The organism is Labedaea rhizosphaerae, from assembly GCF_004362825.1.
GTDB classification, from domain to species: domain Bacteria; phylum Actinomycetota; class Actinomycetes; order Mycobacteriales; family Pseudonocardiaceae; genus Labedaea; species Labedaea rhizosphaerae.
Map to the genome: position 1 here is coordinate 114,940 of NZ_SNXZ01000001.1, position 461,373 is coordinate 576,312.

At 70.6% G+C, this 461,373-nt stretch carries 379 protein-coding genes, 4 tRNA genes, 7 pseudogenes and 2 riboswitches (2 of these 392 cut by a window edge); of the genes and pseudogenes, 191 read left to right on the top strand and 199 right to left on the bottom strand.

The features are described from left to right. The 4 genes in view from EV186_RS00515 to EV186_RS00530 are tightly spaced (at most 49 nt apart) and all read right to left on the bottom strand, a layout consistent with a single transcriptional unit that may run on beyond the window. Window positions 1–517, bottom strand: partial view of a DUF2306 domain-containing protein gene (locus tag EV186_RS00515; RefSeq protein ID WP_133847121.1) — the 5' portion only. 209 nt of this gene lie to the left of the window's left edge; 517 of the gene's 726 nt are visible here — the first part of the coding sequence; its start codon is at window positions 515–517; the stop codon falls past the left edge of the window. Between the two features lie 49 nt (window positions 518–566). After that, complete coding sequence (locus EV186_RS00520; RefSeq protein WP_133847122.1) at window positions 567–1,595, bottom strand: ABC transporter ATP-binding protein; 1,029 nt, start codon at window positions 1,593–1,595, stop codon at window positions 567–569. Between the two features lie 13 nt (window positions 1,596–1,608). Then, window positions 1,609–3,213, bottom strand: coding sequence for an ABC transporter permease (locus EV186_RS00525; RefSeq protein WP_243753747.1), 1,605 nt, complete (start codon window positions 3,211–3,213; stop codon window positions 1,609–1,611). Further along, window positions 3,189–4,223, bottom strand: a complete 1,035-nt coding sequence (locus EV186_RS00530; protein WP_133847123.1) for a thiamine ABC transporter substrate-binding protein — start codon at window positions 4,221–4,223, stop codon at window positions 3,189–3,191. Before EV186_RS00530 ends, EV186_RS00525 begins: the two co-directional genes overlap by 25 nt. A gap of 19 nt (window positions 4,224–4,242) precedes the next feature. Next, a riboswitch (TPP riboswitch) is annotated at window positions 4,243–4,358 on the bottom strand. Between the two features lie 89 nt (window positions 4,359–4,447). Here EV186_RS00530 and EV186_RS00535 point away from each other — a divergent pair. Together EV186_RS00535 and EV186_RS40420 are read left to right on the top strand one after the other, a co-directional pair. Next, window positions 4,448–4,747, top strand: coding sequence for a 4a-hydroxytetrahydrobiopterin dehydratase (locus EV186_RS00535; protein ID WP_133847124.1), 300 nt, complete (start codon window positions 4,448–4,450; stop codon window positions 4,745–4,747). A 16-nt stretch (window positions 4,748–4,763) separates the two neighbouring features. Then, the gene (locus EV186_RS40420; protein WP_279538265.1) at window positions 4,764–4,886 is read left to right on the top strand and encodes a hypothetical protein; all 123 of its coding nucleotides are present in this window, start codon (window positions 4,764–4,766) and stop codon (window positions 4,884–4,886) included. Here the strand turns inward: EV186_RS40420 and EV186_RS00540 are convergent. Continuing rightward, on the bottom strand, window positions 4,883–5,485 hold the full coding sequence (locus EV186_RS00540; protein WP_133847125.1) for a TetR/AcrR family transcriptional regulator: 603 nt from the start codon (window positions 5,483–5,485) through the stop codon (window positions 4,883–4,885). The two genes, EV186_RS40420 and EV186_RS00540, sit on opposite strands and share 4 nt — an antisense overlap. Before the next feature lie 75 nt (window positions 5,486–5,560). On the opposite strand from EV186_RS00540, the gene EV186_RS00545 reads away from it, so the two are divergent. Continuing rightward, entirely contained in the window at window positions 5,561–5,965 is a 405-nt protein-coding gene (locus tag EV186_RS00545) for a DUF4345 domain-containing protein (protein WP_243753748.1), read from the top strand. A gap of 49 nt (window positions 5,966–6,014) precedes the next feature. Here EV186_RS00545 and EV186_RS00550 read toward each other — a convergent pair whose 3' ends face one another. From EV186_RS00550 to ychF, 4 genes are all read right to left on the bottom strand, one after another. Further along, a complete protein-coding gene (locus tag EV186_RS00550; protein WP_133847126.1) occupies window positions 6,015–6,374 on the bottom strand; it encodes a VOC family protein in 360 nt (119 codons plus the stop codon). 36 nt (window positions 6,375–6,410) lie between these two features. Beyond that, entirely contained in the window at window positions 6,411–7,028 is a 618-nt protein-coding gene (locus tag EV186_RS00555) for a TMEM175 family protein (protein WP_166658971.1), read from the bottom strand. Window positions 7,029–7,050: 22 nt separating this feature from the next. Further along, on the bottom strand, window positions 7,051–7,722 hold the full coding sequence (locus EV186_RS00560) for an NADPH-dependent F420 reductase (RefSeq protein ID WP_133847128.1): 672 nt from the start codon (window positions 7,720–7,722) through the stop codon (window positions 7,051–7,053). Window positions 7,723–7,813: 91 nt separating this feature from the next. Continuing rightward, window positions 7,814–8,887, bottom strand: coding sequence for a redox-regulated ATPase YchF (gene ychF, locus EV186_RS00565; RefSeq protein ID WP_133847129.1), 1,074 nt, complete (start codon window positions 8,885–8,887; stop codon window positions 7,814–7,816). 248 nt (window positions 8,888–9,135) lie between these two features. Here ychF and EV186_RS00570 point away from each other — a divergent pair, with 248 nt between their 5' ends. Continuing rightward, the gene (locus EV186_RS00570) at window positions 9,136–12,387 is read left to right on the top strand and encodes a S8 family serine peptidase (RefSeq protein ID WP_166658972.1); all 3,252 of its coding nucleotides are present in this window, start codon (window positions 9,136–9,138) and stop codon (window positions 12,385–12,387) included. Window positions 12,388–12,446: 59 nt separating this feature from the next. Here the strand turns inward: EV186_RS00570 and EV186_RS00575 are convergent, their stop codons facing one another. Both EV186_RS00575 and EV186_RS00580 read right to left on the bottom strand, forming a co-directional pair. Beyond that, entirely contained in the window at window positions 12,447–15,383 is a 2,937-nt protein-coding gene (locus EV186_RS00575; RefSeq protein ID WP_133847130.1) for an AAA family ATPase, read from the bottom strand. A 3-nt stretch (window positions 15,384–15,386) separates the two neighbouring features. Then, entirely contained in the window at window positions 15,387–16,532 is a 1,146-nt protein-coding gene (locus EV186_RS00580; RefSeq protein ID WP_133847131.1) for an exonuclease SbcCD subunit D, read from the bottom strand. 143 nt (window positions 16,533–16,675) lie between these two features. Between EV186_RS00580 and rmuC the strand changes: the two genes are divergently transcribed. Next, window positions 16,676–17,623, top strand: coding sequence for a DNA recombination protein RmuC (rmuC, locus tag EV186_RS00585; RefSeq protein WP_243753749.1), 948 nt, complete (start codon window positions 16,676–16,678; stop codon window positions 17,621–17,623). Between the two features lie 248 nt (window positions 17,624–17,871). Beyond that, window positions 17,872–18,840, top strand: a complete 969-nt coding sequence (locus EV186_RS00590; RefSeq protein ID WP_133847132.1) for a DUF6542 domain-containing protein — start codon at window positions 17,872–17,874, stop codon at window positions 18,838–18,840. Window positions 18,841–18,849: 9 nt separating this feature from the next. Here the strand turns inward: EV186_RS00590 and EV186_RS00595 are convergent, their stop codons facing one another. Next, the gene (locus EV186_RS00595; RefSeq protein WP_133847133.1) at window positions 18,850–19,812 is read right to left on the bottom strand and encodes a 4-hydroxy-3-methylbut-2-enyl diphosphate reductase; all 963 of its coding nucleotides are present in this window, start codon (window positions 19,810–19,812) and stop codon (window positions 18,850–18,852) included. An 86-nt stretch (window positions 19,813–19,898) separates the two neighbouring features. On the opposite strand from EV186_RS00595, the gene EV186_RS00600 reads away from it, so the two are divergent. The 4 genes from EV186_RS00600 to EV186_RS00615 all read left to right on the top strand — a co-directional run bounded on the left by EV186_RS00600 (window position 19,899) and on the right by EV186_RS00615 (window position 22,456). After that, a complete protein-coding gene (locus EV186_RS00600; RefSeq protein ID WP_133847134.1) occupies window positions 19,899–20,510 on the top strand; it encodes a lipid droplet-associated protein in 612 nt (203 codons plus the stop codon). A gap of 79 nt (window positions 20,511–20,589) precedes the next feature. Continuing rightward, window positions 20,590–21,804 carry an exodeoxyribonuclease VII large subunit gene (gene xseA / locus EV186_RS00605; protein ID WP_243753750.1) on the top strand — a complete coding sequence of 405 codons (1,215 nt, stop codon included), beginning with the start codon at window positions 20,590–20,592 and terminating at the stop codon, window positions 21,802–21,804. Next, window positions 21,801–22,232: a sugar ABC transporter substrate-binding protein gene (locus tag EV186_RS00610; protein ID WP_243753751.1), complete on the top strand. Its 432-nt coding sequence runs from the start codon at window positions 21,801–21,803 to the stop codon at window positions 22,230–22,232. The genes xseA and EV186_RS00610 overlap by 4 nt, the downstream gene beginning before the upstream one ends. Then, complete coding sequence (locus EV186_RS00615; RefSeq protein ID WP_133848653.1) at window positions 22,211–22,456, top strand: exodeoxyribonuclease VII small subunit; 246 nt, start codon at window positions 22,211–22,213, stop codon at window positions 22,454–22,456. Before EV186_RS00610 ends, EV186_RS00615 begins: the two co-directional genes overlap by 22 nt. A gap of 1 nt (window position 22,457) precedes the next feature. Here EV186_RS00615 and EV186_RS00620 read toward each other — a convergent pair whose 3' ends face one another. Further along, a complete protein-coding gene (locus EV186_RS00620) occupies window positions 22,458–23,069 on the bottom strand; it encodes a DUF4245 domain-containing protein (RefSeq protein ID WP_133847136.1) in 612 nt (203 codons plus the stop codon). Window positions 23,070–23,149: 80 nt separating this feature from the next. Here EV186_RS00620 and glpX point away from each other — a divergent pair, with 80 nt between their 5' ends. Continuing rightward, window positions 23,150–24,190: a class II fructose-bisphosphatase gene (gene glpX / locus EV186_RS00625; protein WP_133847137.1), complete on the top strand. Its 1,041-nt coding sequence runs from the start codon at window positions 23,150–23,152 to the stop codon at window positions 24,188–24,190. 146 nt (window positions 24,191–24,336) lie between these two features. Continuing rightward, window positions 24,337–24,981: a L,D-transpeptidase gene (locus EV186_RS00630; protein ID WP_133847138.1), complete on the top strand. Its 645-nt coding sequence runs from the start codon at window positions 24,337–24,339 to the stop codon at window positions 24,979–24,981. Here the strand turns inward: EV186_RS00630 and EV186_RS00635 are convergent, their stop codons facing one another. After that, window positions 24,982–25,971, bottom strand: coding sequence for an NAD(P)/FAD-dependent oxidoreductase (locus EV186_RS00635; RefSeq protein WP_133847139.1), 990 nt, complete (start codon window positions 25,969–25,971; stop codon window positions 24,982–24,984). Window positions 25,972–26,034: 63 nt separating this feature from the next. Here EV186_RS00635 and EV186_RS00640 point away from each other — a divergent pair, with 63 nt between their 5' ends. Next, complete coding sequence (locus tag EV186_RS00640; RefSeq protein WP_133847140.1) at window positions 26,035–27,447, top strand: class II fumarate hydratase; 1,413 nt, start codon at window positions 26,035–26,037, stop codon at window positions 27,445–27,447. Window positions 27,448–27,472: 25 nt separating this feature from the next. Here the strand turns inward: EV186_RS00640 and EV186_RS00645 are convergent, their stop codons facing one another. Further along, on the bottom strand, window positions 27,473–28,402 hold the full coding sequence (locus tag EV186_RS00645; RefSeq protein ID WP_133847141.1) for an EamA family transporter: 930 nt from the start codon (window positions 28,400–28,402) through the stop codon (window positions 27,473–27,475). A gap of 46 nt (window positions 28,403–28,448) precedes the next feature. Between EV186_RS00645 and pdxR the strand changes: the two genes are divergently transcribed. The 5 genes from pdxR to EV186_RS00670 all read left to right on the top strand — a co-directional run bounded on the left by pdxR (window position 28,449) and on the right by EV186_RS00670 (window position 35,061). Then, window positions 28,449–29,846, top strand: a complete 1,398-nt coding sequence (gene pdxR / locus EV186_RS00650) for a MocR-like pyridoxine biosynthesis transcription factor PdxR (protein WP_133847142.1) — start codon at window positions 28,449–28,451, stop codon at window positions 29,844–29,846. Window positions 29,847–30,105: 259 nt separating this feature from the next. Beyond that, window positions 30,106–31,656, top strand: coding sequence for an ATP-dependent DNA ligase (locus tag EV186_RS00655; protein ID WP_133847143.1), 1,551 nt, complete (start codon window positions 30,106–30,108; stop codon window positions 31,654–31,656). Between the two features lie 24 nt (window positions 31,657–31,680). Continuing rightward, window positions 31,681–33,120, top strand: a complete 1,440-nt coding sequence (locus EV186_RS00660) for a GuaB1 family IMP dehydrogenase-related protein (protein WP_133847144.1) — start codon at window positions 31,681–31,683, stop codon at window positions 33,118–33,120. 55 nt (window positions 33,121–33,175) lie between these two features. Further along, window positions 33,176–34,231: an ABC transporter ATP-binding protein gene (locus EV186_RS00665; protein ID WP_133847145.1), complete on the top strand. Its 1,056-nt coding sequence runs from the start codon at window positions 33,176–33,178 to the stop codon at window positions 34,229–34,231. Beyond that, the gene (locus EV186_RS00670) at window positions 34,231–35,061 is read left to right on the top strand and encodes an ABC transporter permease (RefSeq protein ID WP_341814111.1); all 831 of its coding nucleotides are present in this window, start codon (window positions 34,231–34,233) and stop codon (window positions 35,059–35,061) included. Before EV186_RS00665 ends, EV186_RS00670 begins: the two co-directional genes overlap by 1 nt. 43 nt (window positions 35,062–35,104) lie before the next feature. Here EV186_RS00670 and EV186_RS00675 read toward each other — a convergent pair whose 3' ends face one another. Next, on the bottom strand, window positions 35,105–36,394 hold the full coding sequence (locus tag EV186_RS00675) for an RNA 5'-3' helicase PhoH2 (protein WP_243753898.1): 1,290 nt from the start codon (window positions 36,392–36,394) through the stop codon (window positions 35,105–35,107). Window positions 36,395–37,057: 663 nt separating this feature from the next. Here EV186_RS00675 and EV186_RS00680 point away from each other — a divergent pair. Then, a complete protein-coding gene (locus EV186_RS00680; RefSeq protein ID WP_133847147.1) occupies window positions 37,058–37,318 on the top strand; it encodes a hypothetical protein in 261 nt (86 codons plus the stop codon). A 57-nt stretch (window positions 37,319–37,375) separates the two neighbouring features. Here EV186_RS00680 and EV186_RS00685 read toward each other — a convergent pair whose 3' ends face one another. Then, complete coding sequence (locus EV186_RS00685; RefSeq protein ID WP_166658973.1) at window positions 37,376–38,152, bottom strand: isoprenyl transferase; 777 nt, start codon at window positions 38,150–38,152, stop codon at window positions 37,376–37,378. Window positions 38,153–38,213: 61 nt separating this feature from the next. On the opposite strand from EV186_RS00685, the gene EV186_RS00690 reads away from it, so the two are divergent. Next, a complete protein-coding gene (locus EV186_RS00690) occupies window positions 38,214–38,648 on the top strand; it encodes a CoA-binding protein (RefSeq protein ID WP_133847148.1) in 435 nt (144 codons plus the stop codon). A 115-nt stretch (window positions 38,649–38,763) separates the two neighbouring features. Continuing rightward, a complete protein-coding gene (trhA, locus tag EV186_RS00695) occupies window positions 38,764–39,390 on the top strand; it encodes a PAQR family membrane homeostasis protein TrhA (RefSeq protein WP_133848657.1) in 627 nt (208 codons plus the stop codon). Window positions 39,391–39,432: 42 nt separating this feature from the next. On the opposite strand, the gene EV186_RS00700 is transcribed toward trhA, so the two are convergent. From EV186_RS00700 to EV186_RS00710, 3 genes are all read right to left on the bottom strand, one after another. Further along, the gene (locus tag EV186_RS00700) at window positions 39,433–39,990 is read right to left on the bottom strand and encodes a hypothetical protein (protein ID WP_133848658.1); all 558 of its coding nucleotides are present in this window, start codon (window positions 39,988–39,990) and stop codon (window positions 39,433–39,435) included. 110 nt (window positions 39,991–40,100) lie between these two features. Next, window positions 40,101–42,104: a thioredoxin domain-containing protein gene (locus EV186_RS00705; protein WP_133847149.1), complete on the bottom strand. Its 2,004-nt coding sequence runs from the start codon at window positions 42,102–42,104 to the stop codon at window positions 40,101–40,103. Between the two features lie 27 nt (window positions 42,105–42,131). Beyond that, window positions 42,132–43,301, bottom strand: coding sequence for an MFS transporter (locus EV186_RS00710; protein WP_166658974.1), 1,170 nt, complete (start codon window positions 43,299–43,301; stop codon window positions 42,132–42,134). A 107-nt stretch (window positions 43,302–43,408) separates the two neighbouring features. Here EV186_RS00710 and EV186_RS00715 point away from each other — a divergent pair, with 107 nt between their 5' ends. Both EV186_RS00715 and EV186_RS00720 read left to right on the top strand, forming a co-directional pair. After that, window positions 43,409–43,891, top strand: coding sequence for an Lrp/AsnC family transcriptional regulator (locus tag EV186_RS00715; RefSeq protein WP_133847151.1), 483 nt, complete (start codon window positions 43,409–43,411; stop codon window positions 43,889–43,891). Beyond that, window positions 43,888–44,418, top strand: a complete 531-nt coding sequence (locus EV186_RS00720; RefSeq protein ID WP_208115440.1) for a nitroreductase family protein — start codon at window positions 43,888–43,890, stop codon at window positions 44,416–44,418. The genes EV186_RS00715 and EV186_RS00720 overlap by 4 nt, the downstream gene beginning before the upstream one ends. 2 nt (window positions 44,419–44,420) lie before the next feature. Here the strand turns inward: EV186_RS00720 and EV186_RS00725 are convergent, their stop codons facing one another. Together EV186_RS00725 and mca are read right to left on the bottom strand one after the other, a co-directional pair. Continuing rightward, complete coding sequence (locus EV186_RS00725; RefSeq protein ID WP_243753899.1) at window positions 44,421–44,651, bottom strand: hypothetical protein; 231 nt, start codon at window positions 44,649–44,651, stop codon at window positions 44,421–44,423. Between the two features lie 41 nt (window positions 44,652–44,692). Next, window positions 44,693–45,574 (bottom strand): mycothiol conjugate amidase Mca, encoded by an 882-nt coding sequence (mca, locus tag EV186_RS00730; RefSeq protein ID WP_133847153.1) that lies wholly within the window; start codon window positions 45,572–45,574, stop codon window positions 44,693–44,695. A 138-nt stretch (window positions 45,575–45,712) separates the two neighbouring features. Here mca and EV186_RS00735 point away from each other — a divergent pair, with 138 nt between their 5' ends. Beyond that, window positions 45,713–46,168 carry a DUF4307 domain-containing protein gene (locus EV186_RS00735; protein ID WP_133847154.1) on the top strand — a complete coding sequence of 152 codons (456 nt, stop codon included), beginning with the start codon at window positions 45,713–45,715 and terminating at the stop codon, window positions 46,166–46,168. A gap of 185 nt (window positions 46,169–46,353) precedes the next feature. Beyond that, window positions 46,354–46,851: a transcription elongation factor GreA gene (gene greA, locus EV186_RS00740; protein ID WP_133847155.1), complete on the top strand. Its 498-nt coding sequence runs from the start codon at window positions 46,354–46,356 to the stop codon at window positions 46,849–46,851. Window positions 46,852–47,007: 156 nt separating this feature from the next. Here greA and EV186_RS00745 read toward each other — a convergent pair whose 3' ends face one another. Next, window positions 47,008–47,475, bottom strand: a complete 468-nt coding sequence (locus EV186_RS00745) for an Lrp/AsnC family transcriptional regulator (protein WP_133847156.1) — start codon at window positions 47,473–47,475, stop codon at window positions 47,008–47,010. A 147-nt stretch (window positions 47,476–47,622) separates the two neighbouring features. On the opposite strand from EV186_RS00745, the gene hppD reads away from it, so the two are divergent. Beyond that, the gene (gene hppD, locus EV186_RS00750; RefSeq protein ID WP_133847157.1) at window positions 47,623–48,807 is read left to right on the top strand and encodes a 4-hydroxyphenylpyruvate dioxygenase; all 1,185 of its coding nucleotides are present in this window, start codon (window positions 47,623–47,625) and stop codon (window positions 48,805–48,807) included. A gap of 330 nt (window positions 48,808–49,137) precedes the next feature. Then, entirely contained in the window at window positions 49,138–49,413 is a 276-nt protein-coding gene (locus tag EV186_RS00755; RefSeq protein ID WP_133847158.1) for a hypothetical protein, read from the top strand. A gap of 19 nt (window positions 49,414–49,432) precedes the next feature. Here EV186_RS00755 and EV186_RS00760 read toward each other — a convergent pair whose 3' ends face one another. From EV186_RS00760 to EV186_RS00780, 5 genes are all read right to left on the bottom strand, one after another. Beyond that, window positions 49,433–50,590, bottom strand: a complete 1,158-nt coding sequence (locus tag EV186_RS00760) for a cystathionine gamma-synthase (RefSeq protein WP_133847159.1) — start codon at window positions 50,588–50,590, stop codon at window positions 49,433–49,435. A 155-nt stretch (window positions 50,591–50,745) separates the two neighbouring features. Then, a complete protein-coding gene (locus tag EV186_RS39315; RefSeq protein WP_208115441.1) occupies window positions 50,746–51,375 on the bottom strand; it encodes a hypothetical protein in 630 nt (209 codons plus the stop codon). A 181-nt stretch (window positions 51,376–51,556) separates the two neighbouring features. Next, window positions 51,557–52,819, bottom strand: coding sequence for a hypothetical protein (locus tag EV186_RS00770; protein WP_133847160.1), 1,263 nt, complete (start codon window positions 52,817–52,819; stop codon window positions 51,557–51,559). 111 nt (window positions 52,820–52,930) lie between these two features. Beyond that, on the bottom strand, window positions 52,931–54,301 hold the full coding sequence (locus EV186_RS00775; protein WP_133847161.1) for a cystathionine beta-synthase: 1,371 nt from the start codon (window positions 54,299–54,301) through the stop codon (window positions 52,931–52,933). A 127-nt stretch (window positions 54,302–54,428) separates the two neighbouring features. Beyond that, window positions 54,429–55,109, bottom strand: coding sequence for a TIGR00266 family protein (locus EV186_RS00780; RefSeq protein ID WP_133847162.1), 681 nt, complete (start codon window positions 55,107–55,109; stop codon window positions 54,429–54,431). A gap of 205 nt (window positions 55,110–55,314) precedes the next feature. Between EV186_RS00780 and EV186_RS00785 the strand changes: the two genes are divergently transcribed. Both EV186_RS00785 and EV186_RS00790 read left to right on the top strand, forming a co-directional pair. Further along, complete coding sequence (locus EV186_RS00785) at window positions 55,315–56,112, top strand: SGNH/GDSL hydrolase family protein (protein ID WP_243753752.1); 798 nt, start codon at window positions 55,315–55,317, stop codon at window positions 56,110–56,112. Between the two features lie 77 nt (window positions 56,113–56,189). Next, window positions 56,190–57,410, top strand: a complete 1,221-nt coding sequence (locus tag EV186_RS00790) for an acetyl-CoA C-acetyltransferase (protein WP_133847163.1) — start codon at window positions 56,190–56,192, stop codon at window positions 57,408–57,410. A gap of 199 nt (window positions 57,411–57,609) precedes the next feature. Here EV186_RS00790 and EV186_RS00795 read toward each other — a convergent pair whose 3' ends face one another. Further along, complete coding sequence (locus EV186_RS00795; protein WP_133847164.1) at window positions 57,610–58,428, bottom strand: Bax inhibitor-1/YccA family protein; 819 nt, start codon at window positions 58,426–58,428, stop codon at window positions 57,610–57,612. Between the two features lie 387 nt (window positions 58,429–58,815). On the opposite strand from EV186_RS00795, the gene EV186_RS00800 reads away from it, so the two are divergent. The 9 genes from EV186_RS00800 (at window position 58,816) to EV186_RS00840 (ending at window position 67,501) form a co-directional block, all read left to right on the top strand. Beyond that, window positions 58,816–60,246: a SpaA isopeptide-forming pilin-related protein gene (locus tag EV186_RS00800; RefSeq protein ID WP_133847165.1), complete on the top strand. Its 1,431-nt coding sequence runs from the start codon at window positions 58,816–58,818 to the stop codon at window positions 60,244–60,246. Between the two features lies 1 nt (window position 60,247). After that, entirely contained in the window at window positions 60,248–60,979 is a 732-nt protein-coding gene (locus tag EV186_RS00805; protein ID WP_133847166.1) for a sortase domain-containing protein, read from the top strand. 79 nt (window positions 60,980–61,058) lie between these two features. Then, complete coding sequence (locus EV186_RS00810; protein ID WP_243753753.1) at window positions 61,059–62,234, top strand: polysaccharide deacetylase family protein; 1,176 nt, start codon at window positions 61,059–61,061, stop codon at window positions 62,232–62,234. Between the two features lie 69 nt (window positions 62,235–62,303). Then, the gene (locus EV186_RS00815; RefSeq protein ID WP_133847167.1) at window positions 62,304–63,263 is read left to right on the top strand and encodes an ATP-binding protein; all 960 of its coding nucleotides are present in this window, start codon (window positions 62,304–62,306) and stop codon (window positions 63,261–63,263) included. Between the two features lie 11 nt (window positions 63,264–63,274). Continuing rightward, a complete protein-coding gene (locus tag EV186_RS00820; protein ID WP_133848662.1) occupies window positions 63,275–63,664 on the top strand; it encodes an SCO5389 family protein in 390 nt (129 codons plus the stop codon). A 46-nt stretch (window positions 63,665–63,710) separates the two neighbouring features. Next, entirely contained in the window at window positions 63,711–65,705 is a 1,995-nt protein-coding gene (locus EV186_RS00825) for an SDR family oxidoreductase (protein WP_133847168.1), read from the top strand. An 82-nt stretch (window positions 65,706–65,787) separates the two neighbouring features. Continuing rightward, on the top strand, window positions 65,788–66,147 hold the full coding sequence (locus tag EV186_RS00830; protein WP_133847169.1) for a VOC family protein: 360 nt from the start codon (window positions 65,788–65,790) through the stop codon (window positions 66,145–66,147). Window positions 66,148–66,239: 92 nt separating this feature from the next. Then, complete coding sequence (locus EV186_RS00835) at window positions 66,240–67,130, top strand: coiled-coil domain-containing protein (RefSeq protein WP_133847170.1); 891 nt, start codon at window positions 66,240–66,242, stop codon at window positions 67,128–67,130. Then, the gene (locus EV186_RS00840; protein WP_133847171.1) at window positions 67,127–67,501 is read left to right on the top strand and encodes a hypothetical protein; all 375 of its coding nucleotides are present in this window, start codon (window positions 67,127–67,129) and stop codon (window positions 67,499–67,501) included. Before EV186_RS00835 ends, EV186_RS00840 begins: the two co-directional genes overlap by 4 nt. Window positions 67,502–67,662: 161 nt before the next feature. On the opposite strand, the gene EV186_RS00845 is transcribed toward EV186_RS00840, so the two are convergent. The 5 genes from EV186_RS00845 to EV186_RS00865 all read right to left on the bottom strand — a co-directional run bounded on the left by EV186_RS00845 (window position 67,663) and on the right by EV186_RS00865 (window position 73,112). Next, entirely contained in the window at window positions 67,663–68,472 is an 810-nt protein-coding gene (locus tag EV186_RS00845; protein WP_133847172.1) for an alpha/beta fold hydrolase, read from the bottom strand. Between the two features lie 11 nt (window positions 68,473–68,483). Further along, a complete protein-coding gene (locus tag EV186_RS00850; protein WP_133848663.1) occupies window positions 68,484–69,434 on the bottom strand; it encodes a PDR/VanB family oxidoreductase in 951 nt (316 codons plus the stop codon). A 256-nt stretch (window positions 69,435–69,690) separates the two neighbouring features. Then, window positions 69,691–70,548, bottom strand: a complete 858-nt coding sequence (locus EV186_RS00855) for a metal-dependent hydrolase (protein WP_133847173.1) — start codon at window positions 70,546–70,548, stop codon at window positions 69,691–69,693. A 5-nt stretch (window positions 70,549–70,553) separates the two neighbouring features. After that, window positions 70,554–72,296, bottom strand: coding sequence for an SDR family oxidoreductase (locus EV186_RS00860; protein ID WP_133847174.1), 1,743 nt, complete (start codon window positions 72,294–72,296; stop codon window positions 70,554–70,556). 63 nt (window positions 72,297–72,359) lie between these two features. Continuing rightward, on the bottom strand, window positions 72,360–73,112 hold the full coding sequence (locus tag EV186_RS00865) for a MerR family transcriptional regulator (protein ID WP_133847175.1): 753 nt from the start codon (window positions 73,110–73,112) through the stop codon (window positions 72,360–72,362). Between the two features lie 167 nt (window positions 73,113–73,279). Here EV186_RS00865 and EV186_RS00870 point away from each other — a divergent pair, with 167 nt between their 5' ends. Both EV186_RS00870 and EV186_RS00875 read left to right on the top strand, forming a co-directional pair. Further along, a complete protein-coding gene (locus tag EV186_RS00870; protein WP_133847176.1) occupies window positions 73,280–74,425 on the top strand; it encodes a sensor histidine kinase in 1,146 nt (381 codons plus the stop codon). Beyond that, window positions 74,389–75,033 carry a LuxR C-terminal-related transcriptional regulator gene (locus tag EV186_RS00875; RefSeq protein ID WP_133847177.1) on the top strand — a complete coding sequence of 215 codons (645 nt, stop codon included), beginning with the start codon at window positions 74,389–74,391 and terminating at the stop codon, window positions 75,031–75,033. The genes EV186_RS00870 and EV186_RS00875 overlap by 37 nt, the downstream gene beginning before the upstream one ends. A gap of 386 nt (window positions 75,034–75,419) precedes the next feature. On the opposite strand, the gene EV186_RS00880 is transcribed toward EV186_RS00875, so the two are convergent. From EV186_RS00880 to EV186_RS00930, 11 genes are all read right to left on the bottom strand, one after another. Next, window positions 75,420–76,823, bottom strand: a complete 1,404-nt coding sequence (locus EV186_RS00880) for an ABC transporter substrate-binding protein (RefSeq protein ID WP_243753900.1) — start codon at window positions 76,821–76,823, stop codon at window positions 75,420–75,422. Between the two features lie 23 nt (window positions 76,824–76,846). Further along, window positions 76,847–77,752: a carbohydrate ABC transporter permease gene (locus EV186_RS00885; protein ID WP_243753754.1), complete on the bottom strand. Its 906-nt coding sequence runs from the start codon at window positions 77,750–77,752 to the stop codon at window positions 76,847–76,849. Next, a complete protein-coding gene (locus EV186_RS00890; RefSeq protein WP_243753755.1) occupies window positions 77,749–78,702 on the bottom strand; it encodes a carbohydrate ABC transporter permease in 954 nt (317 codons plus the stop codon). The genes EV186_RS00885 and EV186_RS00890 overlap by 4 nt, the downstream gene beginning before the upstream one ends. A 420-nt stretch (window positions 78,703–79,122) precedes the next feature. Further along, window positions 79,123–79,196: transfer RNA gene (locus EV186_RS00895), tRNA-Leu, on the bottom strand. Window positions 79,197–79,267: 71 nt separating this feature from the next. Further along, a complete protein-coding gene (locus EV186_RS00900) occupies window positions 79,268–80,590 on the bottom strand; it encodes an NAD(P)/FAD-dependent oxidoreductase (protein WP_133847180.1) in 1,323 nt (440 codons plus the stop codon). A gap of 80 nt (window positions 80,591–80,670) precedes the next feature. Then, the gene (locus tag EV186_RS00905) at window positions 80,671–81,213 is read right to left on the bottom strand and encodes a hypothetical protein (RefSeq protein WP_133847181.1); all 543 of its coding nucleotides are present in this window, start codon (window positions 81,211–81,213) and stop codon (window positions 80,671–80,673) included. A gap of 550 nt (window positions 81,214–81,763) precedes the next feature. Next, entirely contained in the window at window positions 81,764–83,131 is a 1,368-nt protein-coding gene (locus tag EV186_RS00910; protein ID WP_133847182.1) for a DUF58 domain-containing protein, read from the bottom strand. Beyond that, window positions 83,128–84,123, bottom strand: a complete 996-nt coding sequence (locus EV186_RS00915) for an AAA family ATPase (RefSeq protein ID WP_243753756.1) — start codon at window positions 84,121–84,123, stop codon at window positions 83,128–83,130. The genes EV186_RS00910 and EV186_RS00915 overlap by 4 nt, the downstream gene beginning before the upstream one ends. Beyond that, window positions 84,120–84,602 (bottom strand): hypothetical protein, encoded by a 483-nt coding sequence (locus EV186_RS00920; RefSeq protein WP_133847183.1) that lies wholly within the window; start codon window positions 84,600–84,602, stop codon window positions 84,120–84,122. The genes EV186_RS00915 and EV186_RS00920 overlap by 4 nt, the downstream gene beginning before the upstream one ends. After that, window positions 84,599–85,282, bottom strand: a complete 684-nt coding sequence (locus EV186_RS00925) for a DUF4129 domain-containing protein (RefSeq protein WP_133847184.1) — start codon at window positions 85,280–85,282, stop codon at window positions 84,599–84,601. The genes EV186_RS00920 and EV186_RS00925 overlap by 4 nt, the downstream gene beginning before the upstream one ends. Before the next feature lie 54 nt (window positions 85,283–85,336). Then, a complete protein-coding gene (locus EV186_RS00930) occupies window positions 85,337–86,047 on the bottom strand; it encodes a uracil-DNA glycosylase (RefSeq protein ID WP_133847185.1) in 711 nt (236 codons plus the stop codon). A gap of 37 nt (window positions 86,048–86,084) precedes the next feature. On the opposite strand from EV186_RS00930, the gene EV186_RS00935 reads away from it, so the two are divergent. After that, entirely contained in the window at window positions 86,085–87,575 is a 1,491-nt protein-coding gene (locus tag EV186_RS00935; protein WP_133847186.1) for a S10 family peptidase, read from the top strand. A 6-nt stretch (window positions 87,576–87,581) separates the two neighbouring features. Here the strand turns inward: EV186_RS00935 and EV186_RS00940 are convergent, their stop codons facing one another. Then, a complete protein-coding gene (locus EV186_RS00940) occupies window positions 87,582–87,920 on the bottom strand; it encodes a hypothetical protein (protein WP_133847187.1) in 339 nt (112 codons plus the stop codon). On the opposite strand from EV186_RS00940, the gene EV186_RS00945 reads away from it, so the two are divergent. Further along, entirely contained in the window at window positions 87,919–88,614 is a 696-nt protein-coding gene (locus EV186_RS00945; protein WP_133847188.1) for a hypothetical protein, read from the top strand. The genes EV186_RS00940 and EV186_RS00945 overlap by 2 nt on opposite strands. A 243-nt stretch (window positions 88,615–88,857) precedes the next feature. Next, window positions 88,858–89,757, top strand: a complete 900-nt coding sequence (locus EV186_RS00950; protein WP_243753757.1) for an endonuclease domain-containing protein — start codon at window positions 88,858–88,860, stop codon at window positions 89,755–89,757. 211 nt (window positions 89,758–89,968) lie between these two features. On the opposite strand, the gene EV186_RS00955 is transcribed toward EV186_RS00950, so the two are convergent. From EV186_RS00955 to EV186_RS00965, 3 genes are all read right to left on the bottom strand, one after another. Further along, window positions 89,969–91,648 (bottom strand): S8 family peptidase, encoded by a 1,680-nt coding sequence (locus tag EV186_RS00955; RefSeq protein ID WP_243753758.1) that lies wholly within the window; start codon window positions 91,646–91,648, stop codon window positions 89,969–89,971. A gap of 187 nt (window positions 91,649–91,835) precedes the next feature. Continuing rightward, a complete protein-coding gene (locus EV186_RS00960) occupies window positions 91,836–92,789 on the bottom strand; it encodes a Ppx/GppA phosphatase family protein (protein ID WP_133847190.1) in 954 nt (317 codons plus the stop codon). 25 nt (window positions 92,790–92,814) lie between these two features. Further along, window positions 92,815–94,068 carry a lytic transglycosylase domain-containing protein gene (locus EV186_RS00965; protein ID WP_341814423.1) on the bottom strand — a complete coding sequence of 418 codons (1,254 nt, stop codon included), beginning with the start codon at window positions 94,066–94,068 and terminating at the stop codon, window positions 92,815–92,817. A gap of 252 nt (window positions 94,069–94,320) precedes the next feature. On the opposite strand from EV186_RS00965, the gene cax reads away from it, so the two are divergent. After that, window positions 94,321–95,397, top strand: a complete 1,077-nt coding sequence (cax, locus tag EV186_RS00970; RefSeq protein WP_208115442.1) for a calcium/proton exchanger — start codon at window positions 94,321–94,323, stop codon at window positions 95,395–95,397. A 9-nt stretch (window positions 95,398–95,406) separates the two neighbouring features. Here cax and EV186_RS00975 read toward each other — a convergent pair whose 3' ends face one another. The 3 genes from EV186_RS00975 to eno are packed head-to-tail and all read right to left on the bottom strand — an operon-like array spanning window position 95,407 to window position 97,719. Further along, window positions 95,407–95,880 carry a DUF501 domain-containing protein gene (locus tag EV186_RS00975; protein ID WP_133848669.1) on the bottom strand — a complete coding sequence of 158 codons (474 nt, stop codon included), beginning with the start codon at window positions 95,878–95,880 and terminating at the stop codon, window positions 95,407–95,409. Between the two features lie 10 nt (window positions 95,881–95,890). Then, window positions 95,891–96,436, bottom strand: coding sequence for an FtsB family cell division protein (locus EV186_RS00980; protein WP_166658977.1), 546 nt, complete (start codon window positions 96,434–96,436; stop codon window positions 95,891–95,893). Next, a complete protein-coding gene (eno, locus tag EV186_RS00985) occupies window positions 96,433–97,719 on the bottom strand; it encodes a phosphopyruvate hydratase (RefSeq protein WP_133847191.1) in 1,287 nt (428 codons plus the stop codon). The genes EV186_RS00980 and eno overlap by 4 nt, the downstream gene beginning before the upstream one ends. Window positions 97,720–97,877: 158 nt before the next feature. Between eno and EV186_RS00990 the strand changes: the two genes are divergently transcribed. Together EV186_RS00990 and EV186_RS00995 are read left to right on the top strand one after the other, a co-directional pair. Next, window positions 97,878–98,276 (top strand): tetratricopeptide repeat protein, encoded by a 399-nt coding sequence (locus EV186_RS00990; RefSeq protein WP_133847192.1) that lies wholly within the window; start codon window positions 97,878–97,880, stop codon window positions 98,274–98,276. 154 nt (window positions 98,277–98,430) lie between these two features. After that, entirely contained in the window at window positions 98,431–99,654 is a 1,224-nt protein-coding gene (locus EV186_RS00995; protein WP_243753759.1) for a Cmx/CmrA family chloramphenicol efflux MFS transporter, read from the top strand. Here EV186_RS00995 and EV186_RS01000 read toward each other — a convergent pair. Then, window positions 99,588–100,472, bottom strand: a complete 885-nt coding sequence (locus EV186_RS01000) for a lysozyme family protein (RefSeq protein ID WP_243753760.1) — start codon at window positions 100,470–100,472, stop codon at window positions 99,588–99,590. The genes EV186_RS00995 and EV186_RS01000 overlap by 67 nt on opposite strands. A 110-nt stretch (window positions 100,473–100,582) precedes the next feature. On the opposite strand from EV186_RS01000, the gene efeU reads away from it, so the two are divergent. The 4 genes from efeU to EV186_RS01020 all read left to right on the top strand — a co-directional run bounded on the left by efeU (window position 100,583) and on the right by EV186_RS01020 (window position 104,568). Continuing rightward, on the top strand, window positions 100,583–101,428 hold the full coding sequence (gene efeU, locus EV186_RS01005) for an iron uptake transporter permease EfeU (protein WP_133847193.1): 846 nt from the start codon (window positions 100,583–100,585) through the stop codon (window positions 101,426–101,428). Next, complete coding sequence (efeO, locus tag EV186_RS01010) at window positions 101,425–102,612, top strand: iron uptake system protein EfeO (protein WP_133847194.1); 1,188 nt, start codon at window positions 101,425–101,427, stop codon at window positions 102,610–102,612. Before efeU ends, efeO begins: the two co-directional genes overlap by 4 nt. Further along, window positions 102,609–103,877, top strand: a complete 1,269-nt coding sequence (gene efeB, locus EV186_RS01015; protein ID WP_133847195.1) for an iron uptake transporter deferrochelatase/peroxidase subunit — start codon at window positions 102,609–102,611, stop codon at window positions 103,875–103,877. The genes efeO and efeB overlap by 4 nt, the downstream gene beginning before the upstream one ends. A gap of 172 nt (window positions 103,878–104,049) precedes the next feature. Then, window positions 104,050–104,568: a hypothetical protein gene (locus EV186_RS01020; RefSeq protein WP_133847196.1), complete on the top strand. Its 519-nt coding sequence runs from the start codon at window positions 104,050–104,052 to the stop codon at window positions 104,566–104,568. Window positions 104,569–104,588: 20 nt separating this feature from the next. On the opposite strand, the gene EV186_RS01025 is transcribed toward EV186_RS01020, so the two are convergent. The 8 genes from EV186_RS01025 to mfd form a co-directional block, all read right to left on the bottom strand. After that, entirely contained in the window at window positions 104,589–105,413 is an 825-nt protein-coding gene (locus EV186_RS01025; RefSeq protein ID WP_133847197.1) for a class I SAM-dependent methyltransferase, read from the bottom strand. After that, window positions 105,413–108,664: a S41 family peptidase gene (locus tag EV186_RS01030; RefSeq protein ID WP_133847198.1), complete on the bottom strand. Its 3,252-nt coding sequence runs from the start codon at window positions 108,662–108,664 to the stop codon at window positions 105,413–105,415. Before EV186_RS01030 ends, EV186_RS01025 begins: the two co-directional genes overlap by 1 nt. Window positions 108,665–108,710: 46 nt before the next feature. After that, window positions 108,711–109,637: a nucleoside triphosphate pyrophosphohydrolase gene (locus EV186_RS01035; protein ID WP_133847199.1), complete on the bottom strand. Its 927-nt coding sequence runs from the start codon at window positions 109,635–109,637 to the stop codon at window positions 108,711–108,713. Between the two features lie 5 nt (window positions 109,638–109,642). Continuing rightward, window positions 109,643–110,614, bottom strand: coding sequence for a SurA N-terminal domain-containing protein (locus tag EV186_RS01040; protein WP_133847200.1), 972 nt, complete (start codon window positions 110,612–110,614; stop codon window positions 109,643–109,645). Window positions 110,615–110,657: 43 nt separating this feature from the next. Then, complete coding sequence (locus EV186_RS01045; protein ID WP_133847201.1) at window positions 110,658–111,497, bottom strand: ESX secretion-associated protein EspG; 840 nt, start codon at window positions 111,495–111,497, stop codon at window positions 110,658–110,660. Then, entirely contained in the window at window positions 111,498–112,910 is a 1,413-nt protein-coding gene (locus EV186_RS01050) for a PPE domain-containing protein (RefSeq protein WP_133847202.1), read from the bottom strand. It lies immediately after the preceding gene. 8 nt (window positions 112,911–112,918) lie between these two features. Next, on the bottom strand, window positions 112,919–113,338 hold the full coding sequence (locus EV186_RS01055) for a hypothetical protein (RefSeq protein ID WP_133847203.1): 420 nt from the start codon (window positions 113,336–113,338) through the stop codon (window positions 112,919–112,921). A gap of 83 nt (window positions 113,339–113,421) precedes the next feature. After that, on the bottom strand, window positions 113,422–117,021 hold the full coding sequence (gene mfd / locus EV186_RS01060) for a transcription-repair coupling factor (protein WP_133848672.1): 3,600 nt from the start codon (window positions 117,019–117,021) through the stop codon (window positions 113,422–113,424). A 92-nt stretch (window positions 117,022–117,113) separates the two neighbouring features. On the opposite strand from mfd, the gene EV186_RS01065 reads away from it, so the two are divergent. Next, entirely contained in the window at window positions 117,114–117,557 is a 444-nt protein-coding gene (locus EV186_RS01065; RefSeq protein ID WP_208115443.1) for a GNAT family N-acetyltransferase, read from the top strand. Between the two features lie 109 nt (window positions 117,558–117,666). Here EV186_RS01065 and EV186_RS01070 read toward each other — a convergent pair whose 3' ends face one another. Together EV186_RS01070 and EV186_RS01075 are read right to left on the bottom strand one after the other, a co-directional pair. Continuing rightward, window positions 117,667–118,434: an enoyl-CoA hydratase/isomerase family protein gene (locus tag EV186_RS01070; protein ID WP_133847205.1), complete on the bottom strand. Its 768-nt coding sequence runs from the start codon at window positions 118,432–118,434 to the stop codon at window positions 117,667–117,669. A 20-nt stretch (window positions 118,435–118,454) separates the two neighbouring features. Beyond that, window positions 118,455–119,984, bottom strand: coding sequence for a hypothetical protein (locus EV186_RS01075; RefSeq protein ID WP_133847206.1), 1,530 nt, complete (start codon window positions 119,982–119,984; stop codon window positions 118,455–118,457). 34 nt (window positions 119,985–120,018) lie between these two features. Here EV186_RS01075 and EV186_RS01080 point away from each other — a divergent pair, with 34 nt between their 5' ends. Next, the gene (locus EV186_RS01080) at window positions 120,019–121,224 is read left to right on the top strand and encodes a PQQ-dependent sugar dehydrogenase (RefSeq protein ID WP_133847207.1); all 1,206 of its coding nucleotides are present in this window, start codon (window positions 120,019–120,021) and stop codon (window positions 121,222–121,224) included. Here EV186_RS01080 and EV186_RS01085 read toward each other — a convergent pair whose 3' ends face one another. Next, window positions 121,225–121,437, bottom strand: a complete 213-nt coding sequence (locus tag EV186_RS01085; protein ID WP_133847208.1) for a hypothetical protein — start codon at window positions 121,435–121,437, stop codon at window positions 121,225–121,227. Between the two features lie 93 nt (window positions 121,438–121,530). Here EV186_RS01085 and EV186_RS01090 point away from each other — a divergent pair, with 93 nt between their 5' ends. Both EV186_RS01090 and EV186_RS01095 read left to right on the top strand, forming a co-directional pair. Further along, window positions 121,531–122,241, top strand: a complete 711-nt coding sequence (locus EV186_RS01090) for a hypothetical protein (RefSeq protein ID WP_133847209.1) — start codon at window positions 121,531–121,533, stop codon at window positions 122,239–122,241. Beyond that, the gene (locus tag EV186_RS01095) at window positions 122,238–122,600 is read left to right on the top strand and encodes a GntR family transcriptional regulator (RefSeq protein ID WP_133847210.1); all 363 of its coding nucleotides are present in this window, start codon (window positions 122,238–122,240) and stop codon (window positions 122,598–122,600) included. Before EV186_RS01090 ends, EV186_RS01095 begins: the two co-directional genes overlap by 4 nt. A gap of 3 nt (window positions 122,601–122,603) precedes the next feature. Here the strand turns inward: EV186_RS01095 and EV186_RS01100 are convergent, their stop codons facing one another. Both EV186_RS01100 and EV186_RS01105 read right to left on the bottom strand, forming a co-directional pair. Beyond that, on the bottom strand, window positions 122,604–123,206 hold the full coding sequence (locus tag EV186_RS01100) for a TetR/AcrR family transcriptional regulator (RefSeq protein WP_133848673.1): 603 nt from the start codon (window positions 123,204–123,206) through the stop codon (window positions 122,604–122,606). Window positions 123,207–123,310: 104 nt separating this feature from the next. Then, window positions 123,311–124,270, bottom strand: coding sequence for an acyl-CoA desaturase (locus EV186_RS01105; protein ID WP_133847211.1), 960 nt, complete (start codon window positions 124,268–124,270; stop codon window positions 123,311–123,313). Between the two features lie 266 nt (window positions 124,271–124,536). On the opposite strand from EV186_RS01105, the gene EV186_RS01110 reads away from it, so the two are divergent. The 7 genes from EV186_RS01110 to EV186_RS39320 all read left to right on the top strand — a co-directional run bounded on the left by EV186_RS01110 (window position 124,537) and on the right by EV186_RS39320 (window position 131,441). After that, window positions 124,537–124,607 (top strand) — tRNA-Gln (locus tag EV186_RS01110). 45 nt (window positions 124,608–124,652) lie between these two features. Next, entirely contained in the window at window positions 124,653–126,389 is a 1,737-nt protein-coding gene (locus tag EV186_RS01115) for a GGDEF domain-containing protein (RefSeq protein WP_243753761.1), read from the top strand. A gap of 68 nt (window positions 126,390–126,457) precedes the next feature. Beyond that, complete coding sequence (glmU, locus tag EV186_RS01120) at window positions 126,458–127,942, top strand: bifunctional UDP-N-acetylglucosamine diphosphorylase/glucosamine-1-phosphate N-acetyltransferase GlmU (protein ID WP_133847212.1); 1,485 nt, start codon at window positions 126,458–126,460, stop codon at window positions 127,940–127,942. Then, window positions 127,939–128,919: a ribose-phosphate diphosphokinase gene (locus EV186_RS01125; RefSeq protein ID WP_133847213.1), complete on the top strand. Its 981-nt coding sequence runs from the start codon at window positions 127,939–127,941 to the stop codon at window positions 128,917–128,919. The genes glmU and EV186_RS01125 overlap by 4 nt, the downstream gene beginning before the upstream one ends. A 300-nt stretch (window positions 128,920–129,219) precedes the next feature. Further along, entirely contained in the window at window positions 129,220–129,858 is a 639-nt protein-coding gene (locus EV186_RS01130; protein WP_133847214.1) for a 50S ribosomal protein L25/general stress protein Ctc, read from the top strand. A gap of 100 nt (window positions 129,859–129,958) precedes the next feature. Next, window positions 129,959–130,537, top strand: a complete 579-nt coding sequence (gene pth / locus EV186_RS01135) for an aminoacyl-tRNA hydrolase (RefSeq protein ID WP_133847215.1) — start codon at window positions 129,959–129,961, stop codon at window positions 130,535–130,537. A 49-nt stretch (window positions 130,538–130,586) separates the two neighbouring features. Beyond that, complete coding sequence (locus EV186_RS39320) at window positions 130,587–131,441, top strand: DivIVA domain-containing protein (protein WP_208115444.1); 855 nt, start codon at window positions 130,587–130,589, stop codon at window positions 131,439–131,441. Between the two features lie 55 nt (window positions 131,442–131,496). Here EV186_RS39320 and EV186_RS38670 read toward each other — a convergent pair whose 3' ends face one another. From EV186_RS38670 to EV186_RS01150, 3 genes are all read right to left on the bottom strand, one after another. Then, on the bottom strand, window positions 131,497–131,667 hold the full coding sequence (locus tag EV186_RS38670; protein ID WP_166658979.1) for a hypothetical protein: 171 nt from the start codon (window positions 131,665–131,667) through the stop codon (window positions 131,497–131,499). A 144-nt stretch (window positions 131,668–131,811) separates the two neighbouring features. Next, entirely contained in the window at window positions 131,812–133,479 is a 1,668-nt protein-coding gene (locus EV186_RS01145; RefSeq protein ID WP_133847216.1) for a fatty acyl-AMP ligase, read from the bottom strand. Window positions 133,480–133,661: 182 nt separating this feature from the next. Beyond that, window positions 133,662–135,425 (bottom strand): ABC-F family ATP-binding cassette domain-containing protein, encoded by a 1,764-nt coding sequence (locus EV186_RS01150; protein WP_133847217.1) that lies wholly within the window; start codon window positions 135,423–135,425, stop codon window positions 133,662–133,664. A 241-nt stretch (window positions 135,426–135,666) separates the two neighbouring features. On the opposite strand from EV186_RS01150, the gene EV186_RS01155 reads away from it, so the two are divergent. After that, on the top strand, window positions 135,667–136,137 hold the full coding sequence (locus EV186_RS01155) for a hypothetical protein (RefSeq protein WP_133847218.1): 471 nt from the start codon (window positions 135,667–135,669) through the stop codon (window positions 136,135–136,137). Window positions 136,138–136,446: 309 nt separating this feature from the next. Next, window positions 136,447–136,908 (top strand): Rv1352/Rv1906c domain-containing protein, encoded by a 462-nt coding sequence (locus EV186_RS01160; protein ID WP_133847219.1) that lies wholly within the window; start codon window positions 136,447–136,449, stop codon window positions 136,906–136,908. Here the strand turns inward: EV186_RS01160 and EV186_RS01165 are convergent. The 6 genes from EV186_RS01165 to metG all read right to left on the bottom strand — a co-directional run bounded on the left by EV186_RS01165 (window position 136,905) and on the right by metG (window position 145,300). Continuing rightward, window positions 136,905–137,867: a 4-(cytidine 5'-diphospho)-2-C-methyl-D-erythritol kinase gene (locus tag EV186_RS01165; protein ID WP_133847220.1), complete on the bottom strand. Its 963-nt coding sequence runs from the start codon at window positions 137,865–137,867 to the stop codon at window positions 136,905–136,907. The two genes, EV186_RS01160 and EV186_RS01165, sit on opposite strands and share 4 nt — an antisense overlap. 337 nt (window positions 137,868–138,204) lie before the next feature. Continuing rightward, window positions 138,205–139,230 (bottom strand): methionine ABC transporter ATP-binding protein, encoded by a 1,026-nt coding sequence (locus EV186_RS01170; RefSeq protein ID WP_133847221.1) that lies wholly within the window; start codon window positions 139,228–139,230, stop codon window positions 138,205–138,207. A gap of 174 nt (window positions 139,231–139,404) precedes the next feature. Then, a riboswitch (SAM riboswitch) is annotated at window positions 139,405–139,494 on the bottom strand. Between the two features lie 106 nt (window positions 139,495–139,600). Further along, window positions 139,601–140,440, bottom strand: coding sequence for a 16S rRNA (adenine(1518)-N(6)/adenine(1519)-N(6))-dimethyltransferase RsmA (gene rsmA, locus EV186_RS01175; protein ID WP_133848675.1), 840 nt, complete (start codon window positions 140,438–140,440; stop codon window positions 139,601–139,603). Between the two features lie 399 nt (window positions 140,441–140,839). Beyond that, window positions 140,840–142,291: a resuscitation-promoting factor gene (locus tag EV186_RS40425; protein WP_279538266.1), complete on the bottom strand. Its 1,452-nt coding sequence runs from the start codon at window positions 142,289–142,291 to the stop codon at window positions 140,840–140,842. A gap of 356 nt (window positions 142,292–142,647) precedes the next feature. Then, entirely contained in the window at window positions 142,648–143,508 is an 861-nt protein-coding gene (locus EV186_RS01185; protein ID WP_133847222.1) for a TatD family hydrolase, read from the bottom strand. Next, entirely contained in the window at window positions 143,501–145,300 is a 1,800-nt protein-coding gene (gene metG, locus EV186_RS01190; RefSeq protein ID WP_133847223.1) for a methionine--tRNA ligase, read from the bottom strand. Before metG ends, EV186_RS01185 begins: the two co-directional genes overlap by 8 nt. A 50-nt stretch (window positions 145,301–145,350) precedes the next feature. On the opposite strand from metG, the gene EV186_RS01195 reads away from it, so the two are divergent. The 3 genes from EV186_RS01195 to EV186_RS01205 all read left to right on the top strand — a co-directional run bounded on the left by EV186_RS01195 (window position 145,351) and on the right by EV186_RS01205 (window position 147,755). Then, window positions 145,351–145,908 (top strand): PadR family transcriptional regulator, encoded by a 558-nt coding sequence (locus tag EV186_RS01195; protein WP_133847224.1) that lies wholly within the window; start codon window positions 145,351–145,353, stop codon window positions 145,906–145,908. Window positions 145,909–145,993: 85 nt separating this feature from the next. Then, complete coding sequence (locus EV186_RS01200; RefSeq protein ID WP_133847225.1) at window positions 145,994–147,001, top strand: ATP-binding cassette domain-containing protein; 1,008 nt, start codon at window positions 145,994–145,996, stop codon at window positions 146,999–147,001. Further along, window positions 146,991–147,755, top strand: coding sequence for an ABC transporter permease (locus EV186_RS01205; RefSeq protein ID WP_133847226.1), 765 nt, complete (start codon window positions 146,991–146,993; stop codon window positions 147,753–147,755). Before EV186_RS01200 ends, EV186_RS01205 begins: the two co-directional genes overlap by 11 nt. Before the next feature lie 53 nt (window positions 147,756–147,808). Here EV186_RS01205 and EV186_RS01210 read toward each other — a convergent pair whose 3' ends face one another. Together EV186_RS01210 and EV186_RS01215 are read right to left on the bottom strand one after the other, a co-directional pair. Beyond that, a complete protein-coding gene (locus EV186_RS01210) occupies window positions 147,809–148,786 on the bottom strand; it encodes an aldo/keto reductase (RefSeq protein WP_133847227.1) in 978 nt (325 codons plus the stop codon). A gap of 55 nt (window positions 148,787–148,841) precedes the next feature. Continuing rightward, window positions 148,842–149,831, bottom strand: a complete 990-nt coding sequence (locus EV186_RS01215) for a DUF4185 domain-containing protein (protein WP_133847228.1) — start codon at window positions 149,829–149,831, stop codon at window positions 148,842–148,844. Between the two features lie 29 nt (window positions 149,832–149,860). Between EV186_RS01215 and EV186_RS01220 the strand changes: the two genes are divergently transcribed. Continuing rightward, window positions 149,861–150,571 carry a class I SAM-dependent methyltransferase gene (locus EV186_RS01220; protein ID WP_133847229.1) on the top strand — a complete coding sequence of 237 codons (711 nt, stop codon included), beginning with the start codon at window positions 149,861–149,863 and terminating at the stop codon, window positions 150,569–150,571. Here EV186_RS01220 and rsmI read toward each other — a convergent pair. Continuing rightward, the gene (rsmI, locus tag EV186_RS01225; RefSeq protein ID WP_243753762.1) at window positions 150,514–151,371 is read right to left on the bottom strand and encodes a 16S rRNA (cytidine(1402)-2'-O)-methyltransferase; all 858 of its coding nucleotides are present in this window, start codon (window positions 151,369–151,371) and stop codon (window positions 150,514–150,516) included. The genes EV186_RS01220 and rsmI overlap by 58 nt on opposite strands. Window positions 151,372–151,435: 64 nt before the next feature. On the opposite strand from rsmI, the gene EV186_RS39785 reads away from it, so the two are divergent. The 4 genes from EV186_RS39785 (at window position 151,436) to EV186_RS01245 (ending at window position 156,101) form a co-directional block, all read left to right on the top strand. Further along, complete coding sequence (locus tag EV186_RS39785) at window positions 151,436–151,966, top strand: YbaB/EbfC family nucleoid-associated protein (protein WP_243753763.1); 531 nt, start codon at window positions 151,436–151,438, stop codon at window positions 151,964–151,966. Beyond that, a complete protein-coding gene (locus EV186_RS01235) occupies window positions 151,963–153,435 on the top strand; it encodes a PPE domain-containing protein (protein WP_133847232.1) in 1,473 nt (490 codons plus the stop codon). Before EV186_RS39785 ends, EV186_RS01235 begins: the two co-directional genes overlap by 4 nt. A 60-nt stretch (window positions 153,436–153,495) precedes the next feature. Next, a complete protein-coding gene (locus tag EV186_RS01240) occupies window positions 153,496–155,052 on the top strand; it encodes a dolichyl-phosphate-mannose--protein mannosyltransferase (protein WP_424982353.1) in 1,557 nt (518 codons plus the stop codon). A 149-nt stretch (window positions 155,053–155,201) separates the two neighbouring features. After that, complete coding sequence (locus EV186_RS01245; RefSeq protein ID WP_243753764.1) at window positions 155,202–156,101, top strand: DUF559 domain-containing protein; 900 nt, start codon at window positions 155,202–155,204, stop codon at window positions 156,099–156,101. Window positions 156,102–156,199: 98 nt separating this feature from the next. On the opposite strand, the gene EV186_RS01250 is transcribed toward EV186_RS01245, so the two are convergent. Next, a complete protein-coding gene (locus EV186_RS01250) occupies window positions 156,200–158,074 on the bottom strand; it encodes a propionyl-CoA synthetase (RefSeq protein WP_133847233.1) in 1,875 nt (624 codons plus the stop codon). A gap of 181 nt (window positions 158,075–158,255) precedes the next feature. Between EV186_RS01250 and EV186_RS01255 the strand changes: the two genes are divergently transcribed. Both EV186_RS01255 and EV186_RS01260 read left to right on the top strand, forming a co-directional pair. Continuing rightward, entirely contained in the window at window positions 158,256–160,160 is a 1,905-nt protein-coding gene (locus EV186_RS01255) for a serine/threonine-protein kinase (RefSeq protein ID WP_133847234.1), read from the top strand. Window positions 160,161–160,681: 521 nt separating this feature from the next. Next, a complete protein-coding gene (locus tag EV186_RS01260) occupies window positions 160,682–162,211 on the top strand; it encodes a beta-N-acetylhexosaminidase (RefSeq protein WP_424981811.1) in 1,530 nt (509 codons plus the stop codon). Window positions 162,212–162,276: 65 nt separating this feature from the next. On the opposite strand, the gene trxA is transcribed toward EV186_RS01260, so the two are convergent. Next, window positions 162,277–162,663 carry a thioredoxin gene (gene trxA / locus EV186_RS01265; protein ID WP_133847236.1) on the bottom strand — a complete coding sequence of 129 codons (387 nt, stop codon included), beginning with the start codon at window positions 162,661–162,663 and terminating at the stop codon, window positions 162,277–162,279. Between the two features lie 163 nt (window positions 162,664–162,826). On the opposite strand from trxA, the gene EV186_RS01270 reads away from it, so the two are divergent. After that, window positions 162,827–164,467 carry a DUF885 domain-containing protein gene (locus tag EV186_RS01270; protein WP_133847237.1) on the top strand — a complete coding sequence of 547 codons (1,641 nt, stop codon included), beginning with the start codon at window positions 162,827–162,829 and terminating at the stop codon, window positions 164,465–164,467. 32 nt (window positions 164,468–164,499) lie between these two features. Then, window positions 164,500–166,101, top strand: a complete 1,602-nt coding sequence (locus EV186_RS01275) for a DUF885 domain-containing protein (protein ID WP_133848679.1) — start codon at window positions 164,500–164,502, stop codon at window positions 166,099–166,101. A 159-nt stretch (window positions 166,102–166,260) separates the two neighbouring features. Here the strand turns inward: EV186_RS01275 and EV186_RS01280 are convergent, their stop codons facing one another. After that, window positions 166,261–167,082 carry a putative RNA methyltransferase gene (locus tag EV186_RS01280; RefSeq protein WP_133847238.1) on the bottom strand — a complete coding sequence of 274 codons (822 nt, stop codon included), beginning with the start codon at window positions 167,080–167,082 and terminating at the stop codon, window positions 166,261–166,263. A 51-nt stretch (window positions 167,083–167,133) separates the two neighbouring features. Here EV186_RS01280 and EV186_RS01285 point away from each other — a divergent pair, with 51 nt between their 5' ends. From EV186_RS01285 to EV186_RS01300, 4 genes are all read left to right on the top strand, one after another. Next, window positions 167,134–167,910 carry a DUF1684 domain-containing protein gene (locus EV186_RS01285; protein WP_133847239.1) on the top strand — a complete coding sequence of 259 codons (777 nt, stop codon included), beginning with the start codon at window positions 167,134–167,136 and terminating at the stop codon, window positions 167,908–167,910. Window positions 167,911–168,729: 819 nt separating this feature from the next. Continuing rightward, complete coding sequence (locus tag EV186_RS01290; RefSeq protein WP_133847240.1) at window positions 168,730–168,936, top strand: DUF397 domain-containing protein; 207 nt, start codon at window positions 168,730–168,732, stop codon at window positions 168,934–168,936. Window positions 168,937–169,027: 91 nt separating this feature from the next. Beyond that, window positions 169,028–169,993 (top strand): helix-turn-helix domain-containing protein, encoded by a 966-nt coding sequence (locus tag EV186_RS01295; protein WP_133847241.1) that lies wholly within the window; start codon window positions 169,028–169,030, stop codon window positions 169,991–169,993. Next, window positions 169,990–170,850: an SAM-dependent methyltransferase gene (locus EV186_RS01300; protein WP_133847242.1), complete on the top strand. Its 861-nt coding sequence runs from the start codon at window positions 169,990–169,992 to the stop codon at window positions 170,848–170,850. The genes EV186_RS01295 and EV186_RS01300 overlap by 4 nt, the downstream gene beginning before the upstream one ends. Before the next feature lie 183 nt (window positions 170,851–171,033). On the opposite strand, the gene EV186_RS01305 is transcribed toward EV186_RS01300, so the two are convergent. The 3 genes from EV186_RS01305 to EV186_RS01315 all read right to left on the bottom strand — a co-directional run bounded on the left by EV186_RS01305 (window position 171,034) and on the right by EV186_RS01315 (window position 174,979). After that, on the bottom strand, window positions 171,034–172,848 hold the full coding sequence (locus EV186_RS01305) for a DEAD/DEAH box helicase (protein ID WP_243753765.1): 1,815 nt from the start codon (window positions 172,846–172,848) through the stop codon (window positions 171,034–171,036). Further along, window positions 172,845–174,173, bottom strand: a complete 1,329-nt coding sequence (locus EV186_RS01310) for a ParB N-terminal domain-containing protein (RefSeq protein WP_243753766.1) — start codon at window positions 174,171–174,173, stop codon at window positions 172,845–172,847. The genes EV186_RS01305 and EV186_RS01310 overlap by 4 nt, the downstream gene beginning before the upstream one ends. A gap of 101 nt (window positions 174,174–174,274) precedes the next feature. Next, entirely contained in the window at window positions 174,275–174,979 is a 705-nt protein-coding gene (locus EV186_RS01315; RefSeq protein WP_166658980.1) for a hypothetical protein, read from the bottom strand. Window positions 174,980–175,237: 258 nt separating this feature from the next. On the opposite strand from EV186_RS01315, the gene EV186_RS01320 reads away from it, so the two are divergent. Next, entirely contained in the window at window positions 175,238–176,029 is a 792-nt protein-coding gene (locus EV186_RS01320) for a hypothetical protein (RefSeq protein WP_133847244.1), read from the top strand. Here EV186_RS01320 and EV186_RS01325 read toward each other — a convergent pair. Continuing rightward, a complete protein-coding gene (locus EV186_RS01325) occupies window positions 176,026–177,402 on the bottom strand; it encodes a DNA cytosine methyltransferase (RefSeq protein ID WP_133847245.1) in 1,377 nt (458 codons plus the stop codon). The two genes, EV186_RS01320 and EV186_RS01325, sit on opposite strands and share 4 nt — an antisense overlap. Window positions 177,403–177,497: 95 nt before the next feature. On the opposite strand from EV186_RS01325, the gene EV186_RS01330 reads away from it, so the two are divergent. Next, on the top strand, window positions 177,498–177,983 hold the full coding sequence (locus EV186_RS01330) for a very short patch repair endonuclease (RefSeq protein ID WP_133847246.1): 486 nt from the start codon (window positions 177,498–177,500) through the stop codon (window positions 177,981–177,983). Between the two features lie 224 nt (window positions 177,984–178,207). On the opposite strand, the gene EV186_RS01335 is transcribed toward EV186_RS01330, so the two are convergent. The 5 genes from EV186_RS01335 to EV186_RS01355 form a co-directional block, all read right to left on the bottom strand. After that, window positions 178,208–178,280, bottom strand: a tRNA-Ala gene (locus tag EV186_RS01335). Window positions 178,281–178,336: 56 nt separating this feature from the next. After that, window positions 178,337–179,071: a divisome protein SepX/GlpR gene (gene sepX / locus EV186_RS01340; protein WP_133847247.1), complete on the bottom strand. Its 735-nt coding sequence runs from the start codon at window positions 179,069–179,071 to the stop codon at window positions 178,337–178,339. A 153-nt stretch (window positions 179,072–179,224) separates the two neighbouring features. Continuing rightward, the gene (locus EV186_RS01345) at window positions 179,225–179,893 is read right to left on the bottom strand and encodes a GNAT family N-acetyltransferase (RefSeq protein ID WP_208115520.1); all 669 of its coding nucleotides are present in this window, start codon (window positions 179,891–179,893) and stop codon (window positions 179,225–179,227) included. Window positions 179,894–179,897: 4 nt separating this feature from the next. Further along, window positions 179,898–181,121, bottom strand: coding sequence for a molybdotransferase-like divisome protein Glp (gene glp, locus EV186_RS01350; protein ID WP_133847248.1), 1,224 nt, complete (start codon window positions 181,119–181,121; stop codon window positions 179,898–179,900). A 22-nt stretch (window positions 181,122–181,143) separates the two neighbouring features. After that, window positions 181,144–182,034 (bottom strand): UTP--glucose-1-phosphate uridylyltransferase, encoded by an 891-nt coding sequence (locus EV186_RS01355; RefSeq protein WP_133847249.1) that lies wholly within the window; start codon window positions 182,032–182,034, stop codon window positions 181,144–181,146. Between the two features lie 24 nt (window positions 182,035–182,058). Here EV186_RS01355 and EV186_RS01360 point away from each other — a divergent pair, with 24 nt between their 5' ends. Together EV186_RS01360 and EV186_RS40660 are read left to right on the top strand one after the other, a co-directional pair. Then, window positions 182,059–182,655 carry a 5-formyltetrahydrofolate cyclo-ligase gene (locus EV186_RS01360; protein ID WP_133847250.1) on the top strand — a complete coding sequence of 199 codons (597 nt, stop codon included), beginning with the start codon at window positions 182,059–182,061 and terminating at the stop codon, window positions 182,653–182,655. Between the two features lie 60 nt (window positions 182,656–182,715). Further along, window positions 182,716–182,904, top strand: a pseudogene (locus EV186_RS40660) (FmdB family zinc ribbon protein); the annotation flags it as partial. 14 nt (window positions 182,905–182,918) lie between these two features. Here the strand turns inward: EV186_RS40660 and EV186_RS40665 are convergent. Continuing rightward, window positions 182,919–183,191: a hypothetical protein gene (locus EV186_RS40665; RefSeq protein WP_341814454.1), complete on the bottom strand. Its 273-nt coding sequence runs from the start codon at window positions 183,189–183,191 to the stop codon at window positions 182,919–182,921. Between EV186_RS40665 and EV186_RS01370 the strand changes: the two genes are divergently transcribed. After that, window positions 183,190–183,825, top strand: a complete 636-nt coding sequence (locus tag EV186_RS01370) for an SAF domain-containing protein (protein WP_133847252.1) — start codon at window positions 183,190–183,192, stop codon at window positions 183,823–183,825. The genes EV186_RS40665 and EV186_RS01370 overlap by 2 nt on opposite strands. A 34-nt stretch (window positions 183,826–183,859) precedes the next feature. Continuing rightward, window positions 183,860–184,261, top strand: a complete 402-nt coding sequence (mscL, locus tag EV186_RS01375) for a large-conductance mechanosensitive channel protein MscL (RefSeq protein ID WP_133847253.1) — start codon at window positions 183,860–183,862, stop codon at window positions 184,259–184,261. A gap of 90 nt (window positions 184,262–184,351) precedes the next feature. On the opposite strand, the gene EV186_RS01380 is transcribed toward mscL, so the two are convergent. After that, window positions 184,352–184,531, bottom strand: coding sequence for a hypothetical protein (locus tag EV186_RS01380; RefSeq protein ID WP_133847254.1), 180 nt, complete (start codon window positions 184,529–184,531; stop codon window positions 184,352–184,354). 140 nt (window positions 184,532–184,671) lie between these two features. Here EV186_RS01380 and EV186_RS01385 point away from each other — a divergent pair, with 140 nt between their 5' ends. Continuing rightward, the gene (locus tag EV186_RS01385; protein WP_133847255.1) at window positions 184,672–184,962 is read left to right on the top strand and encodes a hypothetical protein; all 291 of its coding nucleotides are present in this window, start codon (window positions 184,672–184,674) and stop codon (window positions 184,960–184,962) included. Window positions 184,963–184,986: 24 nt separating this feature from the next. On the opposite strand, the gene EV186_RS01390 is transcribed toward EV186_RS01385, so the two are convergent. Beyond that, complete coding sequence (locus tag EV186_RS01390; protein WP_133847256.1) at window positions 184,987–185,487, bottom strand: MogA/MoaB family molybdenum cofactor biosynthesis protein; 501 nt, start codon at window positions 185,485–185,487, stop codon at window positions 184,987–184,989. Between the two features lie 93 nt (window positions 185,488–185,580). On the opposite strand from EV186_RS01390, the gene EV186_RS01395 reads away from it, so the two are divergent. Continuing rightward, window positions 185,581–186,642 (top strand): NAD-dependent epimerase/dehydratase family protein, encoded by a 1,062-nt coding sequence (locus EV186_RS01395; protein ID WP_133847257.1) that lies wholly within the window; start codon window positions 185,581–185,583, stop codon window positions 186,640–186,642. A gap of 686 nt (window positions 186,643–187,328) precedes the next feature. On the opposite strand, the gene EV186_RS01400 is transcribed toward EV186_RS01395, so the two are convergent. From EV186_RS01400 to EV186_RS01410, 3 genes are read right to left on the bottom strand one after another with little or no spacing between them, the layout of a single operon-like run. Further along, window positions 187,329–188,375: a sensor histidine kinase gene (locus tag EV186_RS01400; protein WP_166658981.1), complete on the bottom strand. Its 1,047-nt coding sequence runs from the start codon at window positions 188,373–188,375 to the stop codon at window positions 187,329–187,331. Beyond that, the gene (locus tag EV186_RS01405; RefSeq protein WP_133847258.1) at window positions 188,372–189,091 is read right to left on the bottom strand and encodes a response regulator transcription factor; all 720 of its coding nucleotides are present in this window, start codon (window positions 189,089–189,091) and stop codon (window positions 188,372–188,374) included. The genes EV186_RS01400 and EV186_RS01405 overlap by 4 nt, the downstream gene beginning before the upstream one ends. A 7-nt stretch (window positions 189,092–189,098) precedes the next feature. Continuing rightward, window positions 189,099–190,658, bottom strand: a complete 1,560-nt coding sequence (locus EV186_RS01410; protein ID WP_133847259.1) for a hypothetical protein — start codon at window positions 190,656–190,658, stop codon at window positions 189,099–189,101. Window positions 190,659–190,814: 156 nt separating this feature from the next. On the opposite strand from EV186_RS01410, the gene EV186_RS01415 reads away from it, so the two are divergent. From EV186_RS01415 to EV186_RS01435, 5 genes are all read left to right on the top strand, one after another. Then, window positions 190,815–191,459: a glycosyltransferase family 2 protein gene (locus EV186_RS01415; RefSeq protein ID WP_133848684.1), complete on the top strand. Its 645-nt coding sequence runs from the start codon at window positions 190,815–190,817 to the stop codon at window positions 191,457–191,459. After that, window positions 191,456–192,115, top strand: coding sequence for a TIGR04282 family arsenosugar biosynthesis glycosyltransferase (locus EV186_RS01420; RefSeq protein ID WP_133847260.1), 660 nt, complete (start codon window positions 191,456–191,458; stop codon window positions 192,113–192,115). Before EV186_RS01415 ends, EV186_RS01420 begins: the two co-directional genes overlap by 4 nt. A 133-nt stretch (window positions 192,116–192,248) precedes the next feature. After that, window positions 192,249–192,866 (top strand): class I SAM-dependent methyltransferase, encoded by a 618-nt coding sequence (locus EV186_RS01425; protein ID WP_133847261.1) that lies wholly within the window; start codon window positions 192,249–192,251, stop codon window positions 192,864–192,866. After that, complete coding sequence (locus EV186_RS01430) at window positions 192,863–193,972, top strand: molybdopterin-dependent oxidoreductase (protein WP_133847262.1); 1,110 nt, start codon at window positions 192,863–192,865, stop codon at window positions 193,970–193,972. The genes EV186_RS01425 and EV186_RS01430 overlap by 4 nt, the downstream gene beginning before the upstream one ends. Next, window positions 193,969–194,370, top strand: a complete 402-nt coding sequence (locus tag EV186_RS01435; RefSeq protein ID WP_133847263.1) for a hypothetical protein — start codon at window positions 193,969–193,971, stop codon at window positions 194,368–194,370. The genes EV186_RS01430 and EV186_RS01435 overlap by 4 nt, the downstream gene beginning before the upstream one ends. 156 nt (window positions 194,371–194,526) lie before the next feature. On the opposite strand, the gene EV186_RS01440 is transcribed toward EV186_RS01435, so the two are convergent. From EV186_RS01440 to EV186_RS01470, 7 genes are all read right to left on the bottom strand, one after another. Continuing rightward, window positions 194,527–196,065 (bottom strand): S1C family serine protease, encoded by a 1,539-nt coding sequence (locus EV186_RS01440; RefSeq protein ID WP_133847264.1) that lies wholly within the window; start codon window positions 196,063–196,065, stop codon window positions 194,527–194,529. Window positions 196,066–196,110: 45 nt separating this feature from the next. Further along, window positions 196,111–197,205, bottom strand: coding sequence for a galactose-1-phosphate uridylyltransferase (gene galT, locus EV186_RS01445; protein ID WP_133847265.1), 1,095 nt, complete (start codon window positions 197,203–197,205; stop codon window positions 196,111–196,113). Then, a complete protein-coding gene (locus EV186_RS01450; protein WP_133847266.1) occupies window positions 197,202–197,993 on the bottom strand; it encodes a DeoR/GlpR family DNA-binding transcription regulator in 792 nt (263 codons plus the stop codon). The genes galT and EV186_RS01450 overlap by 4 nt, the downstream gene beginning before the upstream one ends. 74 nt (window positions 197,994–198,067) lie before the next feature. Beyond that, a complete protein-coding gene (locus tag EV186_RS01455; protein WP_133848685.1) occupies window positions 198,068–199,477 on the bottom strand; it encodes a HAMP domain-containing sensor histidine kinase in 1,410 nt (469 codons plus the stop codon). Continuing rightward, on the bottom strand, window positions 199,477–200,166 hold the full coding sequence (locus EV186_RS01460) for a response regulator transcription factor (protein ID WP_133847267.1): 690 nt from the start codon (window positions 200,164–200,166) through the stop codon (window positions 199,477–199,479). The genes EV186_RS01455 and EV186_RS01460 overlap by 1 nt, the downstream gene beginning before the upstream one ends. Window positions 200,167–200,234: 68 nt before the next feature. Beyond that, the gene (locus tag EV186_RS01465; protein WP_243753767.1) at window positions 200,235–201,434 is read right to left on the bottom strand and encodes a GNAT family N-acetyltransferase; all 1,200 of its coding nucleotides are present in this window, start codon (window positions 201,432–201,434) and stop codon (window positions 200,235–200,237) included. Then, window positions 201,431–202,297 carry a 3-hydroxyacyl-CoA dehydrogenase family protein gene (locus EV186_RS01470; RefSeq protein ID WP_133847268.1) on the bottom strand — a complete coding sequence of 289 codons (867 nt, stop codon included), beginning with the start codon at window positions 202,295–202,297 and terminating at the stop codon, window positions 201,431–201,433. Before EV186_RS01470 ends, EV186_RS01465 begins: the two co-directional genes overlap by 4 nt. Window positions 202,298–202,348: 51 nt before the next feature. Here EV186_RS01470 and EV186_RS01475 point away from each other — a divergent pair, with 51 nt between their 5' ends. Both EV186_RS01475 and EV186_RS01480 read left to right on the top strand, forming a co-directional pair. Beyond that, window positions 202,349–203,002, top strand: coding sequence for a histidine phosphatase family protein (locus EV186_RS01475; protein WP_133847269.1), 654 nt, complete (start codon window positions 202,349–202,351; stop codon window positions 203,000–203,002). A gap of 102 nt (window positions 203,003–203,104) precedes the next feature. Next, window positions 203,105–204,577 carry a GGDEF domain-containing protein gene (locus EV186_RS01480; RefSeq protein WP_133847270.1) on the top strand — a complete coding sequence of 491 codons (1,473 nt, stop codon included), beginning with the start codon at window positions 203,105–203,107 and terminating at the stop codon, window positions 204,575–204,577. 132 nt (window positions 204,578–204,709) lie between these two features. Here the strand turns inward: EV186_RS01480 and EV186_RS01485 are convergent, their stop codons facing one another. Next, window positions 204,710–205,357 (bottom strand): response regulator, encoded by a 648-nt coding sequence (locus EV186_RS01485; protein WP_133847271.1) that lies wholly within the window; start codon window positions 205,355–205,357, stop codon window positions 204,710–204,712. Between the two features lie 338 nt (window positions 205,358–205,695). Here EV186_RS01485 and EV186_RS01490 point away from each other — a divergent pair, with 338 nt between their 5' ends. The 10 genes from EV186_RS01490 (at window position 205,696) to EV186_RS01535 (ending at window position 215,361) form a co-directional block, all read left to right on the top strand. After that, a complete protein-coding gene (locus EV186_RS01490) occupies window positions 205,696–208,956 on the top strand; it encodes a penicillin acylase family protein (RefSeq protein ID WP_133847272.1) in 3,261 nt (1,086 codons plus the stop codon). A gap of 66 nt (window positions 208,957–209,022) precedes the next feature. Then, the gene (locus tag EV186_RS01495; RefSeq protein WP_243753768.1) at window positions 209,023–209,649 is read left to right on the top strand and encodes a class I SAM-dependent methyltransferase; all 627 of its coding nucleotides are present in this window, start codon (window positions 209,023–209,025) and stop codon (window positions 209,647–209,649) included. Between the two features lie 77 nt (window positions 209,650–209,726). Next, entirely contained in the window at window positions 209,727–210,509 is a 783-nt protein-coding gene (locus EV186_RS01500; RefSeq protein ID WP_133847274.1) for a polysaccharide deacetylase family protein, read from the top strand. A 55-nt stretch (window positions 210,510–210,564) separates the two neighbouring features. Then, window positions 210,565–210,903: an MmcQ/YjbR family DNA-binding protein gene (locus EV186_RS01505; protein ID WP_133847275.1), complete on the top strand. Its 339-nt coding sequence runs from the start codon at window positions 210,565–210,567 to the stop codon at window positions 210,901–210,903. 27 nt (window positions 210,904–210,930) lie between these two features. Continuing rightward, window positions 210,931–211,003, top strand: a tRNA-Arg gene (locus tag EV186_RS01510). Between the two features lie 488 nt (window positions 211,004–211,491). Continuing rightward, window positions 211,492–212,265, top strand: coding sequence for a GNAT family N-acetyltransferase (locus EV186_RS01515; protein WP_133847276.1), 774 nt, complete (start codon window positions 211,492–211,494; stop codon window positions 212,263–212,265). Window positions 212,266–212,374: 109 nt separating this feature from the next. Then, window positions 212,375–212,932: a methyltransferase family protein gene (locus EV186_RS01520; protein WP_208115446.1), complete on the top strand. Its 558-nt coding sequence runs from the start codon at window positions 212,375–212,377 to the stop codon at window positions 212,930–212,932. 253 nt (window positions 212,933–213,185) lie between these two features. Next, window positions 213,186–213,374, top strand: a complete 189-nt coding sequence (locus EV186_RS01525) for a DUF397 domain-containing protein (protein WP_133847278.1) — start codon at window positions 213,186–213,188, stop codon at window positions 213,372–213,374. Window positions 213,375–213,544: 170 nt separating this feature from the next. Next, window positions 213,545–214,357: a helix-turn-helix domain-containing protein gene (locus tag EV186_RS01530; protein ID WP_166658983.1), complete on the top strand. Its 813-nt coding sequence runs from the start codon at window positions 213,545–213,547 to the stop codon at window positions 214,355–214,357. 125 nt (window positions 214,358–214,482) lie between these two features. Then, window positions 214,483–215,361: an SAM-dependent methyltransferase gene (locus EV186_RS01535; RefSeq protein ID WP_208115521.1), complete on the top strand. Its 879-nt coding sequence runs from the start codon at window positions 214,483–214,485 to the stop codon at window positions 215,359–215,361. Window positions 215,362–215,370: 9 nt separating this feature from the next. Here EV186_RS01535 and EV186_RS01540 read toward each other — a convergent pair whose 3' ends face one another. The 4 genes from EV186_RS01540 to EV186_RS01555 form a co-directional block, all read right to left on the bottom strand. Continuing rightward, entirely contained in the window at window positions 215,371–215,949 is a 579-nt protein-coding gene (locus EV186_RS01540) for a hypothetical protein (protein WP_133847281.1), read from the bottom strand. An 11-nt stretch (window positions 215,950–215,960) separates the two neighbouring features. Next, the gene (locus EV186_RS01545) at window positions 215,961–217,175 is read right to left on the bottom strand and encodes an MFS transporter (RefSeq protein ID WP_133847282.1); all 1,215 of its coding nucleotides are present in this window, start codon (window positions 217,173–217,175) and stop codon (window positions 215,961–215,963) included. A 263-nt stretch (window positions 217,176–217,438) separates the two neighbouring features. Further along, entirely contained in the window at window positions 217,439–219,784 is a 2,346-nt protein-coding gene (locus EV186_RS01550; protein ID WP_243753769.1) for an ATP-binding cassette domain-containing protein, read from the bottom strand. A gap of 28 nt (window positions 219,785–219,812) precedes the next feature. Next, window positions 219,813–220,223, bottom strand: a complete 411-nt coding sequence (locus EV186_RS01555) for a VOC family protein (RefSeq protein WP_133847284.1) — start codon at window positions 220,221–220,223, stop codon at window positions 219,813–219,815. Window positions 220,224–220,417: 194 nt separating this feature from the next. Between EV186_RS01555 and EV186_RS01560 the strand changes: the two genes are divergently transcribed. The 4 genes from EV186_RS01560 to EV186_RS01575 are packed head-to-tail and all read left to right on the top strand — an operon-like array spanning window position 220,418 to window position 224,459. Continuing rightward, complete coding sequence (locus EV186_RS01560) at window positions 220,418–221,707, top strand: nucleotide sugar dehydrogenase (protein ID WP_133847285.1); 1,290 nt, start codon at window positions 220,418–220,420, stop codon at window positions 221,705–221,707. A gap of 5 nt (window positions 221,708–221,712) precedes the next feature. Then, window positions 221,713–222,786 carry a glycosyltransferase family 4 protein gene (locus tag EV186_RS01565; RefSeq protein ID WP_133847286.1) on the top strand — a complete coding sequence of 358 codons (1,074 nt, stop codon included), beginning with the start codon at window positions 221,713–221,715 and terminating at the stop codon, window positions 222,784–222,786. Between the two features lie 6 nt (window positions 222,787–222,792). Continuing rightward, window positions 222,793–223,866, top strand: coding sequence for a glycosyltransferase (locus tag EV186_RS01570; protein WP_133847287.1), 1,074 nt, complete (start codon window positions 222,793–222,795; stop codon window positions 223,864–223,866). Window positions 223,867–223,871: 5 nt separating this feature from the next. After that, complete coding sequence (locus EV186_RS01575) at window positions 223,872–224,459, top strand: acyltransferase (protein ID WP_133847288.1); 588 nt, start codon at window positions 223,872–223,874, stop codon at window positions 224,457–224,459. Window positions 224,460–224,514: 55 nt separating this feature from the next. Here EV186_RS01575 and EV186_RS01580 read toward each other — a convergent pair whose 3' ends face one another. Next, window positions 224,515–226,005, bottom strand: a complete 1,491-nt coding sequence (locus tag EV186_RS01580; protein ID WP_133847289.1) for a lipopolysaccharide biosynthesis protein — start codon at window positions 226,003–226,005, stop codon at window positions 224,515–224,517. Window positions 226,006–226,062: 57 nt separating this feature from the next. Continuing rightward, the gene (locus tag EV186_RS01585; RefSeq protein ID WP_133847290.1) at window positions 226,063–227,223 is read right to left on the bottom strand and encodes a glycosyltransferase family protein; all 1,161 of its coding nucleotides are present in this window, start codon (window positions 227,221–227,223) and stop codon (window positions 226,063–226,065) included. Window positions 227,224–227,447: 224 nt separating this feature from the next. Between EV186_RS01585 and EV186_RS01590 the strand changes: the two genes are divergently transcribed. From EV186_RS01590 to EV186_RS01605, 4 genes are read left to right on the top strand one after another with little or no spacing between them, the layout of a single operon-like run. After that, on the top strand, window positions 227,448–228,539 hold the full coding sequence (locus tag EV186_RS01590) for a DegT/DnrJ/EryC1/StrS family aminotransferase (RefSeq protein ID WP_133847291.1): 1,092 nt from the start codon (window positions 227,448–227,450) through the stop codon (window positions 228,537–228,539). A 1-nt stretch (window position 228,540) separates the two neighbouring features. Next, the gene (locus tag EV186_RS01595; RefSeq protein ID WP_133847292.1) at window positions 228,541–229,521 is read left to right on the top strand and encodes a Gfo/Idh/MocA family protein; all 981 of its coding nucleotides are present in this window, start codon (window positions 228,541–228,543) and stop codon (window positions 229,519–229,521) included. Between the two features lie 7 nt (window positions 229,522–229,528). Beyond that, entirely contained in the window at window positions 229,529–230,665 is a 1,137-nt protein-coding gene (locus EV186_RS01600; protein WP_133847293.1) for a glycosyltransferase family 4 protein, read from the top strand. 24 nt (window positions 230,666–230,689) lie between these two features. Next, window positions 230,690–231,877 carry a glycosyltransferase family 4 protein gene (locus tag EV186_RS01605; protein WP_133847294.1) on the top strand — a complete coding sequence of 396 codons (1,188 nt, stop codon included), beginning with the start codon at window positions 230,690–230,692 and terminating at the stop codon, window positions 231,875–231,877. 60 nt (window positions 231,878–231,937) lie between these two features. On the opposite strand, the gene wecB is transcribed toward EV186_RS01605, so the two are convergent. Beyond that, complete coding sequence (wecB, locus tag EV186_RS01610) at window positions 231,938–233,152, bottom strand: non-hydrolyzing UDP-N-acetylglucosamine 2-epimerase (protein ID WP_243753770.1); 1,215 nt, start codon at window positions 233,150–233,152, stop codon at window positions 231,938–231,940. An 83-nt stretch (window positions 233,153–233,235) separates the two neighbouring features. Here wecB and EV186_RS38675 point away from each other — a divergent pair, with 83 nt between their 5' ends. Continuing rightward, complete coding sequence (locus EV186_RS38675; RefSeq protein WP_166658984.1) at window positions 233,236–233,406, top strand: hypothetical protein; 171 nt, start codon at window positions 233,236–233,238, stop codon at window positions 233,404–233,406. Between the two features lie 28 nt (window positions 233,407–233,434). Here EV186_RS38675 and EV186_RS01615 read toward each other — a convergent pair whose 3' ends face one another. After that, the gene (locus EV186_RS01615; RefSeq protein ID WP_133847295.1) at window positions 233,435–234,181 is read right to left on the bottom strand and encodes a thioesterase II family protein; all 747 of its coding nucleotides are present in this window, start codon (window positions 234,179–234,181) and stop codon (window positions 233,435–233,437) included. Between the two features lie 180 nt (window positions 234,182–234,361). Here EV186_RS01615 and EV186_RS01620 point away from each other — a divergent pair, with 180 nt between their 5' ends. The 3 genes from EV186_RS01620 to EV186_RS01630 all read left to right on the top strand — a co-directional run bounded on the left by EV186_RS01620 (window position 234,362) and on the right by EV186_RS01630 (window position 238,946). Further along, window positions 234,362–236,014, top strand: a complete 1,653-nt coding sequence (locus EV186_RS01620; RefSeq protein WP_133847296.1) for an acyl-CoA carboxylase subunit beta — start codon at window positions 234,362–234,364, stop codon at window positions 236,012–236,014. Between the two features lie 9 nt (window positions 236,015–236,023). Next, window positions 236,024–236,209 (top strand): acyl-CoA carboxylase epsilon subunit, encoded by a 186-nt coding sequence (locus tag EV186_RS01625; protein WP_133847297.1) that lies wholly within the window; start codon window positions 236,024–236,026, stop codon window positions 236,207–236,209. Window positions 236,210–236,336: 127 nt separating this feature from the next. Then, entirely contained in the window at window positions 236,337–238,946 is a 2,610-nt protein-coding gene (locus EV186_RS01630; RefSeq protein WP_133847298.1) for an AAA family ATPase, read from the top strand. A 213-nt stretch (window positions 238,947–239,159) separates the two neighbouring features. On the opposite strand, the gene EV186_RS01635 is transcribed toward EV186_RS01630, so the two are convergent. The 5 genes and pseudogenes from EV186_RS01635 to EV186_RS39790 all read right to left on the bottom strand — a co-directional run. Continuing rightward, entirely contained in the window at window positions 239,160–240,056 is an 897-nt protein-coding gene (locus EV186_RS01635) for a proline iminopeptidase-family hydrolase (protein ID WP_133847299.1), read from the bottom strand. 1 nt (window position 240,057) lies between these two features. Then, a pseudogene (locus EV186_RS01640) lies at window positions 240,058–250,908 on the bottom strand (SDR family NAD(P)-dependent oxidoreductase); the annotation flags it as partial. 13 nt (window positions 250,909–250,921) lie between these two features. Further along, on the bottom strand, window positions 250,922–261,163 hold the full coding sequence (locus EV186_RS01645) for a type I polyketide synthase (protein ID WP_133847301.1): 10,242 nt from the start codon (window positions 261,161–261,163) through the stop codon (window positions 250,922–250,924). Window positions 261,164–261,193: 30 nt separating this feature from the next. Beyond that, window positions 261,194–265,882: pseudogene (locus tag EV186_RS01650) on the bottom strand (type I polyketide synthase); the annotation flags it as partial. A gap of 48 nt (window positions 265,883–265,930) precedes the next feature. After that, window positions 265,931–275,221: pseudogene (locus tag EV186_RS39790) on the bottom strand (SDR family NAD(P)-dependent oxidoreductase); the annotation flags it as partial. A gap of 292 nt (window positions 275,222–275,513) precedes the next feature. Between EV186_RS39790 and EV186_RS01660 the strand changes: the two are divergent. The 3 genes from EV186_RS01660 (at window position 275,514) to EV186_RS01670 (ending at window position 279,121) form a co-directional block, all read left to right on the top strand. Continuing rightward, a complete protein-coding gene (locus EV186_RS01660; protein ID WP_133847304.1) occupies window positions 275,514–275,750 on the top strand; it encodes an acyl carrier protein in 237 nt (78 codons plus the stop codon). Window positions 275,751–275,780: 30 nt separating this feature from the next. After that, window positions 275,781–277,271, top strand: coding sequence for an AMP-binding protein (locus EV186_RS01665; RefSeq protein ID WP_133847305.1), 1,491 nt, complete (start codon window positions 275,781–275,783; stop codon window positions 277,269–277,271). Window positions 277,272–277,489: 218 nt separating this feature from the next. Continuing rightward, window positions 277,490–279,121: an MFS transporter gene (locus EV186_RS01670; RefSeq protein ID WP_133847306.1), complete on the top strand. Its 1,632-nt coding sequence runs from the start codon at window positions 277,490–277,492 to the stop codon at window positions 279,119–279,121. A 59-nt stretch (window positions 279,122–279,180) separates the two neighbouring features. On the opposite strand, the gene EV186_RS01675 is transcribed toward EV186_RS01670, so the two are convergent. Both EV186_RS01675 and EV186_RS01680 read right to left on the bottom strand, forming a co-directional pair. After that, window positions 279,181–280,173 carry a methyltransferase gene (locus EV186_RS01675; protein ID WP_243753771.1) on the bottom strand — a complete coding sequence of 331 codons (993 nt, stop codon included), beginning with the start codon at window positions 280,171–280,173 and terminating at the stop codon, window positions 279,181–279,183. An 18-nt stretch (window positions 280,174–280,191) separates the two neighbouring features. After that, a complete protein-coding gene (locus EV186_RS01680) occupies window positions 280,192–280,941 on the bottom strand; it encodes a TetR/AcrR family transcriptional regulator (protein WP_208115448.1) in 750 nt (249 codons plus the stop codon). A 171-nt stretch (window positions 280,942–281,112) separates the two neighbouring features. On the opposite strand from EV186_RS01680, the gene EV186_RS01685 reads away from it, so the two are divergent. The 3 genes from EV186_RS01685 (at window position 281,113) to EV186_RS01695 (ending at window position 284,740) form a co-directional block, all read left to right on the top strand. Further along, on the top strand, window positions 281,113–281,505 hold the full coding sequence (locus EV186_RS01685) for a PqqD family peptide modification chaperone (protein ID WP_243753772.1): 393 nt from the start codon (window positions 281,113–281,115) through the stop codon (window positions 281,503–281,505). A gap of 252 nt (window positions 281,506–281,757) precedes the next feature. Next, the gene (locus EV186_RS01690; protein ID WP_133847307.1) at window positions 281,758–283,800 is read left to right on the top strand and encodes a GDSL-type esterase/lipase family protein; all 2,043 of its coding nucleotides are present in this window, start codon (window positions 281,758–281,760) and stop codon (window positions 283,798–283,800) included. Window positions 283,801–283,858: 58 nt separating this feature from the next. Further along, window positions 283,859–284,740, top strand: a complete 882-nt coding sequence (locus tag EV186_RS01695; RefSeq protein ID WP_133847308.1) for an oxidoreductase — start codon at window positions 283,859–283,861, stop codon at window positions 284,738–284,740. Window positions 284,741–284,787: 47 nt separating this feature from the next. Here the strand turns inward: EV186_RS01695 and EV186_RS01700 are convergent, their stop codons facing one another. The 3 genes and pseudogenes from EV186_RS01700 to EV186_RS01710 all read right to left on the bottom strand — a co-directional run. Beyond that, window positions 284,788–285,966, bottom strand: coding sequence for an NAD(P)/FAD-dependent oxidoreductase (locus tag EV186_RS01700; RefSeq protein WP_133847309.1), 1,179 nt, complete (start codon window positions 285,964–285,966; stop codon window positions 284,788–284,790). 17 nt (window positions 285,967–285,983) lie between these two features. Beyond that, a pseudogene (locus EV186_RS01705) lies at window positions 285,984–291,194 on the bottom strand (SDR family NAD(P)-dependent oxidoreductase); the annotation flags it as partial. Window positions 291,195–291,243: 49 nt separating this feature from the next. Then, window positions 291,244–307,038, bottom strand: a pseudogene (locus tag EV186_RS01710) (SDR family NAD(P)-dependent oxidoreductase); the annotation flags it as partial. A gap of 344 nt (window positions 307,039–307,382) precedes the next feature. Here EV186_RS01710 and EV186_RS01715 point away from each other — a divergent pair. Beyond that, a complete protein-coding gene (locus EV186_RS01715) occupies window positions 307,383–307,943 on the top strand; it encodes a DddA-like double-stranded DNA deaminase toxin (protein WP_133847312.1) in 561 nt (186 codons plus the stop codon). Further along, a complete protein-coding gene (locus tag EV186_RS01720; protein ID WP_133847313.1) occupies window positions 307,940–308,404 on the top strand; it encodes an Imm1 family immunity protein in 465 nt (154 codons plus the stop codon). Before EV186_RS01715 ends, EV186_RS01720 begins: the two co-directional genes overlap by 4 nt. A 52-nt stretch (window positions 308,405–308,456) precedes the next feature. On the opposite strand, the gene EV186_RS01725 is transcribed toward EV186_RS01720, so the two are convergent. From EV186_RS01725 to EV186_RS01765, 9 genes are all read right to left on the bottom strand, one after another. Continuing rightward, a complete protein-coding gene (locus EV186_RS01725) occupies window positions 308,457–309,770 on the bottom strand; it encodes a methylaspartate mutase (protein WP_341814118.1) in 1,314 nt (437 codons plus the stop codon). Next, window positions 309,767–310,291 carry a cobalamin B12-binding domain-containing protein gene (locus EV186_RS01730; protein WP_133847314.1) on the bottom strand — a complete coding sequence of 175 codons (525 nt, stop codon included), beginning with the start codon at window positions 310,289–310,291 and terminating at the stop codon, window positions 309,767–309,769. Before EV186_RS01730 ends, EV186_RS01725 begins: the two co-directional genes overlap by 4 nt. Before the next feature lie 16 nt (window positions 310,292–310,307). Continuing rightward, the gene (locus EV186_RS01735; protein WP_133847315.1) at window positions 310,308–311,552 is read right to left on the bottom strand and encodes a type III PLP-dependent enzyme domain-containing protein; all 1,245 of its coding nucleotides are present in this window, start codon (window positions 311,550–311,552) and stop codon (window positions 310,308–310,310) included. Then, complete coding sequence (locus EV186_RS01740) at window positions 311,549–313,033, bottom strand: AMP-binding protein (protein ID WP_133847316.1); 1,485 nt, start codon at window positions 313,031–313,033, stop codon at window positions 311,549–311,551. The genes EV186_RS01735 and EV186_RS01740 overlap by 4 nt, the downstream gene beginning before the upstream one ends. A gap of 92 nt (window positions 313,034–313,125) precedes the next feature. Further along, window positions 313,126–313,320 carry a ferredoxin gene (locus tag EV186_RS01745; protein ID WP_133847317.1) on the bottom strand — a complete coding sequence of 65 codons (195 nt, stop codon included), beginning with the start codon at window positions 313,318–313,320 and terminating at the stop codon, window positions 313,126–313,128. 202 nt (window positions 313,321–313,522) lie between these two features. After that, on the bottom strand, window positions 313,523–314,776 hold the full coding sequence (locus EV186_RS01750) for a cytochrome P450 (protein WP_133847318.1): 1,254 nt from the start codon (window positions 314,774–314,776) through the stop codon (window positions 313,523–313,525). A 114-nt stretch (window positions 314,777–314,890) separates the two neighbouring features. Beyond that, window positions 314,891–315,745 (bottom strand): sugar phosphate isomerase/epimerase family protein, encoded by an 855-nt coding sequence (locus EV186_RS01755; protein ID WP_133847319.1) that lies wholly within the window; start codon window positions 315,743–315,745, stop codon window positions 314,891–314,893. 35 nt (window positions 315,746–315,780) lie between these two features. Then, window positions 315,781–316,734, bottom strand: a complete 954-nt coding sequence (locus EV186_RS01760; RefSeq protein ID WP_208115450.1) for an ACP S-malonyltransferase — start codon at window positions 316,732–316,734, stop codon at window positions 315,781–315,783. A 212-nt stretch (window positions 316,735–316,946) separates the two neighbouring features. Then, complete coding sequence (locus EV186_RS01765; RefSeq protein ID WP_133847320.1) at window positions 316,947–317,561, bottom strand: C39 family peptidase; 615 nt, start codon at window positions 317,559–317,561, stop codon at window positions 316,947–316,949. Window positions 317,562–317,689: 128 nt separating this feature from the next. Here EV186_RS01765 and EV186_RS01770 point away from each other — a divergent pair, with 128 nt between their 5' ends. Next, window positions 317,690–320,119: an ATP-binding protein gene (locus EV186_RS01770; RefSeq protein WP_133847321.1), complete on the top strand. Its 2,430-nt coding sequence runs from the start codon at window positions 317,690–317,692 to the stop codon at window positions 320,117–320,119. 9 nt (window positions 320,120–320,128) lie between these two features. On the opposite strand, the gene EV186_RS01775 is transcribed toward EV186_RS01770, so the two are convergent. Continuing rightward, window positions 320,129–321,526, bottom strand: coding sequence for a tetratricopeptide repeat protein (locus EV186_RS01775; protein ID WP_133847322.1), 1,398 nt, complete (start codon window positions 321,524–321,526; stop codon window positions 320,129–320,131). A 383-nt stretch (window positions 321,527–321,909) separates the two neighbouring features. On the opposite strand from EV186_RS01775, the gene EV186_RS01780 reads away from it, so the two are divergent. Beyond that, window positions 321,910–322,566 carry a hypothetical protein gene (locus EV186_RS01780; RefSeq protein WP_133847323.1) on the top strand — a complete coding sequence of 219 codons (657 nt, stop codon included), beginning with the start codon at window positions 321,910–321,912 and terminating at the stop codon, window positions 322,564–322,566. Window positions 322,567–322,568: 2 nt separating this feature from the next. After that, entirely contained in the window at window positions 322,569–322,793 is a 225-nt protein-coding gene (locus EV186_RS01785) for a helix-turn-helix transcriptional regulator (RefSeq protein ID WP_243753907.1), read from the top strand. Window positions 322,794–322,834: 41 nt separating this feature from the next. Here EV186_RS01785 and EV186_RS01790 read toward each other — a convergent pair whose 3' ends face one another. Both EV186_RS01790 and EV186_RS01795 read right to left on the bottom strand, forming a co-directional pair. Continuing rightward, complete coding sequence (locus EV186_RS01790; protein WP_133847325.1) at window positions 322,835–323,734, bottom strand: SDR family oxidoreductase; 900 nt, start codon at window positions 323,732–323,734, stop codon at window positions 322,835–322,837. Then, window positions 323,731–324,504 (bottom strand): TetR/AcrR family transcriptional regulator, encoded by a 774-nt coding sequence (locus EV186_RS01795; RefSeq protein WP_133847326.1) that lies wholly within the window; start codon window positions 324,502–324,504, stop codon window positions 323,731–323,733. The genes EV186_RS01790 and EV186_RS01795 overlap by 4 nt, the downstream gene beginning before the upstream one ends. 64 nt (window positions 324,505–324,568) lie before the next feature. Here EV186_RS01795 and EV186_RS01800 point away from each other — a divergent pair, with 64 nt between their 5' ends. Further along, on the top strand, window positions 324,569–326,833 hold the full coding sequence (locus tag EV186_RS01800; RefSeq protein WP_133847327.1) for an excinuclease ABC subunit UvrA: 2,265 nt from the start codon (window positions 324,569–324,571) through the stop codon (window positions 326,831–326,833). Continuing rightward, a complete protein-coding gene (locus EV186_RS01805; protein ID WP_243753908.1) occupies window positions 326,833–327,603 on the top strand; it encodes a siderophore-interacting protein in 771 nt (256 codons plus the stop codon). Before EV186_RS01800 ends, EV186_RS01805 begins: the two co-directional genes overlap by 1 nt. Here the strand turns inward: EV186_RS01805 and EV186_RS39795 are convergent. The 8 genes and pseudogenes from EV186_RS39795 to EV186_RS01840 form a co-directional block, all read right to left on the bottom strand. Then, window positions 327,600–328,238 (bottom strand): hypothetical protein, encoded by a 639-nt coding sequence (locus EV186_RS39795; protein WP_243753773.1) that lies wholly within the window; start codon window positions 328,236–328,238, stop codon window positions 327,600–327,602. The genes EV186_RS01805 and EV186_RS39795 overlap by 4 nt on opposite strands. Before the next feature lie 1,317 nt (window positions 328,239–329,555). Further along, a pseudogene (locus tag EV186_RS40735) lies at window positions 329,556–330,206 on the bottom strand (protein kinase domain-containing protein); the annotation flags it as partial. A gap of 97 nt (window positions 330,207–330,303) precedes the next feature. Next, window positions 330,304–332,472: a transglutaminase TgpA family protein gene (locus tag EV186_RS01815; RefSeq protein WP_133847330.1), complete on the bottom strand. Its 2,169-nt coding sequence runs from the start codon at window positions 332,470–332,472 to the stop codon at window positions 330,304–330,306. Further along, the gene (locus EV186_RS01820; RefSeq protein WP_243753775.1) at window positions 332,469–333,701 is read right to left on the bottom strand and encodes a DUF58 domain-containing protein; all 1,233 of its coding nucleotides are present in this window, start codon (window positions 333,699–333,701) and stop codon (window positions 332,469–332,471) included. Before EV186_RS01820 ends, EV186_RS01815 begins: the two co-directional genes overlap by 4 nt. Further along, complete coding sequence (locus EV186_RS01825; RefSeq protein ID WP_133847331.1) at window positions 333,701–334,660, bottom strand: AAA family ATPase; 960 nt, start codon at window positions 334,658–334,660, stop codon at window positions 333,701–333,703. Before EV186_RS01825 ends, EV186_RS01820 begins: the two co-directional genes overlap by 1 nt. Window positions 334,661–334,662: 2 nt before the next feature. Then, window positions 334,663–336,825, bottom strand: coding sequence for a fibronectin type III domain-containing protein (locus tag EV186_RS01830; RefSeq protein WP_133847332.1), 2,163 nt, complete (start codon window positions 336,823–336,825; stop codon window positions 334,663–334,665). A 301-nt stretch (window positions 336,826–337,126) separates the two neighbouring features. After that, the gene (locus EV186_RS01835) at window positions 337,127–338,455 is read right to left on the bottom strand and encodes a sensor histidine kinase (protein WP_341814121.1); all 1,329 of its coding nucleotides are present in this window, start codon (window positions 338,453–338,455) and stop codon (window positions 337,127–337,129) included. Next, window positions 338,452–339,126, bottom strand: coding sequence for a response regulator transcription factor (locus EV186_RS01840; RefSeq protein ID WP_208115522.1), 675 nt, complete (start codon window positions 339,124–339,126; stop codon window positions 338,452–338,454). The genes EV186_RS01835 and EV186_RS01840 overlap by 4 nt, the downstream gene beginning before the upstream one ends. 78 nt (window positions 339,127–339,204) lie before the next feature. On the opposite strand from EV186_RS01840, the gene EV186_RS01845 reads away from it, so the two are divergent. The 3 genes from EV186_RS01845 to EV186_RS01855 are packed head-to-tail and all read left to right on the top strand — an operon-like array spanning window position 339,205 to window position 342,304. Beyond that, window positions 339,205–340,953: an AfsR/SARP family transcriptional regulator gene (locus EV186_RS01845; protein ID WP_166658986.1), complete on the top strand. Its 1,749-nt coding sequence runs from the start codon at window positions 339,205–339,207 to the stop codon at window positions 340,951–340,953. Next, window positions 340,950–341,618 (top strand): helix-turn-helix transcriptional regulator, encoded by a 669-nt coding sequence (locus EV186_RS01850; RefSeq protein WP_133847335.1) that lies wholly within the window; start codon window positions 340,950–340,952, stop codon window positions 341,616–341,618. Before EV186_RS01845 ends, EV186_RS01850 begins: the two co-directional genes overlap by 4 nt. A 29-nt stretch (window positions 341,619–341,647) precedes the next feature. Beyond that, on the top strand, window positions 341,648–342,304 hold the full coding sequence (locus EV186_RS01855; protein WP_133847336.1) for a response regulator transcription factor: 657 nt from the start codon (window positions 341,648–341,650) through the stop codon (window positions 342,302–342,304). On the opposite strand, the gene EV186_RS01860 is transcribed toward EV186_RS01855, so the two are convergent. Both EV186_RS01860 and EV186_RS01865 read right to left on the bottom strand, forming a co-directional pair. Continuing rightward, complete coding sequence (locus EV186_RS01860; protein WP_133847337.1) at window positions 342,301–343,239, bottom strand: aldo/keto reductase; 939 nt, start codon at window positions 343,237–343,239, stop codon at window positions 342,301–342,303. The two genes, EV186_RS01855 and EV186_RS01860, sit on opposite strands and share 4 nt — an antisense overlap. Next, entirely contained in the window at window positions 343,239–344,042 is an 804-nt protein-coding gene (locus tag EV186_RS01865) for an EamA family transporter (RefSeq protein ID WP_133847338.1), read from the bottom strand. The genes EV186_RS01860 and EV186_RS01865 overlap by 1 nt, the downstream gene beginning before the upstream one ends. A 69-nt stretch (window positions 344,043–344,111) precedes the next feature. Here EV186_RS01865 and EV186_RS01870 point away from each other — a divergent pair, with 69 nt between their 5' ends. Together EV186_RS01870 and EV186_RS01875 are read left to right on the top strand one after the other, a co-directional pair. Beyond that, on the top strand, window positions 344,112–344,585 hold the full coding sequence (locus tag EV186_RS01870; protein ID WP_243753909.1) for an Lrp/AsnC family transcriptional regulator: 474 nt from the start codon (window positions 344,112–344,114) through the stop codon (window positions 344,583–344,585). Further along, window positions 344,575–344,949, top strand: a complete 375-nt coding sequence (locus tag EV186_RS01875; RefSeq protein WP_133847339.1) for a nuclear transport factor 2 family protein — start codon at window positions 344,575–344,577, stop codon at window positions 344,947–344,949. Before EV186_RS01870 ends, EV186_RS01875 begins: the two co-directional genes overlap by 11 nt. Before the next feature lie 4 nt (window positions 344,950–344,953). Here EV186_RS01875 and EV186_RS01880 read toward each other — a convergent pair whose 3' ends face one another. Beyond that, entirely contained in the window at window positions 344,954–345,562 is a 609-nt protein-coding gene (locus EV186_RS01880; RefSeq protein ID WP_133847340.1) for a C39 family peptidase, read from the bottom strand. A gap of 277 nt (window positions 345,563–345,839) precedes the next feature. Between EV186_RS01880 and EV186_RS01885 the strand changes: the two genes are divergently transcribed. Then, window positions 345,840–346,379: a carboxymuconolactone decarboxylase family protein gene (locus tag EV186_RS01885; protein WP_133847341.1), complete on the top strand. Its 540-nt coding sequence runs from the start codon at window positions 345,840–345,842 to the stop codon at window positions 346,377–346,379. Between the two features lie 172 nt (window positions 346,380–346,551). Here EV186_RS01885 and EV186_RS01890 read toward each other — a convergent pair whose 3' ends face one another. Both EV186_RS01890 and EV186_RS01895 read right to left on the bottom strand, forming a co-directional pair. Further along, window positions 346,552–347,202 (bottom strand): response regulator, encoded by a 651-nt coding sequence (locus EV186_RS01890; protein ID WP_279538269.1) that lies wholly within the window; start codon window positions 347,200–347,202, stop codon window positions 346,552–346,554. Further along, entirely contained in the window at window positions 347,199–348,932 is a 1,734-nt protein-coding gene (locus EV186_RS01895; RefSeq protein WP_133847342.1) for a sensor histidine kinase, read from the bottom strand. The genes EV186_RS01890 and EV186_RS01895 overlap by 4 nt, the downstream gene beginning before the upstream one ends. Before the next feature lie 201 nt (window positions 348,933–349,133). Here EV186_RS01895 and EV186_RS38680 point away from each other — a divergent pair, with 201 nt between their 5' ends. The 4 genes from EV186_RS38680 (at window position 349,134) to EV186_RS01910 (ending at window position 350,954) form a co-directional block, all read left to right on the top strand. Then, a complete protein-coding gene (locus EV186_RS38680) occupies window positions 349,134–349,310 on the top strand; it encodes a hypothetical protein (RefSeq protein ID WP_166658987.1) in 177 nt (58 codons plus the stop codon). A 13-nt stretch (window positions 349,311–349,323) separates the two neighbouring features. Then, a complete protein-coding gene (locus EV186_RS01900) occupies window positions 349,324–349,644 on the top strand; it encodes a nucleotide pyrophosphohydrolase (RefSeq protein WP_133847343.1) in 321 nt (106 codons plus the stop codon). A gap of 160 nt (window positions 349,645–349,804) precedes the next feature. After that, window positions 349,805–350,404, top strand: a complete 600-nt coding sequence (locus EV186_RS01905; RefSeq protein WP_133847344.1) for an LPXTG cell wall anchor domain-containing protein — start codon at window positions 349,805–349,807, stop codon at window positions 350,402–350,404. A gap of 139 nt (window positions 350,405–350,543) precedes the next feature. After that, entirely contained in the window at window positions 350,544–350,954 is a 411-nt protein-coding gene (locus EV186_RS01910; protein ID WP_133847345.1) for an HIT family protein, read from the top strand. Between the two features lie 17 nt (window positions 350,955–350,971). On the opposite strand, the gene EV186_RS01915 is transcribed toward EV186_RS01910, so the two are convergent. Further along, complete coding sequence (locus EV186_RS01915) at window positions 350,972–352,093, bottom strand: hypothetical protein (RefSeq protein ID WP_133847346.1); 1,122 nt, start codon at window positions 352,091–352,093, stop codon at window positions 350,972–350,974. A gap of 144 nt (window positions 352,094–352,237) precedes the next feature. On the opposite strand from EV186_RS01915, the gene EV186_RS01920 reads away from it, so the two are divergent. From EV186_RS01920 to EV186_RS01935, 5 genes are all read left to right on the top strand, one after another. Then, a complete protein-coding gene (locus EV186_RS01920) occupies window positions 352,238–352,459 on the top strand; it encodes a hypothetical protein (protein ID WP_133847347.1) in 222 nt (73 codons plus the stop codon). Between the two features lie 215 nt (window positions 352,460–352,674). Next, entirely contained in the window at window positions 352,675–352,860 is a 186-nt protein-coding gene (locus tag EV186_RS39340; RefSeq protein WP_133848697.1) for an RGCVC family protein, read from the top strand. After that, window positions 352,857–353,006, top strand: coding sequence for a DUF6307 family protein (locus EV186_RS38685; RefSeq protein WP_166658988.1), 150 nt, complete (start codon window positions 352,857–352,859; stop codon window positions 353,004–353,006). Before EV186_RS39340 ends, EV186_RS38685 begins: the two co-directional genes overlap by 4 nt. Before the next feature lie 67 nt (window positions 353,007–353,073). Then, a complete protein-coding gene (locus EV186_RS01930; protein WP_133847348.1) occupies window positions 353,074–354,249 on the top strand; it encodes a saccharopine dehydrogenase family protein in 1,176 nt (391 codons plus the stop codon). A 25-nt stretch (window positions 354,250–354,274) separates the two neighbouring features. Next, window positions 354,275–354,619, top strand: a complete 345-nt coding sequence (locus EV186_RS01935; protein ID WP_133847349.1) for a hypothetical protein — start codon at window positions 354,275–354,277, stop codon at window positions 354,617–354,619. A gap of 73 nt (window positions 354,620–354,692) precedes the next feature. Here the strand turns inward: EV186_RS01935 and EV186_RS01940 are convergent, their stop codons facing one another. Continuing rightward, window positions 354,693–354,944, bottom strand: coding sequence for a hypothetical protein (locus tag EV186_RS01940; protein WP_133847350.1), 252 nt, complete (start codon window positions 354,942–354,944; stop codon window positions 354,693–354,695). Window positions 354,945–354,948: 4 nt separating this feature from the next. On the opposite strand from EV186_RS01940, the gene EV186_RS01945 reads away from it, so the two are divergent. Then, window positions 354,949–355,266 (top strand): hypothetical protein, encoded by a 318-nt coding sequence (locus tag EV186_RS01945; RefSeq protein WP_133847351.1) that lies wholly within the window; start codon window positions 354,949–354,951, stop codon window positions 355,264–355,266. A 1-nt stretch (window position 355,267) separates the two neighbouring features. On the opposite strand, the gene hrpA is transcribed toward EV186_RS01945, so the two are convergent. From hrpA to EV186_RS01970, 5 genes are all read right to left on the bottom strand, one after another. After that, window positions 355,268–359,182 carry an ATP-dependent RNA helicase HrpA gene (gene hrpA, locus EV186_RS01950; RefSeq protein ID WP_133847352.1) on the bottom strand — a complete coding sequence of 1,305 codons (3,915 nt, stop codon included), beginning with the start codon at window positions 359,180–359,182 and terminating at the stop codon, window positions 355,268–355,270. Window positions 359,183–359,436: 254 nt separating this feature from the next. Further along, window positions 359,437–360,057, bottom strand: coding sequence for a GOLPH3/VPS74 family protein (locus EV186_RS01955; RefSeq protein WP_166658989.1), 621 nt, complete (start codon window positions 360,055–360,057; stop codon window positions 359,437–359,439). Window positions 360,058–360,073: 16 nt separating this feature from the next. Next, window positions 360,074–360,733, bottom strand: coding sequence for a GOLPH3/VPS74 family protein (locus EV186_RS01960; RefSeq protein WP_133847354.1), 660 nt, complete (start codon window positions 360,731–360,733; stop codon window positions 360,074–360,076). Window positions 360,734–360,742: 9 nt separating this feature from the next. Beyond that, the gene (locus tag EV186_RS01965; RefSeq protein WP_133847355.1) at window positions 360,743–360,952 is read right to left on the bottom strand and encodes a type II toxin-antitoxin system antitoxin; all 210 of its coding nucleotides are present in this window, start codon (window positions 360,950–360,952) and stop codon (window positions 360,743–360,745) included. Window positions 360,953–360,960: 8 nt separating this feature from the next. Further along, entirely contained in the window at window positions 360,961–361,908 is a 948-nt protein-coding gene (locus EV186_RS01970; RefSeq protein WP_133847356.1) for an SPFH domain-containing protein, read from the bottom strand. A gap of 105 nt (window positions 361,909–362,013) precedes the next feature. Between EV186_RS01970 and EV186_RS01975 the strand changes: the two genes are divergently transcribed. Further along, on the top strand, window positions 362,014–362,937 hold the full coding sequence (locus EV186_RS01975; RefSeq protein WP_133847357.1) for an ABC transporter ATP-binding protein: 924 nt from the start codon (window positions 362,014–362,016) through the stop codon (window positions 362,935–362,937). Next, complete coding sequence (locus EV186_RS01980; protein ID WP_133847358.1) at window positions 362,934–364,145, top strand: ABC transporter permease; 1,212 nt, start codon at window positions 362,934–362,936, stop codon at window positions 364,143–364,145. Before EV186_RS01975 ends, EV186_RS01980 begins: the two co-directional genes overlap by 4 nt. 126 nt (window positions 364,146–364,271) lie before the next feature. On the opposite strand, the gene EV186_RS01985 is transcribed toward EV186_RS01980, so the two are convergent. From EV186_RS01985 to EV186_RS01995, 3 genes are all read right to left on the bottom strand, one after another. Continuing rightward, on the bottom strand, window positions 364,272–364,844 hold the full coding sequence (locus EV186_RS01985; protein WP_133847359.1) for a YdeI/OmpD-associated family protein: 573 nt from the start codon (window positions 364,842–364,844) through the stop codon (window positions 364,272–364,274). 54 nt (window positions 364,845–364,898) lie between these two features. Beyond that, window positions 364,899–365,375, bottom strand: coding sequence for an NUDIX hydrolase (locus EV186_RS01990; protein ID WP_341814124.1), 477 nt, complete (start codon window positions 365,373–365,375; stop codon window positions 364,899–364,901). A gap of 112 nt (window positions 365,376–365,487) precedes the next feature. Next, on the bottom strand, window positions 365,488–366,357 hold the full coding sequence (locus EV186_RS01995) for an NAD(P)H-binding protein (RefSeq protein ID WP_133847360.1): 870 nt from the start codon (window positions 366,355–366,357) through the stop codon (window positions 365,488–365,490). 61 nt (window positions 366,358–366,418) lie between these two features. On the opposite strand from EV186_RS01995, the gene EV186_RS02000 reads away from it, so the two are divergent. Beyond that, entirely contained in the window at window positions 366,419–367,123 is a 705-nt protein-coding gene (locus EV186_RS02000) for a helix-turn-helix transcriptional regulator (RefSeq protein ID WP_133847361.1), read from the top strand. Here the strand turns inward: EV186_RS02000 and EV186_RS02005 are convergent. Beyond that, the gene (locus tag EV186_RS02005) at window positions 367,120–367,992 is read right to left on the bottom strand and encodes an alpha/beta fold hydrolase (protein WP_133847362.1); all 873 of its coding nucleotides are present in this window, start codon (window positions 367,990–367,992) and stop codon (window positions 367,120–367,122) included. The two genes, EV186_RS02000 and EV186_RS02005, sit on opposite strands and share 4 nt — an antisense overlap. Before the next feature lie 50 nt (window positions 367,993–368,042). After that, a complete protein-coding gene (locus EV186_RS02010) occupies window positions 368,043–369,032 on the bottom strand; it encodes a winged helix DNA-binding domain-containing protein (protein ID WP_166658990.1) in 990 nt (329 codons plus the stop codon). A 34-nt stretch (window positions 369,033–369,066) separates the two neighbouring features. Here EV186_RS02010 and EV186_RS02015 point away from each other — a divergent pair, with 34 nt between their 5' ends. Together EV186_RS02015 and EV186_RS02020 are read left to right on the top strand one after the other, a co-directional pair. Next, on the top strand, window positions 369,067–369,624 hold the full coding sequence (locus tag EV186_RS02015) for an RNA polymerase sigma factor (RefSeq protein ID WP_133847364.1): 558 nt from the start codon (window positions 369,067–369,069) through the stop codon (window positions 369,622–369,624). Between the two features lie 52 nt (window positions 369,625–369,676). Then, window positions 369,677–370,447 (top strand): hypothetical protein, encoded by a 771-nt coding sequence (locus EV186_RS02020; RefSeq protein WP_133847365.1) that lies wholly within the window; start codon window positions 369,677–369,679, stop codon window positions 370,445–370,447. On the opposite strand, the gene pip is transcribed toward EV186_RS02020, so the two are convergent. Next, window positions 370,444–371,394 carry a prolyl aminopeptidase gene (gene pip / locus EV186_RS02025; RefSeq protein WP_208115452.1) on the bottom strand — a complete coding sequence of 317 codons (951 nt, stop codon included), beginning with the start codon at window positions 371,392–371,394 and terminating at the stop codon, window positions 370,444–370,446. The two genes, EV186_RS02020 and pip, sit on opposite strands and share 4 nt — an antisense overlap. A gap of 117 nt (window positions 371,395–371,511) precedes the next feature. Between pip and EV186_RS02030 the strand changes: the two genes are divergently transcribed. Next, the gene (locus EV186_RS02030; protein WP_133847366.1) at window positions 371,512–373,302 is read left to right on the top strand and encodes an AMP-dependent synthetase/ligase; all 1,791 of its coding nucleotides are present in this window, start codon (window positions 371,512–371,514) and stop codon (window positions 373,300–373,302) included. Between the two features lie 112 nt (window positions 373,303–373,414). Next, window positions 373,415–375,118, top strand: a complete 1,704-nt coding sequence (locus EV186_RS02035) for a substrate-binding and VWA domain-containing protein (RefSeq protein ID WP_133847367.1) — start codon at window positions 373,415–373,417, stop codon at window positions 375,116–375,118. Between the two features lie 194 nt (window positions 375,119–375,312). Here the strand turns inward: EV186_RS02035 and EV186_RS02040 are convergent, their stop codons facing one another. After that, window positions 375,313–376,023, bottom strand: coding sequence for a class I SAM-dependent methyltransferase (locus EV186_RS02040; RefSeq protein WP_243753777.1), 711 nt, complete (start codon window positions 376,021–376,023; stop codon window positions 375,313–375,315). A 59-nt stretch (window positions 376,024–376,082) separates the two neighbouring features. Between EV186_RS02040 and EV186_RS02045 the strand changes: the two genes are divergently transcribed. Further along, window positions 376,083–380,129 carry an alpha-(1->3)-arabinofuranosyltransferase gene (locus EV186_RS02045; protein ID WP_133847368.1) on the top strand — a complete coding sequence of 1,349 codons (4,047 nt, stop codon included), beginning with the start codon at window positions 376,083–376,085 and terminating at the stop codon, window positions 380,127–380,129. A gap of 174 nt (window positions 380,130–380,303) precedes the next feature. On the opposite strand, the gene EV186_RS02050 is transcribed toward EV186_RS02045, so the two are convergent. Beyond that, the gene (locus EV186_RS02050) at window positions 380,304–381,539 is read right to left on the bottom strand and encodes a lipopolysaccharide biosynthesis protein (RefSeq protein WP_133847369.1); all 1,236 of its coding nucleotides are present in this window, start codon (window positions 381,537–381,539) and stop codon (window positions 380,304–380,306) included. Between the two features lie 114 nt (window positions 381,540–381,653). Here EV186_RS02050 and EV186_RS02055 point away from each other — a divergent pair, with 114 nt between their 5' ends. The 3 genes from EV186_RS02055 to EV186_RS02065 are packed head-to-tail and all read left to right on the top strand — an operon-like array spanning window position 381,654 to window position 384,550. Beyond that, window positions 381,654–383,360, top strand: a complete 1,707-nt coding sequence (locus EV186_RS02055) for an MmpA family trehalose lipid delivery protein (RefSeq protein ID WP_243753778.1) — start codon at window positions 381,654–381,656, stop codon at window positions 383,358–383,360. A 2-nt stretch (window positions 383,361–383,362) separates the two neighbouring features. Continuing rightward, window positions 383,363–383,518 (top strand): DUF2613 family protein, encoded by a 156-nt coding sequence (locus tag EV186_RS02060; protein WP_166658991.1) that lies wholly within the window; start codon window positions 383,363–383,365, stop codon window positions 383,516–383,518. A 3-nt stretch (window positions 383,519–383,521) separates the two neighbouring features. Then, window positions 383,522–384,550, top strand: a complete 1,029-nt coding sequence (locus EV186_RS02065) for a hypothetical protein (protein WP_133847371.1) — start codon at window positions 383,522–383,524, stop codon at window positions 384,548–384,550. On the opposite strand, the gene EV186_RS02070 is transcribed toward EV186_RS02065, so the two are convergent. Further along, the gene (locus EV186_RS02070) at window positions 384,522–385,664 is read right to left on the bottom strand and encodes a glycosyltransferase family 4 protein (protein WP_243753779.1); all 1,143 of its coding nucleotides are present in this window, start codon (window positions 385,662–385,664) and stop codon (window positions 384,522–384,524) included. The genes EV186_RS02065 and EV186_RS02070 overlap by 29 nt on opposite strands. A gap of 131 nt (window positions 385,665–385,795) precedes the next feature. Between EV186_RS02070 and EV186_RS02075 the strand changes: the two genes are divergently transcribed. Further along, window positions 385,796–386,491 carry a class I SAM-dependent methyltransferase gene (locus tag EV186_RS02075; RefSeq protein WP_133847372.1) on the top strand — a complete coding sequence of 232 codons (696 nt, stop codon included), beginning with the start codon at window positions 385,796–385,798 and terminating at the stop codon, window positions 386,489–386,491. Here the strand turns inward: EV186_RS02075 and pgfA are convergent. Next, window positions 386,488–387,522 carry a cell envelope lipid trafficking protein PgfA gene (pgfA, locus tag EV186_RS02080; RefSeq protein ID WP_133847373.1) on the bottom strand — a complete coding sequence of 345 codons (1,035 nt, stop codon included), beginning with the start codon at window positions 387,520–387,522 and terminating at the stop codon, window positions 386,488–386,490. The two genes, EV186_RS02075 and pgfA, sit on opposite strands and share 4 nt — an antisense overlap. A 253-nt stretch (window positions 387,523–387,775) precedes the next feature. On the opposite strand from pgfA, the gene EV186_RS02085 reads away from it, so the two are divergent. Then, complete coding sequence (locus EV186_RS02085) at window positions 387,776–388,504, top strand: hypothetical protein (RefSeq protein ID WP_133847374.1); 729 nt, start codon at window positions 387,776–387,778, stop codon at window positions 388,502–388,504. 133 nt (window positions 388,505–388,637) lie between these two features. Here the strand turns inward: EV186_RS02085 and EV186_RS02090 are convergent, their stop codons facing one another. The 3 genes from EV186_RS02090 to EV186_RS02100 all read right to left on the bottom strand — a co-directional run bounded on the left by EV186_RS02090 (window position 388,638) and on the right by EV186_RS02100 (window position 390,894). Continuing rightward, a complete protein-coding gene (locus EV186_RS02090; protein ID WP_133847375.1) occupies window positions 388,638–389,831 on the bottom strand; it encodes a PucR family transcriptional regulator in 1,194 nt (397 codons plus the stop codon). Window positions 389,832–389,907: 76 nt separating this feature from the next. Beyond that, window positions 389,908–390,405, bottom strand: coding sequence for a hypothetical protein (locus EV186_RS02095; protein WP_133847376.1), 498 nt, complete (start codon window positions 390,403–390,405; stop codon window positions 389,908–389,910). 24 nt (window positions 390,406–390,429) lie between these two features. Next, window positions 390,430–390,894 (bottom strand): carboxymuconolactone decarboxylase family protein, encoded by a 465-nt coding sequence (locus EV186_RS02100; RefSeq protein WP_133847377.1) that lies wholly within the window; start codon window positions 390,892–390,894, stop codon window positions 390,430–390,432. Between the two features lie 46 nt (window positions 390,895–390,940). Between EV186_RS02100 and EV186_RS02105 the strand changes: the two genes are divergently transcribed. Continuing rightward, window positions 390,941–392,398: an aminotransferase-like domain-containing protein gene (locus EV186_RS02105; RefSeq protein WP_133847378.1), complete on the top strand. Its 1,458-nt coding sequence runs from the start codon at window positions 390,941–390,943 to the stop codon at window positions 392,396–392,398. Here EV186_RS02105 and EV186_RS02110 read toward each other — a convergent pair. After that, a complete protein-coding gene (locus tag EV186_RS02110; protein WP_243753780.1) occupies window positions 392,304–393,521 on the bottom strand; it encodes an isochorismate synthase in 1,218 nt (405 codons plus the stop codon). The two genes, EV186_RS02105 and EV186_RS02110, sit on opposite strands and share 95 nt — an antisense overlap. A 143-nt stretch (window positions 393,522–393,664) precedes the next feature. Then, window positions 393,665–393,976 (bottom strand): integration host factor, actinobacterial type, encoded by a 312-nt coding sequence (gene mihF, locus EV186_RS02115; RefSeq protein ID WP_166658992.1) that lies wholly within the window; start codon window positions 393,974–393,976, stop codon window positions 393,665–393,667. A 335-nt stretch (window positions 393,977–394,311) separates the two neighbouring features. Between mihF and EV186_RS02120 the strand changes: the two genes are divergently transcribed. The 4 genes from EV186_RS02120 to EV186_RS02135 are packed head-to-tail and all read left to right on the top strand — an operon-like array spanning window position 394,312 to window position 398,352. Beyond that, entirely contained in the window at window positions 394,312–395,943 is a 1,632-nt protein-coding gene (locus tag EV186_RS02120; RefSeq protein ID WP_133847380.1) for a long-chain fatty acid--CoA ligase, read from the top strand. 4 nt (window positions 395,944–395,947) lie between these two features. Next, window positions 395,948–396,349 carry a PaaI family thioesterase gene (locus tag EV186_RS02125; protein WP_166659076.1) on the top strand — a complete coding sequence of 134 codons (402 nt, stop codon included), beginning with the start codon at window positions 395,948–395,950 and terminating at the stop codon, window positions 396,347–396,349. A 22-nt stretch (window positions 396,350–396,371) separates the two neighbouring features. Beyond that, window positions 396,372–396,992 carry a PadR family transcriptional regulator gene (locus EV186_RS02130; protein WP_133847381.1) on the top strand — a complete coding sequence of 207 codons (621 nt, stop codon included), beginning with the start codon at window positions 396,372–396,374 and terminating at the stop codon, window positions 396,990–396,992. Between the two features lie 46 nt (window positions 396,993–397,038). Beyond that, complete coding sequence (locus tag EV186_RS02135; protein WP_133847382.1) at window positions 397,039–398,352, top strand: C39 family peptidase; 1,314 nt, start codon at window positions 397,039–397,041, stop codon at window positions 398,350–398,352. A gap of 7 nt (window positions 398,353–398,359) precedes the next feature. Here EV186_RS02135 and EV186_RS02140 read toward each other — a convergent pair whose 3' ends face one another. Then, window positions 398,360–399,211, bottom strand: a complete 852-nt coding sequence (locus EV186_RS02140) for an NmrA family NAD(P)-binding protein (RefSeq protein WP_133847383.1) — start codon at window positions 399,209–399,211, stop codon at window positions 398,360–398,362. A 99-nt stretch (window positions 399,212–399,310) separates the two neighbouring features. Here EV186_RS02140 and EV186_RS02145 point away from each other — a divergent pair, with 99 nt between their 5' ends. From EV186_RS02145 to EV186_RS02160, 4 genes are all read left to right on the top strand, one after another. Then, entirely contained in the window at window positions 399,311–399,700 is a 390-nt protein-coding gene (locus tag EV186_RS02145; protein ID WP_133847384.1) for a winged helix-turn-helix transcriptional regulator, read from the top strand. Beyond that, entirely contained in the window at window positions 399,700–400,374 is a 675-nt protein-coding gene (locus EV186_RS02150; RefSeq protein WP_133847385.1) for a gamma-glutamylcyclotransferase, read from the top strand. Before EV186_RS02145 ends, EV186_RS02150 begins: the two co-directional genes overlap by 1 nt. 73 nt (window positions 400,375–400,447) lie before the next feature. Then, on the top strand, window positions 400,448–401,143 hold the full coding sequence (locus EV186_RS02155; RefSeq protein WP_133847386.1) for a dienelactone hydrolase family protein: 696 nt from the start codon (window positions 400,448–400,450) through the stop codon (window positions 401,141–401,143). Between the two features lie 47 nt (window positions 401,144–401,190). Then, a complete protein-coding gene (locus EV186_RS02160) occupies window positions 401,191–401,595 on the top strand; it encodes a hypothetical protein (protein WP_133847387.1) in 405 nt (134 codons plus the stop codon). Here the strand turns inward: EV186_RS02160 and EV186_RS02165 are convergent. Continuing rightward, window positions 401,592–403,223, bottom strand: a complete 1,632-nt coding sequence (locus EV186_RS02165) for an FAD-binding oxidoreductase (protein WP_133847388.1) — start codon at window positions 403,221–403,223, stop codon at window positions 401,592–401,594. The two genes, EV186_RS02160 and EV186_RS02165, sit on opposite strands and share 4 nt — an antisense overlap. 16 nt (window positions 403,224–403,239) lie before the next feature. Between EV186_RS02165 and EV186_RS02170 the strand changes: the two genes are divergently transcribed. Together EV186_RS02170 and EV186_RS02175 are read left to right on the top strand one after the other, a co-directional pair. Beyond that, complete coding sequence (locus tag EV186_RS02170; protein WP_133847389.1) at window positions 403,240–403,848, top strand: TetR/AcrR family transcriptional regulator; 609 nt, start codon at window positions 403,240–403,242, stop codon at window positions 403,846–403,848. A gap of 8 nt (window positions 403,849–403,856) precedes the next feature. Then, complete coding sequence (locus EV186_RS02175) at window positions 403,857–405,386, top strand: glycerol-3-phosphate dehydrogenase/oxidase (protein ID WP_133848705.1); 1,530 nt, start codon at window positions 403,857–403,859, stop codon at window positions 405,384–405,386. A 246-nt stretch (window positions 405,387–405,632) separates the two neighbouring features. Here the strand turns inward: EV186_RS02175 and EV186_RS39345 are convergent, their stop codons facing one another. Genes EV186_RS39345 through EV186_RS02190 form a run of 3 tightly spaced genes read right to left on the bottom strand, consistent with a single transcriptional unit; the run spans window position 405,633 to window position 408,067 of the window. Beyond that, a complete protein-coding gene (locus EV186_RS39345; protein ID WP_208115453.1) occupies window positions 405,633–407,291 on the bottom strand; it encodes a lytic transglycosylase domain-containing protein in 1,659 nt (552 codons plus the stop codon). A gap of 3 nt (window positions 407,292–407,294) precedes the next feature. Continuing rightward, window positions 407,295–407,606, bottom strand: coding sequence for a type VII secretion target (locus EV186_RS02185; protein ID WP_133847390.1), 312 nt, complete (start codon window positions 407,604–407,606; stop codon window positions 407,295–407,297). A 23-nt stretch (window positions 407,607–407,629) separates the two neighbouring features. Continuing rightward, window positions 407,630–408,067, bottom strand: coding sequence for a YbaB/EbfC family nucleoid-associated protein (locus EV186_RS02190; protein WP_133847391.1), 438 nt, complete (start codon window positions 408,065–408,067; stop codon window positions 407,630–407,632). Window positions 408,068–408,267: 200 nt separating this feature from the next. Here EV186_RS02190 and EV186_RS02195 point away from each other — a divergent pair, with 200 nt between their 5' ends. After that, the gene (locus tag EV186_RS02195; protein ID WP_166658993.1) at window positions 408,268–409,161 is read left to right on the top strand and encodes an ABC transporter ATP-binding protein; all 894 of its coding nucleotides are present in this window, start codon (window positions 408,268–408,270) and stop codon (window positions 409,159–409,161) included. Continuing rightward, complete coding sequence (locus EV186_RS02200; protein ID WP_133847393.1) at window positions 409,158–410,366, top strand: ABC transporter permease; 1,209 nt, start codon at window positions 409,158–409,160, stop codon at window positions 410,364–410,366. Before EV186_RS02195 ends, EV186_RS02200 begins: the two co-directional genes overlap by 4 nt. Before the next feature lie 52 nt (window positions 410,367–410,418). Here EV186_RS02200 and EV186_RS02205 read toward each other — a convergent pair whose 3' ends face one another. Together EV186_RS02205 and EV186_RS02210 are read right to left on the bottom strand one after the other, a co-directional pair. Next, window positions 410,419–411,732, bottom strand: coding sequence for a citrate synthase (locus EV186_RS02205; protein WP_133847394.1), 1,314 nt, complete (start codon window positions 411,730–411,732; stop codon window positions 410,419–410,421). A gap of 478 nt (window positions 411,733–412,210) precedes the next feature. Continuing rightward, window positions 412,211–412,801 carry a TetR/AcrR family transcriptional regulator gene (locus EV186_RS02210; RefSeq protein ID WP_133847395.1) on the bottom strand — a complete coding sequence of 197 codons (591 nt, stop codon included), beginning with the start codon at window positions 412,799–412,801 and terminating at the stop codon, window positions 412,211–412,213. Window positions 412,802–412,883: 82 nt separating this feature from the next. On the opposite strand from EV186_RS02210, the gene EV186_RS02215 reads away from it, so the two are divergent. Beyond that, window positions 412,884–414,026 (top strand): acyl-CoA dehydrogenase family protein, encoded by a 1,143-nt coding sequence (locus tag EV186_RS02215; protein ID WP_133847396.1) that lies wholly within the window; start codon window positions 412,884–412,886, stop codon window positions 414,024–414,026. Between the two features lie 48 nt (window positions 414,027–414,074). Here EV186_RS02215 and EV186_RS02220 read toward each other — a convergent pair whose 3' ends face one another. The 3 genes from EV186_RS02220 to EV186_RS02230 are packed head-to-tail and all read right to left on the bottom strand — an operon-like array spanning window position 414,075 to window position 417,283. Further along, complete coding sequence (locus EV186_RS02220; protein ID WP_166658994.1) at window positions 414,075–415,289, bottom strand: amidohydrolase; 1,215 nt, start codon at window positions 415,287–415,289, stop codon at window positions 414,075–414,077. A 10-nt stretch (window positions 415,290–415,299) separates the two neighbouring features. Further along, complete coding sequence (locus tag EV186_RS02225; protein ID WP_133847397.1) at window positions 415,300–416,181, bottom strand: aldose 1-epimerase family protein; 882 nt, start codon at window positions 416,179–416,181, stop codon at window positions 415,300–415,302. 37 nt (window positions 416,182–416,218) lie between these two features. After that, window positions 416,219–417,283, bottom strand: coding sequence for a questin oxidase family protein (locus EV186_RS02230; protein ID WP_133847398.1), 1,065 nt, complete (start codon window positions 417,281–417,283; stop codon window positions 416,219–416,221). A 65-nt stretch (window positions 417,284–417,348) separates the two neighbouring features. Here EV186_RS02230 and EV186_RS02235 point away from each other — a divergent pair, with 65 nt between their 5' ends. Continuing rightward, a complete protein-coding gene (locus tag EV186_RS02235) occupies window positions 417,349–418,419 on the top strand; it encodes an ArsR/SmtB family transcription factor (RefSeq protein WP_208115454.1) in 1,071 nt (356 codons plus the stop codon). Here EV186_RS02235 and EV186_RS02240 read toward each other — a convergent pair. Both EV186_RS02240 and pdxH read right to left on the bottom strand, forming a co-directional pair. Then, window positions 418,335–419,678, bottom strand: coding sequence for an MFS transporter (locus EV186_RS02240; protein ID WP_243753781.1), 1,344 nt, complete (start codon window positions 419,676–419,678; stop codon window positions 418,335–418,337). The genes EV186_RS02235 and EV186_RS02240 overlap by 85 nt on opposite strands. Window positions 419,679–419,740: 62 nt before the next feature. After that, window positions 419,741–420,415, bottom strand: coding sequence for a pyridoxamine 5'-phosphate oxidase (pdxH, locus tag EV186_RS02245; RefSeq protein WP_133847400.1), 675 nt, complete (start codon window positions 420,413–420,415; stop codon window positions 419,741–419,743). Between the two features lie 536 nt (window positions 420,416–420,951). Here pdxH and EV186_RS02250 point away from each other — a divergent pair. From EV186_RS02250 to sepH, 7 genes are all read left to right on the top strand, one after another. After that, window positions 420,952–422,103, top strand: a complete 1,152-nt coding sequence (locus EV186_RS02250) for a citrate synthase 2 (RefSeq protein WP_133847401.1) — start codon at window positions 420,952–420,954, stop codon at window positions 422,101–422,103. 190 nt (window positions 422,104–422,293) lie between these two features. After that, window positions 422,294–423,643 (top strand): serine hydrolase domain-containing protein, encoded by a 1,350-nt coding sequence (locus EV186_RS02255; RefSeq protein ID WP_133847402.1) that lies wholly within the window; start codon window positions 422,294–422,296, stop codon window positions 423,641–423,643. Window positions 423,644–423,764: 121 nt separating this feature from the next. Then, window positions 423,765–424,901, top strand: coding sequence for a phosphoserine transaminase (serC, locus tag EV186_RS02260; RefSeq protein ID WP_424981867.1), 1,137 nt, complete (start codon window positions 423,765–423,767; stop codon window positions 424,899–424,901). Between the two features lie 97 nt (window positions 424,902–424,998). Beyond that, complete coding sequence (locus tag EV186_RS02265) at window positions 424,999–425,826, top strand: SGNH/GDSL hydrolase family protein (RefSeq protein WP_208115455.1); 828 nt, start codon at window positions 424,999–425,001, stop codon at window positions 425,824–425,826. A gap of 144 nt (window positions 425,827–425,970) precedes the next feature. Continuing rightward, on the top strand, window positions 425,971–426,888 hold the full coding sequence (locus EV186_RS02270; protein WP_133847403.1) for a hypothetical protein: 918 nt from the start codon (window positions 425,971–425,973) through the stop codon (window positions 426,886–426,888). A gap of 31 nt (window positions 426,889–426,919) precedes the next feature. Next, window positions 426,920–429,241, top strand: coding sequence for a hypothetical protein (locus EV186_RS02275; protein ID WP_133847404.1), 2,322 nt, complete (start codon window positions 426,920–426,922; stop codon window positions 429,239–429,241). A 276-nt stretch (window positions 429,242–429,517) separates the two neighbouring features. Next, window positions 429,518–431,209: a septation protein SepH gene (gene sepH, locus EV186_RS39805; protein ID WP_243753782.1), complete on the top strand. Its 1,692-nt coding sequence runs from the start codon at window positions 429,518–429,520 to the stop codon at window positions 431,207–431,209. Between the two features lie 238 nt (window positions 431,210–431,447). Here the strand turns inward: sepH and EV186_RS02290 are convergent, their stop codons facing one another. Then, on the bottom strand, window positions 431,448–431,690 hold the full coding sequence (locus EV186_RS02290; protein ID WP_243753783.1) for a hypothetical protein: 243 nt from the start codon (window positions 431,688–431,690) through the stop codon (window positions 431,448–431,450). 36 nt (window positions 431,691–431,726) lie between these two features. Between EV186_RS02290 and EV186_RS02295 the strand changes: the two genes are divergently transcribed. The 4 genes from EV186_RS02295 (at window position 431,727) to EV186_RS02310 (ending at window position 436,649) form a co-directional block, all read left to right on the top strand. Further along, the gene (locus EV186_RS02295; RefSeq protein WP_133847405.1) at window positions 431,727–432,164 is read left to right on the top strand and encodes a hypothetical protein; all 438 of its coding nucleotides are present in this window, start codon (window positions 431,727–431,729) and stop codon (window positions 432,162–432,164) included. 90 nt (window positions 432,165–432,254) lie between these two features. Beyond that, complete coding sequence (locus EV186_RS02300) at window positions 432,255–434,051, top strand: ABC transporter ATP-binding protein (RefSeq protein ID WP_133847406.1); 1,797 nt, start codon at window positions 432,255–432,257, stop codon at window positions 434,049–434,051. Then, the gene (locus EV186_RS02305) at window positions 434,048–435,895 is read left to right on the top strand and encodes an ABC transporter ATP-binding protein (RefSeq protein ID WP_133847407.1); all 1,848 of its coding nucleotides are present in this window, start codon (window positions 434,048–434,050) and stop codon (window positions 435,893–435,895) included. Before EV186_RS02300 ends, EV186_RS02305 begins: the two co-directional genes overlap by 4 nt. Window positions 435,896–436,010: 115 nt before the next feature. Then, window positions 436,011–436,649 carry a VC0807 family protein gene (locus EV186_RS02310; RefSeq protein WP_133847408.1) on the top strand — a complete coding sequence of 213 codons (639 nt, stop codon included), beginning with the start codon at window positions 436,011–436,013 and terminating at the stop codon, window positions 436,647–436,649. 82 nt (window positions 436,650–436,731) lie between these two features. On the opposite strand, the gene EV186_RS02315 is transcribed toward EV186_RS02310, so the two are convergent. Beyond that, the gene (locus EV186_RS02315; protein ID WP_133847409.1) at window positions 436,732–437,316 is read right to left on the bottom strand and encodes a DUF2537 domain-containing protein; all 585 of its coding nucleotides are present in this window, start codon (window positions 437,314–437,316) and stop codon (window positions 436,732–436,734) included. Between the two features lie 21 nt (window positions 437,317–437,337). After that, window positions 437,338–438,144 (bottom strand): TrmH family RNA methyltransferase, encoded by an 807-nt coding sequence (locus EV186_RS02320; RefSeq protein WP_133847410.1) that lies wholly within the window; start codon window positions 438,142–438,144, stop codon window positions 437,338–437,340. 180 nt (window positions 438,145–438,324) lie between these two features. On the opposite strand from EV186_RS02320, the gene EV186_RS02325 reads away from it, so the two are divergent. Continuing rightward, window positions 438,325–439,827: a glutamate-cysteine ligase family protein gene (locus EV186_RS02325; RefSeq protein ID WP_133847411.1), complete on the top strand. Its 1,503-nt coding sequence runs from the start codon at window positions 438,325–438,327 to the stop codon at window positions 439,825–439,827. Window positions 439,828–440,070: 243 nt separating this feature from the next. Here the strand turns inward: EV186_RS02325 and EV186_RS02330 are convergent, their stop codons facing one another. From EV186_RS02330 to EV186_RS02340, 3 genes are all read right to left on the bottom strand, one after another. Next, on the bottom strand, window positions 440,071–441,321 hold the full coding sequence (locus EV186_RS02330; RefSeq protein WP_133847412.1) for an MFS transporter: 1,251 nt from the start codon (window positions 441,319–441,321) through the stop codon (window positions 440,071–440,073). Between the two features lie 128 nt (window positions 441,322–441,449). Next, window positions 441,450–441,878 (bottom strand): MarR family winged helix-turn-helix transcriptional regulator, encoded by a 429-nt coding sequence (locus tag EV186_RS02335; RefSeq protein WP_243753784.1) that lies wholly within the window; start codon window positions 441,876–441,878, stop codon window positions 441,450–441,452. 59 nt (window positions 441,879–441,937) lie between these two features. Further along, window positions 441,938–443,425, bottom strand: a complete 1,488-nt coding sequence (locus EV186_RS02340; protein WP_133847414.1) for an NCS2 family permease — start codon at window positions 443,423–443,425, stop codon at window positions 441,938–441,940. A gap of 19 nt (window positions 443,426–443,444) precedes the next feature. On the opposite strand from EV186_RS02340, the gene EV186_RS02345 reads away from it, so the two are divergent. After that, window positions 443,445–443,708, top strand: coding sequence for a DUF2530 domain-containing protein (locus tag EV186_RS02345; protein WP_243753785.1), 264 nt, complete (start codon window positions 443,445–443,447; stop codon window positions 443,706–443,708). A gap of 3 nt (window positions 443,709–443,711) precedes the next feature. On the opposite strand, the gene EV186_RS02350 is transcribed toward EV186_RS02345, so the two are convergent. Then, window positions 443,712–446,567: a sacsin N-terminal ATP-binding-like domain-containing protein gene (locus EV186_RS02350; protein ID WP_133847416.1), complete on the bottom strand. Its 2,856-nt coding sequence runs from the start codon at window positions 446,565–446,567 to the stop codon at window positions 443,712–443,714. Continuing rightward, on the bottom strand, window positions 446,564–447,418 hold the full coding sequence (locus EV186_RS02355) for a DUF3027 domain-containing protein (protein WP_133848712.1): 855 nt from the start codon (window positions 447,416–447,418) through the stop codon (window positions 446,564–446,566). Before EV186_RS02355 ends, EV186_RS02350 begins: the two co-directional genes overlap by 4 nt. Window positions 447,419–447,456: 38 nt before the next feature. Between EV186_RS02355 and EV186_RS02360 the strand changes: the two genes are divergently transcribed. Both EV186_RS02360 and EV186_RS02365 read left to right on the top strand, forming a co-directional pair. After that, window positions 447,457–448,233, top strand: a complete 777-nt coding sequence (locus EV186_RS02360) for a glutaminyl-peptide cyclotransferase (protein WP_279538270.1) — start codon at window positions 447,457–447,459, stop codon at window positions 448,231–448,233. A 251-nt stretch (window positions 448,234–448,484) separates the two neighbouring features. Next, window positions 448,485–450,128: an MFS transporter gene (locus EV186_RS02365; RefSeq protein WP_424982358.1), complete on the top strand. Its 1,644-nt coding sequence runs from the start codon at window positions 448,485–448,487 to the stop codon at window positions 450,126–450,128. Here EV186_RS02365 and EV186_RS02370 read toward each other — a convergent pair. The 4 genes from EV186_RS02370 to EV186_RS02385 all read right to left on the bottom strand — a co-directional run bounded on the left by EV186_RS02370 (window position 450,125) and on the right by EV186_RS02385 (window position 452,034). After that, the gene (locus EV186_RS02370; RefSeq protein ID WP_133847417.1) at window positions 450,125–450,511 is read right to left on the bottom strand and encodes a cold-shock protein; all 387 of its coding nucleotides are present in this window, start codon (window positions 450,509–450,511) and stop codon (window positions 450,125–450,127) included. The genes EV186_RS02365 and EV186_RS02370 overlap by 4 nt on opposite strands. A gap of 121 nt (window positions 450,512–450,632) precedes the next feature. Further along, the gene (locus EV186_RS02375) at window positions 450,633–451,241 is read right to left on the bottom strand and encodes an HAD family hydrolase (RefSeq protein ID WP_133847418.1); all 609 of its coding nucleotides are present in this window, start codon (window positions 451,239–451,241) and stop codon (window positions 450,633–450,635) included. Window positions 451,242–451,250: 9 nt separating this feature from the next. After that, window positions 451,251–451,628 carry a VOC family protein gene (locus EV186_RS02380; RefSeq protein ID WP_133847419.1) on the bottom strand — a complete coding sequence of 126 codons (378 nt, stop codon included), beginning with the start codon at window positions 451,626–451,628 and terminating at the stop codon, window positions 451,251–451,253. Between the two features lie 40 nt (window positions 451,629–451,668). Next, on the bottom strand, window positions 451,669–452,034 hold the full coding sequence (locus EV186_RS02385) for an ArsR/SmtB family transcription factor (protein ID WP_133847420.1): 366 nt from the start codon (window positions 452,032–452,034) through the stop codon (window positions 451,669–451,671). A gap of 74 nt (window positions 452,035–452,108) precedes the next feature. On the opposite strand from EV186_RS02385, the gene EV186_RS02390 reads away from it, so the two are divergent. Beyond that, entirely contained in the window at window positions 452,109–453,050 is a 942-nt protein-coding gene (locus EV186_RS02390; RefSeq protein ID WP_133847421.1) for a cation diffusion facilitator family transporter, read from the top strand. Between the two features lie 282 nt (window positions 453,051–453,332). Here the strand turns inward: EV186_RS02390 and EV186_RS02395 are convergent, their stop codons facing one another. Continuing rightward, window positions 453,333–454,988, bottom strand: a complete 1,656-nt coding sequence (locus EV186_RS02395; RefSeq protein ID WP_133847422.1) for an AMP-binding protein — start codon at window positions 454,986–454,988, stop codon at window positions 453,333–453,335. A 653-nt stretch (window positions 454,989–455,641) separates the two neighbouring features. On the opposite strand from EV186_RS02395, the gene EV186_RS02400 reads away from it, so the two are divergent. Both EV186_RS02400 and EV186_RS02405 read left to right on the top strand, forming a co-directional pair. Beyond that, the gene (locus EV186_RS02400; RefSeq protein ID WP_133847423.1) at window positions 455,642–456,319 is read left to right on the top strand and encodes a hypothetical protein; all 678 of its coding nucleotides are present in this window, start codon (window positions 455,642–455,644) and stop codon (window positions 456,317–456,319) included. 98 nt (window positions 456,320–456,417) lie between these two features. Beyond that, window positions 456,418–457,071, top strand: a complete 654-nt coding sequence (locus EV186_RS02405; protein ID WP_133847424.1) for an HD domain-containing protein — start codon at window positions 456,418–456,420, stop codon at window positions 457,069–457,071. A 22-nt stretch (window positions 457,072–457,093) separates the two neighbouring features. On the opposite strand, the gene EV186_RS02410 is transcribed toward EV186_RS02405, so the two are convergent. The 5 genes in view from EV186_RS02410 to modA are tightly spaced (at most 47 nt apart) and all read right to left on the bottom strand, a layout consistent with a single transcriptional unit that may run on beyond the window. Then, window positions 457,094–457,906 carry a metallophosphoesterase gene (locus EV186_RS02410; RefSeq protein ID WP_133847425.1) on the bottom strand — a complete coding sequence of 271 codons (813 nt, stop codon included), beginning with the start codon at window positions 457,904–457,906 and terminating at the stop codon, window positions 457,094–457,096. 47 nt (window positions 457,907–457,953) lie between these two features. Continuing rightward, a complete protein-coding gene (locus EV186_RS02415; RefSeq protein WP_133847426.1) occupies window positions 457,954–458,742 on the bottom strand; it encodes an HAD-IIA family hydrolase in 789 nt (262 codons plus the stop codon). A 3-nt stretch (window positions 458,743–458,745) separates the two neighbouring features. Further along, window positions 458,746–459,843, bottom strand: a complete 1,098-nt coding sequence (locus EV186_RS02420; RefSeq protein ID WP_133847427.1) for a sulfate/molybdate ABC transporter ATP-binding protein — start codon at window positions 459,841–459,843, stop codon at window positions 458,746–458,748. Then, the gene (locus tag EV186_RS02425; RefSeq protein ID WP_133847428.1) at window positions 459,840–460,643 is read right to left on the bottom strand and encodes an ABC transporter permease; all 804 of its coding nucleotides are present in this window, start codon (window positions 460,641–460,643) and stop codon (window positions 459,840–459,842) included. The genes EV186_RS02420 and EV186_RS02425 overlap by 4 nt, the downstream gene beginning before the upstream one ends. Then, on the bottom strand, window positions 460,640–461,373 hold the 3' portion of the coding sequence (gene modA, locus EV186_RS02430) for a molybdate ABC transporter substrate-binding protein (protein ID WP_133847429.1). The gene runs 34 nt beyond the window's last position; 734 of the gene's 768 nt are visible here — the last part of the coding sequence; the start codon falls outside the window, past its right edge; the stop codon is at window positions 460,640–460,642. The genes EV186_RS02425 and modA overlap by 4 nt, the downstream gene beginning before the upstream one ends.

Genomic DNA, 461,373 nt, shown 5'->3' on the forward strand with positions numbered 1-461,373 from the left:
GCACGCCCCACAGCCGGTTGGCGATGATCGAGAACGTCAGGGCCACGCTGCGGATCATCCACTTGCGGTGCTCGCCGTAGCGGTGCGCCCGCGCGGCACGCAACCCGTTGACGGTGAAGGTCAGCCACAGCACCGCGCCCAGCACGTCCCCGGCCGCGGTCGCCGGCCCGAACGGGCTCACCGCACCGATCGACAAGGCCAGCAACCCGCCGGGTAGCACGCCCGCGAAGACGTAGAGCCGCCCGGACACACGGTGCACCTTCGGGTGGTTGCGCCGAAGCCACGGCCAGACCTGCATGACCGCGGTCAGCATGGCGATCGACCCGAAGGTCACGTGCCCGACGAGCAACGGGTAGTGCCACGGGTGATCCGGCGACTTGACCAGTGAGATGGCTCGGTCGAAGGACAGGTAGCGCGGCAGCGAGAACGCCACGAACGCCACCGCGATCACGGCGAGCGGCCCCACCCAGGGCCGGCGCCACCACGTCTGTGCACTTGCTTTCCCCAGCGTCGTCATGGGGTTGACGCTATGAGTGGATCTTCGTCGCGCCCATGGGCGCAGATCGTCAGTGTGCGGTGGGGTTTCCCCTACTGTGCAGGACCGCGATGCCGTCCGCGTCCAGGCCGAGCCGGACCTCGTCGCCCGGCTCCGGCGCGCCGAGCGTCGGCGCGACCGCGGCCACGACCCGGTCGCCGACCTCGATGGTAAGCCGCACGTGGTCGCGCCGGTGCACGCGTGCGGTGACCCTGCCGCGCACCGAACCGGCGCCGACCCGGACCGCGCTGGGGTGCAGGCCGAGCCTGGCCGGGCCGTCCGGCACCGCGAGCTCGACCGGGCCCAGGTCGGTCTTCACCACCCCGTCACTCGCCACGGCGTCGAGGATCGTGGTGACGCCGAGGAATTCGGCGGTCTGGTCGTCGGCCGGCCACCGGTACACCTCGTCCGGCGTGCCGACCTGCGTGATCCGCCCGGCCCGCAGGACCGCCACCCGGTCGGCCACGGTGAACGCCTCGTCCTGGTCGTGGGTGACCAGCAACGCGGTCGTGCCCGCCGTACGCAACACCTCGGCGAGATCCACCGCGAGCTGGTCGCGCAGCGCTCTGTCCAAAGCGGACAGTGGCTCGTCGAGCAGCAGCAGCTTCGGCTTCGGCGCGAGCGCGCGGGCCAGCGCGACCCGCTGCTGCTCGCCGCCGGACAGCTCGGTCACCTTGCGCCGCTGGTAACCCGCGAGCCCGACCATCCTCAGCAACTCGGCCACGCGGTCCGCGCGGCGCGCCGCGGGCACCCGCGCCATCCGCAGCCCGAACGCCACGTTGCCCGCCACATCGCGGTGCGGGAACAGCTGCCCGTCCTGGAACACCAGCCCGAAACCCCTGCGGTGCACCGCAATCCCGGCCAGATCCACACCATCCCACTCGACGACGCCGCCGGACAGCGGTTCGAGCCCGGCGACCGCACGCAGCAACGTCGACTTGCCGGAGCCGGACGGGCCAAGCAGCGCCAGCACCTCACCGTCGGCCACCTCGAGGTCGGCGTCGGCCACCGCGGTGAAGTCGCGGTACCGCACGGTCACGCCGGAAAGTCGCAGCACCATCAGAACTCCCCTGTCAGAATTCCCCGAGCGCGCCGGAACCGATCCACTCCACCAGCAGCACCACCGCGATCGTCACCAGCATCAACACCGTGCAGGCCGCGTAGGCCATCTGGTTGTTCAGCTCGCCGGGCCGCGACAGCAGCCGCGCGATCGCCACCGGCAGCGTCGGGATGTCCGGCCGGGCAAGGAAACTGGTCGCGCCGAACTCACCGAGCGCGACCACGTAACCGAACGCGGCCGCGGCCAGCACCGACCGCCCGGCCAGCGGCAGGTCGACCTCGCGCCACACCCGCAGCCGGCCCGCGCCCATGGTCGCCGCGGCTTGGCGCAACCGGACGTCCACCGACCGCAGCACCGGCAGGACCATCCGGATCACCAGCGGCGTCACGACGAGCGCCTGCGCGAGCGGCACCAGCAGCGGCGACGTGCGCAGGTCGCCGGGCAGCGCGCCGAGCGTGATCAGGTAGCCGAACCCGACGGTCACCGCGGACACGCCGAGCGGCAGCATCATCGCGGCGTCCACGAGTTCGACCACCGTGCCCCGGGTTCGCCCGCGCCGCAACGACACCAGCACCACCGACGCGACGATCCCCAGGCCCAGCGCGAGCAGTGTCGCGTCGGTCGCCGCGCGCAGCGAGTTCTCCGCCGCCGTCCACCCCGACACCACGAGGGTCCCGGACGTGCCGGTGCCGGCCAGCGCGCGATACCCGGCGAACCCGGAGGTCAGCGAACGGGCCACGAGGGAGCCGATCGGGACCAGGAGCAGGACCAGCACCGCGCAGGCCAGCCCGACCACGGCCCACTCGCCGCCACGCGGCCGGCGTGCGGTCTCCTTGGCCGACCGCAGGCGCAGCGCGGTTTCCCGGCGTCGCCGCGCCAGCGCCCCGGCGCTCAACGCGGCGATCACGGCCAGCAGTTGCAACAGCGACAACGCCGACGCGGTCGGCAGGTCCAGCATCTCCACCGTGCGCAGGTAGATCTCGGTCTCCAGCGTCCGGTAGTGGGCCCCGCCGAGGATCAGCACCACGCCGAAGCTGGTGGCGCAGAACAGGAACACGATCGCGGCCGCCGACCCGATGGCCGGCGCGAGCTGCGGCAACACCACCGACGTGAACGCCCGCGCCGGGGACGCGCCGAGCGCCTTCGCCGCGTCCTCGGCCCGCCGGTCGGTGTGCGCCCACAACCCGGCGACCGTGCGCGCCACGACCGCCACGTTGAAGAACGCGTTGGCCAGCACGATCGTCCACGCGCCGCCGCCGGGCAGCAGGACCTTGAACGCCAGGCCCACCACCACGGTCGGCAGCACGAACGGCACCAGCACGACGACCCGCACCAGCCATCGGCCGGGCAGCCGCACGCGCGCGAGCAGGAACGCCACCGGCAGCCCGGCGAGCACCGCGACCACCGTCGACCCGGCGGCCTGCGCGAGCGTGAACCCGACCAGTTTCCACGTGTCCGGATCGGCGAGCGTGGGCAGCACCGAGCCCGACCGCAGACCGAGCGAGACGATCGCGACCACCGGCCACGCGAAGAACACGGCCAGGAAACCCAGCGGTACCAGGGCCAGCGCGGCGAGGCCGGCCCCGGCGCGGGTCAGCCCTGGACCAGCGAACGCCACTGCCGGATCCACCCGTCGCGGCCCTGCTGGATCCGGTCACCGGGCATGGTGATCGGGTTGGCCGGCAGCGGGGCCGCCTGCTGCCACTCCTTCGGCAGGGCAACGCCCTGCAGCGACGGGTACACGTACATCTGACCCGGCACATCGGCCTGGAACCGCGGCGACAGCAGGAAGTCGAGCACCTTCTTGGCGTCCTCGGGGTTCTTCGCACCCTGCAGCACGCCCGCGTACTCGACCTGGCGGAAGCAGGTGTCGAGCATCGCGGCGGTGCGCGGCTTGCCGTCCTTGCCGAGCTCCGCCGACGGCGAGGACGCGTACGAGACCACGATCGCCTTCGGGCCCTTGCCGGACGAGCCGGAGAAGTCCTGGCTGTAGGCCTCTTCCCAGCCGCTGACCACCTTCATGCCGCCGGCCTTGAGCTTCGACCAGTAGGGCTGCCAGCCGTTCTCGCCGAAGTGCGCGATCGTGGCCAGCAGGAACGCCAGGCCCGGCGAGGACGTCTGCGGGTCCTCGACGACGAGCTGGCTCGCGTACTTCGGGTCGGTGAGGTCCTCGAAGGTCTTCGGCCCGTTCTCGAACCTCCGCACGTCGTAGTTCAGGCAGACGTCGCCGAGGTCGATCGCGGTCAGCCGGTGGCTGGCGTCGACGTCGTAGCGCTGCGGGCCCTTGCTCGCCTGCGGGCTGGTGTAGGGCGCGAACACGCCCTCGTTGAGCGCGCGCGTGGCGAAGGTGTTGTCGATGCCGAAGGCGAGGTCGCCGATCGGATTCGCCTTGGTGAGCACCAGCTGGTTGGTCAGCGCACCGGCGTCGCCGGCCGCGTGCACCTCGATGGTGATGCCCGTGTCCTTCTTGAACTGCTCGAACAGGGTCTTGGTGTAGGCGAACGAGTCGTGGGTGACCAGGACGACCTTGTGGTCGGACGGTGCCGCGCTGCCGCCGCTTTCCAGCGAGCAGCTGGCGAGCATGGGAATTGCCGCCAGTGCGATGGCGGTGGTGAGCATTCTGCGCATGGGTTCCTCCTCGCGGACGCACCAAAGGAACCGGCCCTCCCTGCGCCGGCATGACCCGGATCAGGTGTGGACGGTCGAGGGCTAGCGAGCCCTCCTCTCAGCCCGGCGCACTACCGGACTCCCGTGGCAGCACAGACTCTACCTTTCGCGGTGCGGCCGGATCCGCGAGCTGACCGCTCGCACCTCGCGCTGCACGGGCTTGCCCCGGGGTCCACCATGGGGGCATGGCTGAGGTGTTCGGTGACGAGGAGATCAACTCGGCGCTCGGCTCGCTGCCCGGCTGGGAGCGCGAGGGCGACGCCCTGGTCCGCACGGTCGAGCTGGCCGACTTCCCGCAGGCCATCCAGGTGGTGGCGCGGGTCGCCGAGATCGCGGAGAACGACAACCACCACCCGGACATCGACATCCGGTGGCGGACGTTGACCTTCCGCTGCAGCACCCATTCGGCGGGCGGGGTGACCGCGTCGGATGTCTCGCTGGCGCAGGAGATCAACGGAGTGATCGAGGCATTCCGGAGCGCGTGACGGTAAGTTCATGACCATGCCGGCGTGGCTTTGGATCATGATCGCTGTCGTGGCGTTGCTCGGTGTGCTCAACCTCGTCGTGCGTCCGCGCAGACGCCGTGAGGAAGACCTGGAAGTCCAGCCGGAAACCGACGGCTAGGCACTGTCCTGCGGCGGCGCCGGCACCTCGAACGGCGCCAGCGCTCCCCACAACGCACCCAGGCAGACCTCGCGCAGCTCGGCCTGGGAGTACGCCGCACCGCTCAGCCAGTCCACGCACAGCGTGCGCACGAACACCAGCCAGCCGGTCAGCACGGACGAGACCGCGTCCCGCTTCCGCCCGGCCAGCCCGGCGGCGTCGAGCAGGCGCAGGCGCAACGCGGCCAGCTCGTCGTCGATGATCGTCTGGATGACGACGTCACCGGCGAGCGAGCGGTTGGCGGCGAGCACCGTGTTGCGGTTGGCGGCGAAGTAGTCGATGTGCGCGTCGAGCGCCGCGGCCACCTGACCGGCGACAGGCACGCCGGGCTCGAACACCGACGCGGCCAGCAGCCGGTCCGCGGCCTGGCGGTAGATCGCCGCGAACAGGTCGCGCTTGGCCGGGAAGTAGCGGTAGAGCAGCGCCCTCGACACGCCCGCGCGCTCGGCGACCTCCTCCATCAGCACGTCCTCGTACGGCTTGGCCGCGAACAGGCGTGCGCCGGTCTCGAGCAGCTCGGCTCGACGTTCGGCAGGCGCCAGCCTGCGGCGTTTGTCCACGCGGACACCTTACTTGACACGTGTCTACTAAGGGTCCTACCGTGCCGTTAGTAGACACGCATCTACTAAGCGGGGGTGGCGTTCGTGCTCAAGTGGTTGCGGTGGCTCATGGTGGCCATGGGCGTCGCCTGCGTGGCGATCGGCGCGTTCCACGTCGTGCTCGGCATCGCGTCGGTGCCCGGCGAAGGCGCGACGGGCGCGACGGTCGACAGCCGCGAACGCTTCTACAACGCGATCTTCCTCGGCTACGGGGTCGCGTGGCTCTGGGCGGCGCGGCAGTCGCCGATCTCGGCCACGGTGGTGCGCTGGCTCGCCGGCATCTTCGCCCTCGGCGCCGTCGGACGCCTGCTGTCCCTGGCGGTCCACGGGGCGCCGCACTGGTTCCAGCTCCCCCTCATCGGCCTCGAGGTCGTGCTCCCTCCGGTGTACTTCTGGCTGGCGACGGCCGCGCAGCCGCGCCCATCGGCCGCTGCACGCTGACCGGGTCGTGCGGCCGGCAGCGACCGTGCTGAGCCGCTGCCGGACGCCGTCAGCTGACGCAGAGGCAGAACGGGTGGCCCGCCGGGTCGAGGAAGACGCGGAAGGTCTCGCCGGGCTGCGTGTCCGCTTTCGTCGCCCCGATCGCGAGGACCTCCTTCTCGCCCTCGTCGAGGTCCGGGACCATCACGTCGAGGTGCATCTGCTGCGGTGCGTCCTGGCCCGGCCACTCGGGCGCCTTGTAGTCGGCGACCTGCTGGAAGCAGATGCAGTTCGAGCCGTCCTCGGGCCGGATCTCCGCCCAGCCGTCGTCGGTCTTCACGCCCCAGCCGAGTAGCTCGCCGTAGAACTTCGCGAGCGCGGCCGCATCCGGGCAGTCGATGACGAAGCTTGGATAACGTGCGATAGCCATGCCGGCGACCGTACCGACGACCACCGACAAAGCCGGTCACACGCGCCAGGGCAGCCGAGGCGAGAACACGAAGAACAGCTGGACGACCGCGAGCGCCACGATGCTGGCGACCGGGTTGAGCAACGCGCCGAGCGCGGCGACCGCGTACAACGCCTGGGCCAGCACCAGCCGCCGCCGCACCAGCACCATGCCCGGCTGCCCCTCCTCGTCCACCAACCGGGCGCGGTTCACGTGCGCCACCACCCAGGCCAGGCAGACGCCGAGCATCGCGAGGTTGAACCAGTACAGACCCACCGCGAGCGCCAAGTGCATGTGGTCGGCGAGCACGGACGCGGTGAACGGCAGCGTCGTGACGAAGAACAAGAACGCCAGGCACGCCCACACCAGGTGCCGGTCGGAGCCGGAACACAAGCGCAGCAACGTGTGCAGTGCGAGCCAGAAGGTCGCGAGCATGGTGAAGCTGAGCGCGTAGGCGGCCAGCTGCGGCGCGAGCCCGGCGAGCTGGTCCCACAGGGCGTGGTTGCTTTCGGCGGACTCCGCCGGCAGCCGGAGGTCGAGCACGAGCAAGGTCATCGCGATGGCGAACACGCCGTCCACCAACGTGTTGACCCGCTCGATGCTGCGGCCGGATAACTGGTTGTACGCGGTCGTCATGTCGCGCATGGTGCCGTAAAACTCACCGCACGACGCGGTAGTTGAAGTCGGCGGTGCCCAGCGCGTTCATCAACGAGACCCAGGCGGGCAACATCATCTCCAGGGCGCGCGCCTCGACGATGCCACCGAGGTCGTGGATCGTCTCCCACCCGTATTCGCGCATCAACGCCTTGACCGCGTCCTTGGCCGCCGCGTCGTCCCCCGCGACGAACATGTCGTGCGCGCCGCCGCCCAATCCCGCCGGGTTCACCTGAACGCCGGCCGTGACCGTGCAGAACCCTTTGACCACAGCGGTTTCCGGGAGCGCGCGCTGCACCTGCTCGCCGAGCGAGTCGGTGTTGCACACGGTGAGCGTCAGCCGTCCGCTGGAGAAGTCGAGCGGGTTGCTGGCGTCCACCAATGTCCGGCCCGCGAGCGCGCTACGGAGCCCTTCGAGGACCTGCACGACGACGTCCCCGTTGAGCGCCGAGATCACCAGGTCCACATCGGATACGGCGTCGGCGAACGTGCGCAGCCCCGCGTCCGGGTGGGCGTCCTGCCACCGCGAGTAGGTCTCCCCGGTGAACCCTTCCTTGGTCGACGCGAGCGTGGCGTCGACGTCCTTGGTGCCGACCCGCACCTCGTGCCCGAGCTCCAGCAACCGAGCCGCGTGCGCGCGGCCCACCATCCCCGTCCCCAGAACGGCGACCTTCATGCCAACCTCGTAATCCTGAGCGGCCCGACGACCGGGCCGTGTGCGGGTCAGCGTAAAAGCTCAGCCTTACTGGAGGTCAACACCGGAAACCTCAGACGTTGAAGCGGAACTCGACCACGTCGCCATCGGCCATGACGTAGTCCTTGCCCTCCATGCGGACCTTGCCCGCCGCCTTGGCCGCCGCCATCGAGCCCGCTTCCATCAAGTCGTCGTAAGACACGATCTCCGCCTTGATGAAGCCGCGCTCGAAGTCGGTGTGGATCACGCCGGCCGCCTGCGGGGCGGTCGCGCCCTTCGGGATGGTCCACGCGCGCGACTCCTTGGGCCCCGCCGTCAGGTAGGTCTGCAGCCCCAGCGTGTGGAAACCGGCCCGCGCCAAGGCGTGCAGGCCCGGCTCGGGCTGGCCGATCGACTCCAGCAGCTCGATCGTCGACTCCTCGTCGAGCTCCAGCAGCTCGGCCTCGACCTTCGCGTCCAGGAACACGGCGTCGGCAGGGGCGACCAGCTCGGCCAGCTCGGCGCGGCGCGCCTCGTCGGTCAGCACGCCCTCGTCCGCGTTGAAGACGTAGAGGAACGGCTTCGTCGTCAGCAGGCTCAGCTCCCGCAACGGCTCGACGTCCAGGCCGGCCGCGAACAGGGTCCGGCCGGAGTCGAGCACCTGCCGCGCCTCGATCGCCGCGTCGAGGGCCGGCTTGCGGTCCTTGTGCGTGCGGGCCTCCTTCTCCAGCCGCGGGACCGCCTTCTCCAGCGTCTGCAGGTCGGCGAGGATCAGCTCGGTGTTGATCGTCTCGATGTCCGCCGACGGGTCGATCCGGCCGTCCACGTGCACCACGTCCGGGTCGTCGAAGACACGGATGACCTGGCAGATGGCGTTGGCCTCGCGGATGTTGGCGAGGAACTTGTTGCCGAGGCCCGCGCCCTCGGACGCACCCTTGACGATGCCCGCGATGTCTACGAACGACACCGTGGCGGGCACCGTGCGGGCGCTCTCGAAGAGCTTGGCGAGCGCGTCGAGCCGTGGATCGGGCAGCGGCACGACGCCGACGTTGGGCTCGATCGTGGCGAACGGGTAGTTCGCGGCGAGCACGTCGTTGTTGGTCAGCGCGTTGAACAAGGTGGACTTGCCCACGTTGGGCAGGCCGACGATGCCGAGGGTCAGGCTCACGACGATCGAGTCTAAGTGGGGCCTTTTGCGGTGTAACGCCGGGACTACGGCAACTGTGAATGCCGCAGATCGGACGCATTAGCCCAATTGGACGCTAGCCGACACTCCATCGATCAGTAACACTCCGTGAGCGCTGTTAGGGGTCGTTCACCCGTACCGGCGCCATCTTCGGCAGGGCCCCCAGTCGGGGGTTGCACAGGGTTCTGACGAAGGCCTGGTGTGTCACCTGCTGAGGAAGGAACCACGACGTGACAAGACGTCACTCGCGTGTCCGGGGCACGATCGCCCTCGGACTCGCACTCAGTACCGCCGTCACGGGTGCGGCGCTGATCGTCCTACCTACCGCCGCGGCCGCGGACCCGGCCCCCAACGCCGATGGCCCGAGCATCGGCAAGCACGACGAGCAGCTGGTCGACGCGGCCAAGCAAAAGGGCGAGAAGACCGTCACGGTGCTCGTCTCGACCAAGAAGGGCCAGGCCGAGAAGGCCGCCCAGGGCCTGGAAAACGCCGGGGCCAAGGTCGACGTCCAGAACAACGAGATGGGCTACATCCGGGCCGAGGTGCCCGTCGACCAGGCCAAGCAGCTGCGCAAGATCGCCGGCGTGAGCGCGGTGGACATCGACGACACCGTGAAGATCAACGACCCGGCCCCCGAGGGCCAGATCGTTCCGCTGCCGCAGACCCCGCCGAGCGCCAGCACGCCGCGGGTCAACCCCTACATGCCAACCGGTGACATCAAGTCAGCGCAGTTCGTCAACCAGCACCCGACCTGGGACGGCCGCGGCGTGACCGTCGGCATCGTCGACACCGGCATCGACCTCGGCCACCCGTCGCTGACCACCACCAGCACGGGCGAGCGCAAGGTCGTCGACTGGGTCACCTACACGGACCCGGCGTTCGCGGGCGACACCAACGCCGACAACGACCCGACCTGGCTGCGGATGACCACTCCCGTGTCCGGGCCGACGTTCACCGCGAACGGCGTCACCTACACCGCGCCCAGCGGCGCTCCTGCCGACCTGACGTTCGCCACGTTCAACGAGCGCGACTCGCGCCTGGGCGGCGAGCTCGGCAACGACGTCAACCGCGACGGCAACCCGGCCGGCAGCAGCGGCGTGTTCGGCGTCCTCTACAGCAAGTCGACGGCCAAGGTCTGGGTCGACTCCGACCAGAACAACACCTTCGCCGACAACGCCGCCATGACCGACTACAAGGTCAACTACGACGTCGGCCACTTCGGCACCGACAACCCGGCGACGGCGATCAGCGAGCAGATGCCGTTCGTCGTGCAGACCGACCCGGCCGACAACGAGGTCAACATCGGCATCGTGTCCGGCGAGCACGGTTCGCACGTGGCGGGCATCGTCGCGGGCAACAAGTTCTTCGGCGGCAACATGAGCGGTGCGGCGCCCGGCGCCAAGCTGGTCTCGATCCGCGCTTGCTTGTTCATCGCGGGCTGCACCAACCACGCGCTGCTGGAAGGCATGATCTACGCGGCGCGCGACGCGCACGTCGACGTGATCAACATGTCGATCGGTGGCCTGCCGGCCCTCAACGACGGCAACAACGCGCGCGCCGAGCTCTACACGTCGCTGATCGACACCTACGGCGTGCAGATGTTCATCTCCGCGGGCAACGACGGCGCGGGCGTGAACTCCATCGGTGACCCCGCGGTCGCCGACCATGTGGTGAGCGTCGGCTCGTACATCAGCAAGGACACCTGGAAGGCCAACTACGGCTCGATCGTCAACGAGCCGGAGAACATGCACCCGTTCTCCTCGCGTGGTCCGCGTGAGGACGGTGGCTTCCAGCCGCTGCTGATCGCCCCTGGTGCGGCGATCTCGTCGACCCCGACGTGGGAGGCGCCTGGACCGGTTGGCGGCACGTACGACCTGCCGCCGGGTTACTCGATGCTTCAGGGCACCTCGATGGCGTCGCCGCAGGCGGCCGGCGCGGGTGCATTGCTGGTGAGCGCGGCCAAGGCCCGCGGTGTGTCGCACAACCCGGCGCAGCTGCGCCTGGCCCTGACCACCACGACCAAGGCGATCGACCACTACCAGGCCTACGAGCAGGGCAACGGCCTGATCGACGTGAACCGGGCGTGGGGTCTGCTCTCCGAAGGCCTGAACCCGGTCACGATCACCTCGTCCGTGCCGGTGCACACGCTGCTGTCCGGGTTCCTGAAGACCCCGGGCATCGGTACCGGCATCTACGACCGTGAGGGCGTCAACGCGGGCGACGACTACACCCGCACGTACACCTTCACCCGGACCACGGGCCCGGACCGCAACGTCACCTACAAGGCGTTCTTCGAGCTGAACGACGGCACCTTCTCCGGACCGCCGTCGATCGTGCTCCCGTTGAACACCCCGGTGACGTACACGGTGCGGGTGCACCCGACCACCGCGGGCGTCCACTCCGCGTCGCTGTACCTGGACGACCTGTCCAACAGCGGCATCGAGTTCGCCACCCTGAACACGGTGATCGCGGCGGAGAACTTCACCGCGGCGAACAACTACACGGTGGTCCACTCCGGCGACATCGGCCGCAACCGGACGACGAGCTACTTCTTCCGGGTGCCCGCGAACACGCCGGCCTTCAAGGTCGACCTCGCGGGTGGCGGTGACACGCCGGGCGCCGGTCAGATCCGGTTCCTGCGTTACCACCCGTACGGCACGCACCTCGAGACGAACCAGAGCCCGAACTGCTACAACCCGCCTGCTCCTGGCGGGAGTTGCGACCTGGGCAGCCCGACCAGCCGCACGGTCAGCAACCCGCAGGCCGGTGTCTGGGAGGTCACGGTCGAGGCACGGCGCACGTCGGACACCCAGTTCGCGCCGTACACCCTGACCGCGTCCGTGCTGGGCGCCACGATCGCGCCGAACCCCGACGTGATCGCGTCCGGCACGCTCGGCCAGCCGATCAACCGGTCCTACACGCTGACCAACCAGTTCGGTGCCTTCAACGGCCGGGGCGCGGGCAGCGCACTGGGCAGCGCGAAGGTGGCCACGCCGACCATCGCCAACGGCGCTCAGCAGCCGTTCCAGGTGACCGTGCCGGCAGGCACCACCTCGCTGCGGGCGAAGATCGGCGGGACGTCGGACCACGGGGCGGACCTCGACCTGTTCGCGTACTACTGCGCCACCCCCAGCACCTGCGTGCTGCGGGCGCAGAGCGCGGGCAGCTCGGCCGAGGAACAGCTGACGGTCGCCAACCCGACCGTGGGCCAGTGGGTCATCCTGGTTGACGGGTTCGCCGTGCCGAACGGCTCGACGACCTACAACTACCTGGATGTGCTGTCCAGCTCGGCCTACGGCAGCATCGCGGTGGCGGACGCCAACGCACCGCGTGCCGCAGGCGCCCAGTGGACGGTCAACGCCACCGTCACACCGATGGCCGCACCCGGGGCCGGTCGTGTCCTCTACGGCAACGTCGAGGCACGCACCGACACCAACGTGCTCGTCGGAACGGCGGACGTGATCGTCCAGTCGGTCAGCTAGCACCGATCGCGTGGGCCCCGGTTCGGCAGACTCCTGCCGGGCCGGGGCTTTCGCTTTTCTCAGCCCATGCGCACCTCGACCGTCGAGCCGGTGCGGGACTTGTGAACGTGCAGCTGCGCGGGGATCCGGTGCCGCAGTTCGTCCACATGCGACACGATGCCGACCACCCGCCCGCCGGCCCGCAGCTCGTCGAGGGTGTTCATCACCTCGTCCAGCGTGTTCGCGTCGAGCGTCCCGAAGCCCTCGTCGACGAACAACGTGTCCAGCATCGCGCCCCCGCTCTCGGCGGCGACGACGTCGGCCAGCCCGAGCGCAAGGGCAAGGGAGGCAAGGAAGGTCTCGCCACCGGACAACGTCTTCGCCGACCGCACCCGCCCCGAGTAGTCGTCCAGGACGTCCAGCGACAGCCCACCCCGGGTGCCGTGGCGACCCGCGGCGGCCGAGTGCACGAACCGGTACCGCCCATGGCTCATCGTCGAGAGCCGGGCCGAGGCGGCGACCCCCAGCTCCGCCATCTTCGCCGCCAGCACGTAGGACCGCAGCGACATCCGCCGCGCGTTCTGCCCACGCCCGTTGACCACGTCGGTGAGCGCGGCCAGCTCCTGGTACTCGGCTTCGACCGGCGCCAGGTCCGCCCAAGCGGCCCGCAGCCGTGCGCTCAGCTCGCCGACCCGCTCCGCGGCGAGCGTCGCCGCCCGCAGCGCCGTGGCTGCTTCCTCCGCCGACACCCGCGCTTGCTCGGCGAACGCGTCCGCGGCCTCGACATCGACGTCCTCGTCGTCGATCCCGGCGAGATCAGGGTCGGCCAAGGTCCGCTCGGCCGCGGCTCGCGCGGCGTCCAGCTCCCCGAGGTCGCGGTCCAGCCGGGCCAGCTCGCCCGGCGGCCGCACCGCGGCCAGGGCCGCCGCCACGGTCGCGAACCCGGCCTCCTCGGCCGCCGCCGCCAGCGCGTCCTGCCGGGTCCGCACCAGCTGCGCGCAGCGGTCCCGTTCGGACCGGCCTGCGGCCAGTTCATCCAGCGCGGCAACGAGTTCGGTCAACGCCGAACGCCTGCTGAGCACGTCGGGATGCTCGCCCCGAGCGACGTCGAGGGTCACCGCCCGCCGCGCGATGGTGTCGGCGAGCCCGTCCGCTTCGGCGTGCACGGCGGCCAACGCCTTGTCGGCCGCCGACTTCTCCTGGGCCTTGGTGTCCGCGAGCGTTTCGAGCTCGGCCGCCTCGCGTTCTCGCCGGTCGCGGGCCCGTGCCAGCTCGGCCGCGGCCCGGCACCGTTCCTCGGCCGCGATCAGCTCCGGGGTCAGCTCGTCGAGACTCCGTCCACCCAGCCGCTCCACCAGCGCCCGCACCCGGAATCGCGCGCCGTGCACGGCCGCCTCGGCCTCGGTCCGCACCGACTGAGCAGCACGCTCGGCCGCGACCGCGCGGCGTTCGTCCGCCTCCCCCACGGTCTCGGCCCCGCCTGTCGCGGGAGCGGGGTGATCCCTCGACCCGCACACCGGGCACCCGGCACCGTCCGCCAATCCCGCGGCCAGCTCGGCGGCCATGCCGTCCAGCCGACGCTGCCGCAGCTCCAGCAGCGCCTCTCTCGCGTTCTGGTGCCGGTCGACCGCCTCGCGCAGGCCGTCCTCGGCGACGACCAGCTCGTCCTGGGCCTTCGGCACGGCCGCGGCGGCCTCGACCAGCTCGCTCAGCTCGTCGCGAGCCGCTCGCAGACCAGGCAGCGCGGCGCCGGCTTCCACGGCGTCGCGCAGCGCCACGCGCGCCCGCTCCAGCCGTGCGGGCAGGCCGGCGAGATCGGCATCGAGCTCCTCGACCAAGCCGGTCAGCCGGCGCCGCTCGCCCTCGAGCCGACGCAACCGGTCCACGTCCTGCCGGTGCTTGCGCTCCTGCTCGACGAGCTCGCCGAGAGCACCGATCTCGGTCCGAACGCGGTCCGCTTCCAGCCGGGCGTCACCCGGCAAGCCCACGCCCCGGTCGACGAGCACCTGCTCCGCCCGTTCGACGGCCACCGCGGCCAACGCCGACTCGCATTCGGCCTCGCGTAAGGCGTCCTGCGGCGACCGCACCGCCATGGCCGACCGTGCCGCGTCGCGTTCGTCGACCCACCGGGCTCGGTCCGCCTCGGCGGCCAGGCACTCGGCGAGCGAAGCGCGGGCCGCCCGCCACCGCCGGATCCGGTCCGCCTTGGCCCGCGCGGCATCGCGTGCGGCGGCGGCCCGTTCGCGCCGAGCGGCCGTGTCCGCGGCCCACTGCACCGCATCGTCGTGTGCCTCGACGACCTGCTTGACCAGCGAGCTGACCCACTCCTGATCGGCGTGCTCCGGCGGCTCCTCGCCCGCCGCCTGCGCCAGGCGAGCGACCAGCACGCGTGCTCGTTGCTTGCCCTCCTCGACCGCGCGGTGGTGCTCGGTGCGCCGCTCCCGGAACCACCGCTCCGCGTGGGCGAACCGCTCGGTGCCGAACAGCTTCTCGAGCAACCGTTCCCGCTCGTCGGTCTCGGCGCGCAGGAACCGGGCGAACTCGCCCTGCGGCAGCAGCACCACCTGGAAGAACTGCTCCTTGCTCATGCCGAGCAGGTGCTGCACCGTGCGGCCGACCTCGTCGATGCGCGTCAACGCGGCGGCCTGCGACCCGTCGAGCCAGCGCAGGGTCGCCTTGGCCGGTTGCGTGGTGAACCCGGTGCCACGCTTCTTCTTGCGCTCGTACTCGGGGCTGCGGGTCAAGCGCAACCGCCGGCCCTGCACGGACAGTTCCAGGGCGACGGCGGTCACCCGGTCGTCCGGCGCGTGGTCGCACCGCAAGCGCTTGGCGTGGTCGCGAACACCGGGCACGGCACCGAACAACGCGAACGCCACGGCGTCCAGCAGCGCCGTCTTGCCCGCTCCAGTGTCGCCGTGCAACAGGAACAACCCGTCGACCGCCAGCTCGTCGAAGTCGATCTCCTCCGTGCCCGGGTAGGGCCCGAAAGCGGTGAGCGTCAACTTGTGCAGCCGCATGGGTCAGTCCTCGTCCCACGCCGCGCCCGCGACCAGTGCCGCGCTCAACAGGTCGCGCTCGGAGTCGGTCGGCTCGTCACCGCGGCAGTCGGCGATGAACCGGTCGGCCAGCTGCCGGTCGTCCAGCCCGGCGCTCGCCCTGGGCCGCAACGGATCAGCGGTCCGGGCGTGGTCTGGCAACCACTGGACGTGCACGGCGTGCGGGAACCTGGTTTGCAGGCTGCGCAAGGCGTCCACCGGCCGCACGGGGTCGGTCAACTCCACCGAGAGGTAAGAGTCGGCAAGGGACTCGTGGGCCGGGTCGGCGAGGATCTCCTCGAGTTCGCCGCGCACGGTCGCGAGCGCCCGCGGCACCGGCAAGAGATGGCGGCGCACGCCGGCCAGCCCGGTCTCGTCGAGATCCACCAGCCAGACCGATTTGTGGTGGCGTGCCTCGGAAAACGAGTACGCCAGCGGACTGCCCGAATAGCGCAGGTGCTCGGCCAGCCGCTGCGGCCCGTGCAGGTGCCCGAGCGCGACGTAGTCCACCCCGTCGAACACCGAGGCGGGCACGTTGGCCACGCCACCGCTGACGATCGGCCGCTCGGAGGCCGACGCCTCGCCGCCGGTGACGAAGGCGTGCGCCAGCACGACGGATCGCGTGCCGTCACGACCCGCCAGGTCCGCACGCACCCGCCGCATGGCCTCGCCGAGCACCGCGGCATGGCCTTGCTGCTCCGGGATTCCCAGCGTGTGCCGTGCCGTTTCCGGCTCCAGGTAAGGGATCCCGTAGATGGCCACCGACCCGTGCTCGTCGCCGACGACCACGGGCCGGTCGAGGTCGTCGACGGCGGTACGCAGGTGCAACCCGCCCTCGGCGGCGAATTGCCCGAACACGCCGAGCCGGGCCGCCGAATCGTGGTTGCCCGCGCTGATCACGATCGTCGCGCCGGCGGCCTTGAGCTTGGCGAGAACGCGGTCGCAGACCTGCGCGGCCTCCGCGGCGGGCACCGCGCGGTCGTAGAGGTCGCCCGCCACCAGCACGACGTCGACCTCTTGCGCCACAACGACTTCCGCGAGCGCGCACAGCACCGACTCCTGCTCGGCGAGCAGGTCGCGGCCGTGGAACGTGCGCCCCACGTGCCAGTCGGAGGTGTGCAGCAGGCGCATGCGATCAAGGTAGAACTGATCACCGACAAAATGGGGGTGCCACGCCGGTTGTTCACTCGAACGTGTGTTCGAGTACGGTTTTTGTCGGACCCCTCCGCCATGATCCTCGGCGGGTATCCGGAAACGAACGGAGGAACCACACGGTGAACGCGGTGATCGCCATCGCGGTGGCGCTGCTCGTGCTGCTGCTCGCCGGCGCGGTGCTGCTGTTCCTCCGCCTGTACAACGACAGCGTGCGGCGGGCGGACGAGGCGCTGCGCATGCTCGCCGCCGAACGGTCCACAGTGGACCAGCACCGCCTCGCGCTGCGGCGTTACGAGGTGGCGTTCGCGTCCATCACCGGCCGCGGTGAGCTCGGCGAACAGATGCTCGTGGAGACGGCGCGCTCGCTCGGCCTGCGCGAGGGGATCCACTTCTCGCTGCAGACCGACCTGGCCGGTGGCGGTGCCGCGCGCCCGGACATGCTCCTCATGGTCGCCGACGGCCGGCGCGTGCCGGTGGACGCGAAGATGAGCATGGCGTGCTGGACCGAGGCGATCGAGACCGACGACGCCGAGGAGCGCCTCGAGGCGCTGCGGGTGCACGTGCGCAACATCCGCTCGCGCGCGGCGGACCTGGCGGCCAAGGGCTACCAACGCTGGGCGGACGCCATCTACGGCACGATCATGTTCGTCCCGTCGGACGCGGCCGTGGTCGCCGCGCTGGACACCGACCAGGACCTGCTGCGGTGGCTGCTGGACCGCCGCATCTTCCTGTGCGGTCCCACCGGCTTCGCGGTGGTGGCATCGGCGGCCCTGTTCGCCGCCACCGAACGCGCCCTGGCCGACGACGTGGAGACGGTCCGTTCGCAGGCCGCGGTGGCCCACCGGTCGGCGGGGGCGGCGGTGGACGCGGTGAACCTGTCGAGCACCCACCTCCAACGCTTCCTGTCCGCGCGCCGCCGGGAGCTGGACGCCCTGGAGAACTTCCGCGCGGCCGTCGCCCCGCTCACCGAGGCGTCGGCCAGCCCGACGCCGATCGCGGCGGTCCGCCGCGTGGAGGAGCTCACCGCGAACACCGGCACCAACGGCCAGGAGCCGCCCCTGGACTGATCCCCAACTTCATATGCCACGCGGCACGCACCGCCAGCCGCAGATACGGCGAATCCATGGGCATGGGCGAGCCAGAGCGGCTCGCACCCGATGGCGAGCGCTCGCCTGGCCCCTGGCGCGGCCTATGAGGCCCCGACCTCCCGATCGGTTGCCCTCACGTGTCCCAGGTCACACGAATAGGGCCAGTGGTGCACACCTGACCGGAACGGCGGCAGACGGTCTTGGCGGACCGTCTAACGTGTGCACCCGTGACCGCGACCCGCGATCGCCACAGCGATCTGGACAACCCTGACGACGAGCCCGCCTGGGACGAGCGTCCCATCGTCGGCGCCTCGCGCGGTCTGCCCTGGTGGGGCGCCGTCGTGGTGGCTCTCGGGCTGACCACGATCGCGGCGATCGTCGACATGCAAAGCTCGGACAACACGCTGGGCCGGCTCTACCAGATCGGCTACGTGGTCAGCTGCGTCGTCGCGATCGCGTGGGTGCGACGGCGCAGCGTCTTCACGGCCATGGTGCAGCCGCCACTGGTGTTCGCCGCGACGTTCGTCGGTGCGTACCTGTTCCTCGCGGACCGGCCGGCCGGGGACGGCATGAAGCAGTTCGCCCTCTCGGTCGGGCTGCCGCTGGCCAACAACTTCCCGACGATGGCCATCGGCACGGCGATCGCGCTGCTGATCGGCGGCGTCCGGCTGTTCACGCAACGCAACCCGAACAAGGGCGACGCCGACCGGGACGGCGCGGACGACCTCGCCGGTCCCCCGCCGCCGCTGCGCGAGGTGCGCGGCCGGCGCGCGCCCCGCGACGAGGTGGCGCCACCACCCGGCCGTGGCCGCTTCTCCCGGGGCGGGCGCCCCGACGACGCGTCAGCGGAGCGGGCAGCACGAGCCGACCGGGCCGAGCGCGCGGGCAACCCGGACCGGCGCAGGCAGGGCAACCGTGCCGAAGGCGTCGACCGGCCTGGTCGCGCGGCTCGCGGCGACCGCGGCGAGCGGGGTGCCACCCCGCCGCCCGAGCGGCGCAGGGGCGAGCGCGGCCGGCCGCGCACCGAGCCGGACGCCGAACGCGGGGACCGCCGTGGGCGCGCTGGACGTGACCCGCGTGCCGCCGGCGGGCGTCCGCAGCGGGACGACCGCGGCCGTGGCGCTGAGCCACGCCGTGGCGGCAGCGACGGCGGACGGCCGCAGCCGCCGCGCCGCCGCCCGCGTGACGAGCGCTGAACCCAGCCCTCAGGCCTTGGCTTCCTTGAGGTCGCGCCGCAGCTCGCGCGGCAGGGCGAACGCGATCTTCTCGTTCGCCGTCGTGACCTCCTGGACCTCGCCGTAGCCGCGCTCGGCCAGCCAGGCGATCAGGTCCATCACCAGCACCTCCGGCACGGACGCGCCACTGGTCACGCCGACGGTGTCGACGCCGTCCAGCCAGGCCTCGTCGACCTCGCGGGCGAAGTCGACCAGGTGCGCGTCGCGGGCGCCTGCCTGCAACGCCACCTCGACGAGGCGTTTCGAGTTGGACGAGTTCGTCGACCCGACCACGAGCACCAGGTCGCACTCCGGCGCCATCGCCTTGACGGCCACCTGGCGATTCTGGGTCGCGTAGCAGATGTCGTCGCTCGGCGGGTCCTGCAGCTCCGGGAACCGCTCGCGCAGCTGCCCGACGCGCTCCATCGTCTCGTCGACCGACAGCGTGGTCTGGGACAGCCAGATGACCTTGGACGGGTCGCGGACGGTCACCTTGTCCACGTCCTCGGGTCCGTCGACGAGCTGGATGTTGGCCGGCGCCTCGCCCGCGGTCCCCTCGACCTCCTCGTGGCCCTCGTGGCCGATCAGGAGGATGTCGTAGTCGTCCCGGGCAAACCGCTTCGCCTCGTTGTGCACCTTGGTCACCAGCGGGCAGGTCGCGTCGATGGTGCGCAGCCCACGCTCGGAGGCCTGCTCGTGCACGATCGGCGACACGCCGTGGGCCGAGAACACCACAAGGGCGCCCTCGGGCACTTCGTCGGCCTCGTCGACGAAGATCGCACCGCGCTCGCGCAGCGTCTCGACCACGTGCCGGTTGTGGACGATCTCCTTGCGCACGTACACCGGCGGACCGTAGGTCTCCAGCGCCTTCTCGACCGTCACCACGGCACGGTCGACGCCCGCGCAGTAGCCCCGTGGCTTGGCCAGCAGTACTCGCTTGGTCGTCGCGCTCATGCCATCCAGCCTACGGGCGCCGTCCGGGCGCCATGGACGCCCCAACCGTGGCCCCGGTCACCACCTCGGCCCCCTAGGCTGTGGGCATGAACCCACTGCCCTTGCCCTTGCGGGTCGCGGCGGGTCTCGCCGCCACCGCCGTGGAGCGCGCTCGCGAGCTGCCGACCAAGCTCGCCGGGCTGCCGGTGACGGTCGCGAGCCAGGCGTTGCAGCTGTCCATGCGCGTGCAGCAGCACGTCACCGAACTGGCGATCAAGGGCGACGAGACGCTGTCGGTGCTGCGGCCGGTCGAGCAGACGCCGGAATGGGCGACCTTCGACGAGGACAGCGACCAGGACGACCTGCCCGAGTCCTTCGGCAAGGCCAACGACAGCGCGTTCGACCGCGCCGGCGCCTTCGAAGGTTTCGGTGACGCGGACGACTCCGACCAGGACCAGGCCCTGGAAGTCGACCAGGGCGCCGAGGACGACCAGGGCGACCCCTGGAAGCAGGAAGAGCGGGCCATCGCCGAGGAGGTCCTGGCGCCACCCATCGAGGGCTACGACGACCTCTCCCTGCCCCAACTGCGTGCCCGGCTGCGCGCCTTCAGCCCGGAGCAGCTGTCGGACCTGCTCGCCTACGAGCGGGCCGGCGCGGCCCGGCCTGCCTTCATCGGCATGCTGACCCGCCGGATCGCGACGGTGCGCGACCAGACGTGAGCCGCTTGTGAGCACCCCCGCGCCGTCGAGTCCGGGGCCTACGAGTCCGGGGCCTACGAGTCCCGAAGAGCCGTGGCCGGTGCGCACCGTGGCCCGCAAGATCGCCGACTGGATCGGCAAGCTCGGCACGGTGTGGGTGGAAGGCCAGGTCACCCAGATCACCGCGCGGCAGGGCACCGGCACCGCGTTCCTGACGCTGCGCGACCCGGCGGCCGACGTGTCGATGACCGTCACCTGCCCGACGGCGATGGTGCGCGAACAGGAACCGCCGCTGACCGACGGCACCCGGATCGTCGTGCACGCGAAGCCGGCCTTCTTCTTCGGCCGCGGCCAGCTGAGCCTGCGTGCCGACGAGATCCGCGCGGTCGGCATCGGGCAGTTGCTCGCCCGCATCGAAAGACTGCGCAAACTCCTTGCCGCGGAAGGGCTTTTCGCGCCCCAGCGCAAGCGCCGCCTGCCGTTCCTGCCGAACACGGTTGGCCTCATCACCGGACGGGCGTCCGCCGCCGAGCACGACGTGCTGGTCAACGCGACGGCGCGCTGGCCGGCCGTGCGGTTCCGGGTCGAGAACGTCGCGGTGCAGGGCGCGCTCGCGGTGCCGCAACTCGTGGACGCCCTCGGCGCACTCGACCGCGATCCGGCGGTCGACGTCATCGTGATCGCCCGCGGCGGCGGCAGCGTCGAGGACCTGCTGCCGTTCTCCGACGAGGCGCTGTGCCGCGCCGTGTCCGCCTGCCGCACGCCGGTGGTCAGCGCGATCGGCCACGAGACCGACTCGCCGCTGCTCGACCACGTGGCCGACCTGCGCTGCTCGACGCCGACCGACGCGGGCAAACGCGTGGTTCCGGACGTCGCCGAGGAGACCGCCCGGGTGCGGCAGATGCGCGATCGAGCCCGCCGGGCGTTGCACGGATGGGTGGACCGCGAACGCCGGTTGCTCGAGCAGCTGCGATCGCGACCGGTTCTCGCCGATCCGCTCAGCCCGCTGGTAGCGCACGCGAATCAAGTCGACACCCTGCGTGAACGCGGGGTTTTCGCCGTCCGCAGGTTGCTCTCCGAACAACAATCGGCACTCGACGCGACCAAAGCCCGCTTGACGACCCTCGGGCCAGCCGCCACGCTAACTCGCGGATACGCGGTCGTTCAGCTCGTCGACGGCGACGGAACCGGAACGGTGTTGCGTTCGGTGCGGGAAGCACCGGCGGGCACGGTGCTCCGGATCCGGGTGGCCGACGGCGTGGTGCACGCGGTCGTGCGTGAAGAGACCGAGAGCAGTGGCGGAGGTAGCGGGTGAGCACATTGTCACGCGATCCCACGTTCCTGCCGTTGACCGTGTCCGCGGCGACCATGGCGATCAACAACGCGGCCCCGCAGCACCGCGCGGGCGCGACCATGGTCCGCCAGCGTGCGGCCGAGGTGGACCGGGCCGCCGCCGAGTGCTGGGCCGGCCTGCTGGCCGGCTGCGACACCATGACCGCCAAGGCGCTGCCCGGCCGGCTGCGCGCGTTGACCGAGGCCACCTCGCGCTACGCGGGCGCGGGCTGGTGGTTCTCCGACGGGTGCAAGCACCGCGAACGGGTCGACGCCGCCCGGACGCGGATCGAGGACGCGATCGACGAACGCGACGGCGCGGAGTTCGCCGAGGCGTTCATCGGCTACGACCTCGCGGTGGCCACCGCGGTGGCGAAGGTGCACGCACGATCGGAGACCCCGGCCCGGTGACGGATTCCCCACAGGACCTCGGCAAGCTCGACTACGAACACGCTCGCGACGAACTGGTGACCGTCGTCGGCAAGCTCGAAGCAGGCGGGTTGTCGCTCGAGGAGTCGCTCGCGCTCTGGGAGCGCGGCGAGGCGCTCGCGAAAATCTGCGACCGGCACCTCGCCGGCGCACGGGAACGCGTCGAGACCGCACTGGCGGCCGCCGAGTCCGCCGACGAGCGCTGACTCAGCCGCGTCCGGTCGGCAGCACCGCGCCCGACAGGGCCGCGGCTGCGATCGTGCGTTTCTCCGCCGCGGTTCCCGCGCCCGAGATCACGAAGACGACCTTCCCCTGCTTGGCGATCCAGGTCTGCTCGCCCGGCTGCCCCGGGTAGACCGTCCACGTCAGTCCGGCCGCCTGTTGCGTGCCGGTCTCGTTCGGCGGCGCGTCGGAGTCGAGGCCCGGCTCGCTGACCACCAGAACCGGAATGGGTGCGTTCGACTGGCTCAGCCGCAAGTAGTGCCCGGCGTTGGTGATCATGCCCACGCGCACCGCGACTGTCGCGGTCGAGCCGGTGCCGACCGGCGACACGGTCGCCGCGTTGGCCCGCCACCCCTGGGGCAGCGCGACCGCGCGCACCGGGAAGTCGACCCGCGTCGCCGCCGAACGCAGCTCGGCGGCCGCGTCGACGCTGGGCAGTGAGCCCTCGTCGACCGACGGACCGCCCGGGCTGAACGAACAACCGCGCATGAACCCGACGATCACCCCGATGACCACCAGCAGGGCGGCGAGCGACAGCACCATGTCGCGCAGGCCCTGCCCCGCCCGTCCTGACGGCTTGGTTGATGGCTCGGTCACTTCCCCATCGTTCCAAATCGGTTCGAGCGCCCAGGATCTGGGAGGATCTGACCCGGCAAGCGGGCAAAACAGGAGGCGCGATGACGAGCAGGCGCGAAGCACCGGACCGCAACCTCGCGCTGGAGTTGGTGCGGGTCACCGAAGCGGCCGCGATGGCGGCGGGCCGGTGGGTCGGGCGCGGCGAGAAGAACCGCGGCGACGGCGCCGCGGTCGACGCCATGCGCAAGATGATCGGCAGTGTCTCGATGGACGGCGTCGTGGTGATCGGGGAGGGCGAGAAGGACGAGGCCCCGATGCTCTACAACGGCGAAGAGGTCGGCAACGGCGACGGGCCGGCCTGCGACGTGGCGGTCGACCCGATCGACGGCACGACCCTGATGGCCAAGGGGATGCACAACGCGATCGCGGTGCTCGCGGTCGCCGAGCGCGGTGCGATGTTCGATCCGTCTGCCGTGTTCTACATGGAGAAGATCGCGGTGGGCCCCGAGGCCGCGGACGTGGTCGACCTGACCGCGCCCGTCGGCGAGAACATCCGCCGGGTGGCCAAGTCCAAGAACAGCGACGTCTCCGACGTGACCGTCTGCATCCTCGACCGCCCGCGGCACGAGAACCTGGTCCGCGACGTCCGCGCGGCCGGCGCCCGGATCATGTTCATCTCCGACGGCGACGTGGCGGGGGCGATCTCCGCCGCCCGCCCGGACACCGGCATCGACCTGCTCATCGGCATCGGCGGCACGCCAGAGGGCATCATCGCGGCCTGCGCGCTCAAGTGCATGGGGGGCGCGATCCAGGGCAGGCTCTGGCCCAAGGACGACGAGGAGCGGCAGAAGGCCATCGACGCCGGGCACGACCTCGACCGCGTGCTGAGCACGGACGACCTGGTCAGCGGCGACAACGTGTTCTTCTCGGCGACCGGCGTGACCGACGGCGATCTGCTGCGTGGCGTGCGCTACCGAGCGGGCGGGTGCACCACCCAGTCGATCGTGATGCGGTCCAAGTCCGGCACCGTGCGCATGATCGAAGGCTTCCACCGCCTGACCAAGTTGCGTGAGTACGCCTCGGTGGACTTCGACAGCGACCGGTCCGGCTCCGAAGAGGAACCACCGCCGCCGTTGCCGTAACCCGACAGGTGGATCACAAACGTGTGAAGCCAGCAACCCCCGTAACCCACCAAGCGTCTTTCTTGATCGAGAGCACCGTCCGGGTGACGGTGCCGTGATTCGTCCGAGTCCGGCCGTGCGGCCGGCGGGAACCATCAGGAGCGGCGATGCGGGGCAAGTGGGGGCTGGGCGGTTCGGCCGCGGCGGTTCTGATGGCAGTGGTCCTGTCGGCCTGTGGGACCGGGGACGCGGCCCCACAGGCCGGGCCGACGACCACGGCCACGACCACCACCACGAGCGACACGACGACCACGCCTACCACCACGACGACGACCGCGGCGCCGACCACCACGACCACGACCAAGAAGCCGACGACCACGAGGAAGACGACCACCACGCGTCCGACGACGACCCACCGCCGGACGACGACCACGCACAGCCCGACGCCGCAGCGGATCACCGGCGTGCCGTGCTCGGCGGCCGCTTCCGCGTGCGTCGACCTCTCGGCCAACCGAGCGTGGCTGCTCGGCAACGGCCACGTGATCCTCGGCCCGGTGTCGATCACGTCGGGCCGGGCCGGCTACCGGACGCCGACCGGCACGTTCCACGTGCAGTGGAAGGACATCGACCACCTGAGCAAGGAGTTCGACAACGCGCCGATGCCGTACTCGGTGTTCTTCAACAGCGGCATCGCGTTCCACACCGGAAGCCTCGCCGCCGAGTCGCACGGCTGCATCCACCTGTCGAACTCGTCGGCCAAGACGTTCTACTACAACCTGAGCGTCGGCGACGTGGTCCAGGTCGTGCCCTGATCACCCGTTGTTGCTGGAGTGGCCCGGGAACAGGTGGGCCTCGGGGTTGAGCGCGACCGCGATGTTGTTCACCGCGGTCGCGGCCTCACCGAAACCGGTCGCGATCAGCTTGACCTTGCCCGGGTAGGCGGCCACGTCACCGGCCGCGTAGATCCGGTCCCGCGCGGTGCGCATGGTGCTGTCGACGGCCACGGCACGGTGGTCGATCTCCAGTCCCCAGGACTCGATCGGCCCGAGGTCGGCGGTGAACCCGAGCGCGGCGACGACGGCCTGCGCGGGCAGCACCAGCTCCTCGTCGGCACCGCCGACCTTGATGGTCACCTCCTGCAGTCCGCTCCCGCCGTCGCGCAACTCGGTGACCTCGGCGTCGGTGATGATCCGCACGCCGAGCTCCTGGACCTGGCGGACGGTTGCGGGCATCGCGCGGAACTTGGCCCGGCGGTGCACGAGCGTGACGCTGTTGGCGACCGGGTGCAGCGCCAGCGCCCAGTCGAACGCCGAGTCACCGCCGCCGACGATGATCACGTCCTGATCGCGGTGCGCCTCCAGCGAGGGCACGAAGTGCACCATGCCGCGACCGAGCCAGCCGTCACCCGCGGGCAGCGGTCGCGGCGTGAACTCGCCGATGCCCGCCGTGATCAGCACGGAGCCGGCCTTCACGGTGATCCCGCCGTCCAGGGTCACGGCGAACTTGCCGTCCACTTCGGACAGCTCATGCGCGCGGCGGCCCAGCAGGTAGGTCGGTTTCCACTGGCTCGCCTGCTCGACGAGCGCGTCGACGAGGTCGCGTCCGCGGATCGCCGGGAACCCGGCCACGTCGAAGATCATCTTTTCCGGGTACATCGCGGTGACCTGGCCGCCCGGCTCGGGCAGTGAGTCCACCACCGCTACCGACAGTTCGCGGAACCCCGCGTAGTAGGCGGCGAACAGGCCCGTCGGCCCGGCACCGATGATCAGCAGATCCACGTCGGACGGCGCTTCGGCGGTCATGGCACAAGCCTATGTGGCAAAGCTGACCATGCCCAGCGCTGATGATCGGACGACACTGGGGTCATGGCCGACAATGCGGGCACGAGGCCCGGTTTTCGCATCGAGCACGACACCATGGGCGAGGTCGAGGTCCCCGCCGACGCGTTGTGGCGGGCGCAGACCCAGCGCGCCGTGCAGAACTTCCCGATCTCGGGCCGCGGCCTCGAGCGCTCGCAGATCCGTGCGCTCGGCCTGCTCAAGGCGGCCGCGGCGCGGGTGAACAAGCAGCTCGGCGTGCTGGACGCCGACGTGGCCGACGCGATCGACAAGGCCGCACAGGAAGTGGCCGACGGCGCGCACGACGACCAGTTCCCCATCGACGTCTTCCAGACCGGTTCGGGCACGTCGTCGAACATGAACGCCAACGAGGTCATCGCGACGCTGGCAACCCGGTCGCTGGGCCGCGACGTGCACCCGAACGACCACGTCAACGCGTCGCAGTCGTCCAACGACACCTTCCCGACGACCATCCACATCGCCGCGACCGAGGCCGTCGTGACCGAGGTGGTCCCCGCTCTGGAGCACCTCGCCGCGACCCTCGAGCGACGCGCCGACGACTGGGCCGAGGTGGTCAAGTCCGGCCGCACCCACCTCATGGACGCGGTCCCGGTGACCCTCGGCCAGGAAGCGGGCGCGTGGGCCGCGCAGGTCCGCTACGGCATCGAGCGTCTGACCGCGACCCTCCCCCGGCTCGGCGAACTGCCCATCGGTGGAACCGCCGTGGGCAGCGGCCTCAACGCGCCGGAGGGCTTCGGCGCCGCGATCGCGGGGGAACTGGCCGAGCTGACCGGTCTGCCGCTCGTGGAGGCGCGCAACCACTTCGAGGCGCAGGCGAGCCAGGACGGCGTGGTCGAGGCGTCCGGCCAACTGCGCACCGTCGCGGTGTCGCTGTTCAAGATCGCCAACGACCTGCGCTGGCTCGGCTCCGGCCCCCGCACGGGGCTGGGCGAACTGGCCCTGCCGGACCTGCAGCCGGGCTCGTCGATCATGCCGGGCAAGGTCAACCCGGTCATCTCCGAGGCGACGATGATGGTCGTGGCCCAGGTGATCGGCAACGACGCCGCGGTCGCCTTCGCCGGGACGCAAGGCAACTTCGAGCTGAACGTGATGTTGCCCGTGATCGCCCGCAACGTCCTCGAGTCGGCGCGACTGCTGGCCGCCGTGGCCCGCCTCCTGGCCGACAAGGTCGTCGACGGCGCGGAGGCGAACGTCGAGCGCGCACGCGAGCTCGCGGAGTCGTCACCGTCGATCGTGACGCCCCTGAACCGCTACCTCGGCTACGAAGAAGCAGCGTCGATCGCCAAGCAGTCGCTGAAGGAGCGCAAGACGATCCGCGAGGTCGTGCTGGAACGCGGCCACGTGGACAACGGCAAACTCACCACCGAGCAACTGGACGAGGCCCTGGACGTCCTGCGCATGGCCCGCGGCGGCCGCTGAGCCACAACGAGCGCGGCGACGGAAGTCAGGACGGGGCCCGGCGGCGTGCGACACCGATGGCGCAGCCCGCGCCCACGGCCACGGCACCGACCACGTCGACGACATCAAGTGGTTGTGCGCCAAGGGCTACCGACGCGATCAGGCCGGCCACCGGCATCAGTCCGATGAGGACGCCGGCGCGGTCGGCGCCCAACACGGACACGCAGTGGTACCAGAGTCCGAAGGCCACGGCGGTGACCAGGACGCCGAGCACGATGAGGGCCGTGGTCTCGCGTGCGTCGGGCAGGCGCCAGGCGGCGGCGCCGTCGACGATCGTGCCCGCGGCGGCGCCACCCACCGCCGCGATCAGGCAGGTCCAGGTCGCGACGGCGAGGGCGCCGAGGCGGGCTATGACGCCGACGGCCAGCAGCGTGAACGACGCCTCGCCGAGCATGGTCAGGACCGACAGCACCAGACCCGGCCCGTGCCACGAGCCGCCACCGGAGAGCAGGGCGACACCGGCCAGCACGGCGAGCGCGCCGAGCAACGCCCCCGGTGCCGGCCGGCGCCGCGCGGCCAACGGCGCCACGATCGCCAGCAGCAGTGGCGTGGCCCCGAGGACCGCCGCGACGAACCCCGGCTCCGCCCACCGCTGCGCGGCGATCATGAACGCGTTGAACCCCAGCATCCCGGTCGCCGCGAGCCCGACCAGCGCGGGCAGGTCACGCAGCGCGGGCATCGGGACCGGCCTGCGGCGCAGTGCCGCCCAACCGAGCAGCAGCAACCCACCGAGCAGGTAGCGCAAGGCCTGCCCGGTGAGCACCGGGTAGCCGGCGAGCATGCCCGTGACCGGCACCGAGCCACCGACGATCAGTGCCGCCAGGGCTCCGGCGGACGCGCTGAGCCCGCTCGCCCGGGCTGTGAACGGGCGAGTGGCTCGGGCGGCGCCGCCGGAGGGTGCCGTGGTCGTCGACATGGCATCAGCCTGACTCGGAAGTGGCGCATGCGTAAGCTCCACTTTCGTGCCTGGCACTTGGACCACTTTCCGCGAGCTGCTGCTCCCGGAGGTGGCCGCCGCCGACCGGAGGCGGCGCGGACGAGCCCTCGAGGACGCTCTTCGCACCGCCATCCGGCAGGGTCGACTGCCACAGCACACCCGGCTGCCGTCCAGTCGCGACCTGGCCGGCCAGCTGGGCCTCGCCCGCGGCACGGTCACCACGGTCTACGCCCAACTGGTCGCCGAGGGCTACCTGACGGCCCGGCACGGCTCGGGGACGGCGGTCGCGGCCGTCGCCGTGGCCGAGGACGTGGCGCCGGTGAGCGGCACAGCCACCACTCGATGGCGCTACGACCTGCGGCCCGGCTTGCCCGCGCTGAACGCGTTCCCCAGGGCCGAGTGGCTGCGCGCGGTTCGCGCCGGGCTCGGCGCGCTGACGGACGAACAGCTCGGCTATCCGGATCCGGCCGGACTGCCCGCACTGCGCTCGGCGCTCGCCGCGTACCTGGCACGGGTCCGCGCGGTCACCACGGACGCCGAGCGCATCGTCATCACCCATGGCGTCGCCCAGGCGGAGTCCCTGTTGGCGGACGTGCTGGTCGCACGTGGCCACCGGGAGATCGCCGTGGAGGACCCGCACCACCCGGGCACCGCGGAACTGCTTGCCGCGCACGGCCTTCGACCGGTCCCGATCCCGGTCGACGACGACGGCATCGTGGTCGACCGGCTTGCCGCGACCGGATGCCGTGCCGTGCTTGTGACGCCCGCGCACCAGTTCCCGCTCGGAGTCGTGCTCGCCCCGCACCGCAGACGCGCCCTGCTGGCGTGGGCCGCCGACCGTGACGCGGTGGTGATCGAGGACGACTACGACGCGGAACACCGCTACGACCGGCCCGCGGTCCGGACGGTGCAGACGCTCGATCCCGAGAGCGTCGCGTACGTGGGCAGCGTCAGCAAGGTGCTCAGCCCGGCTCTGCGCCTCGGCTGGCTGGTGGCACCGCACCACCTCCTTTCCTCCATTGTGGACCGCAAGCGACTCACCGATCTCGGCAATTCGCCCATGACACAGGCGGCTTTCGCCCACCTGCTCGACACCGGCGGCTACGACCGGCACCTACGGCGGACCAGGGTGCTGTACCGGCAGCGGCGCGACGCGCTGCTGGCCGCACTGGCCGCCGAACTGCCGCGCTGGCAACCGGTCGGGGTCGCCGCCGGCCTGCACGTGGTGGTGCGCCTGCCCGAGGGAACCGAGGACGCGGACGTGTCCGAACGCCTTGCCGCACAAGGAGTGCATGCCCTCCCGTTGTCCGGCTACGCGACCACGTCGGCGCCTTTTCCCGGGCTCGTGCTCGGTTATGCGGCGCTCACCCCGGCGCGCCTCGTCGAGGCGGTCCACGAGATGGCCAAGTATTCATCCATATAGGACCGTTCATCAGGTGCCGAGGCGGCACAGGACAGCCGTAATCCTTGCGTACCAAGGAAACACGGACCCCCAGTGACCCGTCCGGCACCGAGCGTGTCGATGCCATGGCTCCACTTTGCACGGCATCGGGCCCGCTGTCGAGGCCGTCGGCCAACCTGTGGACAACTCGGACCAACGAAAGGTTCCGTTCGCAAGTCGAGTTGTCCACAGATTCGATCGACGAGCGGCAATTGTCGGCCCCCGGGTGCACGATGTCCTTGTGTTGCTCAACGAGGTCGTCGAAACGTCCGCGGCGGTTGCCGGGACGCGCTCCCGGCTGGCCAAGGTCAAGTCGCTGTCCGCGCTGCTGCGGCGCGCGCAGGACGCGACCGAGGTCGAGACCGTGGTCGCGTTCCTGGCCGGAGCGCCGCGCCAGGGCCGCATCGGCGCGGGCTGGCGCACCATCGTCGGGCTGGACATCGCACCCGCCGACCAACCCACATTGCAGGTGGCAGACGTCGACACGACGCTCGGCCAGGTGGCGGTCGCCGCGGGCAAGGGGTCCGCGCAGCGGCGCGGAGAACTGCTGGGCGGCTTGTTCGGCCGGGCCACCAAACAAGAACAGGAGTTCCTGCGCCGCCTGCTGACCGGTGAGCTGCGGCAGGGCGCACTCGAGGGCATCATGCTCGACGCGATCATCGCGGCCGCCGAGGTTCCCGCCGAGGCGGCACGGCGCGCGCTGATGCTTTCCGGGCAGCTGTCCGCGACCGCGGCAGCCGCCCTCTCCGGCGGCGAGGCGAGGCTGAAGGAGTTCCGGCTGGAGCTGGCCAGGCCGGTGCGACCCATGCTCGCCTCGCCCGCGAGCTCGGTCGCGGACGCGGTGAGCGAGCTCAGCCCGTGCGTCGTGGAGTACAAGCTGGACGGCGCGCGCATCCAGGTGCACAAGGACGGCGACGAGGTCCACGTCTACACCCGCGCGCTCCGCGAGATCACGGCCTCGGTTCCGGAACTGGTCGAGTTGGTCCGCGGCCTGCCGTGCCGCAGCGTCGTGCTCGACGGTGAGAGCCTCGCGCTGGCGGACGACGGCAGCCCACGCTCCTTCCAGGAAACCCAGAGCAGGTTCGGCAGCACCCTCGAGGAACAGGTCCAGCGGTTGCTGCTGCACCCTTACTTCTTCGACTGTCTCCACCTCGACGGCGTCGACCTGCTCGACGCCCCGCTGCGTGAGCGCAACGAGGCACTACACCGAGCCGCACCCGACCACGTGATCCCGGGCGCGCTCGACCCGGACGTCGCCACCGCGGAGGCGGTGCTGGCCGATGCGCTGGCCGTCGGCCACGAGGGCGTGGTGATCAAGTCGCTCGACACCTCCTACGCGGCGGGCCGGCGGGGCAAGGCGTGGCAGAAGGTCAAACCGGTGCACACGCTCGACCTCGTCGTGCTCGGCGCGGAGTGGGGACACGGCAGGCGGACCGGCAAACTGTCGAACCTGCACCTCGGCGCCCGCGACCCGGACGGTGGACCGCCGATCATGGTGGGCAAGACGTTCAAGGGCCTCACCGACGAGCTGCTCGCCTGGCAGACCAGTGAGTTCCCCAAGTACGAGTCCACGAGGGACTCGTGGGCCGTCTACCTGCGACCGGCTCTCGTGGTCGAGATCGCCCTCGACGGCGCCCAGGTGAGCAGCAAGTACCCGGGCGGCGTGGCGTTGCGGTTCGCGCGGGTGGTCCGGTACCGGCCGGACAAGGAACCCGGCGATGCCGACACCATCGACGCGGTGCGCGCGCTGTTGCCCGGGGCCGGCCGCACCGCCGAGGGAGGTGGTCCATGACGTGAGGGGTTAGCCTGTGCGTCCGTGCGCTTCTTGGACGGGCAACGCCCCAACCACGACCTGACCTACGACGACGTCTTCCTGGTCCCGAACCGGTCGTCGGTGGAGTCACGCAACGACGTCGACCTGAGTGCCCCGGACGGTTCCGGTGCCACCATCCCGATCGTGGTGGCCAACATGACCGCGGTGGCCGGTCGGCGGATGGCGGAGACCATGGCGCGCCGCGGCGGGCTGGTGGTCCTGCCCCAGGACGTGGCCCCCGAGGCGGTCAAGGACATCATCACGTGGGTCAAGTCGCGGCACCCCGTGTGGGACACGCCGCTCGTGCTGACCCCGGGCGCGGCCGTGGCCGACGCGATGAACCTGATGCACAAGCGGGCTCATGGCGCGGTCATCGTGACCGACAAGGACGGCAAGCCGGTCGGCGTGGTCGACGAGGCCGCGTGCACCGGGGTCGACCGGTTCACGCGCGTCGGCGACATCATGGAACCGGACGTCGTCACGCTGCCGCTCGACACCAGCCCACGTGAGGTGTTCCACCAGTTGCACGGGCGCGCCGCGACGGTCGCGGTCGGCGTGGACGCGAACGGCCGGCTGGCCGGGGTGATGACCGAGAAGGGCGCGCTGCGCGCCGAGCTGTACACGCCCGCGCTGGACGCGGACGGCAAGCTTCGGATCGCCGCCGCGACGGGCGTGAACGGCGACGTCGCCGCCAAGACCGAGGCGTTGCTCGCTGCCGGCGTCGACGTGCTCGTCGTGGACACGGCGCACGGTCACCAGGAGAAGATGATCTCCGCGCTGAAGGCCGTGCGGTCGGCCGGGCCCCAGGTGCCGGTGGTCGCGGGCAACGTGGTCACCGCCGACGGGGTGCGCGACCTGGTCGACGCGGGCGCCGATGTGATCAAGGTCGGCGTCGGACCCGGCGCCATGTGCACGACTCGGATGATGACCGGTGTCGGCCGGCCGCAGTTCTCGGCAGTCGCCGAGTGCGCGGCCGCGGCCGCCGAACTGGGCAAGCACGTCTGGGCCGACGGCGGCGTCCGCCATCCCCGCGACGTGGCGCTGGCATTGGCGGCCGGCGCGTCGAGCGTGATGGTCGGGTCCTGGTTCGCGGGCACCTACGAGTCGCCTGGCGACTTGCGGCATGACGAGGCGGGCAGGCCGTACAAGGAGTCGTTCGGCATGGCGTCCAAGCGCGCCGTCAGCGCGCGTACGCGCACCGACAACGCGTTCGACCGGGCACGCAAGGGGCTGTTCGAGGAGGGCATTTCCACCTCGCGCATGCGCCTCGATCCCACACGCCCTGGCGTCGAGGACCTCCTGGACGCGATCTGCTCCGGCGTGCGGTCGTCCTGCACGTACGCGGGTGCACGCACGTTGGCCGAGTTCCACGACAAGGCAGTGGTGGGAGTGCAGTCGGCGGCCGGTTTCGCGGAGGGTCGGCCGCTGCCTGCGGGCTGGTAGTTCGCCGGCAGAAAAATCGGGTTGCCCTACTACTCGTCGTGGTTACGGTGAGGCCGTGACAGACGCCGTGACCGTGACCGACCTGGTCAAGGTCTACAAGAAGAACCCCAAACCGGCGGTCGACGAGCTGAACTTCTCGGTCCGGCGGGGTGAGGTCTTCGGCCTGCTCGGGCCCAACGGAGCGGGCAAGAGCACCACCATCGGCGTGCTCACCACGCGGATCATCCCGACGTCGGGCACCGGGGTGGTCGAGGGCGTCGACGTCATCGCGGAGCCGTCCAGGGCCCGGCAACTGCTCGCGGTCGTCCCTCAGCGCAACAACCTGGACCGGTCGCTGAACATCCGGCAGAACCTGCTGTTCCACGCCGCCTACCACGGCGTCGGGCGGGCCGAGCGCAACCGGCTGGCCGACGACATCCTCGACCGGATGGGGCTCGCCGAGCGGGCCGGTGCCAGGGTCGAGATGGTCTCCGGCGGGCAGGCGCAGCGGATCATGATCGCGCGGGCCCTCATGCACAAGCCGAAGGTGCTGTTCCTCGACGAGCCCTCGACGGGGCTCGACCCGCAGGCGCGGCTGTTCGTGCACGACCGCATCTCGGAGCTGCACGCCGAGGGCGTGACCGTCGTGCTCACCACGCACGACATGGACGAGGCCGCGAAGCTTTGCGACCGGGTGGGCATCGTCGACCACGGCAAGTTGCTGGCGCTCGACACGCCGGCGGCGCTCACCAAGAGCCTCCCGGGCAGCAGCACGGTGAGCGTCACCGTGAACTTGGCCGGCACCGACGCCGCGCGGGTCGACGGCGCGCTGTCCGGTGTGGACGGTGTGGAGCGGGTCGAGCGGATCACGCAAGGTGGCGCACCCGGCGGGATGCCGCCCGGCCTGCCACCGGGGATGGCGCCGCCCAGCGCAACGGCGGGTGGGGCGCCGCCGTCCGCGGACGGGGACTCCGGGAACTTCCGGCTGTACTGCTCCTACGAGCCCGCGGCGATCCTGCCGTCGGTGCTCAAGGTGCTCAGCGACATCAGCTGCGAGGTCACGGACCTGGCCATCGGCACGCCCAGCCTGGAGGACGTCTTCATCCACCTGACCGGACGGGAGCTGCGCTGATGGCCACCGATACAGGCGTGGCGTCGGCGACGCCCGCAACCGGCCAGGGCGGCATGTTCGGCACCGCCGTGCGCACCTTCGGCTCGGTGTTGTGGCGCGACGTGTTCGTCACGTGGCGCGAGCTGATCCCGTTCCTCGCGCAGGTGATCGTCCAGCCGTTCTTCACCTTGTTCATCTTCGGCAAGGTGCTGACCGGCATCGGCTACGTCGGCGGCAACTACACGGAGATCCTGCTGCCCGGCATCGTCGCGCTGAACGGGTTCCTCGGCGCGTTGCAGAACACCACGATGCCACTGATCCTCGACTTCTCGTGGACCCGGGAGATCGAGGACCGGCTGCTCGCGCCGATGCCGATCCCGTGGGTGGCGTTCGAGAAGATCCTTTTCGGCGCCCTCCGCGGCATCATGGCCGCACTGGTGATGGTACCGATCGGGTTCCTGATGCTGGACAACGTGTCGTGGCCGGCTTCGGCCTGGCTGCCAGTGCTCGCCGTCGTCGTGCTGGGCTCGCTGGTCGGCGGCTCGATCGGTATGACCATCGGCACCTCGGTGCCACCGCGGCGGATCAACATCATGTTCGCGGTCATCCTGATGCCGCTGATGTTCACCGGCGCGACCCAGTTCCCGTGGTTCCTGCTCGACAAGCTGCGCTGGTTCCAGGTCGTGTGCGCGGTCAACCCGCTGACCTACGTCAGCGAGGGGATGCGCTCGATCCTGGTCCCGGGGGTGCCGCACATCGCGCTGTGGATAGACCTGGTCGTGCTGGTCGTCGCCGGGCTGGTGTTCGGCGTGATCGGTGTCAAGGGCTTCATGCGCCGCGCGCTGGACTGACGCGGGAAGGGGGCGCGAGACCGCGCCCCTTCCCGCGTCTCGGTCAGCCGCCGTGATCCTCCAGCATCTCGGTGACCAGGGCCGCGATCGGCGACCGCTCCGAACGGGTCAGCGTGACGTGCGCGAACAGCGGGTGACCCTTGAGCTTCTCGATCACCGCCGCGATCCCGTCGTGTCTGCCGACCCGCAGGTTGTCGCGTTGCGCGACGTCATGGGTCAGCACCACGCGCGAGCCCGTGCCCAGTCGCGAGAGCACCGTCAGCAGCACGTTGCGCTCCAAGGACTGCGCCTCGTCCACGATCACGAACGAGTCGTGCAACGACCGGCCGCGGATGTGGGTCAGCGGCAGCACCTCGAGCATGCCGCGGTCGATGACCTCGTCGATCACCGTTTGGCTCACCAGCGCGCCGAGGGTGTCGAACACCGCCTGACCCCAGGGCGACATCTTCTCGCTCTCGGACCCCGGCAGGTAGCCGAGTTCCTGTCCGCCGACGGCGTACACGGGGCGGAAGACCACGACCTTGCGGTGCAGCCCACGCTCCATCACCGCCTCGAGTCCGGCGCACAGGGCCAGGGCCGACTTGCCGGTGCCGGCCCGGCCACCGAGCGAGACGATGCCGACCTCGGGGTCCATCAACAGGTCGAGGGCGACCCGCTGCTCGGCCGACCGGCCGTGCAGACCGAACACCTCGCGGTCGCCGCGGACCAGCTTGACCTGCTTGTCCTTGGTGATCCGGCCGAGCGCGCTCGCCGTGCCGCCGAGCAACCGCATGCCGGTGTTGACCGGCAACTCGCCGGCTGTCGTGATGCCGAAGTCGGCCAGGTCGATGACGCTCGACTTGTAGAGCTCGTCCAGGGCCTCGGGTGGCACCTCGGCGTCCACCATGCCGGTCCACCCCGACGGTGTGACGTCCTGCGCGCGGTACTCGTCGGCGTCCAAGCCGACCGCGGCCGCCTTGACCCGCAGCGGGATGTCCTTGGTGACCAGGGTGACCTTGCGTCCCTCGGCGGCCAGGTTGAGCGCGCACGCGAGGATGCGGGTGTCGTTGGCCTCCGTGCGGAATCCGGGCGGGAGCACGGACGGATCGGTGTGGTTCAGCTCGACGTGCAAGGTGCCGCCGTCGTTGCCCACCGGGATGGGCTCGTCCAGCCTGCCGTGCTTCAACCGCAGGTCGTCGAGCAGCCGGAGCGCCTCACGGGCGAACCAGCCCAGTTCGGGATGATGCCGTTTCCCCTCCAGTTCGCTGATCACCACGAGCGGCAACACGACTTCGTGCTCGGCGAAGCGGGTCACCGCCCAGGGGTCGGACAACAGCACGGACGTGTCCAGCACGTAACTGTGACACTCCGGCGAGCGGCCGGAGCTGCGGCTGGTGGAACGGGAAGAGCGCTGGGAACGGCTGGCGGTCCGCTTGGCCGCACGTGGTGCAGTCACGGCAACTCCCTGACGAGCGCGACACCGCGCCCGCTTCATCCGGTGGGCCGGGCACCTCCCTGGGTGGTGAAACCGCTGGTCGCCGGGTTACCGGCGATCAGCACGCCTCCCATCAGGGCCGGGTGCCGGCCCCCTCGTGGCTACCGTCACGACCAGGGCCTCCCGGGACGAGCCGCTTGCGTGCACGACCCGTCACTTCGGAAGTTACCCGGAGTCGGGCCCATCGTGCAGGCAGCCACACAGGTGATTTCCCAACTGGACACCTGCTGGACTCGTTCAACCGTCCGTGAGCGGCCACGATTACGAGGAGTAGTCCATCGGCGGCAGAAGACGATCACCGACGAGGGACCGGCCCCCGAACCATGCGCCTACCACCGACACGTTCCGCTGCCGATCCCATCATTTCGAGTGGATCACCGAATTTTCGGTAACACGATGGAGTTTCCAGGCTGCGCCGATCAGGCCCGGCAAGTTAGCGTTTCTCTCACAAGGCGGCGGTAATGCAGTTCCGCTGCTCCCTGCCGCCTTACATGAGTTGACTTTGAAGGGAAATGTGCACTCATGAAGAAGGCTCTCTTTGTCGCCGCTTCCGTCGCTGGTCTGTCGCTGATCGCCGCGCCGGCGTTCGCCTCCCCGGCGTCGACCAACTACGACAACACCCCCTGCTACGTCTCGCCGGTCGGCCCGACCGAGACCGAGGCCGGCAACTGCTGGAACGAGGGTGGCGCTGAGCTCGGTGGCGGTGCCGCCAAGCTGGTCAGCTCCGCCTGGTTCAGCGTGTGGGGCGGCCCGGCGTGGATCGCCGGGACTTTCACCCACTAAGCAAGCAACACCAGGAATGCGGCCCGGATGCAGCGTCCGGGTCGCATTTCTGTGCGTTCAGGAACCGAATCGGCGGTGCCGGATCGCGTAATCTCGCAAGGCACGCATGAAATCGGTGCGCCGGAAGTCCGGCCAATAAGCCTCGCAGAACCAGAACTCCGAATGTGCCGACTGCCAGAGCAGGAATCCGGACAGCCGCTGTTCGCCTGATGTCCGGATCACCAGGTCCGGGTCGGGCTGGCCGGACGTGTACAGGTGTTCGGCGATGTGGTCGACGGTCAGCACCTCGGCCAGTTCCTCGATCGTGGTGCCTGCCTCGGCGTGTTGCTGCAGCAGTTTGCGCACCGCGTCGGCGATCTCCCGCCGCCCGCCGTAACCGACGGCGATGTTGACTTCCATGCCGGTGCGGCCCTCGGTGCGCGCGGCGGCCGAGGAGAGCCGGGCCGCGAGGTCGTCCGGCAGGTCGTCGAGGGCGCCGATGATCCGCAGCCGCCACGGCCGGGAGGGTTCGGCGAGTTCGTCGATGACGTCGCCGATGATCTCCAGGAGCGGTTCGAGCTCCTTGGCGTCGCGGTTGAGGTTGTCCGTGGAGAGCAGCCACAGGGTGACCAGCTCGACGCCTTCCTCACCACACCAGCCGAGCAGTTGGGTGATGCGTTGAGCACCGACCCGGTGCCCGTCGTTGACGTCGGTGAAGCCCGCTTCCCGCGCCCACCTGCGGTTGCCGTCCAGCATCACCCCCACGTGACGTGGTCGAGCGCCACCCGCCTGTTGGGCGAGGCGCTTGTTGTAGATGCCGTAGACGAACCGGGACAACCGCGTACGCAGGGACACGTCCCCGCAGGGTACGCCGACCGACGGGCGCGCGGGCGGCCGCAGGTGCTTCACTGGGGACGTGCACAGGACCGAACTCGCCCGCTGGCAGGACCCGGCAGTGATCGAACGGCTGCTGCACGAGGCGCGGACCGTGGCCGTCGTCGGCCTGTCGGCCAACCCGATGCGGCCAAGCCACGGCGTGGCGCGCTACCTGCGCCGGGCCGGGCTCACGATCCTGCCGGTGAACCCGGCGTTGGACGGGTGGGAGGGCCTGTCGTCCTACGCCTCGCTCGCCGACATCGACGCCCCGGTCGACGTCGTCGACGTGTTCCGCGCGCCCGAGGCCGTGCTCGAGGTCGCCGAGCAGGCGGTCGCGATCGGAGCGGGCGCGTTGTGGCTGCAAATGGGCGTGATCAACGAGGCGGCCGCGGAACTGGCGGCGGCCGGTGGGCTCGACGTGGTCATGGACCGGTGCATGGCCGTCGAGCACCGGGAGATCGCCGGCTGGGGCTGAGCACCCGAGCGTGAGATCGGCCGCCGCGCCTTGACGAACCGAACCTACGCTTCCGTAACCTGAAGGGGTGACCGTGACCCTCGACGGCCGTCCAGCCAAAGCCCCCAAGCCGCGGATGCGCGGTGTCCTGCACTTCTACTCGTTCTTCATCTCGGTGGCGACCGGCGCCGTGCTGATCGCGGTCGCCGCGTCGACGGTGTCCGCCAAGGCCGCGCTGGCCACGTCGGTCTATGGCGCGACGGTGCTCGGCCTCTTCGGGGTGAGCGCGCTCTACCACCGACGGTGGTGGGTGCACGAGCGCACGCGGCTGTGGATGAAGCGCCTCGACCACTCGATGATCTTCCTGTTCATCGCGGGTACGTACACGCCGTTCACCCTGCTGGCGATGGACCGCGGACCGGGACTCGTCGTGCTCGGCATCGTGTGGGGCGGCGCCATCGCCGGGGTCGCGCTGAAGCTGCTGTGGCCGACCGCGCCGCGCTGGCTCGGTACCCCGATCTACATCGCCCTCGGCTGGGTCGCGATCTTCGTGCTGCCGCAGCTGCTCCACCACGCGGGCGTCGCCGCCCTGGTGCTGCTGCTGGTCGGCGGCCTGTTCTACACCGTCGGCGCGGTCTTCTACGCGACCCGCTGGCCGGACCCGTGGCCGAAGACCTTCGGCCACCACGAGTTCTTCCACGCGGCCACGATCCTGGCCGCGCTCTGCCACTACATCGCGATCTGGCTGGCCATGTACCCGTGAGGCCGGTGACGCGGCGCCTGCGTCACCGGCCGTCGCGAGCGCTCAGAGCTCGGGACCCTTGGCACGCAGGTCGTCCACCTTGGCCATGGCGTCGCGCAGTTCGCTCAGCCACTGGTCGGCGTGCTGGCCGACCAGGCGGACCGCCCACGCCAGGGCCTCGGACCGGGACCGCGCCACACCCGCGTCCACGAGGGTGTCGAGGATCAGCCGCTCCGGCTGGCGCAGCCGGGTCATCACCGGCACCGACAGCGTCGTGAACAACTCCTCGGACCCACCCAGCCGCGCGCCCCACGCGACCTTGCGGCCGTAGCGGTGCTCGGCCTGCCGCGCGATCTCGATCCGCTCGTCGCGGGTGTCCTCGCGGAACCGACTGATCCGGCCGTTCTCGGCGGCCGCGCGGGCCGCGTCGTCGTCGAACTGCTCGGTGAGCGCCGGCAGCTCACCGACCACGATGATCTCTTCCCGGTCCACGGTCACCGTGACCTCACCGGTGAACCAGCCGTCCGGCAACCGGCCGGAGAACCACGCCTTGGCGTCGTCGGCGTTCGGCAGGTCGGCCTGCTGCCAACCGCCGCGGCCACGCCAGCCGCCCCGCCCCATCTTGTGCCCGTGCATTGCTTCCTCCGTTACAGCGATTACATGATTACATCGCTTCTGAGGTTACGTCGCAACCAGGCAAGAGACTCCTCTGTTCGCTGCGGGTGGAAGCGTCAGCCGCGGGTGAGCAACGCCGCGAGGTCGACCACGCTGGTCACGGGTCGGTCGCACACGTAACCCCGGCACACGTACGCGGCCGCGACCCCGTCGACCAGCGGCCGGTCGGCGAGCAGGGGCACACCCGGCGCGTCCGGGTCGCCGGCCAGCACCACCGAGCCGCCGGGCGCGGTGGCCACGGCCGTGCGCCGCAACTCGTCGTTCGCGCCGACGATCGCCACCTGCAGCGGCCCGCGCACCATCGACTCGGCCACCGACAACCAATGCCCGGCGAACCTCGGTGCCTGCGCCACCAGCGCACCGGCCCGCTCGAGCGCCGCCTCGGCGGCCGTGCGGTAGCGGTTGGCGTGCTCGTGCCCGGCCAGCGCCGACGCCTGCACCAGCGCGCCGGTCAGTGCCGAAGCACCCGACGGGCTCGCGTTGTCCGACGGGTCCGCGGGGCGCAGCACCAACGCGTCCGCGTCGTCGGCGGTGTCGTGGAACGCGCCGGGCGTGTCGACGTCGGCGAAGCGTGCCAAAGCGGTGTCCAGCAGGGCGACGGCCTCGGTCAGCCACCGCGGCTCGGCGGTGACCTGGTGCAACGCCAGGAGCCCGTCGGCGAGGCAGGCGTAGTCCTCCAGCACCCCGGCGGACTCGCCGACCACGCCCAGCCGCGACGTCCGCCGCAGCCTGCCGTCCACGACGTGCCGCTCGACGATGGCCGCGGCCGCAGTCGAGGCCGCGGCGGCGAAGTCGGGCCGGTCGAACGCGGCGGAGGCCTCGGCCAGCGCCCGGATGGCCAGGCCGTTCCACGCCGCGACCACCTTGTCGTCGCGGCCCGGCTGCGGTCGCGACGCACGCGCGGCGAGCAACTCGGCCCGCACCCGGTCGAACCGAGCGAAGTCGTCGGGCTCGTCCACCAACCGGAGCGTGGACGTGCCGTGCTCGAACGTGCCCTCCTCGGTCACACCGAAGAGCGAGGCAGCCCAACGACCATCCTCCGGACCGAGGACCTCGGTCAGCTGGTCGGGGGTCCACACGTAGGTCAGGCCCTCGACACCTTCGGTGTCCGCGTCCAGCGACGCGGCGAACCCGCCGTGCTCGGTGCCGAGGTCACGGATGATGAACGCTGCCGTCTCCGTGGCCACCTGCGCACAGCGTGCCGAACCGGTGACCCGCCAGAGGTGGGTGTACACGCCGAGCAGCAAAGCGTTGTCGTACAACATCTTCTCGAAGTGCGGGACGATCCACTCGGCGTCCACGCTGTAGCGGGCGAACCCGCCGGCCAGCTGGTCGTAGAGCCCGCCGTCGGCCATCGCCGCCGCGGTGGCGTCCACGATGGACAGTGCTTCGGCCGATCCGGTCCGCTCGTGGTGGCGCAGCAGGAACTCCAGCACCATCGACGGCGGGAACTTCGGCGCACCACCGAACCCGGCGTGCTTGCGGTCGAAGTCGCCGAGCAACGACGTCGCCGCGCCGGACAGCACCGACTCATCCACAGTGGACGATGGCAGCGCACCGGTCTGCTTGCGCAGCACCGAGACGACTTCCCCGGCCGCCTCACGCACCTCGTCCGGCCGCTCGACCCACGCGTCCCGCACGGCCTCGAGCACCTGCCGGAACGACGGCATGCCCATCCGCGGGGTCGGCGGGAAGTAGGTGCCACAGTGGAAAGGTTCGCCTTGCGGGGTCAGGAAACACGTCATCGGCCAGCCGCCGTGCCCGGTCATGGCCTGGGTCGCCGTCATGTACACGGCGTCCACGTCGGGGCGTTCTTCCCGGTCCACCTTGATGTTCACGAAGTGCTCGTTCATGAACGCCGCCGTCGCCGGGTCCTCGAACGACTCGTGCGCCATCACGTGGCACCAGTGGCATGCCGCGTAGCCGACCGACAACAGCACGGGCACCGACCGTTCACGCGCCTGCTCGAAGGCCTCCGGCGTCCACGGCCACCAGTCCACCGGGTTGTCCGCGTGCTGCAGCAGGTAAGGCGAGGTCGCTCGTGCCAGTCGGTTGCCCATGACCCGAGTCTCCCCCGCGATGCGCACTCACCGCACACCCACCCGCACGACCAGCGCCGCGACCCCGACGACCGCCGTGGCGGCGATGGCCAACGTCACCGGGCCACCCAGGGACAACACCACCGTCGAGGACAACGCGGCGGCCGCGGCCATCGTCCACACGGCGGCCTCGACCTTCGCCTCCACCTTGAGCTTGCCCTCGGCCGGCAGCCCCGCCGCGAGCACGCCGCTGCCCGCGATGAAGCAGAGGTTCCAGCCGAGGCCGAGCAGGAACAACGCGACCGCCTGGCTCCCACCCGCCGTGACGGTCGTGCCGGCGCAGGCAAGCACCAGCACGGCGAACCCGAGCCACACGACCTTGATGGGCCCCAACCGGTCCACCAGGTACCCGGTCACCGGCGACGGCGCGAACATGCCGAACGTGTGCGCCGACAACACCGCGCCGATCATGGTCGTGGTCGACCCGTGCACGTGCATGGTCATCGGGGTCGCGGTCATCACGCCGACCATGACGACCTGCGCGGCGGCCATCGCGGCGAACGCGCGGCGGGCGGTGCTCGTGGCGAACAAGCGGCCCGGCGTGGCACGCACCGGCGCGGGCCGCGCGGCCCGTGGCACCGCGGCGACCACGACCGCGGCCAGTCCGGCGCAGCAGGCCGCGAGCACGAACGCGCCCTCGGCCGCACCGGCCAACGTCGTCGCCGGGCCGAGCAGCAGCGGTCCGCCGACCGCGCCGATGGTCGTGATCCACACGACCAACGCGATCGCCGATCCTTGCCGCCCGGGCGTGTGCCGTTCGGCCGCGACGTAGCGGGACAGCTGCGCGGCCGCGTTTCCGGTGCCCAGCAACACCATTCCCAGTCCGACGAACAGCGCGGAAGCGACCGGGCCCGCGCCGCCGAGCGTGACCAATGCGGCCAACGCGATGCCGGCCGCGCCGAGCAGGTATCCGCCGCCGAGGCCTGATCGCGGCCCGAACACGGACACGAGCCGGGCGACGGCCATCGACCCGGCGGCCGTGCCGACGATCCCGAGCATCGCCGGCACGCCGGCCCACGCCAAACCCAGGCGGTCACCGAAGACGAGGGTCGCGGCCGCGCTCGCGGTGCCCATCGCGGCGCTCATGGCGGCGGCCGCCACACCGAGCGCCGCGGCCGACCTCGTGGCGCTGACCTGCGGGATCACAGTGGCTGTCATGGGATTCGAGCGTAGAAGGCGATCAACGCCCACCGAAGGGCCGACGACACCCGATCCAGCGAAAACACCTTGGGAACGCCAAGCGATCCCCGCCATAGACTTTGCGGATGGATCAGACCGACTGGCGCATCCTCGCCGAGCTCCAGCAGGACGGCCGGCTGTCGTTCAACGAGCTCGCCCGGCGGGTCACCTTGTCGGCGCCCGCCGTCGCCGAGCGCGTGCGGCGCCTGGAACGCGACGGCGTGATCGACGGCTACCGGGCGACGGTGAACCCGGGCAAGGCCGGACTGCCGTTCACCGCGTTCGTGCAGATGCGGTGCATGCTCGGGCGCTGCCTGCTCAAGACCACGGCCGCGGACGAGTTCCCGGAGATCGTCGAGATCCACCGGCTGTCCGGGCGGGCGTGCACGATGCTGAAGGTCCGGGCGGCGTCCATGGCGCACTTCGAGGGCCTGGTCGAGCGCCTCGGCGAACACGCCGAACTGGACACGCACGTCGTGCTGTCCACCCCGTTCGAGGGCCGCCCGGTCAGCGCCGACGCCATCCGCGCCCGCCCGGTGACGCCCTCGGAGGGGTGGACCACGTCGTGAACGAGCTGCACCCCGTGCTCGCCACGCGGTTCAGCCCGTTGCGGTTCGCCGCCGCCGGTCCGCTGGCCGACGAGCAGGTGGACCTGTTGCTGGAGGCGGCGCGCTGGGCGCCGTCGGCGGGCAATTCGCAGCCGTGGGCGTTCTTCACCGCGCGACCGGGCGAGCCGGACCACGCGCGGCTGCTCAAGCACCTGGCCCCCAGCGCGGCCGCGTGGGCGCCGGACGCGGGCCTGCTCGTGGTCACCGTGGCGCACCGGTTCGTCGAGGACACCGATTGGGCGTACTCGGAGTTCGCCGACTACGACCTCGGTCAGGCGGTGGCCCACCTGACCATCCAGGCGCAGGCGATGGGGTTGGCGTGCCGGCAGTTCCGCGCGTTCGACCTGGACGCGCTGACCGCTGACCTCGCGCCCTCGGCGGGCTGGCAGGTCGTGTCGATGATCGCCGTCGGCCGGCCGGCGGATTCGGGCGCCGCCCGGCGCGAACGGCGCACCATCGCCGACCTGCTCGCCGCGCCTTGGGTCTAGCGCTAGTCCTCGGTCTTCTTCTCGTCCTCGGCGGGCTTCGTCTCGCTGGGCGCATCGGGCTCGTCGAAGCTCGCGGGCACGCGCTTGAGGTGCTTGGTCATCGACCGCGCGAGGAAGACCACGGCGATCAGGAACACGATCAGGACGAGGAAGCCCAGCGGCGAGGACTTGCCGAAGTCCTCGCCCTGACCACCCTTGTCGTCGGATGGAGGCGGCGGCGGTTGCGCCACCATCGCCACCAGCTCCGCCTGCGGAATCGCGGCGGGAAAGACCATTACGCAGTCACCTTCTCACTGATACCGGAGAACAGATCATCCTCCGGCAGCGTGGTGTCCACCAGCGAGCGGGCCAGTTCGTACTCCTCGAACGGCCACACCTCGCGCTGCACGTCCAGCGGCACGGCGAACCAGCGGCTGTTCGGGTCGATCTGCGTGGCGTGCGCGAGCAGGGCCGCGTCGCGGGTCTCGAAGAAATCCGCGCACTCGATGCGGGTGGTGACCCGGTCGGCGTTGTCGGGCCGGTCGTCGTCCCACTTCTCCAGCCACTCGGTATAGGGCGACTCGATGTCCCGGGCGAGCAGCGCCTCGTGCATGGCGAGGATCCGCTTCTTGGAGAAACCGTGGCTGTAGTACAGCTTGAGCGGCGTCCACGGCTCCCCGGCGTCGGGGTAGCGGTCGGGGTCGCCCGCCGCGTCGAAAGCCGCGACCGACACCTCGTGGGTGCGGATGTGGTCGGGGTGCGGGTACCCGCCGTTCTCGTCGTAGGTGATGATCACGTGCGGGCGGAACTCGCGGACCACCTCGACGAGCTTGGCCGCGGACTCCTCGAGCGGGACCAGCGCGAAGCAGCCCTCCGGCAACGGCGGCTTGGGGTCGCCCTCGGGCAGCCCGGAGTCGACGAACCCGAGCCAGCGGTGCTGAACCCCGAGGATCTCCGCCGCCTTGGCCATCTCGGCCTTGCGGATCTCGCTCATGTTCTCCTTGACGTCCGGCCGCTCCATGGCCGGGTTCAGGATGTCGCCGCGCTCGCCCCCGGTGCAGGTGACGACCATGACCTCGTGGCCCGCGGCCACGTACTTGGCCATGGTGGCCGCGCCCTTGCTCGACTCGTCGTCGGGGTGCGCGTGCACCGCCATCAATCGCAGCTTGTCCGCCATGTTCTCCCTGGCTCCCTCTTCTCGGCTCACCGCGTTCAACGCACCCGGGCGCCGGGATCATCCGGGCGGCGCGAGATACTGGTCCCCTACCGCGGATCATTGTCCCGATGACACCGACAGTTCCCGTCAGGAGGGCCATTGAGCAGGGAGGCGACCTCGCTGAGCAGCGAGCTCGACACCGAGCGCTACGGCCGCAGGCGGCCGCGGCTGTCCAAGCGGTGGCGTGGCGTGCTGATCATCGCGGGCGCCCTCGCGCTGGGCGGCGTCGCGACGTGGCTCGCCTACGAGAACTTCGGAACTGCCCCGATCGACACCGAGCGTGTCGGTTTCACCGACCTCCCCGCCAACGCGATGCGATTGACGTTCACCGTCACCCGTGATCACCCGGACCGGCCGGCGGTGTGCATTGTGCGTGCGCAGGACGTGGCGGGCAATGAGAGCGGGCGCCGGGAAGTCCTGATCCCACCGGGCGGGGCGCAGACCTCGATCAGCACGGTCATCCAGAACGCCCGACCACCGGTCACGGCGGACGTTTTCGGCTGCTCATACCAGGTGCCGGCGTACCTGTCCACCGGCAGGCGGCCAACGGGGTGAACCCGCGTTTCGTGGTTCCCAGAATCGGGTAGAACGGATAAAACCGGCCCGCCTAATGGCCGCCACGTGGTATCATCACGTATCGGCACGGCCCCATGGCGGGCCGTGTTTTTCACATTCCGGGCGCCTGGATGGGCCGGAATCTGCCAGTTCCTGCCACACCATGGCGGGATAACGACGAGGAGTTGGTGACCGTGAGCGACACCCAGGTGACCTGGCTGACCCAGGAAGCCTACAACCGGCTCAAGGCCGAGCTCGACGAGCTCGTCGAGAACCGCCCGGTCATCGCCGCGAAGATCAACGACAGCCGCGAAGAGGGCGACCTCAAGGAGAACGGCGGCTACCACGCGGCACGCGAGGAGCAAGGACAGCAAGAGGCGCGGATCCGGCACCTGCAGGAGTTGCTGCGCAACGCCAAGGTCGGCGAGGCGCCGGCCAACGACGGCCTTGCCGAGCCAGGCAAGGTCCTCACGGTGAAGTACGAGGGCGACGACGAGACCGAGAAGTTCCTGCTCGCCACCCGCGAAGAGGGCGCCGAGGGTGAGCTGGAGGTGTACTCGCCGGAGTCGCCGATCGGCAAGGCGCTGCTGGGCGCCAAGGAGGGCGAGACCCGCTCCTACGAGCTGCCCAACGGCAACACGCAGAAGGTCACCCTGATCAAGGCAGTGCCCTACACAGGCTGACGCACGCACACTCTTCCCGCCCCCGATCGGCTCGCCGGTCGGGGGCGGAAGTGTTTCCGGGCAAGGGAATGCGGAACTCACCCGGCCCGAATGTGGGACACACCCCGCGCGAATGTGGGACACACCCGGTCTGAGTGTGGGACACGCCCCTGTGGGTCAGGTGGAGACGGCGCGTTCCAGGAGGGGGCGGACGCGGGGCGGCACGGGGGTGGAGAGCGCGATGGACGTGGACGTGCGCTGAACCCATTCCACGTCGACGACTTCGTCGATCACCCGCTGCAGGTCCGCATTGGACCGGGCGACCATCCGCACCAGCAGGTCCCCCTGCCCGGTGGTCGCGTGCACCTCGCACACCTCGTCGATGGCCGCCAGGCGCCTGGCCACCTCCCCGCGCCGCCCCTGCGCGATCTCCAGCACCGCGAACGCCGTCAACCCGTACCCGATGGCTCCGAGATCCACCGCCGGCGGGAACCCGGTCAACACGCCACGGCGGGAAAGCCGGTCCATCCGAGCCTGGATGGTCCCGCGAGCCACCCCCAGCCGCCGCGAGCACTCCAGCACGCCCAACCGCGGCTCGTCGGTGAGCAACAACAACAGCCGTGCGTCGAGGGGGTCCAGGTCCACGGGAAACCTCCTACACAGATTGCTCAGTCTGCCGACACGCAACCGTTTGGCACTGATCAGACTGTCCAGTGAATTCACTGAGTGTTGCTCAGACTGTACTGCCGGCCGCACCATCGGGGTACCGCATCGACACCAAGGGAGGGCCGGATGACCGACACCCAGCCGCTTGACGACGTGAGCTACGACCAGCTCCGCCAGTTGGTCGGCCTCGTCGACTACGACGACGCCAAGGACCCGTTCCCGGTGCGCGCGATGGACGCGGTCGTCTTCGTCGCGGGCAACGCGACCCAGACCGCGTGGTTCTACCAGGCCGCGTTCGGCATGGACCTCGTCGCGTACTCGGGTCCCGAGACCGGCAACCGCGACCACAAGGCGTTCGTGCTGAAGTCGGGCTCGGCGCGGTTCGTGATCAAGGGCGGCGTGGACCCCGCGAGCCCGCTGCTCGACCACCACCGCCGCCACGGCGACGGCGTCATCGACCTGGCGCTCGAGGTGGACGACGTCGACCGCTGCGTCGAGCACGCCCGCGCGCAGGGCGCCACCATCGCCGAGGAGCCGCACGACGTCAGCGACGAGCACGGCACCGTCCGCCGCGCCGCCATCCAGGCCTACGGCGAGACGCTGCACTCGCTGGTCGACCGCTCCCGCTACGCCGGCCCGTACCTGCCGGGTTACGAGGCCCGCACGCCGAAGCCGAAGCCCGAAGGCGCGCCCAAGCGCCTGTTCCAGGCCGTCGACCACTGCGTCGGCAACGTCGAGCTCGGCAAGATGGACTACTGGGTCGACTGGTACAACCGCGTGATGGGCTTCGTGAACATGGCGGAGTTCGTCGGCGACGACATCGCGACCGACTACTCGGCGCTGATGAGCAAGGTCGTCTCCAACGGCAACCACCGGGTTAAGTTCCCGCTCAACGAGCCCGCGGTCTCCAAGCGCAAGTCGCAGATCGACGAGTACCTGGAGTTCTACGCGGGCGCCGGCTGCCAGCACATCGCGTTGGCCACCAACGACATCCTCGCCACCATCGAGGGCATGAAGGCGGCGGGCGTGGAGTTCCTGGACACCCCGGACTCCTACTACGAGGACCCGGAGCTGCGGGCGCGCATCGGCGAGGTGCGGCTGCCGATCGAGGAGCTGCAGAAGCACCGGATCCTGGTCGACCGCGACGAGGACGGCTACCTGCTGCAGATCTTCACCAAGCCGATCGGCGACCGGCCGACCGTGTTCTACGAGTTGATCGAGCGGCACGGCTCGCTCGGCTTCGGCAAAGGCAACTTCAAGGCGCTGTTCGAGGCGATCGAGCGGGAGCAGGAGCGCCGAGGCAATCTCTAGCGGCGAGGCGCCATCAGCACCGCCGAGGCAATCTCCAGCGGCGAGGCGCCATCAGCACCGCCGAGCCAATCTCCAGCGGCGAGGCGCCATCAGCACCGCCGAGCCAATCTCCAGCGGCGAGGCGCCATCAGCACCGCCGAGGCAATCTCCAGCGGTGAGGCGCCATCAGCACCGTCGAGGCAATCTCTAACGGTGAGGCGCCACCAAGTTCAGCCGAGGGAATGTGGGAACGAACCTGAGAACTCCCTGTGACTAGTGGTTCGGCGTACCCGGCGACCGCACGCCGGGTACGCTCGTAACCACACGCCGGAGTTTCAGGTGGGGAGCAGCATGTCGGTCGTCGGTCGCATCGCGCGAGTGCTGCCGGTCGCGGCGGTCACGGTGGCCGCGACGGCGCTCGGCGGGGTCGCGGTGTTCACGGTGAGCAACGCCGGCTGCGCGGACCCCGGCCGCTACGTCCAGCACGACGGGCACGTCGAACTCGTCGGCGGTTGCATCGATGCCCGCGACCTGCCGCGGGCCCCTGGTGTGGTCGACAAGCAGGCGCCGGCGCAGCCGGCCACCCCGCTTGGCGGAGTCGACCGGCTGCAACAGGCTCGTCCCTAACTCAGCCCCAGCTCGCCGATCACCCCAGCGCGGCCAGCAGGTCCTGGACCAGGTCGGTGCCGTCCTCGATGCCGCACGACAGGCGGACGAGGTTGTCGGGCACCTGCAACATCGACCCGGCGACGCTCAGGTGCGTCATCCGGCCCGGGTGCTCGATCAGCGACTCGACCCCGCCGAGCGACTCACCGAGGATGAAGATCTCGGTGCGGGCCACCACGTCCAGCGCGGCCTGTTCGCCGCCCTTGACCGTGAACGACACCATCCCGCCGAAGCGGCGCATCTGCTTCGCGGCGGCCTCGTGGCCGGGGTTGTCCGGCAGGCCCGGGTAGTAGACGTGGTCGACCTTCGGGTGGCCCAGCAGCGCCTCGACCACGCGCTCGGCGTTGTCGCTGTGCTTGTTCATCCGCAACGCGAGCGTCTTGACCCCGCGCAGGGTGAGCCACGCGTCGAACGGACCCGGCGCGGCGCCGGCGGCGTTGCGCAGGAAGAAGAACTCCTCGCGCAGTGCGCTGTCCGACGTGATGAGCGCGCCGCCGACCACGTCGGAGTGCCCGCCGAGGTACTTCGTCGTGGAGTGCAGCACGATGTCGGCGCCGAGGCTCAGCGGCAGCTGCAGGTAGGGCGTGGCGAAGGTGTTGTCGACGACCAGGCGCGCGTCGTTCTCGTGCGCGATCCCGGACAGTGCGGCGATGTCCGCGACCGAGAGCAGTGGGTTGGTCGGCGTCTCGCACCAGATCACCTTGGTGTTGGGGCGAACCGCCGCCCGCGCCGCGTCCACATCGGACAGGTTGACCGCGGTGTGCTCGATGCCCCAGTGCTTGAGCACCTTGTCCACGAGGCGGAACGTGCCGCCGTACGCGTCGTGCGGGATGATCACGTGATCGCCGGGGCGGCACAGCGCCCGCAAGGCGACGTCCGCGGCGGCCATGCCCGAGGGGAACGCCAGCCCATAGGTGCCGCCTTCGAGGGCGGCAAGGCACTCTTCGAGCGCGGTGCGGGTCGGGTTCGCGGTACGCGAGTACTCGTAGCCGCCCTCACGCAGACCGCCCACGCCGTCCTGGGCGTAGGTGGAGGTCGCGTAGATCGGCACGATGACCGCGCCGGTGCGCGGGTCGGGCTCTTGCCCGGCGTGGATAGCCCTGGTCTCGAACCCGAGCCGGGACACGTTGTCAACCATGACACCGAGGGTACGGCCGAGGACCAGCAATAGCCCTCGTGCCCTGCATGTGGGACGCGGTGGTCAGGATGTCGCGGGCGTGCTAGCCCGCACGAACACCAACGCGGCGGCCGAGGCGGCCGCCGCGTTGGGCGTTTCCGGGTCGAGCGGGCTGGTCACCAGCTCTGGTAGCCACCCTGCTGCGGCTGCTGGTAGCCGCCGTAGGACTGGGTGGCGCCACGCAGCCAGTTCAGGGTCGGCGGGATCACCGAGAAGATCAGCAGGATCGGCGCGAGGATCAACGCGATCGCGAGGCACGAGTCCTCGAACGTGTTGAACTTGAAGATGGCCTCGAGGAAATCGCCCATCCCGGGGATGGCCTCGTCCGGGGCGCCGGCGTCCTTCATCGCGCTGCCGATCAGGACCGGCTGCAGCAGGATCGCCGCGATCGCCACGATGGCGCCGATGAGCAACACGAACGCACCGGCGACCTTGCGCACGAAGGTGACGATCGAGCCGACGAGGCAGACCGCCGCCGCGGCGAGCAACAACACGACCATGATGGTGAGCTCGGTCGGGGTGTTGTCCGGCGCGTCGCCCAGCATCTTGAAGGCCGGGATGGCCAGCAGGGCCGCGACGGCGATGCCGAGGATGCCCGCGATGATCGCGGTTGCGGGGTTGCCGCCGCCGGTCTGCGCCGGGTAGTTGTACCCGCCGCCGCCGTAGCCGCCCTGGCCGCCGCCCGGCTGGCCACCGCCCTGCTGCCACGGCTGTTGCTGGTATCCACCCTGCTGCGGATAGCTCATGGACCTACTCCCCCAAGAAGTCGTCGGGGCGCCTCAAGGCGCTCATCTAATCAGTCGGACCTTTGCATTCCTACGTGCGTTCCGGCCAGTTCTATAACACTTCGCTGCGTGATCGATCGCGTACAGCGAGCGGGCCCCGGACCACGTCGGTCCAGGGCCCACTCGAGGAACACCTACTCGGTCACCACTGCTGCGGTGGCTGGCCACCCGGCTGACCACCCGGCTGCCCGGGCGGCGGGCCGCCGAAGCCACCCTGCTGCGGGGGCTGCTGGCCGTAGCCACCCTGCTGCGGCGGCTGGCCGAACCCACCCGAGGGCGGGCCGCCGAAGCCACCCTGCTGCTGCGGGGGCTGCTGGCCGAAGCCCTGCTGCGGCGGCTGCTGCTGGCCGAAACCACCAGGCTGACCGCCACCGAAGCCACCGCCGCTGCCGCCGCCGAAGCCGCCACCGGGGCCACCCAGCGAAGAGCCGATGCCCAGGTACTGCTTGGTCTGCGGGAAGTAGCCCAACGCACCAGCGCCGGCCACCAGCAGACCCGCGATCAAGGCCCAGACCTTGACGTTGCCGAGCGGCGCATCGCTGGTGTCGCCCTCGAACTGCCCGAAGGCGATCATGTACAGGATCGCGCCGATGAACATCACCGCACCGGCCGCGATCGCGGCGTTGGCCGCCAGCTTGTGCTTGAGGTAGATCAGCACGCCGGCGCCGATGGCCGCGAGGCCACCGAGCAGGATGAGCAGCGTGGAGATCCAGACAAGCCCGGGAGACGCCACCTTCGCCTCGTCGGGCAGGTTCCCGACCGCCGACGCGTAGTCGCTGACGTCACCGGAGAAGATGTCGTCGGACAGCTCCCAGATCGCGGTCACCAGACCCAGCAGGGCGACGAGACCGGCGATGGCCCACGCGATCATCTGCGTGTTGTTGCCCTGACCACCGAAGTTCGGGCCCTGCGACAGGCCTTGCTGCTGGGCGAACCCGCCGTGCTGCGGCTGGCCGTAGCCGGGCGGCGGCTGCTGACCGAACCCGCCCTGCTGCGGCGGGGGCTGCTGGCCGAACCCGCCGGGCTGCTGGCCGAAGCCACCCTGCTGCGGCGGCTGCTGACCGAACCCACCGTGCTGCGGCTGCCCGAACCCACCGGACTGGTCCGACGCGCTCGGCGGCGGCGCGTACGGCGGGGTCTGGGGCGGCATGGTGCCCGGGGGCACCATCTGCGTCGCGTCGCCCTGGCCCTGCTGGCCGTGTTGACCGTGCTGGCCGGGCTGGACGACCTGCGTGCGGTCGGCGCCCTCGTCAGCGGGTGGTCCGCCGGGACCGCCCATCACCTGGGTCGGACCAGGGTTCGAGATCGCCGGGTTCGGGCCGCTGGGCGGTCCGCCCTGCGGCTGCTGCTCCTGGTTCGGCTGGCCGCCCTGCCATGGCTGGTTCGGCGGCTGCGGAGCACTCATGGAATGTCCAACTCCTCGGCCTTGACAATATTCAGTCGTCTGCTCGTTTTCGCTAACGCTAGTGGATCGCGCTGCTCCGTGTGGGGGATCACGGGGCAAAACGCCGAGGTGTCACCTGCCTGCCAGGTGCCCGAGCAGGTCCTGGCGGGTGACGACGCCCGCGGGTTTGCCGTCCACGAGCACCAACGCGCCATCGGCGTCGGACAGCGCGTGCATGGCCTTCGCGATCTGCTCGCCCGCCCCAATCGTAGGCAGCGGCGGTGACATGTGCTTGTCCAAGCGGTCAGCGAGGGCGGCCTTGCCGGTGAACAACGCGTCGAGCAGGTCGCGCTCGTTGACCGCGCCGACCACCTCGGCAGCCATCACCGGCGGCTCCGCGGAGACCACCGGCATCTGGCTGACGCCGAACTCGCGCAGGATCGCCACGGCGTCGGCGACCGTCTCGTTCGGGTGGCTGTGCACCAGCTCCGGGAGCGTGCCGTCCTTGCGGCGCAACACATCCCCGACGGTGGCGCCCGACTCCTCCGGCGCGAGGAAACCGTAGGACGACATCCACGCGTCGTTGAACACCTTGGACAGGTAGCCACGCCCGCCGTCGGGCAGCAGCACGACGATCACCGCGTCCGGGCCCTCGCGCCGGGCCAGTTCGAGCGCCGCCGCGGCCGCCATCCCGCAGGAACCGCCGACCAGCAGCGCCTCCTCGCGGGCCAGGCGACGGGTGACGTTGAACGAGTCGGCGTCGGAGATCGCGATGATCTCGTCGCAGATGTCGCGGTCGTAGGTGTCGGGCCAGAAGTCCTCGCCCACGCCCTCGACCAGGTACGGCCGGCCGGTGCCGCCGGAGTAGACCGAACCCTCTGGGTCAGCTCCGACGATCTTCACCTTGCCGCCCGAGACCTCCTTGAGGTAGCGGCCGGTGCCGGAGATCGTGCCGCCGGTGCCGACGCCCGCGACGAAGTGGGTGATCCTGCCCTCGGTCTGCTTCCAGAGCTCGGGGCCGGTGCCGTGGTAGTGGCTCGCCGGGTTCTCGACGTTGGCGTACTGGTTGGGCTTCCAGGCGCCGTCGATCTCGTTGACCAGGCGGTCGGAGACGTTGTAGTAGGAGTTCGGGTGCTCGGGCGCGACCGCCGTCGGGCACACGACGACCTCGGCGCCGTAGGCCTTGAGCACGTTGCGCTTGTCCTCGCTGACCTTGTCCGGGCAGACGAAGACGCACTTGTAACCCTTGCGCTGGGCGACCATGGCCAGCCCCACGCCGGTGTTGCCGGAGGTCGGCTCGACGATCGTGCCGCCGGGGCGCAGCTCACCCGAGCGCTCGGCCGCCTCGACCATCCGCAGCGCGATGCGGTCCTTCACGCTGCCGCCCGGGTTCATGTACTCCAGCTTGGCGAGCACCAACGGCTGGAGTCCCTGGGTCACCGTGTTCAGCTTGACCAGTGGGGTGTTGCCCACTAGATCGGCGACATGCTCGACGTACTGCACCAGAACTCCCTGTGCTTGTTGGTGCTCTCTTCGTTCGCACGGGCTTCGGCCCCTTCATGGCCTGGCTTGCCTCCGGCGCTGGAGCGCCTCCTGCAAACCGGGCCGGGCCGAAGCCGTGTCCACTACCTTATTGCCGCGACGGCACCACGGAGACCACCCACTGCGCGAGGGCGCTGAGGTTGCGGGTCTGGGTGAGCACCTGGCCGGGGCCCTGGAAGTCGAAGACGAGGCCCTCGCCGCTCTTCATGGACTGGATGATGCCGGTGGCCATCTTGCGGGTCTGGTACTGCACGGTGTCGGCGAACGCGACCACGTGGCCGGTGTCGATGGTGATGATCTCGCCGGGCTGCAGGTTCACGGTCTCGATCGCGCCGTAGGCGGAGGTGACCACGGTGCCCTGGCCGGAGCAGTGGGTGAGGAAGCCGCCCTCGCCGCCGATCAGGTTGCGGAACCCGCCCCACTTGGTCTCGGTCTGGATGCCGTAGGACGACGCGAGCCAGCAGCCCCGCGTGACGACGAAGCCGTACTGGCCGTTGAGTTCGATGGTCTGGACGTCGCCGGGCAGGTTCGGGGCGATGTCGACCCAGCCGCCCTGCGGTGGCGCGGTGTAGGTGGACACGAACAGCGACTCGCCCGCCAGGATGGCGCGGCCGAGGCCCTTCATGATCCCGCCCTGGGACTTCGACTGCATCTGCATGCCGTAGCTGTGCGCGAGCATGGCGCCCGCCTCGACCTGGGCCGGCTCGCCCGGCTGCAGCATCAGCCGCGCCACGGCGAAAGCGGGCTGCTGACGGATGTTCACCTGCACGCTGTTCCCCCGATGTACCCGATGAGGTGTGTGTCAGCAGCACCCTACGACGATCACGTGAGGGGGAATTCAGCGGTATTCCAGAGTCGCTCCACCGCCCCTTCGACGGGTTGGGCGATCCTGGGTACTCCAATCCATGCGGGGTTGAACCGCGGCGCTGCGCCGACCGTCGAACAGGTGGGGGCGCGGACGAGGGGAGGACACCATGGGAGGGATGCGCGGGCTGCGCGTGGCCGCACTCGTCGCCGGTGGTGGCGTGGGCCTCTCCGGTGGGATGTGGGGTCTGCTCAGCGGGCAGGCCAAGAAGGCGCGGGCGGTCATCGGGCTGCCGGCGGCCGAACCGTTCAACGGTGACGGCGTCTACTTCCCCGACGGCTCGGGCCCGCACGTGCACATCGGCGAGGTCCTGACGTTCGCCCTGCTCGGCGACTCGCTCGCGGCCGGGCTCGGCGCCGAGGACCCCAAGGCGCTGCCCGGCGTGCGGCTGGCCCGCGGCCTGGCCGAGGAGTCCGGGCAGCCGGTGCGCCTGACCACGTACGCGATCGTCGGGTCCACCACGAGGACGCTCGTGGCGCAGGTCGACGCCGCCATGACCGATCCCCCGGACGTCGCGCTGGTCATCATCGGCGGCAACGACGTCACGTCGGCGACGCTGGTGCGCACGTGCGCGGCGCTGCTGGGCGCGCAGGTGCGGCGGTTCACGGCGGCGGGCACGGCCGTCGTGGTCGGGACGTGCCCGGATCTGGCCATCGTGCGGCCGATCCCGCAGCCGTTGCGGTCGATCGCCAGCAACTGGAGCGGCGCGCTGGCCCGGGCGCAGCGTGCGCAGGTGCGGGCCGCGGGCGGGCGGGTGGTGCCGCTCGGCGAACTGCTCACCAAGGACTTCCTCGCCTACCCCGACGACATGTTCAGCTCCGACCGGTTCCACCCGAGCGGTACCGGTTACGAGCTGGCCGCGAACGTGATGCTGCCGCCGCTCTGCGCGGAAGCCGGAATCTGGTGAGCAAGCGCTCAGTCATCTCTTGCGTGGTTTCGCACTAGCATCGAGTTGTTCCGATGCTTCGGTGAAGGAGTTGTGCCATGCCAGAGGCTGTCATCGTCGCCGCGGCCCGCTCGCCGATCGGCCGGGCGGGCAAGGGGTCGCTCGTCGACATGCGCCCCGACGAGCTGACCGTGCAGATGATCCGTGCGGCCCTGGCCAAGGTGCCGCAGCTCGACCCGCAGGACATCGACGACCTCATGCTGGGCTGCGGCCTGCCCGGCGGGGAGCAGGGCTTCAACATGGCCCGCATCGTCGCGGTGCTGCTCGGCTACGACAACCTGCCCGGCACCACGGTGACCAGGTACTGCGCGTCGAGCCTGCAGACCACGCGGATGGCCATGCACGCCATCAAGGCCGGCGAGGGTGACGTCTTCATCTCCGCGGGCGTGGAGACCGTGTCCCGCTTCGCCAAGGGCAGCTCCGACTCGTGGCCGGACACCCACAACCCGGTCTTCGCCGACGCGGAGGCCCGCACCGCGACGGTGCAGGCCGAGGGCGCGGACGAGTGGCACGACCCCCGCGCGGACGGCGCCGTGCCGGACGCCTACATCGCGATGGGCCAGACCGCGGAGAACCTCGCGCGGTTGAAGGGTGTCAGCCGCGAGGAGATGGACGAGTTCGGCGTCCGCTCGCAGAACCTGGCGGAGAAGGCCATCGCCGACGGCTTCTGGGCCCGCGAGATCACCCCGGTGACGCTGCCCGACGGCCGTGAGGTGGCCAAGGACGACGGGCCCCGGGCCGGGGTGACGCTCGAGGCCGTCGCCGGGCTGAAGCCGGTGTTCCGCCCCGACGGTCGCGTGACGGCGGGCAACTGCTGCCCGCTCAACGACGGCGCGGCCGCGCTCGTGATCATGTCGGACACGAAGGCGGCGGAGCTGGGCATCACGCCGCTGGCCCGGATCGTGGCGACGGGCGTGACCGGCCTGTCGCCGGAGATCATGGGTTACGGGCCGGTCGAGGCGTCGAAGCAGGCGCTGGCGCGAGCCGGGATGTCCATTGGGGACATCGACCTGGTGGAGATCAACGAGGCGTTCGCGGCACAGGTGATCCCGTCCTACAAGGACTTGGGGATTCCGTTGGAGAAGCTGAACGTCAACGGCGGCGCCATCGCCGTCGGCCACCCCTTCGGCATGACCGGCGCCCGCATCGCGACCACGCTGATCAACTCCCTGCAGTTCCACGACAAGCAGTTCGGCCTGGAGACGATGTGCGTCGGCGGCGGTCAGGGCATGGCCATGATCCTGGAACGCCTCAGCTGACCCAAGAAACACGAAGGGGCGCCCGGCACATCGCCGGGCGCCCTCTTCTTTCACAAAAGACCGAAACGCAACCGCCGCCCGGCAACGCAAACCGCGAACCGCCCAACTGTCCCACTGAGGTTGAGCGGCGACCCACGAGCCCAAACGAAAGAGGCGCCCGGCCGAATCGGCCAAGCGCCCCTTCCTCCTCAGGCAAGCACTAGTTGTCGCTGTTCAAGATGGCCAGCAACCGGATGATCTCCAGGTACAGCCACACCAGCGTGGTCATCAGCCCGAAGGCCGCGTACCAGGCCCACTTGGCCGGCATGCCCGCGCGGATCATCTGGTCCGCCTGGTCGAAGTCCAGCAACAGCATGAACGCCGCGATGCCGATGAAGACGACCCCGATGATGATGCCGAGCGGGCCGTTGCCGCGGATGCCGGTCTGCACGCCGAACAGGCTCATCACGAGGTTGAACAGCATCAGCAGGACCGCGGCACCGAGCGCCGCGTAGACCCACTTCTGCAGCTTCGGGGTCACCTTGACCGCGCCGGTCTTGTACAGCGTGAGCATCACGCCGAACACCAGCGCGGTACCCAGCAGCGCCTGCACGGCGATGCCCGGGATGAAGTACTCGAACACGCCGGTGATCGCACCCAGCGCCACGCCTTCCGCGGCCGAGTAGCCGAGGATCAGCGCGGGGTTGGGGGTCTGCTTGAAAATGACGATCAGCGACAGGACCAGGCCCACCAGGATGCCGATGATCATCGGCGGGTAGGGCGAGATCGAACCGCTGAGCACGGCGATCGCGGTGATCACGCCGGTCAGCAGGGCGACGCCGAGGGTCATCGCGGTCTTGGTGACCACGTCGTCCACGGTCATCGGCCGGTCGCTGGTGGTGGGCGGGGCCTGGTAGCCGCCGTAGCCCGCCGGGCCGCCGGGTCCGCCATAGCCCGGCATTGCCTGGGTGTCGGTGAAGCCCGCATACCCGCCGCGTGGCGACAAGTTGCGGAACGCCGGGTTGCTGCTAGAACGCACCTGATCCTCCTGGGGCCTTGCTGGCGCCTTCACGGGGTACAACGCTCACCGAGACCGAAGGGTTCCCCGTCGGGTAAAGATGACTTTACCCAGTTTGACCACCCTGTGGTGAACGACCTCTCTTACCGATCGTCACGCTCAGCGTACTGGTCACGTTCCCCGCTCCCGGGTCGCTCACCCACATGACCCAAAAGCGGACGGGAATTCCCGGCACCTACCTCGTTCACCACGGCCGATACCCCGGATGGTGGTCCCTCCGCTGGCGGCTTGTGGCTGCCCGCGTCACCCAGAATCATCACGGACGGTGTCTGTCCGCTGGCGCAGCGTCGCTCTTCACCCGGACGGGCAGGAGGCATCACTCGGCAGGCGAAGGAGCCGTGACCAACCATGGGGCGTCAATCCCTGCGTGCGCTGGCCGCGACGGCAGCCACCGCCGTCGCGCTGTCCGGCGCGGCGATGCTCGTCACGGCGCCGGCCGCGTCGGCGGCGGTCAAGGAGGGCCTCGGGTACGACACCACGCCCGCGCAGCCCTACCTGCACAACCCCGACTCGTCGGACTGGATGGGTTCGTACGTCGTCGACGGCAAGCAGGTCTGGTGCGTGCAGTTCGCGTACAAGGCACCCGACAGCAACGAGCAGTACCAGGCGGGCGAGGAACTGCGCACCAAGTGGAACACCGCGCTGCCCAAGGACGTCGCCGCCGACATCTCCTACTTGTTGCTGCGCTACAGCACCACGAAGTCCAAGGACGAGGCGGCCGCGCTCGCGCACCTGCTGCACTCGTGGACCGCGGCACCGCAGGACCCCAGCCAGCTCGACGCCTCCAACGACTTCCGCCACATCGCCTACAACGCGCCGTTCCACCTGAGCAAGCTGCCCGCGAGCGCGCGCGCCGCGGTCACCCGGCTCAAGGCCGACGCCGACGCCAACCACGGCCCGTGGACGGCGAAGGTCGCCGCGCCGGAGAAGGACCAGGTGATCGGCACGCAGGACGACTGGAAGATCACCGTCACGGGTGCGTCCGGCAAGGCGATCGGCAACGTGCCGGTCAAGGTCACGCTCACCGACGCGGAGTTCGCCGAAGGCCCGGCCAAGGGCAAGACCGAGAGCACCGTGACCACGCCGGACGACGGCTCGGCGCTGGCGCTCGCCGTCACGCCGACCGGTGCGAAGCCCAACCTGAAGATCAGCCTGGACAGCCCCGCCGACAAGCCCGTCGTGCGCAAGGCCGTCGACGTCGACACCCAGCGCGTGGTCTCCACCGGCGGCGAGAAGACGCTCACGTCCGCGACCGGCACCACCGCGGTCACCGCGCCGGGCAAGGTCAAGGTGGCCAAGACCGACTCGCGCAGCGGCAAGGCGATCAAGGGTGTCTCGCTGCGGATCACCGGCGACGACGGCAAGACCGCCGCGCTCGGCCAGGACGGCAAGCCCCTCGTCGGCGCCGACGGCAAGCCCGCGGTCGTGGTGACCGGCTCGGACGGCACGGCGACCGTGCCGGACCTCAAGACCCCGCAGGACATCTGCGTCGTCGAGGTCTCCCCCGCCAAGGGATACGACCAGGCCTTCGACCCGGCCGATCCACCCAAGGCGTGCGGCACGGTGAAACCAGGCGACACGCTGGCGCTGTCCATGACCAACAAACCGAACATGACCGTGCCGAGCACCATCCCCGCCGGCGAGGTCGACAACCTGACGGCGACGGCGAACGTGGTCGACAAGCCGAACGGGGCCGCGCTGGCCGGGCTCGGCGTGCTGGCGCTGGCCGGCGCGGGCGGCGTCGGCCTGCTGATCCGGCGGCGGTCGACCGGACGCTGACATGCGAGTGCCCAAACCACGTCCGGAGAACCGGCCGTCCTACGTGTCCTTGGCGGTCGGGGTCGTGGGGGTGGCGGCCGTGGTGACCACGGCCGCGCTGATCACCCCCGCGCGGGCGGCCAGCACGCCGATCGCGTCCGCGCCGGTGGCCGGCGCGCGCGGCTGGACGCAGGTGGAAGAGGTGGTGCCCACGCCGAGCACCACGTCGTCGGCGAAGCCCAAACCGAAACCGGCGGCGAGCACGTCGGCGAAACCCAAGCCGCACACCAACGTCCCGGGGAAGCCACCATCGCAGCGGCCGGGCACCGTGCGGCTCGCCGGCGGCGGCACCGCGCTGCTCGTGCGCACCGAGGTCGGCCCGGACGGCGTGCTGCCCATCCCGGTCGCGCTGGACCAGGCGACCTGGTGGGGCGCCGAACTCGACGACCGCACCGGGGCCACTGTGCTCGCCGGTCACATCAACTGGCACGGCCAGACGGGGCCGTTCAACGAGCTCTGGCGCGCCCGCGTGGACGACCCCGTGACGATCGTCGACCAGCGGGGCCACACCTTGCGGTTCAAGGTGGTGCAGCTGGTGACCTTGCACAAGGACGAGCTGCCGCGGCGGGCGGGTGAGCTGTTCAGCCAGCGCGGCGCGCACCGCCTGGTGCTGGTCACGTGCGGCGGCGCGTGGGTCGGTGGCGAGATGGGCTACGCGTCCAACCGCGTGGTGATCGCGGAGCCGGTGAGGTAAGCCGTTCGAAGGTCGCCCGTAGGCGCGGCGCACCGGGATTTGCGCCGGTCACCGCTACCGTGGGCAACGCGTTCGCCCCATGAACGTCTCACCAATGGGGGACGGCGCGTGGGAGGCGCTCATGCTGGGGCAGGGACCGGGCGGCCGGCGCCGCGACTGGGGATCGCTCTCGTTCTACGGCGCGCTCGCGCTCACCGTGCTCGTGCTGATCGTCGTGGGCACCGTGCGCCCGGACCAGGGCGGCGCGTCGTCGGGGAATTCCGCGCAACCGCAAGGAAAAGCGACCGCGCCGCCGGCCTGGATGCACAAGCTGCGGCCGGGTGAGAAGCCGCCGCAGTTCGTGTTGTTCTCCTTCGACGGCGTCGGCTCGCACCTGCACTGGCAGCGCGTCCTGCCGATCGCGCAACGCACCGGCGCGCACTTCTCCGGCTTCCTGTCCGGCATCTACCTGCTGCCCGACGACCAGCGCGCCAAGTACACCGGGCCGGGGCACGGCCCGGGCAAGGCGTCGATCGGCTTCGGCGGCACCGCGCAGGACGTGCGCACCCGCGTCGACGACCTCAACCGCGCGGTCGCGCAGGGCGTGGAGATCGGCACGCACTACAACGGCCACTTCTGCAGTGGCAACGAACCCAGCGTCGGCGCCTGGACCAAGGCCCAGTGGAACAAGGAACTCGACGAGTTCTTCACGTTCGTTCGTGGCGCGCCGGGCCTGCACGTGACCCCGGCGAGCATCAAGGGTGGCCGGACACCGTGCCTCGAGGGCAGGTTCGACCAGTTGCTGCCCGCGCTCGCCGCGCGCGGCATGACCTACGACTCGAGCCAGGTCTCCGACGGCGTGGCGTGGCCGGTGCAGCAGCACGGCGTCTGGGAGTTCTGGATGCCGTTGGTCAAGGTCAAGGTGCTGCACGGCAAGAAGGTGATCATGATGGACTACAACCTGTGGTACCAGCTCAACGGTGCCCAGGACGATCCGTCGCGGTCGACCGCGTTCAAGGACGTCACGCTCGACACCTACCGCGCCGCCTACAACGCCGTGCTCAAGGGCAACCGGGCGCCGCTGGTGGTCGCTAACCACTTCAACGACTGGGCAGGCCGCGCCTTCAGCGACGCCACCGAGCAGTTCATGGGCGAGGTCTGCACCAAGCCCGAGACCGTGTGCGCGACCTACTCCGAGGTCATCGCCTGGATGAAGCTGCAGGACCCGGCGGTGCTGACCAACCTGCGCAACCAGCCCAACGCGCAGGTGCCCTGAGCCGACCCGATCCGGTGAACCGGCCGCGTCGGCTTGCGTAACGACAACGATAACCGATATCAGTGTCACATGAAGATCGCCTTCGTGGGCAAGGGCGGCAGCGGCAAGACCACGCTCGCCGGGCTGTTCCTGCGCCACCTGCACGCCGATGGCGCGCCGGTGCTCGCCATCGACGCCGACATCAACCAGCACCTGGCCGGTGCGCTCGGCGCGACCGAGCACGAGGCGGCGGCCATCCCGCCGCTCGGCGAGCACCTGCCGTTGATCAAGGACTACCTGCGCGGGGACAACCCGCTGATCGCCTCGGCCGACGAGATGATCAAGACGACCCCCGCCGGCCGCGGTTCCCGGCTGCTCGACCTGGGCACGCGCACGCCGATCCACGACCAGTGCGTGCGTGAAGTCGGCGGGATCCCGCTCGCGGTCACCGGCCCGTTCACGCAGGAAGACCTCGGCGTCGCCTGCTACCACTCGAAGGTCGGCGCGGCCGAACTGCTGCTCAACCACCTGGTCGACGGGCCGGGCGAGTACGTGGTCGTGGACATGACCGCGGGCGCCGACTCGTTCGCCTCGGGCCTGTTCACCCGCTTCGACGTGACGTTCCTGGTGTGCGAGCCGACCGTGCGCAGCGTCGGCGTGTACCGCCAGTACCGCGACCACGCGCGCGACTTCGGCGTCCGGCTTGCCGTGGTGGGCAACAAGATCAGCGACGACACCGATCTGGAGTTCCTGCGTGACCAGGTCGGTGGCGACCTGCTGACCACGCTCGGACGCTCCGCGCACGTCCGCGCCGCCGAACGCGGCGAGCTCCGGCCGATCTCCGGCCTGGAGCCGGAGAACCTGCTTGCGCTGCACGAGTTGCGTGCCCTCGTGGACCGCACCACCCAGGACTGGGACCGGTTCCAGCGCGACGCCGTGCGGTTCCACCTGCGCAACGCGCAGGCGTGGGGCAACGCCCGCGCCGGGCGCGACCTCGCCGAGCAGATCGACCCCGGCTTCACCCTCACCCGAAAGACTGTGTCCCGATGAAAGGAACCCTTATGTCCCTTGATGTTCCTGCCGCCCTGCTGGACGAGGCCGAGCGTGGCGAGGTCGCCGACGCCGACTTCATGGCATGCGTGCGGACGTCGTTGCCGTACGCGTGGACGGTGATCAGCGACGTGGCCGCGCGGGCGGGCGACGAGCACCCGTTCGCCGAGCACGCCGTCCCCCCGCCGAGTGAGGCCGAACGCGGCCAGCTGCTGCGGGCGCTGGCCTCCGACGCGATCCGCGGCGGGCTCGAGCGGCACTTCGGCGTGCGGCTGGCGTTCCAGAACTGCCACCGGGTCGCGGCGTTCCCACCGTCGGCAGTGGACGGTCCGGCGTACCGCGCGTTCACCTCGGCCCGCGGTCAGCTGCTGAACCAATCCCCGGAACTGCGTGACTGCTGACTCACGTTCGTAGCGGTTGCCGGTGGGGAATGGGATGCTTCCGGCCATGGCGACCTACTTGGTGACCGGGGCGACCGGGCTGATCGGCAGGCACGTGCTCGCGCTGCTGTTGGAGCGGCCGGACACCGAGCGGGTCTCGGTGCTGGTGCGCGAGCGCTCACGGGACCGGCTCACCGAGATGGTGCGGCAGTGGCCGGGCGCCGACAAGGTGGTGCCGATCGTCGGTGACATCGCCGAGCCCGGCCTCGGCATCACCGACGCGGACGTCGAGGCGCTCAGCGGTTCGGTCGACCACGTGGTGCACCTCGCCGCCCTGTACGACATCACCGCCGACGACGAGACCAGCATCACCGCGAACGTCGAGGGAACGCGGAACGTGGTGGAGCTGGCCGCGCGCATCGACGCGGGCCGGCTGCACCACGTGTCCTCGGTCGCGGTCGCGGGCGACTACGACGGCGAGTTCACCGAGGACATGTTCGACGCCGGCCAGCGTCTGGTCACGCCGTACCACCGGACCAAGTTCGAGTCCGAGAAGCTGGTGCGCGAGCAGCACGACGTGCCGTTCCGGATCTACCGGCCGGCCATCGTCGTCGGCAACTCGGTCACCGGCGAGATGGACAAGATCGACGGCCCGTACTACTTCTTCCCGGCGCTGGCCCGGCTCGCGGGCCTGCCCAGCGTGCCGTTCGTGATCCCGGACATCGGCGACACGAACATCGTGCCGGTCGACTACGTGGCCGAGGCCATGGTCCACCTGATCACCAAGCCGGGCCTGGACGGGCGGACGTTCCACCTGACCAACCCGGAGCCGCAGTCGGCGCGGGCGGTCTACAACGCGTTCGCCCGGGCGGCCGGCGCGCCGCAGGCCAGCGGCGAGCTGGCCGAGCGGCTGAGCAACCCGCTGCTCTCCCTCGTGCGGCTCACCGAGCACGTGCCCGGGGTGACCCTCGCCCGCGACGCCGTGCTCGACCGGCTCGGCATCCCGCCGGTGCTGCTCACCACGCTGACCTTCAAGCCGCGGTTCAACTCCTCGGCCACCCGCCTCGAACTGGAGGGCAGCGGGCTCGAGGTGCCGAAGCTGCGTGAGTACGCGAGCGTGCTGTGGCGCTACTGGCGCGAGCACCTCGACCCGTTCCGCGCGCGCAAGCACGGCGAACGCGGCCCGCTGGACGGGCGTCGCGTGGTCATCACGGGTGCGTCCTCCGGCATCGGCCGCGCCACCGCGTTGAAGGTCGCCGCCCAGGGCGGCGTGCCGTTGCTGGTGGCCCGGCGCGAGGCCGAACTCGAAGAGGTGCGAGCCGAGATCGAGGCCGAGGGCGGGCACGCGTACGTGTACCCGTGCGACCTGACCGACGACGAGTCGGTGCGCAAGGTGGTCGCGAAGATGCTGGCCGAGCAGCCCGGCGTGGACATGCTCGTGAACAACGCGGGCCGTTCGATCCGCAGGTCGGTGCGCCTTTCCTACGACCGCATGCACGACTACGAGCGCGCGATGGCGATCAACTACTTCGGCGCGGTGCGGCTGATCCTGGCGCTGCTGCCGCACATGACCGACCGGCGCTTCGGGCACATCGTGAACGTGTCGTCGATCGGTGTGCAGGGCATCGCGCCGCGCTTCTCGGCGTACGTGGCGTCCAAGGCGGCGCTCGACTACTTCTCCAAGATCGTCGCCACGGAGACCCACGGCGCGGGCGTCACGTTCACCACCGTGCACATGCCGCTGGTGCGCACCCCGATGATCCGCCCGACCAAGCTGTACGACGCGTTCCCCACGAAGTCGCCCGAGCAGGCGGCCGACATGGTGGTCGAGGCCCTGGTCAAGCGCCCGAAGCACATCGGGACGCCGACCGGCCAGCTGATGTCGGCGGCCTACACGATGGCCCCCGGCCTGGTCGACGCCGTGGCCTACCAGGCCTACCGCGTCTTCCCCGACTCGATGGCCGCGGGCGGCTCCGGGCGGCCGAAGCTGGGCAAGGGCGAACGCAACCTGTCCATGGCGGCCGCCGCCATCGTCAAGCTGACGAGGGGTTTCCACTGGTGAGCCTCATTTGCACGAGCCCGGCGCCGTTGCGCACCCCGGCAAGCGCGCCCCGCTCCCTGGGGCGATGTGGAAATGAGGCTCATTGATCATCGGTAGCCACACGGTTCTCTACGCGAGCGACCCGGGCGCGGCCCGGGCGTTCCTGCGTGACGTCATCGGCCTGGCCAACGTCGACGCGGGCGACGGCTGGCTGATCTTCAAGCTGCCGCCGCACGAGCTCGGCGTGCACCCGACCGGCCCGGACGGCGGCGGCACGCACGAGTTGTTCTTGCTGTGCGACGACATCACGGCGACCGTGGCCGAACTGCGGGAGAAGGGCGTCGAGTTCACCAGCGAGGTGACCGACCGCCGATTCGGCCTGATGGTCACGTTCAAGGTGCCCGGTGCGGGCGAAATGGGCCTGTACGAACCACATCACCCGACCGCGTACGACTTGCCGTGACGTCTACAGTGGACAGTCCGCCGGGCGCGAGGACTGGACCACTCGGGGATTGGTGGTGTCGCGGCGTCGCCGAATCCGGGTAGCGTCACAGCATGGCCCCTTCGCACGACCGTGACCAGACGGAAGCATTGCCCTTCACCGTCAGCCGGCACGGCTACGACCGCGAACAGGTCCGTCAGCACCTGCTCCGGGTGGGCGACGAGACCAAGCGCGCCCAGACCGAACGCGACCAGCTGCGTGAGCAGAACGCCGAACTCAACGGCCAGTTGCAGATCGCGCGCCGTGAGATCGCCGCGTTGACCCAGCGGCTGGAGACCATGGCGGCCGAGCAGTTCCCGCAGTCGGTGCAGCAGGAGCGGGCCGCCCGCACGCTGCAGCAGGCCGAGGCGCAGGCGAGCGAGATCGTGAGCCGCGCGCAGGCCGCCGCCGACCACGCCTGGTCGAAGGCGGAGGAGGCGTCCGCGACGCTGCGGGAGCGCTACCAGCGTCTGCTGGCCGACCTTGGCCGTCAGCACGAGGAACTGCACGCCGAGCACGAACAGGTCATGCGCTCGGCCCGCAGCCAGGTCGAGGAGATGACGACCGCGGCGAACGCCCAGCGCAGGCGCATCGACGAGCAGGCGCAGGCCGAGCGCGACCGCATCGAACGGGAGTTCCAGGCGTCCATCGGCAGCCGCCGCGCGAAGCTCGACGCCGAGCTGGCCGAGCGCAAGGCCGAGGCCGAGGAGCAGGCCCAGCAGCTCATCCGCGGCGCGGTGCACCACGCGAACGAACAGATCGCCAACGCCAACAAACAGCTGGCCGAGATCGCCCGCCGGCGCAAGGCCGCGGCCAAGCACCTCAGCGGCGCGACGACCCTGCTCGACCAGAGCGCGAACCTGTTCGACCCGGTGGACGAAGAGGCCGACCTGACCACGATCGAGGGCGGCGACAAGCCCGTCCCGTCCGAGCTGCGCGAACCCCAGCCGAGCAACCCGCGATGAAGGGCCTGCTCGCGGTCGTCCTGGCGCTGGTCGGCGCGGTCGCGGCGGCCTACGGCGCGTTCCAGCCGTGGCAGCACGGCCGCACGGGCACGCACACCCCGCTCGCCGAGGCGTTCGGCGCGCAGACGAAGGCCACCACGTCCCCGGCGACATCGGCCTTCGTGCTCATCGCGATCGGCATCGTGCTGGTCGTGGTCAGCCTGGCCCGCTCGAAACCCGCCCCGATGGTCCTCGGCGCGCTGCTGATCCTGGTGCCGCTCGCGTTACCCCTGGCGACCAGCCACCTCAAGTTCGACGACCTGCAGACCGGCGCGTACCAGGTCCTGGTCGGCGGCGTCCTGGCGCTCATCGGCGCAGGCCTGCGCTCCTAGATCGACCGTCCCCACACGGGCCCGCACCCCAGTTATCCACACCCTGGCGGTTGTCCACAGATCGGCTCCGCAGCGCCCACACCCCCGCTGACCTCGATAGACTGGTTGCGGGGGTGCCCCCGGGAAGGGTGGGCCCTGGCCTGGGCGACAAAACCGAAAAATCAGGCGGCGGCTTCGCCTTGGGTTCGGGCTCGGGCGCAGGTGGCCAGGATCGTCCGGGCGATCAGGTCCGGGTCGTCGTTCATGGGCACGTGGCCGCACCGCGGCAGCGACACGTGGGCGGCCTCCGGCAGCAGCGCCGCCGCCCGCCGGGCCTGACGCGGCCACAGGATCCGGTCCCGGCTCCCCCACGCCACCGTCGTCGGCACGACCGGCGCGGGCGCGGCGAACACGTACCGCGCCCCGCTCTCGGCCACCGCGTCGAAGCCGGACGAGGTGACCATCGACGCCAGGTCGGCCAGCATGACCTGGGCATCGGTCAGCGACGGCCGGCCGAACAGCACGCTCCCGCTGATCACCCGCGCCGCCCGCGTGCTGACCATCAGCCGGCGCAGCGACTCCGGCGCGTGGCCGAGGCGGCGGACCATGCGCAGCACGTTCAGCGCCCAGGTCCGGTCGCGCGCCGTCCAGAAACCGGCCGGGGCCAGCGCCGTCGCCGAGCGCGCCAAACCCTGCGATGCCAGCTCCAGCGTCAACGTCCCGCCCAGCGAGTTGCCGGCCAGGTGCGGGCGCGGCACGTCCAGGGCCTCGAAGACCTCCGCGAGCGCGTGCACCGCGTGCGGCATGTCGTAGGGCAGGTCCGGCGGCAAGGCGGGCGACGCCCCGAAGCCCGGCAGGTCGATCGCGATCACGTCGTGGTGCTCGGCGAGGCGGTCCAGCACCGGCTCCCACGCCTGCCACCGGTGCCCGATCCCGTGCAGCAGCACCAGCGGCTCGCCGCGCCCGCGCCGCTCGTACACCAGCTCGATCATCTCGGCCTCCCCTACAGATCCAGCACGACGAGGCCGCTGCCGCGGTCCCGGCAAATGGACATCTCGTCCTCGCCCGGCAACACCCGAACCCGGCAAGTCCCGCAAAACCCCTGCTGGCACGAGTACGCCACGCTCGGCAGCACCTCGCGGACGGCGGCGAGCACGCTGCGGTCCGACGCGACCGGCACCGTCACACCCGTGCGGGCCAGCCGAACCACGAACGGCTCCCCGCCGACGACCGGCGGCGGCGAGAACCGCTCGAAGTGCAGTGGCCGCCGGCCCAGCACCGCCCGCACGCCGTCGATCATCGGCACCGGGCCGCAGCAGTACACGGTCGCCCGGTCCGGGGCGTGGGCCAGCAGTTCGACGGGATCCGGCACGCCGGATTCGTCGTCCGTGCGCACGACCACCCGGTCGCCGGAAAGCTCCGCCAGGAACGGCATCGACGCCCGCGACCGTCCTGTGTAGACAAGCCGCCAGTCTGCGCCGCGCGCTTGGGCGGCCCGCACCATCGGCAGGATCGGCGTGATCCCGATGCCGCCGGCGAGGAACAAGTACGAAGGCACGTCAAGGAAAGGGAAGGCGTTGCGCGGCCCCTGCACCGCCACCGACGAGCCCTTGCGCAGCGTGGCATGCACCTCGACGGAACCCCCGTCGCCGCCGTCGATGCGGCGCACCGCGATCCGGTAAGCCCGCCGGTCGGCCGGGTCACCGCAGAGCGAATACTGCCGGCGCCGTCCCGACGGCAGCAGCACATCGAGGTGGCAGCCCGGCTGCCAGAGCGGCAGCGGCGCGCCCGATGGATCGACCAGCCGCAAGCTGATGACGTCGGCCGCCTCGTGGACCACCTCGTCGACGACCAGCCGCAGCGTCCGGTCGACCGCCCGCACCGGCGGCTGGCGGCGGGCACCGCGGCGGGACAGCCGCTCGTAGGCGTTGGTGACCGGCACCAGCGCTCGCATCAGGCGATCCCGGCGGTACAGGGCGGGTGGTGGCGGGATCACCGCGGGCTCCCCACGGTTTTCCACAGGCGGGCAGTTGTCCACAGATTCGCTCGCGACCCGTTGCGAGGCTTGCGAACCGATAGAATGGAACTGGGGTCGCCCCCCGGGACGGGTGGGGGCTGGGTAACGCGGGCGCGAAGCAAAACCGTTGCGGCGCAAGGATTTTGCGGGCAGGGGTTTTGCGGGGCGGCCGGAGTCGGGGCCAGCGGCCCGTTCACGACGCGGCCGCTGCTGCTGGGGAAGACGCCAGGTAAGCCACCGCCTGGCTGGTCGAGCCCTCCTGGCTCGGGTGGTAGCGGCGCGGCAGGTACCGCCAGGTCGCCGGCAGCAGCTGCCCCGGCCGCGGCAGCAAGCCCCGACGGGCCGCGCGGAAGTAGGCGCGCCAGGACGCTCGCGGCGGGCGCGTCGGGTCGTTGCGCAGCAGCCAGCGGGTGGACCGCACGAACAACCAGCCGAGGACCGGCGCGACCACGAGCATCGTGCGCACGCGGCGCAGGTAGCGCCCGTCCAGGTGCATGTACAGGTCGAAGGCCACCGACCGGTGCTCCACCTCTTCGGCGCCGTGCCAGCGCAACAGGTCCAGCATCGTGGGGTCGGCGCCGGCGGCGTCCAGGGCGCGGGCGTCGAGGACCCACTGGCCCAGCACCGCGGTGAAGTGCTCGACCGCCGCGATCACCGACAGCCGCTCCAGCAGCCACTGGTGCCGGGCGGCTCCGGTCAGCTCGCGGTCGCCCAGCAGCGAACGGAAGATCCACTCGATCTGCGCCACGAACGGCCCGAGGTCGATGCCTTGCGCGGTCAGGTGATCCGCCGCGCCCTGGTGCGCTTCGGCGTGCACGGCCTCCTGCCCGATGAACCCGAGCACGTCCTCGCGCACCTTGTCGTCGGCGATCAACGGCAACGTTTGCTTGAACACGTGCACGAACCACCGCTCACCCTCGGGCAGCACCAGGTGCAACGTGTTGATCGCGTGCGTGGTCAACGGCTCGCCCGGAACCCAGTGCAGGGGCACGGAGGACCAGTCGAACTGGACGTTCCTCGGTTGCAGCACGAGGTTTTCCGGCTCGGCCATGGCGCCTACCGCACCGGGTTCAGCCGCGCGAAGCGGCGCATCAGGCCGGGCGCGAACCGCGAGCCCAGGCGGCCCGCCTTCGCCTCGACGGTCACGGGCACGACGGCGGTGTTGTCGAGCACCGCCTTCACGATCGCGGAGGCCACCCGCTCGGGCGGGAACCCACGCTTCGCGTACGCGCTCGAAGCCTTGCGCCGCAACACTTCCTGACGCTCGTCCGAAGCCCCGGCGAACCGGGTGGTCGACGTGATGGCCGTGTTGACCAGCCCCGGACAGATGGCGGACACGCCGATGCCGTGGGCGGCCAGCTCGGCACGCAGGCACTCGGAGAGCACGAGCACGCCCGCCTTGCTCGCCGCGTATGCCGGCAAGGTGCGCGAAGGCGTGTACGCCGCGGCCGACGAGAGGTTGACGATGTGCCCGCCCTCGCCGCGCGCCACCATCAGCTCGCCGAAGAGCTTGCAGCCGTGCACCACACCCATCAGGTTCACGTCCAGGACCCGTTGCCACTGCGCCGAAGTGGTGTCCATGAACGCACCCGCCAGCCCGATGCCCGCGTTGTTCACCACCACGTCCGGCACGCCGTGCGCGTCCGCGACCTCGGCCACGAACCGGGTCATCGCGTCCTCGTCGGCGACGTCCGCTTGGAACGGGTAGGCCGCCGCACCGATGGTCTTCGCGGTCTCCTCCGCGGCGGCGAGGTCGAGGTCGGCCACCACGACCTCCGCGCCGAGCCCGGCGAAGAGCTGCGCCGTGGCCCGGCCGATCCCGCTGCCCGCGCCGGTCACCACCACGAGCTGGTCGCCGAAGCGCTGCCGCGGCACGCCGGATCGCCCACGCTGCAACGACCTGGTGACCGGTGCGCCCTCGACGTGCTCGACGAACTCGGTGACCGCACGGGCCACCACGTCCGGGCGCGACTCCGGCGCCCAGTGTCCGGTGTGGATGGTCCGCCGCCACAGCCGCGGCACCCAGTGGTCCAGTTCCGCGGTCGGGCCCGGTGTGACGTAACGGTCGGCGGCCGGGAGCAGGGCCTGCACCGGCACGTCGGTCCAGCGCTGCCGCGGGTGCAGCAGGCGCGGCAGCATGTTCGCCCGGTACAGCCGCACACCCAGCGCGCCGTCGGCCGCCTGGGTGTCCGCCGGATGCCCGTCGCGGGGCTCGAGGCCCTCGACGGCGTGCATCAGCTTGCCCCAGTTGCGGCCGATCACCGTGCGCCACAACAGTTCCGGCACCACGGGCACGTGGAACAGGTAGATGTACCAGGAATGCGCGAGCTGCCCGGCGAGCTTGCGCAGGTTGCGCGGCGTCGGCGCGCGCACGGTCCGGCGCAGCCACGCGCCGGTGTGGTCCAGGCAAGGACCGGAGATGGTGGTGAACGAGGCAATCCGGTGCTGGCGATCGGGGTCGGTGACCGCCTCCCACGCCTGGATCGAGCCCCAGTCGTGGGCCACGACGTGCACCTTGCCCGACGGCTTGACCGCGTCGACCACCTCGAACAGGTCGTCGCCGAGCCGTTCGGTCCGGTAGCCGTCGGTACCGGGCGGTCCGGTGGACGCCCCGGTGCCGCGGGTGTCGTAGGTGACGACGTGGAAGCGCTCGGCCAGCCGATCGGCCACGCCGTCCCACAGCCGGTGCGTGTCCGGGTAGCCGTGCACGAGCAGCACCGTCGGTGCGCTCGGGTCGCCCCGTTCGAACACCGCCAGGGTCGCGTCCCCCGACTCCACCGACCGCTGCGCACTCGTCATTGAGCAACCCACTCACTGGGGACTTCACTGTCAACGACGAACGTTACAACGCCCATTGTCAGCTTACAACCGGTCGGCGCCCCGCCCCTCCTCCAGCACAGCCACCAGCCGGTCGCCGATGATGTCCGGGATCACCCGGTTCGCCGAGCGGGCCACCGCGGCCGACAAAGCCGAGTTGACCAGCGGTTTCAGCTTCGACAGGACCTCGACGTAGTAGGGCAGCTCGTCGCCGCTGGGCAGCCAGCCGGGGCCCTTGGGATCCAGCACGTACTTGCGCACGACGCTCACCATCAGCCCGGCGACGTGGTCGACGTCCTGCTGCAGCTGGGCCGCCAGCTCCAGCGCCTCGGCCAGCGGCACGCCGAGCTCGACGAGCTGGCGACCGGCCTCGACCAGGCGCGGGCTCGGCGCGTAGAAGCGGGCGCCACGCCGTTCGAGCAGCTTCAACTCGAGCGCGCGGCGGATGTTGGCCTGCGACAGCTCGCCGCCGAACATGTCGCGCAGCTGTCCGAGGGTGAGGTGCTCGGGCTGCTCGTCGGTCCACGACGCGCCCAGCGTCTCCTCCAGCCCGAGCAACTCGGCCAGCGTGTAACCGGACTGCCAGGCCGCCAGCATCTCCTTGATCTGGGCGAACGCGTACCCGCGGGCCAGCATGTTGATGACCAGCCGCAGCCGGGAGAGGTGGGCGTCGGTGTAGATGGCGGTGCGGCCGCGCTTGATCGGCGCGGGCAGCAACTGCCGGTCCTGGTAGACGCGCACGTTCCGCACGGTCGTCCCGGCCAGCCGCGCCAGCTCGTCCACCCGGTACTCACCCACGCCGGGAAGAGTAGGCGCTGCGCTGCCGATCCCCCCAGAAGACCCGGTACTCACCTACACCGGCGGCTTGGAGCCCAGCCTCCCCAACGAGGTGGAGCTACGTCTACTGCTTTCGGGCTGGTCGCCGGGCCAGAATGGGTTGCGTAGGCAATACGAGGAGACACGACATGGGTTGGCCGGGATACCGCGGACCGCTTTGGACGCTGGGGAACTTCGTCGAAGCGCTCGGGCTGCTCGTGCTGTCCTGCCTGAGCCTCGCGATGTTCCCCTTCATGCTGGTCGCGGCCGTGACGATCCCGATCGCCGGGGTCGGGCTCGTGCTGATGTTCCTCGGGCTGCTGGTGGTGCGGCCGATGGCGATGCTGCAACGCAAGTGGGCCGGGCGCGTGCTGGGCGTCGACCTGCCGAACGCCTACCGCACGGTCCCGGCGGACGCGCGGCTCGACGACCGGTTCAAGCTGATCACCGACCCCGCGCTGTGGCGTGACATCGCGTGGCTGGGCGTCAACGGCACCATCGGGTTCGTGCTGTGCCTGGCGCAGGTCATCCTGACGATCCCGATGCTCGTCGGCATGTGGGCCAACCCGAAGCTGCAGTACATCAACGCACACGTGTCCGCGTACCTGCTCGCCCCGCCGGCGAGCGCGAAGCTGCAGAAGCGGGTGGAGGAGCTGGCCACCTCCCGCGCCGACACCGTCGACGCGAGCGCGGCGGAACTGCGCCGCATCGAGCGCGACCTGCACGACGGCGCGCAGGCCCGGCTGGTCGCGCTGAGCATGAACCTGGGCATGGCCGAGGACGCCCTGGAGCGCGATCCCGCCCTGGTCAAGGAGATGCTGACCGAAGCCCGGACCTCCACCGGCAAGGCGCTCACCGAGCTGCGCGACCTGGTGCGGGGCATCCACCCGCCCGTCCTGGCCGACCGCGGCCTCGACGGCGGCGTGCGGGCGCTGGCGCTCGACCTGCCGATCACCGTGGACGTCGACATCGCGCTGCCGTCCCGGCTGGAGGCGCCGGTTGAGTCCGCGGGGTACTTCGCGGTGGCCGAGTCGCTGGCCAACGTGGTCAAGCACTCGGGCGCGGGACACGCCTGGGTGCACATTCGGCACGAAGACGGCAAATTGCGGATGCAGATCGTGGATGATGGCCGCGGTGGCGCCGACATCGGCGCCGGGAGCGGCCTGTCCGGCATCCAGAAGCGCCTGGCAGCCTTCGACGGGACGCTCGTCGTCACCAGCCCGCTCGGCGGGCCGACCGTGGTCACGATGGAGGTACCGTGCGCGTTGTCATCGGGGAGGATCTCGCCCTCCTGAGGGATGGCTTGATCCGGATGCTCGAGGCGCACGACTTCGACGTCGTCGAAGCGGCCGACAACGGGCCGTCCCTGTTGCACGCGCTGGTGACGCACAAGCCCGATGTGGCCGTGGTGGACGTGCGCATGCCCCCGACGTTCACCGACGAGGGGCTGCGGGCGGCGATCGAGGCACGCAAGCAGGTGCCGGGGCTGCCGGTGCTGGTGCTCTCGCAGTACGTGGAGCAGTTGTACGCGCGGGAGTTGTTGTCCGACGCCGGGGGCGCGGTCGGGTACCTGTTGAAGGACCGGGTTTCCGATGTGGCGCAGTTCATCGACGCGGTCCGGCGGGTCGCCGCGGGCGGGACGGCGATGGACCCCGAGGTGATCTCCCGGCTGCTGGCCCGGCACTCGGCGAACGAGCCGTTGCAGCGCTTGACGCCGCGCGAGCGGGAAGTGCTGGAGCACATGGCCGAAGGCCGCTCCAACGCGGCGATCGCGGCGAAGCTCTTCATCACCGACAAGGCGGTGTCCAAGCACACCAACAACATCTTCACGAAGCTGGACCTGCCGCCGTCGGAGGACGACAACCGCCGCGTCCTCGCCGTCCTCGCCTACCTCAACGGCTGACCACCCCTCGACCCAGGCGTGTCCCACACTCAAAGCGGGTGTGTCCCACACTCGGAGCGCGCGTGTCCCACACTCGGATGTGGGACACACCCCGCGCGAACGTGGGACACACCCAGCCGGAACGGGGGACACACCCGACGCGAACGTGGGACACGCCTGGAAGGCACCCGAACGTGGCAGGTGCTCACCCGTCTCGCGGTACAGGCGATCACGCGCACCCACCTACCGTGTAACTCTCGGCTACTACGGGAGGCGAACCGTCATGGGTGGTTGCAACTGCTGCTCATCGTGCACCGGCCACGGCTGCGGGTGCTGCGGCAACTGCGGTTAGACATGGGAAAGCCGTGGGCGGCAACGAGATCCGCCCACGGCCTTCACAGCGGGACTCAGCCGCCGAGCTTGGCGTTGTAGTCGGCGATCTTCTTGTTGGCCGCGTTCTCGACGCCGGTCAGCGCCTCGGTCACGTCCTTGCCCTGCAGCATCGCGGCCTGCAGGCCGTTCTCGACCTCCTTGCGCACCGACGGCATCTCACCGACGGAGCAGCCCTGCGTCGCGAAGTCCAGTTTGGTCCCCTGCAGCTGCTTGATCGCGGTGGCGAACTGCGGCTTCTGCGACACCCACTGCTTGTCGGCCGGGTCGTCCAGCGCGCCCTTGCTGATCGGGAAGTACCCGGTCGAGGTGTGCCAGGTGACCTGGCTTTCCTTGCTGCCCAGGAACTTCACGAGCTCCCACGCGGCGCGCTCCTTGACCTGGTCACCGCGGTTGGTGATCCACAGCGACGCGCCGCCGATGATCGGGCCGCCGGTGTTGGCCGCGTCGACCTTCGGGAAGTAGCCGGTGCCGACGGTGAACGGGTGCGCCGCCTCGGCCGCGCCCTTGACGAAACCGCCGAGTGATCCGGTGGACTCCAGGGCCATGGCCACGGTGCCCGAGCTGAACGCGTTGTCACCGTTGTCGGTGTTGGAGTCCAGCTTCATGGCCAGGCCCTGCTTGATCATGTCCTGCCACCACGTGAACAGCTTCTGGTTGGTGGGCGTGTTCAGCATGACCTTCGACGCCCGGCCGGTGCGGCCGTTGTCGGCGTCGCAGATGGGCTGGTCGGCCACGGCGTTCCACTGCTCGACGAACCAGCCGTAGAGGGTGGCGCCGAAGCCGAACTTCACGGTCTCACCCGACGTCGCCTTGATCTTCTTGGCGTCCGCCATGATGTCCTCGAGCGTCGTCGGCGGCTTGTCCGGATCCAGGCCGGCCTTCTGGAACGCCTCGCGGTTGATGTACATCAACGGCATCGACGTGTTGAACGGCAACGAGTACAGCTTCTTGTCGACGGTGTAGTACCCGGCGATGTTCGGCTGGATGTCGCTCACGTCGTACTTGTCGACGTCGACGAACGACTGGACCGGGACGACCGACTTCGAGTCGATCATGTACCGGGTGCCGATGTCGTACATCTGGATCAGGTCCGGCCGCTGCTGCGCGGACGCGTTCTTGTACGCGGCGAGGGCGTCGTCGTACTTGCCCTTGTAGTTCACCGTGACGTGGATCTTGCCCTTGTTCTGGTTGTTGAACTGCTCGACCAGTTTCTGCAGGGCCTCGCCGTTGGTGCCGCCCATCGCGTGCCAGAAGGTGATCTCCACCTGGCCCTTGCCGTTGAGCACGTCCGGGCCGGGTGCGGCGGCATCGCCGCCGGACGTGCCACCGCCTGAGTTCGCCGCCGACGAGCAGCCAACCGCCGTCAAGGCGGCGGCCATGGCGATCGCCAACGCGCCGAAGCCACGGCGCACAGTCATTCGCACGGTCGTTCCTCTCCTTCTCATTTCACGGCCCCGGCCATGAAGCCGCGGACGAGCCAGCGCTGGCCGAAGACGACCAGCAGCAGTGTGGGCACCAGCGTGATCGTCACGCCGGCGAGCAACAGCGCCTGTTGGGTGCCGTTCCCGTTGGCCTTCAACGCGAACACGGCGGTCTGCAACGTGTTCATCGAGTTGTTGGACGACGAGATGATCAACGGCCAGAAGTACATGTTCCAGCCCTGCAGGAACGACCAGACCGACAACGCGATCAGCGACGGGCGCACCGACGGCAGCACGATCGTGAACAGGAACCGGAAGTGCCCGGCACCGTCGATCAACGCGGCGTGCCGCAACTCCTCCGGGAACTGCCGGAACGCCTGGCGCATCAGGAAAACGCCGAACCCGTTGGCCAGGAACGGCAACACGAGGCTCCACTGGTTGTCCTGCAGGCCCATGCTGCGGATGAACAACGCGTTCGGCACCACGATCGCCTCGTAGGGCACCATGATCGTCGCCATGAACAGCCAGAAGATGGGCTTGCGCAACGGCATCCGCACGAACACCAGCGCGTAGGCCGCGAGCGACGACGTGACCAGGTGCGCCAACATGATCACCACGCCGACGAACAGCGAGTTGAAGAACGCGGGCAACAACGGCACGACCGTCTGCTGCCACGCGCTGACGTAGTTGTCGAACGAGTAGTGCGACGCGCTGAACACCGACGGTGGCTGGCGCACCAACTGCCCCTCGGGCAGCAGCCCGCCGAGCACGGTGAGCAGCACCGGGAACAACAGCACGATCGCGGCGAGCACCAGCCAGACGTAGGTGAGCACACCCACCGGCTTGCTGGTCTTGTTCACGGCCTTCGGCCGGCGTGGCGCCCGGCGCACCGGCGGGTCCACCCGCTCGGCTACCTGAGTGGTCACCGGTAGTGCACCCGCCTTTCGATGACGCCGAACTGGATGACGGCGAGGACGATGCCCACGATCAGCAGCACCAGACCCTGCGCGCTGGCCAGGCCGTACTCGTTGTTGCCGTTCTCGAACGCGTTGTTGAAGATCGAGAAGACCAGCGTGCGGGTGGCCCCGTTCGGCCCGCCGTCGGTCATCACCTGCACCTGGCCGAGCGCCTGCAACGACGTGAGCGTGGTCGTCACGATCACGAAGAACAGGCTCGGCGAGATCATCGGCAGGACCACGCTGAAGAACGTCCGCGGCCCCGAGGCGCCGTCGATACGCGCGGCTTCGAGCACGTCCTCGTCCACGCCGGCCAAGCCGGCGCCGATCACCAGCAGGTTGAACCCGGCGACCACCCACACCGTCGCCCACGCCACGGTGATCAACGCCCAGGGCGACTGCACCGTCCACTCCGGCGCGGTGATGCCGATGACCCGCAGCGCCCAGTTCACCGGCGACATGGACGGGTCGAGCATCAGCAGCCAGACCACCGACGCCGCGGACGCCGAGTAGGCGAACGGCAGCGTGAACAGCGTCCGGAACACGCGCATGCCGGGCAGCCGCTGGGCCAGCGGGACGGCCAGAGCCAGTGGCCCCACCACCCCGACGACCACCACGAACAGCGTGAACACCAGCGTGTGCATGAGCACTTCGCCGAACTCCGGGGTGAAGAGCTGGGCGAAGTTGTCCATGCCGACCGACCGCGACGGGTTGCCGTTGATGTCGGTGCCCCTGGTCGACAGGAAGATCGCCTGGAACAGGGGGAAGATCACGAACGTCCCGAGCCCGGCGACCGCGGGCACGCAGAACAGGACGCCCAGCAGGATCTCCCGCGGGCTGTAGTGCTGCCGCCGGCGTGGGGGTCGCGCGGACGCGCTCGCGGCGGCCTGCGCCGCCGCGGTCAGCGAGTTCGTCGTCACGGGGCCTGAGCCTGGCGGTGGACGACGAACGTCATCGGTCTCGACCATGGCGGGAATCTTGCCACCAAGTGCACCGACGCCGACGTTACCGTCTCACAACGACACCACACAGCGAGTGATCACTCGCCAACAGGACACGGAACCGATACGCCCCAATAACATTCCCGCAATTGCCACGACAGGTATGAGCCGCACAAGGAAACCCTGAAACTTAGCGTAATCAATCAACCGCAAATAGTGAAAGCAGAACAGTGCAAACAGGTAGGCGGCCGACCAACTAACACACAAACAGCGAGTCGCGCCCATGCAGGGGGTCCGGGGGCGAAGCCCACCGGGCGGGGCTTGGGGGCTGCGCCCCCAAAAGACACAAGCACGACCTCCTGGCCAGCGCTTTCCGCTGGCACAGGTAGCCCAAGGTCGTGCCCCCGACCGGATTCGAACCGGCACTCAAACCCTTTTAAGGGGCTCGCCTCTGCCTGTTGGGCTACGGGGGCGCACGCAGCCTAGGCGGTCACGCCCCCGCTCGGGGACTCTTTCGCCCGGGCGGCCCAGCAAATTGATCCGATCAGCTCTTTGAGACCCGGGCGAACTCCGCCTTGGGGTCGTTGATCTGACCCATCGAGACCACCTCGCGACGGAATAGACCGCCGATCAGCCAGTCAAGGGTAACCCGGACCTTGCGGTTGAACGTCGGCATCGCCTTCACGTGGTAGGCGCGGTGCATGCCCCAGGCGATGAATCCCTTGGCCTTGAAGTTGAAGACGTCGCCGACGCCCTTGTGCAGGCCGAGGCTCGCGACCGAACCGATGTTCTTGTGGAAGTAGTCCTTCGGCTGGCCGCCGCGCAGCACCTTGACGATGTTCTTGGCCAGCAGCCGGGCCTGGCGCACGGCGTGCTGGGCGTTGGGCGGGCAGATCGCCGTGGGGTCCTCTTCGGTGCGCGAGAGGTCCGGCACGGCGGCGTTGTCGCCCGCGGTCCACGCGTCGGACAGGCCCTCGACCTGCATGGCGGCGGTCGCACGCAGCCGGCCTTGCTTGGTCAGCGGCAGGTCGGAGGCGGCCAGCGCCGGGTTGGACTTCACGCCCGCGGTCCACACGATCGTGTCGCTGTCGAACTCGGTGCCGTCGGACAGCACGACGTGCCCGCCCTCGAACGACTTCGCCAGCGTCGACAGGTAGACCTCGATGCCGCGCTTCTCCAGCTGCGTGACGGTGTAGACGCCGAGGCTCTCGCGGACCTCGGGCAGGATCCGCCCGGCCGCCTCGACCAGCACGAAGCGGAGGTCCCCCGGCTCGATGTTCTCGTAGTAGCGGGTGGCGAAGCGGGCCATGTCCTCGAGCTCGGCCAGCGCCTCGATGCCCGCGAAGCCGCCGCCGACGAAGGTGAAGGTCAGCAGCCGCTTGCGCAGGTCGGGGTCGCTGGTCGCGGCGGCCTCGTCGAGCTTGGCCAGCACGTGGTTGCGCAGGTAGATGGCCTCGCCGATGGTCTTGAACGTGATGCCGTGCTCGGCCAGGCCGGGGATGGGCAGCAGCCGGGCGACCGAGCCGAGGGCGACCACGAGCACGTCGTAGCCGATCTGTTCGCTGTGCCCGTCGTTGGTCTCGACGGTGACGTGCTTCTCGGCGTGGGTGATGCCGGTGACCCGTCCCGCGATCACGTGGCAGCGCTTGAGCACGCGGCGCAGCGGCACGACCACGTGCCGCGGCTCGATCGCGCCCGCTGCCGCCTCGGGCAGGAACGGTTGGTAGGTCATGTGGGGCTGCGGGTCGATGACGGTCACCGACGCCTCGCCGGCGCGCAGCTTCCGCTGCAGGCCGAGCGCGGTGTAGAGGCCGACGTACCCGCCGCCGAGGATCAGGATCCGGGTCGGTTGCGACTTACGCGCCATGACTTCATGGTGGCACTTCCACGCTGAGAACGCGCGTCGCCTTGGCCCGGGTGTGACCCCCGTCGCGGCGCCCCGTCAGTTCACTGTGGACGGTGGGCCATCCGGGCGATGACCAGGCCCAACGCCGCCACGGAGAGCAGCGCGAGCACCTCCAGGACGGCCGGGGTCGCGCCTTCGGGCAGCAGGGCGGCGATCCCTGCGACCAGGAACACACCGGTCTGGACCATGAGGTAGCGCACAGCGGGCCGCCTCAGGGCCGCGAGGTGCACGCGGGCCCGCAGCGGGAGCATGCCCGCGATGCCGCAGGAGACGTGGAGCAGGTGCACGAGCGGGATCATCGCGAGTGCGGCAAGGCTCAACGGCTCCTTGTGGCCGACCACGATCAGACCGGCGGCGAGGACGATCAGCAAGGCCGGTGAGGGCGACGCCGGCAGCCCGATCGACAGCACGGCGACCACCGCGACGACGAGCACCCCAGCCGGTTCGGTGTGGTCGAGGGCGAGCACACCGACGATGCCGAGACAGGTCAGGGCGATGAGCACGCGCAGCAGGATCGCGGGCAGCCCGCGGCCGAGCTCGCCGGTCTCGTCGAGCCCGAGCTGGTCGAGCCGGTCGCCGCTCATCGCACCGCCACCCGGCCGAGATGCCGCACCCGCCACAACGACTCGGATCTAGCAGCGCTAGAAAATCTAGCAATGCTAGCTCTAGTAACACTAGAATTCCTAGCAGCGCTAGAACTAGCATTGCTAGCGAACCTAGCGGCGCTAGTTTCCCGGGCAGCACCAGACCTAAGGGCGGCGGTGGCAGCCGCGACGGGGACCCGCCCAAGGCCACGCTCGCCAGTCCCGCCAAGCCCGAGCTGGTCGAGCCGATCGCCGCTCATCGCACCACCACCCGGCCGAGATGCCGCACCCGCCACGACGGCGCGCCTTGATCGCCCCATCGGCACGCGGTCCGCGATACCGGATCTAGCGCTGCTAGAAAACCTAGCAACGCTAGGTCTAGCAACACTAGAATTCCTAGCAGTGCTAGACCTAGCATTGCTAGAGAACCTAGCGGCGCTAGTTTCCCTGACAGCACCAGCCGTAATGGCGGTGGCAGCCACGAAGGGGATCCGCTCAAGGCCACGCTCGCCGGTCTCGCCGAGCCCGAACTGGTCGAGCCGGTCGCCGCTCATCGAGCCCCCACCCGGCCGCGGCGACGGATGCGCCGCAGCGCCTCGGTCACCTCACCCTGGTTGCTCCACCGCGCGACCGGCACGCCCTGCCCGCGCAACGCGGCCATGCGCAGCCGGTGCTCCCCGGCGATGACCGCCAGCACGGCATCGCCCCACTCGGTCTCGCGGTCCGGCACCAGCTCGTCGGGCAGCAGGTCGACGGCCAGCACCGGGTTGCCCCGGCGCACCGCCCGCACGGCCACGTCGACCACCGCGTCGTCCAGGAACGGCGACAGCACGACGACCAGCGCACCGTGGGGCACCTGCTGGCGCGGCAGCACCGGCTTCGGTGCCCACCCGGCCAGCCCGCACCCACGCACCAGCTGGTGGCGGATCCGGTCGAGCTGGCGCCGCCCCGACCCGCACGGCACGCCGAAGACGGGCCGGCCCAGGTCGGCCATCCCGACCCGGTCGCCCTGCTGCAGGTAAGCGGCGGCGAACGCGGTGACCGCGCGGGCGCCGTTGTCCAGGCTCCCGCCCACCCGGATCCCGCTGCCGGGCACGCCGACCGACCACTCGCCGACCTCGGCGCCGACGTCGAAGCGGGTGTCCAGGGCCAGCATCAACTCGGCGTCGGACTCGGCGTGCCGCTCGCGCACGTGCACGGTGCCGGGCGCGAACGTGCCGCCGACGGTCGCGGTGGCCCGCAGCGACACCCGCCAGTCGATGCGCCGCAGCCGGTCCCCCGGCCGGTAGGGGCGGATGTCGCGCAGCTCCGTGCCGTCGCCCTGCGGGCGGGCCTTGTGCACGCCGACCAGCCCGGCCGAGCGCGGTGGCAGTGGCCCCGACGGCAGCGGCACCACCGGCGGCAGCACGATCCGGCGGGCCTCCGTCCCGGTCACCGGGCCGAACACGATGAGCCCGTCCGCGGTGCCGACCATGTGGTCCGGGCGGATGTCCACGCCTTCGCCCCACGCCCCCCAGCGCAGGCGCGTGCGCACCACGCCCACGTCACCGGGCACGAGGTGCACGGCACCGACCTTGGTGTTCTCGGCCGCGGCCGGCAGCCGCACGGCGAGCAGTTCCGTGCCGGGGGCGGTGTCGCAGCGCAGCGCGAGCGGCCGCGACTGCCCGGACTCGACGACGCCGGGCAGCGCCTCGGCCCGCACCCGCGGCGCCTGCCTGGGCGCCGCGGCCAGCGCGAGCGCCGCGCTGGCCAGCAGGGGCGTGCCGATCAGCACGAGGTCCAGCTGGTGCACGAGCGCGCCGACGGCGATCAGGCCGAGCCCGCACACCGCGGCCCGGGCCAGCGCGTCCGTGCCGCGCCAGCCGACGGTGCCCTGGGTGCGCCTGGCCTGGGCCCACCGCAAGAGCTTCGTGGTCATGAGCGGCTCGATGCGGGGCCCGGCACGCTGCTGAGCAGCTCCGTGAGCACCTCGACGCCGGTGGTGCCGGCCGTCCACGTCTCCGCGCGCAGGGTCAGCCGGTGCGCGAGCGCGGCCGTCGCGCACTCCTTCACGTCCTCGGGCAGGACGAAGTCGCGGCCGTCCAGCACGGCGAGCGCGCGGGAGACCAGCAGCAGCGCCTGCGAGCCGCGCGGCGACACGCCGACCTCCACGGCGGGGTGCCTGCGGCTGGCCACGGCGAGGTCGACGCAGTACCGCAGGATGTCCTCGTCGACCGCGACCGTCTCCAGCCCGGCCTGCAGCGCGACGACGCGCTCGGGGTCCACGACCCGGTCGATGTCGGTCTGCTCGGTGCGCCGGGCCAGGCGGCGGCGCAGCACCTCGAGCTCCTCGTCCGGGGGCGGGTAGCCGATGTCCAGGCGCAGCAGGAACCGGTCGAGCTGGGCCTCGGGCAGCGGGTAGGTGCCCTCGTACTCGATGGGGTTGGCCGTGGCGAGCACGTGGAACGGGCGCGGCAGCGCGAACGTGCGGCCCTCGACCGTGACCTGCCGCTCCTGCATGGCCTCCAGCAACGCCGACTGCGTCTTCGGGGGCGTGCGGTTGATCTCGTCGGCCAGCAGCAGGCCGCAGAACACCGGGCCCTCGCGGAAGCTGAACTCGTGCTCGGCCGGGTCGTAGATGAACGAGCCGGTGACGTCGGCCGGCTGCAGGTCCGGGGTGCACTGCAGGCGACGGAAGTCCAGGCCCAGTGCCTGCGCGAGCGCCTTGGCCATCATGGTCTTGCCGAGTCCGGGAACGTCCTCGAACAGCACGTGCCCGCCCGCCAGGACCGCGGCCAGCGCGAGCCGCACCGTGCGCTCCCGGCCCACCACGACCGAGCCGACCGCGTCGAGCACCGTCGCGGCGTCGGCGCGGATCCCCGCGACGGTCTCGTTGGCCACGCCTTTGTCCACAGTGGACGCTTCGGTCACGGTTCCTCCAGCCGGGCCAGCAACCGCGTGATGCGCCGCGGGGTGGGCAGCACACCACCGCGTGCGGTGAGCATCGTGTGCAGTTCGTCGCCGAGCAGCGCGCGCACGCGGGGGTCGGCGAGGTCGGTGAGGTCGCGCAGCTCGGGGCGCTGGCGCAGCGTGCCGAGCGCGAGCTTGCGCAGCCGGGGCTGGATCCGCGTGTGGTAGCGGTAGTCGTCGGTCGCCGCCTCGGACAGGCGCGCGGTCAGCGTGCTCGCCTGCATCACCGTGGCGGACTGCACGGGCTCGGGTGCGGGCGCCCAGTTGGGCTCGGTGCTGCCGGTGAGCATCGCGGCGACCAGGGCCAGCGCACCCCCGATCAGGCCGAAGAGCAGCGCCCAGCCGAGCGGGATCGCCCCCAGCACGAACGCCACCAGCACGACGGCGGCCGCCGCCAGGATCGCGGCGATGGCGCTGCGCAGCATCGACATGCCGGTCATGCCGGGACCCGCCAGCCGTCGAGGATCGCGCCGAGCGCGGAGCGCGCCTCGTCGGCGTCGGCGTCGGTGACCGCGCCCGGCCGGCCGAACCTGGCACGCTGGTAGAGCCCGCGCAACCGGCCCACCGCGGCGTCGTCGGCCACGTGCTCGGCCAGCAGGGCCGAGGTGAACTCGGTCGGCGTCTGGTGCGCCGCCCGCGGCCGGCCCGACTCCGCGGCGGCCTGCTCCAGCCGTAACCAGGCGGCGACGACCGCGTCCGACGGCGGCCCGGACCGCCGCTGCGCCAGGTCCCGTTGCGCGGCCGCGATCGCCGAGCGCAGCACCGTGCCGTCGGCCGCGGTGCCGTCCAGTCCGTCGTCGGGCTCACCGAGCACGACCGGGTTGCTCACCTTGCCGCGCCGCACCTTGGTCCAGGACACGCCCATGACGATCACGACGACACCGAGGACGAACAGGGCGCCGAACACCAGCAGCAAGCCGGTGAACCCGATCGCGGCCAGCGTCGAGACCACCATGTTGGGGTGCTCGTCGGTGGTGCTCACCGGCGAGCTGGGCCGGTCGTCGTGCACCGGCAGGAAGGTGTTCGACCCGGGGTGCACCGCCGACTGCCCCCGGCTCGCGACGACCGCGATGAGCAGCATCGCGGCCATGGCCAGCAGCAGGGGCAGGCGGGCTTTCACACCAGGCAGCATGCCGCAGATCAGGGGCTGCTGCCGTAACGATCTGTTCACTGGCTAGATGCCTGCGGCCGCCTTCGCCGACTGCAGTACCGCTTCCAGCATCGCGGGGGTGAGCGTGCCGGTGAAGGTGTTCTGCTGGCTCACGTGGTAGCAGCCGATCAGGCTCAGTTCGCCGCCGTCCTGGTCGGCCAGCCGGACCTGGATGCCGTGCCCGAACTTCGGCCGTGGCCGCGGCACCTGCCAGCCCGCGTCGGCGAGCACCGGCAGCAACGCCTGCCAGCCGAACGCCCCCAGAACCATCACCGCACGCAGCGTGGGTCGCAGGATCGCGAGTTCACGCGCCAGCCACGGGCGGCAGTTGTCCCGTTCTTCGGGCAGCGGCTTGTTGGCCGGCGGCGCGCACTTCACCGGCGCGGTGATCCGGGTGCCGATCAGCCTCAGCCCGTCGTTCGCGTGCACGGCCGTCGGTTGCGAGGCCAGGCCGACGGCGTGCATCGCGGCGTAGAGGACGTCACCGGAGCGGTCGCCGGTGAACATGCGCCCCGTCCGGTTCGCCCCGTGCGCCGCGGGCGCGAGCCCGACGATCGCCAGCCGGGCGTCCCACGGCCCGAACCCGGGCACCGGCCGGCCCCAGTACTCCTGGTCGCGGAACGCGGCGCGCTTGACCACCGCGACCTCCTCCCGCCAGGCCACCAGCCGCGGGCACTTGCGGCACGTCACGACCTGGTGGTCCAACGCGGACAGTTCCGCCTCTTGCGAACGCATCGCTTAATTGTGCTTGCTAGGCAAATAGGGTGACCGCATGGCAGCCGACAAACCCGATGAGCAGGTCGACAGCAAGGCCGACGCGAAGCCCGCCGAGCGTCCGGAACCGACCGACGACCTGGTGACCACCAAGCACAGCATCACGATCAAGCGGCGCAAGCTCGCCTACACGGCCACCACCGGCCGGGTCGTGCTGCGCACGGAGGTCGTGACCGACGGCAAGTTCGACGGGCACAAGGCCAAGGCCGAACTGTTCCTCACCGCGTACACCCTCGACGACGCCGACCCGTTGCAGCGCCCCGTGACCTTCGCGTTCAACGGCGGCCCCGGCTCGGCGAGCCTCTGGCTGCACCTGGGCGTGCTGGGTCCGCGCCGCGTGGTCTCCGGCGACGCGGGCAACCTCGAAGCCCCGCCGTACGGCCTGGCCGACAACGTCGAGACCCTGCTCACGCACACCGACCTGGTGTTCATCGACCCGGTGTCCACCGGCTACTCCCGCGCGGCCGAGGGCGAGAAGCCCGGCGACTACCACGGGTTCACCGCCGACATCGAGTCCGTCGGCGAGCTCATCCGGCTGTGGACCAGCCGCAACGGCCGCTGGCTGTCGCCGAAGTTCCTCGCGGGCGAGTCCTACGGCACCACGCGGGCGGGCGGCCTGGCCGAACACCTGCAGCACAAGCACGGCATGTTCCTCAACGGCCTGATGCTGATCTCGTCGGTGCTGGACTTCGCCACCATCCGGTTCACCGAGGGCAACGACCTGCCCTACGCGCTGTTCCTGCCGACGTACGCGGCCATCGCGAACTACCACGGCAAGCACGGCGACCGGCCGCTCGAGGACGTGCTGCGCGAGGCCGAGGAGTACGCCGCCCGCGAGTACCCGTGGGTGCTGTCGCAGGGCAACCGGCTCAGCGCCGAGGAGCGGGCCGCGGCCGTGGCCAGGATCGCGTCGCTGAGCGGGCTCACCGAGGACTACGTCGACCGCGTCGACCTGCGCATCGAGCACATCCGGTTCTTCACCGAGCTGCTGCGCGACCGCCGGGAGGTTGTCGGCCGCCTCGACGGCCGCTTCAGCGGCTGGCAGCCCGACTACGGCCGCGAGCACATGGACGACGACGTGTCGAGCGCGGTGACCGGCGCGTACGCGGCGGCGTTCAACCACTACGTGCACGCGGAACTGGGCTACACCAACGACCTGCCGTACTCGGTGATCAGCAGCGACGTCAACCGCACCTGGTCCTACAAGGAGTTCGAGGGTTCGCACGTCACCGTGGCCGACCGGCTCGCGTCCGCCATGCGGGCCAACCGGCACCTGAAGGTGCACGTCGCCTTCGGCTACTACGACGGCGCCACCGCGTACTTCGCGGCCGAGCACGTGCTGGCGCACCTGAAGATCCCGGACGAGCTGCGGGCGAACATCTCCACCGCGTACTACCCGGCGGGGCACATGATGTACGTGCACGAGCCCTCGCGCGTGCAGCAGGCGAAGGACCTCGCGGAGTTCATCGCGGACGCGTCCAACCGGTAACGTCCACTAGGGACAGATGTACTTCTTGGCGTCCCGGATGCGTTGCAGGCCAAGGGATCGCTCCTTGCCCGCCGGTAACCGGTAGCCGACCGTGGCCTTGAGGATGTCCGAATCGGACAGCCCGCGGTGGTGCAGGGTGCAGATCGTGCGGCCGACGGCCATCAGTTCGTCGTCGGTCGCGCGGTCGCCCCACATCCGGTCGTACTTGTGCTGCGCCGCCAGGAAGGCGCTGGACTTGCCGGTGGCAGCCGAAGACGACGAGCCGGGCGGCTTCGAACCCGACTCGTGCGAGATCGCGGCGACCGCCAGCGCCAGCACGATGGCGATCAGCACGATGTTGCGCATGCCCGGCATTATCGCCGCCGCGACGCCGAATGTGACCCCGTTCGACGACGGGGATACCAGGATGGACCAGCACCAGCGGCAACATCCGGCCACGCTGCGCCTACCGGGGGTCGCGGACTGCTACCAATGGCTGACCACAGGGGAGGTAGCCATGACCGTACGGGGTCGCCGCTGGTGGCCGGCGGTGCCGGTCGCGCTGGCGCTCGCGGGGTGCTCGACCACGGTGTCCGGTGATCCGACGGCCCAGGCCATACCGGTTGCCACGACGTCATCCATGCCGTCGGTGCCGTCCGTGCCGCCGGTGACCACAACCACCACGGCGCCGGTCACGACGACCAAGCCGAAGCCCAAGCCCAAGCCGACGACCACGCACGCGCCGGCCCCGCGGACCACGCACAGGCCCGCGCCGCCGAAGCAGACCACGGCGCCGGTGCACCAGAAGATGGTGACGTACCTGATCACCGGGTCCGGCTCGGTGTCGGTGCGCTACCTGGCCGGCGGGACGATGCACAGCGTGAGCGGCATCAGCCTCCCGTGGCGCAGGACCGTGCCGCTGAGCGGCGGCCGGTACGCCATGGACATCACGACCGGCTCGAACGCCAACGTGGACGAGCAGGTGAGCGTCGACGGCGCCGTGGTCGGCACCGGGCACAACGAAGGCGCCGGAACCGGCTCCTTCACCGGCACCTACTAAGGCGTGTCCCACACTCGCGCTGGGTGTGTCCCACGTTCCGGTCGGGCGTGTCCCCCGATCACGCCGGGCGTGTCCCACACTCAGGTCGGGCGTGTCCCACGTTCGCGCTGGGTGTGTCCCACGCTCGGGCGGGTGTGTTCCACGTTGGGGCTGCGGCGGCCGGAGTTTTCCACAGGCCGCCAGTTGTCCACAGATGTTGCGCGCGGGCCGGGTGAGCGTCCACGGTGTGCCCAAGGTGGAGGCATGTTCGAACTGCCTCCCGGCCTGCACGGCGCCCACCTGCGTGACGACCTGGCCTCGACCCTCGCCCTGAACGAACTCCGTCAACTGGTCGCCGACGGTCGGCTCGTCGCCGTGAACCGAGCCGTGCTCGTCGACCGCCGGACCATGCTCACGCTGCCGACCAGGGCCGCCGCCGGCCTCCTCGCCGCCGGCCCGGCCGCGGCGCTGACGGGGCACACCGCCGCGTTGATCCACGGTTGCACCGCCGCCGACGCCGGAACGATCCACATCCTCGCGCCGTACGCCCGCAAGATGCGCAACCCACCGGGCTTCCGGATCCACAATGGACACTTCGACGAGGACGACGTCTTGGTGCTGGACCGGTTGCGGGCATTGACCCTCACCCGCGTTGTCGCCGACATGCTCTGCGACGACAACCGCGGCATGGCGCTGGCCTGCGCCGATCAAGCCCTCGCGCAGCTTGATCCCCGGTTTCGCGCGGATTTCAAGGCCACCGTCGCGGAACGCATCATGGAGCGGCTCGACAGCCGCGGCCGGCGGCGCAGCGCGTTCTTGCTGGACCTGGCCACCGGCATACCCGAATCGCCCGCCGAAAGCCGGATGTTGCTCAAACTCGTCGATTGTGGCTTGCCGATCCCGGTCGCGCAGCACCCGATCACCGACGTGCACGGCACCGTGCGCTACCGGCTCGACTTCGCTTGGCTGGAGCCGAAAGTCGCCCTGGAGTACGACGGCTACGAAGCCCACGCGGGTCGCGCCGGCAAGGACGAACTGCGCGACCTCGACCTGAGGCGACGCGGTTGGCTGGTGATCCGGGCCGACGTCGACGACCTTCGCGACCCGTTCCGGTTGGTGGCCGACATTCGAGCGGCATTCCGCAGCCGCCGCTTCGTGGCTTGATCAGGAGAAGCTTCCCGGTGGAACACACCCCGCCCGAATGTGGGACACACCCCGCCTGAATGTCGAACACACCCCGCCTGAATGTGGAACACACCCGGCGTGAGCGTGGGACACACCCGGCGGGAGTGTGGGACACGCCCATTGGGGGGGTGGGTGGGGTGGGCCCGCGCCGGGCGGGGGACGCCCGGCGCGGGTGGGACACGCCCGTTGGTTACAGGTACTGCTGTCCGCGGGTGACCGCGGCCCAGGCGTCGACCGCGCCGTGGCCGTAGAAGTCGTTGAAGTTCAGGTCACCCTCGCAGGTGGCCGTGAACGACGCGTCGCGGCCTTCGTCCAGGTAGTCGACGGTCCGCGGCGTCGGGCACGGCACCTTGGCCGCCGTCCCCTCGAGGACCGACTGCACCTTGTCGGGGCTCATCGTGACGTTCTTGCCGTGGAACCTGCCGTACTGGCTGATGATCAGCGCGGCAACACCCGTCGCGTGCGGCGTGGCCATCGAGGTGCCCTGCAGGTACTGGTAGTAACCGCAGACGCCGTCGGAATTGCAGGCCTTCTGCACGCCGAGCGCGACACCGTCCGGCGTGATGTCGCCGTTCTCGTCGATGTTGCCCTCTTCGATCCCGATGTGCTTCGGGTAGGCCGACAGGATCTCGTTCTCGTTGGTGCGGAACCGCGGCGTGCCGAAGTAGTCGCGGAACCAGCCACCGGGTGCCGACACCGAGATCTGCTCCATGCCGTAGTTCGAGTAGTCCGCCTTCGACTGCGACGGGCCGAACGAGCCGACGCCGATGGAGTGCGGGCCCTCGGTGGGCATCGTCAGGCACGTGTTCGGGTCGATGGTCCGGTCGTGCGCGGTGTTCGCCGGGTAGTCGGGGCTTCCCTCGTCGGGCAGCGGGTTGCCCAGGTCCTCGTGCTCGTTGCCGAGCGCGACCAGCTGCGTGACGCCGTGGTTGTAGGCGTAGTTCATCGCGCGGGTCATCGCGGTCTTGACCACCCGCTGCTCGGCCTGCTGCTCCGGCGTGTCGGCCGGGTTGTTGTCGCAGTTGAACAGCCACGGGTCGACGTAGAACGACATGTTGACCACGTCGATGCTCGCGTCGCCGGCGTAGGTCAGCGCGTCCACGGTCGGCTGCAGGAAGAAGAAGCCGGAGTCCTGGCCCGCGCGGATGTTCACCAGGGTCACGTTCGGCGCGACACCGGAGATGCCGACGCCGTTGGCCGCGGCGGCGATCGTGCCCGCCACGTGCGTGCCGTGGGCGCCGTCGTCCCAGTTGGCCGGGTCGACGCAGCCGGCGAACTCACACGGCCCGTCCACGACCTGGCCGAGCTCGTCGAACGGGATGTCGCGGACGAAGTTGCGGGAGTCGGCCATGTCGAAGTTCGGCGCGATGTCCGGGTGGGTGCCGTCCACGCCGGTGTCGATGATGCCGACCTTGACCTTCTTGTTGCCCGCCTGCTTGGTGCGGGCGAGGTCGGAGCGGACCGACGTGAGACCCCACAGCTCGGAGTCCAGCGGGTCCATCCCGGCCTTCGACTTGGCGACCTTCGCCGACCTGGTGCCCGAGCGGCCCTTCTCCACCGCCGGCTTGCCGGGCGAGGACTTCGGGTTGTGCCCGATCACGGTGACCGGCGCCGCGGCGAGCACGGCGTGCGAGCCGCTCAGCCGCTCGCTGAACCCGTTGCGGGGCGCGGTCGCGGTGACGAGACCGACCGCGGCGTTGCTGCGCACGACGGTGCCACCGGCAGCACGCACGGCGTCCTGCACGGACTTGAGGCTGGCGCCGTCGGCCCCGAGGACGCTGAACTCGGTGGTCTTGCCGGACAACGCGGCCGGTTGGGCGATCGCGGTGGGAGCCGCGGCGACCGCCAAACCGGTGAGCAGCGGGGTCACCGCCGCGAGTAAGAGCAGTGTTCTCGGTCTTCTCACGTCATGCGCCTTTCGTGGTGCAGCACTCTCAGCCCCGACCGCGCGCTATCTTTCGCCAGATCGAACCCGGACAGCACCGTCCAGACGCACAAAAGACGACATTCCCGATTGCCAGTTATGTCTGGTTCAGACCATTCTCGGCCCGCGGTGGTCACACCAGCGAGAGGGCGATCCCGTCGAGGATGTCGTGCTCGCTGGCCCGCAACGACTCGATGCCCGCGCGTGCCTTCAGCTGGCCCGCCAGCGTGGCCACCACGATCGCGCCGCCGCCGATGACGTCGACCCGGCCGGGGTGGATCACCGGGATCTGCGCGCGCTGGTCGTGCGTGGTGGACAGCAGGCGCTGGGTGGTCAGGGCGAGCTGGTCGAAGGTGAGCGTGGCCTGGTGCACCGCGTCCGAGTCGTACTCGGGCAGGCCAAGGGCGATGGCGGCCAGGGTCGTGACCGTGCCCGCGACGCCGATCCAGGTGCGGGCGTCGTCGACCAGCACGGCCTCGAACGCCTCGGTCAGCACCTCGCGGGCCAGGTCGGCCGCCCCCGCCACCTCGGCCGGGGCGGGCGGGTCGCTGCGCAGACAGCGTTCGGTGATCCGCACGCAGCCGATGTCCACCGACCGGGCCGCGGTCACCTTGGCCCGCAAGCCGTCCCAGGTGCCGGTGACGACCTCGGTCGAGCCGCCGCCGACGTCGGTCACGACGAACGGGCCGTCGTCGGGGTCGAAGTCGCCGACGGCACCGGTGAAGGACAGCCGCGCCTCTTCGTCGCCGGTGATCACCTCGGCACGCACCCCGAGCACCCGCTCGGTCATGGCGAAGAAGTCATCGCGGTTGGACGCGTCGCGGGTGGCCGACGTGGCGACCATGCGGACCTGCTCGACGCCCTTGCGCCTGGCGATCGCCGTGTAGTCGGCGAGCGCGTCCGCGGTGCGTTGCAGCGCCTCGGGGGCCAGCGTGCCGGTGGCGTCGACCCCCTGGCCGAGCCGCACGATCCGCATCTCGCGGTGCACGTCGCGCAGCCACGCCGTGCCGTCCTCGCGCACCGTCACATCAGCGACCAGCAACCTGATCGAGTTCGTGCCGCAGTCGACCGCGGCGACCCGTGCCATGCGCGTCAGCCTAGATCGACGCTGGTCAGCAGCTTTGCGCCGGGGTGGTGCTGGTGGTCGAGTCGGTCGCCGAGTCCGTCGAGTTGCTCGAGGAGTTCGTCGAGTCCGCGCTGTTCGTCGTGCTGGTCGCCGTCACCGACGAGTCCGCGGAGGCCGAACCGGAGGCCGACTCGGGCGTGCTCGACGAGGTGGGCGACGACGACGTGGTGCAGGTCGGCGAGGTCGTCGTCGGACTGGTGGTCGTCGGGCTCGTGGTCGTCGGCTTGGTCGTGGTGCTCGAACCCGGGATCGTCGTCGTGGTCGGCGCGCCGGGGATCGTCGTCTTGGTCGGCTTGCCCGAGGTGGTCGAGGTGGTCGGCGGCGGCGTGTGGCCCGAACCGCTGGGCGTGGTGCCGGGCATCGGGTTGTCCATCGCGCTGCGCACGACGTCCGGCGGCACCGGCGTCATCGGCAGCGGCGTGACGCCCCGCGCGTACGCGTCGGCCCACATCAGGACCGTCTGCACGTAGCTGTCGGAGTGGTTGTAGCGGAAGACCGCGATGGCCTGCTCCTGCGGGTTGGACAGGTCGAACCCACCGGAGCAGAGGTACTTGGCGGCGCCGAGCGTGGCGTCGTAGATGTTCGACGGGCTGGTGACGCCGTCGGCGTTGCCGTCGGAGGCGTAACCCCGCCACGTGGACGGGATGAACTGCATCGGGCCGACCGCGCGATCCCACACCGCGTCGCCGTCGTACTGGCCGCCGTCGGTGTCGGCGATCGCGGCGAACCCGCCGCCGTTGAGCACCGGGCCGAGGATCGGCGCGAGCGTGTTGCCGTGCGCGTCGACCTGACCACCGCGGGCGTGGCCGGACTCGATGCGGCCGATGCTCGCGAGCAGCGGCCAGCTGATGTGGCAGTCGGGCGCGAGGGTCTTCATCAGGTCCGCGGCACGCATGTACGCCTGCAGCGCGGCACCGGGGATGCCGAGCGGACCGTTGGGCATGTCCAGGCGCGGGCCGGCGCCGGCGAGGTCGAGCGGTTTGCCCGCGTTGGCGAGCAGCTGGGTGCCGACCTGGGAGTCGGCGGGCAGCGAGCCGTCCGCGCCGACCACGTCGGGGTTGGTGGGGGCCGGGCGCGGTGCCTGCGGAGCGGCGGGCTTCGGCGGTGCGGCGAGGGCAAGGGTGTCACCCGCGGCCATCGCGCCGGGCACCAGCAACAGGGAGCCGGCCGCGACGGCCAGTCCGGCCTTGCGCCGTCTGCTGCGCGAATGCTGTCCCGTGTAACCCTTTCCCACCTGCACCAACCTGCCCTCCGTCGGTTGCCAGGGTGGTTCACCCCGACGCTGGCCCAACCATCTCCAGCCGAACTCTCGCGGTACTGCTTCCCTACCCGTACCAGATCGCACTTGCGAATGGATCCCCCCACGCGGAGGCAATTCTGAATCCATTCCCCTTCGCGCGGTTGTCCAGTGCATCGTCGAGCGAAGGTGAGACGTTCCCGATGCCCGGATCGGTTGCACGCGCCGTCGCGGGACACGGCATGATCTGCGGCCGTGGCCCTCGGATTCAACGGCGCGGATCTGCGCCTGATCGGTGTTTGCGTCCTCGCGGCGGCGGCGACCTTCGTGACGACCGTGGTCGACGTCGGCGACATCGTCCCGTTCGCGATCAGCGCGGTGGCGCTCGCGCTGCTGGCGATGCTGGTCGGGCGCGCGGTCGAGGCGCTCGGCGACCGGCTCGGCGCCGGCGCGACGGGGATCGTGCAGAGCGCGCTGGGCAACCTGCCCGAACTCTTCGTGGCGATCTTCGCGTTGCGGGCCGGGCTGACCGGGGTGGTGCAGGCGGCCATCGTCGGTTCGATCCTGGCCAACTCGTTGCTCGTGCTCGGCGCCGCGTTCGTCGCGGGCGGGCTCAAGCACGGCACGCAACGCTTCGAGACGGAGGCGGCACGGCGGCTCGCGCTGATGATGCTGCTGTCGGTGGCCGCGCTGCTGATCCCGGCGCTGACCGCCTCGCTGCACAGCCCGGCGGCCGGGCACGAGGCCGGGCTCTCCCGCGTGGTCGCGGTCATGCTGCTGGTGGTGTTCGTGCTGTCGCTGCCCGCGTCGATCAAGCGCACCAAGAGCGCCGAACCGGCCACGCCCGAACCGAAGGAGGAAGGCGCGCCGGAGTGGCCGCTGTGGGTGGCCATCGGCATGCTCGCGCTCGCCGGCCTGGGCGCGGCCTTCGTGTCCGACTGGTTCGTCGACGCCCTGCAGCCCGCGATCGGCGCGCTGCACATCAGCGAGGCCTTCGCCGGTCTGGTTGTGGTGGCCATCGCGGGCAACGCGGTCGAGAACGTGGTCGGCATCCAGTTGGCGGCGCGGAACAAGACCGACTACGCCATTTCGGTGATCCTGCAGAGCCCCGTGCAGATCGCGCAGGTGCTCGCGCCGGTCCTGGTGCTGATCGCGCCGCTGGTGGGCGCCGGCGCCTTCACCCTCGTCCTGCCCCCGCTGTTGATCGCCGCGCTGGTGCTGGCCGTGATCGTCACGGTGATCGTCGTGTTCGACGGCGAGTCCAACTGGTTCGAAGGCGCGACGTTGATCGGCCTGTACGTGGTGATCGCGGCCGCGTTCTGGTGGGGCTAGGAGATCGGATCAGTCGGCGCAGGCACCGGTCGGCCATTTGTCCTTCAGCAGGGCCAAAGTCTCGTCGCCGAACGGGTTCACGCCCGGGCCGACCGCCAGCGCGTGCGCGAGGTGGACGTGCAGGCACTTCACGCGCCCCGGCATCCCGCCCGCGCTGACGTCGGTCCCCAGTGACTCGATCGCGTTGCGCTGCGCCAGGTACGACTCGTGCGCCCGCTGGTACTGGGCGGCGAGTTCCTCATCCGAGGACAGGCGGGCCGTCATCTCCTTCATCAGGCCGCTCGCCTCGAGCGTGCTGCACAACGACGTCAGCTGCGGGCACGTCAGGTAGTACAGGGTCGGGAACGGCGTGCCGTCCTCCAGCCGGGGGCTCGTCTGGATCACCGCCGGGTGCCCGCTCGGGCACCGGAACGCCACGGCGCGGATGGCGCGCGGGCGCCGGCCCAGCTGCGCCGCCACCGCCTCGAAGTCCGCGTCGGTCACCTGTTCGTACTCAGCCACCGTCCACCGAACCCCACAAGTTCTCGTACCAACTGCCCTGCGGCGCCGCCGCCTTCAGGTGATCGCCGCCCTGCTGCGGCGCCGTGTCCCCCGGTAGCTGCACCACGTACGGGGTCTCCCCCGGCTTCACGTACCGCAACCGGCGCCGCGCCTCCGCCTCGACCTGCGCCGGGTCGGAGAGCTGCGCCTTGCGTTCCTGCAACTCCTGGACCTGCGTGCGCAACTGCTCCTGGTGCTGTTGCTGCACTTGCAAGTCCTCCCGCTGCGACAGATAAGTCCGCAACGGCACCGAAATCGACAGCACCAGCGCACACACGACGACCGCCAGCACCGCCGCCCGCCGGGTCGGGGCGAACCCGAAGAGGCCCGGACCGCGCCGCCTGCGCCGGGGCCGGCGGCGCGGCGGCGCCTCCTCGAGCTCCTCGTCCTGGTTCTCCTTGCGCGGTTTGCGGGTCTGCTCGGGCCGCCGGCCCTCGGACACGGCCGGACGCCGCCGGCCCCGTCCCTGGGCAGGCCCGCCGGATCCGCGCGTGGTCATGACTCCGAGGTGAACCTCGGGAAGGAGAGGTCGCCCGCGTACCGAGCGGCCTCGCCGAGGGTTTCCTCGATGCGCAGCAGCTGGTTGTACTTGGCGACCCGCTCACTGCGGGCGGGCGCACCGCTCTTGATCTGGCCGATGCCGGTGGCCACCACGAGGTCGGCGATGGTGGTGTCCTCGGTCTCGCCGGAGCGGTGGCTCATCATGCTGCGGTAGCCGTAGGACGTGGCGAGGTTCACCGCGTCGAGCGTCTCCGACAGCGTGCCGATCTGGTTGACCTTCACCAGCAACGCGTTCGCGGCGCGGCGGGCGATGCCTTCCTCGAGCCGCTCGGGGTTGGTGACGAAGAGGTCGTCGCCGACGATCTGCACGCGCTCGCCGAGCTCCGCGGTCAGCCGCACCCAGCCGTCCCAGTCGTCCTCGGCGAGCGGGTCCTCGAGCGACACCAGCGGGTACGCCTCGAGCAGTTCGCCGTAGTAGGCGGACATCTGCTCGGCGCTGCGCTTGCTGCCCTCGAAGTGGTAGGCGCCGTCGGCGTAGAACTCGGTGGCCGCCGCGTCGAGCGCGAGCGCCACGTCGCGGCCCGGGGTGTACCCGGCCTTCTCGATCGCGGAGACGATCAGGTCGAGCGCGTCGCGGTTGCTCGGCAGGTTCGGCGCGAAGCCGCCCTCGTCGCCGAGGCCGGTGGCCAGGCCGCGGGCCTTCAGCACGCTCTTGAGCGCGTGGTAGACCTCCGCGCCCCAGCGCAGCGCCTCGCGGAAGGTCTCGGCGCCGATCGGCGCGATCATGAACTCCTGGATGTCCACATCGGAGTCGGCGTGGGCGCCGCCGTTGATGATGTTCATCATCGGCACGGGCAGCACGTGGGCGTTCGGGCCGCCGATGTAGCGGAAGAGCTCCAGGCCGCTGGACTCCGCGGCCGCCTTCGCCACGGCGAGCGAGACGCCGAGGATGGCGTTGGCGCCCAGCCGCGACTTGTCGGGCGTGCCGTCGAGGTCCACCAGCTTCTGGTCGACGATGCGCTGGTCGACCGCGTCGACACCGGCCAGGTCCGGGCCGATCTCGTCGAGCACCGCGGTGACCGCGCCCTCGACACCCTTGCCCAGGTAGCGCTTGGGGTCACCGTCACGGCGTTCCACCGCTTCGTGCTCGCCGGTGGACGCGCCGGAGGGCACCGCGGCCCTGGCCAGGGTTCCGTCGTCCAGGGCGACCTCCACCTCGACGGTGGGGTTGCCGCGCGAGTCCAGGATCTCGCGGGCGCCGACCTGCTCGATGACCGCCACGAAGCTCTCCTCGGGATGGGAACTGCCGATTTACCAGCCCGAGCCTAGCCGTCCACAAGGGGTGACCTGGGACAGGCACGCTGGCCCTAAGGAAACTCACAATGATCACTCTTCAGCCGGTCGAATCGCGCGTTAACGCCAGGTAGCGTTGATCCACGATGGCTGAGGAGCTGGGCGCCGGGGACGGCACCTTCGAGGCGTTCCGCCGCGCGGAAGCGTTGGTCGCGCAGCAGCGACCACTGGACGCGCTGGCGGCGTTGGAGCCTGTTCTCGAAGTGGTGACCAACGCACCAAGCGTGTTGTTGCTGGCTGGGCGGGCCTACCTCGGGTCCGCCCAGTTCCGTCGTGCGGAGGCGGCGTTCCGGCGGGTGCTGGAGCTCGACCCGACCGACCACTACGCGTTGTTCGCGCTGGGCAAGACGTTGCAGCGCCAGCACCGGCTGACCGAGGCGCTCCCGCCGCTGCGGATGGCCGTGGCAATGCGCCCGCTGCCCGAGTACCAGGAGGCCCTCGGCGAGGTCTCCGCCCGCATCGCCGTGGAAGGTGGATCGTGGTGATGCCGACCGCGACCGCCCCGGCCACAGCGGCAGCCGACCCGCACGCGGGCGTGGCCGGCATCGCCTGAGGGCGATCCACCCGGAGCGCGGAGCGCGACCGTCCAACACCGCTCTCAATAGTTGGGACGCTGGAATTCCTCGGTTTGTTCGTCCGTTGTCGAACAACGTGCATCGTGGTGTCTACGTCCTTGGGCTGAGCGTCTTCGCGCTCGGCACGACCGAGTTCATGATCTCCGGCCTGCTCCCCGGCATGGCTCGTGAACTGCACGTCTCCGTGCCACAGGTCGGCGGGCTCATCTCGGCGTTCGCGATCGGCATGCTGGTCGGCGCGCCGCTGCTGGCCGTGCTGACCCTGCGCTGGCCGCGCAAGGCGACGCTGGTCGGCGCCCTGGTGGTGTTCATCGGCGGCCAACTGCTGGGTGCGGTCGCGCCGGACTACGCGGTGCTGCTGCTCGCGCGGGTGATCACCGCGGGCGCCACCGGCGCGTTCTGGGCGGTCGGTGGTGTGATGGCGGTGACGTTGGGCGGCAAGGAACACCGGGCCCGCGCGCTGGCGATCATGGTCGGCGGGCTGACCGTCGCCAACGTGCTGGGTGTGCCGCTCGGCACGGTGATCGGCGACCACGGTGGCTGGCGCGGCGCGTTCTTCGCGGTCGCGGCCGCAGCGCTGGTGGGGCTGCTGGGCATCCTGCGCTGGGTGCCGAGCATGGAGGGCACGCGGGCCAAGCCCGACCTCGCCGCGGAGTTGCGGGTCTTCCGCCAGCCGCGGATCTGGGTGGCGCTGGCCACCACGGCCCTCACCTCGGCGTCGATCTTCGGCACGTTCTCCTACCTCGCGCCGCTGCTGACCGACGTCGCCGGCTTCGCCGACGGCGCGGTTCCGTTGCTGCTCGGCGCTTTCGGCGTGGGCGCGGTGATCGGCCTGCAGGTCGCGGGCCGCCTCGCCGACCGCTACCCGTGGGCGAGCCTGCTCGTGCCCTTCGCCGCGCTCACGGTGGTGCTCGTCACGCTGGCGCTCGCCGGTGCGCGGCCCGTGCTCGTGATCATCGCCGTGGTGTTGTTCGGGTTGACCGGGTTCGGCACCAACCCGGCGCTGAACGCCCGCGTGTTCGGCCTGGCCGGCGACGCGCCGACGCTCGCGAACTCGGTGCAGGTGGCGGCGTTCAACCTCGGCAACACCGTGGGTCCGCTCATCGGCGGCGCGGCGATCGGCGCCGGTCTCGGGTTCGCGTCGGTACCCGCGTTGAGCGCGGTGGTCGTGGTCCTCGCGGTGCTGGCCACCGCGGTGTCGATCCGGATGGACCGCGTCCGTCAGCCGGTGGCCGAGACGGTGACCCGCGCGTACGCGTCCGCCCCGGAGAAGACCTTGCGCCCGTAGCTCACCGACTTGTTGTAGGTGAGCACGCCGTGCCACCAGCCCTTCGGCGTGGACAGGTCGCCACCGATGCCGCAGAGGTAGCGCGCCGAGGTCAGCGCCGCGTCGTCGACGTTCTGCGGGTCGGGGTCGCGCCCGTCACCGTTGGCCCGCATCCCCCACTTGTGCCAGGTGGCCGGCACGAACTGCATGGCGCCGACGGCCCGGTCCCACGTGGCGTCGCCGTCGAGTTCGCCGCCGTCGGTGTCCTTGATCGCCAGCACGCCCTCGTGCCCGTCCAGCGGGACGCCGATGATCGGCTTGCTGAGCGTGCCGTCGGGCCGCACCTCGGCGCCGCCGTACTCGCCGTGGCTCGACTCGACCCGGCCCAGGCCCGCGAGCGTGGCCCAGGAGATCCGGCAGCCGGGGTCCATAGCGCGCATCTTCCGTTCGGCCGTGCCGTACGCGAGCACGACGCGGGCCGGGATGTCGGTGCGCTCGGCGATGCCCTCGCTCCACGCGGCCAGCTTGGCCGGCACCGGCGCCGCCTTGTGCGGCACGACCGAGCCCGGCTTCGGGGTGAGCGCGGCCACGGTGAACCGGGGCTTGCGCTTGTCCGAGCCGTCGGATCCGGCCCGGGTCAACGCCGCCACCACGACGACGCCCAGCAACGCACAGACCCCCAGGATGGCCAGCACGGGCTTGAGCAGGCGCCGCCGCCTCGCGGGCGGCTCGAACCGGGGCCCGGCTCCACGGTCGGGTGAATCGGACAGGCGGGTCGCAGGCTCGGACAGTTCGGACTCCTCACGCGGGTCGGTCCCGGACGATGCGGATGCGGCCACCCCTGCAGGCTACGGACTCCGGCGGTGTGGTTTCACCCACCCGGGTAGACACGGGAGATGAGGCTTACCTAAATTGGGTAAGCCTCACTTCACTTCGACAGGAGCAGCTCGTGATCTTCGGCAACGCCCTCATCGGGCTCCGCGAAGGCCTTGAGGCTGGGCTCGTGGTGAGCATCCTCGTCGCCTTCCTGGTCAAGACCGACCGCCGCTTCGCGCTGAAGTCGGTGTGGCTGGGCGTCACGCTGGCCGTCGTGCTGTCCGCCGGGTTCGGCTGGCTGATCACGTTCACCTCGCACGAGATGACGTTCGAGCAGCAGGAGACCTTCGGCGGCGCGATGTCGCTCATCGCGGTCGCGTTCGTCACCGCGATGATCTTCTGGATGCGCGCCACGGCCCGCACCATCGCCGCCGAGCTGCGCGGCAAGCTCACCGACGCGCTCAAGATCGGCCCGTTCGCGGTGGCCCTGATGGCGTTCCTGACCGTCGGGCGTGAGGGCCTGGAGACCGCGGTGTTCTTCTACGCCGCGACCCAGAGCGCGGGCTCGGGCACCAGCCAGCCGCTGATCGGGTTCCTGGTCGGCATCGCCGTCGCGGTCGTGCTCGCGTTCGCCCTGTACAAGGGCGCGCTGCGGATCAACCTGGGCAAGTTCTTCACGATCACCGGCGCCCTGCTGATCTTCGTCGCGGCCGGGGTGCTCGCCTACGGCCTGCACGACCTGCAGGAGGGCGGCGTCCTGCCGGGCCTGCACACGCTCGCGTTCGACCTGTCCGGGCCGATGCCCGAGGACTCCTGGTACGGCGCGCTGCTCAAGGGCGTCTTCAACTACTCGGCGCAGACGACCGTGCTGCAGGCGATCGCGTGGATCGTCTACATCGCCGTCGTGCTGCCGCTGTTCCTGCGCAAGCGCAAAGCGCCCGTCAAGAAGCAGGAGCAGCCGGCGCCTGCCGCCGCATGAACCCACCACACCGTTTGCGACACAAGGAGAACACGGTGACCCCATCCCCCGCGCGCACGGCGTTCGCCGCCGCGGCAACCTTCGCGTTGACGGCCGCGCTGGCCGCCTGCGGGAACAGCGACCCGTCCGGTTCGGCCGGCGGGTCGGGCGCGATCGCGGTCGACGCCAAGGACAGCTCGTGCACCGTGGCGCGCACCAGCGCCGACGCGGGCACGCTGACCTTCGAGGTCACCAACAACGGCACCCGCACCACGGAGTTCTACCTGTACGGCGAAGGTGACCGGATCATGGGCGAGGTCGAGAACATCGGCCCCGGCCTCAAGCGCACCCTGCGCGTCGAGGTGCCGGACGCGGGCAAGTACACGACGGCGTGCAAGCCGGGCATGCAGGGCGACGGCATCCGTGCCGACTTCACCGTCACCGGCGGTGCGCAGCGCCAGGCCAGCACCGACACCAAGCTCGCCGAGGCCACCAAGAGCTACAAGCGGTACGTGGACAACCAGATCGTCGCGCTGATCAGCGAGACGCAGAGGTTCGCCGACGCGGTCAAGGCCGGCAAGGTCGAGGACGCCAAGAAGCTCTACCCGGTGACCCGCACCTACTACGAGCGCATCGAGCCGGTCGCGGAGAAGTTCGGCGAGCTCGACCCGAAGCTCGACCTGCGCGAGGCCGACCTGGAGTCCGGCGACAAGTGGACCGGCTACCACCGGCTGGAGAAGGACCTGTGGGTCACCGGGCTCAAGCCCGACTCGAAGGCGATCGCCGACCAGCTCGTGACCGACGTCAAGGACCTGCAGGCCAAGGCGGCGTCGCTGGAGTACACCCCGCTGGACCTGGCCAACGGCGCCAAGGGCCTGCTCGACGAGGTGGCCACCGGCAAGATCACCGGTGAGGAGGACACGTTCTCCCACACCGACCTCTGGGACTTCCGGGCCAATGTGGACGGATCGCAGGCCGCCATCGCGGCGCTGCGCCCGGTGATCACCGAGCGGAACGCGGCCCTGGGCACCGAGATCGACACCAAGTTCGCGGCCGTGGACGCGCTGCTGGACAAGCAGCAGGTCGGGGACGGTTACAAGCTGTACGACAAGCTGTCCAAGGACGAGGTCAAGGAGTTCGCCACCGCGGTCGACGCCCTCGGCGAACCGATCAGCAAGGTCGCGGAAGTGGTGTCGGCCAAGTGAGCGAGGCACAGGGGCCGCTGTCGCGGCGCAGGCTCTTCGGGATCGCCGGAGCGGGCGCCGCGGTGGCCGGGGTGGGTGCGGCCGCGGGCGTGTTCGGCAGCAAGACACTGGGCACCAGTGACCAGCCGGTCGAACAGGCCGCGGCGGCCTCTGTGCCGTTCCGCGGGCCGCACCAGGCGGGCATCGTCACGCCCGCGCAGGACCGCATGCACTTCGTGGCCTTCGACGTGACGACGACCGACCGCGCCGAACTGGTCGAGATGCTGCGCGAGTGGACCACCGCGGCCGAACGCATGACCACGGGCCAGGAAGCCGTGCCGAACGGCGCGGTCGGCGGCTCGGAGCACGCGCCGCCGGCCGACACCGGCGAGGCCCTGGACCTGCCGGCGTCGGCGCTGACGCTCACGATCGGCTTCGGCCCGTCGCTGTTCGACAAGCGGTTCGGCCTGGCGAAGCTGCGCCCGCCCGCGTTGATCGACCTGCCGCACTTCCGCGCGGACGAACTGGACCCGGCCCGCAGCGGCGGCGACCTGTGCGTGCAGGCGTGCGCGAACGACCCGCAGGTGGCGGTGCACGCGATCCGCAACCTGGCCCGGATCGGGTTCGGCAAGGTGGCCGTGCGGTGGTCGCAACTGGGCTTCGGCCGCACGTCGTCGACGTCGCGTTCGCAGTCGACGCCGCGCAACCTGTTCGGCTTCAAGGACGGCACCAACAACCTGAAGGCCGAGGACACCGCCGACCTGAGCCAGCACATGTGGGTGCAGCCCGGCGACGGTCCGGAGTGGATGACCGGCGGCTCGTACATGGTGACCCGGCGGATCCGCATGCACATCGAGACGTGGGACCGTGCCCCGCTGGCCGAACAGCAGGCGATCATCGGGCGCGCCAAGGGTTCCGGTGCGCCGCTGGGTCAGGTGGACGAGTTCGACCCGATCGACCTGCACGTGCGGGGCGAGGGCGGGATCCCGCTCATCGCCGAGGACGCGCACGTCCGGTTGGCGGCCGCGGAGTCGTTGCGGGGCGTGAAGATCCTGCGCCGCGGCTACAACTTCACCGACGGCTCCGACGGGGTCGGCCACCTGGACGCCGGGTTGTTCTTCGTGGCGTTCAACCGGGATTCCCGCACCCACTTCGTGCCGATGCAGAAAGCGTTGGCCGACAACGACGCGATGATGGAGTACGTGCAGCACACGGGTTCCGCGCACTTCGCCGTGCCGCGTGGACTGGGCAAGGGCGAGTACTGGGGCCAAACCCTGTTCGGCTAGCCGACAGCTCAGTCAGCGTCGCCCGAATTGACCAACGACGCCACCGGAGTGGGTGTAGCACCGTTGCCGCTCGCCCCCAAAGATCCGGAGGTGGTGATCACCCATCCCGGCAAGATCGCCCCCGGGACCCATTCGAAGGTGTGGACATCGCGGAGGATCGGGGTTGGTGCGGATGACGACTCAGCCGAGCACCACGACCGATCTGGCGATCGAGATCGATCATGGCCAGGTCTACATCTACTCAGTGGCGCCCTGGGCGGACGATCCGACCAACGACGCGGTGCTGCGCGCCTTGACCGACGCTCGGCGGTCAGGTCGCTGGGTCGGTGTGGCGGATGGGGTGATCGATCTTGTCGTGCCCTTCCAGAAGAGCTTCGACGCTCCCATGCGGGTCGAGGTCTGGCCCGCCGAGCCGATCGCGGATTACGAGAACTGGGACCACGTTGTGGATGTCGATTTCGACATCCACAACGGTCAACTCGTGTTCGAGCCCTCGGGCGGCTTCAAGCCGGTCCGATGCGAGCCATTGCCATCAGGCCAGTACCGCGCCCGGGTGTCCGGCCGCGGCTACACCGAGATGCTCGAGGGCGGTGAGGGTCTGGACTCGTATCGGCTTCAGCTGTGGCCGCGAGATCGCGACCGGCCAGCGGAGGTTCGTCGGAGTTGGTCCGGCTGGTCGAAAGCCACGTAGCGATTCTTTGTCGGCCCGGCTTACGGGTTCACCGCGCGGATGGCGTAGAGGAGAGGGATCCGGGGCTGGTCGTCCGGCAGGACGAACCAGCCGGATTCCGTGCCGTGCATGGAAGACCAGCGCGGGAACGGCAGTTCCGGCGTCTCGCGCACGAGGTCCACCCGCAGCCCGGCGCCGGCCAACGCCGAGACGACCTCGCCGACGCCGTGCATCCACTCGTAGGCCACCGTGGCCTCGTGCAACGCAGGTCCGTCCGTGTATGTGCGGGTCGCGTCCCGTTCCACCGGGCCGCGACCGGACAGGTAGTCGTTGCGCAGCGTCAGGTCCTCGGCCGAGCCCGGCGCCACGCCCAGCGCGTTCAGCAACGGGTGGAACTCGACCAGGTAGAAGGTGCCACCCGGCTTGAGGATGCCGCGCACCTGCGCCGCCCACGCCGCCAGGTCCGGCAGGTACACCACCGACCCCTTGCCGGTGTACACCAGGTCGAACCGTTCGGCGCCAAGGGATTCCACCGCGTTGTACACATCGGACTCGACGAAGTCCACCGCCACCCCGGCCGCGGCGGCAACCGACCGGGCCGCCACCACCGAGGCCGGCGAGAAGTCCAAACCGGACGCTCGCGCGCCCCGGCGGGCGAACTCGATGGTCTCCGTGCCCAGGTGGCACTGCAGGTGCACGACCTCGCGCCCTTCGAGCGGGCCCATGTCCGCCCACTCGAAGGGGGCGAACCACTCGGCCGCCGCCCGCGACCCGTAGAACTCGCTGGCCGCGTGGATCGGCGTGCGCTCGTCCCAGTTGGCCCGGTTGGCCTCGATCATCCGCCGGGTCTCGACGTCGAAGGCCATCACGCGACCCCGGGCGGCGGCAACTCCGGCGGCACGGCGGCGGGCTGTTCTTCCAATGCCGCCAACGCCAGCTCGATCGCCTTGTCCAGCTGCGGATCCGCCTGCGCCGCGTAGTCCTGCGGGCGCATCACGACCTCGACATCCGGGTCGACGCCGTAGTTCTCCACACCCCAGCCGGGACCGGACAACCAGCTCGCGTATCGCGGCTGCGTCACCACGGTCCCGTCGACCAGGTGGTAACGCATGTCGATGCCGATCACACCGCCCCAGGTCCGCTCGCCGACCACCGGCCCGATCTTCATCGTCCTGATCGCCCACGTGACGATGTCGCCGTCGGAGCCCGCATTTTGGTCGGTCACGGCCACCACCGGCCCGCGCGGCGCGTCCTCCGGGTAGGTCCCGACCATGTACCCGTCGCGGGCCAGCTGCCAGCCGATCACCTTGCGCGCCAGCTTCTCCACGACCAGCTGCGACAGGTGCCCGCCGCCGTTCTCCCGCACGTCCACGATCAGCCCGTCGCAGCGGGTCTCCATCCGCAGGTCCCGGTGCAGCTGCGCCCACCCGGGCGCCTGCATGTCCGGCACGTGCAGGTAACCCAGTCGCCCGCCACTGGCCGACCGGACGTACGCCCGCCGCTCGTTCACCCACGCCTGGTAGCGCAGCGGCACGTCGTCCAGCAGCGGCACCACGACCACCCGGCGACGCTCGCCGCCGTCGGCCGGGGCCACGGTCAGCTCGACCGGCTTGCCAGCCGCACCGACCAGCAACGGCGCCGGGCCCGCGTCGGTCACCGGCCGCGCGTCCACGGCGACGATCGCGTCGCCCGGGCGCATCGCGACGCCCGGCGCGTACAGCGGCGAGCGGGCGCGCGGGTCGGACGTCTCGCTCGGCAGCACCCGCGCCACCCGCCACGTGCCGTCGTCGTCGCGGGTCAGGTCGGCGCCCAGCAAACCCAGCCGGCGCCGGGATTCCACGTCTTCGTCCCGCTCGAACGCATACGCGTGCGACGTGCCCAGCTCGCCCTGCACCTCCCAGAGCAGGTCGATCAGGTCGTCGTAGGAGCCGACCGCGTCGAGCAGCGGGCGGTACCGGTCGAGCACGCCCGCCCAGTCGACGCCGTTCATGTCCGCGCGCCAGTAGTGATCGCGCATGAGCCGGCCGGTCTCGTCGTAGGCCTGGCGCCACTCCTGCGGCGGGTGCACGGTCACCCGCACCCGGCTCAGGTCGACCTTCACCTCGTCGTCGGAGTCGTCGTCGCCGACCTTGTGGGCGGTGGGCACCACCCGCACGCGCCCGTCCTGGCGCACCACGAGCCGCTCGCCGTCGCCGCTGACCCGCACCTCCTCGAAGCCGTCGAGCAGTTCGTCGGTGTGCCGCTTGGCGAAGTCGTAGCGCTCGAGCACCGGCTTGGGCCGCGGCGCGTCCGGCTCGCCGAGCACGCCGGCCACTTGCTGGCGCTGCCACACCACACCACCGCTGACCGCGAGCAGGTCGGTGTAGTTGTCCGCGGGCACCGGGAACGGGACGACGCGCTCGGCGAGCAGTTCCACGTCCACCTCGGTCGCGGGCGGCGCGTCGTCGGACTTCTCGCTCTTCTCCGATCCCTCGGGCTTCTCGGGCTTGTCGTCCTTGTCGCCCTTGTCGCCCTTGTCGTCCTTGTCGTCCTTGTCATCGTCGCCGGAGACCGGGCGGCCGTCGCGCTGCGGCGCGAACGGCGAGGGCGTCTTCTCCCCCAGCGGCACCAGGTACGGGCGGCTGCCGGACAGGAACGACAGGTCGAACACGTGCGTGTCGTAGACCGGGTCGAAGCTGCGGGCGGACAGGAAGACCAGATGTTTGCCGTCCGCGGTGAACGCGGGCGCGTAGTCGCAGAACCGCAGCGGCGTCACGTCGGCGATCACCGGCTCGGCCTCGTCGATCCGCGCGATCCTGATGTGCCGCAACGGATCCGGACCCGGGTGCGACCACGCGACCCAGCGCGAGTCCGGCGAGAACACCGGACCGGACACATCGGATTCCTCGGCCCGCACCAGCTCCCGCACGGCCCCGGACTCGACGTCGACCAGCACGAGACGCCGGTCGTGGGTGGTCACGGCGACCGTCGCGCCGTCGGGTGCCGCGGCCAGCTCGAGCACCCGGCCGAGCTGCCCGGTGGCCAGCCGGTGCGGCTGCTCGCCGACAGCGCTGCCGTCCACGGGGGCGACCTCCAAGCCGTCCTCGCCCTCGGCATCGGTCACCCACACGGCTTTGCCGGTGTCGCCGAGCACGCGCGGGAGCCGGGCCCGCACGCCGGGCTCGGCGGCCAGTACCCGCACCGGGCCATCGCGGTGGGTCAGCCAGTGCACGGTGCCACGCACCTCGATCGCGCTGGCCCGGCCGGTGTGGTCGGGGGCGAGGTCGCCGAGCTCGTCGGCGGCGTCGATCGGGTACGGCACGCGGCTGGTACGCGGCCCGCCGAGGCGCACGTCCAGCTTGCGCGGCTCGGCGTCGAGGCGGTCGAGCAGCCACAGGTCACCGGCGCAGTGGTAGATCACCTTGGTGCCGTCGGTCGCGGCGTTGCGGGCGTAGAACTCGTGCCGCGAGCGCGTGCGCAGGTCGCTGCCGTCCGGCAGGCACGAGTAGAGGTTGCCGACGCCCTCGTGGTCGGACAGGAACGCGATCCGCTCGCCCACCCACATCGGCGACGTGAGGTTGGTGTCCAGGTCGGTGAGGATGCGGGCGAAGTCGCCGGAGCCGTCGCGGTCCAGCCAGAACTTGCCCGCGGTGCCGCCGCGGTAGCGCTTCCACTCGGCGGGTTCGCGGTGCGGGGTCTCCACGAGCACCGCGCCGCCCGGGCCGTACGCCACGCCGCGGACCGGACCGTAGGGCAGCTGCCGGGGCGCGCCGTCCAACGGCACGGCGTGCGCCCACGTCCGCCGCGTCGAGGCCTGACCGGTCGACGTCGTGGCCACCACTTCCCCGTCCGGGGTCCAGCCGCGCACGTCGGTCTTGACGTCGCCCCAGTAGGTCAGGCGCCGGCTCGGGCCGCCGTCGACCGGCGCAACGTGCACCTCGGGCTCGACGTCGCGGGTGCTGGTCCACGCGATCTGGCTGCCGTCCGGGGAGAACCGGGGAAACCGCACGGGGGTGTGGTCGGCGCTGACCCGCCACGCCCGCCCGCCGTCGAGTTCGGCCAGCCACACGTCGTCCTCGGCGACGAACGTGATCAGGCCGTCGTGGACGTCTGGATAGCGCAGGTAAGCATCGGTCACGGCACCAAACTAGTGGGCGGCGCCGACATCTTGGGTCACCTTTCGATCAGCGCGGCCAGAACCGGCGCCAGCCCTCGTCACCCATGGTCGCCGGGTCGAGGCCGGCCGCCCGCGCCGCCGCCTCGGCGGCCCGCACGTCGGCGGCGAACCCGCGGTCGACGGCCCGCAGCTCGTCCTCGGCGTCGCGGCCCTCGGCCTGCGCGGTCGCGGCGAGGCGGAACAGGCGCGCGCCAAGGGAATCGTCGGCGGGCAAGAGCTCCGCGGGCAGCTTCGCGCGGTCGGTGCGCTGGACGAGCTTGGCCGCCAGGGCGAGCGACGGCTGGTCCATCGCCACGCCGTCGACGCTGGACTCGCGGCGCTTCTCGACCTGCTTGAGCTCCTCCCAGCGGCGCTCCTGCGTGGACGCGTCGCGCACCGCCGAGTCGCCGTCGCCGAACACGTGCGGGTGCCTGCCGACCAGCTTCGTGACCAGCCCGCCCGCCACGTCGTCGATCGAGAACGCCTCGTCGTCGGACTCCTGCGCGACCCGGGCGTGGAACAGCACCTGCAGCAGGACGTCGCCGAGTTCCTCGCGCATGGCGTCGCGGTCGTCGTCGGCGATGGCGTCCAGCAGCTCGTAAGCCTCTTCACGCAGGTACTTGCGCAGCGACTCGTGGGTCTGCTCGGCGTCCCACGGGCACCCGCCGGGCGAGCGCAACCGGTCCATCACGGCGACCGCGTCGAGCAGCGCGTGCCCCGGCGGCGCGGGGAGCTCGACGACCTCAGCGCCGGCGAACCCCGGCAAGTCATCCGGCGAGCGGGCGAAGACGACGACGTCGCCGTCGACCGACGCCGGAACCGGCGGCAGCCCAAGGGTTTCCGCGAGCTCGGCGGTGGCGTAGACGGCGTCCGCATCCCGCACCAGGGCCAGCGCGGCGGCGGGCACGGCGCCCGACCGCGGGTCGCACCGGACGATCGTGCGGCGCGCGGTCATCCGGGTCAGGACTTCGCGGTGGTCGCGGCGGGCAGCAGCTCACCGGCGGCCGCGGCCTGCGCGGCGGGCACGACCCGCATCGACGACGGGTCCCACACGCCGTAGCGCGGGCTGACCCGCACACCGAGCTGGACCGCGAGCGGGCGCAGCAGGTACTCGCCCACCTTGGACATGTTGATCTGGCTGGTGTCCAACGAGTCGCCCGCCTCGATCGGCGTGATCGAGCGGACGTACACCACGGTGTAGCCGCCGCCCTGCTGCGAGTTCGGGTCCGGGGGGAGCATGAGGACCGAGTTGGCGGGCGCGTACCAGGTGATCGCGTTGGCCGCGTCCTGCAGCTGCGTCTGCGCGTCGCCGTTGGCGCCGGGGGTGTTGGTGATCTTGCCGAGGTTGGGCTTGGCGCCCGGGACCGCGGCCATCAGGTCCTGCGAGTGGCCGGGGTCGGCGGCGATCTTCCGGGCCAAGTCCTTGGCCTGGCCGGGGGTCTGCACCACGACCGAGTCGTAGCTCAGGCCCACCTTGCCGAAGTACTTGTCGCCCAGGGCGCGCAGCAGCAGCTGGTCGCGGACGACCTCACGCACGTGCGCCTGGTCGGTGAAGAGCTGGCGGGCGGACTCGACCGGCCCGCCGCCCTGCTCGATGGCCTCGTCGATCGCCGCGTCGGTCACCGTGAGGCCCTCGCGCGGGGCGGTCTGGGCCAGCAGCTCGTGCTCGACGACGTCGGCGATGATGTAGCGCGACGCGTCCGGCACGCCCACGCCCTGCTGCTTGAGCTGCTGCATCGACTGCGGCGAGTTGAGCACCGTGTCGATGCGCTTCTGGACGTCGTCGACCGAGATGCGCTTGTCGCCGATGATCACGGCGGCGCCGACCTGGCTCGGACCCGTGTCACAGGCCGCGAGGGTGAGGCCGACGGCCAGCACCGCGGCGAGCGCGGCTGAACGGCGATTGCGCAGCGATCCCGGTGCGAGCTTCACGAGCCGTACTTTCTCACAACGGGTCCGCCCGCCGGAGAAGAGGTCACCGGGTGGTGAGCGAGCGCCGCACCGTGTCCTCGACCCGCGAGCCGAGCGCGTGCGCGTCCGCGGGGGTGACCGTGACCCATTCGCGCCCGTCCTGCCCGGGCGCCGTGACGACCAGGTAGCGGCCGTCGTCGGCGTTGTCGAACCAGGTGACGGCGTTGGTGTGCCGCTTGCGCCCGGACGGCTCGCGCACCGTCACGCCGATCTGGCCGATGGCGGCGTGCTCGGCGCCGAGCAGGTCGTCGAGGGCCCGCAGGTCACGGTCGCGGCCGTAGTTGGCGACCCGCATCAGGCCGCCTTGTTGCGCTGACTCCTGGGCCGACGGCTTCGGGGGCTGCTGGGGCACCGGCGCGGTGCCGCCCTGCTTGGTGCCGGGCCGCTGGGCGGGCAGGGTCGTGATCAGCGGGGCCACCAGGTTGTCCGGCGCGACCTCGCGCAGGCTCAGGTCGCCGCCCTCGTGCTCCACCGGCCCCGGCTGCTGCACGGCGAGCACCGCCCGGTTGGCGGCACGGGCCACCAGCGCCCTGTGCGGTGAGTACCCGTGCGGTGAGTCCCCGTGCGGCGAGTCGCCGTCGGCGAGCCAGATCGAGTCGACGCTCACCTCCGGGCCGGCGATCAGCCGCAGCGCCCACTCCAGGTCGGCGTCGAGCCGGTCGCGGCGCAGCAGCCCCGACGCGGTCAGCTCGTCGCGCACGCGGCGGCGCAACTGGCTGCGCCCCACGTCGGTGCTGCCGAAGCTCGCCACCTCGAACGGGAAGGGGTAGTCGCCGAGTTCCAGGGATTCCCAGACCTGGTCGAGCTGGACGGGGTTCAGCTGCCAGGCCAGTGCTTGCGCCATCTACGACTCGCCGATCACCGGCGGGGCGACCATCTCGCCGCTGCCGAACACGTCGTCGGTCTCCACCAGGTAGTCCGGGCTCTCGTGCTCGCCGTCCTCTTCCTTGCGTCCGCCGCGGCCGCCGCCCATGCCGCCGGCCCCGCCACGCCCGGCGCCACCGCGACCGCCCATGGCCTCCTGCGCGGCCGAGCCGCCGATGCCGCTGCGCCCGCCGGAGCCGGACTCGCTGGCACCGGAACCGCTGCCCGCGCCCATGCCCGCGCCGCCCCGGCCGTAGCCGCGACCGCCGTACTCGCTGTCGCCGGCGCCGCCGAGGCCGCCGCCACCACCCATCATCGGCATGCCGCCCATGCCGCCACCGCCACCGGCGCCGTGGGCGGTTCGGGGGTCCACACCGCCCTGGCCGGTGTGGTTGCCGTTCGGGTCGAACTGGCTGGGGTCGGTGCGGCCGCGGTCGGTCGGCAGGTTGGGGTTGTCGGGGTGGGTGTCGTTCGGATCGAACTGCGACGGGTCGGTGCGGCCGGGGTCGGTGGGCAGGACCGTCCGCCGATCGTTGCCGTTGTCGCTGCCGGTGCTGTCGGTGCCGTTGTGGTCGCCGCCGCCGGTGTGGTTGGGCGGCGGCTTCGCCGGCCACTCGATGATCTTCCGCTCGCGGTGCTCGGGCGGGACGACCCCGCCCTTGTCGTCGTCGGGTGCGGCGAACGCGGGCGTGGTGTTGTCCACCTCGACGTAGCCCTGGGTGTACATCCGGTTCATCACGTCGACGGCCTGCTGCTTGGCCTGCTGCGCCTCTTTGTGCTGGTCGTAGGCGTCCTTGCCGCCGGAGAGGGCGGCACCGCCCAAGCCGCCGAGGAAGCCGCCGCCCGCGCTGTTGACCAGGGTGCGCCGCCAGCTGAACTCCACCGGGTCGGGCATGTTGATCTGGGCCTGCTTGGCCGCGGTCGACGCCTGCTGCATGCGCGAGCCGGTGCCCTCCGACGCGGCGCCCATGGCCTTGCCCCACTTCGCCATGCCGTCGGGCGCGGTGGCGGCGGCCGTCGCAGCGTCACCGGTCCACCCGCCCTTGACGGCCGTGGTGACCTCGGAGTGGAACTGCTCGAAGCTGCTGGAGAGCTTCGAGCCGACCCGCAGCCAGGTCTCGCCGTGGCTGTTGATGCCGTCGACGTCGACGTTGTCGACCATCGTCTTCATGTGCTTGTGGTCCCACGACGACCAGTTGTCGTGCTGGCTGATCGCCGCCGGGTCGTAGCCGTGGCCCGCGTCCTGGGCCTGCTGGTCACCCCGGCCCTGGTACTTGTCCTGCTGCTCGCGGCTCTGCTCGGTGCGCTGGTTGCGGTCGTGCGCCTCGGCCTTGCGCTCCGACGCCGTTTTCTGCCCGGTGGCCTTGTCGTGCCAGTCGTTCCAGAAGTTCACGACTCCCCCTATTCGGCGCGGTAGCTGAAGGCGTTGTCCGCGTCGGTCTGCTCGTAGCCGCGGGCCGCGTCGTCGTAGTTCTTGGCCATGTTCTCGAGCACCCCCTTGGACTTGACCAGCAAGCCTTCGAGCGAGGTGTCCGAGCCGGTCGCCTTCTTGGCGAACTTGTCCGCGAGCTCGCCGCCGACGCCGCAGTCGCCGAACTTCGCCCGGGTGCCCAGCGGGCGGACCTCGCCGAGCAGCTCGTCGATGCGCGCGATCTGGTCGCGGCAGGCCTTCGCGGCCTTGCGGGCGGCGTCGGGCTCGATGGTGAACTGGCCGGAGGCGATCTCCGAGTGCATCTGCCGCGAGGCCGCGTCGAGCTCGTTCATCTGCTGCTGGGCGTACTGGAAATCGCCCATGTTGCCGACGTCGGTGGTGCCGGACATGACCTGCTCCCCCTGCGAATGGTTGTCACACAGACGGTACTAAGACTGCCAAGATCACACAGCCGTTCCCCCCGAATGGGGCATCAGGACACCCCGACGGACTCCATGGCCAGGCTGTCCAGCAGCTTCGCGCACCAGTCCAGCAGCGCCTCGTCCCGCAACGCGGGTGCCCCGATCCGGCCACCGGCCGCGCCCTCGGTGGGCCGCGGCACCGACACCGTGTTCGTCACGGCCTTGTGCACGGCCTTCGGGTACAGCCGCTTCAACCGGACCAGCTGCGAGTCCCGCAGGTCCAGCGGCGCGAACCGGATGTTCGACCCCTGGGTCACCACCTCGGTCACCCCGTGCCTGCGGCACGTGTGCCGGAACGCGGCCACGGCGAACAACCGCTCGACCGGCACCGGCGGCGCGCCGTAGCGGTCGGTCAGCTCTTCGCGCACCCCGGCCAGCTCGTCGCCGTCGCGCGCGGCGGCGATCTTGCGGTAGGCCTCCAGCCGCAGCCGTTCCCCGGGCACGTAGTCGTGCGGGATGTGCGCGTCCACCGGCAGGTCGACCCGGACCTCGGCCAGCTCCTCCTCGCCCTCCGGCGGTTCGGCCCCGGCGTGCTTGCGGAACGCCTCCACGGCCTCGCCGACCAGCCGCACGTACAGGTCGAACCCGACGCCCGCGATGTGCCCGGACTGCTCGGCGCCCAGGATGTTGCCCGCGCCGCGGATCTCGAGGTCCTTCATGGCCACCGCCATGCCGGCGCCCAGCTCGGTGTTCTGGGCGATGGTGGCGAGCCGGTCGTGCGCGGTCTCGGTCAGCGGCGCCTCGGGCGGGTACAGGAAGTAGGCGTAGCCGCGGTCGCGACCACGGCCGACCCGGCCACGCAGCTGGTGCAGCTGGGCCAGGCCGAGCAGGTCGCCGCGCTCGACGATCAGCGTGTTGGCGTTGGAGATGTCCAGCCCGGTCTCGACGATCGTGGTGCACACCAGCACGTCGTGCTCGCGGGCCCAGAACCCCTGGATGATCTTCTCCAGCTTGTCCTCGTTCATCTGCCCGTGCGCGGTCACGATCCGCGCCTCGGGGACCAGCTCACGCAGCCGACGGGCCGCCTTCTCGATCGACGAGACCCGGTTGTGCACGAAGAACACCTGGCCGTCGCGCAGCAGCTCACGCCGGATCGCGGCCCCCACCTGCTTCTCGTCGTAGGCGCCGACGTAGGTGAGGATCGGGTGCCGGTCCTCGGGCGGGGTCAGGATCGTCGACATCTCGCGGATGCCCGCGAGCGACATCTCCAGCGTGCGGGGGATCGGCGTCGCGGACATCGTCAGGACGTCCACGTGGGTGCGCAGCGCCTTGATGTGTTCCTTGTGCTCCACGCCGAAGCGCTGTTCCTCGTCGACGATCACCAGGCCGAGGTCCTTGTAGCGCAACCCCGTCTGCAGCAGCCGGTGCGTGCCGATCACGATGTCGACCTCGCCGCTGCCCAGCCCTTCGATCACCTTCGTCGATTCGATCGGGTCGGTGAACCGGGACAACCCCTTGACGGTGACCGGGAACGAGTGCATCCGCTCGGTGAACGTCGCCAGGTGCTGCTGTGCGAGCAGGGTCGTCGGAACGAGGACGGCCACCTGCTTGCCGTCCTGCACGGCCTTGAACGCCGCCCGCACCGCGATCTCGGTCTTGCCGTACCCGACGTCGCCGCAGATCACCCGGTCCATCGGGACGCCGCGCATCATGTCGGCCTTGACCTCGTCGATGGCGGCCATCTGGTCGATGGTCTCGGTGAACGGGAACGCGTCCTCGAGTTCGCGCTGCCACGGGGTGTCCGGGCCGAACGCGTGGCCGGGCGCGGCCTGGCGCGCCGCGTAGAGCTGCACCAGCTCGGCGGCGATCTGCTTGACCGCCTTCTTGGCCTTGGACTTGGTGTTCTTCCAGTCCGAGCCGCCGAGCTTGTTCAGCGTGGGCAGTTCGCCGCCGACGTAGCGGGAGACCTCGTCGAGCTGGTCGGTCGGCACGAAGAGGCGGTCGCCGGGCTGGCCGCGCTTGCTGGAGGCGTACTCCAGCACCAGGTACTCGCGGGTGGTCATCGACCCGCCGGTGTCCTTCGTGGTGCGTTGCACCATCTCGACGTACCGGCCGATGCCGTGCTGCTCGTGCACGACGTAGTCGCCTGCCTTGAGCGCCAAGGGATCCACGGCATTGCGCCGGCGCGAGGGCATCTTCGCCGACATGTCCTTTGTGGACGTTCCGTGCCGGCCGCCGGTCAGATCCGTCTCGGTCACCACCACGAGCGCGGCGGCGGGGACGATGAACCCGTCCTCCAACGCGGCCCGCACCACGGTGACCCGCCCGGCCGGCGGCGGCTCGGGCAGCCCGTGCTCCTCGAACACCGCGGGCACGTCGGCCTCGCCGAGCTGCTCGACCGCGCGCTTCGCGGTACCGGCGCCGGGCACGACGAGCACCGCGGCGCCGCCGGACGCGGTGTGCGCGCGCAGGTCGGTGAACGCCCGCGCCACGTCGCCGCGGTAGCTCTCCACCTGCTGGAACGCCAGCTGGACGACGTCCTCGCCGGGCGCGGTGAGCTGCGAGAGGGTCCACCACGGGTGCCCGCCGTCGCGGGCGTGCGTGGCCACCTCGGACAGGTCGCGGTACGCCGACGCACCGAGGTCGATGGGCGCCTTGCCGCCTCCGGCCGCGGCCATCCACGAGGCTTCGAGGAACTCCTGGCCGGTGCGCACCAGGTCGTGCGCGCGGGTGCGGATCTTCTCCGGGTCAGCGATCAGCACGTGCGCGCCGTCGGGCATGACGTCGGTGAGCATCTGCATCTCACCCTCGCAGAGCACGGGGATGAGCGACTCCATGCCCTCCACCGGGATGCCGTCGGCCAGCTTGACCAGCATCTCGTGCAGCTGCGCGTCGGCTTGGTGCTGCTGGGCCAGCTCCGCCGCGCGGGCCTTGACGGGCTCGGTGAGCAGCAGCTCGCGGCACGGCGGTGCGGTGAAGCCGGTGATCTCGCCCGGCAGCGAACGCTGGTCGGCGACGGCGAACGCACGGATCTCGGTGACCTCGTCGCCCCAGAACTCCACGCGGTACGGGTGCTGCGCGGTCGGCGGGAAGACGTCGAGGATGCCGCCGCGCACCGCGAACTCGCCGCGCTTCTCGACCATGTCCACGTGGGCGTAGGCCAGCTCGACCAGGCGGTGGCGCAGCTCGTCGAAGTCCTGCTCCACGCCGACCCGCAGCTCGACGGGCTCGAGCGAGCCGAGACCGGGGGCCATGGGCTGGATCAGGCTGCGCACGGTCGCGACGACCACCCGCAGCGGCCGGTCGCCGGGCTTGGCCAGCCGGTGCAGCACGTCCAGGCGCGCGCCCACGGTGTCGGCGCGTGGCGAGAGCTTCTCGTGCGGCAGCGTCTCCCAGCTCGGGAAGACCGCGACGGCCGCGGTGCCGATCAGGTCGCCGAGCGCCGTGGCCAGGTCGTCGGCCTCGCGCCCGGTTGCGGTGACGACCAGCACGGGCCGGGCCGCGCCCTGCTCGGCCGCGAGTGCCGCGACCACCAGCGGCCGCGCCGACGGCGGTCCCTCGAGCTCGAGCACCGGCGCGCCGGCGGCGTCGATCACAGGCGCGCAGGCGCCCCCGCGCAGGACGGCCTCGAGCAACCCGGCGAGCGGGGCAGGCGACACGGTGACCCCCATCTTGGGAAACACGGACACACCCCTGCCCGGGACGATTGGCCCTGGGAGGGGTTCTCGCCATCCAGCCTACGTCCACCGCGAGGATGGCAGCCATGAGGATTCGGACCGCCACCCGCGAGGACGTGCCCGCCATCGTCGCCCTGCTCGCCGACGACCCGCTCGGTGCGCAGCGCGAATCGGTGGACAACCTCGAGCCCTATTACGCGGCATTCGACCGGATCGACACCGACCCCCACCAGGTGCTCGTCGTGGCCGACCGCGACGGCGCCGTGGTGGGCACCGCGCAGCTGTCGCTGCTCGCCGGGCTGTCCCGCCGAGGTGCGGTGCGCGCGCAGATCGAGGGCGTGCGGGTGTCGTCGACCGAGCGCGGATCGGGGCTGGGCACCACGCTGATCGAGTGGGCGGTCGACGAGGCGCGGACGCGTGGCTGCGCGCTGGTGCAGCTGACCTCCGACAAGTCCCGGGTCGACGCCCACCGCTTCTACCTGCGGCTGGGTTTCGACGCCACGCACGAGGGCTTCAAGCTCATGCTCTGAGCGTGTCACTGTGTAGTTGACAATGTGCAAGCCGTGACCGGCGTGAGGCCAGTCTGCCACAGGTTCGAACCCGTGTTCGAACACGATCGGGTGATTTCACCGTCCCCGGTCAGAAGACCGGCGCCCGCTTCTCCAGAAAGGCGGCCACGCCCTCCGCGTAGTCGGCGCTGGTCACCGACGCCTCGTACAAGCTGTGCACGACCTCGTCCTCGTCGGTGAGCCCGTCGGTGATCCGCGTGACGATGGTCTTCGCGCCGCGCACGCTCACCTGCGAGCGCGACGCGATGACCTCGGCCAGCGCCCGCGCCCGCGCCGGCACCGCATCCGCCGGGTGCAGTTCGTTCACCAACCCGATCCGCAAAGCCGTTGACGCGTCGAGGATTTCGCCGGTGAAGAGGATCTGCTTGGCCCACGCCGGGCCGACGGCGTCCACCAGCTGCTTGGTCGACGGCAGCGCGAAGACGATGCCGAGCTTCGCCGGCGTGATGCCGAACCGGGCGTCGTCCGCCGCCACGCGCAGGTCGCACGCCAGCGCGATCTCGCAGCCGCCACCGACGCAGAAGCCGTTGATCGCGGCGATCGTCGGCTTGCCGAGCAACGCCAGCGCGCGGCCGGCGTCGTGCACCGCGGACTGGTAGCGGCGGGCACCGTCGGCGTCCGAACGCAACGACCGGAACTCGCTGATGTCCGCGCCCGCCGAGAAGTGCGCGCCGCCGGTCACCACGACCACGCGCACCCGCGGGTCGGCCGCGAGGTCCTGCGCGATCTCGGGAAACGCCGACCACATGGCGAAGCTCAGGGCGTTGCGCTTGTCCGGGCGGTCGATGGTCACGGTGGCCACCGCGCCGTCCACCGACACCCGCAGGTTCTCGGTCACCGGGCCAACGTAACCGGCCCTCAGCCCACCAGGGACTTGATCGCCGTCACATCGTCGGCCAAGCTCGGCCGCCGCTTCTCCAGCTCCGCGCGCACGGCCATGAACCGCTGTGCCTGCTCCTCGGCGTCGGCGAGCACGGCGGTCCGGGTCCTGGCTTCCAGCTCGACCGCGCCGGCGCGGGCCCTGCGATCGGCGACGTGGAAGTAGCCCGCGGCCACCAGCGGGATCACGGCGATCAAGGCCAGGCCCCACCCGGCGAAGCCGAGCGCGAGGAACACCACGCCCGCCGCCAGGGCCCAGTTCCGCTGCTGCTTGCGCCCGCTGCGCTGCACCTCGTACTCCGCGAGCCCGGCCACGGACTTGTCGACCGTCGCCATGTCCGGTCCGCTGCGCGTCACCACCACGGCGCCACGCCGGCCCCGCACCTTCAGCTCGGTGGGCACCGACTCGCCCGCCGTCGCGGCGAGCTGTTCCGCGGCCGCGAGCACCAGCGGCCCGGAGACGTGCACGGCCACCGCCGCCCGCTCCGGGTGCGCCTCGTCCTCGACGTCGGCGATCAGCATCGCCAGCGGCTCACCGACCGGCTCATCCCAGGTCTGCGCGCGTTCGCCGCTGTTCTCGATGATCTTGCGCAGCTCGCGCTCACGGGCCAGCAGCGGCGCCTCGGCCGGGCTGCCCTCGTCGACCAGCAGCTCCAGCGCACGCCGCGCGGTCTCGTCGGGCTCGGCCGTGCGTTCGGGCCGGTCGGCCAGCATGCCGGTGAGCCAGCTGCGCAGCACCGCGAGCCGGTCCCCCGCGTCGAGCCGCGCGCCGAGGCCGCTGCCCTGGTGCTCGTTGGGGAGCTTGCGCGCCGGCGCGTCCGGGTGCACGGCCTTGCACCAGCGGGTCACCTGCTGCTCGCGCTGGTTCTCGTCGAGGCGTGCGACGGCCGGGCCGAGCAGGCGCTGGACCGTCTGCCGGCCCGCGACCCCGTAGTGCCCGTCGGCGGCGAGCGTCCAGAGCGCGCGCTGCGCGAGCGTCACCTTCTCCCCCAGCGCACCGAACGCCGTGGTCAGCTGCTCGGCGGTCACCGCGTCGCCGCGGCCGAACTGGGCGGAGGTCAGCGCGTGGAACAACGTCGCGCGCTGGGCGTCGACGGTGGCGGCCTCGGCCAGCAACGGCGCCGCGTCGCGGCCGGCGCGCCACGCGTTCAGCGCGCGCAACGCCGGCACCAGCCAGTAGCCGTCGACGTCGGGCACGTCCTGATCGCTCGCGACCCCGACGATCACCTGCTTCGCACGCAGGCGCACCGCCGCGGCCACGTCGTACACGGCGAGCTGCAACCGCACGTCCGACATCTCCACGAACGCGTCGAACGCCTGCGTCAGGCGGTTGAGCCGCTGCTCGATCGACCCGGTGAGCTTCGACATCTGCGACTGCAGCCGGTTGACCGTGTGGCGCTGCACGGCCTGCTGGCTGGCCAGCTCGTCCTCGAGCTCGTAGATCCGCTTGGTCTGCCGGTACTCCGACAGGCCCCACAGCGGACGATCGCGGAACAAGGAGTCGCTCATGCGGGTCTGACGCGCCGCGGTCCATCCTGGATTCATGAAACGGGCGATTGCCGCGTTCGGCCTGGTGGTGACGGCCGCGCTGGTGGCGGCCTGCGATTCGGCCCCGGCCGCGGCGCCAACCACTTCCAGCACACCCCCGGTCACCACCTCGGCCCCCGAACCTGGTCCCGGCAAGGACTTCACGGTCCAGGTCGTGGCGTCCGGCCTGGAGCACGGCTGGGACGTCGGGTTCCTGCCCGGCGGCAAACTGCTGGTCACCGAGCGGCCCGGCAAGCTCGCCCTGGTCTCCCCCGGCGGCAAGGTCGACGAGGTCAAGGCCGACTTCTCCGACCTGCTCGTGGCCGGTGAGGGCGGTCTGCTCGGGTTGCTCGTCGACCCGGAGTTCGCGCGCAACCGGCAGTTCGTCACCTGCCAGGACCACCAGGAAGGCGGCCGGGCCGTCGACATCCGGCTGGTGGTGTGGAAGCTCGCCGCCGACGAGAAGTCCGCCACCAAGGTGCGCGATCTGCTGACCGGGCTCCCGGTCAACCCGTCGGGCCGCCACTCCGGCTGCCGTCCGCTGCTGGCGAAGGACGGTTCGCTGCTCGTCGGCACCGGCGACACCGCTCAGGCGGCGATCGCCCAGGACAAGACCCAGCTCGGCGGCAAGGTGCTGCGGCTCGACCTGCGCACCGGCGGGCCGGTCAAGGACAACCCGTTCGTGGCCGACCCGAACCCCAAGACGCGGCTGGTCTACAACTACGGCCACCGCAACGTGCAGGGCATCGCGCTGCGACCGGGCACCGACCAGGTCTTCACCGCCGAGCACGGCCCGGACAAGAACGACGAGGTCAACATCGTCGAGGCCGGCAAGAACTACGGCTGGGACCCCTCGCGTGGCGGCACCATGGGTGGCTACGACGAGAACACGCCGATGACCGACCTGCAGCGCTTCCCGGACGCCGTCCCCGCCCTGTGGGAGTCGGGCGCGACGACCGAGGCGATCTGCGGCGCCGCCTTCCTGACCGGCAAGCAGTGGGGCCCGATGGAAGGCACGCTGGTGATCACCGCGCTCAAGGGCGCGAAACTGTTGCTGCTCAAGCTGAACGACGCGGGCACCAAAGTCGAGTCGGTGACCATCCCGCCGCAGTTCCAGGACAAGTACGGACGCCTGCGAGCGGCGCGAACGGGCCCGGACGGCGCGCTCTACGTCACCACGTCGAACGGCACGGACGACAAGGTCCTGCGGATCACGCCCTGATCAGCGGCTGCGTGGCGAGACGAGCCCGGCGATCGCGAACCCGATCGCCGCGACGGCCGCCACCGCGGCGATGATCGGCAACACGGGAATGCGGGGCACGCCGTCGCTGAACTGCCAGATCACGCCGACCAGGATCAGCACGCCGGCGAGCAGGCTCAGGTAGCAGCTGGCTCGGGTCGTGGGGACGAAGGTCCAGCGGCTGGTGCTGTTCATGTCGCCTCCTCGGAGATCCACTTCCCGGATCCCCGCCCGAAGCGCCGGTGAAACGGCTATCTTGTACCAAGCGTTTGGTACAAGGAGGTCGCGATGCACGACGTGCTGCTCACCGCCGGGCTCACGACGGCGTTCGGCCTGTACCTGTTCGTGCTGCTCTGGCCCGACCGCAGGAGGTCGCTGAAACTCCTGCACCGCTGGGGTGTCCGCCAACCCACCGAGGCCGACGTCACCGAGGCGCAGACCTACCTCAAGCGCCGCCGCTACTGGTACCCGGTGCTGTTCCTCGGGCTGCCGTTCGTCACGGGCCCGCTGCACGTGTTGCCCGACGAGAACCCGGGCACCGGGATCATCGCGACGCTGGTCGGCGGCGGGTTGCTGGCCGAACTGCTCGCGCAGCGCAGGCCCAGGCACACCCACCGCGAGGCGGTGCTGGCCCGGCGCGTGGTGACCGATCTCGTGCCGTGGTGGGCGCTCGCGGTGTTCGCCGCCACCGCGGTGGCCGCGGTCGTGCGGCTCTCGGCGCGGCACGTGTGGGCCGACCTCGGCGTGGCCGGGGCTGCGGTGCTGGCCACCGGCCTGATCGTCGTGCTGGCCATGCGCAGGCCCGTGTCCGGGACCATCGAGGTCGATCTGGCGTTGCGGCTGCGCAGCGCCCGGGTCGCCACCGCGCTCGGCATCGTGGTCGCCGCCGCGCAGACGGACCTGCCTGCCGGGCCGTGGTCGTGGCTCGGCACTGCTCTCGCGCTCGCGGTGGCGTGGTCGGTGGTGGCGCCGCTGAAGCGGGTCCCGGTGCCCGCGTGACCCCGCGGGTCGTCGTCGACACGGCAAGCCCGGTGCCACCGTGGCAGCAGCTGACCGAGCAGCTGTCGCACCTGATCGGGGCCGGAACCCTCGCCGCGGGCTCGAAGCTGCCCCCGATCCGGCAGCTGGCACGCGATCTCGGGCTCGCCCCCGGCACGGTCGCGCGCAGCTACCGCGAACTGGAGTCGGCCGGCTGGGTGACGACCGCGGGGACGAAGGGAACCGTTGTGGCGCACCGGGTTCCGGCGGATCCGTGGGTCATGTTGGAGCAGGCCGCCGCGCAGTACGCCGACACCGCACGCCGCCTCGGCTACGACGCCGACACGGCGGCCGCCGCCGTCAAAGCCGTGTGGGGTTGATGCCTACTGCGGGACGTCGCGTAGTTCGGGCTTGCTCTCCAGGTGGGACAAGCCGTTCCACACCAGGTTGACCAGGTGCGCGGCCACGTCCTCGCGGCGCGGCTTGCCCACCTCCAGCCACCACTGCCCGGTGAACGCGACCATCCCGACCAGCGCCTGGCTGTACAGCGCGGCCAGCTTCGGCTCGAAGCCGCTGCGGGTGAACTGGGTGCCGAGGATGTCCTCGACCTGGCTCGCGATGTCGTTGAGCAGGCTGGAGAACGTGCCCGTCGCCTGCGGAACCGGCGACTCGCGGACCATGATCCGGAAGCCGTCGCGGTAGTTCTCCACGTAGTCGAGCAGCGAACCCGCGGCGCGTTCCAGCAGGATCCGCGGGTGCGCCTCCTCGGCCAGCGCTGAGGTGATCGCGTGCAGCAGGAACTGCATCTCGCGGTCGACCACGACCGCGTAGATGCCTTCCTTGCCGCCGAAGTGCTCGTAGACCACCGGCTTGGACACCATGGCGCGGTGGGCGATCTCCTCGACCGACGCGCCGTCGTAGCCCTTCTCCGCGAACAGCGACCGGGCGACGTCGAGCAGTTGCTCACGCCGCTCGGCGCCGGTCATCCGCACGCGCCGAGCCGCGCGCCTGCCCTCCGCTGGAGGGGCGGGCTTGGTCTTGGGCCGCCCCCGCCGCCGCACTGCCGCCATCCGGACACACTAGGCCGTCCCTACGACACCTTTTGGACCGCGAGCTTCGCCAGGCGCGCCTCGGTCGGCCAGCGCACGTCACGGGCCCAGCCGAACTTCTCGAACATCCAGATCAGGCGGGCCGACGTGTCGATCTGGCCGCGCTGCACGCCGTGACGCGCGCAGGTCGGGTCGGCGTGGTGCAGGTTGTGCCACGACTCGCCGAAGGACAGGATCGCCAGCGGCCAGAAGTTGGCCGCCTTGTCGCGGCTGGCGAACGGGCGCTCGCCGATCATGTGGCAGATCGAGTTGGTCGACCACGTCACGTGGTGCAGGATCGCGACCCGCACGAGCCCGGCCCAGAAGAACGCGGTCAGCGCACCCCACCACGACCAGGTAATGAGCCCGCCGAGCAGCGCAGGCAGCAGGAACGTGCCGATCGTGGTCAGCCAGAAGAGCTTGTTCACCCGCACGATGTCGGGGTCGGCGAGCAGGTCGGGCGCGAAGCGCTGCTTGTTGGTGACACCGCGGTCGAACAGCCAGCCCATGTGCGCGTGCCAGAAGCCCTTGGCCAGCGCGGCCGGCCCGGTGCCGAACAGCCACGGCGAGTGCGGGTCGCCCTCCTTGTCGGAGAACGCGTGGTGGCGCCGGTGGTCGGCCACCCAGATGATCACCGGGCCCTGCACCGCCATGCTGCCCATGACCGCGAGCACGACCTTGAGGGGCCGGTTGGCCTTGAACGAGCCGTGGGTGAACAGGCGGTGGTAGCCGATCGTCACGCCGAGGCCGCTGAGGTAGAAGAAGAAGATCGCCAGCCCGACGTCCAGCCAGCCCAGGCCCCAGCCCCACAACAGCGGGACGGCGGCGATCAGGGCGGCGAACGGGATCAGCGTGAAGATGTAGACCAGGGACGCCTGCCAGAAGTTGCGGCGCCCTTCCAAGATGGGCTTGGGCCCCGCCGGCGGCGAGTTCTGGGCACCTCTGTCCAGTGTCGTCGTCATGCAACCACCTTAGGTATGCCTTCCCTACGGGACCGTAACTTACGGAATCGTAAGTACCCCGGTATTCGGCGCGCTAGTCCTTGCGGACCGGCGTCACTTGTGGCTACGGCGTGTCGTGCCTCCCGGGCGTGTCGGACGGGTACCCGTCTGTGACCCTCCTAACACCCGTTCGGACGCGCCCAGGGCAAATAGGGACGGTATTGATGCCTACTCCCGCGGCCTCGTGCCACGATGTCGGAGCGCACGAGCGGACCAACCGCTCGCGGTCCGCCGTGGTGTAAAGGCAGCACCTTGGATTTTGGTTCCAATGGTCCAGGTTCGAATCCTGGCGGCGGAGCGGATCGACCTGTTGCGATCCCCGATGGGAGGCTTGGTTCCCGAGGTGGACAGCGATGTGAGCGCGACCGGTCTCGCCGAGACCGCGGATCAGCTCGCCCCGCGCCGCGCGGGTCTTGACGAGAAGTCCGACGCGTGGCTCGTCGGCCGGGCGCGCGAGCTGGTCGCGATCACCCAGACCCCCGGCTCCGCCGACGACCAGGCCAAGTACGTCACCGAGGTCGACGCCCTGCTCGCCGAGGCGCGCCACCGCGGTGAACCGCGGATGGTCGCGCAGCTGCTGCGCTCCGCGGTCGCCGTCCGGGTGCAGATCCGGGACGAGACGCAGGGCTGCGGCGCACTCGTCGAGGAGCTGCTCGCGCACACCCGCAGGCACGGGATCGTCCTGCTGCAGGCCGATGCGCACGCGTTGTCCGGGCGGATGCTGCTCGCCGACGGCGCCGAGGACGACGCGCTCACCGAGGCCGCGGTCGCCCTGGCGATGCTCGACGAGGACCTCGCCCCCGACCTGACGCTGGGCCGGCGGACCTGGGACCTGCTGCACGCCAACACGTTGATGGACATCGGGCTCGTGCTCACCCAGCTCGGCATCTACGAGACCGCCGACCAGGTGATGACCAAGGCGCACCGCTACATCCGCTCCAGCGCCAACCCGCACATGATCTCCGTGCACCTGATCAACCGCGCCCGGATGCTGCTCGGCTGGGGCCTTCGCCTCGAGCGCATCGGCGACGAAGCGGCCGCCGCGCAACGCTTCGCCACGGCCGCGGCCATCGCGGTCGCGCTGGAACCACCGTTCCGCGACTCGCTGTTCCCGCACAGCGGCGAGGTCGCCGCCGCCGACCAGGTGCCGGCGATCGGTGCCGCGCACGCGTTCGCCAACCCGTGCGCGGCCCACCTCGACCGGCTGCGCGCGCTCACCGAACGCACCCGCCACCCGCTCGAAGCCGTCGTCGTGGCCATCGCCCGGGCGCGGTGCCTGGAGGCCGACGGCCGGACGAGTGAGGCGGTCGACGTGCTCGCCGAAGCGCGGGCACGGCTCGACGACGACCCGGCGGGTGGGGGCGCGGAACCGACGATGCGGGTCGGGCTGATCCGCGAGTTCGCCCGCCTGTCGGGTCCAGACGGGGGCGAGCGAACCACGAGCGCGCTCGAGCTGTACGCGACCGAACTCGAACTGCAGCTCTGGGACATGCGGGAGTCGCGGATCGCCCAGCTGACCACGCGGCGCGAGCACGAGCGGCTGACCCGCAAGCACGGCACGATCGCGCGCCAGGCGTTGCAGGACCCGCTGACCGGCCTGCCCAACCGGCGCGCGCTCGACGAACGGCTCGACGCGCTGTCGTCGTCGCCGAACAACCTCCCCCTCGCCGTCGGGCTCGTCGACCTGGACGGGTTCAAGGGCGTGAACGACCGCATGTCGCACGCCGAGGGCGACGACGTGCTGCGGGTCGTGGCCAGCACCTTGCGCGACGCGTTGCGCGGCAGCGACATGGTGGCCCGCTACGGCGGCGACGAGTTCATCGTGCTGCTGCCCGGCGCGCCCCTGCACGCGGCCGAGGCGGCGCTCGGCCGGGCCGCCGCGTCGGTGGCGAACCTGCCCAACGACCTCTCGCACGGTGTGACGTTGTCGATCGGCGTCGTCGCCCTGCGTCCCCAGGAGACCGCGGCGCGTGCGCTCGCCCGTGCGGACGCGGCGATGTACCAGGCAAAACGCAACGGCGGCAACGCGGTGGTCGCCAGCGATGCCGGTGACGCGGCCCCGGTCACCGATTTGGCCTAGCTAGGATCGGGTTCCGGCCAGGGGTCGGAAACACCCGATCCGAAGCACGACAGCCAGGGAGAGCGCGCATGCGCGGAGGTGGCGGCGGAATCAGCACGATCGTGCTCGCCGCGGGCGAAGGGACCCGGATGCGGTCGCGGACCCCCAAGGTCCTGCACCGGGTCGCGGGCCGGTCGCTGGTGGAGCACGCGGTGCGCGCCGCGGCCGGGGTCGACCCGGAGTTCCTGCTGGTGGTGATCGGGCACGGCCGCGACGCGGTCGCCGAGCACCTGGCGGGTGTCGCCGCCGAGCTGGACCGGCCGGTGCTGACCGCGGTGCAGGAGCAGCAGAACGGCACCGGGCACGCCGTGTCGTGCGCGCTGGAAGCGCTGCCCGAGAAGCTCGCCGGCACCGTCGTGGTCACCTACGGCGACGCGCCGCTGCTGGACACCGCGACCCTCGAAGGCCTGCTCGCCGAGCACGAGTCGGCGGGCAACGCGGTCACCGTGCTCACCGCGCACCTGACCGACCCGACCGGCTACGGCCGGATCGTCCGCGACGCCGACGGCGCGGTCCGCGCGATCGTCGAGCAGAAGGACGCCGACGCGCAGCAGCAGGCGATCACGGAGATCAACTCCGGCGTCTACGCCTTCGACGCGGCGGTCCTCGTCGACGGGCTGTCCCGGATCTCCACCGACAACGCGCAGGGCGAGCTGTACCTGACCGACGTGCTCGGCATCGCCCGCGGCGACGGCAAGCGGGTCGGCGCGCTCGCGGCCGGCGACCCCTGGCTGGTCGAGGGCGTGAACGACCGGGTGCAGCTGGCCAAGGTCGGCGCGGAGTTCAACCGCAGGCTGGTCGAGCGGTGGATGCGCGCGGGCGTCACCGTGATCGACCCGGCCAGCACCTGGCTGGACGCGGGGGTCGAGCTGGCGCGTGACGTGCTGATCGAGCCGGGCGTGCAACTGCGTGGCAAGACCAAGGTCGCCGAGGGCGCGACCGTCGGTCCCGACTCGACGCTCACCGACGTCACGATCGGCGAAGGCGCCACGGTCTGCCGCACCCACGGGTCCGGCGCGCGGATCGGGCCGGGCGCGACCGTCGGCCCGTTCGCCTACCTGCGGCCGGGCACCAAGCTCGGCGAGGCGGGCAAGATCGGCACCTTCGTGGAGACCAAGAACGCCGAGATCGGCGCGGGCTCCAAGGTGCCGCACCTGTCCTACGTCGGCGACGCCACCATCGGCGAGCACAGCAACATCGGCGCCGCGAGCGTGTTCGTCAACTACGACGGCGTGCACAAGAACCACACCGTGGTCGGCTCGCACGTGCGCATGGGCTCGGACAACATGTACATCGCACCGGTCACCGTGGGCGACGGCGCCTACAGCGGTGCGAGCACCGTGGTGATGAACGACGTCCCGCCGGGCGCGCTCGCCGTGTCCGCGGGCGGCAAGCAGCGCACCATTGAGGGGTGGGTGGCGCGCAAGCGGCCGGGCACGGCCGCCGCGCAGGCCGCAGAACAAGCGCTGAAGGACACCGACGACGCTGCCGACGCGGAAGGCCCGAATCGATGAGCCCCAAGTCCGGGACGCCCAAGAAGAACCTGATGCTGTTCTCCGGTCGCGCACACCCGGAACTGGCCGAAGAGGTGGCCAAGCACCTCAACGTGACGATCACCCCGCAGTCGGCCTACGACTTCGCCAACGGCGAGATCTTCGTCCGGTTCGAGGAGTCGGTGCGCGGCTGCGACGCGTTCGTCATCCAGAGCCACTGCGCGCCCATCAACCAGTGGCTGATGGAGCAGCTGATCATGGTGGACGCGCTCAAGCGGGCGTCGGCCAAGCGGATCACGGTGATCGTGCCGTTCTACCCGTACGCGCGGCAGGACAAGAAGCACAAGGGCCGCGAACCGATCTCGGCCCGGCTGGTCGCCGACCTGTTCAAGACCGCGGGTGCCGACCGGATCATGACCGTCGACCTGCACACCGCGCAGATCCAGGGCTTCTTCGACGGCCCGGTGGACCACTTGTTCGGCCAGAACCTCCTTGCCCGCTACGTCAAGGAGAACTACCACGACGTCAACATCACCGTGGTCTCCCCCGACGCCGGCCGCACCAAGCTGGCCGAGAAGTGGGCCGACGACCTCGGCGGCACGCCGATCGCCTTCATCCACAAGACCCGCGACCCGTTGCGCCCCAACGAGGTCGTGGCCAACCGGGTGGTCGGCGAGGTGAAGGGCCGGCTGTGCGTGGTGATCGACGACATGGTCGACACCGGCGGCACGATTTCCAAGGCGGTCAAGCAACTGCTGGACGAGGGCGCCCAGGACGTCGTGCTGGCGGCCACGCACGGCGTGCTGTCCAACGAGGCCCCGGCTCGGCTGGCCGAGTGCGGCGCCAAGGAGGTCATCTTCACCAACACGCTGCCGATCCCGGACGACAAGCGCTTCGGCCACATGACCGTGCTGTCGATCGCCCCGCTGCTGGCCCAAGCCATCCAGCAGGTCTTCGAGGACGGCTCCGTCACCAGCCTGTTCGACGGCGACGCGTAGTTTTGGCGCTCTCTGCGTTCGCGCGGGCCTCGGCCCCTTCATGGCCTGCCTGGCCGATGCCGTTCGGGGTTGGTTTGGTGGTTCACCACGGGGCTGAGCGCGAGCGTCAACCCCCTGTGCAGCTCGAATAACCGGGCACGTAGACTACTTAGGTTGCCTCGGCGAGGCGGGCACAGCGCCTGGCGTTATCGACGCGGCGGCTTCAGAGCCGTCGGTTGACGCCCTTACGCGTCCCGCTGCCGCAGGCCGCCGCCACCGGAGAAAGCACCACTGCAGGCCCATCGCAAGGAGAGCATCACCGTGTCCGAGGTCCGTCTTGCCGCCGAGTCGCGCACCGAGTTCGGCAAGGGTGCCGCCCGTCGTACCCGTCGCGCCGGCAAGATCCCCGCGGTGCTCTACGGCCACGGTTCCGACCCGAAGCACCTGGCTCTGCCGGCGCTCGAGTTCGCCCGCGTGATCCGTGAGCACGGCCAGAACGCCGTCCTGACCCTCAACGTCGACGCCGCTGACAGTGAGCTGGCGCTGACCAAGACGGTCACCACCCACCCCATCAAGAACTACATCGAGCACGTCGACCTGCTGCTCGTCCGCCGCGGCGAGAAGGTCAGCGTCGAGGTGCCCGTGGTCCTGACCGGCGAGGCCCAGCCCGGCACGCTGGTCACCCAGGAACTCTCCACCGTGCTGGTGGAGGTCGAGGCGCTGCACATCCCGGAGCAGTTCGAGCTGTCCCTCACCGGTGCCACCGCAGGCACCTCGTGGAACGCGGGCCAGATCGAGCTGCCGGCTGGCGCGGTCATGGTCACCGACCCCGACGCCCTGGTCGTCGCGGTGAACGAGGCGCCCAGCGCCGCGCAGATGGAGGCCGAGATCGACACCGAGGGTGCGGGTGTCGTCGAGGACGCCCCGCAGACCGAGGAGCCCGCAGGCGCCGACGCCTGACGGACAGCCTGACGTCACTGACCACGGCGCCCCGCCCCCGGTATGTCCGGGGCGGGGCGTCGTCGTTTGCCAGGAGAGTCGTTTGCCAGGAGGAACACCGATGGACGCCGATCAGCCGACGCTCGTCGTGGGCCTTGGCAACCCCGGGCCCCGCTACGAAGGCAACCGCCACAACATCGGCTTCCTCGTGGCCGACGAGCTCGCCGCGCGAATGGGCGGCAAGTTCAAGGCGCACAAGGGCGGCGCCGACGTCCTCGAGGGTCGCCTGGGCGGTCACCGGGTCGCGCTGGCCAAGCCGCGCGGCTACATGAACACCTCCGGTGGCCCGGTGTCGGGCACCGCGAAGTTCTACAAGGTGGCGCCCGAGGACATCGTGGTCATCCACGACGAGCTGGACCTGCCGTTCAGCACCGTGCGGCTCAAGCGCGGCGGCGGCGAGAACGGCCACAACGGGCTGCGTTCGATCACCAAGTCGCTCGGCACCCGCGACTACCAGCGGGTGCGCTTCGGCATCGGCCGCCCGCCGGGCCGGATGGACCCCGCCGACTTCGTGCTCAAGGACTTCTCCTCGGTCGAACGCAAAGAGTTGGCATTCGCGATCGACCGCTGCGCGGACGCGGTGGAAGCGCTGGTCACACAGGGTCTGGAGATCGCCCAGAACACCTATCACGCTGGGTGATCCGTTCGTCGTGTTCCCGTCGTCGGGGGTACCCCGTTAGGATTTGTCCGTGCCTCTGACGCCAGACGACGTGCAGGACGTGCGGTTCGACCACGCGCCCCTGGGCAAGCGCGGCTACAACGAGGACGAGGTCGACGACTTCCTGGACCAGGTCGAGCTGGCCCTGCGTGGCCAGATGAAGATGACCGCCCAGACCGTCCGTGAGGTCGAGTTCGACCAGGGCGGCCTCGTCCGCCGCGGCTACGACGAGCAGCAGGTCGACGAGTTCCTCGAGGCGGTCATCGTCCAGCTCGAGGGTGGCGAGCCCAACTACGTGGTGCGGCGCGCCAACGCGCACACCCGCACCAGCGGTCGCGGCGGCCTGATCAACGGCAACCACAACGGGGCCGACATCATCGAGGCGTTGGCGGCCGTCGACGAGCGCAGGACCGCCGACCTGACCGACACGATCGAGATCACTCCGAACGGCAACAGCGGGCGCCTCGTCGGCACCCTGCATGAGGCCGGCACGGGGCACGAAGCCCGCACCGGGCACGAGGCCGGCACCGAGCACGTCAACGGCCACAGCGGCAGCCACCGCAACGGTCGGTCGATGGCAGTGTCCGCCGCTCCGGTGCCGGCACCCCGGCCCCAGGTGGCGCCGCCGCCCGCGCCGGAGCCCGACCCGAACTCGGTGCCGCTCCCGCCCGCGGGGCCCGGCCTGCACGGCTACCGTCAGCGCGACGTGCAGCGGATGGCTGAATGCGTGCGGGCGGCGATCCGCTCCCCGCACGGCCCGACGTCCGAGGACATCGCCCGGATGCGCCTGGAACGGGTCACGGACGGCGAAAAGGGCTTCGACCCGTTCCTGGTCGAAGCCCTTCGCGATGCCTGGGTCGCCGAACTGCGGCGGCAAGGCCGGTAGTAGGCGGTCCTGACCCGGGTCGCGGGCGACCCCCATCGCCCGCGACCCGCACTGGTCATGACGCGTGCCGCGGCCGCGGGATCGCCCGCGATACGTGGCTGTGCGATGCGCGCTTCGAGAACCAGCTCCGGTGCTGGTGCTCCGCGTGCCAGGCCCGGTCGGTGTCGGTGACATTCGCGTACCGGGCGTCGATGGCCGCGCGCACGGACTCGGTCGTCCACTCCATGTGACTCACCTTTTCTTCTCTTCTGTCGGTGAGTCATACAGTCGTCCTGAGCAGGGGCCGCCGGCATCGGAAGGTCACGCACGACCAGCCGTACGACCCCTTACCCAGGGCTGAGACGATCCTGAAAAGACCTTAGTAAGGGGTCTACTCGGGGGCCCTGAGGTGCTCCGCGAGCTGCGCACCGGCCGCGGCCCGCCGCACCTTGCCCGACGGCGTCTTGGGCAGTGTGCCGGGCGGCAGCACGGCCACCGCGGACGGCCGGGCGTTGACCGACTCGAAGACCCGCGCGGCGACCTGCTTGCGCAGGGTCTTCTCCGCGGCCTCGTCCCCGGCCAGCTTCGATTCGACCACGACGGCGAACCGCTCACGCTTGCTGCCCGCGTCCAACCGGACCGCGACCGCGTTGCCCGCGCGCACGCCCTCGACCTCGGCGGCGGCCTGCTCGATGTCGGTCGGGTAGATGTTGCGCCCGGCGAGGATGATCACGTCCTTGGCCCGGCCGCAGATCACGACCTGCCCACCGGTCAGGTAGCCGATGTCCCCTGTGGACAGCCAGCCGTCCGCGTCCTGAGTGGACAGTGGACCGTCGACGGTCAGGTACTTCTTGGTGACCGACTCGCCGCGGATCTGGATCTCGCCGGTTTCCCTTTCGCCACGCGGGTTTCCGTCTTCGTCCACGATGCGCACGTCGAAGCCCGGCAGCGGCGGACCGAGCAGCGCGAACGACCGCACGCCCGGCCCGGGACCATCGGCCGGCTCGGCGATCCTGTGCTCCTCCAACGGTTCCGCCTGCACGTAGTCCAGGTTGAGCCCGGTGAACAGCGGCGCGAACGAGATCGCCAGCGTGCCTTCGGCCATGCCGTACGCGGGGAACACGCATTCCGCGGGCATGCCGAAGCGCGCCCCGGCGTCGGTGAACGCCTTGACCGCCTTCTCGTCGATCGGCTCGGCGCCGTTGAGCGCAAGGCGCAGCGTCGAGAGGTCGTAGGCATTGTCGTCGTCGACGCCGGCGAGCCGGCGGCCCAGCAGCGCGTAGGCGAAGTTGGGCGCGGCGGTGATCGTGCCGCGGTGGCGGCTGATCAGGTCGGCCCAGAGCAACGGCCCGGACAGGAAGTCGACCGGGGTGACCTTGACCAGCTCGATCCCGAACGCCATCGGCACGGTGAAGAACCCGACCATGCCCATGTCGTGGAACATCGGCAGCCACGACACCATGATGTCGTTCTCGGTGTCGAGCTCGGCGGTCTGCGCCATGGCCGTCACGTTGGCGTACAGGTTGCCGTGGGAGATGACGACGGCCTTCGGGTCGGCCGTCGAGCCGCTGGTCAGCTGCAGCAGCGCCGGCGCCTCCTCGTCGACCTCGACCGGCTCGGCCAGCGGCTCGGCACCCGCCAGGTCCTTCATCTGGCGGTAGCGGATGCCGTTCTCCTCCAGCACCGGGGCGAGCTGGTCGAACGGCGCGCCCAGCAGCACCAGCTTCGAGTCGATCATGGCGAGCGTGCGCAGCGTGTCCTGCGCCCAGTGCCCGAGATCGGTGCGTGGGGTGGGCTGGTGCAGCATCGTCACGCTGCCACCCGCGAGCCACACCGCCTGCACGGCGGGCCCGATCTCGGCCGGCTCCGCGGCCAGCACCGCCACCGCGTCGTGGCGGGCGAGGCCACCGGCGACCAGGGATCCGGCCAGCTCACGGGCGGTCTCGTGGACCTCGGCCCAGGTGCGGCGCATGGGGTTCTTGGGCTCACCCGTGGTGACGCCCGTGCGCTGGCCGCCGTTTCGTGCGGTGGCCAGCATTGTCTCGACGAACCGACTCATAGGGCACACCTTACGAGAGCAAGGATTGCCGCTCCCCGGGTTCCGCCGCTTTGCCCGAGCTCGCCCGGTTCCGAGCCGCGCTCCACCCGTACGATCACATTTACTACGAAATCATAGTATTCGAAATCGTAGTGTATTGATCGATAAAACTCGTCCGCGTAGGGTCGCGATCCACCCGGGCGCTACTCGGCGCGCTCGGCGGCTTCCAGCCAGCTCGCCTCGACCTCGTCCTTGTCGGCCACCACCGCACGCAGTTCCGCGTCGAGTTCCAGCAGCCGCTCGGGGTTGGTCGCCGCCAGCGCCAGCGCCTCGTGCAACTCCTTCTCGCGCTTGCTCAACGACTCCAGCCGGCGCTCCAGGCGGGCCAGTTCCTTCTGCGCCGCACGGCGTTCGGTCGCGTTGGACACCGTCTTGGGTTGCGCCGGCCCGGTCGCCGGCGCCGCACGCTGCTCGTCGCGGCGGCGCAGGTACTCCTCGATCCCGCCCGGCAGGTTGCGCACCTTGCCGTCGCCCATCAACGCGACCACGGTGTCGCAGACGCGTTCCACCAGGTACCGGTCGTGCGAGACGACGACGAGGGTGCCCGGCCACGCGTCGAGCAGGTCCTCGAGCTGTTGCAGCGTGTCGATGTCCAGGTCGTTGGTCGGCTCGTCGAGCAGCAGCACGTTGGGCTCGCTCATCAGCAGCCGCGCCAGCTGCAACCGGCGCCGCTCACCACCGGACAGGTCGCCGATCGGCGTCCACTGCCGGTTGCCCGGGAAGCCGAAGCGCTCGGCCAACGACGAGGCGGTCAGCTCGAGCTTGCCGAGCGTCACCCGCCGCGCCACCTCCTCCACGGCCTCCAGCACCCGCAGGGCCGGGTCGAGGTCGTGCAACTCCTGCGTGAGGTGCGCGAGCCGGACGGTCTTGCCCTCGACACGGTGACCGCCATCGGGTTCGAGGTCACCCGCGAGCAGCCGCAGCAACGTGGTCTTGCCCGAACCGTTCACGCCGACGAGCCCGATCCGGTCGCCGGGGCCGACCCGCCACGTGACGTGGTCGAGCAGCGCGCGCTCGCCCAGGTGCAGCGAGACGTCCTCCAGCTCCAGCACCGTGCGGCCGAGGCGGCGCTTGGCGAAGCTCAGCAGCTCGACGGTGTCGCGGGGCGCGGGCACGTCGGCGATCAGCGCCTCGGCCGCCTCGATCCGGTAGCGGGGCTTGGACGTGCGGGCCGGGGCGCCGCGGCGCAGCCAGGCCAGCTCCTTGCGGGCGAGGTTGCGCCGGCGCTCCTCCAACGTCTCGGCCAGACGCGCGCGCTCGGCGCGGGCGAAGACCCAGTCGGCGTAGCCACCCTCGTACTGCTCGACCCGCCCGCCGGTGACCTCCCACGTGCGGCCGCAGACCGTGTCGAGGAACCAGCGGTCGTGGGTGACGACCACCAGGGCCGTGCGCCGGGCGAGCAGGTGCTCGGCGAGCCAGCGCACGCCCTCGACGTCGAGGTGGTTGGTCGGCTCGTCCAGCACGAGCAGGTCGAGTTCCTGGATCAGCGCCGCGGCCAGCGCGACCCGGCGCCGCTCCCCGCCGGACATGGACGAGGTCGACGCGTCGAGGCCGTAGCCGGTGAGCCCGAGCCCGTCGAGCACGCCGCGCACGCGGGAGTCCGAGGCCCACTCATGGTCGGCCTCGTGCCCCAGCGGGTCGATGACGACCTGGCGCACGGTGGCGCCCTCGGCCAGCTCGGTGCGCTGGGTGACCACGGCCATCCGCAGGTCCCGCGCCCGGCTGACCCGCCCGTCGTCGGGTGGTTCGAGCCCGGCGAGCACCTCCAGCAGCGTGGTCTTGCCGCCGCCGTTGAGGCCCACCACCCCGATCCGGTCCCCCTCGGCGACGCCGAGCGAGACCCCGTCCAGCAGCGGCCGGATCCCGTAGGACTTGCTGACCGACTCCAGGTTGACCAGGTTGGCCATCTACCAGCGCTTTCCTCTTGGTGGTGCAGGACGGTTCGGCTGCCAGCCTATGCGGCAGCGAGTTGGTCGCTTCCCGCAACGTCGCGGGACGAGGCGTCAGGCCGCATCCGGCGCCCGCTGGTAAGTGACGCCTTGTGGACAACCCCAAGACAACCGGGGTAGCGCTCCCGCCGAGTTGTAACCCTCGGTCGATCGAAGCCGACGAGGCGAACACCATGGCGTACCCGGAGGGGACAAGACGATGAGCCAGCAGCCACTAGACGCGAACCCACAAGCGATGAACCTCCAGGCCCCGCCGGGCAAGAGAGGCTGGTACATCGGCGCAGGGATCGCCGTCGTGCTCATCGCTGCGGTTGTGACCGTGGTGCTGGTCCTCACATCGTCGAACAGCTATGACCTGAAAGGGAGCATTACGATCTTCGGTTCGGTGCAGAGCGCGGCGATGGACGGCCACTGCCACGGGATGGACGGCTACGACGACATCGACACAGGTGCGCAGGTAAACGTCTACAACCGCTCAGGCGACCTGGTGGCCACCGGCGAACTCGGCGCGGGTAAATCGGTGACCGGGGAAAGCCTGGAGTGCACGTTCCCGTTCACGGTGCCGAACGTCCCCAGTGGGACGGTCCAGCTTGAGATATCGCATCGTGGGCGGTCGACCGTCACCGAGGACGAGGGAAGGGGCGGCCGGCTCGCGTTGACGCTGAAGTAGACAAGGTTGGCGTGTTGGTCAGTCGGCGTCGCGTCGGTCATCGATCGCACTGGGCGCTGAAAATGGCTGGCCGGGCCGCCCTGTATCGCCTTACAGTCGCCGCGACGAGAGGTTGGCGGGCCGGAGTCCGGTCGGTTACCACTGCGGATGGAGAGGTCGCGGGTTCGAATCCCGCCGCACCGGCGCGAGCCGAGGCGTAGCTCAGTTCGGTAGAGCGCTTGTCCGGTCGGCGATCACATGCCTGCCAGCCTCGTTCTTTCTTCGTTTGGCGGGTAGTGATCGCGGACTCGACGTGCGAAGGTTGCTCGCGTGAAACGACGGGATGCGCTCGCGCTGGTCACCCTCGTGGTGCTGGCCGGCGGGCTTGCGGTGGGTGCGACCTACGCGGCCCGGGCGGCGGGCAACGACGCAGGCAGCGCCCCGGTGACGATCACCTCCGTGCTCACCGAGACGGTCACCACCACCATGCCCGCGTCGCCGTCGGCGCCGGTCACCGAGACCATCACCCAGACCGTGACGAAGACGCCCAACCGCGGCGCGCCCGCGACCAAGTTCGGCAACGGCACCTTCGAGGTCGGCTTCGACGTGGCGTCCGGCCGCTACCACACGGGCGGACCGGCGCAAGGCGTGCGCTCCGGGTGCGTCTGGAAGCGGACCCAGCCCGGCGGTGGCGTGATCGCGCAAGGCACGGCGTTCGGCCCGCTCACGATCAACACCCACGACGGCGAGTTGATGACGGCCACCGGATGCCAGCAGTGGGTGCGTAGTTAAGCGTGGACTTCGGGCGGGGTCGGTCGCGGGCTCTCGTCGTTGACCACGCGTGCGCCCGGCACCGGGCCGTGCGCGACCCGGACCGTCCGGCAGACCCCGGCCCCGGCCAGCTCGGCGGCCACGCGTAGCGCGTCTTCGCCGCTCTCGCACAGGAACGCGCACGTCGGGCCCGAGCCGGACACCGTCCCGGCCAGCGCACCCGCCTGCACGCCGGCGCGCAGCGTCCGCCGCAGCGTGGGTCGCAGGGAGACGGCGGCCGGTTGCAAGTCGTTGCCGAGCAGCAGGGCGAGCTGGCGGGGATCGCCGGAGGCCAGCGCTTCGAGCACCGGCTCCACCGCGCCGACCGCGGGTGGTTCGCCGTCGGCGCGCAGGCGGTCCAGCTCGGCGTACACCTTGGGCGTGGAGAGCCCGCGCCGGTCGAAAGCGAGCACCCAGTGGAACGTGTGCCGCGAGAGCACCGGCACCAGCTGCTCGCCGCGCCCGGTGCCCAGCGCGACGCCGCCGTGGAGCACGAACGGCACGTCGCTGCCGATCTTCGCGGCCAGCACGGCCAGCTCGTCGCGGCCGATCTCCAGCCGCCACAGGCTGGCCAGCCCGACCAGGGTCGCCGCGGCGTCCGCGCTGCCACCGGCCATGCCACCGGCGACGGGGATGCCCTTGCGAATCACCACGCGGACCTTGAGCTCGCTGATGTCGCGCCCGGCGTAGCGGGCGAGTTCCTCGACCGCGCGCCAGGCCAGGTTGCTCGCGCCGGTCGGCACCGTGCCCGCGCCCTCGCCGTGCACCTCGACGCCGGGCTCGTCCGCGACCGCGACGGTGACCTCGTCGGTCAGCGACAGCGACTGGAACACCGTGGCCAGGTCGTGGTAGCCATCGGCACGCCGGTCGCCCACCGCCAGGTGCAGGTTCACCTTGGACGGCACGCGGACGGTGACCGGAGGCGGTACGACGGCGAGCACACCCTCAGCCTACGGCCACCCGGCAACCGCCAGATCGCAGGTATTCCACGGCTTGACCACGCTTCGCGGCCAAGCGGGCACGCGCAGCTCAAGCCGTGCGTGACTGGCCCGCACCGGAATCTCCGCCGGACCGAGCCGCAAGCATCGCAGGCGATCCGCGGGAGCATCACCGCAAACCAGGCGCTACCAGCACGCCCCGACCGCCGATTCGCCTCGCGCGCGCGACGGCAGCCCCCACCCTCCCGGGGGCACCCCTTGAAACCAGTCTATCGAGGTCAAAGGGGGTGTGGGGGTCGCCGGCCGGATCTGTGGACAACCGGGCGCCTGTGGAAAACCCTCAGGCGGCCACGCCCTGCGGACCGGCCAGCGGGCGGTCGACGATGCCGCCGCGCTCGGCGATCCAGCCCAGCGCCGCGTCCGCGCGGCCACCGGAGACGCCGAGGCGGAAACGGGCGACCGGGGTGTCGCCGAAGCGGACGAGACCGCCACCGAGGACCGAGAGCTCGGTGCCGAACCGGCTCGACGCCTCGGGCAACAGCGCGCCGACCGCGGCGAAGCCGATCAGCACGACGTCGGCCACGCGGTCGTAGAGCGCGCCGGTGCTCGACGGGGTCTCGATGACCGGCAGCAGGGCCTGCGCGAGCGGGTTGCCCGGCTCGGACACGAGGTCCAGCAGGCCACCGCTGGCCACGATCCGACCGTCGTCGAGCAGGGCGGCGTCGTCGGCGACGCGGCGCACCACCGAGGTGTCCTCGGTGGCCAGCAGCACGGTCACGCCGAGTTCGAAGCGGGCCCGCTCCAGCGCGGTCAGCACGCCGACCTGCGCGTCGGGGTCCAGGCCGCGGGTCGGTTCGTCGGCCAGCAACACCGACGGCTCGCCGACCAGGGCCCTGGCCACGAGCGCGCGCTGGCGCTGCGCCGGGGTCAGCTCGCTCGGGTGCACCCCGGCGCGCTCGGTCAGCCCGACCAGGTCGAGCAGCTGGCCGACCTTGCGCTTGCGGGTCGGGCCGTCCACCCCGGCCTGCTCGAGCGGCAGCGCGATGTTGCCCGCCGTCGTGCGGTGCGGGCTGAGGCCTTCGGGGCCCTGGGTGGCGTGCCCGGCGAGCACGCTGATCCGGCGGCGCGCGCTGCGCAGGCCGCGCTGGTCCAGCGTCGCGGTGTTCACGCCGTCGAAGCGCACCACGCCGGTGTCCGGGCGGTCCTGCAGCGCGGCGAGCTTGCCGAGGGTGGACTTGCCCGAGCGGGTCGGCCCGACGATGCCGAAGACGCTGCCCGGCGTCACGTCGAGGCTCACGCCGTCCAGGGCGACGACCCGCCCGGCGGTACTCCAGAACGACTTGGTCAGGTTTTCAAAGGTGATCACGGTGGCACGGCTCCCAGGCATGGCGGCTCGGCAGGGCTCCGCCTGCCGTCCGAAGTGGATTGTCCGATGTGGACTAAGGGATTGGGGTCTGGTTCAGCGGTGGCGACGACACGCTGAGACCGACCGCCGGCCCTGATCGATGACCCGCCGTGAAGTGAGCACTCGCATGGTTTTCCTCCATCGCTCCTGGCGGTAGCACCTGCCCACGATGGGTGGTTGCTGCGGCGTCGAAGAGCCAGGTCTCTCGGCCGCTCGGGATGGATGCACCACTGATGTAACCGGAGCGAGACGGGATATGCAAGACGCTTGTCCCGGATGTGGGTGAACGTTGAACAAATCACACCGATGGAGCCGTGGTGCGTAAGGGCCCTTACCGAGCGTGCTGGGCGATCCGGGCGAAATCCCTTACGGACAGCTGCTCGCCCCGCGTCGAGGGGTCGATCCCGGCGGCCCGCAGCACCTGCTCGGCCCGGTCCGCGGAGCCCGCCCAGCCGGCCAGAGCGGCCCGCAGGGTCTTGCGCCGCTGCGCGAACGCGGCGTCCACGAGGGCGAAAACGGCGGCCCGGTCGACGCCCTGCGGGGGCTCGCGGCGGGTCAGCAGGACCAGCGCCGAATCCACTCCAGGCGCAGGCCAGAACACATTTCGCCCGATGGTCGCGACCCGCCGTGCCTCGGCGTGCCAGGCCACCTTCACGCTCGGCACGCCGTAGACCTTGTTGCCCGGCGCGGCGGCCATCCGGTCGGCCACCTCGGCCTGGACCATGACCAGCCCGGTGCGCAGCGTCGGCACCTCGGCGAGCAGGTGGATGACGACCGGGACGGCGACGTTGTAGGGCAGGTTGGCGACCAGGGCCGTGGGGTCACCGAGCTCGGCCCGGGTGACCTTCATGGCGTCGCCGGCGAGCACCGACAGCCTGGTGGCCAAAACCGGCGCCCTTTCTGACACCGTGCCCGGGAGCGCCTCGGCGAGGACCGGGTCCAGTTCGACGGCGACCAGGCTCGCGCAGTGCGGCAGGAGCGCGAGGGTGAGCGAGCCGAGGCCCGGCCCGACCTCGATGACGCGGTCGTCGTCGCGCAGGCCGGCCGCGGCGACGATCCGCCGGACCGTGTTGGGGTCGAGCACGAAGTTCTGCCCGAGCTTCTTGGTCGGCCGCAGGCCGAGCCGCTCGGCGAGCCCGCGGATCTCCGCGGGCCCGAGAAGCGCACTCAGTTCGGCCACGCCGGGAATGGTGTCACGCCCGCCCGCCCGCCTCTCCCGCCACTGCGGTTTTCCACAGGCACCCGGTTGTCCACAGATCCACGCCACGCCCGTTTCCCCAGGTCAAACCCCGATAGACTGGACCTGGGGGAGCCCCCCAAGGGAGGGTGGGGTTCCGTTACGCGCGCGCGAGGCAAAAGCGACCAACGAAGGCACCAGTTCGGGCCGCCACCGGATCGCGGCGCCCGTCAACACCCCGTCAAAGATCGAACAGCGGAGAAGCCGCCGCGGCCTAGGGCGCCCGTCAAAGCCCGCCGTGGCGCCCCAGACCGGGATCGGGCAGCGAACGGCCCCGACACGCAACGAACCCGGCCCGAGAGAAGCTGGGCCGGGTTCGTGATGAGACTTGGATCAGGCGCGGGCGCCGCACACCGGCCACGGGGAGAACCCGCGCCCAGCCGCGACCTTCTCCGCGATGGCGATCTGCTGCTCCCGGGAGGCCAGGTCGGCGCGCGGCGCGTAGGCCGTGCCGCCGTTGGACTCCCAGGTGCTCTGGTCGAACTGCAGGCCGCCGTAGAAGCCGTTGCCGGTGTTGATGTGCCAGTTGCCACCGGACTCGCACTGCGCGATGCGGTCCCACACGGCGCCGTCGCCGATGTCGGGCTGCTTGGTGCCGACCTTGACGATCTTCGGCTTCGGCTTCTTCGTGATCTTCGAGCCGATCTCGACCTTCGCGACTTCCTTGCCGTTCTTGACGGTGATGCGGTAGGTCGCGATGCGCTCGCCCGGGGCGCCGGGGTCCAGGACCTTCTCCTGGCCCGCGTCCATGTTCGGGTCTTCCTTCTTCTGGACCGGCTGCTGGACCTTCTCGGTCCGGTTGACCACGGTGACGCCGGTCCGGGAGATGTGGACCTCGGCGCCGTTCTTGAGCTTGAGGCCCATCCCGCCCTTGACGGAATCGTCCTTGCCCAGGGTCATGTGCTGCAGACCCATGAACTCACCGACGGTCACAGCGGTGGTCTTGATCTGCTTCGGCATGTTGCCGCCGTCGAAGACGGTGACGGTCTTGAGGGTCTTCACCTCGACCGCGAGGCCCTGCAGCGGGACCTCGTCGCCGGCCGCGTGCGACACCCACGAGCCGTCCAGCGGCGCGTGCACCTGGGCCAGCGCCTCGCCGACGGTGTCCGCGCGCACCCAGGAGTCGCGCTGCTCGCCGTCCACGGTCAGGTGCAGCAGCCGGCCCCGCTCGAGGACGATCTTGCCGCCGTCGCCGATCTGGGCGTTCGGGGAGGGCGAGAGCGAGTCGTGCACGTTGACGCTGATGCCCTCGGCCTGCAGCACCTCGCCGACCGTGCCCGCGTAGGTGTGCACGTCGTGGGTCTGGCCGTCGACCTCGACCTCGACCGACTTGTTCATGGCGATGGCGGCCGCGCCGCCACCGATCAGCGTCACCAGCACCGCGGCGACCGCCGACTTGAGGAACGTGCGCTTCCAGCTGCGCAGCGCGGTGATGACACCGGCGCGCTGTTCCTCGGTGTCCTCTTCGCCCATCGACCGGTCGACCGAGAGGTCGTCCGGGAGGATCAGCGCCGGCATGACGGTGGTCTCGGCGTTGACGAGCCTGATCAGCTCGTCGACGTCCACGTTCGCCTGCGCCATCAGCTCCTCGGCCTGGGGGCCGAGCGCTTCGAGCACGTCTTCGTGGGAGAACGACAGCTCGTCGGCGTAGTAGTCCGGGAATTGCGAACGCCACACGGGTTCGTCCAGCGTCGCGGTCGCCGTGGGGGCGCCCCCGACCGGCGTGAACCAGTCGGTGTCACCGCTGAAGCCGCTATGGCCGCTCTGTTTGCCGCTACCAGTCAAGGGTCGAATCCTTCGGGGGAAGGCGGGAGACGAGCTCACGCGCACATCAGGATCAGGAGTTCAGCTCAGCTCGGGACCTTCGGGGGGTTCCAAGCACCAGCAGTCGCTCTAGGCCCATCTCCTCGCACGCGGGGGCGCATCTACGCGCTCCAAGCTTTCGACACCCGTAGCCACCGCACTCCGGCGGTACGAGATCGCTGCCCCGACTGCAACGACCTGACTGCGGGTCCCCGGGTGTTGCTTGTTCCCGGGCTTCCGGTCACGGGACCGTAACGGAGGTCGGGAGGTTGCGCAAACACATCGAGGAGTGTCGTGATTCCCGTCACGCTCACGGGTGGAGTAGCCGGGTCCCCCATTCATCGCAACCGGTCACTTCCCGAAACGTCGGACGTCACAGCCGGCAACCGGAATACTCGTTCGGCATTCGCCGAAACGGCGGCAGCGAGCTCGGCCGGCTCCACGCCTCTGAGCAGGGCAAGGTCCCGGAGCGTGTAGACGACGCAGTACGGCTCGTTCGGTCGTCCGCGAAATGGGTGTGGGGTAAGGAAAGGCGCGTCGGTCTCCACCAACATCTGGTAAGTGGGAACGAAGGCCGCCGCCTCACGCAGGGCGTGCGCGTTCCGGAATGTGGCCGTCCCGGCGAACGACAGCACGTACCCGGCGTCCACGCAGCGGCGCGCGAACTCGAGGTCGCCGGAGAAGCAGTGGAAGACCACAGTAGACGGAGCGCCTTCTTCTTCCAGGATGCGGAAGATGTCCTCGTGGGCGTCCCGGTCGTGGATCATCAGCGTCTTGTCGAGGCGTTTGGCCAGGTCGATGTGCCATCGGAACGCTTCGTGCTGCGCCTTTTGCGGAGCGTAGTCCCAGTAGTAGTCAAGGCCCGTCTCGCCGACCGCGACAACCCTTGGCCGGGCGGCCAACCGCTCCAGCTCGGCCTTGTCCGCCTCGGTGAACGACGAGGTTCGGGTGGGGTGCAACGCGACCGCGGCGAACACCCGCTCGTCCCAAGTGGACGCTTCGGCGGCCCAGCGCGCGGCGTTCAGGTCGTCGGCGACGGTGACCACACGCGACACCCCGGCCCGCTCGGCGCGATCGACCATTGTGGACACGGACGCGGCATCCGTTGCGCCGCAAGCATCCAAGTGGGTGTGGGCGTCGACCACCGGCACCGGAAGCGGTTCCGGCGCCGGTGGCAACTCACCCTTGCGCTTACTCAACGGGAGTGATGGGGGCCCAGTCCGGACCGGTCTCACCCAGCTTCGGGTCGAGCTTGGCGAACAGCGGCGTCGGCTTGCCCAGCGGGCGGCCGACCTCGATCGGGGTCGACTCCCACTTGGCCTGCTCGCCCGCGTAGTCGCCGGTCAGGACCGGGTATTCGCGCTCGGGCACGTCCAGGTCGGTGACCTCGGTGAGCTGCGGCTGGGCCGCCCAGACCCCTTCGGCGCCGAGCAGTTCGTGCACCTTCTGCGCGGAGTGCGGCAGGAACGGGGTGAGCAGCGTGTTCGCGTCCTGCACCACCTGCAACGCGGTGTGCAGCACGGAATCGCGCCGCTCCGGGTCGTCCTTGAGCTTCCACGGCTCCTGGTCCGACAGGTACTTGTTCGCCGCGGACACCACGCGCATGGCCTCGGTGCTGGCCTGCTTGAACCGCGAGCGGCGCAGGTGCGCGCCGACGACCTCGAACGCCTTGGCGGACAACGCCTTCAGCTCGGCGTCGGCTTCGGTCGGCTTGTTCGGGGCGGGGACGGCGCCGTTGTTCTTCGCCGCCATCGAGATGGACCGGTTGACCAGGTTGCCCCACTCGTTGGCCAGCTCGAAGTTGGTCCGCCGGACGAACTCGTCCCAGGTGAAGTCGGTGTCCTGGTTCTCCGGGCCGGCCACGGAGATGAAGTAGCGCAACGCATCCGGGCCGAACTCGCGCAGGAAGTCGTTGACGTAGATGACGGTCCCGCGCGACGTGGAGAACTTCGAGCCGCTCATCTTGAGGAACTCGCTGGACACGACCTCGGTCGGCAGGTTCAGCGTGCCGAACACGCCCGGCTCGCCGCCCTTGTCCCCCGCGCCGTTCTGCCCGAGCAGCAGCGACGGCCAGATCAGCGAGTGGAAGACGATGTTGTCCTTGCCCATGAAGTAGTAGCCCTGGGCGGCCGGGTCGGTCCAGAACTCCTGCCACGCATCGGGGTCGCCGCTGCGCCGCGCCCATTCGACCGACGCCGACAGGTAGCCGATGACCGCGTCGAACCACACGTAGAAGCGCTTCATCGGGGCGTCGCGCCAGCCGTCCAGCGGCACCGGCACACCCCAGTCGAGGTCGCGGGTGATCGCGCGCGGGCGCAGGTCGTTGACCAGGTTCTGGCTGAACTTCAGCACGTTCGGCCGCCACTCGTCCCGGGTGGACAGCCACTTGCCCAGCGACTCGGCGAACGCGGGCAGATCCAGGAACAGGTGCTCGGTCTCGATGAACTTCGGCGTCTCGCCGTTGATCCGGGACTTCGGGTTGATCAGGTCGGCCGGGTCGAGCTGGTTGCCGCAGTTGTCGCACTGGTCGCCGCGTGCGCCGTCGTAGCCGCAGATCGGGCAGGTGCCCTCGATGTAGCGGTCGGGCAGGGTGCGCCCGGTGGACGGGCTGATCGCACCCATCTGGGTCTGGGGGATGACGTAACCGTTGTTGTACAACCCCATGAAGAGGTCTTGCGTGACCTTGTAGTGGTTGCCGGTGGTGGTGCGGGTGAACAGGTCGTAGGACAGGCCGAGACCCTGGAGGTCGTTCGCGATGACGCGGTTGTACTTGTCGGCGAGCTCGCGCGCGCTCATGCCCTCGTTGTCGGCCTGCACGGAGATCGGCGTGCCGTGCTCGTCGGTGCCGCTGACCATCAGCACCCGGTGCCCGGCCATTCGCATGTAGCGGGAGAACACGTCGGAAGGGACTCCGAAACCGGAGACGTGGCCGATGTGGCGGGGGCCGTTGGCATAGGGCCAGGCCACCGCGGTGAGCACGGGGGCGTTCATGTCGGCCTAGCCTACGGACAGGGAAAAAGCGGGCTTCACGGAGGACAGGGTTGTCGGCGACCAAGATGCTGGTGCTCGGCGTGGTGCAGGCCGCCGGGGAGGTGCACGGCTACCAGGTGCGCCGTGAGCTGCTGAGCTGGCACGCGGAGAACTGGGCCAACGTCAAGCCGGGCTCGATCTACCACGCGTTGAAGAAGGCGGCCAGGGACGGCCTGGTCGACGAGGTCGGCGCGCAACCGGGCGACTCCGGCCCGGACCGGATCCGCTACCGGATCACCGAGTCGGGCGTGCGGGAGATCGTCGCCCTGGTCCGCGCCGCGCTGCGCGACGCGACCGACAACGTGACGCTCAACGCCGCGATCGCCATGCTTCCGGCGCTGACCAGGGCCGAGGCCATCGACGACCTCGGGGTGCGGATCGTGGAACTGGAGAAGGCGCTGCAGGGCCTTCGGGACTGGATGGCCAACCCGCAGGAGGGCCTGCCCGAACACGTCCGGGAGCAGGCCGGGCTGTGGACCAACCAGGTCAACGCCGAGCTCGACTGGGCCCGCAAGCTGCTGGCGCGGCTCAACGCGGGCGCCTACACGATGGCCGACGAGCACGGCTAATCAAAGTTGACTAGTGGACGGCCCTTGCGGAATGCTGTCGCGGTAGTCAAGATTGACTCTCATTCCAAGATACTTAGGGGGCTTTATGATTCACGCACGCGGACTGCGCCGCAGCTTCCGCACGAGAACCGGAACGGTCGAGGCCGTGCGCGGGGTCGACCTCGACGTCGAGCCCGGTGAACTGGTCGGCTTCCTTGGCCCCAACGGTGCGGGCAAGACCACGACGCTGCGCATGCTGACCACGCTGCTCGAACCCACCGACGGCACGGCCACCGTGGCCGGCTGCGACCTGCGCACCGACCCGGTCGGCGTGCGCAGGCAGATCGGTTACGTCGCGCAGAGCGGCGGCAGCTCGCCGGAGTGCAAGGTCATCGAGGAGATGGAGCTGCAGGGCCGCTTCTACGGCCTGACCTCGGAGCAGGCCCGCGCCCGGTCGGCCGAGCTGACCGCGCGCATGGACCTCGCGGGCCTGGACCAGCGGCTGATCAAGACCCTGTCCGGCGGCCAGCGCAGGCGCCTGGACATCGCGCTCGGCCTGGTGCACGACCCGAAGCTGGTGTTCCTCGACGAGCCGACCGCGGCGCTCGACCCGCAGAGCCGGGCCAACCTCTGGACCCACATCAAGGCCATGCACCGCGAGCACAACACCACGGTCTTCCTGACCACGCACTACCTCGACGAGGCGGACGCGCTCTGCGACCGCATCCTGGTGATCGACAACGGCAAGATCGTCGCCCAGGGCGCGCCGGACGAGCTGAAGGCCGGCCTCGCGGGCGACCTCGTGACGTTCTCGGTGCCCGTGACCGACGGCGCCCGCGCCGGGGAGATCGCGGCCCGGCTGCCGGAGGTGTCCGAGGCGGACGTCGACGGCGGCACGGTGCGGTTCCGCGCGCCGCGCGGTGACGTGCTGCTCCCCGACCTGGTGCGCGCGATCGACGCCGCGGCCATCCCGCTGACCTCGATGAGCGTGACCCGCCCGACGCTCGACGACGTGTTCCTGACCCTGACCGGGCGCAGCCTGCGCGACGCCGAGATGGGCGCCGAGGCGGTCGGCGAGGCCACCGAAGACAAGGAGACCGCCGATGTGGCGTGACACGTGGCTGATCTTCAAGCGTGGGATGGTGCTGTCGCTGCGCAACCCCGTGTGGGTCGTGATCACGATGATGCAGCCGATCCTGTACCTGGTCCTCTTCGGACCGCTGATGGAGAAGATCACGCAGACGCCCGGCTTCCCGCCCGGCTCGTCGTGGCAGATCCTGACGCCGGCGTTGCTGGTGCAGCTCGGGTTGTTCGGCAGCGCGTTCGTCGGGTTCGGCCTGATCGCCGAGTACCGCGCGGGCGTGATCGAGCGGATGCGGGTGACCCCGGCCAGCCGCGTCGGGCTGCTGCTCGGCCGGGTGCTGCGCGACGCGGTGCAACTGGTCGTGCAGGCGGTGCTGATCACCGTGCTCGCGATGCTGGTGTTCGGGCTGCGCGCGCCGTTCTGGGGGATCGTGTTCAGCCTGGCGATGGTGCTGCTGCTGGGCATCACGATGTCGGCGTCGTCCTACGCGCTGGCGCTGATCCTCAAGAGCGAGGACGCGTTCGCGCCGTTGCTGAACAGCGTGCTGCTGCCGGTGCTGCTGCTCTCCGGGATCATGATCCCGATCACGACGGGGCTCGCGCCGAGCTGGCTGTACTGGATCTCGCGGGTCAACCCGTTCACGCACATCGTGGACGCCGAACGCGCGGGCTTCCGCGGCGACTTCGCGCTGAACGCCATCACCACCGGTGGCGTCATCCTGCTGGTGCTCACCGTGTTGTCGGTCTGGTGGGGCGCCCGGACGTTCCAGCGCGAATCAGGCTGAAGCCTCGAATGTCGCATTCAGGACGTCGAGCGTCCTGAATGCGACATTCAGGGCTAGTGGCCGACCGAGGCCATCCCCGACTCCGGGTAGCGCTCCCCGGCCACCTGGTCGGCGGGCACCGCGGCCTCGATGGCTTCCTTCTGCTCCGCGGTCAGGGTGAGGTCGACCGCGCCGACGTTCTCCTCGAGGTTGGGGATCTTGCGGGTGCCCGGGATCGGCACGATGTGCTTGCCCTGCGCCAGCAACCACGCCAGCGCCACCTGCACCGGCGTGGCGCCCATGTCCTCGGCGACCGCGCGCACCTTGTCGGCCAGCGCGAGGTTGCGCGGCAGGTTCTCCGGCTGCCACTGCGGCAAGGTGCGCCGGAAGTCGTCTTCGGCGAGTTCGTCGAGCGAGCGCACCGTGCTGGTCAGCATCCCCCGGCCCACCGGCGAGTACGGGACGACGCCGATGCCCAGTTCCCGGCAGGTCGAGTCCACGTCGACGTCGAGGCGGGTGAACAGCGAGTACTCGATCTGCAGCGCGGTCACCGGGTGCACCTCGTGCGCGGCGCGCAGGGTCTGCGCGTTCACCTCCGACAACCCGATGTGCCGGATCTTCCCGGCCTGCACCAGCTCGGCCAGCGCGCCCATGGTGTCCTCGATCGGCACGTCCGGGTTGCGCCGGTGCAGGTAGTAGAGGTCGATGTGGTCGAGGCCGAGCCGGCCCAGCGACGCGTCCACGGCCTTGCGGGCGTAGTCCGGGCTCGAGTCGACGACCAGCTTGGCGCCGTCCCGCCCGGTGATGCCGAACTTCGTCGCCAGCACGACCTCGTCACGCCGGCCCGCGATGGTGCGGCCGACGAGTTCCTCGTTGTGGCCCATGCCGTACATGTCGGCGGTGTCCAGCAGCGTGACGCCGAGGTCCAGCGCGCGGTTGATGGTCTCGGCGGACTCCACGTCGGTGGCCGGGCCGTAGACCTGCGGCGAGAACCCCATGCAGCCGAGGCCCAGGGCCGAGACCTCCAGGGCGCCGAGCGTGCGCTTGTCCATCGGTTTTCCCCTCGTTGGTGTCCAGTCCACCCAACACCCTCGACCGCGCTCCAGGTCAACCCAATTCGGTGCGCATCCAGAAGACGTTGTACGGATTCCATTGCGACATCGCGAAGTGCAGCGTCGTGCCGTGCGCCGACGACGGGTGCAGGTAGCCGCCGTACAGGCCCGGGTAGTCCCGCCCGGACACCAGGACGTCGCCGCCGGTCCACGGTCCGGTCGGCTCCGGCGCGGTGCGCAGCACGATCGCCGCGCGGTGCTCGTCGAGGTGCACGGCGAGCCACTGGTCCAGGGTGTCGTTGTACAGCACCGACATCTCGCCGACCGGACCGCGGAAGACGGGCTTCGCGGCCCATTCGTCCCCACGCCGCCAGTCCGCGCCGGTCCAGTACTCGTAGCGTTCCGGCACCAGGATGTCCTCAGTGGACACCCGGGCCAGTCGTGCGTCGCCGAACCGGCCGTTGGGCGTGCCGAAGAGGTACCGGCCGCCGTCGAAGGTGGCGAAACAGCCGACCTGGAAGGGGTGGTTGTGCCGCCAGAGGTGCCGCCACCGCGCGTTGTGCCAGCGGGCCTGCTCCGGCCGCTCCCAGGTCGTCCCGCCGTCGTGCGACACGGCGATGCCGGCGAAGTTCGTGCGCCAGCGGCCCGGGCCGTCCCAGCTCTTCACCGACATGTAGTGCAGGTAGTGCGTCGCGCCGACCGCCGTGCCCGAGTTGGGGATGACCGTGGCCTCGTTCTCCCGGTCGCGGCCGAAGAGCTCGGCGGCCATGCCGTCGTCCCGGGCGGCGACCTCGTCGAGGACCAGGCCGTGCGTGAAGTCGTCACCGGCGTAGGCGAGCACGTTGCAACGCCAGTCGGAGCCCTCGGCCGGCCCAGCGCCGCTACCACCCCAGCCGTGGCCGTAGGTGTCGCCGAAGACAACCCGGACCCGCCCGTCGTCACCGGCCCACATCAGCCCCAGGTCGGTGGCGTGGATGCCGAACCGGCGCGCGGTGTCGTTCACCGAGTCGTCCCCGGTGATCTTCGCGACCAATGTCGTTTCCACCTGACGACGGTAAGCCGTACCGTGCGCCCGTGCCCGACGCGATCTTCGACGACCCCCGCCTCGCGCGGATCTACGACGACTTCGACGGGCCGCGCCACGACCTCGACGCGTACGTGGCGATCGTCGAGGAGCTGGGTGCGCGGCACGTGCTGGACGTCGGCTGCGGCACCGGCAACCTGGCGCTCATCCTGGCCGAACGCGAACTCATGGTCGACGCCGTCGACCCGGCACTCGCGTCGCTCGAGGTGGCCCGGTCGAAGCGTGGCGCGCACTGGGTCGCGTGGCACCACGGCGATGCCCGCGACCTGCCGCCGGTCGGCGCCGACCTGGCGGTGATGACCGGGAACGTCGCCCAGGTCTTCCTCACCGACGAGGACTGGGCTTCGGTGTTGCGGTCGATCCGCGCGGCACTGCGGCCCGGCGGTCACCTGGTCTTCGAGACCCGGCGCCCGGAGTTCCGGGCGTGGGAGCAGTGGTCCGCCGACCCGGCCGAGGTGACCATCGCCGGCGTGACCCAGCACCGCGAGGTCACCGAGGTCCGGCTGCCGCTCGTGTCGTTCCGCTACACGTACACCTTCGCCGACGGCACGGTCGTCACGTCGGACTCGACCTTGCGGTTCCGCTCCCGCGACGAGGTCGAGGCCAGCCTCGCCGAGCAGGGCTACCGCGTGCTGGACGTGCGTCAGGCCCCGGACCGGCCCGGCCGCGAGTTCGTGTTCATCGCGACGGCGGAGTCGTAGAGCGCCTTCTTGCTGACGCCGTGCTCACCCGCGACCTGCGCGGCGGCGTCCTTGAGCCGCATCCCGTCGTCGGCGAGCGCGCGCACCTGCTCGACCAGCGACGGCAGATCGGCCTCGACCTTCGGGGCCGGCGCGAGCACCACGGTGATCTCCCCACGCACGCCCTCGGCCGCCCACTCGGCGAGCTCGGCCAGCGTCCCCCGCCGGACTTCTTCGTACTGCTTGGTCAGCTCCCGGCACACCGCCGCCCGCCGCTCCCCGCCGAGCACACGGACGGCGTCGGCCATCGTGGAAGCGATCCGGTGCGGCGACTCGAAGAACACCGCGGTGCGCGGCTCCTCTTTGAGCGCGCGCAACCACCGCTCCCGCTCGCCGGGCTTGCGGGGCGCGAACCCCTCGAAGCAGAACCGCTCACAGGGCAGCCCCGAAAGCGCCAGCGCGGTGGTGACCGCGGACGGCCCCGGCAGGCAGGTGATCGGCAAGTCGTTGTCGACACACGCCGTGACCAGCCGATATCCAGGATCCGACACGCTGGGCATGCCCGCGTCCGTGACGAGGAGGACGGTCTGGCCGCTCGCGATGGCCTCGACCAGCCCATCGATGCGCGCGGTCTCGACGGCGTCGTAGAAGCTGACCACCTTGCCGCCGATGGTGACCCCGAGCGCGGCCGCGAGCGCCTTGGTCCGCCGCGTGTCCTCCGCGGCCACGATGTCGGCGGTGCCCAGCGCCGCCACCAGGCGCGGGGAGGCGTCGCGCACCTCCCCGAGCGGCGTCGCCGCCAGCACCAGCCCCGTGTTCACTCGTCCAGCGTAGAGATGTCGAAACGCCTGCCACCCACCGCGATGACGTGCCACCCTGCGTGATGTGGCAGATGAACTGGAGGCGCTGACCGAAGCCGCTGAGAAGCTGCATGCGGCGCGGGTCGAAGCGGCGAAGAAGGTCAAGGACTTCGGCGGGCTGCGGGAACAGCTGGGCCAGATCCGGGCGATCGTGCACTCCCCCGACGGTTCCGTCGCGGTGGCGGCCGGTCCCGGCGGCACGGTGCAGGACATCAGGTTCGCCCCGCAGGCCATGGCGCTGGGCCCGGAGGGCCTGCGCGCCGCGGTGATGGGCACCCTCCGGCAGGCGATCGCCCAGGCCGCCCGCCAGCAAGCGCAGCTGGTTCAGCAGTACGTCGGCGACGACATGGACGTTGTCGGGCAGGTCCGCGCCACCCAGGCGAAGACGGCTCCACAGGCGCCGGTGATCCCACCGCCGCCGCCCGCTGCCCCGGCCGCTCCCCCAGCTGCCTCGCCCCAGCGGCCACCCCGTCCGGCTCGCCCCCGGCCACCGGTGGAGGACGAACCGGCCGAATACCAGGTCAACCTCGTCCGCCGCCCCAAGGACCGCCGATGAACTACGTCGCCAGTCCTGCGGACATAGCCACCTTCGCCCAGACGCTTTACACGGACTTCCACCCGCGGGCACAGGTGCTGCAAGGCAACGTCCAGGCAGCCGAGGTCATGGAACCGGTCTTCGGCCCGTTGCTGACCGAGTTCACCTCGTTCTACAGCGACTACGAAGCGCTTCATTGTGAGTTGGTCAAGCACATCAACTCGATCACCATCGGCATCAGCTCGGCCGCGGACAAGTTCAACGCGACCGCCGCCTCCTACCACGGCACGGACGCAGCCAACCAGCAGAGCATGATCAAGCTGGCCAACGAGCTCGACGAGGCTCGCGGCACCACCCTCGATCCCAACGGCGGGCCGAAGCCGGACACCGACTACTCCTCGAGCGTCATCTTCAACGAGTACTACAAGGACCCCGGTGAGCGGACGAACATCGGCGATCGGGCGCTGAGCAGCGGGCAAGGCTTCGCCGGAGCGGTGACGAAGTTGTACACCGACGCCATGGCGATGGGTGAGGGCAATAGCGTCGACGCCGCCAACCTCATCGTCGACGCGGGCGTCCTGATCGAGAGCTGGGTGAACGACGCCACCCAAGCCATTGCCGATCCGCTCGGGTTCCTGATCCAGAACGGCCTGGGCTTCGTCATGAAGTTCTTCACGCCGCTCAAGGCATTCATCGATCTGACGAGCGGGAACCCCGATGCGCTGAAGGCCGCTTCGAGTCGGTACAAGCAACTCGCCGAGGACTTGGAACGACTGGCCACCGACATCGTCGGCGTCGCGAAGACGACGATCACGAACTGGGACGGCGATGCGGCCACCGCCGCGGCCGCGACCACTTCCCTGTTCGTGAAAGGTGTGCACGGCACGGCTGGGGTGGCCGGCGACATCGCGGCGATGCTCCAGTTGCTCGCCGTGCTTGTCCAGGCGCTCGAGGACACAATCCTCGGGATCGTCACCGACATCGTCGAGCGCCTGATCATCCTTTGGCTCACGGCGATCCCTGAAGCGCCCCTCACCGGTGGCGCCAGTACCGCCGCGGCGGCCACGGAATCGGGGGTGGAGGTCGCGCGTGGCACCGAGAAGTCCGGCACCACCGTCGAGAAGGCCTGCTCGATCTACACCCGCGCCGGCAAGGTGTTGAACAAGCTGCGCAGCCGGCTACAGAGCAACGAGCGCCTCTACGGCGGCTTCACCAAGGGACTCGCCAAGGAAGTCGTCGAGGGCGACAAGCTGACCTACGCGAAGCTCGCGAAGGACGCCGGCGAACGCCTGGTAGGACTGGACAAGACGTTCATGCCTGGCGATGGCATGGAAGGCACCAAGGAGCGCCGCGATCCGGGCAAGGTGATGAGCAAGGGGATGGGCTACGCACAGACCATCACCAATGCCGGCGAGGACCGCAACATCGGCACCGACGAGTCGGATGAAGAGATCGACCAGCAGCTCGGCTACGGCGAGCCCAAGCCCTGACGGCACCGTCCCGACGCGGACCGAACACCGGGCGCTTTACCATCTGCGGTCGTGAGCGTGCTGGCTGCGGACGAGGCGAGGGCATCCGACGAATCGAATGCCGGGGCGCCGTCACCCGAGGCCGCCCGCACGGCCGCGCGGGTGATCGGCAACCCGATGCCGGCCGACCGGCTGCGTGGCTGGGTGGTCACGCTGGTCATCGGGCTCATCGGCGGGTTGGTCCGGCTGCAGAACCTCGGCTCGCCCACCGACAACGGCTCGCCCGTCTTCGACGAGAAGCACTACGTCCCGCAGGCGTGGCAGATGCTGCGCAACGGCGGCTACGAGGACAACCCCGGCTACGAGCTGACCGTCCACCCGCCGCTGGGCAAGGAGCTCATCGCCATCGGCGAGTGGCTCTTCGGCTACAACGGCTGGGGCTGGCGCTTCACCGGCGCCGTGTGCGGCACGTTGATGATCATCATGATCGTCCGGATCGCGCGGCGGTTGACCCGCTCGACGCTGCTCGGCGCGGTCGCCGGCATCCTGCTCATCTGCGACGGCGTGCTGCACCTGCAGAGCCGGACGGGGATGCTCGACATCTTCCTGGCGTTCTGGGTGCTCGTCGCGTTCGGCTTCATGCTGCTCGACCGCGACCAAGTGCGCTCACGGCTGGCCATCGCCGTCGAGGAGGGCTGGGCCACCGCGTCGCTATACGGGCCGCGGCTAGGGTTCCGATGGTACCGCTTCGCGGTGGGTGTCTCGCTCGGTCTCGCGTTGGGCACCAAGTGGTCGGGCATGTACTTCGTCGCCGGGTTTGGGCTGCTCTCGGTGATCTGGGACGCGACCGCGCGCCGCGCCGCCGGCGTGCGGCACCCGTGGCAGGGCGCGCTGCTGCGTGACGTGCTGCCCGCCCTGTGGAGTTTCATCGCCGTGGCGGTGCTGGTCTACCTGGCGTGCTGGGCGCCGTGGTTCAGCAGTGAGACCGGCATCGACCGCTACCTGGCCACCAAGACCGACCACCACGGCTGGTACGACTTCATGCCGCAGGCGTTGCGCGCGCTGTGGCAGTACTCGGGCAACGTCCTGCACTTCCACGAGACGCTGGTGACCCCGAAGGACAACCCGCACCCGTGGGAGTCCAAGCCGTGGACCTGGCCGATGGGTCTGCGACCACAGCTGTACTACTACAACGACACCGGCGCCGCGTGCGGCACCGACCACTGCATCAAGGCGACGATGTTGATCGGCACGCCCGCGATGTGGTGGCTGTCGGTGCCGATGCTGGCCTGGTCGTTGTGGAAGACGGTCTTCCGCACCGACTGGCGTTACGCCGCCGTGCTGGCCGGCTACCTGTCGGGCTACCTGCCGTGGTTCCTGAACCTCGACCGCCAGATGTACTTCTTCTACGCCACCCCGCTCGCGGCGTTCCTGGTGCTGGGCCTCGTGCTGTGCCTGGGCGAGATCGGCGGCCAACTGCGCGACGGCCTGGAACGCAGGACGACCGGCCTGCTGGTGATCTCGCTCTACGTGGGCCTGGTCGTCGCGAACTTCGTGTGGCTCTGGCCCGTCCTCAACGGCGACTCCATCACCGACACCCACTGGCAAATGGAACACTGGCTCCCCTCCTGGGACTGACCCCTCCCGCGCGTGTCCCCTCCTCCGACCCCGCGTGTCCCCTCCTCCGACCCGGTGTGTCCGCGCTTTGAGTTATCCACAGGCGGCAGGTTGTCCACAGATTCACGCGCAACGGCGGAGGAGGCGTTTCGCGGGTCCAAGGTGGAGTCATGTTCGAATTGCCTCCCGGCCTGCATGGCGCGCACCTGCGCAGCGACCTCACCTCGGCCCTTGGCCGCAAGCAAGTCCGTGACCTGATCAGCGACGGCCGGCTCGTCGCGGTGCACAGGGCGGTGCTTGTCGACCGCCGGACGATGTTGACCCTGCCGACCAAGGCGGCCGCAAGCCTGCTCGCGGCCGGCCCGACTGCCGCGCTCACGGGTCAAACCGCCGCATTGATCCACGGCTGCACAGCGGCCGACGCGGGAATCATCCACGTCCTGGTGCCCTACGCCCGCAAGGTGCACAACTTCCCGGGCACAAGAATCCACAATGGATCTCTCGATGAGGACGACGTGGTCGAGCTCGACCGGCTGCGCACCCTGGCCCTCGATCGGGTCGTCGCCGACATGCTGTGCGACGAGAACCGCGGCATGGCCCTTGCTTGTGCGGATCAGGCGCTCGGCCAGCTCGATCCTCGGTTCCGGGCGGAGTTCAAGGCCACTGTGGCCGAACGCATCATGCGGCGACGCGACTCCCGTGGCCGAAAACGCAGCGCGTTCCTGCTGGACCTGGCCACCGGCTTGCCCGAATCGCCGGCGGAGAGCCGGTTGCTGCTCGAACTCGTCGACAGCGGCCTGCCGATACCGGTCGCGCAGCACCCTGTCGTCGACCTGGACGGCTCGGTGCGGTACCGCCTCGACTTCGCCTGGCTGGAGCCCAAGATCGCCTTGGAGTACGACGGCTACGAAGCGCACGCAGGGCGCAGCGAGCGTGACGAACTGCGTGATCGCGACCTGCGGCGACGCGGTTGGCTGGTCATCCGCGCGGACGTCGACGATCTCAGGAATCCTGCCGCGGTGGTGACCCAGATCCGGGCGGCGTTCCGCGAACGCAGGTTCGTGGCCTGACCATGCGCGCCTCAAGAGGGAACACACGTGGTCAGAAGAGAGGACACACCGGGTCGGAAGAGGGGACACACCCGGCCGGAGGAGGGGACACGCGGGGGTCAGTCGGCGCGGAGGATGAGGCGCAGCGCGTCCAGGACGGAGGCGTCCTCGATGGTGGAGGGGACGGGTTCGTCTCGGCCGTCGGCGATGCCGCGCATCGTCTTGCGGAGGATCTTGCCGGAGCGGGTCTTGGGCAATCCGTCCACAACAGACACATCGCGGAACGCCGCCACGGGACCGACTTCGGCGCGCATGGCGGCGACGAGCTCCTCGCGGAGCTTCTCCTCCGAGATCTCCACACCGGCCTTGAGCACCACGAAACCGCGCGGGAGCTGACCCTTCAACGAGTCCCGCACGCCGATCACCGCACACTCGGCCACGGCGGGGTGCGCGGCGAGCACCGCCTCCATCGACCCCGTCGACAACCGGTGTCCCGCAACGTTGATCACGTCGTCGGTGCGGCCCATCACGTACACGTAACCGTCGGCGTCGACGTAGCCGCCGTCCCCGGTGAGGTAGTACCCGGGGTAGCGCGACAGGTAGGACTCGACGTACCGCTCGTCGTCGCCCCACAACGTCGGCAGGCAACCCGGCGGCAGCGGCAGCTTGATCGCGATCGCGCCTTCCTGGCCCGCGGGCAGTTCGTCGCCCGACTGGTCCAGGATGCGCACGTCGTAACCGGGGCACGGCACGCTCGGCGACCCCGCCTTGATCGGCATCGGCTCCAGACCACGCAGGTTGGCGCAGATCGGCCAGCCCGTCTCCGTCTGCCACCAGTGGTCGACCACCGGCCGGTCGAGTTCGTCCGAGGCCCACTTGTACGTCTCCGGGTCCAGTCGCTCGCCGGCCAGGAACAGCGTCTCGAACCGGGAAAGGTCGTGCCCGGCGAGCAGTTCCCCGGACGGGTCGACCTTCTTGATCGCGCGCAACGCCGTCGGCGCGGTGAACAGCGCCTTCGCGCCGTACTCGGCGATCACCCGCCAGAACGCGCCCGCGTCCGGCGTCCCGACCGGCTTTCCCTCGTACAGCACGGTTGTCGCGCCCACGATCAACGGCGCGTAGACGATGTAGGAGTGCCCGACGACCCAGCCGACGTCGGACGCGGTCCAGAAGACGTCACCGGGGTTGATGTCGTAGACGTTGCGCAGCGACCACGCCAGCGCCACCGCATGCCCGCCGTTGTCGCGCACCACGCCCTTCGGCTTGCCGGTCGTGCCCGACGTGTAGAGCACGTACAGCGGGTCGGTCGCGGCGACCGGCACGCAGTCGTGCGGCTCGGCCGACTCCATGGCCGTGTCCCAGTCGACGTCGCGCGAGCCCATCTCCGCCCGCGCTTGCGCACGCTGCAGCACGACGACGTGGCCGGGTTGGTGCGTGGTCCTGGCGAGCGCCGACTCGATGATCGGCTTGTACTCCACGACCCGGGTCGGCTCGATGCCGCACGACGCGGCCACGATCACCTTCGGCTTCGCGTCCTCGACGCGGGACGCCAGCTCGCGCGGCGCGAACCCGCCGAACACCACGGAGTGCACCGCGCCCAGCCGGGCGCACGCGAGCATGGCGATCAACGCCTGCGGCACCATCGGCATGTAGATGATCACGCGGTCGCCCGCCGCGACCCCGAGCCCGGCGAGCACGCCCGCGAACCGCGCGGTCTCGTCGCGCAGCTCGCGATAGGTGTAGGTCGCCTTCGTGCCGGTGACCGGCGAGTCGTAGATCAGCGCGTTCTGCTCGGCGCGACCGCCGTCGACGTGCCGGTCGAGCGCGTTGTGGCAGGTGTTGAGCACGCCGTCGGGGTACCAGCGGTAGATCGGCGCCGCATCGGAGTCCAAGGCCCTGGTCGGCGCGGTGGTCCAGTCGATCGCCTTGGCCGCGTCGAGCCAGAAACCCTCGGGGTCCTCGATGCTGCGCTGGTATTCCTCGCGGTAGCCCATGCTCCACCTCCGTGCTCGCGCACCCCACCTTCTCACCAAGACCCCGCCTGCGCCGCCTGTCCGACCGGGCGGTTCGGGGCCCTGGCAACCTTGTGCCCGCGAAACGCGTCTGCACACATCGGAACGACCCATGCGATGGCGCCGATCCACATAGGCTGGGAACGACAGGAGGTGGTGCCGGATGCTCGAGATCGCCGGTTCCCTGCTGTCGCTCGCGCACCGGATCTTCGGGCCCGGCCTGTGCCCTGGCGACTGGGTGTGGGGCACGATCACCGCGGGCCTGCTGCTCGGGCTGCTGCCGGTGTTCGCGGCGCTGCTGGTGTCGCTGGTGCGCAAGGGCACCGGCAACCGCTACGACGTGGTCACGCTGAGCGTGTTCGGCGTCATCGGCTTCGTCCTGGTGTTCCTGGTGCCGTGGCTGCTCGCGACCGGCGTTTCCGAGGTCTTCCGTTCGGTTTTCCGCGGCGAACGCGGTGGCCTGTCGGCCAACGAGGTCGCCAGCATGTCCGACGGGTTCTGCATGGTCGGCGACCAGCGCACCTATCTCGGCGGCGGACCGACGGTGTACGACGTGCTGTTCCACCCGTTCAGCGGGCCGCTGGTCACCTTGGTGCGGATCGGCGGGCTCGTGGTGCTGCCCGCGTTGTGCGCGCTGTTCGTGATCATCCAGGCACGCATCGCCATGCGCCGCGGTCCGAAGTGGCCCGGACGGCTGCTGTGGATCCCGTTCGTGCTGTTCGCGGTGCTGTCGGTGGCGATCGAGGCGAACGTCGCGACGTACCTGTGGCTGGGTTTCCTGCCCGCGTCGGTGCTGGGGCTGATCCCGTTGCTGGTGGTCGGCGCGCCCGCGTGGTCGACGGTCGAACGCAGCTACCAGCGTCCCGACCCCGCCGGACCGCAGCAGCCGCAGCACCCGCAATCCCTGCAACAGCACCCCGGGCAGCAAACCCACCAGCCGCCGGTCAACCGCCCGCCGATCAACCGGCTCCCCCCGCCGCCGACCCGGGTGGCCGGAATGCCGCCGCAGCAACAACAGCGACCACCGCAGCAGATGCGTCCGCCGCAGCCCCCTGCGCAGCGCCCGCCGACGCCGGTCGAGGCGCTGCTGCCGCCGTTGCGCGACCCGGTGCCGGACCGGACGCCGTTGGCGCAGCTGGCCAAGGACCCGGGGCCGCTGCCGTTCGCCGCCGCCTCGGCCGCCCCGCGGCCCACGGCGCCGCCCAGCGGCGGCCGGTTCCAGAAGATCCGGGCGCTCGGCCATGGCGGCTTCGGCACGGTGTGGCTGGCCAAGGACACGCACCTCAACCGCACGGTCGCGGTGAAGATGGCGCACGCCCCGGACCACGAGACCGAACAGCGCATGATGCGTGAAGCGCGCGCGCTGGCCGCCGTGCACCACCCGAACTGCGTGCGGGTCTACGACATCGTCGAGGACCAGGGCGAGCTCGGCATCGTCATGGAGTACATCGAGGGCGACCCGCTGGCCGACCTCGTCGCGCCCGGCAAGCCCCTGGACGACCTGGCCACCGCCCGGCTGTGGATGACCATGGCGGGCGCGTTGTCCGCGGCGCACGCGAGGGGCGTGCTGCACCGGGACGTGAAGCCGTCCAACATCATCCTCGACCCGGAGGGCACGGCCCACCTGATCGACTTCGGCATCGCGCGCTCGCAGGGCGATTCGACCCTGACCGCGACCGGGATGATGGTCGGCACGCCGGACTTCCTGGCCTCGGAGACCGCGGCCGGCGCCACGGCGACCCCCGCCTCGGACGCGTGGCAACTGGCGGCGACGGTGAGCTTCGCGCTGACCGGCCACCCACCGCGCGGCTCGCGGGACAACGCGATGGCGGCGTTGATGGCGGCGGCAAAGGGCGAGCCGCTCACCCACCTGCCGACCCGCAGCGCGCACCGGGCCCTGCTGATCGCCTCCCTGGACCCGATGCCGGGCCGGCGGCCGACGCTGGCCGTGGTCCAGCGGGAGATGAGCCGGTGGCTGGCCAAGAGCGGCCATGCCGAGGAAGGCCCGGTGACGTCACCGGTCGGCCGGGAGATCATCGAGCAAGCCGACCGGACGCGCCGGATCTGAACCACCCGAACGACCTGGCCTTGGGGTTCGCTCTCTTCCCGCAGCACCTGGCCCAGCCATAGGCAGCTCCGCTGTCACAGCCGCTACCGCAGCCCGCCCAACCGATGCCCGCTCAGCAGCCACCCGCCTCAGCCGCCGCCCGAAGCAGCGCCTCCGCTGCAGTCCTCCACCCAAGCCCGCTACCCCGCCGATGCCCCATCAATGCCCAACCGACGGCGTCACCCGCAGCCCACACAAGCCGACTCTCACCCATGATCAACTTCGACGCCGCGCGCAGGGCCCACCCGTCCCTGGGGGCTCCCCCTCACCCAGTCTATCGGGTTTGAGCTGGGGAAACGGTCGGCCAGTGGATCTGTGGACAACTGGGTGCCTGTGGAAAACCGCGCCCAGCCACCCAGCAGCACCCAAGCAAAACCAGGCCGAGACTCAGGGCAACCATGCCCCGATGGAGGTTGTGGTTTAGACCACTGTGGTCTAGACATTATGAGGTCCCCGCATCGGGTTCGCATGGGAGGACCCCCGTGACACCACGCATCTTCCGGCGCGCATTGGTGGCCGCCACCGCGGTGGCGCTGACCGTCACGACGACCGCCATCGCCGCACCGGACAACCACCAGCCGCCGGCCCCGGCCCGGCTCGGCGCGCTCGTGCCCGCGCCGGTCTGGTCGCAGGCCCGCCAGCACGACGACTTCAAGCTCACCCCCGGCACCAAGGTCGTGGCCACGACCAGGGACGCGAGCGGCGTCGCGGCCTACCTCGCGACCGTGCTCGGCCTGCACCCGGGCGTCGCCGACCACGGCCGCGGCAACGCCATCACGTTGCGGCTCGGCCACGACCCGCGCATCGGCACGGAGGGCTACACGCTCGACATCCGCCACGGCGGCGTCGAGCTCGCCGCCAACACCTCCGACGGTCTGTTCGAGGGCGTCCAGTCGCTGCGCCAGCTCGTACACGCCGGCACCCTGCCCGGCGGCTCGGTGCTGGACTACCCGCGCTTCGAGCACCGCGGCGCGATGCTCGACGTGGCGCGGCACTTCTTCGGTGTCGACGACGTCAAGCGCTACATCGACGAGATCGCCATGTTCAAGATCAACTACCTCCACCTGCACCTGGCCGACGACCAGGGCTGGCGGATCGAGATCAAGAGCTGGCCGAATCTCACGGCCTACGGCGCCAGCACCGAGGTCGGCGGCGGCCCGGGCGGCTACTACACGCAGGACCAGTACAAGGACCTGGTGGCCTACGCCGAATCCCGGCACATCACGATCGTGCCGGAGATCGACATGCCCGGGCACACGAACGCAGCCCTGGCGTCCTACGCGGAGCTGAACTGCGACGGCGTCGCGCCGCCGCTCTACACCGGCACCAGCGTCGGGTTCAGCTCGTTGTGCGTGGCCAAGGACATCACCTACCGGTTCCTCGACGACGTGATCCGCGAGCTGGCCTCGATCACCCCCGGCCCGTACCTGCACATCGGTGGCGACGAGGCGCACGCGACCACGCCGGCGGACTACCAGACGTTCATGCACCGCATGCTGCCGATCGTGGCCAAGTACGGCAAGATCGCGACCGGCTGGCACGAGCTGGCGAAGACCAATCCGGACCCGTCGGCGCTGCCGCAGTACTGGGGCACCGACAGCACGGACACCGACGTGGCTGCCGCGGCCGCGCGCGGCAACAAGGTCATCATGTCGCCGGCCAACAAGACCTACCTCGACATGAAGTACAACCCGAACACCCCGATCGGCCAGAAGTGGGCGGGGCTGATCGAGGAGAAGGACGCCTACGGCTGGGATCCGGGCACGTTCCTCGACGGCGTGCCGGAATCCTCGGTCCAGGGCGTTGAGGCTCCACTGTGGACCGAGACCATCGTCACGATGGCCGACATCGAGTACATGGCGTTCCCGCGGCTGCCCGCGATCGCCGAGCTGGGCTGGTCACCGTGGTCGACCCACGACTACGACGACTTCGCGCGGCGCGTCGCCGCCCAGGCACCGACCTGGGACGCGATGGGCATCAACTACTACCGCTCGCCACAAATCCCCTGGTGAACAGCCTCCTGTGACAGCACTGAGCCGCGGTGGCCGGACTCGGCCACCGCGGCTCATGCACGGTCTTACGACTGCTGCTCGGCGCCTTCGGCGGCCTGCGCCTCGGCGACCTGCTTGCGCACGTCGTCCATGTCGACCTTCTCGACCTGCGAGATCAGGTCTTCCAGGGCGGGCGCCGGGAGCGCGCCGGGCTGCGCGTAGAGCACGATGCCGTCCCGCACCGCCATCAGCGTGGGGATGGACGTGATGTTGAACGCCGCGGACAGCTCGGGGTTGGCCTCGGTGTCCACCTTGGCGAACGTGATGTCGTCGTGGGCCTCGGACGCCTTGTCGAACACCGGGGCGAACTGACGGCACGGACCGCACCAGGACGCCCAGAAGTCGACGAGAACGGTGCCACCACCGCCCACGACCTCGTTGAAGTTGTCTTTGGTGAGTTCCACCGTGGCCACCGACGGGCCTCCTTCGTCACGACTGATCGGACACCTGCTCCAACGCGCCTGCGCCCTCCAGGATTCCCGGCGCACCGTGACCTCGCAGTGTCAGCAGTGTCGATGGCCACGCCCGCGGCCAATGCCGATGACGCGGCAACCGTGTTCCAACCATGATGGGGGCATGACAGACGCTCCCACCGCCGCCGCGCTGGCCGACGACCTGCTCGACGCGCAGGCGGTCGAGATGCCCGTGGTCGCCACCTTGGTCGGCATCCCCGGGCACGACCGCGACCTGCCCGACCTCACGCTGCCCGCCCAGGCCCGCCTGCGCGAGCGCGTCACCGCGATCCTCGAGCAGGCGCGCACCAGCAGCGACGACGACCGGGTGACCCTCGGTCTCGTCGTGCACCAGGCGGAGGCGATCCTCGCCCGGCTCGACGCGCGCATGGAGGAGTTCGTCCTCGCCGACCCGATGGACGCCCAGGGCGCCAAGATGCTGTCGTTCCTGCCGCAGCTGAACATCAACGGCGAGCAGGCCGAGCAGGACTTCCTCGCCCGGCTGGCCGGGCTGCCCGCGTTCTACGAGACTCTCGCGCAGCGCCACCGCGACGGCATCGCCGGGGGCCGCGCGCCGGTGGATCGCATGGCACGCAAGGCGGTCGCGTTCGTCGACCGGTTCCTGGAGCAGGATTCGCCGTTCCCGCAGCGGCTCTGCGCCGAGCACGCCGCCGAGCGCGACCGCGTCTACACCGAGCAGGTGCGCCCGGCGCTGCGGGCCTACCGCGACGTGCTGGCCGACGAGGTGGTCGGCAAGGGCCGCGACGACGACCACCCGGGGCTCTGCCACCTCGAGGGCGGGCAGGAGGTCTACGCCGCGCTCGCCCGCATGCACACGACCACCGCGCTCACGCCGCGAGAGCTGCACGACATCGGCCTCGACGTGATCGCGAAGCTCGACGAGGAGTACCGCGAGATCGGCGGCCGGGAGTTCGGCCTGCACACCGCCGCCGAGGTGCAGGAGCGGTTGCGCACCGACCCGGCGATGCGCTGGCGCGACGCCGACGAACTGCTCACCAGCGCGCGCGCTGCAGTGGTGAGGGCGACCGAGGCGGCGAAGCAGTGGTTCAAGCGGGTGCCCAAGGCCGAGTGCGTCGTCGAACCGGTGCCGGAGGCCGACGGGCCGGTCGCCTCGGGTGCTTACTACTACCCGCCCGCGCTCGACGGCAGCAAGCCGGGCACGTTCTTCGCCAACACCTACCGCGCGGAGACCCGGGACAAGTTCATCGCCGAGTCACTCGCCTTCCACGAGGCGGTCCCGGGCCACCACTTCCAGATCGCGCTGGCGCAGGAGATGACGGACGTCCCGATGCTGCGCAGGCTCGCCGAGGTGACCGCACACGCCGAGGGCTGGGCCCTCTACGCCGAGCGGCTGGCCGACGAGATGGGCTTGTTCTCCAACGACCTGATGCGCCTGGGCATGCTCGCCGAGGACTCGATGCGGGCCGCCCGCCTGGTCGTGGACACCGGCATCCACGCGCTCGGCTGGACGCGGCAGCAGTGCGTCGACTACCTGCGGGCCCACACGGTGATGAACGAGACCGAGGTCCAGTCCGAGACCGACCGCTACATCGAGTGCCCGGGACAGGCACTGGCCTACATGGTGGGCCGCCTGGAGTTGCAGCGGATGCGCCGGGCCGCCGAGGCGAAGCTGGGCGAGAAGTTCGACGTCAAAGACTTCCACGACGTCGTGCTGAGCACCGGCCCGCTGCCCATGTCCGTGCTGGCCGACGTGGTGGCGCAGTGGGCGGAGGCACAGGCGTGACCGAACCGAGCGCGGCGGCGCTGGCCGACGACATGGTGGACGCGATCGCCGCAGAAATGCCGGTGGAGGCGACGTTCGTCGGTCTGCCGGGCCACGACCAGGAGTTGCCCGACCTCTCCCCCGAGGCCCGCAAACGCTTGCGGGATCGGGCGGTCCGCATCGGCGAGCAAGCGGCGGCCTCGACCGACCTGGACCGGCTCACCCTCGCGGTCGTGGCCCATCAGGCGGACGCCCTGCTCGCCCGCGTGGACGCGCGCACCGAGGAGTTCGTCGTCGCCGACCCGCTGATGTCCGAGGGCGCGAAGCTCCTCGCGATGCTGCCGCAGCTGGAGCCGAGCGGCGATCGGGCCGAGGAGGACTACCTCGCCCGGCTCGCGGCCGTGCCCGCGTTCTACGGCACGCTGGCCGACCGGCACCGCAACGGGCTGGCCGCCGGCCGTGCGCCGGTGGATCGCATGACCGCCAACGCGATCGGGTTCGTCGACCGGTTCCTCGCCCAGGACGCGCCCTTCGGCGCGCCGCTGACCGGTGACCGCGCCGCGCGGCGCGACCGGATCGTCGCCGAGCAGGTCCGGCCCGCCCTCGCGCGCTACCGCGACGTGCTCGAGAGCGAGGTGCGCGGCCGCGGCCGCGACGACGACCACCCCGGCCTCTGCCACCTGGACGGCGGCGAGGAGGTGTACCGGCGCCTGGCCCGCATGCACACCACGACCGACCTCACGCCCCAGCAGCTGCACGACACCGGCCGCGAGTTGATCGCGAAGCTCGCCGACGAGTACGCCGAGCTCGGCGGCCGCGAGTTCGGCCTGGGCACGGCCGCCGAAGTGCAGGACCGGCTGCGCACGGATCCCGCGCTGCGCTGGGACAACGCCGAGGAGCTGCTCGACAGCGCCCGCGCGGTGATCGCCCGCGCGACCGCGGCGGCACCTGGCTGGTTCCGCCGCACGCCCAGGGCCGACTGCGTGGTCAAGCCGGTGCCCGACGCCGACGCGCCCATCGCCGCGACCGCCTACTACATGCCGCCCGCACCGGACGGCAGCCGTCCGGGGACGTATTTCGCCAACACCTACCGGGCACAGACCCGCGACCGCTTCACCTCCGAGGCCACCGCGTTCCACGAAGGGGTGCCGGGCCACCACTTCCAGAACGCGATCGCGCAGGAGTTGTCCGACCTGCCGGTGTTGCGCACGCTTCCGTTGACCACCTCCTACGGCGAGGGATGGGCCCTCTACACCGAGCGGCTGGCCCAGGAAATGGGCCTGTATTCGAGCGATCTGATGCTGCTCGGCATGCTCGCGTGCGATTCCGTGCGCGCCGCCCGGCTCGTCGTCGACACCGGGCTGCACGCGCTGGGCTGGACCCGGCAGCAATGCGTGGATTACCTGCGCGCCAACACGGTCATGCCCGAAACGGAGATCCAGCAGGAGACCGACCGGTACATCGAGTGCCCGGGCCAGGCGCTGGCGTACATGGTCGGGCGCCTGGAGATCCAGCGGCTGCGGCGGTTCGCGGAGCAGGAGCTGGGCGCCGCTTTCGACATCAAGGATTTCCACGACGTGGTGCTGGGCGGCGGCGAACTGCCGTTGTCGGTGCTCGCGGACATCGTCGAGGAATGGGTCGCCGGGCGCGGTTAGGCGCTGTCCTGTGGATCTCGGTCGATGGGCTTCGTGATCGAGGTGGTTCCTGGCAAGGCGGCGGGAAGCCCTCGTACCGGAGGTACTCGGGCTTTCCGCCAACGCCGCCAGGGGCCGCCTCGGCGCGAAGACCGCGACCACGGATCCGCAGGACAGTGCCTACCCGGGCCGGTAGGTGAGAACCTCCACCGAGGCCGTCACGGTCATCGGCTCGGGCAGGGCGGCGATCCGCTCGGCCAGGGCGGCCTCGGCGACGTGCCACGCGCTCGGCCCCATCCCGACCACGGCGTGCACGTCCTTGCGGGACAAGGAAAGCGTGAACTCGCAGGACGTGCTGCCGTCGGGTCGCAAGTGCGGCGCCAGCTGCTGGTCGATGCGCTGCCGCTTGTCGGCGTCCACTTCGATCAGCCGCAACGCGCGCACGAGTTCACCCAGGTGCGCCCGGGTCGGCGCGACCACCACCAGCCGGCCGTCGTCGGCGAGCACCCGGCGCATCTCGCGGCCGTTGCGTGGCGCGAACACGTTGAGCACCAGCGAAATCGAGCCGGTTCGCACCGGCAGCCCCTGCCACGCGTCGCACCCGATCGCCCCGACTCGCGCGTGCGCCCGGGCCGCCCGCCGCAAGGCGAACTTCGACGCGTCCGCCGCTATGCCAACGGACTCAGGAACTCGGTCCACAAGGGACGCGAGGTAATACCCGGTGCCCGCACCGATGTCGAGCACCGCGCCATGCGCCGGCGCCACGTCTGCAAGGGACTCGACGATCGGCGTGTAGTGCCCTGCGGCCAGGAAGTCCGCGCGAGCGGCGACCATCTCCGCGGTGTCCCCCACCGGGTGCTTGCCGCCGGTGAGCAGGCTGACGTAACCCTGTTTGGCGCGGTCGAAGCTGTGCCCGTTCGCGCAGCGCAACGGACCGCCGGCGTCGGCGAGGCCGGCCGCGCAGACCGGGCAACGCAGGTAGGGCACCGCGACGTCGAGCACACGTCAACCCTAGTCACGGAATGCGAGTGCCCGCCGCGACGTTTCCCTCGCATGGACTTCAGCACGCAGTGGCAGGAGTGGCACGCCAAGCGCGAGCGGGTGCTGGCGGCACCGCACGGCTGGCTCAGCCTGGTCTCGATCGACTGGCTCGACGACGAACCACGGGCCTACCACGACCTGCCCGGTCGTTGGTGGTCCGAGGACGAGGCCGCCGTCGTCGAGGCGGACGGCGAGCTGTCCGTCGACGGTGAGCCGATCACCGGCAAGCGCCGGTTCGAGCTGGTCGAGAGCGGTCCGGGCCTGATGATCGCCGCGGGCGACCGGGTGGTGGAACTCGCCCGCCGCGGCGGTTACGTCATCCGGATCCGCGACCCGAAGTCGCCCACCCGCACCGCGTTCGAGGGTGTTCCCGCCTACGAACCGGACCCGCGCTGGCGGTTCACCGGGCGCTACCTGCCCTTCGCCGAGCCGGAGCCGGTGACGGTCGGCGCGGTGGTCGAGGGCCTGCAGCACGTCTACCAGTCGCCCGGCGTCGTCGAGTTCACCCACGACGGCCGGACCCACCGGCTGACCGCGTTCAACGGGCCGGACAAGACGACGCTGAACATCCTGTTCACCGACGAGACCAGCGGCGTGACGACCTACCCGGCGAACCGGTCGCTGAACGTCCCGGTGACCGACGACGGCGAAGCGACCCTGGATTTCACCAGGGCCACCAACCTGCCGTGCGCCTTCACGACCTTCGCGACGTGCCCGCTGCCGCCGGCGGGGAACCACCTGCCGTTCGCCGTCGAAGCCGGCGAGCTGTGGCCAAGCCCAGAAAACTGAACACTAGGGCAGGAATGAGGTCCCGGTGAGGACGGCGCCGACCCCGGCGCCCGCGGTCAGCATGGCGACCGCACCGAGGACGAGCACGGCTGCCACGAGGGCGATCCGTACCCAGGCGGGCCAGGTCGCGACCAGCCGGTCGAGCGGGGTGCCCCGTTCCGGGCTCCAGTCGTCCAGATCGTCACCGGTCGTGTACGCGGCCGACTGTTCGAGGGGCTTGCGCGGCTCGGGCGGCTCAGCCGCCCGGGGCTGGTTCTGCGGACAGTAGGCCCCGCCGACGTAAATCGTGCGCCGACCAACCCGACCGTGTGAGTCTTGCGCTAGGTCTGGATTAATCGTCGGCGCTCGTTCTATGCTCTCCATGTTGTTGCCTTTCGGATCGCAGGCCTTGCATCGCGTGGCGGCAGCGTGAGCGGCTCCCTGTGTGGCGCAGGGGGCCGCATCCGTTTCTGAGTTGCAACTAAATCTATAGCGCCGCGTGCGCCGATGAGCACCTCTCGGCGGCGGTTTCTGCGACGAACGGACCAGAGGACACGACGAGCGGCGCTGCAAGTTGCCTCTGACCTCGGATTATTCCGAAGATCAACCCCTGATCGTGTGAATCTCAAGGCTTGCCCTGGCCACCGTGATCAATCACTGGTATGGCGGCAACATTTCCGATTAATTTTCAAGATCAACTTTCGTTCAGTTGACCTGCGACGACTCGTCGGATCGGAGGCGCGCGGGGGTCCCCGGGCCGCGCGCGGGCATTGCGCAACCGATTAATCGTGCGGCACGATTAATCGGCAAGAGACAACGACTGTTCGGGGACTGGTGACGATGAACCGCGATCGGTGCGACGGCACGAACCTTCCTGAGGCCGGTTGGCGCAAGGCGGGGCGCTGCGGCCCCAACGGCGGCAACTGCGTGGAGGTCAACCGCGGCACCAGCGGGGTCGTGGGCGTGCGCGACAGCAAGAACGCGGCGGGGACGCCGTTGCTGTTCGGCCCCGGCAGCTGGGCCGCGTTCCTGGCGGTGGAACACTAGGAAAACCCGGACGTCGCCCGGCATCTTCGTGGTCCAGTTGGATAAAGTCGAGGACGCAGTACACCCGGCATGCACGTTGAGCGGAGTGTTGGTGCCCGACATCGCGACAGCAGGTCGCAGGCAACTGGCCATGGAGCGCCTCGGCGGGGAGATCCGCCTCGTCCGGGAATCCGCGGGCCTGTCGCAGAAGATGCTCGGCGACGCACTGGGCTGCACCCAAGGCAAGATCAACAAGCTGGAGGACGGCAGCAACCGGGTCAAGCTCCCGGAGCTCGAGAAGATCATCGAAGTCTGCGGCGTCGGCGAGGAGCACGCGGAGAACCTGCGCAAGCAGGCCTACGAGATCGAGGAACTGCCGAACTCGATGGCCCAGCCGAGCGTCCCGGCCTGGTTCCAGAAGTTCGCGGTGCTCGAGCCCGCCGCGTCCGCGGTGTTCAGCTGGCACACCGAGCGCCTGCCCGGCCTGTTGCAGACCGAGCACTACATGCACAAGCAGTTCTCGGCGGCCGGGGTGGCCGGCGGCGAACTGGCCCGGCACTGGCGGGCCCGGCGCAGCCGCAAGGAGATCTTCGACCTCGACCAGCCGCCCAAGTACCACTTCGTGCTGGGCGAGTCGTGCCTCTACCGCACGCCCGACGGGTTCTCCCCGTTCGTCGTCTGGGACGAGGCGCAGTACCTGGCCGAGCTGGCCGACCGCTACCCCGGTGTCGTGACGGTGCAGGTGCTGCCGTTCACCGCGCGGCTCCCGTTCGCGCCGACCGACTTCACCATCATGAGCTTCGCCGCGGGCCAGAAGCGGGACTACATCTACATCGAGCACCCCGCGGGCGGCACCGAGATCAAGGCGGAGGCCGACATCCAGCTCTTCCACCTCGCCCGGCAGCGGCTGATCGACGCCGCGCTCGACCCGGACGAGAGCCGGGAGTTCCTCAACACCGTCGTGGCGTACGCCCGTGAGCTGTCCGAGACCGACGCCGCCGCGGACTACCGCAGGCAGACCGCACCACTGATGATCCACACACTCGGCGTGGGACGCCGGAAAGGACCCTCGACGTGAGCACCGCATCGGACCCGATCCCCCCGAAGGGCGTCGACCTCGACCACCCGAGCATCGCCCGGGTGTACGACTACTTCCTCGGTGGCACGGCGAACTGGGCGATCGACCGCGAGCTCGGTGACCGGCTGATCAGCAGGGTTCCGATCATCCGCGACATCGCGGTGGCCAACCGGATGTTCCTCAACCGGGCGGTGCGCTACCTGGCGAAGGCGGGCGTGCGGCAGTTCCTGGACATCGGCTCGGGGGTGCCGACGGTCGGCAACACGCACGAGGTGGCCGACGAGATCGCGCCGGACAGCCGCGTCGTGTACGTGGACTACGAGCCGGTGGCGGTCGCGCACTCGCAGATGATCCTCGAAGAGGATGGCGACCCGCGCAGGCAGGCGGCCATCCTGGGCGACCTGCGCGAACCGGACCGGGTGTGGGAAACCGTTGCGGGACTGGGGATCCTGAACCTCGACGAGCCGGTCGCGGTGCTCATGCTGGCCGTGCTGCACGCCGCCCAGCCAGGCCCGGACGGCGAAGACGTGAGCGCCGCGTCGGTCGCGCGCTACCGCGAGCTCATGGCCCCCGGTTCCTACCTGGTGATCTCGCACGCCACCGACGACGGCGTCTCCGCGACCCGCGCCGAGGAGATGGCGGCGATCAAGATGATGTTCGACGCGTCGAGCAACGGCGTCCTGCTGCGCTCACGCCCGGAGATCAACGCGTTCATGGGCGACTTCGAACTCGTCGAGCCCGGTATGACGTGGACGCCCGACTGGCACGCGGAGGAACCGGGCGGGGGCGTCCAGCCCATCGAGATCGGCACCGGCCCCGAGTCCGCTGTCTGGGCCGGAGTAGCCCGCAAACCCTGATCGATCGATGTCGAGGACTACGTCGAACGGCGTCGAACCGATGACGGTGTTGGTCAACCGCGGCTCGGTGACCGCACTCGGGACGACGTACAGCTCGGCCGGCTGACGGTGAGCAGCTCGTATTCGAGGGCATCCCGACCCTCATTCGTTGCTACCCGGCAGGAGTGCGTCACGCCATCCGCGTCATCTGCCGATGTGGTTCAGAAGCGCCTGGACATCACTGGGCTCCAGGCCGCTTGCGATCGCAGGCTCCTCTTCGAGATCCGACAGTTGCTGCACGGAAGGGTCATCCAGGACCTTCCCCATGAACTCGAGCTTCTTCGCCAAGCGCAGCTCGACGACCTCGTCGATCGTGTCGCGGGCGGCAAGAACGGTGACCCGCGTCTCGACATCCGCGGCAAGACCGAGCCGGTGAATTCGGTCGAGGCTCTGCAGGAATCGTCCTGCCACGAAGTCGCGGTCGACATAGACAGCGTCGTGGCACACCTGGTGAAGACTGATGCCTTCGCCGAGCGTGGCCGGGTTCGACACGAGCACTAGGCAATCCGGGTCGTTCTGGAAGCGGCGCAGTTCGCCGGCGCGGTCGATCGTCCCGCCATGGACAATAGCTGGTTGGTAGGCCGCCAGGAGCTTGTGCAGCGTGGTGAGGCTGCGCACGAACGTCGACCACACCAGAGTTTTCCTGCCCCGCGTGGCGTTCTTAGCAACGATCGCGACCGTTTCCTGGTACTTCGGGGACAGCTCGTAGTCGGGCAGGCGCTTCAGCAGCGTGTACAGCGAGTCGCTCTTGGGGATGTCGAGCGGAGGCAGCTGATACTCCAGCGGCTCGTACCTGGTCTCGCCGTCCAGCAACAGCGCCGGACTGGTTGCTGCCATCAGCAATCGCAATGCGGTTTTGCCCAAAGCTGCGAGATCGTCGCGCCCGGATAGCCCGGCTTCCTTCCCCACTAAGGAGTCGTAGATCTCGCCATGCAACGCAGGCATATCGACGAAGCGCACCTTCGTCTCCATCGGGGGAAGCCCGAGCTCGAGTTTTGTGGTGCGCGCGAACAGCGGCCGGAGAACGGTGCTCGCATGCGCCAGGTCGCCCCCCGCCACTGCCGACGCGACCGTCCGATGGCCGTATCCGGGCCACGAAAAACCCATGAGGCTTTCGAGGTCCTTCGCTCCGTTCGGGGCAGGGGTACCAGTGAGGATCAGCCGCCTGCGGGCGAGCGGGCCAAGCGCCATGCAGGCGGAACCGTATGCACCGCGGGTTCCCAGCTTCATGCGGTGCGCCTCGTCGAGGATCATCATCGAGGGAGCCGCCTTCAGCCAGGCTGCCAGAGCACCGGCGGACCTGCTGAGGCGCTCATAGTTGATGATCAGCAGTTCGGTCGCCGAGTCGATGGAACGCTCGAAGACCTCCGTGCGCAGTGGCTTGCGGAAGCACTCCACGCTCTCGAACCGCCAGGACTCGTACGCCGACTTAGGGCACACGACAAGCACGCGCTGAGCTGTGCCCTGGACGCGCTGAGCTGCGAACACCGCCAAAGCCACACGAGTCTTGCCTGCTCCGGGCACGCTGAAGTTCGCGCCGTGCCGCAATGACAGCAACTTGGCGATGTCACGGCGCTGGAACTCGCGAAGATCACCTATCCAATCGTTGCCAAGCAGCGAAGGAACGTCCTCTGCCACAACAGCCCCAGGGGCCGCGGGGTTGCCCAGCTGTGTCCGTACCGTCGTGGAGTCGTCGACGTTGCCGCGGACGAGCTCGGCGAGCTCGTCCGCCCACTGCACGCTCGCGGGACTGGGCCAAGTCGACAGCAAGTTCAGCTGGGACAGGAGGTCATCGAGGTCGACAGCGATCGCCAGCGGGCCGAGCTGCGTCCCCGTGTCGAAACGGGTGGCCAGCCGAACGAGGTCCTCACGGTGCGCCTGCACCGTCCTCATTGTGATCTTGGTTCGCGTCTCGTTGAAGTCGAGATGCAGCGACGGCTCCGTCTGGCCGTTGTTCACCGAATTCCTCCCGGTGCGGTCGCGTCGAGCAGCCAGGTCACGCCGTCACCAGGGTTCTGGAGGCCCCGGCCGGCCTGCTTGGCAAGCTTGCGAAGGCTGTCCCTCAGCTTGAGCACGGCATCGTCGAAAGCCTCTTCGTCCAGCGAGCGTGAGCTGCGGGCCTGCACGAGGTCGGCAACGCACAGATCGATGCTCGCACTCGCATCTGCCAGCCGGCCCGGCGCCATCTGCTTGCGCTTCTTGAGGCGGGCGTTGCGGCCCGCCGTCTCCAATGCCGTGTCGAACGCTCTCTTGACCTGTTCATACGACTGGCTGGCGGCGCGGCTCTGGTCATCGGACAAGACACCCGTCGCGCCCCGGCCCGCCTTTGCCCTGAGGATCTGGTCGGTGAGGCCTCGTGCGGCAGCGACCGCATCGGAGGTGCCGGCGACACTGATGCCCAGACCTGGAATGGAGACCGAAGCGTCTGCGGGGTCCGCGGCCGCGAACCCCGCCGGCAACTCGCTGTCCAAGTACCTTTTCCTGAACTCCGTGCCGTCCTCGATGAGGCGGACGTCGGTCTTTGCGAATTCGAGGGTGATCGCAGCAAGCCTCAGCTCCTTGAGAACATCGGCGCGATCGGGATCAATCGCCTTCATCTTGTCGTAAGCCCGGTACAACTCCTTGAGTTTCTCCTGGTGGTGCTCGAAATCGATCAGCCTCAGCGCGGTACCGTGCTCCGGGTCCCTGCTCCGCTCGATCAGTTCGTAAATCACCCCGAGGATCCATCGCTCCTGCCTGTAGGTCTCCGTGCGGATCCGGAACTCCTTTGCGATCAGCTCCGGCGTGCGTCCCAAGGCGGCCTGCTCCTCCATCGCGAGCAACCTGTTGATGTACGAGTACTCGCGCCGGTGGTCCTTGCGAAGCTGTAGGGAGAGCTCGACCGAGTTGACGTCTGCCCAAGTGAAGGACTCCGGCAGCACACCCACGCGCATCGATTGAGCTCCACTCTCCCGTAGTGCGGCGGCTCGAGTGTTCCCGTTGACCAGCACTCCCTGATGGGTGATGAGCCCTGGGTCGTTCTGCCCGAATTCTTTGAGGCTTTCGAGCAGGTCGTCGAACTCCGGGTCCCTGCGGTTCGGGTCCGCCGGCGACGCCTGTAGCAGGTGTTTCAGGTAATCCTGGCTCGCCGCGCTGTACGGGTCCGCTTCCAGCTCCGCATCCCGCTTCGGGTCGTGCGTGCGCTGCGCGCGGATACGGTGCGTCGCTGGGTTGAAGTACAGACCGTTGAGCGGCGTCTCGATCACATCGACGTGCAAAGCCTGCCCGTTCCAGTCGACCGTCACGGTCTCCCGTGTACCCCCCGCCTCTTTCGCCTCCGCGAGCCGCTTCTTCACCAGCTCGCTGAATTCCGCGGCTCGCGGCGGGGCAGGAAACTCCCGGTGCATCAAATCTTCACTCCCATTTCATCGTCCCCGAGCACCGCGCGCCGTACAGCCGCACGCGAATCAGCCGGCATTGCCCGGTAAAGCCCCCACAACTTCTCCATACCGCTGAGCCGACGTTCGTCGGCGCTGAGCCAGCCGGCGAAGATCTTCATCTCGAGCGGGCCAAGCGAGTCCACGAGGCGCAGGATCTCACCGAGACCCACGACGCTGCCCCGGCCGCCCACCCGGCACCTGTTGCACTCAGTGCTGAGCTGGACCTCTTCACTGCCATCGGGGAGCAGCACCTGGCGGCGAGCGATGTCGAGCTGCGCAGTCGTCCCGTCGTCGTAACTGTCGCCGCCCGCGATGCCGCACGACCGGCAGAGCCACCCGTCGCCCTCCATCACCTTCTGGCGCTGCGCGGCGGTGATGCTGCTCTTCGCCTTGGTCTTGGACTGACCGGGTACCCATACCTCAGCACCCACTTGGACGAGACGCTGTTCATCCTGCTTCAGCTCGGGGTCCTCGCGGTGCGTGTCGATCTGCCAGCCGTAGTCCCTGAGATCGCGCAGCCGACGATCGATCTGTGAGACCTCCGGGAATGCCTCGCGCAGGGCGCCCTTCGTGAAGATCCCGCCGTGGCCGACCTCCTGTACCAGCCAAAGCGCCCCCCTCACCATGCTGCCGCGCTGCGTGTCCCTCCACGAGGGCATCGGTGTGGACATTGTTTCCCTCCTATGACAGTGACGAGCCTACAAGCGTCCGTATGGCGCTGGGCGCACTCAACGGCGCCCCCCAACAAGAGCACATCCGAAGACCACTCGGCTAGCGATTCTTGTTGCGCGATATGCGGCCCTCGTTGCGAGTTATATCGCGCAACACGAAACGGAAAATTCGTGTTGCGCGATACATTTTGCAATACCACGGGACGTTCGGCAGGCGTACAGTCGTGCGCAACTACACACAACTGGCGAGGGGTGGAGATGCGTCCGGGGGACAGGCTGTCGGAGATCAACGAGGAGCTGCCCGAGGAACGGCAGCTCCTCGCAAGGGCATTGCGCCACCTGCACGACTGCACGGCTGGCCAAGACGGCAAGCGGATGTCTCACACCCAGCTGATCCACGCTATGAGGGCCGGCCCCCTGGCACCGTCGAGTCTTTGCAGGTACTTCAGCGGCACAAACGTGCCGTCGGAGCGCGTCGTCATAGCTCTCTATAAAGCGATCGACGAACGCGTCGTCGGCCCCCTGCCTCTGACCTGCGAAATATTGCTGGAGCTCCGGGACGGGGCGGCGTCCGCTGACGGGCGCCGAGCGAAGGCTCGCCAACGCCGCGTTGAGCAGCGGGCTCTTACGCTGGCAGCCGACATGGCAGAGTCTGGAGCTCCGCCGGTCCCCCGCGATACAGGGGACCGGCAGGCCAACAAGTTTGCAGGGCTGGTACCGCAGGCAGCGGCCGAAGCCATCCGACTGGCCGCACAGGGCCAGTACGCACAAACGGTGACGCTGCTATCACGGCTGCCCGAGCACCTCAACACCGACGAGGTCGCACTGTGCATCGTGCATTTTCGCCACCGGCACTACGACGATCTAGCCGACACCCTGATCAAGATATACGGGCGCGACCATCGTGAGGACCACCGGCAAACGCAGATCATTCGACTATCGATAACATTGCGTGAACACGAGCTACAGAAAGACGCCAATGCACTGCTAGAAATGCTCCTTGACAGCAAGTCCGCAGGTGCCCCCGCCGGCGGGGGCACCGCCAGCTAGCTGATCTTTGACTTGTTCTTGTTGAACAGATCGTGCCGAACATGGTCGGCCTGCCCGACGAACGCCCTGAACTCGCCGAGCTTGAACGTGGCGACGTTGCTGTTGGTTCGCCCGATCTCAACCTTGAAGTCCTTGTTCAGCAAAGAGATTCGGCGCTCCAGTTCGTGCGCCTCGATCTCTTCGCCGATCGCCTTGGAGATCTGCGCTGCAGTCATGAAGTCGCCGGCGTTGCGCAGCGCGCGGTAGACCGGATCGTGCTCGGTGTCAATGTCGCGATCGACCGGGTCGCCTTGCTTGAGCAACGCCGACTTGATCGCTTCCCCGACAGCCTTGGCGACTGGTGGAGGAAAGGCGTTGCCCACTTGGCGGTATTTGGAGGTTTTCAGGCCTGTGAACTGCCATTCACCCGGCTTCCACCCCTGCAGGAGCTGGACCATGTCCGTGGTGAGCTTCGGCCCGACCTCGAAGACGTCGTCCTCGGCCGGCGGGTGGTTTGCGATACCCCATGCGTCCACACCCAGCTGCTCCCACGCCTTCTTGGCGCGAGTCGGCCCCAGATCGGCACCGCCGTGCTTCTTTGACCCGCCGACGATCGTGGGCGCAATGCCATTGGCCTTCGTCACCCAGTCGTCGAGTCCCTTCCAACCACGGGAACCCATCAGATCGCGAAGCGTCTCCCCAACGGTGAGCGGATTGCCCTGCGGCTTGGGCCAGCGGAAGTAGGGGGCGAATTCTTCTTGCAGTGCTACCAGCACAAACCGCGGCCGCAGCTGCGGCACACCGAAGTCCGAGGCATTGAGCAGCCGCCACTCGGCGACGTACTTCATGTCGATCAGCCGGTCCAGGATCTCCTGCCGGTACCCAGAGAACCTCGGCATGCTGAGACCCCGGACGTTCTCAAGAAGCAGGGCGCGAGGCTTGAGCTTCTGACATTGATGTACCGCCCACGCGAACAAGTCACGCTCGTCCGCCGATCCCCGCTGCTGACCGGCCAAGCTGAACGGAGGGCACGGCACGCCGCCGGCCAGCAGGTCGAATCCCTCCGGAAGGGCGAGGCCGGACTTGTGCGCCTTTTTCCAGACCTCTTCAGAAGCAACATCACCGGTGATGACACGATCGACGATCTCGACCGTGGCCGGGACGGGCGATTTCGCACCGCGGCTCTTCTTCACCTCTGACGGTCCACCCTTTGACTTCTCTTCAGGGTCATGTCGGGCACGCAGGTTCGCGCGAAGGGTGTCTGCCGCCGTGGGGTCGAGCTCGATCGCGAGCTCGTGCTCGAAGCCAGCCTGCATGAGCCCAAGAGCCTGACCACCCGCGCCGGCGCAGATCTCGACGACCTTCAACGGCTTCTCGGCCTCAGGGACTGTCACTGGTCCCCCTCAACTGTTCGATCATCAGGCTCACGGTGAGCCTGAGGTATCTTCTGACACGACCGCGAATGACGCAAAGCCGCATGCCAGACGGGATGACCGTGCCCGACGAAGATCGCAGTGCTCACCGGGCAGAGGCCCATGCCAAGGGCCTCTACCCCGCTCCTCTGAACGAGGGCCGGTCGCGGAACATGCAAGCGAACCGTCGATCCGGAACCAAGCCCGAGGTGGCGTTGCGGAGTGCCCTCCACCGGCGCGGCCTGCGATATCGGAAAGATCACCTGCTCCGGTTTGACGACGGTGTCAAGGTCCGGCCGGACATCGTCTTCACCGCTCGCAAGATTGCCGTGTTCGTGGACGGCTGCTTCTGGCATGTGTGCCCGGAGCACGGGAGGCAGCCGACGACCAACGACTGGTACTGGACGCCGAAACTCCGGCGCAACGTCGAACGTGATCGACGAGCTGATGAGGTGCTGGCGGCAGCGGGTTGGACGGTGATCCGCATCTGGGAGCACGAGAGCCTGGAGGTTGCCTTCGAACGAGTCGCAACCGCTGTCGAACACGGGTTCGAAGTTAGCTGATCTATCGCGAAAGCGCATCACAACACGCGGAGCACAACGTCCCCGATCGGCCCCACAGGGAATCGACCTCGCGGGCATGCGCCGACGCTCGCATGGTCAGCGCTCCAACGCCACGCCGCATCCCTGCTCATTGACTACCACCGCAAGGAGTTAGAGGTCGGTCCCCGGGGAACACGCGAAACAGAAAAGGCTCGCGCTCTCCGCGAGCACGAGCCTGCCATCTGTGGAGCTGAGGGGAATCGAACCCCTGACCTTCTCGATGCGAACGAGACGCGCTACCAACTGCGCTACAGCCCCTCATCGGTGCGCGAAGAGCATAACAGCCAGGCTGTCAGGCCCTGCCGCGCACCCCCTCACTCGCCCACGGCCCGCCGGTACGGCAGCACGTCGGGCTCGTCGAGTTCGTCGAATGCCGGGTCCTCGTCGTCCAGGTCGACGACGACGGCGCCGTGGTGGCTGGTGGGGGCCGGCTGGGTGAGGATGCCGTGCTCACGCCTGGGCTCCGGGTCTTCCACCGCGGTCTCGGCGACCATCTCCGGGCGCGGGTGGGCGTGCGAGCGCCGCACGGTGCTCATCCGGGCCAGCCTGCGCTCGCGGATCTCCTCTTCGATCCGCACCTGCCTGCGCAGGTACCCCAGGTACGTCACCAGCGCCACGTCGATCGCGCCGTGCACCCACCAGACCGGCGTCACGGACACGCCCGCGACCACCGCGGTGATGATCGCGGACAGGATCATGGTGACCACGACACGCTGCCGGAAGGCGTACTTGGCCTTCGCGGCCAGCGCGGCGGCCTGCGGGTCGAACCCGCCTCGACCGGGCCGGTAGCGCCGCTGCGGCTCGTCGTCGCCCACGGCCTCGTCGAATTCGTCGTCGACAAGGTCGGCGTGATCGACGCGGTCGTCGAGGTCCTCTGGGTCGTCGTGCTCGGCTGCCATCGTGAACTCCTCCCGCGCCGGGCGTACGACCCTGGCGGCGAGCTCCGTGTCGGCGGTCTTGGCGACTTCCTGCCGCTTCCGGACGATCATCGGCACGAGGACGACCAGCCACGCCACCACGAGCGCGACCACAATGAGTGATGTCGGCATAGCCCTCGCACCTCCCCCCGCCGGCTCCTCCAGCGCTCCTGCGAACGCCACGTTAGTCACAACAGTCACATCTGTGTCGGAGGCGCGCCGACATCCGATCCATAGATGACCTTCACCCGCACGGGTGATCCGGGGCCGCTGAACGCGGCAATCTCAGCCGAAGCCGGCTCGCCCGTCCGCCCGCAGTTTCGCCACCATTCCGCCGCTTGCCTCCTCCGCCGTGATCGCCAGGCAGTGGTGATCACGCCAGTCGCCTGCCACGTCGAGATAGCGCTTGAACAGGCCTTCGTGGCGAAAACCGAGCTTGGCGAGCACGCGCAGGCTGGCCGCGTTCTCCGGCCGCACGGTCGCCTCGAGCCGGTGCAGCCCGGACACGGCGAAGCAGTGGTCGACCACGAGCGCGACGGCGGCGGTGGCCACGCCGGCACCGGCCAGATCGGCCGCCACCCAGTAGCCCACCCACGCCGAACACAGTGATCCGCGGATGATGTTGCCGATCGTGATCTGACCCGCGAAAGCACCGTCCAGGGTGATGACGAACGGTAACGACTGACCGCGCCGGGCCAGCGAGCGCAGCGCCGACCACTGGCTGAGCCAGGCCACGTTCGAGTTGCGTTCGGCCCACGTGCCGGGCGCCGACGGCTCCCACATCTCCAGGTAGTGCTGGTCCCGCATGCGGACCCGGCTCCACGCCGCGCCGTCGCGCAGCCGTGGCTTGCGCAGCTCCACCACCCCGCCGGTCACCCGCACCGGGCCCAGGCGCGCGGGCCAGCCCGGGTGTCGCGCCGGGGTGCGCACGGAAGCCCAGCCCGATGCGGCCAACGCGTTACCCGCGCTGCGCGAGGAAGCTGACCGAGACCTGGTCACCCGCGGGCACCTCCGTGGTGTCCTCCTCCACGAGGACGAGGCAGTTCGCCTCGGCGAGCGACGCGAGCAGGTGCGCACCGGACAGCCCGAGCGGCTGCACGAGGTACTCGCCGTTGCTCTCGTCCCGCAGCAGCTGCCCGCGCAGGAACCCGCGGCGACCCTTGGTCGACGTGATCGGCGACAGCAGCTTCGCGCTCACCACGCGGCGCCTGGGGTTCCGCTTGCCCTGCACGGCACGGATCAGGGGTCGGACGAGCACTTCGAAGACCACGAGCGCGCTCATCGGGTTGCCCGGCAGCAGGAACGTCGGCACGGCGTCCGGGCCGAGCCGGCCGAAACCTTGCACCGATCCCGGGTGCATGGCGACGCGGGTCGTGTCCACGTCGCCGAGGTCGGACAACGCCGAGCGCACCTCTTCGCCGAGCTCACCGCCCGCACCGCCCGCGATCACCACGATCTCCGAGAGCAGCAGCCTGCCCTCGACGACCTCGCGCAGCCGGGCCGCGTCGCTCGACACGATCCCGACGCGGTGCACCTCGGCGCCCGCGTCCCGCGCGGCCGCGGCCAGCGCGTAGGAGTTCACGTCGTAGACCTCGCCCTGCCCCGGCGTCCGGTCGACCTCGACCAGTTCGTCGCCCAGCGCGATGATCGACACCCGCGGTCGCGGGTAGACCAGCACCTTCGCCCGGCCGACGGCCGCGAGCAGGCCGACCTGCGCCGCCCCGATCGGCGCACCCCGGCGCACGGCGACGTCGCCGGTCTGCACGTCCTCCCCGGTCCGGCGCACGAAGGCGGCCGACGGCACCGGCTGCTCCACCGTCACCTTCGCCTGGTGCCCATCGGTGTACCCGAGGGGTACGACAGCGTCCGCGAGCGTCGGCAGCGGCGCACCCGTCACCACGCGCACGGCCTGGCCCGGCTGCAACCGCCGCGGCTGGCGCGAACCGGCCGCGATCTCGCCCACCACGGGCAGTTGCACCGCTTCCTGGCCCGCGGACTGCACGTCCACGCTGCGCACCGCGTACCCGTCCACCGCCGCCTGGTCGAACCCGGGCAGCGCCCGTTCGGCGACGACCTCCTCGGCGCACAGCAAACCCTGTGCCTCGGAGATCGCCACCCGGACCGGGGCCGGGCGCACCGCCGCGGCCAGGGCCCTGGCGAGCTGCTCGTCGACTGATCTCATCGTCGTCCGCCCCTGTTGCCGGTCACCCAACGCCGAGCCGGCTGCGCAACCATTCCGTGAGTTGCGGCCCATAGTCCGGGTCATCGAGCGCGAAGTCCACGGCGGCACGCAGGAAGCCACCCGGATTCCCCAGGTCGTGCCGTCCGCCGCGGTGCACCACCACGTGCACGGGGTGGCCTTCGGAGATCAACAGCGCCACCGCGTCGGTCAGCTGGAGCTCGCCGCCGGCCCCCGGCGTGATCCGCTTGAGCGCGTCGAAAATCGCCCGGTCGAGCAGGTAACGCCCGGCCGCGGCGAAGGTCGACGGGGCGTCCTCGGCGGCGGGCTTCTCGACCATGCCCTTGACCCGTTTGACGTCGTCCTGGTCGGTGTCCTCGACGTCGAACACCCCGTACGCGGAGATCTCCGCACGCGGGATGTCGAAGGCGCACAACACGCTCCCGCCGTGGCGCCTGCGCACCTCGGCCATGGTCTTGAGCACGCCGGTGGGCAGCACGAGGTCGTCGGGCAACAGCACGGCGACGGCCTCGTCGTCGCCGGTCAGGTTCGGCTCCGCGCACCCGACGGCGTGCCCGAGACCGAGCGCCTTCTCCTGGATCGCGGTCTCCACCTGGATCACCGAACTGGCCCGGCGGACCTTCTCGAGCAGGTCGGTCTTGCCCTTGCTTTCGAGGTTCGCCTCGAGCTCGGGGTTGGGGCGGAAGTACTCGGCGACCGCTTCCTTGCCCGGCGAGGACACGATGACCAGCCGCGACGCCCCGGCCTCGGCGGCCTCGCGGGCGACGAGCTCGATGCCCGGCGTGTCCACGACCGGCAGCAGCTCCTTCGGGACGGCCTTGGTCGCCGGGAGGAATCTGGTGCCGAGTCCGGCGGCCGGCACGATAGCGGTATGAAACGCGGTCGACGGGCTCATGGACAGCGACTCTAACCTCATCCTGTGGCCCGCCCCGGCAGTGATCTCCAATCAAAGCAGCAGTGGCGCCGTCATCTCCTGAGCAAGCGCCGCAGAACGCCGGCCGCGGTCCGGTTCGCCGAGGCGCTCGCCCTCACCGCGCAGCTGACCCGGGGCCGGGTGCTTCACCCAGGTCAGACCGTGTGCCTGTACGTGCCGACCGGGTCCGAGCCGGGCACCGTGCAGATGCTCGAGGAGGTCGCGGACCGCGGTGTGCGGGTGCTGCTGCCGGTGATCGCGGGCGTCGGGCCGCTGGACTGGGCCTGGTTCGCGGGGCTCGACGCGTTGCGCATGGGGCCGTACGGGATCCCGGAGCCGGACGGCGAGCGGCTCGGTTCGGCCGCGTTGCGCATCGCCGACGTCGTCTTCGTGCCCGCCCTGGCGGTCGACCGCAGCGGGGTGCGGCTCGGGCGCGGCGCGGGGTTCTACGACCGGTCGTTGCCGCTTGCCGCGCCGGGTACGGCGTTCGTGGCCGTGGTCCGGGAGGACGAGGTGGTCGACTGGCTGCCCGCCGACCCGCACGACGTGCGGATGTCCGCCGTGCTGACCCCGAACCGGGGGCTCATGCCGCTGTCGGTGTGACCTCTACCTGCGATGTTTGCGCGGCGGGCATGATGTGCCGCAAAATCGCGTTAGCACTCCATGGGATCGAGTGCCAAGGACGCGGCTAGTCCGCGAGGGAGTGAACCGGTGCCTACCTACCAGTACGCGTGCAAGGCTTGTGACCACCGCTTCGAAGAGGTCCAGTCCTTCACCGACGCAGCGCTGACCGAGTGCCCGCAGTGCGGTGGTCAGCTGCGCAAGCTCTACAGCTCGGTCGGCGTGGTGTTCAAGGGCAGCGGGTTCTACCGCACCGACAGCCGGACGGGCAGCGGCAAGTCGGAGTCTTCGACCACTTCTTCGAGCGACTCGTCCACGTCCTCTTCTTCCTCGAAGAAGTCGACCGAGTCGTCGTCTGCTTCGTCGTCCTCTTCCTCGACGACCTCGACCACTTCGACGACCTCGACGGCGTCCGCGGCCTCCTGACGATCAGCGAGTTGTCCACAGGCGGTCGGTTGTCCACAGATTGGCTTCCGGCCGGCCTCGAGGGGTTGCCGCGGCTCTAACGTCGATGGCATGCCGACCAACCGCATCTCTCGCTTCCGTTTCCGTGCCGTGCCCGCCCGCCGCCTCCTGCGGGCCCGGACGGCACGACGCGTGCTCGCCGCGTCGTTGTTGTTGCTCGCCGTGGCGCTTGCCTTGCGGTCACCTGGTGCGCCGGCCGGTGACACCTCGGCTGTCGTCGTCGCCGCGCACGACCTCGCGCCGGGCATCGCACTGTCCGCTTCGGACATTCGAGTGGTGCAGGCACCCGCGTCGCTGATCCCAGGCTCGGCCTTGCGCACCACCAAATCCGCGACCGGCCGCACGCTCGCCGGTGCCGCGGGTGCCGGTGAGCCGATCACCGAGGCGCGGTTGGTCGGGTCGCGCAACACGGTGCTGACCGCACGCGACCCGACCGCGGTCGTCGTGCCGGTCCGGCTCGCCGATCCGTCCGTGGCCGATCTCGTCGGTTCGGGCAGCCACGTCGACGTGGTCGCCCTCGATCCACAGGGGACGGTGGGCACCGTGCTCGCCACCGACGCCGTCGTGGTGACCGTGCGGCACGAGGACGGCAAGCCGGGACTGGTGCTGCTCGCCTTACCCGAGGACACCGCGACGCGGGTCGCCGCGACGACGCTGGCCCGTGAGGTGACGATTACCCTCCGATAGGAACTGGAACACACCCGTCCCCAAAGGAGCACGCATGCTGAAGGGCTTCAAAGACTTCTTGATGCGCGGCAACGTCATCGACCTCGCCGTCGCGGTGATCATCGGTACCGCGTTCACCGCCATCGTGAAGGCGATCGCGGACTACCTCATCAACCCGCTGATCGCCGCCATCGGTGGCGCGAACGTCAACGGCTTCGGCTTTCGCCTGGTGGGCAGCAATCCCAAGACGCTCATCGACTTCGGTGCCATCATCACCGCAGCCATCAACTTCGTGATCATCGCGGGCGTCGTGTACTTCGTCATCGTGATGCCGATGAAGAAGCTCCAGGAGCGTCGCAAGCGTGGCGAGGAGCCGGGCCCGTCCCAGTCGACCGACGTGGAACTGCTCGCCGAGATCCGAGACCTGTTGCGCGATCAGCAAAGCCGCACCCCCTGACGCATGCACGCGAGCGGCCCGGCACCCCCGTTCGGGTCACCCCGCCCGGGTGAAGTCGGGTCGGGCCGGGCCGCTCGGGCTCGATCCAAGTCAGTCGCGGTCGTGGTGCGGTGGCCGGTTGGCGAGGTACCAGTCGTCGTCACCGCGGCGCTCGGCGCGGTCGCGCGGGTCACGTTCGTCGTCGGTGGTGTCCGGCAGTACGTCGCCGAACACCTCGTCCAGCCGCCGCCGATCGACACCCTTGCGCTTGGGTCCGGTTTCCTCGTCCACAGCTTCATCGTCCCACTTCCGCACGCGATGCCCGCCGTGCTCGGTGGGTCAAGTGCTCGGTGGTCGCGCGCTCGGTTGCGGTGGGCCGGTCCGGTGGGAGGATTCAAGGAACGCGGACGGACAACTGGAGGCGGCTCGGCATGAACTTCATGGACAAGGCGAAGGATCTGGCCGCGCAGGCCAAGGAGAAGGCGACCGAGGTCGCCGGCGGGATCGCGGAGAAGGCGGCACCGCTGGCGGACAAGGCGGGCGACCTCGCGGCCAAGGGCGTCGACGCCACGGCAGGCGGGCTGAACAAGGTCACCGGCGGGCGGTTCGAGGACAAGATCGAGAAGGTCAGCACCAAGGTCGAGAGCGTGCTCGACCGGGACGGCAGCGCGAAGCCCAAGCCGCCGGAGGGCCCGGAAAGCGGCCCCGAACCGGCCGAGTAGGCACCAGCCCGGGGCCGCGCGCGATCAGTTGCCTTCCAGGCCGGACAGTTCGTCGATGACGTAGGGCACGAGCGCCGACAGGGTGGCCATGCCGTCGCGCACGGCGCCCCGGGAGCCGGCGAGGTTCACCACCAGCGTGCTGCCGGACACCCCGACCAGCCCACGCGAGACGCCCGCGTCCACCGCGCCCGCGGCCAGGCCCGACGACCGGATCGCCTCGGCGATGCCGGGGATCGGCCGGTCGAGCACGCCCTGGGTCGCATCCGGGGTGACGTCGCGCGGGGACACGCCGGTGCCGCCGACGGTCACCACGAGGTCGACGCCGCCGATCACGGCGGTGTTGAGGGCGTTGCGGATGTCGACGGTCTCGCCGGCCACGACGACCGTCCCGTCCACAATGAACCCGGTCTCTTCGAGCAGTTCGGTGACCAAGGGACCAGTGGCGTCCTCGTGCTCACCGTGCGCCACCTTGTCGTCGACGATCACGATGAGGGCCCGGCCGAGCCGCTGCGCGCTGCGTTCCATGGTCGCAACGTTAGCCGCCGGAGAATCTGACGGTTCCGTGACGTCCCCGCCGTTGACCCGCTCTGGCGGCCGTGGCGCTCCTACGGTGACGACATGCGAGTTCTGATCACCGGCGGCGCCGGCTTCATCGGCTCCCACGTGGCCGACGTCCTCGTCGAGCAGGGCCACGACGTGCGGCTGCTGGACAACCTGTTGCCCAACGCGCACGGCACCGCGGGGCCGCCGTCGTGGCTGCGCACGCACGACCTGACCATCGGCGACGTGCGGGACGCGGACCTCCTGGCCCGCCTGCTGAAGGGCGTCGACGTCGTGTGCCACCAGGCGGCGGTGGTCGGGCACGGCCTCGACCCGTCGGACGCGCCGACGTACGCGTTGCACAACGACTACGGCACGGCCGTGCTCCTGGCCGCGATGCACGCGGCCGGGATCGGCAGGCTCGTTCTGGCCTCGTCGATGGTCGTCTACGGCGAGGGCCGCTACGCCTGCGCGGAGCACGGCGTGGTCCGTCCGGAGGCGCGGCGGGCCGAGGACGTCGAGCGGGGTGAGTACGAGCCGCGGTGCCCGGCGTGCGGGGCCGCGCTCGAGTCCCGGCTGGTGCCCGAGGACGCCCCGATCGACCCGCGCAGCACGTATGCGGCCACCAAGGCCGCCCAGGAATTCCTGGCGGCCGCATGGGCCCGCCAGACCGGCGGTGACGTGTGGGCGCTGCGCTACCACAACGTGTACGGCCCCCGGATGCCCCGCGACACCCCGTACGCGGGCGTGGCGTCGCTCTTCCGCTCGGCCCTCAAGCGCGGCGAGGCCCCCACCGTCCTTGAGGACGGCAACCAACGCCGCGACTTCGTGCACGTGCGCGATGTCGCCGCGGCCAACGCCCTGGCCGTGACCACAACCCCGCCGTCCGCCCGGCTGACGCCGGTCAACGTCTGCTCCGGCGAGCCGCACACCGTCGGCGAGCTGGCGGTGGAGCTCGCCACCGCCTGCGACGGCCCGGCCCCGCTGATCGTCGGCGGCGCCCGCCCCGCGGACGTGCGGCACGTGGTAGCCGACCCCGCCCGCGCCACCCGCCTCCTGGGCTTCCGCGCAACCACGTCCTTCGCCGACGGCATCGCCGCCTTCGCCACCGACCCCCTACGCGAACCCGCCGCCGTCTGACCAAGCCACCGCGCCTTGAACCCGACCCCCGGTTCAAGGCGCGGTCCTCAACCCCACCCACAACCCGTCGACCCGCGACCGCCCACCCCGGTGCTCGTCCGAGGCGCTAACCCTGCGGACGTGCGGCACGTGGTCTCGCCCCCGCTCGAGCCACTCGCCTCCCAGGCTTCCGCTCACCCCCACGTCCTTCGCCACCCGCCCTGCGCGAGACCGCCGCCGCCTGACCAGCCACCGCGCCCTGAGCTGGAGCTGTCCCCCGTCCAAGGCGCGGTCCTCAACCTCACCCACAACCCGTCGCTTGCTACTGCGCCGCCCCGGTGCTCGTCGGCAGCGGCCGGGGCGGCGCCTCGTCGCCGACCCCAACTGGGCCACCCATCTACTTGCCTTACGCGCAACCACGTCCTTCGCCGACGGCATTGCCACCTTCGCTGCCGACTCCTCCGCCGTCTGACCAGCGACCACGCCCTTGGACCCGCACCCAGCTCCGGTTCAAGGCGCGGCCCTCCAACTCCTCCCAGGACAACGGTTTTCCACAGCCACCCAGTTGTCCACAGATCGCGCGGATCGCCGTCACAGGCCCTTGAACCCGATAGAATTGGACCGGGGACGCCCCCCCGGGTTGGGTGGGGTATGTCTAGGGTCAAGAGGCAGGAAACCGTTGCGGCGCAAGGGTTTTCGCGTCCAGATCAGACTGTGGCCAGGGGTAGCCGGACCTCGAAGCGGCAACCAGGCCCGCGGTTCAAGGCGTGGATCCGGCCGTGGTGGGCCTCGACCAAGCCCTTCGCGATCGCCAGGCCCAGACCGGCGCCGGCGGGCTGGTCACCGCCAGGCGTGCGGGCCGGGGTCCCGCGGAAGGCCACGTCGAACACCCGGGTCAGCTCCCCTTCGGGAATCCCACCGCACCCGTCGTCGACCGCCAGCACGGCCTGCCCGCCCTCGACGCCGATCTGCACGGCGACGGTCCCGTCCGGCGGCGTGTGGCGGATCGCGTTCGAGACCAGGTTGTTCACGACGCGAGTCAGCTCCGGGTCGCTGCCGAGCACGACCGGCCACGCCTGCGCGTTCGCCATCACGCGCACCCGCTTGCGGTTCGCCACCGGCACCTGCGCGGACAACGCGTCACTCACCACGTCCTGCAGCGCCACCTCCGACAACGTCAGCTGCAACGCCCCCGCCGTGATCCGCGACAGCTCGAACAAGTCGTCCACCATGCCCGACAGGCGCCGCGTCTCCGTGCCGATGCGGTTCGCGTACCCCGCCACCTCGCGCGGCTGCGCCACCACGCCGTCGGCCAGCGCCTCGGCCATCGCGCGGATGCCGGCGAGCGGGCTGCGCAGGTCATGGCTGATCCACGCGACCAGCTCGCGCCGGGACGCCTCCAGCGCACGCTCGCGTTCGCGCGCCTCGCGTTCCCACACGCTGCGCTTGGCGATCATGCGCCCGAACACCACCGCGATCGGCACGGTCACCAGGCACACCAGCACGCAGATCAACACGATCGTGGTCAGCATCGGCGTGAACATGAACCCGCTGACACCGACCACCCCGGCCAGCAGCGCGGCCACCGGCACCAGCACCAGCGCGGTCATCGTGGTGGCCAGCGAGCGCATCCGCACCCAGCGCAGCACCAGCGCCCCGAGCAGCACCACCGGCAGCACCAGACCCAGCACGACCGGCAGGATCGCCAGCACGTGCTCGAAGATCGCGCTCCACGGCTCATGGATGTCGATCACGACGACCCCTGCCTGTCGTACCGGTAGCCGACGCCCCACACCGTCGCGATACGCACGGGTTTCGCGGGCACCGCCTCGATCTTCTCCCTCAACCGTCGCACGTGGACGGTCACTGTGGACTGGTCACCGAAGTCCCAGCCCCAGACCCGTTCCAGCAACTCGGCTCGGGTGAAGGCGGTGCCCTGGTTGTCCAGGAAGAACTGCAACAGGTCGAACTCGCGGCCGGTCAGCGACAGCTCCGCACCGCGCAGGACGACCTTGCGGGCCACGGGGTCCACGGTGAGGTCACCGTCCACGATGGACGCCTTGGCCGGCGCTGGCGGCGTGGCCATGGCCCGGCGCAGCACCGACGACACCCGCAAAGCCAGCTCACGCGGGCTGAACGGCTTGGTCACGTAGTCGTCGGCACCGAGTTGCAGGCCGGCGATCCGGTTCTCCTCCTCGCCGAGCGCGGTCAGCATCACCACCGGCACGGCGCTGCGGTCGCGCAGCCGGCGGCACACCTCGAGCCCGTCGATGCCCGGCAGCATCAGGTCGAGCACGACGAGGTCGGCGGGCTGCTCGGCGAAGCTGGCCAGCGCCTCCTCCCCGGTCCCCGCCAGCACGACCTGGTGCCCGGCCAGTTCGAGGTAGCGGCGCACGACGTCGCGCACCGTGAAGTCGTCGTCCACCACCAGCACGCGGCGGCCCACGCTCGCCGAGTTGTCCGTGGTCATCAGGGTCTCACCAACTCGTCACGAGGATGTGGTTCACGGCAATGGCCACCGCCGCCTGGCCGAGCAGCCACCAGCGCCGCGACGACGCGGGCAGCAACGCGGCCAAGGGCACCAACCACACCGCGAACGGTAGCCAGATGCGCTCGGTCTCCGCCTTCGAGAGCCCGGAAACGTCCGCGGCGAGCACCGCGACCAGCGCCGCTCCCGCCAGCGCGACCACTGGCAGCGACGTCCGGCCGCGGTCGGCGAACGCGCGCCGCAGGCCCGGGGCGACCGCGGGCCCGACCACGACGGCCAGGCACGCGAGGTTCGCCCACACCCAGTACGAGTACGGCCGGATCGCGCCGATCCCCTGGTAGTAGCGCTGCACGACCAGCGAGTAGCCGTCAGGCCACCAGAACCCGGCCAGGCTGAACACCGCGAACACCGCCAGCGCCGCGACCGCGGCCAGCACCAGCGCCCGCCAGCTCCGCGTGACCAGCACGACGGCCAGCGCGACCGCGCCGAGCAGCAGCAGCCCGTAGGACAGGAAGATCCCGTAACCCAGCAGCAGGCCACCGGCCAGGCAGGGCAACACCCGCCGCCGGGCGGCGCCGAGGGCCAGCAGCGCGATCCCGCTCGTCGTGACGCCCGCGAACAGGCCGTCCGCCGACGCGCCCACCCAGACCGCACCCGGGAACAAGGCAAGGAACGGCACCGCGGCCCGCGCAAACCCTTCCGCGCCCGGTTCCATGACCCTGTCAGGCTCCGCCGCCCGCGTCAGCCCACTCCTGCCGGACCCCTGTGCCGCGGCCTGCGCAAGGTCCGCTCCGCCACGCCCGTCGACCGTGCCCGGCACCGCCGCCCGCGCCGGCCCACCCCAGCCGAACCCGTTGACCGTCCCCGGCGCCGCGGCTCGCGCGACCCGGGCCGCGCCGAGTTCCTTGATCGTCACCGGTACCGCGACGGCGGTCAGGCAGCCGACGACGATGCAGGCCACCCCGGCCCATGCCCCGCCGCCGAGGCCGATGCGGTCCAGCCAGACGAACACGAGCGTCGCGCCGGGCGGGTGGCCGGACACGTGCGTCGTCCACGAATCGGGTTGGTAGTCGAGGATCCGGCCGGTGAAGCCACGCAGCATCGCCGGGATGTCGGTGATGCCGGGGACCTCGTGCAGGTATTCGTCGGCGGTGCGCAGGCGGGCCGCGACGCCGACCTGCCAGCCGTCCACGAGGGCGAGGCCGAAGGTCCAGACCAGCGCGGTGGCATAACCGGCGAGCAGCAGCCGCGGCCAGGACAGCCGGGCGGCCAGGGCCGGACCCCAGGCGGCGACGGCGACGGCCACGACCAGCACGACCGGCGTGCCCGGACCGACGTGTGCGTGCAGGGTGCCGAGCAGCGGCCATTCGCCGAACAAGGCGGGCGCGTTGCGGAACGACTTGGCCCCGAACTGCCGCAACGGTTCGAACCACACGCACACGACGACCGCGGTGGCGACGAAGGCGAGCAGGAGCGCCGCGGCGACCAGATCGGCGCGGTGACGTGGTTTCGCGACGGCATCGGGGCGCGTCGGGGCGTGGACAGCCATCGGGGCGACCGTAGACCGCCGCGACCACCGCGGCCAGGCGGACCGCGGTCCCGTCAGAACTCCGTAACATCCGTTGCCACGTCAGGATTTCGTAAGCCCCGCAACGGTTCCGGTGACGTCCATGGTGGACCTACCGTCGATCGTGTGAACGGGATCATCGATGTGGTGTTGCCCTGCCTCAACGAGGCAGCGGCGCTGCCGGGGGTGCTGACCGCGCTACCCGCGGGCTACCGGGCGATCGTCGTCGACAACGGGTCGACCGACGGCTCGCCGGACGTGGCCCTCGCGCACGGCGCGACGGTCGTGCACGAGAAGCGGCGTGGTTACGGCGCCGCGGTGCACACGGGGCTGGAACACGCGACCGCGGACGTCGTGTGCTTCCTCGACGCGGACGGTTCGCTGGACCCGGCGGAGCTGCCCGCCCTGGTCGCGCCGCTGACCCGGGGCGAGGCGCGGCTGTCGGTCGGCGCGCGGGTCCCGGCCGCCCGCGGGGTGTGGCCGTGGCACGCACGTGCCGGCAACCGCGTGCTCGCCGCGTTGCTGCGCAGGCGCGGGCTGCCGGTGTCGGACATCGGCCCGATCCGCGCGGCACGGCGCACGGACCTGCTCGAACTCGGCGTGGTCGACCGCGCCTTCGGCTACCCGCTCGAGGTGCTCATCCGGGCGGGTGAGGCGGGCTGGGCGGTGCGCGAGGTGCCGGTGCGCTACCTGCCGCGCGCGGCGGGCACGAAGTCGAAGGTGTCCGGCTCGGTGAAGGGGACGCTGCGCGCGATCCGCGACATGGCGGGGGTGCTGCGATGACCCCGGTTGTTCTTGTGGTCGCGAAAGCGCCGATCGCCGGCCTGGCCAAGACCCGGCTGATCCCGGACTCGTCCGCGCCGGCGGCCGCCCGCATCGCCGCGGCCGCCCTGCTGGACACCCTCGACGTGGTACTGGCCACGCCGGATGTGACACCGGTGGTGGCGCTGACCGGCAACCTGGCCGAGGCCGAGAGCGCGGGCGAACTGGCCCGGCTCCTCGACCGCTGCACGGTGATCGACCAGCGCGGGCACGGCCTGGACGAGCGGCTGGCCGCGGCGCACGAGGACGTCGCCGAGTTGTTCCCCGGCCGGCCCGTGCTGCAGATCGGCATGGACACCCCGCAGGTGCGCCCGGAGCTGTTGACCGGTTCGCTGGCCCGCCTCGACGACCACGACGCGGTGCTCGGACCGGCGGCGGACGGCGGCTGGTGGGCCCTCGGCCTGCGCGACGCCCGCGACGGCGCGGCGTTGCGTGGTGTCTCGATGTCCCAGGCGGACACGGCGTTCCTGACGCGGACCGCACTGTCCGCACGGGGCCTCGCGGTCGGCACACTGCCCACTCTGTCCGATGTGGACACCGTGGCGGACGTGCTGCGGGTCGCCGGCCGCCTGCCCGGCAGCCGTTTCGCGCTGGCCGCGGCGGCGGTGGCGCGATGACTGCCATCTTCTCGCCACGACGTGAATCCGAACTCGGTCACTACGAATCCAAATACTATGCTTTCGTAATATTTGGGTTCGTAGATGACGGTATCGGCGATCACGAAACCGCATCGACGACGGTGGTGACCTCATGACCGCGGCCGTGTTCGACACCGGGTTGCAGGGCCGGCGTTGCTGGCTCGAAGCGGCCGACGGGCACCGGGTCGAGTTGCCGGTCGAGCGGTGGCGCGACGATCCCCGCGGCGCCGACGAGCTGATGCTCGACCGGTGCACCGGGCCCACGCTGGACCTCGGCTGCGGGCCGGGCCGCCTGACCGCCGCGTTGACGGCACGGGGGATCTCGGCGCTCGGCGTCGACGTCTCCGCGGTGGCCGTCGCGCAGACCAAGGCGCGGGGCGCGGTCGCGGTGCGGCAGGACCTGTTCCAGCGCCTGCCCGGCGAGGGCCGGTGGTGGCACGTGCTGCTCGCCGACGGCAACGTCGGCATCGGCGGCGATCCGGTCGCGTTGCTCCGCCGGGTCCGGGCGTTGCTGGGCACGCACGGCACCGTGCTGGTCGAGGTGGACCGGCCGGGCCTCGGGTTGCGGCAGCGCACGGTGCGGGTGGCCGGCGAGGACGGCTCGGGGCGCTGGTTCGACTGGGCGTGGCTCGGCGCCGACGCGCTGACCGGCGTGGCCGAGGAAGCGGGACTTGCCGTGCGTTCGTTGGACGAACAGGGCGGGCGCTGGATCGCGGAGCTGACACGATGAAGGTCAAGGTCCCGGCCGAAGAGGATTTCAAGAGCGCGGCCCACGACGAACGCGTCACCGCGCGGCTCGGGCTCTGGTTGGGCATCTGCTTCGGGCTGTGCTTCGTCACCGGGCTGCTCAGCCACGCCATCCAGCACCCGCCGACGTGGTTCTACTGGCCCAGCCGCCCGGTGAACCTGTACCGGGTCACGCAGGGCACCCACGTCATCTCCGGCGTCGCGGCGATCCCGTTGCTGCTGGCCAAGTTGTGGAGCGTCTACCCGAAGCTCTTCGCGCGGCCGCTGGCCAAGTCGCTGGTGAACCTGGTCGAGCGCGGGTCGATCCTGCTGCTGTCGGCGGCGGCGTTCTTCGAGCTGATCACCGGGATCCTGAACGTGGCGCAGAACTACGCGTTCCCGTTCTTCTTCCCGCCGGTGCACTACGCGGTCGCGTGGATCGCCGTCGGGTCGATCCTGATCCACGTCGCGGTGAAGCTGCCGATCGTGCGCCGCGCGCTCAAAGCGTCCACGAAGGGCGATGAGCGGCCCGGAGTCCTGAGCCGGCGCGGGTTCCTGCGCAGCACCGGCGTGGTGACCGGCGTCGCCGTCGTGGCGACGGCCGGGGCCACGGTGCCGTTCCTGCGCCGGGTGTCGCCGTTGTCGTGGCGGACGGCGGACCTGCCGGTCAATCGAAGCGCCTTGGCGGCGGGGATGACGCGGCTCGACCCCGGCTGGCGGCTCAAGGTGATCACGCCGGGCGGGACGCGGCAGTTCTCGCTGGACGAGCTGAACAAGCTGCCCCAGACGACCGCGGAGTTGCCGATCGCTTGTGTGGAGGGCTGGAGCGCGTCCGCGACCTGGACGGGGGTGTCCATTCCGGACTTGCTCCATGCGGTCGGCGCGGCGCCGGGCGCCGAGGTGCGGGTGGAGTCGATGGAGCGGAACTCGATCTACCGGGTGAGCGTGCTGCCGAGCCCGCACACGTCGGACGCGAAGACGCTGCTCGCGTTGCGGCTCAACGGAGAGGTGCTGAACGCCGACCACGGGTACCCGTGCCGGATCATCGCGCCGAGCCGGCCGGGTGTGCTGCAGACCAAGTGGGTCGGGACACTGGAGGTGCTGTCGTGAGGTGGGTCCTGGGCGTGGTCGGGCTGGCTGTGCTGGGGTACGGCGCGTTGCTCGCCATCGACACGAAACCGGTGCTGGAGACCGGGTTCTGGTTCGTCGGCGGGACGATCCTGCACGACGTGGTGCTCGCGCCGGCGGTCGGTGTCGTGGGCTGGCTGGTGGTCCGGGTGGTGCCCGCGGTGTGGCGGGCGCCGGTGGCCGTCGGCGCCGCGATCACCGGGGTCCTCGCACTGTTGACGCTGCCGGAGCTGGTGCGCCGCTACCCGGCGCCGGTGAACCCGGGGCTGCACGAGCGGAACTACTTGCTGGCGTTGGGGATCAGCGTCGCCGTGGTGTGGGTGCTGGTGGTGGCGGTCGGAGTCGTCCGCACCGCGCGAGCCCGGGTCCCGGCCGAGTAGCCCGCAAAAACCAAGACCGCACATCGGGTGAGCGAGGGAGTCACCCGGTGTGCGGCCTTCGGCGTTGCCGGCCCCTCCCGAATCGGGCCGGCCACCGGCTTGAGGGCAGCAAGCCGGAGTTGGTCTCGGCCGCGTCCTGCGGCCGAGCGTCTGTTGTCAGTTCGTCGGCACCGGCTGGCCGCCGAGGGTCACCTCTACGGTGTGCCCGTTGGACAGCTTCAGCTTCACCTTGTCGCCCGGCGCGTGCGAGCGCACCGCGGCCACGAGGGCGTCCGACGTGTCGATCTTGCGGTCGTCCAGCTGCACGACGATGTCGCCGCTGGAGAGGCCCGCCTTGGCGCCGGGCCCGTTCGCGGTCACGTCGCGGATCGACGCGCCGCCCGTGGGTGCGTCGGTCACGGTCACGCCAAGCACGGTCTGGGTCGCTTTGCCGGTCTTGACGATCTCGTCGGCGGTGCGCCGGGCCTGGTCGATCGGGATGGCGAAGCCGATGCCGACCGAGCCGCCCTGCTGCTGCCCGGCTCCGCTCGGGGTGTAGATCGCCGAGTTGATGCCGATGACCTGGCCCTGCATGTTCACCAGCGGCCCACCGGAGTTGCCCGGGTTGATCGCGGCGTCGGTCTGGATGGCGTCCATGACCGTCTGCTGCGAGCCGTCGTCGCCGCCGGCCCGAGTCGGGCGGTGCAGCGAACTGACGATGCCGGACGTCACCGTGCCGGAGAGTTCGTAGGGCGAGCCGAACGCCACGACGCCCTGGCCGACCTTCAGGTCGTCGGACCGGCCGAGGGTGACCGGGTGCAGGCTGGTCTGGCCCTGCGCCCGCACCACCGCGACGTCCGACGTCGGGTCGCGGCCGACGATCGTGGCCTTGGCCGTGGTGCCGTTCTGGAACACGGCGACGATGTCCCCGCCGCTCGCCGCGTCGGCGACCACGTGGTTGTTGGTGACGATCAGCCCGTCAGAGCTGATCACGAAGCCGGACCCCTCCCCTGCGCCGGTCTGGCCCCGCACCTGCAACTCCACCAGGCTGGGCAGCAGCTTCGCCGCGACGCCCTCGACGGTGCCGGGTGCCGGGTTGGCCGAGTTCGACGCCGTCGGCGAGGTGTCGAAGGAGTTGGTGACCGGGCCGCTGGAACCCTTGTTGGAGTCCGCGACCAGGTAGCCGCCGACGCTGCCGGCCGCGCCACCGACGATCAGCGCGAGCACGGTCACGCCCGCGATCAGCCCACCGGCCCGGTGCTCCGGTTCCCGTGCCCCGACCCGCATCTGCTGCGGCGGCACCGGGATGGCGTGCTGTTGTGGGGGCACCTGGTACTGGGCGGTGCCACCCGGCCCGTACTGGTGGCCGCTGACCGCGCTGCCGAACAGGACCTGCTCACCGGTGCGCGGGTACTGCCGCGGCGCCTCGTACGCCCCGGACGGCTCGTACCCACCGGACGGCTCGACCGGCGGCGGCTGATAGGCGCCCGACGGTTCGGCTTGCGGCGGCATCGGGGGCGGTTGGTAGGCCTCGGAAGTCTCTGCCGACTCCACAGGCTTCTCAGCCTCCGCCGCCGGTGGCGGCTGCTGCGGCGCGGCCTCCGGCTGCGCCACGTCGGCGTCGGCAGGCCGCTGGTCCTGCTGCCGCTCGACTCCCTCGGCCGACCACGGGCTCGGCTGCCGGCCCGCTGCCGGATCGGGGTTGTTCTCGGTCATGTCACCCACCATGCGCCCTAGTCCTGAGAAGCGCCTGAGACGACCCTATGGGTTCGACTGAGAAACCGCCCCAGCGCGCAGCTTCGCCGCGATGTCCTCCGGCGTGGCGTCGTTGATCCACACCGCCATGCCGGATTCCGACCCGGCCAAGTACTTCAGCTTGTCCGCGGTCCGCAGCACCGAGAAGACTTCCAGATGCAGCCACGCGAGGTCACGCCCGGTCCGCACCGGCGCCTGGTGCCAGGCCGCGATGTAGGGCAAAGGCTTGTCGTACAAGCCATCGAGCAGCGCGAGCACCTGCAGGTAGAGCTGCGCGAAGTCGTCGCGTTCCGCACCGGACAGTGCGGGCAGGTCGGGCACCTGGCGGTGCGGCACCACGTGCACCTCGACCGGCCAGCGCGCCGCCGCGGGCACGAACGCGCTCCAGTGCTCGGAGCTGACCAGCATCCGTCGGCCGTCGGCTTGCTCCGCCGCGAGCACGTCGCCGAGCACCGGCCGGCCGTGCGCGTCCAAGTAGGCCTGCGCGGTCTGCAGCATCCGTTCGGTCTTCGGCGTGACGAACGGGTAGCCGTAGATCTGCCCGTGCGGGTGCGAGAGCGTCACGCCGATCTCCTCGCCGCGGTTCTCGAACGGGAAGACCTGTTCGACCCCGGGCACCCCGGACAACGCCTCGGTTCGGTCGGCCCACGCGTCGACGACCGTGCGCACCCGCCGCGGGCTCAGTTCGCCGAACGACTTGTTGTGGTCGGAGGTGAAGCAGACGACCTCGCACCGGCCGCGGCCCGGCCGGATCGTCACGAGACCGTCGCGGGCCTCGACGCCGTGCACGGTCTCGGAGAACGACGGGAACCGGTTCTCGAACACCACGACGTCGTAGTCGGATTCCGGGATCTCCGTGGCCCGGCCCGGCGACGACGGGCACAGCGGGCACAGCCCGGCCGGCGGCTTGTACGTGCGGGTCTGCCGGTGCGCGGCGATCGCGACCCATTCGCCGGTGAGCGGGTCGCGGCGGATCTGCGAGGCCGACTCCTGCGGCGGCAGGTCCCTGGTGTCGGTCGCGGTGCGGTCCGGCGGGTTCGGCGAGTCGTCGAAGTAGATGATCTCCCGGCCATCAGCGAGGTGCCGGACCGTCCGTTTCACGCCGTTTCCTCCCGCTGCACGCTCGCCACGATCACGTCGTCGATGTACTCGCTGAGCAGTTCTTGTTCCTCGGCGCCCATGCCGTCGTCGGTGACCAGCACGTCGGCCTCGTCCAGCTCGGCGATGGTCGAGATGCCGACGACGCCCCACTTGGTGTGGTCGGCGAGCACGACGAGCCGCCCGCCCGCCTCGACCAGGGCTCGGTTGGTCTCGCTCTCGCTGAGGTTCGGGGTGGTGAACCCCGGGCCGGGCGCCATGCCGTGCACGCCGAGGAACACCACGTCCAGGTGCAGCGATCGGATGGCCTGCAACGCGACCGGCCCGACCAGCGCGTCGGAGGGGGTGCGCACGCCGCCGGTGAGCACGACCGTGCGGTCGGTGCGACCGCCGCGCTGCAACACGTCGGCGACCCGGATGGAGTTGGTGACCACGGTCAGGTCCGGCACGTCGTCGAGGAAGCGTGCGAACGTCCACGTGGTCGTGCCGGCCGAGAGGCCGATGGCGGTGCCGGGTTTGATCAGGCCCGCGGCACGGGCGGCGATGGCTTCCTTCTGCGGCAGCGCGCGCACCGACTTGGCTTCGAAGCCGGGCTCGTCGGTGCTGCGCCCGGCGACCGAGGTGGCGCCGCCGTAGACCTTCTCGACCAGGCCGCGGCGGGCCAGCACGTCGAGGTCGCGGCGCACGGTCATGTCGGAGACGCCCAGGCGGGACACGAGGTCGTGTACGCGGACCGCACCGGTCCGCTTGATCTCCTCCAGGATCAGTTCCTGGCGTTGGCGCGCGAGCATCGGCGTAACCCCTCATACCCCTCGCCGGTCGATACACCAAAATCCTACACAATCAAACGGGGGAGTTTGTTTGCTTACTGTGGATCAACCGCACGGCCGGGGAGCCGCAACGTCATCATCGCGCCGCCTTGCGGGCCGCGCGCGGCGTAGGCCTGACCGCCGTGGCGCTGCGCCGCCTGCTGCACGATCGCCAGGCCCAGCCCGGAGCCGGGCATCGTGCGTGACTCCTGCGACCGGTAGAACCGGTCGAACACGTGCGGCAGGTCGACGTCCTTGATGCCGGGGCCCTCGTCGATCACCTGCAGCAACGCGAACCCGTCGCCGGCGTCGGCCAGCCGCACGTGCACGGTGCCGTCGGGCGGACTGAACTTCACGGCGTTGTCCAGCAGGTTCAGCACGGCCCGTTCCAGCGCGCCGTCGTCGCCGTAGAGCACCCACGGGCTCAGCTGCACGTCGAAGCGCACGGTGCCGGCCCGCCGGCGGGCCCGGTCCAGGGCCTGCTCGACCACCTCGACCAGGTCGACCCGCTCGGCCGAGGGCTGCGCCGCGTCGACCCGGGCCAGGTCGACCAGGTCGCCGATCAGCTGGGTCAGCTCGTCCAGCTGGGCGTGCAGGTCCGCGCTGATCTCCGCCTGGTCCTGTTCGGACAGCTTCGGCGTGTTGGGCTGCTGCGCGGCGAGGAGCAGTTCCAGGTTGGTGCGCAGGGAGGTCAGCGGGGTGCGCAGCTCGTGCCCGGCGTCCGCGACCAGCCTGCGTTGTCGTTCCTGGGAATCGGCCACGGCGCCGAGCATCGAGTTGAATCTGGTGGTGAGCTGGGCGAGTTCGTCGTCGCCGGTCACCGGGATCGGTCTCAGGTCGCCGGTGCGCGCGACGCGCTCGGTCGCCGACGACAGCCGTTGCACGGGCCGCAAACCGGCTTGGGCCACCGCCGTGCCCGCGAGCGCGGCGACCACGACCCCGGCGCCGCCGATCACGAACAGCACGACCGCGAGCTTGCTCAACGTGCTGCGGGTCGGCCCGAGCGGGCGCGCGATCACCAGCGCGATGCCGTCGTGGAACGGGTACGGCCAGGCGAGCACCCGGCTGTCGGTCGCACCGTCGGTGCGGATGTTCGAGCTGCGCTCACCACGCGCCACCGCGATCTCCGCCTGCGACACCGGCGGGCGGGGCCCCCGGTTCTTGTCGATCGCCGTGTTGCCGTTGACGTCGATCAGGTCGAACTTCACGTCGGCGATCTCGAAGATGTAGCCGGGGATCGTCGTGCCGTTGGTCTCGGACACCGTCGGGTCGGTGACCACCGCCTGGGCGCGGTCCTCCAACGACTGGTCGAGCTGGGCGTAGAGGCTGTTGGACACGGTGATGTACGCCCCGAGCGACACCAGCGCGACCGCGCCCGCGACGCACATCGCGGCGAGCAGGGTGACCCGGGAACGCAATGAGATTCGCTGGCGGCCGCCGGACCCGGCACCGGCGCCCGCGAGCATCACGGCGGGGTCTCGCGCAGCACGTAACCCACGCCGCGCACGGTGTGGATGAGCCTGGGTTCGCCTTCGGCCTCGGTCTTGCGGCGCAGGTAGCCGATGTAGACCTCGAGTGCGTTGCCCGAGGTCGGGAAGTCGTAGCCCCACACGTCCTCGAGGATGCGGGAGCGGGTGAGGACCTGCTTGGGGTGGGTGAGCAGCAGCTCCATCAGGGAGAACTCGGTGCGGGTCAGGCTGATCGAGCGCTCGCCCCGGCGCACCTCGCGGGTGCTCGGGTCCAGTTCGAGGTCGGCGAACTTCAGCGTCTGGGCCGGCCGGTCACCGGCGTCCGGCGTGGAGCGCCGCAGCAGCGCGCGCAGCCGGGCCAGCAGTTCCTCCAGGGCGAACGGCTTGGGCAGGTAGTCGTCGGCGCCCGCGTCGAGGCCGGCCACCCGGTCGGAGACGAGGTCGCGTGCGGTCAGCACCAGGATCGGCAGGTCGTCGCCGGTGCCGCGCAGCCGGCGGCACACCTCGAGGCCGTCCAGGCGCGGCATCATCACGTCGAGCACCATCGCGTCCGGGCGGTCGGCGGTCACCGTCTCCAGCGCCTGCTGCCCGTCGGAGGCGAGCTCGACCTGGTAGCCGTTGAACTGCAACGAGCGGCGCAACGACTCCCGCACCGCCCGGTCGTCATCGACGACGAGTATCCGCATGTGGCCAGTGTTCAACATGGTCCTGAGATGCGCCTGAGAAGAGCCCCGAATGCGGGGCCCGCCGGAAGCTAGAACGCGTCGGCCATGATCGACAGGCGGGGTGCGCCGGTGAGGGCGTCCAGCGCGGCCGCGTCGCCGAGGTCGCCGTCGAGCAGACCCGCCCGGCGCAGGGTGGCCGCCGTGGCGGCGCCCGCGTACCAGGCGCTCAGCCCGCGCACCGTCAGCCGCACCGCGCCGGACCCGCCCGGCTCGGCACGCACCTGCCCGTCCTCGCACACGATCCGGTACCGCCCCTGCTGCCACGGCGCGTGCTCGTCGGTCACCTCGACGTCCACCGCCAGTGGGCGCAACGCCGCCGCGGCCGGCCAGCCGCGCGCCGCGACCGCGGGCACCAGGTCGACCACGCGCACCATCCACGGCTGCGTGCTCACGTGCAGGTGATACGGCAGCGCCAGCAACGTCGCGTGCACCACGGGGTCCAGCACCCGCAGCCGCACCGAATCCAACTGGCCCGCCCAGCTCGCCACCGCGTCGAGCAACGCCATGGCGCTCGGCACGTCGTCGGCGACGAGGTCCTCGACGACCAGGCGCTCGGCGGCGCGCTGCGCGACCAGGTAGCCGGTGACCCCGTCGGCGCCGGGCACGACCGTGACGATGTCCTCGTCGAGCACCGCGGCCGGGTCGAAGGCCGGGCTGCCGCGGTCCAGCGCACCATCCACTTGGGACGCGACGCGGGTGTACGCGGCCAGGATCGCGCCCGCGTCTTCCTTGACCCCAGCCCGGATCGTGCCGCCGCGGTGGCGCGGGAGCGTCGTGGTGGCCAGGTCGACGCTCTGGAACACACCGGCCTGCTCCCACCCGTACCGCCGGTAGAGCGGCACCGCGGCCGGGTACAACGCCGACAGCACAAGGCCTTCCGCACGCATCCGCTCAAGGCAGGCGACCAGCAGAGCACCGGCCACGCCGCGGCCGCGCATGCTCGGGTCCACGGCCACGCTGGCGATCCCGCCCATCGGCACCGAACGCCCGCCGTAGAACTGGCCGTAGCGCCAGATCCGCAGGAATCCCGCGTGGGACCCGCGCTCCCCGGCGACCAGCCCGATCCAGGAGTCGTTGGCGCGCAACCATTCCGGGTCCGGCGTGCGTGGTCCGCCGAACGCGAGGCGGCGCAGCCGGTAGGTGGCCTCGCCGTCCTCCTCGACGCGATAAGGACGGACGTCCATCAGCTCCGCCCGCCCCTCGCTCGGTGGTTCGCTCGCACGCTTCACTCCCAGTCGTAGAACCCGCGGCCGGTCTTGCGCCCGAGTTCACCGCGTTCGACCTTCTCACGCAACAGGTTTGGCGGCGTGAAGCGCGGACCGAGCTCGGCGGCGAGGTGCTCGGCGATCGACAAGCGCACGTCGAGGCCGACCTGGTCGGTCAGGCGCAGCGGGCCCATCGGCCAGCCGTAGCCCAGCATCATGCCCGTGTCGATGTCCTCGGCCGACGCGACGCCTTCCTCGACCATCCGGATCGCCTCCATGCCGACCGCGATCCCGAGCCGCGACGTCGCGAACCCGGGCGCGTCGCGCACCTCGATCACGGTCTTGCCCAGCGCTTCGGCCCACCCGCGGGCCTTGGCGACGACCTCGGGCGACACGCCGTCGTGCAGCACCAGCTCGACCAGCTTCTGCACGGGCACCGGGTTGAAGAAGTGCATGCCGATGACGCGCTCGCCGGGCAGGCCCTCGGCGATGGCACCGATCGAGAGCGACGACGTGTTGGACGCCAGCACCGCGGCCGGGCAGGCGGTCGCGGCCGCGGCGAACACCTGCCGCTTGAGCTCCAGCCGCTCGGGCACCGCCTCGACGAGCAGCTCGGTGTCCGCGTGCAAGGAAGAGAGGTCCGTGCAGAACGACAGCCGATCCACCAGAGCCGCCGCCGTGACGCCGTCCGGCAGCTTGCCGCGGTCCTCGGCCTTGCGCAGCGAAGCGCCGACCCGGTCGCGGGCCGCTTCGACCAGTGCGTCATCGCCCTCGGCGATGGTCACCGAGGCGCCCGCCGCGAGCAGCACGTGCGCGATGCCCGCGCCCATCGTGCCGCCGCCGACGACCGCCGCGTACTGGGGAGCCGGGTACTGGGGAACGGACATGTTCGTGACTCCTCGCCGCGCGTGGTGATCTGCCACGGCACCATATGTGGCATGCGGATCATCCTGCTACGGCATGCCGAGAGCCTGGGCAACGTCGACGAACTGGCGTACTGCCGGGTTCCGGACCACTCGCTGCCGCTGACCGAGACCGGCGAGCACCAGGCCCGCACGGCCGCGCCCGCGGTGCGGGAGATGATCGGTGATCACCCCGTCGCGGTCTACGTGAGCCCGTACGTGCGCACCCAGCGCACCTTCGAACTGCTCGAACTCGGCGACGTGGTCGAACGGGTCGTGCCCGAACCCCGTCTGCGCGAACAGGATTGGGGCAACCTGCAGGACCCCGTCGACCAGGAGATCCAGAAACGCAAGCGGCACGAGTTCGGCCACTTCTACTACCGGCTGCCCTACGGGGAGTCGGGCGCGGACGTCGACGACCGCGTGGCGAGCTTCCTCAACGAACTCGAGCACCGCGTCGAGGCCGACCCGACGCACCCGAACACCGCGCTCGTGGTGTCGCACGGGCTGACGATGCGCCTGCTGTGCCGTCGCATGTTCTCGTGGAGCATCGACCTGTTCGAGTCACTGTCCAACCCGGACCACGTGGACCTGCGGGTGCTGACCTTCGCCGGGCGCAAGTGGCGGCTGGACCGGCCGTTCGAGCAGTGGCGTGACTCCCCCGACGGGACCGTGCAACTACCGGGCTGAAGATCTGATTCACCCGAACGGACGCAGCCGAACCTGACCGTACGACCAGGGGTGACGCGGGTAACCTGGCGCGGTGAGCACCGACCTGGAGCCGACCGGGCTTTGACGCGCAACGTCCCGATTGCCGCCGACGAAAGCCTCCGGTTGGACCGCGAGGTTCGCTCGCTGCTGACCGCGGGCCGGTTGACCGAGGCCAACGCGCTGTTCGACCAGGTGCTCGCCAAGCCCCCGCCCGAGCTCGACCGCTGGGAGCGCTCCGCCGTCTTCGCCGACCGCGCCGTGCTCGCCTGGCGGCTGCGGCGCATCCCGCTCTCGCTCGAACTGACCGCGGAGGCCTGGATCGACCTCGAGGTCGAGACGCCGAGCGGCCCGGCCGCCGCACGCAGCCTCTCCTTGCTGGGCTACATGTTCGAGGGCATCGGTCACCGCCGGGCGGCCCTGGACGTGCTGCGGCTTTCCGTCGCGACCGCGCGGGCCGCGGACGACGCGAACGCGCTCGGCTGGTGCCTGCAGCGCCTCGGCGGCACGCTCAACTTCCGCGCGTACGACCTCGGCCCGCCCGCCGACGAGCCGTTGTTCCTCGAGTCGCGCGGCCTGCTCGCCGAGGGCCTGACCCTGGACGTCACCGAGGACTCGGTGGGCATCGCGCTGCTCGGCGCGTACGGCGCGGCGTTGTGCGGGCTCGGTCAGCTCGCCGAGGCCCGCGAGAACGCGACGGCCGTGCTGAACCGTTCGTGCGCCGAGGGCCACCGGTGGGGCGAGGCCGTCGGGCACTGGGTGCTGGGCCACGTGGGCCGCCGCGAAGGCCGGTTCGACGTGGCGGTCGACCACGCGCGCAAGTCCGTGCAGTTCGCCGAGGAAATCAACGACGTCTCGCTGCAGCAACGGTTTTCCGCCGACCTGGCCGCCCTGTGCGCCCAGCGCGGCGACGCCGCGGGCGAGGCGAGCGCGCTGCGCAAGGAGATCGCCGCGCGGGCGGTGGCCATGCAGACCATGCAGGAAGGCATCGGCCAGGCGCTGGAGCAGCGGCGCCTCGCGATCCGCGCGCAGCGGGCGGCGACGGCCGCGCAACAGGCCGCCGCACGCGACCCGCTGACCGGCCTGACCAACCGGCTCGGCCTCGAACGCGTTGCGCCGCAACGACTCGCGCGCGGCAACCACGCGCTGGTGCTGATCGACGTCGACTGGTTCAAAGGCGTCAACGACGCGGCCGGGCACGCCGCCGGTGACGCGACCCTGCGCGAGATCGCGCAGGTGCTGCGCAGCCAGTGCCGGGCCGGTGACCTGGTCGCCCGCTGGGCCGGGGACGAGTTCGTTGTGCTGCTCGCGGGCGCCGACGAGCCGAGCACGTCGGCGGAGATCGCCGAACGCATCCGGCACGCGGTCGACCGGCACGACTGGACGAGCCTGCTCGGAACGGCCGTGCGCCCGACGGTGAGCATCGGCGTCGCGGTGGGCCAAGGTGAGCTCGACCGGCTCTTCGCCGCGGCCGACGTGGCGCTCTACACCGCGAAACGGGGCGGCCGGAACCGGGTGGAGGTCCACTCCGGCGAACCGACCGCCCCTGCGGTGTAACTACGCGATCAAGCCGCCGCGTTAGGCGACCAGAGCCTTTTCTGCCATATCGCCGGTGAGCCGAGTTCACCTGCAAAAGGCGTGTTGACTCAGTTCACAAGCGAGATGCCTGTGAACTGAGTCAACCAACGCTCAAGCGATCAGTCCGCCGCGGTAGGCGACCAAAGCCGCCTGCACCCGGTTCACCGCGCCGATCTTGCCCAGCACGGCGGACACGTAACCCTTGACCGTGGCCTCGGACAGGTGCAGCGCCCCGCCGATCTCCGCGTTCGACAGGCCCTGGCCGATCAACCCGACGACCTCGCGCTCGCGATCGGAAAGGGACGCGAGCAGCCGGCGCGCGGGCTCGGCGGCCCGCTCGCCGTCGGCGACCGTGGTGAGCAGCCGCGCCGCCACCCCCGGGTCGAGGACGGCGCCGCCCCGCGCGAGGTCGCGCACGGCATTGATGAGCTGCTGCGGTTCGGTGTCCTTGAGCAGGAACCCGCTCGCCCCGATGCGCAGTGCCTCGGTCACGTACTCGTCCACGTCGAACGTGGTGAGCATCGCGACCTGCGGCGGTTCGGGCAGGCTCTTCAGCCTGCGCAAGGCGATCAGCCCGTCGGCCGACCGCATCCTGATGTCCAGCAGCACGACGTGTGGGCGGTGCTGGCGTGCGACGTCGGCCACGAACAGCCCGTCGTCACACTCAGCGACCACTTCTATGTCGCCCGCACTGGAGAGAATCGTGCGAAGTCCCGAGCGGACGAGATCCTCATCGTCCGCCAGCATTACCTTGATCACCAACGCCTCCCCGATCCCGGCGTTATGCGCCCCGACCTTGTCTCACCTGTGAGTGACATCCCGACTGTCCTTTTATGACGCCGGAGCGTGCACCCGGTGCTTCACCCATCCGTGAGCTGGCTCAACTGGATCGAGTGACTAGCAGCACAGCGAGAGCCTACCTCGTAGCCGTGCGTGACATCGATACCTGTTCGTGATAGTTACCGACGAGTTCGAAGTCAGCGGCCAGACGGTGACGGCACCACTACTCCCTTTCGGGCAATGCAAACACGAACCTCTTTCGCGTTCGCTGTGAACAGGGCTAACGTGCCCTGCGTCACGTCGGGAGAGGAGTCGGCATGCCTGGACATGCCCGCAAGCTGATCACCGCGGCAATAGTGGCCGCGACAGGCAGCGCACTAGCGGTCGGTCTGTCCGTTTCAGCGGCTGCGTCAGCACCGAATGCGGCCGTAACAGCGGCAGATGATTTCTGCCTCGGACAGTGCGCCGACGTCGTTCCACCCGGTGAGAACGGCAACGCGACGCTCACCGACATCCTCGCGCACAAGGCGCTCGGCACCCGGCCCAAGCACGCCGACGACCAGATCGGCAAGTACGACGCGCTGGCCACCGGCTACCAGACGCTGACCACCGACACGATCACCAAGTTCTTCAACGACTCGTCCTTCGGCGTGCCCGCCGACCAGGTGGAGCGCACTGACCACCCGCGCTCGGACGTGACGATCGTCCGGGACAAGGCGACCGGCGTGCCGCACGTCTACGGCACCACGCGCTCGGGCACCGAGTTCGGCGCCGGGTACGCCGCCGCGCAGGACCGCCTCTTCCTGATGGACGTGCTGCGCCGGGTCGGGCGCGGCCAGCTGACCCCGCTGGCCGGCGGCGCCGCCGCGAACCAGGAACTCGAGCAGGGCTTCTTCGCGGGCGCACCGTACACAGAGGACGAACTGCAGAACCAGATCAACGAGGCGGCCGCGGCCGGTCCCCGTGGCGCGCAGGCGATGCAGGACGCGCAGGACTACATCAACGGCATCAACCAGTACATCACCGAGTCGTACAACGGACGCTACTTCCCCGGCGAGTACGACCTGCTGGGCATCATCGACCCGATCACCAACGCCGGTCACATCGACCCGTTCAAGCTGACCGACCTCGCGGTGATCGCGTCCGTGGTCGGCTCGCAGTTCGGCGGCGGGGGCGGCGGCGAGGTGCAGGCCGCGATCGCGAAGCTCGCCATCCTGGAGAAGTACGGCCCGGTGCAGGGCGAAGCCGTGTGGAAGAGCATGCGCGGCGAGGACGACCCCGAGGCCACCTACACCCTGCACGACGGGCAGAGCTTCCCGTACGGCAAGACGCCCGCCAACCCGCAGGGCCAGGCCATGCCCGACCCGGGGTCGGTGACCCCGCAGCAGCTGGTCTTCGACCGCACCGGGTCCGCTGTGGACAGTGCGACGGCCGCGAAGCAGGCGTCGGCGGCCCAGCGCAAGACCGGTGACACCACGGCCGCGACCACGAAGAAGGGCGCGAGCAAGACCGACACCACCATCGCCAAGGGCATGTTCAACGACGGCGTGCTGCCCGGGAACATGCTCAAGGACAAGCACGGCATGTCCAACGCGCTGCTCGTCTCCGGCGCCCACACCGCGAGCGGCCACCCGGTCGCGGTGTTCGGCCCGCAAACCGGCTACTTCGCCCCGCAGCTGCTGATGCTGGAGGAACTGCAGGGCCCCGGCATCAGCGCGCGCGGCGCCTCGTTCGCGGGCATCAGCTTCTACGTGCTGCTCGGCCGCGGCCAGGACTACTCGTGGAGCGCCACCAGCGCGAGCCAGGACATCACCGACACCTACGCGGTCGACCTGTGCAACCCCGACGGCTCGCCGGCCACGAAAGACTCCAACTCCTACGTCTCCAATGGACAGTGCACCCCGATGCAGACCGTGGAGCGCAAGGACGCATGGAAGTCCTCGCTGGGCAGCACGGTCCCCGCCGGCTCCTACACGTTGCGCTCCTACCGGACGAAGTACGGCCCGGTGGTCTCCCGCGCGACGATCGGCGGCAAGCCCGTCGCCTACGCGCAGCTGCGCTCGACGTTCGGCCACGAACTGGACACGGTGATCGGGTTCCAGGAGTTCAACGACCCCGACGCCATCCACTCGGCGGCGGACTTCCAGCGGGCGGCGTCGCACGTGACGTACACGTTCAACTGGTTCTACGCCGACAGCCGGGACATCGCGTACTTCAACTCGGGCGCGAACCCGGTGCGCAACCCGAACGTCGACCCGAGCATGCCGATCAAGGGCGACGCCGGGTTCGACTGGCAGGGCTGGGACCCGGCCACCAACAAGGCCGACTACACCCCGTACGAGCAGCACCCGAACTCGACCAACCAGGACTACTACACCAACTGGAACAACCAGCAGGCCCACGACTTCGCGGCCGGCGGCTACGAACGCCAGGCCGTGCACCGCGGTGACCTGCTCGACACCCGGGTCAAGAACATGATCGCCAGCGGCACCAAGGTGACCCGGGTGAACCTGGTGCAGGCCATGGAGGACGCGGGACTGACCGACCTGCGGGCCGAGCGGGTGCTGCCGTACCTGCTGCGGGTGCTCGGCGACGGTGACGCCGACACCTCCGGTGCGATCGCGTCGCTCAAGGCGTGGCTGCAGCACGGCGGCAAACGCGCGGTGACCGCCGCGGGCAGCAAGACCTACGCCGACGCCGACGCGGTGGCCCTGATGGACGCCTGGTGGCCGCTGCTGGTGAAGGCGGAGTTCCAGCCCGGCCTGGGCGACAACGCCTACAACGCCATGACCGGCGTGCTGCGCATCGACGAGACGCCCGGCACCCAGTCCGGGCACCCGCACCAGGGCTCGGCGTTCCAGTCCGGCTGGTACGGCTACGTGTCCAAGGACCTGCGCACGGTCCTCGGCGACCCGGTGCAGGGCCCGCTCGGCGCCAAGTTCTGCGGCGGTGGCGACCTCGCCCAGTGCAAGCAGATCCTGCTCGGCACGCTCAAGCAGGCCGCCGCCCAACCCAGGACGACCACCTACCCGGGTGACGGCGACTGCGACGCGGGCGACCAGTGGTGCGCGGACACGATCGTGCACACCGCGCTCGGCGGCATCACCCAGGACAAGATCGGCTGGCAGAACCGGCCCACGTTCCAGCAGGTCGTCGAGTACCCGGCCAAGCGCGGGGACTCGATCACGAACCTGGCGGCGAACCGCAGCGTCACCGCGACCAGCGCGCAGCGGTTCCTGCCGTCCGCGCCGGCGTCGAACGCGGTGGACACCAACCCGTCGTCGCGGTGGGCCAGCGATTGGAGCGACCACCAGTCGATCACCGTGGACCTCGGCTCGGTCCAGCCGGTGGCGCGGGTGCGGCTGTACTGGGAGTCGGCCTACGGACGGGCGTACACGATCGACGTGTCCGCCGACGGCACCGCGTGGCAGACGGTCTACCGCGAGTCGGCCGGCAACGGCGGCGTAGACAACGTGGCCTTCGCCCCGGCCAACGCGCGGTACGTCCGGATGACCGGGGTGCAGCGCGGCACGAACTACGGATACTCGTTGTACGAGTTCGAAGTATTCGGTCACTGAGAGTGGTCGAGGGATGCCGTCGGCTGGCGGTGGTGACGGCATCCCTCGTCCGGCATGCTGGCGCTCGTGACTTCCGAGGAGCCCGAGGACACCGTGCCGGCGTTCGACCTGATCGGTGAGCGCTACGACGAGTCGTTCGTGGAACGCGACGCGCAGCTCGCAGAGGGCGCGTGGCTGATCGAGAACGTGCCGGCCGGCGGCCGGGTGCTCGACCTCGGCTGCGGCAGCGGCTTGCCGACCGCGAAGCAACTGCTCGAAGCGGGCCTGGCGGTCACCGGCATCGACGAGTCCGCGAAGATGCTCGAGCTGGCCGCCCGGCAGGCCCCCGGCGGTGACTACGTGCACGGCGACATCCGCGAGCTGCCCGAAACGCTGGGCCAGTTCGACGCCGTGGCCGCCTTCTTCGCCCTGCTGATGCTCCGGCGCCGCGACATCCCGCCCCTGTTGCGGCGCTGCCGCGAGCTGCTGCGCGGGCCGAAGCTGCTGAGCATCGGCATGGTGGTCAGCGACTTCGACATGTTCCCGATCTCGTTCCTCGGCGTGCCGACCCACGTCACCGCGTACCCGCCCGCCGACCTGCGCCAGCTGGTCGAGGACGCCGGGTTCGAGGTGCTCGACGTGCGCGAGCACGAGGTCCAGGCCGAGCCGGGGCGCGTGGAACCCCAGGTCTTCCTGCGCGCCCGCGCCCGCTGAACGATCAAGGCCAACTTCTTCCGCACTGCCCGCATCGACCCGGGTGAAGGATCCGGTGTCGAGAAGGAGCGGTTGCGATGCGGTCGACAAGTCTCACCCCCATCATCTCGGTGGCGGTGACCATCGCCGCGCTGCTGACCTTGTTCGCCGTCGGGTTCAGCCACCCGAAGAGCGACGTGGTCGCGGCGACGCCCGCCGCCCACACCAGCGACAACGCTCCCCGCCTGGACACCCCGGCGCCGGACCCGGACGTCATCGTCGGCTCCGCGCAGGACGGTCCCGGCAGGCGCGTCGCCCTCACCTTCGACGACGGCCCGGACCCCATATGGACGCCGAAGGTGCTCGACTTCCTCGGCGAACACCACGTCAAGGCCACGTTCTGCCTCGTCGGCACCAACGCCAGGCGCTACCCCGACCTCGTGCGTCGCATCGTCGCCGAGGGCCACCAGCTGTGCGACCACACCATGACCCACGACCAGAACCTGAGGTACAAATCGGCCGCGGCCATGCGCGCGGAGATCGTCGGCGCCAAGCAGGCCATCCTGGACGCGGTGCCGAATGCCCAGGTCAGGTACTACCGGGCGCCGGAAGGCGCGTTCTCGCCGAAGGGCGCGCACCCATCCATGCAACAGATCGCCGCCGACAACGGGATGCAGCCGCTCGCGTGGAAAGCCGACCCGGAGGACTGGACAAAGCCGGGCGTGCGGGTAATTGTCGAACGCGTACAGCAGCAAGTCGGGGAGGACGGCGTCGTCCTGATGCATGACGCGGGCGGCGACCGTTCACAGACCTTGGCGGCCCTGGACCAGTTGATGCCTTGGTTCAACGATCTGGGGTACCGCTTCGTCTTCCCCGCGTAGCCCAGGACGGGGAGGCTCGTTGGTTATGGTTGCCGCAGCTATGAGGAGGCAGTCCGTGGTCGACGAGCACGACGTGCGTCGCATCGCGCTGTCGTTACCGGAGACCACGGAGAAGTCGTCGTACGGAACGCCCGGATTCCGGGTGAAGGACAGACTGTTCGCCCGCATCCGTGAGGAAGGGGATGTGCTGGTCCTCTTCTGCGCGGACGAGGGCGAGAAGCGCGGCCTGGTCGACGCCGAGCCGCACAAGTTCTTCACCACCCCCCACTACGACGGGTACCCGCTGGTGCTCGTCCGCTTCGAGGCCATCGACGTGGCCGAACTGACCGAACTGCTCACCGACTCGTGGCGCCTGCGCGCCCCCAAGCGCCTGGTATCCGACTTCGACGGATGACCTCCCTCCGGTAGGCTCACCCCGTCGGCCCTCGTAGCTCAGGGGATAGAGCACCGCTCTCCTAAAGCGGGTGTCGCAGGTTCGAATCCTGCCGGGGGCACGCGATTGGGCGATCCCTGTCCGCGGAATGCGCGGACCTGGATCGCGTGCATGTTGTTATCTGGGGGCCAAGCCCCCAAACCCCCGGCCGGCGGGCTTCGCCCCGGACCCCCACCTGTGTGCGCGGGTTCCCGTGCATCCCGTGCCTGGATCGCGTGCATGTGTTTATCTGGGGGCCAAGCCCCCAGGCCCCCGGCCGGCGGGCTTCGCCCCCGGACCCCCACCCCGCGCCTCCCGTGCTCCCGTGCCCGGGATCGGGATCGGTGCGGGTCACTAGGCGCATCGTCCAGGCTGTCTTGGATCTCCTTTGCTGTTATTCGGTTGCCGTTCTGGCGCAATCTCCCGATCATGGTTTGCCACCAGCACGAAACACCTTCCGAAAGGGCTGAGGCCTCCCCGGAGTCGGCGAGCTGTCGCCGCACCAGGCCCCCGTGGGCCGGTCAGTGGTGCCCTTTCCCTGTCCCATGATCGACGCGAAGGTGTTTCGCTATGCCCGTTCCCAGTTTGGAAGACGTCCCCGGCCTGGTCGCCCACCACGTCCGTGCCTCGCTCACCCGCCGCGACCACGAGCGGGTCGGTCCCTTCGTGGCGGCGTTCGATCCCGCCAGCACCAACCCGTGGCGCAACTACGCCGTCCCCGACGACGGCGCCCAGCCCACCCCGGCCGACGTCGCGGCCCTGATCGCGCTGTTCGAGGCGCGGGGCTTGGTGCCCCGCCTGGAGTACGTGCCGATGGCGGCACCAGCAGTCGAAACAGCCCTCACCACGGCGGGCTTCACCGTCGAAGGGCGCCCGCCGGTCATGGTGTCCTGGCCCGGCTCGCTCCCGGCGCCCGAGTGCCCCACCGGTACGACCGTGCGCACGGTGACCAGCGACGCCGAGTTCCTGGCCGCCGCCACCGTCCAGAACGAGGCCTACAAGGCGTCCAACCCGCCGACCCCGAGCGACGTGGGCCGCCTACGCTCGTGCGTCGACCGTGGCGGTTTCGTCGGCCTGGCCACACAGACCGTGACCGGTTCCGCCGTCGGCTCGGGCCTGCTCGACGTGCCAATCGACGGCATCGGCGAACTGGCCGCTGTCGGCGTTCTGGAAGCGTTCCGCTGTCGAGGGATCGCCACCGCCCTCAGCCTGCACCTGGCCACCACCGCCCACGCCCAGGGCCTTCGCCTGGTCTGGCTGGAAGCCGCGCCGGAAGAGGAAAACCTCTACCGGCGCGCGGGCTTCGTCCCCGCCGCGTCGAAACTGTGGATCTCCCGCCCCTAAACGGTATTCGCTGCCCGTACGAGGTGGCTCGGTTCGACCAAGTTCCAGGGGCCGCACCGTCATCGGGCCTGCCCGTTGCTCCGGCTCGCCGTTCGTGGAACTGTCGCATGTGGCCTCTGTCGTCGTTGCCATCAGCGTCGGCGCCTTCGCGACCGGCGAACTGGTGCAGGCGTTCCACGTGCGTCGCGGCGCGAAGGTCGCCGATGTGCGCGCGGAGGTCGTGTTCCGGGCGGCGTTCTTCGGGGCGGTGCTGCTGTGGCCGCTCGGTCGAGCCGTCGTCCCGGCGGCCGGCCTCGGCGCAGGCGCGTGGCTGTTCGTGCTCGGAATGGTGATCGGGTGGCTCGGCCTGCTGCTGCGCTGGTGGTCCTTCGTCAGCCTTGGGAAGTACTTCACCGTCACGGTGCGCACAAGCGAGGACCAGGCCGTCGTGACCCGTGGTCCTTACCGCGTCCTGCGCCACCCGAGCTACACCGGGCTACTGCTCGTCTTCGTCGGCGGCGGGCTGGTCGTGGGCAACTGGGTCAGCGCGGCGGGCGCGGTCGTCGTGCTGCTGATCGCCCTGGTCCACCGCCTCCGCCTCGAGGAGCAAGCCCTCTACGCCGCACTGGGCGAGCGCTACCGGCAATTCGCCGCGAACCGCGCTCGGCTCATCCCCCACGTCTGGTGACCACGAAACGCATTCTCCCCTTCGTCTGATTTGTTCCGTCCTTTGTGGACCGTCTGATCCGGGCATTGCTTTCACTCGATCGGGGGTTGATCACCGACGCCGAGCCTCGGTCGTTCACGGTCCGTCGGGACGCTTAGCCCGAACAACTGACTTCGTGGCCATGGCACGCGGCGCACGCCATGATGATCGAGTCGCGTGGAATATTCCTGCGCGGCGATTAATCCGGCCGATTGCCTGGAAGGCGGGACCCACCATGACCAGTGGCACGAACGGCAACGAAGTTTGGGTGCGCTCGAGCCGTTGCTCACCCAACAACAACTGCGTTGAACTGCGGTTGAGCCCCGAATCGGTCCGGGTGCGCGACTCGAAGGCGGGCGAAGGCCCCCAGCTGGCTTTTGACCAGTCGAGCTGGCGCGCCTTCCTCACGGTTGCGATCCGGTAAACTCGCGTGTTCGTCAGCGCCCTCGCTACCACTTGTCGCGGGGGCACTGACCACACGCACGGGTGGTCAACGGGGAAATTTGGCAGCGGAACCGTCGGTCTTCCGGGCGAACACTAGTCCGATCGAGTGAAAGTGGGAGATCGGTGGTCGACCCGGCTTTCGCTGCTCAGGTGAAGTTGGCCGAACTGTTGGCCGACTTGCGCAAGAAAAAGAAGTTCACGCAAGCCGAGGCGGCTGCCGAACTCGGGTGCCGCCAGCCGAAGATCAACAAGATCGAAACCGTGCAAACCGTGGTCAAGGCGTCGGACGTCAGCAAGCTGCTGGCGATCTACGAAGCCACAAACGACCAGGTGGCCGAGGCCGGACGGCTGCTCGCCCTCACCCGCCCCGGCCCGAACGCCGGCGCACGGCCGAACCCGCTGTACCTCAAGATGGTCTCCGCGGAATCGGAAGCGTCGGAAATCCTCGTGCTGCACAGCGAACGAATCCCGTCGCTGCTGCAATCCGACTACTACATGCTCTGCCAGTACCGGGCGGCCAACGACCCGACCGACGAAACCCTGTTGATGGAGACCCGCGAAGAGCGCGAATCACTGCTCAGCCAGGACAACGAGCTGCGCAAATACCGGATCGTGCTCGGTGAGTCCTCGTTGCGCCGGATGCCCGGCGGGCGCTCGGAGATCACCGTCGACCAGGCCGAACACCTGCTCAACCTGATGGAGCGGCATGAACGGCTCGAATTGCGGATTTGCACGTACGAGGCGCCCATCCCGTTCATGCCGACCGATGTCACCATTCTGCGGTTGACCGGCGACCAGAAGGATCTCGTCTACCTGGAAAACGGGATCTCCGGTCGCATCTACGACGGAAAAGACGTGGTCACCGAACACCTCGACCTCTGGCAGATGGTCTACGATGCCGCACTGAGCGTGGACGGCAGCAAGAAGTTCCTCCGGGACCTGATCACCGAGTGCCATCGGTGATCGTTGCGGTGTCCCGAATCGGTCGTCGACGGCACTCGAACGGTTGTGTCGGGTTTTCGCGACCGTCGGCTAATATTGTGATGATCTTGTGAGCGCTAGCGGGGAGGCTCTTCTTCGTGACCACGATCCCGGACTCCGACCCGGTTCCCCCACGCGGCGCGGATCTCAAGCGCCCCAGCGTGGCGCGGGTGTACGACTACTACCTCGGCGGCACCGCCAACTGGGCGATCGACCGCGAGTTCGGCGATCGGGTGCTCGGCCGGTTCCCGCTGCTGCGTGACATCGCGGTCTCCAACCGGTTGTTCCTCAACCGCGCGGTGCGGCACCTGACGAAACTGGGCATCCGCCAATTCCTGGACATCGGCGCGGGCGTGCCCACCGCGGGCAACACGCACCAGGTCGCCGACGAGCTCGCCCTGCACGAAGGCCGCCAGCCCGACGCACGCGTCGTGTACGTCGACAACGAGCCCATCGCGGTGGCCCACGCCGAGCAGTTGCTCAACAAAGAGGGCGACCCGATGCGGCACGAGGTCATCGAGGCCGACCTGCGCAAGCCCGACGAGCTCTGGCGCGAGGCGCTGGCCACCGACGTGCTCAACCCGGACGAGCCGATCGCGTTGCTGCTGATCGCCGTCCTGCACGTCGCCCAGCCCGACGAGAACGGCACCGAGATCGGCCCGGCCGCGGTCGCGCGCCTGCGCGAACTGCTCCCGTCCGGGAGCTACCTCGCGCTGTCCCACATCACCGACGACGGCGTGCCGGACGAGGTGCAGGACAAGCTGGTCGACCTGAAGAAGATGTACGACGAGTCGAGCAGCAGCGACGTCATCTGGCGCAGCCGCCCCGATGTCCAGGCCCTGCTGGGCGACTTCGAGCTCGTCGAGCCCGGCTGGACGTGGACCCCGGAGTGGCACCCGGAGGAAACCGGCCCGACGGCCAAGCACATCGACTTCGCGACCCCCGCGCACGCGGTGATCTGGGCAGGCGTCGGCCGCAAACCCTGAGGCCAGGGCTCACACGTATCCGAACCCCACCTGCCGGCCGAGCTCGACCACGCCGCCGTAAACAGGACCACCGAACTGCCGCAGCGCCAGATCGAGCGGGCCGACCAACTCAAGGCGCGGGCCGAGCGGGAAGCCGTACCCGCCGGCCCAGTTGCTGAACCGCCCCGCGAACGGCGCGAGTTCGGGGTGGCGCAAGGGAAATCCCGGATCGGCGGGCAGCCATTCCAGTCGTACCCGCCACGTTTTCGGTTGGTACACCTGCCCGACGCCCTGGTGGTACGCGGTGGTGAGCACGCACCGGCCGAGCTCGCGCCAGCCGATCGCCCACGACAGCCCGCGCGGGTCGACGCACTGGATCCCGTCGGCGCCGACGACCAGGGTGCGTGGGCGCGTGATCCTGGGCATGGCCACGAAGAAGCCGATCCCGAGCAGCAGGAACGGCGTGCCCACGACCAGCGGCACGACCATGCTCGCGCCCTTGCCGAAGATCCCGCCGATGACGGCCAGCGCGCCGAGCACGACGCAGAGCACGGCCACCGCGACGAACTTGGTCCTGGAACTGGTCAGCGGGAGCACGACGGGCGGCACGAGCCGTCACGCTACCCCTGCGCGAGCGCCGCCACCTGGGTCTGCCGCGTCCACGCGAACGCGCCCACGACGGCGAGTGCGATCGTCGTCGCGCCGGACCAGAAGAGGGTCGGGCCCGCGCCGAGCGCGCCGACCACCGGCCCGCCGAGCGCGACGCCGAGCGGGCTGGACAGCATGACCAGCGAACTGCGCGCGGCGAGCACGGCGGGCAGGTTCGCGGTCGACGTCGCCGACTGGAAGAGCGCATATGTCAACGGCACGAACGGTCCGTAGACCAGCCCGCCGACGGCGAAACAGATCACCGTCACCGTCACCGGCGCGAACCCGAACGGCAGCAGGCACGCGCCCCAGCCGGCCACGATGACCAGCGTGATCCGGCGCATGTCGCGCCCCTTCAGGAAACCCGTCGCGAGCGTCGCCGCGAGCGCGCCGATGCCGAACGCCGTCCAGTAGACGCCGAGCAACCGCGCGCCACCGCCGAGGTCGTGCGCGACGTAGACCGGGAGCGCGACCTCGACCGGGCCGTAGAGGAAGAAGAACAGCCAAGTCAGCACGGTCAGGCTGAGCAGGTCGCGGCGACGCAACAGCTTGAACCCCGACTCGGCTGCCTTGCGGTCGACGGGTTGCTCCGCCTGGGCACCGGTGTGCGTCCGCCAGGCGACGATGCCCAGCACCGTGAACGACAGCGCATCGGCGGCGATCACCCAGACCGGTCCGACCCAGCCCGCCACGGCGCCCGCGAGCAACGGCCCGACGATCACCGCGAGCGAGACTTGGGCGCCAGCAAGGGAATTCGTGGCCAGCCGGCCGTCGGGGCCGCCGAGTTCGGCGAGCATCGTGTACTCCCCGGCGTTGCCCCAGGCGGTGAGCAACGACGAGCCGGCGAGCAAGGCGACGTACCCGGCCGGGCTCACCGCGTCGCCGAGGAGGGCGATCGTGCCAAGGCATCCGGCGCGCAGGAGGCAGTGGCCGAGCACCAGCGCGCGGGCCGGGCGGTCGCGGAGGAACCGCCCGAACGCCAGCGCGCCGAGGACTCCGGGCAAGGTGTAGGCGGCGACGGCGAGACCGACGTAGTCGCCGGTGTGGCCCGCGGGGGCGGCGAGCAAGGCCAGCCAGGCGATGGCGACCGTGCTCATGCCGTCGCCGAGCGAGGAAACCCCCAGTCCCGCAAGGAATCGGCGCGTCGGCCGGTCACGCAGCAACCGCCGGTACTGCTCCGCGATCATCCGGTCTCCCGTTCCCACGGCTGCGGTTTTCCACAGGCAGGTAGTTGTCCACAGATCCGCTCGGCGGCCCCCACACCCCCTTTGACCTCGATAGACTGGTCTCAAGGGGTGCCCCCGGGAGGGCGGGGGCTGTCTACGCGCGCGAGCGGAGACCCCTCTGGCGCGGGTCGCGGGGCGCAGGGGGCGGCGGCTCGAGGTCGCGAAGCCGCCGCCCGACCCGGCACCGTCTCAACACCGGGCCAGCGTCCTGGGTCGGCGCTGCGTCAGCGCACGTATTCGGCCAAGTGCTGCCCGGTCAGCGTGGACCGGTCGGCGATCAGTTCGGCCGGTGTCCCCTCGAACACGACCCGCCCGCCGTCGTGGCCGGCACCGGGTCCCAGGTCGATGATCCAGTCGGCGTGGGCCATGACCGCCTGGTGGTGCTCGATCACGATCACCGACTTGCCCGCGTCCACCAACCGGTCCAGCAGGCCGAGCAGCTGCTCCACATCGGCCAGGTGCAGCCCGGTCGTCGGCTCGTCCAGGACGTACACGCCGCCCTTCTCGCCCATGTGCGTCGCCAGCTTCAGCCGCTGGCGCTCACCGCCGGACAACGTGGTCAGCGGCTGCCCCAGGCCCAGGTAGCCGAGACCCACCTCCGCGAGGTTGGCCAGGATCTTGTGCGCCGCCGGGAGTTTCGACGCGAAGAACTCCTCCGCCTCGGCGACCGGCATCGACAGGACCTCGCTGATGTCGCGCCCGCCGAACTTGTAGTCCAGCACGGACGCTTGGAACCGCTTGCCCTCGCACACCTCGCACTGCGTCTCGACGCCGGCCATGATCCCGAGGTCCAGGTAGATGACCCCGGCGCCGTTGCAGTTCGGGCACGCGCCCTCGGAGTTCGCGCTGAACAACGCCGGCTTGACGCCGTTCTCCTTGGCGAACGCCTTGCGGATCGGCTCCAGCAGCCCCGTGTACGTCGCCGGGTTGCTGCGCCGCGACCCGCGGATCGGCGTCTGGTCGACGGCGATCACGCCCTCGCGCCCGGACACCGAACCGTGGATCAGCGAGCTCTTGCCCGACCCCGCGACGCCGGTCACCACGACCAGGACGCCGAGCGGGATGTCCACGTCGACGCTCCGCAGGTTGTGCGTGTCGGCGCCCCGGATCTCGAGCGCGCCGGACGAGGTGCGCACCGACGGCTTGAGCGACGCGCGGTCGTCCAAGTGCTTGCCGGTCAACGAGTTCGACGACCGCAGGCCCTCGACCGTGCCCTCGAAGACGACCTCGCCGCCGCCCTTGCCGGCCCCGGGGCCGAGGTCGACCACGTGGTCGGCGATCTCGATCGCCTCCGGCTTGTGCTCGACGACGAGCACCGTGTTCCCCTTGTCGCGCAACTGCTTCAGCAGGTTGTTCATCCGCTGGATGTCGTGCGGGTGCAGGCCGATCGTCGGCTCGTCGAACACGTAGGTCACGTCGGTGAGCGACGACCCGAGGTGGCGGATCATCTTGGTGCGCTGCGCCTCGCCGCCGGACAGCGTGCCGGAATGCCGGTCCAGCGAGAGGTACCCCAGGCCGATCTCGACGAACGAGTCCAGCGTGTGCCGCAACGCCTTGAGCAGCGGCGCGACCGACGGCTCGGTGAGCTTGCCCACCCACTCGGCCAGGTCGCTGATCTGCATCGCGCACAGGTCGGCGATGTTCTTGCCCTTGATCTTCGACGACCGCGCTTCCGGGGCCAGCCGGGTGCCTTCGCACTCGGGGCAGGTGGTGAAGGTGACCGCTCGCTCGACGAACGCCCGCACGTGCGACTGCAGCGAGTCGACGTCCTTGGCCAGCGTCGTCTTCCGCAGCCGGGTGATGACGCCCTCGTAGGTGAGGTTGATGCCATCGACCTTGATCTTGGTCGGTTCCTTGTACAGCAGGTCGTTGAGCTGCCGCTTGGTGAACTTCTTGATGGGCTTGTCCATCGGGAAGAAGCCCGACCCGGTGAAGATTCGGCCGTACCAGCCGTCCATGCTGTAGCCGGGGATCTTCAACGCGCCGTCGCGCAGCGACAATTCCTCGTCGTAGATCTGGGTCAGGTCGATGTCGTTGACCGCGCCCCGGCCCTCGCAGCGCGGGCACATGCCGCCGAGGATCGAGAACGTGCGGCGCTCCTTGACCGTCCGGCCCGCCTTCTCGAACTGCACCGCGCCGCCGCCGGAGATCGACGGCACGTTGAACGAGAAGGCCTGCGGCGAGCCGATGTGCGGCTTGCCCAGCCGGCTGAACAGGATGCGCAGCATGGCGTTGGCGTCGGTCGCGGTGCCCACGGTGGAGCGCGGGTCGGCCCCCATCCGCTGCTGGTCGACGATGATCGCCGTGGTCAGCCCCTCCAGGACGTCGACGTCCGGGCGGGCGAGGGTGGGCATGAAGCCCTGCACGAACGCGCTGTAGGTCTCGTTGATCAGCCGTTGCGACTCCGCGGCGATCGTCGAGAACACCAGCGAGCTCTTGCCGGAGCCGGAGACCCCGGTGAACACGGTCAGCCTGCGCTTGGGCAGTTCGACGCTGACGTCCTTCAGGTTGTTCACGCGCGCGCCGTGCACGCGGATCAGATCGTGGACATCAGCCTCATGTTGGTTCACGGGGGTCTCCACCTCGGGTCTTCGCGGCTCAGCGCACTTCCTGGATCCGGACCATGTTGCCCGCAGGGTCGCGCAACGCGCAGTCACGGACCCCGTACGGCTGGTCGGTCGGCTCCTGGATGATCTCCGCCTTGCTCGACTGGACCTTCTCGAAGGTGCCGTCGAGGTCCTTGGTGGCCAGCAGCAGGGTGGCGTAGGTGCCCTTCGCCATCATCTCGGCGATGACCCGGCGCTCCTCCTCGGTGGTGCCGGGGGTGACGCCCGCCGGGGTCAGGACGATCGAGGTGGCCGGCTGGCCGGGCGGGCCGACGGTGATCCAGCGCATCTTGCCCTTGCCGACGTCGGCCCGGACCTCGAAGCCGAGCACGTCGCGGTAGAACTCCAGCGCGGCTTCGGGTTCGTCGTGGGGCAGGAAGCTGGCGTGAATGGTGATGTCCATGCCCCGAAGGTTAGGTCGGCCCAGGTCAGGATGCTTCTCCATTCCTGACCGGTCTTGCCGGGCCGCGGCGAGAGCTCCGGCCAAGGAGTCCGGCGGGCTGCTGAGGCCCTGGCAAGCCCCTGACCGGGTGGCGTTACTGTGTTGTAGCCATCCCATGCCACCACCTTGTGTTACCGGAAGAGGATTGTGTCTCGGTGAAGATCGCTGTCATTGCCCTGGGGAAGATCGGTCTTCCGCTCGCCGTGCAGTTCGCCGCGAAGGGCCACGAGGTCATCGGTGTCGACGTGAACGCCGAGGTCGTCGCGCTGGTCAACAAGGGGGTCGAACCGTTCCCCGGTGAGGCGCACCTGCAGGACAAGCTCGCCGAGCTGGTGCCCGCGGGCAACCTGCGCGCGACCACCGACTACGCCGAGGCCGTGCCCGGCGCGGACGCCGTCGTGCTGGTCGTGCCGCTGTTCGTCGACGCCGAGGCGCGCCCCGACTTCGGCTGGATGGACGCCGCCACCGAAGAGCTGGCCAAGCACCTCACCCCGGGCACGCTGGTCTCCTACGAGACGACCCTGCCCGTCGGCACCACGCGCACCCGCTGGAAGCCAATGCTCGAGAAGGGCTCCGGTCTCACCGAGGGCACCGACTTCCACCTGGTCTTCTCCCCCGAGCGCGTGCTCACCGGCCGGGTCTTCGCCGACCTGCGCAAGTACCCGAAGCTGATCGGCGGCCTGTCCGAGGCCGGCGCCGCCAAGGCCCGCGAGTTCTACGAGGCCGTCCTCGACTTCGACGAGCGGCCCGACCTGGCCCGCGGCAACGGCGTGTGGGACCTGGGCTCGGCCGAGGCCTCCGAGCTGGCCAAGCTCGCCGAGACCACCTACCGCGACGTCAACATCGGCCTGGCCAACCAGTTCGCGCGCTTCGCCGCGACCGCGGGCATCGACGTCTACCAGGTCATCGAGGCCTCGAACTCCCAGCCGTACAGCCACATCCACCAGCCGGGCATCGCGGTCGGCGGGCACTGCATCCCGGTCTACCCGCGGCTCTACCTGTGGAACGACCCCGAGGCCACCGTCGTGCGCGCGGCCCGCGAGGCCAACGCCGGCATGCCCGACTACACGATCGGCCTGCTGGAGGGCGCGCACGGCGACCTGACCGGCGCCCGCGTGGCCGTGCTCGGCGCGTCCTACCGCGGTGGCGTGAAGGAGACGGCGTTCTCCGGCGTCTTCGCCACGGTCGAGGCGCTCAAGGCCAAGGGCGCGACCCCCGTCGTGCACGACCCGATGTACACCGACGAGGAGCTGCAGAAGCTCGGCTTCGAGCCCTACCACCTGGGCGAGAAGGTCGACGCCGCGGTCGTGCAGGCCAACCACGACGAGTACGCGAAGCTCGGCCCGCAGGACCTGCCCGGCGTCACCACGTTCATCGACGGCCGCCGGGTCAGCTCGGCCGACCAGTGGCCGGGCGTGACCTACCGGGTGATCGGCAAGGCCTGACCCGCATGCGCGTCCTGGTCGTCACCAGCTGGTTCCCGAGCGCGGACTGGCCGGGCGGCGCCCCGTTCGCCGTCGCCCACGCCAAGGCCATCGCCCGCCACCACGACGTCCGGATCGCGCACCTGCGCCTGGGCGGCGGCGGGTTGCCGCAGGAGGAGCACTGGGCCGGGCTGCCCGTGACCAGGATCCCGATCAGCCCGCGGCGCCCCGGCGCGTACCGGGTGCTGCGGCGCATGACGGCCGAGGCCGACGTGGTGCACAGCATGGCGTTCAGCACGATCGGCGTGCTGGCCCCGCTGGCGCCGGTGATCCGGCGCCGGTGGGTCCACTCCGAACACTGGAGCGGGGTGCTGGACCCGGTGAGCGTGTCGCCCACGTGGCAACGGCTTGCGGTGGCACGGCACCTGCTGCGCCTGCCCAAGGCGGTGAGCGCGGTGTCGACGCCGTTCGCGCGGGTCGTGCGGCGGTTCACCGGGCACGGGGTGTCCGTGGTGCCGTGCGTGGTGGACGCGTCGTTCACCGCCTCGCCCCAGCCCGCCACGCCACCGCTGCGGTTGGTCGCGGTGGGCGGGCTCGTGCCGGGCAAACGACCGGTGCTGGCCGTCGAAACCCTGGCTTCGCTGGTGGGCGACGGGGTCGACGCGCGGTTGACCTGGGTGGGCGATGGCCCGCTGCGCTCCGCCGTGCACTCCCGGGCCGCGGAACTCGGCCTGGCCGACCGCGTCGACCTGGTCGGCTCGGTCGCGCCGGACAAGGTCGCCGACCACGTGCGTGCGGCCAACGTGTTCTTCCTGCCGACCGCGGGCGAGACGTTCCTCGCCGCGGGCGCCGAGGCGATCGCGTGCGGGCGTCCGGTGGTGCTGCCGCGCACCGGCGGGTTCACCGACTACGTGACGCCGTCCAACGGGGTGCTCGCCGACGCCGACGACCCGGCGTCTCTTGCCGCCGCCGTGCGCGACGCGGCGTCCCGGTTCGCCGGCGCGGACCCGGAAGCGTTGCGTGCCACGGTGATCCCGCGGTTCGGCGCCTCCGCCGTGGCCGACGACTTCGACCTGTTCTACCGCCGCCTGGAGAGTTGAGCGCGCATGCGTGTCCTGATCGCCACCACCTGGTGGCCGAACGAAGAGCAGCCCGGCATGGCGCCGTTCAACGTCGCCCACGCGAAAGCCATCGCGCGCAACAACGACGTGCACGTGGTGCGCCTGCAGCGGGTGGTCGCGCCGCGCACCGACGTCACCGACCCGAGCGGGCTGCCGCTGACCACCGTCTCGGTGAACCCGCGCGACCCGTTCGCCACCGCGCGTGGCCTCAACGACCTGCGCAAACTGGCCCGCGACGCCGACGTCGTGCACACCATGGCCTACGACGCGCTCACCGTGCTCGCGCCCCTGGCGCCGCTGATCGGCAAGCGGTGGGTGCACACCGAGCACTGGAGCATGTTCGTCAAGGACGGCGGCGCCGGCGTGCCGTTCCGGGTGAAGAAGTCGCTGAAGCTGCCGCGCAAGGTGTCCACGGTGAGCACGGCGCTGCGCGAAGCCATCGAGGCCTACACCCGCGACGACGACATCACGGTCATCCCGAACGTCATCGGCGACTACTTCGAGGTCGCCGAGCAGCCCGCATGGGAGCCGTTGAAGCTCGTCGCGGTCGGTTTCCTGATCGAGCGCAAGCGGCCGCTGCTGGCCGTGGAGACGGTGGCGGAACTGGTCCGCGGCGGCCAGGACGTGACGCTGACGTGGGTCGGCGACGGCCCGATGCGTGCGCAGGTGCTCGCCCGTGCCGAGGAACTCGGCGTGGCCGACCGGGTGTCGCTGATCGGCTCGGTGCCCGCCGCCGAGGTCGCCGACCACGTGCGTGCGGCCAACGTGTTCTTCCTGCCGACCGAGGCCGAGACGTTCCTCGTGGCCGCGGCCGAGGCCATCGCGGTGGGCCGTCCGGTGGTGCTGCCGCAACTGCCGTGCCTGGACTACATCGGCGAGGACAACGGCGTCATGGCACCCGGCGCGACGCCCGAGGCGTTCGCCGCGGCGATCCTGGACGTGGCCAAGACCTTCCGGGACCGCTCGGCGCAGTCCGTGCGGGCGACGGTGATCCCCCGCTTCGCCGAGGCGAGCGTCGGCGAGCAGTTCGATCGTTTCTACGCGGCATTGAGGAAGTGAGCGTTGTGTCATTCGTAGCGGAGAGCGCCGACGTCGCCGACGCGGCGAAGGTCGGCGACGGCACCAAGGTCTGGCACCTCGCGCAGGTGCGGGAGAACGCGGTGCTCGGCCAGAACTGCATCGTGGGCCGCGGCGCCTACATCGGCACCGGCGTGACGATGGGCGACAACTGCAAGGTGCAGAACCACGCGCTGGTGTACGAGCCCGCCAAGCTGGGGCACGGCGTGTTCATCGGCCCCGCGGTCGTGCTGACCAACGACACGTACCCGCGCGCGGTCAACCCGGACGGCTCGCTGAAGTCGGCGTCGGACTGGGAAGCGGTCGGCGTCACCATCGACGACGGCGCTTCGATCGGTGCGCGGGCGGTGTGCATCGCGCCGGTGCGCGTCGGCGCGTGGGCGACGGTCGCGGCGGGCGCCGTGGTGACCAAGAACGTGCCCGATTTCGCTTTGGTGGCCGGGGTTCCGGCGCGGCGGATCGGCTGGGTCGGCAAGGCCGGTGCGCCGTTGAAGGCCGAGGGTGACGCGTGGGTGTGCCCACTCACCGGCGATCGTTACGTGGAAACCGACGGGACGCTGGCACCGGCGGAGTAAATGGCGTACCGAAATGGTCCCGGCCGAATCGGCCGGGACCATTTCCGTCGATTTGTCAGGCGGATTTCTTGCGGCCCGGGATCGGGAGCTTCGCCACCTCGGACCGGTTGAGCACGCCCCAGACGGCGAGGAATGCCAACGCGCACACCGGGTCCAGCAGGTCCGGCAGGTGCGCGGTGCGTTGCAGCAACACGATCCCGCCGACCACGGCGAGCCCGGCCAGCACCTTCACGAACAGCAGTCCCCACCGGTGCCCAGCGGTCTTCCAGACCACGCCGATCGGGATGGCGGCGATGACGAACGTGCCGCACAGGTAGCCGATCGCCACGCCGGAGATGCCGATGTGCGGCACGACGAGCAGCCACACGGCGACGCCGATCAGCATGCCGAGGATGCTCGCGCCGGTGGTCACCAGCATGCCGCGCTGCGACCGCGTGGTGATCGCGTTGACGCTGCCGACACCGAGGTTCGTGGCGAGCACCGCCACCACCAGGATCGGCAGCAGGTCCTCGGTGCCCGCGAACTTGCTGCCCCAGATCACGCCCACGATCAGCCGGTTGCACACGATGATCGACCCGAAGACGGCCACCATCAGCAGCGCCAGCGTGCGGGTGGCCCGGTCGGTCTGCGCCTTGAACGCGGCGACGTCGCCCCGGCCCCACGCCTCGGACAACGACGGGAAGAGCACCAGGCTGATCGACGTGGCGAGCATGGCCGCCGGTGTGGCCAGGTTCAGCGCGGCCGCGTACTGGCCCGCGTCCTCGTCCCCGCCCGCGAGCTTCGAGGCGATCTGCGACAGCTGCAGGAAACCCGCGCTGGACATGGTGCCGATGGCGCCGAGCGCGACGAACCCGTCCAGCTCACGGCGAAGCGGGCGTTCCGGCTTGCCCGAAGCGCCGTGCGGCCAGCACGCCAGCGTGTAGACGCCGTAGGTGAGCACCAGCGGCAACACCAGCGCGGGCCCGCGCACGCCGAGCACGAGCAGCGTCGCCAGGGCGGCGAGACCGAGCACCACGCTGGTCACGTCCCACGCGGTGGCCCGGGGCACCTGGCCCGCACCGAACTGCACACCGCGGGTGAAGCTGTACCCCGAGAACGTGACGGTGAGCACGGCCACGCTGAGCGCGCTGACCCACGTGCCGTGGTCGATCAGCACCCACACCGGCAGGCTGATCACGCCGAGCAGCACGGAGGTCTCGGCGGTGCGCTTGCTCAGGTGCGCGGCGATGGCCTGGATCTCGTGGTGGTTGCCCGCGCCGCGGGCACGCGCCAGGAACTTCGACGCGGCGCTGCCGGTGGTGGTCGGCCAGAGCAGGGCCAGCGTGGTGGCGATCGCGATCGCCGACGCGACGACACCGAGCTCGGCCTTGCCCGCGACGTGCCCGATGAGCAGCGCCGTGACGAACCGCAGCACGCCCTGGGCGAGCAGGCCGACCGTGCTGAGCACGCCGCCGCGGGCCAGGGACGTGCCGGTCGGCCGGTCGAGGCGGACCGGCCGCAGCATCCCCGGCCGCGGCGCGGGTTCAGGGCCCTTCGTCACGGTCATGCGCACGCCGCCGTCGGCCGCGTCGCGGCCGTGCTTTCGCCAGTCACGCCGGGAATCCTACTGACGACCTGCCAGAAGGCGGCCGGCCACGGTCCGCACCACCTGGGCGTCCTCGGCGGAGTTGAGCACCTCCGCGGCCTTGTGCGCGTTCTGCTTGAACTGGCGCACCTGCTGCTCGTCGAGCTTCGCGAGGGTGTCGCGCAGCGCCTGCACCGACGGGTCGGGGGCGATGGCGCCGAGCTCGTGCTCGGTGATCAGCCGGTCGGTCTCCGGGGAGGCGTTGAACACCACGGCGAGCCGCGCCTGGACGAAGTCGAAGATCTTGTTGGGCAGCATGTACGCGTGGTTGGGGGTCAGCGGCGGGAGGCTGAAGATGCCCACGTCGTAGGCGTTGAGCGTGTCGACCAGTTCGTCGGGGCGCACCGGCGGGTGGATGGTGATCCGCTGGTCGCCGCCGATCCGGGCCTTGATGCCGTCGAGGTACTTGCCGCCGTCGCGGCCGGGCACCAGGTAGAGGTCGAGGGTGAACCGCTCGTCGAGCTGCTTGACCGCGTCGACCAGCGTCTCCAGGCTGCGGCCGGGGATCGCGATGCCGGAGTGCACGAGCCGGATGCGCCCGTCGCGCACCTCGGTGGGCTGCTTGTCGCGGTAGGCGCCCGCGTTGCGCACCGTGTGCAGGTCGACGCCGAAACGGTCGTGGTAGAGCTTGCCGATCGAGTCGTTGACGACCAGGCGATCGGCCATCTTGGGCAGGTACTTGGCGCACTGGTAGGTCATGAACGGCTTGACCAGCAGCCGCCACGACGTGACGTGCACCCGCTCCTCAGGGGCCCACTCGTGCATGTCGGCGAGCACCGGAGTGCCTTTGGCGACGTGGTAGGCCACGCCCATCGAACGGGCTTCGTTGGCCACGACCAGGTCGAACTTCCGGTCGCCGACGACCCGGATCAGGTCGCGGACGGCGGGCGCGGTCAGCTCGACCTTGTCGTAGCGGCGCAGCGCGAGCAGCGCGACCCCGGCCGGCGTCTGCGGCAGGGACGGCAGCCGCTCGTCGACCGCCAGGTGGTCGGTCGCCCCTGGCGGCTTCGACCCGTAGGCGGCGGTGGTGACGTCGCCCAGCTCGGCGAGCACCTCGATCTGCCGCAACACCCGCGCGTCGCGGTTGATGTCGGAGAAGGAGACGCAGAGGATGCGCGGTCGCCGCGCGTCGTCGGCCATGGCCAGAGAGGGTAGTCCGCGCGCCGGACCGCCTTGCCGCCGAGAGGGAAGGCCGCGCGACCTGCCTGGATCGAGCAGACCCGCACCCGGCCCGGGAGGAGCGGTCATAGCACGTCAGGGCGCCAAAAGCACGCCACGTCACACCTGTCAACCCCCAGCGGAGTGATCGACAGCGTCGGCAATACAGTGGGTTCGGCAGATCCCCGCCCAACATCGGGAGAGACGTGAGCAAGGACTTCATTCCGCCCGCCAAGCCGATCATCGGCGACGAGGAGCGCGCCGCGGTCGACGCGGTGCTCCGGTCCGGCATGCTGGCCCAGGGTGCCGAGGTCGCGGCGTTCGAGCAGGAGTTCAGCGAGCAGCTGCTGGACGGGCGGGGCACGGTCGCGGTCAACGCGGGCACCACCGGCCTGCACCTCGGCCTGCTCGCCGCCGGCGTCGGCCCCGGCGACGAGGTGATCGTCCCCTCGTTCACTTTCGCGGCCACCGCGAACTCGGTCGCCCTCACCGGCGCGACCCCGGTGTTCGCCGACATCGAGCTCGAGCACTACTGCCTCGACCCGGCCCACGTGGAGTCGCTCATCACCGAGCGCACCAAGGGGATCATGCCGGTGCACCTCTACGGGCACCCGGCGAACATGCCCGCCTTCGAGGCGCTGGCACAGAAGCACGGCATCGCGCTCTACGAGGACGCGGCGCAGGCGCACGGCGCCAGCCTGAACGGCCGAAAGGTCGGCACGTTCGGCACCTTCGCGATGTTCAGCCTCTACCCGACCAAGAACATGACCTCCGGTGAGGGCGGCATGGTCTCCACCGGGGACGCCGACGTCGAGCACACCCTGCGCCTGCTGCGCAACCAGGGCATGTTGAAGCAGTACGAGAACGAGATCGTCGGCTTCAACGCCCGCATGACCAACCTGCACGCCGCCATCGGCCGGGTGCAGCTGACCAAGGTCGGCGCCTGGACGAAGACCCGCCAGGAGAACGCGGCGTTCTTCGACAAGAACCTGCAGGGCGTGGGCGTGCCCGCGGTCGCCGACGGCGCCGAGCACGTCTACCACCAGTACACGATCACGGTGCCCGACGACCGCGACGGCTTCGTCGCCGCGCTCAAGGAGGAGCACCAGGTCGGCTCGGGCGTCTACTACCCGATCCCCAACCACCGGCTGCCGTCCTTCCAGCGCGAAGAGGACCTGCCGAACACCGAGAAGGCGGCGCGCAGCGTCCTGTCGCTGCCGGTCCACCCGTCGCTGGACGACGAGGACCGCGAGCGCATCGTGCACGCGGTCAACACCCTGGCGAAGGCTGGTGCCTGACATGACGAACCTGCGAGTGGGCCTGATCGGCCTGGGCATGATGGGCCGCCACCACGCCCGCGTGATCCGTGAGATCGACGGCGTCGACCTGGTGGCCGTCGCCGACGCCACCGGCGACCCGCACAACGTGGCGGGCGGCCTCGAGGTGCTCGGCGGGGTCGAGGACCTGATCAAGGCCGGCATCGACGCCGCCGTGGTCGCCGTGCCGACCGGCATGCACGAGGAGGTCGGCCTGGCGCTGGCCGAGGCCGGCATCCACGCGTTGATCGAGAAGCCGATCGCGCACAGCATCGAGGCCGGCGAGCGCCTGGTGAAGGCGTTCGAAACCGCCGGGGTCGTGGGGTGTGTGGGGCACATCGAGCGGTACAACCCGGCGCTGCAGTCGCTGCGCGAGCGGATGGCCGACGGCGACCTCGGCGAGGTCTACCAGATCGCCACCCGCCGCCAGGGCCCGTTCCCGGCTCGCATCGCCGACGTCGGCGTGGTCAAGGACCTCGCGACCCACGATATCGACCTGACCGCGTGGCTCGCGCAGTCCGAGTACACGGCCGTCGCCGCGCAGGTCGCCCTGCGTTCGGGCCGCCCGCACGAGGACATGGTCGCCGCCACCGGCAAGCTGGCCAACGGCACCATCACCAACCACCTGGTGAACTGGCTCTCGCCGATGAAGGAGCGGGTCACCGTGGTGACCGGCGAGAAGGGCGCCTACGTCGCGGACACGCTGACGGCGGACCTGACCTTCTACGCCAACGGCGTGGTCAACAGCGAGTGGGACGCGGTCGCGAACTTCCGCGGTGTCGCCGAGGGCGACGTCACCCGCTTCGCCATCCCGAAGCGCGAGCCGCTGCGCACCGAACACGAGCGCTTCCGCGACGCGGTGCTCGGCAAGACCAGCGAGATCGTCACCATGCAGGAGGCACAGAACACGCTGCGGACCGCCGAGAACCTGCTGCGCACCGCGCGGCAGCCCGTCGACGCCTGATCCGCGCGTGTCCCGGCGAGTCACGATCGTGTCCCGGCTCTTCCGGCCGGAGACCGGCGCGGCGGCCTACCGGCTCGGCGCCCTGGCCGACGAGCTGGTGGCGCGGGGTTATCGGGTCCGCGTGCTGACCACCCGGCCGCCCAAGGGCGTCCGGATCGCCGACGACGGGCTTGACGTGCGGCGCTGGCCGGTGCTGCGGGACAAGGGCGGCAACGTCCGCGGGTACGTGCAGTACCTGAGCTACGACATCCCGCTGTTCTTCCGGCTGCTGTTCACCCGGACCGATGTCGTGGTGGTCGAACCGCCGACCACCACCGGCATCGCGAGCCGGGTGGCGTGTGCGGTCAAGCGCAAGCCCTACGTGCACTTCTCGGCGGACGTGTTCTCCACGGCCGCCGAGGGCATCGGCGTCAACCGGACCGTGGTGAAGGTGCTCAAGTTCATGGAGCGCTGGGTGCTGCGCGGCTCGGCGGCCATCATCGCGGTGTCCGACGGGGTGCGCAGCGACCTGCTCAGCCTCGGCGTGCCCGAGGAGCCGATCTCCGTGGTCGGGGTCGGCATCGACACCGCCCGGTTCGCCTACGCGCCCGCGCCGCCCACGCCGACCCTGGTGTACGGCGGCACGATGTCGGAGATCCACGGCGCGGACGTCTTCATCCGGGCGTTCGCGCGGATCAGTGCCGCGCACCCGGAGGCGCGGCTGCTCATGATCGGGCAGGGCGTCGACGTGCCGATGCTCAAGGACCTGGCGATGAAGCTGGCGCCGGGTCGGGTCGAGTTCCGCACCCCGCAGCCCGCGGAGACCCTCAGCGCCGAGTTCGCCACCGCGGCCGCGGCGCTCGCGTCGGTGAAGCCGGGCGTCGGCTACGACTTCGCGTTCGCCACCAAGGCGCTCGCGGGGCTGTCGGCGGGCGCACCGGTGATCTACGCGGGGGTCGGCCCGATGGGCACGCTGATCAGGGACAACGACCTGGGCTGGGCCGTGGACTGGGATGCCGACGCCGTCGCCGAGGCGATGGACAAGGCGTTGACCAATCCACCCGCGCAGGCCCTGCGTGCCCGGCTTTCCGAGTGGGTGCGCGACCACCACAGCCTGCGGTCGGTGGCCGCCAAGTCCGTGGAGGTCATCAGCCGTGCGAAGTAGCCGGCCGGGCGAGGTAGTCGGGACATGAAGGTCATCCTCGCCACTCGGTTGTTCGCCCCGGAGGTCGCCGCCGCGGCGTTCCGGCTCAAGGCGCTCGCGGACGGTCTCGCCGCGGCGGGCCACCAGGTCACGGTGCTCACCACCAAGCCGCCCGCGGGCACCGAGGAGATGGAGTTCCCGGACTACACGGTGCAGCGCTGGCCCGTGCTGCGCGACAAGGGCGGCAACGTCCGCGGGTACGTGCAGTACGCCAGCTACGACGCGCCGCTGATCGCGCGGCTGCTGTTCACCTCGGCGGACGTGGTGATCTGCGAGCCGCCGCCGACCACCGGCGTGATCACGGCGCTGGTGTGCGCGCTCAAGCGCACGCCGTTCTACTACGTGGCCGCGGACATCTGGTCGGACGCGCTGATCGCGATCGACGCGCCCAAGCCGATCTTCCGGTTGATGCGTGCCCTGGAGCGCTTCGCGTTGCGCCGCGCGCGCGGCGTGATCGCGGTGTCCGAGGGCGTCGCGGAGCGCGTGGCCGAACTGGGCGCCGACCCGTCGCGGATCGAACTGGTCCCCAACGGCGTCGACACGCAGCTGTTCCAGCCGGTTCCCGAACCGCCCAAGCCGGACGAGCGCTACTTCGTCTACACGGGAACGATGTCGGAGTGGCAGGGCTCGGACGTGTTCGTCCGCGCGTTGCCGCTGGTGCTCGAGAAGCACCCGAAGGTCCGGCTGCGCTTCTTCGGCCAGGGCGCCGACGAGCAGCACCTGCGTGAGCTGGCGGCGGAGCTGGCGCCGAACAACATCGAGTTCGGGGGCGTGGTGCCGCCGACCGAGGCCGCGGGCTGGATCAGCGGCGCGGCGGGGGCGCTGGTGAGCATCCAGCCGCACCGCGGCTACGACTTCGCCAAGCCGACGAAGATCTACGCGGCCGCCGCGTGCGGGACGCCGGTGTTGTTCGCCGGGGTCGGTGCGGGCGCGTCGCTGGTGCGCGACAACAAGCTCGGCGTCGTCGCCGACTACACCCCGGAATCCGTTGCGGCGCAGATGATCGCGCTGCTGGACGAGCAGTCCTCCGGGCACCAGCACCACCTGGTGGACTGGGTGCGGGACAACGCTTCGCTGTCGACCAGCGGCCGCAGCGCCGCCCAGTGGATCACCGCGGACCTCGCCGATGCGGCGGATCCGCCCGCCGCGGCGAGCCCGGTCGTCTCGGACTAGCGGACGGCCCTCGATCCTGTCCGCGTGGACCGGGTCGAGGGCCGATCTCCTAGCCTTGCTTCACTTCGCGCGCGCCACCAGGGCCTCGACGACGGCGGTCGCCGCGTTCCCGTCGCCGTAGGGCGCGGCGGCGGTGGCGGCGGGCCGAGCCCGCTCCACGACCTCGGCCAGCCGGTCGAAGTCCTTGTCCACCAACACGTTCCAGCCGAGGTCGACCGTCTCGACCCACTCGGTCTCCGGGCGCAGCGTCGTGCACGGCACGCGCAGCAGGAACGCTTCCTTCTGCAGCCCACCGGAATCGGTGATGACGCCCGCGCTGCGCGCCGCGGCGTTCACCAGTTGCGGGTACCCGAGCGGCTCCGACACGGTGATCGACCCGGCGTCCAGGGCGATGCCGTGCTTGTCGGCCTGCGCCCGCAACCGCGGGTGGGCGAGCAGCACAACGGGTTTGCCGACCTTGCCGATCCCGTCGATGATCGCCCGCAACCGCCGCGGGTCGTCGGTGTTGTCCGGGCGGTGGATCGTGGCGATGTAGTACTCGCCGTCCGACACCGCGACCGGCAGGTCCAGCGGCGCGTCGGCGACCTCGTCCCGCACCTCGAACAACACGTCGGTCATCACGTCGCCGACCAGCACGCTGCGCTCGGCGAGCCCCTCGGTGGCCAGGTGGTCCATGGCGACCTGCGTGGGCGCGAGCAACAGGTCCGCCGCGTGGTCGGTGAGGACCCGGTTGTGCTCCTCGGGCATCCGCCGGTTGAACGACCGCAGCCCGGCCTCGAGGTGGGCCACGGGCACGTGCAGCTTCACCGCGGCGATCGCGGCGGCCAGCGTCGAGTTCGTGTCGCCGTAGACCAGCACCCAGTCCGGCGTGGTCTCCTCGATGACCTCCTCCAGGCCGCCGAGCATCGCCCCGGTCTGCGCGCCGTGCTTGCCCGAGCCGACGCCGAGGTTGAACTCCGGCGCGGGGATGCCGAGATCGGCGAAGAACGCGTCGCTCATGTTGTGGTCGTAGTGCTGACCGGTGTGCGCGATCAGGTGCTCGACCTCGCCCGGCATGGCGCGTGCGATCGGGGCCAGCTTGACGAACTGCGGACGCGCGCCGACGACGCTGAGGACTCGCACGGCGCCGAAGTCTAGTTGGGCCAGGTCAGCGCCCGAGGATCGCCCGCTGGTCGAGGCGGGCGGGACGAGCCGCGCCACCGCGAACCCGGCGATGACCAGCAGGTCGGCCCGGCCCACCAGGGCCGAGGCGAGCGCGCGGCCGCCCAGCTCCACGTCGGCCTGACCAGTCCCCTGATGATCATCGCCGGGCGCTTCCTGGCGCTGCGCGGGACCACGACCGGTGCCAGGGTGGGATCATGACGACGCACCTGGTAGCACTGGCGCAGGACCTGCAGCTGGCCGGTTTCCTCGGCACCGTCGGCAAGATCGCCGCCGCGACGGTCATCTTCTTCGTCGCGGTCGGGCTGGTGATCGGGCTGCTGCTCGGTTTCTTCGTCGGCCGCGCCGTGGGACGGCGCCAGGGCTGAGTTCGCGCACGCCCACGGCCATTCGATTTCACGCGGCCGCGGGAACCACCGTTTTCACCTTTTGCGCGATGAGCGCGATCAATGCGGCCGCGTGGTCGTTGAGGTAGAAATGCCCGCCCCGGAAGGTCCGCAGGTCGAACCCGCCGGTCGTGTGCTTCTCCCACGCCGCCGCCTCGGCCGCGGTGACCATCGGGTCCTTGTCGCCGTTGCACACGACGATCGGGCAGCTCACCGCGCCGGCCGTGCGGTTGTCGTAGGTCTCGACGGCCTTGTAGTCGCTGCGCAGCGACGGCAGGATCATGTCGACGATGTCCTGGTCGTCCAGCAGGGACGCGTCGGTGCCCTGCATGCCCCGCAACTCCTGCACCAGTTCCTTGTCCGGCAACAGGTGGTTGGTCTCCAGCCGGAACGTCGACGGCGAGCGCCGCCCGGACAGGAACAGCACGGCAGGCGTTATCCCCGCCGCCTCCAGCCGCAGCGCCGCCTCGAACGCGACGATCGCACCCATGCTGTGCCCGAAGAACGCCAGCGGCCGGTCGGCCCACGGCGTCAGCTCCTCGGCGACGCGGTCGGCCATCTCCTCGATCGTGCTGATGCACGGTTCACGCCGCCGGTCCTGGCGGCCCGGGTACTGCACGCACAGCACGTCGAGCCGGTTGGCCAGTGCGCGTGACACCGGGAAGAAGTAGTTGGCCGACCCGCCGGCGTGCGGCAGGCACACCAGCCGCGCCTCGGCGTCGTCCGCCGGGTGGAATCTCCGTAACCAGTCGGTCATCCCCGCTCACCCTCTCGCATTCGGTTCGCAGGACAACCGTATCCGCGCAGGCGGAAATGGAACCCCCTAAACAAGGACGGCACACCCCAGAAGAAGCCTAGACCGTTGGACCTCGACGCTCACTCGACCGCTAATGGAGTTCCAGCAACGCATTGCGGGGAATCGCCGAAAGGGAGCGCCATGTCGGTCGTCAGCGAACCGCCTGCCGTCAAGGAGACGGTCACCGAGAACTGGGTGACCGCGGACAACCGCCTGCGCGAGGTCCCGCCCGAGCCGGGACCGGTCACCTTGCCCGAGCGGGTCGACGAGTTACGGCTGCGCCGGGAACGCGCCCGTGGTGGTCCCGGCGCCAAGGCCACCGAAGCGCAGCACGCCCGCGGCAAGCTCACCGCGCGCGAGCGGATCGAGCTGCTGCTCGACCCGGGCTCGTTCAGCGAGGTCGGCGCGTTCCGCAGGCACCGCGCGACCGGGTTCGGCATGGAGGCCAAGAAACACGACACCGACGGCGTGGTCACCGGCTGGGGCACGGTCGACGGCCGCACGGTGTTCGTCTACGCGCACGACTTCCGCATCTTCGGCGGCTCGCTCGGCGAAGCCCACGCCGACAAGATCCACAAGGTCATGGACATGGCCCTGGCCGCCAAGGCCCCGCTGATCAGCCTGAACGATGGTGCCGGTGCACGCATCCAGGAGGGCGTCACGGCACTCGCGGGTTACGGCGGAATCTTCAAGCGCATCGTGGCCGGGTCCGGGGTGATCCCGCAGATCTCGGTGATGCTCGGCCCGTGCGCGGGCGGCGCGGCCTACGGCCCGTCGCTGTCCGACGTCATCTTCATGGTGCGCGGCACCGCGCAGATGTTCATCACCGGCCCGGACGTCGTGCAGACCGTGACCGGCGAGCAGGTCAGCATGGACGACCTCGGCGGCGCGGGCGCGCACTCGACCAAGTCCGGCGTGGCCACGTTCGTCTACGACGACGAGGAGAGCTGCCTGCAGGACGTGCGCTACCTGGTGTCGTTGCTGCCCAGCAACAACCAGGAGCAGCCACCCGTCGTGCCGACCGGCGACGACCCGCAGCGCAGCCTGGACGACCTCGCCGACTTCGTGCCCGCGAACCCCAACCAGGCCTACGACATGCGTGCGGTGATCGCCGAGATCGTCGACGACGGCGACTTCCTTGAGTTCTTCGAGCACTGGGCCGGCAACGTCCTGGTCGGACTCGCGCGCATCGACGGCCAGACCGTCGGCATCATCGCCAACCAGCCCGCGGTGCTCGCCGGGGTGCTGGACATCGGCGCCTCGGAGAAGGCCGCGCGATTCGTGCAGTTCTGCGACTCGTTCAACATCGCGCTGGTGACCCTTGTGGACGTTCCCGGCTTCCTGCCCGGCGTCGACCAGGAGCACAACGGCATCATCCGGCACGGCGCGAAGCTGCTCTACGCGTACTGCGCGGCGAGCGTGCCCCGCATCTCCGTGGTGCTGCGCAAGGCCTACGGCGGCGCGTACATCGTCATGGACTCGCGGTCGATCGGCGCGGACCTCGCGTTCGCCTGGCCGGTCAACGAGATCGCGGTGATGGGCGCGGAAGGCGCGGCCAACGTCATCTTCCGGCGCGACATCGCCGCCGCGGCCGACCCGGTGGCCACCCGCACGGAACTGGTCGAGAGCTACAAGGACCAGCTGATGCACCCGTACTACGCGGCCGAACGCGGCCTGGTCGACGAGGTGGTCGATCCGGCCGAGACTCGAGCGGTCCTGGCATCGGCGCTCAAGTCGTTGCGCGCCAAGCACGTCGCGCTCCCCTACCGCAAGCACGGCAACCCGCCGATGTGAGGCAGGCACATGACCGAGATCAAAATCCTCCGTGGCAACCCCGACGACAGCGAGCTGGCGGCCCTTGCCGTCGTGCTGGCCGCCGTCACCACCACGTCGCGCCCGGCACCCGTCCCTGGGCCGGAGCGCGCGCACTGGGACCGGCCGGCACGTTTCCAACCCCCGGGCGCGTCGGCCGGTCCCTGGTGGTGGTGACCTGGCCACAATGAAATCCTCATGATCATTATCGGCTGATCACCGAGACGAGCCCGACCCCCGTTCGAGTCGGCGGACATACGTTGGCGGCGCCCCGAAGCAGGCGACAAGAGGGGGAACGGCCGTCATGATCCTGTCCGAACGCCAGCACGCGTCCGAAGTGGTGTCCGACTTCACCGGCTCCACCGACGGATCCGGAAGCGGGCTCGTCCTGGTCAACGGCGGCCCGGGCACCGGCAAGACCACTGTGGTGCACGACATCGTGGCCGCGGCGGCACGCGCCGGTGCCCTGCTGCTGTCCGCGACGGGATCCCGCGCCGAGCGCGCGTTCCCGACCGGCGTGCTCACCCAGTTGCTGCACGGGCAGTCCTTCGAGGTGACCGAGCGGGTCGCGCAGCTGGCCAAGGCCTACACGGCCGACCCCGGCGACGGCGACCTGATCCGCCAGCTCGACGAGGTGTGCGGCGTCGTGCTCGACCTCGCGGTCACGCAGCCGGTCGTGGTCACCGTGGACGACGTGCAGTTCGCCGACACGGCTTCGCTGTTGTTCTTGTTATGCCTGAGAAGGCGGATGACCGCGTCACGGGTGCTGATGGTGCTCGCGGAGTCCGACCTGTCCCAGCCCACGTTCCCCATGTTCCGCGCGGAGATCACCCGCGCGCCGCACCGCCGCGTCCGGCTCGAGGCGTTGTCCCGCGAGTCGGTGGAGGCGCTCGCGTCGGCCCGGCTGGGCGCGGACGTCGCGCACCGGTTCGGCGCCGAGCTGCACCGGATCAGCGGCGGGAACCCGATGCTGGTCAACGCCCTGGCCGACGACCTGGCCGGAGCGACCGAGTGCGAGGTCGGCGTCGCGTTCCGGGAAGCGGTGCTCGCGTGTGCGCAGCGCTGGGAGTCGCCGTTGGTCCAGATCGCCCGTTCGGTGGCGATCCTGGACAGCGCCGAGTCCGCCGCGCTGACCACGAGCCTGCTCGGCATCACCACCGAGACCGTCGAGCACGCGATCGGCGTGCTCACCGCCGCCGGTCTGCTGACCGACGGCCGGTTCCGCCACCCCGCCGCCGCGGCCGCGGTGCTGGACAGCATGTCCACATCGGACCGCGCCCGGCTGCACCTCGGCGTCGCGGCGTTGTTGCACCAGTGCGGTTCGCCCGCCGACGAGGTCGCCGAGCACCTGATGGCCGCGGGCGAGGTCGACGGCGACTGGTCGCACGCCGTGCTGCGCGAAGCCGCCGAGCACGCGCTCGCCGGGGACGAGGTGTCGTTCGCGGTGCGGTGCCTGGAGTTCGCGTTGCAGGTGGCGCGGGCCGACGAGGACCGGCTGATCATCGTGCAGCTGCTGGTGCCCGCGTTGTGGCGGGTGAACCCGGCCGCGACCGCCGCGTACCTGCCGCCGCTGAAGGCCGCGCTGAACGACGGCGACCTCGCCCCGCGCGACGCGCTGACCATGGCCGAGCACTTCCTCTGGACCGGTGACGTCGGCGCGGTGACGCTCGCGCTGACCGCGTTGAACAAGTCGGCCGGCCCGCAGCACGCCCAGGTGGTCGCCGAGCTCTGGCTCGCCTACCACTGGTTCTACGGCTCGTCGCGCGGCTGCTTCGCCGACGCGGGCGCGGAACTGCCCTCCGGCAACGACCCGTGGGTGGGCGCCGCGAAGGCGCTGACCAACGTGTGGACCCACGGCGGCAGCGACGCGGCCAGTGCCAGCGCGGAGCACGTGCTGCAGAGCTGCCGCCTGGGTGACTCCACTGTGGAGGTTCTGGCCACCGCCGTGCTCGCACTGGTCTTCGGCAACCGGGCCGGGCGCGCGGAATGGTGGTGCGACAAGCTGATCGCCTCCTCGGCGCAGCGCGGCGCGACCACGTGGCAGGCACTGCTGACCGCGGTGCGCGCGGACATCGCGTTACGCCGGGGTGAGGCCGAAGCGGCGGCGACCCACGCCCGCGCGGCGCTCACCCTGCTGCCGGCCCGCAGCTGGGGCGTGATGATCGGCTACCCGATCGCGACGCTCGTGCTCGCGGAAACGGCGCTGGAACGGCACGAGGAGGCGGCGGAGGCCGTGCGCCAGCGCGTGCCGGAGGCGTTGTACTCGACCGTGTGGGGGCAGCGGTACCTGCACGCGCGCGGTCACCACTACCTGGCGACGAACCAGGTCCTGGCCGCGGTGAGCGACTTCCAGGCGTGTGCGGCCCTGCGCCAGGAATGGGACCTGGACCTGCCGATCCTGGCGCCGTGGCGCAGTGACCTCGCGCAGGCGAACCTGAAACTGAACCGGCAGGCGGCCGCGCGGGAACTTGTGCAGGAGCAGCTGAACCTGACGCCGCCGCTGGACGCGCGGACCCGCGGGATCACGTTGCGCGTGCTGGCCGCGTCGACGGAGCAGGCGCAGCGGCCGTCCCTGCTGCGGCAGTCCGTGGAGTGCCTGCAGGCCTCCGGTGACCGGCTCGAACTGGCCGTCACCCTGGGCGACCTGAGCCAGTTCCACCAGCAGTTCGAGCGCGTGCGCGCGGCCAAGCCGTCCCGGCCCGCGGTGCGGGGCAAGGGAACCCCGGTGCTGAGCGAAGCGGAACGCCGGGTCGCGCAGCTCGCGGTGCTCGGCCACCCGAACCGCGAGATCGGGCAGCGGCTGTTCATCACCGTGAGCACGGTGGAGCAGCACCTGACCCGGATCTATCGCAAGCTCGGCGTGAGCGGCCGGTCGGAGCTCCCCGTCGGCCTCGTCATGGACTCAACGGACTAGCGCCCCCACCGGGTCGAAGGCCCCGAACCCCGCCGGTTCGGGGCCTCCGGCTTGCCACCCAGCGGGGAATTAGCCCGCTAATTCCCGGCAGCCGGAGCGAGCGGGGCGAGGCTGACCTGGGAGTCTTCTCGGAATCGGCAGGTATTCATGAGGCATGAATGCATGAGGAACGGCCGTGTCCCGCGGGCGGGGCACGGCCGTTTCGGTGGGGTGTCAGAGGCTGTTCAGGTACTCCAGCATGACCTCGGTGAAGCGCTCCGGCTCCTCCAGGTGCGGCAGGTGCGCCGACTCCTCCAGGATCTCCCAGCGCACGTCCGGGATCAGGTCCATGAACGGCTGCACCGTCGCCGGGGTCGCCTCGTCGTGGCGGCCGGAGATCAGCAGGGTCGGGGCGGTGACGTCCTTGCACAAGTCGACCACGCCCCAGTCCTTCAGGGTGCCGATCACGTGGAACTCCGACGGGCCGTTCATCGCGTAGTAGACCGTCGGGTCGTTGTAGACCTCGTAGAACGACGCCAGGTACTCCCGCGGCCACGGCTTCAGCCGGCACACGTGCTTCTCGTAGAACACCTTCATGGCCGCGTGGTACTCGTCCGAGTCGGTCGTGCCGGCCGCCTCGTGCGCCAGCAGGACGTCGTTCACGCCGGGCGGCAGCTCGTCGCGCAGGCGCTTCATCTCCTGCAGCCACAACGGGTACGACGCGGGCGAGTTGGCGATCACCAAACCGCGAAGACCCGCAGGTTGGGCGGCCGCGTGCTCGGTGACCAGCAGGCCACCCCACGACTGTCCATAAAGGATGTAGTTGTCGGCGATCCCCAACGACGTCAACAGGTTCTGCAGCTCGTCGAGGAACAGTTGCACGGTCCAGAACTCCGGGCCGCGGTCGGGCAGGTGCGTCGACCCGCCGTTGCCAAGCTGGTCGTAGTGCACGACCGGCCAGCTGTGCTCGGCCAGCCCGGCCATCGGCACCAGGTAGTCGTGGGTGGACCCGGGCCCGCCGTGCACGATGACGATGGGCGGCTTGCCTGAGGTCAGGTCGCCGGTCACCCGGTACCAGGTCTCGAACTCGCCGAACGGCACCGTGCCCTTCTTGCTGGGTCGGTACGCCATGTCAGCTCCCCTCATGGGTGTCGGTCCGCAGCCACTCGTCGATGAGCTGCGCGGTCTTCTCGGCGTCGTCCTCGACGATCGTGAAGTGGTTGGCGCGCACCTCGCGCGTCGTGTGCTCCGGCTCCCAAGCCGCCGCCCGGGCCGCCGGCGGCAGGTCCACAATGGAACCGCCGGCGAACGACTGCGTGCACTGGACGAACAGCACCGGCGCGGCCACCTTCGGCGACGGCAGCGCGGGCACCAGCTCGACCCAGCGGCCCATGCCGGAAAGCCTTGCCGTGTCGAACGTGCCGAACGCGGCCTCCTTCTCGAACAGACCCATCGCCAGGTCGTCCATCGGCACGCCCTCGCCGCCACCGTCGTGCACCTGGAACGTGTCGAGCAGCACCACGCCCGCGGCCCGCACGCCCAGCGACTGCTCCAGGTACCCGGCGGTCGAGTACGCGAGCGTCCCGCCCGAGGAGTAGCCCAGCAGCACGAACGGCTCACCCTCGGCGGCCTCGAGCACGCTCGCCGCGAGCACCTTCAGCGCCGCTTCCGGCGACGCGGGCAGCAACTCGCCGTTGAGGAACCCGGGCACCGGCAGGCCGACGATCTTGCGTGTGCCCTGCAGGTGCGACACCAGCCGCGCGTGCTGGTGCACGCCGCCGGTGGCCATCGGCGTGGCCAGGCAGATCAGCCGCGGCGACGCCGGGCCGTCGGCGAGGTTCACCCCGCGTGGCAACGCTTCCAGGTCATCCGCCGACTCGAACGCCGGCCGGATCGCGGCCACCGCACGCAACAGTTCGAAGCCCTGGGACACCTTTCCGGACGTGATCGCGCCGTGGAACAACGCACGCAACGTCTCGGCGGACTTGTCCTCGGCGGGAGCCGACCGCGGCCGGTTCGACGCCAGCTCGGCACGCAGGACACGGGCCAGTTCGGCGGGGTTCTTGTTGTCGAACACCACCATCGGCGGCAGCCGCAACCCGGTCGCGGCCATCAGGCCGTTGCGCAGTTCCATGGCCGAGAGCGAGTCGAAGCCGGACTCCAGGAAGTCGCGTTCCGGGTCGACCGCGGTCGCGTCGGCGTGGCCGAGCAGCGTCGCCGCCTGCTCGAGCACCAGCGTCCGCAGCGCCTGCTCCTGTTCGGCCTCCGAAGCGCCGGAAAGCTTCTGCCACAACGATTCCGCGTCCACGGCGGCGACCACGCTGCGCCGCCGGACCGCGGGCGCGAGCCCACGCAGCAGCGCCGGGATCTCGTCGGTGCGGGCCCGCAGCGCCGCCTTGTCCACCTTCAGCGGGACCAGGGCCGCACGCCCGGACCCGACACCGGCGTCGAACAACGCGACGCCTTCGGCCGGTTCCAGCGCGGGCAGGCCCTGGCGGCGCATGCGTTGCAGGTCGGCGTCGCCCAGGTACTGACCCAGGCCGGCGCCGGTCCACAACCCGTAGGCCAGCGAGGTCGCGGGCCGTCCTTGCGCGGCCCGGTGCAACGCGAGGCCTTCGAGGAAGGTGTTGGCCGCGGCGTAGTTCCCTTGCCCGGCGGCGAGAACCATGCCACCGGCGCTGGCGAACATCGCGAACACGCGGACGTCGCCGGCCAGCTCGTGCAGGTGCCAGGCGGCATCGGCCTTCGGACCGAGCACCGCGTCGATCCGCTCCGGTGTGAGCGCGGTGATCAGGCCGTTGTCGCCGACCCCGGCCGCGTGCACGACCCCGAACAGCGGCTGCTCGATGCTCGCCAGCAAGGCGGCGACGGCGTCCCGATCGGACACGTCACAGGCCACAATGGACACCGTGGCGCCGAGCCCGGTCAGCTCCTCGGCCAGCTCCGGCGCGCCGTCGGCGTCGAGGCCGCGGCGGCTGGTCAGCACCAGGTGCCGGACGCCGCGGTCGGCGACCAGGTGCCGGGCGATGACCGCGCCCAGCCCACCGGTGCCGCCGGTGATCAGCACGGCGCCGTCGGGATCCCAGACCAGCGTGTCCTCGACCGCGGGCACCGGCGCGAGCCGTGGCGCGTGCGCGATGCCGTCGCGCACGGCGACCTCGGGCTCGCCGGAGGCGATCGCGACGGCAATGGCCTCGGGGAACCCGTCCACGTCGGCGAGCACGAACCGGCCGGGGTTCTCCGCCTGCGCCGAACGCAGCAGGCCCCAGACCGGCACCTGCACCGGGTCGACATCCTCACCCGCCACCGATACCCCGCCGTGGGTGACCACGACCAGCGTGGACCCGGCGTGGGCGTCGTCGGCGAGGAAGCGCTGCACGACGTCCAGCACCTGGTGGGTGAGCGTCCGGACGTCGGCGAGCACGCCCGCGCCGGCGGTGACGCAGTCGAAGACCACGTGCTCATCGGTGCCCTCGCCCCAGGCCGTCCACGAGGGCAGACCGGCCGCGGTGGTCACCGGCTTCCACTCGACGGCGAGCAGGTCGTCGTCGGCGGAGCCGCCCAGCTGCTCGGCGGAGATGGCGCGCAGGGTCAGCGCGTCGACCGACAAGACCGGCGCACCGGACGCGTCGGCCACGTGGATGGCCACGGCGTTGTCGTCGGGCCAGGTGAGCCGGACCCGCAACGCCTTGGCGCCCACCGCGTGCAGCCGGACACCGCCCCAGGAGAACGGCAGCGCCGGTTTCCCGTCCTCACCACCGCCGCTGACGCTCAACGCGTGCATCGACGCGTCGAGCAGGGCCGGGTGGATGCCGTAGCGGGCGGCGTCGCCGTGGGCTTCCTCGGGCAGTTCGATCTCGGCGTAGATGTCGTCGCCGACCGTCCACGCCTTCTTGAGACCCTGGAAGACCGGGCCGTAGCCGTAACCGCGGCCGAGCAGCACATCGTAGACGTCGCTGACGTCGGCGGTCTCGGCCCCCGCGGGCGGCCATTGCGTGAGGTCGGCGGCGGCGCCGCCTGCTCCGGTGCCCAGCAGACCGTCGGCGTGCTGCAACCACGGGTCGTCGCCGGTACGGGAGTAGATGCCGATGGTGCGGCGACCGGTCTCGTCCGGGTCGCCGATCACGACCTGCACGGACACCGGGGCACCTTCGGGCATGACCAGCGGCGCCTGCAGCGTGAGCTCTTCGATGACGTCGCAGCCGACCTGGTCACCGGCCTGGATCGCGAGCTCGACGAACCCGGTGCCGGGGAGCAGGACGCTGCCCAGGATGTCGTGGTCGGCGATCCAGCCGTGCGTGTCGAGTGACAGCCGTCCACTGAGGACCAGGCCGTCGCTCCCAGCGAGCGGGACCGCCGCGCCGAGCAGCGGGTGATCGGCGACGGCCAGACCGAACGACGTGGGATCGCCGCCGCTCTGGTCACCGACGACCCAGAACCGCTGGTGCTGGAAGGCATAGGTCGGCAGGTCGACCCGCTTGGCACCGGTACCGGCGAAGTACTTGTCCCACGCCACGTGGACACCGGAGGTCCACAGCTGGCCGATCGCGGTGACGGCCGTGGTGGCCTCGTCACGGTTGCGCCGAAGGATCGGCACGATCAGCGCCGTCTCGGTGCTTTGCTGAGCCATCCCGGCGAGGATCGCGTCCGGACCCAGCTCGAGGAAACGAGTCACGCCTTGGCTCTCCAGGAACCTCACGCTGTCGGCGAACCGCACGGCGTCCCGGACGTGGTTGACCCAGTAAACAGGCGTCGTCACGTCGGCGAGCTCGCCGGACACGATCGGGATCTCCGGCAGGGCGTAGGTCAGCTCGCTGACGATCGCGCGGAACTCGTCGAGCATCGGTTCCATCAGCACCGAGTGGAACGCGTGCGACACCTTCAGCCGCGTGGACTTGCGGTCCGGGAACCGATCCGCCACGGCCTGGGCCGCGTCGGCATCACCCGACACGACAACGGCTTGCGGACCGTTGACGGCGGCGATGTCGACCCGGTCGGTGAGGTGGGGGCGCACCTCTTCTTCGGTGGCCTGGATGGCGATCATCGCGCCACCGGACGGCAACGCCTGCATCAACCGGCCGCGGGCAGCGACCAGCTTGGCCGCGTCGGCCAGCGAGAGAACCCCGGCCACGTGCGCGGCGGCGATCTCACCAATCGAGTGCCCGGCAAGGTAATCCGGCTTCACGCCCCACGACTCGACCAGCCGGTAGAGCGCCACCTCGATCGCGAACAGCGAAGTCTGTGTGTACTGGGTCTGCGCCAACAGCTCCGCGTCGTCGCCCCAGACCACGTCACGCAACGGCCGGTCCAGGTGCTTGTCGAGTTCGGCGATCGCCTCGTCGAACGCGGTGGCGAACGCCGGGTACGCGGCATGCAGCTCGCGTCCCATCCCGATCCGCTGCGCACCCTGACCGGTGAACAGGAATGCGGTCGACCCGCTCGCCCGGGCGTGCCCGTGAACTCCGTTTCCAGCCGAAATGCCTGTTAACCCAGTCAACAAGCCTTCCCGGTCGGCCGCGACGACGACGGCGCGGTGGTCGAGCACCGCCCGCGACGTCAGCGACGAGTAGCCGAGGTCGAGCACGGACGCATCGTCCACATGCGACGCCAGCCGGGCCGCCTGCGCCTGGACCGCCGCCGCGCTCTTGCCCGTGACGACGACCGGCACCACCGGTGGCGGCACGACCTCGACGGTCTTGGTCTTCTCCTCGGGAGCCGCCTCGATGATCACGTGCACGTTGGTGCCGGAGAGCCCGAACGACGACACACCCGCGCGCCGCGGTCCGTTCTTCTCCGGCCACTCCCGCGCCTCGGTGAGCAGTTCGACGTCGCCCTCCGTCCAGTCGACGTGCGGCGTGGGCTCGTCGATGTGCAAGGTCTTCGGCAGCACGCCCGCGCGAATGGCGTGGACCACCTTGATGATCCCGGCGACGCCGGCCGCGGCCTGCGGGTGGCCCATGTTCGACTTGATCGAGCCGAGCCACAGCGGGCGGCCCTCGGGCCGGTCCTGGCCGTAGGTGGCCAGCAACGCCTGCGCCTCGATCGGGTCGCCGAGTTTGGTGCCGGTGCCGTGCGCCTCCAGCAGGTCGACATCCGCATAGGACAGTCCGGCGTTGGCCAGCGCCTGCTGGATCACCCGGCGCTGCGACGGGCCGTTCGGCGCGGTCATGCCGTTGGACGCGCCGTCCTGGTTGACCGCGATGCCCTTGAGCACGGCGAGCACCGGGTGCCCGTTCCTGCGTGCGTCCGACAGGCGCTCGACCAGCAGCACGCCGACGCCTTCGGACCAGGCCGCACCATCCGCCGTCCCGGCGAACGACTTGCACCGCCCGTCCGGCGCGAGCCCGCGCTGGCGCGAGAACTCGATGAACATGTCCGGCGAGCCCATCACGGCGACGCCACCGGCCAGCGCCATCGGGCACTCCCCCGACCGCACCGCCTGCGCGGCCAAGTGCAGTGCCACAAGCGAAGACGAGCACGCGGTGTCCACTGTGACCGATGGGCCTTCGAGCCCCAGCGTGTACGACACGCGACCGGAGACCAGCGAGCCGCCGCTGGTCGCCGCGGCGTCCGTGCCCTGCGCGTAGTCGTGGTACATCAGGCCCGCGAACACGCCGGTGCGGGTGCCCTTGAGCGAGGTCGGGTCGATGCCGGCCCGCTCGAACACCTCCCAGGACGCCTCCAGCAGCAACCGCTGCTGCGGGTCGAGGTAGAGCGCCTCGTTGGGCGCGACGCCGAACAGGTCGGCGTCGAAGTCGCCCGCGTCGTAGAGGAAGCCGCCCTCGTTGGCATAGGTCTTGCCCGGCTTGCCGGGCTCGGGGTCGTAGACGGATCCGACGTTCCAGCCGCGGTCGTTCGGGAACTCACCGATGACGTCGCGACCGTCGACCACCAGCTGCCACAGGTCCTCGGGGCTGGTGACCCCGCCCGGGTAGCGGCAGGCCATGGACACGATGACGATCGGGTCGTCGGCATCGGCCTGGACGGCGACCGTCTGGCGCACGTCGTCGTCGGAACCGGTGAACTGCTCGTCCACATAGGACGCGACCGAACGCGCCGTCGGGTAGTCGAAAACGAGGGTCGCGGGCAGCCGGAGACCGGTGAGGTTGTTGAGCTCGTTGCGCAGTTCGACCGCGCTCAGCGAGTCGAAGCCGAGCTCGGAGAACGCGCGGTCGGGCTCGATCGCGTCGGCCGTGCTGTGCCCGAGCGTCGCCGCGACCTGGTTGCGCACCAGCTCCAGCAGGATCTTCGCCCGCTCGTGCGGTTCCTTGCCGGCGAGCTTGCGTGACAGCTCCGACACGTCGGCGGCGCCGGCGCGCGCGGCCTTGCGGCGGGCCGGCCGGACCAGGCCCCGCAGCAGGGCAGGGATTTCGTCACTTCGGCCGGCCAGCGCGGCCGGGTCGATGTGCAGTGCGGCGACCGCGCCCTGGCCGGAGTCGATGCCCGCGTCGAACAACGCGAGCCCGTCCTCGACAGTGAGCGCGGGCAGGCCTTGGCGCTTCATGCGGGCGAGGTCGGCGTCGGCGAGGTACTGGCCCATGCCGGCGCCGGTCCAGAGGCCGTAGGCGAGGGCGGTCGCGGGCAAGCCGTTGGCCCGGCGGTGGGTGGCAAGTGCGTCGAGGAAGACGTTCGCGGCCGCGTAGTTCCCTTGCCCGGCGGCGAGAACCATGCCACCGGCACTGGAGAACATGGCGAACACGCGCAAGTCGCGGTCGCGGGTCAGCTCGTGCAGGTGCCACGCGGCATCGGCCTTCGGGCCCAGCACCGCGTCGATGCGTTCGGGCGTCAGCGCGCTGATCACGCCGTTGTCGCCGACCCCGGCCGCGTGCACGATGCCGGTCAGGTCGTCGATGCCGTCGAGCACGGCTTCGAGCGACGCGCGGTCGGCGGCGTCGCAGGCCGCCACGGTGACCTCGGCGCCGAGCGTGGTCAGCTCCTCGGCCAGTTCGGCCGCGCCGGGCGCGGCGAGACCGCGGCGGCTGGTGAGCACGAGTTTCCGCACGCCACGGGCGGCGACCAGGTGCTTCGCGACCACGCCGCCGAGCCCGCCGGTGCCGCCGGTGACCAGCACCGTGCCGTCACCGAAGTCGGTGCTCTCGTCGGGGATGGCGACCTTGGTCAGGCGCGGCACTTCCAGCTTGCCGTCACGCACCCGCACCTCGGGCTCGCCGGCTCCGGCGGCCAGCGCGACCGCGTCGGCGGTGTCGATCGAGTCGTCCGTGTCGGCCAGCACGAATCGGCCGGGGTTCTCCGCCTGCGCGGCACGCACGAGCCCCCACACGGGCGCCTGCGCGAGCTCGGGTTCGTCACCGACCGCACCGCGGGTGAGGATCACCAATGGGCCGTCGTGCTCCTGCTGCAGCACGTCGAGCACCTGGTGGGTCGTGGCGCGGACGGCGGCGAGCACGTCGCCCTCGGTCGACGGGACCTCGTAGAAGTTCGGCGCCGCAACGGGTTCCGGCGTCGGGATCGGTTGCCAGGCCACACCCCACAGCGATTCGTCGCGCTGCGCGAGCTGTTCGGCGGACACCGGCCGGGAGACCAGCGCGCCGATGGTCAGCACCGGCGAGCCGGTGGTGTCGGCGACCGCGACGGTGACATTGTCCTGGCCGTTCGGCGCGATGCGCACCCGCAGCGCGGACGCGCCGGCGGCGTGCAGGGCGACCCCGGTCCAGGCGAACGGCAGAACGGTGGACTCGGACGTGCCGGAGCCGTCGTCGATCAACGCGACGTGCATGGCAGCGTCCAGCAATGCCGGGTGCAGACCGAACTTGGCCGCGTCGCCGTGCGCGGACTCGGGCAGCGCGACCTCGGCGAAGATCTCCTCGCCGGACGTCCACGCGGCCTTGAGGCCCTGGAACACCGGGCCGTAGCCATAGCCGCGTTCGACCAGCAGTGCGTACGCACCTTCCACGTCGATCGCGGTGGCGCCGGGTGGCGGCCACGCGGTCAGGACCGCCGGTGGGGCGGCGCCGGTCGCGAGCAGGCCCTGGGCGTGCTGCAACCACGGGTCGTCGCTGCCCTCGGCCCGCGAGAAGATCCCGATCGGGCGGCGGCCGGTGTTGTCGACGCTGCCGACCACGACCTGCACGGCGACGGCGCCGTGCTCGGGCAGGACCAACGGCGCCTGCAGGGTGAGCTCGTCGACGACGTCGCAGCCGACCTGGTCCCCGGCGCGGATCGCCATCTCGACGAAACCGGTGCCGGGGACGAGGACGCTGCCGAGCACGTCGTGGTCGGCGATCCAGCCGTGCGTGCCGAGCGACAACCGTCCGGTGAGGACAGTCGTGTCCGGGTCGGCCAGCGACAAGGTGGCGCCGAGCAGCGGGTGGTCGGCGGCGGTGAGCCCGAACGTGCTCGCGTCGCCGCCTTCGCGCTCGTCGGTCAGCCAGTAGAGCTCGTGCTGGAAGGCGTAGGTGGGCAGGTCGATCTTCTTGGCGCCGGTGCCCGCGAAGAACTCCGCCCAGTCGACCGGGTAACCGGCGGCCCACAGCTGACCGAGCGCGGCCAGCGCGGTCGTCGCCTCGTCGCGGTTGCGCCGCAGGACCGGGATGACCGGCCGCTCCGGAACGATCTCCTGCGCCATCCCGGCCAGGATCGCGTCCGGGCCCAGCTCCAGGAACTTCGAGACACCTTGCGCCTCGAGGAAGCTCACGCTGTCGGCGAACCGCACGGCGTCCCGGACGTGGTTGACCCAGTAAACAGGCGTCGTCACGTCGGCGAGTTCGCCGGAGACGATCGGGATGGACGGCTGGTTGTAGGTGAGCCCGGCGGCGACCGCGCGGAAGTCGTCGAGCATTGGTTCCATCAGCACCGAGTGGAACGCGTGCGACACCTTCAGCCGCGTGGACTTGCGGTCGGCGAACTGGTCGGCAACCGCTTGCGCGGCCTCGGCATCACCGGAGATCACGACCGACCGCGGGCCGTTGACCGCGGCGATGTCCACGCGCTCGGTGAGGTGCGGACGCACCTCGTCCTCCGTCGCCTGAATCGCGATCATCGCGCCACCCGACGGCAACGCCTGCATCAACCGACCACGAGCCGCGACCAACTTCGCCGCATCGGCCAGCGACAGGACCCCGGCCACGTGCGCGGCCGCGATCTCACCGATCGAGTGCCCCGCCAGGAAGTCCGGCTTCACCCCCCACGACTCGACCAGCCGGTACAGCGCCACCTCGATCGCGAACAACGACGTCTGCGTGTACTGCGTCTGCGACAACAGCTCAGCGTCCTCGCCCCAGATCACCGCACGCAACGGCCGGTCCAGGTGCTGGTCCAGCTCCGCCAGCGCCGCATCGAACGCGGCGGCGAACACCGGGTACGCGGCATGCAGGTCACGCGCCATCCCGATCCGCTGCGCGCCCTGACCGGTGAACAGGAACGCGGTCTTGCCCTTGCGGACCGCATTCTTGGTGAAGCCTGTTAATCCAGTTAACAGCTCTTCCTTCTGTGAACCGACGACACACGCGCGGTGCTCGAACGGCACCCGGGTGGTCGCCAGCGAGTACGCGATGTCGAGCGCGTCCCCGGGAGCGTCGAGCAGCCGGGAAGCCTGGGCGGACAACGCTTCCGGCGTCTTGGCCGACAGGAGCCACGGGATGCGCGGCAGCGTGGCCGTGACCTCGACCGGCTCGTCCTCGATGGCTGGTGCCTGCTCGATGATGACGTGCGCGTTGGTGCCGGACAGGCCGAACGACGACACCGCACCGCGGCGCGGCCCCTCCGTGGACGGCCACGGCCGCGACTCGGTGAGCAGCTCGACCGCGCCCTCGGTCCAGTCGACCTGGGGCGTGGGTTCGGTGACGTGCAAGGTCTTCGGCAGCACGCCGTTGCGGATGGCCTGGACCACCTTGATGATCCCGCCGACCCCGGCCGCGGCCTGCGAGTGCCCGATGTTCGACTTCAACGACCCCAGCCACACCGGCCGGTCGGCCGGCCGCTCTTGTCCATAAGTCGACAAGAGCGCTTGTGCCTCAATGGGATCGCCGAGCGTGGTCCCGGTGCCGTGGGCCTCGATCAGGTCGATGTCCGCGGAGGACAGTCCGGCGTTGGCCAGCGCCGCCTTGATCACCCGGCGCTGCGACGGCCCGTTGGGGGCGGTGAGCCCGTTGGACGCACCGTCCTGGTTGATGGCGCTGCCGCGCACCACCGCCAGGATCGGGTGCCCGTTGCGCTTGGCGTCGGAAAGCTTCTCCAGCAACAGCATGCCGACACCCTCGGACCAGCCGGTGCCGTCGGTGGATCCCGAGAACGACTTGCAGCGCCCATCGCGAGCCAGCCCGCGCTGGCGCGAGAACTCGACGAACACCTCGGGTGTCGACATGACCGCGACGCCGCCGGCGAGGGCGAGCGAGCACTCCCCCGACCGCAGCGCCTGCGCCGCGAGGTGCAGCGTCACCAGCGACGACGAGCACGCGGTGTCCACGGTGATCGACGGACCCTCGAACCCGAACACGTACGAGACGCGCCCGGACGCGATCGAACCGGTGGCGTTGTTGTGGACGTAGTCGTGGTACATCATCCCGGCGAACACGCCGGTGTTGCTGCCCTTGAGGCCCGCCGGGTCGATACCGGCTCGCTCGAACGCCTCCCACGACGCCTCCAGCAGCAACCGCTGCTGGGGGTCCATGATCAGCGCCTCGTTAGGGCTGATCCCGAAGAACGCCGGGTCGAACTCGCCCGCGGTGTGCAGGAAGCCGCCCTGGTCGGTGTAGCTGGTGCCCGGCCGCTCGCCCGTCGGGTCGAACACGGCCGCGGTGTCCCAGCCCCGGTTCACCGGGAACGACGACACCGCGTCCACGCCGTCGGCGACGAGCCGCCACAGGTCCTCCGGCGAGCCCACCCCGCCCGGGTAGCGGCAGCTCATCGCCACGATCGCGATGGGCTCCCGAGCGGCGGCGGCTAACTTGCGATTGGTGGTCCGCAGCCGGTCGGACTCCTTCAGCGCTGCGCGGAGTGCGGCGACCAGCTTCTCATCGGGGTTGCCCATCGGTGTCTCACACTTCCGTCATGGCGTCGTCGTCCAGGCCACCGTCGAGCGCCATGTTGATCAGCGCGTCGGTGTCCAATTCGTCGATCTCCTGTGCAGTCGGGCCTTGGGCGGTCGAGTCCTGCTCAGGCTCCGGCTCCCCGGTCGAGGCGCCCTTGATCCCGGCAAGGTCGAGCAGCCCGTCGAGCAGGCCCGCTTCCTTGAGCCGCTGCATCGGGATCGCCGCGATGGCCAGCCGGATCCGGTCCTCCTCGGTGCCGGCCGGTCGCAGCTCCTCGGCGAAGTGCTCGGCCAGCACCAGCGAGTTCGGGTAGTCGAAGACCAGCGTCGCGGGCAGCTTGAGCCCGGTGGCCTCGACCAGCCCGTTGCGGAACTCGACAGCGGCCAGCGAGTCGAAACCCAGCTCCTTGAACGCGAGGTCCGGCTCGATGGCGTCCGCTCCGGCGTGGCCGAGGATGGCCGCCGCGTGCGCCCGCACCAGCTCGAGCAACTCGGCCTTCCGGTCCTCTTCGGACAGACCGGCCATCCGCTGGCGGAAGGAGTCGGCAGTGCCCGCCGCACCCGCCTCGCGGCGGACCCGGGTGCGGACCAGGCCGCGCAGCATGTCCGGCACCTCGCCGGTCAGCTCCTTGGCGTTGATGCGGATCGGCACCAGCGCCGCCGCGTCCACGCCGGCCGCCGCGTCGAACAACGCGGTGCCGAGGGCGGCGTCGATCGTGTCGATGCCGGTGCGCCGCATGCGGTCCTGGTCGGCGGACATGCCGTCGTCGGTGGCCCACACGCCCCACGCCAGCGCCTGCGCCGGCTGCCCGGCGGCGCGCCGGTGTGCGGCGAGCCCGTCGAGGAAGGCGTTGGCCGCGGCGTAGTTGCCCTGGCCCGGGTTGCCCAGCACCCCGGCGGCCGAGGAGAACACGATGAACTCGGCGTCTCCGACCAAGGCGTGCAGGTTCAGCGCGGCGTCGACCTTGGGCCGCAGTACCGCGTCCACCCGCTCGGGCGTGAGCGAGCCGATGACCCCGTCGTCGAGGAACCCGGCCAGGTGGATGACCGTGCGCACGTCCTGGCCGTCGAGCACCGCGGCCAACGCGGAGCGGTCGGCGGCGTCGCAGGCCACCACCGAAACCTCGGCACCGAGGGCGGTCAGCTCCTCGACCAGCTTCGGCGCACCCTCGGCGGCCGGCCCGCGACGGCTGGTCAGCAGGACCTTGCGGGCACCGCGTGCGGTGATCACGTGCTTGGCGAAGATCCGGCCCAGCGTGCCGGTGCCGCCGGTGATGAGCACGGTGCCGTCGTAGTTCGCGGGCGTGGCGTCGGTGGCGGGCACCTTGACCAGACGCGGTGCGTACGGCGTGCCGCCGCGCACCACGACCTGCACCTCGCCGGTGGCCACGGCCGGGGCCACGTCCTCCGAGCTGCCGTCGACCAGCACGACGTTGGCGCCCTCCGACTGAGCCGAGCGCACGAGGCCCCACACCGCGGCACCGGCCAGGTCGGTGACGTCCTCGCCGTGCAGCGCGATGGCACCCTGCGTGCGGACCACCAGCGTGGCCTCGTCCGCGGCCTGCAGCCGGGCGAGGGCCGCCTTCACCGCGTCGTGCACGGCTTCGGCGTCGGTGCCGGGCGTGCTGTCGAAGACCACGACCTCGATCAGCCGCGCCGCGTTCGGCGCGACCGGCGTCCACTCGACCCGGTACAGGTCCTGGGACTTCGTGGCCGCCAGCTGCTCCGGCGCGATCGGCCGCAGCACCAGGGATCCGATCCGCGCGACCGGTTGCCCGGACGCGTCGGCCACCTCGACGGTGATCTCGTTCTCGCCCCGCGGGATCGCCCGCACCCGCACGGCCGAGGCCCCGGTCGCGTAGAGCGTGACGTCCGACCAGCTGAACGGCAGCGCCGCCTGGTCGCCGGTCACCCCGCTCAACGCGACCGTGTGCAAGGTCGCGTCCAGCAGCGCCGGGTGCACGCCGAATCCCTCCGGCGACACGTCCTCGGGCAGCGAGACGTCGGCGTACACCGTGCCGTCCTCGGCCTTCCACGCGGCACGCAGGCCTTGGAAGACCGGGCCGTAGGCCAGCCCCGCCTCGGCCATGCCGTCGTAGAACGCGTCGATGTCCAGGGGTTCACCGGCCGACGGCCACGCGCTCAGGTCGAACGCCGGCGCGTCGCTCGCGCCGAGGGTGCCGGTCCCGTGCCGGACCCAGTCGCCGTCGTCGGTGCGGGAGTACACCTTGACCGTGCCGTCGGCGTCCGCCGTGACCTGCACCGCGGCCGCGCTCTGCTCGGTGAGCACCAGCGGTGCTTCCAGCGTCAGCTCGGTGATCGTGTCGTGGCCCAGGTGCTCACCGGCCTGCAAGGCCAGCTCCACGAAACCCGTGCCGGGGAACAGGATCGTCTCGCCGACGGCGTGGTCGGCCAGCCACGGCTGCGCCGACGCGGAGATCCGGCCGGTGAGCGTGACGCCACCCGCCTCGGGCGCCGGGACGATCGCGCCGAGCAGCGGGTGCGCCGCCGACTCGAGCCCGATGGACTCCGGGTCCTCGGCGACGACGTCGAACTCCCAGAACCACGAGTGCTGGAACGGGTAAGTCGGCAACTCGACCCTGCGCGCTCCGGTGCCCGCGTAGAACGCTTGCCAATCAACCGAAACACCGACCGCGTGCAGTTGCGCGAGCGCGGTGACCGCGGTCGTGGCCTCCGGCCGGTTGCGCCGCAGGATCGGCACGAGGGTCGCCGAACCGGCCGACTGCTGCGCCATCCCGGTGAGGATCGCGTCCGGGCCGAGCTCCAGGAACCGGGTCACGCCTTGGGTTTCGAGGAACTTGATGCCGTCGGCGAACCGGACGGCCTCCCGGACGTGGCGCACCCAGTACTCGGGCGTGGCCAGCTCCTCGGCCAGGGCACCGGTCACATTGGACACCACCGGCAGCGTCGGCTCGGCGTAGGTCAGGTGCTCGATGGCCGCCTGGAAGTCGGCGAGCATCGGCTCCATCAGCACCGAGTGGAACGCGTGCGACACCTTGAGCTTCGAGTGCTTGCGGCCCTCGGCGGCGAACCGGTTGGCCACCTCGGCCACGGCGTCCGCGCCACCCGAGATCACCACCGAGTCGGGGCCGTTCACCGCAGCGATCGACAGCGACTCGGTCAGGTACGGCCGTGCCTCTTCCTCGGTGGCCTGGACCGCGACCATCGCGCCACCCGGCGGCAACGCCTGCATCAGCGAGCCCCGCGCCGCGACCAGCGTCGCGGCGTCGGCCAGCGAGAACACGCCGGCCACGTGGGCGGCCGCGATCTCACCGATGGAGTGCCCGGCCACGTAGTCGGCCCGCACCCCCCACGACTGCACCAGCCGGTAGAGCGCGACCTCGATCGCGAACAACCCGGCCTGCGTGTAGACGGTCTGGGACAGCAGCTCCGCATCGGCGCCCCAGACGACCTCGCGAAGCGGGCGATCGAGGTGCCTGTCCAGTTCGGACACCGCGGCGTCGAAGGTCGCGGCGAACACCGGGAACGCGTCGTACAGCTCGCGGCCCATCCCCGTCCGTTGCGCGCCCTGACCGGTGAACAGGAACGCCGTCGCCCCGGCCGACCGCGCGATCCCGCGCACCACGGACCCGGACGGCGTGCCGTTGGCGATGCTTGTTAATCCAGTTAACAGCTCTTCTCGTTCGGCCCCGACGACCGCGGCCCGGTAGTCCAGCCCCGTGCGCGTCGAGACCAGCGACCAGCCGATGTCGGTCACCGACCCTTCGGCCGTGGCGACCCGGGAAGCCAGCTCCGCCAACGCTTCCGGGCTCTTCGCCGACAGCACCCACGGGACCGCGGGCAGGTCCGCGGTCACCGTCGTCACCGTCTCGGCGGCGGCGACCGCGGGCGCGGCCTCGATGATCACGTGGGCGTTGGTGCCCGAGATGCCGAACGACGAGATGCCCGCGCGCCGCGGCCGGTCGACCGATGGCCACTCCCGGGCCTCGGTGATCAGCTCGACCGCACCCGCGGACCAGTCCACGTGCGGGGTCGGCTCGTCGACGTGCAACGTCTTCGGCAGCACGCCGTGCCGGATGGCCTCGACCATCTTGATCACGCCCGCGACGCCGGCCGCGGCCTGCGCGTGCCCCATGTTCGACTTGATCGAGCCCAGGTAGAGCGGCTCGGATCGATCTTGGCCCAGGGTCGCCAGCAGCGCCTGCGCCTCGATCGGGTCGCCCAGCGTAGTACCGGTCCCGTGCGCTTCCACCGCATCTATGTCCGAAGTGGACAAGCCGGCGTTGGCCAGCGCCTGCTGGATGACCCGCTGCTGCGACGGGCCGTTGGGCGCGGTGAGCCCGTTGGACGCGCCGTCCTGGTTGACCGCGCTGCCCCGCACGACGGCGAGCACCTCGTGCCCGAGCCGCTGCGCGTCGGAGAGCCGCTCCACCAACAGGATGCCGACGCCCTCGGACCAGACCGCGCCGTCCGCGGCCCCCGCGAACGACCGGCACACGCCGTCCTTCGACAGGCCCCGCTGCCGCGAGAACTCGACGAACACCTCGGGTGAGGACATCACCGCGACACCGCCGGCGATCGCCAGCGAGCACTCACCGGAGCGCAGCGCCTGCGCGGCCAGGTGCAGCGACACCAACGACGACGAGCAGGCCGTGTCGACGGTGACCGCCGGGCCCTCCAGGCCGAGCACGTAGGAGACCCGGCCGGACGCGATGCCGCCGGTGCTCTTGTTGTGCGCGTAGTCGTGGTACATCATCCCGAGGAAGACCCCGGTGTTGCTTTCCTTCAGCGACAACGGGTCGATACCCGCCCGTTCCAGGGCCTCCCACGTCGTCTCCAGCACCAGCCGCTGCTGCGGGTCCATGATCAACGCCTCGTTCGGGCTGATCCCGAAGAACGACGGGTCGAACCCGCCGGCGTCGGGCAGGAAGCCGCCGCGGTCGACGTAACACGTGTCGGGCCGGGTGGCGCTGGTGTCGATGAGCTTGGGCAGGTCCCAGCCGCGGTCGTTCGGGAACTCGCCGATCACGTCGACGCCGTCGGCCACCATCCGCCACAGGTCCTCGGGCGAGGTGATGCCGCCGGGGTACCGGCAGCTCATGGCCACGATCGCGATGGGCTCGTCCGACGCGGCCTTGGTGGCGACGGGCCCGCGCTTGGTTTCGCCGACGCCCGCCAGCTCGCCGAGCAGGTAGCGCGACAGGGCGATCGGGTTCGGGTAGTCGAAGACCACGGTCGCGGGCAGCTTCAGCCCGACGGCCTCGGCCACCCCGTTGCGGAACTCGACCGCACGCAGTGAGTCGAAGCCCAGCTCCTTGAACGCCCGGTCGGACTCGACCGCGTTGGCCGAGCTGAACCCGAGCACGACCGCGACCTGGCCGAGCACCAGGTCGAGCAGCACCTGCTCGCGGTCCTTGTCGCCGAGCCCGGCAAGCTTCTGTTGCAGCGCGCTCGACTCGACCTTCGCGCCCGCCTTGCGCCGCCGCACGGTGGGGATGAGCGTGTGGAAGAGCTCGCGCACGCCTTGGGCTCGCAGCCCGGGCAGGTCCAGTTTCACCGGCACCACAAGGGATTCGCCGGACGCCTCGGCCGCGTCGTAGAGGGCCACGCCCTCTTCGGCGGTGATGCCGAAGACGCCACCCTGCGAGATGCGGGTGCGTTGCGACCCGGTGAGCTTGCCGGTCATCTCCGAGGCCTGGTCCCAGAAACCCCAGGCCAGCGCCAGTCCCGGTTGGCCGTGGGCGCGGCGGTGCGCGGCGAGGCCGTCGAGGAACGCGTTGGCCGCGGCGTAGTTGCCCTGGCCCGGGTTGCCGAACACCCCGGCGACCGACGAGAACAGCACGAACGCACTCACGTCGCCGACCAGCTCGTGCAGGTTCAGCACCGCGTCGACCTTGGGGCGCAGCACCGCGTCGACCCGATCGGGGGTGAGCGAGCCGATCGTGCCGTCGTCCAGCGCACCGGCCAGGTGGAACACCGCCCCGATGGCGCGGCCGTCCAGCAGCGCGGCGAGGGCGTCGCGGTCGGCGACGTCGCAGGCCGCGATCTCCACCTCGGCACCGAGTTCGGTCAGTTCCGCGGCGAGTTCCGGCGCGCCGGTGGCGTCCAGGCCGCGGCGGCTGGTGAGCAGCAGCTTGCGGACACCGCGCGTGGTGACCAGGTGCTTGGCGAAGAGCGCACCGAGCATGCCGGTGCCGCCGGTGAGCAGCACGGTCCCGTCGAACTGGGTCGGCTCCGTCGCCGCGGCCGACGCCCGGACGAGCCGCGCGGCACGCACCACGCCACCGCGCACCACGACCTGCGGTTCCCCGGTCGCGAGGGCGAGCGAGACGTCGGCGTCGGTGCCGTCGAGCAGCACAAGCCGGTTCGGGTTCTCCGACTGCGCCGAGCGGACGAGACCCCAGACAGCCGCACCCGCGAAGTCGGTGACGTCCTCCCCGCCGAGCGCGATCGCGCCGTGGGTGCGGATGACCAGCGGCAGGTCGCTTTCGTCCTGCTCCAGCCAAGCCTGCACGACACCGAGCGTTTCGGTCACCGCCGCGTGCACCGCGGCCGCGTCCGTGCCGGGGTTGGGCGCGAAGACCTCCGGCGTGGCCGGATCGGCCTTGGGCACCGGGATCTCGGTCCAGTCGATCCGGAACAACGCGTCGTTGGCGGTGGTCTGGGTCGCGGCGAGCGCGTCGGCCGAGATCGGCCGCAGGACAAGGGAATCGATCGACGCGACCGGCGCACCCGCGCTGTCGGCCAGTGCGACCGACACCTCGCCGTCGCCGATCGATCGCACGTGCACCCGCACGCTCGCCGCGCCGACGGCCTGCAGCGAGACACCCGACCAGGCGAACGGCAGGGCCGCACCGGCCACCCCGGTCAACGCGACCGTGTGCAGGGCGGCATCCAGCAGGGCCGGGTGCAGGCCATAACCCTCGGCGTCACCCGGCAGCGAAACCTCGGCGTAGATGTCGTTGCCCGATTTCCACGCCGACTTCAGGCCCTGGAAGGCCGGCCCGTAGTTCAGGCCCTCCTCGGCGACCTTCGCGTAGAACCCCTGCAGATCAACGGGTTCAGCGGCAGGCGGCCACTCGGTAAGCGTCTCGGCCGCGCCGCCACCGGAGCCGCCACCGGAGCCGAGGGTGCCGGTGGCGTGCCGGGTCCACGAGCCGTCGTCGGACCGCGAGTGCACGCTGAGCGCGCGGGTCCCGGCCTCGTCCGGCCCGACCACGACCTGCACGGCGATCCCGCCGCTGTCGGGCACCACGAGCGGCGCCTCCAGCGTGAGGTCCTGCACGGTGTCGCAGCCGACCTGGTCGCCCGCGCGGATCGCCAGCTCGACGAAACCGGTGCCGGGGAAGAAGATCACGTCACCGACGCGGTGATCGGTGAGCCACGGCACGGAACTCGCGGCGAGCCGCCCGGTGAAGACCAGCCCGCCGGCCTCGGGCGAGGACACGATGGCGCCGAGCAGCGGGTGCTCGGCGTCGTCGAGCCCGGCCGCGGCGACGTCGCCGGTGCCGGCGGGCGGCTGGGCCCAGTAGTGCTCGTGCTGGAACGCGTACGTCGGCAGATCGCCGACCGGCACGGTCGCGCTGCCGTAGAACTGCGACCAGTCGACGGACGCGCCGCCGGCCCACGCCTCGGCCAGCGAGATGACGACCCGGCGCAGTCCGCCTTCCTGACGGCGCAGCGACCCCACCGCGGTGGCCGATGCCCCCGCGTCCGCGACCGTCTCGCCGAGCCCGACCAACAGGCCGGGGTGCGGGCTGCACTCGATGAACGTGGTGATGCCGTCGGCCAGCAGCGCCCGCGTGGTGTCCTCGAACCGCACGGTGTTGCGCAGGTTCTCGTACCAGTAGTCGCTGGTCAGCCTGGTCGTGTCGATCGGTTCGGCGATGACCGTGGAGTAGAACTGGACGTCGGTGGCGCGCGGGTGGATCTCGCCGAGGGTCGCGGCCAGCTGGTCGCGGATCTCCTCGACGAACATCGAGTGCGACGCGTAGTCCACCGGGATCTTGCGGGCCTGGATGCCCTCGCCGGTCAGGTAGTCGTAGAACTCGTCGAGCGCGTCCACGTGTCCACAAGCGACCGTCGAGTTGGGACTGTTGACCACCGCGACCTGCAGCCGGCCTTCGTAGCGCTCGGCGATCAGCTCGTGCACGCGGGTCGAGGGCAGCGCGACCGACATCATGCCGCCGCGCCCGGCGAGGTCGCGGCGGATCACCTGGCTGCGCAGCGCGACGACCTTGGCCCCGTCGTCCAGCGACAACGCACCGGCGACGCACGCGGCCGCGATCTCACCCTGCGAGTGCCCGACGACGGCGGCGGGTTCGACGCCGAAGGACCGCCACAGCTCGGCCAGCGACACCATGACGGCCCACAGCACGGGCTGCACGACGTCGACCTCGGCGAAGGTGGGCGCGCCTTCGACCCCGTTCAGCACGTCGAACAGGTCCCACTCGACGTAGTTCGACAACGCGTCGGCGCATTCACGCAACCGCGCGGCGAACGCGGGTGCGGTCTCGATCAGTTCGACCGCCATGCCCAGCCACTGCGAACCCTGGCCGGGGAACAGGAACACCACCGGCGAGCGGGAGTTGGTGTTGCCGCGCACCAGGTTCGGCGCCTTGCCGCCCTCGGCCAGCGTGTCAAGCCCGGCCAGGGTCGCGTCCCGGTCGTCGTCGAACACGACGGCCCGGTAGTCGAAGGCCGTGCGCCCCTGCAGGACGGTGTTCGCCACATCGGCAACCGGAACGTCAGGGTTGGCGCGCAGGAACTCCGCGAGCCGGGCCGCCTGGCCCTGCACGGCGAGCGTGCTGCGCCCGGTCACCAGCAGCGGCAGCACCGGCGCCGCCACCACGGGTTCGGTCGCTTCGGACTCGACGACCACCGACGGCGCCGCCTCTTCCAGGATCACGTGCGCGTTGGTGCCGGACAACCCGAACGCCGACACGGCGCCGCGGCGCGGGTGCTCGCCACGCACCCACTCGCGCTGCTCGGTCAGCAGTTCGACGGCACCGGCCGTCCAGTCCACGTGCGAGGTCGGCGTGCCGACGTGCAACGTCTTGGGCATGACCCCGTTGCGCAGCGCCATGACCATCTTGATCACGCCGCCGACGCCGGCGGCGCCCTGGGCGTGGCCGATGTTGGACTTGAACGACCCGAGCCACAACGGCTTGCCGGCCGGGCGGTCCTTGCCGTACGTGGCGAGCAGCGCCTGCGCCTCGATCGGGTCACCGAGCTTGGTGCCGGTGCCGTGCGCCTCCACGATGTCCACTTGGGACGCGGGCACCTGCGCGTTGGCCAGCGCCTGGCGGATCACCTTCTGCTGCGCGGGACCGCTCGGCGCGGTCAGGCCGTTGGAGGCACCGTCCTGGTTGAGCGCGCTGCCCTTGATGACCGCGAGGATGTCGTGCCCGTTGCGCTTGGCGTCCGACAGCTTCTCCAGCAGCACGACGCCCGCGCCCTCGGCCCAGCCGGTGCCGTCGGCGTCGTCGGAGAACGGCTTGCACCGGCCGTTGGGTGCGAGCCCCTTCTGCTTGGAGAACGCCACGAACGGCGACGCGGTGGACATGATCATCACACCGCCGGCCAACGCCAGCGAGCACTCGTCGTTGCGCAACGCCTGTGTGGCCAGGTGGATGGACACCAGCGACGACGAGCACGCCGTGTCGACGGTGAACGCCGGACCTTGCAGGCCGAGGGTGTAGGAGACGCGACCGGAGATCACCGACGCGGCCTTCGCCGTGGCCATGTACGCCTCGACGGCCTCCGGGACGCCTTCGGCGAAGTCGCCGTAGTCCTGGATGCCCGACCCCATGTACACGCCGACGTCCTTGCCGCGCAACGTGTCCGGCACGATCCCGGCCCGCTCCAGCGCCTCCCAGCAGACCTCGAGCACCAGGCGTTGCTGCGGGTCGGTGCCTTCGGCCTCCATCGGCGACAGCCCGAAGAAGCCGGGGTCGAAGAGCCCGGCACCGTCGAGGAAACCGCCCTCGTGCACGTAGCTCGAGCCGGGTTCGCTGGGGTCGCCGTGCAGTTCCTCGAGGTCCCAGCCGCGGTCGGTGGGCATGCCGGTGATGGCGTCACGGCCCTGCGCGACCAGCTCCCACAGCTGCTCGGGCGTGGTGATGCCGCCGGGGAACCGGCAGGCCATCGCGACGATCGCGATCGGTTCGGTGGACTTGGCCTCGGCGTCCTGCAGCCGTTTGCGGGTCTGCTGCAGGTCGGCCGTGACCTTCTTGAGGTAGTCGAGGAGTTTCTGATCGTCAGCCATGTCGATGCACCAGATCCTTTTTGGCCGCGCTCAGGCCAGGCCGAGTTCTTGGTCGATGAAGGCGAGGACGTCGTCCGCGGACGCGGACTCGAGGTCGGTGACGTCGGCGGTCTCGCCGCGCTGGCGCTCGGTGAGCCGGCCGACCAGCGTCTGCAGCCGGGAAGTGATCTTCGACCGCTGGATCTCCTCGACGCCGAGCCCGGACACGAGCTCCTCGAACTTGTCGAGTTCGGCCAGCAGGCCCGGCCCGCTGTCGTCCTGGCACAGCTGCGTGCGCAGGTACTCCGCAAGCGCGATGGGGGTCGAGTAGTCGAAAACCATGGTGCTGGGCAGTGTCTTGCCGGTCGCCGCACCGAGACTCGTGCGCAGCTCGACCGCGGCCACGGAGTCGAACCCGAGGTCGTCGAACGCCTTCGCCGGATCCAGCTCGCCCGGCGATTCGTAGCCGAGCTGCGCGGCGACCTTGCCGCGCACCAGGTCGAGCAGCGTGCGCTTCTGGTCGGCCTCGGACATCGCGGCGAGCTTGGTCTCCAGCTCCGAGCCACCGGCGGCCGGCTCGGCGGCGGCGTTGAGGATCGCCTGCACGTCGGTCAGGGCGTCGAGCAACGGGCGCGGCCGGGCCAGGGTGTAGGTCGGGACGAACTTTGTCCAGTCGAACTCGGCGACGACGACGTGGCTGTCGTCGTGCTGCAACGCCTGGCGCAGCGCGGCGATCGCGGTCGCCGGGTTCATGGCCGGCGCGCCGATCCGGCGCATCATCGCGGCCAGTTCGGCGTCGACCATGCCGCTGTCCCAGGAACTCCACGCCACCGAGGTCGCGGTGACCCCGCGGGCGCGCCGCTGGTGGGCGAGCGCGTCGAGGGCGGCGTTGGCGCTGGCGTAGGCGGCCTGGCCGGAGCTGCCCCAGATCGCCGAGCCCGAGGAGAACAGCACGAACGCGTCCAGCTCGCGGTCGCCGAGCAGCGCGTCCAGGTTGCGGGCGCCGGTCACCTTGGCCGCCGCGACCTGCAAGAACTCCTCGACGGTCAGCTCGCCGAGCCCGGCCATCCGCTGCATCACCCCGGCGGCGTGGACGACGGCGGTCAGGTCGTCGATGCCGTCGAGCACGGCCTTCAGGGAGGCCTGGTCGGCGACGTCACAGGCGGCGATGGTGACCTTGGTGCCCATGGCCTCCAGCTCGTCGGCCAGGTCCTGGGCGCCTTCGGCCTTGCTGCCGCGGCGGCTGGTGAGCACGAGGTGCCCGGCGCCGTCCTCGGCGAGCATGCGGGCGACGTGCGCGCCGAGACCGCCGGTGCCACCGGTGATCAAGACCGTGCCGCGCGGGCGCCAGTCGCGCTTGGGTGCCTTGTCGCCGATCGGCGAGCGGACCAGGCGGCGACCGAATGTCCCGTTCGGACGGACGGCTACGGCGTCCTGATCGCTGCCGAGCACGGCGCAGAACCGGTCCACGTCGACTTCGCCGGAGACGTCTATCGTGCCGCCCCAGCCCACCGGGTCGTCCAGGGAGAGCGCAACGCCGAAGCCGGTGAGCGCGCCGTCGCCGGTCACCTCGGCCGAGGACGCCACGGCCGCCTCACCGTCGCTGACCAGCCAGAGCTTGCCCTTGATCTCGGCGTCGCGCAGGGCCTGCACGAACGTCACGGTCGAGCCGATACCCGTTCCGAGGCCCAGCAAGGAGAGCACGCCGTCGGGCTGGTGCCCGGCGAGGTCGGCGGCGAGGCTTTCCCGGCTCTCGTCGCCGAGCTCGACGACGGTCACCTTGGACGCCCGCGCGGACACGCCGTCGCAGATCGCGCTCACGCGCGCATCGGCGGTGTACCCGGCCGGCACCGCGATCAGCCACGAACCCTCGGGACCACCGGCCACCTCGACCGGTTGCCACTCGATCTTGTAGCGCCAGTCGTCCAGAGTGGACGCGAGCTTGTGCTTGCGCCGCCACTGCGCCATCGCGGGCAGCACGCCGTCGAGCGCGTCGGCGTCGACACCGAGCTGCCCGGCGACCGACGTCGTGTCGGCGCGCTCGACGAGCTGCCAGAACGCCGCGCCGTCCGGGTCGATCCCGGCCTCCAGCGTGGGCGCCTGCTCGGCCCAGTAGTGCTTGTGCTGGAACGCATACGTCGGCAGGCCGATCTTCTTGGCCCCGCGACCGGCGTAGAACGCTTGCCAGTCCACGGATCCACCGCGGGCGAAGACGGTGCCGACCGCCCCGACCAGCTCGCGCACCTCGTCGCGCTGCCTGCGCAGGGTCGCCACGAACCCGGCGTCCTCGACGCAGTCCGCTCCCATCGGGGTGAGCGCCGCGTCGGGGCCGAGCTCGAGGAACGTCGTGACGCCCTCGGCGGCCAGGGCCCGCACACCGTCGCAGAACCGGACGGCCTCGCGGACGTGGCGCACCCAGTACTCGGCACTGGTGAGCTCACCGGGCTCGGCCACCCGACCGGACACATTGGACACGATCGGGGTCTGCGGCTCGCTGAAGGTCAGCTCCTGCGCGACCTTGCGGAAGTCGGCGAGCATCGGCTCCATCAGGTGCGAGTGGAACGCGTGCGACACGGCGAGGCGCTTGGTCTTGCGGCCCAACGCGGTGAAGTACTCGGCCACCTCGTCGACCGCGGCCTCCGCACCGGACACAACCACGGCGGACGGCCCGTTGACGGCGGCGATGGCGACAGCCTCGTTGAGGACCGGCGTGACCTCGTCCTCGGTGGCCTGCACGGCGACCATCGCGCCACCAGAGGGCAGCGCCTGCATCAACCGGCCCCGCGCGGCGACCAGCGCGGCCGCGTCGGCCAGCGACAGCACCCCGGCCACGTGCGCGGCCGACAACTCGCCGATCGAGTGCCCGGCGAGGAAGTCCGCCTTCACGCCCCACGACTCGACCAGCCGGTAGAGCGCCACCTCGACGGCGAACAGGCCGGCCTGCGTGTAGGCAGTCTGGTTGATTGAGTTAACAGCCTCGCCCCACGTTACTTCAGTCAACGGGCGATCGAGGTGTTGATCCAGTTCAGCGACGGCGGCGTCGAAAGCGGCGGCGAAGACCGGGAACGTCGCGTGCAGCTCCTTGCCCATCCCGAGGCGCTGCGCACCCTGACCGGTGAACAGGAACGCGACGCGCCCGTCGGGCTGGGCGGCGACCCGGGTGATCTCCGCCCGCGCCAGCTCGTCCCGGTCGGCGGCGACCACCACGGCCCGGAAGTCCAGCGCGGACCGCGTGGTGGCCAGCGAGTAACCGAGGTCGGTCACCGAACCGTCCACTCCGGACAGCTGGGCGACTTGAGCCTGCACGGCCTCCGGCGTCTTGCCCGACACGACGATCGGCGTGACCGTCGACGAGACGGTGACTTCCTCGGCTTCGGCTTCCGGCGGCGCGGGAGCTTCTTCGATGATCACGTGCGCGTTGGTGCCGGACAACCCGAACGCCGACACGGCGGCGCGACGCGGCCGGTCCCGCTCGGGCCACGGCACGGTCTCGGTGACCAGTTCCACCGCGCCCGCCGACCAGTCGACCTTGGGCGTCGGCGCGTCGACGTGCAGGGTCTTCGGGACGATCCCATGCCGGATCGCGTAGACCATCTTGATGATGCCGCCGACCCCGGCCGCGCCTTGCGCGTGCCCGATGTTCGACTTCAGCGAGCCGAGCAGCAGCGGCTGACCGGCCGGTCGCTCCTGGCCGTACGTGGCGATGATGGCCTGCGCTTCGATCGGGTCGCCAAGTCGCGTACCGGTGCCGTGCGCCTCGACGACGTCCACATCGGCGGCCGTCAGCTGGGCGCCCGCGAGGGTTTGCCGGATCAGGCGTTGCTGCGCGGGGCCGTTCGGCGCGGTGATGCCGTTGGATGCCCCGTCCTGGTTGATGCCCGACCCACGCACGACCGCGAGCACCGGGTGCCCGTTCTTGCGTGCGTCGGCCAGCTTCTCGACCACGAGCATGCCGACGCCCTCGCCCCACGAGGTGCCGTCGGCGGCGGCGGCGAACGACTTGGCGCGGCCGTTGGGCGCGAGCCCGCCGTCCTGGCTGAACCCGACCAGCGACTTCGGCGTGGCCATCACGGTGACACCACCGGCGAGGGCGAGCGTGCACTCCCCCGCGCGCAGCGCCCGGATCGCCCAGTGCAGCGCGACCAGCGACGACGAGCACGCCGTGTCGACGGTGACGCACGGGCCTTCCAACCCGAGCGTGTAGGAGATCCGGCCGGACGCCACGCTCCCGAGCCCACCGACTCCGCCGTCGTCGGCGTAGTCGTGGTAGACCACGCCGGCGAACACACCCGTGCGGGAACCCTTGAGCGACAAGGGGTCCACGCCCGCCCGCTCCAGCGCCTCCCAGGACAGCTCCAGCAGCAGCCGCTGCTGCGGGTCGGTGTCGCGGGCCTCTTTGGGGCTGATCTTGAAGAAGTCGGCGTCGAAGAGCCCCGCGTCGTGCAGGAAGCCGCCTTCGCGGGTGTTCGACTTGCCCGGGACGCCCGGCTCCGGGTCGTAGAGGTTCTCCACGTCCCAGCCGCGGCCCGGCGGGAACGGCACGATGCCGTCGCCGCCGTTCGCGACCAGATCCCACAACTCGTCGGGCGAGGTGATGCCGCCGGGGTAGCGACAGCTCATCCCCACGATCGCGATCGGCTCGTGCTCGCGCGCCTCCACCTCACGCAGCCGGCGCTTGACCTGCTTGAGGTCGGTCGTGGCCCGCTGCAGGTAGTCGCGGAGCTTGTCCTCGGTAGCCATCGTGCGCACCTCTGCTGTCGTGCTGGGTCTTCGGGCGAGGCTGGTGGATCAGGTGATGCCGATTTCGCGGTCGAGCGCGGCGAACAGCTCGTCGTCGGTGGCCGCTTCGAGGTCGGCGTCGTCCTCTTCGTCGTCTGCTTGGGCGTCACGCAGGCGACGCAGCAGCGCCTCGATCCGGGCGGTGATCTTGTCGACCGCCCGGCTGTCGGCCGGGATGACGGACAGCGTGCTGTCGAGCTGGTCGAGCAGCGCGCTCGTGCCGTCGTCCCCACTGTCCGCAAAGGACTCCGCGAGGTAGCCCGCGATGGCGCGCGAGGTCGGGTAGTCGAACACCAGCGTCGCGGGCAGATTCAGCCCGGTCGTGGTGCCCAGCCGCTTGCGCAGCTCGACCGCGGCCAGCGAGTCGAAGCCCAGCTCCTGGAACGCCTGGTCCGGCAGGATCTTCGCCGCCGAAGCGTGCCCGAGCAGCGTGGCGACGTGGTCGCGCACCACGTCGAGCAGGATGCGGCCGCGCTCCTCCTCGCCGCGCCCGGCCAGCTGCTGCGCCAGCCCGCTCGTGCCGGCCTGGCGCGTGGGCACCTTGACGACCCCGCGCAGGATCGCCGGCAGGTGCTCGCCCTGGTTGCGGGCCACGGCCTGGTCGATGTGCAGCGGGACGACCACGGGATCGGTCGCGCCGAGCGCCTCGTCGAACAACTCGAGCGCGCGTTCGCGGGTCAGCGGCGGCAATCCGATGGTGGCCACGCTGTCGTCATCGAGCCACGGTCCGAAGGCGACGGACACGGCACCCTGGTCACGGGCGAACCAGTCGAACGCGGTCGGCGTGTGGCCGGTGTCGTGGAACAGGTCCACCGCCGAGGAGACCAGCACGATCCGGGCGTCGACCGGCAGGCCGTCGATCACGCCGTCGGTCACGATCACCGTTGCCACGTCCGGGTTGTCCTCGCGGACCACGGTGACACCGTGGTTGGCGGCCAGGTGTTCGGCGATCACGGTGCCGAGTTCCGTGTCGCCGGTGACCTGGACGGTGCCGGTGAGCGTGATCTTGGTGCCGCTGGTGCGCGCCAGCCGCGGTTCGCCGTCCTCCCAGTCGAGCCGGTAGAGCCCACCCGGCTTGGCGCCGAACCGGTCCGCGGTGACCGGCTTCGTGGTCACGGCCTCGACCGTGAGCACCGGCCGGCCCTGCTCGTCGGCGATGGCGATGCCGTCGGCCACCACCGCGCGCCGACCGGTCGCGCCCGGCTGGTGCAGGGTGATGCCGGTCCAGGTCGTGGTGGTGACCACGCCATCCTCGCCCGCCCGGGCCGGGTGGGTTGCCGCGTCCAGCGAAGCCGGGTGCAGCAGGAATTCGCCGTCGATCGGGGCGAGCTCCGCGTACGTGGTGTCGCCGGACCGCCAGGCCGTCGTGGCCCGTTGGAAGGCGGGGCCGTAGCCGTATCCCTTGGCCAGCAAGGCTTCGTAGACATCGAGCTGGTCGCCGGCCGGCTTCCAAGCCGGCGCCGTGCCGGGTTCTGGTGCCGCGCCGAGGGAACCGGTGGCGTGCTTGGTCCACTCGTCGGCGCCGTCCGGCTTGGCGTAGATCGTGACCGCCCGACCGGCGACCACCGCCTGCACGGCCACGCCGCCCCGCTCGGGCAACGGCAGGTGCTCGGCGATGGTCAGCTCGTCGATGCGGGTGCTGCCGACCTCCGCGGCGGCCCGCAGCGCCAGCTCCACGAACCCGCTCGCCGGGAACACGACGGTGCCCAGCAGGTCGTGATCGGCAAGCCAGGGCTGCGCTTCGAGCGAGAGCCGGCCGGTGAGCGTGACGCGGTCCCCGGCCGGGTCGGCCACGACCGCCGAGAGCAGCGGGTGGTGCGGGTCGTCGAGGCCGAACGAACCGGCGTCCCCGCCGGTGCGCTCCGCGGTCTGCCAGAACCGTTCCCGCTGGAACGCGTACGTCGGCAGGTCGACGCGGCGGCCGTGCCCGGCGAAGAATGCCGCCCAGTCGACGGCCACGCCGTGGTTGTGCGCGGCGGCCAGGGTGGCGACGACCTCGTGCCGCTCGTCGTGGTCGCGCCGGGTGAACGCGAGGAAGGTCGCATCATCCAGCGTGGACGCACCCATGGCGGTGAGCACCGCGTCCGGGCCGATCTCCAGGAACTTGTCCACACCGGACTCACCCAGCGCGCGGACCGCGTCGGCGAACCGGACCGCCGCCCGCACGTGGGTCACCCAGTACTTGGGATCGGTGAGGTCGGCACTCCCGCCGGTCACCGTGGACACGATCGGGATGACCGGCTCGGCGTAGGTGAGACCGGCGACCACGGCCCGGAAGTCGTCGAGCATCGGCTCCATCAGCACCGAGTGGAACGCGTGCGACACCTTCAGCCGCGCGGTCTTGCGTCCTTCGGCCTTGAACCGGTTCGCCAGCTCCTGCACCGCGTCCTCGGCGCCGGAGAGCACGACCGCCTTCGGCCCGTTGACCGCGGCGATGCTGACTCTGTTGTTCCCGCCCCCCTGCCCTTCGGGCCCACCCCCCATGTTGGACAGCAACGGGCGGACCTCGTCCTCGTCGGCCTGCACGGCGACCATGGCGCCACCGGCCGGCAGGTCCTGCATCAAGCGACCACGTGCGGCGACCAGGGTCGCCGCGTCGGCCAGCGACAGGACCCCGGCCACGTGCGCGGCCGCGATCTCGCCGACCGAGTGCCCCGCAAGGCGATCCGGAGTCACGCCCCACGACTCGACGAGCCGGAAGAGCGCGACCTCGAAGGCGAACAACGCGGTCTGCGTGTACTTGGTCTGCTTGAGCGCGTCCTCGTCGTCGAGCACCGCACGCAGCGGCCGGTCCAGGTGCTTGTCCACCTCTTCCTGGGCCGACGCGAAAGCCTCGGCGAAGACGGGGTACCGCCCGGCGAGGTCGCGGCCCATCGCCACCCGCTGCGCACCCTGCCCGGAGAACAAGAAGGCGGTCAGCCCGTCGGTGGCGAGCGTGCCCTCGATGGCGGCGAGGTCGCGCAATGCCTGCTCGCGGTCGGTGGCGAGCACCGCGGCGCGGTGCTCGTGGGCGACCTTGGCGGTGGCGAGGGTGAAGCCGATGTCGGTGTCGGTGTGTCCGTCCACATGCGACGCCAGGGCGGCGGCTTGCGCCGTCAACGCGGCCGGGGACCGGGCGGAGAGCAACCACGGCACCGGGCCGTCGAGCTCCTTCGCTTCCTGGGTGGCGGCCTCGACTTCTTCGATGATCACGTGGGCGTTCGTGCCGCTGATGCCGAACGACGAGACACCCGCGCGCCGCGGTCGACCGGGCACGGTCCAGTCCCGCGCGTCGGTGAGCAGTTCGACCGCGCCCTCGGTCCAGTCGACCTGCGGCGACGGCTCGTCGATGTGCAGGGTGCGGGGCAGCACGCGGTGGCGCATGGCCTCGATCACCTTGATCACCCCGGCGACACCGGCGGCCGCCTGCGCGTGCCCGATGTTGGACTTGATCGACCCCAGGTGCAGCGGCTCGTCGCGGTCCTGGCCGTAGGTCGCGAGCAGTGCTTGCGCCTCGATCGGATCACCGAGCCGGGTGCCCGTGCCGTGCGCCTCCACCAAGTCGACGTCCGCGCCTGCCAGTCCGGCGTTGGCCAACGCCTGCCGGATCACCCGCTGCTGCGACGGGCCGTTCGGTGCCATCAGGCCGTTGGACGCGCCGTCCTGGTTGATCGCACTCCCCCGCACGACGGCGAGCACCGGGTGCCCGTTCTTGCGTGCGTCGGACAGGCGCTCGACGACCAGCACCCCGGCCCCCTCGGACCAGGCCGCACCGTCCGCGGTCGACGCGAACGACCGGCAGTGCCCGTCCGGCGAAAGCCCGCGCTGGCGCGAGAACTCGACGAAGGTCTCCATCGTGGACATCACCGTGACGCCGCCGACCAACGCCAGCGGGCACTCACCGGAGCGCAGTGCTTGCGCGGCGAGGTGCAGAGCCACCAGCGACGACGAACACGCGGTGTCCACGGTGACCGACGGGCCTTCCAGCCCGAAGGTGTAGGAAACCCGGCCCGAGCCCAGCGAACCGGCCGCGCTGTTGCCGACGTAGTCGTGGTACATGATCCCGGCGAACACGCCGGTGGCGCTGCCCTTCAGCGATGCGGGGTCGATTCCCGCGCGCTCCAGGGCTTCCCACGCCACCTCGAGCAGGATCCGGTGCTGCGGGTCGGTGGTCTGCGCGTCGTTCGGGGCGATGCCGAAGAACGCGGCGTCGAACTCGTCGGCGTCGTGCAGGAACCCGCCGTGCCTGACGTAGACCTTCCCCGGGGTGCCCGGCTCGGGGTCGTACAGGCCGTCGACGTCCCAGCCGCGGTTGGCGGGGAACTCGGTGATCGCGTCCACACCTTCGTCGACCAGGCGCCACAGGTCTTCCGGCGTCTGCACGCCACCCGGGTAGCGGCAGGCCATGGCGACGATCGCGATGGGCTCGTCGGTGTTCGCGGCGGTGGCGTGACCGGTGACCGTGGTTGTCTGGCCGCTGATCGTCGTCTCGATCAGCTCCGCGATCGCGCGGGCGTTGGGGTGGTCGAAGACCAGCGTGGACGGCAGCCGCAGCCCGGTGGCGGTGTTGAGCCGGTTGCGCAGCTCCATGGCCGAGAGCGAGTCGAAGCCCAGCTCGGTGAACGCCCGGTCCGGCTCGACGGCCGAGGTGGACGCGTGCCCGAGGACGTCGGCGACGTGGCCGCGGACCAGGTCGAGCAGGTCGCGTGTGGACAGTCCGGTGAGACCGGTGGCCGCGGCAGCCGCCTTTTTCGGCCGGCGGACCAAGCCGGCGAAGAGCGGTTGCGGGTCGGCGGCCCGCAGCGCCTTGAGGTCGAGGTGGACCGGCAGCAGGCATGCGGCGTCGACGGTCTCGGCGGCGTCGAACAACGCGAGCCCGTGCTCGGGGGTCAGCGCCTGGACGCCGGACCGGTTCATCCGCGCGATGTCGACGTCGGAGAGGCCGTCCGTGTCGGCCCACAGGCCCCACGCAAGCGATTGCGCGGCCAGCCCCTCGGCGCGGCGGTGGGCAGCGAACGCGTCGAGGAAGGCGTTGCCGGCCGCGTAGTTGCCCTGGCCGGGATTGCCGAGCACACCGGCGATCGAGGAGAACAGCACGAACGCGGCCAGGTCGCCGGTCAGCTCGTGGAGGTTCAGCACCGCGTCGACCTTCGGCCGCAACGCGGTGCTCAGTCGATCGGCGGTGAGCGAGGTGATCACACCGTCGTCCAGCACCCCGGCGAGGTGCACGACCGCCGTGATCTTGTGCTGGGCCAGGAGTTGCCCGGCCGCGGCACGGTCGGCGAGGTCGCAGGCGGCGACGGTGACCTCGGCGCCAAGCCCCGCGAGTTCGTCGCGCAGTTCGGCGGCACCCGGTGCATCCAGGCCGCGGCGGCTGGTGATGACGAGCTTGGTCGCGCCGCGCTGGGTGATGAGGTGGCGGGCGACCAGGCGGCCGAGGAAGCCGGTGCCGCCGGTGATCAGCACCTCGCCGGTGAAGTCCAGCGGCTGCTGATCGGTGACCGCGGCCTTGACCAGGCGTGGCGCGTAGACCTTGCCGTCGCGCACCCGGACGTCCGGCTCGCCGTCGGCGCCGCGAACGTCGTCGGCCGTCTCGATCAGGACGATCCGGTCCGGGCTCTCCAGCTGCGCGGAGTGGACGAGCCCGCGGACGGCCGCGTGCGCCAGGTCCTCAGCGATGACGACGATCAACTGCTCGTCTTGGTCTTCGGCCAGCCAGTCCTGCAGCTTGGCCAGGACCTCGGCGGTGACGGCGTGCACCGACTCGGCCGTGGTGTCCGCCGGCGTCGGAACGCGGTAGACCTCGCCGGTGAGCTCCGTGGCCGGGACCTCGACCCACTCGACCGCGTACAGCGCGCCCTTCGGCTGTGCGGCGAGCTGGTCGGCCGACACGGGACGCGACTTCAAGGCGTCCACTGTGAACACCGGCTGACCGGTGGGGTCGGCGCCGTCGATGCTGATGCTGTCCGTGCCGGTGGACGTGATCCGCACGCGCAACGCACTCGCGCCCACGGCGTGGTAGCGCACGCCTTGCCATGCGAAGGGCAGGGCGGTGCCGTCGGTCTCGTCCAGCAGCGAGGCGTGCAGCGCGGCGTCGAGCAGCGCCGGGTGGACGCCGAAGCCCTCGACCTCCGCGGCCAAGGCGACCTCGGCGAACACCGTGTCGCCGCGCTTCCACGCCGTCGTCAGACCCTGGAACGCCGGGCCGTAGTCGTAGCCCTGCGCCCGCACGGTCTCGTAGAAGTCTTGGACGTCAACCGGTTCCGCGTCCGCGGGCGGCCACTGGGTCGCGTCGAAACCGGAGGCCGCGGCACCCGTGTCGAGCACACCGTCCGCGTGCAACGTCCAGGACGCGTCGTCTTCCTCGGCGCGGGAGTGGATGGTGACAGTCCGCGCGCCGTTGCCGTCGGCGGCCGCGACCCGCACCCGGAACTGGACGCCGCCCTGCTCGGGCAGCACCAGCGGGGCGTGCAAGGTCAGCTCCCGCAAGACGTCGCAGTCGACCTGCTCGCCGGCCTGGATCGCCAGCTCGACGAAGCCGGTGCCGGGGAACAGGATCGTGTCGTTCATCTTGTGGTCGGCGAGCCACCCGGTCGCCGTGAGCCGCCCGGTGAGGACAACACCGTCGTCGTCGGGGAGGGCGACCAACGCGCCGAGCAGGGGGTGGTCGAGCACGGTCAGGCCGACGCCGCTCGCGTCCCCGGCCAGCTCCGCGTTCAGCCAGTACCGCTCGTGCTGGAAGGCATAAGTGGGCAGGTCGACCTTCTTGGCGCCCGTGCCCGCGAAGAACGGCGCCCAGTCGACCGGGTAGCCGGCCGCCCACAGCTGACCGAGCGCGCTCAGCGCGGTGACGGCCTCGTCGCGGTTGCGGCGCAGCACCGGCACGACGCCGTGGTCGGCCGCCATCCCGGCCAGGATCGCGTCCGGCCCGAGCTCCACGAACCGCGTCACGCCCTGGGCTTCGAGGAAGGACACGCTGGCGGCGAACCGCACGGCGTCGCGGACGTGGTTGACCCAGTAAACAGGCGTCGTCACGTCGGCCGGCTCGCCGGACACGATCGGGATCGCGGGCGCGTTGTAGGTGAACCCGCTGATCACCGACCGGAACTCGTCCAGCATCGGCTCCATCAGCACCGAGTGGAACGCGTGCGAGACCTTGAGCCGGGTGGACTTCCGGTCCTGGAACTGGTCGGCCACCGCTTGCGCCGCATCGGCATCACCGGAGACCACAACAGCTTGCGGCCCGTTGATCGCGGCAATGCCCACGTGGTCGGTGAGGTGGGGGCGCACCTCTTGTTCGGTGGCTTGGAGGGCGATCATGGCGCCACCGGACGGCAATGCCTGCATCAACCGGCCCCGCGCCGCGACCAGGGCGGCCGCGTCGGCCAGCGACAGGACTCCGGCCACGTGCGCGGCCGCGATCTCACCGATCGAGTGCCCGGCCAGGTAGTCCGGCGTCACGCCCCACGACTCGACGAGCCGGTAGAGCGCCACCTCGATCGCGAAGATGCCGGTCTGGGTGTACTGCGTCTGCGCGAGCAGGTCCGTGTCCTCGCCCCACACCACGTCCCGCAGTGGCCGGTCGAGGTGCTTGTCCAGCTCGGCAACCGCCTCGTCGAAGGCCGTTGCGAAGACTGGGTACGCGGCATGCAGCTCACGGCCCATCCCGAGCCGCTGCGAACCCTGGCCCGTGAACAGGAACGCCGTCTTCCCGCCTTTGCGCACCACCGCGCGCGGTCCACCGCCATCGGCGACGCTTGTTAACTGACTTAACAGCTCTTCTTTCCGTGAACCGACGACACACGCACGGTGCTCCAAGGCCGAGCGCCCGGTCAGCGAGAACCCGACGTCAAGCGGGTCACCACCGACCGCGAGCAGCCGGGAAGCCTGCGCCGACAACGCTTCCGCCGTCTTGCCGGACACCAGCCATGGAACGACCGGCAGCGTCGCGGTGGCTTCGACCGGCGCTTCCTCTTCGGCGGGTGCCTGCTCCACGATCACGTGCGCGTTGGTCCCCGACAGCCCGAACGACGACACGGCTGCCCGCCGCGGGGCGTCCGTCGACGGCCACGGCCGCGCCTCGGACAGCAGCTCCACCGCCCCGGCCGTCCAGTCCACGTGCGGGGTCGGCGCGTCCACGTGCAACGACTTGGGCGCGAGCCCGTGCCGGATCGCCTCGACCATCTTGATCACGCCGCCGACCCCGGCGGCGGCCTGCGTGTGCCCAAGGTTGGACTTCAGCGAGCCCAGCAGCAGCGGGCGGCCCTCGGCCCGGCCCTGGCCGTAGGTGGCCAGCAACGCCTGGGCCTCGATCGGGTCGCCGAGCTTGGTACCGGTGCCGTGTGCCTCCACGACGTCCACATCGGACGGTTCGAGCTTGGCCGCGGCCAGCGCCTGCTGGATGACCCGGCGTTGCGACGGGCCGTTCGGCGCGGTGAACCCGCTGGAGGCGCCGTCGGAGTTGACCGCGCTGCCCTTGACCACGGCGAGCACCGGGTGCCCGTTCTTGCGCGCGTCGGACAGGCGCTCCAGCACCAGCACGCCGACGCCCTCCGAGCAGCCGACGCCGTCGGCCGCGGCCGCGAACGGCTTGCACCGCCCGTCACGGGCGAGCCCGCGCTGCGTCGTGAAGTAGACGAACATGTCCGGCTCGGCCATCACCGTGACCCCACCGGCGATCGCCAGCGAGCACTCGTCCGAGCGCAGCGACTGCACGGCCAGGTGCAGCGACACCAGCGACGACGAGCACGCCGTGTCCACTGTGACCGATGGACCTTCGAGCCCGAGGGTGTAGGAAACGCGGCCGGACACCATGCTGCCGCCGGTCGTGCCCGCGTGCTCGGTGCCCAGCGCGTAGTCGTGGTACATCAGGCCGGCGAACACGCCGGTGCGGCTTCCCTTGAGCGCCAACGGATCGATGCCCGCGCGCTCCAGTCCCTCCCACGAGACCTCGAGCAGCAGCCGCTGCTGCGGGTCCATCTGCAGCGCCTCGTTGGGGCTGATCCCGAAGAAGCCGGGGTCGAAGTCGGCGGGCGCGTCGAGGAACCCGCCCTCGGCGGCGTAGGTCGTCCCGGGCGCGCCGTCGGGGTCGTACACACCGGTGTCCCAGCCGCGATCGGCGGGGAACGCCGAGACGGCGTCGACGCCGTTCTCGACCAGGCGCCACAGGTCCTCGGGCGAGCGCACCCCGCCGGGGTAGCGGCAGGCCATCGCCACGATCGCCACTGGCTCGCCGTCCAGCCTGCGCTCGGCCGCGGCCAGCCGCTGCTGCGTTTCGAGCAGGTCGGCGGTCGCCCGGCGCAGGTACCGGAGAAGCTTCTCCTCGTTGCTCACCGAGCACGCCCTTCCTCGGGACTTTATTGGGCTCCTCGGAAACTACGACCCGTTCGAAGGGGGCGCCCACCCCAGAGCAAAGGCGCCTGACCCCACAGTTCTTAGGGGCTCCCATTACACCCGAGCGGGGCTCCACCAAGTACCGAGCGAAGCGCCCTGACCTGCGATAACGTCTCCCTACAGCTAGGGGTCTGCTAGGGGTTCGGCAACCCCGATCCGTCAGCTAGCGTTTTCCGCAGGCGATTTCTCAAACACCTGCGGAAACAAAGGCGGACGCATCATGTGGGACGAGCAGTTCGAAGAGCTTCTGCGCAGGTATCTGCCCTTCCTCTCGCCGGAGGACCCGATCGAGGGCGACACCCGCCTGCGTGATTTCGGGCTGGACTCGCTCGGCATGGTCGAGCTCCTCGCCCAGCTGGAGGCCGCGTACGACGTCCGGTTCGTCGACGACGCGCTGACCCTGGAGACGTTCGAGACCCCGGACGTGCTCTGGAAGACGTTGCAGAGCTTCAAGTAATCCTCATCGACCCGAGGCGGGGACGCACACATGGACCAGACACATGCATTGCACGACCGGTTCCTGCGTGGCCTCGCCAAATCCCCGGGCGGCGTTGCCATCCGCGCCGCCAACGGGGAGCTGACGTACCAAGAACTGCACGAGCTGGCGCTGTCCTGGGCCGGCTCCGTGCTCGCCGGCGCCGGATCACCGAAGGCCGTCGGGGTGCTGGCGGGGAAGTCCAAGGAGGCGTACGCGGGCATCCTCGCCGGGCTCTACACCGGGATCACGATGGTGCCGCTGCAGCCGGCGTTCCCGGCCGCGCGCACCAAGCAGATGATCGAGGCCGCCGGTGTCGAGGCGTTGATCGCGGACCCCGCATCCGCCTCGGCACTGGACCAGCTGCGCGCGGAAGGCGTCGACCTCCCGGCCTTCTTCCCCGACGCCACGGACACGGCGCACCGCTTGCCGAGACCGAGAGCGGTGGCCCCGGACGACGTCGCCTACATCCTCTTCACGTCGGGATCGACCGGGAAGCCCAAGGGTGTCCCGGTCATCCACGCGAACACCGACCACTACTTCCGGCTGCTGGACGAGCGCTACGACTTCGGCCCGGAGGACGCGTTCTCGCAGTTCTTCGACCTGAACTTCGACTGCGCCATGTTCGACTTGTTCTGCGCGTGGGGCTGCGGCGGCACGCTGGTGTCGATCACGACCCAGGCCGTGCGCGACCTGCCCGCGTTCGTGCGGGACAACGGCATCACGGTGTGGTTCTCCACGCCGAGCGCGATCTCGCTGGTGCGCAGGCTGGGCGGGCTGCACGACCTCGACGGGCTGCGCTGGAGCTTCTTCGCCGGTGAGGCGATCACCTGCCAGGACGCCGCCGACTGGGCCGCGGCCGCACCGGGTTCGCAGGTCGAGAACATCTACGGCCCGACCGAGCTGACCATCACGGTCTCCAGACACGTCTGGACCGACGACTCCGCGCGCATCGCCGTGGCCGGCGTCGTGCCGATCGGGCTGGTGCACGAGGGCCACGAGTGGTTCCTGCGCGACGCCGACGGCAACGCCGACGTCACCGAGGGCGAGCTCTGCATCGCCGGCCCGCAGCTGACCGCAGGCTACTTGGAGCCGGCGCAGGACGAGGGCCGGTTCCTCGAACGCGACGGCCTGCGGTTCTACCGCACGGGCGACCGCGTGCGCCGTGCCGACACCGGCGACCTGTTGTACCTGGGCCGGCTGGACAACCAGGTGCAGGTCCACGGGATCCGGATCGAGCTGGCCGAGGTCGACCAGGCGCTGCGTGACTGCGAGGGCGTCGAGGACGCCGTCACCGTCGCCTTCCCGGTCGACGACAGCGTCGAGCTGGCCGCGTTCTACACGGGGACCAAGGTTTCGCCCGGTCTTCTCGCGCGCGCCCTGAGCCGAACCTTGCCGCAGGCAGTGCTGCCCAAGCGGTTCACGCACCTGCAGGAGTTCCCGCTGAACTCCAACCGCAAGATCGACCGGACGGTGTTGACCCGATGGGCTCTCGATCGCTAAGCGGTGCGCTTGCGAGCTGGGCGTTGCCGTCCGACGGCCGCCGGGCTCCACCCTGCCTCGAGCGGCGCTCAAGCGAACTGCGAGTTGACCACGACCCGTAACCCGCAGCCTTGAGTAGTGGGCCGAACACACCAGGTCGTTCCCCATGTACGTGACACGCAAATGTGTACGTGATACGCTCTGCGTGTCGGATACGCACGAGAGGACCCACAGTCGCCATGACGGACAACAAGCCCCAAGCTGGCATCAAGGAGTGGCTCGGCCTTGTGGTGATCGTCCTGGTCACCTTCCTGATCGCCATCGACATCTCGGTGCTGGGCTTCGCGATGCCTCCGATCAGTGAGGCGCTGAAGCCAAGCGCTACCCAACTGCTCTGGATCATGGACATCTACAGCTTCGTGCTGGCCGGGATGCTGGTCACCATGGGCTGGATCGCCGACCGTGTCGGCCGGCGCAAGATGCTCATCTTCGGTGCGGTCGTGTTCGGTATCGCCTCGGCCATCGGTGCGTTCGCCAAGGACCCCGAGACGCTGATCGGCGCGCGTGCGCTGCTCGGCTTCGGTGCGGCAACGCTGACCCCGACCTCACTCGCGCTGATCCGCAACATGTTCCACGACTCGAAGCAGCGCAAGACCGCCATCGCCGCGTGGAGCGGCACCCTGTCCACCGGTGCCGCCATCGGCCCCGTGGTCGGCGGCCTGATGCTGAACAACTTCTGGTGGGGATCGGTGTTCCTGATCAACGCCCCGGTGATGGTGCTGGTGCTGATCCTCGCGCCGATCCTGCTGCCGGAATACCGTGACCCGAACCGCGGCAAGATGGACCTGATCGGTTCGATCCTGTCGCTGGCCGCGATCCTGCCGCTCATCTACGGCCTGAAGGAACTCGCGGTCAACGGTTACTCCAACGAGCGCATGGTCTACGTGGGTGTCGGCGTCGTGTTCCTTGCGGCGTTCATCCAGCGCCAGCGCACCGCGGCCAACCCGCTGATCGACATCAAGCTGTTCCGCAGCGGTGGTTTCAGCGGCTCCATCCTCACGAACATGACGGTGATGCTCGCGTTCATGGGCATCGGCATCCTGACCAACCAGTACCTGCAGGTCGTGCTCGACATGAGCCCGTTCAAGGCGTCGCTGTGGTCGCTGGGTGCCATGCCCGCGATCGGCATCGGCATCGCGTTGACGACGGTCTTCGCCCGCAAGGTCAAGCCGAAGTACCTGATCGGCGCGGGCATGACGGTGATGGCCATCGGTTTCGGTGTGCTGAGCCAGCTCAAGGTCGGGTCCAATGTGGTCTTCGTGATCGTCGGCGTCGGCCTGATGGCCGCCGGAATGATCGCCTCGAAGACGGTCACGGCGGAGATCGTGGTCACCTCCGCTCCCCCGGAGCGCGCCGGTGCCTCGGCCGCGATGTCGGAGACCTTCACGGAGTTCGGCAGTGCCATGGGCTTCGCGTTGATCGGCAGCATCGGGTCGGCGGTCTTCCACCACCAGATGCTGAACGTCCACCCGGCCGGGCTGACCGGTCCGGCCCTGGACGCCGCGCAGAACACCGTTGGTGCCGCTGCCCAGATCGCCGGCCAGCTCCCGCCGGCGTCCGGTCAGCAGCTGATCAACGCCAGCAAGGAAGCCTTCACCCACGGTCTGCAGGTCGCCGCCCTGGCCGGCGCGATCGGCATGGTCGTGGTGGCCCTGATCGTCGGGGCCCTGCTCCGCAAGGTGCCGATCGAGGCCGCATTGCCCCGCGAGGAGGCGGACGACGACATCGTCGACGCCACGATTCCCGAGCAGGGCAAGGCAAAGGCTGCGCAGACCGAAGGCGAGGAGCCGGTCGCGGTCCCCGCTGGTTGATTGAGTTAACACGCACGAGAAGAACGCCCGTCAGGCACCCAGCCTGGCGGGCGTTCTTGTTATGCCTGACCGTCGACGCGGAACTCGATCAGACACCGCTGGTCGGTCAGATCCACAACGGACTCCAGCACCAGACCGTGATCCGCGCCGAGCGCCTGGAACTCCGCCACGGTCCGCTCCCGGCCACCGAAGATCACCAGCATCGACAGGTCCATGTCGGTGGCGGCTCGTCGCCCGCCGATCCCTTCGACCACAAGGATCCGCCCACCGACGGGAGCGGCCTCGATACAGCGGGCCAGGATCCGGTGCGCGTTGAAGTCGTCCCAGTCGTGGATGATGTCGACCAGCAAACAGGCATCGAATCCCACGGGAAGCGGGTCGAAGAAGCTCTGCGCCGTCACCTCGGCCCGATCCGCGACACCGCGAGCGCGAAACGTCTCGAGCGCTTCCTCGGCGGTCGGTGAGAGGTCGAGGAGGTTCCCCCGCATCTCGGGATTCACCGAAAGGATCGCCGACAGCAGATCTCCGCGCCCACCGCCGACATCGAGGATCGACGAGAACTGCGACCAGTCGTAGCTCAACAGGATCTGCGGCACCTGACCCTGGAAACGCAGCACCATCTGCCGGTCGAAGGACTCGCGCAACGACGGGTCCGCCGCGAGGTCGGCCCAGAAGTCCTGACCGTACCGCCGCGGATAAGCCGCCTCCCCGGTGGCGACGCTGTGCGCGAGTTCCACGAAGGCCAGCTCGGCCCGGCCGGCCGAGGAATCCAGGCGCAGCAACACCTCCGTGAACGGATCGCGCAGGTTCGCCCCGAACGGCGTCAGCCGGAACCCGTCATCCAGCCGCTCGACGACGCCGAGGGTCGACAGGTGGTTGAGCAACAGTTCCAGCGGCACCGACGAGACCTTCAGCTCGGCCGCCAGCTCCTCGACCGGAACCGAAACCCCGGACAGGCGCGACGGCAACCCGAGGGTCACCGCGACGCGAAGCGCCATGGGAGTCGCAAGCCCGGCCATCCGTCGCAGCGCGGCCGCACCGTCATCGCCCACAAGGGATCCCACAAGAGATCACTGTGTCACACGTGACCGCACCAGGGCGTCGATCCCGTCCAGCACCCGCTCCAACCCGAACCCGAAGTCGTCCTTCGGTTCGTCGAACGTGTGCGCCTCGATCAGTTCCGACAACGCCGGGAACGCGTCGCGGGCAACGATGTTGGCCAGCATCTTCCCGTAGGAGGCCATCAGGTCGGCGTCGGCGGCATCCTCGCCGTCCACGGCCGGCGAGCTGCCGAACAACTGCGCGTTGGTCCGGACGTACCCGATCATCAACAGCATCACGGACAGCTTCTCGTCCGGGCGCAGCCCCGTGCCGCCGAGCGTGCGCAGCCCGCATTCCAGCCAGCTGAGCTGCCCCGGCTCGAGCGGCGGTCCGGCCACGGTGATCTGCAGCATCCACGGGTGCGCGCGGAAGACCTCCAGGAAGGCGCGCGCCCACTTCTCCAGCCCGGCGCGCCACTCGTCGCCCGTCTCGGTCAGCACCGGCGGCGTCCCGTAGGCCACGTCCACCATGAGCATCTGCAGCTCGTCCTTGCTGGACACGTGGCGGTACAACGACATCGTGGCGAAGTCGAGGCGCTTCGCGACCCTGGCCATGGAAAGCGACGCCAGCCCGTCCTCATCGGCCGACGCGATGGCCGCGGCCACGATCCGCTCGACCGACAGCCCCTCCCGGGGCCCGCGCTGCGCCTTCTCGCGGAGGTCCCACAGCACCTCGAGGCCGTGCGGCAGGTCCCCGCCCCTGTGCTCGCTGGTGGTCATTCAAAGCCCGCTTCCGGTGGGTATCGGATCGAGCGTACGCCACACGCATCCCCGAATCCCGTGACCTGATCACGAGCCCGCTCAAGGGATGCGTATGTCGCACGCATCGTGTATGCTATACGCACAGGGGTTGAGGGGTACACCTCGACCACGGCGGAAGGGAGGCGATCCATGACCGCGCACAGCACGTCCAGCGGTGTGGAGCTGCCGCTGGTCGCACTCGTCAAAGCCGACCACGGCCACTGGCGGACGACCAGCTCGGGCACGCTGCGCCTCATCATCAACGCGGGCGCCGCACCGGTCCGGCCGGCTCCCGGGGTCCGGGACACCTTGCTCGACAACGGCTACCTGGAGCTGGTCTCCGACGAGACCGGCCGCCGCTACTTCTGCCACCCCATAGGGGCGGCCATGTGGATCTCCCTGCGCGATCACGACGGCCAGCTCGACCGCGCCGCGCAGCACCTCGCCGAGGCGTGGGAGGCCGACGAGAAGGCCGTCCGGGCCGACATGGGCCTCTGGGTCGACGAGCTCTGCGACGCCGGTCTGCTGCGCCTGGAACGGTGACTCTCTGACCACGAACGCCCGGCCGCGGACAGGCCGGGCGTTCGCCGTTTCCGCCTGCCCTGACCAGCCAGGCAACGTGCTGTCCATGCCACGTGCCCGAACGACACCAAGCCGGGTCGTCGACCGCGAGAAATTCACTCACAAGTCACTTGAGACGTGAAATGTGCCGTCGTGGCCCCCCTCTTCTGCGGCCGACACTGCGCTTCGTGGACCTGCCAGGGTCCTCATCGCATTTGCGAGAAGGGAGAGTCCTTGACATTCAAGATCAGTCGGGCTCTTGCGCTGGTTTCGTCCGGAGCCGTCATGGCGACGGGCTTGGTCTGCCTTGGCTCAGCTCAAGCCGCTGCGGCAGGCCCAAAGGATTACAAGATAGATATTGTCGGTGACTCCTACTCCGCTGGTGAGGGGATGCGGGGCACTTATTTCGATGCCCACGACCCCCGGCACCGGTCGCCCGACGCGGCCGGCGCGCAGGCGATGCAGAAGGTCGAGGACGCCAACCCGAGCGTGACCATCCATGGCGCCATGGGTGCTTCCTCGGGCGCGGTGACCAAGGATTTCTTCACGCCTCAGCAACCTGAGTCGGCCGGAAGTCCTCAGGTCAACAATCCGCAGCGGGATCTGGTCCGGCCGGACGCGGATGCCGTGATCGTCGGTTTCGGCGGCAACGACGCGCATTTCGCCGAGGTCCTGTTCGATGCCATCACCTCGGGCAGCGGCAAGGCCTTCACCAAGGTGCTCCAAGATCTCCAGCCGATGCTCGACTCGCAGTTGAGCGCCGACGAATACCGCAGTCAGGCGGCGAATTCGGCCCCGGGCCAGGCGCCGACGGTGATCGCGCGGCTTCTGCAGGTCTACCAGGCCGTGCACGAGCGTGCACCGCACGCCAAGCTGGTGGTGCCGAACTATCCACTGGCCATCGACCCGAAGGTCAAGACGCCGTACTACAGCGGTTTCAGCAAGGATGAGTTGCAGCGCATCCAGGCGTTCGGCAAGCAGCTCAACGCCGCGATCGCCAAGGCGGTCGAGGTGTGCGGTTGTGCCGAACTGGCCGACGTTTCCCAGTCGATGACCGGGCGCGAGGTGTACACCGACAACCCCGGGCTCACCGACACGGGTGTGGCCTTCACCGGCGGCGTTGGCAAATGGGCGTCGCACGAGCCGTTCCACCCGAATGCCCGCGGTGGCGCGTTGATGTCCAACGCCATCGCCAAGGCGCTGGCCAAGGCGCTGGGACTGAAGTCGCCGGCACCGACCGGGGACCGGCTGACGCCGTTCTCCAAGCTGCAGCAGTTGGTGCCGGACGTCAATGGTGACGGCATTGACGACCGCGCCGCCCAAGGTCCCAGGAAACACAAGAAGGCCATGCCCAAGCACCCCCGGCCGGCCGTTGTCGACGAGCACCACAGTGATGGGACGAACTCGACGCCGGCGTCCGGCTTGGCTCTGGGCAAGGACAAGAGCAAGGGCTTGATCCCGCGCAGTGGGTTGATTCCGAACAACGGGGTGACCCCGGGCAAGGGTTCGACTCCAGGCAAGGAATCGACCCCGAGTAAGAGATCGACCCCCAGCAAGGGCTCAACCCCCGGCAACGGTTCGACCCCCGGCAAGGGATCGACACCGGCCAAGGGATCGAGCGGCACTGGTGCGGGTTCGGCACCGGCGACAGGTTCGACTCCGCCGGCGGATTCGGGTTCAGGTTCCACCTCGGACCGGGGTGCGAGCGCGGGTCCGGCGCCCGATGCGGGAACCGCACCGCCGAGCCGGGCCGACGCCTCTGGTGCGGACTCCGGCTCGGGCAACGTGCCGGGGACCAAGGCCGACGCTGTTCCGGCAGTCGGAGCGAGCACTGACACCGCCGCCGGCAACAGCCGCTTGGCGGCCACGGGCGGTGGCGCACAAGCGCCGGCGCCGGCACCCCAGCCCGGACCCGTCATGGATCCGATGCTGGGTCTGGCCCCGGGCATGCTGGCAAGCGGTACGAACATGTTCGCGCCGATGAACCCGCCTGCGCCCCAAGGGCCGGCCCCGGGCGCCTGGAGCGCCCCCGGCGGGCCGGGCGACACGAGTTCGCTCAATATCGGCGCAGGCAACACCGGCAGTTCCGGTCTCGGCGGTGGCCTCAGCACCGTCAACCCCGGTGCTTACGGCGGTGGCTTCGGTTCGGGCAACACCGGTGGTTCGGGCCTCGGCAGTACCGGCGGTTCGGGTCTCGGTAGCAGCCCCGGCGGTTCGGGCATCGGGGTCAGCCCCGGTGGCACCGAGAGTTCCGGCGTCGGTTGCACCTGCTCGTAGGCTTCGGCCGCACACGACTCGGCCCGGTCACCCTGGGGTGGCCGGGCCGAATTCTGCTATGACTGGACCGGTGACGAGGAACCTCGGTGACTTCTCTGTCAACCGCGTCGGCTTCGGCGCGATGCGACTGGCCCAGCGGGGCACGGCCCTCATCCCCGATGCGGTGCCCCGCGACCGTGCCGAGGCCATCACGGTGTTGCGCAAGGCCGTCGAGCTCGGCGTCGACCACATCGACACGGCGTCGTTCTACTTCTCCCCCGCGCACGGCGCCAACGAGCTGATCCACGATGCTTTGGCGCCATATCCGGATAATCTGGTCATCGCGACCAAAGTCGGACCGCGCCGGGACGCCGCCGGCGGATGGCTGCCGCAAGCGACACCGGCGCAGTTGCGTGGTGAGGTCGAGCGGAACCTGCGTGAGCTCGGCCTCGACACGCTGGACGTGGTGAATCTGCGCCAGTCCGGAATGGACTCGGTGGCCGAGCACTTCGGGGTGCTGGCCGAACTGCGCACGGCCGGGCTGATCCGGCACCTGGGGCTCTCCAACGTGAAGCGCGAACATGTTGCGCAGGCACAGGAGATTGCTCCGGTGGTGTGCGTGCAGAACTCCTACGGCCTCGGGCACCGGCCCCAGCAGGACGAGTTCGTGCGGGCGTGTGCCGAACAGGGCATCGCCTATGTGCCGTTCTTCGCGATCGCGGGCGCCGGCCGGGAAGCGGGTGCCGTGCAAGCAGAGGCCGAGGCGGTGCTGACCGTCGCGAAGGAGCACGATGCCACACCGGCCCAGGTCCGACTGGCCTGGGCGCTGCACCAGGGCCCGAACGTGCTGGTGATCCCGGGCACCGGCGACCCGGGACACCTGGCCGAAAACGTTGCGGCGGGCGAACTCCGGCTGAGCGCGGACGATCTGGAGTTGCTCGCGGAGGTCCACCGGGCATGACGAAACGCCCAGCCGCGTGGAAGGCTGGGCGTTTCGTGCACAGGGTTTCAGGCGGCGATGCGCTCCTCCTTCCCGATCTGGGGCCGGAACGTCTTCAGTCCCTTGATCGTGTTCCACCCAACGCAACCAACAATGCGACCCCGGCTGCGATACACAGCCGAGAACGTGCCCTCCGCAAAAGAGCCATGCACTACCTCCACATCGGCATCAGAAGCACACCAACCAAACGTCTGGATCTTCGCGTCGTACTGGTCGGACCAGCCGAACGGAATCTGGGTGAACGGGCGCGTGTCGCCGTCCAGCAGGTTCCCGGCGGCGGCCATGGCCATCTGCGCGGCGTTGGTGCGCAACTCGATGCGCACCCGGCCGCCGTGCAGCGCGTGCGGGAAGTTCGCCACGTCACCGGCCGCGTAGATGCCGGGCGCCGCCTTGCAGAACTCGTCGACCAGCAGTCCGTCGCCGATGTCCAAACCGGACGAGCGCAGCCACTCGGTGTTCGGCACCGAGCCGATGGCGACCACCACGACGTCCGCGGGGATCGTCATGCCGTCCGCCAGCTGGACGCCGGTGACCCGGCCCTGGGTCTGCTGCATGCCGGTGACGTGCCGGCGCAGCACCAGGTTCACGCCGTGCTCGCGGTGAAACGCCGCCGCGTGCTCGCCGACCACCGGGCCCACCTGGTGGAAGAGCGGCGTCGGGTTCGTGTCGATCAGCGTGGTTTCCAGACCCAGCCCGCGTGACGTGGCGGCGATCTCGGAGCCGAGGTACCCGGCGCCGATCACCGCCACCCGCGGCGAGCCGTTGGTCAGCTGTGCCCGCAGGGCGAGCGAGTCGTCGAGGGTGCGCAGCACGTGCACGCCCGCGATGTCGTTGCCCCACGGCAGCCGGCGCGGCCGGATGCCGGTGGCGATGACCGCGGCGTCGTAGTGCAGGTTCTCCCCCGACGCCAGGCTGATCGTGCGGGCTTCCTGGTCCAGCGCCGTGGCGCGGGAACCGAAGCGCAACTCCACGTCGATCGCCGACAGCGCGTCGGCCGAACGCAGCAGGGTCTGGTCGGTGGTCATGTCGCCGGCGAGCAGGCCCTTCGACAACGGCGGGCGGTCGTACGGGACGTGCGGCTCGTCCCCGACGAGGGTCAGGTGACCCTCATAACCCTTGTTGCGCAACGATTCCACGGCCGTGAGCCCGGCAGCCGAAGCACCGACTACGACGATGTTTTTCACCATGATGTCCTCCGGGTGCTTCAGCCGATTGATTCCAGGTCGCCGAACTCGTTGTCCAGCAACGAGAACAGCTCGTCCGCGGTCGCGTCGCTGAGCGCGTCCGCCTGCTCCTCGACACCGAAGAGCAGCTCACGCACGTGCCCGGCCAGTTCCTGCGCCGATGGGTAGTCGAAGATCACCGTCGGGGGCAGCCGCTTGCCGGTGGCCGCCCCGAGCCGGTTGCGCAGTTCGAGCGCGGTCAGCGAGTCGAAGCCGATGTCCAGGAAGCCGCGGTCGGGCTCGATCGCGTCCGGCCCGTCGTGGCCGAGCACGGCGGCCGCGTGGGTGCGGACCAGCTCGAGCATCGCCTTGGTCTTCTCCTCGCTGGACGCCGACGCGTACTGCGCGGCGAGGTCCACCGGACCCGAGTCCGCGGCCGCCCGGTGCTGGCGCGCCGGTCCCCGCACCAGACCCCGCAGCAGCGCCGGGAGCTCGTCGGAGCGGGAGCGCAACGTGCCGGTGTCGACCCGCAGCGGCACCAGGTTCGCCTTGCCCGAGTCGAGCGACGCGTCGAACAGGGCCAGGGCTTCCTCGACCGCCAGCGCCGGCAGGCCGCGGGCGGCCATCAGGCGGGTGTCCTCTTCGACGTCCTCGATCAGCCCGGTCCGCACGCCCCACATGCCGAACGCCATCGCGGTGGCCGGCAAGCCCTGTGCGTGCCGGTGCGCCGCGAGCGCGTCGAGGAACACGTTGGCCGCCGCGTAGTTGGCCTGGCCGGCCGCGAGCACCATGCCGCCCGCCGAGGAGAACATCGCGAAGAACGCGAGGTCCTTGTCCGCGGTCAGCTCGTGCAGGTGCCAAGCGGCGTCGGCCTTGGGGGCGAGCACGGCGTCGAACTGCCCGGGCGTCATCGCGCCGATCAGGTTGTTGTCGCCCACCCCGGCCACGTGCACGACACCGATCAGGTTGTTGACTGAGTCAACCAACGCCGACACCGCGGCCCGGTCGGCCACGTCGCACGCGGCCACCGTGACCTCGGCACCCAGGCCGGTCAGCTCCTCGACCAGCTCGGTCGCGCCCGGCGCGGCGGAACCGCGGCGGCTGGTCAGCACCAGCCGCTTGACGCCCCGCTCGGTCACCAGGTGCCGGGCCAGGATGGCGCCGATGCCGCCCGTGCCACCGGTGACGAGCACCGCACCGCCGGCGTCGATCGCGACCGGCGCACCACCTCCGTCCACCTTGGACAGACGCGGCACGCTCACCACGCCGGACCGCAGCGCCAGCTCCGGTTCACCCGTGGCCAACGCGGCCTCGAGCGCCGACGCGGACTCGTCCGAGCCATCGGTGTCGACCAGCTGGAACCGGCCCGGGTTCTCCGCCTGCGCGGCCCGCACCAAACCCCAGACCGGAGCCTGGCCCAAATCCACGGCCTCGTCCCCGACGACCGCGCCACCCGTGGTGACCACGGCGAGCGTCGCGTCGGCGAACCGGTCGGCCGCAAGGAACTCCTGCAGCACCGCGAGCACCTCGTGGGTGGCCGACCGCACGCCCTCCAGCACCGGACCGTCGAAGGCCGGGACCGTGAAGACGACTCGCCCGGAGACCGGCCCGGACGGCGCCGAAGACCAAGCCGTGCAAGGCGAGGCGTCGCCGACCGGGATCTGGTCCCAGCCGATGCCGTAGAGCGAGTCCAGGTTGCCGCCCGCCAGCTGCTCGGCCGACACCGGCCGGAACACCAGCGACCCCACGGTGGCGACCGGCCGCCCGGCCGCGTCGGTCATCGACATGGTCAGAGTGTCGTCGGCGATGCGGCTCAGGCGGACCCGCAACGCGTTCGCGCCGACCGCGTGCAGCGACACGTCCGACCACGCGAACGGCAGTTCGGTGTCCTCCTCGCCGGTGATGTCGTCGCCGACGCCGAGGGCGTGCATGGCCGCGTCGAGCAGGGCCGGGTGGATCCCGAACCGTGCGGCGTCGGCGTGGGCGTGCTCGGGCAACGACACCTCGGCGAAGACCTCCTCGCCGCGCCGCCACATCCGCTTCAGACCCTGGAACACCGGGCCGTAGCCGTAGCCCTGCTGGAAGAGCAGGCCGTACGGGTCGTCCGGCGTGACGTCGGTGGCGCCCTCGGGCGGCCAGGTGCTGAAGTCTGTTACATCAGTCAACAAGCTTTCCGGCCGTGAACCGAGTAAACCATCGGCGTGCAGGATCCACGGGGTGTCGGCGTCGGCCTGCTCCCGCGAGTAGATCCGCACGGTGCGCCCGCCCACCGGGTCCGGCGCGCCGACGATGACCTGCAACGCCACCCCGCCCGTCGCGGGCAGGACCAGCGGAGCTTGCAACGTCAGCTCCTCCAGCACCGGGCAGCCGACCTGGTCGCCCGCGTGCGCCGCCAGCTCCACGAAACCCGTGCCGGGCAACAGGACGCTGCCCAGGATGTCGTGGTCGGCGACCCAGGCGTGCGAGTCCAGCGACAGCCGGCCGGTGAGCAGCAGGCCGTCGGTGTCGGGCAGCGCGATCGCCGAACCGAGCAGCGGGTGGTCCACGGCGACCTGGCCGACACCGCTGACGTCACCGGACTTGAGCTCCTCCATCCAGTAGCGCTTGCGCTGGAAGGCGTAGGTCGGCAGCCCGGTCGCGCGGGCGCCGGTGCCGGCGTAGAACGCCTTCCAGTCGACCTTCACGCCCGAGGCGTACAGGTGCCCGATGCCGGCGACCGCGGTCGCCACCTCCGGCCGGTTGCGCCGCAACACCGGTGCCACGACGGTGTTGTCGTCGTCGAGGGTTTGGCGAGCCATCCCGGTGAGGATCCCGTCGGGACCGAGCTCCAGGAACCGCTGGACCCCGCGACCGCGCAGGAACGCGATGCCGTCGGCGAACCGGACGGCCTCCCGCACGTGCCGCACCCAGTAGCCGGCGGTGGCGACCTCGTCGGTGATGGTGCCGGTGACGTTGGAGACGACCGGGATCCGCGGCTTGGCGTAGGACAGCGCCGCGGCGATCTTGCCGAAGCCCGCGAGCATCGGCTCCATCAACGCCGAGTGGAACGCGTGCGACACCTTGAGCCGGGTGGTCTTGCGACCCTCCGCCTCGAAGTGCCCGGCCACCGCCAAAGCGGCTTCCTCGGTGCCGGAGACCACAATGGACTGCGGCCCGTTGATGGCGGCGATGCCGACGCCCTCGGTCAACCGCGGGCTGACTTCGTCCTCGGTGGCCTGGATCGCGATCATGGCGCCACCGCTGGGCAGCGCCTGCATCAGGCGACCGCGGGCGGCGACCAGCACGGCGGCGTGCCCCAGCGACAGGACCCCGGCGACGTGCGCGGCGGCCAACTCGCCGATGGAGTGCCCGGCCACGTAGTCCGGCCGCACGCCCCACGACTCGACGAGCCGGTACAGCGCGACCTCGATCGCGAAGAGCGAGGTCTGCGTGTACGCGGTCTGGGCCAGCAGGTCGGCGTCGGCGCCCCACATGACCTCCCGCAAAGGCCGGTCCATGTGCTTGTCCAGCTCGTCGACCACCTCGTCGAACGCGGTCGCGAAGGCCGGGAACGCGTCGTAGAGCTCCTTGCCCATGCCGATGCGCTGCGCGCCCTGCCCGGTGAACAGGAACGCCGACGAGACCCGGTTGCCCGCGACGGCTTGGGTCACATTGGCCGCGGGGTTGCCTTCGGCGAGCGAGGTGATCCCGCGGAGCACCTCGTCGCGGTCGGCGCCGGTGATCACGGCGCGGTGCTCGTGCACGGCACGCGTGGTGACCGACGAGTACCCGACGTCGACGATCCGGGTGTCGTCCGGCTTGGCGGCCAGGTACGACGCCCAGTGCTTCGCTTGCGCGGCAAGGGCTTCCGGGCTGCGTGCGGACAGCACCACCGGGACGGCGGGCAGCTCCCGCTCGGCCTCGGAAGCGGAAGACTCGACCGGCGGCGCCTGCTCGACGATCACGTGCGCGTTGGTGCCGCTGATGCCGAACGACGACACCCCGGCCCGGCGGGGGCGACCGGTCTCGGGCCACGGCGTGTTCTCCCGGACCAGCTCGACCGCGCCGGCCTCCCAGTCGACCTTGGGGTTGGCCTCGTCGAGGTGCAACGTCTTCGGCAGCTGGCCGTGTTGCATGGCGAGCACGACCTTGATGACGCCGCCTACGCCGGCCGCGGCCTGCGTGTGGGCCAGGTTCGACTTCAGCGAACCGAGCAGCAGCGGCTTCCCGTTCTCGCCGCGGTCCTTGCCGTAGGTGGCGAGCACCGCCTGGGCCTCGATCGGGTCGCCGAGGCTGGTGCCGGTGCCGTGCGCCTCCACGAAGTCCACTTCGGACGGTTCAAGGTGCGCCGCGGCCAGCGCCGCCTTGATCACCCGCTGCTGCGAGGGACCGTTCGGCGTGGTGATGCCGCTGGACGCGCCGTCCTGGTTGAGCGCGCTGCCGGGGATCACCGCGAGCACGTGGTGCCCCGCCTTGCGGGCGTCGGACAGGCGCTCCAGCACGATCACGCCGACGCCTTCGGAGCAGCCGGTGCCGTCGGCGTCCGCCGAGAACGACTTGCACCGGCCGTCCGCGGCCATGCCGCGCTGGTAGCTGAAGTAGATGAACATGTCCGGCTCGGTCATCACCGTGACGCCGCCGGCGAGGGCGAGGTCGATCTCCCCGCGCCGCAACGCCTGCGTGGCCCAGTGGATGCCGACCAGCGACGACGAGCAGGCCGTGTCGATGGTGACCGCAGGCCCCTCGAGCCCCAGGGTGAACGCCACCCGGCCGGTGACCAAGCTGCCGTCTGACGTGCCCGGCCCGTAGTCGTGGTACATGACGCCGCCGTACACGCCGGTCTTGCTGCCCTTCAACGACGCCGGGTCGATGCCGGAGCGTTCCAGTGCGGTGTACGAGGTTTCCAGCAGCAGGCGCTGCTGCGGGTCCATCGACAACGCCTCACGCGGGGAGATCCCGAAGAAGTCGGGATCGAAATCCGCGCAGTCGTAGAGGAACCCGCCCTCGTTGGTGATGGACTTGCCCAGCTTCCCCGGTTCCGGGTCGTAGATGTTGGCGAGGTCCCAGCCCCGGTCGGTCGGGAACGGCGAGACGCCGTCCCGGCCGTTGATCACCAGGTCCCACAGCTCCTCGGGTGAGTTGGCCCCACCCGGGTACTTGCACGCCATCCCGACGATGGCGATGGGCTCCTCGGTCTTGACCTTGCCCGATTCGCTTTCCAGCTTGGTGTTCTGCTGGCGGAGGCGCTCGGTCTCCAGCATCGACTTGCGGAGGGCTTCCACCAACTGTTCGACAGACGTTTCCATGTCCCCTGACCTCCGCTTACTTCTGCTCGATCGATGCGAGGGCGGCTCGCACCAGGTCGTCGACATCCATGTTCTTGATCGCTTCGGTGTTGTCGGCCGGAGCTTGCGGCGCGGCAGGCGACACCTCGGCGAGCTTGAGCAAGGCGTCCAGCAGCCCTGCTTCGCGGATCTTCTCCACCGGGATCGCGGCGATGCTCTGCGCGATCCCCTGATCGTCCTGAGTGGACACCGTGGCCTGTGCGGGCACCTCGACCGCTTCGGCTTCGGGGATGTCCAACTCCTCCAGCAGGAACTCGGCCAGCTCGATGGGGTTCGGGTAGTCGAACATCATCGTGGCCGGCAGGCGCAGCCCCGTGGCCTTCTGCAGCCGGTTGCGCAGGTCGATCGCGGCCAGGGAGTCCAGGCCCAGCTCGGTGAAGCCCTTGCTGACGTCGATGGACTCCGGGTCGTCGTGGCTGACCGCGGCGACCTGGGCGCGGATCACGTCCAGCACCGCGCGCTCCCGCTCGGCCTCGGACAGCGGCGCCAGCCGGTCTTCCAGGCTCTCGCTGCTGACCGCCGGTGCGGCGCTGGCCGCGGCGGTCGTGCGGACCGGCTTCTTGACGACCGGCTTGGCCGCCGCGAAGACATCCTTGAGCAGGGTCGGCGCGTCGCCCGGGGCGTCACCTCTGGCCTCCGCGTCCACCCGGATGGGCATCAGCATCGGCTCGTCCAGCGTGATCGCCTCGTCGAAGAGCGCGAGCCCCTCGTCGGTCGGCAGGGCCGGCATGCCCATGGACTTCAACCGGCCCAGGTCGGCGTCGGTGACGCCACCGCCGAGCCCGGTCTTGGTCTGCCACAACCCGAACGCCAAGGCGCTGGCCGCCAGACCGTTGGCCAGCCGGTGCGTGGACAGGGCGTCCAGGAACCGGTTGGCTGCCGCGTAGTTCGCCTGCCCGGCCCCGACCACGAGGCCGGCGCAGGAGGAGAACAACACGAACGCTTTCAGGTCCAGCGCGGCCGTCGCCTCGTGCAGGTGCCACGCGGCATCCACCTTCGGCTTCAGCACCGCGTCGACCTGCTCGGCGGTGAGCGCACCGACCATGTTGTTGTCCATCACGGCGGCCGAGTGCACCACCGCGCTCAGTCCGTCGATGCCCGCGATCAGACCGTCCACAGCGGACCGGTCGGACACGTCGCAGGCGGCGACGGTGACGCTCGCGCCCAGCCCGGTGAGCTCGTCGCGCAGTTCCGCGGCGCCCCCGGCCTCGATGCCGCGCCGGCTCGTCAGCACCAGGTGCTTGACGCCCTGCTCGGTCACCAAGTGCTTGGCCACCAAGGCACCCAGGCCGCTCGTGCCGCCGGTGACGAGGACGGTGCCCTCGTCGCCCCAGGGCGACTGCTTGACCACGACACCCGCGGTGACCCGGGCCATCCGGGGCACCTTGACCTCGGCGCCGCGGATCGCGACCTCCGGCTCCCCGGTGGTGGCGACGGCGGGCAGGGTCTCGGTGGCCTGCGGCGAGCCGTCGGAGTCGACCAGGACGAAGCGGCCCGGGTTCTCCTCCTGCGCGGAGCGGATGAGGCCCCACACCGGCGCGACCGTCAGGTCGACCTCGTCGTCGTCGGCCACCTTGACCGCGTTCTTCGTGACCACGAACAGCCGCGAGTTGTCGTAACGGTTGTCCGACAGCCATTCGCGGACCGTGGCAAGCACGTTGTCCAGGACCGTGCGGACTCCAGCCGGAACGTCACCTTCGGCTCCGTCCACGTGGTACACGACCACCGAAGGAACCTTGGCCCCGCCGTCGATCGCGGCCGCCATGGACGCGAAGTCCGGGTACTGCTCCGAGCCCAGCGTGGCCCACGAGTCGGCGGTCGCCGTGTGGCTGCTGCCGAGCGGGAGTTGGTTCCAGATCATCCGGAAGATGCACTCGCGTTCACCGGCGCCCTTGTTGGCCGCCGCGTTGACGCTCGCCGCGGTCACCGGCCGGACCACCAGGGACTCGACCGTGGCGACCGGGGTGCCCATCGGGTCGGACAGTTCCAACCGGACCGCGTCCGAGCCGCTGCCCTTGTGACCCTCGACCGCGGTGATCCGAACCCGCAGGCGGGACGAGCCCGCCGCGTGCACGGTCACACCGGTCCAGGCGAACGGCAGCTGGGTGCCGCCGACGTCCTGGGGCTTGCGGCCGTCCATGAAGTCCGTCGCGGAGAGCGCGGCGTCCAGGATGGACGGGTGGATGCGGAACCCGGCCGCGTCGGCCACCGCCTCGTCGGGCAGCGCCACCTCGGCGAAGGTTTCCTTGCCCCGCAACCAGATGCCGCGCAGGCCGCGGAACATCGGGCCGTAGCCGTAGCCCTGACCGGTCAGGTAGTCGTAGACCCCGGAGATGTCCACGGTCTCCGATCCCGGCGGCGGCCATTCGCCGCGGCCGACCCCGAACGTCTCGGGCACCGGTGCCGGCTTGTGCTCGGCGGCCAGCACCCCGGTGGCGTGCCGGGTCCAGCCCAGCTCTGCCTGATTTCCTTGGCCCGGCGCGGTGTCCTGCCGGGAGTAGATCGCGAAGGCGTGCCGGCCGTCCTCCTCCGGCGCGTCGACGACCACCTGCACCGCGGTGCCGCAGGTCGACGGCATCGGCATGACCGTCTCGATGGTCAGCTCCTCGACCACGTCGCAGCCGACCTCTTCACCGGCGCGCACCGCGAGCTCGATGTAGGCGGTGCCGGGCAGGATGACCGTGCCGAGCACGTCGTGGTCACCGATCCACGGGTGCGTGTCCAGCGCGAGCCTGCTGGTCAGCACCACGCCGCCGTTGTCCGGCGAGGCCACCACCGCGGAGAGCAGCGGGTGGTCGGCCGAACCCTGGCCGTGGCTGGTGGCGCTGCCGCCGATGGCGACGGGGGCGTCCAGCCAGTAGCTGCGCCGGTCGAAGGCGTAGGTCGGCAGGTCGACCCGCTGCCCGCCCTGGCCGTCGAAGTAGGCGGTCCACTTCGGACTGACACCGACGACGTGCAGTTCGGCGATGGCCGCCACGAACGTCGCGACCTCCGGCCGGTCCTTGCGGGTGGCGGCCACGATCGTGAGGTCGCCCTCGACCGTGCCCTTGGCCAGTGCGGTGAGCACGGCGTCCGGGCCGAGCTCGAAGAACCGGGTGACGCCCTGGGACTCCAGGAACTTCACCCCGTCGGCGAAGCGGACCGCCTCGCGGACGTGGGTGACCCAGTACTCGGGCGTGGTCACGTCCTCGGTCAGCGTGCCGGTCACGTTCGACACGATGCGGATCGACGGGGTGCCGTAGCTCAGGCTCTGGGCCACGGCGCGGAACTCGTCGAGCATCGGGTCCATCAGCGGCGAGTGGAAGGCGTGCGAGACCCGCAGCTTGCTGGTCTTGCGGCCGTCCGCGGCGAACGTCGCGGCCACGTCGAGCACCGCGGCTTCCGCCCCGGAGAGGACGACCGACCTGGGTCCGTTGAGCGCCGCGATGGCGACGGTCTCGCTCAGGTGCGGGGTGATCTCCTCCTCGGTGGCTTGCACCGCCACCATCACGCCGCCTTCCGGCAGCGCCTGCATCAGGCGACCGCGAGCGGCGACCAGCTTGGCCGCGTCCGCCAGCGAGAACACGCCGGCCACGTGGGCCGCGGCGATCTCGCCGATGGAGTGGCCGGACAGATAGTCCGCCCGCAGGCCCCACGACTCGACCAGGCGGTAGAGCGCGACCTCGAAGGCGAACAGACCCGTTTGCGTGTAAGCGGTCTGGTTCACCAGCTCGCCGTCGGTGCCCCACAGGACGTCCTTGAGCGGACGGTCGAGGTGTGCGTCGATCGCGGCCACCGCGTCGTCGAAGGCCTTGGCGAACACCGGGAACGTCGCGTGCAGCTCGCGGCCCATGTCCAGGCGCTGCGCGCCCTGGCCGGAGAACTGGAACGCGATCGCACCCTGACCCGCGGATCCGGTGACCACGTCGTCGGACTCGCTGCCCTCGGCCAGATTCGACAGGGCGGCGATGGCCGATGCCTCGTCCTCGGCCAGGACCACGGCGCGGTGGTCGTGCGCGGCCCTGGTGGTGGCCAGGGAGAACGCGATGTCCACCAGGCTCTGGCCCGGGTTCGCCTCGAGGTGCGCGGCCAGCTGGCGGGCCTGTTCCGGCAACGTCTTGGTGTTGCGGGCCGACACGACCAGCGGCGTGACCGGCACGTCCACCGTCTTCTCGGGGACGGCCGTCTCGGCGACGGGCGCCTCTTCGATGATGATGTGGGCGTTGGTGCCGGACAGGCCGAACGAGGAGACCCCTGCGCGGCGCGGCTTGCTGCCCCGCTCCCACGGCCGGGCCTCGGTCAGCAGCTCCACTTTGCCGGCGGTCCAGTCCACCTGCGGCGACGGCGCGTCGACGTGCAGGGTCTTGGGCAGCAGGTCGTTGCGCAGCGCCATGACCATCTTGATGACGCCGGAGACGCCGGCCGCGGCCTGGGCGTGACCGATGTTGGACTTGATGGAGCCCAGGTACAGCGGCTCTTCCCGCTCCTGGCCGTAGGTGGCCAGCAGCGCCTGGGCCTCGATCGGGTCGCCGAGCCGGGTGCCGGTGCCGTGGCCTTCCACCGCGTCCACATCGGACGGAGCGAGACCCGCGGCGGCGAGCGCCTTGGCGATCACCCGCTGCTGTGAGGGACCGTTCGGCGCGGTCAGCCCGTTGGACGCACCGTCCTGGTTGATCGCGCTGCCGCGGATCACCGCGAGTACCGGGTGCCCGTTGGCCTGCGCGTCGGAAAGCCGCTCCACCAAAAGGATGCCGATGCCTTCACCCCAGCCGGTGCCGTCGGCCGCACCCGCGAACGCCTTGCACCGGCCGTCCGCGGCCAGGCCGCGCTGCTGGCTGAAGTCGACGAAGATGTCCGGCGTCGGCATGACGGTGACACCGCCGGCCAGGGCCAGGTCGATCTCGCCGGAGCGCAGCCCCTGCACGGCCATGTGCAGGGCCACCAGCGACGACGAGCACGCGGTGTCGACGGTGACCGCCGGGCCTTCGAGCCCGAGGGCGTAGGCGACGCGACCGGAGGCGATGGAGCCCGCGGAACCGTTGCCCAGGTACGGCGAGATGTCCTCCGGGACGTCCGCGACGCGGCTGCCGTACTCGTGGTACATCAGGCCCGCGTAGACGCCGGTCTGGCTGCCCCGCAAGGTGTTCGGGTCGATGCCGGCCAGCTCGAAGGCCTCCCACGAGGACTGCAGAAGCAGCCGCTGCTGCGGGTCCATCGCCAGGGCTTCGCGGTTCATGATCCCGAAGAAGTCGGCGTCGAACTCGTTGGCGTCGTAGACGAACCCGCCGACCTTGGCGTAGGTCTTGCCCGGGGTGCCCGGCTCCGGGTCGTAGATGGCGTCGGCATTCCAGCCGCGATCGGAGGGGAACTCGCCCACCGCGTCACGGCCCTCGGCCAGCATCTGCCAGAGCTCGTCGGCCGTGCGGACCCCACCGGGGAAGCGGCAGGAGATCGAGACGATGGCGATCGCCTCGTCCTCGCTGATCTTCGCGGTGATCGCCTTCTTGGGCGCCGCAACGGTTCCAGTGATCTTGGTGGCAATGAACTCGGCCACCGCCCGGGAGTTCGGGTAGTCGAACACCAAGGTGGCGGGCAGCCGCAGCCCGGTCGCGCCGTTGAGCAGGTTGCGCAGCTCGACCGCGGCGAGCGAGTCGAAGCCCTGCTCCTTGAACGCCAGGTCCGGGCCCACGTGCTCGGCCGACGGGTGCCCGAGCACCGAGGCGACCTGGGTGCGCACGACGTCGAGCAGGATGCGGTCGCGCTCGTCGGCGGTCTTGCCGGCCAGCTGCCGCTCCAGCTCCGTGCCGCCGGTCGCGCTGGCCTGGACGGTGCGGCGGACCTGCGTGCGGACCATGCCCTTGAGCAGTGCGGGCAGTTCGTCGGTCCGTGCGGAGAGTGCGGCCTGGTCGACCTTCAGCGGGACGACGACCGCGTCGGCGACCGTGACGCCCTTGCCGAAGAGCTCCACGCCCTGCGCGGCCGGGATGGCCGGGACGCCGAGGCGCCGCATGCGGTCGAGGTCGGCGTCGTTGATCTCACCGAGCCCGGTGGACAGGTCCCACATGCCGTAGGCCAGTGCCGTGGCGGGCTTGCCGTTGGCGCGGCGGTGCGTGGCCAGTGCGTCGAGGAAGACGTTGGCCGCGGCGTAGTTCGCCTGCCCGGCCGCCAGCACCATGCCACCCGCCGAGGAGATCAGGACGAACGCCTGCACATCGCCTGCCAGCTCGTGCAGGTTCCAGGCCGCGTCCACCTTGGGGCGCAGGACCTTCTCGACCTGTTCGGCGGTCAGGGCGCCGATCAGCGCGTTGTCCGCGACCGCGGCCGCGTGCACCACACCGGTGAGCGGGTGCTCGGCCGGGATCGCGTCGATGACGGCGGCGAGGGCGTCCCGGTCGGCCGCGTCGCAGGCGGCGATCGTGACGGTCGCCCCCAAAGCGGTCAGCTCGTCGGCGAACTCCTTGGCACCGGGCGCCTCAGCGCCGCGGCGGGACGTGAACACCAGGTGCCGCATGCCTTCGCCGGTCACCAGGTGCCGGGCCAGCTGCGCGCCCAGACCGCCGGTGCCACCGACGATGAGCACGGTTCCTTCGCTGTTCCAGGGGCTTTCGCCGGTGGGTGCCGCCTTGGCCAGCCGCGGCACCAGCACCTCGCCCTGGCGGACGGCGGCCTCCGGCTCACCACTCTCGATGGCGGCCTTGATGTCGCTGCCGTCGGAATCGACGACGGCGAACCGGCCCTGGTTCTCCGCGGCAGCGGCCCGGACCAGACCCCAGACGGGAGCCTGGGCCAGGTCGACGTCCTCACCGGAGGTCGAGACCGCGCCCTTGGTCACGACGACCAGGCGGCCGGAGTCGTTGCCCGCCAGGAACTCCTGGATCTTGGCGAGCACGACCGCCGTGGTGGCACGGACGTCCGCCGGGATGTCCCCAGTGGACAGTGCGGGCACCTCGAAGACGGTTGCCTCCGTGGCCTCGGTGGCCTCGCCGGGAACCCCCGCGCGCTGCCAGTCGATCCGGTAGAGCGGGTCGTTGCCGGCATTGGCGGCCGCGAGCTGCTCCTGCGACACCGCACGGGAGACCAGCGCGTCGACGGTGGCGACCGGCTGACCGGCCTCGTCGGCGACCAGGATGGTGGACAGCTCGTCGCCACGGATGCGCTTGATGTGCACGCGCAGCGACGCGGCCCCGGCGGCGTGCAGGGTGACGTTCTGCCACGAGAACGGCAGCAGCGTGTCCTCGCCACCGGTTTCGTCGAGCAGGTCGGCGTGCATGGCCGCGTCCAGCAGGGCCGGGTGCAGCCCGAAGTTGGCGGCGTCGGCGCGTGCCTGCTCCGGCAACGCGACCTCGGCGAACACGTCGTCGCCGCGCTTCCACGCCGCCCGCAGGCCCTGGAAGACCGGGCCGTAGTGGTAGCCACGCTCGACCAGCCGCTCGTAGGCGCCTTCGACGTCGACCGGCTTGGCGCCCGGCGGCGGCCACTCGGTCAGGTCGAACGCCGGCTCCTGCGCGGCCGGCACCAGCGAGCCGTGCCCGTGCCGGACCCAGCTCTCCCCGTCGCGGCCACGGGAGTGGATGGAGACGCTGCGTGCGCCGTCGCGGTCCTCGGGACCGATGACGACCCGCAGCGCGACCCCGCCGCGCGGCGGCACGATCAGCGGCGCCTCGAGCGTCAGCTCCTCCAAGGTGCCGCACCCGGCCTGGTCACCCGCCCGGACCGCCAGCTCCACGAAACCGGTACCCGGCAACAGGACGCTGCCCAGCACGTCGTGGTCGGCGAGCCACGGCTGCGTGTCCACCGAGAGCCGACCCGACAGCACGACGCTGCCCGAGTCGGGCGAGACGACGGCCGCGGAGAGCAGCGGGTGCTCCACCGCGTCCAGGCCCACCGCGTCCAGCCCGCCGCCGACCGAACCGGTGACGTCGATCCAGTAGCGCTTGTGCTGGAAGGAGTAGGTGGGCAGGTCGACCCATTGTTCGGCTGCACCGAAGTAGGCGGCCCAGTCGACCTTCACGCCACGGCTGTGCGCCCGGCCGATCCCGGTCAGGAGCTCGCGGACCTCGTCGCGGTCGCGGCGCAGCACCGGGACGAAGGCGGAGTCTTCTCCGATGGACTCGGCGCCCATCGCGGCGAGCACCGCGTCCGGGCCGAGTTCCACGAAGGTGGTGACACCGCGGGACTCCAGGTACTTCACCGTGTCGGCGAACCGGACCGCGTCGCGGACGTGGCGCACCCAGTACTCCGGCGTGCCCCAGTCGTCCGTGAGGTCGCCGGTGACGCCCGAGACCACCGGGATGGCCGGGGTGTCGTAGGTGAGGCCTTCGGCGATGGCGCGGAACTCGTCGAGCATCGGCTCCATCAGCGGCGAGTGGAAGGCGTGCGAGACCTTGAGCGTGGTGGTCTTGCGGCCCTCGGCCTTGAACCGGTTGGCGATCTCGGTGACCACGTCGGTGTCACCGGAGATGACCACCGAGCGCGGCCCGTTGATCGCGGCGATGCCGACGCGCTCGGTGAGCAGCGGGGTGACCTCGTCCTCGACCGCCTGGATCGCGGCCATGGTGCCGTCCTGCGGGAGCGCCTGCATCAGGCGACCGCGGGCGGCGACCAGCTTGGCCGCGTCGGCCAGCGACAGGGCACCGGAGACGTGCGCCGCGGCCAGCTCGCCGATGGAGTGGCCGGCCAGGAAGTTCGGCCGCAGACCCCACGAGGTGACCAGGCGGAACAGCGCGACCTCGACCGCGAACAGACCGGTCTGGGTGTAGGCGGTCTGGTTGACTGAGTCAACAGACGTTCCCCAGATTACTTCAGTCAACGGACGATCGAGGTGTTGATCCAGTTCACGGGCCACGGCGTCGAACGCGGCGGCGAAGGCCGGGAACTGCTCGTGCAACTGCTTGCCCATGCCCAGGCGTTGCGCGCCCTGGCCGGTGAAGACGAACGCCAGCTTGCCCTCGACGACCTCCTCGCCGGTGACCGCGTCCAGGCCCGCCGCGAGTTCCTCGCGGGTACCGCCGACGACCACCGCCCGGTGCTCCAGGGCGGCACGCGTGGTGGCCAGGCCGCGTCCGGCGGCGCGCAGCTGCGCGTCGGTCAGCGTGTCCACGTAGGACCGCAGCTTGGCCGCCTGCGCCTGCAGCGCCTGCTCGGTCTTGGCCGAGATCACCCACGGCACAACTGAAGGGGTCGTGGGCGGCGTCGCTTCCACCGGGGCTTGAGCGGGCGGCTGTTCAATGATCACGTGCGCATTGGTGCCGGAGATGCCGAAGGACGACACCCCGGCACGGCGCACGCGTCCGTCACTGCTCGGCCACTGGACCTGGTCGGTCAGCAGGCGCACGGCACCGGAGGACCAGTCCACCTGCGGTGACGGCGAATCCGCGTGCAGCGTTCGCGGCAACACGCCGTGCTGCACGGCCTGCACCATCTTGATCACGCCGGCGATCCCGGCCGCGGCCTGGGTGTGGCCCATGTTCGACTTGATCGAGCCGAGCAGCAGCGGGGAGTCGTCACCCGGGCGGTCCTGACCGTAGGTGTTGAGCAGGGCGTGCGCCTCGATCGGGTCGCCGAGCGTGGTACCCGTGCCGTGCCCTTCGACGACGTCCACATCGGACGGGCGAAGGCCGCCGGAGGCCAGCGCCGACATGATGACCCGCTCCTGCGACGGGCCGTTGGGCGCGGTGAGACCGTTGGACGCGCCGTCGGAGTTGACCGCCGACCCGCGCAGCACCGCGAGGATGCGGTGCCCGTTGCGCTGTGCGTCGGACTGGCGCTCCAGCAGCAGCATGCCGACGCCCTCGCCCCATCCCGTGCCGTCCGCACCCTCGCCATAGGACTTGCAGCGACCGTCGGCGGCGAGCCCGCGCTGCCGGCTCATGTCGATGAACGTGTCCGGAGTGGACATCACGGTCACGCCACCGGCCAGGGCCAGCGAGCACTCACCGCGGCGCAGTGCCTGGGACGCCCAGTGCACGGCGACCAGCGACGACGAGCAGGCGGTGTCGACCGTGACCGCCGGACCTTCCAGGCCCAGCGCGTAGGCGACGCGACCGGAGACGACCGACGCGAGCGAGCCGTTGCCGTGGTAGGCGGCGATGTGCTCGGGAAGCTGGCCCAGACGCAGCCCCCAGTCGTGGTACATGACGCCGGCGAACACGCCGGTGTCGCTGCCCTTGAGCGAGTGCGGGTCGATGCCCGCGCGCTCCAGGGTCTCCCACGACGTTTCCAGCAGCAGCCGCTGCTGCGGGTCCATGGCCGTGGCCTCACGTGGGCTGATGCCGAAGAACTCGGCGTCGAACTGCGCCGCGTCGTAGAGGAAACCGCCCAGCCGGCTGATGGTCTTGCCCGGTTTTCCAACTTCCGGGTCGTAGATGTCGGAGTCCCAGCCGCGGTCGGTCGGGAACTCGTCGATCACGTCCCGGCCGCCGAGCACCAGGTCCCACAGGTCCTCGGGCGAGGTGACGTCGCCGGGGAACCGGCAGGCCATGCCGACGATGACGATCGGGTCGTCGGCGTCGGCGGCGATGACGGTGGTTGCCTTGCGCGCCTTGCCATCCGAGCCACCGAGCCGACCCGCGATGTGATCGGCCAGCGCAGCCGGGTTCGGGTAGTCGAACACCAGCGTGGCCGTCAGGCGGATGCCGGTGGACGCCGAGAGCCGGTTGCGCAGCTCGACCGCGGCCAGCGAGTCGAAGCCCATCTCGTTGAATGCCCGCGTGGCGCTGATGGCCTCGGCGCCATCGTGCCCGAGCACGGCCGCGACCTGGGTGCGCACCAGGTCCAGCAGGGCCTCGGCGCGCTCGGCCCGCGGCAGGTCGGCCAGCTGGTTGGCCAGCGTCTGCTCGACCGCGATCCCCTTGCCCGCGGCGGACTTGCGGGCCGGGCGGACCAGCCCACGCAGCAGGTGCGGGACGCCGTCGGTGCGGGCCTGGACCGCCCGCAGATCGAACCGGACCGGGACCACGGCGGCCTCGATGCCGGCGGCGGCCTGGTCCAGCAGGGCCAGGTTCTCCGCCGCCGTGAGGTGCGCGAGACCCAGGCGCTCGATGCGGCGCAGGGCCGCCTCGTCGAGGTTGCCGCCCATGCCGCCGACGCCGGTCCAGAGACCCCACGCCAGCGACGTCGCGGCCTTGCCCTCGGCCTTGCGTTGCGCGGCCAGGGCGTCGAGGAAGACGTTGGCGGCGGCGTAGTTCGCCTGACCGGCACCGTCGAGGATGGTCGCTGTCGAGGAGAACAACACGAACGCCTTCAGGTCGCTCGTGAGCTCGTGCAGGTGCCATGCGCCGTCGACCTTGGGCGCCAGCACGGTGTCGATGCGCTCGGCCGTGAGGTCGCCGACCAGGCCGTCGTCGATGACGCCGGCGGCGTGCACCACCACGGTCAGCGGGTGCTCGGCCGGGATCGCTTGCAGAACAGCGGAAACGGCGTCGCGGTCGGCCACGTCGCACGCGGCGATCGTCACGGAAGCGCCCTGCTCGGCCAATTCGTCCTGCAGCTCGAGCGCGCCGGGTGCGTCGAGGCCGCGGCGGCTGGTCAGCACCAGGTGCCGCACACCCTGCTCGGTCACCAGGTGCCGGGCCAGCGCCGAGCCGACGCCACCCACCCCACCGGTGATGAGCACGGTGCCTTCGGCGTCCCAAGGCGACTCACCGGTCTCGGACGCGACGGAGACCAGGCGGGGCACGAAGACCTTGCCGTCGCGGATCGCGTAGTCCGGTTCGTCGCCCGAACCCAGCGCCGCCAGCACGTCGTCCGCCGCGTCGCCATCCACCAGCACGAACCGGCCGGGGTGCTCGGCCTGCGCGGCCTGCACCAGACCCCAGACCGGCGCGGTGCGCAAGTCGGCGGTCTCGTCGGCCGACACGGCCACCGCGCGCTCGGTGACGACGACCAGGCGGCCGTTCTCGTGTTCGTCCAGGAAGTTCTGCACGGCGGCCAGCGCGTCGGCCGCGGCCGAGCGGACCCCACCCAGGACATCGCTGGAAGGCACGGCGATCCGGCAGATCGTGACGTCCTCGACGACCGAAGGCACGGTGCCTTTCCCGCCCCCCTGCCCTGCGGGCCCGCCCCCCGCGGCCGGCACCCAGCCGATCCGGTACAGCGAGTCGTTGCGGGCCGCACGCAGCTTGTCCGCGGACACCGCCCGCACCACGAAGGATTCCACGGTGGCAACCGGGTCACCCTTGGCGTCGGCCAGCTCCAGCGCAACCTCGTCGGCGCCGATGGTGGTGATCCGCACCCGCAGGGTGGAAGCACCAGTCGAGTGCAGCGACACGCCACCCCACGCGAACGGGATGCGGGTCTCCTCGCTCACCGGCTCGGGTGAGGCGAAGTCCGTGGCGTGCAGAACCGCGTCCAGCAGAGCCGGGTGCACGCCGAACGTCTTCGCCTGGTCGGTGATCGACTCGGGCAGCTCGACCTCGGCGAACACCTCGCCCGGCGCTCCGCGCCACGCGGCGCGCAGGCCGTGGAAGGCCGGGCCGTAGCCGTAGCCCTGCGCGGTCATCGTCTCGTACAGGCCGTCGATGGCGATGGGCTGCGCGCCCGCCGGCGGCCACTGCGCGAGGTCGAAGTCCGGACCGCCGGTCTCCGGCACCAGCGAACCGCCGGCGTGCCGGGTCCAGCCGGCGTCGGCCGGGGCGTCCTCGTCGCGGGAGTAGAACTCGATGGTGCGCCGGCCGTGCCCGTCCGGCGCCGAGACGACGACTTGCAGCGCCACGCCACCCGTGGTGGGCAGCACCAGCGGCGCCTCCATGGTCAGGTCGTCGACCCGTTCGGTCCCCACGTGACCGCTCGCCCAAGTGGCGAGGTCCACAAAAGCCGTGCCAGGCAACAGGACCGTGCCGGAGATGACGTGGTCGGCCAGCCACGGGTGCGAGCGCAGCGACACCCGGCCGGTCAGCACGACCGCGCCCGAGTCGGCGATGCCGACCACCGCGCCCAGCAACGGGTGCTGCGCGGCGACCTGGCCGAAGGCACTGGCGTCACCGGTGTTCGTGGGCGCGGCCAGCCAGAAACGCCTGCGCTGGAAGGCATAGGTGGGCAGTTCGAGCTTGCGGGCGCCGGAATCCTTGTAGAAGGCGGTCCAGTCGACCTTGGCGCCGCGGCCGTGCGCGGTGGCGAGCGCGGTCAGCAGCTGGCGCTGCTCGTCGTGCTCGCGGCGCAGCGCGGCGACGAAGACACCGTCGACGCTTTCCTGCGCCATGGCCGAGAGCACGGCGTCGGGACCGAGCTCGACGAAGGTGTCGACGCCCTGCTCGCCGAGGAAGCCCACGGCGTCGGCGAACCGGACCGCGGCGCGGACCTGGTTCACCCAGTACTCCGGCGAGCACAGCTCCTCGGCGGTGGCCGCGTGACCGGTCACAGTGGACACGACCGGGATGCGCGGTGCCTTGTAGGTCAGGATCTCCGCGATCTGCCGGAACTCGTCCAGCATCGGCTCCATCAGCGGCGAGTGGAACGCGTGCGAGACGCGCAAACGCTTGGTCTTGTGGCCCTCGGCCTCCAGCTGCCCCGCGATCTCGAAGACCGCGTAGGCCTCACCGGAGATGACCAGCGAGTCCGGGCCGTTGATCGCCGCGATGCTGACATTCCCTGTCAGTAAAGGCCGGACCTGCGCCTCGGTGGCGGTGACGGCCATCATGGCGCCGCCTTCGGGCAGCTCCTGCATCAGGCGACCGCGGGCGGCGACCAGGGTGGCGGCGTCGTCGAGCGAGAGGACGCCGGCGACGTGCGCGGCCGCCAGCTCACCGATCGAGTGCCCCGCAAGGTAATCCGGCCGGATGCCCCACGACTCGACCAGCCGGTACAACGCGACCTCGACCGCGAACAGCGCGGTCTGGGCGTACATGGTCTGGTTGAGCAGGTCGGCGTCGTCGCCGAACAAGACGTCCGCGAGCGGGGTCTCCAGCTGCAGGTCCAGGTGGCCGATGGCGTTGTCGAGCGCCTTGGCGAAGACCGGGTAGCGGGCGTAGAGCTCGCGGCCCATCGCGAGGCGCTGGCTGCCCTGGCCGGTGAACAGGAACGCCAGGCGCCCGGCCCTGGCGGTGGGCTCGATGGTGCCGTCGGCGATGGCGCGCAGACCCTCGACGGCCTCCTCGCGCGTCGCGGCGATGAAGGTGGCCCGCTCGGTCAGCGTCGCGCGGGTGGTGGCCAGCGAGTAGCCCAGGTCGACCGCGGTGGCGTCCTCGGCCAGGGAGTCGGCGATGCGGGTGGCCTGCGCGCGCAGGGCGGCCTCGGTCCGCGCCGAGACAACGATGGGGGTCGCGCTGTCAACCCGGTTCGAGGCTTCCTCGACCTCGGCTCCAGGCGCCTCTTCGACGATCAGGTGTGCGTTGGTGCCACTGACGCCGAACGAGGAGACCCCGGCCCGCCTCGGGTGCGCGCTCCGCTCCCACGGACGGGCCTCGGTCAGCAGCTCCACCTCGCCCGCGGACCAGTCGACGTTGCTCGACGGCGCGTCGACGTGCAGCGTCTTGGGGAGGACCGCATGACGCATCGCCATGATCATCTTGATGAGGCCGGCCGCACCGGCCGCGGCCTGGGTGTGCCCGATGTTGGACTTGACCGAGCCGAGGTAGAGCGGCTCGTCGCGCTGCTGCCCGTAGGCGGCCAGCAGGGCCTGGGCCTCGATCGGGTCCCCGAGCGTGGTGCCCGTGCCATGTGCTTCGACGGCGTCGACCTCGTCTGCGCCGATGCCCCCGCTGGCCAGGGCCTTGCGGATGACGCGTTGCTGCGACCGTCCACTCGGGGCGGTCAGGCCGTTGGAGGCGCCGTCCTGGTTGATGGCCGAACCGCGGATGATCGCGACGATGTCGTGCCCGTTGGCGCGCGCGTCCGACAGCCGCTCGAGGACGAAGATGCCCACACCTTCGGCGAACCCGGTGCCGTCGGCCGCGTCGGCGAACGCCTTCACGATGCCGTCGGGGGCGAGGCCGCGCTGGCGGCTGAACGCCGTGAAGGTGCCCGGGCTGCCCATGATCGCGACGCCGCCCGCCAGCGCCAGGGAGCACTCACCCCGTTGCAGTGACTGCACGGCGAGGTGCACGCCGACCAGCGAGCCGGAGCACGCGGTGTCGACGGTGAGCGCGGGGCCCTCCAGACCGAGCACATAGGACACCCGACCGGACACGACGCTGGGTGTGTTGCCGGACAACAGGTAGCCGTCGAGGCCGTCGGGCGCCTCGTGCAGCCGCATCGCGTACTCCTGCGGCTCGGCGGCGATGAAGACGCCGGCCTGGCTGCCCTTCAGCGTGCCGGGGTCGATGCCCGCGCGCTCGATGGCCTCCCACGCGGTCTCGAGGACCAGGCGCTGCTGCGGGTCCATCGCGAGCGCTTCCTTTGGTGAGATACCAAAGAAGTCGGCGTCGAACTCGGCGGCGTCGGGCAGGAACCCGCCGTGCTTGACGTAGGTGGTACCCGGGGTGTCGGGGTTCGGGTCGTAGAGCTTCTCGAGGTCCCAGCCGCGGTCGGCCGGGAAGTCGCCGAGCACGTGCTGCTCCTGCGCGACGAGCCGCCACAGGTCCTCCGGGCCGGCGACGCCGCCGGGGTACCGGCAGCCGATGCCGACGATGGCGATCGGGTCGTCGCTGGTCGTCGTTTGTTCTTGCACCGCAACGACATCGGGGAGGTCCAGGACCTCTTCCCGCAAGTACTCGGCCAACGCGGCCGGCGTCGGGTAGTCGAACGCGACCGTGGGCGGCAGGGTCAGGCCGGTGGCCTCGTTGAGCCGCGTGTGCAACTCGACCAGGGCGACGGAGTCGAGGCCGAGGTCGCGGAAGGAGCGGTCGGCGTCCACCGCCGGCGGCTCGTCGGGCCGTGCCTTGCGCAGTGCGGCCTCGGTGTGCTCACGGACGATGCCGAGCAACACGTGCACCTGCTCGGCGGTGGGGAGCGTCTCCAGCTCGCCCACGAATGCGGACTTCTCGCCTGCCTTGAAATTTCCAGACATTTGTGCGCTCCACGCTTTCGACGTCCACTCATCGGCACATACCGGCCGAGCCACTAGAACCAAGGTAGATTTCGACTCGCGTCGAGCGCGCCCCTAGCGCACCCCTAGCGGACCGTTAAGAAAGAGGGGCTGCTTCGACCCGAACGGGCGATACCCATTGCCTTGCACGCAGGGCAACCAGGACGCTCCGAACCGTGCGCAAATTCGTGGTTGCCGTCGTCGTGGCGGTGCTCGCGTGGATTTTCGTGGTGCCGAGCTGTTCGACCACGTTCGGCTGCGAGTCCGCACCCGCGACGGCCCACGCCGACAGCGGCAGCTGCCCGGACGACATCGACGAGGCGGCCGAGGACGCAGACTGGGCCGCCGACCGCATCGCCTCGATCGAGGACGACCCCGTCACCACCGGCCTCCTCTACGACGAGGACGGCACAGAGATGCGGATCGAGTCCGGCGAGAGCGGCGATGCCTACGACCTGGCCTTGGAATACCTGCAGGTCTATCCGAGCTCGGTTGTCGGCGACCAGCCGAAAGGCCGGCAGGCGGCCGGGCATGTGGAGAGCAAGGCCGCAGCTCTGATGCGGTCGGCCGGCCAGACCAGCGGTGTGCTGGTGATCAACCACCCGCGAGGGCCCTGCCCGTACGCATCGCGCGTCGGGTGCGGCGCAGCTATGCAGCTCATATTGCCCGAAGGAAGCACAATCACCGTGTGGTGGCCTGGCGGTCATCGGGCCTATCGAGGGAGAGCCGAAGGATGAAGATCGAAGCCCGGGTCGGCGGCGATGGGGTCACGGCACCGCGCCTCGTCTCGACCTCGGCCGCCGACAGCGCCGCCATGATCGACCGGTTCCTTGCCGACCACCCGGAAGGCGTCATGTTCGTCGAGGTGAAGCGTGATGACCCCCGTTCGTGGGACGAGTGGAAGGACGACCTCGAGGACATCGAGTACATGCACGTCGGAATGGCAGGCGATTGGGCAGCGGCTCAGTACGTCCGAGGCGGGTTCCGCGCCAAGCTCGACATCGCGAGCGTCCGGGCCACCCACAACCGCACGCCAAAAACAGAACCGGTGCCCTACGACGAGGTGCTGAAGTGGTACTTCCCGCCGGAGACGGTCATCTCCCGTGAGCAGGTTCGACGGCTGATGATCCACTACGCCACCACCGGTGAGTGGCTCGACGAAATCCCGTCGCGCAACCACGATTACCTGGTCCGCTGACAAGCAAGAAGGCGGCGGCCCGCCAGGGCCGCCGCCTTCGCTTGCACAGCACTCACTCCGCGATCGTCAACGCCTCGCGGTCGAACTTCGTCCGCACGTAGGACAGGTCTTCCAGCAACCCCGTCGACGTCACCTTGCGGCTTCGCCCCGCACGCACGAGGTGGCGCAACGGCAGCCCACCGAGCTCGGCCCACCGCAGCTTCCCGTCCGTGTCCAGGTAGCTGCGCGCCCGCCCGTTGTTGTCCGGGTGCACGCAGTACGGGATGTCCAGGTAGCCCTGCTTGAACGCCAGCTCCAGCGCCCGCCCGACGTCGGAGTCCAGGGACAACACGGCTTCCACCAGCGCCCGCGCCTCCGCGTACGTCTGGGTGTCCCCGAGCACGGCACCCGGCGACACGGCGGCGGCGACCCGGGAGGCGGACTCCAGGGCGGCCACGTTCTCCGCGATCGTCGGGATGCGCCGGGACTCGGCCACCGTCTTCACGATGATCCGCTCCGACCCGGACCGCACCGCCAGCTCGGCGGCCTTGCCGAGCAGGCGGTACGCACCCTGGTCGGTGGCCGGGTAGACGCCCATGTACGCGTAGATCACGACGTGCCAGTTCTGCGTCGGCAGCAGCTCCGCGCACAACCGGCGCAGGGCGGCGACCGCCTCCAGGTCCTGTTCCATGTTCGTCTGCTGCGCATAACTCAGCGAAATGGATCTGATCCCGTGCTGGTAGAAGAACAACGCCTCCAGGAACGAAATCGCCACCAGCTCGCTGGGCGGGCACAACTGCCCGAGCATGCACCCGCCGAACGTTTCCAGGTGCGGCTGCACGCCGATTTCCCGCAACCGCGCGAAGACCTGCGTGCACGACGCCCAGTTGCGGATGGATTGGGCCAGGGGCGTCCGGCCGTAAGGCAGGCAATACGACACCGGGCCACCTTCGGTGGCGTTGATCCACGCTTTCGCCAACGCCTTGAAGATGTCGTTCGGCACGGCTGACCCGTGCCGGACCTGCACCGGGAAGGTGTCGTCGCGGATGCCTTCGAGCACGCCCTCGGTCACCGAGCGGTCGTAGCTGACGATCGGATAACCGTTGAGGGCTATGCCTTCCCGGAACGCGGTGTCGATCGCCGCCAGCTCCCCCACCCTGGTGTAGGAGTCCAGGGTGATGGTGCCGACGGTCGTCGCTTTCGCCTGTTTCACCGCGGCCAGGCCGGCCCGCATCTGCGCGGGGTCCGAGAACCCCATGCGTGGCTGCACCACAAGGCCGCCCGATCCACCGTGCCGGCGCACGAACTCGCCGAAGTCGACCGGGCGGACCCGTGGTCCCACCGACGCGGAGCCGACCAGCCGACCAGGCAGGCCGGCCGTGCTCACAGCCGGCCAGTCGGGGTCGGCTCGAGCAACCAGTGCACCTGCTCCGGCTGCGTCTTCGCGGGGATCGCGCAGACGAACCGGTTGAAGTCCTGGATGCCGGTCGCGGTGTCGTCGAAGACGGCGTCGAAGCCCGACGCCATCAGGTTGTGGATGTGGGCACCGGTCTGGGCACCGTCGATGCCGAGCTTGCCGCCGATCACCACGGGCGTTGCCACCAGCTGGTCGCACGCACGCAGTTTGTCGATCACCCGCATGCCGTCGGCGTAGCCGTGCCCGTTGACCGAGCTGACCACGACCAGTGCGGGCCGTAACTCCGCGCAGCTGGAGATCAACAGGTCATCGGGCACGCACGAGCCGAGGTTGACCACGTCGTACCCGAGTTCCTCCAGCAACAACTGGAGGTAGACCAGGTTCCACGTGTGGGAATCGGAGGCCATGCTGGTCACCACTACGGTGGCCTTGACGCGGGCCGGGTCGGCCGAGTTTCCCCAGATGACGCCGGGGCTGTCGGGGAGGCTCATGCACGCTCCTCTTCTTTCAGGGGCGGTCCGCCGATACCTGCGAGTACGAGCGGACATGTTCGATCCGGGACACGGACACGACCTCGTCACCGCGCACGACCACCTCCGTGGGAGCCGGCCTGCCGAGGAACATGAGCAGGCTGGCCGTCGGGCCGTATGCGCCTGCGTTGGGAATCGTGACGACATCGCCCGCCTGCAGTGCGGGCAGCTTGATCTCGCGCCCGAGGATGTCGCCGGGTGTGCACAGTGGACCGACGAGGCTCGCCTGGTCCACTGCTTCCGCACCCTCGTCGGGCTGCACCGCCACCGGGAGCAGCCGACCGAGGCCGGACATGCCGCCGAAGGTGTTGATGCCCGCGTCGAGGATGACGAACTTGCGGCCGCGGCTGACCTTGACGTTGCTGACACCGGCCAGCAACGTGCCGCTCGCGCCGATCAGGTACCGGCCGGACTCGCAGGCGAGCTGCGGGCCGTTCTCCCGCCAGCCGGGGAAGTGCGTGTCCAGCGCCGCGCCGAGCTCGACCCGCAGCTTCGGGTACGTGCCGCGCGGACCGGGCACCGCGTAGGGAACGGTGAACCCGCCGCCGATGTCGAGGAACTTCAGCGGCAGGTCCAGTTCGGCCTGCAACTGCGCGGCCAGCGCGATGGTGCCCTGGAACTCCGCGATGAGGCTGTCCTCGTCGCGGGCGTTGGACAACGGGAAGAAGTGGAAGCCGACGATGTCCACATGCGATACCGCACGCACGTCCGGCAGCACCTCGCCGAGCGTCTCGCTGTCGAAACCGAACTGCGAGGGGGTGCCGGTCATCCGGATGCTGGTGGTCGCGCTCGCCGACGCGGAGTTGACCCGCAGCAGCACCTGCGCGGTCACGCCGAGCTCACCGGCGACCTGGCCGACGTGCTGGACGTCGGTGACCGAGTCGGTGGAGAACATGCGCACGCCCAGGCTCATCGCCTCGCGCAGCTCCTCGAACGTCTTGCCCGGCCCCGTGTACATGACCTCGGAACCGTCGAACCCGGCTTCCAGCACGGACGCCAGCTCACCGGTGGAGCTGATCTCCGGGCGGCAGCCCTTCGCGGTGCCGTCGCCGCGCAGGGCGCGCACCAGCTCCGGGTGCGGGTTCGCCTTGAGCGCGTAGAAGAGGTGGAACTCCTCGGGCAGCGAGCCGAGCAGCTGGTCGCGGGCCTTCTCGACCTCGTCGAGGTCGTAGACGTAGAGCGGCGTGCCGTACTCGCGCGCAAGGTGCTCATATCTGGTCATGCCGGGGCTCCGTCCAACATCGCCGCGAGTTCCTTGCGGGCGTTCTTGCCGTGCAGGCTCAGCGGCATCACGTCGACCACCTTGCAGATCGACGGGACCTTGGCCGGTTCGAGCCGCTTGGCCAGTTCCTTGATCACGTCGTGCGGCGCCAGCTCGGTCTCGGCGAAGATCGCGAGGTCGCGCGGACCGTTGGGCGGCACGGCACACGCACCGCGCACGCCGGGGATGTCCGCCGCGGCCGCCTCGATCTCCACCGTGGAGATCCGGATCCCCTTGCGCTTGAACATGTCGTCGCGGCGGCCCTCGAAGTAGAGGTAGCCGTCGGCGTCGACGCTGCCGTAGTCCCCGGTGTGCAACCGCAAGCCGTTGCCGCCGAGGCGATCCTGGCGGAACGTCTTGGCGGTCACCTCGGGGTTGCGCCAGTAGCCGGGCATCACGTGCGGGCCGGTCACGGTGATCTCGCCGACCTCACCGACGGGCACCTCGTTGCCATCGGGGTCGAGGATCGCGACCTCGGTGCCCTGCAGCGGCCGGCCGACCGAGTTGGGCCGCAGCCCGTCCTCCTGCGGCGGCACGATCGAGATGCGCTTGCACTCGGTCTGGCCGAACTGGCGCACCACCTGCGCCTTGGGGAACGCTTCACGCAGCGCGTCGATGGTCGCCTCGGGCAACGCGGCACCGGTGTTGGAGAACATCCGCACCGGCGGCAGGTCCGCACTGTCGCGTTTGGCCAGTGCCGCGATCATCGCCGCGAGCGAGGGCACGATCGGCACGATGGTCGCGCCGGTCTCGCGCATCCGGCGCAGCAGCACCAGATCCGACTCCTCGCCGGCGAGCACGATCTCGCTGCGGCCCAACGCGGTCAGCAGGATCTTGTAGAGGCCGTAGTCCCACGAGAGCGGGAACCGGCAGAACACCACGTCCTCGGGGCCGTAGCCGAGATCGGCCTGCAGCGACCGGGACGCGAAACTCACTTGGGCGTGCGGGCAGATGACCGCCTTGGGCGCGGCCGTGCTGCCCGAGGTGTAGATGAGGAACGCGACGTCGTCGACGCTCAGCTCCGCGGGCGCGGGGATGCGTTGGCCCACAAGGTTCTGCACGAGCGACCAGACCTCGGCCATGTCGTGCACGGGCACGTCCGTGAGCCCGCTGAACACGTCCAGCGCGGGCCCGGTGGTGAGGACCATCGCCGGTTCGGCGTTGCCCAGCACCGACTTGATGTGGAACTCCTTCATGGCCGGGTTGAGCGGCACGAGGATCACGCCGCGGCGCGAACACCCGTGCACCAGCGCGACCAGCTCGATGCGGCTGGGCAGCTGGACCACGAGCCGGTCGCCGCGGCGCAGGCCGCGCGCGTCCAGCCAGACCGCGAACGCCTCGCTCGCCTCGGCGAGCTCACGGTAGGTCACCGCGGTGACCGAGTCGCGGACCGCGACCGCGTCCGGGGCCTCGGCGACCGCCTCGTCGAGCAGGGAATGCACGAATGTGCTGGCTAACGCAACCACGGGAGTTCTCCGGCTGTTTCAGGCCCGTGCGCGCCGACCGCCGGCCGGCGCGCACGGGGGAACCCAGTTCAGTCCTGGATGGACAGGGCCATCGTGGGGCAGACGTTGCACGACTCCACGACCTCGGCCCGGCGGGCCTCGTCGGGGCTCGAGATCATCACGATGACCTTGCCGTCGTCCTCGTTCTGGTCGAACACGTCCGGGGCGGTGAGCACGCACGCACCCGCACCGACGCACTTCGCCATGTCAACGATCACCTGCATGGCTCCTCCTTCGATCGGTTTACGAAGCGGCGGAGCCGCTTGAGTCGGGCTTGTCCGCTTGCACCGCCGCGGGTTCTCAGGTGGTCGCTCGCGGGGACAGCGCCGACGTGGTGACCTGGCGGTCATGAGTCGGCGATCCCGCAGTGAGCGGCCGCCTGAGGTTCCGCTACCCGCACCGAGCGCAAGCCGGATCAGGCAATTTCTAGAAAGTCACCGGCAGGGCGTGCAGGCCGTCGATGAGCGCTTGGTAGAACGACTTGAAGGGCAGTTCCTCGAGCGGGACCGCCTGCTTGATCGTCGGGATGCGCGTGAACAGCTTGGTGAACACGGTCTGCAGCTGCATGCGCACCAGCGTCTGGCCCGCGCACATGTGCCGGCCGTAGCCGAAGGCCAGGCTGTGCCGGGCCTCCTTGCGGGTCAGGTCCAGCGTGTTCGGGTTGTCGTAGACGGCCGGGTCGTGGTTGCCCGCGGACAGCGAGCAAACGACGCCTTCGCCCGCCTTGATCAGCTGGCCGCCGATCACGACGTCCTCGGTGGCCACGCGCACGGTGCCGTGGTCGGAGATCGAGGAGTAGCGCAGGATCTCGTCGACCGCGGGCCCGGAGAGCTCCGGCTTGTCGCGCAGCAGCTGCGCCTGCTCCGGGTGGTTCAGCAGCACCATGCAGCCGATCGCGATGCCGTTGACCGTGCTCTCGTGCCCGGCCGCGATCATCGCGCGGACCAGGGCGGAGACCTCGGAGTCGTCCAGGGGCTTGCCGGCCTTGATGTTGCGCTGGGTCAGGGTGGAGATCAGGTCGTCGCCCGGGTTGACCGAGCGCTCGGCGATCAGCTTGTAGAGCAGCATCTCGACCCGCATGTTGAGGTCGGCGTGCTCCTCGCCGTCGCCCTGGGTCACCAGCAGCGTGACCCAGCGGGTGAACAGTTCCTTCTCCTCGTGCGCGATGTCCATCATCTCGGCCATGCCGATGGCCGGGACGGGCATCGCGAGGTGCTCGACGAGGTCGACGGGCGTGCCGTCCTTGCCCAGCTCGAGGATGTTGTCGATGCACTCGTCCACGACCTCTTCGGTGCGCGGGGTGAGCGACGCGACCTTCTTCACCGTGAGCTCGGGCATGAGCATCATGCGGTTCTTGGTGTGCTCCGGCGGGTCCATGTGCAGCAGCGCGGGCTTGACCTTGCCGATGAGCTCCATCGGGAACTCGAACTGCAGGGGGTAGCCCGGGTTGGTCATGTCCGCGCTGAACCGCGGGTCGGAGAGCATCTCGCGGATGTCCTCGAACCGGGTCAGCAGCCACGCCTCACGGCCGTTGAGCCGCAGGCTGATCTTCGACACCGGCTCGGTGGAGCGCAACTCGGCGTACGTGCCGCTGGGCTCCATCGGGCAGCCGGGACGGTCGAACGGGAACTGACGAACTTCCCGCTCATGCGCCACGGGGCAATTGATGATCTCCGTCATGGTTCCCTCTCAACTCTTTCCACGCATTTCGGGTCCCTGGATGAATTTCCTTTTGCCGACAAGTGTCCGGCACCGCGCCGGGGTTTTCGCACCCCTGAAATCGCGAACCGACCCTTAGCTTTCGCGCGCGGTCGCGAGGAACGCCTCGATCCGCGCCTTCGACGTGGCGACGTTCTCGCTCGGCGACAGCTCGCGCAGCTCCGTGTTCAGCACCTCGACCGACAGCGGCACGTCGACGCCCTTGGCCTCGAGGTCGTGCAGCAGCGAAACGATCGGGAACGCGCCGTCGCCGGGGAACAGCCGCCCGCCGGTGCACTCGGCCATCAGGTCCTCACCCGGCTCCGCGGGGCCGTCGCACAGTTCCACGCCGGAGACGAAACGGCCGTCGAGCGCGGCCACCGCGGCCGGCCCCGTCGGGTCGCGGAACAGGTGCCACAGGTCCAGCTGCAGCTTGCCGTTCCAGCGATCCGCGCCCTGCACGGTGTCCGCGGCGATGCCGTAGTTGAAGCCCGGCATGACGGCGATCGACTCCAGCGCGACGGTCAGCTCGTGGTCCCCCGCGCGGTCGCACAGCGCGCCGAAGCGGCGGATCAGGATGTCGGTGGCGATCACCTCGGTGCCCGGCGGCGTGACCGCGGAGGCCTTGATCTTCTCGATGCCGATCGTGTCGGCCAGGCCGATCAGGTGGTCCTCGAGTTCGGTGGCGTCGTCGCTGTGGTCCCAGCCGATCAGCACCTCCAGCTCGATGATGCGCTGGCCGTGGTCGGCGAGAATGCCCTTGATCTGGTCGGCGGAGTACTCGGTGAGCAGTTTCCCGAATTCCTCCGCGTTCATCCCCATGCCGATGGCGCCGTGCTCACCGAGGGCCGCGACGCGGTCGGCGAAGGAATAGCGCGACGGCTGGTCCCACGTGGCGCCGGTGAGGTGCAGGTGGGTGAACATCAAGTCTTTCTGGTGCAGAACAGTCATGATCTTCCTTGCCGTTTCGGACGGGATTTTTTCGGTCAGGCCACGGAGCGAGCGGCGGGCTTGCGGCGCGGCATGACGGCCGTCCGCGGGTTGAAGGAGACGACCTCGAAGTTGCTCGTCGTGATCGGCACCCGGCCGAACAGGCTGTCCAAACCGGACAGGTAGATCTTGCCGACGCCGCGGCCGCGCAAGGCCGCGACGACCTCGGGCCAGCGCACCGGGCAGGTGAAGCCGTCGAGCAGCATGGTGCGCACGCCGTCGGCGGTGTCGCGCACGGTGCCGTCCTGGTCGGCGATCACCGGCGTGTGCGGGTCCGACCACGTCAGGCCGGCCAGTATCTCACTGTCCACTTCGGAGCGAAGATCGGTGAACGCGCTGCAGTGCATCGGCGGGTGCATGGTGTAGAGCGGCATCCCGCCGCTGGCCCGCAACCGCTGGTTGAGCCAGTCGAGCACGGTGCGGCGCACCGAGAGCATCCAGAAGTCGGCGTCGACGTGGTTGGCGATCTCGTACCACTCGCCCTGCTCGTCGAGCTCGGCGAGGATCTTGTCCAGCTCCGCGCGCGGGGTGCGGGTGAACGAGTGCGTGACGACGTCCTTGTGGTGCTCGGCGAAGTACTCCTCGAGCTTGCGTGCCCACCGCGCGGTCATCACCACGGCGTCTTCGAAGCCGAGCGCCCCGCAGCGCACGGCCGCCGCCTTGCCGCCGAAGCTCGGTCCGACGATGACCTGCGGCACCGGGTCGAACCGTTCGGCCGCCCAGTCGGCCAGGGCCAGGCAGTTGACCAGGAACGCGACCTGCGCGTATTCGGAGTAGTCGCCCTCGGTCTCCCGGTAGCGGGCCACCAGCGAGTAGCCGAGCGCCTCGTCGACCCGCTTGATCAGCGTGCGGGCCACGGGGTTGATCAGCATGAACTTCGCCGCGTCCTCGAACCGGGACGGGCTCATCCCGGGGAAGACGAGTGCGCTGCCTGCACTGGGATCGGGCATCGTCTCGCCTGCCTTTCGGAGCGCTGTCTGCGCTATCCAGGCTGGAGCCGCCGTGCCCGCGTTGACACCCCTAAACCCGGGGCACGGCCCCTAAGTACCCAGGGCTGGTGCGCCTGCGCCGCGACGGTGCGCCGATCGGCCGCTGGTGCACAAAAGGGATGTGGGCGCCGGTCGCCCGGCGCCCACATCCCTTCACCTTGCTCGAAGCCTCCTCAGGCCGAGTACCCGCGCAACGCGATCCAGTCGGCCAGCCGGTTGGTGGTCATCCAGTACCACCCATAACCGTTGGCATCAGCGGGATCGGCGAGCTTCACGATGTCGCCGCTGTTCTTGTACCCGACCACGGTCATGTAGTGGCCGCCGGAGTAGCTGTGCGCGTCGCCATCGGTGTCCACCGCCGTGCCCACGATGTTCACCACGAGCGGGTAGCCACGCGGGATGTCGTAGGTGACGTCGTACTTCAGCCGCGCCTTCTCCGCGCTGGTGGCGTACGAGCCCGGGATCCACTTGGTCTCGTAGAACGAGGTGTTGCCCTTGCTGTTCAGCACGCGGGTGGTGTCGGACGCCGAGTTCGTGCCGTTGGTGGTCGTGCCCAGCGCGGCGGCCAGGGTGCTCTGGCTGTAGGTGTAGCCGCGCGCGGTGAGCGCGATCCGGACCGCGGCCGGGCCGCAGTAGTAGCCGTTGGCCTGCCACTGGAACTGGTAGCTCAGCACCTTCTCGGTGGGGATCGAGGCGCTGGCCGTCGCACCGGAGACGAACAGGCCGCCGAGCGCCACGGCGAGCAGGGTCACCAGTTGCAGGATCCGACTTCGAACGCTGTGTGCCATACGGGGCTCCTTGGGTTCGGGAGAGGATTGCCCTCGTCACGCAGTGAAACCGGTCGAGCACTCTCCCACCAGGAGGTGGTTCCGGAAGTTCCCACGGCAGAAACCGCCGCTGTCGTAGCATCGATGCCGTGCGACCTGCGGATGACGAGGGCGGTTTGTCCGTTCGCGACGCGCGTCGAGCCGCCGGGCTGAGCCAGGAGGAGCTCGCCGAACGGGCCGGGATGAGCGCACGCAGCATCGGCGACATCGAGCGTGGCGTCGTCCGCCGCGCCCGAACCGCATCCCTGATCGCCATCGCCGATGCGTTGCGGCTGACCGAACGCGACCGGATCCGCCTGCTCAACCACCACCGCGGCGCGGGTTCGCTGCCCGAACTGGTCGCCGAGGACGAGCGCACGCCCCGGCAACTGCCACCCGACCTGCCCGGGTTCACCGGGCGGGTGGCCGCGTTGCGCGCGTTGGACGGCGTGCTGGACGACGGCCCGCCGATCGCGGTGATCGACGGCGCACCGGGCATCGGCAAGAGCACGCTGGCCGTGCACTGGGCCCACCGCGTGCGTGACCGGTTCCCCGACGGCCAGCTCTACGTGCACCTGCGGGGTTACGGGCCGAGCGAGCCGATGTCCGCCGAGCAGGTGCTCGAGCGGCTGCTGGCCGGGATCGGCGCCGACGTGCCGGTCACGCTCGACGACCGGATCGGCCTCTTCCGCACCCGCACCGCGGGCAAGCGCCTGCTGATCCTGCTCGACGACGCCCGCCGGCCCGATCAGGTGCGCCCGTGCGTGCCGACCGGTCCGGGCAGCCTCGTGCTCGTGACCAGCCGCAGCCGGATGCGTGGCCTGTCCGTGCGGGACGGCGCGTTCGCGATCGGCCTCGACGAGTTCACCGACGACGAGGCCACCGACCTGCTCGCCGGGATGCTCGGCGCCGAGCGGGTTGCCGCCGAACGGGAGGCGGCCACGGACCTGGCCCGGTTGTGCGCGGGCCTGCCGTTGGCGTTGCGCATCGCGGGCGATCGGGCGGCGGACAACCACGGCCGCAGCCTGGCCACCGTGGTCGGTGAGCTGACCGACCGCGCCGCGCGCCTGCCGACGTTGCAGGCAGGCGAAGACGACATGTCGACAAATCTGCTTGCCGTCTTCTCGTGGTCGTACCGCGCGCTCTCCCCGCCGGCCGCGCGCTTGTTCCGCCTGCTCGGCCTGCACCCCGGCCACGACCTGGACCGCTCGGCCGCCACCGCGTTGTGCGACGGTCCGCCCGACCTCGACGTGCTGGCCGACGCGCACCTGGTCGAACACCGCGGCGACGGCCGCTACGGCTGCCACGACCTCCTGCGGTTGTACGCGACGCAACTGGCGGAGGCCGAGCCGGACGCGTCCGCGGCGCTGCGCCGGTTGTTCGACCACTACCGCTACACGGCGAAGGTCGCGATGGACGCGGTGTACCCGCACGAGCGCCACCGCCGCCCGGACGTGCCCGCTGTGCCCACGTGCCCGTTGCCGCCCGGCGACGAAGCCGCGGCACGCGCGTGGCTGGAGGCCGAACGCCTGGTGCTGACCGAGGTGATCGGCTACTGCGCCGCCAACGGCTGGCCCGAGCACGCGCGCGACCTCGCGAACACGTTGTGGCGCCACCTCGACACGGTGGCCAACTACCGCGACGCCCTCGCCATCCACGGCGATGCCCTTGCCGCGGCAAGGGAAACCGGTGACCGCACCGGCGAGGCGAACGCGTTGCACAACCTGGGGGCCGCCCTGTGGCGGTCCGGGGACTACCACCAGGCCCTCGAGCGGTTGCTGGAAGCGTTGGCGCTGCGGCGTTCCCTGGGCGATCGGGCCGGCGAAGGCGACACCCTCACCAACCTGAGCGGAACCCACTGGCGCATGGCCGACTACCCGGCGGCCGAGGACTACCTGCGCCAGGCCCTGGCGATCCGCCGCGAACTCGGCAACCGGGCGGGCGAGGCCGGAACCCTGGACAACCTAGGAGTGATCTGCGAACGCGTGGGCCGGTACCCGGAGGCGTTGTCATACCACTCGAGTGCACTGGAGATCTTCCGTTCGCTGGGCAACCGGTCCGGCGAGGCGGCGGCGCTGGACAACCTGGGCGTCGTGCACCAACGACTCGGCCGCTACGCCGAAGCCGTCACCATCCACGAGCAGTCGCTGTCGCTGTGCCGCGCGGCCGGCACCCGCGTCGGCGAGGGCTATGCGCTGACGAACCTGGGCTCCGCGCACGCCGGCGCGGGCAACCTCGCGATCGCGGAACGGTTGCTGCGCGAGGCGATCGCACTGCGTGCCGAGGTCGGCGACCAGGCCGGCGAGGCCACCGCCATGACCCGCCTGGGCATGGTGTTGACCGACCCCGCCGCCGCGATCGCCTTGCACGAGAAGGCTTTGACCATCGGCCGCCGCATCGGCGACCGCCAACTGCTCGTCGAGGTCCTGAACAACCTGGGCGAGGCAACCGGCGACGCCACCCACCACCGCGAAGCCCTCACGCTGGCCGAAGCCACCGGCGACGCCTACGAACGCGACCGCGCCAGCCGCCACCTCTGACTATGCGAGCTACTTGGTGTGCTTGAAGTCGTCCAGGTACTCGGCGAACTCGGTCCCGGGCTTGGGTCCGTACGCCTTCAACTCGTTCAACAGCTCGCGAGCGGCGTGCAGCAGGGACGGGCGGCTTTGCCTGTCGCCTCGCAGCGCCTCCAGCCCGAGGGCAGTTGCGTCCTCGGGCGCGCCCTTGCGCGCGGCGACCACAGCCAGGGTGAGCTGGGCCTCTGCGTTCCGCATGGGCGTGATCGGCTCGCCCCAGGGGTTCGTGCCCCGTCGTATGACTTCTTCGGCGTTGCGGGTGGCCAGGTCGTCTTGCCCTGAGACGCGGTAGGTGTCCATCGCGTAGAAGTCGAACTTGTCGGGATCGACCACGAAGTGGTTGTCCGGCCGGTCCGGGAACGGGAGTCTGTCCAGCAGTTCGCGGCCGTGTTCCAGCGCAGCATGGACTTGTTCCGCTTCGCCCATGCGCGCGTATGCCTTTGCTTGCTGGGCATGGAGCTGGACTGCGACGGAATGCGATCCGGCTGCTTGGATTCCGGACTCAGCGGCGGCGAGGGCAGCTCGGTAGTTGCCGGAGGTCAGGTGGAACCACGCAAGCATTTCGTGAGCCCATCCCACGACGCCGGTTTCGCCGGACTCCCGGCCCAGTTCGAGCGCCATCCGCCGGGTCGCTTCGGCCGCACGGGCGTCGCCCAGGTCGTATTCGAGGCATCCGACGAGCAACGCGAGCATGCCCGCGTTGCTGAGGATGTCGCGGTGTTGGGTCAAGCTCAGCTTGCCGTTCAGCAGTTCGGTGACCTTGCCAAGCCAGTCGCGGCCGGCGATGACGAGGTGCCGGGCATCGACGCTCGCGTAGTCGCAGCAGAGCTGTTCCACGGTGATGCTCAAGGCATCGATGGTGGCCGCATCGACGTCGGACGTGCGAACGCGCTTGAGCAGTTCGACGGTGTCCATGCCGGTGTTGGCAATCAGGATCGAGTCTTGGCTCAGCGTCTCGTTACCGGATGTCTTGCTTGGTATTCGCGCACGTGCTGCCACTCGGCTTTGGCCGGGAAGGTCGAACCACAGCAAGCTTTGCGGTATGTGGAGGATGCGGGCGTAGTTCTGCAGGGTCTTGAGATTTTGCTCTGGCGCGCGACTGTTCTCCAGTCGCGAAACTTGAGTCTGTGTGAGACCCAGCCACCGGCCGAGTAGTTCCTGATTGAGCGCCTTGCCGAAGAGTTGGAGGTGCCGGGGATGGTTTCTATACACCTTGAAGACACGGCCGATGTGCCGGCTTTCGAACGCGGCGCGAAAGTCGTCGGTGGCCCAGAACTCGTTCCGCAGCTCCATCGGGGGCGTCCGGAACTGGTCGCGCTGGTCGCGGAGACAGCGCGCGCACATCCGGCCGTCGTTGTCGGCGGCGAGCACTGCCAAGCAGGCCACACACGTGCGGACGCTTGCCCCCGCAGCGCCCTCACTGCGCGGATCCCCTCCGGTCATCGTCCCGCCCCCACCGCTCTGACCTCGGCTAACACGGTCCATAGCCAGGGTACAACAGAGACCGCGGTACGCCGATCGCGTGAACACGCACTGTAGCCACATCGCGCCTACCAGCCGTTATGCGGGTGCTGGCACAGGCCATGCGCGACTGGACATAGCTACGGCCTCATATCGCCGAGATCGTCAGGCGCATGAACAAGCCGGTAAGCCTAATAGAGGGGATATCTGGGATATGTCCACATACTCAGGTGCCGACCAACCATTGACTGCCTGATTTCGCTCCGTTTCCTCCTCTTGGAAGTTGATTCGAAATGAACGCCGCTCCCTCCCCGGCCACTCGTTCCACCGGAAAGCCGATCATCGCGCCGTACATCACGGCGTGGAGCGCAGAGGTCGACCCACCCGCCACCGTCGTTGAAATCCCCGGCTTTGGCATCGGCTACGCGGACGAACAGGCAATAGACCGAGGACGAAGCGGCATCCTGTGGGCCCGGTCCTCGTGGCACCCGGGCGAGGGGCGCCCAGAGTTCAAGCGGGTGCACCCCATCCGGCAACGGCGAGCCATGCGCAACCTGTTGTGCCAGGTCTGCGGGGGGCCCGCTGACCGCACCGACGATGGGGTTCTATGGCTGCTGAGGGACTACCGCAATGATTGGCAAGGCTGGCCAAACCGGATGAGCGCGACCGAGCCGCCGATTTGTCAGCCCTGTGTGCATCTCTCCGTAAAGCTTTGCCCAGCGCTACGACGAGGTGCCGCAGTGATCCGCGCCAGGCGCTATCCGATCGCGGCCGTTCGCGGCTGCCTCTACACCGGACGCCGATTCCCAAAGCCCACGAGGGACGTGACGGTCTGCTTGAACGACCGAGCGGTCCGCTGGGTCAAGGCCGTGAATCTCGTCCGCGAACTACAGGACTGCACGCTCATCGAAGTCAGCGACGTGCCTGCCGGACCCATGGAGGGTGCGTGACGATGCCACGGACGAACGGAGTCCAGATTCGCCAACGACGGCAGGAGCGTGGACTCACCACCGCCGAACTTGCCGCCCGAGTCGGCTTCACCAACGCCGGATCGATGCGCAACATCGAGAACCGCGACGACCCAGCCACGATGATCAAGCTGTACCGCATCGCCCGCGAACTTGGCGTGACAGTGGACGAGATCATCGCGAACGATGCCTCAACCAGCGAGGCGTGATCTGACCTGACCAAACGGCGCTCGCTGACGGGCCGGTTGGGTCAGGCCCAGCTGTCCGGCTGCCGCCCGTCCAGGTCGGTGAAGCCGTACTCGCGCGCCAGTTCGGCCGACGTCACCGACCGCTGGTTCCAGCGCGCCCGCTGCGGGTCCATCGCCATCGCCGCCACCGCGCGACCCACGTAGCGCGGTGACTCCGATTCGGCGAAGCCCGGCGGCGCCACCGGCTCCGTCCTTTGTGGATCCAACGCGTCACGCCACGAATCCTCCGCCACCCCGAAGGCGTCCAGCATCATCTCCGATCGCAGCCACCCCGGCGTGATCGCCACCGCAGCGCAACCACGGGCGGCCAACTCGTGCCCCTGCGCGAAGGCCAACCGGTTCACCGCGGTCTTCACCAGGTCGTAGAACACCGAGATCCGGTACCGGTCCGCGTTGTACGCCGCGGTCCCGTCGGTCACCTCGACCAGCAACCCGCCCGGCGACTCGACCATGAGCGGCAACAAGCAGTGCGACGTGATCAGGTGTGTCTCCACCCCGAGCCGCACGATGCGCAGGCCTGCCTCAAGGTCGTGCTCCCAGATCGGTTTGCCCCAGTCGGCCGGCCCGCCCTTGAGCTGCTCGGCGCCCCAGATGTCGTTGACCAGCACGTCCAGGCGCCCGTACTCCGCGTCGATCACGTCGGCCAGCCGGCGCACCTGCCCGGCGTCGAGGTGATCCACCCGCATCGCCACCCCGGTGCCGCCGAGGCGGTCCACCAGCGCCGCGGTCTCCTCGATGGTCTCCGGACGGCCGGGGTAGTCCGAAGCCGCGCTCCCGCTCATGCTGCTGCGCCCGGTGCAGATCACGGTCGCGCCAGCCTCGCCCAGCGCGGCCGCGATCCCCCGGCCCGCGCCACGCGTCGCGCCCGCGACGACGGCCACCTTGCCCCGTAGCTGCGTCATTCCCCGATTCTGGCCTCGACGCCGTCGAGCAGCACGCCGAGCGCGGTCGCGAACATCGCATCCACCTGGGTTTCCAGGTACGGCGCGGACTCCGCGACCGGCGCCGCGGACCGCTCGATCCACACCACGTCCGCGAACCGCTCGGCGAAATCCGGGGCCAGCTCGGCCAAGGCGGCCGACCGCGCCGCCCACCAGTCCGCATCGGACTCACCGGTCGAGCGCGCCGCCTGACGCGCGTCGGCCACGGTCTGCGCGGCGCCCCGCACGAAGTCGGTCAGCAGCGTGACCACCGCACGCAACTCCGGCGCCGCCAGCCCCGTCGTGCGCAGGATGCCGACCAGCGTGTTCATCGCCGTGAGCCCACCCGGACCCAGCACCGGCCGTGCCTGCGACACCTGCAACACCCACGGGTGCCGCAAGTAGCACCGGCGCGTGTCCGCCGCCCAAGCCTCGATCGCCGCCCGCCAGCCCGCGTCCAGCTCGTAGGACGTCGGCAACCACCCCATGACCCGGTCGTACATGAGGTCGACCAGTTCGTCCTTGCCCGGCACGTACGTGTACAGCGACATGGCCGTGCGCCCGAGCCGCGCCGCGACCGCGCGCATGGACAGTGCGCCCATCCCCTCCTCGTCCGCGACGACGATCGCCGCCTCCACCACGTCATCGCTGGTCAACCCCGGTTTCGGGCCTGGCTTGACGCCCTCGTCAGCGGCGCCCCAGAGCAGCCGCATGATGCGCAGCGCATCGCCCTGGCCGGCGAACAGCACCACGACGCCTCCTCATGCGGTAGCCTGTCGATCGATCACTTTACAGCATAAAGAGTCAGGGGGAAGCATGGTCCGGGTCGCCGACAGCCACGACGTGATCGAGGTCCGCGGTGCGCGGGTGAACAACCTCGTCGACGTGTCGCTCGACATCCCCAAGCGCAGGCTGACCGTGTTCACCGGCGTGTCCGGCTCGGGCAAGTCGTCGCTGGTCTTCGGCACCATCGCGGCGGAGTCGCAGCGGCTGATCAACGAGACCTACACCGCGTTCCTGCAGTCCTTCATGCCCAGCATCGGCCGCCCGGACGTCGACGCGCTGCGCAACCTGAGCGCGGCCATCGTCGTCGACCAGGAGCGCATGGGCGCCAACGTCCGGTCCACAGTGGGCACCGCGACCGACGCGTACGCCATGCTGCGCATCATCTTCAGCCGCCTCGGCCGGCCGTACGCGGGCACGTCGGGCGCGTTCAGCTTCAACCTGCCCGAAGGCATGTGCCCCGAGTGCGAGGGCATCGGCACCGTCTCGGACCTCGACCTCGACGTGATGCTCGACCGCACCAAGTCGCTGAACGAGGGCGCGGTCATGGTGCCGAACTTCCAACTCGACAACTGGTACATGCAGACGTACGTCAACTCCGGCTTCTACGACCCGGACGTGCCGCTGGCCGAGTTCACCGACCAACAGTGGCACGACCTGCTCCACCGCACCGGCAAGGTCAAGATCGACAAGTCCACCCTCACCTACGAAGGCCTTGTCGTGAAGGTGAAGCGCCTGTACCTCGGCAAGGATCGGGACGCGCTGCAGCCGCACATCCGCGCCTTCGTCGACCGTGCGGTCACGGTCACCGACTGCCCGGCCTGCGGCGGGGCCCGCCTCAACGCGGCCGCGCTCGCGTCGAGGATCGCCGGTCGCAACATCGCCGAGTGCGCCGCCATGCAGATCACCGACCTCGCCAAGTTCCTGCGCGACCTCACCAACCCGGAGGTCGCGCCGCTGCTCGCGACCCTGCAGGAGACGCTGGATTCCCTCGTCGAGATCGGGCTCGGCTACCTCAGCCTCGACCGTCCGGCCGGAACCCTGTCCGGCGGTGAGGCGCAGCGCGTGAAGATGGTGCGCCACCTCGGTTCTTCGCTCACCGACGTGACCTACGTGTTCGACGAGCCGACCGTCGGCCTGCATCCGCACGACATCGCCCGGATGAACGACCTGCTGCTTCGCCTGCGTGACAAGGGGAACACGGTGCTCGTCGTCGAGCACAAGCCGGAGACGATCCGGATCGCCGACCACGTGGTCGACCTCGGGCCGGGCGCGGGCGCGAACGGCGGCCACATCTGTTACAGCGGCGACGTGGCCGGACTGACCACTTCGGACACCTTGACCGGCCGCTACCTCGGCCACCGGGTCCGGCCCCGGGAGACGCCACGCAAACCGACCGGCTCGCTGCCGATCAGGAACGCGGCCGTGCACAACCTCAAGGACGTCAACGTCGACATCCCGCTCGGCGTGCTCACCGTGGTCACCGGCGTCGCCGGATCGGGCAAGAGCTCGCTGATCCACGGCTGCCTGCCGGGCGTGGACGGGCTGCTGGTGGCCGACCAGTCGGCCATCCGCGGGTCGCGGCGCAGCAACCCGGCCACCTACACCGGCCTGCTCGACCCGATCCGCACGGCGTTCGCCAAGGCCAACGGGGTGAAGGCGGCGTTGTTCAGCGCCAACTCCGAGGGCGCGTGCCCGAAGTGCAAGGGCATCGGGCTGATCTACACCGACCTGGCCATGATGGCGGGCGTCGCGACGAAGTGCGAGGAGTGCGACGGCAAGCGGTACACGCCCGAGGTGCTGCGCTACACGTTGCGCGGCAAGAACATCAGCGAGGTGCTGGCCATGCCCGTGCTCGAAGCGCGGGAGTTCTTCACCAGCGGTCAGCCGAAGGCGATCCTGGACCGGCTCGCCGACGTCGGCCTCGGCTACCTGACCCTGGGCCAGCCGCTGACCACGCTCTCGGGCGGCGAGCGGCAACGCATCAAGCTCGCGATCAGCATGGGCGGCAAGGGAAAGAACACCTACGTGCTGGACGAACCGACCACCGGCCTGCACCTCGCCGACGTCGACCAGTTGCTCGGCCTGCTCGACCAACTGGTGGACACCGGCAACACGGTGATCGTGATCGAACACCACCAAGCCGTGATGGCGCACGCGGACTGGATCATCGACCTCGGGCCCGGCGCCGGGCACGAAGGTGGCGAGGTCGTGTTCACCGGGACGCCGGCCGACCTCGTCGAGTCCGGCGACACGCTGACCGCCCGGCACCTGCGCGACTACGTGGCGGCGACGTGATGCTGGTGGGACTGCTGACCGTCGTCGACGTCCGGCCGTTGACGTCGACCATGGTACGCATCGGGTTCACCGGATCAGGTCTGTCCGTATTGGACACTTGGCCGGACCAGCAACTCAAGTTGTGCATTCCCAAGCCAGACCAACGGGAACCACGCCTGCCCGAGTCCGATCCGGACGACGTGATGAGCTGGTACCAGGCGTTCATGGCCATTCCAGAAGCCGAGCGGCCGTGGATGCGCAGCTTCACGGTGCGGCGCCTGACCGGTGATCGGATGGAGATCGACTTCGTCCTGGGTGACCACGGCCCGGCCGCTCGGTGGGCGACGACGGCGCGCCCGGGCGACGTGGTCGGGCGCTACGGCCCGTCGGCGGACTACCGCCGCCCGCTCCCCGCGGCCGACTGGTACCTGTTCGCCGGGGACGAGACAGCCGTGCCCGCGACCGCCACGTTGCTGGAATCGTTGCCTGAGGCGCGAACCATGGTGTGGCTGGCCGCGTCGCCGCAGCCCATGCCCGGCCCGGTCCAGTGGGTGTCGTCGCCCGAGGAGGTGGTGGCCGCGGTGCGGTCGGTGACGTTCCCGCCCGGCTCAGGCGCGGCATGGCTGGCCGGCGAGGCGGGCTTGGTACGAGCCTCGCGACGGTCCCTTGTGGAGCGTGGCATGCCGAAGTCGCGCATCGAGTTCACCGGTTACTGGCGCCGGGCGCTGAGCCAGGACGACGCGCCGACGGCAGCGGACCTGGCGGAGGCGCAGGAGCGGTTGTCCGGTTAGTGGCGGCAGGACGAGCCGTTGACCGAGCGGGTTTGGCTCCGGTAGAAGGTCTGGTCGGCGGGGTCGCTGTTGTTGGCTCTGATCTGGAAGCAGTAGGGGCTGGACACGTCGATGGTCGTGCTCCACGTGTGGGCGCGCTCCACGAAGACCGGCTGCTCGTGCTCGGTGCCCTTCGTGACGAGGACGGTGAAGTCGAGCGTCTCGGGGTTGCTGGTCCAGGTGAGGACGACCTTGTTGCCCGTGATCTTGGGTTCCTTGAGGTCGATCTGTGCCCTGGGCTGGGTAGGCCCGGCGCTCTCCGGCGCCGTCGGCACCTCGCGCGGCGTGGTGCTCAACTCCGGTGGGTCCGACTGCAACAACATGATCACCGCGACGACCACGAGGATCACCACCGCTCCGGCCCCCGCGAACAGGTAGTACTTGGTGAACGGCTTGCGCTCGTGCCCCTGGTCGCGCGAGCCGTCGTTCCCCCACCCGAGCCTGGTGGCGATGTCTTCTTCTTCGTCGTCGTCATCGTCGAAGTCGGGAAACGCCGGCTGGGGCTGTTCGGGTCGCAGGGCCGCGAAGTCGTCGAAGGCGTCCGAACTGTTGGCGTCCGCGAAGGGCTGGGAGCTCGGTCCAGTCGGTGACGGCATGCCGCTCTGCTGTGGTGCTGTCGTTGGGCTCGATGCCGCTGAAGCCGCCGGGCCAACGCTCGGCAGCGAGGAACCGACAGACAGCGCCTGAACCGGAGGGATGGCAGGCGCCGGTTGGCCGCTCGGGATGTCCGCCGCCCGGACGATCACGGTGTCGTCCGCGGAGTTCGCCGGCTGCGCCGAACCGGCAGGTGGCACAGCGGGCCCGCCTTGCACGGGAGCCGGGTGACCGCCACTCGGCGGGGCGTCAACAGAAGCACCTTGCGGGAGCGCTGAATCCAGGGGCACCGCGCCGCTCGTGGCCGAGTCTTGCGCGGGAGCCGAAGGCGCCACACCACCAGCGGACGGAAGCTCACCGGAAGCGGCTGGCGCCGGGGACACCACTCGATCGGTAGACGGAGGGCCGCCACTGGCAGCGCCCTGCACAGGCTCAGCTCGACCGCCAATCGGCGGACCGCCGACAGAGGCGCCTTGCGCGGGCGCCGGACCCGAAGGCCCTACCCCCACAGAGTTCGGGAAGCCAGGAGCCGCTTGCCCGTAGCCAGGAACCGCCGCCGCACTATGGGACGGGAGGCCATCGGAAACAGAGGCCGCAGGCGCCGGAGACACGACCCGATCGGTAGGCGCAGGGCCGGCAGCGCCCGGCGCGGGCGCCAGGCCCGGCGGCACCGCCCGACCGGTAGGCCCGGGCGCCGGGCCCGCGGGCACTGCTCCACCAAGGGACGGGAAGACAGGAGCGGCCTGCCCGAAGCCCGGAACCGCCGCCCCACCAGGGGAAGGGAGACCATCGAAAACAGCGGGCGCAGGCGCCGGAGCCACCGCCCGATCGACAGACGGAGAGCCGCCACTTGTAGCGCCCAACGCAGGCGCCGCCTGACCGCCACTCGACGGACCGCCCGCAGAAGCGCCTTGGGCGGGCGCCAGGCCCTGAGGCACCGCACGATCGGTAGGCGGAGGTCCCCCACTGGCAGCGCCTTGCCCAGGCGCCGGGCCCGGCGACACCGTGCCACCAGTGGTCGGGAAGCCAGGAGCCGCTTGCCCGAATCCAGGAACCGCCGCCGCACCAGGGGAAGCGAGACCAGGAGGCGCCGGATAACCAGGAGTCGGGCGGCCGGTGGGAGCGGGCGGCGCGGGCATCGAGGCCGGACGAGCCGCAGGACCGGGTGCTGAACCGCGACCGAAGACACCTCGAGAACCAGCCACGGCACGGTTGGGCAGCATCGACCCCAGCTGGCCGACCACCACCCCGGCATCCGGAGGCCGGTGCGCCGGATCCGCCGCCAGCAACCGCGCGACCACGGTCGACAGTTCGACCGAGACCCCAGGCAGGTTGATCGCGGGCACCGGCTCCCCCAGCACCCGCAGCACCCGCTCCCCCAGGTGCTCACCCAGCCGCCCCGGGTGCGGCCAGCGCCCCGTCAACGCCACGTGCAGGACGACCCCGAGCCCGTACAAGTCCGTGCGCTGGTCCAGCACGTCGTCGCGCAGGGTCTCCGGTGGCAGGCTTTCCACCGACTGCAGGGGATCCCGCGCGAAAGCGTGCCGCAGGGTGACGCCGAAGTCCGACAACAACGGCTCACCCGTCGCGCGGAACAACACGTTGTTCGGGTTCACGCCACCGTGCACCACGCCCAGGGCGTGCGCCGCCGCCAACGCTGTGGCCGCCGCGTGGCCCAGGACGATGACGTTCGCGGGTTCCAGGCGCCCCACCCGGCGCACCAGCGCGGCCAGCGACTGCGTGCACAGCTCCATCCGCACGGCGGTGCGCCCGTCCGGCAACTGCTCCACCCCGTGCACCGGCACGATCGACGGCACGGCCTTCGTGCGCAGCTTGTTCTGCTCACGCTCGAAAACCGACAACGCCCGGCGCGCGACCTTGCCCGGGAACACCTTCAGGGCCACCGGCATGCCCTCGTAAAGTCCGGAGTAGACAGTCGCGACGGGACCGGTGCCGATCGTGGCACCCATCGTCGTCGCGGCTGTCGTCGTCACCCCGTCCCTCCGGTTCCTGCCGATGGTAAGCCGGTCACCGCGGCGCTACGGGTGCCCCGGCCGGTTGCTGCCGTCATGCCGGCAGCCGCCCGGCGGACGCCCGCGAACCCACGATGGTCGGCAAACCCAGCGGCCGCAAGCTGTCCAGGTGCAAGGCGGCCCGCACCCGGTGGCGCGCACCCCGGCCCGCCAGGCCCTTGCGCACCTGTTTCACCGACGCCCACGCCGCCGGCACGGCCTCGGGCGGCGCGGCGCCACCGGACCACAGGACGGCGTCGACCAGCTCGGCCAAGCGCAGCAACGCCGCGTGCAGGGAGTCCCCGAACGGCCGGGCGGCCTCGGCCAGTTCGCGTACCGTCATGCCGGAGGTCACCGGCACACCGTGGGCCCGCAACAGGTCCCGCGCCTCGGTCCACGCCGCGACCACGCCACGCGCGCCGGTCAACCGGCGCCGGCGCCGGCCGCGGACGACCTTCAGCAACGGCACCGAGAACAGGACCAGCAGGATCAGCGCCACCAGGACCACCGCGACCACGACCCACGGGACCTCGATCGACCGGCGACCGCCCTGGGCGGCGCTCGCCTGCGGCGTGGGCGGCAGCTCCGGGTCCTCGAGCTGGTCCGGCGGCGGGAGTGAGTCGCGGGCCGCGGCGGCCGCGGCGGCCAGCCCGCCGGAGGACTTGGACGTGGCGCCCTTCGCGGACTCCGTCGGGTCGAGCGGCACCCAGCCGACGCCCTCGACCGCGACCTCCGGCCACGCGAACACGTCGTCGTTGTGCACCACCGAAATGCCGTCGGGACCCGGCGGCACGCCGTGGTAGCCGACCGCGATCCGCGCCGGGATCCCGAGGGATCGGGCGAGCACGACGTAGGCGGCAGCGAACTGCTGGCTGGTGCCGATGTGCGATTGTTCCAGGAACGCTTGCAGCTGCGGCAAACCCGCGCCGGTCGGCAGGTTCTTGCCCGTGGCCAGGCGGTAGTTCTTCGACAGGAAGCGCGAGAGCTCCGACGCCGTCTGGAAGGACGCCCGCCGGTTGCCGACCGCCTTCTCGGCGATGTCGCTCAGCGTGGGCGGGATCGCGCCGACCCCGCCCAGGCCGGACTCGGCGTGGGCGTCGATGCCGCGCTTGTTGAGCTCCGGACCGCTGATGACGGGTTCGCGCCAGCTCAGCTTGTAGTCCACCGGACCGGCCGGCTTCCCGTTGAGCTGCAGGACCCCGGTCTCCTCGTCGATCAGCGGCGCGACGCCGGACACGGCGTAGGGCAGCAGCTGGCTCGGCAACCACGGCCCGTCCGGGTGGGGGTACTGGACGGTCGCGGAGAACTCCTTGACCGGCACGGTCACGGCACCGGTCGGTGCGATCGTGGCCCCCATCCACCGGTAGTTCTGCGACGGGAGCCAGGTGGCGCCGTCGAACCGGTCGAGCACCGTGATCCGCCAGAGCTCCACCGGAGCGTCCGACCGGTAGGTGAACACCGGCGCCGCCGGCTTGAGCTTGCGTTCGGCGATCTCGTCCAGCGGGTTGGTGTAGCGGGCCTGCGGCAGCGGCACGGACTGGTTCTGCCGCAACGAGATCGCGGGCGTCACCGGGTCGGCCCACGTCACCACGAGGGCACCGGCGACGGCGAGTACGACGGTCGGCGCGATCAAGGTCAGCGCACCGACCCGGCGGGTCGCCTGGTGCTCGCGTGCCTCGCGCGACACGGCGAGCAGCCCGCCGGCCACCAGGGCGAACCCGAGCGCGGCGAGCACGGCGTCGCGCCCGCTCATCGCCAGGTAGGCCTGGCTCAACCCGAGCAGCACGACGCTGGGTGCCAGCGCGGCGAGCGCCCAGCGTCGCAGTTCCACCCCCAGCACGGCGGCGACCAGCACGGCGAGCGGGATGAACAGGATCAGCTGCGCGTCCGGGCGGGCGGGCCAGGTGGACTGCAGGGTGAGCTGCCACGACCGCGTCACGCCGTCGGCCAGCGCCCGGAACGTGCTGCCGGTCGGGATCCCGGCGGCCGTGGTGGCGCCGAGTTCGGTCCAGGTGACGGCGAGCAGACCGAGCACGAGCCCGACCAGCGGCCGCCACGAGACCAGCGCAGGCACCCGCAGACCCAGTTCGACCGCAACGTAGACGCCCACCAGCACGGCGCCGATCGGCAGAACGAGCGGCCACAGCCCGAACACCGGCGCGAACAGCAGCCCCGGCACGGCCGCGGCCAGCAGCACGAACAGGGCGGAGAGACGCTCCTTCACCGCGCCATCACCGCGTTCCACCGTTCCACCGCGGCGGCCGCAGAGGACGCCGACAACACCCGCACGCCCGGCACCGAAGGTCCGGTCCGTCCACTCAGGACGATCACGATCACGGTGGCGAACCGGTTGGCCGACGCGGCCAGGCTCGCCCGGTCCGCGTCGGTCAGGCTCGATGCCACCACGGCGAGGCTGCCGCCCTCGGCGCGGGCCAGCTGCCCGGGCACCAGCGCCGCCGTCTCGGTGCACCGGTCGAGCACGCACAGCTCGTCGAGCAGCTGGCGCACCGCGGCCGCGCCGCCGGTGGTCGCCGCGTCCACCCCACAAGGGGTGACGAGGCGGCACTTGTGGTCGGCCAGCGCGGACGCCGACACCAGCGACGCCGCCAGGTCGACGGCCTCTTCGAACACCGGCGCGGGCATCTGCGCCGCGCGTGTGTCCAGCAATGCCGTGAACCGCGGCTGGTTGGGGTCGATGTACTCGCGCACCATCAGCTGCCCGGTGCGTGCGGTCGCCTTCCAGTGCAGGTGGCGCACCTCGTCACCGACCACGTACTCGCGCACCTCGCGCAGGTCGAGCGAGCCGCGCAGCGAGTCGTCGGTGGTGCGGCCCTCGTGGTGGTGGCGCGGGCGCCCGCCGGCGATCGCACGCATCGGCAACGTCTTCGGGTGCACCCACAACGTCGCGGTGTCCCCGGTGGTGAGCCGGCTGCGGCCCAGGCCGAGCGGGTCGGCGCGGTCCAGGGTCAGCGGGCCGACCTTGTGCTTGCCCCGGGTGTCGGTCGGCAGTTCGTAGCTGTAGTTGGCGGTCGCGCCGGGCAGCAGCGAGCGCACGACGACGCGGCGGAACCGGTCGCCGACCCAGTCGCCCGCGGTGAACGCGGCCTGCCAGCGCGACCCCGGGTTGTGCACGCGCAGGCGGGCGAACGCGGCGCCCCCACGGGTCACCCGGTCCGGGTAGACCTCACGGGACACGGTCACCTTGGGCCGCCGGTTGCTGATCACCAGCGACGCGACGACCGCCCCGAACGCGGCCGCGCCGAGCGCGAGCAGCAGCGCGAACCCGAGCAGGTGACCGGCCACGATGAGCGCGAGCGAGCTCACCAGCGTCGCGACACCGCGACCGGTGAGCCGCAGCGGGATCTTCGTGAACACCCTGCGCCACAACGATTCGCGCGGCTCGGCGGCGGTTTCCGGCTCCTGGGGGCGAGCCTTCGCCAGTGCGCTGGTCATCAGCCACCCGTGGCACTCATGGTCGGCGCCGGGGTGGCGGCGAGCACCTCCTCGACGATCGAGGTCGCCGAGCGCTGGTTCAGCTCGGCGTCGGAGGTCAGGATCAGCCGGTGGCCGAGCACGGGCAGCGCAACCTCCTTGATGTCGTCGGGGGTGACGAAGCCGCGGTTGTGCGTGGCCGCGATCGCTTGTGCGGCACGGACGAGCGCGATGCTGCCGCGCGGGCTCGCGCCGTAGCGCAGGTCGACGTGGTTGCGGGTGGCGTCGGCCAGGCGCGCCGCGTACTGGCAGATGACCCGGTCCACGTGCGCGGCCCGCACCTGCGCGACCGCCTGCTGCAGATCGGCAAGGGAGACAACGGGGTTGAGCTCGTCGGGGCTGACCCCCGCGCAGTCGCTCATGATGATCATGATCTCGGCGTCGAGGTCCGGGTAGCCGACCTGCAGGCGCATCAGGAACCGGTCGAGCTGGGCCTCGGGCAGCCGGTAGGTGCCCTCCATCTCGATCGGGTTCTGCGTGGCGATCACCAGGAACGGCCGCGGCACCTCGTGGCGCACCGAGTCGACGGTGACGGTTCGCTCGCTCATCACCTCGAGCAGCGCGGACTGCGTCTTCGGCGTGCCGCGGTTGATCTCGTCGGCCAGCACCACGTTGGCGAACACGCCGCCGGAGTGGAACTCGAAGCGCTCCACCTTCTGGTGGTAGACCTGCACGCCGGTGATGTCGCCGGGCAGCAGGTCCGGGGTGAACTGGATGCGGCTCCACGTTCCGCCGATGCTGCGGGCCAGGCACCGGGCGAGCGTGGTCTTGCCGAGCCCGGGCACGTCCTCCACCAGCACGTGCCCCTCGGCGAGCAGCGCGGCGACGGCCAGGCGCACGACCTGCGGCTTGCCACGCACCACGGTCTGCACGTTGTTCGAGATCCGTTCGTAGACCTCGTACGGGGACGGCTTGCTCACGCTTACTCCCAGCGGATTTTCGGTGACGTGATCGTTCCGGAGGACGTCTGGACCGTGACCCAGACCAGGTGGCCGGTGCCGAAGTACTGGAACGCGTCGAAGCTGACCGCGCCCGTTTCGTCAGTGGTCTGACCGGAGCCCGGATTGCTGTACCCGGGGTCGTCGGAGTGGGGGTAGATGTTGTACTTCGCGTTCGGGTCGAACCCGGCGAGCTGCACGTGCATCTGCGCGCAGTCGGGTTCGTCCTGGTAGTCCGGGCAGTCCTCCACCCCCCGCGTCACGGTCAGCGTCGGGCCGGGCACGGTGATCGTCTTGGCGGCCGCGGCGCCGGTCAGCGTCTGGCCGCCCGGCGTCCTGGTCATCGCGCGAACCGTGAACGTATAGGACTGTCCCGGGACCACTCCCGGGAACGGCGCGCTCGTCGTCTTGGGCGACTGGGACGGCAGGCCGGTCGCGGTCACCTGGTAGTTCACCAGGGTGCCGCCGGCCAAATTCGGCTGGTTCCACGTGAGCCTGAACTCCCCGGTCCCCTGATCGCGCTGGAGGGCGAGCCCAGTGGGTGCGGCGGCGGCCGCGACCGGCGTCACGGCATTGGACGACGTGGCGGGCCCCCGGCCCGCGGCGTTCACGGCCGAGACGCTGAACGTGTAGCGCGTCCCGTTGGTCAAGCCGGTGATCTTGGTCGAGGTGGCGAAGCCCGAGACGGTCTTCGCGCCGCCCGCCCACGTCACCTGGTAGCTCGTGATGGCCGCGCGGTTGCTCGCCGCCGCGCTCCAGGTCACCGTCGCCGAGGCGTTGCCCGCCGAGGCGTCCACCCGCGCCGGTGCGCCCGGCGGGCTCGGCGGGACCACCGGCGGTTCGGGCTTCTCCGGCGTGCCGGACGTGGTCGGCGTGGAGTCCACCGTGGTCTCCTGGGGCTCCACCGTGCTGTCCGGCTTGTTCGCGGGCGGCGGCACCGCGCGCTCATCGCGCTCTGGTGGTTTCTGGGAGCCGGTACCACCGGGCAGCGGATTGCCGTTGGGGTTGGGCTTCTGCGAGTTCGGGGCGGCCCGCTCGTCGACCGCGACGGGATCGGAGAGCTCGCCGTCCTGGCCGACGACGACCACCTCGGTGCCCTTGCCGTTCTCGACGTAGATCCGGTTGTCCTCGCCCTTGCGCACCTTGGGGTCGGCGCCGTCACCCTTGGGCACCGGGCCGGTGCCGTGCGGCTCGCCGCGGCTGTCCCACGTCTGGATCGTCCCGCCGCGCTTGTCGACGAGCGCGACCACGGACCCGGTCGATGCCGGCGTCGAGTACTGGCCTTCGGCCCGCAGCGGCACGGTGACCGGATCGTGGCTCGGGTCGCCCGCGTCGACCAGGTGCATCTGGTGGGTGTCGGGGTCGAGGATCGCCACCCGTCCGTCCACATCGGACGATGCGACCCGCGCGTGGTCCGAGACCGCGAAGCCGAGGCCTTGTCCGTCGCCGCGTCCCTGGTCCGACACGGGGTAGAGCACGTCCGAGGTGGTGTCCAGGAACTCCGCCTGGTCACCGACCGCGGTCAGCGCGCCGTCGTGGCCGTGTTCGAGGGTGACCGGGCACGAGCTGAGCGACGCCGCGTCCTTGGCCAGCGAGCAGAGGTTGCCGTCGGCCCGGTGGAGCCAGACCGTGCCGTCGGCGGTGATCACCTGGTCGGTGAACGCGCCGTTGGTCTTGATGCTCGCGACGTGGTCGCCGAGCCGCACGATCTTGCCGGTGCCTTGGTAGAAGGCGTACGGGCCGCCCATCGCCTCGATGGCGACCGGCTTCTCGCTCGACGGCGGCGCGATCTGATCCTCGACCTGCAGCTTCGACTTGCCGAACACGGTGATCTGGTCGTCGCTGATCACATAACCGGTGTCGGGGCCTTCGACGACCTGGCTGTCCGCGGACGCGCCCTGCAGCCCCACGCTCGCGTCCACCGCGGCCGACCCGCCATCGATGTGGACGGCGAACTCCGTGACGGCGTTGAACACCCAGTGCCCGCTGGGCAGGAAGTCCAGGCCGGGCACCGGGTTCACGGCCGCGGTGAGTGCCGCGCCGACGGCGGCCACGCTGCCGAGGGCGACCAGCGCGGTCGGCAGGCGCTTGCCCCAGCCCTTGCGTCGCGCAGTGCTGCTGGCGACGAGCCGCCTTCCCTCGGTCATCGTGGCACCCCGCTACTCCCGGTTGTTCGTGTTCGACCGCACCGCGAAGGGCGCGTCATCGAACGGGTAGGTGTCTTGACCCGGTGCTCGTCCGGTCGCCGCTGCCAGTCGTGCTGGCGCCGGTCCGGGTCGCGAAGCCGCTGCCGCTGCCGCTGACCGCACGGTGCCGCGAAGGCGCGCCCCACCGCCTGCGGATCGCACCGCGGCGGACCGGTCGCCGATCCGCGGACGGACCCCCTGGTGTCCTCCCGCTCACTCGACCCACAGTAAGCCATCCGATACAGAAACGGTCCATTCCGGTTTATCTGCTGGGGTTGGCCAGCGGCAGGTCCAGCTCGAAGATCGCACCGCCCTCCTCGGCGTTGTAGACGTTGAGGGTGCCGCCGTGGGCCTCGGCGACCCACCGCACGATGGACAGGCCCAGCCCGGTCGAGCCGCTGCCGGTGCGGAACCGGTCCAGCAGGTCCTGCGCGACCGTCCCGTCGACACCCGGCCCGTTGTCGGCCACGGTGACCCGCCCGCCCGCGACCGCGATGTGCACGATGGCCTGCTGGTCGGGCCGGCGGCCGTAGCGCAGGGCGTTCTCCAGCAGGTTGCCGATCGCGCGGCGCACCAGCGACGGGTCGACCCGCACCAGCGACGGCGCCGCGGTGACCGTGACCTGCGCGCCGTTGTGCGTGGTGTCCTCGACCAACGCGGTGACCAGCTGGTCGAGCCACACCGGTTGCAGGGCGAGCTGGTCGACGCCCGCGGCGAGCCGGGCACGCACCAAAAGGCTGTCGATGATGTCGCCCATCCGCGCGGCCAGCGTGACGGTGCGCGGCAACAGCTCCACCCGCTGGTCGGGGTTGCGCAGCGCGGTCTCGGCCAGCGCACGCAGGCTGGCCACCGGGTTGCGAAGGTCGTGCGCGGTCTCGGCCAGCAGCACCTCCTGCTGCTCCAGCGCGGCGGCCGCCGGCCGGATGGCCCGCCCGGAGAGCAGGTGTCCGGTGACCGCGAGCACGCAGATGAGCAGCAGGCAGCCGCCGACGACCAGCACGACGAGGTGGTTGTGCGCACTCTGCATCGACCGGGCGTCGGACAACGCGACCACGGCGCCGAAGTACCGGCCTTGGGTGTCCTTGAGCGGCTCGACCAGCACGCGCATGAGCTCGCCGCCGGTGCCACGGGTGTAGCCGCTCAGCGAGTGGCCGCTCGTCGCGGAGTCGTGGGCGTACCCGGCGAGCCGGTTCCTGTCCACCGGCACGCACGTGGTGCGGGAGAACTGGCCTGGGAACGTCCCGATGCCGCCCGGCAGCACGGCGAACTGCGGGCACTGGGTCTCGATCGCGTCGTTGTTGAGCGGGCCGCTGATGAGCATCGGGTCGTCGTAGCTGATGAGCTTGCTGACCGTGGACGTCACCCGGTGCAGGTCGAGGTCGAGGACGGTCTCGCCCCGCTCGGTGTCGGAGTGGATGAGCAACCCGCCCAGCACGATCAGGCCGATCGCGTTGAGGCTGGTGAAGGTGATCGTCAGCAGCCAGCGCAGCCGGCGCAGGCGATCGGCCGCCGACCGGGTGACGACCTTGGTCGCCGCCCGGTTCTCAGCGTCGGAAACCCCCGAGCGGCGCACGCCTGCCCCCGTGGTCACGACGCGCCCGGCGCGGCGAGGCGGTACCCGGTGCCGCGCACGGGGTGGATGACGTTGGGCGCGTGCAGCTTGGCCCGCAACCGGGTCACCACCCGGTCCACGACGTTGGCCACCGGCTCGGTCGCGGCGTCCCAGCAGTGCTCGACCAGGTACGCCCGCGTCACCACCTGCTCGGGGCGCAACATCAGGTGTTCGAGCACAGCGAACTCCTTGTCGGACAACGTGAGCAGCACGCCGCCGCGCTTGGTCTGGCGACGTGCCGTGTCCAGCTCGATGTCCATGAACCGGAGCACCGTGGACCGCCCGGTGCCCGCGCGGCGCGCGAGGTTGACCACCCGGGCGGTCATCTCGGCCACCCGGAACGGCTTGACAAGGTAGTCGTCGCCCCCGGCCGCGAACCCGGCGACCCGGGCCGCGGCCGAGTCCAGACCGGTCAGGAAGAGCACCGGCACGGCGCTCCCGGCCACCCGGATCCGGTGCACGTAGTCGATCGCGTCACCGTCGGGGAGCTTGCGGTCGAAGACCGCGCAGGCGAATTCGCCCTGGCGCAGCGCCTGGTCGGCGGCGAAGAGATCACCGACGTCGACCACCTCGAACCCGGCGCCCCGCAGCTCCGCGGCGACCGCGGTGCGCATGTTCTCGTCGTCCTCGACCACCAATACCCGCACCAGCCGCGCCCCAATGTCATCGAAATCTCAGGTCCGCCAAGTGATCGTAAGCGCACCGCGACGCGAAGGAGGTGGACCCCGGTGCTGTTCCACGTGCTCGGACCGGTGCAGGCCCACCTGCCGGACGGCGAGATCCCGAAGGCCCGCAAGCCGGTCACCGTGCTGGCCACGCTGCTGCTCCACGCTAACCGGTGGGTCCGCACGGACACACTGATCGACGCGACCTGGCCGGAAACGGCCACCCCGGCTTCGGCGGAAGCCAACCTCAAGACCTACATCTGGCAGTTGCGCCGGGCCCTGCCACCGCTTCCGGACGGCACTTCGCGCATCGACTCGCGGACCGGGGCCTACCGGCTGCGGGTGGGCCCGGGCGAGGTCGACGTCGACGCCGCCGAGGCGCTCGCCCGCGAGGCCCGCGCGGTGAACGACCCTCGGCTCGCCGAGCAGTGCTGCGCCGAGGCGCTCGCGCTCTGGCGTGGCGAGCCGTTCGACGGCGTGCGGGTCCAGGACACCGGTGTGCTCGCGAGCATCGCCGAACTGCGCCGGGAGCTGCGGTCCGGGCGGGCGGACGCGCTGGCCCGGCTCGGCCGCACCCGGGAAGCGGTGGCCGAGCTGCGCACGCTCACCGACGAGGACCCGCTGTGCGAGGCGTCGTGGGCGCAGTGGATGCGTGTGCTGTGCCTGGCCGGGCGCCACGAGGCCGCGCTCGCCGTGTACGACAAGGCTCGCTCGCTGCTGATCGCGGAGCTCGGCACCGACCCCGGCGAGGAGCTCGCCGACGCCCGCCGGGTCGCCCTCGCCGCGCTCGGCACCGCGCGCCACCGCGACCTGCCGCGCGAGCTCCCCTTCGCCCTGCCGGACTTCCGCGGCCGCTCGGGTGAACTGGCCGCGCTGACCGGACTGGGCGGCGGCGTGGCGGTGATCGACGGCATGGCGGGCGTCGGCAAGACCGCGCTCGCGGTGCAGGCCGCGCACCGGCTCGCCGAGTCCTATCCGGACGGTCAACTCCATGTCGAGGTCGGCGACCACGCCGAGCCCGAACAGCTGCTGGACCGCTTGCTGCGCAAGCTCGACGTGCTGCGCATCCCGGCCGGCCTCGCCGACCGGGCCGCGCGCTGGCGCGCCGAGCTCGCCGGGCGCCGGGTGCTCCTGGTGCTGGACGACGTGCGCAGTGCCGCGCAGGTCTGGCCGCTGCTGCCCGGCGAAGGCGCCCTGGTCCTGGTCACCACGCGCTCGCGGCGGCTCACCGTGCCCGGCGCCCGGCACGTCACGCTGGACCCGCTGCCCCGCGCCGACGCGATCGCGTTGTTCCACGCGGTGGTCGCCGACTGGCGGGCCGAGGTCGACCCGGCCGCGGTCGCCGACGTCGTGCGCCGCTGCGGCCGGCTGCCGCTCGCGATCCGCGCGGCCGCCGCCCGGCTGCGCGCGCGTCCCGCGTGGACGGTCCGGCAGCTGGCCGAACGGCTGGTCGCGGGCGGCGAGCTCGACGAGGTCAGCGCGGTCTTCGACGAGGCCATCCGCTGCGCGGTGCCCTCGGCTGCCTCGTCTAGTTCGGCCGGGTCGTCGAGTTCAGCCGGGCCGCACCGGGTCCTGACCGCGCTGGCCGTGCTGCCCGGCGACGTGACCGCGGCCAAGGCTGCCGCGTTCACCGGCGGCTCGGTCGCCGCGGCCCGCCGCGCGCTGGAGGACCTGCTCGACCGGCACCTGGTCGTCCAGCGGGGCGCGGACCGATTCGGGCTGCACCCCCTGATCCGCGACGCCCTGATCCGCGACGCCGCGCTGCGCGCGTCGCACTCTTCGCCCTTGCACCTTGGAGGTTTGCCGTCATGACCGTTGTCCCGATCGACCAGCTGCGGCCCGTCGCGACCGTGGGCCGGCCGCCGCGGTTCGGCGGGGTCGACGCACTGCTCGCCGACGCCACCGAGGAGGTGCTCGTCATGAGCACCCGGGCCGCGGCCATCGCCGGGCCGATCGGCGCGATTCGCAAGGCAGACCTGGACAACGTGCGCCGCGGCGTGCGGTACCGGGTGCTCGTGCCGGACCCGGCGCGCACCGCGCCGCAGCTGGCCGCTCAGCTGGGCGCGTTGTCGCTGGCGGGTGGGACGGTGCGCACGGTGCCCGACGTGCCGACCGACGCGATCGTCGTCGACCGCCGGATCGCGGTCATGCCGAGTGACCGCGGTATCGCGGCGTTCCAGCTGCCCAGCGTGGTGACCACCACCGTGGAGCTCTTCGAGCGGGTGTGGTCGGGCGCGGCGCCGCTGAACCCGTCCGCGCTGCCCGAGTCGACCGAGCTGACCCTGCGCGAGCGCCACCTGCTCAGCCTGCTGTTCTCCGGCAGCACCGACGAGTCGGCGGCCGCGCAGCTGGACATCTCGGTGCGCACGGTGCGCCGCACGGTCGCCGACATCATGAACCGGCTCGGCGCCCGCAGCCGGTTCCAGGCCGGCGCGAAGGCGGCCGAACGGGGCTGGTTGCTCGATCTGGCCGGATGATCCGATGCGGGGCGCTACCCTATGTGCTTGTGCGAATACTCGTCATCGAGGACAACGGCGACCTGTGCCTGGCGATCCACCACTGGCTGCGGGGCGCCGGTTTCGCCGTCGACGCCGTCGGTGACGTACCCGAGGCCGACTTCGAGCTGGCGGTGAACGCCTACGACTGCGCGGTGTTCGACCGGATGCTGCCGTGGGGTGACTCGCTGGACTACGTGCGTGCGCGGCGGGCCCAGGGCTGGTCGGTGCCGGTGCTGTTCCTGACCGCGCTCGACTCGGTGACGCACGTGGTCGAGGGCCTGGACGTGGGCGACGACTACCTGACCAAGCCGTTCGAGATGGCCGAGATGGAGGCCCGGGTGCGGCGGTTGTGCACCCGGTCGGTGCCCGGCCCGCCGCCGGTTCTGCGCTGCGGGGACGTCGAACTGGACCCGGGCCGGCACGAGGTGCGCCGGGCCGGGGCGCTGCTCACGTTGACCAAGACCGAGTTCGGCGTGCTGGAGTTGCTCCTCGCCCGGTACCCGGAACCGGCCACGACGCGGGAGCTGATCAAGCGGTTCTGGGACGAGGTCCGGCCCGACCCGAACGCCGTGCAGCAGTGCATCCTCGGCCTGCGCCGCAAGATGCACGCCCCGCGGATGATCCACACCGTGCGTGGCGTCGGGTACCGCATCGCCCCCGCTTAGAGCGGCGCTTGCGGCCGGTACGGCGTGGTGAGCGCGTCGTTCTCGGCATCGGTCAGCCGCAGGTCCAGCGCCGCCACCGCTTCGTCCACATGGGACACCTTGGTCGCACCGACCACCGGCGCCGTCACCGCGGGGTTGCCCAGCAGCCACGCCAGCGCGACCCGCGCCGTCGAGGTCTCGCGGCGCTCGGCCACAGCCCGGACGGCGGCCAGCACTGCTTCGTCCACTGTGTACTCCCGGGCGACCGGATCCCCTTGCGCGCGTGCCGTTGCGGTGTCGGCGCGAGCGAGCAGGCCACGCGCGAGCGGGCTGTAGGGCAGCACGCCGATGCCCTGGTCGGCGCAGTACGGGATCATCTCCCGCTCCTCCTCGCGGTAGAGCAGGTTGTAGTGGTTCTGCATGGACACGAACGGCGTCGGCGCCACGTGCTGGGCCTTGGCGAACTGCCAGGCGTACATCGTGGACGCGCCGAGGTAGCGCACCTTCCCGGCCCGCACCAGGTCGTCGAGCGCCGTCATGGTCTCCTCGATCGGCGTGTCCGGGTCCCAGCGGTGGATCTGGTACAGGTCCACGTAGTCGGTGCCCAGCCGGCGCAACGACGCGTCGATAGCGGCCATGATGTGCTTGCGGGACAAGCCCTTCCCGTTCGGCGACGAGCTCGTCGGGTAGTAGACCTTGGTGGCCAGCACGTAGTCCTCGCGGTTGCCGAACACGCTCGACAGCAGCTTGCCGGTGAGCTGTTCGCCCACGCCGCCGGAGTACATGTCGGCGGTGTCGAAGAAGGTGATGCCCCGCTCGACCGCGCGCCGCACGATCGGCGCGGCCGCCTCGGCGCCGAGGTGCCAGGCCCGCCGCGAACCGTCGCCGAAGCTCATCATGCCCAGGCAGAGCCGGGACACCACCAGTCCGGTACCGCCGAGCCGTACGTAGTCCATCAACTCTCCTTCTGCCGGTGCAGAGCCACGCCGGCGATCACGAGCGCGATCCCGGCCACTTCGGCGGCGCTCGGCTGCTGGCCGAGCACCACCAGGCCGATCACGGTCGCCATGGCGGGCAGCAGGCTGAGCATCAGCGCGAACGTGGCGCGCCGGACCCGGGCCATGGCGAGTTGATCGGCGACATAAGGGATGACCGACGAGCAAAGGCCGACCGCGATCCCGGCGGCCAGCCAACCGGGGTGGGTGAACGCCACCGCGGCCGGTCCGATCCCGAACGGCGTCGCCACCACAGCCGCCACGATCATGGCCGCGGCGAGGGCATCGATTCCCTCGGCGTTCGCGACCTTGTGGCCCAGCACCACGTAAGCCATGAACAGCACGCAGTTGGCGAACGCCAGCGCGAACCCCCACGGCGAGTCGACGATCCGGACGTCGGTCAGGATCGCCACTCCGCCGACCGCGAGGGCCAGCGCGACCGCGTTGCGCCCGGTCCGCACCCCGGCCGCGGCGAGCACGACCGTGCCGAGGAACTCGATCGCGCCCACCGTGGCCAGCGGCAGCCGCGCGATCGCCAGGTAGAAGACCGTGTTCATGACCGCGAGGACGGCACCGAGCGCGAGCATCGTCGGCGAGGTCAGCAACGGCCACGGCCGGCGCCACAGCGCGAAAACCACTGCGGCACTGGCGATCCGCAACCAGGCCACCCCGGCCGCGCTCACGTGCGCGAACAACAACACGGCGAAAGCCGGGCCCAGGTAGTGGAAGACCGCGCTGATCCCGAACAACGCGACAACCGGCATGAGCACTATTTTTCGATACACTCAGCCGTTGGTGAATGCCCTTTTGAAGGCAGGAGGCCCGACTTGCCTGTGAAACAACGGCAGAACGACGCTTCCACCTTGGACGCGGTCAACCGGCGCCTGCTCACCGAACTGCACGCCGAACCACGGGTGTCGATGTCGGAGCTGGCCCGCCGGGTCGGCATGTCCGCGCCCGCGGTCACCGAACGGGTGCAACGGATGGAACGCGACGGCGTGATCACCGGTTTCCGGATGGAGGTGGACCCGGCGGCGCTCGGCCTGCCGGTGACCGCGATCGTGCGGGTGCGCCCCGGACCAGGGCAGCTGCCGAAGGTCGCGGCGGCCGCGCAGGACACCCCGGAGGTCGTCGAATGCTTCCGGATCACCGGCGAGGACTGCTTCCTGATGCGCATGCACGCTCCGTCCATCCAGGACCTGGAGCTGCTGCTGGACCGGTTCCTGCTGTTCGGCCAGACGACGACGTCGATCGTCGTGTCGACGCCCGTGCCGCTGCGCGCGCTACCGTGCGGGTATGGATCATGAGTGGGCGCGCGGGTTCGTCGCGGACTGGGTGAGCAGGTGGAACGAGCACGACCTCGAAGGGCTGCTCGCCCACTTCACCGAGGACGTCGTGTTCACCTCGCCGGTGGCCGCGGCCGTGCTCGGCACCGACGGCTTCGTGCGCGGCAAGGCGGCCTTGCGCGAGTACTGGACCAAGGGCCTGGCGGCGATCCCGGACCTGCGGTTCGAGGTGGTCGGCCACTACGTCGGCGTCGACCACCTCGTCATCCACTACCGCAACCAGAAGGGCAACCTGGTGTGCGAGGTCCTGCGCTTCGACGGCGACCTGGTCGCCGAGGGCCACGGGACCTACGCGGACGCCGACAACCCGGCCGGCGCCCGCTGATCCCTCAGGCGCTGTAACCCTTCGGCGGGATCAAGGTGGCCAGCTGGTCGAAGCTGAGCCAGTAGATCTGGTTGCCCTGGAACGACGCCGGGTCCGCGATGAGCACGCTCATGTTCGCGTCGTCGTACCCGATCACCGTGAAGTAGTGGTAGATCGTGTAGTTCGGGTAGCCCGGCGGGTGGTTGTTGGCCGGGGCGACGATGTTCGCGACGATCGGGTACCCGTTGTTGATGTCGAGCACGATGTCGTTCCACAGCAGGTCCCGCTGGCCCTGCGTGGGCGGGTCGTTCGGCATCTCCTTGGTCTCGTACCAGCCGACGTAGTTGTCGAGCACGCCGGTGACCTGGCCGATCCAGTCGGTGCCGTTGGTCGTGGTGCCCAGCTGCGCCGCCAGGTCGGCCTGGCTGACGTAGATGCCACGTGCGGACAGGGCGATCCGGGTGGCGGCCGGGCCGCACCAGTACCCGGTCTCCTGGACCTGGTAGTCGACGTTCAGGACGTGCTGGCTCTGGATCGAGGCCGGCGCGGCGCCGGCCACGGCGGGCGCGACCAGCGCCCCGGTGGTCAAAGCTGTGGTGGTGGCCATGACGGCGGCGAGCAGGCGCAGTCGCATGGGTTCCCCTCCTTGGTCGGACCCCGACGGTTGGTGAAGTTGCAACCAATCCGATGAAGAGTGCGTGAGATGTTTGCGTACGATCGTGTTCGTAGAGTGCCAACCGGCGTCCGCGTTGACCAGTCCCGGGGCAAAAGATCGCCCATACGTCGCAGGCCGTTAGGCCGAAGACGCCTCCTTGGACCATGCTGGCCGCCATGAGCGAAGCTTGCGAGCGAATCGTGGATGCCATGCGCCGGAGGAATCGCGCACCAGCTCACGCCGGTGAGGCGATCGCATGACCGGCGAACGCGTCCCGCTCGGCGGCCGCCGTGAACTGGGCACCTTCGGCTGGCTCGCGGCCCGCGTCGCCGGCCGGGTCGCCGGCACCGAGCCCCTGGCCCTGTTCCGCACGCTCGGCAAGCACCGCAAGCTCTTCCGCGGCTGGCTGCGGTTCGCGGGCCGGCTCATGCCCGGCGGCACGCTCCCACGCCGGGAGACCGAACTGGTGATCCTGCGGGTGGCGCACCTGCGCGACAACGCCTACGAGTTCGCCCACCACCAACGGCTCAGCCGCCGCTCCGGCGTCCGCCGCGAAGAGGTCGACCTGGTGCGCCAAGGTCCGACCGCCGCTGGCTGGAGCGAGCGCGAGCGGGTCGTCCTGGCCGCGGTCGACCTGCTCCACCACGAACAGGACCTCGACGACGACGCCTGGACGGCCCTGCGTGCCCACCTCAGCGAATCCGAGGCGATCGAGCTGATCCTGCTGGTCGGCCACTACGAAATGCTGGCCACCTACATCACGACGATCCGCCTCGAACCCGACGCGAAACGCTGACCACGCTCGTTTCGCTCGCGCGCGCGAAGACAAGCCCCCACCCTCCCGGGGGCACCCCTTGAGACCAGTCTATCGAGGTCAAAGGGGGTGTGGGGGCCGCGGCGCGGATCTGTGGACAACTGCCTGCCTGTGGAAAACCCCTCCGACTGGCCGGACCGGGGTCAGGCCGGGGTCAGTCGTTCATCATCCCGGTGCGCCACGCCCACGCGGCGACCTCGACCCGGTTGCGGGCGCCGATCTTGGCCTGGATCGCGGCCAGGTGCGTCTTCACCGTCGACAACGACAGGTACAGCTCCGTGCCGATCTCGGTGTTGGTCAGCCCGCGGGCCGCGGCCTTCACCACGTCCCGCTCGCGCTCGGTCAGCTCCACCGAAGTGTCCTGTGTGGACTTCGCCGGGCTCGCGAAGTGCTTCAGCAGCCGGACGGTGATCTGTGGCGACACCAGCGCGTCACCCCGGTGGGCCGCACGCACGGCCTCCATCAGCAGCGCCGGCCCGGCGTCCTTGAGCAGGAACCCGCTGGCGCCGTTGGCCAGCGCGGTGTGCACGTACTCGTCGAGGTCGAACGTGGTCACCACGACCACCTTGATCGGGTCGGCCACCTGCGGGCCCGCCAGTTGCTTGGTCACCTCGAGCCCGTCGAGGCCGGGCATCCGGATGTCCATCAGGCAGACGTCGGGCCGCAGCTCGCGTGCCTTGGCCACCGCGGCGACGCCGTCGGCCACGTCAGCGACCACGGTCATGTCGTCCTGGGTCTCGAGGATCATCCGGAACCCGGCACGCACCATCTCCTGGTCGTCCGCGATGAGAATCCGGATCGTCACTTCTCCCCTTCCCCGAGCGGCAGCCGGGCCGTGACGGTCCAGCCACCCCCGGCGCCTGCCCCCGCCTCGAACCGGCCGCCGAGCAGATCCACCCGCTCGCGCATGCCGATCAGACCGTAGCCGCCGGACCCGCCGACCGGCGCACCGACCGCACCCGAGCCATCGTCCACAACGGACACGCTCACCTCGTCCTGCTCGGTCGTCACGGCCACCCGCACGGTCCGCGCGTCGCGTGCGTGCTTGCCGACGTTGGTCAGCGACTCCTGCACGATGCGCAGCACCGACCGGCCGACTTCCTGCGGCAGCTCTTGCGGCAACTCGACGGTGAGGTCGACGATCGGCCCGGTCACCGACCCGACCACCGCTTCGAGGTCGGCTCGCAGGTCCTGGGTCGCCTGCTCGGCGGCCGCCGAGCTGCCGGCCGGCGGCGCGCCCCGCATGCTGGCGACCAGGCGCCGCATGGCCGCCAGTGCCTCGACGCCGCTGTCCTCGATGCGTGCCAACGCCTTGCCCGCCGCCGACGGGTCCCGGTCGGCGACCAGCCGGGCCGCCTGCGCGGCCACCACGATGCCGGTCACGTGGTGGGCGACGACGTCGTGCAGCTCGCGCGCCAGCGCCATCCGCTCGGCCTGCTGTGCTCCGGCCACCGCGGCCCGCACCGTCTGGTTGCGGTCGCGGTCGCGGCTGCGGAAGTACTGCCCGGTCGCCGCGGCCATGACCAGCAGCAGCCCGCCGAGCATGAGGTAGTCGCGCAGGTCGCCGAAGAAACCGTGCCTGCTGTTCATCGGCAGCGACGGCACGAGCGCCAGCGCGTCGGCCACCACGAGCGCGGCCACCGACAGCGTGGCCTGGCGCCGGTCGGCGTACCGCACGACGTACGCGACGAGCGCCATGTGCGCGCCGATCGCGGTCACCGGCATCAGCAGCCGCGGGTAGTCGTGCAGCACCGCCGCGGCGGGCAGCATCAGCCACGACCCGAGCACCGTGGCCCCCGCCGCGAACAGCGCCATCCGCACCGGCTGCTTGGGGCCGAAGTACGCGGCGACGGCCGACACGGCCGCCCCGATGATCGGCAGTAGGAAGCTCAACGACAGCAACGACCCCGAGACGATCGCGTCGGTGCCCGCGGCGAAGTCCACGAACATCAGCAGGCCGAGCGCCGCGGCCAGCGGCCACTGCCGCCGCGCGAACGCCCGGCGCTCCGGATCCGTCGTCGTGGTGCTGCGCCTCAGGTAGGCCCCGACGGCGACGGCCACCGCGAGCACCACGAGCCCGGCCAGCCCCGAATAGGCCAGCTGGCGGTTGCTGAACTGGTCCGTGGCGCCGAGCCGCAGGATCAGCGAGCCGACGGCGGCGAGCACCACCGCGAGCGTCGTCCAGATCGCGGCCTCGATCGAGAGCCGCCACACCACGAAGCCGACCAGCGCCGCGCCCGCCGCCATCTCGGTGACCTGGAAGGTGGCGATGCCCGGTCCGTACGGCAGGTCGACGTGGGCGAGCATGACCGCCGCCGAGGCCAGCAACTCGTAGCCGCAGCCGAGCAACGCCATCAGCAGCGGCCGCTCGCCCGCGGCGAGCGCGCACACAGCGAGCGGCAGGCTGAGCCACGAGCCGATCAGCGAGTGGTCGCCGTAGTCGGCCAGGGCGGCCATGAAGTCGAAGACGAACGTGAGCGCGAGCAGCCCGGCCAGCCAGCGCCGGACGGTGCCGACGTCGGCAGTGGTGTCCATGGTGGACCAAGGTATTCGCCGCCCGCGCGCGGCGCCTCGGTCGATCGGCGCGGCGGGGTCGGCCGATCGGCCGAGGCACGGGTAGTAGATGCCCGGCCGGTCGGCGGCCCGGTCCGCCCGTTCGACCGATCCGTCCACAGTGGTCCACGAGCGACGCTTGGTCCAGCAAGTTCAACGGAGGAAAACGGAAGGTGCTGGACGATGATCGCCTTGTTCGCAACGTGGACCGGACTCGTGCTCGGCGTCAGCCTGCTGCTGGTGATGGCCCTCGGCCCGCTGATCGTCAGCGTCGACGGCTACTTCTACGAGCGCAAGCACGACAAGCAGCAGATGTCGACCTTTCCGGCGACCGCCGACCGGGTGAGCGCTCAGCCGTGATACCTGTGTCCGCATGGACCTCGCCGAACTCACCGAGCGGCTGCGGGAGTTCGCCGCGGCCCGCGACTGGCAGCCGTACCACACGCCGAAGAACCTCGTGATGGCGTTGACCGCGGAGGTCGGCGAGCTGACCGAGCTGTTCCAGTGGCTCACGCCGGAGGAGTCGGCGAACGTGATGGCGGACGGGAAGCGGGCCGCGGCCGTGCGCGACGAACTGGCCGACGTCCTGCTCTACCTCGTGCAGCTGGCGGACTCGGTCGGAGTTGATCTCGCAGCCGCCGCACAGGCGAAGATCGCCAGGAACGAGGCCAGATTTCCACCCTCGAAGCGCTGACCAGCACAATCCAAATATTCAACTCTGCGTAGTCGCTTGAAAACAGGACCCGGTGAAAGTCCACCCGATCGAGTGGATATCCTCGCCAACCATCGACGCCGGTGTGCGCTTGACCGGCAGCTGGTTCGCCACGTATCGCTTGATTGGAAGGCCTTCCCACATGGCTGTCACCACCATCGCCCGCCGAGTGCTCGCAACCGGCGCGATCGCCGGCACCGCGCTGCTCGCCCTCACCGTCCCCGCCAGTGCACACACGTACCGCGTTTCGGCCGACTGCGCTGACGGCACGAGCTACCTCAAGGTCGACCTCACCGCCTACAACGGTGACGTCACCAACACCGTGAAGGTCACCGTCGACGACCAGTCGGTGGCCGACGAGTCGTTCAAGACCTCGTGGCAGAAGAACTGGAACGACCTGGACGCCACCAAGGCGCACACCTACACCGTGGCCGTGCAGGCGGGCGACGACCAGGACGGCAGCCGCGGCTTCTCGTTCACCAAGTCCGGCACGATCAAGGCGTGCGTGGAGGCTCCGCCGACCACCACCACGACCACCGAGGCGCCCACGACCCAGCCGACGACCACCACGTCCGAGGCGCCGGCTCCGACCACCAGCCCGGCCGCGACCCCGCCGGCCGACCAGGGCGGCCTGGCCAACACCGGTGCGAGCATCGGCCTGCCGCTGGGCATCGGTGCCCTGCTGCTCGTCGGTGGCGGCGCGCTGCTGCTGGTCGTGCGCAAGCGTCGCTCGGCGGCCTGAGCTAGCTGATCGTCGAGGAAGGGGCGGGCCCGTCGGGCCCGCCCCTTTCGCGTTCCGTGAGCCTGCCCGTCGCGTTCCGTGAGCCTGCCCGTCGCGTTCCATGAGCCCGCCTGTTTCGGTTCCATGAGAAGGTGCGGCCATGGCTTGCACGTTCTGCGCGATCATCGCCGGTGAGCTGCCCGCGGCGGAGGTCTACTCCGATGACCAGCTGGTGGCCTTCCTGGACCACAAGCCGCTCTTCCACGGGCACGTGCTGCTGGTGCCGCGCGAGCACATGGTCATCATGAGCGACCTGCCGGCCGACCGCGTCGAGCACTTCTTCCGGACGGCGCAACGGCTCGAGCGCGCGGTGGAGAAGGCCCTCGGCGCGGACGGCTCACTCGTGCTGATCAACAACGTGGTCAGCCAGTCGGTGCCGCACCTGCACCTGCACGTGATCCCCCGCAAGCGCAAGGACGGCCTGCGCTTCTGGCTGGGCCCGCGCCACCCGTACACCGCCGCCGAACCGGCCGAGAAGTACGCCGCGCTGATCCGCGCCGCCCTCGACTGACGCGGGAGCGGTCTCGGCTACCAGGCTCGTGCCTGCAGTGCGGCGCAGCGGGCGGCCACCTCGCCGGGATCGTCGCCCAGCACCACCAGGTGCAGGGTCGTGGCCCGGACCGGGTGGTCGGTGCGGGTGGTGTCGTGGCCCCCGGTCAGCAGGAGCGTGCCGGCCGCCAAGGCCGGTTCCAGCGCGGCGAGCATGGCGGGCAGCGGCGTGGTCGCGACCAGCTTCACCGACTCGGCCGGGCGGTCGAGGTCGTCGGGTCGCACCGATTCCAGGGCCAGCAACGGGATCGACCCGCTGGTGATCCGGAAGTTCAGGTCCAGCACGACCAACTGCCCGTCCCGGGTCTGCGCGCAGTCCACGCCGCACACGCCCCGGTAGCCGACGTCGGCGGCGCGCTGGGTGATCGCGACGCACTGCGCGACCAGCTCCGGTGGCGGCGCGGCGACCGAGCCGAACGCACCGCCGGAGTAGATCCCGAAGGCGTCGACGCGTTGTTCGGTGACGGCCAGCAGATGGGCCCGCGCATCCGGCCCGACGTAGAGCTGCAGGCCCCAGTTGCGGCTGATCTGCAGGTACTCCTCGACCACGAACTCGGCGAGCACGTCGGTGAACGCCGGCAGCGCGATCGGCTGACCCGCCTCGTGCAGGTACACGTCGAGGCTGCCGCCGTGCGCGTCGTCCGTGGCGCCCTTGAGCACCCAGGACTTCTCCGCCGGTGTGGCCGCGCCGAGCCGCGCGCGGGGCACGACGTCGCGACGGGCCTGGTAGCGCGGATCGACCAGCGTGCCGATGCTCGCCTTGTTGTTCAGGTACCCGACGAGCTGCGCGCTCTTGACCGCGCGCTCGTCGGGGCACAGCGCGGTCGGCTGCGGGTACTCCATCGAGATCAGCAGGCCGTCGGCCAACGCCTCGGCCACCCGCGCCGCGAACTGCACCTCGGTGCGGAACTCACGCAGGTCGGTGCCGACCGGCAGGCCGCCGTCCCGCAACCGGGCCAGCAGTTCCGGGTCGGTGCCGCCCGCGCTGCAGATCACCGGCGTGTCCGCGGCGACGGCGATCGGGCGGGCCGAGACCACGTCGCGGGTGAGCCGGTTGTCGCCGGCCGATTCGCGGGACTCCAGGGCCGGGCGCGCGCACATGGCAACGCCCGGTCCGTAGATGTCGGTGAGCGAAACGGGCGCACGGACGGCAGGCGGCAGGAGAACGGGAACGCTGATGGAAGGCCTCCGTTGAGTGGGTCGAGCTGTGCTTGACGATCGCGGGGCGCCAGCCGCCCCAACACGGTGAACCATCCACAGTGGACAAAATCGGGTGCGCCGGGCACCGCCGTCACCTTCGACCGGCCGTGCGCGGTCGACGAACTGTCCTGCCTGTGGGTGAACGAGAACCGGTTGAGCGGCGTCCACACGCTCGCCAACCTCTGCTACTCCAACTCCGGGAGGGCCGAATTGGTTCCCCAAGACAACCACACCGCCCACACCGCCGCGGTGCCCGGTGCGGCGTAGGCTGACGGGTACCGGGTGCACTTCGAGCGACGACAGCATTGTCGGCGCCGTTCCCGGCGTAGGTCAGTCCGGCCGGATCCCGGCCGGAGAGGGGAGCGCGACATGACGTCGGGCTCAGCACACATCCGGAAACCCTTGGGCACGCGGAGCGTCGGGCGCGCGGGGTGATCCCCCCGTCGAGCTCGAACAGCGAGGTCCAGCGGCACCTCGACGCGATGGACCGCCCCGTCACCCGCCACGTTCCCGAAGTGACGGCCGCCGCGGACCGCGCTCCCGGGACATGCGAGACCTGCTCGCACCCCTGGAGCAACCACGACCCGATCTCGGTCCGTTTCTGCACCGCCACCCTGAACGGCGGCTACAGCCGCGCTTGTGTCTGCTCCACGAAGGAGACCGGATGACCACCTATGTATCCCTCTACGAACGGCGCGTGAAGATCGTCTCGGACACCCTGCGCGAGCACTCCGAGCTCCCCGAGAAGGTCGCGGCGGAGCTGGCGGTGCACGTGCTGGACGTGCTGGACCACATCCCGGAGAAGATGCGCTGACGGCCGCGGCGAGCGGCGTTTCGACGGCTGGGTTACCGTCGGGTACACGGACTGGAGGGAGCACACCGTGGCCCAGCGGGAGCACGACCTCGTGCTGTTCGGCGCGACCGGCTTCACCGGCGCGTTGACCGCCGAATACCTCGCACGCAACGCCCCCGACCACGCCCGTTGGGCCCTCGCCGGGCGCAACCAGGGCAAGCTCGAGCAGCTGCGTGACCGCCTGGGCCGGATCAACCCGAAGGCGAAGGACCTGCCGCTGCTCATCGCCGACGTCACCGACGCCGCCTCGCTGGCCAAGGTCGCCGCGGCCACCAAGGTCGTCATCACCACCGTCGGGCCCTACCTGCACCACGGGGAGCCGCTCGTCGCGGCCTGCGCGGAGGCGGGCACCGACTACGTCGACCTCACCGGCGAGCCGGAGTTCGTCGACCGCATGTACCTCGCGCACCACGGCCGCGCGACCGAGACCGGCGCCCGCATCGTGCACGCGTGCGGCTTCGACTCCATCCCCTACGACCTCGGGGTCTACTACACCGTCCAGCAGCTCGGCACCCAGCAGTTCGGCATGGGTGAGCCGATCAGCATCGACGGCGTCGTGCGCACCAACGCGAGCTTCTCCGGCGGCACCTTCGCATCCGCGCTCACCGCCTTCTCCCGCCTCGGCCCGATGCGGCGCGTCGCCAAGGACCGGCGGGCCGTCGAGCCGCGCGAGGCCAAGGTGCACCTGCCGGTCGGCGTGCCGCACTACCACGGTCCGGCCGGGGTGTGGGCGATCCCGCTGCCCACCGTCGATCCGCAGATCGTCGGGCGCTCCGCCGCCGCGCTGCGCTACGCGCCGGACTTCACCTACCGCGAGTTCCTCGGCGTCAGCAGGCTCCCGACCGCCCTCGCGTTCGGGGCGGGCGCGGCCGGGCTGGTCGGTGCCGCGCAGGTGCCGCCGCTGCGGAAGTGGTTGCAGGGCAAGAACAAGCCCGGCGACGGGCCCAGCGAGGAGCGGCGCGCGAAGAGCCGGTTCAGCGTCACCTTCTACGCCAAGACGCCGCAGTCCCGTTTGGTCACCGAGGTCTCCGGCGGCGACCCCGGCTACGACGAGACGGCCAAGATGCTCTCGGAATCCGCGCTGTGCCTGGCTTTCGACGACCTGCCGGCGACCGCGGGCCAGGTCACCACCGCCACGGCGATGGGCAGCGCGCTGGTCGACCGGCTCGTCAAGGCCGGCATCACCTTTCGTACCCGATCATGACGGGCGCGCCACTAGGCTGCCGCACATGGGAGTCTCGCTGTACTACACCGCCCGCCGCCCGGTTCCGTTGACCGAGGCCGAGCAGACGGCCGTGCACCAGGTCGTGGACACCTACAACACGGGCGCGCCGTTCGCGGACGCCGAAGGGCTCAACCTCTACGACCGCGTCGAGGACGGCGAGGTGCTGGCCGGGTCCACGAAGCTGCCCGCCGACGAGGACCAGGTCGTCCCGGCGCTGGTGCACTGGCTGGCCGCGGTCACCGAGCTGCGCAGCGCCATCCCGGACGCCGACTGGCGCTTCACCCTCGACGACATCGCGATCGACTGGGACGACCACACCGGCTACCACCTGCCCGGACTCGCGGACTAGGTCGTCCAGGAATATCCAGCATCGGGTGCCGCACTCGTGTTCGCGGGTTAGCCTTCGACCGCCGAGGCAGCGACTACAGGGGATCACCGATGTACCGACGTGTTTTGTTGTCCATTGTGGCCAGTGCGGCCCTGACGGTCGCCGCTTGCGGTCCTGGCGACGACCAGACCGCAGGCACTCCGGCCTCGACCCAGCCGTCGACATCCTCGGCGTCCTCGGCGGCCTCGATGTCCTCAGCGCCGCCGATGACGTCCACGCCATCGACCTCGTCCACCGCACCGACCACGTCCGCCGCAGCGGCGAAGACGACCGCGGGGGCGATCAAGCGGATGGAAGATCTCCTGCACGCCCTGGGCCGCGGTGACCTCAAGACGCTCTGCGTGATAGCGGGTCCGGCCATGAAGAAGGCGGAGGCGGAAGGCGTCGGCTCGTGCGAGAAGGCGTTCACCGGCATGCTGAGCATGATCTCCGCCAAGCAGAAGTCGGCACTGCGCACCGCCACCGTCGATCCGGCGAAGGTGGCCACGCACGGCGGCAAGGTGGAGGTCCCGGCGAGCGCCATCCGCGCGTCCGTGACGTTCACGGAGGCGGAGCTCGGCGACACCGTCCTCGAGTACCAGGGCGACAACTGGTACGTCGTCGACTGACTCAGAGCGCGTCCATCGCGCGGTGGATCCGCTTCTCCGACACGGGGAACGCCGTGCGCATGGTCTGCGCGAAGTAGCTGATCCGCAGCTCTTCGATCATCCACCGGATGTCACGCAACGCGGGCGACGGTTCGTGGTCGGTGGGCACCTCGGCGAGCAGTTCGCGGTACTCGTCGTCGACCAGGTGCACCTGGCGGGTCCACTGCTGGTCGCGCTGCGGGTTGCTCGGCAGCTTGTCCAGCCGCACCCGCTCCGCCTGCAGGTACCGGACCACGTCAGGCAGGTGCACGACCCCGGTCGAGGCGACGAAGCCGTCGTACACCAGCGAACTCATGTGCGCGCGACTGTCCGCAAGGGACTCGCGGACCAGCGGCGTCTCGATCACCCGGTCGGCGGCGGCCAGGGCGGCGCGGTGCTCGTTCAGCACCCGCTGCACCTGACCCAGCACGTCCAAGGTCAGCCCGGGCAACCCCGCACGCACGGCCTCACGCAGCTTCTCGAACCCTTCGCGGGTCCACTGTGGACCGCCGGCGCGCCGGATCAGCTCGTCCGCCGCAGCCCGCACGCAGTCCTCCAGCAACGCCGACACGCTGCCGTGCGGGTTGTCCGACAGCTCCAGCTTCGCCCGGTTGGACAGCGACCGCACCACGTGCTTGTTCGGTGACGACACCCCCAGCAACAACAGCCGCCGAGTCCCGGCCCACATGGCCGCGGACTGCGCCTCCCGGGTGTCCAGCACCCGCACGTCGACACTCGACCCGGCGTCCACCAGCGCCGGGTACCCGGTCGCCACGTGCCCGCCGATCTCCCGCGAAACCTGTTGCGGCAACGCATCCAGGTCCCACGAGGTCAGCCCCGACCGCTCGATCCCGCTGACCACAGTGGACAACGCTTCGCGTTGGCTCGGCCGCAGCCGCTGCTTCAACGCCTCGAGGTCCTTGCCCTCCGCCACGACCTTGCCGTCGGTGTCGGTGATCCGGAAGGTCGTCTTGAGGTGTTCCGGCACCCGCTCGGCGTCCCAGGAATCCAGCGGGACGGGGATGCCGGTCATGGCCTGCAACCGGTCCGACAGGGTCTCCAGCAGCGGCGCCGCACCCCATTCGATCCGCGCCAGCAACGCCTTCGCGAAGTCCGGCGCGGGAACGAAGTTGCGGCGCAACGGTTTCGGCAGCGAGCGCAGCAAGGCGGTCACCAGTTCCTCGCGCCGGCCCGGCACCTGCCAGTCGAACGCGTCGCCGTCGAGCTGGTTCAGCACCGCGAGCGGGACCTCGACGGTCACGCCGTCGTCGCTTCGGCCCGGCTCGAACTCGTACGACAGCGGCAACGTCAGCGCGTCGCGTTGCTGGAAGTCGGGGTAGTCCTGCGCGTTGACCTGCGCCGCGTCGGCGTTGACCAGCAGTTCCGGCGTGTAGTCCAGCAGGTGCGGGTCCTGCTTGCGTGCCTTGCGCCACCACGTGTCGAAGTGCCGCGCCGACACCACTTCCGGCCCGATGCGCTTGTCGTAGAAGTCGAACAGCGTCTGCTCGTCGACCAGGATGTCGCGCCGCCGTGCGCGCTGCTCCAACTCCTCGACCTCGCCGAGCAGCTCCCGGTTCGCGCGGAAGAACGGGTGGTTGGTCGACCAGTCCCCCTCGACCAGCGCGTGCCGGATGAACAGCTCGCGGGACAGCTCCGGGTCGATGCCGCCGTAGTTGACCTTGCGCCCGACCACGATCGGGATGCCGTACAACGTGACGCGTTCGAGGGCGGTCGCCGCGCCGCGCTTGCGTTCCCAGTGCGGCTCGCTGTAGGTGCGTTTCACCAGGTGCCCGGCCAGCGGCTCGATCCAGTCGGGATCGATGCGGGCCACCACCCGCGCCCACAGCCGCGAGGTCTCGACCAGCTCGGCGGCCATCACCCAACGCGGTGGTTTGCGCGCCAGGCCGGAGCCGGGGAAGATCGCGAACTTCGCGTTGCGTGCGCCCAGGTATTCGCGGTCCGCGGTCTCCTTGAGACCGACGTGCGACAGCAGCCCGGCCAGCAGCGCCCGGTGCACCGCGTCCGGCGCCGCGTCGTGCTCGTTGATCGCGATGTCGAGGTTGCGCACGATCTGGCGCAGCTGCCCGTGCACGTCCTGCCACTCGCGGACCCGCAGGTAGTTCAGGAACTGCGTCCGGCACGCCTTGCGGAACTGGTTGCCGGAGAGCTCGCGTTGCTGCGTGCGCAGGTGGTTCCACAGGTTGCCGAACGCCAGGAAGTCCGAATCCGGCTCGGCGAACCGCTTGTGCGCCTCGTCGGCGGCCTGCTGGTGGTCGGCCGGCCGCTCCCGTGGGTCCTGGATGGACAGTGCGGCGGCGATCACCAGCACCTCGCGCACGCACCCCTGGTCGGCGGCGGCGAGCACCATCCGCCCGATGCGCGGGTCGACCGGCAGCTGCGCGAGCTTGCGGCCGAGGTCGGTGAGCTTGCGCTGGTCGTGTTTGCCCTGGTCGAGCGCGCCGAGTTCCTGCAGCAGGTTCACGCCGTCGGCGATGTTGCGGGCTTCGGGCGGGTCGATGAACGGGAACGACGCCATCTCGCCGAGCCCGGCCGCGGCCATCTGCAGGATCACCGAGGCGAGGTTCGTGCGCAGGATCTCCGGGTCGGTGAACTCGGGCCGAGCGTTGAAGTCGTCCTCGCTGTAGAGGCGGATGCACACGCCGTCCGAGGTGCGCCCGCAGCGGCCCTTGCGCTGGTTCGCCGAGGCCTGCGAGACGGGCTCGATCGGCAGCCGCTGGACCTTCAACCTGTTGCTGTAGCGGGAGATCCGGGCGGTGCCGGGATCGATGACGTACTTGATGCCGGGCACGGTCAGCGAGGTCTCGGCCACGTTCGTGGCCAGCACGACCCGGCGCCCGCGGTGGGGCTGGAAGACCTTGTGCTGCTCGGCGAAGGAGAGCCGCGCGTAGAGCGGGACGATCTCGGTGTCGCGCAGCTTCAGCGCGTTCAGCGCGTCCTCGGTGTCGCGGATCTCGCGCTCGCCGGACAGGAACACCAGGATGTCGCCGGGCGGCAGCTTGGACAGCTCGCCGACCGCGTCGATGATCGCCTGGGTCTGGTCGCGGTCCTCGTCGGCGTCCGGGTCGTCCGGGTCGATGACCGGGCGGTAGCGCACCTCGACCGGGTAGGTGCGCCCGGACACCTCGACGATCGGCGCGTCGCCGAAGTGCCGGGAGAACCGCTCGGGGTCGATGGTGGCCGAGGTGATGATGACCTTGAGATCGGGGCGCTTGGGCAGCAGCTGGGCGAGGTAGCCGAGCAGGAAGTCGACGTTGAGGCTGCGTTCGTGGGCCTCGTCGATGATGAGCGTGTCGTAGCGGGTGAGCAGCCGGTCGTGCTGGATCTGGGCGAGCAGGATGCCGTCGGTCATCAGCTTGACCATGGTGTCGTCGCTGGCCTTGTCGGTGAACCGCACCTGGTAGCCGATGGTGCCGCCGAGCTCGTCGCCGAGCTCCTCCGCGATCCGCTCGGCGACCGTGCGCGCGGCGAGGCGGCGGGGCTGCGTGTGCCCGATGGTCCCGCGCACGCCCCGGCCCAGCTCGAGGCAGATCTTCGGCAGCTGGGTGGTCTTGCCCGACCCGGTCTCCCCGGCGACGATCACGACCTGGTTGTCCCGGATGGCCGCGGCAATGTCGTCCTTGCGCGCGCTGACCGGCAGGTCCGCCGGGTACTTGATGTCCTGCACGGACGCCCTGCGGGCCGCGACCCGCTGCTCGGCCTTGTCGAACTCGGCGGCCAGCTCGCCCAGCACCTTGGCCCGCGCGGCCGCGTCGCGGATCTTGCGCACCCCGTCGAGCCGACGCCGAAGCCGCCGCTCGTCGCGCAGCATCAACGCGGAGAGGCGGTTGCGGAGATCGGCGCCCGGCGAGCGCTCGGACGTACCCGTAGACGTACCCATACCGGCATCCAGCATAGGCAAGGCCCGGCGCGGCCCGCTCCTGGTTAACGCGCACCCGCCGCCGAACCACCCCGCGCCGCCCGCATCCAGCCCGCCCGGACCACCCGAAAGTGTTGCGCCCCAAGGAAAGCAGGCCCCCACCCTCCCGGGGGGCGACCCCAAGTCCAGTCTACCGGTCCGTGGCCCGCGCAACGGCGTCACAACGGATCTGTGGACAACTCCCTACCTGTGGAAAACTCCCCCGCCGAGCAGGGTCAGCCGCCCGCCGAGGCCGCCTTCTCCTTGATCAACGACCGCAGCGCGGCTACGGCGGGTCCCGAGTCGTCCACGAACTGCCGGATCCGCACCTTGTGCTCCCGCCGCACCCGCGCCGGCAGCACCGCGCGCACCTCGATCGTCGCCGCCAGCGCGACCAGCGCCGCGTCGGCCGACGTCACCCGCGACAGCGGCTCCCGCAGCGCCCGGTTCAGGTCGGCGCGCACCTGCTTGGCCAGCCGCCGGTCCCGGATCGTGATCGTCGTGTGCGGGAAGACGCCCAGCAGCTTGCTGTGCCGCACGCCGATCACGCGCTCCTCGGCCAGCCGCGTGCGCACGCCCAGGTGGGTCGGCTTCGCCTGCCTGCGCACCCAGTGCTTCCACCGCCGGCCCGGCGCGCCGGCCACCAGGGTCAGCACCTCGCCGAGCACCGGGTCGGTGGCGTCCCACGCCGCGCCCGGCGCCGGTTTGCCGTGCTGGTCGATCAGGTGCCCGGACAGGTACAGCTCGGTCAGCGCCGCGGCGCTGGTCAGCAGGCCGATCCGGTCCCGGCCGGTCATCCGCTGCCGATCCAGGTCGTAGCACAACAGGTACAGCCGGGCCGCGATGCTGTGCGCCACGGCAACCTCCCCCACGTCAGCTCCCACCGGCGGTGGCTCCCGCGCTCGCCCCGGCGATCGCACCCGAGCGCCGCTGCTGGATCAGCTTGCGCAGCCCGGCCGCCGCCGGACCCGCGATCTCCATGCACTGCTTGATCCGCGCCTTGTGTTCCCGGCGCGTCCGCCGGTCGAGCACGAACCCCAGTTCGACCGCCGCCGCCAGCGCCACCAGCGCGGCCCCAGCCGGGTCCACCTGCGCGGATGGCTGGCGCAACGCGTCCTTGGCCTTCGCCCGCACCTGCTTGACCGCGCGCGTGTCTTTCACGGTCGTGGTCGTGTGCGGGAAGACCAGCAGCACCCGGCCCTGCTCGACGGCGACGGCCCGCTTGTCGACCAGCCCGGCGCGCACGGCCCGCTTGGTCGCCTTCGCGTTGTGGCGCACCCAGTGCTTCCACGACTTGTTCGGCGCCTGGCCGATCTCGTCGAGCACCGGGGCGAGCGCCTGGTCACGCACCGACGCCCCGCGCGCGGGCCCGGCCTTGCCGTTGCGGTCCTCGATCTGGCCGCCTTGGTACAGCTCGACCAGCGCCGCCGCGCGCACCAGGTAGTCGACGTGATCGGTGCGGGTCATGCGCTGCTTGTCCAGGTTGTAGCAAAGCAGGAAAGCCTGTTCGGCCAACGTGTACTCGTTGTCCATTGGGTACCCCTAGGTCTCGTCCTCGGTGGTGCGCGGCCGTCCCCTCGGCCGGATGCGCTCGACGTTGCCCGGCATGCGGCCGGCGTCGGCCAGCGCGCGCCGCAACAGGAACTCGATCTGCGCGTTGGTGCTGCGCAACTCGTCCGCTGCCCAGCGGGCGAGGGCGTCGTGCACCGCGGGATCGAGCCGCAGCAGCAGCTTCTTGCGCTCGGTCGGCACGGATCGGCCTACTGGTAGAGCGAACCAGTGTTGACGATGGGTTGCGCGTCGTGGTCGCTGCACAGGACGACCATCAGGTTGGAGACCATCGCCGCCTTGCGCTCCTCGTCCAGTTCGACCACGTCCTGCTCGGCCAGCTTGGTCAACGCGAGCTCCACCATCCCGACCGCACCTTCCACGATCCGCGCGCGGGCCGCGACCACCGCACCGGCCTGCTGGCGGCGCAGCATCGCCGACGCGATCTCCGGCGCGTACGCGAGCCTGGTCAACCGGGACTCGATCACCTTCACCCCGGCCGCCTTGACCCGCATGCCGATCTCGTCGGACAGCTTGGACGTGATCTCCTCGGCGTTGTCCCGCAAGGAAAGCTGGTTCTCGCCGTGCGCGTCGTACGGGTAGCTGTTGGCGATGTGCCGCACCGCGGTCTCGGTCTGGATCGCCACGAACTCCTCGAAGTCGTCCACTTCGAACAGTGCCTGCGCGGTGTCCTGGACGTGCCACACCACGACGGCCGCGATCTCGATCGGGTTGCCGTCGAGGTCGTTGACCTTGGTCACCCCGGTCTCGTGGTTGCGGATCCTCGTCGACACCTTGCGCCGCGTGGTGAACGGGTTGACCCAGCGCAGGCCGTCGGTGCGGATGGTGCCGGTGTAGCGGCCGAGGAACTGCACCACGCGTGCTTCGCCGGGCGAGACCACGTTCAGACCGCCCAGAATGATGACCGATGCGATCGCGAGCAACGCCCCCACGACGATCAACACGATGCCGAGCCCGGCACTGTGCGTCGCCACCGCGCGGATCCCCAGCCCCGCCAACGCCAAGCCCGCGAGCACACCGAGCACGCCCGCGATCACGATCGGCCCGCCCGGCGAACCGAACGCGGGCCGCTCCGTGACCTTCGGCGCCGGCATGTCCATGGCGATCTCGGTGATCTGCCCGGCCTCCGCCTCGCTCATCGCTGTCCCCTCTCGAACCAAGTTGGCACAACTCTATCATTGTGATATCACTTTATCCAGCGCCACCGACCACGGCTCGGTGGCCACCACACATGGGGAGACCAGATGACGGACACCGCGAGCCTGGAGATCGACCGTGTCTCCAAACGGTTCGGTGACGTGGTCGCGCTGCGCGAGATGACGTTCGACGTCCGTGCGGGGGAACTGTTCGGCTTCGTCGGCAGCAACGGCGCGGGCAAGACCACGACCATGCGGATCGCGCTCGGCGTGCTGACCTCCGACGGCGGCCAGGTCCGCTGGCAGGGCAAGCCGATCACCGACGAGACACGCAGGCACATCGGCTACATGCCGGAAGAACGCGGGCTCTATCCCAAGATGAAGGTCGGCGAACAGCTGAGCTACCTGGCCCGGCTGCACGGCCTGTCCGCGTCGGCCGCCAAGCGTTCGGTCGCCGAGTGGACCGAGCGGCTCGGGGTCGCCCACCGAGCGGGCGACGAGGTGCAGACGCTCAGCCTCGGCAACCAGCAACGCGTGCAGCTGGCCGCGGCGCTGGTGCACGACCCGGAGATCCTCGTGCTCGACGAGCCGTTCTCCGGCCTCGACCCGGTCGCGGTCGACGTGATGAGCGAGGTGCTGCGCGAGAAGGTCGCCACCGGCGTGCCGACCGTGTTCTCCAGCCACCAGCTGGACCTCGTCGAGCGGCTGTGCGACCGCGTGGGCATCGTGCGCAGCGGCGAGATGGTCGCGTGCGGCACGGTCGACGAACTGCTCGCGGGTGGCTCCGTGCGGCTGATCGTGGACGCACCGCAGGCCCAGCGGGGCTGGGCGGACGGGCTGCCCGGCGTCACGGTGCAGGAGCACAACGGCAGCCGCACCGTGCTGGAGCTCGACGACGGCGCCGACGACCAGCAGGTCCTGAAGACCGCGCTGGCCACCGGGCCGGTGCGCGAGTTCACCCACCGGCGGGAATCGCTGACCGAGCTCTTCCGCAGCGTCGTGGTCGAGCCGAAGGAAGAGGAAGCGGCATGACGAATCCCGACAAGGACGTCCGCATCGGGCCCGCCGCCGCGGTCGGCCTGGTCGCCGGGCGGGAGATCAACACCCGGATCCGGTCCAAGGCGTTCATCGTCTCGACCGTGGCCACCATGGTCCTGCTGGTCGCGGGCGCCATCGTCGCGAAGCTGCTCTCCGGGAGCGGCCCCGACGCCACGATCGGCGTCACCCAGGCCACGGCGCCGCTCGCGCAGCCCGTGCAGGTGGCGGCCAAGACCGTCGGCGAGTCGGTCGACACCAAGACCGTCGACGAGGCGGCCGGGCGCGACCAGGTGCGCGACGGCGACCTGGACGCGCTGCTGATCGGCGACGGCACCAAGGTCCGGGTCCTGGTCAAGCAGGACCTCGACGACAAGCTGCGGACCGCGCTGAACGTGCTTGCCGGCCAGCTCGCGCAGAACCAGGAAATCCTGAGCCAGCACGGCGATCCGGTGAAGGTGAACCAGGCCGTCGCGACCGCGAGCGTGGACGTCCAGTCGATCGAGCCACCGCACAACTACGGCGGCCAGCAGCTCGTGCTCGGCATCATCGCCGGGATCCTGATCTACATGTCCCTGCTGATCAACGGGCAGGCCGTGGCGCAGGGCGTGGTCGAGGAGAAGTCGAGTCGCGTGGTGGAGTTGTTGCTCGCCACCGTGCGGCCGTGGCAGCTGATGGCGGGCAAGGTGCTCGGGATCGGCACGCTGGGGCTGGTCCAGATGGTCCTGATCGGCGGCGCGGGCATCCTCGCCGCGCTGGGCACCGGGGCGTTGACCATCTCCGTGTCGGCGGCCCTGGGCACGGTCGTCTGGCTCGTGGTGTGGTTCCTGCTGGGGTTCTTCGCCTACGCGCTGGTGCTGGCGGCGGCGGGATCCCTTGTGTCACGCCAGGAAGACGTCGGTGGCGTGGTCAGCCCGGTGCTGATGTTCGTGATCCTCGGCTACGTGCTCGGGGTGTCGATCCTGCCGGGCGACCCGACGAACAAGCTGTGCGAGGTGCTGTCGATCCTGCCGGTGTTCTCGCCGACGATGATGCCGATCCGGCTGGCCATGGGCGGCGTTCCCGCTTGGGAGGCGGGGCTCGCCGTCGTGCTGATGCTGGTCGCGATCCCGGCGCTGGTCTGGCTTTCCGGGCGGATGTACCGCAACGCGGTGATGCGCACGGGCGCCCGCGTGAAGCTGAAGGAGGCGTTCACCCGGGCATGAGGGTGGTGCGGGCGGGGCGGCCGGGGGTCGCCTCGCCCGCGAGTTGTCCACAGGCGACCAGTTGTCCACAGATCGCCTTCCGCGCCCCCGAAACCGTTCCGCGGCGGTCAAGCTGGACCCATGACCTCACGGATACAGCAGCTTCCCCTCGTCCAGCATGGCCACCAGCTTCTCGATGCGGCGCGCCCGCGTCTCCGGCTTCTTGGCGTCCTGCACGCGATACAGGATGGCGTAGCGGTTCTGCGAGTTCGCTGCCGCGAAGGTGGCCTGGGCGCGGGGTTTCGCGGCAAGCGCGGCGGCGAGGTCGTCGGGCACGGTCGAGGTGCGCTGGCCCGCGTACGCGGCCTCCCAGCGACCGTCGGCCTTCGCCGCCTCGACTTCCCGCAACCCGCTGGGCATCATCAACCCGGCCTCGATCAACTCCACCGCCTTGTCCCGGTTGATCTTCGACCACTTGCTGCCCTTGCGCCGGGGCGTGAACCGCTGCGTCCACCAGACGTCGTCGACCGACTTCTTCTGCCCGTCGATCCACCCGTACCGCAACGCGATGTCCAGCGCCTCGGCGTAGGTCACCGACGGGACCCCGGACGCCTTCTTGGCGAGCTTCAACCAGATCCCGCTGCACGTGTCGTGGTTCTCGTCGAGCCACGCGTGCCAGTCCGCCACCGTCGCGAACGGCTTGGTCTCCTCGGCGTCCATCGATTACCTCCACATGTCCGGTTCCGGGACGAGCACACCACGCCCCACCGACATTCACGCGTCCTGGAAGCCGTGGTGCGAGAAGGGTGCGGGCGTGCCGGTGGCCAGCTCCCGCAGAACCGCCCGCTCGTGCGGCGGCATCGGCTCCGGCAACCGGGTCAGCTCGTGCCAGCGCAGTTCGGCACACTTGCGCGGCTCGCCCACCCGAGGCTCGCCCGCCCACCGCCGCGCGACGAAGAACCAGTCGACCCGCTGCTCCTCGGGGTTGGACGTCCCGTCGGTGCGCTGCATGACGGTCACCGGCTCGAGGTCGCCCGCCGAAAGGACGATGCCCAGCTCTTCCTTCGCCTCCCGGATGGCACACGCGGCGGCGGTCTCGTGCAACTCGACGTGCCCGGCCGCGCCCGCCGCCCAGAACCCGTCCATGTAGCCGGTGTTCTGCCGCAGCTGCAACAACACCCGATCCCCGTCCAGGAGGTACAAGTACGCCGCTGGAACAACAGCAAATCGGTTCTGCACTCCACTCATCATGGCCTACCCATGCGGCTCCACGATGCCTGCCGCTCGCCGAGCGGCAGGTCCGCAACCACCTGACCGAAGGAGGCAAACCCACAACTGAACAGGTCGCTCAGCACGACCGCGGTCAGACCAGTGGTCGCAAGACCTCGTAGGCCCACGCCGCCAGCGTCGTCTCGGTCGTCGTGTGCACGGTTCGCTTCTGCTCCGGCACGAAGTCCCCGCGCAGGCCGGTCGACATGCCGAGCACGGCCTCCACCAGGCCGTCCGTCATGCCCGACGCGCCGAGCAACGACCGCATGGCCGCATCGTCGATGCGCCGGACCCGCACCTCCCGGCCGAGGACCGCCGAGACGATCTCGGCGGCACGGGCCCAGGAGAGGTCGGCCGGGCCGTGCACGGCTTGGACGTGGCGGCCGGACCACTCGGTGTTCAGCAACCGGGTCACCGCCACCTCGGCGATGTCGCGCGGCGCGACCCACGCCATCGGCTGGTCGGGCGGCAGGATGATCGGGATCTCGCCGGCCCGGATCGCCTCCAGCTGCAACACGAGGTTGCTGAAGAAGAACCCGCACCGCAGGTGGGTGACGGCCGAGCCGATCGCGTCGAGGGCTTCCTCGGTGCGCGCCAAACCGTCGATCTCACCGACGCCGTGGCGCTTCTCCGCGCCGACGCTGCTCTGGAAGACCGTGCGTGCGATGCCGTTCTCGCGGACCGCCCGCGCGACGGCCTCGGTGGCCAGGGCGTAGTCGCCGAGCGGATCGGGGCCGGCGGTCGACGGGTCCACCCAGAACAGCGCGTCCACGCCCGCGGTGGCGGTCACCACCGCGTCGGGGTCGCGCTGGTCGACGGTGACCGTGTCGACCTCGGCCAGCAGGTCGGGGCCGAGCCGGTCGGGGTGGCGGGCCAGCACGAGCGGGCGGACACCCGCGCGGACCAGCATGGGGACGACGTGCCTGCCGACGTTGCCGTTGGGAGTCGTGACTGCGATACGCATGCCTCGACGCTACGAGCGGATGCGGTCAGGAACTGTCCGCATCTCATGTCACTGTGGAGCCATGGCCAGGAACCCGGCTTCGCGGGCGTTGCACCTGCTGTCCTTGCTGCAATCGGGCGCGGACTACACGGGTGCGGTGCTCGCCGACCGCCTCGGCGTCAGCACCCGCACGGTGCGCCGGGACGCGGACCGGTTGCGCCAGCTCGGCTACCGCATCGAGACGCGTCCGGGTCCGGGCGGCACCTACCGGCTGGCCGCCGGGTCGTCGATCCCGCCGCTGCTGTTCGACGAGGACGAGATCACCGTGGTGATCGCGGGACTGCGTCTGGTGCAGGCCCGCCTCGACGGCGACGACGGCGACGACGTTGCCGACCGCGCGCTGGGCAAGCTCAGCCGCGTGCTGCCCCGCCGGCTGGCCCGCCGCCTGCGCGCCACCGACCTGGCCACCGAGGTTCTCGCGGACTCGACGCGGGTGCCCGCGTCCATGCTCGGCACCGTGGCCGACGCGATCGCCGAGCAGGGCCGGATCCGGTTCACCTACCGCGACCAGTCCGGCCGCACGTCGCGACGCCTGGTCGACCCGTACCGGCACGTGCTGCGCGGCGCGCACTCGTACCTCGTCGGCTACGACCAGGACCGGGAGGACTGGCGGCTCTTCCGCTTCGACCGCGTCGACGACGTCGAACGCGTCGCCGGCACCTACCGGCCCCACGAGTTCCCGGAGACGTCGATCGCCCGCTGGTTCGCCACCGACTTCGGGCGCTAGCCGCGCAGGAGTTCCCGGATCGCCGCGATGAGGCGTTCCGGTTGTTCCTCCGGGATGAAGTGCCCGCACGGCATGACCTCGGTGGTCAGCTCACCGGCCCACGACCGCCAGATCGCCGCCGGGTCGAAGGGCAATCGCACGTCACACGGGTCCTGCCAGGCGGCGAGCACCGGCATGGCGAGCCGCGCCCCACGCTCCTGATCCACGCGATCGCGCTCGTCGTCGACGAACGCGCTCGCCCGGTAGTCGTCGCAGATCGCCGCGATGGTCTCCGGACGACCGCATGCCCGCAGGTACTCGGCGCGCACGTTGGGCGGAATGGCCCCGGACACCTTGGTCCAGCCGTCCAGGAAGTGCCCGAAGAAGACGTCCGGCGCACGGCCCAGCAAGCGCTCCGGGAAGTCGTCCGGCTGCGCGAGCAGGTACAGGTGGAACGCGAAGACGCCCGCCGGTCCGCGCAGCGCCGCCCAGTTGTCCGCGGTCGGCAGGATGTCGAGCACCCCGACGTGCGTGATCACCTCGGGGTGGTCGAGGGCGGCACGAAAGGCGACCAGCCCGCCCCGGTCGTGCCCGACCACCGCGAACCGGTCGTGCCCGAGCTCCCGCATGAAGGCCACCAGGTGCTCGGCCACCACCGCCTTGTCGAACCCGGCCGGCCCCGGGCCAAGCCGGTCGCTGTCGCCGTAGCCCGGCAGATCCGCCACGACGACCCGTCGGTCCGCGGCCAGCGCCGGGAGGACGTGCCGCCAGGCCAGCCGCGTCTGCGGAAATCCGTGCAGCAGGAGCAGCGGCGTCCCGCCGTCGCCTTCGGCCCAGTAGGCGACGCGCTTGCCGGACACCACTGCCGAGTGGTCGGTGTGGTCGTTCATGCCGACACCATCGCGCGGGGCACCGACAATCCCCGGCAATCACCGGCGTCTCAGTCCGCCAGTTCCACGTCCACGCCGAGGAACCGCCTGAGATCCTCGACCTCGGCCCGCAACCCGCGCACGGGCAACGCACCACCGAACGACTCCGTGCGCACCCGCCACGCCTTGCGGTCAAGCGCCCACGTCCCGGCGACCCGCCCGTCCACCAGCACGGCCGGCATGATCATGCCGCCGCCCGCCCGGATGCGGTGGTCCAGCTCGGGCGCCAGCATGGCCCGCCGGTCGCGGTAGCCCAGCAGGTACGCGTCGAAGTGGCCCAGCAACCGCAGCGGCGGTTTCGCGTCCACAGTGGACTCCGATACGGCACCGAAGCCGGCGCGGGCCAGGCCGAGCGGGAGCCCCGACCACGCGGCGAAGTCCTCGACCGACGCGGGCCCGTACCCGGCGAGGTACCGCTCGGCGAGGCGCGCCACGGCCTCGGACTCGTCGAGCGCCGAACCCGGCGGCAGCCACTGCGAAGCGAGCACGTACGTCGGCTCGTCCTTGGCCGCGTCCGGACCACGCACGAGCAGGCCGGTCTGGGCGGCGTACCCGAGCAGGTGCGGAATGGCCTGGCCGGTCAGCTCGAGCGAGATCGCGGCCATCAACTCGGCCCGGGTGCGGGGGACCTCGTCGGCGAGGACGTCGCTCAACTGGGCCACGCCGCGCGCGAGCGTGTCGTCGTCGAGACCCAGCCGGTGCCGCCGCCCGCGGTTCGCCGCGGCGAAGCGCGGACCGAGCAACCCGACGATCCACCGCACGTCCGCCGCGGCCAGCATGTGCAGGGTGCCGCGCATCGCCCACGTGCGCACGACCTCACCCCGGCGCACCGCATCGTCCACATCGGACGCGATCAGCCCCTCGGTCCGGGCCCGCACCGCGAGCCGGGCGGCCCTCGTGTCCTGGGCCTGCACGCCGACCACCCGCCGCACCGCGGCCACCACCGAGGTCGCCCGTTTGGCCCCAAGTCCCTGGTTGGCGACCCTTGTCCGTCGGTCCACCCAACTATGATGCCGACCGGACGAGGGGGTGGCGATGGCCGCAACGGACGCGGTGGACATCGAGGAGCTCGCGCTGCGGGCGCGCGACGGCGACCAGGCCGCGCTGAACCGGCTGCTCGGCGAGATCCAGCCGCTGGTCATGCGGCGGTGCAACCGGATGCTGCCGCACCGCCAGGACGCCGAGGAGGCGTGCCAGGACGTGCTGCTCGCCGTGACCCGCAACATCGGCAAGTTCCGCGGCACGGCGAAGTTCAGCACCTGGCTGCACGTGGTCGCCGCCAACAGCGCCCGCCAGACCTACCGCGCCCTCAAGCGCCGAGCCGCCGAGCAGGGCACCGACGAGCTGCCCCCGGTCGCCGAGGCCCGCACGACCAGCGTCATCGCCGGCACCCGCCTCGATCTGATGGAAGCCTTGGAGCGCCTGGAACGCGAGAAGCCCGACATGCTGGCCCCGGTCGTGATGCGCGAGCTCGGCCAGCTCGAGTACGCCGACATCGCCGCCCAGCTGGGCCGTCCACTGGGGACGGTCAAGTCGCAGATCCACGACGCCCGCAAGTTCCTCCGCGACTACATGGCCGAGCGCTACGCGTGACCTCGGCTCGTCGACCAGGAGCTCTCCCCGGCGAGCCGTGGTTCATGCAGCCATGACCGGGCAAGCCGATGTCGGCAACCTCTACGACCGCGCGCGGCACGAGGTGGCCCAGGCCCGCGGTGCCTGGAAGACCGTCACCAGGAGCGGCGGAACCCGCCGGACCGACCGCACGCGGTTGCTCGGCCTGGCAGATCGGGCGGTGCCGGCCCTCATGCGGATCGTGCTCGCGGAGCCGGCTGACCTGGGCGCGCGAGCGGCGATCGGTGAGGTCTTCGGCTACGTGCGGAACTGCAGCGGGTCGCCGGTGCTCGGCTACGCGCGGGCCGCGGTGTGGGCCTATGACGGCGACGCGCTGACCTCGTTGAGCGACGAGGCGATCAGGTCCGTCGTCGATCAGCCCGACGTCGAGTCGGCGTTGACCCAGTCGCCCCGGTCCGGCGCCGATCGGGTGCTCGACGCCGCGAACGCCTGGGTCGAGCTGGCGGATCGGCTGGCGACGACGCTCCCCGAGACCGGGCATGACCTTGCCGCCCCGCGGGTGATCGATGCCTGGCTCCTCGCGTGCACCAAGTTCCACCGGTCGATCACGACGTGGCCTTGGCTGTGCCGCCTCGACGCGTGCGCCCGTCAGGAAACGGCGAGCGAGGCGCGCACACTGCTCGACGGCGTCGCGAGGGTCTGCCGGCAGCTCACCGAGGCCCGGCAGCTCACCGAGGCCCGGCAGCTCACCGAGGCCCGGCAGCTCACCGAGGCGCGGTGCGGCTCATCCCCCCGGATCGAAGCGCTGGCAGCGCGGATCGCGCCCGTGCGGGCGAAGCTCTAACTCAGCTCGGCAAAGCGGTCGGTGGCGCGCAGGAGCGCCTCCCGCTTCGACACCGATCCCTTGTGCCCGGCGTCGTCCAACAGGTGCAGCTCGACTCCGGGCCAGGCATCGGCCAGTTCCACGGCCGTCTCCGTCGGGCAGCTCAGGTCCAGCCGTCCGTGGATCAGCACGCCCGGGATACCGGCCAGCACGCCGGCCGAGCGGATCAGCGCGCCCTCGTCGAGCCAGGCGTAGTTCGAGTAGTACCAGGCACAGATCCGCACGAACGCCAGGTCGTCCCGGGTCATCTCGGTACTGAAGAGACTGCCCTGGTTCGGCTCGAGCGACAGCACGGTGTTCTCCCACCGGCACCACTCGGCCGCGGCCGCGGTCCGGACCTCGAGCGACGGGTCGTCCATCAAGCGCACGTAACCGGGGAGCAACGGCGTATCGCCGGGGACATGCGCGCGAAACCGGGCCCACTCCCGCGGGAAGAACCGCCCGACGCCCTCGTACAGCCAGTCGATCTCGCGGCGCCGGGTGGTGGAGATGGCCTGCAGCACGATCGCGACCACCCGCTCCGGGCAGCGCTGCGCGTAGGCCAAGGCCAACGTCGTCCCCCACGACCCGCCGTACAACAGCCAGCGGGACACCCCGAGCGACTCCCGCAGCAACTCCATGTCCGCGAGCAGGTGCTCGGTCGTGTTGACGCTCAGGTCGGCCGCCGGATCGCTCGCGTGCGGGGTGGAGCGCCCGCATCCCCGCTGGTCGAAGCCAATGACCCGGTACTTGGCGGGATCGAGCGCCCGGCCCATCCCCAACGGGCAACCGCCACCAGGACCGCCGTGCACCATCACCGCGGGCAAGCCGCCCGGATTGCCCGACTCCCACCAGTGCACGAGGTTGCCGTCGCCGACGTCGAGCATCCCCTCGGCGCGGACCACCAGTTCGGGATACAGCTCGACCACGATTCCCCCATGTCGGCAGGCCGCCGCTTGGCCCATCACCGACCGGACGGCAAGATACGGCCCAGAGGTTACCGTGAGGTAGCACCCGGCCGAAGACGTGCACACCGGAGGAAGCGCATGCCCGAGTTCGCCGTCCCCGCGCTGGCTGACGTGCCCGAGACCGGCGGCATCGCCGATCTGATCTACACCAACGCCGCCGACGAGCCCCGTGCTGTCGTGTTCCGGCGCAAGGTGTCCGGCAGCTGGCAGGACGTCACCGCCGAGCAGTTCCTCGCCGAGGTGGTCGACGTCGCCAAGGGCCTCGTCGCCTCGGGCGTCGGCGCCGGCGACCGGGTCGCGATCCTCGCCGCCACCCGCTACGAGTGGACGCTGTTCGACTTCGCCATCTGGGCGGCCGGCGGGGTCAGCGTGCCGATCTACGTGACCTCCTCCGAAGAGCAGATCCAGTGGATCCTGTCCGACTCCAGCGCGGTCGCGGTCGTCGTCGAGACCGCCGAGCACCAGGCCAAGGTCGACGCCGTGCGCGGCGAAACACCGGACCTCAAGCACGTCTGGCAGATCGACGACGGCGCGGTCGACACGCTGGTCCAGGCGGGCAAGGAGACCGACGCCGCCGAGGTCGAGGCGCGGCGCAACGCGGTCAAGCCCGCCGACGTCGCGACGATCATCTACACCTCGGGCACCACCGGCCGGCCCAAGGGCTGCGTGCTCACCCACGCCAACTTCTTCGCCGAGGCCGGCAACGCCGTCGAACTGCTGCACCCGCTGTTCAAGGGCGCAGGCAACGAGGACGCCCGGACCCTGCTCTTCCTGCCGCTCGCGCACGTCTTCGGCCGCATGGTCGAGGTCGGCTGCGTGCGGGCGCGGGCCACGATGGGCCACGCGCCGGACGTGAAGAACCTGCTCGACGACCTCGCCGCGTTCCAGCCGACCTTCATCCTGTCCGTGCCCTACGTGCTGGAGAAGGTCTACAACGGCGCCCGGCAGAAGGCCCACTCCAGCGGCAAGGGCCGGATCTTCGACGCGGCCGCGGCCACCGCGATCGCGTTCAGCGAGACACCCCACCCGGGCCTCGGGCTCAAGCTCAAGCACGCCCTGTTCGACCGGCTCGTCTACGGCAAGCTGCGCGACGCGATCGGCGGGCACTGCCGCTACGCCATCTCCGGCGGCGCCGCGCTCGGCCACCGGCTGACCCACTTCTACCGGGGCATCGGCCTGACCGTCTTCGAGGGCTACGGCCTCACCGAGACCACGGCCGCGGCCACGGTGAACTCCCCCATCCACCTCAAGCCCGGCACGGTCGGCCAGCCGCTGCCCGGCACCAAGATCAAGATCAACGACGACGGCGAGATCATGGTCAAGGGCGGCCAGGTGTTCAGCGGCTACTGGAACAACGACGCCGCCACCGCCGAGACCATGACCGACGGCTGGTTCGCCACCGGCGACATCGGCGAACTCGACGGCGACGGCTTCCTCAAGATCACCGGCCGCAAGAAGGAGATCCTCGTCACCCGCGGCGGCAAGAACGTCGCCCCCGCGGTGATCGAGGACCGGATCTCCGCGCACCCGCTCGTCGGCCAGGCCATGGTGGTCGGCGACGGCCAGAAGTACGTCGCCGCCCTGATCACCATCGACGGCGAGTACTTCGACTACTGGAAGACCACGGCCGGCAAGGCCGCGTCGGCCACGGTCGCCGACCTGAAAGACGACCCCGACCTGCACGCGGAGATCCAGAAGGCGGTCGACGACGGCAACGCCGCGGTGTCGCAGGCCGAGGCCGTGCGCAAGTTCCGGATCCTCACCGTCGAGTTCACCCCGGAGAGCGGGCACCTCACGCCGTCGCTCAAGCTCAAGCGCAACATCATCATGAAGGACTACGCGAGCGACGTGCAGGCTCTGTACTCGTGACGTAACCGCTGGTCATCACGGGAAAACACGACCGCGGTAGGTACTGCTGGGCGACCCCCGCAGGTAGGGTCCGGGGCGATCGGGCAGGGCGGCAACTGGAGGAAGAGTCCGAATGGGGCGTCACTCGACCGGGCGGCTGCGCATCGGCTTGAACTCGCCGGTTGTGCTGCTGGCCATCCTGTTGGTCGTCGCGCTCGTCGGCTGGCTGACCTACGCCTTCCTGCGCAACCAGTTGTCCGCGGAGGGCTGCGACAACCCGGTCAAGCTGAGCATCGTGGCCGCGCCGGACATCGCGCCGGTCGTGTCGCAGACGGCCAAGGACGTCTCCGCGCAGGACGGCGACGGCTGCTACGACGTCAACGTCACCGCCCGCGACTCGGAGCAGACCGCGCAGTCCCTCGCCCTGTCGTCGGACGGCACGGCGCCGCCGGACGTGTGGGTCCCCGAGTCGACGATGTGGCTGCAGCGCGCTCGCGAGGCCGGGTCGTGGAGTGGCCCGGCGACCGGCACGTCGATCGCGAGCTCGCCCGTGGTGTTCGGGCTGACCGAGGACGCCGCCGCACGCCTGGGCTGGCCGGGCAAGACACCGACGTGGACCAGTGTGCTGGCCGCCGACCCGAAGAACCTGCAGGTCGGCATGGCCGACCCGGCGCACGACCCGTCCGGGTTGTCGGCGTTGTTCGCGGTGAAGCAGTACGCGAACAAGCAGGCCGACGCTGGCGCGGCCTACACCTCGACGTTGCGCAAGCTCTCCGCCAACTCGGTGGACACGATCACCACGGCGTACGACCGGCTGCCCGGCGGCAGCAACGCCGACCAGCCCCTGCTCGGCTTCCCGACCTCGGAGAACGCGCTGCTGCGCTACAACGTGAGGCAGCCGCGCAACCCGCTGGTCGGGGTCTACGCCGAGCCGCCGATCCCCTCGCTGGACTACCCGTACGTCGTGCTGCCGACCACCGCGCAGGACCACCGCGAGGTGGCCGAGCGGTTCCTGGCCCGACTGCTCGAGCCGATCACCGCGCGCGCGTTCGGCGAGGCGGGCTTCCGCACGCCCGACGGTCGCATGCTGCGTGACCGCTCCAACGACGACCGCGTCACCATGCGCACGATGGCGCCGACGCCGCTGCCCGCGACCGACGTGGTCGACTCGATGCTCACCGAGTGGTCAGGGGTGAACCTCAGCGCCCGCATCCTGGTGCTGCTCGACGTCTCCGGCTCGATGACCACGCCGGTCGGCGACACGGGCAAGTCCCGGATGGACGTCACGGTCGACGCGGCGAAGCTCGGCATCGGCCTGTTCAAGCCGACCACCAAGGTCGGTTTGTGGCTCTTCTCGACCAACCTCGACGGCCCGAAGGACTACAAGGAGCTGCTCCCGGTCGAGACCGTGCAGCAACTGCGCGACTCCGGTGGTCTGTCCAAGCTCGACGCCGTCAAGAAGGCGCCGCGCGGTGCGACCGGGCTCTACGACACCGTGCTGGCCGGCTACCAGAACGCCCGTGCGAACTGGGAACCCGGCAAGATCAACGTGGTCGTCGTGATGACCGACGGCAAGAACGAGGACGCCCACGGCATCAGCCGCCAGGACCTGCTCGGCCAGCTCGCCAAGTTGCAGGACCCGCGACGGCCGATCCCGGTGATCGGCATCGGCATCGGCCCGGACATCGACGTGGACGAGCTGCAGACGATCTCGAAGGCGACCGGCGGCCAGGCGTTCACCACCCCGGACCCGACCAAGATCACGAATGTCTTCTACGCGGCCCTGTCGAAGCTGCTGTGCCAGCCACCCCAGTGCAAGCCCCAGGGCGGCAGCTGACCGTCCCGCCGCTGAGGTTTTCCACAGGCACCCGGTTGTCCACAGATCCCGCCGACACCCGTTGCAGCCCCACCCAAGCCGATAGACTGGCCTCAGGGGTGCCCCCGGGACGGGTGGGGGCTTGCCACGCGCGCGCGAAGCTGAAGAGTTCAGCGAATCCCGCGGGTCGGTGACCGATCGGGCCAGAAATCAGGTCAGTACGGGTCGTAAGGTTCGTCGTGGCCGAGGACGCGCGCGACGGGCCGAAGGCGCAGCCGCAGCAACACCTTGATGACCACGTTGCGGGCGAACCACGGCAGCTCGCGCAGCACCCGCAACCGGTCCTTTGTGGTCGGGCGCCGCAAGGCGAAGCGCGCCAGCGAGCCCGCGCGGTCCACGTACGTGTACCGCGATCCGAACAGGATCTTCGCGATGGTCCCCAGCGTGACGCCGATCGACGAATAGCAGTCGTGGACCAGGATTTCGGCGTCGGCGGGCAGGTGCCGCGACCACAGCAGGTCGTCGGTGTAGGTCCAGTAGTCGTGCTTGCCGTCGACGTAGAGCAGGTCGATCGGCCGGTCCCACGTCGGGCGCAGTTTGGTGCTGTAGCCGACGACCAGCTCGACGACATCGTCCAGCCCCGCGGCCGCGATGTTCGCCTCGAAGCGTTGCCGCGTCGGCGATCCGCCGAAGAGCTTGCCGTCGACGAACGCGTCGACCGCGATCACCCGAGCGCCACGAGCGCGCGCGGCGAGACCCAGGATGATCGTGGAGCGGCCCTGGTGGCTGCCGATCTCCACCACGAGCGCGCCCGGCCCGAGCCGGCCCACGGCATCCCACAGCGCCCGGCCCTGCGCCTGGGTCAGCCAACCCGGCACCGGCTCGGCGCGCCGCCATGCCGCGTCGAAGTCCGCTTCCTCACGCACGTGCGAGACCATCACCAATCCAATCCCCGACTGCTGGGTCTGACACTAGGATCCCTTCGATGGCGGCCATAGTGGAACAGCGCGAGCAATCGCGCTTTAGGGCTGCCGACAAGCTGATCCACTCGCGGTTGTTCCGCAGGCCAAGCACGTGGCTGGTGCTGGCGCTCGTCGTGGTTTCGCTGCTGCAGCGCCCCGGCCGGGTCACCTTCGACACCAAACTGGACCTCTCGGTCGACCCCGCCGCGTTCCTCGCCCGCGCACTGCACTTGTGGAACCCGCAGGCCACCAGCGGCGAGCTGCAGAACCAGGCTTACGGCTACCTGTTCCCGATGGGCCCGTACTTCGCGGTCACGCACGCGGTCGGCCTGCCGACGTGGATTTCCCAGCGCCTGTGGTCGGCGTTGCTGCTGTGCCTGGCGTTCGGCGGCGCGCTCCTGCTCGCCCGCGCCATGCGCATCGGCACCGAGCGCTCGCGGCTGATCGCGGCCATGGCGTACGCGCTCGCGCCGCGGATGCTCACCGAGATCGGCCCGCTGTCGGCGGAGATGCTGCCGGCCGCGTTGCTGCCGTGGGTGATGCTGCCGCTGGTCCGCGCCAAGGAGATCGGGTCGCCGCGCAAGGCCGCGCTCTGGTCGGCCGTGGCCGTGTTCCTCATGGGCGGGGTCAACGGCGCGATGGTGCTGATGTCCCTCGTGCTGCCGGGGTTGTGGCTGCTCACCCGGCGCTGGACACGCGATCACGTCAAGCTGGTGCTGTGGTGGTGCGGCGGCCTGCTGCTGGCCACGCTCTGGTGGATCCTGCCGCTGCTGCTGCTCGGCGAGTACTCGCTGCCCTTCCTCGACTACATCGAATCGGCGACCAACACGACCGCGCCCATGTCGCTGTTCGAGGTGCTGCGCGGCACGAACCAGTGGGTGGCCTACGTCTTCTCCGGCACGCCGTGGTGGCCGTCGGGCTGGCTGCTGATCGACAACTGGGTGCTGATGCTGGCGACCGGCCTGGTCGCCGCGGTCGGCCTCGCCGGGTTGGCCCGGCCGGGGCTGCGGCACCGCAAGTTCCTCGTGCTCGGCGTCGTGGTCGGGCTGACCCTGCTCACCATCGGCTACGTCGGCACGCTGGACAGCCCGTTCGCCGGCACGGTCCGGCACCTGCTCGACGGCCCGCTCGCGCCGCTGCGCAACGTCCACAAGTTCGAGCCGGTGCTGCGGCTGCCGCTGATGCTCGCGTTCGCGCACGGCATCTCGGTCGCCGGCACCCGGGATGCCATGGTGCGCAAGGGGAAACTGGCTCTGGGCGTCGTGCTGGTGGTCGCCATGGCGGCACCGGCGTGGCTGGGGACGCTGCGCCCGGGCGCGGGCTGGGACGACGTGCCCGGCTACTGGCGTTCGGCGATGACGTGGTTGTCCGACACCGACGCCAACGCGCGTGCGTTGCTGCTGCCCTCCACCGGCTTCGGCGAGTACACGTGGGGCCGCACGGTCGACGAGCCCGCGCAGGCGCTCGCCCGTTCGCCGTGGGCCGTGCGCAACCAGGTGCCGCTCGGCTCGGAGGGCAACACCCGGCTGATGGACGTGGTCGACGACGCGCTCGCCGACGGTCGCGGCGCACCCGGCCTGGCCGACCTGCTCGCTCGGTCGGGGTTCCGGTTCCTGGTGCTGCGCAACGACATCGACCGGGCCAGCACGCACGCCCCGCCGATCGCCGTGCTGAGAGCGGGTCTCGCCGCGTCTCCCGGCATCCGGCCCGCGGCGAGCTTCGGCCCGGCACTGGAAGGCATCCCGTCGCTGGAGATCTACGAGGTGCAGCGCCCGGTGCCGCTGGCCACCACCGTGTCCACACGCGACATCCCGACGGTCAACGGCGGCCCGGAGTCGTTGCTGCCGTTGCTGGATTCCGGCTTGTTGCGGGCCGACCAGCCGACCGTGCTCGCGGGGGACGGCGGCTCGCCCGGCGGACCGGTGCTGGGCACGGACGGCTTACGCCGCAAGGAACGCAACGTCGGCGACGTGCGGGACAACCTGAGCCAGACGTTCACCGCGACCGAACGGCCCCGCCAGCAACGCCCGACGCTGGACGTGCTGCCCTTCGCCGGTGAACAACACCAGACGGTGGCGGCCTACCGCGGGATCCGCGACGTGACGGCGTCCACGTCGGTCAGCTTCGCCGACTCGCTCTCCGGCTCCGACCCGTCGCACCTGCCGTTCGCGGCCATCGACGGCGACGAGGCCACGTCGTGGGTCTCGTCCAGCTTCACCGGCCCGGCCGGGCAGTGGCTGCAGGTCGAACTGGACACGCCCCGCGTGCTCGAGGACGTGAACCTGTCGCTCGTGGACGACCTGCGGGTGGGCTGGCGGCCGACCAAGATCCGCATCACCACCAACATCGGCTCGGTCGACCACGACGTGACGCCCGGGGCCGGGCCGCACCGCTACGCCACCGCGCCGGGCCTGACCAGCTCGGTCCGGGTCACCGTGCTCGCCGTGGACGGCGACCGGCAGGACGGCAACGTCGGCATCGCCGAGCTGTCCATTCCGGACACCACACCGCAGCGGGCGATGGCGACCCCGAACGACCTCCCCCGCGGGGCACCGGCGTCCTTCGCCTTCTCCCGCGGCACGACCCCGCGCTACGCGTGCGTGACGACGCCGCAAGGGCCGCGCTGCGACGCCGATCTGGCCCGCCAGGGCGAGGAACCCGAAGGCGTGCACCGGCTCTTCACCGTCGGCGCGGACGCGACCTACCAGGTGCAGGGCACGGTGCTGCCCACGCAGGGCGGCATCAACCCGGTCGGCCAGCGCGGGCTGATCGCCACCGTGTCGACGCAACTGGGCGCCGATCCGACCGCCGGCGGCGTGAGCGCCATCGACGGCGACCCGAACACCGGCTGGATCGCCGACGTCACCGACCCGCAACCATGGCTGCGCATGCTGTGGAACGGCAAGCGCACCATCGACGGCCTGCGGATGATCACGACGTCCGCCGAAGCGGCGCCGACCAAGGTCGAGGTGATCACCGAGAAGTACGACCAGGTGCTGCCGGTCGCGCCGGACGGGAGCGTCACGTTCCCGCCGACCAGCACCGACCACCTGCAGATCACCATCCTCGCGTACGCGGGGCAAAACCCGTCGCAGCTCGGGAAACCGCCCGGCATCGCGGAACTGACCGTGTCGGGCCTGTCGGACGTGCTGACGCCGTTGCCACCGCAGACCCCGTTCACGCTGCCGTGCGGCGCCGGCCCGACGGTGACCGTGGACGGTTTCGACTACAAGACGTCGGTGCACGGCACGATGGCCGACGTGCTGGCGCACCGGCCCCTGCCGCTGCTCGCGTGCCCGGACCTGGCGCAGGGCATCGAACTGAAGCCGGGCGAGCACGAGGTGAGCACCGCGCACACGGCGACGTTCGTGGTGCAGGACCTGTCATTGAGCCAGGGCACCTCCGCACCCCCCGTGCATCGCGCGACGACGGTCCAGACCTGGGAGACCAACCACCGCGTGGTGCGGGTGGCCCCGGGCGACGCGGCGGTGCTGTCGGTCCCCGAGAACGCCAACGACGGCTGGGTGGCCACTGTGGACGGTCACCCGCTGGCCCGCACCCGCGTCGACGGCTGGCAGCAGGCGTGGCTGGTGCCGGCCGGGGCGGGCGGCGTGGTGACCCTGGACTTCACCCCGGACACGTCGTACCGGACGCGCCTGCTGATCGGCTTCCTGGCCGCGCTGGTCCTGCTGATCGCCGTCGCCATTCCCGCTCGCCGCCGCACGCTTCACCTGCCGGAAGGCGGCCGCCGCTGGATCCCGATCGTGCTGGTGGTGCTGACCGGCGCGCTGGGCGGCATGCTCTCGCTGGTCCTGGTGATCGGCTGCCTGCTGGTCCGCCAGGTCAAGCGCCGCTGGCCGCCGTGGATCGCGCTGGGCGGTGTCGTCGCGGCGACGGTGATCGCGGTCGCCGGAAGGTTGCTCGACCTGGGCCAGGACTGGGCCTACGGCGCTCCCGCGCAAGCGGCCCTGCAGCTCGCGGTGGCCGCCGTGGTGGCGACGTGCATCGACTGGTTCATCGAGGCCGAACACCGAGCACCCCGGACCCGCCACAGCCACATCCGCGACTGAGGTTTTCCACAGGCACCCGGTTGTCCACAGATCCCGCCGAACCCCGTTCCCACCCCGCAAACCCGATAGACTGGCTGAGGGGGAGCCCCCATGGGCAGGGTGGGGCTTTCCCAACTCCAGGTAACGCGATTTCTGTTGCGCGGCAAGGGTTTCAGCGAATTCTTGATCGGATCGCTACCGGCGCAGGTGCAGTGGCGCGTACGACTTCCGGTCACACCACTCCACGACACCCCCGCCGACGGCAAGTCCCGTCACGGTCAACAACGCCCCGGTGACCACCTGCGTCGTCGACCCGTGCAGCCACCCGATCACCAGCACGACCTCGGCCACCACGGCGAGCCACACCAACGCCGACGACCGCCGGTCCGCGCTCGCGATCCGCGCGTACAACAAGATCTGCACCAGCGACAGCATCGACCCCGCGAGCGCGAACGGCCACACCGGCATCGTGCTGCCCGCGTAGTCCGCGCCGCCGACCAGCCCGATCACGTGCCCGCCGAACACCGCCGCGCCGAGCACGAACACGCCGTCGATCGCGGCGCACACGGCCAGCGCCACCGGCACCGCCCGGCGCCGCCCGTCCGCGTGCACCAGCCGCGGCAACACCAGCACCCCGACGGCTTGCGGCAGCCAGTACGCGATCTTCGTGATCACCGCACCGACCGCGTACTCCCCCGCGTCGCGCGCCGGGAGCGTGTGCCGCGCCAGCACCAGGTCCAGGTTCACCAGCAACACCAACGCGAGCATCGCCTGCGTCGCGTGCACGACGTCGCCTGCGGCCGTCCGCACGAACCGCGAAGGCCGCGGCCGCCCGCACACCACCCACCCGATGAGCGCCACCACCAGCGAACCCAGGGCCGCCCCGGCCAGCGCCACCGCCGACGCACGCCCGGCCAGCAAACCGGTCATCGTGCCGCCGACCTTGCCCAGCCCCTCCAACGCGACGAGCCCGGCCAGCAACCCGAACCGCCGCGTCCCCTGCAACAAGCCGTGGAAGAGCCCCAGCAAGGTCAACGGCCCCAACGACAACGCCAGCCAGACGACCGGCCACGGCCCGCTGAGGTGCAGCAACGGCACCAGCAGCGGAACGGCGAGCAGTCCGGCCGCCGTGACGCAGGCGCTCGTGGCCAGGCCCAACCCGACCAACGAGCGCCGGTCGGCACCGCCCGCGGCCACCCGCAGCGCGACGGCCGTCTGCAAGCCCATCGCGGGCACGATGCCGATCACCAGCAACGCCAGCAGGGAGCTCAACTCGCCGAACAGCGCGGGCACCAGCAACCGCGCGGCCACCACGTTGAGCACGTAGCTCGCCGCGTTGTTCCCGGCGAGCGCGACCGAGACCAGCACCGCTTCCAGGCGGGCGCGCCGCGCGTCGGCCGCCGGGAGCGGCGGCGCTTGCGTGGCGGCCATGGGACACCTCGAGTTACCGGCGAGTAATTTTGCGACGATAGCCCGGCCGGGGCGCCGGTGGGAACGGCGGATCGTCGGTTACCTTGGCCCGACCGTCGGCGGAGGGACTCGGGCGTGCGGCCAGGGATGTGGCGGTTGCGGCGTGCGGCACTGCCGCTGACCGCTGCCGCGCTCGCGCTGCTGGTCACCGCGCCGCTGCTCGGCCGTGGCTTCACGCTCAGCTACGACATGGTGTTCGCGCCGCGCCAGTACCTCGGGCCGGACGCGCTGGGCACGGGGTCGGCCCTGCCCCGCTCGGTGCCCGCCGACGCCGTGGTCGCGCTGCTCACCACCGTGGTCCCGGGCGACATCCTGCAGCAGCTTTTTTTGACCGGGTCAATCTTTGCCGCGGCGCTCGGCGCCGGCCGGCTCGTCCCGACGAACTCCGTGCTGACCAGGCTCGTCGCCGCGACGGGGTACGCGTGGAGCGCCTACGTGGCCGAGCGCCTGTTCATCGGGCACTGGCCATTGCTGGTCGCTTACGCGTGCCTGCCGTGGATCACCATGGCCGCCCGCCATCTGCGCGACGGCAAGCCGAAAGCCGGCGCACGGCTGATCCTCACGTGCGCACCGGCCGCGCTCACCCCGCCTGGCGGCTTGCTGGCCGCCGGCGTCGCACTCGTCGTTGCCGGGCCGCGCAAGGCATGGCTCGCCGCGGCCGTGTCGCTCGTGCTGAACGCGCCGTGGTGGCTGCCGTCGATCCTGCACCCCGGCGGGGCCCTCACCGAGACCGCCGGCGTGGGCGCGTTCAGCGCGCGTGCGGAGAACTGGGGCGGCGCGGTCCTCAGCGTGCTGGGCACCGGCGGCATCTGGAACGCCGACGTGGCACCGGAAAGCCGCGCGGGCGCGCTGGTGCCGGTGCTGACCGTCGCCGTGGTCGCGTTGGCGCTGCACGGATTGCGGGCACAGCGGTGGGCCCGCGGGCTGACGTTGCTCGGCGCGTTCGGCGTGGTGGTGGCGTCCTTCGCGACGCTGCCCGGCGGCGCCGCGACGCTCGAGTGGGCCATGCGCACGGTTCCCGGCGCGGGCATGTTGCGGGACGCGCAGAAGTGGGTGGCCTGGTGGGCGCTGCCGATGGCGATCGGGTTCGCCCTCGCCGTCGAGCTGATCGGCAAACGGTTGCGCAGTAGCAGTGCGCGCCGTTCTCTGCTGGTGGCCGGGGTGCTGGTGCCGGTGCTGGCCATGCCCGACCTCGCCCTCGCCGGCTGGGGGAAGCTGGCCGCGGTGCGTTACCCGCCGGACTGGCTCGCGGTGCGCGACCACCTCGACGCCGACCCGCGACCCGGCGACGTGCTCGTGCTGCCGTTCCAGACGTTCCGCCAGTTCGGCTGGAACGACGACCGCACGCAGCTCGACCCCGCGCCCCGGGTGCTGCCGCGCACGGTCGTCGCCGACGACTCGCTCCCGGTCAACGGCGTCGTCGTGCCCGGTGAGGACCAGCGCGCGGCCGCGGCCCGGCGGCTGGTCGAGCACGGCGGTGACCTGCAGGCCGGCCTGCGGGCGCTGGGCATCGGCTGGGTCCTCGTCGAGCACGGCACGCCCGGCCCGCCGCTGCCCGCCACGAACTCGTTCCGGCCCGAGTTCGACGGCCAGTGGCTGACTTTGTACCGGGTACAAGATCCGATCGCGCCGAACCCGATCAAGGGCGCGCCGACGGTTCCGGTAGTGATCGCGGACATCTTCGCGCTGCTCCTGTTGGCCTACGGGCTGTTGTGGCGGCTACTACCGCCCGGTAGATTCACGGGCGCACGTCGGCAGAGCGTGATCGAGATGAGGGATTGACCGTGACCAAGCTGATCGGGGCGGTGGCGGCCGTGGTCGTCGGCCTCGCCTTGGCCACCGGCGTGAGCTTCGCCGTGACCAGCACCGCGAACCCGGACAAGAACGTCGACGTGCAGCACGCGAAGCCGCTGGACAACGTCACCTACGGCAGCCGCTGAGCGGTGCGCGCGGGCGACCACGCGCGGGATGTCGTGGGGCTCTACGGCGATCCGACGGTCGCGTGGAGCATCCTGATCCGCGCCCGGCCCACGGACCCGATCGCGCAATCGGACATTTCCCAGCGCCTTGCCGCGTGCGTGCGACGTCATCCCTGGCTCGGCATTCCCCCGGTCGTCGAACCCTTTGACCAGGGCATCGCCGAACGGTTCGCGTGCACGCCCTATGCCGACGGTGAGTCCTTGGTCCGGGTCGCGGCCGGCGACGAACTCGTGATCGCCGCACACCACGGCGCCGTGGACGGGCTGGGACTGCTCGCGTTGCTCGGCGCCGCGCTCGACGTCCCGGTGACCAGCAACGCCTCCGGCGTCGGCAGGCGGCGCGGCGCGGAGTCGTTCGCGCGGTCCGCATTGCGCCGGCTGGGCGAGGCCGTGTTCGCCCCGCCGACCCGGATCGAACCGTCGGCCCGCCACGAGTCCGACGCGGAAGTCCTGCTGCACAAGGAGATCCCGCGCGTACCGGCGGGGACGGCCGCGTTGACCGTCGCCGCGTTGCGCGCCACCGAGTCCTGGAACCGCGAGCACGGCGTACCCGCGAACCGGGTGGTCGCCGCCGTCGGCGCGTCCCGCCGCCCGGGCTACGAGCTGCGCCCGGAACACGACAGCGCCTTCTTCCGGCTGCCGCTGCCCGCCGACGCCGACCGGGCGGAGGTGCACACGTTGCTGCGCGGCCGGGCGCCGGAGCCGGACTTCCCGGCCAAGCGCAATCCCGTGGTGGGCCTGGGCATCCGGGCGCTCGCGCCCCGTCTCGGCTCGACGTTCCTGATGTCCAACCTCGGCGTGGTGAGCGCACCGGTCCGGTCGCTCGCGTTCTACCCGACGGCGAGCGGACGCTCCGGCGTGGCCTTCGGCGCGGTGACCACCGGCGACACGACGACGGTGACCGTGCGGGCCCGCGGCCGTGACTTCGACGCCGTCAGCGCCATGAACCTGCTGGAGTTGCTGGTCAGCGAGCTGCCGGACGCATCGCGGTGAACCGCTCCGGCCGTTCGATCCCGGCGGTCTCGCGCACGAGCCGTTCGAACGAGTCGACGCTGCGCTCCCAGTCGAACGTCTCGGCCCGGTCGCGGCCCGCGTCGCCCATCGCGTCGCGCAGGTCCGCGCTGTTCAGCAACGTCTCCGTGTGCGCGACGAGCTGGTCGAAGTCGTCGGCCAGCAACCCGGTCCGGTGGTCCACGATGGACTCCGCGACCCCGCCCGCCGCCCGGTAAGCCACCGACGGCACGCCGTGCGCGGCGGCCTCGAGGACCACGATCCCCCAGCCTTCCTTGACCGACGGGCACAGGTGCAGCCACGAGCGGGCCAGGATCTCGTGCTTGTCCTGCTCGTCCACCCAGCCGTGCAGCGTGACCCGGTCCTCGACGCCGCGCATCCGCGCGTGGGCCCGCAACGGGTCCAGCCACGGACCGCTGCCGACCAGTTCCAGGCGCAACTTCGGCCAGCGCGGGGCGAGCGTGGCGACCAGGTCGATCGCGTGCTCGAGGCGCTTGTGCGGCACCAGCCGGCTCACCGCGACCAGCGTCGGATCGGGGTCGCGGTCGGCGTTGGTGCGCGGCGTCGGATCGAGCCCGTTCGGCACCACCGTGCTGCGCTCGCGCGGGATGCCGAGGCCGGACAGTTCGTTCCTGGTCACCTCGGAAACCGTGACGTAGCGGCACTTGCGGTAGAGCCGCGGCGCCAACCACGACTCGATCCACCAGCCCACCTGACCGAACCGCCTGCCGAACGCCCAGATCCACTGTTCCTTGTGGACGTGGTGCACCAGCACCACGACCGGGCACCGCGCGACCAGCCGGGAGAAGAACGGCATGCCGTTCTGCACGTCGACGACCAGATCCGCCTCGACCCGCGCGATCGCGAGCAACGCGTGCAGGTAGACGGTGAACTTGTTGCCACGGCGGCGAAACCGCACGCCGTCGTGCCATTCGCCGCGCCCCGCCATGGCGTGTGCGGCGCACTGGACGGTCACCAGGTAGCCCCGGCGCGCCAAACCCTCGGCCATCCGCTCGACGTAGCGCTCGGAACCGCCGCCTTCGGGGTGCCGCGTGTCGCGCCAGTTGACCAGCAGCACGTGCGGCCTGCGCGACATTTTCGCTCCGCTCGTCGGCGATGCTAGGTTGGCGTCGGTAATCTTGCTGCCAATCTAACCGACGGAAGGCGACGACGATACCTACGAAGTTCGGTATTCGGACCGATCGGTCGGCGACCCTTTCGCGATCGATCGCGCTGTTCCGCGCATTCTTGGTCGAACAGAGCGATCCCGATCATTTCTACGCACTGCTCGCCGACGATTCGGTGCGCCAGGTGGGCGAGTTCGCCGACCTCGACGGCCGCCGCTTCCTCGACGTCGGCGGCGGGCCCGGCTACTTCCACGACGCCTTCAGCAAGGCCGGCGCGCACTACCTCGGGCTCGACCCGGACGTGGGCGAACTGTCCGCGCGTGGCGCCCCGCAACCCGGCATGATCCGCGCCAGTGGCACCGAACTGCCTGTTCAGAGCGGGTGTGTGGACATCTGCTACTCGTCGAACGTGCTGGAGCACGTCGGCACGCCGCACCTCATGCTCGACGAGATGGTCCGGGTGACCAGGCCCGGCGGCACCGTGTTCGTGTCGTTCACGCCCTGGTTCTCGCCGTGGGGCGGGCACGAGACGGCGCCGTGGCACTACCTCGGCGGCGGATATGCCCGGCGCCGATATCTACAGCGCACCGGGCACGAGCCCAAGAACAAATTCGGCGAGAGTTTGTTCGCGCTCACCGTCGGCGACGCATTGCGGTGGGCCCGGCAAACAAATGCCGCCGATTTGGTGCGTGCCTTCCCGCGTTATCACCCGTGGTGGGCGCACTGGATCGTGCGTGTTCCCGCCTTGCGGGAAATAGCGTCGTGGAATCTCGTGATGGTGCTGCGCAAGCGTTAGGACGTGCCGGCCAGCGCCTTGGGCCGGCGCGGGTCGGCCGAGCGTTTGCCCCGCGGCCTGCGGCCCGGCAGCACCAGCAGCAGCACGCCACCGATCGCGAGCACCACCCCGCCGATGATCAGCACGGTCGGCCCGGTCGTGGCGACCAGCGCCAGCTGCGAGATGGCGTCGTTCGCGCGGTCCACGTTGGCTTTGACGGTCGGCCCGTTGAAGGCGAGGGTGCCGTTGAACACCACGGTCGGCGGCAGGGTCGAGTTCGGCACCCGCAGTTCCTGGTGCTGGTCCTCCTGGCCCCTGATGATGATGCCGCTGTCCGGCTCGACCCAGAGCGTGCGCACGTTGCGGTAGTAGCGGTCGGCCTCCACCGACGGTTCGGACGAGCCGACCAGGCTGCCCGGCACCGCTTCGGCGTCCGGGAGCTTGGTGTCCGGGATCGTCTGCACGAACTTGTAGACGTCGATGCCGTCGATCTGGTCCTCGGCGACGAACTTCGCCTCGGTCGCCTTGCGCAGCGTGGTGTCGTAGAACTGGTAACTCTGCTGTTCCACGCCGAACGGGAACTTGAAGTTCTGCCCGACCTGGGACGTGAGCTGCACGATGTCGCGGCCGTGGGAGTCCTGCTTGTTGGTGATGTACTGCTGCCCGCGCGAGCAGTTCTGCACGCCCTGGCTGGTGGTGCGGTCGAGGCAGACCTGGCGGATGGACGCGTCGACGATGTGGCCCATGTCGTCGACGACCTGGGCCTTCTCCCGCCAGACGGCGATGTTGCCGTCCGGCTTCGCGTCCGGGGTGAGCAGGTTCCCCTCGACGAGCATGGTCGACGTGAGCGGCACGTTGTGGTGGACGCGGACGTCCTTGCCTTCGTCGAGGACGATCAGCACATCGCTCGCGATGCCGGTCGAGACCGACGTGGTCTTCTCGTCGAGCGGGATCTTGGCCAGGCGTGGGTACGCGTACAACCGCAACAACAGCCCGAGCGCGATGGCGAACACGCCGAGGCCGATGAGCACGAAGCCGAGGGCACGACGCACCCGGTCCTCCTGACCGTCTTGACGGGATTACCGGGCAGTAACCCGGTAGCAGATCATGCGCACCCACGTGACATCCCGTCAACATGTAACCGTCGGTCACAGCCGCTCCACCACGGCCGACCGGCGGTGAGCGTGCGACCGTTCGGCCCATCGAGGCAAGAATGTCTGTTCCTGCCCACAAAGGACCGTGAGCGACCATCGCCGAAACCCATGGGTTCCGGCAGGTTTTCACGGAGGTGGTGCGGCGGTGCTGGTGTCCGAGCGATCCGTCGCCGTCACCGCCCGGGAACTGACCGACGGCACGATCACCGCGCGCGAACTCGTCGCCGCGGGGGCATGGCAGGACCGGGACGACGTGCGCGCCGCGGCCCGTGCCGCCGACGAACGCCGGGCAGCCGGTTCGCCATTGCCGTTGCTCGGCTTACCCGTGGCGCTCGACGCGAGCGTGCGCGACGCGTCGTCCGCGCGTGCGGCGGGTGCGGTCGTCCTGGGCACGGTCCGCGACGCGATAAAGGCGTTGGACATGGGTGCGTACGCGGTCCTCGGCCGCCCCGATGGCACCACCCCGAGCTGGCGCCCGGCCGGTGCCCGGATCGCGGTCCTGACCCGCCACGTCGCCGACTTACCCCTGCTGGGACCGCTTTTAGGCGTGACGACCCCGCCCGCCGACCACCTTGATGACCTCCACCACCTCCACCACCTCCGCATCGGCGCGCAGGGCGACGACCCGGAAGTCGCCGAAGCCGCCACCCGCCTCTCCCTCGCGGGTCTGCGCGTTGTCGACGTCGACCGCCGCCTCACCAGCCGCTTGGCCCGCCTGCGCGGCGCCGACCCACTCGCCGGCGCCGACGTTCTGATCACCGCGGCCGCCTGGCCCGTCCCCCTTTCCCACGCCGCCGTCACCGCCGCCGGTCGCACCTTCGCCGCGCCCCGCCCCACGGAACACGTCGCCCTCCACCTCGCGCGGGAATTAGCCCGCTGAACCCCGCGTGCCGGAGGCGGGTGGATGCAAGGAATGCCCGGTCGGGGTGAATCTTTGGTGACCGCGCTGGATGCATTCATGAGTCATGAATGCATCCGGGGTGAGACGGGTCCAGGGGTGAGCAGGTGCGGGGTTACTGGAGGGCGGGGTCCAAGCGGACGGCTTCGAGGGCGGTGTAGAGCTCGGCCACCGCGCGGGGGTGCGTCAGGTCGCGGCCGGTGAGCTCCTGGATGCGGCGCAGGCGGTACCGCACGGTGTTGGGGTGCACGAACAAGCGCTCGGCGGCGTCCTTGGCCGAACCGCCACCGTCGTACCAGGCCCGCAGCGTCGACAGGAGGACCTCCTGCTCCGCGGGCGGGCACGCCAGGATCTCGGCCAGCAGGTCACGCGCCAGTTCCCGGGCCAGCGTCGGCGCTCCGGCCACCAACGTCGTCACCGGCTCGGCGCCGTAGACGGCCACGCCGGTGGATCCCGCGGAGAGGCAACGCCGCGCGATCCGCGCCCGTTGCACCGCGGTCGGCACCTCCGCCAGCTCACCGACCGGCGTCGACATCCCGACCGCCAACCCGCCGCCGGCCAACAGCCCGCGCACAGCTGATAGCTCGGCCCCGCGCTCCAACGCGACGATCCCGGTTTCCGCGTCCAGTCCCGGGCGCCACGCGCTGCGCCACCGCTGGCCGGCCAGCAACGCCGACGCGTCGTGGCGCGCGTCGCCGACGCGGTCGGCCACGACCACCACGAACGTCCCACTGGTCGGCAGGCCCAGCACCCGGGCCGCCTCGTCCAGTTCGACGCTGTCCACGGTGCGGCCGTCGAGCACGCCGTCGAGGACGTGCAGCCGGGCCTGTTCGTCGTGGCGCGCGGTCTCCGTCTCGACCTCGCGGTACACCACCGCGAGCGCCTCGGAGTAGCTGTCGATGATCTTCCAGACGCCCGTGGAGAACCGCAGCATCAGCTCCGGCGAGATCGGGCACGGCAGCGGCGTGCGCTCCAGCGCGGCCTCGTAGATGAACGTGCCCGAGATCCGGAACGCACGCAGCATCGCGGCCAGCGGGATGCCGAGTCTTGCCTGCGCACGGGCGGTCTTGCGGACGGCGTCCAACGGCACTTCACGACCCTCGGCGAACGCGATCAGCGCGCGTTCCAGGTTCGCCGCGCAAACCTTGCGAAACTCAACGGGAGCTGACTCGTTGATGCCCTTGTAAACACGTTCCTTCTCCGCGAGGAGGCCGGCAAGCTCATCGGCTAGCTCTGGGACCCTGCCTAGCTGCGCCACGACGAGGGCACGCAGCTCGGGCGGTGTCGTTGTGACCGATGGGACTGCCATTCGCCGACTTTAACTCGTCGGTAACGTCGCGCATATCCGCTGTTCGCCGGTCAGCCCGGGGCACGTCCGGAACCGGTCACCGCTTCCAGGTCCGGAACGCGAGCAAGGCGCCCACCAACGACACGACGGCGAGCGCGAACCCGACGTACAGCCCGAACCCGGGACCGGCTTCGGCACCCTGCGGCAGGTCGTCGGGCACGATCGTGACCCAGCGGATGATCACCAGCACCACCGCGACCAGCGCGAGCAGCAGCCACAAGCCGGACGTGAACGGAACCTTGAGGCCGAAGCGCGGCGCCAGCACGAGCGCGGCCGCGAGCGCCAGCAGGATCATCGGCAGCCAGGCGGAGGCCCCGGCGCCCCAGGCCGTACGGCCGGTCGGCAGGCCCAGCCGCTTGACCTCGTCGGCGAACGGCCCGGTCACCGAGTACCAGCGCAGCGCGGTGTCCACCAGCGCCAGCACGCCGGCCACGACACCGATCCAGTGGATGGGCGACATGGTCGTCGTCGCATGCCGCTCGGTGCCGGGCTCGGGCGTGGGGATGGGCCTGGTCGGCGGGGCCGGTTCCTCCATCCGCTCAGTATGCGGCAGTCACCCTCACGAGGTGGGTTGCATCCGCCCGCTGACCCCCAAACGGTTGAAGGTGTTGATGATCGTGGCCGCCCAGACGACCTGGACGAGTTGCTCCTCGGTGAACACCTCGGCCGCCGCCTGGTAGACGTCGTCCGGCACGAAGCCGTCGGTCAGCACGGTGATCGCCTCGGTCAGCGCCAGCGCGGCCCGCTCCTGCTCGGTGTAGAGCGAGGTCTCCGCCCAGGCGGGCAGCAGCGCGAGCCGCTGCTCGGTCTCGCCGTGCGCGCGGGCCTCCTTGGTGTGCGCGCCGATGCAGTACGCGCACTTGTTGATCTGCGACGCCCGGACCTTGATCAGGTCCAGCAGCGAGCGCTCGAGGCCGGCCGCGAGCGCCGCCCGCTCGGCCTTCGCGTTCAGGTTGACCAGTGCGCTGCGCAGTTCCGGGCTGCTGACGCTCGCCTTCACCCGGCCCATTTCGATCGTCGTCATACTCGCGACTGTAGGAACCACTGGATCAGGAATATGGTCCAGAACCATGCCGGAAAGTTGGTCCAGCGTCGATCTCCACCTCGACGACGTGGCGGGTGGCCGGGGACGCGCGCTCGCCGAGTCCATCCGTACCGCGATCCGGTCCGGACGCCTGCGTGCGGGCGAGCCGATGCCGTCGAGCCGGGCGCTGGCCGCGGACGTCGGCGTCGCGCGCGGCACGGTCACCGCGGTGTACGACCAGCTCGCGATCGAGGGCTACCTGCAGGTGACCCCGCGGGGTGTCACGCGGGTGGGCGGACCGTTCCTCGCCCGCCAGCCGGACGTCAGTAGCACAAAGCAACTGACCGAGCCGCCGCTGATCGACCTGCGCCCCGGACGACCGGACCTCACCCTGTTCCCCAGGTCGGCGTGGGTCGCGGCCACCCGCTCGGTGCTGCGGGCCGCGCCCGCGAGCGCGCTCGACTACGGCCACCCCGCCGGGCCCCCGACGCTGCGCAACGCCCTGGCCGCCTACCTCGGCCGCACCCGCGGCGTGGTGACCGACCCGGACCGGCTGGTGATCTGCAACGGCTACGGTCAGGCGCTGTTCCTGCTCGCCACCCTGATCCGGGAGCAAGGCGGCACGGCGCTCGGGCTGGAGAACCCGTCGCTGCCGCAGTTCGCCCGGACCATCCGGCGGGCCGGTCTGACCCCGTGTCCGATTGCGGCGGACGCGGACGGGCCGGTCATCGACGGGCTCGACGCCGCCGGGCTGGCCGTCACGCCAGGTCAGCAGGCCATCCTCGGCACCGCGACGCACCCGAAGCGGCGGGCCGCGCTCGCCGCGCTGGCCGGTGATCTCCTGGTCATCGAGGACGACTACAACGGCGAGTTCCGCTACGACCGCCATCCGGCCGGCGCGCTGCAGGCGCTGAACCCGGACCACATCGTCTACGTCGGCACGGCCAGCAAGTCGCTCGCGCCGGGGCTGCGCCTGGCCTGGCTCGCCCTGCCGCCGTCGCTGGTCGAGCCGGTGACCGCCATCAAGGCCGACGTCGACCGCCACACCGCCACGGTGGACTGCCTGGTGCTGGCCGAGCTGATCGAGAAGGGCGGCTACGACCGCCAGATCCGCCGCGCCCGGACGCATTACCGGCGTCGGCGCGACCGGCTGCTGGCCGCGCTGGCCGGCACCGACGCACAGCCCTGGCCGAACAGCGTGGCCGCCGGCATGCACGTGATGCTGCGCGTGCCGCCCGGCCGCGACGAGGACGAAGTCCTGGCCACCGCGACCCGCAACGGCCTGCGGCTGCTGGGTCTGCACAGCTACGCCTGGGCTGAGGCCGACCTGGATCCGGGGATCGCGGTCGGCTACGCCGCCCCGCCCGAGCACGCCTTCGCGACGGCGCTCGACGCCCTCGTCCGGACCTTCACGACTCCAGGACGAGGCCCATCGCGCCGAGCAGGGTCCGGAACTTCGCCGTCGACTCGTCCAGCTCCATCTCCGGGTCGGAGTCGGGCATGATCCCGCAGCCCGCGTAGAGCTGCAGCCACCGACCGGCCAGCTCCGCGCACCGGATGGCCACGGCGAACTGGCCGTCGCCGTTGACGTCGCACCAGCCGACGGCACCGCCGTAGAAGCCGCGATTGAACGGCTCGAGTTCGGTGATGGTCTCGTACGCCGCCTGCCGCGGCGCCCCGCAGAGCGCGGGGGTCGGGTACAGCGCCGTGGCCAGGTGCAGCGCGGTCACGTCCGGGTCGACCAACTCGGCGGAGATGCGGGTGCCGAGGTGCCAGACGCTGGGCGTGGGGATGATCGACGGCTCGTCGGGCACCGACAGTTTCCGCACGAACGGGCGCAGCGTCTCGACCACGTCCTCGATCACGACCCGGTGCTCACCCTGGTCCTTGGCCGAGGCCGCGAGCCGGGCCGCGGACTCCTGGTCCGCGGCTGGGTCGGCCATCCGCGGCATCGAACCGGCGAGCGGGAAGGTCGTCATGGTCCGGCCGGTGCGGGAGAGCAGCAGCTCGGGGCTCGCACCGATCAGCGCGCGGCCGCACGGCAACGGCGTCGCGAACGTGTAGCCCCGCGGGCTCGGGCCGGCGAGGTTCAGCAGCAGCTGGCCGAGCTCGCGGTCGTCGATCTCCTCGTGGAAGGCCAGCTCGAGCGCGCGGGCCAGCACGACCTTGCGCAGCTTGCCGCCGGTCAGCTCGCGCACGGCGGTGGCGACGGTGTCGCGGTATCCGCCCTGCTCCGGGACCGGCTTCACGTCGAAGCCGGACAGCGCGAGCTTGCGGTCGAGGTCTTCGGCGGGCGCGGAGAGCGGACCGGCGATGCGCACCCGTTCCGGCACCACGAGGTGCGCGTCGGCGGTGCGGTCGAAGGGCAGCGCGCCGGCGGCGAGCGGGGCGTCCAGCTCGCGCAGCCGCTTCTGCACGGCGTCGGCGAGGTCGACACCGGACAACCCGGCGGGGTCGTTGGAGATCGTCGCGCGCACGCCCTGCGCGAGGATGGTGCGCTCGGGCGAGGCGAGCAGGAAGTCGCCTCTGCGGTAGGCAGCGGCCAGCTCGACCGGGTCTTCAGCCGGGGGTTCGTCGTCGATCCAAGCGGCGGTCGCGGGTTTCGCGGCCTGATCCGTCGTGGTCACCGGGCACCTCCTCGTTCGAGGTCCACTATGCCGGGCAACGGGCGGGTACCTGGGATGGCTCTCGCCACACCCTGAGAGTCCGGAAACATGCCACGGGCCCCGACCTGGGATTACTCCCTGTGGCCGGGGCCCGTGGCGGGGAATCAGCCGAGTGCGTCGAGCAGAGCGGCCTTCTGGCGGTCGCCGAGACCGGCGGCCCGGCGGTCCGGGTCGATGCCCGCCTGCTCCAGCAGCGCGGCCACCTTCACCGCACCGATGCCGGGCACGGCCTTGAGCAGCGCCGCCACCTTGGTCTTGCCGATCGTCTTGTCTTCCTTGGCCTTTCCGAGCACCGTCGCGATGCTTTGCTTGCCGTCCTTGATGTCGGCCAGCAGTGCCGAGCGCGCCTTGCGAGCCTCGGCTGCCTTGGCCAACGCCTCGGCGCGCTGCTCGGGGGTCAACGTGGGCAGAGCCAACGTCTTGTCCTTCCTCAATCGACGTCCGGTGGGCGCGCACGACTACTCAGGGTCACCGGAACGTTCTTCCGTCCGATCGCCCTGCGGGTCCGCGCTGCACCCGGCCATCAGTAAACGACATGGTCCGCGCACCATACGCCCGACACGCGCAAACTTCTCGACGACATCACCTGCTGATGTGACGTTGACGCTGCGTGATGCTCGACACCAAGATCGCGGGCAACCTCGCAAAACGGACAGAATTTGTGTGTTACCCGCGGTTGCGGTTACGCCGTTCGGCCAGCGACGATCCCCCTGTGAACACCGTTCCCACCGCCTGAGGAGTCTGAGCTGCGATGTTGAGCACCATGCAGGACGGCAACCTGTCCATCGCGAACCTGCTGCGGCACGGCTCCCGGGTCCATGCCGCGTCCGAGGTCGTCACGTGGACCGGTACCGGGTCCAGGCGCAGCACCTACGCCGAGGTCGGCCGGGAGGCCGCGCGCCTGGCCAACGCCCTGCGCGGCCTGGGCATCACCGGTGACCAGCGGGTCGGAACGTTCATGTGGAACAACAACGAACACCTCGTCGCCTACATGGCCATCCCGGCAATGGGCGCGGTGCTGCACACGCTCAACATCCGCCTGTTCCCCGAGCAGCTGACCTACATCGTCAACCACGCCGAGGACAAGGTCATCCTGGTCGACGGCACGCTGGTCCCGCTGCTGGCCAAGCAGGTGCCCACGTTCGAGACCGTCGAGCACATCGTCGTGGTCAACGGCGACCCGGCGACGCTCGAGGTGCCCGACGGCATCACCGTGCACGCCTACGCCGACCTGCTCGCCGGTCAGCCGGACACCTTCGACTGGCCCGACGTGGACGAGCGTTCGGCCGCGGCCATGTGCTACACGTCCGGCACCACCGGCAACCCCAAGGGCGTCGCGTACTCGCACCGCTCGATCTGGCTGCACTCCATGCAGGTCTGCTCGACCGAGTCGATGGGGCTGCGCCAGTCCGACCGCGCGCTGGTGATCGTCCCGCAGTTCCACGCGATGTCGTGGGGCCTGCCGTACGCGGCGATGATGGTCGGTGCGTCGATGATCATGCCGGACCGGTTCCTGCAGCCCGAGCCGCTCGCCAAGATCATCGCGGCGGAGAAGCCGACCATGGCCGGTGCCGTGCCGACGATCTGGCAGGGCCTGCTGGCCCAGCTCAACGCCGCCCCGCAGGACCTCGCCCCGCTGCGCGAGGCGGTCGTCGGCGGCTCGGCCTGCCCGCCGGCGTTGATGGACGCCTTCGACAAGCTCGGCGTGACGATCATCCACGCCTGGGGCATGACCGAGACCTCGCCGCTGGGCAGCGTCTCGCGTGCCCCCGGCGGGCTCGACGAGGAGACCGCGCACGGCTACCGCGTGCTGCAGGGCCGCTTCCCGGCCGGCGTGCGGGCCCGGCTCGTCGGCGACGACGGCGAGGAACTGCCGTGGGACAACGAGGCCGTCGGCGAGCTCGAGGTGGCCGGCCCGTGGGTCGCCGCGTCGTACTACAACGCCGACCCGCAGGACAACGCCGAGAAGTTCCACGACGGCTGGCTGCGCACCGGCGACGTCGGCGCGATCACCCCGGACGGCTTCCTGCGGCTGACCGACCGGGCCAAGGACGTGATCAAGTCCGGCGGCGAGTGGATCTCCTCGGTGGACCTGGAGAACGAGGTCATGGCCCACCCGGCGGTCGCGGAGGCGGCGGTGATCGGCGTGCCGGACGAGAAGTGGGACGAGCGCCCGCTGGTCGCGGTCGTGCTCAAGGAGGGCCAGACGGCGAGCGCCGACGAGCTGCGCGGGTTCCTCGCGGACAAGGTCGCGAAGTGGCAGCTGCCGGAGCACTGGACGTTCATCACCGAGGTGCCCAAGACCAGCGTCGGCAAGTTCGACAAGAAGCGGCTGCGCGCGCAGTACGCCGACGGCGGCCTCGACGTGAGCCACGTTGGCTGAGCCCGTGGTGGACGCCCAGGCCACCGAAATGGTCCACAAGACCATGCCGTACACGGCGACCCTGGGCATCGAGGTGCTGCGCAGCGAGCCCGCCGAGACCCGCAGCCGGCTGGCGTGGGCGGCGAACCTGTGCACCGCGGCGGGCGCGCTGCACGGCGGCGCCTTGATGTCGGTCGCCGACGCCAACGGCGGGCTCTGCGCGTTCCTCAACCTGCCGGAGGGGTCGTCCGGCACCACGACGATCGAGTCGAAGACGAACTTCCTGCGCGCTGTCCGGGACGGCCACGTGACCGCCGTGTCCCGGCCACTGCACGTCGGGCGGCGCATCGTCGTGGTCGAGACGGATCTGCTGGACGACGCCGGGACGCTGGTCGGCCGCGTGACCCAGACGCAAGCTGTCCTTTGACCGTTACAACTAGGCTGTTCGGGTGAGTACAGTCGGATCCAACGATCACGAGGGGGTGGCCGTTCTGGCCGGATCCGGCCCGCCAGCCCGGGCCCGCAAGCTCAACGCCACGTCCTACGTCGTCCTCGGCATGCTGAGCTACGGCCCGGCGACCAGCTACGACCTCAAGCAGCGGGTCGGCGGCACGATCGGCAACTTCTGGGCGTTCGCGCACTCGCAGCTCTACGACGAGCCCGCGCGCCTGGTCGTGGACGGCCTCGTGGCCGAGAAGGTCGAGCACGGCGGCCGGCGCAAGCGCACGTACTCCATCACCGCGGCCGGGCGCCAGGCCCTGCAGGAGTGGCTGAGCGAGAACACCGACGAGCAGACCGAGGTGCGCGATCTCGGTCTGCTCAAGCTCTTCTTCGCGACGTGGGGCACGCGGCGCGACGTGGCCCAGCTGGCGCACGACCGGCACCGCTCGCACCGCGAGCGGGCCGAAGGCTACGAGCAGATGTACGACCAGATCGTGGACGTCGGCGACCAGTGGCAGGTCAAGACGCTCGAGCTGGGGCTGCGCTACGAGCGGTGCGTGGAGCAGTTCTGGGCCGACTTCATCGCCGAACTGGACGGCGATGCCCCGGACAAGCCGGTGGACCACTAGCGGGAAACTGTTTACATAACACGCGCCGAGGCCGAAAATCGCTGCCATGAGCGCTCGCACCCCGAGAGGGCTGGCCCGTGTGGCCACCCTGAGCATCGCCGCGGTTCTGGTCGCCGGGTTACCCGGCACGGCTTCGGCCGCCCCGGCCACCCTCGCGAACCACCATGAGGACAACGCGCCCGTGGACTTCCACAGTTGGGACTCGTTGCCGGAGTTCTTGCACGGCAGGCTCGACGGCCTGCTGCCGACCCTGGGCGGGCTGCGCATCGGCCGCCCGGCGGGCTCCATCGACCACACCGAGGCCGACGGCACGACCCGTAGCTACGACTACGCGACGTGGACCTCGCCGTACTACCAGCAGGGCTTCGACGCCACCCAGCTCGTCGCCTCCTGGAACGCCAAGACGCCCAAGGACACCTGGCTGCAGGTCGAGATGCGCGGCACGACCTCGGCCGGCGCGCAGACGACCTGGTACACGATGGGCCGCTGGGCCTTCGGTGACCAGGACATCAAGCGCACCAGCGTGCCCGACCAGTCCGACGCCAACGGCGGCGTGGACGTCGACACGTTCTCCTCGGCCGACGGCGTGACCCTGAAGGGCTACCAGCTCAAGGTCACCCTGTACCGCGCGTCAGGCACGCACAGCACGCCGGTGCTGGGCATGGTCGGCGCGATGACGTCGAACATCCCGGACCGCTTCACCGTCGACCCCGCCCCCAGCGGCGGCGCGTGGGGCATCGAGCTGAAGGTCCCGCCGCACGCGCAGAACATCCACGCCGGCCAGTACCCGGAGTTCGGCGGCGGCGGCGAGGCGTGGTGCAGCCCCACCTCGACCGAGATGGTGGTCGAGTACTGGGGCAAGCACCCGAGCGCCGCGGACCTGTCCTGGGTCGACCCGTCGTACGCGGACCCGACCGTGGACTACGCGGCCCGGTTCACCTACGACAAGGACTACGACGGCACCGGCAACTGGCCGTTCAACACGGCCTACGCGGGATCGTTCGGCCTGTCCGCGCACGTCACCCGGCTGCACTCCATGACCGAGCTTGAGCACTACATCAAGGCGGGCATCCCGGTGGTGACGTCGCAGTCGTTCCGCTCGGACGAGCTGGACGGCGCCGGGTACGGGACGTCCGGTCACCTGATGGTGGTCATCGGGTTCACCTCGACCGGTGACGTGATCGTCAACGACCCGGCGTCGTCGAGCAACGACCGCGTCCGCAACGTCTACAAGCGCAGCCAGTTCGAGACCATCTGGTTGCGCACCAAGCGGATCACCGCCAGCGGTGGCACCGGCAGCGGCACGGGCGGCATCGCGTACATCATCGCGCCGCAAGGCAAGTCCCTGCCCACCTCCTGACCAGCGCTCAGGCCAGGGCCTCGGTCACCGCGTCCTCGACGGTGGCCGGGGCCCGGCCCAGCAACGCACCCAGGTCCGGGCTCGTCCGGGCGAACACGCCGTCGCGGGTCTTGAGCTGGATGTCGACCAGCAGGTCGGCGAGGAACCCCGGCAAACCGGCGCCACGCAACACCTCGACGAGCTCGGGTCCGCTGACGTCCTTGTGCGCCAACGGCTTTCCCGACTTGGCCGACACCAGTTCGGCCAGCTCCGCCGACGTCCACGCCCGCGGCCCGGTCAGTTCGTAGACCTTGCCCTCGTGGCCGTCGGTGGTGAGCACGATCGCCGCCGCCGCCGCGAGGTCCGCCCGCGACGCGGCGGCCAGCCCGCCTTCGCCGGACGCGCTGAGCAGCACGCCGTGCTCCAGTGCGCCCACCGCGCCACCGGCGAAGTGCTCGCTGTACATCCCGTTGCGCAGGAACGTGAACGCGAGGCCGCTCGCGCGGATCGCCTTCTCGGTGGCCGCGTGCACGCGCGCGAGCGAGACCGGGGACGTGTCGGCGTCGGTGACGCTGGAGTACGCGAGGTGCCGCACGCCGGCCTTCGCCGCGGCTTCGACGGCGGCCTCGTGCTGGCCGATGCGCACGTCGTCGGGACCGTCCGTGGAGACCAGCAGCATCCGGTCCGCCCCCGTGAAGTCCAGCGACGCCGGATCGTCGAAGTCGCCGTGCCGCACGGTCACGCCGCGCTCGGCGAGATCCGCCGCCTTCGCGGTGTCCCGCACGGACACGATCAGTTCGCTTGCCGGAACGCGGTCGAGGAGCCGGTCGGCGACAAGCCTGCCGTAGTGCCCGTTCGCGCCGGTGAGAAGTATCGTCATGACGCTCACGTTAGGAGCGCTACTAACCGCTGGTAAGTACCTACCTTGACGTCATGTACTAACCTGGACGAAAGCAATGAGGTGAGGGGCGTGGGATCGATGACCGCTGTGGGTGACGTCACGTGCGCCTTCGCGCCGGACGTCTTCGACCCGAACTGCCCGAGCCGGTCGGTGCTCGAGCACCTCACCAGCAAGTGGGGCGTGCTGGTGCTGGGCGCGCTGCAGCGGGGCACCCGGCGGTTCGGCGAGTTGCGCCGCGAGGTCGGCGGGGTCAGCGAGAAGATGCTCGCGCAGACCTTGCAGACCCTCGAGCGCGACGGCCTCGTGCACCGCGAGGTCCGGCCGGTGATCCCACCGCACGTGGACTACTCCCTCACCCCTCGGGGACGCCAGGCCGCGAAGCTCGTGCGGGCGCTGTACGTCTGGGTCGAGCGCAACATCGATGACGTGCTCCAAGCTCAGGAGGCGCACGACCTGAGCAAGTCGTGATGGACCGGTTCACCGACGCCGACTACCCGGCCGTTCCCTACCCCGGTACCCGGCCCGTCTGGTCCTACGTGCACGACGAGGGCGCGGGCCACCCGCTCGACCAGGTCGACGGCCGGTGGCTGGTCCAGCCCTGCGGCGAGGACTTGGACGACTGGCTGGCCGCGCGGAACGCCGCCCGCACGGCCGACCGGCTGCCGGTCCTGTCGTACGGCTCCAACGCCAACCCCGCGAAGCTGACCTGGTTGCGCGAGACGCTCGGTCTGCCGGGTCCCGCGGTCGTGTTCCGCGCCCGCTGCGCCGGCCTCGCCGCGGTCTGGGCCAGCGGCCTGCGCGTGGTCGACGACCAGCGCCCGGCGACGTTGTGCGCGATGCCCGGCGTGGTCGAGCACCACGCGGTCCTGATGGCCACCGCGGAACAACTCCGGGTGCTGGACGTCTGCGAGGGCCGCGGCGAGCGCTACCACCTCGCCGAACTGCCCGGCGTGGACGTCACGGTCGGCGGCAGGCCGGTACCGGGACTGCTCGCCTACATCGGCGCCGGTTCGATCCGGATGCCGCTGCTGGTGGACGGCGAACCGGTGCGCTGCTCCGACGTCGCGCAGGCCGACGCGCAACGCTTGGTCGGTGTGCCCGCGCCGGATCACGGACTGCGGGCTCTCGTGCTGGACAACTAGGCACTGTCCTGCGCGGATCCGTGGTCGCGGTCTTCGCGCCGAGATCCACAGGACAGCGCCTAGGGTCGGCGGCATGGACGTCCAGATCGCCGTCGGGTCGGAGACCATCGACGGCTACCTCGCGGCGCCGACCGAGGCGGTCAGCGGGCCGGGCCCGTGGCCGGGGGTCGTGGTCGTGCAGGACGCGTTGGGCCTCGGTGCGGACCTCAAAGCCATCACCGAACGGTTCGCGACGGCGGGGTATGTGGCCCTGGCGCCGAATCTGTACTCGCGCGGCGGGATGTTCCGGTGCGTGAAGGCGACGTTGGCGGCGTCGATGAGCGGCCGGGGACAGGCCATCGCCGACCTCGACGCGGCGCGTTCGGTGCTGGCACAGCGCGCGGACACCACGGACAAGATCGGCATCGCCGGGTTCTGCATGGGCGGTGGCTTCGCGTTGCTGATGGCGGCGCGCGGTTTCGACGCCAGCGCGCCCTACTACGGACGGCTGCCCAAGGACCGCTCCGCGCTGGACGGCGCGTGCCCGGTCGTCGGCAGTTACGGCGCCAAGGACCCCAGCCTGCGTGGTGCGGCCGCGGCCCTCGAAGCGGCGCTGTCCGAGCGCGGCGTCGAGCACGACGTCAAGGAGTACGCGAACTCGGGTCACTCGTTCGCCAACCGGCTGCCGGGCCAGCCGCTGCTGCGCGTGCTGGGCCTCGGCTACGTCCATGAGGACAGTGAGGACGCGTGGCGCAGGGTGACGGCTTTCTTCGCTCACCATTTGCGTTAACGACCAAAGGCTGGTCATCCGACGGTGTGACAAGGCACCCTGTGGGCATGACCACGCAGCAGGACCCGGTGCACCAGGAGCTGAAGCCGGCCGGCACGCCGTTACACGCGCAGAAGGACGCCGACCCGCTCGCGCAGATCACGCTCAGACCACGCGCCTTCCTCGCCGGCATCGCGGTCCTGGCCATGCTCATCGGCCTGCTGCTGGCCGTGCTGCCGATCCGGGTGGCCTCCGCCGATCCGGCCCGCACCGACGCGGTGTCCTGCGGGAGCGTGCTCGGCGGCGTCGAGTCGGGCCGGGTGCGTGACCAGTCCGCGGACGAGCCCGCTCTGCTCACCCACCTCGACATGTGCGACCGCTCGGTGACCGTGCGCGGCACGTCGTCCGCGGTCCTGTTCATCGGCGGCCTGCTCGGCGGTCTCTGGCTGGGGATCGTGCGCCGGGAGCCCTAGACCAGCTTGCCGGGGTTCAGGATCCCGAACGGGTCCAGCCGCTCCTTGATCCCACGCAGCACGCCCACGCCCAGCACGCCGATCTCCGCGCCCAGGTACGGCGCGTGGTCGACGCCGACCGCGTGGTGGTGGCTGATCGTCCCCAGTGGACTGATCGCCTCGCACGCCGCCCGCTTGGCGTCCTGCCACTGGCCGAGCTGGTCCACCTGGGAGCGCGGCGTGAGGACCGTGAAGTACAGCGACGCACCGGTTTCGTAGGCGTGCGAGATGTGGCACATCACGATCGGCGTGACCCCGGGCCGGGTCAGCGACTCGACGAGTGCGCCCCGCACGGCGGTGCGCAGTTCCGCCAGCCTGGACCAGTGCGTCGCGGTCTCCAACGTCTCCACGCACACGCCCGCGTCGAGCAACGCGTCGCGCTGGCGCGGCCCGCCGAACCGCCCGTGCCGCCACGACTCGCCCGCGGATCGCCCGAGCCGCACCGGTTTGGCGTGCCGCAGCGCGGCGAGCGTGGCCGAGCGGCGGCGCCTGAGTTCGGCCTCGTCCCCGGCTTCCCAGCCGAGCACGAGCAGGCACGGGTCGCCGATCCCGCGGACGGCGAGGTACCGGCGCAACGCGGCGATCTGCCAGCCGCCCTTGAGCGCCAGCCCGACCTCCGTCTCGTCCACATCGGACAGACGGGTGACGTCGGCCAGCACACGGCGCTGCGCGAGGTCGCGCACCGCGTCCGCGCCGCGCGCCCAGCCGTCGAGGACGTAGCCCTCGTACCGGCGCACGGTCGGCAACGGCCGCACCCGCACCCCGACCTCGGTGATCACGCCGAGCGCGCCCTCGCTGCCGATGACCAGTTCCCGCAGGTCCGGGCCGGCGGCCGAGGCCGGCGCCACGCCGAGGCGCCACTCGCCGACCGGCGTCGCGACCCGCAACGTCTCCACCATGTCCTCGAACCGGCCGTACCCGCTGGAGGCCTGTCCGGCCGACCGGGTCGCGGCGAACCCGCCGATGGTGGCCCGCTCGAACGACTGGGGCACGTGGCCGAGGGTGAGGCCGTGCGCGGCCAGGTGCCGCTCGGCGTCCGGCCCGCGCACGCCCGCCTGCAGCACGGCGATCCGGGACACGGGATCGACCGACACCAGCTTGTCCAGCCGCACCAGGTCGAGCGCGATGACGGCGAACTTGTCGCCGCGCAGGGCGTTGACGCCGCCGACCACCGAGGTGCCACCGCCGAAGGGCACCACCCCGACGTCGTGGCGCACGCAGACTTCGAGCAACCGCATGACCTGCTCGGTGTCGGCCGGCTCGACCACCGCGTCGGGCACCGCGAGCTCACCGATTCCCCTGTGCCGCAACAGGTCCAGGTAGGACAGTCCACCGGCCCGGCCGAGCCGCTCGGCCCGCTCGGTGTGGACGTGACCCTCGCCGACCACGTCCTCCAACTCGTCCACGACCGACTCGGGCAGCGCGGAGTCGGGCACGCGCAACGCCGACGACGGAGCCGACGGCGTGGTGACCTCACCGAGTCCCGTGCGGGCGCGCAGCCACCGCAGGGCGTGTCCGGGCAGGTGAGCGGCGTCGGCGCCGTCGGCGGTCCAGCTGCCGCGGAGCCGGTGGTCGATCTTGTCGGTCATTGCTAGAGTGTGACATATGACGTCAAAACGTCACAGCACGACCAGGCTGGCTCCGAACCGCGTGGACGACGACCGGCTGCTCGACGCCGCCCGCGAGTCGGTGCTCTCGGTGGGCGTCCGGCGCACCACCCTGGCCGAGGTCGCGCGCCTGGCCGAGGTCAGCCGGATGACGCTCTACCGACGGTTCCCCGATGTCCGCAGTCTCCTCGCCGAGCTGATGACGCGCCAGTTCGGCGCGTTGCTCGGGCGTGAGGCCCAGCGCGTCGAGCACCTGCCGACCGCCCGGCGGCGGCTGATCGAGGGCGCTATCGGCAGCATCCGCGCGCTCGCCGAGGACCCCGTGATGCACGCGGTCCTCGACCTCGACGGCGAGGTGCTGATGCCCTACGTGGTGCAGCGCAGCGGCCGGGTGCAGCGGCTCGCCGACCAGTTCCTCGCCGCCCAGGTGGTCGACGGCCACACCGACGGCTCCATCCGCGCGGGCGAGGCGAGCACGCAGGCCCGCATGCTGCGGATGATGCTGCAGTCGTTCGTGCTCTCGCTGCGCACCTCGCCCGACGACGTGCCGGTGGACGCCCTGCTCGCCGAGCTGGACCGCACGCTGGAAGCCGGGCTTGCACCGTGACGAGCACCCTGTCCGGCACCTCGCTCAACGCCGCCCGCCGCCGCGACGACCTGGCCGCGCTGGCCCGCGAACCGGTCGACCTGCTGATCGTCGGCGGTGGCGTGACCGGCGCCGGGGTCGCCCTCGACGCCGCGTCCCGGGGCCTGTCGGTGGCGTTGGTCGAGGCGCACGACCTCGCGTTCGGCACGTCCCGGTGGTCGAGCAAGCTGGTCCACGGCGGGCTGCGCTACCTGGCCCGCGGTGACGTCGGCCTGGCCCGGGAGAGCGCGATCGAGCGCGACGTGGTGATGCGCGTGATCGCGCCGCACCTGACCCGGTCGTTGCCGCAGCTGATCGCCCTGCGCCCGGACCTGTCCCCCCGGCTCGCCGCGCTGACGTTCGCGGGGCTCGGCGCCGGTGACGTCCTGCGCCGCGCCGCGGGCACACCGGGCTCGGTGCTGCCGCGACCGCGGCGAGTGTCGGCGCAGGAGGCGCTGGCGTTGGTGCCCGGCCTCAACCCCGACGGGTTGCGCGGCGGACTGCTGTCCTTCGACGGCCAGTTGATCGACGACGCGCGCCTGGTCGTCGCACTGGCCCGCACCGCCGCCGGGTTCGGCGCCAAGATCCTGACCCGGGTGCGCATGACCTCGCTCGGCTCGCCCCTGCTCGCCCGTGACGAACTGACCGGCACCGAGTTCGCGATCGACGCCCGGGCGGTGGTCAACGCGGCCGGAGTCTGGGCGGACCAATTGGTGGACTCGGTACAACTTCGCCCGTCCCGTGGTTCGCACCTGGTGCTGGACGGCGCCGGGCTCGGCGTGACGGGCACGGCGCTGACGGTGCCGATCCCCGGCCACTTCGGCCGTTACCTGCTCGTCCTGCCGCAGCAGGACGGTCGCGTCTACTTGGGACTGACCGACGAGCCGGTCGACGGCCCGGTGCCGGACGTGCCGGCGGTCCCACAGTCCGATGTGGACTTCCTGTTGGGCACGGCCGCCACGGTGCTGCGCAAGCCGTTGCGGGAGTCGGACGTGCTCGGCGCGTTCGCCGGGTTGCGGCCGCTGGTCGCCGGTTCGTCCGAACGCAGCGCGGACTTGTCGCGCCACCACGCCGTGCTGCCCGGCCCCGACCGGGTGGTGACCGTGGTCGGCGGCAAGCTGACCACCTACCGCAAGATGGCCGAGGACGCCGTGGACGCCGTCGTGCGGCTGGCCGGTCTCGCCGCGGGCCCGTGCCGCACCCGCCGGTTGCCGTTGGTGGGCGCGGGCCCGCGCGATCGCCTGGCCGCGGTGGAAGCGCCGGCCCGGCTGGTCGCCCGGTACGGCGTGGAGGCGCCGCGCGTGGCCGCGGCCGGTGAGGTCGACCCCGACTTGGCACGCCCGCTCGCCCCCGGCATCGAGGTCACCGAAGCCGAAGTCCTGTGGGCCGTGCGCCACGAAGGCGCCCTGGACGCGGACGACGTGCTCGACCGCCGCACCCGGATCGGCCTGGTCGCGGCCGACGCCAACCTGGTCCGCGACCGTGTCACCGGCGTGATCCGGGCCGCGATGGACTCCTGACGAAGTAGTTCTCCACAGCCCGGCAGTTGTCCACAGATCCCGCCGAACCCCGTTCCAGCCCCGCCAACCCGATAGACTGGGACCCGGGGAGCCCCCGAGGGAGGGTGGGGGCTTGGTCTACGCGCGCGAGGCGAAAAGCTTGTGCGGCAAGGGATTTGCGGCCCCGTTGCCGGATCGTGAGGCGTTGCGAGGGCGAAAAGGAAGCGGCGCCGGCCGGAGCCGACGCCGCTTCGTCAAACCGAGAACTCAGTAACCCACGTAGTGGCCACCGCGCTCGACGGCGCGCACGCCCGGGATCCGGCCCACGCTGCCGTAGGTGTCGATGCCGTACCGGGTCCCGGCGATGATGTTGTCGACCGGGTTCCAGATGTCGTTGTGCCCGTCCAGGTGGTACGCGTCGAAGGTCGAGTCGATGGTCTGCATCAGGCCCTTCGACGGGTGACCGGCGGTCGCGTTGCGGTCCCACAGGTTGATCGCGTGCGGGTTGTTGCTGGACTCGTGCTCGATGAGCCCCGCGATCCGCTGCGCGTCCTGGTCGGAGATCGTGGTGCCGTTGGCCGCCATCACCCCGCGAGCCTCGGCGACCCACTGGTTGATCTGCGTCCGGCTGTAGGACCGGCCGGCGTCCGGCGGCGGGCCGCTGGGGCCCCACGACGGCACGCCACGCGGGAGCGGGCGCGTCTGCTGCGGGGTCTGCGGCTGCGTGGCCGGGTTCACCGTCGGGGCCGGGTTGGCCTGCGCCAGCTGCGTCGGCGACGTCGTGCTGTTCGGCACCGTCGTGTCGGCGTTGACCGTGGGCGTGCCCGACACCGTCGCCAGCCCGCTCGGCGTGGTCGCGCCGCTGGTGATCGACGTGTCCGTGCTGACCGTCGGCGAGTCCGACACGGCGGCGCCTTGCGTCGTCGCGGCGGGCGTGACGATGGCGCCCGGGGTGGTGTAGCTGGCGTTCGCCCCGGCGTCCATGTTGTTCAGCGACGTGCTGCTGATGCCCAGCCCGTTCGTCGCGAGCGCCTGGGTCTGCGGGTCGGCCGTCGAGTTGTCCTCGTTCTTCGAGGTCAGCTGCTGGATCAGCTGCTTGACGGCCTGGGCCGCCTGCAGGACCTTCTGGATCAGCTGGATTACCTTCTGCGCGGTCTGCACGAACTTCGAGATCTTGCTGGCCGCCTGCTGCGCGGTCGACACCGCGGTCTGCACGGACTTGATGATGCCCGCCGCGATGCTGGTGCCGAACGACGCCCAGGACGACGCCAGCGCCTCCAGGATGATCTGGATGATCTGCTGGACGGCCTTGGTGATCAGGTCCAGCACGGCCTTGCGCACGTTCGCGAGCACCTGGCCGATCTGCGTCATCGCACCCGACATGCCGCTGCTGGCGTTGCCCAGGCTGTCCACGGCGTTGGCGTGGGTGTCGCTCGCGGTGCGGTAGGTGTCGGCGGCGGTGCCGGTCCAGCCGGTGGTCTGGCTGGTCGTGTTCGACCGCAACTGCGTGGCCACCTGGTTCAGCATGGTGCCCGCGCTGGTCCAGCTCTGCGCGGTCGACGTGATCGACTGCGGGCTGCCGAGCAGCTTGTCGAACGGCTCCTTGAGGAACTTGACGTGCTCGATGATCCAGCCGATGCCGGCCGACAGCAGGCCGCTCAACGGGTTGCCGGACATGCCGATGATGTCCATGGCCACGTTGGTCAGGCCGAGGCCCGCGGAGAGCCAGTCGCCGCCCTTGATCGCGTTGACCGTGCTGGTGATGTCGGCCAGCAGGTGCTGGGACTGCTGGTTGGTGGTGCCCGTGCCAGTGCCAGTGCCCGTGGTCCCGGTGGTGTCCGTGCCGGTGGTCGGCGCGGGCAGCGTGGTCGCCCCCGTGGTCGGGCCCTGGGTCGCCGGCGTCTGCGTGGTGTCGGTGTAGACCATGTGTCAGGCCCCCTCGGTGGTGCCGCTGAAGCCCGCGGCGCTCAACTCGTCGAGCCGCTGGTACAGCTCGCCCGTGGCCCGCAGGCCGTTGCTCATGGTCTGCAGGGTCTGCCCCGCGGTGGTGATGCCGCCCTGGATGTCGCCGCAGGCCTGGAGGATCGCCGAGGCGAAGAACTGCCCGATGACCCCGTAGGCGTCGCCGGAGACGGCCGCGTTCGCGGTGCTCGCCGCCTGCTGGACCTGCCCGGCGAGGCCGGACACGGTGCTCGCGTGCTCCTGCACCTGCGCCACGTCGACGCTGAATTGGTTGCCCATAAAGATCCGCCGTTCGGTTCGTCCTACTGGATCAGCTCGGGTGGGTTCTCGAAGTAGTCGTCGTCCGGTCGCGTGTCCCGCTTCAGCTCCGGCGGCTTCGGCGGCGCGTCGGCCGCCTCGTGCCCCTCGGGCAGACTGGTCTTCACGTACTCGAGGGCGGCGCTGTCCTCACCCAGGAACTCCTGCATCACGTCGACCACCGCTTGCCCCGCGTCGCGTTGCGCCGCCTTGGTGGTCTCGAGGATGACCCGGGCCAGGTGCTCGTGGTCCATGTCGCGCACCCCGTGCCGCAGGACAAGGTCGGAGGTCGCGCCGCTCGCCGTGACCCGCACGGTCACCTGACCGTCCTGGGAGGTGGCCTCGCCGCCGATCTCCTTGAGCGCCTTGTCGGTCTTGGCCGCGTTCGCGGCCAGCTGCTTGAGCGACTCGTCGTACGAATCGAGCCAACCCTCGGGATTCATGCCCACCTGCCCCAATGGTCCATCATGGATCATCTGCCGTCGTTGGACGCTAGCTTTCAACCCCGGTTCCGCTCAACCGGCGGAGCCGGGAGAAAGTAACCGGATCGAGACAATTCTTGTGGAACCGGCAGGCAACGACGACGTCACCGCGCCGGTCTGGATACTGGTGTCGCCCCGTCCGCGATGGGAAGGTGTCCGGCGTGCCCGAGGCCGCAGTGGAGATCGACCGGATCTCCAAGCGCTATGCCGGCACGGCGGTGCTGACCGAGCTGAGCGTGCGGGCCGACGCGGGCCAGGTCGTCGGGATCCTCGGCGGGGCACGATCGGGCAAGACGACTGCACTCCGGATCACCGCCGGTCTCGTCGACCCGGACGCGGGCGAGGTGCGGATCGGTGGTGTGCCGAGAAATGAGCGAACGCGAACAATGCTGGGGTATCTGCCCCAGAGGCGCGGCCTGCCAGACGGCGTGACGGTGCTCGACCACCTGGTGCACCTGGCCGAACTGCACGCGATGGCGACCAACGACGCGCACCGCGCCGCGGAGGTTCAGCTCGCCGCGTTCGGGTTGCGCGAAGTTCGCTCGGCGCACGCACGCGACCTGACCGACGGCGAACGCGAACGCGTCCTGCTCGCCGGCGCGCTGGTGCACGCGCCCACCGTGCTGGTGTGCGACGAACCGTTCGGCGAACACGCCGAGCAGACCGCGCAAGTGCTGCGCGAGCACGCGGAGCGCGGTGGCGCGGTGCTGGTGGCCACCGGTGACACCACTGCGGCGCAACGGTTCTGCGACCGGGTCACGATCCTCCACAACGGACAGTCGGTCGCGGAGGGTGCCGTCGCCGAGTTGCGTGCCGCGGGCGCCACGCAGGTCGTGGTCGAAATGCCGGACGCCCGGCCCGGCTGGGCCGAGGGCATCCCGGGCGTCGAGGTGGTCGCCGCCGAGCAAGGCCGCACCGTGCTGCGCCTGACCGGCAACACCGACGACCAGGTGCTGCTGCGGATGGCGATGGCCGCGGGTCGCGTGCGGGCCTTCCGCAGCGGCGAGCCGACCCTCGCCGACCTCTTCGCCCCCGTGCTGGGGTCCGGCTCATGACCGAAGTGGACTTCCGGGTGCTGCGCGCCGGCGCGTGGCGCGAATTCCTCGTGGCCCTGCGCAGCCGCCTGCTGGCGATCGGCGCCGCGATCGCGGTGGTGCTCGTCGCCGGGTACCTGGTCGTGCAGGCCGCCGTCCTCGACACGCCGGAGCACGCGACCGTCGGGCTTTCCGGGCAGGCGACCGCCCTGCACGACGCGCTGGCCGCGGCGGCGAACGCCCGCGGGCTCGACATCGAGGTCACCGAGGTGGCCGAGGTGGCGCAAGGCCGCGAACAGGTGCAGGACGGCGCGTTGGACGCGTTGGTCAGCGGCTCCCCCGCGGAACTGCAGGTGCTGGTGCGCAACGGCCTCGACCGCGGGCTGCGCGCGGTGCTGGACGGGTTGCAGCAACAACAGGTCCTGCTCAGCCAGGTCGCACAGCTGGCCCAGAACGCACAGTCCGATGTGGACCCGCAGGCCGTGGTGAAGGCGATCGACTCGGCTTCGGTCTCCGTGCACGTGCTGGAAAGCGTTGACCCACAACGAGGTCAGCGTCTCGCGCTGGCCTTGGTCACGGTGCTGTTGCTCACCGGCGGACTGTTGGTCGGCACCGCCCGGCTGACCGCGGGCGCCGCGGCCGATCGCGGCTCCCGGACCGCCGAGGTGCTTTTCGGCGCGGCGACACCGAAGGCCGTGGCGACCGGCCGGGTCGCCGGCGCGGCTGCGGCCTGCGGCGCGGGACTGCTCGCGATCGGCGTCGTCGGCCTGGTCCTCGCGCTCCTGATGGGCGTGCTGACGTTGCCGGGCGCGGGGATCGCGACCGTGTTCTGGGGCGTGGTCTGGGCGCTGATCGGATCCGTGCTCTACGGCCTGGTCGCTGTCGCCGCGGGGTCGCTGGTGCCCGGGCGCTGGGCCGCGACGAAGGTGCTGCTGGTGGTCTCGGCGTTGCCGCTGCTGTCGTTGCTGCTGGGCTTCGCGCTGCTGATCTCGTCGCCGTCCGGGACGCTGCTGGCGGTGCTGGCCGTGCTGCCGCCGTTCGCGCCGGTGCTGGTGCCGGGCATGATCGCGCTCGGCTCGGCCTCGGCGCTGGTGGTGATCCTCGCGCTGCTGCTGACCGCGGTCGCCGGCGTGTTCGTCCACCGCTACGCGATCCGCGTCTACACCGGCGGCATGCTCGCCCCCGGCGACCACCTGGTCCAGGTGCGGGACGCGCTCAACCCCTGAGACGCGCAAGGGCCCGGCTCATGGTGAGCCGGGCCCTAACTTTTGGTTAGTGTCAGCGGTCGGTGATCGACACGAAGTCGCGCTCGGCCGGGCCGACGTAGATCTGCCGCGGGCGGCCGATCTTGGTGGCCGGGTCGTTCATCATCTCGCGCCAGTGCGCGATCCAGCCGGGCAGCCGGCCCAGCGCGAAGAGCACCGTGAAGAACTTCGTCGGGAAGCCCATCGCGCGGTAGATCAGGCCGGTGTAGAAGTCCACGTTCGGGTAGAGCTTGCGCTCGACGAAGTAGTCGTCGGCCAGCGCGTGCTCCTCGAGCCGCTTGGCGATGTCCAGCAGCTGGTCGTCACCGCCGAGCTTGCCGAGGATCTCGTCCGCGGTCTTCTTCACGATGGCGGCACGCGGGTCGTAGTTCTTGTAGACCCGGTGGCCGAAGCCCATCAGCTTGACGCCGTCTTCCTTGTTCTTCACCTTCTTGACGAAGGTGTCGACGTCGCCGCCGGAGTCGCGGATGCCCTCGAGCATCTCCAGCACCGCGCTGTTCGCGCCGCCGTGCAGCGGGCCGAACAGGGCGTTGATGCCCGCGGAGATGGACGCGAACAGGTTCGCCTCGGACGAGCCGACCAGCCGCACGGTCGACGTGGAGCAGTTCTGCTCGTGGTCGGCGTGCAGGATGAACAGCAGGTCCAGCGCCCGCGCCAGGTCAGGGTCGACCTCGTAGGGCTCGGCCGGGAAGCCGAAGGTCATCCGCAGGAAGTTCTCCACCAGCCCGAGCGAGTTGTCCGGGTAGAGGAACGGCTGGCCGATGGACTTCTTGTACGCGTAAGCCGCGATCGTCGGCAGCTTCGCCAGCAACCGGACGGTGGAGATCTCGACCTGCTCCTGGTCGAACGGCTTGAGGCTGTCCTGGTAGAAAGTGGACAAGGCGGACACCGCGGACGAGAGCACCGGCATGGGGTGCGCGTCGCGCGGGAAACCGTCGAAGAAGCGCTTCAGGTCTTCGTGCAGCAGCGTGTGCCTGCTGATCTTGGACGAGAACTCGTCGAGCTGCGCCTGGGTCGGCAGCTCCCCGTAGATCAGCAGGTAGCTGACCTCGATGAAGGTCGACCGCTCGGCGAGCTGGTCGATCGGGTAGCCGCGGTAGCGCAGGATGCCGGCGTCGCCGTCGATGTAGGTGATCTCGGACGAGCACGCGGCCGTGTTCACGAAGCCGGGGTCGAGCGTCACAAGGCCGGTCGTCGCGAGCAGCTTGCCGAGGTCCACCCCGGCCGCGCCCTCTACGGCGGATACCACCTTCATCTCGTATTCGCCGCCGTCATGGCGTAGCGCGACAGTGGAACCGGATTGCGGCGCAGTCGTCGCGTCGGACATGCATCTGCCTCTCACGCTCGTTCCGGGGCGGTGGTCCCGGCCACAGCGGCCGGAAGGTAGGTCATCATCGGTGGACGAAGCGACCATGCGCACGGGCAGACCGGTCGGCGGCCGCCCCGCAGGCACCACCCCGTTGGGGTCCTGTCACCACACACGCTAGTGCTCCGCGCGCCGCGCGCCCAGTCGCACCGGGACACGAGGGCACCCGTTGGGACCGTAATCACATGTCGGCGGCCATTTCCCGGCCAATTCGGCCGCGGTCGGGTACCGCGCGCCGCCAGTGGAGACGATCACCGCGGTCGCCCCTTGGAGTGCATCCCGCCATCCGTCGTCGGCCAATTCGCCCAACGCACCGCCGGGTGTGACGAGGGTCGCGTGCCGTGCCCGGGCGGTGCCAGCCTCGGCGACCGTCGCGGCGGCCAGGACGGCAATCGACCGTGGGACCAGCGCCGTGTCCACACCGGACGCGGCGAGTCGATCACCGACGTGACCCGTCCCGCATGACCCCCTCGAGCAGCAGGTCCCGCAATCCCGCGAATGCCTCGGCGTCGGTGACCCGCACCCGCGAGCGCAGTTCACCGGTTTGGATGCTTTCAATGACCAGGCTCACCATTTGCGCAACCAATTCCGTGTGCACATCGCGGAAAACCCCGATGCGCGCGCCCTCGGCGAGGAATTCCCGAATCCGCCGGGCCGCCTCCCGCGCCCTGGATTCGTAGATGGTCCGCGTCGCCGCGGTCCCCGCGACGTCGGTGATGAACTGCTCCGAGGCGACGCCGAGCTCCTCGCTGATGCCCTCGAAGTAGCGGCCGATGACCTTGCGCGGATCGTCCTCCCCCGCGACCCGGCGCTCGATCCGGCTCGCGGCGTTGTGGAAGAACCGCGACACGACGGTCACCGCGAGCTGCTCCTTGGAGTCGGCCAGCGCGTAGAGCGTCGACTTGGAGCACCGCAACCGTGCCGCGAGGTCGTCGAGGGTGAACGACGCGAAGCCCTCGGCGAGGAACAGCTCCTCGAGCTGTTCGAGCAGCGCCTGGTGCCGGGCGGTCAGCGGGCGCGGTGTTGTCATGAAAAGCACAGTAGCCGCGCTCCGGCGTACAGTACTCTGAACTGTCCCACAGTACTGTTCTCAGTATCGATCGGAGACCCCGATGCCGGCTGACCGGTTGCTGCCCGATTCCGACGCAGCCGACCTGCTCGCCCTCACCCGCGAGATCGCGCGCGACGAACTGGCCCCGGTGGCCGCCGAGCACGAGGAGCAGGCGCGCTTCCCGCGCGAGCAGTTCCGGTTGCTCGGCCGCAGCGGCCTGCTCGGGCTGCCGTACGACGAGAAGTGGGGCGGGGGGAACGTCCCCTACGAGGTCTACCTGCAGGTTCTCGAGGAGATCGCGACCGCGTGGATGTCCATGGGTGTGGGCCTCTCGGTGCACACCATGTCGTGCTACGCGCTCGCCGAGTACGGCACGACCGAGCAGCAGGAGCGCTGGCTGCCCGACGCGCTCGGCGGTGACCTGCTCGGCGCGTACGCGCTGTCGGAGTCGCACGCGGGCTCCGACGCGGCCGCCCTGTCCACGCGCGCGGTCCGCGACGGCGACGACTATGTGGTGAACGGCACGAAGGCGTGGATCACCCACGGCGGCGTCGCCGACTACTACACGACGATGGTCCGCACGTCCGACGACGGCGGCCGCGGCATCTCGACGCTGCTGGTGGACGCGTCCACGCCCGGCCTGACGGCGGCCGCGCCGGAGAAGAAGATGGGCCTGACCGGCTCCACGACCACCCAGATGATCTTCGACGACGCCCGCGTGCCGGCCGACCGCCTGATCGGCCCGGAGGGTGCCGGGCTCAAGATCGCCCTGTCGTCCCTCGCGTCCGGTCGCCTCGGCATCGCGGCGTGCGCCACCGGTCTGGCGCAGGCGGCGCTGGACGAAGCGGTGGCTTATGCCAAGACCCGCACCCAGTTCGGCAAGCCGATCATTTCCTTCCAGGGCCTCGAGTTCCTGCTCGCCGACATGGCCGCCGCCGTGGACTCGGCCCGCGCGACCTACCTGGACGCAGCCCGCCGGCGTGACCGCGGCCTGCCGTTCGTCCGCCAGTCGTCGGTGGCCAAGCTGGTCTGCACCGACGCGGCGATGAAGGTGACCACCGACGCCGTCCAGGTCCTCGGCGGCGCCGGGTACACCCGCGACTTCCCGGTGGAACGCTACATGCGGGAGGCGAAGGTCCTGCAGATCTTCGAAGGCACCAACCAGATCCAGCGCATGGTCATCGCCCGCGAACTGGCCAAGTAGCGGGACGGGTGGGTTCGGCCACCACCGAACCCACTCGCCGCGAGCACGTCATTCCGCGTAGAACGGCGACTTGGTCACGCCCTCGCCGGTGTTCTCGTCGAAGTGGTAGACCTCCTTGCCCTGGACGAACACGCGCAACGCGCGGCTCATCACGTCCAGCGGATCGCCCGACCACAGCACCACATCCGCGTCCAGGCCAGGCTTGAGTGCGCCCACGCGGTCGTCGAGACCCAGGATCTTGGCCGGGTTGACGGTGATCGAGCGCAGCGCCGTCTCCGGGTCCAGCCCTTCCTTCACCGCGAGCGTCGCCTGGTGCACCAGGAAGTGGATCGGCACGACCGGGTGGTCGGTGGTGATGGCGATGGTGACGCCCGCGCGCGCCAGGATGCCCGGGTTGCGCAGGTGCCTGCGCCGGACCTCCACCTTGGACCGGCTGGTGAACAGCGGCCCGATGATCACCGGGATGTCCCGTTCGGCGATCAGGTCGGCGATCATGTGGCCCTCGGTGCCGTGGTTGATCACCAGGCGGTAGCCGAACTCGTCGGCCAGGCGGATCGCGGTGGCGATGTCGTCGACCCGGTGCGTGTGCTGGCACCAGGGCACCTCGCCGGACAGCACCCGGGTGAGGATCTCCATGGTGTTGTCGCGCTCGAACGGCTTGCCCTCGCGGATCGAGTACTCGCGCTTGGCGTTGTAGTCCTGGGCCGCGCTGAGCGCGTCCCGGATGATCGCGGCGACGCCGAGCCGGGTGGACGGGGTCTGCTTCTTCTCGCCGTAGACCCGTTTCGGGTTCTCGCCGAGCGCGCTCTTCACGCTGCACGGCTCACGCAGCACCATCTCGTCGACCGTGCGGCCCCACACCTTGATCGCGACGGTCTGCCCGCCGATCGGGTTGCCGGAACCGGGCTTCACGACCACGGTCGTGACGCCGCCGCCCAGCGCGTCGCGGAAGCCCTCGTCGTCGGGGTTGATGCCGTCCAGGGCACGGAACCGGGCGCCGTTCGGGTCGGTCATCTCGTTGGTGTCGTTGCCCGCCCAGGCTTCGCCTTCCTCGTGCACACCGACGTGGCCGTGCGACTCGACGAAACCGGGGAGCACCCAGTTGCCTGCCGCGTCGACGAGTTCGGCGTCGTCCGGGATGTCCACATCGGCTTGGGTTCCGACCGCGGTGATCTGCCCGCCCTCGATCAGTACGGTGCCGTCCTCGATCGGGTCACCGTCCACAGGTACGACATATCCGCCAGTAATCGCTATCGTCGTCACGCGGCCGACGCTACTCCAACGGGGTGAGTCCCCAGCGTCCGTGCCAATCCGCTCCAGGGGCGACGGTCAACACGTCCACACCGGAGTTGAGCGCGTCCGGCGGGCACGTCATGGGCTCGATCGCGACGGCCCGGCCGGGGCGGCCGGGGAACTCCGGCGGCGTGAAGACCTGCACCCAGCGGAAGTCCGGGTCCGCCCAGACCTGCACGCCGCCGTCCGGGCCACGCAAGGCGTGCCGGATCAACCCGTCCGCGCCGGGTTCGCAGCCGCCGAACGGGGTGTCCAGGTCAGCGGTCTTCAGGACGATGTCCTTGTCCGCCAACGAAACCGGGTCGCCGTTGGGAATCATGGAGTCGGCGTCGAGCGGAAGCCGGGTCGTGGCCGCGAGGCTGAGCACGCATTCGTCCACATCGGTCGCACCGGGCCGTGGATAGGGGTGCACGCCGACACCGAACGGCATGTCCGCGTCGCCCAGGTTGTGCACGCCGTGGCGCACGGTCAGACCGTTGGCGTCGAGTGAGTACCGGATCGTCGTGCGGAACCGGAACGGCCAGCCGGGCGCGCCGTCGACGGTGATCTCCAGTTCGACGTGGCTGTCGCCGCGGTCGCTGACCGTCCACGGGTCGCGCCGGACGAGCCCGTGGATCGCGTTGCCACGCGCGGGTTCGGTCACCTCGAGCTGGTGGCCCTGCCAGCTCGCCCCGGCGACCCGGTTCGGCCAAGGCACCAGGACGCAGCCCGCCCCCAGCGGCGGCTTCTCCTCGGCCGGGAACGTCTCCAGGTAAGGGACGCCGCCCCGCTCGAAAACCCGCAACCCGGCACCGACGGTCGTGACGACCGCGCGATGCCCGTCGCCGCTGATCTCCAGTTGCTCACCCGTCGGAAGCGCCATGGGACGCGAACATACCGGCCGGATCCGCCCGCCGCGATCATCCCGCTCCGATCACCTCGGCGGCGTGCAACGCCGCGGCCAGGGCGTCCGGGTCGCCGGTGTGGTCGAAGACGTCCACGGCGGTGTCGGCGAACTTGATGACGTGCTCGTCGCCGTGGCGGGCGGCCCGGTCGAAGACCTCGGCGACCGGGTCGCTGTCGGTCGGCGTGGGACCGGGGAACGGCAGCGGCGTGGCCGGCGCGTACGCCGACGTGATGGCCGCGCACGCCGCCCACACCGCGGCGAAGCTGTCCGCCCACACGGTCTTCGGCAGCACGGGCAGCACCTGCCGCACGGCGTTCGGCGCGGTCGCGGTGTGCACGAGCAGCACCGGGCTCGCGGCGCCGTGCGTGCGGTAGCGCAGGACGCCCTCGGTCATCAGGTCGAGGAGGCGGTCCGGGACGTCGTCGGGATCGGCCGCCGGGCGCAGCGCGGCCACCGCGTCCGGCCAGCCCGCCAGGTCGGCGAGGCGGCCGATCCGGTGCGCGATCACGCCGGTCTGGTCGGCAAGGCGCGGCACGGCGGTCAGGGCGTCACCCGCCCGCAGGTTCCCTACCGGGGCGGTCACCCCGGGCAGCACTCGCCAGCGCGCGGCCCAGAAGGCCAGTCCGTACGCAAGTTCCGTAACCGCGACCCGATCGCTCTCCGAAGCACGCAGCGCGCGCACCGCGTGGCCGACACGGATGACGCCGTGCGTCGAGCCCGCCACGATGCCGGGCAGCAGCCGGGGCCACCACTCGCCGAGCACGTCCCGCCACGGGCGCTCCGCAAGCTCGCGGCCGAAGAACGTCGTCCAGTCGCCGACGCGGCGGTGATCGCCCAGTGCGGGCCGCCAGTCGTCACGCACGATCGGGGCGACGCTGCCGGGCAGGTCGGTCAACCGGCCGAGGTAGCGGTCGAGCCAGTGGTGGACGTCCAGGTCGAGCCCGCGGCGGACCATCACCTCGACGGCCATCGGACCGTGGTTGGTCAGGCCGTGGTTGCCTTCCTCGTCGCCGCCGAATTCCGGGCCTTTGCCGTGCAACCGCAGGTAGGCCTCGTCGAGCAGTTCGTTCGTCGTCATGGCGGCAAGTTTGGTGACCAGCGCGCCGGATGCCGATGATTAGTTCTGAGCCTAATCTCGTGGGCGTGATCAGACTGCGGTTCGACCTCGGCCGCGTGCGGTTCGCCTGCTCCCCGCTCTGGGAAGCGGTGACCAGCGTGCGCCGGCTCGCGGCACCGTCCGGGCTGCACCGGCCGTGGCTCGCCGCCGTGCAACCGAGGCTCGACGAGGTCACGGACATGGACCTGCTCACCACCGTGATCCGCCCGGCCGGGTACCTGCCGGACTTCCTGCACCCGGTCCCGATGCGCCGCGAACCGACGTTCGAGGCACAGCTCGCGACACTCCGCGAGACCGATCCGGAACGTGTCAGCGCCGAACTGGCGCACCTCGCGCAGCACCCGGTGGCGATGCCCGGACCTGGACGGGCGCAGCGAGAGGCGGCCCTCGCCGAGGCCGCGGCGGCTCCGGAGGCCACGCTCGACCGGCTCGTGGCCGCACTGGCCGCGTACTGGCGGGTGGCGATCGAACCGCATTGGCCGTCGATGCGCGCGTTGCTGCACGCGGACCTGACGCACCGGCTCGAGGAGCTCGCCGCGGGTGGCGTGCGGCAGGTGTTCCGCACCCTGCACCCCTCGGTACGCCTGCACGGCGAGTGGCTGCACGTGGTCAAGTACTACGACGGGACCGCGGACCTCGGCGACCAGCAGGTCGTGCTGATCCCGTGCGTGTTCGCGTGGCCGGACGTGCTGGTGCGCACCGCGGAACCCAGCCCGGCGCTCACGTACGCACCGCGGGGCGTCGGCAAGCTGTGGGAGTCACGCACCCCGCGTGGCCGGTCGCCGTTGGCCGGGGTGCTCGGCGCGACCCGCGCGGCGATCCTCACGCAGCTGGACCTGCCGATGGCCACCGATCACCTCGCGGTCCAGCTCGACCTCGCCGCGCCGACGGTCAACGTGCACCTGAAGGCGTTGCAGGAGGCCGGGCTCCTCACCTCCCGCCGGGCCGGACGGCACGTGCTGTACCGCCGCACCGAACTCGGCGACCAGCTCTGCGCGGCCGCGAGCGCCGGTCAGGCGGGCTCGGCCGCCGGACGGCCGGCCTCGTCCGCGGTCATGGCCGGTGCTTCCGCTTCGGTGGCCGCCGGAGCCCGGTAGCGCCAGAACACCGGCAGGCACGCGGCCGCGACGACCGTCAGCACGACGACCAGCACGCCACCGCCGGCGGCCGCGGCGGCCGTCCCGGTGGCGGCCGCGGTCCACCCGTGCACCAGGTCGGCGATGCGCGGCCCACCGGCCACGACCACGGTGAAGACGCCCTGCATGCGGCCACGCATCTCGTCGGTGGCGGCGGTCTGCAGGATCGCGCTGCGGTAGACCATGCTCGTCATGTCGGCGGCGCCGCCGAGGGCGAGGAACACCACGGCGAGCCACAGCGAGGACGCCAGGCCGAAGCCCGCCATCGCCACGCCCCACACGCAAACGGACACGATGACCGCGGCGCCGTGGCGACGGAGCCTGGAGAGCCAGCCCGACGAGATGCCGCACAGCAACGCGCCCACCGGGATCGCCGAGTACAGCAGGCCGAGCGCGATGCCGCCGCCCGGTGGGTCGCCGAAGGCGCGCTCGGCCATCTCCGGGAACAGCGCCCTCGGCATGCCTGCCACCATCGCGATGATGTCGGCGAGGAACGACATCAGCAGCACCTTCTGCGCTGCCATGTAACGGAAGCCGTCCAGCACGTCGCGCAGCCCGGCCCGGCGTTGCGGCCCGGAGAGCGGCGGGATCTTCGGCAGCCGCCACACCGCCCACATCGACAGGCACAGCGCGGTGGCGTCGAACAAGTACAAGGTGGACAGTCCGACGAACGGCAGCAACGTCCCGGCGAGCAGCGGCCCGAGCACCATGCCGAACTGCGCGACCGTCGATCCCAGCGCGATGGCCGCGGGCAGCAGGTCCACCGGCACGAGCCGCGCGATGGCGGCCGTGCGCGTCGGCATGTTCACCGCGAAGAAGGCCTGTTGCAGGCCAAGCAGCACCAGCACGACCCAGACCGAGTCGAGTCCGAGGAACGCCTGCAACCACAGCAACGCCGACGTGAGCGCGATCCCCGCGTTGCTCACGAGCATCACGGTGCGCCGGTCGACGGTGTCGGCGATCGCGCCGCCCCACAGCCCGAACACCAGCAGGGGCACCAGCGCGACCGCGCCGGTCAGACCGACGAAGCCGGACGAACCCGTGAGGTCGTAGACCTGCTTCGGTACGGCGACCGCGGTGAACTGGCTGCCGATGGCGGTGACGATCGTCGTGGTCCACAGCCTGCGGTACGCGGCAACGCGCAGCGGGCGGCGGTCGATGATCAGTGAGCTCAGCAGGCCACGGGCGCGTGATCGCGTCTTCTGGGCTGCGGCACTCACGGTCGTTAGCTTAGTTCAGCTAACGACCTCGGTTCGTGTGGTGTCGACGACAGACGCCCCGGTCAGGGGCCGATGCGCTGGATGCGCCACGCACCGTCGCGGGTCTGCCGGAAGCGCAGCCGGTCGTGCATCCGGTCCTGCCGGCCCTGCCAGAACTCCACGACCTCGGGCCGGATCCGCCAGCCGCCCCAGTGCGGCGGCACCGGCACCTCGTCGACGTCCTCGAACCGCCGCTCCACGGCCGCGAGCGCGGACTCCAGCGACTGCCGCCCGCTCACCACCGCCGACTGCGGGGAGGCCCACGCGCCCAGCTGCGAACCGCGCGGCCGCTGCGCCCAGTACGCCGCCGTCTCCTGCAGGCTCACCTTGTCCACCGTGCCGCGCACGTGCGCCTGGCGGTGCAGCCCGTACCAGGGGAAGGTCGCCGACGCGTAGCGCGTGGCCATCAGGTCGTGGCTCTTCGTCGACGTGTAGTTGGTGAAGAAGACGACGCCACGCTCGTCGAGGCCCTTGAGCAGCACGGTCCGCGAGGACGGCAGGCCGTCAGCGTCCGCGGTCGCCAGCACCATGGCGTTCGCCTCGGGCAGCCCGGCCGCGACCGCCTCGTCCAGCCACGCCTTCAACTGCTCGTGCCAGGTCGGGAGGAGCTGCGCTTCGCTGAGTTCGCCGTGTTCGTAGGAGACACGCATCGCCGGCAGGTTGATGGCGGATTCGGACGCGAGCGTCACGTCGGGCATGCGGTCCCTCCAGCGGTTCTGTCGGCGGCCTGCGCTGCCACGTTGTGACGCGGCGTGCGGAACTCCGACGGTACGGGGAAGCGGGCTGGGGCGAAACCGGGACGAACGGTGAGAACGCACACGACAAACGGTGTTTCACGTGCGCATGAACACCAGTAGCCCGACCTGCCACCACCATGGTGATGGCGACTCGTCCGCACCGGTGCCGGTCACGGAACCTGGATCGATGTCTTGATCGATGCCGCTCCCGACATGCGGAAACGTAGGACGTGAGGTTCACCGCACTGCCCCGTGGGGCGGCCGGATTCATCGGATTCACCGGATCGGAGCAACACAAGCCAAGCGACAACCGCCGATTTCTGGATCGTTCACGGAATCGTGACCGAAGACACCACGCAGGGCAATTGCCAACCGTCTGATCGGAGGAGCAGTGTTCGCTTGAGCCGCGCAGTGCTGCCCGGCCGGAGCGAAGTTGTGCTCGTGCGCCGGCGCCCGCGCGTTTGTCAGTCGGGGATCCAGAAAGGGCAGAACGCACTGTGAGCACACCTACGATCAATCCGCAGGCGCAATCCGCCGCGGACGAGGACGACGGCTACCGCCCGGGCCTCGAAGGGGTTGTTGCCTTCCGCACCGAGATCGCCGAGCCCGACCGGGACGGCGGCTCGTTGCGATACCGGGGCGTGAACATCGAGGACCTGGTCGGGCGCGTCACCTTCGGCAACGTGTGGGCGCTGCTCGTCGACGGCCGGTTCGGGTCGGGATTACCGCCCGCCGAGCCGTTCCCGATCCCGGTGCACACCGGCGACGTCCGCGTCGACGTGCAGGCCGCGCTGGCCATGCTCGCCCCGATCTGGGGTTACCAGCCGCTGCTGGACATCACCGACGAGGAAGCCCGCGACCAGCTAGCTCGCGCGTCCGTCATGGCGTTGTCGTATGTGGCGCAGTCGGCGCGCGGCATCGGTGTCCCGGCGATATCGCAGCGCCGCATCGATGAGTGCGCGACCATCACCGAACGGTTCATGGTCCGCTGGCGTGGCGAACCAGATCCCGCGCACATCAAGGCGGTCGACGCCTACTGGGTCTCCGCCGCCGAACACGGCCTCAACGCCTCCACCTTCACCGCACGCGTCATCGCCTCGACCGGTGCCGACGTCGCCGCATCGCTCTCCGGGGCGATCGGCGCCATGTCCGGCCCACTGCACGGTGGCGCTCCCGCCCGCGTGCTGCCCATGATCGCCGAGGTCGAGCGGGCCGGGGACGCCCGCAAGGTCGTCCGCGACATCCTGGACCGGGGCGATCGGCTGATGGGCTTCGGCCACCGCGTTTACCGTGCGGAGGACCCACGCGCTCGCGTGCTCCGCCGCACGTGCAAGGAACTCGGCGCCGCGCGCTACGAGGTGGCTGCCGCGCTGGAGCAGGCGGCGCTCGCGGAGCTGCGGGAGCGCAGGCCGGACCGGGCCATCGAGACCAACGTGGAGTTCTGGGCCGCGGTGATCCTGGACTTCGCCGAGGTGCCGCCGCACATGATGCCCGCGATGTTCACCTGCGCCCGGACCGCCGGCTGGTGCGCACACGTCATGGAGCAGAAGCGGACCGGACGCCTCGTGCGCCCGTCGGCCCACTACATCGGGCCGGGGCCCCGCAACCCGCAGGACGTCGAAGGCTGGGACAGCATCGCCGATCACTGAGTCGCAGGGCTGGAGAGTCCTGTTCGTATGGCTGTGAAGAGTGCCCTCGTCGAGCCGGCGGGGGCACTCGCTGTCGTAGTCCAGGAGGCGTACCGTCACCTCCAGGCAGACACGTTTGGTAGTCATGCGGTCACTGTGGCAGACCCCACCGACAAGAACTGGTTCGCAGGTCATCCGCCAGAATGCGGGCATGCTGCCGACGACTGAGTTCGCCCTGCTCCGCCGACTTGCCGCCGAACAGGCCGGCAGCCGCGCGCCCTCGATGGTCGCCGCGATCGTGCGGGGCGGTGAGATCCGGTGGTCCGGCGTGCGCGGGTTCGTCGGGGACGCGGCGCCCACCGCCGACACCCAGTACCGGATCGGGTCGATCACCAAGACCTTCATCGCGGTCCTGGTCATGCGCCTGCGCGACGAGGGCAAGCTGGACCTCTCCGACCTGCTCGACAAGCACGTCCCCGGCACGAGCATGGGCCACGTGACGATCGCGCAGCTCCTCGCGCACACCGCGGGGCTGACCTCCGAGTCGCCCGGCCAGTGGTGGGAACGCTCCCCCGGCAACGACTGGGCGGCGCTGGACGCGAGCATGACCGGCGACGAGTTGAAGCACCGGCCCGGTGCCCGTTTCCACTACTCCAACGTCGGCTACGGCGTCCTCGGCGAACTCGTGGCACGGCTGCGCGGCACCACCTGGCTGGCCGCGGTGAACAGCGAAATCCTTGCGCCGCTTGCGATGTCTCGAACGACGCCGATGCCGACCGCGCCGCACGCACAGGGCTACGCGGTGCACCCCTTCGCCGACATCCTGCTACCCGAGCCCGCACCGGACGCGAAGGCGATGGCTCCGGCCGGCCAGCTCTGGTCGACGCTGACCGACCTCGCGCGTTGGGTGGCGTTCATCGGCGGCGACACCGGCGAAGTTCTGCACCCCGACACGCTCGCGGAGATGCGCGAGCCCGCACACGTCGAGGACGGCGACTACTGGACGTCGGGCTACGGCCTCGGCCTGCAGACCCTGCGCGACTCCGGTCGCCGCATCGCCGGGCACAGCGGCTCGATGCCCGGGTTCCTGGCCACGGCGTTCATCGACCCCGTCAGCACCACCGGCGCGCTCGCCCTGACCAACACCACCGCCGGCGTGGCCATGGGTGCGTTGACCGGCGACCTGATCCGGCTGGTCGAGGAGTACGAGCCGGACCTGCCCGCGCCGTGGCGGCCGATGGCGGAGTACGACCCGGAGATGCTCGCCCTGACCGGCCTCTGGCACTGGGGCCCGTCGCCCTACGTGCTGCGGCTCAAGCCCGGCGGCTGGCTCGACCTCGCGCCGATGGCCGACCGGGGCCGCGCGTCCCGGTTCCGCCCGAACGGCGACGGGACGTTCACCGGCCTGGACGGCTACTACGCGGGCGAGAAGCTCCGTATCGGGCGTGACGCGCAGGGTGTGGTGACCCACCTCGACCTGGCGACCTTCATCTTCACCCGCACGCCCTACGACCCGGCCGCGCCGGTGCCCGGCGGCGTGGATCCCGAGGGCTGGCGGTGACCCTGCCCGCATTGCGGGACGCGTCCCGACGCCTGATGGGTCGGAGTGCGAGACTGTTCACGTCCCGGCAACGGCGCCGGTCCCCTTCCGTTACACGTTCCCGTACGAGAGGCGCCGCCTGATGACGCAGTCCGTGACCGATCCGACGACCCTGCAGCTGCCCGACGACCTCAAGCCGAGCGACGGCCGGTTCGGCTGCGGCCCGTCCAAGGTGCGACCGGAGCAGCTGTCCAAGCTCGCCACCGAGGGGGCCGCCGTGCTCGGCACCTCGCACCGGCAGAAGCCGGTCAAGTCGCTGGTCGGCCGGGTGCGCGCCGGTCTGTCCGAGTTGTTCGCCCTGCCCGACGGCTACGAGGTGGTGCTCGGCAACGGCGGCACGACCGCGTTCTGGGACGCGGCCGCGTTCGGCCTGGTCCGCGAGCGGGCCCAGCACTTCACCTACGGCGAGTTCTCCTCGAAGTTCGCCAAGGTCACCCAGGACGCGCCGTTCCTGGCCGACTCCATCGTGGTCAAGGCCGAGCCGGGCACCGCGCCCGAGATCGCCTACCAGCAGGGCGCCGACCTGGTCGGCTGGGCGCACAACGAGACCTCTACGGGTGTCGCCGTTCCGGTGAGCAGGCCCGAGGGCAGCGACGGCGCGCTCGTCGCCATCGACGCCACGTCCGGCGCGGGCGGTCTCCCGGTCAAGGCAGAGGACTTCGACGCCTACTACTTCGCGCCGCAGAAGTCGTTCGCTTCCGACGGCGGCCTGTGGATCGCGCTGCTCAGCCCGGCCGCGGTCGCGCGGGTCGACGAGATCGGCGCGAGCGACCGCTGGGTGCCGGAGTTCCTGTCGCTGCCGACCGCGCTCGACAACTCCCGCAAGGACCAGACGTACAACACCCCGGCCGTGGCGACGCTGTTCCTGCTCGCCGACCAGATCGAGTGGATGCTCGGCAACGGCGGGCTCGCCTGGACCACCGCGCGCACCCAGGATTCCTCCGATCGGTTGTACACGTGGGCGGAGAACACCGAGTACACGACACCGTTCGTGGCCGACCCGGCGCACCGCTCGCAGGTGGTCGGCACGGTCGACTTCAGCGACGACGTCGATGCCGCGGTGGTGGCGAAGGTGTTGCGCGCCAACGGGATCGTCGATGTCGAGCCCTACCGCAAGCTCGGTCGCAACCAGCTGCGGATCGGCATGTTCCCGGCCATCGAGCCGGCGGACGTCACCACGCTCACCAAGGCCATCGAGTGGGTCGTCGGCAAGCTCTGATTCACCTGTCAAGGTCTACCCCGGTTCAACCCGCATGTGGTGAACTCCTTACCTGCGCTGGTCGAGGGCCCGGCGCCTGTGGGAGAGGACCACAGCCATGCGAATGTCCCGGATTCGTGCGGTGGTCGCGGCGGGCGCTGGTGCGCTCGTCGTGGCCGCCGGTCTGGTCGTCGGCGCCGGATCGGCGTCCGCCGCACCGAGTTACGTCGCGTTAGGCGACTCGTACTCGTCAGGGGTGGGCACCCGCGAGTACATCAACGACGGCACCAACTGCATGCGTTCCAACTACGCCTACCCGAAGATCGAGGCGGACCGGCTCGGCGCGACGCTGAGCTTCCAGGCGTGCAGCGGCGCGCGCACCGGCGACGTGCTGAGCAACCAGCTCGGCACGCTCAACTCCGGCACGTCCTACGTGACGATCTCCATCGGCGGCAACGACGCGGGCTTCTCCGATGTGATCACCCAGTGCGCCAAGCCGTGGCCGTACACCTGCACGTCGCAGATCTCGAACTCGCAGAGCTTCATCCGCAACACGCTGCCCGGCCTGCTGGACAACGTGTACAACCAGATCCGCGCGAAGGCGCCGAACGCCCGCGTGGTCGTCGTCGGGTACCCGCGGCTGTTCAACGGTGAGACCTGCAACCTGCTTGCCAGGATCAGCTCGCAGGAGGAAGCCGACCTGAACACCACGGCCGACATCCTCGCCACCACCACCGCCGGGCGCGCGGCCGCGCACGGATTCGGCTTCGTCGACTCGCGCGGCCCGTTCACCGGCCACGCCATCTGCGACGACGTCGAATGGCTCAACGGGCTGTCCAACCCGATCACCGAGTCGTACCACCCGAACCGGTCCGGCCAGCAGGAATTCGCCACCCTCGTGCAACCCCTGCTGACCGCGGGAGTGTCCGCTCCTTCAGCTGCCTGATGCTTTCCACGAAAAGGGCCGCCTGCACCTGCACTGGCGGCCCTTTTCGCATGCCCGATCGGCTACCCGCACCGACCCGGCACGCACCGGCCCGCGACCTACCTTGAGCGGTGGAATCCAACCACCCGAAGGGGTTTGTCGCCCATGTCAATCACCGATGAGCCCACCGCTACCGCCATCACCGCGGTGTGGCACGACGACGAAAACACCGCTGAACGCTGGTTCAGCCTGATCAGCTCGACGTATCACGCCGCCGTAGCTGAAAACGACGGAAATCCACCGGATTTCGACCGGTTCTGGTCGGCATTCGACAATGCCGCCAGTTCCGCTCACGGCGCCAACGTCGAGGCGTTCCGCGGCTACCTGGCCAACGTGAACGACCCCATGGCGGTCATCGCCGACCTGGCGGGCGACGCACCGGACGCGGTCCTCGCCGAGGTCCTCGGCTTGTACCGCGCGGGTCTCGCCGCCGCATACGCCGGGCAGGGTGAGCTGCCGGCCGAGGCCGCCGTCGGGGACGGGGACGGGGACGGGGAGCCCTACGACGAGTCCTACTGGGCGGCGTACTTGGAGCGCTGGGCGGGCGCGTGGAACGGCGCCGACGACACCTGGACCGAGTTCGCCGAGGGCTTCACCTACTGGGCGGGCGAGGAGCCCAAGTTCGCCACCGAGCTGCGCGAGCAGGCCAACGCCCTGGTCGGCCACGCCGGAACGCTCGACCTCCCCGCCCGCGTCGGCTACCTGGCCGACTTCGGCTTGGTCGCGGTCGACCAGCAGACGGTCACCGAGGTCGGGGAGCCGAGCGGGGAGACGCCCGGGGAGACGCCCGTCGAAGCGGCCCAGCAGGTGACCGAGGAGGCCGAACTGGTCGAGCAGTTCGCCGATTCGCCAGTCGTCGCGGAGGCCGTCGACAACCTGCTCGAGCAGGACGTGGCGCCGATCCTGGCCGTCGCGCTGCAAGACGTCCCCGAGGCCGCGGAGCTGACCCCGGAGGAGATCAACGAGGTGCTGGAGCGGGTGCTCGCCAAGCAGCTGAGCTCGCAACTGGCCGAAACCGCCTGAGGCACGGGACGCACGAGGAGCACGCGAAGCCATGACCAAGCCCATGAGCAAGGACAAGAAGAAGGTCGACAAGAACAAGGCGCAACAGGATCTCGAACAGCGGCTGGAGACCGGCATCCAGGGTCTGGACCTGCAGGCCTTGCTACGGGGCGTCAGCCCGCAGGCCTCCGGCGACAGCGGGTCCGTCGGCGCCAGCGCCTTCGCGGGCGTGCTCGCCGCCGAGAGCCTGGCGAAGGCGGTACGCAAGACGGACAAGACCACGTTGATCGTCGAGCGTGCGATGGACGCGCAGGTCGTCGACATCAAGGTCGGCGGTGGCGCCTTCGGCCTGTCCGCGGAGAAGGCCGCCGCGCTGACCCAGGAGAAGAAGGCCCAGCTCGGCCAGATGGAGATGATGATCGCGACCGCGGTCGGTCAGCGGGTGATGGGCCGGGAACTGGACGCCGCGATCCAGCCGCTGCTGAAGTACGAGCACGTCAAGCTGACCACGGACATCATCAAGATCGGCACCGACATCGGCGAGCTCAAGGTCATCCACAACGACCTGAGCAAGCACACCGAGGCGTTCGCGGGCTTCGTCGCCGAAGTGAAGGCGGCCGACAACTCCACGGTGGTGAACCGGCTGCTCGGCGAGGGCAGCAAGAAGTTCTCCGACCTGGCCGACAGCATCCAGCGGTTCAACTCGGCGATGTCCTCGATCCAGGACCACATCGCCGCGGTGATGACCGACCGCGCGGCCTACGCGATCCACGTGACCGGCAAGCCGTCGACGTTCGAACGCGCCATGAGCATCGCGAACAGCCTGACCGACGCCGGCCTGGACGTGGCCAGCGACGTACCCGACGTCTACGCGAAGACCGCGGTCACGGTCGTGCAGTCGATCAAGCCGTGGCTGGTCATGCTCGGCCAGGAGATCTACCGCGACATCATGGTCGAGCGGATGAAGACCAAGGAGGGCCGCGCCGCGGTCTTCTCCAAGCTGAAGCCGCTGGCCATGGCGAAGATGCTGATCTCGAACCAGAAGCGGCTGATCAACGCCGTCCTGGACACCGCGTCGCCGGGCCTGGCGTACATCCCCGGCTGGGGCACGTTCATCAAGCCCAGCGTCAAGATCGCTGTCGAGGCGTTCCTGGACACCCGGCTGGAGCTGGCGGAGAAGAAGCTCAAGGAGCCGAAGACCAAGTCCGCGCTCGAGAAATCGGCCGACGTGCTGAAGGACATGGCCGACGAGCTGGTGCCGATCAGCGAGATCGAGAAGCTGAAGAAGTCCATCACCGCGGACGTGCTGGCCAAGTCCACCCAGCAGGCCAGCTACGGCGACGACCTGAAGAAGGTGTCGGCGCAGTTCATCCGCAACCTGGACCTGGAGCTGCAGGCCAAGGAGAAGCTGGACGACGCGATCGACATGGTCACCGACTACGTCGACGAGGGGAAGTTCGACCCGAACGACCTGTTCGCGATCCTCGCCCCGGCCATCAAGCCCGTCATCACCAAGATCATGACCAAGCTGATGGCGAAGCTGCCGTTCGACATGGCCGCGCAGATCTACACCGGCGACCAGCTGGTGGCCGACATCGACGCGATCTTCATGGCCGGCCGCAACGTCCGGCGGGTCAAGCCGGGCGAGGAAACCCAGGAGCAGTTCGTCCGGCCGACCCGGACCGCGGAGGGCTACGCGGTGCGCGTGATCCACTCGACGGCGCTGGAGAAGGACGGGGCGACGCAGTTCATCTGGGCCGAGGTGTCGCTGCCGCCCGCGCAGGGCGCCGACGGCCGCAAGGGCGACGTCAGCTACGAGGACAAGGTCGTCAAGCTGACCCACCCGAAGTGGGACACGGTGCGCGACGCCGCGGTGCCGAAGAAGATCGCCGAGCGGCCCGAACGCACCAGCAAGGGCGCCTACATCCGGATGTTCCGCAACGGCACGGTGCGGTGGCGGGACAAGGACGTCTACCACGTGCTCGTGCACAACGTGTGGGGCTACCTCGACCCGCAGACCCGGGTGTTCACGCCGGTCACGCCGGACCAGACGAACACCGTCGCGCGAGCGGACGCCTGGCGCAAGCGGACGGTCGACGTCACCGGGTACACGGAGTTCGCGTCCGAGACGGACAAGACCGGCAGGAAGGTCGAAGGCAGCTGGTACCTGCCGTTCGGTGCGGGCCGGCCGTTCCTGTTCGTGCCGAAGGGCGGTTCGGACGAGGACATCTACGGCGAGTGGGTCGAGTACCGGCAGACCCTGAAGAACAGCCCCCGCGGCGGGCAGGGCCAGTTCGGTCTGTTCGAGCACCTGGGCAAGAAGGTGGCGGCCGGCAGCACGCCCGGTTACTGGGCCACCCTCTACGGGGCGTGAGGTGCGCCGGGGCCGCCGGTGTTCAGGGGGACCGGCGGCCTCGGTCCGGATCCCGCAAAGGTGGGGCGCCTGCACCCGATCGGGCGCATTGCGATGCTGAAACCATTGTCCTGTCGGCATTTCCTGTCCGCGCAACGAATGTGGGGTGTGCGCAGGCGCACGAACACGGCAAGATCACAGCTGGATCTCCATGGGCTCGGCGCGCCTCGCGCGTCAAGGCGACGCGCCGAACTACCGTGGGTGGCTGGCGAGGTGACGTGTGCTCGGGAGGCAGTGATGCGGGCGCTGCGAGTCGTGGGACTCGAGGATGACGGTGCGACCGTCGTTCTCGAGGACGCCACGCGCGGCGAACAGTTCACACTTCCCGCCGACGAGCGGCTGCGTGCGGCCGCTCGTGGCGACGCCGCCCGCCTCAGCCAGTTAGACAGCGAGCGGGAGAGCCAGATGCGCCCACGTGAGATCCAGGCCCGCATTCGTGCGGGCGAATCAGTCGAGCAGGTGGCCGCCGCGGCCGGCATGCCGGAGCAGAAGGTCGAGCGGTTCGCCTACCCGGTGCTGCTGGAGCGCTCACGCACGGCCGAGCTGGCCCAGGCCGCCCACCCGATCCGTGAGGACGGGCCCGACCCGCAGACCCTGACCGAGGTGCTGGCCCACGCGTTCAGCCAGCGCGGCCAGGACTTCGCCGCCGCGACCTGGGATTCCTGGCGTGGTGAGGACGGCAAGTGGGTCGTCGAGCTGAACTGGTCCGCCGGCCGCTCCGACTTCGCCGCGCACTGGGCCTTTCACCCTGGCGCGAACGGCGGCACCGTGACGGCGATCGACGAGCACGCCATCGAGCTGCTCGACCCGATGCCGAAGCGCACGCTGCGCACGGTCAAGCCGGTGACGGATCTGGCGCAGCAGGCGCTGGACGTGCAGATCCCGGAGACCAGGCGCCTCGTGAGCCCGGTCGAGGAGCGGATCGAGTCGCCGCCCGCGGCCCGATCGGTGGCACCGGTCGAACCGGTGGAACAGGCCGTGGCCCAGGCCGAGCCGGTCTTCCCGCCGGAGCCGGTCGCGGCACCCGAGGCGGAGCCCGCCCCGGCGGCCGCCGAACTGAACTTCATCGACGACTTCGAGCTGGCCACCCCCGTCGCGCCGACGGCCGACCTCGAGGACATCGAACTGGCCGACACCGAGCTGTCGACCCCTGCCGCCGAGGTGGCTCCCACTGCCCCGGCGGAGACCAGCACGTCCGAACCCGACACCGAGCTGGCCGAGTCCACGCCGGCCGAAGCGGAGGTTGCCGAGCCCGAACCCGCCGCGGTCACCTCGCCGGAACCCGCGGCCCCCGAGCCTTCGAGTGAACCGGCCGCGGTCACCACGCCCGAGCCCGTCACCACGCCCGAGCCCGCTGCCACGCCGGAACCAGCCACGTCCGAACCGGCTGCCACGGCCGAGCCTGTCGCCACGCCTGAACTCGTCGACACTCCGTCGGAGCCGGCCGCTTCGACCGAGCCTGCCGCTACCTCGCCCGAACCGGAGGCAACGCCCGAACCCGCCGCCGCCACCTCGACCGAGGCACCGGCCGAGCCCGCCGTCACCTCGCCCGAGCCGACGGCACCCTCGACCGAATCCGCTGCGGCAACCACAACTGAACCAGCCGCGGCCACCTCGCCGGAGCCCGCCGCGACCAAGCCTCAGCGCGAAGCCGACGACGCGAAGCCCGAGCCGGCAGAACCAGCGGGCGCGGCGACCACCACCGAGCCCGCCGCGGCGGCCAAGGCCGAGACCCCGGCCGCCAAAGCAGAACCCGCCCAAAAAGAGCCAGCCCAAAAAGAGTCGACCGAGCAGCAACTCCCCATGGAACCGGCGGCCCGCAAGCCCGAACCGGCTCCCGCGGCTCGCCCCCGCAAGGGCAAGAAGGGCCGTCCGATCGTCCCGTCCTGGGAAGACGTGCTGCTGGGCACCCGCTCCAACCGAGGCTGACCGAACACCAGCACCGCCCAGCGCCCCACGCCCGCTGGGCGGTTCGCTCGCATCCCTACCAACGCGCGCGCCCGCAGCGAGAATGGATGACAGGCCCCGGGGAAACCGGCCACGCAACTGCAGGGCGGCCGGGCCCATCGCATGGCTTCACCGGGCCGGACCTGCGCCCGTCGACCGGGTTCAGTCAGGCGACCTCCAGGTCGAGCCCCCACTGCGCGTCGGCGTCGGGTTCCACAGGTCAGGTGCTGGCGGCGGGCACGGCGTCGAGCAAGTGCAGGTCCCAGCCCTCCCGCTCACACCAGTCCTCGGCCTCGGTGCGCGCGAGCCAGTGCGCGCCCGACGGTCTGCCGCGGCCCAGCTTCGTCCAGCCGTCCGCGGCGAGCAGGTGCAGTTGTCCGTCTCGCAGGGCGAGCAGCCGGCCCTCCGGGAACGCCATCGTTCGCTCCGTGCGCAGGAACCGCACGGGTTCCGGTCGAGTCACGTACACATTGTGCCGCCGTCGGCCAGGATCGGGCAGGTGCGATGGCCGATGCGGTGCGGGAGCGGGGTGCTAGCCGGGCTGGCGGCCGGGCTGGTGCTGTGGGGTGTCGGGCCGTTGCTCGGGCCGGTGCTGAAAAGTATCTTCGAGGGGTGCACCGACCGCCGTGATTGCCTGACCGACTCGATCGGTCGCGCGGTCCTCGCCGTCTCGGTGGGCGTCGCGTTGTGGTGGACGCTCACCTTGGTCGCCGGCTGGCTCGTGTTGCGGCTGTGGCGAATCGAGAGCGCGGGGCTGACGGCTGCGCTCGGCATGGCGATCTCCCTGGTGCTCTGGTGGCGGTTCGGCCAACTCCCCTTGCTGTGCGTGCCGGGGTTCGCCGCCGCCGCGTTCGCGACCAGTCCCGACCTCACCTACGCAACCCGGGGCGGCGTGCTCGGGACCCTCGCGATCGTCGTGCTGCTCGTCCCTGCTTGACCTCCAGTGCGGTGGAGGTGGCAGAAAACCAGGTGCCCTGAGCACGGCTGATCTCATACCGTCGGAGGGCTCTTCCGGAGGGGGATGGTGATGGGCGAAGAACCGGGCCACCGAAATACCAGGGGTTCCGGCATCGCGAGCCTGCGCAGGATCGGACCTTACCTGCGCCCGGGCCGCACGAAGATCATCTGGTCGGGTGTCACCGCGATGCTGGCCATGGTCTGCGGTTTGACGATTCCGCTTGTGATGCAACGCATCCTGGACGGACCGGTGGCACACCACGACACCGGTGCACTGCCATGGCTGGTACTCCTGGTCGCCGTGCTCGGCGCCGCCGAGGCCGGCCTGTTCTACGTTCGGCGCAAGCTGATCGCGGCGCCGAGCACGTCGGCCGAAGCCGAGTTGCGGGCCGATCTCTACCACCACTTGCAGCGCCTGCCGATCGCGTTCCACGACCGCTGGTCATCCGGCCAGCTGCTGTCCCGTGCCGTGTCGGACGTGTCGGCGCTGCGCCGGTTCATCGCGTTCGTCGGCATCTTCTTCGTCGTCAACACGATCACCCTGGTGCTCGGTCTCGGCGTGCTGTTCGTGCTGTCGCCGGTGCTGGGCCTGATCGCGTTGTGCGGTGCGCTGCCGCTGATCGGGCTGTCCACGATCTACGAGTCGCGGTACTCGGTGCTGTCCCGGCGTGCGCAGGACCAGCAGGGCGACCTGGCCACGACGGTCGAGGAGTCGGTGCTGGGCATCCGCGTGCTCAAGGCGTTCGGTCGCGGCCCCGCGCTGGGCAAGCGGTTCCTCCAGCAGGCCCGCGAACTGCGCGGTACCGAACTGGCCAAGAACAAGGTGTTCGCCGCGCTGTGGGCGGTGATCATCGTGTTGCCCGAGACGGCGATCGCGCTGATGCTGCTCGCCGGGATGCTCTCGATCGTGCACGAGTCGATGACCGTGGGCACGCTGGTCGCGGCCATCACGGTGGCGACCTACCTGCGCTGGCCGACCGACTCGATCGGCTGGCTGCTCGCCGAGACCAACCAGGCCGCGACCGCGTGCGAGCGGTACTGGGAGGTGCGCGACGAGCCGATCACGATCACCGATCCCGACGAGCCGCAGCCGATGCCGAGCACGGTGACCGGGCGCGTGCGGTTCGAGGGCGTGCGGTTCGCGTTCACCGGTGACGACGGCGACCGCACCGAGGTGCTGCGCGGCATCGACCTGGACCTGCGTCCGGGTGAGACGGTCGCGCTGGTCGGCGCGACCGGCAGCGGCAAGACGACGCTGACCGCGCTGGTGCCGCGCCTGGCCGACGTGACCGGCGGACGGGTGAGCATCGACGGCGTGGACGTGCGGTCGGTGCGGCTGGCCGACCTGCGTGCCGTGGTCGCGACCGCGTTCGAGGAGCCGGTGCTGTTCTCCGCCAGCGTGCGGGAGAACGTGGCGCTCGGCGGCGAGGACGTGACCGACGAGCAGGTGGTCGAGGCGTTGCGGGTGGCGAAGGCGATGGAGTTCGTCGAGAAGCTGCCGTGGGGCCTGGACACCCGGATCGGTGAGCAGGGCCTGTCGCTCTCGGGCGGTCAGCGCCAGCGGCTCGCGCTGGCCCGCGCGGTGGTCGGCAAGCCCGCGGTGCTGGTGCTCGACGACCCGCTGTCGGCGCTGGACGTGCACACCGAGGCCGAGGTCGAGCGGGCGCTGCGCAGCGTGCTGCACGGCGTGACGGCGCTGGTCGTCGCGCACCGGCCGAGCACGGTGCAGCTCGCCGACCGGGTCGCGATGCTCGCCGAGGGCCGCATCGTGGCCACCGGCACGCACTCCGAACTGCTCGCCGAGAACGAGGACTACCGACACCTGTTGTCCACGATGGACACCGAACTGGCCGGGGAGGTGGCATGACCACGACAGAACAAGCCGTCGAGGAGGAGTCCTGGCGCGGTGTTGCCGCCGAGGACAACGAGGAACTGACCAACGCCGTCGGCCTGCGGTTGCAGGCGCGCTCACGCGCGCTGCTGCGCTCCTTGCTGCGGCCGCGGCTCGGCATGTGCCTGCTCGCGTTCGCCCTGGTCGTAGCGGAGAACATCGTCACGCTGTCCGGTCCGCTGCTGGTCGCCGAGGCCATCGACGTCGGCATCCCGGCGGCGATCGACGGCCGCACGACGGTGCTGACGTGGTGCGTCGCCGGCTACCTGGCGACCGCGATCGGGTCGGGGTTGCTGCGCTACCTGTTCGTGCGGGTGGTCGCGACGGTCGGGCAGGACCTGCTGCTCGACCTGCGCGGGCGCGTGTTCCGGCATGCCCAGGGCCTGTCGCTCTCCTTCCACGAGAAGTACACCTCCGGCAAGGTGATCTCGCGGCTGACCAGCGACCTCGAGTCGATCGAGGACCTGCTGGACATCGGGCTCGACGGGCTGCTCACCGCGGCGCTGTCGGTGGTCGGCATCGCGATCCTGATGCTCACCCTCGACCTGCCACTCGCGTTGTTCGTGTTGGCCGGGTTCGTGCCGTTGCTGCTGGTGACGCGCTGGTTCTACCGGACGTCGAACCGGGCGTACCGCGACACCCGCGGCGGCATCGCGAAGATCATCGTGCAGTTCGTCGAGTCGATGAACGGCATGCGCGCGGTGCAGGCGTTCCGTCGCCAGGAGCGCAACGAGACGATCATGTCCGGGCTGAACGGCCGGTTCCGCGACGCCAACCAGCGCGCGCTCGTGGTGCTCGCGAAGTACACGATGATCGTGCGCCTGGTCGGCAACCTGTCGCTCGCGGCGGTGCTCGCGATCGGCGCGGTCCGGGTGGTGAACGGCGGCCTGGAGCTCGGTGTGCTCACCGCGTTCCTGCTGTACCTGCGGCGTTTCTACGACCCGCTGGACGAGGTCGCCATGTTCGCCAACGCGTACTCGGCGGCGAACGCCGCGCTCGAGAAGATCTCCGGTCTGCTCGAGGAGCGCCCGGACGTGGCCGAGCCGGCCGAGCCGAAGCCGCTGCCCGCGGCCGCGGACGGCCGCGAGGTGCGCTTCGAACGCGTCGAGTTCCGGTACTCGGCGGACGGCCCGGTGGTGCTGCCCGAGTTCGACCTGACCATCCCGGCAGGTCAGACCGTCGCGCTGGTCGGCGAGACGGGCGCCGGCAAGTCGACCATCGCGAAGCTCGTGGCCCGGTTCTACGACCCGACCAAGGGCGACGTGCTGCTCTCCGGTGTGCCGCTGCGGTCGGTGGCCGACGAGGACCTGCGCCGGTCGGTGGTGATGGTGACCCAGGAGAACTTCCTGTTCTCCGGCTCGGTCGCCGACAACATCGGGCTGGGCCGGCTGGGCGCGTCCCGGGCCGAGATCGAGGCGGCGGCCGAGGCGGTCGGCGCGGCGGAGTTCGTCGAGAAGCTGCCGGAGGGCTACGACACCGACGTGCGCAAGCGCGGCGGCCGGCTCTCCGCGGGTCAGCGCCAGCTGGTCGCGTTCGCGCGGGCGTTCCTGGCCGATCCGTCGGTGCTGGTCCTGGACGAGGCGACCGCGAGCCTGGACGTGCCGAGCGAACGCGCGGTGCAGCGAGCCCTGGAAACGGTGCTCGCCGACCGCACGGCGCTGATCATCGCCCACCGCCTGTCCACAGTCCTGATCGCGGACCGCGTGCTGGTGGTGGACGGCGGGCGCATCGTCGAGGACGGCTCGCCGCAGTCCCTTGTGGACCAGGGCAGCGGCCAGTTCGCCGACCTGCACAACGCCTGGCTCGCGTCGCTGGCCTGACCGGTGCCGGGGCATGACAACTGTCATGCCCCGGTCATGACTGCTGGCACGGGGGCGGGGTCGATCGCGGCCATAGCGTTGCCGACAACAGAGAAGACGTTGTCAGGAGCCGAAGATGACCACGATCGCCCCCGCCGCCCAGCCGCAGACCGTCCGGGCCGCAGGCAGCACCCTGCGGACCATGCTGCCGAGCCTGGCTCGCGACATCGCGGTCCCGACCGGCGCGTACTACCTGCTGCACGCCCTGGGTGCGAGCGACGTCACGGCGCTGCTCGCCGGCGCGGTCGCCTCCGGGACGATCATGGTCGTCGAGGCGGTGCGGGCCCGGAAGCTCGACGTGTTCTCCGCGTTCATGCTGGGCGTGTTCGCGGTCGGCCTGATCGGCTCGCTGGTGTCGGGCGACCCGCGGTTCATGGTCGCCAAGGAGTCGTTCGGGACGCTGCTGGTCGGCGGCGCGTTCGCTCTCAGCGCGGTCTTCGGCAAGCCGCTGATCTACCTCGCCGCCCGCCGCGTGCAGGCCGATCCGGCCGCGTTCGAAGCGAAGTACGCGAGCATCCCGGCGATGCGCGCCACGATGACCCGCCTGAGCGTCGTCTGGGGTGTCGGCCTGCTCGCCGAGGGCGTGCTGCGGATCGTCCTGGCCTACCAGCTGCCGATCGCGACGATGGTGTGGCTCTCGACCGTGATGCTGATCGGCACGTTCGCGGTGCTGATCGCGATCACCGCCCGGGTCCGCGCCAAGGCGACCCGCTGACGTTCCGGCCGAGCGGCTGGCCGGGGTTCACGCCCCAGCACGGGACCGATCCGGCGCAGCGCCTCGGCGAGCCGGGTGGGCGTCAGAGCAGCATGAAGGCCAGGGCGAACCACGACAGGCCGATGCCGACGGCCACGCCCAGGGCCACCCAGCGCCAGGTCAGCACCCCACGCGCGAGCCACACCGACGGCAACAGCCCGGCGGTCACCACGACGTTCGCGCCCAGCGCGAGCAGCGGGCTGGTCTCCTCGAGCGTCCCCGCCAGGCTGACGACCGCGACCAGGACCACGACCGCGGAGAACGCGGCCACCACCAGTCCGGTGGCCCACGGCGTCGGCTCCGCGCCCGGCGCCGGCTTCCCGGCCACGGCGGGCGGGTCCATCACCGACAGTTCCCCGGTCAGCGGATCCCGGTACCCGACCGGCACGTTGAGCGCCGCGGCGACCCGGGCCGCGAGCTGACGCCCGCGACCGGTCACCACCGACGCGGCGGTCTCCCGGTCGGCGTCGCCCTCGATCCGCAGCACCGCGCCGACCACCTGCGCCCACTGCTGCAAGGCCGCGGTCAGCTCAGCGCCGAGCGGCAGCGACCCCGGGTCGACCTCCAGCTCCCGGGCGCCGTCGTGCCCGGTGAGAACCGCCCGTTCACCGCTCGCCCGCAGCTCCACGCTCCACCTCCGGCACAGAAACTACCGAGCCGCCGCCAGCTCGTAGAACGCGACCGCACCCGCGGTGGCCACGTTGAGCGAATCGACGCCGCCGGACATCGGGATGCGCACCCGCGCGTCGGCGGCCGCCATCGCCTCGGCCGTCAGCCCCGGGCCCTCCGAGCCCAGCAGCACCGCGTACCGGCCCGGTTCCCGCACGGCGTCGCGCAACAGCACCGCGTCCGGCGCCGGGGTCAGCGCCAGCACCCGGAAACCCTTGTCGCGCAGCAGGTCCAACGAGCCGGGCCAGGACGGCAGGCAGGCGAACGGGACCGCGAGCACGTGACCCATCGACACCCGCACGCTGCGCCGGTACAGCGGATCACTGCAGCGCGGTCCGAGCAGGATGCCGTCCACGCCCAGCGCGGCCGCGTTGCGGAAGATCGACCCCAGGTTCTCGTGGTCCCCGACGCCTTCCAGTACGGCCAGACTGTTTGCCCGCGATACCAAGGTTTCCGCGTCGTGGGGCACCGCGCGGTCGGCGGCCGCGAGCACGCCCCGGTTCAGGTGGAAGCCGACGGTCTGGGCCATGACCTCAGCGGTGGCAACGTAAGCGGGCGCCGACACCGTCTCCAGCAACGGCGCCAGCGCCTCGATCCGCCTGCGCACGCCCAAAAGCGCGCGCACCGGGTAGTGCGAGGCGAGCAAACGTTCCACCACCACAACGCCTTCGGCGATGACGAGACCCCGCCCGCCGGGCCGGTCCGGCCGGCGATCGGCGGTGGACAGGTCCCGGAAGTCGGCCAGCCGGTCGTCGGCCGGGTCGTCGATCTCGATCACCGCGGACACCCGGAAAGTCTTGCACAGTCCCGCTATCCGGACGGCGGACACGAAGTGTGGCCGAGATGTGCGCAGCGTCACCCTTAGCTGACACAGTGCACCGATTTGGCCGCTAGCAGCCCATGCGCCGTTGTGTCACGGTGGAATTTCCCGCGCTTGCCGGCCAAGCCGAAATGAAGGGGAGGCGGCATGGGTACGCAGGTGCCGACGACGGTCGAACTCGATCGTTCGGATCGGCAGTTCCACCGTTCCAAGATGCAGCGTTGCCTCGACGCGCTCGGGCGGATGCTCGCCGACGGGGGATTCGCCTCCGGTCCGGCCAAGATCGGGTTGGAGATCGAGCTCAACCTCGTCGACCCCGTGCTCCACCCGGCAATGGCCAACCTCGAGGTGCTGGAGAAGCTGGACGACCCGTCGTTCACCACGGAACTGGGGCAGCACAACCTGGAACTGAACGTGCGCCCGCGGTTGCTGCGTGGTGATCAGGCCCTCGCCCTGGAGGGCGAGCTGGACAAGCTGCTCGGCGACGCCAACGCCCGGGCGCAGGACGTCGGTGCGGGCATCGTGTTGATCGGGATGCTGCCGACGTTGCGCATGGAGAACTTCGATCGCCGGTGGCTCACCGGGAATCCGCGCTACGCGTTGCTCAACGACCAGATCTTCGCCGCGCGCGGCGAGAACATGGTGCTCAACATGGAAGGCTCCCCCCTTCCCGGTCGCAGACCGGAGCGCCTGCTGACCGCGGCGACGTCGATCCTGCCCGAATCCGCCTGCACGTCGGCACAACTGCACCTGCAAGTTGCCCCGGAGGAGTTCGCGTCGCACTGGAACGCGGCGCAATGCCTTGCGGGCGTTCAGGTCGCGATCGCGGCGAACTCGCCGTTCCTGCTGGGCCGGGCGCTGTGGCACGAGACCCGCATCCCGTTGTTCCAGCAGGCCACCGACACCCGCCCGCAGGAGTTGAAGAACCAGGGCGTGCGTCCGCGCGTGTGGTTCGGCGAGCGGTGGATAACGTCGATCTTCGACTTGTTCGAGGAGAACGTCAGGTACTTCCCGGGCCTGCTCCCCCACACCGACGACGAGGACCCGATGGCCGCGCTCGACGAGGGCCGGCCGCCGAAGCTCGCCGAACTGCGGGTGCACAACGGCACCATCTGGCGCTGGAACCGGCCGGTCTACGACATCGCTGACGGACAACCGCACCTGCGGGTGGAGAACCGCGTGCTGCCCGCGGGCCCGACGGTGGTCGACCTCATGGCCAACGCCGCGTTCTTCTACGGCGCGCAGCGCGCCCTGGTGGACCAGGAGCGTCCACTGTGGAGCATGATGTCGTTCCAGGCCGCCGAGGAGAACCTGTACGAGGGCGCGAAGCACTCGTTCGGCGCACAGCTCTACTGGCCCGGCAACGGCTGGGTGCCACCGGACGAGCTGGTGCTGCGCAAGCTGCTTCCCATGGCGCACGAGGGTTTGCGTGCGTGCGGGGTCGCCGACGACGTGCGGGAGCGCTACCTCGGGATCATCGAGCAGCGCTGCGTGTCCCGGCGCACGGGTTCGTCGTGGCAGCGCGAGGCCGTGGCCGCGTTCGAGCGGCGCGGGTACGACCGGGAGAGCGCCATCGCGGGCATGCTCGCCGCCTACATCGAACTCTCCCGCGCGGGCGAGCCCGTGCACACCTGGCCGATAGAAGTTTGACCCGGTCCACGTTTTTCTTGGACCTGGTCCACGTTTGAGACGCCGCGGGGGCGCCCCGACCGGACAGCCCCCGCGGACCAACGGTGGTCCCCGGTGGCGCGCGCCCCGGGGCATCGCTTGCAAAGTGCGCGGCCCCGTCGCCGGACATGGACGACGGGGCCGCGCGTTCTGCGAACTGACTGCCGCTCCCACCACGAAGCGGACGAGAGTTAGGTTAGCCTAAGCTGAAGTCGAAGCGCAAGCCTAGCGTTTGCGCAGTACCCGGAACCGCCCGAAGCTCCGGGTGGGCAGCTTCATCCCGCCACGCCGCATCAGGACGATCGCGCAGGTCACGGCCGCTATCGCGGCGATCGCGCCGCCGATCAGGAACGGCGACCGCCCGCCGAACGTGCTCGCCATCCAGCCGGTCATCGGCGCGCCGAGCGGGTTCCCGCCGAGCACCACCAGCATGTAGAGGCCCATGACCCGGCCGCGCATCTCCGGGCTGACGGCGATCTGGACGGTCGCGTTCGCCGTGTTCAGGAACGTGATCAGCGCGACGCCGGTCGGGATGAGGGCGAGCCCGAACAACAAGTACGTCGGCATCAACCCGGCGGCGAACTCCAGCACGCCGAGCCCGAGCGCGCCGGTGAACAACACCCGCAGCCGCGGTTTCCCGCGTGCGCTGCGCCGGGCCGCGAGCAGCGCGCCGCCCAGCGTGCCGACCGCGAGCATCGTGGACAGCAGGCCGTAGCCGTCGGCTTCGCGGTGGAAGACGTTGGCCGCGGCCACCGCGAGGCTGACGAAGAACGTGATGCCGAACGTGCTGACCACGAACACCAGCACCATCAGGGCCATCAGGTCCGGCCGTCCGCGCACGTAGTGCAGGCCTTCCCGGAGCTGGCCGCGCCTGCGGGGCACCGACGGCCCGCGGTGCAGCTTCGACGGGTCCATCAGGAACAGCCCGGCGATCACCGCCGTCGTGCTGATCCCGTTGATCAGGAAGACCCAGCCGGTGCCGACCACCGTGATCATCACCCCGGCGATGGCCGGGCCGATGATGCGGGCCGAGTTGAAGATCGTGGAGTTCAGCGCGACCGCGTTGGGCACCAGCGCGCGGCCGACCATCTCCGAGACGAACGACTGGCGCACCGGCGTCTCTATCGCCGTGCACGCGCCGAGCGCGAAGCACAGCAGGAACACCTGCCAGAGCTGCACGAGCCCGGTGACGTCGAGCAGGCCGAGCACCAGCGCGCAGGTCGCGATCGCGCCCTGCAGGCCCATCTCGAGCTTGCGCTTGTCCGCGCGGTCGGCGAGCACGCCGGCCCACAGCGACAGGAACAGCGTCGGGGTGAACTGCAACGCGGCCGCGACGCCCAAGGCGACCGGGTTGTTGCCGGTGAGGGTGAACACCAGCCAGTCCTGGGCGATGCGCTGCATCCAGGTGCCGATGTTGGAGATGACCTGGCCGGACAGGAAGTACCGGTAGTTCCGCTCGCGCAGGGAGGCGAACATGCCGGGCTTGCGGGTGGGTCGCGCGTCCGGTTCCGGGGTACGGCTGAGGGTGCCTGGTGGCTTGGCTGGTATCGAGTTGCAAGGGGTCTGCTGTTCTCGGGTACCACCCGCGCTCGCCGGCACTTGTTCTACTGCCCCGCCATCCTGTCGATGATCTCCGCTGCCCTGGACAGCACGGCGCGTTCGTCCTCGGTGAGCGTGTTCAACCGGTGGTCCAGCCACGCCTCGCGGGCGGTGATGTCCTCGACGACCATCTTGCGACCCAAGTCGGTCAGCTCGACGATCGCCTGCCTGCCGTCACTGGGGTGCGGCTTGCGGCTGACGATCCCCATCTCCTCCAGGGCCGAGAGGACCCTGGTCATCGATGGCGGCTGGACGCCCTCCCGGGTGGCCAGCTCCCCCGGCGTGAGCGGTCCGCACTTGTAGAGCGTGGACATCGCCGACACCTGGGTGAGCGACACCGTGGAGTTCGCGCGCTGTGCTCGCAGCCGACGGTTCAGCCGCACGACCGCCAGCCGGAGCCGGCTGGTCAGCGTGCTGGCCTTCGCGTCGGTCACCTCGTTAGCATAGCTCACTATCTCGGCGGGATCACGTCGGTTGACGGCGATCTCACACCTCAGCCGTTGATGGCGTTCTGGATCGGTCCCACCGCGAAGTACACGACGAAGGCCACGGCGACCACCCACATCAGCGGGTGCACGCCCCGGGCCTTGCCGGTCGCGGTGCGCAGCAGCACGTAGCTGACGAACCCGGCGCCGATGCCGTTGGCGATCGAGTACGTGAACGGCATGACCACGATCGTCAGGAACGCGGGCAGCGCGATCGTGAAGTCCGTGAAGTCGATCTCGCGGATCTGGGTGAGCATCAACGCGCCGACCACGACCAGCGCCGGCGCCGCCGCCTCGACCGGGATCACCGCGTAGAGCGGCGTCAGGAACATGGCCGCGAGGAACAGCACGCCGGTGACCATGTTGGCCAGGCCGGTGCGCGCCCCTTCAGCGATGCCGGACGCGGACTCGATGAAGACGGTGTTCGAACTCGCCGACCCGACCCCGCCCGCGGCGCCGGCCAGACCCTCGACGAACAGCGCGCGCCCGACGTTGGGTAGCTGGCCGTCCTTGGCCAGCAGGCCGGCTTCCTTGCCGAGGCCGGTCATGGTGCCGATGGCGTCGAAGAAGTCGGCGAGCACGAGCGTGAACACCAGCAGCAGCACGGTGATGATCGGCAGCCGCGTCCACGCCCCGAACGAGACGTCGCCGAGCAGTGACAGGTCCGGCATCCCCGTGACCTGGTCGGGCATGGCCGGGTAGCCGAGGTTCCAGCCCTTGGGGTTGGTGCCCTGTGACGGTCCGGCCTTGACGATGGCCTCGACGACGATCGCGATGATCGCGTTGACCACGACGCCGATCAGGATCGCACCCTTGACCTTCCGCGCGACCAGGATGCCGGTGATGATCAGGCCGATGACGAACACGGCGGTCGGCCAGGACGCGATCGAGCCGTTGATGCCGAGCCCGACCGGGACCGTGGTGTGCGCGTCGTCCGGCAGACGCCGGACGAACCCGGCGTCGACGAGGCCGATGAAGCAGATGAACAGGCCGATGCCGACGGCGATCGCGGCCTTGAGGTCGCGGGGCACCGCGTTGAACACGGCCGTGCGCAGCCCCGTGAACACCAGCACGACGATGATCAAGCCCTCGATGAGGACCAGGCCCATGGCCTCCGGCCAGGTCATCTGCGGTGCGATCGTGACCGCGAGCAGGCTGTTGATGCCCAGGCCGGTGGCGATCGCGAACGGGTAGTTCGCGATGAGTCCCATGAGGATGGTCATCACGCCGGCCACGAGCGCGGTGACCGCGGCGACCTGCGAGACCGGCAGGATGCCGCCGAGGACGTCCTTGTGCGCGCCCGGGTCGCTCGGCGCGAAACTGCCGATGATCAGCGGGTTCAGCACCACGATGTAGGCCATGGTCACGAAGGTCACCAGGCCGCCGCGCAGCTCCCTGCCCATGGTGGAGCCGCGTTCGGTGATCTTGAAGAACCGGTCGACGCCGTTCTTGGGCGCCTCCTCCGGCTCGGTCGTGCGCTCGGTCTCGGTCGACATGCGGGTAGCCTCCCTCATCGTGGCGCCTGAAGGGAATCACGAGATCGTCAAATTGCCGCCGCCGCCTCTGCCGCCGCGGCTGGTGAACCTGCCCCTGCTGGTGGTCATCGGCACGGCCGTGTGGTTGGTGGCGTGGGTGTTCCTGCTGGCCACCGGCGGCGACCGCGACTGGCAGTGGATCGCCATGGCCGGCTGGGTGCTCGGGTTCATCGGGATGCCGATCATGTGGTGGCAGCGCTCGGCGTCGCGGCGTGGCTCCCGGGGTGCGCAGCGGGGCCTGTGACGCTCAGGCCAGGTAGGTGCGCGGGTCCGGATCGGTGATCAGCGCGGTCAGCAGGTGCCGGGCCGGCCAGTCACCGGTGCGCCAGGCGAACCCGGCGGCCAGGGCCTCCGGGGTGTCGGCGACGTGCAGGATGCCGTCGCCGGTCAGCCACCACGGGACCTCGTGCCGCTCGTCGTCCACGACCACGACCAGCGGGTCGTGCACGATCGGGCCGCCGGGCGGCAGGTCGAGGCCCGCGAGCTCCGCCGCCTCGACGACGGCGCCGAGCTCGGCCCACGGCACGTAGTCGCCGTCGCTGTCGACCTTGGCCGGCAACTGGTCGCTGGCCAGGGGCAGGTCCACCAGCTCGGCCAGGGCGGCCGCTGCGGTGAAGTCCTCCACGGCGACCAGCTCGTCCGGTTCGGCCACGGCCACAAGCCAGGGGCCGTCGAGGACCGCACACGCGTCGGCGTCGGCGACGGTGCCGGCCAGGGTGCGCATGCGGTCCGGGGGCGTGACGTCCTCGGGTGCGACGGGCGCCTCGGCCAGGGCGGACATGGCACGCAGGATCGCGCCCGGCGCGGGGTGGCGGTCGGGGTCGGCCAGGCGGGCCAGGAGGTCTTCGACGTCGTCCGCATCCACAAGGGACAGTTCGGCGCGAACGCCGACGGCGCGGGCCAGGCCGGCGTCGAGACCGGCGACCGGGTCGTAGAGGCCCGCGAGGTCGACGGCGTCTGGCAGGCGCCAGTCACGCGGCGGCGCGCCGTCGATGAGGGCGTAGCGGGCGAGCCACCAGGTCGTGTAGCCGGGCTCGCGCAGGGCTCGCAGGGTGCGTGGATCGCTTGCCAGCAACCGCAGGGCGGCCGGCCAGGCGTCGTCGGCGACCAGGTCGAGGTCGCGGATGGCGAGCAGGCGCGACGGTGGTTCGTCGTGGGTGTCCCACCACTCCTGCTCGTCGGCCAGCTCGTGGTCGGGGCCGGTGGGGTGGTCGACTTCGAGCACCGCGAACGTGTCCAGGACGCCGACGGCGGCCAGCGCGTCCGGCGTCCAGTTCGCGGCGAAGTCCGGCGACAGCTCGGCCAGGGGCGAGTCCGGCGCGAGGACCGCGAGCATCGGCGCGCCGGGCAGGACCAGTTCGTCCGCACGGCTCCAGTCGCCGGTGCGGGCCGGGAGCGTGAGGGCGCCGAGCCAGGGCAGCTCACCCGCGGTGAGACCGGCATCGGTGACCAGGCGCAGCACGGTGTCCACCAGCGGCCGGACGTCCACTCCGGACTCGACGTCGACCGCGGACTGGTCGACGGGATCGCGCAGCGCTTCCAGCAACTCGCGCGGGCCGGCCCGGCGAGCGCCCAGCTTCTCCAGCAGCGGGTGCACCGCGTCGGGGTGGACCAGGCGGACGCCCTCGACCTCGGCGACCTCGGCGCTCTCGGCGATCAGCGCGCCGCGCGGACCGGGCAGCGTCCGCCCGTCGGCCATCGGGACGGGCAGCGCGCCCATCGCTTCGCGGGCGGCGGCGTCGACGTCGGCGACCGGCGCCAAGGCCGCGTAGAGCTCACGCCACCACGACGGCGCGCGGTCCACGCCGGTGAGGGCGGCGACCAGGTCGGTCATGTCCAGCCGGCGGACACCTAGTGCGGCAAGGGCTTGCGCGTGCGACGGCGCACCGAGGGAACCGTGCGCGACCCCGGGCAGCACGTCAGCGATCAGCTCGGCCAGCGCGGGCGACGGCGTGTCCACCACGGTCGCCTCGGCCGGGCGCAGGTCGGGGCCCACGGCGGCGGGCAGCCAAGCCGCCTCGCGCAGGGCGGCCAGCACGCGTTCGCGCAGCAGGTCGTCCACATCGGAGCGGGGGAAGCCGGGCGGCGGCACGAACGAAGTCCGGTCGAGACCGTCCACCTTGGCGATCAGCGCCGGGTAGGCGGCGGCCGCCGCGGACAGCACCGCGTCGGCGGCCGGGCCGCGCATGACCTGGCGGCGCGACGGCTCGACCGGCACCGACGCGATCAGCATCGCCGGGATCGACAGGCGTTCCTCGGTCGGCGTCGGCGCGTACAGCACGCCGTCGGTCACGGGTGAAGCGTCCGGGATGGCCCAGCACACCGACCAGTCCGCGTTCGTCCGCGCCTCGACGCCGAGCGTGGCGACGACGTCGTCCGGCAGCCGGCCGGACGCGCGGTTCAGCAGCCAACGGCGCCCGCGGATCTCCACTTCGGACTCGCCGCGCGTCACCCGTTCCACGCGGTCGTCCTCGACGGCAATCGAGCCGAGCCACGGCAGGGCCAGCAGCAAAGCGTCCACATCGGACTTGAGCCGGGCCAGCAAGGCCGGACCGTCGATGGACGGGTGCAGCGGCAGCCGGACCTCGGTGTCGAACCCGTCCGGCACCGGGTCCTCGTCGTCCCCGAGCGGCCACGGCAGCCGCAGCACGGCCGGTTCCCGTTCCCCGTCGGGGAAAGCCGCACGCGAGCGCGCGGCGGAGAACGCGACCCCGCCGGTCCGCGACACGATCCGCGGCTCGTCGGTCACCGCGAGCACGGCCGCGAACCCCACGCCGAACCGCCCGGCCGTGCTCCCGTCGCGCTTGGCCGAAGCACGCAGCGAGGCGAGCGCGGCGACACCTTCGGCGGTCAGCGGCGCACCGGTGTTGGCGACCCGCAGTTCGCCCGACACCAGCGTCACCCGTAGCGCGCCCGGGATGCCGGCGAGCAGCGCGGCATCGGCCGCGTTCTGGGCGAGCTCGACCAGGAGCCGGTCCGCGTAACCGCCGAGCCGGAGGTCCTCCTCGGCGTTGGCGTCCTCACGCAGTCGCGTCGGCGACGACACCCAGGACGCCAGCACGGACTCGCGCAGTGCGGCGGTCCCGAACGGATCGCTCGTCACGCGTCCTGTTCCGCGATCGCGACGGATTCGGTGGTGTCGACAGACTCGGCGGTCTGCGCGGTCTCGGCCGATGCGCCCAGCATCTCGGCTGCCGCCGTCGGCAGGTCGGTCCTGGGTGTCGAGTGCTCGACGTCCAGCTCGGCGTCGTCGTAGATCAGGTCGGCGACCAGCACCGGCGAGACCTGCTCGACCTCGACCTCCGAGTGCGCGCCGCAGCCGTACTCGGCGTGCACCACGCGACCGTCCGCGGGCGCCAGGTCGTTCCCGCACACGCCGAAGGCCGCGCGCAACGACCCGGCGACCGGCACGTAGAACCCGCACGTCCCGCAGTGCGCGGGCGCGCTGCGGGCCATGTCCGAGTGCGGCCCGAACTCCCCGTCCTGCCAGCGGCGCGCGGCGTCGAGCCGGCCTTCGCGCGACATCACCCGCTCGCGGCCGAGGCCGAGGTCGCGCGCGACCTCCTCGACCGCCGGGTCGTCCGACAGCACGTACGCGGGCACGAGGCGCGGGTCGTCCGGGGCGGTGGGCATGAGGTCGCCGACACCGAGGTCCCCGGCGCGCACGCGCTCCTGCCACGGCACCCAGGCGGGTGCGGTCAGCGCGTTCGGCCCGGGCAGCAGCACGACCTCGCTGACGGTGACGTCGTCGGCGACACCGGAGACCGTCACCGCCCACCGCCACCCGCGGTAGCCGGGCTTGTTCGCCTCGAAGAAATGGGTCAGGGCGGTGTCGTCCTCGGCCTGCGTGCCGACGTGGTCGCCGACGGGCTCGTCGCCCGCCTCGACCTGGGCCGCGGCCCGCGCGAGGTCCACCGCGGTGGCGAGTGCTTCGTGGCTGGACATGGACGTCATCACCACCGAATTGTGCCCCACCGTGCGAGGCTTGGCGGGTGCGGGCACGGACCTTCTCGGCCATCGGCTGTGCCTTGCTGCTCACGGGGTGCGTGGCGAGCCCGCAATCCGCGCCGCTGACCGGCGTCGCGGTCCTGCGCGCCCAGGTGGTCGCCGTGCTCCCGCACCCGCGCGACGCGTTCACCGAAGGCCTCGAACTCGACGGCGGCGAGCTGTACGAGAGCACCGGCGAGGTCGGCCGGTCCCGGATCACCGTCAGCGACCCGGTGACCGGCGAGGTGCGGCAGCGCGTCGACGTGCCCGCGGTCTTCGGTGAGGGCATCACCGTCCTGCCGACGCGGGTGTGGCAGCTGACCTGGCAGGACGGCTTCGCCTTCGAACGCGACCGCAAGACCCTGGCCGAACTGCGCCGCGTCCCCTACCAGGGCGAGGGCTGGGGCCTGTGCCACCAGGACGACGGCACGCTCGTGATGAGCAACGGGACCGACACGCTCACCTTCCGCGACCCGGCGACGTTCGCGGCGAAAGGCACGATCCGGGTGCACACCCAAGACCGGTCAGTAGCATTGTTGAACGAACTGGCCTGCACGCCCGGCGCGCTCTACGCGAACGTCTGGAAGACCGACACCATCGTGCGGATCGATCCGCGGACCGGAGCGGTCACCGCGTCCATCGACCTGAGCGACCTGCCGGTCGACCGCACCGGCGCGGACGTGCTCAACGGCATCACCCCCGTGCCCGGAACCGACGACTTCCTCGTCACGGGCAAGCTCTGGCCCTCGATGTTCCGGGTGAGGTTCACCACGCAGGAGTGATCACCGTCCGGACCACGCCCAATAGGCGTGTCCGGGCCGGTCCGATACGGCAGGATGGAAGAGTGATTCGTTCGGGTTCGGGTGATCAGCCGGACGGCCGCCGCGGCCGGCCCGGCAAGCCCGCGTCCGGACGCAAGAAGCGCCGCGGCTGGACCGCGTCGCCGCCGCCCGAGCAGCAGCAGCAGCAACAGCAGCGCCGGCAGCCCCCGCCGCCCACCCGCAGGCAGCCGTCGCCGCCCCCGATGCACTCGATGCCGCCGTACTACTACGACGACCCGGCGCACGAGGACCCCCGGCCGCCGCGCTACGCGGAGCACCCGCCGCCACCGCGCACCCGGCGCCCGCCGCCACCCGACCCGTACTACGTCGACCAGCGCTACGAGACCTACGGCGACGTCGACCCGGAGAGCTACGGCCCGCCGCCGCGCACCGCGCGACCGGCGCAGCAACTCCCGTCGTACCCTCCCCCGCCGTCGGAGGACGCGGAAGCACGCACCCAGTTCGTCGCGGGCCCGGGCGCGCCGCAGCCGACGCAGATGCCGAAAAAGCTGACCGTGACCCGGGTCGCGGCCATGCGGGGCAAGCAGCTGACCAGCCAGGCCTACGGCGCGTTCCGCAAGGCGGCCACCGCCGACGGCGCGGAAAAGTCCGGGCTGACCTCGCTCTACTACGCGACGATGCTCAACTACGCCAGCGACGCGGCGATGGCGGTCGCGCTGGCCAACACCCTGTTCTTCAGCGCCGCCACCGGCGAGAGCAAGGGCAAGGTGGCGCTGTACCTGCTGATCACCGTGGCGCCGTTCGCGTTCGTCGCACCGATCATCGGGCCCGCGCTCGACCGCGTGCAGCGCGGCCGCCGCTTCGCGATGTGCGCGACGTCGGCCGGCCAGGCGCTGATGTGCGTGGTCATGGCGGCCAACTTCGACACGTGGCTGCTCTACCCGGCCGCGCTGGGCAAGATGGTGCTGTCCAAGTCGTTCACCGTGCTCAAGGCGGCGATCACGCCGAGGGTGCTGCCCCCGGACATAACCCTCGCCAAGACCAACGCGCGGCTCACCGTGTTCGGTCTTGGCGCCGGAGCCGCGGCGGGCGTGGTGGCCGCGGGGCTGACCAAGCTCTTCGACTCACCCGGCGCGTTGTGGTTCACGGCGGTGATCTGCGTCGTCGGCGCGGTGCAGGGCCTGCGGATCCCGTCCTGGGTCGAGGTGACCGAGGGCGAGGTGCCCGCGACCTTGAGCGAGCACCCCGACAAACCACGGCGCCAGCCCATGGGCCGGCACATCGTGGTCGCGTTGTGGGGCAACGGAACCGTGCGCATGCTGACCGGGTTCCTGATGCTGTTCGCGGCCTTCGCGGTCAAGGCCCAGACCGAGGGCGAGCCGTTCCAGCAGCTGTTGCAGCTCGGGCTGATCGGTGGCGCGGCCGGGCTCGGCAGCTTCGTCGGCAACGCCGTCGGCGCGCGCATCCACGTCGGCAAGCCCGACCAAGTGGTGATCGGCTGCGTCGCCGGAAGTCTGATCGCGACCGTGATCGCCACGTTGTTGAGCGGCATCGGCACGGCGGCGATCGTCGGGCTGGTCGGCGCGATCGGGAGTGCGCTCGCCAAGATCAGCCTGGACGCCGTGATCCAGGACCACCTGCCCGAGGAGTCGCGCGCGTCCGCGTTCGGCCGTTCGGAGACGGTGCTGCAGATCGGCTGGGTCTTCGGTGGCGCGGTCGGCGTCCTGCTGCCTCCCACGTACTGGGTCGGCTTCCTGGTGATCTCGGTGCTGCTGGCGATCGGCCTGCTGCAGACGTACGTGTCCACCCGTGGTGGCACGCTCATCCGCGGCTTCGGCGGCGACCGGCCGGTCAACCCGAACGCCACCGGGACCTTCCGAGTGCCGAAGGCCTAGGGGTCGAGCTCCCGCGCCACGGCGCGCACGACTTCGGCGATCCGCTTGGTCTGCTTGCGATCCGGGTAACGGCCGCGCCGCAGATCCGGCTGCACCACCGACTCGAGCACCTTGATCATGTCCTCGATCAGGCCGTGCAACTCCTCGGCGGGGCGCCTGCGCGCCTCGGCGACCGAGGGCGGCGGGTCGAGCAACCGCACGGACAGCGCCTGCGGGCCCCGACGGCCGTCGGCGACCCCGAACTCGATCCGCTGGCCGGCCTTCAACCCCTCGACGCCAGCGGGCAACGCCGAGGACCGCACGTACACGTCCTCGCCGCCGTCCTGCGTGACGAACCCGAATCCCTTTGCCGAGTCGTACCACTTGACCCTGCCGGTCGGCACCGCTCTCACCGTTCCCTCATCGACTTGCCTGTCGCGCCTATGGCACGACGAACGCGCCCCGGGCGTACCCAGGACGCGCTCCAGTAAGCCTAGCCAAGTCGAGACCCGACGGACACCCGCATTAACCACGGTGCGCGTGCAACCAGGCCGGGAATTCGGTCAGGTCGCGCAACACGACATCCACTCCTGCCTCGCGCAACCCGGCCTCGTCGCACGGTCCGGTGGTGACGCCGACCGACGTCGCCCCCGCCGCCTTCGCGCCCATGACATCGCTCACATGGTCACCCACGTAAACGCTTGCGTGGTGGCTGCGCAGCGCCTCGCCCTTGCCCGGCCCCCACAGCGTCCCGACCACCGCGTCGACTTCCCAGCCGAGTTCGGCGATGTGCAGTTCGGCGTTGCGCTGGTACTTCCCCGTGATCACCACGACCCGTCCGCCCAGGGCGCGCACCGCGTCGATGGCGGCGCCCGCACCCGGCAACGCCACCGTGCGCGGGATGACGACCTCGGGGTAGTCGGCGCGAAAACGGGTGGTCAGGTCGGCTATGTGCTCCTCGGGCACACCGAAGTCGCGGAACACGACGTCGAGCGGCGGCCCGAGGTTCGCGGCGAAACGCGCGCCGTCCAAGGCGAAACCGGTCTGCGCGGCGAGCGTGTCGATCGCCATCGCCATGCCCGGCCGGGGGTCGATCAAGGTCATGTCCAGGTCGAAACCCACGGTGAACGGCACACACCCAAGTTACGTGTTCTGGTGCACGCAGAGGATGTTGCCTTCGGTGTCGGTGAACCAGGCGGCCTTCTCGTCGCCGAACTCGGCGATGTGGTCGACGGTCTTGAGGTCGGGCAGGTCGTAGTCGGCGAACGTGACGCCGCGACCGGTGAGCTCGCCGACCTCCCGTTCGACGTCCTTGACGAGGAAGGTCAGCGCGGTCTGTGCGCTCTGGGCCCCAGGTTCGGCCTGGCGCAGGCCGATCGAGCCCGCACCCGCTTCGAAGATGCGGGTGCCGTCCCCGGCGACGGCGATCTCGCGCAGGCCGAGGCGGTCGGCGTAGAACCGCCGCGCCCGCTCGACGTCGGTGACGGGGAGCATCGTGGTGATCTTGGCGTCGGTGAGCATGGACCAACGTTGCGCCATCCGGGTGAATGGGGCAACGGGGCTAAAGCCCCTTCGAGTGCGAGTGCGCAGGGGCGTCGCCGGGGATGTCGCGGTCGACGTGGTCGGCGTGGAACAACGCTTGGTCCAACAGGCCGCGCACGTGGTCGTTGGCCGCGGAGTAGTAGACGAACGTGCCCTCCCGCCGGCCGGTGACCAGGCCGGCCAGGCGCAACTTGGCCAGGTGCTGGCTGACCGCGGTCGGGGTGACGCCGGCGAGGTCGGCCAGGCACGCGACCGAGGACTCGCCCTGCAACAGCGCCCACAGCACCTTGATCCGCGTCGGGTCGGCCAGCATCCGGAACGACTCGGCCGCGAGGTGGACCTGTTCCTCGGCGGGCATGTCGAAGTCCGGGAGGTCGCTGTGCATGCCGGCCAGCTTACCTGCATACCTGCTTGTATGCGCAGGTATGCTGCTAGGGGTGTATCGCGGAGGGCGTCGTCATGGGTAAGCGGCATGGGCACGGTCACGGGCATGGACACGGCCACGGTCACGCCGACGTGGTCGATTCGGCGCTGACGACGAGCGCGCGGGGCATGCGCGCGCTGTGGATCTCGTTCGCGGGGCTGACCGTCACCGCGGTCGCGCAGCTCGCGGTCGTGGCCTTGAGCGGATCGGTGGCGTTGCTGGGCGACACGCTGCACAACTTCGCCGACGCGCTGACCGCGGTGCCACTGGCGGTGGCGTTCGTGCTCGGGCGGCGCGCGGCCACGAGGCGCTTCACCCACGGGCTCGGCCGCTGCGAGGATCTTGCCGGGCTGGTCATCCTGTCGGTGATGTTCGCGTCCGCGGTGCTGGCGGCGTGGACGGCGATCGACCGGCTGCTGCACCCGCGGGACATGCACGCGCTCGGGTGGGTCGCCGCCGCGGGACTGGCCGGGTTCGTCGGCAACGAACTCGTCGCGCGCTACCGCATCACCGTCGGGCGGCAGATCGGCTCGGCCGCGCTGGTCGCCGACGGCCTGCACGCGCGCACCGACGGGTTCACGAGCCTCGCCGTGCTGCTGGCCGCGGGCGGCTCCTGGCTCGGCTGGCGCTGGGCCGATCCCGCGGTGGGGTTGCTGATCACAGTGGCGATTCTGACCGTGCTGTGGAGTGCGGCGAAGGAGGTGTTCGCCCGCATGCTCGACGCCGTCGACCCGGAACTGGTGACGCTCGCCGAGAACACCCTCGCGGCAACGCCGGGCGTGCGCGGCGTGGACGTGGTCCGGTTGCGCTGGGTCGGCCACAACCTCGTCGCCGAGTCCGAAGTGGACGTCGAACCGACGCTTACCTTGGCGCAGGCCCACACGATCGCGCACGAGGCCGAGCACCGGCTGATCCACGCCGTGCCCAGGTTGACCCAGGCACTGATCCACGCGCACCCGAGCGCACACCACGCTTGAGTTGTCTCCCCCACGCCTGGCCCTTGTCCCATCCAAGGGCGCCCTTCCCCCACCCGAGGGGCGCACCACGCCTGACCCTTGTCCCCACCCGATCAGGTGACTCGCACCCTTGTGGACCGCGAATCACCGACGGAAGTTTCCGTTCGCACGCAAGGTTTTCCACAGATTTCCGCTGGCCCCGGATCGCGGCCGTCACACCGGTAGACTGGACTTGGGGTCGCCCCCCGGGAGGGTGGGGGACTGCCCAGGTGCAGAGCGCCGATTCGTTGTGGTTGAGCGGAATCAGGCGTGCTTGATGTTGGCGGCGTCTTCCAGGCCGAGCAGTTCCACGGACTTCGCGCGCATCTCGACCTTGCGGATCTTGCCCGTCACGGTCATCGGGAACTCGTCGACCACGTGCACGTAGCGCGGGATCTTGTAGTGCGCGAGCTTGCCCGTCGCGAACTCGCGCACGGCCTCCGCGGTCAGCGGCTCGGCACCTTCCCGCATCCGGATCCACACCATCAGCTCTTCGCCGTAGCGCTCGTCGGGCACGCCGATCACCTGTGCGTCGAGGATGTCCGGGTGGGTGTAGAGGAATTCCTCGATCTCGCGCGGGTAGATGTTCTCGCCGCCGCGGATGACCATGTCCTTGATGCGGCCGGTGATGTTGAGGTAGCCGTCGGAGTCCATGATCGCGAGGTCGCCGGTGTGCATCCAGCGCGCGCGGTCGATCGCCTCGGCGGTCTTGTCGGGCTGCTCCCAGTACCCGAGCATCACCGAGTATCCACGGGTGCAGAACTCGCCCGGCACGCCGCGCGGCACGGTCAGGCCGGTCTCCGGGTCGACGATCTTGACCTCGATGTGCGGGCCCACGCGGCCCACTGTGGACACCCGGCGCTCCACCGAATCGTCCGCGCGCGTCTGCGTCGACACCGGTGACGTCTCGGTCATGCCGTAGCAAATGGACACCTCGGTCATGCCCATCCGGTCGATGACCTGCTTCATCACCTCGACCGGGCACGGCGAGCCGGCCATGATCCCGGTGCGCAGGCTCGACAGGTCGTAGTCGTCGAACTTCGGGTGGCTCAGCTCCGCGATGAACATCGTCGGCACGCCGTAGAGCGACGTGCACCGCTCGTCGGCGACCGCCTTGAGGGTGGCCTCCGGGTCGAACGCGGGCGCCGGGATCACCATGCACGAGCCGTGGCTGGTCGCCGCGAGGTTGCCCATGACCATGCCGAAGCAGTGGTAGAAGGGCACGGGGATGCAGATGCGGTCGGCCTCGGTGTAGTTGCAGAGCTCACCGACGAAGAAGCCGTTGTTGAGGATGTTGTGGTGCGACAGGGTCGCGCCCTTGGGGAAGCCGGTGGTGCCCGAGGTGTACTGGATGTTGATCGGGTCGTCGGCGGTGAGCGTCCTGCCGATCTCGGCGAGCCGCTCCGCGTCCACCGCGGCGGACGCGAGGGCCGTCCACTCCTCGTGTCCCATGAGGATGACGTCCTCGAGCGCCGGGCACTCGGGCCGGACCTCTTCGATCATGCCCGCGTAGTCCGAGGTCTTGAAGCTCGGCGCGGCGACCAGCGTGCGGATGCCCGCCTGGTTGAGCACGAACTTGAGCTCGTGGACCCGGTAGGACGGGTTGATGTTGACGAGGATCGCGCCGATCTTCGCTGTGGCGTACTGCACGAGGGTCCACTCGGCACAGTTCGGCGACCAGATGCCCACCCGGTCGCCCTTGCCGACGCCGAGCCCGAGCAGTCCGAACGCGACCGCGTCCACGTCGACGGCCAGTTCGGTGTAGGTCCACCGCTTGCCGGTGGCGCAGTCGGCGAGGGCTTCCCGATCCCCGAACGCCGCGACGGTGCGGTCGAAGTTGTCGCCGATGGTGTCGCCGAGCAAGGGGACGTCGGAGGTGCCTGATGCATAGCTCGGCACCGCGGGCGCGACAGTGGACATGAGACCTCCAGCCAGGTGACGACGCCCACCATCTTCTACCCGATTACGCCGTTCGGACACCTTCAAGTGGTCAGTTGCCGAACTCGGATCGCTCCTCACCCGGCCTCCGGCACGCTGCGCCCACGGCGAGCGATCGCGGTTGCGCGCTCGCCGGATGCGGGTCACAGAGTGGTCAATGAAAGGACATCTCCGCAGGTCACGGCGGCCCTGACTGATAATGGTCAGAACATGGCACGCCACGGCCGGGGAGTACCTGCGGAGTCCACGACACATCTGGAAGTCGCCGCGCACCTCCTCGGCGTGCCCAGCATCGAGCAGTTGGCGCGGTCCCCGATCGCGAGGTCCGTGCTGCCCGGCGGCCGAGTCGAAGCTCATGAGTTCGGGCGCGGTCAGCACTCCTCGGCATCCGCTGGTGCGGTGCTCATGGGCATCTTGGGCAGTACCGGTGTGCCCGACGCCATGGCACGACCGCTGGTCGAACTCGCCCTCGACCTCATCGACGAGTCCGGGCGGCTCCGCGGCCACGACGGCGACGCGGAATCGGGCGACACGAGCTGGGCCATGGCCCAAGTCCTTCTCGGCCTCACCACTCGCCGTCATCTCATCACTCGAGGTCGCGGCCGCATCGCCGCGATGACGCGGCGGCTCATGCGGTGCAGGACGGGACCGGCGGCGGCTGGCCGTTGCGCGTTGGCGAAGAACCGCATCTGCTGTTCGCCTTCTACCCGAGTCTCGCGATCGCGCAATTGCTCCGAAACAGAACCACCCATTCCGAAAAGTTGGTGCGGTCGTTGTGCCGATCGGCGGCCTTCCTGCACGAAGCGCTCACCACCTCCACGCTGACCGTGGAAGAACAACTGCTCGGCCATTTCGCCTACGAGCGGATCGAGTCGTTCATGCCACCGAACCGGATTCCGTCGCTGGCCGGCCTGCGACGGCAGACAGTGGCGAACTGTTGGGACAGCGTTCACGGCTTGCAGCTGAAGGACCGCCCAATTGTGATCCACCGTCAACCTGTGTGGCACTCGATAACCTGGCACCCGTTGTTCTACCTCTGTGTCCGCAAGTGGCTGCCGCCGCTCGATGCGGTCAGCTCGTCCATTGGTGGCGCGTTGACACGGGCATTCGACAACAAGATCGACGCCTGGTCGGGTCCTTCGAGCGTACGGTCTGGGTCCGGTACCTCGTGGGCGTCCGCCCTCGCTTTGCGGGCAACGGTGGCACTTGCCATCGATCTGACGAGGTCGGCCGTTGACGTGGACGAGTTCATGCCTCGGGTGGCCCAGGTCGACTCACTGTCCTATCGCTACGACGTGGCGATAGGACAGTGACCTGGTGATACGCAAAGCCCGGAATCAACTTGGGTGAAAGCAGGCCGACACGCGGCGCGCATTCGCGGCGCCGCGGACGTTCCCGGTACCGTGCGCGCATGCTCTCAGCTGAGACCGTGATTGCCCGGGCAGAGCAACTCGCGAAGGACAAACTGGGTAGCGAATCGACCGGCCATGATTGGTGGCACGTGCAGCGGGTGCGCGATGTGGCCGTGCAGATCGCGGAAAAGGAAGAAGCCAACCGCTTCGTCGTGGAGTTGGCGGCTTTGCTGCACGACATCGAGGACTACAAGTTCTCCGGCAGCGAGGAAGCCGGCCCGAAGTTCGCCCGGGATTGGCTCGACGAACTCGGCGTCGACGCTGGTGTCACCACTCAGGTCGTCGACATCATCGCCGGGATGTCGTTCAAAGGCGCAAAAGTCGCACAACCGGAACTTTCCCTGGAAGGCCGTTGTGTGCAGGACGCCGATCGCCTCGACGCGATGGGGGCGATCGGCGTGGCCCGGACTTTCGCCTACGGCGGCTACGTTCAGCGGCCCATCCACGACCCCGGTTGCGACCCGGAGATGCACGACTCCGCGGAGAAGTACATGGCGAGCCGCGGCACGACGATCAACCACTTCCACGAGAAGCTGCTGCTGCTCACCGAGCGGATGAACACCGACCACGGCCGCAGCCTGGCCAAGGCGCGCCACGAGTTCATGGAGATGTTCCTCGAGCAGTTCCACGCAGAGTGGCGAGGGAAGCGCTAGACGCCGCTCGGGACCCCACGGGTCAGTGTTCGGGGTCGTAGGGCAGCGGGACCACCAGGCACGGGCCGCCGACGAAGAGGCCGCCGTCCACGCCCAGGGCGCGGCCGCCCGCGTACTGGAACGGTGCCTCGACCTGGGACGGGAGGATGCCGAGCTGGTCGGCGATCACGCTGTGGCCGTGCACGACCTGTTCCCCGCCCAGGACGTTCAGCAGTTCCTTCGCCACTTCCTCGCCCTGCGGGCCGCGGAAGGCGTACCGGGTGGTCATGCGGCGCCAGCACTCCCACCACTCCTCGAGGTCGTCGCCGGTCAGGACCTCGCGGACGGCCTCGTTGATCTCGTCGACGGTCTCGCCGTAGCCGAGGTACTCGATGGTGTCCGAATGCATCAGCAGGTGGTCGCCATCGAGGGTGACGACGTTGCGGCTGGTCAGCCACTCGATGTGCGCATCGGTGAGCGCCTCCTGGTCGCTCTCCTGCCCACCGTTGATCTCCCAGCTGCGGGCGAAGCTGCGCGGGCCGAAGTCCGACGGCACCTCTTCGTCCCCGAAGCGGTGCATGCCGAGCAGGAGGATCTCGTGGTTGCCGAGCAGGGTGTCGGCCATGCCGCCCGCTTCGGCCGCTTGGGCGTGCAGGCGCATCACGGTGTCGATCACGCCGACGCCGTCGGGACCGCGGTCGACGAAGTCCCCCAGGAACCACAGGCGCGCGTCGTCGCCGGCCCAGTCGCCGTCGTCGTCGACCAGACCCTTGGCGCGCAGCGCGTCTTCGAGCTCGTCGCGGTGACCGTGCACGTCACCGACGACATACGTAGGGGTCCCCGCGTCCTCCTCCACACAGGAGACGATAGGCGAGTCCGTTCGGCTGTGCGTCGCGAGCCGGTTCAGCCGAACGGCTTGTCCGTCGAACCGACCAACGCGGCCACCGAGTCGATCACCCGGCTGGGCCGGTAGGGGAAGTGTTCGGCGGTATCGGCCGCGGAAATGCCGGTCATGACCAAGATCGTCTTCAGACCCGCTTCCAGGCCCGACCGCACGTCGGTGTCCATCCGGTCGCCGATCATCAGCGTGGTCTCCGAGTGCGCGCCCAGCCGGTTCAGCGCCGAGCGCATCATCAACGGGTTCGGCTTGCCCACGAAGTACGGCGCGTGCCCGCTGGCCTGCTGGATCAGCGCGGCCACCGACCCGGTCGCGGGCAGCGAGCCCTCGCGGCTGGGACCGGTCGCGTCCGGGTTGGTCGCGATGAACCGCGCGCCCTGCTCGATCAGCCGGATCGCCCGGGTGATCGAGGTGAAGCTGTAGGTCCGCGTCTCCCCCAGCACGACGTAGTCCGGGTCGCGGTCGGTGAGGATGTAGCCGACCTCGTGCAGCGCCGTGGTCAGCCCCGCCTCGCCGATCACGAACGCCGACCCGCCCGGGCGCTGGTCGTCCAGGAACTTCGCCGTCGCGAGCGCCGAGGTCCAGATCGACTCCTCCGGCACGTCCAGGCCGGTGCGCAGCAGCCGCGCCCGCAGGTCGCGCGGGGTGTAGATCGAGTTGTTGGTGAGCACCAGGAACGGTGTCCCCGTGCCGGTCAGCTCGGCGAGCAGCTCATCGGCGCCGGGGATCAGGTGCTCCTCGTGCACCAGCACCCCGTCCATGTCCATCAGGTACGTCCACGTGGCCTCCGGCATGCCTCATGGTCTCGCAGCGACCGAGTACACGGCCACTTCGGTCGCCTTGACGGCCAGGTACACCCGCTCACCGAGGTCCAGTTCGAGGTCCGCGACGGCCGCGGGGGTCAGGTCGGCGGCAATTCCTGCCACCCACGCCGGGCCGTCCGGCGCGGCGGCGGCACGCAGGCGCACGACGGCGCCGTGCGGCTCGAGGGCGGCCACCACGGCGGGGAACACGTTGCGCGCGCTGCCGTGCGGTTGGTCCACGTGCACCGTGACCGCGCTCGGCTGGAACACCGCGACCGCCGCGTCGCCGTCGGCGACGTCATCGGTGCGCATGCCGTGGATCACCGCGCCGTCCTCGATCGCCAGCCCGTCCGCGGCGGCCACCCCGGACACGAGGTCGATACCGGCGATGCGCGCGGTGAACGCCGTGCGTGGCCGGGACAGCACCTGCTTGGTCGGCCCTTGCTCCACGATGCGCCCGTCGGCGAGCACCACCACGCGGTCGGACAGCACGAGCGCGTCCAGCGGGTCGTGCGTGACCAGCACCGTGGCGAGTTGCTTTCCGCTACTCAGTACCCGGCGCACCAGCCCGCGCAACGCCGGCGCGACGTCCACGTCGAGCGCGGCGAACGGCTCGTCCAGCAGCAGCAGCCGGGGCTCGGCGGCCAGCGCCCGCGCCAGTGCGATCCGCTGCGCCTGGCCGCCGGAGAGCGCGGCCGGCTTGCGACCGGCGAACTCCACTGCGTCCACTTCGGACAGCCAGTGGCGCGCGATGCGTTCGGCTTCGGCACGCCGCACGCCCCGTGCCCGCGGTCCGAACGCGACGTTCGCCAGCACGTCCAGGTGCGGGAACAACAACGCCTGCTGGGCGAGCAACCCGACGTCGCGGCGGTGGGCCGGGACGTCGACGCCCCGGCCCACCAGCACGCGGTCGCCGACCCGCACGCTGCCGCGGTCCGGGCGCACCAGCCCGGCCAGCACGTCGAGCAGCGTGGACTTGCCGGAACCGTTGGGCCCCAGCACCGCCAGCACCTCACCGGCGCCGACCTCGACCCGGACGTCGAGGCGGAACTCTCCCCTGCGCAGTTCCACCTCGGCGACGACCGCGGTCACAACCGGCCCTCCACGGCCCTCGGCCGGGCCACCACGATGACCACAATGGACACCACTACCAGCAGCAGGGACACCGCGACCGCACTGTCCACATCGGTCTCCGCGAGCGTGTAGACCTCCAGCGGCAACGTCCGCGTCACCCCTTCCAGGCTGCCCGCGAACGTGATCGTGGCGCCGAATTCGCCCATGGCGCGGGCGAAGCACAACACCAGCCCCGACCCGATGGCCGGCAACACCAGCGGCACGGTCACGCGCCGGAACACCGTCCACGGACCCGCGCCCAGGGTCGCGGCGACCGCCTCGTAGCGCTCCCCCGCCGTGCGCAGTGCGCCCTCGAGCCCGACCACGAGGAAGGGCATCGCCACGAACGTCTGGGCCAGCACCACCGCGGTGGTGGAGAACGAGAGGCGCAGGCCGAACGCCTCGTACAGCAGCTTCCCGCCGAACCCCGCGCGCCCGAACAGGTACAGCAACGCGAGCCCACCGACCACCGGCGGCAACACCAGTGGCAGCAAGACAAGCGCACGCACGACACGCAGCCCCGGCATGGTCGAGCGGGCCAGCAACACCGCGAGCGGACCGCCCAGGACCAGGCACAGGACCGTCGCCACCACGGCCGTGCGCAGCGACAGGTCCAGGGCGTGGACCGCGCCGGGGCTGGTGATGAGGTTCGGCAGGTTCCCGAGGTCGCTGCGCACGATCAGCCCGACGACCGGCAGGACGACCAGGGCCAGCGCCACGACCCCCGGGATCCAGAGGACGAACGGCAAGCCGGTGCGCCGGGCGCCGTGCTTGGTCATGGCAGCCGGAAGCCGGCCCCGGTCAGCGCCGCCTTGCCCTGGTCGCCGAGCACGAAGTCGACGAATTCCCGGGCGAGCGCGGCCTGGGGCGCGTCCTTCACCGCGACGATCGGGTAGTCGTTGAGCGCCTTGCCCGCCTCGGGGAAGGCGACGCCGTCGACCTTGCCCCTGGCCGAGTTCACGTCGGTGACGTAGACCAGGCCCGCGTCCGCCTCGCCGGAGGTGACCTTGTTGAGCACCGACTTGACGTCCTGCTCTTCGCTCACGGGCTTGAGCCGCGTGCCGGTGGCGTCCTCGACCTTCTTCGTCGCCGACCCGCACGGCACCTGCTCGGCGCAGACGACCACGGTGGTGCCGTCCTTGGCGAGGTCGGCGAAGGACGCGATCTTCTTCGGGTTGCCCGGCGCGACGGCGATCTCGAGCTCGTTCACCGCGAAGACCCGCGGCGGACCGTCGTTCAGCCCGGCCTGCGTGAGCTTGTCCATGTTCTTCTGGTCGGCCGAGGCGAACACGTCGGCGGGCGCGCCGTTGACGATCTGCTGGACCAGCGCGGACGAGCCACCGAAGCTGATCTTGACGTCGACGCCGGGGTGGGCGGCCTCGAACTGCTTCTCCAGCCGGCCGAAGGACTCCGTGAGCGACGCGGCCGCCAGCACGATCAGCTGGCCGCCGGTGCGGCCGCTCTGAGCGGCGTCCGAGCTGGTGCACGCGCCCGCCGCAAAGGCCACCG

Excerpts from the sequence above, each read along its gene's own strand:
- EV186_RS00520 (WP_133847122.1), bottom strand. The coding sequence starts at position 1,595 with ATGGTGCTGCGACTTTCCGGCGTGACCGTGCGGTACCGCGACTTCACC.
- EV186_RS00530 (WP_133847123.1), bottom strand. The coding sequence starts at position 4,223 with ATGCGCAGAATGCTCACCACCGCCATCGCACTGGCGGCAATTCCCATG.
- EV186_RS00535 (WP_133847124.1), top strand. The coding sequence starts at position 4,448 with ATGGCTGAGGTGTTCGGTGACGAGGAGATCAACTCGGCGCTCGGCTCG.
- EV186_RS40420 (WP_279538265.1), top strand. The coding sequence starts at position 4,764 with ATGCCGGCGTGGCTTTGGATCATGATCGCTGTCGTGGCGTTGCTCGGT.
- EV186_RS00550 (WP_133847126.1), bottom strand. The coding sequence starts at position 6,374 with ATGGCTATCGCACGTTATCCAAGCTTCGTCATCGACTGCCCGGATGCG.
- EV186_RS00555 (WP_166658971.1), bottom strand. The coding sequence starts at position 7,028 with ATGACGACCGCGTACAACCAGTTATCCGGCCGCAGCATCGAGCGGGTC.
- EV186_RS00560 (WP_133847128.1), bottom strand. The coding sequence starts at position 7,722 with ATGAAGGTCGCCGTTCTGGGGACGGGGATGGTGGGCCGCGCGCACGCG.
- EV186_RS00575 (WP_133847130.1), bottom strand. The coding sequence starts at position 15,383 with ATGCGGCTGCACAAGTTGACGCTCACCGCTTTCGGGCCCTACCCGGGC.
- EV186_RS00580 (WP_133847131.1), bottom strand. The coding sequence starts at position 16,532 with ATGCGCCTGCTGCACACCTCCGACTGGCACGTGGGGCGCACGTTCCAC.
- EV186_RS00595 (WP_133847133.1), bottom strand. The coding sequence starts at position 19,812 with ATGAGCGCGACGACCAAGCGAGTACTGCTGGCCAAGCCACGGGGCTAC.
- EV186_RS00600 (WP_133847134.1), top strand. The coding sequence starts at position 19,899 with ATGAACCCACTGCCCTTGCCCTTGCGGGTCGCGGCGGGTCTCGCCGCC.
- glpX (WP_133847137.1), top strand. The coding sequence starts at position 23,150 with ATGACGAGCAGGCGCGAAGCACCGGACCGCAACCTCGCGCTGGAGTTG.
- EV186_RS00630 (WP_133847138.1), top strand. The coding sequence starts at position 24,337 with ATGCGGGGCAAGTGGGGGCTGGGCGGTTCGGCCGCGGCGGTTCTGATG.
- EV186_RS00635 (WP_133847139.1), bottom strand. The coding sequence starts at position 25,971 with ATGACCGCCGAAGCGCCGTCCGACGTGGATCTGCTGATCATCGGTGCC.
- EV186_RS00640 (WP_133847140.1), top strand. The coding sequence starts at position 26,035 with ATGGCCGACAATGCGGGCACGAGGCCCGGTTTTCGCATCGAGCACGAC.
- EV186_RS00645 (WP_133847141.1), bottom strand. The coding sequence starts at position 28,402 with ATGTCGACGACCACGGCACCCTCCGGCGGCGCCGCCCGAGCCACTCGC.
- EV186_RS00670 (WP_341814111.1), top strand. The coding sequence starts at position 34,231 with ATGGCCACCGATACAGGCGTGGCGTCGGCGACGCCCGCAACCGGCCAG.
- EV186_RS00680 (WP_133847147.1), top strand. The coding sequence starts at position 37,058 with ATGAAGAAGGCTCTCTTTGTCGCCGCTTCCGTCGCTGGTCTGTCGCTG.
- trhA (WP_133848657.1), top strand. The coding sequence starts at position 38,764 with ATGCGCGGTGTCCTGCACTTCTACTCGTTCTTCATCTCGGTGGCGACC.
- EV186_RS00700 (WP_133848658.1), bottom strand. The coding sequence starts at position 39,990 with ATGGGGCGGGGCGGCTGGCGTGGCCGCGGCGGTTGGCAGCAGGCCGAC.
- EV186_RS00705 (WP_133847149.1), bottom strand. The coding sequence starts at position 42,104 with ATGGGCAACCGACTGGCACGAGCGACCTCGCCTTACCTGCTGCAGCAC.
- EV186_RS00710 (WP_166658974.1), bottom strand. The coding sequence starts at position 43,301 with ATGACAGCCACTGTGATCCCGCAGGTCAGCGCCACGAGGTCGGCCGCG.
- EV186_RS00715 (WP_133847151.1), top strand. The coding sequence starts at position 43,409 with ATGGATCAGACCGACTGGCGCATCCTCGCCGAGCTCCAGCAGGACGGC.
- EV186_RS00725 (WP_243753899.1), bottom strand. The coding sequence starts at position 44,651 with ATGGTGGCGCAACCGCCGCCGCCTCCATCCGACGACAAGGGTGGTCAG.
- mca (WP_133847153.1), bottom strand. The coding sequence starts at position 45,574 with ATGGCGGACAAGCTGCGATTGATGGCGGTGCACGCGCACCCCGACGAC.
- hppD (WP_133847157.1), top strand. The coding sequence starts at position 47,623 with ATGACCGACACCCAGCCGCTTGACGACGTGAGCTACGACCAGCTCCGC.
- EV186_RS00755 (WP_133847158.1), top strand. The coding sequence starts at position 49,138 with ATGTCGGTCGTCGGTCGCATCGCGCGAGTGCTGCCGGTCGCGGCGGTC.
- EV186_RS00760 (WP_133847159.1), bottom strand. The coding sequence starts at position 50,590 with ATGGTTGACAACGTGTCCCGGCTCGGGTTCGAGACCAGGGCTATCCAC.
- EV186_RS39315 (WP_208115441.1), bottom strand. The coding sequence starts at position 51,375 with ATGAGCTATCCGCAGCAGGGTGGATACCAGCAACAGCCGTGGCAGCAG.
- EV186_RS00770 (WP_133847160.1), bottom strand. The coding sequence starts at position 52,819 with ATGAGTGCTCCGCAGCCGCCGAACCAGCCATGGCAGGGCGGCCAGCCG.
- EV186_RS00785 (WP_243753752.1), top strand. The coding sequence starts at position 55,315 with ATGGGAGGGATGCGCGGGCTGCGCGTGGCCGCACTCGTCGCCGGTGGT.
- EV186_RS00790 (WP_133847163.1), top strand. The coding sequence starts at position 56,190 with ATGCCAGAGGCTGTCATCGTCGCCGCGGCCCGCTCGCCGATCGGCCGG.
- EV186_RS00800 (WP_133847165.1), top strand. The coding sequence starts at position 58,816 with ATGGGGCGTCAATCCCTGCGTGCGCTGGCCGCGACGGCAGCCACCGCC.
- EV186_RS00805 (WP_133847166.1), top strand. The coding sequence starts at position 60,248 with ATGCGAGTGCCCAAACCACGTCCGGAGAACCGGCCGTCCTACGTGTCC.
- EV186_RS00810 (WP_243753753.1), top strand. The coding sequence starts at position 61,059 with ATGAACGTCTCACCAATGGGGGACGGCGCGTGGGAGGCGCTCATGCTG.
- EV186_RS00815 (WP_133847167.1), top strand. The coding sequence starts at position 62,304 with ATGAAGATCGCCTTCGTGGGCAAGGGCGGCAGCGGCAAGACCACGCTC.
- EV186_RS00820 (WP_133848662.1), top strand. The coding sequence starts at position 63,275 with ATGTCCCTTGATGTTCCTGCCGCCCTGCTGGACGAGGCCGAGCGTGGC.
- EV186_RS00825 (WP_133847168.1), top strand. The coding sequence starts at position 63,711 with ATGGCGACCTACTTGGTGACCGGGGCGACCGGGCTGATCGGCAGGCAC.
- EV186_RS00835 (WP_133847170.1), top strand. The coding sequence starts at position 66,240 with ATGGCCCCTTCGCACGACCGTGACCAGACGGAAGCATTGCCCTTCACC.
- EV186_RS00840 (WP_133847171.1), top strand. The coding sequence starts at position 67,127 with ATGAAGGGCCTGCTCGCGGTCGTCCTGGCGCTGGTCGGCGCGGTCGCG.
- EV186_RS00845 (WP_133847172.1), bottom strand. The coding sequence starts at position 68,472 with ATGATCGAGCTGGTGTACGAGCGGCGCGGGCGCGGCGAGCCGCTGGTG.
- EV186_RS00850 (WP_133848663.1), bottom strand. The coding sequence starts at position 69,434 with ATGCGAGCGCTGGTGCCGGTCACCAACGCCTACGAGCGGCTGTCCCGC.
- EV186_RS00855 (WP_133847173.1), bottom strand. The coding sequence starts at position 70,548 with ATGGCCGAGCCGGAAAACCTCGTGCTGCAACCGAGGAACGTCCAGTTC.
- EV186_RS00860 (WP_133847174.1), bottom strand. The coding sequence starts at position 72,296 with ATGACGAGTGCGCAGCGGTCGGTGGAGTCGGGGGACGCGACCCTGGCG.
- EV186_RS00870 (WP_133847176.1), top strand. The coding sequence starts at position 73,280 with ATGGGTTGGCCGGGATACCGCGGACCGCTTTGGACGCTGGGGAACTTC.
- EV186_RS00880 (WP_243753900.1), bottom strand. The coding sequence starts at position 76,823 with ATGACTGTGCGCCGTGGCTTCGGCGCGTTGGCGATCGCCATGGCCGCC.
- EV186_RS00900 (WP_133847180.1), bottom strand. The coding sequence starts at position 80,590 with ATGGCGCGTAAGTCGCAACCGACCCGGATCCTGATCCTCGGCGGCGGG.
- EV186_RS00905 (WP_133847181.1), bottom strand. The coding sequence starts at position 81,213 with ATGAGCGGCGACCGGCTCGACCAGCTCGGGCTCGACGAGACCGGCGAG.
- EV186_RS00910 (WP_133847182.1), bottom strand. The coding sequence starts at position 83,131 with ATGACCACGAAGCTCTTGCGGTGGGCCCAGGCCAGGCGCACCCAGGGC.
- EV186_RS00920 (WP_133847183.1), bottom strand. The coding sequence starts at position 84,602 with ATGACCGGCATGTCGATGCTGCGCAGCGCCATCGCCGCGATCCTGGCG.
- EV186_RS00930 (WP_133847185.1), bottom strand. The coding sequence starts at position 86,047 with ATGCGTTCGCAAGAGGCGGAACTGTCCGCGTTGGACCACCAGGTCGTG.
- EV186_RS00935 (WP_133847186.1), top strand. The coding sequence starts at position 86,085 with ATGGCAGCCGACAAACCCGATGAGCAGGTCGACAGCAAGGCCGACGCG.
- EV186_RS00945 (WP_133847188.1), top strand. The coding sequence starts at position 87,919 with ATGCCCGGCATTATCGCCGCCGCGACGCCGAATGTGACCCCGTTCGAC.
- EV186_RS00940 (WP_133847187.1), bottom strand. The coding sequence starts at position 87,920 with ATGCGCAACATCGTGCTGATCGCCATCGTGCTGGCGCTGGCGGTCGCC.
- EV186_RS00950 (WP_243753757.1), top strand. The coding sequence starts at position 88,858 with ATGTTCGAACTGCCTCCCGGCCTGCACGGCGCCCACCTGCGTGACGAC.
- EV186_RS00960 (WP_133847190.1), bottom strand. The coding sequence starts at position 92,789 with ATGGCACGGGTCGCCGCGGTCGACTGCGGCACGAACTCGATCAGGTTG.
- EV186_RS00980 (WP_166658977.1), bottom strand. The coding sequence starts at position 96,436 with ATGACCACGCGCGGATCCGGCGGGCCTGCCCAGGGACGGGGCCGGCGG.
- EV186_RS00990 (WP_133847192.1), top strand. The coding sequence starts at position 97,878 with ATGGCTGAGGAGCTGGGCGCCGGGGACGGCACCTTCGAGGCGTTCCGC.
- efeO (WP_133847194.1), top strand. The coding sequence starts at position 101,425 with ATGAACCCACCACACCGTTTGCGACACAAGGAGAACACGGTGACCCCA.
- EV186_RS01020 (WP_133847196.1), top strand. The coding sequence starts at position 104,050 with ATGACGACTCAGCCGAGCACCACGACCGATCTGGCGATCGAGATCGAT.
- EV186_RS01025 (WP_133847197.1), bottom strand. The coding sequence starts at position 105,413 with ATGGCCTTCGACGTCGAGACCCGGCGGATGATCGAGGCCAACCGGGCC.
- EV186_RS01035 (WP_133847199.1), bottom strand. The coding sequence starts at position 109,637 with ATGACCGCGCGCCGCACGATCGTCCGGTGCGACCCGCGGTCGGGCGCC.
- EV186_RS01045 (WP_133847201.1), bottom strand. The coding sequence starts at position 111,497 with ATGGCGCAAGCACTGGCCTGGCAGCTGAACCCCGTCCAGCTCGACCAG.
- EV186_RS01055 (WP_133847203.1), bottom strand. The coding sequence starts at position 113,338 with ATGTCCGGCACCACCGACGTCGGCAACATGGGCGATTTCCAGTACGCC.
- mfd (WP_133848672.1), bottom strand. The coding sequence starts at position 117,021 with ATGGGGGTCACCGTGTCGCCTGCCCCGCTCGCCGGGTTGCTCGAGGCC.
- EV186_RS01065 (WP_208115443.1), top strand. The coding sequence starts at position 117,114 with ATGAGGATTCGGACCGCCACCCGCGAGGACGTGCCCGCCATCGTCGCC.
- EV186_RS01075 (WP_133847206.1), bottom strand. The coding sequence starts at position 119,984 with ATGAGCGACTCCTTGTTCCGCGATCGTCCGCTGTGGGGCCTGTCGGAG.
- EV186_RS01080 (WP_133847207.1), top strand. The coding sequence starts at position 120,019 with ATGAAACGGGCGATTGCCGCGTTCGGCCTGGTGGTGACGGCCGCGCTG.
- EV186_RS01085 (WP_133847208.1), bottom strand. The coding sequence starts at position 121,437 with ATGAACAGCACCAGCCGCTGGACCTTCGTCCCCACGACCCGAGCCAGC.
- EV186_RS01090 (WP_133847209.1), top strand. The coding sequence starts at position 121,531 with ATGCACGACGTGCTGCTCACCGCCGGGCTCACGACGGCGTTCGGCCTG.
- EV186_RS01100 (WP_133848673.1), bottom strand. The coding sequence starts at position 123,206 with ATGACCGGCGCCGAGCGGCGTGAGCAACTGCTCGACGTCGCCCGGTCG.
- EV186_RS01105 (WP_133847211.1), bottom strand. The coding sequence starts at position 124,270 with ATGACGACGACACTGGACAGAGGTGCCCAGAACTCGCCGCCGGCGGGG.
- glmU (WP_133847212.1), top strand. The coding sequence starts at position 126,458 with ATGCGCGGAGGTGGCGGCGGAATCAGCACGATCGTGCTCGCCGCGGGC.
- EV186_RS01125 (WP_133847213.1), top strand. The coding sequence starts at position 127,939 with ATGAGCCCCAAGTCCGGGACGCCCAAGAAGAACCTGATGCTGTTCTCC.
- pth (WP_133847215.1), top strand. The coding sequence starts at position 129,959 with ATGGACGCCGATCAGCCGACGCTCGTCGTGGGCCTTGGCAACCCCGGG.
- EV186_RS38670 (WP_166658979.1), bottom strand. The coding sequence starts at position 131,667 with ATGGAGTGGACGACCGAGTCCGTGCGCGCGGCCATCGACGCCCGGTAC.
- EV186_RS01145 (WP_133847216.1), bottom strand. The coding sequence starts at position 133,479 with ATGAGTCGGTTCGTCGAGACAATGCTGGCCACCGCACGAAACGGCGGC.
- EV186_RS01150 (WP_133847217.1), bottom strand. The coding sequence starts at position 135,425 with ATGGCCAACCTGGTCAACCTGGAGTCGGTCAGCAAGTCCTACGGGATC.
- EV186_RS01155 (WP_133847218.1), top strand. The coding sequence starts at position 135,667 with ATGAGCCAGCAGCCACTAGACGCGAACCCACAAGCGATGAACCTCCAG.
- metG (WP_133847223.1), bottom strand. The coding sequence starts at position 145,300 with ATGAACGCCCCCGTGCTCACCGCGGTGGCCTGGCCCTATGCCAACGGC.
- EV186_RS01200 (WP_133847225.1), top strand. The coding sequence starts at position 145,994 with ATGATTCACGCACGCGGACTGCGCCGCAGCTTCCGCACGAGAACCGGA.
- EV186_RS01205 (WP_133847226.1), top strand. The coding sequence starts at position 146,991 with ATGTGGCGTGACACGTGGCTGATCTTCAAGCGTGGGATGGTGCTGTCG.
- EV186_RS01210 (WP_133847227.1), bottom strand. The coding sequence starts at position 148,786 with ATGGACAAGCGCACGCTCGGCGCCCTGGAGGTCTCGGCCCTGGGCCTC.
- EV186_RS01235 (WP_133847232.1), top strand. The coding sequence starts at position 151,963 with ATGAACTACGTCGCCAGTCCTGCGGACATAGCCACCTTCGCCCAGACG.
- EV186_RS01245 (WP_243753764.1), top strand. The coding sequence starts at position 155,202 with ATGTTCGAATTGCCTCCCGGCCTGCATGGCGCGCACCTGCGCAGCGAC.
- EV186_RS01250 (WP_133847233.1), bottom strand. The coding sequence starts at position 158,074 with ATGGGCTACCGCGAGGAATACCAGCGCAGCATCGAGGACCCCGAGGGT.
- EV186_RS01255 (WP_133847234.1), top strand. The coding sequence starts at position 158,256 with ATGCTCGAGATCGCCGGTTCCCTGCTGTCGCTCGCGCACCGGATCTTC.
- EV186_RS01270 (WP_133847237.1), top strand. The coding sequence starts at position 162,827 with ATGACAGACGCTCCCACCGCCGCCGCGCTGGCCGACGACCTGCTCGAC.
- EV186_RS01275 (WP_133848679.1), top strand. The coding sequence starts at position 164,500 with ATGGTGGACGCGATCGCCGCAGAAATGCCGGTGGAGGCGACGTTCGTC.
- EV186_RS01285 (WP_133847239.1), top strand. The coding sequence starts at position 167,134 with ATGGACTTCAGCACGCAGTGGCAGGAGTGGCACGCCAAGCGCGAGCGG.
- EV186_RS01290 (WP_133847240.1), top strand. The coding sequence starts at position 168,730 with ATGAACCGCGATCGGTGCGACGGCACGAACCTTCCTGAGGCCGGTTGG.
- EV186_RS01315 (WP_166658980.1), bottom strand. The coding sequence starts at position 174,979 with ATGTCCACACCGATGCCCTCGTGGAGGGACACGCAGCGCGGCAGCATG.
- EV186_RS01320 (WP_133847244.1), top strand. The coding sequence starts at position 175,238 with ATGCGTCCGGGGGACAGGCTGTCGGAGATCAACGAGGAGCTGCCCGAG.
- EV186_RS01330 (WP_133847246.1), top strand. The coding sequence starts at position 177,498 with ATGACCGTGCCCGACGAAGATCGCAGTGCTCACCGGGCAGAGGCCCAT.
- sepX (WP_133847247.1), bottom strand. The coding sequence starts at position 179,071 with ATGCCGACATCACTCATTGTGGTCGCGCTCGTGGTGGCGTGGCTGGTC.
- glp (WP_133847248.1), bottom strand. The coding sequence starts at position 181,121 with ATGAGATCAGTCGACGAGCAGCTCGCCAGGGCCCTGGCCGCGGCGGTG.
- EV186_RS01355 (WP_133847249.1), bottom strand. The coding sequence starts at position 182,034 with ATGAGCCCGTCGACCGCGTTTCATACCGCTATCGTGCCGGCCGCCGGA.
- EV186_RS01370 (WP_133847252.1), top strand. The coding sequence starts at position 183,190 with ATGCCGACCAACCGCATCTCTCGCTTCCGTTTCCGTGCCGTGCCCGCC.
- EV186_RS40665 (WP_341814454.1), bottom strand. The coding sequence starts at position 183,191 with ATGCCATCGACGTTAGAGCCGCGGCAACCCCTCGAGGCCGGCCGGAAG.
- mscL (WP_133847253.1), top strand. The coding sequence starts at position 183,860 with ATGCTGAAGGGCTTCAAAGACTTCTTGATGCGCGGCAACGTCATCGAC.
- EV186_RS01385 (WP_133847255.1), top strand. The coding sequence starts at position 184,672 with ATGAACTTCATGGACAAGGCGAAGGATCTGGCCGCGCAGGCCAAGGAG.
- EV186_RS01390 (WP_133847256.1), bottom strand. The coding sequence starts at position 185,487 with ATGGAACGCAGCGCGCAGCGGCTCGGCCGGGCCCTCATCGTGATCGTC.
- EV186_RS01395 (WP_133847257.1), top strand. The coding sequence starts at position 185,581 with ATGCGAGTTCTGATCACCGGCGGCGCCGGCTTCATCGGCTCCCACGTG.
- EV186_RS01405 (WP_133847258.1), bottom strand. The coding sequence starts at position 189,091 with ATGACCACGGACAACTCGGCGAGCGTGGGCCGCCGCGTGCTGGTGGTG.
- EV186_RS01410 (WP_133847259.1), bottom strand. The coding sequence starts at position 190,658 with ATGGCTGTCCACGCCCCGACGCGCCCCGATGCCGTCGCGAAACCACGT.
- EV186_RS01420 (WP_133847260.1), top strand. The coding sequence starts at position 191,456 with ATGACCCCGGTTGTTCTTGTGGTCGCGAAAGCGCCGATCGCCGGCCTG.
- EV186_RS01425 (WP_133847261.1), top strand. The coding sequence starts at position 192,249 with ATGACCGCGGCCGTGTTCGACACCGGGTTGCAGGGCCGGCGTTGCTGG.
- EV186_RS01430 (WP_133847262.1), top strand. The coding sequence starts at position 192,863 with ATGAAGGTCAAGGTCCCGGCCGAAGAGGATTTCAAGAGCGCGGCCCAC.
- EV186_RS01440 (WP_133847264.1), bottom strand. The coding sequence starts at position 196,065 with ATGACCGAGAACAACCCCGATCCGGCAGCGGGCCGGCAGCCGAGCCCG.
- EV186_RS01450 (WP_133847266.1), bottom strand. The coding sequence starts at position 197,993 with ATGCTCGCGCGCCAACGCCAGGAACTGATCCTGGAGGAGATCAAGCGG.
- EV186_RS01455 (WP_133848685.1), bottom strand. The coding sequence starts at position 199,477 with ATGCTCGCGGGCGCCGGTGCCGGGTCCGGCGGCCGCCAGCGAATCTCA.
- EV186_RS01460 (WP_133847267.1), bottom strand. The coding sequence starts at position 200,166 with ATGCGGATACTCGTCGTCGATGACGACCGGGCGGTGCGGGAGTCGTTG.
- EV186_RS01470 (WP_133847268.1), bottom strand. The coding sequence starts at position 202,297 with ATGTCCGTTCCCCAGTACCCGGCTCCCCAGTACGCGGCGGTCGTCGGC.
- EV186_RS01475 (WP_133847269.1), top strand. The coding sequence starts at position 202,349 with ATGCGGATCATCCTGCTACGGCATGCCGAGAGCCTGGGCAACGTCGAC.
- EV186_RS01490 (WP_133847272.1), top strand. The coding sequence starts at position 205,696 with ATGCCTGGACATGCCCGCAAGCTGATCACCGCGGCAATAGTGGCCGCG.
- EV186_RS01500 (WP_133847274.1), top strand. The coding sequence starts at position 209,727 with ATGCGGTCGACAAGTCTCACCCCCATCATCTCGGTGGCGGTGACCATC.
- EV186_RS01515 (WP_133847276.1), top strand. The coding sequence starts at position 211,492 with ATGCCCGTTCCCAGTTTGGAAGACGTCCCCGGCCTGGTCGCCCACCAC.
- EV186_RS01525 (WP_133847278.1), top strand. The coding sequence starts at position 213,186 with ATGACCAGTGGCACGAACGGCAACGAAGTTTGGGTGCGCTCGAGCCGT.
- EV186_RS01545 (WP_133847282.1), bottom strand. The coding sequence starts at position 217,175 with ATGATCGCGGAGCAGTACCGGCGGTTGCTGCGTGACCGGCCGACGCGC.
- EV186_RS01555 (WP_133847284.1), bottom strand. The coding sequence starts at position 220,223 with ATGGACATCACCATTCACGCCAGCTTCCTGCCCCACGACGAACCCGAA.
- EV186_RS01565 (WP_133847286.1), top strand. The coding sequence starts at position 221,713 with ATGCGCGTCCTGGTCGTCACCAGCTGGTTCCCGAGCGCGGACTGGCCG.
- EV186_RS01570 (WP_133847287.1), top strand. The coding sequence starts at position 222,793 with ATGCGTGTCCTGATCGCCACCACCTGGTGGCCGAACGAAGAGCAGCCC.
- EV186_RS01580 (WP_133847289.1), bottom strand. The coding sequence starts at position 226,005 with ATGACCGTGACGAAGGGCCCTGAACCCGCGCCGCGGCCGGGGATGCTG.
- EV186_RS01585 (WP_133847290.1), bottom strand. The coding sequence starts at position 227,223 with ATGGCCGACGACGCGCGGCGACCGCGCATCCTCTGCGTCTCCTTCTCC.
- EV186_RS01595 (WP_133847292.1), top strand. The coding sequence starts at position 228,541 with ATGACGAACCTGCGAGTGGGCCTGATCGGCCTGGGCATGATGGGCCGC.
- EV186_RS01605 (WP_133847294.1), top strand. The coding sequence starts at position 230,690 with ATGAAGGTCATCCTCGCCACTCGGTTGTTCGCCCCGGAGGTCGCCGCC.
- EV186_RS38675 (WP_166658984.1), top strand. The coding sequence starts at position 233,236 with ATGACGACGCACCTGGTAGCACTGGCGCAGGACCTGCAGCTGGCCGGT.
- EV186_RS01615 (WP_133847295.1), bottom strand. The coding sequence starts at position 234,181 with ATGACCGACTGGTTACGGAGATTCCACCCGGCGGACGACGCCGAGGCG.
- EV186_RS01620 (WP_133847296.1), top strand. The coding sequence starts at position 234,362 with ATGTCGGTCGTCAGCGAACCGCCTGCCGTCAAGGAGACGGTCACCGAG.
- EV186_RS01625 (WP_133847297.1), top strand. The coding sequence starts at position 236,024 with ATGACCGAGATCAAAATCCTCCGTGGCAACCCCGACGACAGCGAGCTG.
- EV186_RS01630 (WP_133847298.1), top strand. The coding sequence starts at position 236,337 with ATGATCCTGTCCGAACGCCAGCACGCGTCCGAAGTGGTGTCCGACTTC.
- EV186_RS01635 (WP_133847299.1), bottom strand. The coding sequence starts at position 240,056 with ATGGCGTACCGACCCAGCAAGAAGGGCACGGTGCCGTTCGGCGAGTTC.
- EV186_RS01645 (WP_133847301.1), bottom strand. The coding sequence starts at position 261,163 with ATGGCTGACGATCAGAAACTCCTCGACTACCTCAAGAAGGTCACGGCC.
- EV186_RS01660 (WP_133847304.1), top strand. The coding sequence starts at position 275,514 with ATGTGGGACGAGCAGTTCGAAGAGCTTCTGCGCAGGTATCTGCCCTTC.
- EV186_RS01665 (WP_133847305.1), top strand. The coding sequence starts at position 275,781 with ATGGACCAGACACATGCATTGCACGACCGGTTCCTGCGTGGCCTCGCC.
- EV186_RS01670 (WP_133847306.1), top strand. The coding sequence starts at position 277,490 with ATGACGGACAACAAGCCCCAAGCTGGCATCAAGGAGTGGCTCGGCCTT.
- EV186_RS01680 (WP_208115448.1), bottom strand. The coding sequence starts at position 280,941 with ATGACCACCAGCGAGCACAGGGGCGGGGACCTGCCGCACGGCCTCGAG.
- EV186_RS01685 (WP_243753772.1), top strand. The coding sequence starts at position 281,113 with ATGACCGCGCACAGCACGTCCAGCGGTGTGGAGCTGCCGCTGGTCGCA.
- EV186_RS01695 (WP_133847308.1), top strand. The coding sequence starts at position 283,859 with ATGACTGGACCGGTGACGAGGAACCTCGGTGACTTCTCTGTCAACCGC.
- EV186_RS01700 (WP_133847309.1), bottom strand. The coding sequence starts at position 285,966 with ATGGTGAAAAACATCGTCGTAGTCGGTGCTTCGGCTGCCGGGCTCACG.
- EV186_RS01720 (WP_133847313.1), top strand. The coding sequence starts at position 307,940 with ATGAAGATCGAAGCCCGGGTCGGCGGCGATGGGGTCACGGCACCGCGC.
- EV186_RS01730 (WP_133847314.1), bottom strand. The coding sequence starts at position 310,291 with ATGAGCCTCCCCGACAGCCCCGGCGTCATCTGGGGAAACTCGGCCGAC.
- EV186_RS01735 (WP_133847315.1), bottom strand. The coding sequence starts at position 311,552 with ATGACCAGATATGAGCACCTTGCGCGCGAGTACGGCACGCCGCTCTAC.
- EV186_RS01745 (WP_133847317.1), bottom strand. The coding sequence starts at position 313,320 with ATGCAGGTGATCGTTGACATGGCGAAGTGCGTCGGTGCGGGTGCGTGC.
- EV186_RS01750 (WP_133847318.1), bottom strand. The coding sequence starts at position 314,776 with ATGACGGAGATCATCAATTGCCCCGTGGCGCATGAGCGGGAAGTTCGT.
- EV186_RS01755 (WP_133847319.1), bottom strand. The coding sequence starts at position 315,745 with ATGACTGTTCTGCACCAGAAAGACTTGATGTTCACCCACCTGCACCTC.
- EV186_RS01760 (WP_208115450.1), bottom strand. The coding sequence starts at position 316,734 with ATGCCCGATCCCAGTGCAGGCAGCGCACTCGTCTTCCCCGGGATGAGC.
- EV186_RS01765 (WP_133847320.1), bottom strand. The coding sequence starts at position 317,561 with ATGGCACACAGCGTTCGAAGTCGGATCCTGCAACTGGTGACCCTGCTC.
- EV186_RS01780 (WP_133847323.1), top strand. The coding sequence starts at position 321,910 with ATGAACGCCGCTCCCTCCCCGGCCACTCGTTCCACCGGAAAGCCGATC.
- EV186_RS01785 (WP_243753907.1), top strand. The coding sequence starts at position 322,569 with ATGCCACGGACGAACGGAGTCCAGATTCGCCAACGACGGCAGGAGCGT.
- EV186_RS01790 (WP_133847325.1), bottom strand. The coding sequence starts at position 323,734 with ATGACGCAGCTACGGGGCAAGGTGGCCGTCGTCGCGGGCGCGACGCGT.
- EV186_RS01800 (WP_133847327.1), top strand. The coding sequence starts at position 324,569 with ATGGTCCGGGTCGCCGACAGCCACGACGTGATCGAGGTCCGCGGTGCG.
- EV186_RS01805 (WP_243753908.1), top strand. The coding sequence starts at position 326,833 with ATGCTGGTGGGACTGCTGACCGTCGTCGACGTCCGGCCGTTGACGTCG.
- EV186_RS39795 (WP_243753773.1), bottom strand. The coding sequence starts at position 328,238 with ATGCCGTCACCGACTGGACCGAGCTCCCAGCCCTTCGCGGACGCCAAC.
- EV186_RS01820 (WP_243753775.1), bottom strand. The coding sequence starts at position 333,701 with ATGACCAGCGCACTGGCGAAGGCTCGCCCCCAGGAGCCGGAAACCGCC.
- EV186_RS01830 (WP_133847332.1), bottom strand. The coding sequence starts at position 336,825 with ATGACCGAGGGAAGGCGGCTCGTCGCCAGCAGCACTGCGCGACGCAAG.
- EV186_RS01850 (WP_133847335.1), top strand. The coding sequence starts at position 340,950 with ATGACCGTTGTCCCGATCGACCAGCTGCGGCCCGTCGCGACCGTGGGC.
- EV186_RS01860 (WP_133847337.1), bottom strand. The coding sequence starts at position 343,239 with ATGGACTACGTACGGCTCGGCGGTACCGGACTGGTGGTGTCCCGGCTC.
- EV186_RS01865 (WP_133847338.1), bottom strand. The coding sequence starts at position 344,042 with ATGCCGGTTGTCGCGTTGTTCGGGATCAGCGCGGTCTTCCACTACCTG.
- EV186_RS01875 (WP_133847339.1), top strand. The coding sequence starts at position 344,575 with ATGGATCATGAGTGGGCGCGCGGGTTCGTCGCGGACTGGGTGAGCAGG.
- EV186_RS01880 (WP_133847340.1), bottom strand. The coding sequence starts at position 345,562 with ATGCGACTGCGCCTGCTCGCCGCCGTCATGGCCACCACCACAGCTTTG.
- EV186_RS01885 (WP_133847341.1), top strand. The coding sequence starts at position 345,840 with ATGACCGGCGAACGCGTCCCGCTCGGCGGCCGCCGTGAACTGGGCACC.
- EV186_RS01895 (WP_133847342.1), bottom strand. The coding sequence starts at position 348,932 with ATGGACACCACTGCCGACGTCGGCACCGTCCGGCGCTGGCTGGCCGGG.
- EV186_RS38680 (WP_166658987.1), top strand. The coding sequence starts at position 349,134 with ATGATCGCCTTGTTCGCAACGTGGACCGGACTCGTGCTCGGCGTCAGC.
- EV186_RS01900 (WP_133847343.1), top strand. The coding sequence starts at position 349,324 with ATGGACCTCGCCGAACTCACCGAGCGGCTGCGGGAGTTCGCCGCGGCC.
- EV186_RS01905 (WP_133847344.1), top strand. The coding sequence starts at position 349,805 with ATGGCTGTCACCACCATCGCCCGCCGAGTGCTCGCAACCGGCGCGATC.
- EV186_RS01910 (WP_133847345.1), top strand. The coding sequence starts at position 350,544 with ATGGCTTGCACGTTCTGCGCGATCATCGCCGGTGAGCTGCCCGCGGCG.
- EV186_RS01915 (WP_133847346.1), bottom strand. The coding sequence starts at position 352,093 with ATGTGCGCGCGCCCGGCCCTGGAGTCCCGCGAATCGGCCGGCGACAAC.
- EV186_RS39340 (WP_133848697.1), top strand. The coding sequence starts at position 352,675 with ATGGACCGCCCCGTCACCCGCCACGTTCCCGAAGTGACGGCCGCCGCG.
- EV186_RS38685 (WP_166658988.1), top strand. The coding sequence starts at position 352,857 with ATGACCACCTATGTATCCCTCTACGAACGGCGCGTGAAGATCGTCTCG.
- EV186_RS01935 (WP_133847349.1), top strand. The coding sequence starts at position 354,275 with ATGGGAGTCTCGCTGTACTACACCGCCCGCCGCCCGGTTCCGTTGACC.
- EV186_RS01945 (WP_133847351.1), top strand. The coding sequence starts at position 354,949 with ATGGAAGATCTCCTGCACGCCCTGGGCCGCGGTGACCTCAAGACGCTC.
- hrpA (WP_133847352.1), bottom strand. The coding sequence starts at position 359,182 with ATGGGTACGTCTACGGGTACGTCCGAGCGCTCGCCGGGCGCCGATCTC.
- EV186_RS01960 (WP_133847354.1), bottom strand. The coding sequence starts at position 360,733 with ATGGACAACGAGTACACGTTGGCCGAACAGGCTTTCCTGCTTTGCTAC.
- EV186_RS01970 (WP_133847356.1), bottom strand. The coding sequence starts at position 361,908 with ATGAGCGAGGCGGAGGCCGGGCAGATCACCGAGATCGCCATGGACATG.
- EV186_RS01975 (WP_133847357.1), top strand. The coding sequence starts at position 362,014 with ATGACGGACACCGCGAGCCTGGAGATCGACCGTGTCTCCAAACGGTTC.
- EV186_RS01980 (WP_133847358.1), top strand. The coding sequence starts at position 362,934 with ATGACGAATCCCGACAAGGACGTCCGCATCGGGCCCGCCGCCGCGGTC.
- EV186_RS01985 (WP_133847359.1), bottom strand. The coding sequence starts at position 364,844 with ATGGACGCCGAGGAGACCAAGCCGTTCGCGACGGTGGCGGACTGGCAC.
- EV186_RS01990 (WP_341814124.1), bottom strand. The coding sequence starts at position 365,375 with ATGATGAGTGGAGTGCAGAACCGATTTGCTGTTGTTCCAGCGGCGTAC.
- EV186_RS01995 (WP_133847360.1), bottom strand. The coding sequence starts at position 366,357 with ATGCGTATCGCAGTCACGACTCCCAACGGCAACGTCGGCAGGCACGTC.
- EV186_RS02000 (WP_133847361.1), top strand. The coding sequence starts at position 366,419 with ATGGCCAGGAACCCGGCTTCGCGGGCGTTGCACCTGCTGTCCTTGCTG.
- EV186_RS02005 (WP_133847362.1), bottom strand. The coding sequence starts at position 367,992 with ATGAACGACCACACCGACCACTCGGCAGTGGTGTCCGGCAAGCGCGTC.
- EV186_RS02015 (WP_133847364.1), top strand. The coding sequence starts at position 369,067 with ATGGCCGCAACGGACGCGGTGGACATCGAGGAGCTCGCGCTGCGGGCG.
- EV186_RS02020 (WP_133847365.1), top strand. The coding sequence starts at position 369,677 with ATGACCGGGCAAGCCGATGTCGGCAACCTCTACGACCGCGCGCGGCAC.
- EV186_RS02030 (WP_133847366.1), top strand. The coding sequence starts at position 371,512 with ATGCCCGAGTTCGCCGTCCCCGCGCTGGCTGACGTGCCCGAGACCGGC.
- EV186_RS02035 (WP_133847367.1), top strand. The coding sequence starts at position 373,415 with ATGGGGCGTCACTCGACCGGGCGGCTGCGCATCGGCTTGAACTCGCCG.
- EV186_RS02045 (WP_133847368.1), top strand. The coding sequence starts at position 376,083 with ATGGCGGCCATAGTGGAACAGCGCGAGCAATCGCGCTTTAGGGCTGCC.
- EV186_RS02050 (WP_133847369.1), bottom strand. The coding sequence starts at position 381,539 with ATGGCCGCCACGCAAGCGCCGCCGCTCCCGGCGGCCGACGCGCGGCGC.
- EV186_RS02070 (WP_243753779.1), bottom strand. The coding sequence starts at position 385,664 with ATGTCGCGCAGGCCGCACGTGCTGCTGGTCAACTGGCGCGACACGCGG.
- EV186_RS02090 (WP_133847375.1), bottom strand. The coding sequence starts at position 389,831 with ATGGCAGTCCCATCGGTCACAACGACACCGCCCGAGCTGCGTGCCCTC.
- EV186_RS02095 (WP_133847376.1), bottom strand. The coding sequence starts at position 390,405 with ATGGAGGAACCGGCCCCGCCGACCAGGCCCATCCCCACGCCCGAGCCC.
- EV186_RS02100 (WP_133847377.1), bottom strand. The coding sequence starts at position 390,894 with ATGACGACGATCGAAATGGGCCGGGTGAAGGCGAGCGTCAGCAGCCCG.
- EV186_RS02105 (WP_133847378.1), top strand. The coding sequence starts at position 390,941 with ATGCCGGAAAGTTGGTCCAGCGTCGATCTCCACCTCGACGACGTGGCG.
- EV186_RS02120 (WP_133847380.1), top strand. The coding sequence starts at position 394,312 with ATGTTGAGCACCATGCAGGACGGCAACCTGTCCATCGCGAACCTGCTG.
- EV186_RS02135 (WP_133847382.1), top strand. The coding sequence starts at position 397,039 with ATGAGCGCTCGCACCCCGAGAGGGCTGGCCCGTGTGGCCACCCTGAGC.
- EV186_RS02140 (WP_133847383.1), bottom strand. The coding sequence starts at position 399,211 with ATGACGATACTTCTCACCGGCGCGAACGGGCACTACGGCAGGCTTGTC.
- EV186_RS02145 (WP_133847384.1), top strand. The coding sequence starts at position 399,311 with ATGACCGCTGTGGGTGACGTCACGTGCGCCTTCGCGCCGGACGTCTTC.
- EV186_RS02150 (WP_133847385.1), top strand. The coding sequence starts at position 399,700 with ATGGACCGGTTCACCGACGCCGACTACCCGGCCGTTCCCTACCCCGGT.
- EV186_RS02155 (WP_133847386.1), top strand. The coding sequence starts at position 400,448 with ATGGACGTCCAGATCGCCGTCGGGTCGGAGACCATCGACGGCTACCTC.
- EV186_RS02160 (WP_133847387.1), top strand. The coding sequence starts at position 401,191 with ATGACCACGCAGCAGGACCCGGTGCACCAGGAGCTGAAGCCGGCCGGC.
- EV186_RS02165 (WP_133847388.1), bottom strand. The coding sequence starts at position 403,223 with ATGACCGACAAGATCGACCACCGGCTCCGCGGCAGCTGGACCGCCGAC.
- EV186_RS02170 (WP_133847389.1), top strand. The coding sequence starts at position 403,240 with ATGACGTCAAAACGTCACAGCACGACCAGGCTGGCTCCGAACCGCGTG.
- EV186_RS39345 (WP_208115453.1), bottom strand. The coding sequence starts at position 407,291 with ATGGTCTACACCGACACCACGCAGACGCCGGCGACCCAGGGCCCGACC.
- EV186_RS02185 (WP_133847390.1), bottom strand. The coding sequence starts at position 407,606 with ATGGGCAACCAATTCAGCGTCGACGTGGCGCAGGTGCAGGAGCACGCG.
- EV186_RS02190 (WP_133847391.1), bottom strand. The coding sequence starts at position 408,067 with ATGAATCCCGAGGGTTGGCTCGATTCGTACGACGAGTCGCTCAAGCAG.
- EV186_RS02200 (WP_133847393.1), top strand. The coding sequence starts at position 409,158 with ATGACCGAAGTGGACTTCCGGGTGCTGCGCGCCGGCGCGTGGCGCGAA.
- EV186_RS02205 (WP_133847394.1), bottom strand. The coding sequence starts at position 411,732 with ATGTCCGACGCGACGACTGCGCCGCAATCCGGTTCCACTGTCGCGCTA.
- EV186_RS02210 (WP_133847395.1), bottom strand. The coding sequence starts at position 412,801 with ATGACAACACCGCGCCCGCTGACCGCCCGGCACCAGGCGCTGCTCGAA.
- EV186_RS02215 (WP_133847396.1), top strand. The coding sequence starts at position 412,884 with ATGCCGGCTGACCGGTTGCTGCCCGATTCCGACGCAGCCGACCTGCTC.
- EV186_RS02225 (WP_133847397.1), bottom strand. The coding sequence starts at position 416,181 with ATGGCGCTTCCGACGGGTGAGCAACTGGAGATCAGCGGCGACGGGCAT.
- EV186_RS02230 (WP_133847398.1), bottom strand. The coding sequence starts at position 417,283 with ATGACGACGAACGAACTGCTCGACGAGGCCTACCTGCGGTTGCACGGC.
- pdxH (WP_133847400.1), bottom strand. The coding sequence starts at position 420,415 with ATGCCCGACGTGACGCTCGCGTCCGAATCCGCCATCAACCTGCCGGCG.
- EV186_RS02255 (WP_133847402.1), top strand. The coding sequence starts at position 422,294 with ATGCTGCCGACGACTGAGTTCGCCCTGCTCCGCCGACTTGCCGCCGAA.
- serC (WP_424981867.1), top strand. The coding sequence starts at position 423,765 with ATGACGCAGTCCGTGACCGATCCGACGACCCTGCAGCTGCCCGACGAC.
- EV186_RS02265 (WP_208115455.1), top strand. The coding sequence starts at position 424,999 with ATGCGAATGTCCCGGATTCGTGCGGTGGTCGCGGCGGGCGCTGGTGCG.
- EV186_RS02270 (WP_133847403.1), top strand. The coding sequence starts at position 425,971 with ATGTCAATCACCGATGAGCCCACCGCTACCGCCATCACCGCGGTGTGG.
- EV186_RS02275 (WP_133847404.1), top strand. The coding sequence starts at position 426,920 with ATGACCAAGCCCATGAGCAAGGACAAGAAGAAGGTCGACAAGAACAAG.
- sepH (WP_243753782.1), top strand. The coding sequence starts at position 429,518 with ATGCGGGCGCTGCGAGTCGTGGGACTCGAGGATGACGGTGCGACCGTC.
- EV186_RS02300 (WP_133847406.1), top strand. The coding sequence starts at position 432,255 with ATGGGCGAAGAACCGGGCCACCGAAATACCAGGGGTTCCGGCATCGCG.
- EV186_RS02305 (WP_133847407.1), top strand. The coding sequence starts at position 434,048 with ATGACCACGACAGAACAAGCCGTCGAGGAGGAGTCCTGGCGCGGTGTT.
- EV186_RS02310 (WP_133847408.1), top strand. The coding sequence starts at position 436,011 with ATGACCACGATCGCCCCCGCCGCCCAGCCGCAGACCGTCCGGGCCGCA.
- EV186_RS02325 (WP_133847411.1), top strand. The coding sequence starts at position 438,325 with ATGGGTACGCAGGTGCCGACGACGGTCGAACTCGATCGTTCGGATCGG.
- EV186_RS02330 (WP_133847412.1), bottom strand. The coding sequence starts at position 441,321 with ATGTTCGCCTCCCTGCGCGAGCGGAACTACCGGTACTTCCTGTCCGGC.
- EV186_RS02340 (WP_133847414.1), bottom strand. The coding sequence starts at position 443,425 with ATGTCGACCGAGACCGAGCGCACGACCGAGCCGGAGGAGGCGCCCAAG.
- EV186_RS02355 (WP_133848712.1), bottom strand. The coding sequence starts at position 447,418 with ATGACGTCCATGTCCAGCCACGAAGCACTCGCCACCGCGGTGGACCTC.
- EV186_RS02365 (WP_424982358.1), top strand. The coding sequence starts at position 448,485 with ATGCCGCCGTACTACTACGACGACCCGGCGCACGAGGACCCCCGGCCG.
- EV186_RS02380 (WP_133847419.1), bottom strand. The coding sequence starts at position 451,628 with ATGCTCACCGACGCCAAGATCACCACGATGCTCCCCGTCACCGACGTC.
- EV186_RS02385 (WP_133847420.1), bottom strand. The coding sequence starts at position 452,034 with ATGCACAGCGACCTCCCGGACTTCGACATGCCCGCCGAGGAACAGGTC.
- EV186_RS02390 (WP_133847421.1), top strand. The coding sequence starts at position 452,109 with ATGGGTAAGCGGCATGGGCACGGTCACGGGCATGGACACGGCCACGGT.
- EV186_RS02395 (WP_133847422.1), bottom strand. The coding sequence starts at position 454,988 with ATGTCCACTGTCGCGCCCGCGGTGCCGAGCTATGCATCAGGCACCTCC.
- EV186_RS02405 (WP_133847424.1), top strand. The coding sequence starts at position 456,418 with ATGCTCTCAGCTGAGACCGTGATTGCCCGGGCAGAGCAACTCGCGAAG.
- EV186_RS02415 (WP_133847426.1), bottom strand. The coding sequence starts at position 458,742 with ATGCCGGAGGCCACGTGGACGTACCTGATGGACATGGACGGGGTGCTG.
- EV186_RS02425 (WP_133847428.1), bottom strand. The coding sequence starts at position 460,643 with ATGACCAAGCACGGCGCCCGGCGCACCGGCTTGCCGTTCGTCCTCTGG.